The organism is Silvanigrella paludirubra, from assembly GCF_009208775.1.
GTDB classification, from domain to species: domain Bacteria; phylum Bdellovibrionota_B; class Oligoflexia; order Silvanigrellales; family Silvanigrellaceae; genus Silvanigrella; species Silvanigrella paludirubra.
Genome location: NZ_WFLM01000001.1, coordinates 582009 through 977453, shown reverse-complemented (window position 1 = coordinate 977453; position 395445 = coordinate 582009). Strand labels below are relative to the sequence as shown.

At 28.9% G+C, this 395445-nt stretch carries 330 protein-coding genes, 1 pseudogene and 1 riboswitch (1 of these 332 cut by a window edge); of the genes and pseudogenes, 179 read left to right on the top strand and 152 right to left on the bottom strand.

Features of this window, described 5'->3' with window-relative positions:
* The first annotated feature begins 267 nt into the window (after positions 1-267).
* Positions 268-717: an RICIN domain-containing protein gene (locus tag GCL60_RS04330; RefSeq protein ID WP_153418643.1), complete on the top strand. Its 450-nt coding sequence runs from the start codon at positions 268-270 to the stop codon at positions 715-717.
* A gap of 352 nt (positions 718-1069) precedes the next feature.
* On the opposite strand, the gene GCL60_RS04325 is transcribed toward GCL60_RS04330, so the two are convergent.
* From GCL60_RS04325 to GCL60_RS04310, 4 genes are all read right to left on the bottom strand, one after another.
* A complete protein-coding gene (locus tag GCL60_RS04325; RefSeq protein WP_161998075.1) occupies positions 1070-1786 on the bottom strand; it encodes a zinc ribbon domain-containing protein in 717 nt (238 codons plus the stop codon).
* Positions 1787-1869: 83 nt separating this feature from the next.
* Complete coding sequence (serA, locus tag GCL60_RS04320) at positions 1870-3492, bottom strand: phosphoglycerate dehydrogenase (RefSeq protein ID WP_153418641.1); 1623 nt, start codon at positions 3490-3492, stop codon at positions 1870-1872.
* A 23-nt stretch (positions 3493-3515) separates the two neighbouring features.
* Entirely contained in the window at positions 3516-5339 is a 1824-nt protein-coding gene (locus tag GCL60_RS04315; protein WP_153418640.1) for an ATP-binding cassette domain-containing protein, read from the bottom strand.
* Positions 5326-7398, bottom strand: coding sequence for an ATP-binding cassette domain-containing protein (locus GCL60_RS04310; RefSeq protein WP_153418639.1), 2073 nt, complete (start codon positions 7396-7398; stop codon positions 5326-5328). The genes GCL60_RS04315 and GCL60_RS04310 overlap by 14 nt, the downstream gene beginning before the upstream one ends.
* Positions 7399-7432: 34 nt before the next feature.
* On the opposite strand from GCL60_RS04310, the gene GCL60_RS04305 reads away from it, so the two are divergent.
* The 5 genes from GCL60_RS04305 to GCL60_RS04285 all read left to right on the top strand — a co-directional run bounded on the left by GCL60_RS04305 (position 7433) and on the right by GCL60_RS04285 (position 12389).
* Complete coding sequence (locus GCL60_RS04305) at positions 7433-8548, top strand: hypothetical protein (RefSeq protein WP_153418638.1); 1116 nt, start codon at positions 7433-7435, stop codon at positions 8546-8548.
* Positions 8549-8565: 17 nt separating this feature from the next.
* Positions 8566-9405, top strand: a complete 840-nt coding sequence (locus GCL60_RS04300; RefSeq protein ID WP_161998074.1) for an HDOD domain-containing protein — start codon at positions 8566-8568, stop codon at positions 9403-9405.
* 21 nt (positions 9406-9426) lie between these two features.
* The gene (locus tag GCL60_RS04295) at positions 9427-10335 is read left to right on the top strand and encodes a hypothetical protein (protein WP_153418636.1); all 909 of its coding nucleotides are present in this window, start codon (positions 9427-9429) and stop codon (positions 10333-10335) included.
* Between the two features lies 1 nt (position 10336).
* Positions 10337-10840: a DUF3575 domain-containing protein gene (locus GCL60_RS04290; RefSeq protein ID WP_161998073.1), complete on the top strand. Its 504-nt coding sequence runs from the start codon at positions 10337-10339 to the stop codon at positions 10838-10840.
* Positions 10841-11327: 487 nt separating this feature from the next.
* A complete protein-coding gene (locus GCL60_RS04285) occupies positions 11328-12389 on the top strand; it encodes an N-acetylmuramoyl-L-alanine amidase (RefSeq protein WP_153418634.1) in 1062 nt (353 codons plus the stop codon).
* Here GCL60_RS04285 and GCL60_RS04280 read toward each other — a convergent pair.
* Positions 12386-14002: an APC family permease gene (locus GCL60_RS04280; RefSeq protein ID WP_153418633.1), complete on the bottom strand. Its 1617-nt coding sequence runs from the start codon at positions 14000-14002 to the stop codon at positions 12386-12388. The genes GCL60_RS04285 and GCL60_RS04280 overlap by 4 nt on opposite strands.
* Positions 14003-14896: 894 nt before the next feature.
* On the opposite strand from GCL60_RS04280, the gene GCL60_RS04275 reads away from it, so the two are divergent.
* On the top strand, positions 14897-15505 hold the full coding sequence (locus GCL60_RS04275) for a GNAT family N-acetyltransferase (RefSeq protein ID WP_153418632.1): 609 nt from the start codon (positions 14897-14899) through the stop codon (positions 15503-15505).
* A gap of 122 nt (positions 15506-15627) precedes the next feature.
* The gene (locus GCL60_RS04270; RefSeq protein ID WP_153418631.1) at positions 15628-16395 is read left to right on the top strand and encodes a transporter substrate-binding domain-containing protein; all 768 of its coding nucleotides are present in this window, start codon (positions 15628-15630) and stop codon (positions 16393-16395) included.
* A 70-nt stretch (positions 16396-16465) separates the two neighbouring features.
* Here GCL60_RS04270 and alaS read toward each other — a convergent pair whose 3' ends face one another.
* Positions 16466-19216, bottom strand: coding sequence for an alanine--tRNA ligase (alaS, locus tag GCL60_RS04265; protein ID WP_153418630.1), 2751 nt, complete (start codon positions 19214-19216; stop codon positions 16466-16468).
* A gap of 143 nt (positions 19217-19359) precedes the next feature.
* On the opposite strand from alaS, the gene murJ reads away from it, so the two are divergent.
* On the top strand, positions 19360-21021 hold the full coding sequence (gene murJ, locus GCL60_RS04260) for a murein biosynthesis integral membrane protein MurJ (RefSeq protein ID WP_153418629.1): 1662 nt from the start codon (positions 19360-19362) through the stop codon (positions 21019-21021).
* A 3-nt stretch (positions 21022-21024) separates the two neighbouring features.
* Here murJ and betB read toward each other — a convergent pair whose 3' ends face one another.
* The 4 genes from betB to GCL60_RS04240 form a co-directional block, all read right to left on the bottom strand.
* Positions 21025-22425: a betaine-aldehyde dehydrogenase gene (betB, locus tag GCL60_RS04255; protein WP_153418628.1), complete on the bottom strand. Its 1401-nt coding sequence runs from the start codon at positions 22423-22425 to the stop codon at positions 21025-21027.
* Between the two features lie 218 nt (positions 22426-22643).
* Positions 22644-23399, bottom strand: coding sequence for a substrate-binding periplasmic protein (locus GCL60_RS04250; RefSeq protein ID WP_153418627.1), 756 nt, complete (start codon positions 23397-23399; stop codon positions 22644-22646).
* Between the two features lie 3 nt (positions 23400-23402).
* Positions 23403-24419, bottom strand: coding sequence for a glycoside hydrolase family 18 protein (locus GCL60_RS04245; RefSeq protein ID WP_153418626.1), 1017 nt, complete (start codon positions 24417-24419; stop codon positions 23403-23405).
* 2 nt (positions 24420-24421) lie between these two features.
* Positions 24422-25363, bottom strand: a complete 942-nt coding sequence (locus tag GCL60_RS04240; RefSeq protein WP_153418625.1) for a response regulator — start codon at positions 25361-25363, stop codon at positions 24422-24424.
* 149 nt (positions 25364-25512) lie between these two features.
* Here GCL60_RS04240 and GCL60_RS04235 point away from each other — a divergent pair, with 149 nt between their 5' ends.
* Genes GCL60_RS04235 through GCL60_RS04225 form a run of 3 tightly spaced genes read left to right on the top strand, consistent with a single transcriptional unit; the run spans position 25513 to position 29964 of the window.
* Positions 25513-26832, top strand: a complete 1320-nt coding sequence (locus tag GCL60_RS04235; protein WP_161998072.1) for a glycosyltransferase family 2 protein — start codon at positions 25513-25515, stop codon at positions 26830-26832.
* Positions 26829-28976, top strand: coding sequence for a hypothetical protein (locus tag GCL60_RS04230; RefSeq protein WP_153418623.1), 2148 nt, complete (start codon positions 26829-26831; stop codon positions 28974-28976). The genes GCL60_RS04235 and GCL60_RS04230 overlap by 4 nt, the downstream gene beginning before the upstream one ends.
* A 7-nt stretch (positions 28977-28983) precedes the next feature.
* Positions 28984-29964 carry a hypothetical protein gene (locus GCL60_RS04225; protein ID WP_153418622.1) on the top strand — a complete coding sequence of 327 codons (981 nt, stop codon included), beginning with the start codon at positions 28984-28986 and terminating at the stop codon, positions 29962-29964.
* 2 nt (positions 29965-29966) lie between these two features.
* On the opposite strand, the gene GCL60_RS04220 is transcribed toward GCL60_RS04225, so the two are convergent.
* From GCL60_RS04220 to GCL60_RS04205, 4 genes are all read right to left on the bottom strand, one after another.
* Positions 29967-30941 carry a polysaccharide deacetylase family protein gene (locus GCL60_RS04220; RefSeq protein WP_153418621.1) on the bottom strand — a complete coding sequence of 325 codons (975 nt, stop codon included), beginning with the start codon at positions 30939-30941 and terminating at the stop codon, positions 29967-29969.
* Positions 30938-31306 carry an Hpt domain-containing protein gene (locus GCL60_RS04215; protein WP_161998071.1) on the bottom strand — a complete coding sequence of 123 codons (369 nt, stop codon included), beginning with the start codon at positions 31304-31306 and terminating at the stop codon, positions 30938-30940. The genes GCL60_RS04220 and GCL60_RS04215 overlap by 4 nt, the downstream gene beginning before the upstream one ends.
* A 149-nt stretch (positions 31307-31455) precedes the next feature.
* Positions 31456-31875 carry a hypothetical protein gene (locus GCL60_RS04210; RefSeq protein ID WP_153418619.1) on the bottom strand — a complete coding sequence of 140 codons (420 nt, stop codon included), beginning with the start codon at positions 31873-31875 and terminating at the stop codon, positions 31456-31458.
* 33 nt (positions 31876-31908) lie between these two features.
* Positions 31909-32433 (bottom strand): GAF domain-containing protein, encoded by a 525-nt coding sequence (locus tag GCL60_RS04205; protein ID WP_153418618.1) that lies wholly within the window; start codon positions 32431-32433, stop codon positions 31909-31911.
* Positions 32434-32676: 243 nt separating this feature from the next.
* Here GCL60_RS04205 and GCL60_RS04200 point away from each other — a divergent pair, with 243 nt between their 5' ends.
* The 6 genes from GCL60_RS04200 to GCL60_RS04175 are packed head-to-tail and all read left to right on the top strand — an operon-like array spanning position 32677 to position 39442.
* Positions 32677-33891 carry an MFS transporter gene (locus GCL60_RS04200; protein WP_153418617.1) on the top strand — a complete coding sequence of 405 codons (1215 nt, stop codon included), beginning with the start codon at positions 32677-32679 and terminating at the stop codon, positions 33889-33891.
* Complete coding sequence (locus tag GCL60_RS04195) at positions 33878-34789, top strand: ABC transporter substrate-binding protein (protein ID WP_153418616.1); 912 nt, start codon at positions 33878-33880, stop codon at positions 34787-34789. Before GCL60_RS04200 ends, GCL60_RS04195 begins: the two co-directional genes overlap by 14 nt.
* A complete protein-coding gene (locus tag GCL60_RS04190; protein WP_153418615.1) occupies positions 34786-35772 on the top strand; it encodes a FecCD family ABC transporter permease in 987 nt (328 codons plus the stop codon). Before GCL60_RS04195 ends, GCL60_RS04190 begins: the two co-directional genes overlap by 4 nt.
* 11 nt (positions 35773-35783) lie before the next feature.
* Entirely contained in the window at positions 35784-36785 is a 1002-nt protein-coding gene (locus GCL60_RS04185; RefSeq protein ID WP_153418614.1) for a FecCD family ABC transporter permease, read from the top strand.
* A 7-nt stretch (positions 36786-36792) separates the two neighbouring features.
* Positions 36793-37584, top strand: coding sequence for an ABC transporter ATP-binding protein (locus GCL60_RS04180; protein WP_153418613.1), 792 nt, complete (start codon positions 36793-36795; stop codon positions 37582-37584).
* Positions 37577-39442, top strand: a complete 1866-nt coding sequence (locus tag GCL60_RS04175) for an IucA/IucC family protein (protein ID WP_153418612.1) — start codon at positions 37577-37579, stop codon at positions 39440-39442. The genes GCL60_RS04180 and GCL60_RS04175 overlap by 8 nt, the downstream gene beginning before the upstream one ends.
* A gap of 122 nt (positions 39443-39564) precedes the next feature.
* On the opposite strand, the gene GCL60_RS04170 is transcribed toward GCL60_RS04175, so the two are convergent.
* The 3 genes from GCL60_RS04170 to GCL60_RS04160 form a co-directional block, all read right to left on the bottom strand.
* The gene (locus GCL60_RS04170; protein ID WP_153418611.1) at positions 39565-40026 is read right to left on the bottom strand and encodes a hypothetical protein; all 462 of its coding nucleotides are present in this window, start codon (positions 40024-40026) and stop codon (positions 39565-39567) included.
* Between the two features lie 14 nt (positions 40027-40040).
* Positions 40041-41243, bottom strand: a complete 1203-nt coding sequence (locus GCL60_RS04165; RefSeq protein WP_153418610.1) for a hypothetical protein — start codon at positions 41241-41243, stop codon at positions 40041-40043.
* A gap of 305 nt (positions 41244-41548) precedes the next feature.
* Positions 41549-42454 carry an alpha/beta fold hydrolase gene (locus GCL60_RS04160; protein ID WP_153418609.1) on the bottom strand — a complete coding sequence of 302 codons (906 nt, stop codon included), beginning with the start codon at positions 42452-42454 and terminating at the stop codon, positions 41549-41551.
* Positions 42455-42576: 122 nt separating this feature from the next.
* Between GCL60_RS04160 and GCL60_RS04155 the strand changes: the two genes are divergently transcribed.
* Positions 42577-43971 (top strand): cryptochrome/photolyase family protein, encoded by a 1395-nt coding sequence (locus GCL60_RS04155; RefSeq protein WP_161998070.1) that lies wholly within the window; start codon positions 42577-42579, stop codon positions 43969-43971.
* 4 nt (positions 43972-43975) lie between these two features.
* Here GCL60_RS04155 and GCL60_RS04150 read toward each other — a convergent pair whose 3' ends face one another.
* The 5 genes from GCL60_RS04150 to GCL60_RS04130 all read right to left on the bottom strand — a co-directional run bounded on the left by GCL60_RS04150 (position 43976) and on the right by GCL60_RS04130 (position 51269).
* Positions 43976-44893 carry a hypothetical protein gene (locus GCL60_RS04150; RefSeq protein ID WP_153418607.1) on the bottom strand — a complete coding sequence of 306 codons (918 nt, stop codon included), beginning with the start codon at positions 44891-44893 and terminating at the stop codon, positions 43976-43978.
* Positions 44894-44941: 48 nt separating this feature from the next.
* Positions 44942-45328, bottom strand: a complete 387-nt coding sequence (locus tag GCL60_RS04145; protein WP_153418606.1) for an FtsB family cell division protein — start codon at positions 45326-45328, stop codon at positions 44942-44944.
* A gap of 135 nt (positions 45329-45463) precedes the next feature.
* Positions 45464-46894: an amino acid--tRNA ligase-related protein gene (locus GCL60_RS04140; RefSeq protein ID WP_153418605.1), complete on the bottom strand. Its 1431-nt coding sequence runs from the start codon at positions 46892-46894 to the stop codon at positions 45464-45466.
* On the bottom strand, positions 46891-49479 hold the full coding sequence (locus GCL60_RS04135; RefSeq protein WP_161998069.1) for a Lon protease family protein: 2589 nt from the start codon (positions 49477-49479) through the stop codon (positions 46891-46893). Before GCL60_RS04135 ends, GCL60_RS04140 begins: the two co-directional genes overlap by 4 nt.
* Complete coding sequence (locus GCL60_RS04130; RefSeq protein ID WP_153418603.1) at positions 49476-51269, bottom strand: RecQ family ATP-dependent DNA helicase; 1794 nt, start codon at positions 51267-51269, stop codon at positions 49476-49478. The genes GCL60_RS04135 and GCL60_RS04130 overlap by 4 nt, the downstream gene beginning before the upstream one ends.
* A 99-nt stretch (positions 51270-51368) precedes the next feature.
* Between GCL60_RS04130 and GCL60_RS04125 the strand changes: the two genes are divergently transcribed.
* The 4 genes from GCL60_RS04125 to GCL60_RS04110 all read left to right on the top strand — a co-directional run bounded on the left by GCL60_RS04125 (position 51369) and on the right by GCL60_RS04110 (position 56657).
* On the top strand, positions 51369-51854 hold the full coding sequence (locus GCL60_RS04125) for a DUF3299 domain-containing protein (RefSeq protein WP_202613994.1): 486 nt from the start codon (positions 51369-51371) through the stop codon (positions 51852-51854).
* A gap of 90 nt (positions 51855-51944) precedes the next feature.
* Positions 51945-53459 carry a methyl-accepting chemotaxis protein gene (locus GCL60_RS04120; protein ID WP_153418602.1) on the top strand — a complete coding sequence of 505 codons (1515 nt, stop codon included), beginning with the start codon at positions 51945-51947 and terminating at the stop codon, positions 53457-53459.
* An 88-nt stretch (positions 53460-53547) separates the two neighbouring features.
* Positions 53548-55056, top strand: coding sequence for a methyl-accepting chemotaxis protein (locus tag GCL60_RS04115; RefSeq protein WP_153418601.1), 1509 nt, complete (start codon positions 53548-53550; stop codon positions 55054-55056).
* A gap of 92 nt (positions 55057-55148) precedes the next feature.
* On the top strand, positions 55149-56657 hold the full coding sequence (locus GCL60_RS04110; RefSeq protein WP_161998068.1) for a methyl-accepting chemotaxis protein: 1509 nt from the start codon (positions 55149-55151) through the stop codon (positions 56655-56657).
* A gap of 8 nt (positions 56658-56665) precedes the next feature.
* Here the strand turns inward: GCL60_RS04110 and GCL60_RS04105 are convergent, their stop codons facing one another.
* Together GCL60_RS04105 and GCL60_RS04100 are read right to left on the bottom strand one after the other, a co-directional pair.
* Complete coding sequence (locus tag GCL60_RS04105; protein WP_153418599.1) at positions 56666-57676, bottom strand: hypothetical protein; 1011 nt, start codon at positions 57674-57676, stop codon at positions 56666-56668.
* 67 nt (positions 57677-57743) lie between these two features.
* Positions 57744-57998, bottom strand: a complete 255-nt coding sequence (locus GCL60_RS04100; RefSeq protein ID WP_153418598.1) for a hypothetical protein — start codon at positions 57996-57998, stop codon at positions 57744-57746.
* Between the two features lie 107 nt (positions 57999-58105).
* On the opposite strand from GCL60_RS04100, the gene GCL60_RS04095 reads away from it, so the two are divergent.
* From GCL60_RS04095 to gap, 5 genes are all read left to right on the top strand, one after another.
* A complete protein-coding gene (locus tag GCL60_RS04095; RefSeq protein ID WP_153418597.1) occupies positions 58106-58897 on the top strand; it encodes an enoyl-ACP reductase FabI in 792 nt (263 codons plus the stop codon).
* A gap of 3 nt (positions 58898-58900) precedes the next feature.
* Positions 58901-60241 (top strand): LptF/LptG family permease, encoded by a 1341-nt coding sequence (locus GCL60_RS04090; protein WP_153418596.1) that lies wholly within the window; start codon positions 58901-58903, stop codon positions 60239-60241.
* Between the two features lie 3 nt (positions 60242-60244).
* Positions 60245-61336: an LptF/LptG family permease gene (locus tag GCL60_RS04085; RefSeq protein WP_153418595.1), complete on the top strand. Its 1092-nt coding sequence runs from the start codon at positions 60245-60247 to the stop codon at positions 61334-61336.
* A 2-nt stretch (positions 61337-61338) separates the two neighbouring features.
* Positions 61339-62283 carry a pentapeptide repeat-containing protein gene (locus GCL60_RS04080; RefSeq protein ID WP_153418594.1) on the top strand — a complete coding sequence of 315 codons (945 nt, stop codon included), beginning with the start codon at positions 61339-61341 and terminating at the stop codon, positions 62281-62283.
* Positions 62284-62407: 124 nt separating this feature from the next.
* Positions 62408-63415: a type I glyceraldehyde-3-phosphate dehydrogenase gene (gap, locus tag GCL60_RS04075; protein ID WP_153418593.1), complete on the top strand. Its 1008-nt coding sequence runs from the start codon at positions 62408-62410 to the stop codon at positions 63413-63415.
* Positions 63416-63456: 41 nt separating this feature from the next.
* Here gap and GCL60_RS04070 read toward each other — a convergent pair whose 3' ends face one another.
* The gene (locus GCL60_RS04070; RefSeq protein WP_153418592.1) at positions 63457-64530 is read right to left on the bottom strand and encodes a D-alanine--D-alanine ligase family protein; all 1074 of its coding nucleotides are present in this window, start codon (positions 64528-64530) and stop codon (positions 63457-63459) included.
* Positions 64531-64753: 223 nt separating this feature from the next.
* Here GCL60_RS04070 and GCL60_RS04065 point away from each other — a divergent pair, with 223 nt between their 5' ends.
* The 7 genes from GCL60_RS04065 to GCL60_RS04035 all read left to right on the top strand — a co-directional run bounded on the left by GCL60_RS04065 (position 64754) and on the right by GCL60_RS04035 (position 72574).
* Positions 64754-65206: a hypothetical protein gene (locus GCL60_RS04065; RefSeq protein ID WP_153418591.1), complete on the top strand. Its 453-nt coding sequence runs from the start codon at positions 64754-64756 to the stop codon at positions 65204-65206.
* A 149-nt stretch (positions 65207-65355) separates the two neighbouring features.
* Complete coding sequence (locus GCL60_RS04060; RefSeq protein ID WP_161998067.1) at positions 65356-66321, top strand: A/G-specific adenine glycosylase; 966 nt, start codon at positions 65356-65358, stop codon at positions 66319-66321.
* 31 nt (positions 66322-66352) lie between these two features.
* Entirely contained in the window at positions 66353-67852 is a 1500-nt protein-coding gene (locus GCL60_RS04055) for an aldehyde dehydrogenase family protein (protein ID WP_153418589.1), read from the top strand.
* Between the two features lie 155 nt (positions 67853-68007).
* Positions 68008-69090 (top strand): hypothetical protein, encoded by a 1083-nt coding sequence (locus tag GCL60_RS04050; protein ID WP_153418588.1) that lies wholly within the window; start codon positions 68008-68010, stop codon positions 69088-69090.
* Positions 69091-69115: 25 nt separating this feature from the next.
* Complete coding sequence (locus tag GCL60_RS04045; RefSeq protein WP_153418587.1) at positions 69116-70303, top strand: HlyD family secretion protein; 1188 nt, start codon at positions 69116-69118, stop codon at positions 70301-70303.
* A 16-nt stretch (positions 70304-70319) separates the two neighbouring features.
* On the top strand, positions 70320-71876 hold the full coding sequence (locus GCL60_RS04040) for a DHA2 family efflux MFS transporter permease subunit (protein WP_153418586.1): 1557 nt from the start codon (positions 70320-70322) through the stop codon (positions 71874-71876).
* Between the two features lie 110 nt (positions 71877-71986).
* Entirely contained in the window at positions 71987-72574 is a 588-nt protein-coding gene (locus GCL60_RS04035) for a superoxide dismutase (RefSeq protein ID WP_153418585.1), read from the top strand.
* Positions 72575-72576: 2 nt separating this feature from the next.
* Here GCL60_RS04035 and GCL60_RS04030 read toward each other — a convergent pair whose 3' ends face one another.
* Positions 72577-73287 carry a hypothetical protein gene (locus GCL60_RS04030; protein WP_153418584.1) on the bottom strand — a complete coding sequence of 237 codons (711 nt, stop codon included), beginning with the start codon at positions 73285-73287 and terminating at the stop codon, positions 72577-72579.
* Between the two features lie 3 nt (positions 73288-73290).
* Entirely contained in the window at positions 73291-74175 is an 885-nt protein-coding gene (locus tag GCL60_RS04025) for an ABC transporter ATP-binding protein (protein ID WP_153418583.1), read from the bottom strand.
* Between the two features lie 234 nt (positions 74176-74409).
* Between GCL60_RS04025 and GCL60_RS04020 the strand changes: the two genes are divergently transcribed.
* Together GCL60_RS04020 and GCL60_RS04015 are read left to right on the top strand one after the other, a co-directional pair.
* Positions 74410-76002, top strand: coding sequence for an FMN-binding glutamate synthase family protein (locus GCL60_RS04020; RefSeq protein ID WP_153418582.1), 1593 nt, complete (start codon positions 74410-74412; stop codon positions 76000-76002).
* Between the two features lie 243 nt (positions 76003-76245).
* The gene (locus GCL60_RS04015; protein WP_161998066.1) at positions 76246-77094 is read left to right on the top strand and encodes a hypothetical protein; all 849 of its coding nucleotides are present in this window, start codon (positions 76246-76248) and stop codon (positions 77092-77094) included.
* Position 77095: 1 nt separating this feature from the next.
* On the opposite strand, the gene GCL60_RS04010 is transcribed toward GCL60_RS04015, so the two are convergent.
* Positions 77096-79138 carry an ankyrin repeat domain-containing protein gene (locus GCL60_RS04010; protein WP_153418580.1) on the bottom strand — a complete coding sequence of 681 codons (2043 nt, stop codon included), beginning with the start codon at positions 79136-79138 and terminating at the stop codon, positions 77096-77098.
* A 511-nt stretch (positions 79139-79649) separates the two neighbouring features.
* Here GCL60_RS04010 and GCL60_RS04005 point away from each other — a divergent pair.
* The 3 genes from GCL60_RS04005 (at position 79650) to GCL60_RS03995 (ending at position 84344) form a co-directional block, all read left to right on the top strand.
* Entirely contained in the window at positions 79650-81248 is a 1599-nt protein-coding gene (locus GCL60_RS04005) for an APC family permease (protein ID WP_153418579.1), read from the top strand.
* Between the two features lie 109 nt (positions 81249-81357).
* The gene (locus GCL60_RS04000; RefSeq protein ID WP_153418578.1) at positions 81358-83220 is read left to right on the top strand and encodes a hypothetical protein; all 1863 of its coding nucleotides are present in this window, start codon (positions 81358-81360) and stop codon (positions 83218-83220) included.
* 35 nt (positions 83221-83255) lie between these two features.
* A complete protein-coding gene (locus tag GCL60_RS03995) occupies positions 83256-84344 on the top strand; it encodes an aminopeptidase (protein ID WP_161998065.1) in 1089 nt (362 codons plus the stop codon).
* Here the strand turns inward: GCL60_RS03995 and GCL60_RS03990 are convergent.
* Positions 84232-85515: an MFS transporter gene (locus tag GCL60_RS03990; protein WP_153418576.1), complete on the bottom strand. Its 1284-nt coding sequence runs from the start codon at positions 85513-85515 to the stop codon at positions 84232-84234. The two genes, GCL60_RS03995 and GCL60_RS03990, sit on opposite strands and share 113 nt — an antisense overlap.
* Positions 85516-86051: 536 nt before the next feature.
* Here GCL60_RS03990 and GCL60_RS03985 point away from each other — a divergent pair.
* The 7 genes from GCL60_RS03985 to GCL60_RS03955 all read left to right on the top strand — a co-directional run bounded on the left by GCL60_RS03985 (position 86052) and on the right by GCL60_RS03955 (position 95033).
* Positions 86052-87149 carry a Glu/Leu/Phe/Val family dehydrogenase gene (locus GCL60_RS03985; protein ID WP_153418575.1) on the top strand — a complete coding sequence of 366 codons (1098 nt, stop codon included), beginning with the start codon at positions 86052-86054 and terminating at the stop codon, positions 87147-87149.
* Positions 87150-87198: 49 nt separating this feature from the next.
* Entirely contained in the window at positions 87199-87654 is a 456-nt protein-coding gene (locus GCL60_RS03980) for an EVE domain-containing protein (RefSeq protein WP_202613993.1), read from the top strand.
* A gap of 11 nt (positions 87655-87665) precedes the next feature.
* Positions 87666-88841: a thiolase family protein gene (locus tag GCL60_RS03975; RefSeq protein ID WP_153418573.1), complete on the top strand. Its 1176-nt coding sequence runs from the start codon at positions 87666-87668 to the stop codon at positions 88839-88841.
* A gap of 335 nt (positions 88842-89176) precedes the next feature.
* Positions 89177-89875: a hypothetical protein gene (locus GCL60_RS03970; protein ID WP_153418572.1), complete on the top strand. Its 699-nt coding sequence runs from the start codon at positions 89177-89179 to the stop codon at positions 89873-89875.
* Between the two features lie 297 nt (positions 89876-90172).
* On the top strand, positions 90173-92986 hold the full coding sequence (locus tag GCL60_RS03965) for a DEAD/DEAH box helicase (protein ID WP_161998064.1): 2814 nt from the start codon (positions 90173-90175) through the stop codon (positions 92984-92986).
* Positions 92987-93062: 76 nt separating this feature from the next.
* Positions 93063-94364 carry an MFS transporter gene (locus GCL60_RS03960; RefSeq protein ID WP_153418570.1) on the top strand — a complete coding sequence of 434 codons (1302 nt, stop codon included), beginning with the start codon at positions 93063-93065 and terminating at the stop codon, positions 94362-94364.
* Positions 94365-94571: 207 nt separating this feature from the next.
* Positions 94572-95033: a hypothetical protein gene (locus GCL60_RS03955; protein ID WP_153418569.1), complete on the top strand. Its 462-nt coding sequence runs from the start codon at positions 94572-94574 to the stop codon at positions 95031-95033.
* A 7-nt stretch (positions 95034-95040) separates the two neighbouring features.
* Here the strand turns inward: GCL60_RS03955 and GCL60_RS03950 are convergent, their stop codons facing one another.
* Both GCL60_RS03950 and GCL60_RS03945 read right to left on the bottom strand, forming a co-directional pair.
* Positions 95041-95583 (bottom strand): response regulator transcription factor, encoded by a 543-nt coding sequence (locus tag GCL60_RS03950; protein WP_153418568.1) that lies wholly within the window; start codon positions 95581-95583, stop codon positions 95041-95043.
* A gap of 1 nt (position 95584) precedes the next feature.
* Positions 95585-96889, bottom strand: a complete 1305-nt coding sequence (locus GCL60_RS03945) for an ATP-binding protein (protein ID WP_153418567.1) — start codon at positions 96887-96889, stop codon at positions 95585-95587.
* 214 nt (positions 96890-97103) lie between these two features.
* Here GCL60_RS03945 and GCL60_RS03940 point away from each other — a divergent pair, with 214 nt between their 5' ends.
* Positions 97104-97595 (top strand): hypothetical protein, encoded by a 492-nt coding sequence (locus GCL60_RS03940; RefSeq protein WP_153418566.1) that lies wholly within the window; start codon positions 97104-97106, stop codon positions 97593-97595.
* A gap of 1 nt (position 97596) precedes the next feature.
* On the opposite strand, the gene metB is transcribed toward GCL60_RS03940, so the two are convergent.
* The 5 genes from metB to yihA all read right to left on the bottom strand — a co-directional run bounded on the left by metB (position 97597) and on the right by yihA (position 102361).
* Positions 97597-98739 carry a cystathionine gamma-synthase gene (gene metB / locus GCL60_RS03935; RefSeq protein ID WP_153418565.1) on the bottom strand — a complete coding sequence of 381 codons (1143 nt, stop codon included), beginning with the start codon at positions 98737-98739 and terminating at the stop codon, positions 97597-97599.
* Entirely contained in the window at positions 98729-99685 is a 957-nt protein-coding gene (locus tag GCL60_RS03930) for an alpha/beta fold hydrolase (protein WP_153418564.1), read from the bottom strand. Before GCL60_RS03930 ends, metB begins: the two co-directional genes overlap by 11 nt.
* Positions 99686-99734: 49 nt before the next feature.
* Positions 99735-100721, bottom strand: a complete 987-nt coding sequence (locus tag GCL60_RS03925; protein WP_153418563.1) for a hypothetical protein — start codon at positions 100719-100721, stop codon at positions 99735-99737.
* 159 nt (positions 100722-100880) lie between these two features.
* A riboswitch (SAM riboswitch) is annotated at positions 100881-101006 on the bottom strand.
* 64 nt (positions 101007-101070) lie between these two features.
* On the bottom strand, positions 101071-101694 hold the full coding sequence (locus GCL60_RS03920; RefSeq protein ID WP_153418562.1) for a tRNA (cytidine(34)-2'-O)-methyltransferase: 624 nt from the start codon (positions 101692-101694) through the stop codon (positions 101071-101073).
* Entirely contained in the window at positions 101669-102361 is a 693-nt protein-coding gene (yihA, locus tag GCL60_RS03915; RefSeq protein WP_153418561.1) for a ribosome biogenesis GTP-binding protein YihA/YsxC, read from the bottom strand. Before yihA ends, GCL60_RS03920 begins: the two co-directional genes overlap by 26 nt.
* A 122-nt stretch (positions 102362-102483) precedes the next feature.
* On the opposite strand from yihA, the gene lpdA reads away from it, so the two are divergent.
* The 4 genes from lpdA to GCL60_RS03895 all read left to right on the top strand — a co-directional run bounded on the left by lpdA (position 102484) and on the right by GCL60_RS03895 (position 107148).
* Positions 102484-103887, top strand: a complete 1404-nt coding sequence (gene lpdA, locus GCL60_RS03910) for a dihydrolipoyl dehydrogenase (RefSeq protein ID WP_153418560.1) — start codon at positions 102484-102486, stop codon at positions 103885-103887.
* 48 nt (positions 103888-103935) lie between these two features.
* Positions 103936-105231, top strand: coding sequence for a dihydrolipoamide acetyltransferase family protein (locus GCL60_RS03905; RefSeq protein ID WP_153418559.1), 1296 nt, complete (start codon positions 103936-103938; stop codon positions 105229-105231).
* 65 nt (positions 105232-105296) lie between these two features.
* The gene (locus GCL60_RS03900) at positions 105297-106352 is read left to right on the top strand and encodes a BMP family lipoprotein (RefSeq protein ID WP_153418558.1); all 1056 of its coding nucleotides are present in this window, start codon (positions 105297-105299) and stop codon (positions 106350-106352) included.
* Positions 106353-106368: 16 nt separating this feature from the next.
* On the top strand, positions 106369-107148 hold the full coding sequence (locus GCL60_RS03895; protein WP_153418557.1) for a substrate-binding periplasmic protein: 780 nt from the start codon (positions 106369-106371) through the stop codon (positions 107146-107148).
* On the opposite strand, the gene GCL60_RS03890 is transcribed toward GCL60_RS03895, so the two are convergent.
* The 12 genes from GCL60_RS03890 to GCL60_RS03835 form a co-directional block, all read right to left on the bottom strand.
* Positions 107145-107705: a GNAT family N-acetyltransferase gene (locus tag GCL60_RS03890; RefSeq protein ID WP_161998063.1), complete on the bottom strand. Its 561-nt coding sequence runs from the start codon at positions 107703-107705 to the stop codon at positions 107145-107147. The genes GCL60_RS03895 and GCL60_RS03890 overlap by 4 nt on opposite strands.
* Positions 107706-107757: 52 nt before the next feature.
* Positions 107758-108570 (bottom strand): substrate-binding periplasmic protein, encoded by an 813-nt coding sequence (locus tag GCL60_RS03885; protein WP_153418555.1) that lies wholly within the window; start codon positions 108568-108570, stop codon positions 107758-107760.
* A 15-nt stretch (positions 108571-108585) separates the two neighbouring features.
* A complete protein-coding gene (locus GCL60_RS03880) occupies positions 108586-108984 on the bottom strand; it encodes a type 2 periplasmic-binding domain-containing protein (RefSeq protein ID WP_153418554.1) in 399 nt (132 codons plus the stop codon).
* A 16-nt stretch (positions 108985-109000) separates the two neighbouring features.
* Positions 109001-109819, bottom strand: coding sequence for a substrate-binding periplasmic protein (locus tag GCL60_RS03875; RefSeq protein WP_153418553.1), 819 nt, complete (start codon positions 109817-109819; stop codon positions 109001-109003).
* Between the two features lie 89 nt (positions 109820-109908).
* The gene (gene argS, locus GCL60_RS03870) at positions 109909-111684 is read right to left on the bottom strand and encodes an arginine--tRNA ligase (protein WP_153418552.1); all 1776 of its coding nucleotides are present in this window, start codon (positions 111682-111684) and stop codon (positions 109909-109911) included.
* Between the two features lie 327 nt (positions 111685-112011).
* The gene (locus GCL60_RS03865) at positions 112012-113145 is read right to left on the bottom strand and encodes a glycoside hydrolase family 26 protein (RefSeq protein ID WP_161998062.1); all 1134 of its coding nucleotides are present in this window, start codon (positions 113143-113145) and stop codon (positions 112012-112014) included.
* 239 nt (positions 113146-113384) lie between these two features.
* A complete protein-coding gene (gene radA, locus GCL60_RS03860) occupies positions 113385-114770 on the bottom strand; it encodes a DNA repair protein RadA (protein ID WP_153418550.1) in 1386 nt (461 codons plus the stop codon).
* Between the two features lie 18 nt (positions 114771-114788).
* Entirely contained in the window at positions 114789-116189 is a 1401-nt protein-coding gene (locus GCL60_RS03855) for a class I SAM-dependent RNA methyltransferase (protein ID WP_153418549.1), read from the bottom strand.
* A gap of 14 nt (positions 116190-116203) precedes the next feature.
* Complete coding sequence (locus GCL60_RS03850) at positions 116204-117361, bottom strand: FapA family protein (protein WP_153418548.1); 1158 nt, start codon at positions 117359-117361, stop codon at positions 116204-116206.
* Between the two features lie 85 nt (positions 117362-117446).
* Complete coding sequence (locus GCL60_RS03845; protein WP_153418547.1) at positions 117447-118811, bottom strand: undecaprenyl-phosphate glucose phosphotransferase; 1365 nt, start codon at positions 118809-118811, stop codon at positions 117447-117449.
* A gap of 3 nt (positions 118812-118814) precedes the next feature.
* Positions 118815-119990: a glycosyltransferase gene (locus GCL60_RS03840; protein ID WP_153418546.1), complete on the bottom strand. Its 1176-nt coding sequence runs from the start codon at positions 119988-119990 to the stop codon at positions 118815-118817.
* Positions 119987-121696, bottom strand: coding sequence for an NFACT RNA binding domain-containing protein (locus tag GCL60_RS03835; RefSeq protein WP_153418545.1), 1710 nt, complete (start codon positions 121694-121696; stop codon positions 119987-119989). The genes GCL60_RS03840 and GCL60_RS03835 overlap by 4 nt, the downstream gene beginning before the upstream one ends.
* Before the next feature lie 101 nt (positions 121697-121797).
* Here GCL60_RS03835 and GCL60_RS03830 point away from each other — a divergent pair, with 101 nt between their 5' ends.
* Genes GCL60_RS03830 through GCL60_RS03815 form a run of 4 tightly spaced genes read left to right on the top strand, consistent with a single transcriptional unit; the run spans position 121798 to position 126148 of the window.
* Positions 121798-122730, top strand: coding sequence for a LysR family transcriptional regulator (locus GCL60_RS03830; protein ID WP_153418544.1), 933 nt, complete (start codon positions 121798-121800; stop codon positions 122728-122730).
* Between the two features lie 34 nt (positions 122731-122764).
* Positions 122765-123448 carry a 3'-5' exonuclease gene (locus GCL60_RS03825; protein WP_153418543.1) on the top strand — a complete coding sequence of 228 codons (684 nt, stop codon included), beginning with the start codon at positions 122765-122767 and terminating at the stop codon, positions 123446-123448.
* Positions 123449-123468: 20 nt separating this feature from the next.
* The gene (locus GCL60_RS03820) at positions 123469-125673 is read left to right on the top strand and encodes a hypothetical protein (protein ID WP_153418542.1); all 2205 of its coding nucleotides are present in this window, start codon (positions 123469-123471) and stop codon (positions 125671-125673) included.
* A gap of 1 nt (position 125674) precedes the next feature.
* Positions 125675-126148 (top strand): hypothetical protein, encoded by a 474-nt coding sequence (locus GCL60_RS03815; RefSeq protein WP_153418541.1) that lies wholly within the window; start codon positions 125675-125677, stop codon positions 126146-126148.
* An 11-nt stretch (positions 126149-126159) separates the two neighbouring features.
* Here GCL60_RS03815 and GCL60_RS03810 read toward each other — a convergent pair whose 3' ends face one another.
* From GCL60_RS03810 to GCL60_RS03800, 3 genes are all read right to left on the bottom strand, one after another.
* Positions 126160-126894 (bottom strand): hypothetical protein, encoded by a 735-nt coding sequence (locus GCL60_RS03810; RefSeq protein ID WP_153418540.1) that lies wholly within the window; start codon positions 126892-126894, stop codon positions 126160-126162.
* Positions 126895-127000: 106 nt separating this feature from the next.
* Positions 127001-127585, bottom strand: coding sequence for a hypothetical protein (locus GCL60_RS03805; protein WP_153418539.1), 585 nt, complete (start codon positions 127583-127585; stop codon positions 127001-127003).
* A gap of 116 nt (positions 127586-127701) precedes the next feature.
* Entirely contained in the window at positions 127702-128385 is a 684-nt protein-coding gene (locus GCL60_RS03800; RefSeq protein ID WP_153418538.1) for a hypothetical protein, read from the bottom strand.
* Between the two features lie 254 nt (positions 128386-128639).
* On the opposite strand from GCL60_RS03800, the gene GCL60_RS03795 reads away from it, so the two are divergent.
* From GCL60_RS03795 to GCL60_RS03775, 5 genes are all read left to right on the top strand, one after another.
* Positions 128640-129497, top strand: a complete 858-nt coding sequence (locus GCL60_RS03795) for a transporter substrate-binding domain-containing protein (RefSeq protein WP_153418537.1) — start codon at positions 128640-128642, stop codon at positions 129495-129497.
* A 61-nt stretch (positions 129498-129558) separates the two neighbouring features.
* Complete coding sequence (locus tag GCL60_RS03790; protein ID WP_153418536.1) at positions 129559-130347, top strand: amino acid ABC transporter permease; 789 nt, start codon at positions 129559-129561, stop codon at positions 130345-130347.
* A 14-nt stretch (positions 130348-130361) separates the two neighbouring features.
* The gene (locus GCL60_RS03785; protein WP_153418535.1) at positions 130362-131120 is read left to right on the top strand and encodes an amino acid ABC transporter ATP-binding protein; all 759 of its coding nucleotides are present in this window, start codon (positions 130362-130364) and stop codon (positions 131118-131120) included.
* A 265-nt stretch (positions 131121-131385) separates the two neighbouring features.
* The gene (locus GCL60_RS03780) at positions 131386-131886 is read left to right on the top strand and encodes a hypothetical protein (protein ID WP_153418534.1); all 501 of its coding nucleotides are present in this window, start codon (positions 131386-131388) and stop codon (positions 131884-131886) included.
* A gap of 356 nt (positions 131887-132242) precedes the next feature.
* A complete protein-coding gene (locus GCL60_RS03775; protein ID WP_153418533.1) occupies positions 132243-133856 on the top strand; it encodes an SGNH/GDSL hydrolase family protein in 1614 nt (537 codons plus the stop codon).
* Here GCL60_RS03775 and kdsA read toward each other — a convergent pair.
* The 6 genes from kdsA to GCL60_RS03745 are packed head-to-tail and all read right to left on the bottom strand — an operon-like array spanning position 133853 to position 141386.
* Complete coding sequence (kdsA, locus tag GCL60_RS03770) at positions 133853-134698, bottom strand: 3-deoxy-8-phosphooctulonate synthase (RefSeq protein WP_153418532.1); 846 nt, start codon at positions 134696-134698, stop codon at positions 133853-133855. The genes GCL60_RS03775 and kdsA overlap by 4 nt on opposite strands.
* Complete coding sequence (locus tag GCL60_RS03765; protein ID WP_153418531.1) at positions 134698-135405, bottom strand: DAHP synthetase I family protein; 708 nt, start codon at positions 135403-135405, stop codon at positions 134698-134700. The genes kdsA and GCL60_RS03765 overlap by 1 nt, the downstream gene beginning before the upstream one ends.
* Before the next feature lie 15 nt (positions 135406-135420).
* Positions 135421-135852 carry a hypothetical protein gene (locus tag GCL60_RS03760; RefSeq protein ID WP_153418530.1) on the bottom strand — a complete coding sequence of 144 codons (432 nt, stop codon included), beginning with the start codon at positions 135850-135852 and terminating at the stop codon, positions 135421-135423.
* Between the two features lie 26 nt (positions 135853-135878).
* Positions 135879-137903, bottom strand: a complete 2025-nt coding sequence (locus GCL60_RS03755) for a hypothetical protein (protein ID WP_153418529.1) — start codon at positions 137901-137903, stop codon at positions 135879-135881.
* On the bottom strand, positions 137900-140527 hold the full coding sequence (locus GCL60_RS03750; RefSeq protein ID WP_153418528.1) for a hypothetical protein: 2628 nt from the start codon (positions 140525-140527) through the stop codon (positions 137900-137902). The genes GCL60_RS03755 and GCL60_RS03750 overlap by 4 nt, the downstream gene beginning before the upstream one ends.
* Position 140528: 1 nt before the next feature.
* Complete coding sequence (locus GCL60_RS03745) at positions 140529-141386, bottom strand: hypothetical protein (RefSeq protein ID WP_153418527.1); 858 nt, start codon at positions 141384-141386, stop codon at positions 140529-140531.
* Positions 141387-141539: 153 nt separating this feature from the next.
* On the opposite strand from GCL60_RS03745, the gene GCL60_RS03740 reads away from it, so the two are divergent.
* Both GCL60_RS03740 and GCL60_RS03735 read left to right on the top strand, forming a co-directional pair.
* The gene (locus GCL60_RS03740) at positions 141540-142847 is read left to right on the top strand and encodes a pyridoxal-phosphate dependent enzyme (RefSeq protein ID WP_153418526.1); all 1308 of its coding nucleotides are present in this window, start codon (positions 141540-141542) and stop codon (positions 142845-142847) included.
* Between the two features lie 34 nt (positions 142848-142881).
* Positions 142882-143856, top strand: a complete 975-nt coding sequence (locus GCL60_RS03735) for an NAD(P)/FAD-dependent oxidoreductase (protein WP_161998061.1) — start codon at positions 142882-142884, stop codon at positions 143854-143856.
* A 7-nt stretch (positions 143857-143863) separates the two neighbouring features.
* Here GCL60_RS03735 and GCL60_RS03730 read toward each other — a convergent pair whose 3' ends face one another.
* Both GCL60_RS03730 and GCL60_RS03725 read right to left on the bottom strand, forming a co-directional pair.
* A complete protein-coding gene (locus GCL60_RS03730; protein WP_153418524.1) occupies positions 143864-144556 on the bottom strand; it encodes a class I SAM-dependent methyltransferase in 693 nt (230 codons plus the stop codon).
* A gap of 29 nt (positions 144557-144585) precedes the next feature.
* Positions 144586-144774, bottom strand: a complete 189-nt coding sequence (locus GCL60_RS03725; RefSeq protein WP_153418523.1) for a hypothetical protein — start codon at positions 144772-144774, stop codon at positions 144586-144588.
* 223 nt (positions 144775-144997) lie between these two features.
* Here GCL60_RS03725 and GCL60_RS03720 point away from each other — a divergent pair, with 223 nt between their 5' ends.
* Positions 144998-145507: a hypothetical protein gene (locus GCL60_RS03720; RefSeq protein ID WP_153418522.1), complete on the top strand. Its 510-nt coding sequence runs from the start codon at positions 144998-145000 to the stop codon at positions 145505-145507.
* 20 nt (positions 145508-145527) lie between these two features.
* Here GCL60_RS03720 and trpA read toward each other — a convergent pair whose 3' ends face one another.
* The 5 genes from trpA to GCL60_RS03695 are packed head-to-tail and all read right to left on the bottom strand — an operon-like array spanning position 145528 to position 152945.
* A complete protein-coding gene (gene trpA / locus GCL60_RS03715; RefSeq protein ID WP_153418521.1) occupies positions 145528-146283 on the bottom strand; it encodes a tryptophan synthase subunit alpha in 756 nt (251 codons plus the stop codon).
* Complete coding sequence (gene trpB / locus GCL60_RS03710; RefSeq protein WP_153418520.1) at positions 146280-147440, bottom strand: tryptophan synthase subunit beta; 1161 nt, start codon at positions 147438-147440, stop codon at positions 146280-146282. The genes trpA and trpB overlap by 4 nt, the downstream gene beginning before the upstream one ends.
* 11 nt (positions 147441-147451) lie before the next feature.
* The gene (locus tag GCL60_RS03705) at positions 147452-149779 is read right to left on the bottom strand and encodes a hypothetical protein (protein WP_153418519.1); all 2328 of its coding nucleotides are present in this window, start codon (positions 149777-149779) and stop codon (positions 147452-147454) included.
* Positions 149780-151699, bottom strand: coding sequence for a chorismate-binding protein (locus GCL60_RS03700; RefSeq protein WP_161998060.1), 1920 nt, complete (start codon positions 151697-151699; stop codon positions 149780-149782).
* The gene (locus GCL60_RS03695) at positions 151692-152945 is read right to left on the bottom strand and encodes a 3-deoxy-7-phosphoheptulonate synthase (protein WP_161998059.1); all 1254 of its coding nucleotides are present in this window, start codon (positions 152943-152945) and stop codon (positions 151692-151694) included. Before GCL60_RS03695 ends, GCL60_RS03700 begins: the two co-directional genes overlap by 8 nt.
* A gap of 247 nt (positions 152946-153192) precedes the next feature.
* Between GCL60_RS03695 and GCL60_RS03690 the strand changes: the two genes are divergently transcribed.
* The gene (locus tag GCL60_RS03690) at positions 153193-153681 is read left to right on the top strand and encodes a hypothetical protein (RefSeq protein WP_153418516.1); all 489 of its coding nucleotides are present in this window, start codon (positions 153193-153195) and stop codon (positions 153679-153681) included.
* A gap of 67 nt (positions 153682-153748) precedes the next feature.
* On the opposite strand, the gene GCL60_RS03685 is transcribed toward GCL60_RS03690, so the two are convergent.
* From GCL60_RS03685 to hemB, 9 genes are all read right to left on the bottom strand, one after another.
* Positions 153749-154426, bottom strand: a complete 678-nt coding sequence (locus GCL60_RS03685) for an ATP-binding cassette domain-containing protein (protein WP_153418515.1) — start codon at positions 154424-154426, stop codon at positions 153749-153751.
* On the bottom strand, positions 154423-155280 hold the full coding sequence (locus GCL60_RS03680) for an ABC transporter permease (RefSeq protein ID WP_153418514.1): 858 nt from the start codon (positions 155278-155280) through the stop codon (positions 154423-154425). The genes GCL60_RS03685 and GCL60_RS03680 overlap by 4 nt, the downstream gene beginning before the upstream one ends.
* A gap of 70 nt (positions 155281-155350) precedes the next feature.
* Positions 155351-156304 carry an ABC transporter substrate-binding protein gene (locus GCL60_RS03675; protein WP_153418513.1) on the bottom strand — a complete coding sequence of 318 codons (954 nt, stop codon included), beginning with the start codon at positions 156302-156304 and terminating at the stop codon, positions 155351-155353.
* A gap of 353 nt (positions 156305-156657) precedes the next feature.
* Positions 156658-157455, bottom strand: a complete 798-nt coding sequence (locus tag GCL60_RS03670) for a LexA family protein (protein WP_153418512.1) — start codon at positions 157453-157455, stop codon at positions 156658-156660.
* A gap of 96 nt (positions 157456-157551) precedes the next feature.
* Positions 157552-158568: a tRNA (adenosine(37)-N6)-dimethylallyltransferase MiaA gene (gene miaA, locus GCL60_RS03665; protein WP_153418511.1), complete on the bottom strand. Its 1017-nt coding sequence runs from the start codon at positions 158566-158568 to the stop codon at positions 157552-157554.
* Positions 158550-160535: a DNA mismatch repair endonuclease MutL gene (gene mutL, locus GCL60_RS03660; RefSeq protein WP_153418510.1), complete on the bottom strand. Its 1986-nt coding sequence runs from the start codon at positions 160533-160535 to the stop codon at positions 158550-158552. Before mutL ends, miaA begins: the two co-directional genes overlap by 19 nt.
* 92 nt (positions 160536-160627) lie before the next feature.
* Positions 160628-161323, bottom strand: coding sequence for a substrate-binding periplasmic protein (locus tag GCL60_RS03655; RefSeq protein ID WP_153418509.1), 696 nt, complete (start codon positions 161321-161323; stop codon positions 160628-160630).
* Between the two features lie 65 nt (positions 161324-161388).
* Entirely contained in the window at positions 161389-161931 is a 543-nt protein-coding gene (locus GCL60_RS03650) for a TIGR00645 family protein (protein WP_153418508.1), read from the bottom strand.
* A gap of 34 nt (positions 161932-161965) precedes the next feature.
* Positions 161966-162979 carry a porphobilinogen synthase gene (gene hemB, locus GCL60_RS03645; RefSeq protein WP_153418507.1) on the bottom strand — a complete coding sequence of 338 codons (1014 nt, stop codon included), beginning with the start codon at positions 162977-162979 and terminating at the stop codon, positions 161966-161968.
* Positions 162980-163207: 228 nt separating this feature from the next.
* Between hemB and clpP the strand changes: the two genes are divergently transcribed.
* The 3 genes from clpP to lon (GCL60_RS03630) all read left to right on the top strand — a co-directional run bounded on the left by clpP (position 163208) and on the right by lon (GCL60_RS03630) (position 167839).
* Entirely contained in the window at positions 163208-163816 is a 609-nt protein-coding gene (gene clpP / locus GCL60_RS03640) for an ATP-dependent Clp endopeptidase proteolytic subunit ClpP (RefSeq protein WP_153418506.1), read from the top strand.
* An 18-nt stretch (positions 163817-163834) separates the two neighbouring features.
* On the top strand, positions 163835-165211 hold the full coding sequence (gene clpX, locus GCL60_RS03635; RefSeq protein WP_272914806.1) for an ATP-dependent Clp protease ATP-binding subunit ClpX: 1377 nt from the start codon (positions 163835-163837) through the stop codon (positions 165209-165211).
* Positions 165212-165370: 159 nt separating this feature from the next.
* A complete protein-coding gene (gene lon, locus GCL60_RS03630) occupies positions 165371-167839 on the top strand; it encodes an endopeptidase La (protein ID WP_153418505.1) in 2469 nt (822 codons plus the stop codon).
* A 74-nt stretch (positions 167840-167913) separates the two neighbouring features.
* Here lon (GCL60_RS03630) and GCL60_RS03625 read toward each other — a convergent pair whose 3' ends face one another.
* Positions 167914-168282: a hypothetical protein gene (locus tag GCL60_RS03625; protein WP_153418504.1), complete on the bottom strand. Its 369-nt coding sequence runs from the start codon at positions 168280-168282 to the stop codon at positions 167914-167916.
* A 237-nt stretch (positions 168283-168519) separates the two neighbouring features.
* On the opposite strand from GCL60_RS03625, the gene GCL60_RS03620 reads away from it, so the two are divergent.
* Positions 168520-168882, top strand: a complete 363-nt coding sequence (locus GCL60_RS03620; protein ID WP_153418503.1) for a DUF4156 domain-containing protein — start codon at positions 168520-168522, stop codon at positions 168880-168882.
* A gap of 67 nt (positions 168883-168949) precedes the next feature.
* Here the strand turns inward: GCL60_RS03620 and GCL60_RS03615 are convergent, their stop codons facing one another.
* Positions 168950-170311, bottom strand: a complete 1362-nt coding sequence (locus GCL60_RS03615) for a hypothetical protein (protein WP_153418502.1) — start codon at positions 170309-170311, stop codon at positions 168950-168952.
* A 443-nt stretch (positions 170312-170754) separates the two neighbouring features.
* On the opposite strand from GCL60_RS03615, the gene GCL60_RS03610 reads away from it, so the two are divergent.
* Positions 170755-171513 carry a metallophosphoesterase family protein gene (locus tag GCL60_RS03610; RefSeq protein WP_153418501.1) on the top strand — a complete coding sequence of 253 codons (759 nt, stop codon included), beginning with the start codon at positions 170755-170757 and terminating at the stop codon, positions 171511-171513.
* Positions 171514-171616: 103 nt separating this feature from the next.
* On the opposite strand, the gene GCL60_RS03605 is transcribed toward GCL60_RS03610, so the two are convergent.
* From GCL60_RS03605 to GCL60_RS03590, 4 genes are all read right to left on the bottom strand, one after another.
* Positions 171617-172471, bottom strand: a complete 855-nt coding sequence (locus GCL60_RS03605; protein ID WP_153418500.1) for a hypothetical protein — start codon at positions 172469-172471, stop codon at positions 171617-171619.
* Positions 172472-172753: 282 nt separating this feature from the next.
* Entirely contained in the window at positions 172754-173326 is a 573-nt protein-coding gene (locus GCL60_RS03600) for a hypothetical protein (RefSeq protein ID WP_153418499.1), read from the bottom strand.
* Between the two features lie 45 nt (positions 173327-173371).
* Positions 173372-173938, bottom strand: coding sequence for a hypothetical protein (locus tag GCL60_RS03595; RefSeq protein ID WP_153418498.1), 567 nt, complete (start codon positions 173936-173938; stop codon positions 173372-173374).
* Positions 173939-174367: 429 nt separating this feature from the next.
* On the bottom strand, positions 174368-174940 hold the full coding sequence (locus GCL60_RS03590; RefSeq protein WP_153418497.1) for a hypothetical protein: 573 nt from the start codon (positions 174938-174940) through the stop codon (positions 174368-174370).
* 341 nt (positions 174941-175281) lie between these two features.
* Here GCL60_RS03590 and GCL60_RS03585 point away from each other — a divergent pair, with 341 nt between their 5' ends.
* Complete coding sequence (locus GCL60_RS03585; protein WP_153418496.1) at positions 175282-175737, top strand: hypothetical protein; 456 nt, start codon at positions 175282-175284, stop codon at positions 175735-175737.
* On the opposite strand, the gene GCL60_RS03580 is transcribed toward GCL60_RS03585, so the two are convergent.
* The gene (locus tag GCL60_RS03580) at positions 175734-177440 is read right to left on the bottom strand and encodes an adenylate/guanylate cyclase domain-containing protein (RefSeq protein WP_153418495.1); all 1707 of its coding nucleotides are present in this window, start codon (positions 177438-177440) and stop codon (positions 175734-175736) included. The genes GCL60_RS03585 and GCL60_RS03580 overlap by 4 nt on opposite strands.
* 156 nt (positions 177441-177596) lie before the next feature.
* Here GCL60_RS03580 and hemH point away from each other — a divergent pair, with 156 nt between their 5' ends.
* The 7 genes from hemH to GCL60_RS03545 all read left to right on the top strand — a co-directional run bounded on the left by hemH (position 177597) and on the right by GCL60_RS03545 (position 185751).
* A complete protein-coding gene (gene hemH, locus GCL60_RS03575) occupies positions 177597-178634 on the top strand; it encodes a ferrochelatase (protein ID WP_153418494.1) in 1038 nt (345 codons plus the stop codon).
* 18 nt (positions 178635-178652) lie between these two features.
* Positions 178653-180686: an excinuclease ABC subunit UvrB gene (uvrB, locus tag GCL60_RS03570; protein WP_153418493.1), complete on the top strand. Its 2034-nt coding sequence runs from the start codon at positions 178653-178655 to the stop codon at positions 180684-180686.
* Positions 180687-181514, top strand: coding sequence for a tRNA pseudouridine(38-40) synthase TruA (truA, locus tag GCL60_RS03565; protein ID WP_153418492.1), 828 nt, complete (start codon positions 180687-180689; stop codon positions 181512-181514). It abuts the gene before it with no gap.
* Between the two features lie 108 nt (positions 181515-181622).
* Entirely contained in the window at positions 181623-182714 is a 1092-nt protein-coding gene (locus GCL60_RS03560; RefSeq protein WP_202613992.1) for a protein-glutamate methylesterase/protein-glutamine glutaminase, read from the top strand.
* Positions 182715-182799: 85 nt separating this feature from the next.
* On the top strand, positions 182800-183891 hold the full coding sequence (locus tag GCL60_RS03555; RefSeq protein ID WP_153418491.1) for a phospholipase D-like domain-containing protein: 1092 nt from the start codon (positions 182800-182802) through the stop codon (positions 183889-183891).
* A complete protein-coding gene (locus tag GCL60_RS03550; protein ID WP_153418490.1) occupies positions 183891-184280 on the top strand; it encodes a hypothetical protein in 390 nt (129 codons plus the stop codon). Before GCL60_RS03555 ends, GCL60_RS03550 begins: the two co-directional genes overlap by 1 nt.
* 82 nt (positions 184281-184362) lie before the next feature.
* The gene (locus GCL60_RS03545; RefSeq protein ID WP_153418489.1) at positions 184363-185751 is read left to right on the top strand and encodes an OmpP1/FadL family transporter; all 1389 of its coding nucleotides are present in this window, start codon (positions 184363-184365) and stop codon (positions 185749-185751) included.
* An 11-nt stretch (positions 185752-185762) separates the two neighbouring features.
* Here GCL60_RS03545 and GCL60_RS03540 read toward each other — a convergent pair whose 3' ends face one another.
* Entirely contained in the window at positions 185763-186575 is an 813-nt protein-coding gene (locus GCL60_RS03540; protein WP_153418488.1) for a hypothetical protein, read from the bottom strand.
* A 199-nt stretch (positions 186576-186774) separates the two neighbouring features.
* Here GCL60_RS03540 and asnS point away from each other — a divergent pair, with 199 nt between their 5' ends.
* Positions 186775-188178 (top strand): asparagine--tRNA ligase, encoded by a 1404-nt coding sequence (gene asnS / locus GCL60_RS03535; protein ID WP_153418487.1) that lies wholly within the window; start codon positions 186775-186777, stop codon positions 188176-188178.
* Here asnS and GCL60_RS03530 read toward each other — a convergent pair.
* The 10 genes from GCL60_RS03530 to GCL60_RS03485 all read right to left on the bottom strand — a co-directional run bounded on the left by GCL60_RS03530 (position 188175) and on the right by GCL60_RS03485 (position 205006).
* Positions 188175-189035: a transporter substrate-binding domain-containing protein gene (locus tag GCL60_RS03530; protein WP_153418486.1), complete on the bottom strand. Its 861-nt coding sequence runs from the start codon at positions 189033-189035 to the stop codon at positions 188175-188177. The genes asnS and GCL60_RS03530 overlap by 4 nt on opposite strands.
* Before the next feature lie 3 nt (positions 189036-189038).
* Positions 189039-190529 (bottom strand): HAMP domain-containing methyl-accepting chemotaxis protein, encoded by a 1491-nt coding sequence (locus GCL60_RS03525; RefSeq protein ID WP_153418485.1) that lies wholly within the window; start codon positions 190527-190529, stop codon positions 189039-189041.
* Between the two features lie 165 nt (positions 190530-190694).
* A complete protein-coding gene (locus GCL60_RS03520) occupies positions 190695-192188 on the bottom strand; it encodes a methyl-accepting chemotaxis protein (RefSeq protein ID WP_153418484.1) in 1494 nt (497 codons plus the stop codon).
* 56 nt (positions 192189-192244) lie between these two features.
* Positions 192245-193246, bottom strand: coding sequence for a glutaminase A (glsA, locus tag GCL60_RS03515; protein WP_153418483.1), 1002 nt, complete (start codon positions 193244-193246; stop codon positions 192245-192247).
* A gap of 188 nt (positions 193247-193434) precedes the next feature.
* Complete coding sequence (locus GCL60_RS03510; RefSeq protein WP_153418482.1) at positions 193435-196476, bottom strand: efflux RND transporter permease subunit; 3042 nt, start codon at positions 196474-196476, stop codon at positions 193435-193437.
* Positions 196477-196501: 25 nt separating this feature from the next.
* Complete coding sequence (locus tag GCL60_RS03505; protein ID WP_153418481.1) at positions 196502-197602, bottom strand: efflux RND transporter periplasmic adaptor subunit; 1101 nt, start codon at positions 197600-197602, stop codon at positions 196502-196504.
* A 195-nt stretch (positions 197603-197797) separates the two neighbouring features.
* Entirely contained in the window at positions 197798-200653 is a 2856-nt protein-coding gene (locus tag GCL60_RS03500) for a 2-oxoglutarate dehydrogenase E1 component (protein WP_153418480.1), read from the bottom strand.
* 98 nt (positions 200654-200751) lie between these two features.
* Entirely contained in the window at positions 200752-202158 is a 1407-nt protein-coding gene (locus GCL60_RS03495; RefSeq protein ID WP_161998058.1) for an ATP-binding cassette domain-containing protein, read from the bottom strand.
* Positions 202159-202162: 4 nt separating this feature from the next.
* Positions 202163-203950 carry an ABC transporter permease subunit gene (locus GCL60_RS03490; protein WP_153418478.1) on the bottom strand — a complete coding sequence of 596 codons (1788 nt, stop codon included), beginning with the start codon at positions 203948-203950 and terminating at the stop codon, positions 202163-202165.
* A gap of 99 nt (positions 203951-204049) precedes the next feature.
* Positions 204050-205006, bottom strand: a complete 957-nt coding sequence (locus GCL60_RS03485; RefSeq protein WP_153418477.1) for a succinylglutamate desuccinylase/aspartoacylase domain-containing protein — start codon at positions 205004-205006, stop codon at positions 204050-204052.
* Between the two features lie 155 nt (positions 205007-205161).
* Here GCL60_RS03485 and GCL60_RS03480 point away from each other — a divergent pair, with 155 nt between their 5' ends.
* On the top strand, positions 205162-205932 hold the full coding sequence (locus GCL60_RS03480) for a lysophospholipid acyltransferase family protein (protein WP_153418476.1): 771 nt from the start codon (positions 205162-205164) through the stop codon (positions 205930-205932).
* On the opposite strand, the gene GCL60_RS03475 is transcribed toward GCL60_RS03480, so the two are convergent.
* Positions 205887-206090: a hypothetical protein gene (locus tag GCL60_RS03475; protein WP_153418475.1), complete on the bottom strand. Its 204-nt coding sequence runs from the start codon at positions 206088-206090 to the stop codon at positions 205887-205889. The genes GCL60_RS03480 and GCL60_RS03475 overlap by 46 nt on opposite strands.
* A 443-nt stretch (positions 206091-206533) precedes the next feature.
* Here GCL60_RS03475 and GCL60_RS03470 point away from each other — a divergent pair, with 443 nt between their 5' ends.
* Positions 206534-209521, top strand: coding sequence for a M66 family metalloprotease (locus tag GCL60_RS03470; RefSeq protein ID WP_153418474.1), 2988 nt, complete (start codon positions 206534-206536; stop codon positions 209519-209521).
* 56 nt (positions 209522-209577) lie between these two features.
* On the opposite strand, the gene rpmB is transcribed toward GCL60_RS03470, so the two are convergent.
* Entirely contained in the window at positions 209578-209808 is a 231-nt protein-coding gene (rpmB, locus tag GCL60_RS03465) for a 50S ribosomal protein L28 (protein ID WP_153418473.1), read from the bottom strand.
* 245 nt (positions 209809-210053) lie between these two features.
* On the opposite strand from rpmB, the gene lon (GCL60_RS03460) reads away from it, so the two are divergent.
* The gene (gene lon / locus GCL60_RS03460; RefSeq protein WP_153418472.1) at positions 210054-212705 is read left to right on the top strand and encodes an endopeptidase La; all 2652 of its coding nucleotides are present in this window, start codon (positions 210054-210056) and stop codon (positions 212703-212705) included.
* Complete coding sequence (locus GCL60_RS03455) at positions 212702-213946, top strand: cysteine desulfurase family protein (RefSeq protein WP_153418471.1); 1245 nt, start codon at positions 212702-212704, stop codon at positions 213944-213946. The genes lon (GCL60_RS03460) and GCL60_RS03455 overlap by 4 nt, the downstream gene beginning before the upstream one ends.
* Here GCL60_RS03455 and GCL60_RS03450 read toward each other — a convergent pair.
* Positions 213939-215132, bottom strand: coding sequence for a pyridoxal phosphate-dependent aminotransferase (locus tag GCL60_RS03450; RefSeq protein ID WP_153418470.1), 1194 nt, complete (start codon positions 215130-215132; stop codon positions 213939-213941). The genes GCL60_RS03455 and GCL60_RS03450 overlap by 8 nt on opposite strands.
* Positions 215133-215222: 90 nt before the next feature.
* Here GCL60_RS03450 and GCL60_RS03445 point away from each other — a divergent pair, with 90 nt between their 5' ends.
* The 3 genes from GCL60_RS03445 to GCL60_RS03435 are packed head-to-tail and all read left to right on the top strand — an operon-like array spanning position 215223 to position 217233.
* Positions 215223-215900 carry a hypothetical protein gene (locus tag GCL60_RS03445; RefSeq protein ID WP_153418469.1) on the top strand — a complete coding sequence of 226 codons (678 nt, stop codon included), beginning with the start codon at positions 215223-215225 and terminating at the stop codon, positions 215898-215900.
* A gap of 27 nt (positions 215901-215927) precedes the next feature.
* Positions 215928-216440 (top strand): SCP2 sterol-binding domain-containing protein, encoded by a 513-nt coding sequence (locus tag GCL60_RS03440; protein WP_153418468.1) that lies wholly within the window; start codon positions 215928-215930, stop codon positions 216438-216440.
* Positions 216418-217233: an SDR family NAD(P)-dependent oxidoreductase gene (locus tag GCL60_RS03435; RefSeq protein WP_153418467.1), complete on the top strand. Its 816-nt coding sequence runs from the start codon at positions 216418-216420 to the stop codon at positions 217231-217233. The genes GCL60_RS03440 and GCL60_RS03435 overlap by 23 nt, the downstream gene beginning before the upstream one ends.
* Positions 217234-217238: 5 nt before the next feature.
* Here GCL60_RS03435 and GCL60_RS03430 read toward each other — a convergent pair whose 3' ends face one another.
* Complete coding sequence (locus tag GCL60_RS03430; RefSeq protein ID WP_153418466.1) at positions 217239-217658, bottom strand: hypothetical protein; 420 nt, start codon at positions 217656-217658, stop codon at positions 217239-217241.
* A 121-nt stretch (positions 217659-217779) separates the two neighbouring features.
* Here GCL60_RS03430 and mutM point away from each other — a divergent pair, with 121 nt between their 5' ends.
* From mutM to GCL60_RS03400, 6 genes are all read left to right on the top strand, one after another.
* Positions 217780-218598 (top strand): bifunctional DNA-formamidopyrimidine glycosylase/DNA-(apurinic or apyrimidinic site) lyase, encoded by an 819-nt coding sequence (mutM, locus tag GCL60_RS03425; protein ID WP_153418465.1) that lies wholly within the window; start codon positions 217780-217782, stop codon positions 218596-218598.
* Positions 218599-218607: 9 nt separating this feature from the next.
* Positions 218608-220122 carry a hypothetical protein gene (locus GCL60_RS03420; RefSeq protein ID WP_153418464.1) on the top strand — a complete coding sequence of 505 codons (1515 nt, stop codon included), beginning with the start codon at positions 218608-218610 and terminating at the stop codon, positions 220120-220122.
* Between the two features lie 114 nt (positions 220123-220236).
* Positions 220237-222336, top strand: coding sequence for a SpoIIE family protein phosphatase (locus GCL60_RS03415; protein ID WP_153418463.1), 2100 nt, complete (start codon positions 220237-220239; stop codon positions 222334-222336).
* A gap of 577 nt (positions 222337-222913) precedes the next feature.
* Positions 222914-224272, top strand: coding sequence for a diaminopimelate decarboxylase (lysA, locus tag GCL60_RS03410; RefSeq protein WP_153418462.1), 1359 nt, complete (start codon positions 222914-222916; stop codon positions 224270-224272).
* 41 nt (positions 224273-224313) lie between these two features.
* Complete coding sequence (locus GCL60_RS03405; RefSeq protein WP_153418461.1) at positions 224314-225312, top strand: tyrosine-type recombinase/integrase; 999 nt, start codon at positions 224314-224316, stop codon at positions 225310-225312.
* Positions 225313-225472: 160 nt separating this feature from the next.
* Positions 225473-226468, top strand: a complete 996-nt coding sequence (locus GCL60_RS03400; protein WP_153418460.1) for a leucine-rich repeat domain-containing protein — start codon at positions 225473-225475, stop codon at positions 226466-226468.
* On the opposite strand, the gene GCL60_RS03395 is transcribed toward GCL60_RS03400, so the two are convergent.
* The gene (locus GCL60_RS03395; RefSeq protein ID WP_153418459.1) at positions 226465-228384 is read right to left on the bottom strand and encodes a MutS-related protein; all 1920 of its coding nucleotides are present in this window, start codon (positions 228382-228384) and stop codon (positions 226465-226467) included. The two genes, GCL60_RS03400 and GCL60_RS03395, sit on opposite strands and share 4 nt — an antisense overlap.
* Before the next feature lie 296 nt (positions 228385-228680).
* On the opposite strand from GCL60_RS03395, the gene GCL60_RS03390 reads away from it, so the two are divergent.
* The 4 genes from GCL60_RS03390 to GCL60_RS03375 all read left to right on the top strand — a co-directional run bounded on the left by GCL60_RS03390 (position 228681) and on the right by GCL60_RS03375 (position 231433).
* Complete coding sequence (locus GCL60_RS03390; protein ID WP_153418458.1) at positions 228681-229154, top strand: transglycosylase SLT domain-containing protein; 474 nt, start codon at positions 228681-228683, stop codon at positions 229152-229154.
* 105 nt (positions 229155-229259) lie between these two features.
* Positions 229260-229613 carry a hypothetical protein gene (locus GCL60_RS03385; RefSeq protein WP_153418457.1) on the top strand — a complete coding sequence of 118 codons (354 nt, stop codon included), beginning with the start codon at positions 229260-229262 and terminating at the stop codon, positions 229611-229613.
* Positions 229614-229765: 152 nt separating this feature from the next.
* Positions 229766-230614, top strand: a complete 849-nt coding sequence (locus tag GCL60_RS03380; protein WP_153418456.1) for an HDOD domain-containing protein — start codon at positions 229766-229768, stop codon at positions 230612-230614.
* Positions 230615-230629: 15 nt separating this feature from the next.
* Entirely contained in the window at positions 230630-231433 is an 804-nt protein-coding gene (locus GCL60_RS03375; RefSeq protein ID WP_153418455.1) for a CheR family methyltransferase, read from the top strand.
* Here GCL60_RS03375 and GCL60_RS03370 read toward each other — a convergent pair.
* Positions 231428-232702 (bottom strand): NAD(P)/FAD-dependent oxidoreductase, encoded by a 1275-nt coding sequence (locus GCL60_RS03370; RefSeq protein WP_153418454.1) that lies wholly within the window; start codon positions 232700-232702, stop codon positions 231428-231430. The two genes, GCL60_RS03375 and GCL60_RS03370, sit on opposite strands and share 6 nt — an antisense overlap.
* Positions 232703-232819: 117 nt before the next feature.
* Between GCL60_RS03370 and GCL60_RS03365 the strand changes: the two genes are divergently transcribed.
* A complete protein-coding gene (locus GCL60_RS03365; RefSeq protein WP_153418453.1) occupies positions 232820-233374 on the top strand; it encodes a thymidine kinase in 555 nt (184 codons plus the stop codon).
* 16 nt (positions 233375-233390) lie between these two features.
* Here the strand turns inward: GCL60_RS03365 and GCL60_RS03360 are convergent, their stop codons facing one another.
* Complete coding sequence (locus GCL60_RS03360) at positions 233391-234599, bottom strand: 3-deoxy-7-phosphoheptulonate synthase (RefSeq protein WP_153418452.1); 1209 nt, start codon at positions 234597-234599, stop codon at positions 233391-233393.
* A gap of 36 nt (positions 234600-234635) precedes the next feature.
* Positions 234636-235523 carry an undecaprenyl-diphosphate phosphatase gene (locus GCL60_RS03355; RefSeq protein WP_153418451.1) on the bottom strand — a complete coding sequence of 296 codons (888 nt, stop codon included), beginning with the start codon at positions 235521-235523 and terminating at the stop codon, positions 234636-234638.
* A 166-nt stretch (positions 235524-235689) separates the two neighbouring features.
* Between GCL60_RS03355 and prfB the strand changes: the two genes are divergently transcribed.
* Positions 235690-236830, top strand: a protein-coding gene (prfB, locus tag GCL60_RS03350) for a peptide chain release factor 2 (RefSeq protein WP_153418450.1) whose coding sequence is annotated in 2 segments (ribosomal slippage) — positions 235690-235749 and positions 235751-236830 — 1140 coding nt in all. Because the reading frame shifts where the segments join, the coding sequence is not laid out codon by codon here.
* A gap of 42 nt (positions 236831-236872) precedes the next feature.
* The gene (locus GCL60_RS03345; RefSeq protein WP_153418449.1) at positions 236873-237409 is read left to right on the top strand and encodes an adenine phosphoribosyltransferase; all 537 of its coding nucleotides are present in this window, start codon (positions 236873-236875) and stop codon (positions 237407-237409) included.
* Here the strand turns inward: GCL60_RS03345 and GCL60_RS03340 are convergent.
* Entirely contained in the window at positions 237406-238947 is a 1542-nt protein-coding gene (locus GCL60_RS03340) for an insulinase family protein (RefSeq protein WP_153418448.1), read from the bottom strand. The two genes, GCL60_RS03345 and GCL60_RS03340, sit on opposite strands and share 4 nt — an antisense overlap.
* Before the next feature lie 3 nt (positions 238948-238950).
* Positions 238951-240375 (bottom strand): M16 family metallopeptidase, encoded by a 1425-nt coding sequence (locus GCL60_RS03335; RefSeq protein WP_153418447.1) that lies wholly within the window; start codon positions 240373-240375, stop codon positions 238951-238953.
* 677 nt (positions 240376-241052) lie between these two features.
* Between GCL60_RS03335 and ccoN the strand changes: the two genes are divergently transcribed.
* The 3 genes from ccoN to GCL60_RS03320 are packed head-to-tail and all read left to right on the top strand — an operon-like array spanning position 241053 to position 243917.
* Entirely contained in the window at positions 241053-243200 is a 2148-nt protein-coding gene (gene ccoN / locus GCL60_RS03330) for a cytochrome-c oxidase, cbb3-type subunit I (protein WP_153418446.1), read from the top strand.
* Positions 243197-243355, top strand: a complete 159-nt coding sequence (locus GCL60_RS03325; RefSeq protein ID WP_153418445.1) for a hypothetical protein — start codon at positions 243197-243199, stop codon at positions 243353-243355. The genes ccoN and GCL60_RS03325 overlap by 4 nt, the downstream gene beginning before the upstream one ends.
* Positions 243345-243917, top strand: coding sequence for a cbb3-type cytochrome c oxidase N-terminal domain-containing protein (locus tag GCL60_RS03320; protein ID WP_153418444.1), 573 nt, complete (start codon positions 243345-243347; stop codon positions 243915-243917). Before GCL60_RS03325 ends, GCL60_RS03320 begins: the two co-directional genes overlap by 11 nt.
* On the opposite strand, the gene GCL60_RS03315 is transcribed toward GCL60_RS03320, so the two are convergent.
* The gene (locus GCL60_RS03315; RefSeq protein WP_153418443.1) at positions 243914-244597 is read right to left on the bottom strand and encodes a sulfite exporter TauE/SafE family protein; all 684 of its coding nucleotides are present in this window, start codon (positions 244595-244597) and stop codon (positions 243914-243916) included. The two genes, GCL60_RS03320 and GCL60_RS03315, sit on opposite strands and share 4 nt — an antisense overlap.
* On the opposite strand from GCL60_RS03315, the gene GCL60_RS03310 reads away from it, so the two are divergent.
* From GCL60_RS03310 to GCL60_RS03265, 10 genes are all read left to right on the top strand, one after another.
* Complete coding sequence (locus GCL60_RS03310; RefSeq protein ID WP_161998057.1) at positions 244578-247034, top strand: heavy metal translocating P-type ATPase; 2457 nt, start codon at positions 244578-244580, stop codon at positions 247032-247034. The genes GCL60_RS03315 and GCL60_RS03310 overlap by 20 nt on opposite strands.
* Positions 247025-247204: a cbb3-type cytochrome oxidase assembly protein CcoS gene (ccoS, locus tag GCL60_RS03305; protein ID WP_153418441.1), complete on the top strand. Its 180-nt coding sequence runs from the start codon at positions 247025-247027 to the stop codon at positions 247202-247204. The genes GCL60_RS03310 and ccoS overlap by 10 nt, the downstream gene beginning before the upstream one ends.
* A gap of 169 nt (positions 247205-247373) precedes the next feature.
* On the top strand, positions 247374-248372 hold the full coding sequence (locus GCL60_RS03300) for a trypsin-like serine protease (RefSeq protein WP_153418440.1): 999 nt from the start codon (positions 247374-247376) through the stop codon (positions 248370-248372).
* A gap of 310 nt (positions 248373-248682) precedes the next feature.
* Positions 248683-249360, top strand: a complete 678-nt coding sequence (locus GCL60_RS03295) for a hypothetical protein (RefSeq protein ID WP_153418439.1) — start codon at positions 248683-248685, stop codon at positions 249358-249360.
* A 24-nt stretch (positions 249361-249384) separates the two neighbouring features.
* The gene (locus tag GCL60_RS03290; RefSeq protein ID WP_153418438.1) at positions 249385-250359 is read left to right on the top strand and encodes a trypsin-like serine protease; all 975 of its coding nucleotides are present in this window, start codon (positions 249385-249387) and stop codon (positions 250357-250359) included.
* Positions 250360-250552: 193 nt separating this feature from the next.
* A complete protein-coding gene (locus tag GCL60_RS03285) occupies positions 250553-251239 on the top strand; it encodes a porin family protein (protein ID WP_153418437.1) in 687 nt (228 codons plus the stop codon).
* Between the two features lie 30 nt (positions 251240-251269).
* Entirely contained in the window at positions 251270-252283 is a 1014-nt protein-coding gene (locus GCL60_RS03280) for a trypsin-like serine protease (RefSeq protein ID WP_153418436.1), read from the top strand.
* 160 nt (positions 252284-252443) lie between these two features.
* Complete coding sequence (locus GCL60_RS03275; protein ID WP_153418435.1) at positions 252444-253562, top strand: GTP-binding protein; 1119 nt, start codon at positions 252444-252446, stop codon at positions 253560-253562.
* Between the two features lie 57 nt (positions 253563-253619).
* Positions 253620-254387 (top strand): substrate-binding periplasmic protein, encoded by a 768-nt coding sequence (locus tag GCL60_RS03270; RefSeq protein WP_153418434.1) that lies wholly within the window; start codon positions 253620-253622, stop codon positions 254385-254387.
* A gap of 136 nt (positions 254388-254523) precedes the next feature.
* Positions 254524-255369 (top strand): mechanosensitive ion channel family protein, encoded by an 846-nt coding sequence (locus tag GCL60_RS03265; protein ID WP_153418433.1) that lies wholly within the window; start codon positions 254524-254526, stop codon positions 255367-255369.
* A gap of 5 nt (positions 255370-255374) precedes the next feature.
* On the opposite strand, the gene GCL60_RS03260 is transcribed toward GCL60_RS03265, so the two are convergent.
* Positions 255375-256559, bottom strand: a complete 1185-nt coding sequence (locus GCL60_RS03260; protein ID WP_153418432.1) for a mechanosensitive ion channel family protein — start codon at positions 256557-256559, stop codon at positions 255375-255377.
* 84 nt (positions 256560-256643) lie between these two features.
* Positions 256644-257846 (bottom strand): esterase/lipase family protein, encoded by a 1203-nt coding sequence (locus GCL60_RS03255; protein WP_153418431.1) that lies wholly within the window; start codon positions 257844-257846, stop codon positions 256644-256646.
* Between the two features lie 242 nt (positions 257847-258088).
* On the opposite strand from GCL60_RS03255, the gene aroA reads away from it, so the two are divergent.
* The 4 genes from aroA (at position 258089) to GCL60_RS03235 (ending at position 262524) form a co-directional block, all read left to right on the top strand.
* Positions 258089-259471 (top strand): 3-phosphoshikimate 1-carboxyvinyltransferase, encoded by a 1383-nt coding sequence (aroA, locus tag GCL60_RS03250; protein ID WP_153418430.1) that lies wholly within the window; start codon positions 258089-258091, stop codon positions 259469-259471.
* A gap of 5 nt (positions 259472-259476) precedes the next feature.
* Positions 259477-260580: a chorismate synthase gene (gene aroC, locus GCL60_RS03245; protein ID WP_153418429.1), complete on the top strand. Its 1104-nt coding sequence runs from the start codon at positions 259477-259479 to the stop codon at positions 260578-260580.
* Positions 260581-260590: 10 nt separating this feature from the next.
* Complete coding sequence (locus tag GCL60_RS03240; RefSeq protein WP_153418428.1) at positions 260591-261844, top strand: 3-dehydroquinate synthase family protein; 1254 nt, start codon at positions 260591-260593, stop codon at positions 261842-261844.
* A gap of 131 nt (positions 261845-261975) precedes the next feature.
* Positions 261976-262524 carry a VOC family protein gene (locus tag GCL60_RS03235; RefSeq protein ID WP_153418427.1) on the top strand — a complete coding sequence of 183 codons (549 nt, stop codon included), beginning with the start codon at positions 261976-261978 and terminating at the stop codon, positions 262522-262524.
* 1 nt (position 262525) lies between these two features.
* Here the strand turns inward: GCL60_RS03235 and GCL60_RS03230 are convergent, their stop codons facing one another.
* The 3 genes from GCL60_RS03230 to GCL60_RS03220 are packed head-to-tail and all read right to left on the bottom strand — an operon-like array spanning position 262526 to position 264458.
* Positions 262526-262789 carry a chorismate mutase gene (locus tag GCL60_RS03230; RefSeq protein WP_202613991.1) on the bottom strand — a complete coding sequence of 88 codons (264 nt, stop codon included), beginning with the start codon at positions 262787-262789 and terminating at the stop codon, positions 262526-262528.
* Positions 262790-262819: 30 nt separating this feature from the next.
* Positions 262820-263377, bottom strand: a complete 558-nt coding sequence (locus GCL60_RS03225) for a prephenate dehydratase domain-containing protein (RefSeq protein WP_202613990.1) — start codon at positions 263375-263377, stop codon at positions 262820-262822.
* Positions 263378-263417: 40 nt separating this feature from the next.
* Entirely contained in the window at positions 263418-264458 is a 1041-nt protein-coding gene (locus GCL60_RS03220; protein WP_153418424.1) for a 3-deoxy-7-phosphoheptulonate synthase, read from the bottom strand.
* Between the two features lie 535 nt (positions 264459-264993).
* On the opposite strand from GCL60_RS03220, the gene GCL60_RS03215 reads away from it, so the two are divergent.
* The 4 genes from GCL60_RS03215 to cheB are packed head-to-tail and all read left to right on the top strand — an operon-like array spanning position 264994 to position 270755.
* Positions 264994-266706, top strand: coding sequence for a chemotaxis protein CheA (locus tag GCL60_RS03215; RefSeq protein WP_153418423.1), 1713 nt, complete (start codon positions 264994-264996; stop codon positions 266704-266706).
* Positions 266696-267184, top strand: a complete 489-nt coding sequence (locus GCL60_RS03210; protein WP_161998056.1) for a chemotaxis protein CheW — start codon at positions 266696-266698, stop codon at positions 267182-267184. The genes GCL60_RS03215 and GCL60_RS03210 overlap by 11 nt, the downstream gene beginning before the upstream one ends.
* Before the next feature lie 10 nt (positions 267185-267194).
* A complete protein-coding gene (locus GCL60_RS03205; protein WP_153418421.1) occupies positions 267195-268877 on the top strand; it encodes a methyl-accepting chemotaxis protein in 1683 nt (560 codons plus the stop codon).
* A gap of 6 nt (positions 268878-268883) precedes the next feature.
* On the top strand, positions 268884-270755 hold the full coding sequence (cheB, locus tag GCL60_RS03200) for a chemotaxis-specific protein-glutamate methyltransferase CheB (protein ID WP_153418420.1): 1872 nt from the start codon (positions 268884-268886) through the stop codon (positions 270753-270755).
* Positions 270756-270771: 16 nt separating this feature from the next.
* Here the strand turns inward: cheB and GCL60_RS03195 are convergent, their stop codons facing one another.
* Positions 270772-271650 (bottom strand): hypothetical protein, encoded by an 879-nt coding sequence (locus GCL60_RS03195; RefSeq protein WP_153418419.1) that lies wholly within the window; start codon positions 271648-271650, stop codon positions 270772-270774.
* 165 nt (positions 271651-271815) lie between these two features.
* On the opposite strand from GCL60_RS03195, the gene GCL60_RS03190 reads away from it, so the two are divergent.
* A complete protein-coding gene (locus GCL60_RS03190; protein ID WP_153418418.1) occupies positions 271816-272520 on the top strand; it encodes an SIMPL domain-containing protein in 705 nt (234 codons plus the stop codon).
* Between the two features lie 2 nt (positions 272521-272522).
* Here GCL60_RS03190 and GCL60_RS03185 read toward each other — a convergent pair whose 3' ends face one another.
* Positions 272523-273311 (bottom strand): dioxygenase family protein, encoded by a 789-nt coding sequence (locus GCL60_RS03185; RefSeq protein ID WP_153418417.1) that lies wholly within the window; start codon positions 273309-273311, stop codon positions 272523-272525.
* Positions 273312-273498: 187 nt separating this feature from the next.
* Between GCL60_RS03185 and GCL60_RS03180 the strand changes: the two genes are divergently transcribed.
* Together GCL60_RS03180 and GCL60_RS03175 are read left to right on the top strand one after the other, a co-directional pair.
* Positions 273499-274344, top strand: coding sequence for an SCO family protein (locus tag GCL60_RS03180; RefSeq protein WP_153418416.1), 846 nt, complete (start codon positions 273499-273501; stop codon positions 274342-274344).
* Positions 274345-274370: 26 nt separating this feature from the next.
* Positions 274371-275069: a pirin family protein gene (locus GCL60_RS03175; protein WP_153418415.1), complete on the top strand. Its 699-nt coding sequence runs from the start codon at positions 274371-274373 to the stop codon at positions 275067-275069.
* Here the strand turns inward: GCL60_RS03175 and GCL60_RS03170 are convergent, their stop codons facing one another.
* The 8 genes from GCL60_RS03170 to GCL60_RS03135 all read right to left on the bottom strand — a co-directional run bounded on the left by GCL60_RS03170 (position 275070) and on the right by GCL60_RS03135 (position 289418).
* Positions 275070-276266 carry an aspartate aminotransferase family protein gene (locus GCL60_RS03170; protein WP_153418414.1) on the bottom strand — a complete coding sequence of 399 codons (1197 nt, stop codon included), beginning with the start codon at positions 276264-276266 and terminating at the stop codon, positions 275070-275072.
* A gap of 20 nt (positions 276267-276286) precedes the next feature.
* Positions 276287-277129, bottom strand: a complete 843-nt coding sequence (argB, locus tag GCL60_RS03165) for an acetylglutamate kinase (RefSeq protein ID WP_153418413.1) — start codon at positions 277127-277129, stop codon at positions 276287-276289.
* 2 nt (positions 277130-277131) lie between these two features.
* Entirely contained in the window at positions 277132-278340 is a 1209-nt protein-coding gene (gene argJ, locus GCL60_RS03160) for a bifunctional glutamate N-acetyltransferase/amino-acid acetyltransferase ArgJ (RefSeq protein WP_153418412.1), read from the bottom strand.
* Positions 278341-278352: 12 nt separating this feature from the next.
* Positions 278353-279399 carry an N-acetyl-gamma-glutamyl-phosphate reductase gene (argC, locus tag GCL60_RS03155; RefSeq protein ID WP_153418411.1) on the bottom strand — a complete coding sequence of 349 codons (1047 nt, stop codon included), beginning with the start codon at positions 279397-279399 and terminating at the stop codon, positions 278353-278355.
* A 57-nt stretch (positions 279400-279456) separates the two neighbouring features.
* Entirely contained in the window at positions 279457-280704 is a 1248-nt protein-coding gene (locus GCL60_RS03150) for an argininosuccinate synthase (protein ID WP_153418410.1), read from the bottom strand.
* Positions 280705-280991: 287 nt separating this feature from the next.
* The gene (locus tag GCL60_RS03145; RefSeq protein ID WP_153418409.1) at positions 280992-287381 is read right to left on the bottom strand and encodes a TcdA/TcdB catalytic glycosyltransferase domain-containing protein; all 6390 of its coding nucleotides are present in this window, start codon (positions 287379-287381) and stop codon (positions 280992-280994) included.
* Between the two features lie 317 nt (positions 287382-287698).
* Entirely contained in the window at positions 287699-288214 is a 516-nt protein-coding gene (locus GCL60_RS03140) for a hypothetical protein (RefSeq protein WP_153418408.1), read from the bottom strand.
* 7 nt (positions 288215-288221) lie between these two features.
* Positions 288222-289418, bottom strand: coding sequence for a hypothetical protein (locus GCL60_RS03135; RefSeq protein ID WP_153418407.1), 1197 nt, complete (start codon positions 289416-289418; stop codon positions 288222-288224).
* Between the two features lie 201 nt (positions 289419-289619).
* Here GCL60_RS03135 and GCL60_RS03130 point away from each other — a divergent pair, with 201 nt between their 5' ends.
* Both GCL60_RS03130 and GCL60_RS03125 read left to right on the top strand, forming a co-directional pair.
* Positions 289620-290975: a hypothetical protein gene (locus tag GCL60_RS03130; RefSeq protein WP_153418406.1), complete on the top strand. Its 1356-nt coding sequence runs from the start codon at positions 289620-289622 to the stop codon at positions 290973-290975.
* A 223-nt stretch (positions 290976-291198) separates the two neighbouring features.
* Positions 291199-291600, top strand: coding sequence for a hypothetical protein (locus GCL60_RS03125; protein WP_153418405.1), 402 nt, complete (start codon positions 291199-291201; stop codon positions 291598-291600).
* A 415-nt stretch (positions 291601-292015) separates the two neighbouring features.
* Here the strand turns inward: GCL60_RS03125 and GCL60_RS03120 are convergent, their stop codons facing one another.
* The 3 genes from GCL60_RS03120 to smc all read right to left on the bottom strand — a co-directional run bounded on the left by GCL60_RS03120 (position 292016) and on the right by smc (position 297591).
* Complete coding sequence (locus GCL60_RS03120) at positions 292016-292267, bottom strand: hypothetical protein (protein WP_153418404.1); 252 nt, start codon at positions 292265-292267, stop codon at positions 292016-292018.
* A 448-nt stretch (positions 292268-292715) separates the two neighbouring features.
* Positions 292716-293762: a hypothetical protein gene (locus GCL60_RS03115; protein ID WP_153418403.1), complete on the bottom strand. Its 1047-nt coding sequence runs from the start codon at positions 293760-293762 to the stop codon at positions 292716-292718.
* A 205-nt stretch (positions 293763-293967) separates the two neighbouring features.
* Positions 293968-297591 (bottom strand): chromosome segregation protein SMC, encoded by a 3624-nt coding sequence (smc, locus tag GCL60_RS03110; RefSeq protein ID WP_153418402.1) that lies wholly within the window; start codon positions 297589-297591, stop codon positions 293968-293970.
* A gap of 466 nt (positions 297592-298057) precedes the next feature.
* Between smc and GCL60_RS03105 the strand changes: the two genes are divergently transcribed.
* The 11 genes from GCL60_RS03105 to GCL60_RS03055 all read left to right on the top strand — a co-directional run bounded on the left by GCL60_RS03105 (position 298058) and on the right by GCL60_RS03055 (position 314242).
* Positions 298058-298768 (top strand): pyridoxine 5'-phosphate synthase, encoded by a 711-nt coding sequence (locus tag GCL60_RS03105; RefSeq protein ID WP_153418401.1) that lies wholly within the window; start codon positions 298058-298060, stop codon positions 298766-298768.
* Between the two features lie 55 nt (positions 298769-298823).
* Complete coding sequence (locus tag GCL60_RS03100; RefSeq protein WP_153418400.1) at positions 298824-300431, top strand: carboxyl transferase domain-containing protein; 1608 nt, start codon at positions 298824-298826, stop codon at positions 300429-300431.
* A gap of 26 nt (positions 300432-300457) precedes the next feature.
* The gene (locus tag GCL60_RS03095; protein WP_153418399.1) at positions 300458-302362 is read left to right on the top strand and encodes an acyclic terpene utilization AtuA family protein; all 1905 of its coding nucleotides are present in this window, start codon (positions 300458-300460) and stop codon (positions 302360-302362) included.
* Complete coding sequence (locus tag GCL60_RS03090) at positions 302359-303180, top strand: enoyl-CoA hydratase-related protein (RefSeq protein ID WP_161998055.1); 822 nt, start codon at positions 302359-302361, stop codon at positions 303178-303180. The genes GCL60_RS03095 and GCL60_RS03090 overlap by 4 nt, the downstream gene beginning before the upstream one ends.
* Complete coding sequence (locus GCL60_RS03085; protein WP_153418397.1) at positions 303177-305204, top strand: acetyl/propionyl/methylcrotonyl-CoA carboxylase subunit alpha; 2028 nt, start codon at positions 303177-303179, stop codon at positions 305202-305204. The genes GCL60_RS03090 and GCL60_RS03085 overlap by 4 nt, the downstream gene beginning before the upstream one ends.
* Positions 305205-305299: 95 nt before the next feature.
* On the top strand, positions 305300-306451 hold the full coding sequence (locus GCL60_RS03080) for an acyl-CoA dehydrogenase family protein (protein ID WP_153418396.1): 1152 nt from the start codon (positions 305300-305302) through the stop codon (positions 306449-306451).
* A 113-nt stretch (positions 306452-306564) separates the two neighbouring features.
* Entirely contained in the window at positions 306565-307491 is a 927-nt protein-coding gene (locus tag GCL60_RS03075) for a metallophosphoesterase (protein ID WP_153418395.1), read from the top strand.
* Positions 307492-307515: 24 nt separating this feature from the next.
* Positions 307516-309366, top strand: coding sequence for an acyl-CoA synthetase family protein (locus GCL60_RS03070; RefSeq protein ID WP_153418394.1), 1851 nt, complete (start codon positions 307516-307518; stop codon positions 309364-309366).
* Between the two features lie 84 nt (positions 309367-309450).
* Positions 309451-311517 (top strand): PrkA family serine protein kinase, encoded by a 2067-nt coding sequence (locus GCL60_RS03065; RefSeq protein ID WP_153418393.1) that lies wholly within the window; start codon positions 309451-309453, stop codon positions 311515-311517.
* A gap of 82 nt (positions 311518-311599) precedes the next feature.
* The gene (locus GCL60_RS03060) at positions 311600-312703 is read left to right on the top strand and encodes a DUF444 family protein (RefSeq protein WP_153418392.1); all 1104 of its coding nucleotides are present in this window, start codon (positions 311600-311602) and stop codon (positions 312701-312703) included.
* 3 nt (positions 312704-312706) lie between these two features.
* The gene (locus GCL60_RS03055; protein WP_202613989.1) at positions 312707-314242 is read left to right on the top strand and encodes a SpoVR family protein; all 1536 of its coding nucleotides are present in this window, start codon (positions 312707-312709) and stop codon (positions 314240-314242) included.
* Positions 314243-314258: 16 nt separating this feature from the next.
* Here the strand turns inward: GCL60_RS03055 and GCL60_RS03050 are convergent, their stop codons facing one another.
* Positions 314259-314645, bottom strand: a complete 387-nt coding sequence (locus GCL60_RS03050; RefSeq protein ID WP_153418391.1) for a response regulator — start codon at positions 314643-314645, stop codon at positions 314259-314261.
* Between the two features lie 212 nt (positions 314646-314857).
* On the opposite strand from GCL60_RS03050, the gene GCL60_RS03045 reads away from it, so the two are divergent.
* From GCL60_RS03045 to GCL60_RS03020, 6 genes are all read left to right on the top strand, one after another.
* Positions 314858-315598 (top strand): DUF2652 domain-containing protein, encoded by a 741-nt coding sequence (locus GCL60_RS03045; protein WP_153418390.1) that lies wholly within the window; start codon positions 314858-314860, stop codon positions 315596-315598.
* Positions 315599-315604: 6 nt separating this feature from the next.
* Positions 315605-316684: an ABC transporter substrate-binding protein gene (locus tag GCL60_RS03040; RefSeq protein WP_153418389.1), complete on the top strand. Its 1080-nt coding sequence runs from the start codon at positions 315605-315607 to the stop codon at positions 316682-316684.
* Between the two features lie 142 nt (positions 316685-316826).
* Positions 316827-318437: an ABC-F family ATP-binding cassette domain-containing protein gene (locus GCL60_RS03035; protein WP_153418388.1), complete on the top strand. Its 1611-nt coding sequence runs from the start codon at positions 316827-316829 to the stop codon at positions 318435-318437.
* A gap of 246 nt (positions 318438-318683) precedes the next feature.
* The gene (locus GCL60_RS03030) at positions 318684-320678 is read left to right on the top strand and encodes a hypothetical protein (protein WP_153418387.1); all 1995 of its coding nucleotides are present in this window, start codon (positions 318684-318686) and stop codon (positions 320676-320678) included.
* Positions 320679-320718: 40 nt separating this feature from the next.
* A complete protein-coding gene (locus GCL60_RS03025; RefSeq protein ID WP_153418386.1) occupies positions 320719-321633 on the top strand; it encodes an OmpA family protein in 915 nt (304 codons plus the stop codon).
* Positions 321634-321783: 150 nt separating this feature from the next.
* On the top strand, positions 321784-321945 hold the full coding sequence (locus tag GCL60_RS03020) for a hypothetical protein (protein WP_153418385.1): 162 nt from the start codon (positions 321784-321786) through the stop codon (positions 321943-321945).
* A gap of 10 nt (positions 321946-321955) precedes the next feature.
* On the opposite strand, the gene GCL60_RS03015 is transcribed toward GCL60_RS03020, so the two are convergent.
* Complete coding sequence (locus GCL60_RS03015; protein WP_153418384.1) at positions 321956-322744, bottom strand: hypothetical protein; 789 nt, start codon at positions 322742-322744, stop codon at positions 321956-321958.
* Positions 322745-322814: 70 nt separating this feature from the next.
* Positions 322815-324461, bottom strand: a complete 1647-nt coding sequence (gene mdcA, locus GCL60_RS03010; RefSeq protein WP_153418383.1) for a malonate decarboxylase subunit alpha — start codon at positions 324459-324461, stop codon at positions 322815-322817.
* A gap of 230 nt (positions 324462-324691) precedes the next feature.
* Here mdcA and GCL60_RS03005 point away from each other — a divergent pair, with 230 nt between their 5' ends.
* On the top strand, positions 324692-325609 hold the full coding sequence (locus GCL60_RS03005) for a sterol desaturase family protein (RefSeq protein ID WP_153418382.1): 918 nt from the start codon (positions 324692-324694) through the stop codon (positions 325607-325609).
* 33 nt (positions 325610-325642) lie between these two features.
* Here the strand turns inward: GCL60_RS03005 and GCL60_RS03000 are convergent, their stop codons facing one another.
* From GCL60_RS03000 to GCL60_RS02955, 10 genes are all read right to left on the bottom strand, one after another.
* The gene (locus tag GCL60_RS03000) at positions 325643-326797 is read right to left on the bottom strand and encodes a hypothetical protein (protein WP_153418381.1); all 1155 of its coding nucleotides are present in this window, start codon (positions 326795-326797) and stop codon (positions 325643-325645) included.
* Positions 326798-327022: 225 nt separating this feature from the next.
* Positions 327023-328630, bottom strand: a complete 1608-nt coding sequence (locus GCL60_RS17555; RefSeq protein WP_161998054.1) for a cache domain-containing protein — start codon at positions 328628-328630, stop codon at positions 327023-327025.
* A gap of 146 nt (positions 328631-328776) precedes the next feature.
* On the bottom strand, positions 328777-329886 hold the full coding sequence (locus tag GCL60_RS02990; protein WP_153418379.1) for an alkene reductase: 1110 nt from the start codon (positions 329884-329886) through the stop codon (positions 328777-328779).
* Between the two features lie 179 nt (positions 329887-330065).
* Entirely contained in the window at positions 330066-330578 is a 513-nt protein-coding gene (locus GCL60_RS02985) for a hypothetical protein (RefSeq protein ID WP_153418378.1), read from the bottom strand.
* Between the two features lie 183 nt (positions 330579-330761).
* Positions 330762-331289: a hypothetical protein gene (locus GCL60_RS02980; RefSeq protein ID WP_153418377.1), complete on the bottom strand. Its 528-nt coding sequence runs from the start codon at positions 331287-331289 to the stop codon at positions 330762-330764.
* 869 nt (positions 331290-332158) lie between these two features.
* Complete coding sequence (locus GCL60_RS02975) at positions 332159-333241, bottom strand: FUSC family protein (protein ID WP_153418376.1); 1083 nt, start codon at positions 333239-333241, stop codon at positions 332159-332161.
* Positions 333213-334325 (bottom strand): FUSC family protein, encoded by a 1113-nt coding sequence (locus tag GCL60_RS02970; protein WP_153418375.1) that lies wholly within the window; start codon positions 334323-334325, stop codon positions 333213-333215. The genes GCL60_RS02975 and GCL60_RS02970 overlap by 29 nt, the downstream gene beginning before the upstream one ends.
* 218 nt (positions 334326-334543) lie before the next feature.
* Positions 334544-335689 carry a serine hydrolase domain-containing protein gene (locus GCL60_RS02965; RefSeq protein ID WP_153418374.1) on the bottom strand — a complete coding sequence of 382 codons (1146 nt, stop codon included), beginning with the start codon at positions 335687-335689 and terminating at the stop codon, positions 334544-334546.
* 410 nt (positions 335690-336099) lie between these two features.
* A complete protein-coding gene (locus tag GCL60_RS02960) occupies positions 336100-337740 on the bottom strand; it encodes a DUF3472 domain-containing protein (protein WP_153418373.1) in 1641 nt (546 codons plus the stop codon).
* Between the two features lie 255 nt (positions 337741-337995).
* Entirely contained in the window at positions 337996-338214 is a 219-nt protein-coding gene (locus GCL60_RS02955) for a hypothetical protein (protein WP_153418372.1), read from the bottom strand.
* Between the two features lie 800 nt (positions 338215-339014).
* On the opposite strand from GCL60_RS02955, the gene GCL60_RS02950 reads away from it, so the two are divergent.
* The 10 genes from GCL60_RS02950 to GCL60_RS02905 all read left to right on the top strand — a co-directional run bounded on the left by GCL60_RS02950 (position 339015) and on the right by GCL60_RS02905 (position 349219).
* Positions 339015-339725, top strand: coding sequence for a substrate-binding periplasmic protein (locus GCL60_RS02950; RefSeq protein WP_161998053.1), 711 nt, complete (start codon positions 339015-339017; stop codon positions 339723-339725).
* A gap of 1521 nt (positions 339726-341246) precedes the next feature.
* Positions 341247-341690: a DUF6932 family protein gene (locus tag GCL60_RS02945; protein WP_153418370.1), complete on the top strand. Its 444-nt coding sequence runs from the start codon at positions 341247-341249 to the stop codon at positions 341688-341690.
* On the top strand, positions 341687-342100 hold the full coding sequence (locus tag GCL60_RS02940; RefSeq protein ID WP_153418369.1) for a helix-turn-helix domain-containing protein: 414 nt from the start codon (positions 341687-341689) through the stop codon (positions 342098-342100). The genes GCL60_RS02945 and GCL60_RS02940 overlap by 4 nt, the downstream gene beginning before the upstream one ends.
* A 17-nt stretch (positions 342101-342117) precedes the next feature.
* Positions 342118-343197, top strand: a complete 1080-nt coding sequence (locus GCL60_RS02935; RefSeq protein WP_153418368.1) for a hypothetical protein — start codon at positions 342118-342120, stop codon at positions 343195-343197.
* Positions 343198-343357: 160 nt separating this feature from the next.
* On the top strand, positions 343358-343525 hold the full coding sequence (locus tag GCL60_RS02930) for a hypothetical protein (RefSeq protein ID WP_153418367.1): 168 nt from the start codon (positions 343358-343360) through the stop codon (positions 343523-343525).
* A gap of 120 nt (positions 343526-343645) precedes the next feature.
* Entirely contained in the window at positions 343646-344440 is a 795-nt protein-coding gene (locus tag GCL60_RS02925; protein WP_153418366.1) for a hypothetical protein, read from the top strand.
* 143 nt (positions 344441-344583) lie between these two features.
* Positions 344584-345327 (top strand): hypothetical protein, encoded by a 744-nt coding sequence (locus tag GCL60_RS02920; RefSeq protein WP_153418365.1) that lies wholly within the window; start codon positions 344584-344586, stop codon positions 345325-345327.
* A gap of 172 nt (positions 345328-345499) precedes the next feature.
* Complete coding sequence (locus GCL60_RS02915; RefSeq protein ID WP_153418364.1) at positions 345500-345856, top strand: hypothetical protein; 357 nt, start codon at positions 345500-345502, stop codon at positions 345854-345856.
* 366 nt (positions 345857-346222) lie between these two features.
* Positions 346223-347326, top strand: coding sequence for a DUF4158 domain-containing protein (locus GCL60_RS02910; protein WP_153418363.1), 1104 nt, complete (start codon positions 346223-346225; stop codon positions 347324-347326).
* 57 nt (positions 347327-347383) lie between these two features.
* Positions 347384-349219: a Tn3 family transposase gene (locus GCL60_RS02905; RefSeq protein ID WP_153418362.1), complete on the top strand. Its 1836-nt coding sequence runs from the start codon at positions 347384-347386 to the stop codon at positions 349217-349219.
* Between the two features lie 480 nt (positions 349220-349699).
* On the opposite strand, the gene GCL60_RS02900 is transcribed toward GCL60_RS02905, so the two are convergent.
* Positions 349700-349861, bottom strand: a complete 162-nt coding sequence (locus GCL60_RS02900) for a hypothetical protein (RefSeq protein WP_153418361.1) — start codon at positions 349859-349861, stop codon at positions 349700-349702.
* Between the two features lie 552 nt (positions 349862-350413).
* Here GCL60_RS02900 and GCL60_RS02895 point away from each other — a divergent pair.
* The 7 genes from GCL60_RS02895 (at position 350414) to GCL60_RS02865 (ending at position 357358) form a co-directional block, all read left to right on the top strand.
* The gene (locus GCL60_RS02895; RefSeq protein ID WP_153418360.1) at positions 350414-350764 is read left to right on the top strand and encodes a transposase; all 351 of its coding nucleotides are present in this window, start codon (positions 350414-350416) and stop codon (positions 350762-350764) included.
* On the top strand, positions 350761-351330 hold the full coding sequence (locus GCL60_RS02890; RefSeq protein ID WP_153418359.1) for a DDE-type integrase/transposase/recombinase: 570 nt from the start codon (positions 350761-350763) through the stop codon (positions 351328-351330). The genes GCL60_RS02895 and GCL60_RS02890 overlap by 4 nt, the downstream gene beginning before the upstream one ends.
* Positions 351305-351400 (top strand): hypothetical protein, encoded by a 96-nt coding sequence (locus GCL60_RS17515; protein WP_474104027.1) that lies wholly within the window; start codon positions 351305-351307, stop codon positions 351398-351400. Before GCL60_RS02890 ends, GCL60_RS17515 begins: the two co-directional genes overlap by 26 nt.
* A 1330-nt stretch (positions 351401-352730) precedes the next feature.
* Positions 352731-353546, top strand: coding sequence for a multinuclear nonheme iron-dependent oxidase (locus GCL60_RS02880; RefSeq protein ID WP_153418358.1), 816 nt, complete (start codon positions 352731-352733; stop codon positions 353544-353546).
* A complete protein-coding gene (locus GCL60_RS02875) occupies positions 353521-355155 on the top strand; it encodes a radical SAM protein (protein WP_153418357.1) in 1635 nt (544 codons plus the stop codon). The genes GCL60_RS02880 and GCL60_RS02875 overlap by 26 nt, the downstream gene beginning before the upstream one ends.
* Positions 355156-355158: 3 nt before the next feature.
* A complete protein-coding gene (locus tag GCL60_RS02870; RefSeq protein ID WP_153418356.1) occupies positions 355159-356328 on the top strand; it encodes an MFS transporter in 1170 nt (389 codons plus the stop codon).
* 1 nt (position 356329) lies between these two features.
* Complete coding sequence (locus tag GCL60_RS02865) at positions 356330-357358, top strand: methyltransferase (protein WP_153418355.1); 1029 nt, start codon at positions 356330-356332, stop codon at positions 357356-357358.
* Between the two features lie 596 nt (positions 357359-357954).
* Here GCL60_RS02865 and GCL60_RS17255 read toward each other — a convergent pair.
* Positions 357955-358188 carry a hypothetical protein gene (locus GCL60_RS17255; protein WP_161998052.1) on the bottom strand — a complete coding sequence of 78 codons (234 nt, stop codon included), beginning with the start codon at positions 358186-358188 and terminating at the stop codon, positions 357955-357957.
* 662 nt (positions 358189-358850) lie between these two features.
* On the opposite strand from GCL60_RS17255, the gene GCL60_RS02860 reads away from it, so the two are divergent.
* The 4 genes from GCL60_RS02860 to GCL60_RS02845 all read left to right on the top strand — a co-directional run bounded on the left by GCL60_RS02860 (position 358851) and on the right by GCL60_RS02845 (position 367485).
* On the top strand, positions 358851-363080 hold the full coding sequence (locus GCL60_RS02860; RefSeq protein WP_153418354.1) for a hypothetical protein: 4230 nt from the start codon (positions 358851-358853) through the stop codon (positions 363078-363080).
* A 43-nt stretch (positions 363081-363123) separates the two neighbouring features.
* Complete coding sequence (locus GCL60_RS02855; RefSeq protein ID WP_153418353.1) at positions 363124-364614, top strand: deaminase domain-containing protein; 1491 nt, start codon at positions 363124-363126, stop codon at positions 364612-364614.
* A gap of 455 nt (positions 364615-365069) precedes the next feature.
* Positions 365070-367013 carry a hypothetical protein gene (locus tag GCL60_RS02850; RefSeq protein WP_153418352.1) on the top strand — a complete coding sequence of 648 codons (1944 nt, stop codon included), beginning with the start codon at positions 365070-365072 and terminating at the stop codon, positions 367011-367013.
* The gene (locus GCL60_RS02845; RefSeq protein WP_153418351.1) at positions 366982-367485 is read left to right on the top strand and encodes a hypothetical protein; all 504 of its coding nucleotides are present in this window, start codon (positions 366982-366984) and stop codon (positions 367483-367485) included. The genes GCL60_RS02850 and GCL60_RS02845 overlap by 32 nt, the downstream gene beginning before the upstream one ends.
* 22 nt (positions 367486-367507) lie before the next feature.
* Here the strand turns inward: GCL60_RS02845 and GCL60_RS02840 are convergent, their stop codons facing one another.
* Positions 367508-368398, bottom strand: coding sequence for an ATP-grasp domain-containing protein (locus GCL60_RS02840; protein WP_153418350.1), 891 nt, complete (start codon positions 368396-368398; stop codon positions 367508-367510).
* Between the two features lie 136 nt (positions 368399-368534).
* Between GCL60_RS02840 and GCL60_RS02835 the strand changes: the two genes are divergently transcribed.
* Together GCL60_RS02835 and GCL60_RS02830 are read left to right on the top strand one after the other, a co-directional pair.
* Entirely contained in the window at positions 368535-369158 is a 624-nt protein-coding gene (locus tag GCL60_RS02835; RefSeq protein ID WP_153418349.1) for a 2OG-Fe dioxygenase family protein, read from the top strand.
* 98 nt (positions 369159-369256) lie between these two features.
* Positions 369257-370114 carry a hypothetical protein gene (locus GCL60_RS02830; protein ID WP_153418348.1) on the top strand — a complete coding sequence of 286 codons (858 nt, stop codon included), beginning with the start codon at positions 369257-369259 and terminating at the stop codon, positions 370112-370114.
* Here the strand turns inward: GCL60_RS02830 and GCL60_RS02825 are convergent.
* Positions 370111-370857, bottom strand: a complete 747-nt coding sequence (locus tag GCL60_RS02825; RefSeq protein ID WP_153418347.1) for a hypothetical protein — start codon at positions 370855-370857, stop codon at positions 370111-370113. The genes GCL60_RS02830 and GCL60_RS02825 overlap by 4 nt on opposite strands.
* Before the next feature lie 190 nt (positions 370858-371047).
* On the bottom strand, positions 371048-371743 hold the full coding sequence (locus GCL60_RS02820; RefSeq protein WP_153418346.1) for a substrate-binding periplasmic protein: 696 nt from the start codon (positions 371741-371743) through the stop codon (positions 371048-371050).
* 311 nt (positions 371744-372054) lie between these two features.
* Between GCL60_RS02820 and GCL60_RS02815 the strand changes: the two genes are divergently transcribed.
* The 6 genes from GCL60_RS02815 to GCL60_RS02790 all read left to right on the top strand — a co-directional run bounded on the left by GCL60_RS02815 (position 372055) and on the right by GCL60_RS02790 (position 380187).
* Positions 372055-373590 (top strand): cryptochrome/photolyase family protein, encoded by a 1536-nt coding sequence (locus GCL60_RS02815; RefSeq protein ID WP_153418345.1) that lies wholly within the window; start codon positions 372055-372057, stop codon positions 373588-373590.
* 141 nt (positions 373591-373731) lie between these two features.
* Positions 373732-373878, top strand: a complete 147-nt coding sequence (locus GCL60_RS02810; protein ID WP_153418344.1) for a hypothetical protein — start codon at positions 373732-373734, stop codon at positions 373876-373878.
* Between the two features lie 442 nt (positions 373879-374320).
* The gene (locus GCL60_RS02805) at positions 374321-376285 is read left to right on the top strand and encodes a hypothetical protein (RefSeq protein WP_153418343.1); all 1965 of its coding nucleotides are present in this window, start codon (positions 374321-374323) and stop codon (positions 376283-376285) included.
* A 111-nt stretch (positions 376286-376396) separates the two neighbouring features.
* A complete protein-coding gene (locus GCL60_RS02800; protein ID WP_153418342.1) occupies positions 376397-377998 on the top strand; it encodes a hypothetical protein in 1602 nt (533 codons plus the stop codon).
* A 247-nt stretch (positions 377999-378245) separates the two neighbouring features.
* Positions 378246-379010, top strand: a complete 765-nt coding sequence (locus tag GCL60_RS02795; protein ID WP_153418341.1) for a hypothetical protein — start codon at positions 378246-378248, stop codon at positions 379008-379010.
* Positions 378976-380187 (top strand): hypothetical protein, encoded by a 1212-nt coding sequence (locus GCL60_RS02790; protein ID WP_153418340.1) that lies wholly within the window; start codon positions 378976-378978, stop codon positions 380185-380187. The genes GCL60_RS02795 and GCL60_RS02790 overlap by 35 nt, the downstream gene beginning before the upstream one ends.
* Before the next feature lie 17 nt (positions 380188-380204).
* On the opposite strand, the gene GCL60_RS02785 is transcribed toward GCL60_RS02790, so the two are convergent.
* The 3 genes from GCL60_RS02785 to GCL60_RS02775 all read right to left on the bottom strand — a co-directional run bounded on the left by GCL60_RS02785 (position 380205) and on the right by GCL60_RS02775 (position 382160).
* Positions 380205-380516, bottom strand: coding sequence for a cupin domain-containing protein (locus tag GCL60_RS02785; RefSeq protein WP_153418339.1), 312 nt, complete (start codon positions 380514-380516; stop codon positions 380205-380207).
* A gap of 218 nt (positions 380517-380734) precedes the next feature.
* On the bottom strand, positions 380735-381079 hold the full coding sequence (locus GCL60_RS02780) for a nuclear transport factor 2 family protein (RefSeq protein ID WP_202613988.1): 345 nt from the start codon (positions 381077-381079) through the stop codon (positions 380735-380737).
* A 100-nt stretch (positions 381080-381179) separates the two neighbouring features.
* Positions 381180-382160, bottom strand: coding sequence for a hypothetical protein (locus GCL60_RS02775; protein WP_153418338.1), 981 nt, complete (start codon positions 382158-382160; stop codon positions 381180-381182).
* A 461-nt stretch (positions 382161-382621) separates the two neighbouring features.
* On the opposite strand from GCL60_RS02775, the pseudogene GCL60_RS17510 reads away from it, so the two are divergent.
* Positions 382622-382714 (top strand): annotated as a pseudogene (locus tag GCL60_RS17510) (TMEM175 family protein); the annotation flags it as partial.
* Positions 382715-382922: 208 nt separating this feature from the next.
* On the opposite strand, the gene GCL60_RS02765 reads toward GCL60_RS17510, so the two are convergent.
* Positions 382923-383402: a cupin domain-containing protein gene (locus GCL60_RS02765; protein WP_153418337.1), complete on the bottom strand. Its 480-nt coding sequence runs from the start codon at positions 383400-383402 to the stop codon at positions 382923-382925.
* Positions 383403-383837: 435 nt separating this feature from the next.
* On the opposite strand from GCL60_RS02765, the gene GCL60_RS02760 reads away from it, so the two are divergent.
* Positions 383838-384332 (top strand): GyrI-like domain-containing protein, encoded by a 495-nt coding sequence (locus GCL60_RS02760; protein ID WP_153418336.1) that lies wholly within the window; start codon positions 383838-383840, stop codon positions 384330-384332.
* Positions 384333-384360: 28 nt separating this feature from the next.
* Positions 384361-385068, top strand: coding sequence for a class I SAM-dependent methyltransferase (locus tag GCL60_RS02755; protein ID WP_153418335.1), 708 nt, complete (start codon positions 384361-384363; stop codon positions 385066-385068).
* 48 nt (positions 385069-385116) lie between these two features.
* On the opposite strand, the gene GCL60_RS02750 is transcribed toward GCL60_RS02755, so the two are convergent.
* Positions 385117-385266: a hypothetical protein gene (locus GCL60_RS02750; protein ID WP_153418334.1), complete on the bottom strand. Its 150-nt coding sequence runs from the start codon at positions 385264-385266 to the stop codon at positions 385117-385119.
* A 166-nt stretch (positions 385267-385432) separates the two neighbouring features.
* On the opposite strand from GCL60_RS02750, the gene GCL60_RS02745 reads away from it, so the two are divergent.
* Entirely contained in the window at positions 385433-385810 is a 378-nt protein-coding gene (locus GCL60_RS02745; protein WP_153418333.1) for a histone-like protein 2, read from the top strand.
* A 48-nt stretch (positions 385811-385858) separates the two neighbouring features.
* Here the strand turns inward: GCL60_RS02745 and GCL60_RS02740 are convergent, their stop codons facing one another.
* Entirely contained in the window at positions 385859-386236 is a 378-nt protein-coding gene (locus tag GCL60_RS02740; RefSeq protein WP_153418332.1) for a nuclear transport factor 2 family protein, read from the bottom strand.
* A gap of 100 nt (positions 386237-386336) precedes the next feature.
* On the opposite strand from GCL60_RS02740, the gene GCL60_RS02735 reads away from it, so the two are divergent.
* The gene (locus GCL60_RS02735; protein ID WP_153418331.1) at positions 386337-386954 is read left to right on the top strand and encodes a TetR/AcrR family transcriptional regulator; all 618 of its coding nucleotides are present in this window, start codon (positions 386337-386339) and stop codon (positions 386952-386954) included.
* Between the two features lie 84 nt (positions 386955-387038).
* Here GCL60_RS02735 and GCL60_RS02730 read toward each other — a convergent pair whose 3' ends face one another.
* From GCL60_RS02730 to GCL60_RS02715, 4 genes are all read right to left on the bottom strand, one after another.
* Entirely contained in the window at positions 387039-387662 is a 624-nt protein-coding gene (locus GCL60_RS02730; protein ID WP_153418330.1) for a hypothetical protein, read from the bottom strand.
* Positions 387663-387851: 189 nt separating this feature from the next.
* Positions 387852-389018 carry an MFS transporter gene (locus GCL60_RS02725; protein ID WP_153418329.1) on the bottom strand — a complete coding sequence of 389 codons (1167 nt, stop codon included), beginning with the start codon at positions 389016-389018 and terminating at the stop codon, positions 387852-387854.
* A 29-nt stretch (positions 389019-389047) separates the two neighbouring features.
* Entirely contained in the window at positions 389048-389800 is a 753-nt protein-coding gene (locus tag GCL60_RS02720; RefSeq protein ID WP_153418328.1) for a phytanoyl-CoA dioxygenase family protein, read from the bottom strand.
* Positions 389801-389956: 156 nt separating this feature from the next.
* Positions 389957-390418 carry a hypothetical protein gene (locus GCL60_RS02715; RefSeq protein WP_153418327.1) on the bottom strand — a complete coding sequence of 154 codons (462 nt, stop codon included), beginning with the start codon at positions 390416-390418 and terminating at the stop codon, positions 389957-389959.
* 305 nt (positions 390419-390723) lie between these two features.
* Here GCL60_RS02715 and GCL60_RS02710 point away from each other — a divergent pair, with 305 nt between their 5' ends.
* Complete coding sequence (locus GCL60_RS02710; protein ID WP_153418326.1) at positions 390724-391779, top strand: phosphatase domain-containing protein; 1056 nt, start codon at positions 390724-390726, stop codon at positions 391777-391779.
* Between the two features lie 201 nt (positions 391780-391980).
* On the top strand, positions 391981-392751 hold the full coding sequence (locus GCL60_RS02705) for a hypothetical protein (RefSeq protein WP_153418325.1): 771 nt from the start codon (positions 391981-391983) through the stop codon (positions 392749-392751).
* On the opposite strand, the gene GCL60_RS17250 is transcribed toward GCL60_RS02705, so the two are convergent.
* The 4 genes from GCL60_RS17250 to GCL60_RS02690 form a co-directional block, all read right to left on the bottom strand.
* The gene (locus tag GCL60_RS17250; RefSeq protein WP_161998051.1) at positions 392673-392906 is read right to left on the bottom strand and encodes a hypothetical protein; all 234 of its coding nucleotides are present in this window, start codon (positions 392904-392906) and stop codon (positions 392673-392675) included. The two genes, GCL60_RS02705 and GCL60_RS17250, sit on opposite strands and share 79 nt — an antisense overlap.
* A 156-nt stretch (positions 392907-393062) precedes the next feature.
* Positions 393063-393887, bottom strand: a complete 825-nt coding sequence (locus tag GCL60_RS02700) for a pirin family protein (protein ID WP_153418324.1) — start codon at positions 393885-393887, stop codon at positions 393063-393065.
* Between the two features lie 34 nt (positions 393888-393921).
* A complete protein-coding gene (locus tag GCL60_RS02695) occupies positions 393922-394611 on the bottom strand; it encodes a beta/gamma crystallin domain-containing protein (RefSeq protein ID WP_153418323.1) in 690 nt (229 codons plus the stop codon).
* A 221-nt stretch (positions 394612-394832) separates the two neighbouring features.
* On the bottom strand, positions 394833-395445 hold the 3' portion of the coding sequence (locus tag GCL60_RS02690) for a substrate-binding periplasmic protein (RefSeq protein WP_153418322.1). It continues 173 nt past the right edge of the window; 613 of the gene's 786 nt are visible here — the last part of the coding sequence; its start codon lies beyond the right edge, outside the window; it ends in the stop codon at positions 394833-394835.

Below are 395445 nucleotides of genomic sequence, written 5' to 3'. Positions count from 1 at the left end.
CTTGATAATTCAGCTTATTGTTGGGGTAATAATACAGGAAATGAAAATTCATTAATCTCAAATATACCTGTAAAGATTGATAATATAAAATTTAGTTCAATATCTGTCACTGATTCCAATTACATATATAATCAAAATTAAATGCATAAAATCTAATTAAAAATCAATAAGTCAAATATATGACGTTTTTCTTTCATTGATTGGAAACAAATATAAATCTAGTGTCCCCAAGCTCACGTTCATTAAATTTTAAAGAGGAGATCTCACATGTTTAACAAAAGTAGATTATTAAGAAAAATTGCACTTTCTTGCGCATTACTTCCTATATCTCTAGTAGCAAATGCTTTTTCGATTCATGGGCTAGATGGAAAATGTCTGGATGTAAGATTTTCTAATACAGCTAACGGAACACCTGTTCAACTTTGGGATTGTAACGGTTCTGATGCGCAAAATTGGTACTTTGATAGAGGCCGTGTGATTGGTATTGGTGGAAAATGTCTCGATGTTCAATATGCAATTACATCTAATGGAACACCGGTACAAATATGGGATTGTAATGGAACTCCAGCACAAAATTGGGGTTTTATTGACAACTCTTTTCTTGGCCTTGCGGGAAGATGTCTTGATGTTCGTTCAGCGAATTCAAATAACGGTACGCCTGTTCAAATTTGGGATTGCGTCAATCAACCACAACAAAAATGGTGGCTTGCTAATTAATTTAAAGTATTGTTATTACAAATTTTTAAACGATTGAATTTGAAGTTATTAGCTTATAAATTTCCATAGAGTTTGTTCTATATTTAATGGATATCCTCTTTGGAATAATTATTGATTTGATTTCGGCCTAAATCTCATCCAATATGAAAAATAACATCTAAAATCAAAAATATGATATAAAAAAAATTAGTTTATGAATAAAATAGTTTTAATATTTTCTATGAATATTATTTGATTTATCATTAATATATTTGAGCTTATAAATGAAAAAAAAATTTAAAACGATAAATTATATCATTTTAAATTTTTTAATCTAAGTGAGTTCTATTTATGTTACTTTTTAAATAACAAATTAATTTGTTGCGTTTGGCAATAGAACATGTGAGCAATTAGGGCAAAATTCAACTGATTTACCGCGCACAATATTATTTAAAATTTGTGGGGATAAACCAATGCGGCAATTACCGCATGCTCTTTCAACAACGCGACAAATTGGACCATTAGGGCTTCGCGTGATTTTAGCAACACGGATATAATGTTGCGCAATACGGTCATCAAGACGAGATAAATAGGAGTCACGGACTTTATTAATTTCGTTTAAACGCCCAGCTGAATTATTTTCAGCTTCTTGAGCTTTTTTTCTTTCGCCTTCAGAAGCACTTGTCGATGCGGATAGTTCTGCTTCTGCTTTTTGAAATAAAGATTTGGAATGCTCAATACGGCTTTCTGTATCGTCTGCTTTCCTTTGCGTATCACGAATTTCGCGCTCAACATGATCTAACTCACGTTTTAAACTTCTGTGGTCATCATCGTTTTTGGCCGCAAAAAGGCGAGCAGAACGCTCTGCTTTACGTTCTTCAAGATCGTCTAATTTTTTATATAAACGACGGAGTTCCGCTTCATTGAAAGACATGTCAGTTCGTGTTTTTGCAATGATTTCTTCGCTAATGCGGGATTTTTTAGCAAGTTCAGAGAGTTCTTTTTGAGCTGCTCTTTGATCTTGCGTAACAAGTCCTGAGTCAATATCGAGTCTGTATAATTGTTCAATGATTTCATAACTTGGATTCAAAGGGAATCTCCTTTTGGGACAAAATATGGCAACTTCTTTTCTTATCATAGCGTTATTTAATTTTCAACGCCTTAGATAAGCAATTAAAGGCCACTTACTAATCTTGCTGATATTAAATTTGGAAGTTTACGGAGACCAGAGATGACTTCGCTTTCAAGTTCTCCGTCAATGCGGATTAAACTCATAGCCATACCGCCTCTACGGTTTCTAGATAACTCAAATTGAGCAATATTGACATTATGTTTTGCAAGATAAGAACCTACATCTCCAATAACACCAGGTCTATCATGATTTTGCATAATGATTAAATCACCATTTGGTTCGATTTCAAATAGAAAGTCATTAATAGAACATAGTCTTTCTAGCTGACCATCGTATAAGACAGCGCCAACAGATATTTTTTCATTTGCATTGCTACCAAATACTTCCAAAAGAATTTCATTTTTAGATGAAGTGGAGTTATTTAAGTTAACTTCAATTTGAATTCCGCGACGGCTTAATAAACGTTCGGCATTAACATAAGAAACAAATTCATCTGATGCATGGGACAGAAAGCCTTTTATACATGACAGTTTAAGAATTTGGAGATCTTCTTTACTAAGACCCGCTTTCACATTTAATTTAATTAAAGAAGGGTGAAAATCAAAAATTTGCGCAGCAACATGAGCCGTTTTTTCAGTTAATACAGAAATTTTGCGAAGATCACCTGAGCCAAGTAAAGAAACATGTGGTAAGTTAACAGGATAATCGACTATTTCACCACGTAAAGCCTTTAATACTTGAATTGCAATGGTTTCACCAATGCGGTATTGGGCTTCAAGAGTACTTGCCCCTATATGAGGAGTCACGATTACATTTGGATGAGAAATAAGTTCTTTTAACGGTTTGGGTTCATTATCAAAAGTATCAATACCAGCACCAGCGATATAACCCTCATTTAGTGTTTTTAGTAGACCTTTTTCAGTAATAATACCACCGCGCGCTGCATTCAATACGTAAGAGCCTTTACGCATTTTTTTTAATTCAACTTCTGTAATCATTCCTTTTGTTTCTTTATTTAAAGGAACATGAATGGATAAAACATCTGATTCTGCAAGTAATTCTTCTAAAGTATTTTTACGCTCCGTAGAATTTCTGCGAAAAACTTCATCTGAAATATAAGGGTCATAAGCAATGACATTCATATCAAAACCTTTGGCAAACTTTGCAACTCGATGCCCTACATTACCCAAGCCAACAATGCCAATTGTTTTTCCACCAAGCTCTGTACCAGTAAAATGGTGACGATTCCATCCACCTTCACTTGTACTGGAATGAGCTGCAGGTATTTTTCTGAGTAAAGATAATAATAGACCTATTGTTAGTTCTGCTGCTGAGTTTGTATTTTTCCCTGGGGTATTTACAACTAGAATTCCTAATTCTGTAGCAAGATCGCAGTCTATATTTCCATATCCAACCGCTGCCCGTGCAACAATTCGTAAATTTTTTCCTGCTCTTAATAATGTGGCATCAACATCTGTTTCAGAGCGGCTGATTAACACATTTGTGTCTTCAATTTCTTTTAAAATAACATCTCTTGGCGCATCTGGGAGATAAACAATATTAAGGGATTCAGTAACAGACAACTCCAGTGGCTGGTTATTGAGTAAATTAAGAGCGACTTCATGGAGCTTTCCTGTTATCAGGATCTTTACGGACTTATCCATTTTTGCTTATTCCTATGATATTTTTAAGTTAAATGTGAATGAAGACCCTCACCTAATTTTGAGAGCACATTGTCTGGGACACCATAATCTAGGAGTTTGCCATTGCCAAGTAAGGCAACGTAGTCAGCGGATTTTAAGGTGTCCAATCTATGAGCTATAACAATGGTTGTTTTGTTTGTGAAGACTTTTTTGATAGCCTCTTGAATTAAATTTTCTGTTTCTAAGTCAACACTGGCTGTTGCTTCGTCCATAAGAATTATTTTAGCATTACTTAATATAGCTCTAGCCATGCATAAAAGTTGTCTTTGTCCTACAGAAAAATTTCCTCCCTTTTCTGCTATTTCATAATTTAATTTTCCAGGTAAAGATTCAATGTATTGGGATAACTGAACTTCTTTTAATGCCTTCCAAATTTGATCGTCTGTGAATTTATGAGTCCTATCTAAATTATATTTTAAGGTACCAGAAAAAAGATGTGGCTCTTGTGGAACAATGGCAAAAATTGAGCGTGCGTCTTCTAATGGAATTTTGGTAATATCAATACCGTCTACAATAATTTCACCCGAGTGAAAATAGATCATTCGATAAAATGCTTGAAATAAAGTACTTTTACCAGCACCCGTTCTTCCAATAATTCCTATTTTTTTTCCTGCTTGAAAAGTAATATTTAAATTATTTATAATTATAGGTAAATCTTCACGGTAAGATGAAACTAAATTTTTAATTATGACTTCACCTTGGTTAGGCCAGTTTTTAGTTGTATTTTTTAAAGATATTTCATTTATTTTATGCTCTGAAGGTAAATTTTTATATTCAATAATTCTTTCAATACTAACCATTTTTGATTCTATCATAGATAAACTTCTTGTTAGCCATTGCATTATTGAATCTAGCCCAATTGTTAAACTCATTAAAAATCCGGCTTGACCTACCCCAATTTTTCCGATCGTAACAAAATAAATTGCTATAATTGTAATTGTTAAAGTAAAAAATTCGGAAGTAACTTTTAATCTTAAGTTAAGCCAACGTAAAATTCTGCTTTGTAAAAGTGTTGCTTTGGCAAAATCTTGAGAAATTAAAACTAATTGTTGAATAAACTCGTTTGTTTTTCCATATGCTCTAATGGTCTGATAACCTACTACAGATTCAGAAAATAAACTCCAAATAGGTGTTTCTAATATTTTTGTATATCTTTGAATTTCTCTAGATGATGCTTTAAATATTTTTTGAATTTTATAGTAAAAAAATCCACAAGGAATAATTGAAAAAATAGCAAAAGGAGCTTGAATTAAAACTATGATTGTAATGATTATAAGTTCTATAAATGTACTAAACATATCAGCAAAAATATTTGGAATTTCATCTTTGGCTTGAATATAATCTCCGCTAAATCTTCTAATTAATCTACCAGATGGATTTTCATCCATAAAAGTAACACGAACATTTGAAAAACTTTCTACCATTTGGTCATGCAAAACTCTTGCGCCATTGGATAAAAAACCTATAAGTATCAACCAATCTAAAGCTCTAATAATAATAGTAACTAAACAGAATCCAAAAAAGAAAATTGTTATTTCATTAGGATTAGCATTTTGTAACCAAGTTTTTGTTTGATTAATAATGCTATATGAGCTTTGGCAAGAAATGGTCGTACAATTATCAACCCATAAAGAAACTATATAACGAAAAGCGCTTTCTGCAAAGCTTGCAATAAAAACTAATGTAAAAATAATAGGAGCAAAAATTTTGATACCTTGCATGGAATTTAAATACCTTGCAAATAGTTCAAATCCTATTGATCCTTCTTGTCTTTTTTCTTTAGAAATAAAAGTATTAGTGTTTTCCATAATTATTTAAACCTAATAAAAATTGATTTAATCTTGAATTTTGATTTTTAATAAGATCGCTATATTTTCCTTGTTCTAGTAATTTTCCGGAATCAATGAAAATAATAGAATGAGAATGATTTAAAAATTCTAATCTATGAGTAGCCCAAATTATCGTTTTTTGATAACCCCACTCACCTAAAAATATATTTTGGACGAGTTCTTTTTCTGTTTTAACATCTACTGCACTTAAAGGATCATCTAAAATAATAAAAGATGAATTCGCAAATGCACTTCTTGATAAACTCACTCTTTGTTTTTGACCGCCAGATAAGTTAACGCCCCGTTCTCCTATTTCGGTATCTAGACCATTATCTAGTTGCTTTAGATCTGTTTTAAAACTTGCCACATATAATGAATTAATAATTTCGCTATCATTTACATAAGAATGATTATCTTGTTTGTATTTTAGAGGAATATTTTCACGAATTGTGCTACTCATGATAAAAGCTTCTTGAGGTACATAACTTTGTATAGCTCGTAATAATTGAATTCCAGTCTCAGTATGAACATTTCCTGTTATTGATTTAATTTCATTATTTATATTTATTTTTAAATTAAAATATACATTACCAGATGTGGGAATAATATCTCCCATAATGATTTGAATTAATAATGATTTTCCTGAAGCTACTGGTCCAACAATGGCAATTATTTTATTTTCTGGGATTTCAAATGAAATATTTTGAAGGACATAAGGCTCATTTTCAGAAAAACGAAGTGAAATATTTTCAATTTGAAAAGAAATTGAAATTTTATATTTTTCCTTTTTATTTATTATTTTATCTATTAAAATATTTGTTTCTTCATCATAATTTATTATATTTTTTGGTAAAAATTCCTCGGTTTGAGTTCTAGATAAATAAAATTTTTGAAGCCTTTTTGAAGCGACTACTGCTTGTGACCAGGCATTTACAAACCAAGGTAACGGAGTAATTTGTTGCCCTAAAATACCTGCAAGCCAAATGGCTGCAAAAATAGTGGATGCTTGTTTGTTTCCATTAAAATAAACAATTCCTGCAAAAATTGCGCTACTGACAACCATCCACCAATTGTGTGTAATCGCAAAGGCTGAGCAATATTTTGCCGTAATTTTTAAATCTTGTTTATATTCGGATAAGGTTGCCTGATTGATTTCATTTCTAAAATGATTGCCCCAACCAAAATAGCGTACAAGACGCATTCCTTGTACCCATTCTGTTACAAGCTGTAACCTTCTATCGCCTCTTCGCATCATTTCATGATGTAGTTTATTTCCAATCCAAGTAAAAAATAAGTTTATGGGAATTTGCATTAACACAATTGCAAAACCAAGCCACGCAATATTTCCAATGGTTGCGATCATGACAATCATCACAAAAACGCATGAAGCCATTAAAACAGGAATATCTACCATTCCATGTGCTAGGTAATTTCCTAAAAAACGTGCGTCGTTTTGTGCCATATTGGTGATATCGCCTGTTTGAAAAGTGGCTCTATCCTTTTTACTTATAAATAGTAAATGTGTATAAATATATTGCATTAGTTTGAAAGGAATTCTCCAAGAAAGAAGCATCTCTTTTTCAATTTTTTGCGCATGAAGGCTTGCTGCTAAAACATTAAGCAAAAAAATAATTAAGGCAAGTATGATTGCAAAATGGAAAGTTTCATTTAGCGAAGGGTTCTGATAGAATAAACTTATTAATCGGAAATTTTCAGATGAACTTTCAAAACTTCTTAAAAGTTGAATTGCCGTTAAAGCAGAAATTAAGGATGCTATCACATCGCTTACGTGAATAAAAAACATAAAAATAAATTGTTTTTTTTCAAATGTTAAAAGAGAGCGAAAAGGAGATTGTCTTAATAATGGAATTGCTACTTTAAACTCAGGATAGTTATCTTTATTATCTAGAGTTTTGTTTACATAATCAATTGAATTTAGATCGCTTTTTTGAGTAGCTCTTTTCCCCAGTTTTTTCATTAAAGGGGTTACATCTGAAAAAGATAATTTTTGCCAAAGTGATGTTTTGTTTTGGTTCAAAGTTCGGCCTCAAAATGTTATTAGGAGAATTTTTGTGAATTTGTTTTTTAATTTAAATGAGATTTCAAAACTTACCTCAAAAGCTGAGCTTGGTTGTATTGACCATTATGAACATTGTTTTTTACAAAAAATGATTGCTTCTCAGACAGTAATAAACCAATATATGAAAATAATCAATCCCAATGAAAATAATTTTCAATTGATTACGGAGCGGTATTATAGTTGGATTTGTAAAAATTGGCAAAAAAATCATATCTCACAAAGGGATAAAACAGATTTATTTCTATTAAAAAATTCTTTAGAAAAAGTTAATTTTAATAAAAATAAAAATTATAAATCTATATATATGAAACCATTATGGCATTTTGATACATTAAAAGTATTAGCTGATATTTGGGGATTTTCATTAAAAAATGATCAAAATTCAATAATTCAATTTTTAAAATATTTTTTGGAAAATATTTATGGAGTTTCAAAAAATTTAATTGATGAAATATTTAATTTAATATTAACGAATTGGAAACCAATTTTATCACCATTAGGTAGTCTTTCTAATAAAAAGTTTTCTTTACAAGAAATAGAAGATTATTTTTTTGGGAAAAACCTAAAACCCGATTATGAAATTCATATTATTGATAAAATTGATAGATTTTTTTCTGTAGTTGGAATTGGCCATAAAAATCATATTTTTTTATCTAAGAAAAATGATTTTGATTTATTTGAAGCTGCTTTAGTTATTCATGAACTACAACATATTGTAGATGCTATATATGAGACAAATGAAGTAGAAAAGGAGAATAAAGGTGAGCAAGTTTTTTCTCAAAAAATAACGGATAGTTTATTTTTATCTGAAAAAAGTGCTTTAAATGCGGAAAGGGTTTTTTTGTTAGCAAATGGAACAGCCAAAAGAGGGAGATACTACTGGTTGGAATCAAATCTATTTTACCCTATTCTATTACTAAAGTGTGAGCTTCATAATTTGATTTATCGTGATGATAAACCTGTTGACTTTAAAGATATGTGTCTTGCGCATGGTATGGAGCCATTGCCATTATCTTCTTTGTTTGAATGGGGAGCTCCTTTTCAGATGAGTGCTTATTGTGCATCTGCAATGGATTTAGAGCAAAATTGGGTTAAGTTTCTTCAATAATGGAGATCTTCTTAAATATGAGTAATGAAACAAATTCGCAAAAAGATATTAAACTTCCGTCTATCCCCGATGCCGTTAGAGAATGTCTTTCTCAAATGTACAGCAGCGAAGCTGATATCTCTAAATTGGCTTCTTTGGCTCAAAAAGATGCAGGAATCACTTCAAGCATTTTAAAATTAGCCAATTCCACTTTATATTCAATGGGACAACCCACAAGTGATTTAAAAGTTGGTGTAACAAGAATTGGGCTAAGCTCGCTTATGCAAATTTTAATTAAATATTCTATTGAAAAATTATTTGAATTTGATGCTATAGACTTTTTTAATGTAAAATCATTTACAAAACACTGCTCTTGGGTTTCACAAATTGCTTTTGAGCTTGGAAAGTTAGTAAATGCTGCACAATTATCAGATCTCCTTGTTGCGGGTTTATTGCACGATGTAGGATTATTGGTAAGAGCAATTTCAGATAAAGCCTTAATGAAACAAATAACGGAGAGGTGTTTAAGAGATAAAATTGATTTTAATACAGCGGAAAAAAATTTAAAATTAGAATCCCATGAAATATTAGGTGAAGTTTTACTTGAAAAATGGCAATTACCAGCTTCAGTCATTTTAATCATTAAATATCATCATACAGAGGAAAATTTTAGACCCAAAAAATTAACAAGTGAACAAAATAAAGCGATAAACTTAATCAGCTTGTCGGATACAATCGCGCATCGTTTTGGAAATGCTTTTACAAATTATACAAGAGATACAAGGGTAAATACAGTAGAATTAGATAAATTAGGAATAAATAGTCAAGATGTTGCAAAAGTTGTAAAACAAGCTACACAACAACTTCAGTTTTTTTAATTTTAGAAAAATCTTGTGTATATGAAAAAATTAATTTTATTTTTATTCATTTTAATATTGCCAAGTTTAATTGCAGCAGGGGCTCTGTATTACTTTTTTCCAAAAGATTTTAAAAACTTAATAGATTTAGGAAAAGAAAAAATAGTAGTATATTACCCATTTTTAAAAAAATATATTCATGTAGCTGAAGTTGTTAAAAAACCAGTAAAAAAAGAAGAAGAACCACCTTTAAAAGAAAAAATAATCATTCCTAATTTGCATCATTTTACGAATGCAGAAATTTACGCTCCCATTTGTGGAAAAGAAGTTACTGAAAAATTTGCTGATTTATTTACAGGCTGTGAATTTTGTCCAAAATATTTAATTAACGAAATGAAAGAGAATCAATTTAAATATATTTCCGAAACCAGAGGATTTATTTTAAAAAAAGAGGAAGAAGAGGCGATCATATTTATGAATGGTTGCTATCGTTCAGATCAAAGTGGTTCCGCAATTTTAATTCGTAAGGGATTTGGGGGCTGGCAAAGAGTTTCGGTTTATAATAACATTCAATTTGATAAAGAACCTTTAGAATTTTTTGAAGAAAATGGGCGTTTTATTTTTGTAGCAAGAAGAACTATTTTAAAGAATGACGAAATAAAACAAGAGCTATTTTCTTTTCAATTTCAAAAAAATAATATGACGCAGCAAAATCTTTTTTCAATACATATGCCTAGGGGTTTAAAATGTGAAACAGCATTACAAGGAGCTATTGAAATACCCATAAAAATGAAAGACACTATCTTTCAATCCAATCTTGAGATTGTTGGTTGTAATGAAAATAAGTTAAATGGTATGTATCTTTTGATATTTCAATTAAAAGATGGAGTATTTAAACCAAATAAAGAAACATCTATTTTAATGACAAAAATTGAAAAATATGGAGAATAAAATGAAACGGAGATGTTTAGTAGCCATTTTATTATTATTTATTTCATATTCATTTAATTTATACGCAGTAGAAGAGGAAGCTTCTCCTCCTCCAAATATAGGATTTTCATTAAATTTATTGGGTCCTATCTTTGGAATTTACTCTTTAGGAGTTTCATCATTTTTAACTTCAAGGGTTCAGATTGGAATTAATGGAACTTATTTTGATACACGCAGTGTTGATCCAAAGGTAACTGGATGGCAAACTCAAGTAAGAATGAATTATTTTTTCTCTCCACTTTATAAAAGCGGCTTTTATCTAGGAGTTTTTGGGGGCTTTGAGTCTGTTCAAGTTAACAATAACTCAGGTAGCTCTAATAATTATACGGATCCTATCGGAGGCGTCATTCCTGGATACCGTTGGTCAATGACTAAAAAGTTAGACATGCTACTTGGTGTAATGGTTGGATATATGTATGGAGATGTACAAATAAGTCCTGAGCTTTCTTTTGTTTATTTATTCTAAAAATCATTCAATTTTTTTTATATAATAATTCAAATTCATTTGAATGAAACCTTTTTCAAAACTTATATAGGATAATCCAAGAAATTAAATGGTTGCATTTTTATAAATTAATAAAGCAGAATAATTAGAAATATAATTTTAAAATATGTCTGATTTGCATTAAAAAATAATTAAAATATTAAAATTGATTAACGTAGATATATTTATTATTAATAATTGTATATTTTTTTTTTAATTTGAATAAAATTAATTGTGTAATTGCTATTTATGGTGTCGAATTTTGACCTTAATATATTCTTGTTATTTGTTTAATTAATCTGCAAAACAATAATATAATTGTAGAAAATTATAGCTATTAAATTTATTTTTATTTAATTTGTATTATTTAAAATTAAATATATAATTTATTTTGGCTGAATTAATGAAGCTACCTCTTGGTGTTTATTATATCATTTAAATAAAAATAATTATAAGGATCTAATATCAAATGAAAAAAAGCGTTTTTTTATTTTCTGTAATGTCTATATTTGTTGCAAGTTGTGGTAAAAATAGCAATAATAAACAAGAGTCCACATCTGATTTTTTAGTGGATCGTAAATATGAAATAATAGATGCCCCATCAAAGGGATTAAATGATAGAATAAGTTCTTTAGTTTTTCATTATACAGCATTAAGTCAAGAAAAATCATTAGAAGTTCTTAAAAAAGGTGGGGTTAGTGCCCACTGGTTAATTCCAGAATCGGGGAATTCGATTTATAAATTAGTTGCTGAAGATAAGCGCTCCTATCATGCAGGAATTAGTTCATGGAAAAGAAGAACTGATTTGAATGATACTTCCGTAGGCGTTGAAATCGTTGGTCTTGGATACAAATGTAAAAATAATCCTCAAAGTGATCAATGTCCAAAAGTCGAAAAAATATGGTTTCAATTTACGGATGATCAAATAAAAATGATTGTAAATTTAGGTAAGGATATTCAGCAAAGGTATAAAATAGATCCATTGTGCATTGTGGGTCATTCCGATATTGCTATTGGAAGAAAATTAGATCCAGGCCCTTATTTTCCGTGGAAAAAATTAGCTGAAAAGGGGGTTGGTGCTTGGGTTACAGAGCAAGAAATAGAAAAACAACTTAATTTAATTCAAGCAAATATATCAGGTAATATTTCAGATTTAACAATACAATCGAGATTATATGAACTTGGTTATGATAATAGAAATCCTAATTTTACGAATAAATATATAGAAAATAAGTTAACAATTCATATTTATCCTGAATTTAATTTGCCAAATAGCAAAATTAAAAGTTGGAAAAATATTCCATTTACAAGATTAGATTTATTGGATATTTTAAATAACTACGGAAATAATTATACAACAGCTTGGTTTGATACAACATTATCTAATAATGCAATTGATGCGTTTTTGATGCATTTTTTACCAGAGGATTATTTATCAAATAAAAAGATTGATAACAAAAGAATATTAGCAACCATTCAAGCTCTGTTAATAAAATATCCTAACAGAGCAAAATCTTCTTGTGGCTATTAATTTGTTCCTTTTTTAGCAAGTAAAGAAGCTGTATTTTTATCAGACTCTTCTTTTGGTAAACACATTTTCAAAGCTAAATAAAATATAAATAAACTAAATAGTGCAATAATTAAAAAGTCCCAACCAATTGGTATTACTTTTTGTCCACCTGTAAAAGAACTGTAGTAGGATAGGATACAAAAAATAGCCATATAGGGTAGAAGCCAAATAGAACATTTGTAATCTAGTTTTGTAGCAACATGTTCAGGATCAATTGTGTTTCTGCTTAAGTAATTAGAGATAACAAAAACAACAAAACCTGTAATAACAGTAACACCAAGTTTCCAAACAACATCCCAACCAGACCAGTAGATCATTAGGTTACAAACAAAGAAAGCGATAAAAGAAACTACTTTATAAAATGGTAAACTAAATGGTCTTTTTCTTTCTGGTTGTTGTTTTCTAAGTGCTATCAAACAAATTGGGCCAACTGCAAAAGAGAAAACGAGCGCTGAGGATAAAAAGGAAACAATAGCTTTCCAGCCACTAAACGGTAAAAATGCCAACATGGAAACAGCTAGGTTTAAAAAGATAGCTCTCATTGGTATTCCCGATTTTGCTATTTTTGCAAAAAACTTTGGGGAATTTCCAGATTGACTCATTGTCTGAACAATACGAGCACTCGAAGCAACATATAAAACACCTGTTCCAAGTGGTGAAATAATAGCATCAACATATAAAACAGTAACTAGCCAGACAATTCCAAGTGTTGCCGCTAAACCAGCAAGAGGGCCTGCATCTCCAGCAAAAGATAAATTATGATATCCATTTGCTAAAGCAGTTTCAGGTAAAGCTGTAATAAATGCGTATTGAAGACCGCAATAAAGAGCAATACAAATTAAGATTGATAAAATAAGAGCAAGAGGAATGTCTCTTTGTGGGCGTTTAGATTCGCCTGCTAATAAAGCTGCGTGTTGAAATCCACAAAATGAGTAAACGACACCAGCGAGTGCTACGGCAGAAAAGATTCCATTTACACCATAAGGAGCGAACTCATGCGCGGAATCTGTTGTTAATCCCATATTTCCAAAATTGTGTCGTGTGATTAAGAATAAAAATACAACAGCAAAAGGGACTAAAAGTTTCCACATACTTATAAAATTATTAGCATTAGCTAAAAATTTAGCTCCAAAACTATTTAATAGAATTAAAATGAGCATTGTGACAAAACAGATGAGATAACCATAAGTTGTAAAAACATTTACCCCATCTACTTTTTGAATCAGTGAGGGGAATTTATTCCCCATATATAAGATGGTAGATTGAACCTCTTGCGAGATAGAAACAACATAGGTAATCCAAGTAATCCAAGTAAGAATAAACCCAACTAATTTACCATGTGTAAAGATAGGAAAGGCTGCTACCCCCCCTGAGATTGGGAACATGGCACTTAATTCAGCAAATGTTAAAGCAAGAAACATAATACTTACGCCGCCAATGAGCCATGAGATCATGGATGCAGGTCCAGCCATTTGAGCAGCATATAAAGAACCAAATAGCCAGCCTGAGCCAACCATCCCACCAAGACTGGCACAAATAATGCCAAATAAACCAATACTTCGTTTAAGTTTCATGGTGTTTATTACCTTTCGAAGTTAAAAAATTTTATGAATTGGAATCTTAAAAGCAGCAATAGAAGCTACCCATTGAGAAATCCGAATATTTATTTACCATCTCCATTTATTTCTTTATTGCTGGTTAGTCAAATTAATTAAACTTATCCTTTTATGCCTTAAAATATTATGTGCTTTTTTTTGGGGCTAATCAATTCAAAGAATTTTCATTTTGCTCAAAAAAATTACACTATTAGATTATGGGTTGTTATAAACACAATAAAATTATCTATAAAAAATGTTTTTTTATTATATTATAAAAAAATTTTATCTTTTTAAAAAAAATATGAATTTCATAATTTTTTGATTGTACTTATAAATTAATTTATCTAAATTATAAAACTTTAAACTAAATTAAAATTAGACTTATTCTTTTAAAGCTTTTTTGTCCAAATACAAGTCATTAAATGTTATTGAATCCCGCAATTTTATTCCAGAGTCATTTAGAGCTTTTTTATTTACTGTAAAAGATTATGGCCAATTATAACAAAATAGTCATTTGTCTTAACTATAAGATATAATTTAACAACTTTTTTGAATTTTGCAATATAATAATCAATCGAAATCTTTTGGGTCATAATAATAGAAATGCTTAATTTTTTAATGTTCCATGCTAGAATCAACAGAAAGAGCAGTTAGTGACCAATCGTATCGCATAAATAAAATGGTGAGAGTGTGAAATGCTAAGAATGCAATGTAAAGCTTATTCATCTGGTAATTTTTTGCTTATAAATTTAGCTTTGAAGTTCTATATAATGTCAATCCATATTAGAAATTAATTTAATTATTTCAAATTAAAAACCGAGATAATTTTCAAAGATGAGTTTTTTAAATTAAGGAATTAAACTGGTTTCTATGAAAGAAATTAAATTATTAAATTTGTTATCTAAGTCTGACATTGAAATAGCTACAAATACACTTACCTCTGCTTTTGAACACGATCCTTGTTTGCGATATATTTTAAATTCAAATGAATATCACCCTGAAATTGCCTTTCAAATTCATAAGCAAGTTGTGAAGTCTGGACTGTATTTTGGACATGCTTTATCAACAAGTAAAAGTATGGAAGGTGTTAGTGTATGGATGCCGCCAACTAAAAAAAATATTTCTATTTGGGATTTTATTTTGTCAGGTGGGCTTTCTATTCCTATTAAAACAATTTTTAGAATGAATACATATGAAAATCATGCATTAAAAGTGAGAAATGAAATTGCAATTCATGACCATTGGTATTTATTTTCTATTGGAGTACATAAAGAATATCAAGGAAAAAGTTATGGTACAAAAATGTTGAAACCAATTCTTGATTTTATAGATCAAAGAAATGAATATTGTTATCTTGAAACTCATAATCCCAATAATATTGCTTTTTATGAGAAGCATGGATTCGAATTAAAAAACGTTACTTTATTGCCTAAATCTAATACAGAACATTATGCTATGTATCGCAGTCCAAAAAAATAAGTTTTTATATATTTAATTTATTACAAATAAAATTTTAAGTTCTATATTGCACAGAATGAATGATTATTTATAATATATATTGAATTTGTTTTATTTGTGTAAAATAATAAGGGAGGCTTATAATGATTAGAATTATTTTACTTATATTATTTTTTTTTCATATAAAGTCTTATAGTTTACAAACCATTCAATTAGGTGTTGAAGATATTAACTATTATCCTATATATGGCACATTTGATTTTGAAGACAATCAACTAAAAGACTACGAAGGATTATCTGCTGATATATTTCGATTGTTTAATAAATCTCAAAATGAATATGAAATTATTTTTAATCCTAGACCTGTTAAAAGGTTATATATTGAATTTTTATTAAAAAATTCTAATCTTGACGCTAAGTTTCCTGATAACCCATTGTGGAACAAAGAACAAAAAGTTGAAGCTCAAAAAAAAATTTTTTACAGTGACCCAATTTTAGAATATACAGATGGTGCATTTGTATTAAATGAAAATAAAAATCTAAATATTAATAATTTAAAATCAATTGGAATTTTAGCTGGTTTTTCTCCAATAGGATATGAAGAAAAAATAAATAGTGGAAACATTATTGTTGAGGAGTCATTTAATGTAAACTCGCTTTTAGAAAAGCTTTTAAGAAAAAGATTAGATGCTGTATATTTAAGTAAATTTGTTATGATATGTAAAACTCAAAAATTAAAAAAGAGCAATCTAGTTTTATTTAGTAATAAATTACCTAATAACAGTGGCTATTATTATATTTCAACATCAAAGTACCCAAAATTTATTAAATTATTTAATGAGTTTTTAAAAAACAAAAAGAATACAATAAATAAAATGCAAGATTATTATTTAAAATTTAAATGCAATTAGTTAAAAGATTATAAGAAATGCTTTTTCTAATTTCATTTAAATATTTTGTATTATTTAATTAAACAAATTTTTAGATCATAGTATGAATAATATTTTCAGCTTTAGACAAAGCGCCTGCTAATTTGTCTATACTTGTGCCACCACCTCTTGCAAAATCGGGGCGTCCGCCACCTTTTCCATCAACTAATTCAGACAATTGCTTTACAATACTACCAGCAGATAATTTTTTAAATTGTTTTAAGATATTTGGATTAATCGCAACCATAATATGAGCTCTTCCTTCTGAGTTCGAAGCAATTATCGCAATCGTATTATTTTTTTCTTTAAGCCTATCACAAAGAAGTTCCATTTCTTTAACGTCAGTTGCATCAAGAATTACTAAAATTAATTTAAGATCATTTCCAATATCTTTTGCGTTCGACATAAGACCTGATATTTGTGTATTCACTAAACGACTTTGTAGTGTTGAAATATGCTTATCTTGTTCTTTTGCGTGATCTTTTAATAATTGAATTTTATGGGCAATTTCATTATCGGAGCATTTTAGCATTTCCGAAGCTGTAGCCAATTGATCTTTTAATTTTTTTAAATATTCAAAAGCATTATTTCCTGTAACGGCTTCAATTCTTCGAACACCACTTGTTACACTTCCTTCAGAAATGATTTTAAATAAACCAATATTGCCTGTTGCTGAAACATGAGTTCCTCCGCACAACTCTAAGGAAAAACCTGGTACGTTAAGCATGCGAACATGATCATCATATTTTTCATCAAACATAGCTATTGCACCCATTTCTTTTGCTTTTGTTAAAGGAACGGATTCATGGGTTTCAACAAGGACATTTTTTAATATTTGATAATTTACTATTTTTTCTACTTCATCAATTTCATCTTGAGTCATAGCTTTATTATGTGAAAAATCAAAACGTAAAACATGAGGATTTACTAAAGATCCTGCTTGGCGAACATTCTCTCCTAAAACTACTTGTAAAGCTTTATGTGCTAAGTGAGTTGCCGTATGGTTTCGCATTGTTGCTTGGCGTAAAGTAAAATCAACAATTGCTGTTACTTTAGAATTGTGTCCAAATAAATTTGAAAGCTCTTTTTGATCTAATGGTTTTGCTTCTTCTGCACTAAATTCAACATGCTTTAATAAATGGACAATATTATTTAAAGATTTACGGACATCAACAACTTCAAATTCATTTTTTCCACTATTATTTAATGTAATAAACCAACCTGTGTCTGAAACCTGTCCACCACCTTCTGGATAAAAAGGAGTTTCCGCAATAACAATTTCAAACATTTTATTTTTTAATTGGCGTACTTTTTTAATATTTTGAAAAGGAATAGGGGATTCAATAATTTCATGATTGTCTTTAAATGTATTGTTAAAGACAAGGTTGTAGCCAGCAAATTTTTTATCGGATAAAGGATTTGCAGGATGAAACTCAATCCAAGTGGAATCATCTTGATCAAATTTATAAAATTTTGCTTCTGCACGGCTTCTTTCTTTTTGCTCTTGCATGTGTTTTTTAAAGCCTTCTAAATCAGCTTTAAATCCTAATTCTTCACATAAAATTTGAGTTAAATCGGAAGGAAATCCGAAACTATCATGCAAAATAAATACATTTTCTCCAGAAAGAATTTTTTTATTTTTTAATTTTGCTTCTTCAATAAAATGCTGAAATTTAGTAAGACCACTTTCAAGAGTACTATTAAAGCGAAGCTCTTCATTGCGAATAGCGTCTTCAATGCGAGCCTTATTTTGAATAATTTCTGGATAAAATTCACCCATTTCATCAATAACAGTAGCAACAATATTCTCTAAAAAAGATTTATCTTTTGGCCAGTTTGGAGCAAGTTTGCCTACATGACGAACGGCACGACGTAACACTCTCCGTAATACATAACCACGCCCTTCATTAGAAAAATTAGCACCATCTCCTAATGTAAAAGTAAGTAAACGAATGTGATCTGCTATAACGTTACAACTTACTTTTAATTGAGAAGAAATGTCATTCACTGGCGATTTTATACCGGCAGTATGAATTATTTTTTCTTTTATTTTTGTAAATAAATCTATATCAAAGTTAGAGGTTTTCCCTTGTATCAAGGCGGTTAATCTTTCAAGACCGCAGCCTGTATCTACACTTTTCATTGGTAGATCAAGTAAAGTACCATCTTCTTGGCGATTATATTGCATAAAAACAAGGTTCCAAAATTCAAGATAACGGTCACAATCGCAACCAGGACCAGAACATTTTAGACCTTTTTCATAACATTGTCCTACATGCTCTCCTTGATCTAAATAAAGTTCAGAACAAGGTCCGCAAGGACCAGTTGGACCCATAGCCCAAAAATTATCTTTATCACCAAGTCGAACTATTCTATTTTCAGGAACGCCCATGGTGCGCCAAATCGCAAAGGCCTCATCATCGGAATGATGGACGGTCGCCCAAAAACGGGACATATCTAATTTAAGTTCGTCTTTTGAAAATTCATACGCCCATTGAATGGCTTCTTTTTTATAATAATCTCCAAAACTCCATGATCCTAACATTTCAAACATGGTACAGTGGCGACCATCTTTGCCAACATCATCAAGGTCACCAACACGAATGCATTTTTGCGCATTCGTTGCTCTTTTATAGGGACGAACTTCTTCACCTGTTAAGCAGGATTTAAATTGAGTCATTCCAGCAATTGTAAAAAGAATGGTTTGATCACCAATGGGAATTGTGGAGGCACTGGGAACATAGGTATGTTGTTTCGATTCAAAGAATTGAATAAATTTTCGGCGGATGTCGTTTGTCTTCATAAAATCTCCAGATGCCTACCACGTTTGCAAAAAATTAGTTACGGATAATGTAATATCATAGCGTACGGAGTTACCGAGCTTAGATAACATATAGAATGCCCTTTGTTTGATAGCAATAAGCAAGTTTAAGGAAATACGAATATATGGGTGATAAAAATAGACAAGACACATCTTTGATAAGTGATTCAGAAAAATTAGGGAAAGCAAGCTTTGGAGCTATGTTAGGTGTTCTATTTTCTAGGGCTTCTGGTGTTGTTAGAACAGCGGTTGTGAATGCCACTTTTGGTATTGGTGTATCACTAGATGCTTTTAATACAGCATTTCGTTTTCCAAATGGATTAAGAGATCTCCTTGCTGATGGCGCTCTTTCTGCAGCATTTGTAAAAGTATTAATAGATGAAAAAGCAAAAGGAAAAGAAGCAGAATTAAAATTAATTAAAATTGTTCTTGGATTTTTTTGTTTTGTTACTTTTTCATTAGCTATTTTAGGTGCTATTTTTTCTAAACCATTTATGAATTTATTTATGAGTGATGAATTTAAAAATTCGGGTGGTTTAGAACTCGCTTCTTTTTTATTTAAAATACTTGCATTTTATTTACCATTTACCATGTTAAATGCTGTGGCTATGGCAATTTTATCTATTTTAGGGCAGACTTTTCGGGCTATGAATGGCTCTGCATTTTTAAATGTTGGAATTATTGGGTGCGCGTTATGCTCTCCCATTTTTATTATGTATGGAATCAATCCTATTTATGGTGTTGCAATAGGAGCTATGCTGGGTGTTTTATTTCAAATGATTTATCAATTTATTCCATTATATAAATTAGGCTACATTGGTTTTCCTAATTTTAATTTAAAAGATTGGTTTAAATATAAGCCTTTGCATGAAGTTTTAATATTAATGATTCCAAGGACAATTGCTCAGGGTGCTTTAATTATAGCATTAATGATAAATACATTTTACGCCATACAAATCGGAGCTGGCGTGTTAAGTTATATAGTAACAGCAATGATGATCATTCAAGTTCCTATTGGTTTATTTGGCGTTGCAACGGGATTTGCTGCTCATCCTGTTTTAACAAAAGCAATTCATGATGGTCAAAATAAAAAGTTTTCAAGTTTGCTAACAGAGAGTATGGATACTTCACTCTGGTTAGCTGCATTAACGACAGCTTGTTTTGCTTTATTTATTGTTCCTTTTTATGCTGTTTTATTTCAGCATGGTAAAGTAGCAATGCATGATACAATACAAAACTCAATTGCTGTATGTGCTTATTCCATAGGAATTATTTTTAGTGCTGGTTCAAAAGTTGTGTTAAATGCTTTTTATGCAATTAATTCAACAAAACAAATTGTATATAATGCTTTTGTTTATTTAATTATAAATGCTTCATTAAGTTCTATTTTAGCACCTAAGTTTGGGATTATTGGATTGGGTCTTTCATTTAGTACTGCAACCGCAATTGATTTTTTTATGAACTACTTCTTTTTAAAAAAGATTTATCAAAAGAAATATTTTGGTGATAATCCCTATTTAGAAGGTGGTAAAAAATTCCAACTAAAAATATTTTTATTTGCCTTTTTTGCTTATTTATTTGGAATTTTTGGAATATTTTTATCAAAAAATTTATGGGAAAAATTTAGTAATATATTTTCTGTAAAATTAAATTTTGTAACGAATCTTTTGATTTTAAGTGTTGGTGGTTTTATATTTATTTTAATAAGCTATATATTAGTTTATTACTTTGGGCCTGTAAATTTAAAAAGATTATTAGTTAAAATAAGAAAAAAGATTTTAAAATAAATTTTATTCCATTTGAACATAAACCGTTTTCAATTGAGTGTAATTTTCAATTGCAGCTAAACCATTTTCTTTTCCAAAACCAGAAGCTTTAAAGCCACCAAATGGAATTTCTACAGGGCTAATATTATAATTATTAATCCAACACATTCCCGCTTGAAGATTTTCAATAATTCGGTGTGCTCTTGTTAAATCGTTTGTAATTACTCCTGCTCCTAATCCATATTTAGTGTGATTTGCTCTTTCAATTACTTCTCTCTCATCTTTAAAATCTAAAATAGACATAACAGGACCAAAAATTTCTTCTTTAACAATTGTCATTTCATCATGACAATCTGTAAAAATAGTTGGTTGAATAAAGTTTCCATTAGAGAAATGACTTTCGCTTGGGCTCCATTCAGGTTGTTTTCCACCATAAATAAGTTTAGCGCCTTCTTGAATTCCTTTTTCAATGTAAGACATTACTTTATGAAGATGATCTCTGCTTATGAGAGAGCCCATTTGTGTGCTATGATCAAAGGGGTCTCCTATTTTTATTTTAGAGACTTTATTAAGTAAACATTCTATAAATTTATTTTTAATTTTATGATGAACAAAAACCCTTGTTCCGTTGCTACAAACTTCACCTTGTGTATAAAAATTAGCAAGGATAGCGATATCTGCAGCTTTTTCAATATCATAGTCATCAAAAATAATAAGAGGAGATTTACCTCCAAGCTCTAAACTCACTTGTTTTAAATTGTGAGCAGCATTTTCCATAATCTTTTTTCCAGTTGCATAAGACCCTGTCAAAGAAATTTTATTTATTTCTGGATGCAAAGATAAATACTCACCAACTTCTTTTCCACCTTGAATAACTTGAAAAACTCCTTCAGGAATTCCTGCTTCAAGATAGATTTCAGCTAGACGACTTGCAGACATTGGGGTGAGTTCAGAGGGTTTAAAAAGCATCACATTTCCACTTGCTAATGCGGGAGCTGATTTCCAGCAGGCAATTTGAAATGGATAATTCCAAGCCCCAATACCTGCACAAATTCCAATGGGTTCTCTGCGTGTATAGGCAAAAGATTTTTCTAATTGGATATAATCGCCTCGAATGGTAGGTGCTACTCCTGCATAATATTCAAGAACATCGGCAGAACTTGGAATATCAGTTTCAAGAGCTTCTTTTATTGGTTTTCCTGTATCAATCACTTCAAGTTGAGCAAGTTCATGGTAACGGCTTCGAATAATTTGTGCTGCTTTTGAAAGTATTTTAGCGCGTTCAAAACCGCTTCTATTTTTCCATATTTTAAAACCTATTTTAGCTTTTTGAATTGCACTTTCAATCTCGTAATTTTGAGTTATTTCAACATCACAGATTTTTTTACCAGTTGAGGGAGAGTAATTAGAAAATGTTTTTTGCATGGTACTTCCTTTCGTGTAAAAATTCTAAAATTAAATAACACAAAAGAAATTGAAAGGATATAAAAAGAAATATAAAAAAACGAAAGAGATTGAAATTATTTTTTTAAAATTCCACTTCATTTTCTTTTTTTTATATATTTTAAAAATTTAAAAATATTATAATTTAAACTTTAAAATATTCTTTTAAAATTGTTTATTAATAATTAATTTTAGCTATTTTAATCATTCCCATAATCAATAGGTTGCGCAGAGTATTTATTTAAAATTTCATTATATAATTGACTTGTTCTAAATTTATTTATTTTTAATGATACTGCTGATATAAATTCTTTATCTGATTTTTTTGAAGTTGCTATCCAAGTTTTATTATTCAAAATAGGTCCAATTTTGTCAAAGCTTAAAACATTTAAATTTTCTTTTTTTATTATATACTCAGCAATAATGCTTCCTTCAATCCAACCGTCAATTCGTTCATTTAGTAATTTTTTTAAATTTTGTTCGTTACTTGTAACAGTAGAAATTTCACCCATATATTTTTTTTCATTTAATGTTAGAATTAATGAAGAACCATTAATAACACCAATAGAGCTTAATCTATTTATGTTTACTCCATTTTTTTTGATCCATCCTTTTCTTGTATAAATAAAAACAGGAGTGATATAAATAGGAGATATCCATTGATATTCATTTTCTCTAGAAGTATTACGTGAAATAAAAATAAGTGAGTTTTTTTTATTTTTAGTTTCTTCCAAAGCTCTAGCTAACGGAAAAGCAGAAAAAGAATAATTTTTAAAAATATTTACAGATAAATCGATGATTAGTCCTTCAAGCTTATTTAAAATGTTATACCCCGATTGAGGAGGAACATTATCTGAAATATTTATATCAATATTTGATTCAGCAAGAATATATCTATGAAATTGAATAGGAATTATGAGATAGAATAATATCAATTTTATTTTAATATTTTTCATAAATTACTTTTCCTTTTTATTTAAAATTTCTAAAAATTCATAATTTTTTTGTTCAGGAATTCCTGAGCAATTTTTGCTAAATTTTCCTTTTTTACATGGCTTATCTCTTTCTAATGACCAATAATGAATTCCGCCTATTTTTTTATTAATTGCAAAATTGTTTAATTTTTTTGCATCATCCAAAGTAAAAATTTCTGTTTTAATGTCATTAACACCAATCATAGGGGTGATCTCGATTAAACTCCATATTTCTGATTCTTGCTTTTTGGAATAAATACTTTTTAGAAATTTAAAAGCATTTAAAGTTGCTTTAACTGTATATTTAAACATATTTTTGTTTAATTTATCAGAATAGTTCATAGCTAAAATATTTATATTAAAATTTATATTTTTTAATTTAGCTTTTTGAATAAAATATTTTTCATTTTTTGAAAAACCTTCTGGCATAATAGGAAGAGTAAATGTAATTTTTAAAATTTTATTTTTATTTTGTAATAATTCTAAAGTATTTAATATTTTATCTAATGATTTTTTATTATTAAGAAATTTTCCTTCTATGTCAAAGTCAAGTCCAATTGGATGATAAAAATTTAATATTTTTTCATAAGAATGTAAAAGATCATCTGTTGTTTTGCATCCAATAGAAAGATCTTTTCCATCTGCACCGCCAAGTGAAATTTTAAATTGAATATTGCTATCTTTAATATTTTTAAAATAATTTAAAATATAATCGGACTGAATTAAACTATTTTTATCACCATCCCATGATGGATTACAATTACCAGCATCTTGAATAAAAGCAAAAATAAAAAAATTCATTTTACTTATTTTTGAAATTTCAATTATGGAATTACTTTTTTCACCTAAATCATATTCAGTTATTTGAGAATAAGGGCTAAAGTTAAAATTTATATCAGAATAATTATATGAATTATTTTCTAACGAAAATGAATTAAAACAAGTAATAATAAATGTAATATTGTAAAATAGAATCCTAAATATTTTTAAAATGGGACTCATTTTTAGTAATTTCCTATTAATATTTTTGCCATTGTGTTAATATTTGCAGACATTTTTTGATTTTGATTTGTCTTAGTATAGTAATAAATGTTTTTAAACTGAGCAGAAAATGAATTTGCAACTAATATTAACATAGACGTTGATTGTGTAATATCATTCATATTAAATAAAACATCGGGTCCATCAAAAAAAACGGTAAAGCTAGATAATTCAAAACTTAGCATTCGTTTGATATCAAAAATGACCGAAGAGAGTTCTTCTAAATAAGGAAGACGTGAAATTAAGGAAGGTTTAATTTGCAAATAAACAACACGTCCCAGTTCAAAGGAATCATTTGGAATATTTAAATTTTTAAAAAAGGAAGCGCCATCCTGAATTGAAAGTATTAATATATTCTCACCTTTATTATATTCATCTAAAATATCTTTATGCAAAGTTAAATCTTTTTCTACAGAATTAAATCCAATAAAAATTTGTATACGCTTATCATTACTAGAAATTCTATTATTTAATGTATTTAATAGATTTTTGACATCATTAGAAATTTGCAAAATATCAATAGGCTTTGGCATGTATTTTGAAGCACCTAATTCATTCGCTCTTCTTCGAGTTGCTTCTTCTTTATCACCACTTACGCAAATAATAGGAATTGATGATAGAATTGGGTGATTTCTTAAAAAAGTTAAAATTTCAAACCCATCTACATTGGGCATATTTAAATCTAGTAAAATTAAATTTGGATTTTCCTTGTCGGCTAAAACCATGGCATTAGTTCCAGACAATTCGCTAACAACATCAAAATGTTTTGACAGGGCTTTCGAAATGATTTTTTGTGAAACTTCATCGTCGTCAATATAGAGAATTTTCTTTTTAATAGGTTTTGTTTGTTCTTCTTGTTTTATTTCTTTATTTTCAATATTTTCTGTGTTGTTCAGCTCACTCATTTGCGTTTCCTTAATTGTAAATATATTTTATCAAAATATTCAAAGCGTTATAAGGTCAAGAAGCTGATCATAGGAAAATTTTTACCATAATTTAAATTTCTAATTATTTCGATATGTTCATCAGATTTATTTTGTTAGAAATGGGATTTATGAAAAAAGTGAAAAGAAAAATAAAAGATAATGAAATGTTTTTTATTATTGTGATTATTTTACTTATTTGTTCGCTTTTAATTTTTGTATTATTTAAAAGTTTTGATTTTAAACAATTAACTGGAGCCGAATTATTTGCTTTTAATGCAATGAAAATATATATGCTTTTTCTTTTTATAAGACTTGTTTTTCATTTGTTGCTGAGTTTTGCGAATAAATTTTTTGCAAAAGAAGTTGGAAAAATTGATTACTATCCTCTTGTTACTGTAATAATGCCCTGCTATAACGAAGATAAAGTGGTAAATAACGCAGCAAAATCTATACTTGGAATGGACTATCCTAACATTGAAATTTTAATTGTGGATGATGGTTCTACAGATGAAACTATTGAAGCCATTGCCCTTTTAGAAAAAAAAGGAAAAATAAGAGCTATTCATCAAGAAAATGCTGGGAAAGCAGAAGCATTAAATAGAGCTATTAGTGAAGCACACGGTGATTTTGTTTTATGCATGGATGCAGATAGTGTTTTAAATACAGAAGCGTTAAAAATTGGAATGAAATATTTTGAAAGTGATGAACGCATAGCTGCTGTTGCAGGAAGTGTTGAAATTGGCAATGTAAAAAATATGATAACTTCATTTCAAAAACTTGAATATGTTTCTGGATTAAACTTATTTAAAACGGCTCAATCTTTTTTAAATAGCGTCATTGTGATTCCAGGGCCTATTGGTATCTTTCGAAAATCAATTTTGCAGGAAGTTGGTGGATATCGCTCAAATACTTTTGCAGAAGACTGTGAACTTACTATCCGATTATTAATGGCGGGTTATAAGACTGTCTATGATGGCGGATTAATTGCTGTTACCGAAGCTCCTGAAGATTTTAATTCCTTAATTTCTCAAAGATACCGCTGGACAAGAGGAATTGTCCAGGCAATTCGTGAAAATTTGATTTGGTTAATAAAACCACATAAAAGTATTAAAAATTTTCTTATTATTTTGTACATGATAATTGAGTCGGTATTTATACCAATTGCAAATTTTTCATTTGGTATTTTTTCTATTGCGCATACTTTAATAAATAATTCTCATAATTTTGTTGGTTACTTTTTTTATCAATTGGTTGTTTTAGATATGACTGTGACTTTATTTTGTGTTGTGTCTGAGCAGCGTTCCTTTAATTTAATTTTTTATTCTGCAATTAATAGAGTTACCTATGGTTTTTCTATGGAAGTGATTAAATTTTTTTCAATATTAGATGAGTTTTTACAGTTACCTATGACTTGGTCTAAATTAGAAAGGAAAGGGATGGATCTTTGATACTCCAAAATATACTTAGTATATTTGTATTATCATTGTGTTTAGCTACTTTATTTATCACTCTAGTTACATATTTTTTGTATAGAGTGAAGCAGTTATTTAAATTAAATCAAAAAAACAATAATCAAATATTGGAAGGTGTTTTCTTTAAAAAATATGCTCCACATATCATTATCAAAGAAAAGCAAAAAGCAAATGAATTTGATACTAAATTAAACGATAGAAAAACATTAACAAGATTTTTTGCTATTATAAGTGGAATTATATTTATTTCCTTAATTGCAGGATATTTATTTAGTTATTTTCGCCTTGGTGAAAAAACAATTGACGCTAAAAATTATGAAAAACTAATTAAAAATGGATTATTAAAAGAATATCAATTAAATACAAATTTAGAAAATCCAGAAATATTCGAATTTATTTCAGATGAAAAAAAATTAGAATTAAGTAAAATATTCAAAAGTTTTAAAAATAAAAAAATTGGATTATTCAAGAATGAAAAAATACAAGATTTTGATAAAAATCAAAATATAAACTATGAAAATTGGGCAAATTATTTTAAAAGAAATAATATTGATTATAAAACAGTCCATGATTTCACAAGATCAAAAGATTTTAATATTTTTATAATTCCGCAAGCAATTTCTCTAAGTAAAAAATGGAAAGACGAAATAGAAGAATCTGTATTAAATGGCGTTGGTATTTTAGCGACAGGGCCCATTGCGAGTTTAGATGGATTAGGTTCGGAAAATAAAGATCAATTTTCACAAAGAATATTTGGAGTAGAATTTAAAAAAAATACGGACAAAAAAAATGCATTTCCGACTTGTTTAGAAGGAAATGCAATTCCATTCTTAGATGTAGCACCAGGGCTTATTTTAAATACATATCCTACAGATAATTCAGTAATTGCTTTAGCAAAAAGAGGTGTTTCTTCTGTATTTGAATCAAATACACAAGCACAACCAAAAATAGATATGACAACAAAAGAAAAAATTGTACGTTCTGTATATTCAAATGTATTGAAGTCAAGAGTTGCTTGGCTGGCTTTAGATCCTCCAAACCCAGCTAAAATAAATGCAAATGAACTTTATTATAATGATTTATTAATGGCTAAAAGCATACAATGGGTGATGAAAATGCCAATCGTTTCCATTTCTGCTTGGAAAAATGGAGCTCAGTCTGTATTTGTTCCTTCAGTCGAAATAGAAGACGATTCAGATTATGGTTATAATTACGTTGAACTTTTTGAAGATAATAAATTTCCTTTGACTATTTTTATAGCATCGGATCAAGTCCCAAAAAATCAAAAAATAATTGAAGAAGAAACTAGTGGCTCAGGTTTTTTTAGTTTTTTAAAAGGAGCAGATTCATTTCTTGAAGATCACAGTATTGAGTTTGCTACATTGGGTGAAAATGACTCCATCATACAAGGGAATAATTTACAATATCAGTTTCAAAATATTCAAAGCTCAAGAATTCTTTTAGAAGAAAACACTCAAGAGTTTGTTCTTGGATATAAACCACCACAATTAAAATTTGATAATACAACTTTAAACGCTGTTATTCAAAATAAAATGTCTTACTTTGTAGGAAATCAATCTTTATTTCGTTTGGGACCTACATTTATTGATGACAAAAATTTAGTTTATTTTCCCAAATCTAATTTAAAAGAAAATACCATGTTTAAAACAGCTAAATTTCATAATACAAATTTATTATTTAATTCATTAAAGGATCGCTTTTCAGAAATTGAAAAAATAAAAGGAGCTGCTTTTTATAATTTTCCAACTAAAAGTATTACAGCAAAAAATTTAGAAAGTGCCGTTTCTAATTTTTTAAAATATTTAAAAGAAAGAGATGTATGGAAAACAAATTATATAGGCCTTACAAAATGGTGGCAAGAAAAGGAAAATATAATTATTAATTTAGATTATGAACCTGCTTTAACAATAGAAATAAAAAATTTAAATACTTATGATGTAAATAATATTTATATTAATTTTGACTCCTTCTCAAGTGATTTTGATTTTTTGAATAATGAAAAGGGAGTAAGTATAAAAAAAGAAAAAAATTCAAATATAGGTCATATTATAATAAAGACTATTCCCAAAAATTCAACTTTAAAATTTGAAAAAAAATAGGAGAATTATGAAAAGATATTTTATTATTTTAATTTTTATTTTATTTGAAACTTCTGTCTTTTGTGAAGAACCTTCAATTTTAACTGGACAATATAATTATCTTCAGTCATCTGATAATATGTATATGCATTCTGAGAATCTTCAATTTAGAACAAATAGAAGAGATTTTTTAAATCCTTTTGATGATGAAGCAACTGCGGCATGGGACTTTTCGGGTTCATTTTTAGCTACTCAAGGATTTAATGCGAATGAGAATTATAATGGTCAAAGAGTTTATTTATTAGCTGGACGAAAATTCTCACCTAATTTACAGATTGATATTTCAAGTGGAGCTCATCGTTTATATGATACCTATAATCAAAATACTTCAGCAATATATGCAGGTGAAATAAAAACTTATTTTATGGCTTCTGAATATTTTAATGGATATATGAGTTTTAATCGTGATTATGCTTATTTTTATAATATACAACCTGGAGGTATTGATTATAGATTAACAGCAACAACTTTAAATACTTCTTTTAGTATTAATTTTACAGATTATTTAACCACAAGATTTATTGAAAATTATTATTTTATTTCCGATCAAAATCAAAAGTCGATATCAAATGTGTCCTTATTATATGGGATTTTTAATGAAGTGCCTTGGGTTTGGGTAGGGATTGGTTATGAAAATACTTCTTACAAATATATCTCTACAAATTACTGGTCTCCTGCGGCATTTATGTCTTTTGGAACAAGGGCAGAAGCCGATATTCCTTTAATTTTTATTAAAGATTTATCTTTAGGTTTAGAATTTAATTATAATCGGCTTTGGGATAAGGACACAGGAACAAGAGGAATTGGACTTAGTTTTTCAAATAAATTAACCTATGGTGATCGAAATTATAACAATATTTCAATATATTATAACCGAATAAATTCTATGCAAAATGGAAATTTATGGTTTTCTAATGAGGCTGGTATTATGGCTAATATTATGCTGTAACTTTATTTTTGGCATTGATCTTTTAACCAACTCGAATAGTCTTTAGGAAAAGGATAGTCTGTAAATTTAAGTTTATGTGATCTTCTTACTTGTTCAAAATAGGGAATTCCATTATTCATTGCTAAAGCAGAATCTTCTTGAAAAATATTGTCATTAAAAGCTTTTGCTGCTGGAATAAAAACAACATTCATTTTTTTAAATTTATCAATAAGCTGATTCATTGCAAAAGCATTAATTGAATTATAGTGTACTAATAAAACTTGAGGTATTTTTCGATTCGCTCCATATATAAATTTTGATAAACTATTATTATATATTAATACTTCAGCAGTATTTTTGATATAATTTTCGATTATTTCTTGAGTTTTGTCTTCCATATTGAGTTGTTTACATCTTATAAAAGCTTCATTAAAATCCCAATCACCGGAATCGACAGATACTTGGGCTATTTTATAGTTTCTTTTTTTAAAGTAACTGCGAACGGCATATCTTTTATCTAGAGAATCTCCTTCCATTAAATAAGGGTACCGAAAAACTTTAAGTTCATTAATGGTAGAAGCATAATCAATCAAAATGGTATCATTCTTTTCAATATCTTTAATATATTCTTCTGCCGTTACTCTAGATAAATTTAAATGCGAAAAGGTATGGTTTGCTAAAAGATATCCAGCATTTTTCCAATCACTAAAAATTTTTTTTTGCACTTCTGTGTCATAAAGCAATATCCCGTTAATAAATCCATAAACATATGGAATTTTATTATCTTTTAAGGATTTTATAATTTTATCTGATATTTCTTGACGGTTAATGAAAGTTGCATCTGGCCCTGCAGCAGGTAAATCATCGAAGGTAATTCCAAGTTGTACGGGTTCTGCAAATCGAAAATTATCTTTTTTTATTTTTTCATCTGCAAAAATATTTAAATGAAGAAAGAGCAAATTTGTAAAACAAAAATAAAAGATAAACTTTAAATTCATTTCATAGTCCCTTTGATTTGAGTCAATTCATTAGCAACATTTGTATATTCTAATTTAATCTCTTCAAAAATTTTTTTAGCTTCTTCAAAATTTGTAGTTGTTTTTAAATCTTCTAAGGACTGACATTTATTTCCTAATATTTCAGCTCCTAGTGCTCGGACGCTAGATTTAATAGAGTGCGATTCTTTCGATGCTGCCATTAAATCATTACCTGCTAAAAATTTATCAATATTTACTAATTTTTGTGGAGTGGTGTTTAATAAAGTATCAATTAGGTCTAATAAAAAATCTGGTTCACCATCTTCTTGAAGCATTTTTAATCCTTCAATGGTTTGATAATTAATGTGTTTGTTTTGTTCACTCATGTTATAAAGCCTTTTGCAGAAGGATGAATTTGATTTCATTCTACTATCTCATAGCATTACTTTATTTTCAAAAAAATTTTATAAAAAAAATTTATCAAATTTATTCAAAAAAATAAACTTGATAAAATAGGGTTCTAAAAATTCTTTTTTTAAGACTTATTTTGTTCTGATGCAATTAATATTTTTTTTGCACGGTATAATTGAAAAAATTGGATAAAATATAAAATGGCTGCAATAATTGAACAAATTTTAATTGCAGTTTCATTGCTATTTAGGAAAAAGGAAACAATATTTACGGCAAAAAATACGATAAAAGTATAAAATCCACAATTTGTTGTTTGAGTAGAATTGTTATTTTTTAGTAAAAGAGCCGCCCCAGATTTGGCTTTATATATGAGATAAGCCCATAAAATATTACCAACAAAAGGGATTATTGTTAACCAAGTTATCCAAGGATAGCGAAAAGAGGTTATTTTTAAAATTTTTTGGAGCCAATATAAATAAAGGCAATGAATTCCTATAAAAAGAGCTACAATTAAAAGTAAAACCGCTATAACTTCAGACGTCATCAAAATGATTCCTTTTATTTCTTAATATCATGCTTATAGAGTTGGAGAGTTTGGCCATTTAACTTTTTCACTTATTAGTAATGCAATTTTTTCTAGACCTTTTTCATCTGTTTCAGAAAATCTGGCAAATACAGGGCTATCTATATCTAAAACACCAATAAGAGTTTCTAAAGTTGCTTTTTTATTTGGATAAAAAAGGGGAAAAACAATTTCAGAAAAAGAAGCGCTATCACAAGAAATATGATTTTCAAATTTATGAACATTATCAACACGAATTGTTTTTAATTGTGTTGCAGCGGCTCCGCAAACTCCCTTGTCTAATGCAATTCTTGTACAAGCCATTTTTCCTTGAAAAGGGCCGACAATAAGTTGGTTATCTTTTAATAAATAAAATCCCACCCAGTTAATTTGTGGAAGAGTCTCATTTAGTAAAGCTGTTACGTTAGAGAGTTGAGCGAGCCAATCATTTTCAGAGTCTAAGTATGAATTGACCATTTTATATAGATTATCGTAATATTCATCATTTTTTGTAATGTCTATGGCTGGATGAAAATTCATAAGTTATATTTATTTCCTTAGTTAAGAGAAAAATAAAATTACAATTGATTTTTTAAATCAAATAAAAACTGAATTCAAGAGTTTTATATTTTAAAGAAATATTAACAAAAATATTTCTTTAATCAAATATTTAATCCTTAAAAAATAAATTTCAAAGTATTGATTTTTATTTTTTTTGGAGCTAGAACGAACTCGATAATGAGAACCATTCTCAGTTATGACTTTTTTTGGTAACATTAAATCATGCAAAATGCAATTTCGGATAAAAACTATAAGTTATTCATAGGAGGAAGTTTTTTTTCTCTTTTAGGCGACTATATTGGTCTGGCTGCATTAAATTGGTTTGTTTGGAAATCATCAAATTCTGTTCTAAGTTTAAGCATTTTAAATTTTGCAAGGTTAATACCAGCTTTATTTATTGGATACTTAGGTGGTTATTTATGCGATAAATATAATCCCAAAAAAATATTAATTTCGTTATATATTACAACATTAACTTTAAATATTATTTTATTTATTTTAATATCTCTTAACGAATTCCAAATATTATTTATATCAGCACTTGTTTTTATTAAAGGTATTTTTTCTGAAATGGAACCAGCTGTAAGGAATTCGTATCTACCCTTTTTGGTTCCCCCACAATTTATCTATTCAGCTGTTTCTCTCTATTCTACAGTCTTAAATATTTCAGGTGTTTTGGGCCCTGCAATAGCAGGATATGCTTTAATAAAATTATCACCAAATTATTTATATTTAACTCAAGTCATTGGACAAGGTATTATCTTAATTTCAATTCTATATTTGCCTATTAAATATTTAAAAATAGATAAAAATAGAGTTGAATTAATAAAATATGATTATAAATATATTTTCAATTTTTTAAAAAATAAGAAAGATTTATTATTTATTTTTATATCTGGATGTCTTTCCATGTTTTTTATATATCCTTATATCCCAATGATGTCTGCTTTTGCTAGCTTAAATAATAATAATGGACCTGAAATATATGGTAATTTTTTAATGATATCAGCACTGGGATGTATTATAGGATCAAGTTTTGTTAGTTTTTTAAACAAAAAAATTCAGATTCATTTTATTTTTATATCGATTGTTTTATCGAGCATTATGCTGATGATAATAGGTTATTCTAAAGAATTAATAGTAATTGCTTTAGGACTGTTTTTTATTGGATTTTTTAGCCAATTTGCAAGAACAATGAACCGAATATATTTTCAAATTCATGCTCCAGAAAAAATAAGAGGTAGGTTAATTAGTATCTCTTTATGCGATAGAGGATTTATTCCATTAGGTGTTTTATTCTCAGGATTTTTATCAGAATTATATTCTATCTCAAATGTTTTTATATTTCTTGGTTTAAGTTGTTTTATTTTTCTCATTACTTTGATGTTTGTTTTTTATTTTTTCGAAAAAAGGTATTTAATCAATGACAATAAATAAATATAAAATAATTTTTTACATTTTAACTTTTTTAATGATGTCATGTTCTTTTGCGAATGTTCATGAAAAAAGAGATATTGCAATTCAAATAGATGAATTAAAAATTGACTATAGTGAAAAGCGAATCATAGCTTTAAGTTTATCAGCAATTGAAATGTTAGATATAATGGGAATAAAACCAGTGGGTATTTCTTTAACAGGTTCCCAATCTTTACCTTATTATCTTGCTTCTAAAATGAAAAATGTTGAAATTGTAGGAAGTGTAGCTAATCCAAGTCTAGAACGTATTCAATCATTAAAGCCAGATTTAATAATAATTGATCGCATATATGAAGAGCAAAAAGAAATTGTAAATAAGTTAAATAAAATAGCTCCTGTTTTAAATATACGATCTGAAGATTATAAAAGTACTTTAAATGTTTTAAAGAAAATTGGGCAGGTCTTTAAAAAAGATAAGGAAACAACACATTTTATAAATAAATTTAATAAATCAATTTATGAGGTAAAGCAAAACTCAACAAATAAAAAAAGAACTATTTTAGCAATTTATATAACAAATAATAAAATTTGGGCTTGGACAGATAAATCGTTTTTGGCATCACTCTTACAAGAAATAAATGTGGATTATGCTTTTAAAGAAAAAAGTAATTCTCCATATAAGGATTTAACGGAATTAAATTTTGAAAAAATTTTAGAAATAGATCCTGATAAAATTCTTGTCTTTGAAGATCCAGCTAAAGATATCATTCCCTTTTTAGAAAAAAATTCGATTTGGAAAAATTTAAAATCTGTAAAAAATAAAAATATATCTGTTGTAAATAGGGATATTTGGTCAAGAAGTCGTGGTCCACTTGCGGCAGAGGTTATCGTAAAAACTATGGAAAATGATACAAAATGAATTTTATGACATTAAAAATTCAAATATTAATTCCATTTCTACTTTTTTCTTTAATGTTATCGATATTTTTTAGTTTGCAAATGGGAACAGTTCAGATTGATTTCAGTACCATAATAAAATTATGGCAAAATTCAAATTTAAGCAAAGAATATATTATTATATACGATATAAGGCTCCCAAGAACACTTCTTGCTGCATTAATTGGAGCGAATCTATCTGTTGCAGGTGTTCTTATTCAAACTTTAAGTAGAAACCCATTAGCTGATCCTAAAATAATGGGAGTTTCTGCAGGTGCCGTCTTCGTTATTGTCGCTTTGTCTTTTTTTCAAATAAATATTTCACCAAATTATTTTGTTCCAATTACTTTTTTGGGAGCATTTTTAGGTGGGTTATTCGTATTTAGTTTTTCTACGATAAGAAGTATTTCAATTGGAAAATTTGTTTTAGCGGGAGTTTCGGTTAGCAGTTTTTTATTTGCTTTATCTACGGGTATGATGATTCTTTTAGGTGATAGTGCAGGAATGATATACTCGTGGCTTGCTGGAGGTTTTTCAGGTGTTGGCTGGCATGAATTTAAATTAATATTACCGTGGTCTATTTTATCTTTAGTTACATCTTTTTTTATTTCAAAATATTTGAATGTTTATATTTTAGGAGATGAAATTGCTAAAGGTCTTGGATTAAATTTAAATAAGCTAAAAATTTTACTTTGTATATTAATTATTTTTTTGACAGGTTGTTCCGTTAGTGTTTCTGGAGCCATTGGATTCATTGGTCTTATAATCCCGCATATTACAAAAAAAGTAGTTCCACAAAACTATTTTTTGATCATTCCTATTAGCGCCATTTTAGGAGCAATTGTTTTAGTTTTGTCAGATATGTTTTCTCGTTATCTATTTATGCCAAATGAAATTCCTGTTGGTGTTCTTACTGCATTTATTGGGTGTCCTTTTTTTCTTTATTTAATTCGAAAATATAGTTAAAAGGAGTTTTTATGAATTCAATTTTTAAACAATATAAATCCAATAAAAAAGTATATATAAATATATTATTTTTGTTTTTACTTTTAATACTGATTTTCATTTTAGGAAATATTTTAGGTGATGTTAAAGTTCATCTAGATTTTACTTTTCCTCATATTTTTTATAATTTAAAAAATAATATTATTATATATGAATACAGGCTTCCAAGAACCTTAGTAGCAATTTGTGTAGGTGTTAACTTCGCATTAGCCGGTTGTATTTTACAATCAATTACTAGAAATTCTTTAGCAGCACCAAATATCATTGGGATTAATTCAGGGGCAAGCTTTTTTTCTGTTCTCTCTTTATTTGTATTTACACAATCCCCATTTTTTATTTTACCTGTAGCCGCATTTTTCGGTGCTATTTTTTCTTGCTTTCTTGTTTATATTATTTCTTTTAAAAATGGAATAAACCCAATTCGATTAATTCTAACAGGAATTGCAATTGATATTTTATTTCAAGCAGGAACTTCTTTTATATTAATTCAAAATTCTCTCGAAGTAGGATCTGCTTTTATGTGGTTATCGGGAAGTCTTTGGGGAAAAACATGGGGAGATTTTTATTTTATTTTTCCATGTACCATAGTAGGCTTTTTAGTTACATTTCTTTTTTCTTATAAATTAAAAGCATTTCATTTGAATGAAGATATAATCATAGGAATAGGAATAAATATAAACAGAAATAGATTTATTTTATTATTTATCTCTGCATTTTTATCTGCAAGTGCTGTCTCTATTGTAGGTCCCATAGGATTTATTGGTTTGATTGTTCCTCATTTAGTAAAAATATTAGTTGGATATAATTATAAAATAATTATTATATATTCAAGTTTAATTGGTGCTATTTTAGTTGTTTTTTCTGATATGATAGGAAGAACTATTTTTGCCCCTTTTGAAATACCAGCTGGTATTATTGCTAGTTTGATTGGATCCCCATATTTTATATATCTGCTTCTAAAATCGAGGTTTTAATTAATTTATGAATGAAGAAATAAACAGCGAAAAATTAAATCTATCTTATAAAAAAATAAATGTAATATATGATTTAAATATTGTGATTAAAAAAAATAAAATTACAGCGTTGATTGGAAGTAATGGCTCAGGAAAATCTACTATTTTAAAAGCACTTGCACGTATTATAAAACCCTCAAAAGGAGATGTTTATTTAAATGGGAAATCAATATATCAATATACAAGTAAAGAAGTAGCAAAATTATTATCTATATTACCACAGTCTCCCGAAGCTCCTTTAGATTTTAGTGTTTTACAATTGGTTCATTTAGGAAGATTTCCAAATCAAAATTTTATGGGCTCATTAAATAAACATGACTATGAAAAAATAGAATGGGCACTTCATTCTACAGATATGTTTAATTTAAAAGATAGAAAACTATCGGAATTGAGCGGAGGTCAAAAACAACGAGCATGGATTTCAATGGCTTTAGCTCAAGGTGGCGATTATTTATTTTTAGATGAGCCAACAACATTTTTAGATATGAAGCATCAAATTGAAGTATTAAATGTTTTAAAAAAACTAAATGAAAACGAGAAAAAGACTATTGTTATGGTTCTTCATGATATCAATCAAGCAGCAAAATATGCTCATCATATAATAGCAATAAAAAAAGGTAAAATTTACTTTGAAGGCAGTATTCCAGAAATAATGAATGCACAAAGAATTGAATCTATTTTTGGTGTAAAAGGCATAATAATAAACGAAGATAAAATGAATACACCATTATTTTTTCCAGAAGAGGTTTCAAATGTTTGAACAGATAGCAAAATTAGCAATTTTAAGTCGCTTATTTCAATCTTTAATTAGAGAAAAAATTATTAAAAAAGAAAGTATTTCTTTTTTAAGTAAAGATAAAATTGAGATTCAAATTTCTCCGAGATTAAAATTAACAGCTTTTATCAGGTCTTTTTTGTCTTTTGAACGTTTTGATTTGATAAAAAATCTATATTTAGAGAATTCAGGTATTGTTTCAGAAATTTCACACCCTAATGATCTATTGGATTTAATTAAAGAGCAATGGATTCAAGAAAATGAAAATTCAGGAAATAGTTTTGATCAATTTCAAATTGAAATACAAAATAGTGTATCAAATATGATATTAGCTCAAATGTCATTTGAAATGAATAAGTCATTATTTGAAAACGATAAAAAAGAATATGGAATTAAAAATTCAATAGATTGGGTATTAAAACAAAAAGAAAAAAATGATAAATTTAGTTCTCTTTCCTTTTATGAACAAAGTGTTTTAAATGGACATCCTGTTCATCCTGGAGCAAAAACAAGAATGGGAATGAATCTTGAGGATCTCATTCAATATTCACCTGAATGGCGAAAATTAGTTTCATTAAAATTAGTAGCTATAGATAAAAAGAATTCCAAAATAACAATGGAAAAAAATGGAAATATATGCGATATTTTATTTATAGATTATCCTGGATTAGAAGAAAAATTTAAATTAGAAATGAAGAATATTGGTCTTAATTATGAATTATACGATTTAATCCCAGTGCATCCTTGGCAATTAAAAAAAATAATTCCTCATATATTTCAAGATCAATTAAGGGACAAAAAAATTATACCTATAAATTCATTTCAAATAAATGCCCGCTCATTGATTTCGTTTAGATCATTTGCAACTGAACCGTATGAAAATAATAATTCTTGTCATATCAAAACTTCTATTAATTTATTGACAACAAGTGATGTTAGAACCATTTCTCCAAGAGCGACTCAAAGTGGCCCATTGATTTCTAATATTTTAAATTCAATTCAAAATAATTTAAAAGAATTTAAAGATGGAAAATTTAAAATACAATCTGAAATTGCAGGAATTTATTATAATGAAAATTCAGATAGATATTCAAAATTAGAAAAAGCTAAATTAGGTCAAAATTTAAGTTGTATTTTAAGAGATAATCCTGAAAAATTTATAAAAAATATGGATATTTGTATGCCTGCAGCGGCGCTATTAGAAAAGTCGCCATTAAGTAATAAAATAATATTAAATGAAATAATTGATATTTATAAAAGAGAAAAATATTTTCATTCAGAAATCGATTGTGTGATATCATTCTTTAAAAAATATATTGAATTATCTATCCCACCATTATTAACACTTATGTGTAAATACGGAATAAGTTTAGAAGCACATATGCAAAACAGTATGGTTTCATTTCGAAATGGTGAACCAATTTTGTTAATTGTAAGAGATTTTTCTGATATTCGTATTTTTGAAGAAAGATTGTTAAAACATAATTACTTTTTAAATTTAGATATTCAAAACTCTATGATATTTTGCAAAAATATTTCTGTATTGCATAAAAATATATTTTATTCTTTTTTTCAATCCCACATTGGTGAAATTATAGTCACTTTAAATCGTGAGTTTGGCATTGAAGAAATGCTATTATGGAAAATTGTAAGAAATAAATGTTCTGATACTTTTAATGAATTAAAAAAAGAACCAGATTTTAAAGAGCAAATAGAAGCTGATGAATACGAACTATTTAAAGAGAATATTCAATTAAAAGCATTGACAAAAATGAGGTTAATAGGAGAATTATGTGAATATTATTTTGTTGATATTAAAAACCCATTAAATATTTCTGAATAAATTAATGGTTATATTTTGTCTTTCAAAAATATAACCAACCCATTTAGGACTTTAGCTTCAAATAACTTCATGATTTAATATTATGAAAATCTTTCTATTAATATCAGAATTCATTGTTTGAATTAATTCCAAGTTACCAATTCAAAAACTTTGTCATCTTGGTCTCTTATATAAACGCCAGTGGCATTTGAATAAATATAAACTACTGGATTTATTCCATGTAATTGAATTTGAGGAGGTGTAGGAATTTGAATAAATGAATTTGAAACATTCTTCTGGTCGCCAAAATATGAGTTTAAAGCCCAATTTCCAGTATCTGTTAAGAAGAATTTAAATCTTTTTTTTCCAGATGGATCATAAAAAGAAAATGTATCTGAGTTTGAACCAGACATATAGGTGTAATTACAAACTGGAGAATGAACTCCATTAGAGTTTGGACAAGAATAAGGGTAGTTATAATAAGGTATCATTATTTGTGTGTTATCTTGTGTATTAACAGATACCGAGTAGTCAGCAAATGAAATATTTGAATATATAACGGGAATAACGGTTAAAAATATTTTTAAATATAATTTTATTTTCATAATAAGACTTTCTATTAATATGATGGTACACTAACGGGCCATGTAATTAAATTACTTGGAGCATTGCTATTAGAGTTAATAAAGGCAGTTGATCCAGATGAAATACCTGTATTTGATTTTAAATCTTTATATTCTTGAGCCTTACTAAAAACAAATTCACTATTATTTTGTAATCGACTATTTAAATCATTTACTAAATTATCGAGTACAGGAAATTGATCATTCACACCAACATATAAAACATATTCACCAATACTTGCTTGTTTACTTGGTTTATCAAAAGTAACTGTATCTGATACGGTTCTTGAGTTTTGAAAGGAAACGCTTTTATTGATAGCTTGACCAATATCTCCGCTTAATTCAATACCTTTTACGGGTATTTTTAATCCAAGTGACCAAGATAATGTCGTAGAAGAAGTATTTGTTAGTCCTGTTGTGTATGAAAATTGATAGGTTTGAGAGGTATCAGGACTTAAATAACTTTTTTGTTCTAATTTCCAAAAGCTTAAATATTCAACTTTATTTCCTGAAAACATATTATCAAATAGTTGTTTTTTTTCGGAACAATTATTGCCATATGCATCGCATATTTGGTAGTATGAACTTGGAGCCAAAGGCAAATCAATAAGTGAAATTGGAGTACTATAATTATATGAAAAGTATGGGCTTACATCGACATAATTTTCTGGATAAATCACCTCATTTGTTCCAGGTTGTTCTATGGTATAAGCTTGGTTATAAGTGGTAACATAACCACCACCATCCTGCGTTAATTTTATACTTAAATCAGCTCTTTTTTTTGTATTTTTATCATATGCAGCTATACGAAAGACACCATTTCCCAAATCACCAATTTCAAGTCGAGCATTGCAAACGGGTTCTTGCATGCAATTTAGCTGAATAGGAAAATTCTTAAATCCCCCAGAAATATAGGCATCATTAAGGCTCACACTGTTTAAAGCCAATTTACCATAAACATTTGGAAGATTTCCTTGATTGTCTTTAGTGTATTGTTTTAGGCCTTCTAAATCTGTCAATGGAGCAGGAATAAGATCATTTTTTTCTTTCAGGGATTGCCCTTTTGATGCATTCATATTTAAAATATGGATGTTTTGATTCGTTTTATTTAAAACATTTGTTGAGTCGGCGTAACTTTGATAATGAAAAAAGGCAAAAGGAACGGACAAGAATGGAAGACATTTAAATTTGGCGTTCATTAACATACTAACCCTTTCTTTGAGTTAAATAGACTACCAAAATAATAAAATATTTTTTGGGTATCTTTAATAGTAATAATGAATTTGTAATTTTTTAGGACAGCATTAAATACTTAGGATTATTTATAACTAATTGAAATTATTTTAATTAATATTTTATTCTTATTTTATGTAATATTACTTTACATGGCTTTTTAAGCAAGAAATGATATTCAATTAAGGAAAATTATATCTAATTCTCATATTAAATAATAGGTTTAAGATTAATTTAATTTTTTTAAGACTTTTTGTGAATTAAAAAACCGTTAAATATTTTTAAATAATTTTATGGTTTCTTCTTGCATTTCAAAAGGGAACATATGGCTTCCTTTTGAAATTAAATGCCATTTTAGATTAGGGAAAAATAATTTAATCCATTTTTTTGATTTTGGGTTACATGTATCGCTATTCTCGCCAACAAAAAATATAGGTTCTATATTATTTCGGATTTGTTTTTTTATTTTGAGAAAACCATACCATGCTGCAAATGGATATTCTTCAAAAATATAACCCTCCCATTTAGGAGTATGCCTTAAAATAACTTCATTATTTAATTTAAGCTCTTTAAAGCTTCCTTCTATATAATCTTTGATAATTTCATCTGGCCAATTTTTCATTAATTTGCTTTTTTTAAGTTCTTGAAAAGCAGTTTCAATAGAAGCAAATTGGACTTTACGACGATTTACTTTTTTACTCATTGGGCTTAAATGTCTTTTATTCATAATATTTAAAATAGACCAAAGAATGATTATATTTGGTTTTAATATGGGTGGATCTAATAAAACTAATTTATGGAAAGTTAGAGTATTTGAAGAAAGTAGAGAAATCCAAGCTCCTAGACTGTGCCCACTTAAAATCCATTTTGTTTCTTTTGGTTTTTTTTGTTGAATTTTATGAAATAAATTACAATGATCTTCAGTTAATATTTCCCATGCCCAAGTTGTCTTTTTTTGTATTACAGGATCTAAAGTTATATTAGTTTTGCCAAATCCTCTTATATCATAGGTATAAATAGAGCAATTTAATTCATTTGACATTTTTTCAAATAGACTTTTATATGTTTGTGCGGGAATCCCATTCGCATGAGCAAAAAATAAGGCTTGTTCGTTTGAATTTTTATTTTGGGAGTGGAATTCATAAACTTCAAAACCGTCAATCGTACTTTGTATCATGAGTGACCTTTCAGCGGAGATTGCTAAGAATTTTTTTTTAGCACAGTCGTTTTTATTTTTCTAGATCTCTTGAAACATCATGACTTTTGTTTGTATATACTGATTATTAAATTGAGGGTATGATGAATTTTAAAACATCAATTATGTGGTTTCGTCGTGATTTAAGATTTTTCGATAATGTTGCTTTATCTAAAGCATCTTTTTTCTCTGAAAAAATTATACCTGTTTTTATTTTTGACGAAATTATTTTAAAAAAATTAAAAAATAAAAGAGATAGACGTGTTCAATTTATTTTTGATTCTATTAAAGAAATGAAGCAAGAATTAAATAATAATGGAAAAGGAATGATTGTTATTTATGGTGATCCTGTTGTTGAAATTCCAAAAATGGCATTAAAATATAATGCACAATGTATTTTTACGAATGAAGATTATGAAGAATACGCAATTCAGAGAGATAAATTAGTAGAAAATAATTTAAAACAGCACCAAATTGAATTTAAATCTTTTAAAGATCAAGTCATTTTTGATAAAAATGATATTTTAAAATCTAACAAACAGCCTTATGTTGTTTTTACTCCTTATAAAAATGAATGGTTAAAAAATGTCAATGAGTCTTACTTTAAATTGAATTCGTTTGATATGAATAAAATGATGCCAATAGAATCTATCAAAGATGATCTATTCAATTTTGAAATGCAAAAAATAGGTTTTCAAAATACAGATCTTTTGGTCAAACCTGGACGAAAAGCTGCTTTAAATTGTTTAAATCAATTTTCCTCTAAAATAAATTTGTACGCTCAAGAAAGAGATTTTTTTGCGAAAAATGGAACTTCCTTTTTATCCATGCATCTTCGATTTGGAACTATTTCCATTCGCGAAGCTTTTCAATTTGCAAATCACTATCACTCTGAAGGGGCAAAAATATGGAAAAATGAACTTATCTGGCGTGAATTTTATAAAATGATTTTATTCCATTTTCCTCACGTAGAAAAAGGCGCATTTAAAAAAGAATGTGACAATATTAAATGGGAAAATAAGGAAGAGTATTTTGAAAAATGGAAAAAAGGATTAACCGGATTTCCAATAATTGATGCTGCTATGCGCTATTTTAATGAAACAGGTTGGATGCACAATCGTTTAAGAATGATCGTCGCTTCTTTTTTAACAAAAGATCTTTTAATTGATTATAAAAAAGGGGAAGAATATTTTGCTGAAAATCTTCTTGATTTTGATTTATCGTCGAATAATGGCGGCTGGCAATGGAGTGCATCAACGGGTTGTGATGCGCAGCCTTACTTTCGCGTTTTTAACCCAGAAGCACAGTCAATAAAATTTGATCCTTCGGGCGCATTTATAAAACAGCATTGTCCTGAATTAATTGCATGTGATTCAAAACAAATACATTCTCCCTATCAATATCAAAATAATTTATTTGTTAATTTAAAAAATTATCCAAAACCAATTGTTGAACATGATAAGCAAAGATTAAAAGCAATTGCTTTGTTTAAAAAATGATTCATCAAAATATATGGCCTAAAGTAACCGAGCTAGTACTTCCTCCAGTCCCTGTTAATGAAGCTAGTCCACATGTAGATAAATTGAAATTAAGAGTTTCTGTACCTGTTTGAGTTCCACTATATGTTGTTGTTATTGTACCGCTACTAGGATGCGTACAACCTGCAGAATAATTTATATTTATTGAAGATGTTGCTGTATATTTTGCTAGATTGTGTTGTAAAACGACCGTTCCTGTTACGTTACTTCCACTAGTAACAGTTAAAGCTCCGCTATTAATGGTATGATCCCATAAAGTAATTGTCTTTCCTTTTTGGGATGTTCCTGTCGCTGTTAAGTGTATTCCATTTATTGTGATCGTTCTTGCAGGAAAAGATCCTGAAACACTTATAGTTGTCCCACCAGAAACTTGAGAACTATAGCCACTTGCATTCGTCGTATCTAAAGTAACAGTAATCCCTGCTGCATTTGTGCGTGTTGTACCCGCTGAAAAAGTTCGTGTAAACGTTGCTGTACCAGGGGGCCAAGAAGTGGAGCAGGTTCCTGAACTGAAAGTTAACAATTGGCTACCATTCCAAGTTGCGCCAGAATTGTTAAAATTGCACGATGAATAAGTTAATGTCATCACATTGCTGGAGCACAGTGATGTCGAGGGAGTAGGACAAGAGGTCCCCGCATAAGATAATTTTTCTACAAAGGTTTCTTTTAAAAAATCGAATAAATTTTTTTTTCTATCAAAATAAGATAGACTTCCACCAGTAGTTGAAGAACTATAAGCACCTGAAACGGCGCTACTTATGGATTCAGAAGCGCTACTGGAGTCACTAGGATTTGAATCATTACTTTCTTTTTTACATCCATTTAACATGGAAATAGATAATATAAAAAATGCTTTAATTAATAAATATCTTTTACTATTCATAAAACCTCTTAAATTGAATGAATTGAAAAAAATTTATACTTAATTATATTATTGCGAACTTTCAGCAGAAATAATAGCGTTGTCCATTTTTTTGTTATTTGAACCAAAGGAAAAAGTAGATTTATTATTAAACTGAAAAATATATTCATCTTGTTCAATATATCCAAAATTTTCTTTTAAATAACGTGCTTGTTTTTCTGGGGAGGTTTTTAATTTAACAATTTTTTCTTCTAAAGTTTGGTTTTGAATTTGAAGTTCCATGATTGTTTGATTTAATACATCTTTTTCATTCAGCAATTCCATAAAGTTTGAAATTCCTGCTTTTCCAATAGCAATTGAGCCAATGATAAGCCATAGAACAATCACAACGACCCATCTAGCCAAAGTTTGAAATCTTTTGGAAAAAACTGTGGGTTGCATATTTTGAGTGTTCATATAAAATCCATCTAACAAATAGAAAACTGTATCTTCAAAACCATTGCTTTATTTTAGCACGAAAATAAAAATTTGTAGAATAAAATTGAAATATGAAAAATATTTTTAGATTTAAAAATGTCAATCTTATTTGATTTACTCCCATGCCACACTTTCTTTTGGAAATTGGCTAAGAAAAGGAATAGGATAAAGATTTGATATTTGCTCTAAACCTAATAATAAAGAAATGACTCTATCAATACCAAGGGCATTTCCAGAACATGGGGGGAGGCCAAACTTCATTGCATTTTCAAATTGAAGATCAGACTTTAATTCACTTCGTATCGCTTTTGTTTTTTGAAACCTTTCCTTTAATACATGAGCATCATTTAATTCAAAATACCCATTACAAATTTCAATTCCGTTAATATAAGCTTCCATGCGTTCTACATAAGGCTTAAGTATTATTTCATTATTGGAATTTAATGAGGTTTCTTGAGCAGCTAATGCCCCCATTTGGATAGGAAAATGGGTAACGAAACAAGCTTTTTGTTGAGTTAAAAATGGCTCTATTTTTTCCATAAATAACTTATAAAACAAACTATCCCAGTCGTCACTTTCTACAATGGAGTGGCTATGAGATTTTGCCTTTTCATAAAATAAATCTCTGTTTTGAACTTGCTCAAGATCAATGGATAAAATATCTTTGAATAATTTATCCACTCGAAAAACAGGCCACTGCTTTGGAATGTCTAAATGAGTTCCTAAAAATTCGGATAAAACTAAAACTAAATTTTGAGTATCTTCAATGAGAGTTCTTAAATTTGCATTGGCCCGATACCATTCCAACATAATAAATTCGGGTTCATGTTGTTTAGAAACTTCACCAATATTTCGGTAAGCGCGAGAAAGCTGGAATATTTTGTCTGTTCCTTCTGTCATGATTTTTTTTAGAGCAAACTCAGGACTTGTAGGAAGTTGTAACTCCCATTTTTGACCACGGTGATCGGTATAATTCGTAGAAAAAGGATTTAAATAAACTTCCATCCCACCACTAGGAACCAGTGTTGGGGTTTCAATACACAAAAAACCTCTATTTTTAAAAAAAGAATGCACTCTTTCTAATGAGCGATTTCTTTGTTTAATCAGTTTTAATCTTGTTGAAGTAGGAGAATGATAAAAATAAGAAATTTGAGTTTTATCATTCTCTCTTTGTTGTTTTAAAATAAAATCTTTAGAAGGAATAGGGCTTGGAATGACTGCATTATTCCATTCCTCTAAAGAATTTGTTTTTTGTAATATTTCAGTCACTTTAATAAAGTAACAATCGTCGTATTTGGATTCAGAATTTTCATTTAGTTTTAATATTTTACATCTAAATGTAATTAAATCTCCTTGATTAAGGGAGGATTGGTTTAAATATTCGCTCATTCCAATAGGCCAAATGGCACCTGTAGCATCACAAAGACCCATTTGATTTTCAATAAAAAAAACACGTCCAGACGAAAGTCTTTCTGTAACCGAATGGACTTTTCGAAGTTCGAATAAATTTTGTAAAACCAATTGATTCTTGCTTTTATAATTCATTTTGCAGTTTTCTTACGCACAGGTTTTTTACTTGCTACTTTAGTTTTTTTAACGGGCTTCTTTTTTGTTACACTTTTCTCTTTGGCTTTTTTTTCTTCGCTTTTTTGATGAAGCATTTTATATATTTTATCAAATGCACTGCCTTCTTCAAAGCGTGATTTCTTTTCATCCCAATGGCCTGCATGGAATCCTGTTAAAAGTTCGAATGCTTCTTCTACTTTTGAAACGGGCCAAATATGAAATTGTTCTTTTTCAATGGCTTCACGAACTTCTCTATTTAACATTAAATGTTTAATATTTTGTACAGGAATAATACAGCCATGTCTGCCGGTTAATCCATGTAACTTACATGTTTTAAAGAAGCCTTCTACTTTTTCATTTACACCACCAATGGGTTGCACTTCTCCAAACTGATTTACAGATCCAGTTACACCTATTCCTTGATCGATTGGAATATTTGCGATGGTAGATAAAATAAGACAGAGTTCTGCAAGTGTAGCTGAATCGCCATCAACGCCATTGTAATTTTGTTCAAAACAAATTGTAGCAGCAATATTTGCGGGAGATTTTTTAGCGAAATTTGCATTAATCCAACTTGTTAATATACTAACACCTTTATTATGCAACTTTCCTGATAAAGAGGCATCTCTTTCAATATTTAAAATTCCAGGTTTGCCTTTATATGTACGGCAAGTAATTCTTGTTGGAACACCAAAAGATAAGTCTCCTAAAGAGTAAACAGCAAGGCCATTTATTTCACCAACTCTTCTTGATGTAGTTGAAATAATAATATCTTTACGTTCTAACATTTCGATGATGTGATCTTCAATTGCAGAGGATCTTGAGTAACGTTCTTCTACTGCTTTCTCAACATCGGATCTTGTTACCTTTTTACTTTTAGATTCTTTTGCCATGAAATCGGCTTCAATTGTAATGTCTTTTATTAAACTAAAGCGTGTTGTTAATTTATCTTGATCATCAACGATACGGCTTCCAAACTCAACAATGGCAGCGATTCCACTTTCATCAAAAGGTAACAAATTTTCTACTTTTGTTCTTGTTGAAATAAATTCAACATAATCTTGAATGGTCTTTTGTGAGCGGTCCATTTGGGCATCAAAATCGGCTTTAATTTTGAAAATTTTATTAAAATCTTCATCATGTTGATAAAGCATTCGGTAAATCCAGTCTGATCCAATTAAAATAATTTTAACATTTAATGGAATAGGCTCAGGTCTTAAACCGCTTGTAGCTAAAATACTGTATTGTTCACCTAAGTCTTCGATAAAAAGTTTTTGGTTTTTGAGAACACGTTTTAAAGTATCCCATACTTGAGGCGCACGTAATACATCTAAAGCATTTAGAACAAGGTAACCACCATTAGCACGTGCTAATGATCCTGCTTTAATCATTTTAAAATCAGTTGTGTAAACACCATATTCAATATTTTTTTCAATCTTACCAAACAAATTATAAAAGGTTGGATTATTTTCTATGATGATTGGAGCACCTTTTATTTCTGTATTATCAACAAAAACATTGATGCGATAAGGAAGATGAGGATCTCCCTTTTTTAAATGATAAGAAGTGGGAGCGACGGATTCTTCACCTTCTGTTTCAGAATCATCTTCATCTGGTAAAAAATCATTTAAATTTTCTAATAAATGTTTTTTAACTTCGTCTAAATATTCAAGAACATTTTTTTGAGATTCATATTCTTTAAGAAAAGGAATTAATGCTTGACTGACAACATAATCACCTAATTCGGATTGCAGTTCTTCTAATTTATTTTTGGTATCATTTTCAATAGATCTTACTTTACGCGCAAAATCTAGAACTTCAGGTTCTAGCAGATTTCTCTCTGCTTCTATTTTTTCTTTTTGTTCATCATTTAATTCGGAATAATCTTTTTCACTTAAAGGTTTTCCTTCAATGATAGGTACCGTAACAATACCCATTCGTGTCGATTTTACTCCAAAGTTTTTTGCTTTTGCTGCTTTTTCAAGTTCACTAAATAATTTTGCTTTTTTTTCATTGCTTGCATTTACAGTTGAATTTACATTTGTTTCATATTCTTCGGATTGAAAAGCATCAACAAGTTCAACGGTGAGTTGTTCCATTAACTCATCCATTTGTTTTTTAAATCGTTTTGCAATTCCTGTTTTTAATTCCATTGTATGCGGAGATTCCGGATTTTTAAAATTATAAACATAAATCCAATCGCCTGGAGTTGGGCAACGTTCCGCAGTTTTTTTAAGAAAGGAACGGATAACACTTGTTTTGCCTGTTCCTTGAACACCCGCAACATAAATATTGTAGCCAGGTTTTTGGATTCCCAAGCCAAGAGTAATTGCTCTTACGGCTCTTACTTGAGAAATAATGTCATAGTTGGGTTCTGATTTTTTATGTTTATCAATTTCAACAAGTTTTTGATCGCAAGTACGGTAAACTTCTTCAGTGGAGAGACGGCGAAAACGTTGTGTGCTTTTTTGGATTTTTAAATTAACAGGAAAATTTTTCTCTCTTTGCTCAAGAATTTTTTGAGTGAGTGAGGTTGCTGTATCGGTAGTTTTAGTTTTTTTCATTCCGTCCTCTTTCTGATACAAAGATCGCACTGCATACAACGCCAAAGGTTTTTTGTAGCCCCCTGAATAGCGCGAGAAGCAAAAAATTCGAAACTTGCAGATAATCTGCATGTTGTTGATGTAGATAACTTATCAAGTTCGCGCAAGCTCGCGTGAAAATGACTTCGAGCTGAAATATATCTGGGTATTTCCTTTTGTAAATGAATATAGCCATTTTTCAATATTACTCCATTTTTGGCATCATCCTGATTTATTTTAGCAAATGATAACATTTTTTGATCTTGATAGTACAAAAAAACTTGCTCGCAGGTTTCTTGTGTGAGCTCACATGCATCTTGCAGCATTTTTAAGGGGATGATTGTTTGAGCTCCTTTTAATACAAGCCAACATTTTTCAACAAGAGTAACTAAACCCTCTAAAACTTTTCTGCGTTTTGTCATGCCTTCTGGAAGAACTGCTAATATATCCGCAAAACTTTTATTTTGCGTTAACTTAACATGAAAATACGATTCACCAGAACGAGTGTCATCTAGAATATTGCAAATTCTTAAACCTGCAAAAATATTATCTAGTTTTTTTTCTTTATTATCTGTCTTTTTTGATTTTGTTAGTTCTAATAAATTTTGTTTAGGAACAAAACAGCTTTCACCAAAGGAATTTGGCATATAACGCATAAATTGTGCGCATTGTTCTAAAAATAAAGAAGGTTCAGGAAAAGAAGATTTAAATTGATATTCTCTTCGAATGGGATCGGCACCAGTCCAAAGTAACACACCTTTTGAGGGCTCACCGCTTCGACCTGCTCTGCCTAACATTTGAAAAAATTCTTCAATGTTGCTTGGAAATCCAAAAACAACAACCAATTGAATTCCTGCAACATCTACACCCATTCCAAATGCTGTTGTAGCACAAACGACAATTTTTTGAGTTGCCTCCTGAACATATTGCTCTACATTTTTACGATCATTTTTGGGAAGTCCTGCATGGTAAACAACCGAGTGTATTTTTAATTTTTTTAATTTTCGTGTGGATTCTTCACATAATAAGCGGCTTTGAAAATAAACCAATGTTTTATTTGATTCTGTATTTTGTAAAATATGAACTAATTTTTCCCATTGTTCTGTATTTGAAAAAACACGATTGCTTTCAACAACAATATTTTCTCCAAGTGGATTTGAAGTGTATTCAAACACATTTGTATTTTCAGGAAAAACTTTTTTTATGATATCAAGTCTACTATTGCGTCCTGCAGTTGCTGTAAGTGCTAATATTCTTGGCAATTGTAACTTGGATAAATATTTTCCAATTTCAGAATATTCAGGTCTAAAATTATGTCCCCAAGAAACCACACAATGTGCTTCGTCAACAACGGCCATGCTTAAATTCATTTTAGAAATGGCATTTAAAAAAGAAGGTAACACAAAACGCTCTGGAGAAGCGAAAATAATTTTAGCTTCTCCTGTTTTTATTTTTTTCCAAGCTTGTTTTCTTTCCTCCTCAGATTGTTCCGAGGTAAAAACAGCACAGCATATGTTTGCATTTTCCATACGCCGCTCTTGATCTCTCATTAATGAAATAAGGGGGCTTATGACGAGAACGGGTTTATCTTCAAAAAATAAGGCAGGTAAGCTATATAGAAGTGTTTTTCCTGCTCCCGTTGGAAGTGTTGCTAACACATATTTCTTATCATGAATTTGTGCCAAGACTTCTCTTTGGGCAGGGCGCAGACTTGTTAAGGAGAAGTTTTTTTTAGCAAATTCTTCACATTTTTCTACAAATTCAGATTCCATAAGCTCCACTCATCACGTTCGAACCTATTTACGATGGTTTTGCAAAGGAGTACAGTACTTAAGGAAGATGTTTTTAATTTTCTATTGAATGAGTATAAAATGAAGTTTATTTATAAAGTTTTAGGATTATCTTTGTCGGGAGTTATTCTTGGTGGAATAGCCGTCTTTTTTTTGTTAAAAGGAACAAATCAAAAGACAATGGCAAATACACATAGCTCATCTAAAGTAACAGAAGCAGATTGGAAACAACTTCAATCACTCAATACAATTTCTGGAAATATCCCTGATGAACTAAGACCCTTAAATGGAACTACAATTAAAATTCCAGGGTTTATCATACCGCTAGAAGATAATCAGGATTTTGTGGATGAATTTTTATTTGTACCTTCACCTATGGCCTGTATTCATGTTCCTCCCCCACCGCCAAATCAAATTATCCATGTCAAAATGGCCTCTGGTAAAAAAGCAAAAATGACTTACGGTCCTGTTTGGTTAACTGGAAAATTTGTGATTTCAGAAAATAGTGGAAAAAAAATCAAAGCTTCATTTGAAATGATTGGTTCTTTTACTCAGCCCTATATGTAAATTATTTGAATAATTATTAATTAAATAGAATTGAGTTTTATTTTTTATTTTAAATTCCGATATTCACATAAATCTCAAGGATGGGTTTTTATGATCACAAAAAAAGGAATTAAATTTAAAATTTTATTATATTCTGCCTTTTCAGTTCTTATTTTTGCTATTTTTTTACTTTGGTTGAGTAATTTATACTGGAACGTTTTATTAAATGATAAAAAAGAAAAACTCCAAAATATTGTTGAAATTGGATCCACTCTTGTAAAAGGTTATATAGATCTAGAAAAAAAAGGAACATTGTCAAAAGAAGAAGCACAAACAAGAGCTAAAGCAGACTTAAATGTCATACGCTATTCAGGAAAAGAATATATTTTTATTACAAATACAGAAGCCTATCAAGTTTTAAATCCTGTGAAACCAGAATTAAGTGGAAAAGATATGTCTGGATTTACAGATCCTACAGGATTAAAGCTTTATGTTGAAATTGCGAATTTAGCAAAAAAAAGTGGTTCTGGTTTTATTTACTATATGTTTCCAAAAGCAGGTTCTACTGTACCATCAAAAAAATTATCCTATATAAACTACTTCCCTGAATGGAATTGGATTGTTGGTACAGGATTATATATGGACGATGCTTATACTGCTATGACAGAGTTTTTACAGATTCTTTTAATTGCCTGTATTTTTTGTATTGTTACTTTAGTGATTCTGGGAATTTATTTTGCAAACTCAGTTGAAAAGCCTCTTAGCGAAGTTTGTAAAACGTTATTAAATGCTTCTGCTGGTTTATTAGGAAAATGTGAACAATTAAAATCATCAAGTTCAAGTGTTAAAAAATATTCTAAAGAGCAAGAATCTTCTATTCAATCCACTGCAGCCGCTATTTCTGAAATAACCAGTATGATCGGTAAAACCACAGAGCTCACAGGCAATTCAGCTAAATTAGCAAATGAAATTTCTATGAAAGCAGAAGACGGTGAAGTATCTATGAAAAATATGATTTCATCTATGCAAGGAATTCATGAAGCTAGCTCAAGATTAAAAGAAATCGAAAGTATAATTAATGAAATAGAAACAAAAACTAAAGTAATCACAAAAATTGTAGCTAAAACCGAATTGCTTTCTTTAAATGCATCAATTGAAGCCGCTCGTGCAGGGGAACACGGTAAGGGTTTCTCTGTGGTTGCTGAAGAAGTTGGTAACTTAGCGCATACAAGTGGAAAGTCATCGAATGAGATAAGGACATTACTTCAAAAAAGTAGAGAAGAAGTACAACGTATACTTGTACAGACACTTGAAAAAGTAGAAGATGGTCAAAAAAGAACTACAAAAGTTTCGGAATCTTTTACAGATATTGTTCAAGGAATTAAAGAAATAAATCATCAAATGGGACAAGTTTCTGATGCAACAAAGGAACAAGAAATAGGTGTGAAACAAATTTCTAATGCAATGGGACTCTTGGATCAATTGGCCTTTAAAAATACAGGTGAATCCGAAAAATCATTAGAAGCTACAGATTCCATCTCTATAGAAAGTAACAATCTAAAAGATGTAGTGCATAAGACGGAAAGAGTTGTGTTTGGGATTGGCAAAAATATCAGTTATAAGTAACTAATAGTATTGTATATAATTTTATTAATTTAATATAATCTAAATTTTCCCGATGAAATAATGTAGTTGTTTTTATGAGGACTGCATTATGTCAAATAAACGTGGGATAAAATTTAAAATTCTATTAAATAGCCTTTTGTCTGTAGTCATATTTGCAATCTTCTTAGTATATATTTCCAATATATATTGGAATGAACTATTAGATGCAAAAAAAGAAAAATTGCAAAATATTGTTGAAGTTGGATCCACTGTTGTTTCTCATTTTATAGATTTAGAGAAAAAGTCAATTTTACCTAGAGAAGAAGCTCAAAATAGGGCAAAAGATACTTTAAATGCAATTCGTTATTCAGGTAAAGAATATATTTTTATTACAAATACTAAAGCTTATCAAGTATTAAATCCAGTAAAACCAGAATTATCAGGAAAAGATATGTCTGGTTTTACGGATCCAACTGGACTAAAATTATATGTAGAAATTGCAAATGTGGCAAAAAAATCGGGTAAAGGATATGTCGAGTATATGTTTCCTAAAGCAGGTTCTACTACTCCAAGTAAAAAATTATCTTATGTTAATTATTTCCCAGAATGGGACTGGATTGTTGGTACTGGGCTATATATGGATGATGCCTATGAAGCAATGACAAAATTCCTTCAAATATTATTATTTGCTTGTTTGTTTTGTATAGGTACTTTGATCTTTATAGGTGTTTATTTTGCAAATTCCGTTGTTAAACCATTAACAGAGGTCTGTCTTTCTTTGTTAAGTTCTTCTGAATCTTTGTTTAAAAAAAGTAACGAATTAAAAAATTCTAGTAGCAGTGTGATTAAATATTCGAAAGAGCAAGAGTCGTCTATTCAAACGACAGCGGCTGCTATTTCAGAAATTACAAGCATGATTGGAAAAACAACAGAATTGACTTCAAATTCAGCAACACTTGCAAACAATATCTCTGGAAAAGCAGAAGATGGTGAAGTTTCTATGAAAAATATGATTACTTCAATGCAGGGGATTCATGAAGCAAGTTCAAAATTAAAAGAAATAGAAAATATTATCAATCAGATAGAAAGTAAAACACAAGTTATTAATAAAATTGTTTCTAAAACAGAACTTTTATCTTTAAATGCCTCTATCGAAGCGGCTCGAGCGGGTGAACATGGTAAGGGGTTCTCTGTTGTGGCGGAAGAAGTGGGTAATCTTGCTCATATGAGCGGGAAATCTTCCAGTGAAATACAGGCTCTATTACAAAAAAGTAGAGAAGAAGTGCAACGTATATTAGTTCAAACAATTGATAGAGTTGAAGATGGCCAAAAAAGAACTTTAAAAGTATCCGCTGCCTTTTCTGATATTGTAAATGGGATAAAAGAGATTAATTTCCAAATGGGCCAGGTTTCTGATGCGACAAAGGAACAAGAAATTGGAGTAAAACAAATTTCTGTAGCAATGGGGCAACTTGACCAGCTTGCCTTAAAAAACACAGTGGAGTCTGAAAGCTCATTAAAATCAACTGAAGATATTTCAACAGAAAGCAATAATTTAAATGAAATTGTTGAAAAAACAGAGATTGTTATCTTTGGTAATGTTAAAAAATTGAAATAATTATTATAAAATATTCTTAATAAATAGCTAAAAAAAAAAATTTTTTTTTCGATAAGAAGTTTATTATTATTATGATAAAGGCGGATGTTTTTATGTTTAATAAATTTGGGATTAAAGTTAAAGTATTATTAAATAGTTTTGTTTCCGTCTTTATATTTGCAATATTTTTAGTCTGGTTAGTGAATATATACTGGGGTGTTTTATTAAATAATAAAAGAGAAAAGCTGCAAAGTATTGTTGAGCTAGGAAGTACTCTTGTTGATTCTTATATACAATTGGAAAAAAAGAAAGAATTAACAAAAGAAGAAGCTCAAAAAAGGGCTTTAGCAAACATACTTGCTTTAAGATATTCGAATAATGATTATATATTTATTTCAAATACAAAATCTGAAGTTGTTTTAGTACCCCCTAAACCAGAAATGACTGGAAAGGATATGTCTAATTTTGCAGATCCAACAGGTTTTAAAATATATGCCAATTTTTCTGAAGTAGCTAAAAAATCGGGAAGTGGTTTTGTTGAATATATGTTTCCAAAAGCGGGTTCTACCGAACCTGTAAAAAAACTCTCTTATATAAAATACATGCCTGATTGGGACTGGATTGTTGGCACTGGGCTGTACATGGATGATGCCTACAATGCTTTGTTTGATTTTATGAAAATTTTACTTTTTGCCTGTGTATTTTGTATGATTGTTTTAATTTTTATAGGAATTTATTTTTCAAATTCAGTAATAAAACCTTTAGTCGATGTGTGTCAGTATTTACTTAGTTCATCTAAAACCTTATCTAATAAAAGTGATGAATTAAAAAAATCGAGTGGAAGTGTTAAATCATATTCAAAAGAACAAGAATCGTCTATTCAAACAACGGCAGCAGCGATATCAGAAATTACAAGTATGATAGGAAAAACAACGGAGCTAACAACAAATTCTGCTAATTTAGCAAACTCAATATCTACAAAAGCAGTTAGTGGTGAAGTTTCAATGAAAAATATGATTACTTCTATGCATAGTATTCATGAAGCGAGTTCAAAATTAAAAGATATTGAAAACATTATAAATGAAATTGAAATTAAAACCCAAGTAATCACAGAAATCGTTTCTAAAACTGAATTGCTTTCATTAAATGCTTCTATTGAAGCAGCCCGAGCTGGAGAGCATGGGAAAGGATTTTCTGTTGTGGCTGAAGAAGTAGGAAATTTAGCACATTTGAGTGGAAAATCTTCTGCTGAAATTCATGACTTGCTTCAAAAAAGTAGAGATGAAGTTCAGCATATCTTAGCACAAACGATTGAACGTGTAGAAGATGGTGAAAAAAGAACACTAAAAGTATCTGAATCCTTTACAGAAATTGTTGAAGGTATTAAAGAAATCAATCATCAAATTGATCAGGTTTCTTCTGCAACAAAAGAGCAAGAAATTGGTGTTAAACAAATTTCTACAGCTATGGGTAAATTGGATCAACTTGCATTTAAAAATGCAGAGGAATCTGAAAATTCACTTAAAGTAACAGACGAGATTTCTAATGAAAGCAATAATTTAAATAATATTGTTAGTAAAACAGAAAATGTTATATATGGATTTCATAAAAAAGCGAATTAAAAATAATTTTATTTAGTAATTAACATAGCATAAAAAAAAGTTGCTAAAATTAAATCTAGATGTGTAATAATACCAATAAATAAACTTCTTTCTGATAATTCAAACATTGTTCTGAACATAACTAAACGAACAAGTGGATTCACAGCTTCACTTCTTAAAGCTCCTATATCACGCCATATCCGTGCATTTTCAAATTTAAATAAGTGATCGCGATGATAGCTAGCAGGATAATATTCTTTTTGTAAATTTAATTTAGCAATTAAGGCTTCATTCCATATTCGCAAAGATTTATTCAAAAACATAATGAAAAATATAAAACCGGCTACATGATATCTTGAAAATTCATAAATTATTAAAAAATGACTCGAAAAAAACAACAAAATCATTAAAATGACAACTATAATTCGGGGCCAAAAATAGATAAAAAACCCAAAGATATTTTCTTGGAAGTTTTCAATTTTTGACATAGATCTATGATTAAATTGAAAATTCCACATAAGAGCATCTATTGTGCACCATGTGATTAAGGAAAAGGCAATAATGTCTAAGCGGATTAAATAATTTCCATTTTGGTAAATAGGAACGCTCATGAATAATAGTGCTAATGCGATATAACATCTAAAATCGGTTTTAGAAATTTCAAATTTATTGTTTTGATTGGGGTGGGCTAGGTTGTTCAATAGTTTTTTATTGGCATCCTGTGCTTTAAATTGGATTGAAATAGGTTCACCCTGTAAAAGCCCCAGCTCAAATCTCCACTTCTTAATTCGAGGGATACTTGTTCTCCAATCATAAGTAGAAGCCAATCGAAGAATTCCTGCAAATACAGTAATGAGTGAAGCATACAAAAGGGAGATATTTAATTTTTCTGTAAAAACGATTGCTAAGGTAACAAAAGGGGTTTTGTCAGCTCCTAATCTTAGAATATAGAAAAATTTATTTATTACATTTATTTTATAGGGAAAGATGAGAGTGCGCCAATGAAAATAATTAAATAAATATGCGCCATAAAAGGACATTTTTCCAGCAAAATATATGGAAAATAATGAGATTATTGAAATTCCAATAAAGGATTCCAATAATATATTATTGATTAAACTTACAATCATAAATTATTGGTTCAGAGCCGTCAGGGCTTTTTATTAAATTTTCATCGCGAGCAATCATGACTGGAGGGTGATTTGTTTCATCAAAAAGAATAACGCCACAATGAGGACATTTTACTTCGACATGAGCATCATTTTTAGCTCCAGACTCAAAAACTAAATGAAAACGTCTTTTACAAGTAGCATTATCAATTAATCGTTTTTCATATTTCATGTTGTTAGATCTATTCTCCATAAAATCCTCCTATCAAAAAGGCTATCAGCGGCTTGTTTGTAACGCAAGATACAAGTAGGCTCAAGGTTCGGCGAATTTGTTTTTCGCATTTGACATTGGAGGAAGAAATGAACCACGCAAAAATTCTTGCTGGCAAACGTGGTATTGTATTTGGCGTTGCAAACAATAAATCTATTGCATGGGCTTGCGCACAAATTTGTGCCGAACAGGGAGCACAACTCGCTTTTAATTTTTTAGGAGATGCACAAGAAAAACGTGTACGTGAACTTGTAAAAGAGCTTCCTGAATCTATCGTATTACCTTGCGATGTATCAAAAGATGATCAAATAGAGTCTTTTTACAGCAATATTCAAAAACATTGGGACTCCATTGATTTTATCATCCACTCCGTTGCTTTTACTGAAAAAGAAAATCTAAAAGAAAAATTTATGGTTGTGACAAGAGAATCTTTTGCTTCCACTTTAGATATTTCTGCATATTCCCTTGTAGCTGTAACACGCGCAGCATTGCCTCTAATGAAAAAAGGGGGAAGCGTAATTACAATGTCCTATTATGGGGCTGAAAAAGTAGTTCCTCGTTACAATGTGATGGGAGTTGCAAAGGCGGCATTAGAATCTTGTGCTAAATATTTAGCCTATGATCTTGGTGAAGTAGGTATTCGTGTTAACGCAATTAGTGCGGGTCCAATTCGTACTTTATCTTCAAGCGCTATTCCAGGTATTAAAGAAATGCTTGATAACGCTCATAAGCATGCACCTTTAAAAAGAAATGTAACGACAGATGATGTTGCTCGTTCTGCTCTCTATTTGTTATCCGATTTTTCTTCTGGGGTAACTGGTGAAGTTTTACATGTAGATTGTGGTTATAATACCCTTGGCATGTTTTCAGCAGTTGAGTAGTTGATGGCCATTCTGCATAAATTAGATCGATTAATTGCCAATGAAATAATAACGTTGACGTTTGTGATTACCGCAAGCCTCAGCTCTATTATGATCATGGCTAAAATTCCTCGTTATGCTCAATTGCTTTTTTCAGCTCCAGATACAGGAACAACATTTTTAATGTTGTTATTAATGATACTTCCTTCAATTATTAAATTTACTGTTCCTATTTCTTTATTAATTTCGGCATCACTTGTTACCATACGGATGGCTGCAGATAGAGAGCTTGAAGCTTGGATGGCAAGTGGTGTGAGTATTTTAAGACTTTCAGCAATGCCCTCATTTATTGGCCTAATTGTGATGCTGATTTCATTATTTAGTGCACTTATCTTTGAGCCTTATTCAAATAAACAATTTGAAAAATTTAGATGGGTTCAATCACGAAAAGCTGTTGAAGAGCTGATAAAAGATTCCTTGCGTGAAAAATCATTTAATAAAAGTAATGTTTTAGATTCTGATAGAGTAAATATTTTATTATATATGCAAGATATTTCAAAAGATCGTTCTGAATTTAAAAATGTATTTCTTGCTGCAAAAACAAGTAATGAAAAATACTATTCTGCAATTGTTTCAAGTGCTGGTAGTTTAAAAAAGAAATTAAATGCTGGTTTTCCAGATTATATATTTTCCCTTAATAAAGGAACAGCATATTCTATTAAGCAATCTGATAAATCAATCTCTTATTATTTAAAAGAAAATCTAGAAACATTTCAATTACAAAAAAAAGATATGAAACGGAATGAATTTCTTTCATATCCAAATCTTTCCGATTTTACAATTACATATTTTTCTGAAATGAATATTTCATTAGTTAATACTTTAAAAAATAAATTTAAAGGGGATATGAACTTTACTGAAAATACAAATCAGCTCTATCCCATTGCCTATTTTGAAATGTTAGATAAAGAAAAAGAGAAAAATCCAGAATGGTCTAAAGATACAAAAATAATAGAAAAATTAATATTTATTTTTAAACAAATATCTGTACCTATTTCAACTATATTTTTGCCTATTATTGGTATCTGTCTTGGAATTCAGGATCCAAGAAGAAAACAATTTGGTGTTTATTTGGGCATAGGCATTGTTGTCTTTGTTCTTTATGCATCTATTTCTATTTGTCAGCAATTGGCTTTAAGCTTTGTATTGCCGCCTTTTTTAATGCTTTTTATTACACCAATTGCATTGATTATTATAATAGCTTTACTTTTAAGATGGCGTTTAAGACATCCACCCTCTACAGGCTTTATCGCATTTGTTAGAGATGATTTATTAAAAATAAAAATCTTCTCAAAAAAAGGATAAAAGATGCGAATTTGGTGGTATATTGCTTCGCAATATTTAAAAACAGTATTAAATATCTTGTTATTTTCTTTGTGTATTTATTTTATTATAACCTACATGGAAGAAAGTCAGCATTATTTTGATGGTTATGAAGTTTCCAATAAAATTAAATTTTTATATTATTTTTGGCAAGTACCAGGAATAACAATTCAATTAATGCCTTTTGCTGTATTAATTGGTGGTATCATCACCAATTGGATGCTTGCAAAGCACGGGGAAATCTCAGCATTGCGTGCCGCTGGGCTTTCTATGATGAAAATTTCTATTCCTTTAATATGCGTTGGTTTCTTTTTTACTTTAACTCAATTTATGATAAGCGAGCTGATTCTTCCCATGAGTTCAACTCATTTTCAAAGAATAAAGAAGGTTGATGTTGAAAGAAAAAAAAATGAGGTCGTTTTTACAGAAAGTACTTGGCTAAAAGCAAAAGGTACGGTATTACATTTTAAGAAATACGATGAACAAAAACAAGAACTATTTAATGTCGAATATTTTAAATGGGAAAACCAAAGTAGCTTAAAACAAATTGTCCATGCAAAGTCTGGTTATTTTGATGAAAATATTGGAAATTGGGTACTGCGGAATGCAATTGTTACAAACTTTGATATTTCTTCTTATATTTCTAAAACAGAAATAAAGCCATTATATGTGACAAATGTAGATTTTGCACCGCCTAAGGTTTTAAACCAATCTAGTGAATCGAATCAGTTAAGTTATTGGCAATTAAATAAAATTATTGAAGATGCTCAGGCTGCGGGAACAAATGTTTCGGATCGAATTGTAGATCTTTATTTTAAACTAAGTTCCCCATTTGCAAATTTGCTTTTTGTGTTTTTAACAATTCCTTTTGCTTTGCGAAAAGAAAGGCAAGAAGAAAAATATATTGGAATTGTAATTTGTTTAGTAACAGCCCTTGTATATTGGTTTGGTAATTTAGCGCTAAGAAGTTTTGCTATTAAGGGAAGTTTAAATCCATTATTAGCTGCATGGATAATGAATATTTTAGTTATATTTTTGAGTTATATGCTAATTCGGAAATTGGATAAAGGACAGTAAATATGTTTGAATTGAATTCCATTCTTGAAGCGGTCTCGAAAGGAAAAATGAATGTTGAAAAGGCAAAATCATTAATTGAAAAAAATTATGTCTTAAGGAAACAACGTAGAGAGAATTCTTTTGATAATGCTTCTAATCCAAATCACGTAAATAAAGAAGAATCACAAGAGGGATTAAAAACAGCATTTGAAAAACTTAAAAAAAGTGTAAATATTGAAGAATTATTAAAGATTTCTAGTAATCTTGTTCATCAAATATCTGAAAATATGCCACAAATTGATAAAATTCAGGAAAATATATCAAATAATTTACAACCATTTGGGTTTTCGCCAAATATATCTGGTCTCGATTCTAAGCTTTCTGTGTTTCGTGCCTTTCACGTTAGTGATGATAGTAGTGTAAAAGAAAATCAAGTAGTTGGTTCTCAGTGGTTTGGAGTTGATTTTTCGGAAAGTTCTGAAATTAAAAATAATAAATTTACAGCAGTTCAGTTTTCTGAATTGGCTATAATTCGTTCTGACTTTTGTAATTCTAATTTTAGTTTAGCAAGATTAAGTAATGTAACACTGCAAGAAGCGCGCTTAGAAAATAATAAGTTTTCTCGTTCTGCACTTTCAGATGTAACAATATCAGAATCTGATTTTACTGAAAACCATGTCGCAAAGTCTGATTTTTCAGAAACAAGAATTCATGGAAGTCGTTTAAATAGAATGATTTTTACAAATGTAAATTTTCATGATTGCGAATTTGAAGATTGTGATATTCAAGGAATTGAATTTGAAGATTGTAAATTTAAAGAATGTCTATTTTCGAAATTGCATTTATCTTTAAAAGAACCAATTAAAATATCAGGATGTAGCAGTATCGGGAAAAACTTCACAGGTTGCCATACAGCAGAGGAGTTTCTCGAAATATTAAACTCACCAAATCCAGAAACTCGTCATTAATCCTTGTGGTAAACTAAGTTTTTTCAGATAAATAAAATTATCTTTGAAGCCATCTCTATTTTTGGGTATGAGTAATAGAGAAGGCTGCTTGTTAGTCTTTGTTTATAATTTGGAGGTTCCTAAAATGACAATTAAGATTGGTATTAATGGTTTTGGTCGTATTGGTCGCTGTATATTAAGATCATTAAAAAATGAGCGTGATATTGAAGTTTGTCTCATAAATGATCTTACAGATGCAAAAACGTTAGCACATCTTTATAAATATGATTCTGTTCATGGAAAAGCGCAGCAACAAGTAGATCATAAAGACAATGCCTTAGTAGTAGATGGAAAAATAATTCCAATTACAGCCGTGCGCAATCCAGCGGAAATTCCTTGGGCTGCAAACGGAATTGATATTGTTTTAGAATGTACTGGTTTATTTACTGATGGTGACAAAGCGGCAGCTCATATAAAGGCAGGCGCTAAAAAAGTAATTTTAAGTGCTCCTGGTAAATCCATAGATAAAACAATTGTAATTGGAGTAAATGATTCCGAATATGATATCAATAAGCATAATATTGTAAGTAATGGTTCATGTACAACAAACTGTTTAGCGCCACTAACAAAAGTAATACACGATAAATACGGTGTTAAAAAAGGATTAATGACAACAATTCACTCCTATACAAATGATCAAAATATTTTAGACCTTCCACATAAAGATTTACGTCGTGCTAGAGCTGCTGGTTTAAGTATGATTCCGACATCTACAGGAGCTGCTAAAGCGATTTCTGAAGTAATTCCATCATTAGCTGGAAAATTACACGGATTTGCCGTTCGAGTTCCAACACCAAATGTATCTTTAGTAGATGTTACTTTTGAATTAGAAAAAACAGTTACGGCAGCAGACATCAACTCTGCACTTAAGTCAGCTTCTGAGACCTATTTGAAAGGTATTTTAGGATATTCTGAAGAGCCATTAGTAAGTTGTGATTTTAATGGATGCGCAAATAGTTCCACTATTGATGCAGAATACACAACAGTAATTGGCGAAAACATGGTTAAAGTGCTTTCTTGGTATGATAATGAATGGGGATTTAGTAACCGTATGGTTCAATTAACAAGATTAGTTGCAACTGGAAAGTTATAATTCTTTAATTCGATCTATTTTTTAAATCTCCTAAAAGTATTTTAACTTTTAGGAGATTTTTTTTGTAATCTTGCTTTCCCGTACCAAAGATTTCTATTTTTAGATCGGGTTAATGCAGAATTTGCTAAAATAGAAAATAAATCTTCGTAACTATAACCCATTTTTTTTGCCATAAGAGGCAATACACTATAGTAGTAGGAAATCCCAGGTAACGTATTTGATTCTAAAAAATAGATTTTTCCTTTATTGTCACAACGCCAATCCATTCGAACAAAGTCTCTTATATTTAAATAATTAAATAATTTTTCAGTACCATTTCGAATAATAGTTTCATTGATTTTTGAAAGTTTTGGAAAAGTTACTTTTTCTCCCATAAATTCTTTTGATTTATTTGATAGTCCATAAATGCCATCATCAACTTCAATTTCAGCTATTGGTAGAAATATTGGAGGTGTACCAATGATGCCAGAAGTAAATTCCTTACCATCAATATATTTTTCTATTAATACACCGTCTGGGTATTTTTCGAGAATTGTTTTAGTAATTTTTTCTGTATTCGATTTTGAATTTGATATAGAGTATGACGCATCAATACCCATACCAGATCCCTCTCCATCTGGTTTAATAAAATGTGTTTCTTTAAAAAAATCTCTTGGAATATTACTAAGGTCTTTGAGATTTTTAATCGTATAAAAAGGTAGAGTTGGAATTTTTAAAAATTTGCACAATAATTTGATTTGTGTTTTGCTCATACAAATTGATTGCGCAAATGGTTCAGAACCAATAAATGGAATTCCAGATAATTCACATAATGATGGAATCCAACTTTCTCTTGCAAGAGATCCCCAGCCTTCAACTAATGAATGAATTAAAGTGCACTGTGAACTAAATTTATTCCAATTCATTAAAAATGTTGAATCTAACGGAAAAAGAATTATAGAAAAGCCCAAATGTTTCCATGTTTCTATAATTGTATCGATCGTTTTTTGTGATTCCCACTCTGCATTTGCATCATCTGGAAAATTCATTTGATCTGAACTTTCAAGTTTCATTGGTAAATCATATACAATCCCAATAATTTGATTTTTATTTTTACTTTCAAAATTCGATCTCATTTTTTTCTTCCTTCTTTAAATTACTCTTAAAGGAATGTTGTGTCTTTGACGACAACATTTGTTGAGAAAAGATATCCTTGTCTAACAAGGCTAAATAATTTCTTAATAAAAATAAATAAAAAATGGTATTGCCTCTACCATTTTTTTTTGGCATGAGTTAAATTAAGACTGAACCGTGGAAGTGAAAACGGTTTGCTAATTAAAATTGAAAGGAGAATGTTTTATGGCTGAAACAAAACGTAAGAAAGCTGGAGCAAAAAAAGCTGGAACAAAAAAAGCAACAAAAAAGGTTGTGAAAAAAACTGCAACTAAGAAAAAGAAAGTTGCTGCAAAAAAACCAGTTAAAAAAACTTCAGTTAAGAAAAAAGCAGGCAGAAAGCCAGCAAAGAAAGCCGTAAGAAAAAAAACAACTAAAAAAGTTGTTGCAAAGAAAAAAACTGCAAAACGCGGTCGTCCAGCAAAATCATCCACAAAGAAACGTGGTCGTCCTTCAAAAACATCTACAAAGAAACGCGGTCGTCCTAAGAAGGCTGTTGTTAAAACTCCAAAAAAACGCGGTCGTCCAAGCAAGCTAGATAAATTAAAACAATCCATGAGACGTGGTCGTCCAAGAAAATCATCATCAGATAAGTCATCTTCATCAAGCGAAGTTATGCATGAAGAGGGAGCTGTATAACAAACCACAAATAAGCGAATGCTGTTTTGTGTTTGTTTTTCAATATGAAACAATTCTCTAAAGATATATTAGCTTGGTACAATATTAACAAAAGACATTTTCCTTGGCGTGATAAAATTAACATTTATCACACATGGGTTTGTGAGGTAATGAGTCAGCAAACTATTATTTCTGTTGTGTTACCTCGTTTTAATGAATTTATTAATGAGTTACCAGATTTAAAATCTTTAGCAGAATGTTCAGATGAAAAGCTTAGAAAATTATGGTTAGGTCTTGGATATTATGCAAGAGCTCGTAATTTAAGAAATGGTGCTAAATATATATTAGAAGAATGTAATTCTATTTTTCCACAAAATAAAAATGAATGGTTAAAAGTGCCAGGATGCGGTCCTTATACGGCATCAATTATTGCAAGTATTTGTTTTAAAGAACCTGTGGCGTGTGTAGATGGTAACGTAATTCGAGTCGTTAGCCGACTATTAAACATGCAATCTGGTGTTTGGGATAAGCAAGGTCAAGATAAAATCAGTTGTTACGTTAATAATATAATATCAAAAGAAAATCCCGGTGATTTTAATCAGGCGATGATGGATCTTGGATCTACTGTTTGTAAAAAACAAAATCCAATTTGTTCTATTTGTCCCGTTCAAAAATATTGTCTTTCTTTTCAAAATAATACAATTTCATTATGTCCTCCTTTAAAACCAAGAAAAGAATCTCAATCTGAAGAGATATTTGCCCTTTTAATTTCAAAAAATAAGAATAACGATTTTTCTTTAATTGAACGTAATAAAGGTTTTTTAAATAAAACGACTGGATTTCCTATTATTAGATCACAAGATGGAAATTCTTTAGAATCTTTATTAATTGAAATTAAAAAGTTTGGTTTGAAAGCAAAAATTCTGAATGGTAATTTTAAGCATAGTATTACTCATCACAAAATAACGGGTCATGCTATTTTAATTGATTCTTCTCAAGATGATGAAAAAATAAATAAATTATTTCAAAAATTTTCATTTCCTGAAAAAAAACAATGGATTTCTATTTCACACTTAAAACAGAATTTGTCATCTTCCCTTGACCTAAAGGTATTAAAAATCCTATCCTCACTATAAGTGTTACTTACGCGAATTGAGGAGATTTTTCATGACTGTAAATTTAAATCTCATACCTCCTTATATTAATGGAAATTTTCATCCATCAAATAAGACAGAACGTTTATTTTCTGTATATAATCCTGCAAATCCTTCCGATATTTTAGCAACGGCAAGTTGGAGTAAAGAACTTGTTGATCCTGTTTTGCAAGGAATGAAAACCGCTCAAAAAAAATTTCGTTCTACTTCATTAGAAGAACGTTTAGGATACATAAAAAAATTAATAGGATTTTTAAAAGAAAATGCGGAAGAAATAAAAAGTAACATGATGCTTGAGCTTGCTCGTTCTCGAGTAGCGGTTGAGGAAGAATGGGCATTGTGTGAAAAATTATTTTTCGCAATTCCTGAATTTTGCAAACAAGCTCTTTCCGTTAAAAGAGATGAAGAAGGTTGGGAATGGCAATACGCGCCCTTAGGGTTAGTTCTTGTTTCTTCTAATATTGCTCTTCCTGTTTATACTTTGCTATGTAGCGTGTTACCTTCTCTTGCGGCAGGCAATGCGGTGTGTATGCGCCCCTCTTCACACTGTCTTTTATCTGGTTCATTATTAGCAAGTGGATTTCACCAAGCATCCTTCCCTCCTGGTGTTGTTCAAATTGTATATGGAGACTTTGAAGTATTTCGAAGGCTAGTTTTGAGCCATCAATTCGATACTATTTTGTATACTGGTGGTGAGGAAAGTTTAGAACAAATTCGTCGTGATACCTCAACACAACAAAATGCGCGTTTGGTACTTTGTGGTGGTGGAAAAAATGCAGCATATGTTACAGAATCTGCAAATATAAATAGCGCCATTTCAAAAATTATTTATGGATCTTGTCTTGATGCTGGGCAACGGCTGGAATCAACAAATCTTGCTTTTGTAGACAAAAAAATATTTGCTGAATTTCAGGACAAATTTGTTTCAGCTATAAAAGTAATGCCAATTGGAGCAAGAGAAGATTTATCTCGTTCCGATAAACACGTAATGGAACCACTTTGTAGTTCGAATTCTTGGGAGCGTTTTTTAAGATTTCAAGGAATTGCTGCACGAGAGTCGGATGAAACTTTAAGGTGGGGAAAGCCTATTGATAATAATGGAAACGGTTATTTTGTTTCTCCAGGTGTTCATTATATGAAGCCAGAAAAAGTATTAAAAAGCATATACGCTTCAAATGCGTTTTTTGGACCCGATGTCTGTTTAATTCCAATAGATGAACGAGATGAAATGATTTCTATCTTAGAAGATTTAGGAGCAACAAGGTGTCTTGGGATTCATTCTCAATTTGTAGAAGAAGTTCATGAAATTAGGAAACGTTCTGGTGTTCCTTCTATTTTGTGGAATACCTCAACAATTGAATTAAATCCTTTGTTACCTAGTATTGGAAGAGGAAAAGCAGGAAATAGTTATATTACAGGTGTACGTTTTCTTCTTTCAACCGTTTATCCTCAAGTTTTAAATTTATCGGCACCATTTGCCGCGTCGGAAAGCGATATAAAAAATACAAAATAATTTAATATTCATCAATTATTCTTAATTATTAAATAAAAATAATTTTATCATTTTGTCGTTCTTTTTTAAAATTAAATTGCAATCTTAAAAAAGGCGATAAGCAAACGTAGATTTTAATTATTTATAAATATTAAATTATATGATGAGGGCATAAATTGGCTTTTCTTATTTTACCTCCCACTTTTATGATTACAGAAAATCCCGAAATTCCAATTGAGGTAAAGACAAGAGCTCTTGCTTATCAAGAAAATTTACTAAACCAGCTTGGTGTTTCAAAAACTCAACAGCAGAGTTTAATTACAAAAGGAGGTTACCGCGGTACAAGAATTTTTAATTGGAATAAATCTTATGATGCCTATTTGCCAACTTATTTTTTGTTCCCCGTTGGAAAACCGCAGAAAAAAGAATTTATTCAAACCGCATCTCTTGTAAGATATAAAGATTGTTTACAATTAGGAGCTGTATGGAATATAACGGATAAAGAAACAGTTTATCCTTTGCCCAATTCAAATGCGCAAATATTTCAAATTGCAGAAAGAAATTTTCCGGAATCTTCTCCCATTAAAATAAATATTATTGACGATTTTAGATCAGAAGAGAGAATGAGTAACATTTTAAATATTTTTTTAGGTGAAAAATTATCAGAAAAGGGTATTTTAAATATCACGAATCTTTCCAGAATTGTATGCAAAGGTAATTTTTTAGGGGATTTAAAAAGTCCAGTTGAAGTAGAATATCCAGGAAAAGCACATAGAATCATAATTATAAAAATGAAATCGGAATTATCCCAAAAAAAAATAAATTGGCCAAAAATCACTTATGAAGCTCAAATAAACTCAGGTATATTTGCTGAAAAAAATAAAGATCTTTTGAATGAAAAAACGCCACAACTCTTTCGTCCTGATTTGATATCTGAAAATATTGTAAGCAAAGTGCTAAATGAAATTCATGATCTAAAACTAGAAGAGTTTAAAGTGATACGAAGATATCGTGGATGGGTTTATTTAAATAAAGGAAGAGCATTTCATTTAGCAATTGGAACCAGATTGATAGGACCTGAAAATTCACGACTTCACATTATTCGTTTTTCACCCGAAGTAAATAGTGAAATTGACTCTTCTATTGCTTTTATTCGTTATGAAGATGAAAAACGTCCTATTGTTGTTGGAGATATTTTAAAAATAGATCCAACACTATTTCCAAAAACCAAAAACTCGGCTAATAATCCTAATAAGTGAAACTCCACTTTGAAGGAATATAGCAATGGAAAATATCAAGCAATGGATATTTAAGAGTCCAAATTCGACTAAAGTTTTTTTTGGTATTTTAATTTCAAGCTTATTTACTGTTACTTTAGTGTGGTTTATAAATCATGGGAAAGAAAACACCGATGATTCACAAATTGTAGGTCACATTGTCACGGTATCGCCAAGAATATCTGGTCAAATCGCTAAAATTTTTGTTGAAAATAACCAATCTGTTAAGTTAGGCGATATTTTAGTTGAACTGGATAGTGCCAAAGAACTAGCTGATCTTGAATCCGCTGAAGCTGAATATGAAGCAGCCAAAGCATCTTATGAACAAGCACAAGCTCAGCATGAACAAATGGATAAAAATTTTAGTGCAACTGTAACACAAGCAGAAGGTGGATTAACGCAGGCATCTTCAAGTGTTATGGCAAGTTATGAAGCAATTAAACAGGCTCGTGCCAATTTAAATTCGGCAATGAGCGCTGAAGAATTAGCAAAGAAAAATTTGGAACGTTATTTAAATTTAAAAAAACAAGGTGCTGTTACTCAATTTGATTTAGACAATCAGCAAAACCAATATGCACAAGCAAAAGCGGCGCGCGAGTCGGCCCAAGCACAATTGGGAAGCATGGAAGCATCGCGAAAACAATCCTCGGGAAGTTTGCAACAAGCAAAAGGTCAATTGCTTTCAGCTCAATCTTTATCAAAACAGGTGAAGGCTTATGAATCTGCTGTGGCATTAGCATTGGCTAAAATGAAAAAGGCTGAAGCAGAATTAGATAAAGCTAAACTTCAATTGAGTTATACCCAAGTCAAAGCGCCTTTTGCGGGAGTGACATCAAATAAAATGGCGGAATTAGGGCAGTTAGTTGAGTCTTCTACTCCCTTATTTTCCATTGTTTCTTTAGATGACACATGGCTTGTTGCAAATTTTAAAGAAGATCAATTACAAAAAATGAAACCTGGTCAAAATGTTAAAATAAAAGTGGATTCCTATCCAGGAAAATCATTTCAGGGAATTGTAAGGAGTTTGTCTGGAGCATCGGGCTCAACGTTTGCTTTACTTCCTCCCGATAATGCGTCTGGTAACTTTATTAAAGTTACACAACGATTTCCTGTTGAAATTGATTTTCAAAATCGTCCTAAAGATTTAGTTCTTAGACCTGGCATGAGTACAGAAGTTACTGTCATTACAAAATAAAATAGGACGCGCTGGCATGACACAAAGCATAACTGAAGCTAAAGTTACAGGATCAAAGTTATGGATAACAATTGCTGCCATGATGGCTTCCTTAATGGCTGTTCTTGACATTAGCATTGTAAATGTAGCTTTAAATGATATTCGCTCTAGTTTTTCTGTGCAATTAGATCAAATAGCTTGGGTTTCCACAGGATATATGATGGCAAATATTGTGGTTATCCCAATGACAGGTTGGTTTCAAAGAAAATTTGGTGTTAAAAATTATTTTATTTATTCATTAATTATATTTACTTTAGCAAGTCTTTTATGCGCATTTTCTTGGAATTTAACTTCCCTCGTAGTTTTTCGAATATTACAAGGAATGGGAGGGGGAGCTATTATTCCAACAGCAAGTACTATTTTAATATCTCGATATCCAAAAGAAGAGCAGGGTATGGCTCAAGCATTTATTGGATTAGGAGCTATTACGGGGCCATTACTTGGTCCTTCTTTAGGCGGATATTTAATTGATATATCTAGCTGGCATATGATTTTTTTAATAAATATTCCAGTTGGTATTGTTGCTTTAATTATTTTATTAAAAAATTTAAAAGAGGAAAACTTTTTTCCTTCTAAACAAAAATTAGATAAATATGGATTTCTTTTATTGGCAGTAGGATTAGCATCTCTTCAATATGTTTTAGAAGAAGGCAATCGCAATGATTGGTTTGAGAGTCCCATTATTGTTTTATTTAGTATTTTAAGTTTAGCATGTCTTGTGACAATTGTTTTTCAGCAATTAGAATCCAAGGAACCCATGATCGATTTTCGTGTTTTTAAAAATCGAAATTATATTTTATGCACATCTATTAATTTTATATTAGGTACCACTTTATTTGGGGGTTCCTTTTTATTTTCTTTATATTGTGGCACTGTAATGAATTATACTCCATTAGATATTGGAATCTTATTTTTAAAAGGTTGTTTTATTCAACTACTGATTATGCCATTGATAGGAAAAATTGTTAATATTATAGATAAAAGATTACTCATTGGAGTTGGTATCATTTTAGTATTTATTAGTTTATGGTATAATTCGCACTTAAATCATTTTTCGTCTCAATTTGATCTTGTTTTTGTTTTATTTGCTCGGTCTATTGGATTATCTTTTTTATTTGTTCCTTTATCGGTAACCGCAATTTCATTTGTTGAACCAAAAGGAATAGGAAATGCAATTGGATTATTTAATTTAACTCGTGAACTTGGTGGATCTATTGGACTCGCTTGGATGAGTACAAAACTGGTAAATCATATTAAAGAGTATAATAATATTTTAAATACTCATGTTATAGAAGGTTCCTTTCAATTAAATTACCAATTGAAAATGATGGAACATATGATTTATGGAAAAGTGGATAATACTTATAAAGCAGCAGAACAAATGCTTCAAAATAGAGTTTCACTTCAAGCAACAATAGAGTCCTTTAATAAAGGGTTTTTAACTCTTGCTCTTGTATTTCTTTTATCAATTATTATATTGATATTAATTCAAAATCCTAAGAAAAGAGTAATTTCTTCTGAAGGATTTCACTAGATAAATGTCTCTTAAATAAACAAAGGGTTTAAATTTAGTAATTTGTTTGCAGTTCAACTATTTTGATGATTAAATAGGAATGTGTTTGATATCTTTTTAAGGAGAAAAAAATGGCAAAAGAAATTCGTAGTTTTAAGCACCTTCTAGGAAAATTAGATGGTATTAGTGATCCTCAATTAGAAGCACATTTTGGTTTATATGAAGGTTATGTCAAAAAATTAAATGAAATTGAAGAAAAGTTAGAAAAAACAGATAAATCCTTAACAAATTATAGTTTTGGTGAATATTCCGAATTAAAACGTCGTCACTGCGTTCCTTATAACGGAACCTATTTACATGAAATGTATTTTGATAATTTAATTGCTACTGAAGCTCCTTCTTCGCAATTTGAAGCTTTAGCAAAAGCTGCTTTTGGAAGTGTCGATAATTGGAAAGCGGATGTAAAGGCAACAGGTTTAGCAGTTCCTGGTTGGGTAGTTACTTGTATTGAAACAACTTCAGGAAAATTGAAAAATGTTCAAGTTATGGAACATCACATTGGTTTTCCATTAAATCATGTTCCTGTTTTAGTTATGGATACATGGGAACACGCTTTTTTCTTAGATTATAAAGCAAACCGTGGTGCTTATATTGATGTATTCTTTAAAAATATCAATTGGTCTGTTGTGAATTCAAGAGTTGCTCAATTAGTAAAGTAACTTTACGTCTTTTTTAGTGACCTACTATATACCTTTTTAAATAATAAAATAAATAAAATGGAATATCCTCCTAACCAAATAAGAGGAGTAGTAGGGCTTATTTCACTATTAATATGTGAAAAAGAAATTTGTGACCATTGGTATGTTGGGACAAATTCTCTTAATATTCCAAAAAATCCTACGCTTGGAAGTGCAAATGAACCAAATAATAATAATAAATTTAATAAAGTAAATATACTTCTAGAGGATTCCGGATTTGCAGCATAGCCAATTGTCATGCCTAATAAAGCCATAGGAATGCTTCCTGCTAAAGCAATAAATCCAAAGTAAAAAAGATTTCCAATTGGAATAGCTAATTTTAAAATAAATAAAGCAACAATACTTAAGGTAACTAAATTTATAAAGGAAAGAACAATAGTATGAAAAATTCTTCCCATAATCATAGGTTTTACGCCTACTGGTAGAGTTCTTAAATACTTTGCCCAATCCGAGTTTTTTTCTTGAGTAACTCCCATTCCTAATAACATAAGGGCCACTGTTTGAACCGAATAATTAAAAAATATAATGACGGCACCTAATGCATTTTTTCCTTCCCATTGGTGAGCAAATAATAATAGCATCAGCGGAGGGAAAATTAGAGTAAAAAAAAGTGCGGGAATATTTCTTATTGTGCTTAAAAATAACAATTTAAAATAAAAAAAGCCTAGTTTCACAATTTAATTTCCTTTAGACAAATGAATAAAAGCAGACTCTAGATTTTCCCTTGTTATTTGTAAATTTCTAAATGGTACTTTATTCTCTACAAGTTCATATATGAGAGCATCGGGGTTGGTTGTTTTTATGATAAAATAGTTATTTTCATGTTCAATGGATTCAATAAATTTAAAATGATCTAGAGAAATAGGGAATTGAGAGTAAAAAGTTACATTTGTTTCAGATGAATTTGCTAAATTTTTAATTTCATTTACAGACCCATCTGCTTTAATTTGTCCGTTTTGAAGAAAAATAATACGTGTAGCAATTTGCTCAATTTCTTCTAAGTAATGTGTTGTTAAAAAAATAGTTTTTCCCTGTTTAGAATAATCTCTAATTATATTTAAAAGAGTTTTACGAGATTCAACATCAAGGCCTGTTGTCGGTTCATCTAAAAATACAATAGAAGGATTACCAATAAATGCCAAAGCAAGGGCTAGTCTTCGTTTTTGTCCACCAGATAACTTCGATGCTTTTGTCTTTAAAAAAGAGGTCAGTTCAAATTTTTGGATCATTTCCAAAACAGAAAATGGATTTGGATAATGAGCATGAATAAATTGTAAAATCTCAAGTGCTAAAATTCCTTCAGGAAACTCTATATTTTGTGGTGTCATGCCTACGGAGATGCGTGCTTCTGGATCTTGGGGATTTTTATCAAATAATTCAATTGTTCCAGAAGTTGGGATTTCCTGACCAAGCATCATTTTTATTGTCGTTGTTTTTCCAGCTCCATTAACTCCTAAAAGAGCGATGATTTCTCCTCTTGAAATACTGAAATTTAGATCACGAATGACACTGGTATTGCCATAGTTTTTAAATACTTTATTAAACTTTAAAATTTGTGCCATAAACTACTCCCCATTCCCTTTGGAGATGTATTGCTTTTTCATGATTGGTGCAAGCGGTAGTGGGGGCTAGATTAAAGCTAACTTATTAAATTGTCATATAAATTTGAAGAATATGAAAACTTCTCCATTTTTTTGTCACTTGGATAGGTCGGCATATTTTGTTGTTAATATGTTTTGATCTTAATCTATTATTAGGAATTTTGAATTTAGCTTCTTCCGTTTTTAGAGGAAAAAATGAGAAAAATATTTGTTATTACTTCTTCTATTTTAATTCTGCTAAATATTATCTCAATTTTTGTGTTTCCCTATTTTTTATTTTCTTTAATTCTTATTATTCCTTTAATTATCATTGGAATTAGAGATATGTTGCAGACAACACAAACATTAAAAAGAAATTTTCCAGTAATAGCACACTTTAGATATATGTTTGAAGTGATACGTCCTGAAATTCAGCAATATTTTATAGAATCTGATACAGACGGTGTTCCTTTTAATAGAGAGCAAAGAACAGTTGTATACCAAAGAGCAAAGGGAGTTCGCGATTCCGTCCCATTTGGTACTAGAAAAAATGTTTACCAAGTAGGATATGAGTGGGTTAATCACTCTTTAAGACCCACCCAAATGAGTCCAAATAATTTAAGAGTATTGATTGGGAATTCAGATTGTTTGCAGCCATATAGTGCCAATTTGTTAAATATATCCGCTATGAGTTATGGTTCTCTAAGTAAAAATGCCATTATGGCATTAAATGGTGGGGCTAAAGATGGTGGATTTGCTCATAATACAGGTGAAGGCGGGTTAACTCCACATCATTTAGCAAATGGGGGCGATATTATTTGGCAAATAGGGACTGGTTATTTTGGTTGTAGAAATAAAGATGGTTCTTTTAATGAGCTTGAATTTGTAAAAAAAGCAGCTCATACCCCTCAAGTAAAAATGATTGAAATCAAATTATCTCAAGGCGCAAAGCCAGGACACGGCGGTATTCTTCCAGCAAGAAAAGTAACACCAGAAATTGCTGAAATTAGAGGTGTTCCTTTAGGTAAAGACGTTTTATCCCCACCTGCACATACCGCTTTTTCAACACCAACAGAAATGATGTATTTCATAGCTAAATTAAGAAAATTATCTGGTGGAAAGCCCGTTGGGTTAAAACTTTGTTTAGGAAATAAATGGGAGTTTGTCGCTTTATGCAAGGCCATGAAATTAACAAATATGATGCCTGACTATATATCAATTGATGGAGCAGAAGGGGGAACCGGTGCTGCTCCCTTAGAATTTACAAATTCAGTGGGGACTCCTGGAATTGATGCTTTAATTTTTGTTCATAATTGTCTTGTAGGATTTGGTTTAAGAAAAAAGATTCGAATTATGTCTTCTGGTAAAGTAACAACCGGATTTGAAATGATAAAATTAATTGCATTAGGTGCCGATCTTGTTTACTCAGCTCGTGGTATGATGCTGGCTCTCGGATGCATCCAAGCCCTAAAATGTAATGCAAACGATTGCCCAACGGGAATTGCAACTCAAGATCCTGAACTCATGAATGGATTAGTAATTAAAGAAAAAAGGAAAAGAGTTACTCATTTTCATCATGAAACAATCAAAAGTATGGTTGAAATTATTGATGCTATGGGTCTAGAAGGGACTCATGAATTACGTCCTTGGCATGTCATGAGAAGGGTGAGTGAAACAGAATCAAAAAGCTATGCAGAAATATTTGAATATATTCCAGAAGGTTCACTATTATCAAATGATATTCCAGCCTCCTTTGAGACGGCGGTAAAACTTGCAAGTGCAGAGACTTTTAGACCATTATTTATATAATGTTTAATTTATTTAACAATTTTATAAAAAAGAATATTTCAATATTTAATGAATAAATATATTTAATTTATTGACAACTGTTAATATAATTTATAAAAGAATTAATATTTTTTTAATTAAAAATATATTTTTAGCTTAAATAAGTTCTAACAATAAATTTAGATAATTGAGTATGGTATTATGTATATTAAAGATTATATAAAATCTTATTTTTGTAATAGAAAATTTAGTTTTAGCCAAAATATGTCTAAATTAGTAAGTTTCGAAAAATCAAATTTTAATTCTAAAATTGTAGTGAATGGTGGCTGTTACGGTTATGTATTATTTTTCATAAAACAATATGAAAGCAATAATATAAGCTTATCTCAATTTTATAAATATTTTGAAGATGAATTAAAATCAAAAGAGACCATTCATGAAGTTTATTTTTGGATGCACATTCAAAATTATATATGCGATATACGTGCAAATAGAGTTTTTGATTCTAAAAAATTTATTGATAATAGAAACTTATTTTCTTTAAATCAAGAAGAAAAAAATAAAGAAAACGAAATATGTTCTTACAATGTTTTAAGAAATTATTTAGAATATAATGAATTAAATTGGAAATATAATGGAACCGTTTTTCACATGAATAATGCGCAAAAATCATTTGATTTAATGATTGAAATATTTGATAAAGTTAATAATAAAACTAAAAATGTTTCATTGTGCTTTATGGTGTCTATTTTGTTTAATGATTTTTCATTTATTTCAAAAAAAAATAATGAGTCAGGTCATAAATTATCTATTATTTTCGAAATAAAAAATTCAACAACTACAATTATTTTTTTTGATCCAAATGAAGGATTGTACGAGTTTAGTGCAATGAATAAAAATGAATTAATTCGAAAATTTAATTGTTTTTATTTGAGTATAATGAAATTTATTTACTCAATTAATAGTGTTTCATTTGAAGTATTGACTTTAGGATTTCGATCAAGAGAATTAGGGAAAAGAAAAGTGAAAAGACCAAATATGTATAAGTCAATAGACGAAAGATTAAATGAATTAAATCGAAAATCTATGGAGCTATTTGGTAAAATAAAATAAACTATATTTTTTTAAAGGTTTGATTGATAATTTGTAAGCTTTGTTTAAAACTGGGAGGATTTTTAAATATTTTATTTGTATTTAATATATGATTAATTGAAGTAACAGCATATTTTTTTTCATTATAATGATTAATTATTTTAATGATATCTTGATTTTTTGTGATTTCAATAGCTTTTTTTCCATTTTGATTTGTTTTATTTGTATCGATGTCGGTCCTCATTTTTAATAATATTTCAATGATTTCTTTATCACCTATTTCAACTGCAATATGTAAAGCAGTATTGTTTTTATTATCAGATATATTTGGATTTATGGTGCAATACTTTAGTAATCTTTTTATTGTTAAAAAGCCATGATTTATATTTTCTGAATTTTTATTAGGATTAAGTTTTTTTAAGAATTCATTAGAAAAAAATTGATTACTTTTTTCTGTGTATAATTTGTTTCTTTTTGGAGCATTTTTTGATCTATAAAGTATGGTATATAAAGCGGAATGTAATGCTGTGCATCCATTTTTATCCTGAATATTGGGTTCAAAATTTGCACATCTATAATTATTAGAAACTAAAACAAGAAAGGTTTTTATAAATTCCGATCGTAAATTTTTTGAAGCTAAAATTAATGCTGTGCAACCATTTTTATCAGTTTCATTAACATCACATAAATTATTTAAAAGTTTCTCAAGAGAAATTACAATATTATTATTGTTAAATTCTAATGTTGTTGTTCCTTTAAAAGCCATTTCCATTAATTTTTTATCATATAATTTTGTGACATCTGTTTTTATAATTGGTTTTTTTATTTTTTCGGGTATAAATTCAGGCTTTTTTTCTTCCATTAAAGTTATTGAATATTTTGATAGTACATGACAAAATGTTTTTATTATATTATCAAAAGGAATATTTTTTAAATCGACTTTTACATTTAATAAACTATGATTCGTTTGTATTTCTTTAAGACAAATATCTCCATCTGTTATTGAGGGAATTGTTTTACTAAAAAATTTTGAATTTATATTATGTTTTATATTACATACTTTAGTACCATCTTGATAATTTATTAGAAGTTTATTAGTTTTGTTGTTATTATCATATCTTTTTTTAATTAAAATTTTATCATAAGTTAATGAATTTAAATTGTTTATTAATATAGATTCTGAATTAGAAGAATTTTTAAATAAGGAATAACATTTTAAGTTAGATAAATGCTCAAATAATTCAACATTTATTATTTTATATAGAAAATCTTGATGATAAAAAATAAAAAAAGATAAGTTTCTATTTTCTTTAAATTGATAGCCTTGTTTTGCTTTTTGATTCAATTCAATAAAATTTCCAAATTTTTTAATTGCTTTTTCTATGCCTTTTAAGTTGGTATATTCTATGAATGATTTTTCAATAGCATTCATTATTTTAGTTATTTTTTCAATTCTATTAATTTCTCTAGTATAGAGCTCAAATGTTTTATTATATAAATTTATAATTAATTCATGAAAATCTGAAGAGATTATTTCTTTTTTTTCATTTGTAAAAATTAAGTTTTTATTATTTATTGATCTTATTATATATTCGGAGTTTATTATAATAAAAATAAATATTGACATTTCTAAATTTTGGGAATATTTGGACTTTTCTTTTTCATTCTTTATGAAATTTCTAATGTTTTCGGCGTCATTATTTATTTCACTTAGCAATTCTTGACTACCTTTTTCGGTTTCAAATAAATCTTTTAAATCATTATAAGCATCTTGTTTTCTTATATTTTGAACAGTTTTTAAATTTAAATTATCTTCTAATTTTCTATTTAAGCTATCAAAATATTCACCAAAACAAAGGAGTAAATCATCCTTGCTTGTTTTTGTTTTTCCAATGAATTTACAAAATTTATTGATATCTTCATTTAATTCTATTTCTGAGTGTTCGATAAAAATTTTATCTTTAAATATATCGGAATTTATATTTAAATTTTTTTTAGATAGATAGTAAAATATGGCTGATAAGTCTTCTTTTATTATTTTGCTTGGAAATTTAGAAATAGACATAAAATTTTCCTAAAAAAGATAATTTTTAATAATGAAATAAATTAAACATTTCATTATTAGAAATTATTCTAAATAAAAAATTATAATTGTCAAAATATAAAAAAATAAATAATATTATAAATTGTAATAATTATTCAAATTATTAATTTATAAAAAAATTAAAGAAATATTTTAATTAATTGTATATTTTTTTTATGAAACTAAAAAAAAATTAATGGAATCATTTCAAATATAAAATAAAATTTTTTAATTAGACTTAGTACTAAATTAGATTAAAGATTTTTATGATTTTTTTTTATGGAAGTCAAGAATGGGGATGATTTCTCTTTGAAGATTCATTCTTATTTGTTATTTTTATATCGTTTTTACTATAATTGTTTCATTAACATTTCTAACTAGCTGGTATTTTTTTGATTTTTATTATTGTCTATAAAAGTTAAAACTTTAATTTTCAAATTTCAATACTTGCTGTATAATTGTTTTTCAACTATTTTTTGGGAGAGGAAATTTAATGGAATTAAAACGTGGCATATCGACTTCGGGCATCCTCTTTGCCTCTGTAAGCGCGACAATTGGTTCTGGTTGGCTTTTTGGATCTTTGTATGCTTCTAAAATGGCGGGCCCCGCTGCGATTTTAGCATGGTTGATTGGTGCAGCCGCCATTATTATTATTGCTCTTTGTTTTTCAGAGTTATCAACAATGTTTCCTGTGTCTGGAGGGATGAGTATTTTTCCTTTATTTACACACGGAACATCTGTTTCCTTTATGTTAGGTTGGATCTCTTGGTTAGCTTTTATTGTTATCGTACCCATTGAAGTTCTTGCCGTAATTCAATATGCCGCTACTTTTATGCCTCAACTTATGGATAAAGAGAAATTAACAACTTCAGGACATGTTATGGCTGTTTTTCTAACCGCCATTCTTTTGTTAATAAATATAACAAGCGCAAAATTTATGTCTAAAACAAGTTTCTACATTACCATTTGGAAACTTCTTATTCCATGCCTACTTATTGTTTTATTTTTTTATAAATCTACACATATCGGTAATCTAACCACCCATGGTTTTGCCCCAAATGGAATGCATGGCATTTTTGCATCTTTATCTGTAGGTGGAATTATTTTAGCCTATAATGGTTTTCAACCTGGAGTTGCCTTAGCTGGTGAAACAAAAAATCCTCAAAAAAGCATACCAATCGCAATCATTGGTTCCATGTTAATTTGTATGGTGATATACTGTTTACTTCAAGTTGCCTTCATTTTAGCTCTTCCACCTGAGGTGTTAGCACAGGGGTGGGATAAACTTACCTTTCCAGGTGAAGCGGGCCCCTTTGCTGGTCTAGCGACTGTGATTGGACTTGCTTGGTTTGGTATCATATTATATTCCGATGCTTTAATTTCTCCTTTTGGAAGCGGAATTGTATTTATGGCTTCATCTGCAAGAGCTTCTTACAGCATGAGCAAAAGCGGACATATGCCTAAATTTTTCCAAAAACTTTCAAAAAATCATGTTCCTGTTTTAGGGTTAATGGTAAGTTTTGTTGTTTCTTTATTGATATTTTTATTTTTAGATAACTGGCAAGAAATGGCTGCATTTTACGCTGCCGCTATCTGTTTGTGTAATGCCGTTATTCCTGTAACTTTATACGTTATGCGCTCCGATTTTCCCGATTTACCAAGACCATTTAAGGTATTTAATTATAAATTAGTTTCAATGTCTGCATTTTATATTAGCAGTATGCTTCTTTTTTGGAGTGGCTGGAATATAATGTGGAAATTAAGCATAATTATAGGAATAGGATTTGTTGCTTTACTTGTATTAAAAAAGTTTAATAATACAGGCATTTCTCTTGATGCAAAAGGCTTTACTTGGCTAATGTTTTATATGATCGCTCTAGGAATTGTCTCTTATAATGGCTCTTATGATGGAGGCAATGGTCATATTCAAAATGGTTATGATTTTTTAATTATTGCTATTATTTGCTCTATTTCTGTGGTTTTAGCATCGAAATTCAAACTCAATCGTGAAACATCTAAAGCTCTTATTTCAAAGACATTAGATGATTTAAAAAATGAGCGAAAAAAACACCAAGACCAGCAGGTTGCTTAATTTTATAGGTGGAATATTTTTCACCTTAAGCCAAAAAATGTTATTATAAAAATTAGAATCTTAAATAAAATAATAAGATAGAGTGTAAACCTTTTCTTAAGAGTTTAAGATGCCTAATTTTTTGTTTTTAATTTTTATATTTATAACAGGATGTAGCTATTTTCAAAAAGGAACTTTGACTGTTTTTGTTGAAAATAATGGAAATCCTGTTGAAAAAAGTTTGATATCTATTTATTCCATAAACAATTTAGACAAACTGGATAAACTACTTTCGCAACAATATTCAAATAAAAATGGAAACCAAAAATGGAATATGGATTATTCAAAATTAAAAAAAATTAAAATAGTAGTTCAAAATAATAATATAGATAAACTTTATTTACCAGAAATCGTATTTATAGAGACTCCTAAATTATGGCAAGATCAAGATCTTTCTATTCATGTAAAAATAAAAGAGTTGAATTTGGGACTCATAAAAAAAACCGAACTGCAAAAAAACTTATTGGAATCTAAAAAAGAACCAGAAATCTTTATGGATTATCCAGAAGACCCTATTAGCCAAAATTTATCCATTTCTCAAATTGAAATGCCTTTGTTACCTGAAAAAAATAATGAACCGAGTTTAAATCAGTTTTCTTTAACTAATAAAATTCATGTTGAAAAAACGAATATTATAGAAAATTTAATTAGTAAAAATAATTCTACCTCTCAATTGAGTACCATAACCGAAAAAAAAGCAATTCTTTTTGATGACTCTGTTACATTAGAAGTTTATTTTGGAGGAAAACCTCAAGACAATGTTCATGTCTTTTTAGGTAGAAATGCTTCGCAAGATCTTTCTTATATAGGAACAACAGACGATAAAGGCTTAATTACCTTTTCCATATCAAATCAAAGAAGACCAGATATTTTTATCTTAAAAAAAGCAAATTTTCTTACGGTATTAAAACCATTTACATCGGGTAGTGGAAAATTGAATTTAAGAATAGATTTACAAGAAGGAAAAAGTACCGATTTTATTCTACAACATTATGCATATGGAATAGGAAGAGGAATAGATAAAACAGAATTAAAGGCGAATTCTTTAAGGGTAGACGTGTCTGGTATGACAGGATTTGTTACTACAAATAAAGCAATTGATGAGAAGGTTATTTTGTCATTAAATCAAAAAAATGCAATTCCTGAATTGATTGATTCTAAAATGTTAAAAAAGTGTCTAGAGCTTCATAGTTTTTTAAATCAAATTCCAACGCTTTATGTTTCTTCTCTTTTGCCTTATAAACCATCTGTTGGATTGATTGAACCGCCTATCATAGGTGACATTCAAACAAATCAATTGTGGAGAAGAGTACGTCGTGAATTTTTTTCAAGGTTTATGAATGAGTCTTATATGCGCGGTTTAATTTCGGAAGATATTGTAAAAATGTCTAACTCAATAGGGCTTTCTTCAATTGAAATGGCTCGTAATGGTTGGAAAAATTCATCTTTTGCAGCAGACTTAGATTTATTAATTCAAATTTATTTTGACGAAAATGAAGGTGGTAAAGATTTTACTTTATTTGGAAAAGTCTATGATAAATTTGGTAAATTAATAATGGACCGTTCTATTTTATTTAATTCAGATGATGCTGAAAAGGTTGCTGCTAAAATGTATGCTAGTCTCATTTCTAGTCTTCCTATTGAAGGTGGTGTCATTAAAAAAAATAAAAATGATATTACTATTAATTTAGGAAAAAACTATGGGGTAAATGAAGGTGATTTATTTGTTGCCTTTATCCAAAAATATCCTTTTTCTCCTCCTGATAAACCAATAGGAATATTAAAAGTTAAATCTATTTCAGATAAAGAAAGCTTGTTAGATATTCAAATTGGTCAGGATAAAATAGAGAAGTCTGATGTCATTAGAGTGGTTAGATATCCTGAAAAATTAATTCAACAAGAATTACAAAATCAAATTGCAAGTTATTTATAAAATTTAAATTTTATAAAAATATAAAGAGGTTAAAATTGAAGATATTTGTTTTTTTTAGTGCGCTTCTTTTTTCAGGTTGTTATTCTTTTGAGCAAGGTTATGGTCAAGTCAGTTTATTTTTAAAACAAAAGCCTATTGAGACTGTTATACAAGAAAATAAAGAAACAAAAGATAGAATTGACAAATTAAAATTAGTTAAACCCGTTCTCGAATACGCTAAATCCGAAATTGGTTTGACTCCTGGCAAAAGCTATCAAAAATATATTTCCTTAGACTCTCCCTATGTTTCTTGGATTGTTCAAGCATCAGATAAGCGCTCTTTAAAATTAAAAACATGGTGGTTTCCTATTGTAGGAAAACAGCCTTATTTAGGATTTTTTGATAAAGATAAGGCTTTAAAACAAAGAGAATTACTTATAAGTGAAGGTTATGATACCGTAACTGGGGGTGTTTCTGCTTTTTCTTTATTGGGATATTTTCCTGATCCATTATATTCTTCTATGTTGGATCAATATTCTATTACAGAGTTTATTGAGACATTAATTCATGAGTCTGTTCATAGGACAATTTATGTTCCTAATTATTATTCTTTTAATGAAAATTTAGCAGATTTTATAGCTAAAAGAGCAACAACACAATTTTTAAAGTTACACCCTGAATTAAATCAAGATTCAAATAAATATATTGAAGAATATAAAAAACATAGAGAAGCTCAAAAAAAGTTTCAAGAATATTTATTAAAAGTAAGAGAAGAATTAAACAATTTTTATAATATTGCTCAAAATAATGATGAGTTTAAGAATGAATCTATTTTTCTATCTGAAAGAGAGATAAAGTTTAATCAAATATCAAAAGATTATAAAACCTTTATGAATGGTGTTGATATTGGAACATCCTATGAATACTCTTTTCAAAAAGGAAAAATTAATAACGCGGTTATTTTAGGATATTCTATCTATGAAGCCAAACAAGAACCTCTTGAAAAGGCGCTTCAAAATGCAGGAGGAAACCTCAAACAAATGTTGAAAAATCTTGAGGTTTGTCTTTCGAAGTCGCCACAAGATGAGGCTGATTTGTGGCAAAAGGTGGAAGGCTGTTTGATTTCCAAAGAACAAATAAAGTAAACAAAGGTGCCGCTGTTATTAAAATAAATCCAATTAATAAGTATGTAGTTTGATCAGAAAAAATGTCATTCATAAAAAAGCCAAAGCTTGGTCCTAAAATCATTCCCAACGAATAGATAAAATTCAAAAAGCCATAAGCAATATGGTATAAACCTTTCATTTCTGTTTTGTCTATTTCATCTGCAAATGCAGAAAGAACTGGGCTTATTGAAAAGGCACATGCGACACCTAAAATGCCCATTAAAATAAAATATGTGCTTAAGTTTTGAGTATAAGACATGGATATAAATATAATACCACTAAAGAAAATTCCAAAAGGAATAATTTGAATTTTACCAAATTTATCTGCTAGTTTAGCAGCAATAGGTGAAAATATTGCCAAAGCAAGAACCTGGGTACCAAATAAAAGCCCAATTGTTTCACTATTTGCATTAAAATTACGAGATGCAATTAGAGATAAACTTGGTTCTAAATAAGAAAGCATAAACGATTCTAATAACACAATAACAGATAATCCAATTAATGTTTTATTTTTCATTGATAATTTAACAAAATCAAAGTTTTTATACTTTCCTTTTTCTAAGAAAAGCTCGTTATTCTTTTCCATACTTAAAATTAAAGAAGAACTAATTAAACTAAAGAGAGCAACACCCCAAAATGGGAAATTTAAACCTCCCAGTTCATATAAAAATCCTGCGACAGGAGCGCCGATTAAGTGGCCTACAGATACCCCAACCATAGCTGTAGCTAATGCGGTAGAGCGGTGTTGAGGGTGAACACTTTGAGCGACTAAACTCAGACCACATGTCCAAGTTATTGCTGCAGAAGCCCCTTGTAAAAAACGAGCAAATAACAAAACTTCAAAGCTATTTGCAATTGGAAATATGAGAGATGATAGTATTAATAAGAAACCACCTAATACTAGCGCATGCTTATTTCCAATTTTTTTCGAAATTAAGTTAACAAAAGGGACAAATACTAAAAGACCAATTGCGTATGTTGCCACAAAAAAACTGATCAAACTGTTACTTAAATTTAAAATTTTATCTGAATAGATAGGGAGTAAAGGAACAATAACTCCATAGCTCATAGCATCTACAAACATAGAAAAAGCTACAGCAAAAACAGTAACAAATTTCAGATTTTTGAGTTTTTCCATTGCCGATAACATGACACTGCACCTATTATGACTTATTCATTCAATATTTATATGAAATACATATATACAATTGAATTAAATAAAAATTTAAATTTTAAATTTAAAATATGATTAAGCTTGCCCCAAGAATATCAGGACAAGTCATTTAGGGCTAGGACGGTCCAGGGCTTGTAGGGAGTAAGCTTGTGCCATTAAAGATAAATTTCATTTGTACCTCGCACAAATTTAAGGCTTTTTCCATTATATCATAAAAAGCAAATAAATACAACACCCCCCATGTTATGGGTATTTTTATATAAAATATCAAGCAGTTATAGCTAAAACAAAATAAAACATAAAAAATTTCACCCTTTAGGGTCTTCAATGGCTTTTGATTATGTTTAATAGGCGATTTTAGGTCGCCTACTTGTAATATTCTACACTTTTGGTAAGTATTTAAATGTAAATAAGCACCTAATGATTGTTGAATAAAAATGTTCTTTTTTGAGGCATTATAAATTTATGTGCCTATTTCATGATTGTTTTATCCATATTTAGAGGAGTTTAAAATGAAAGTATTTTCACAAATTGAATCCATGGGTCATGAACAAATTGTTTTTTGCAATGATCCTGCTTCAGGACTTAAAGCCATTATTGCTATTCATGACACAACATTGGGGCCAGCTTTGGGCGGAACACGACTTTTACCTTATGAAAATGAAGAAGATGCATTACTAGATGTTTTGAGACTTAGTAGAGGAATGACTTATAAAGCCGCTTGTGCTGGATTATCTTTGGGTGGGGGAAAAGCGGTTATTATTGCTGATCCAAAACAAAAAACAGAACAAATGTTTCGCTCTTTTGGTCGTTTTGTTCAATCCTTAAGTGGAAGATATATTACAGCTGAAGATATGAATACAAACGTAACAAACATGGATCATATCCGTTTAGAAACCAAATTTGTAACAGGTGTATCTGCTGGATTAGGTGGTAGTGGTGATCCAAGTTTTATGACAGCAAAAGGTACATTTTATGGAATGCAAGCTGCAGTTCGTCATAGATTAGGACGATCCGATTTTCATGGATTGAAAGTTTCTATACAGGGAGTAGGTGCCGTTGGAAAACATCTTTGCCAAATGCTTCATGATAAAGGCGCAAAATTATATATTTCAGACATTGATGACAAAAAATTAAAAGAAATGCATTCCCTTTATAATGCAACCATTGTTTCTGAAAAAGAATTATATTCTCTTGATTTAGATGTCTATGCGCCCTGTGCACGTGGTGCTACTTTAAACACAAGCAACATACAAATGTTTAAAACTAAAGTCATTGCAGGATGTGCAAATAATCAATTAGAAGATGAAGAAAAACATGCAAAAATGTTAAAAGATTTAAAAATTCTTTACGCACCCGATTTTGTAATCAATGCTGGTGGGCTTATTAATGTAGCAAATGAAATTACGGGCTATCAATTAGAAAAAGTAGAATCGGAAGTGGCACGTATTGCATCTACCTTGGAAACGATCTTTATTGAAGCTGATAAATTAGGAATTACGACGCAAGATGCCTCAAAGCGTTTTGCAGAAAAAAGAATTAAAAGTGTTTCTAATTTAAAATCGATGTCTCAATTAGAAACCTCAGCCATAGGAAAGTTGAAAAAGTAACATCATGCAAAAGCCTCTCATTGATTATTTGCCTTCCAGGATTTGGCTAATGAAATCCGAGCCCGATGTTTTTTCTTTTTTTGATTTGGAAAAAAAAATGGGGCAAAAAGAACAGTGGGATGGCGTTCGAAACTACCAGGCTCGAAACTTTATGCAAAAAGAAATGAAGGTAGGAGATAAAGTTTTATTTTATCATTCCAATGCAAATCCTTCAGGAATTGTTGGACTTGCAGAAGTTGTTGAAGAGGCAAAGCCAGATTTCACCGCGCTTGATCCCAATTCGGAATATTTTGATCCCAAAGCAACAAAAGAAAATCCAAGATGGTACGCTGTTACTGTAGGCAAACCACAAAAATTTCCAAAATTTATTTCACTTTCTGAAATGCGTGAACATGAACCTCTTCAAAATATGCTTCTATTAAGGAAAGGTCAAAGATTATCGATCTTGCCTGTTTCTTTAAATGAATATAGTTTTATTTTGCAATTGGCTCGATTTCACAAATAAAGGATTATCATATGAATAGTGTTTATATTGTTGCTGCAAAAAGAACTCCTGTGGGGCGATTTCAAGGGGTATTTAAAAGTCTATCTGCTTCAAAGTTAGGAGCAACTGCCGTAAAAGCAGTTGTGGAAGCAAGTGGAGTAAGTAGCACTCATATTGATGAAATTATTATGGGTGAAGTTTTAACTGCGGGAGTAGGACAAGCTCCTGCTAGACAAGCAGCAATTTATGCTGGATTGCCTGAGAGTGTTCAAGCATTAACCATTGGAAAAGTCTGTGGTAGCGGTTTAAAGTCTGTCATTTTAGGTGCTCAATCTATTATGGTTCAAGATTCTCATTTAGTAATTGCTGGTGGTCAAGAAAGTATGACAAACGCTCCTTATCTTATGCCGCAAGCAAGAGAAGGAATGCGGATGGGAAATAAAGAGATCATAGATTCTATGATAATAGATGGTTTATGGGATCCTTATAATAATTTGCATATGGGAAGCTGCGCAGAGTTATGTGCAAAAGAATATCACTTTTCTAGAGAAGAACAGGATGCATTTGCAAAAGAAAGTTATTTAAGAGCAAGAAAAGCTATAGATATGGGTCTTTTTAAAAATGAAATTGCTCCAGTTACAGTAACAAACTCTAAGGTTACAACGCAGATAGAACTAGATGAAGAACCTATGGCTGCTGATCTTGAAAAAATGGGAAATTTAAAACCTGCATTTGATAAAGATGGAACTGTCACAGCTGCAAATGCATCAAAAATTAATGATGGCGCAGCCGCTTTATTATTAGCTTCTGAAGAAGCTATAAAAAAATATAATTTAAAACCGTTAGCTAAAATTGTAAGTTGGGCTGGACATGCTCAAGATCCAAAATGGTTTACAACGGCTCCTGTTACGGCTATGCAACGTGCTTTACAAAAAGCAAATTTAACTTCACAACAAATAGACTTATTTGAAATTAATGAAGCTTTTGCATTAGTTACAATGGCTGCCATGAAAAAACTAGAAATTCCGCATTCAAAAGTAAATGTGAATGGTGGAGCGTGCGCAATTGGGCACCCGATAGGAGCAAGCGGAGCACGAATTTTAACAACACTTGTTCATTCTTTAATTCACAATAAGAAAAAATATGGACTTGCTACTTTATGCATTGGTGGTGGCGAGGGAATAGCTGTTATTGTTGAAAGGGTTTGATTTAAAAAATAGGATTAAAATTTTTAATTTTTTTTCTATATAAATTTCCTAATAATTATTTCAAACAACTCATTAATTGTCTTAAATACATTTTATGAGTTGTTTTATTTTGTTTTAACATCATGTAATTATTAAATACAAAATAAAAATATTATATCAATCATTTATAATATTATTTATATTTATTTATTTTTTTCTTGGGGTTATCTAGTAATAAATCAACTAGAGTAAAGATTGCCATAACTAAATTTGTATTTAAATAAGCATTCCTATAATTCATGAATACTTCTTTATTCATTAGAGAGGTTTTTTATAAATTATCTTAGGAGATATAAATGTTAATTAGAAAATCAGTATATTTAATAAGTTCTCTTGTTGCTTCCCAAATGGCTTTTGCTCAAGAAAGCAATAAAGAGACTGCTTCTTCTAAACTAAATTTAGACATTCTTGGTGGCGTTGGTTTTTCAAATTATTCAGGAATGAATCGCGATAATAATAAAGCTAATATTAAAGACTCCAGTATGTCTGGTTTTAATGTGAATGCATCCGCTTTATACTCACTTTTTGAAACCAGCATTGGATCTCCTGTTGTAGGAGGTGGGATTAATTATTCTCGTTTAACAGGGGAAAATGATAAAGTTAATATTATAAAAATAGAAGGTACTTTTTCAACTTTAGCATTAATGGCTAATGCGGGTTTTAAATTTAAACCATCGGAAAAATTCGCTATTTTTACTTTAGGAAATTTTGGATATGGTGTTTATAGTGATCTAGATTTTAAAGTGAGTCAAAATACTAATATTAACTACGCAATTGATTCAACTATAAAAAATCATTTTATTTATGGTGCTAGTGTAATTGGTACTTATGAAGTAGCGCAAAACTTTAGCATTGGTGCTGGCCTAACATATAATAGACATTCTTATAAGAATGATAGAAAAGAAAAAGCAAACGGTATAGTTACTAGCAGTGATTCTTCTAATTGGTCACTTAATGAAGTTTCTGCTAATTTGACAGCTTCATACAGTCTCTAAAAAAATTATAAAAAGGATTTATTTGAATTTCATTTAAATCCTTTTTTACAATTTAATATCGACATAAAATCAATTTTTTTCTGATCGCAAATTATCATTCCTATTTCAATAGATAAAAAATAATTGTTATCCTAATTTTTTTAATAATTCTTATGATATTATAAGACTAGATATCTTATATCATTCACGGTATATTCACCCACTGACGAATTTAGGGCAAGAATCGGTATTCTGGTATACAGGTATTGTGTTTTGGAGGAAATTTTGCAAAAAAAAAATCATTCTTTTAAGGAGCGTATGGAAAATATAAATAATGTTAAAGAAGGTAAAAAACCAATTCGCGGCTCTAAAGAAAAATCCTTTCAAGGAAATCAAAAGAAAAATAGAGATAATAATTCCTCTTCATCAAATCGATTTCACCCTCAAAATAAATTTCGTAAAAACAATGGTGAGAATAAATCTCCAAAAGAAAATCATATTGCATTTGACAACTTTTTAGAACAAAAAATTGGTGCAGAAACGCTTCAAAAACTAGCAAATGAAGCTAGAAAAAAAATAAATTCACTTGTAAATGGAACTGTAAGTGCAATTGATTTAGGTGTGGCAACAACTCATCATGGTGAAAATAATTCAAAACTTAAAAACAGCAGTGCGAGTTCTTTTAGTTCACCTAAATTTCAGCCGACAAAATCTTATTTACGTGGCAAAAAAGAAGCAATTGAACTTCCAAAAGAAGAAGTTTCTAATCCTAAAATATTTGAAAAACCAAAAGAAATTCCTTCAAGGGGTTTTGCATTAGCAAAATACAAAGAAAGCTTAACGAAGCAAAATAAAACGATTATTGCCAATCAAGAAGCAAAAATAGATCAAGAAATAAGTCATTTAAAAACTCCGGGTGGATTGTTGTTAGATGAATGGCAATACAACGCATTACAAGCTTTGCTTGCTGGGAAACATGTTATTGTAGATGCGCCTACTTCAGCAGGAAAAACACGTGTTATAGAAGCCTTGCTTGAATATAGAATGAAAGAAGGCGGGAAGCTTATTTATACAAGCCCTGTAAAAAGCTTAAGTAACGATAAATATCGTGAATTTAGCGAAAAATACGGAAGAGAGGCTGTTGGTATTAATACGGGAGATTTTAAAGAAAATTTAAATGCTCCTATTATGCTTGCTACTTTAGAAACCTATCGTAACAGCCTTTTAGGTATTGAACCCAATATGAGCCGCCGTGTTGTTGTTTATGATGAATATCATTTTTTGCAAGACGAGAGTCGTGGTAGTGCCTGGGAAGAATCTTTGATATTAACTCCTAAAGATAGTCAACTTGTTTTGTTATCTGCAAGTGTTCCCAATAGTGAAGAGTTTGCTTCTTGGATTAAAAGTTTAACAGGCAAAGAAACAGTTGTTGTTAAAGTAACAAAAAGACCTGTTCCTTTAGTTCATATGGTTTATACAAAATTTGGCTGGATTTTTGCCGAAGATTTAAAATTAAAGCCAGATGAAGAAGTTCAATTAGCTAAAATTGGTCGTATTCAAAGAAAAGAAAATAGACGTTTTCGTGGAAAAGATGTCTATAATTCTTTTATTCAGCCTATTTCAACTGCACTTGAATTAAATATGGGCCCTATTGTAATTTATGCAGGAAGAAGAGGTGATGTAGAAGGCATTGCTTTAAGTTTTGCTAAAAACTTTAAAAAAGATTTTGAAGGTCCTGATGCTGAAAAATTAAGAGAAAGATTAAAAACTCTTTCTGGGTATGAATATGTTCCACCTGAATTACAAAAATTGGTATCCCGTTATGGCATTGCTTATCACCATAGTGGGATGATTCCACCAGGTAGAGTTGCGATAGAAACGCTGCTAAAAGAGGGGTTATTAAGAGTTTGTTGTGGAACTATGGGAATCAGTTTAGGCGTAAATTTTGCTGTAAGAAGTGCATTTGTTTCCGATGAATCCAGACCCAGTGAAGGTGGAGAAACCATTTATTCAAATACAGAAATTATGCAAATGCTTGGCAGAGCTGGAAGACGTGGTCATGATAAACAAGGTTTTTCTTTGTGGCTAAATGCAGGACGTTATGCTTCTCAAAAACCAAAAGACAGAGAGCCATGTAAAAGTTCTTTAAAGTTTGATCCTACAACCGTAATTGGAATTTTAGGGCAACACCAAAGTATTGCTTATTTATCTATGTTTTATCAAAAATCATTTTTTATGAGATCTCGTGATTCTTCTCAAGTTTTTGTTGCTGATCATGATCTTTTATCTGCTACCTTATATCAAAAGATGGGAATTGATAGCATTGCATGTCAAGATATACCTAATACATATAAACAATTTCAAAAGGGTAAAAAACGTTCTGGAATTGCATGTAATCATTGTCCAGCAAAATCGTCATGTCATTCTATGATGCAAACAGCAAGTCATAGTATGCTAAATCAAATTATAAATCATTTGCAAGAAGTAGGCGCCCTCGATGGCTCTGTGCCTTCACAAATGGGAAATTTAGCGAGACATTTTCCTCAGGCTGGAGGCCTTATTATTGCAAATTGGTTGGCTCAAGGGCATTTAAATAAAGATACCTTTATTGATTATTTGCAAGCAATGTCTGCTTTTGGAGCTGCTCATTTTAAAGAAATTCCAAGTACCTATGCGGACATGGAATTTTTAAACGATTTAAATATTCCTACTTTAATAGAAAAATACTACCCAAATAATTTATTTCCAGAGTTATATGATGAAATTAAGCCTAAAAAATGGGAAGATGTTCAAGAAAATATAATTGTATTTAGGGAATTCAATTTGGGTGCTGCTTCTATAATTAAACAATGGTTAAATCCAAAAACATCTTGGGATGATCTTGTTGAAGAACATTCTTCTAAATATTTTTCAGCAGGTGATTGCATGAATGTTTTATTTCGATTTTCTACCTTTTTACAAAGCTGTGGACGACTTGTCGATTTTGACCCAGCTATCGCTTCGGAAGCTAAACGTTTGCAAAGAATTCTTTTAAGAGAACCATTAGATGCAAGAAATAGAATGTTGGTTGAAGAAGCAGATGAATTTGAAAATACCCCTGGTAGCCTTGAAGAAATAGTAAATAATATTTAATCAACTTGTCTCCTTTTTTTCTTAATGATATTTTCACTCTGAAATGAATTAACTTTTATTTTGGAGTGAATTTACATTGAGCCTACCACTTAAAGCAGAAGAAAATATTCAAGCAGAAAATAAAAAATTAACTCGGCAAGAAATTAAAATATTTTCATTATCTGCAATTGGAGGATCGTTAGAATTTTACGACTTTGTCGTTTACATATATTTTGCTTCCATTATGTCAAATCTATTTTTCCAAACGAATTCTCCAGTAACGGGTTTAATTTTATCCTATTCTGTTTTTGCTAGTGGATATTTTGCTCGATTATTAGGGGGCATTGTTTTTAGTCATTTTGGTGATAAAAAAGGAAGGAAAAACTCCTTTGCATTAACGGTTTTTTTAATGGCATTACCTACCTTTATAATAGGTTGTCTTCCAACATATTCTCAAATTGGTATATTTGCTCCTATTTTACTTGTTTTATGTCGATTTATACAAGGACTTGCTATAGGTGGAGAAATACCTTGTTCTTTAACTTTTATTTATGAACATGCGCAAAAATCAAACAGAGGACTTTCTTGTGGGGCACTTTTCTGTGGAGTTACATTTGGAACGTTTTTAGGATCATTTGTTGGTTTTATTCTTACAAAATTTATGCATGAAGAATCATTAAATTCTTGGGGATGGAGAATTCCCTTTTTAATAGGTGGGGTTTTAGGACTTATTGCTGTTTACTTAAGAGGGTTTTTAAATGAAACCCCTGTTTTTAAAAAAATGAAAAATGAAGTTGTAAAAATACCATTAAAAGAAGTATTTCAGTCACATAAATTAACTATTATACAAACAACAACAGGTCTATGGGTTGTTGCTGTTGCTGTTTCTTTATTTTTATTGTATTTACCTAATTATTTAAAAACATATTATTTCTTTCAATCTGAAGATATTTTAAGAATAAATTCTATAGCGGTATTATTATATTCTATTTTAACTCTCTGTTTTGGAATTGTATGCGATAAAATTGGTCCCAAAAAAGTATTAAATTTTTCTTGTATCTTATTTATTTTGTTTTCTTATCCTGTCTTTTTAAATTTTTCTCAAAATAACTTTTTATCCATTTATTTATGTTATTTATTAGCAAGCATTGCTACTTCAGCTGCTACAGCTTCCTCTATGTATTTGCTTATCCAATCATTTCCAGCCAAAATTAGATATTCAGGGGCTTCGTTTAGTTATAATTTAGCTTTTGCAATTTTTGGTGGATTAACTCCACTTATAGTAACTTCTTTAATCGAAAAAACAGGTTCCACTATTTCTCCAGCTTATTTTATTATTTTTGTATCTATAATCGCCCTCTTATTTAGCTTATTTAAGCCTTATAAGCAATATGATTAATAAATTTTTTAAATTATAAATTTATTTTAATTAAATAAAAATATGTTTAAATTTGTTTCTTTAATCCTATTTTTATTCATTTTTTTTACTAATTTGAATAAATTTGACATTATAATAATTTAGTTCTATTTAGAAGTTGAGGATAAAAGTATTATTTTACCTATAATATGAATTTTTGTTTTATATGCTAAAAATTTTGGAAAATTTATGAAAATATTATTTATGAGGATTATTTTAACAATTATATTATTTTATGCAGGATTATGTCATGCTTCTATAAAACAAAATATTTCTTTTCAAAATGAAATTAGAGTAAAAGAAAATAAAGACTTCATTTTATCTACTTCTGTATACTGCAATAATTTTTTTGTAGAATCAAATCAAGAGTATAATAATTTTTTAATGAAATCTAAATATTTTGATAAAAAAAATTGTAAAATAATTATAAATGGTATTATTTACTACGATTATCATTCATGTTCACAATATATTTTAAGTCCCAAAAAAGAGGAGCTTGAAATTTCATTTAATGAAAGAAAAAATAATAAACTTAAAGAATATTCTTATTTTGATGATCAAAATAATCTAAAAAGTATCCTTGTGTTAGCTAATATAGATCAATTTCATAAAATTAAATTAAAATTATATTCATGTCTTAATTCGTTATAATAGAATTTTAACTTTTTGGTGGATATTTTTTTAATTTTCTTTGTAAACTTTGTCTATGAAGTCCAAGTCTTTTTGCTGCGGAAGTAATATTACCATTACATTCAGATAAAATATATTCAATATACTCTCTTTCATGCCTAGCAAGACTTGGTGCTACAGGTATAAATGTGGCATTAGTATTTTTTTTATTTTCTGTTTCAATAAACTCTTCTTCAAATAATGCTTTTTCTAATTGCTGCATATTAGCAGGCTTTGCAAGATAATTGATAGCGCCTTTTTTAATTGCTTTAACAGCAGTAGCTAAACTCGGATATCCAGTTAGCATAACAATCCTACAAAAAGGAGATATTTGTTGAATTAATTCAACGCATTTTATGCCATTATCATTTTTTAATCTTAAATCAACGATAGCATAGTCTATATTTGTTTTTGGTATTTGGTTCATTGATTCAATTGGAATAACTTCAAAACCTTTATCTTCAAATTCAAGCGCTAATGATGAACGAAAATCCTCGTTGTCTTCAATTATTAAAATTTTCTTTTTTGTCATATTATGCTCCCTCTTTATAGACAGGAATTTGAAATTGAGCACATGCTCCTTCTCCGTTAATATTGTCAGATAAAATTAATTTTCCTCCAACAGCAGAAGCAAAAGTAAATCCATTATATAAACCAAGGCCAACTCCATTTTCTTTGGTAGTTACAAATGGTTTTCCAGCATATTTTTTAACAATTTGAGGCCAACCTATCCCGTTATCTTTTACAATTAAATGTATAAAATCATCTTTTTTAAATAATTCAACGATTATAAAAATATTTTTATTTGATTCGGAGATTTTACTTGCTTGTTCTGCATTATCTAATAGATCTATAAATGCTTTTGTAAAAGCAAGTATAGGAATGTAACAGCTTATTTTTTTTACATTTGAATTTAAATTATAATGTATCAATTTTTCTTTAGAAGACCAGCTTAAAATAATTTTGTTTACAATTTCTGAAATATTTACGACTTCAAAGTTTGTTTCATCCTCAGATAAAGTTTTTGTATGCATTTGTTTAATTGCATTTTCACATTGGAGAATTGCTTTAAGTATTACTTTAATATCATCATTTTCTTCTAAATTGTTTTTTCTTATGAGTCGAGAGGATCTTAGTTTTATTGTATTTAATGGTGTTGCAAACTCATGAGAAAAACCAGCAGAAATAGCTCCCAATGCCCTTAATTTATCTATGCGATTATTATCTTCTAAAAGTTTTTCCGAATATTTTTTTTGCGAACTAAGAGAATATGAAAGCCAATGAGTTATTAAAAATAAAAGACTACTTACAATTAATTGAGCTGGTAACAGGAACCTTGTGTTCATTGGATATATAGAAAATGCAGGAGGTGTAAATGTAGGATAATGTAAAAATAACACACATAAAATAGCGTAAATAAAAAATAAAAGTGCTGAAAATCCTTTTAATAAAATAGAACCTAAAATAATATTAAGAAAAATAATTTGAACAAAAGGATTCCAAACTCCTCCTGTAATTACAAATAAAAATGTAATTGCACTTAAATCACAAATTAGCTGAAAAAATACAATATTTAATGAAATATTTATAATTTTTTTGGTTATATAATAAGTGCATAAATTTAGAATGATAAGATTTATAAGTGTAACAATATACAGAGCGATAAAAGAATCTGCTATCCATTCCAGCTTAATTTCTAAATAAAGAGTGATTAATAAGCCTAATATTGCTAGCCAGCGGAGGCGTATAAGCCAAAATAATTTTGTTCTATTTTCATCAGGAAAACGATTTCCTAAAAAGTATTTTTTTATTTTTTTATGTAAATCAATAAATAACATTATAAAGCCACTCTTTGTTTAAATAACAATAGGATATTTTTATCCTAGTTCTTTTTAGCTTACCTAAACAATTTTACCAAGTGGGAAAAGGCTCTTTTCAGTTGGGTGCAGTAATTTGTTGCGGTGAATTTTATTTTGTTGCTTTCCTTTTTTCAATTTGAAAGTTAGATAATTGGGGAATGTTGTTTTGTGAAAGATTTTTTGGAGGAAACAAATGACAAAAATTTCGAAAATTATATTAATTTTAGGGATTTTAATTGGAATTGTTGGAATTGTTTTAGTATATTTAAAAAACAAACAAAAGCCATTAGATTATGAATATACTATGAAGACCTCATCTATAGATAAAAACTCGGGTAAGGTACTGGATGTAGGACCCTCTATTACATCAAAATATTTAGGAACATTGCAATTTAAGACAAAACCAAACTCTAAAAATATGGCACAAGCTTTATTATGTGTTGAGCAATATAAAAATGTAGAAAAAGTAGACTTATATATGCCAGATATGGGTCATGGCAGTCAACCTCCTACGGTAAATCAAGCCTCTCTACCTTCAAATTTACAAAGCCAAGCTTCCGAAGGAATTGGATTTGGCTGTTTAAGTCTTGAAAATATGCAGCTTTTTATGACTGGTTTATGGCAAGTGCGCTTATTTTATAAAGATGGAACGGTCGGGTTATTTGATTTTCAAATATTAGAATGATTTATTTTAAGGCATTATCAATATCATAAATAAGATCTTCTGCGTTTTCTATACCTACCGATAAACGAATCAGTCCTTCTGAAATTCCAGCAATCTTTTTAGCTTCAGCCGACATTGAAGCATGAGTCATACTATAAGGGTGTGCAATTAAGCTTTCTACCCCTCCTAATGATTCAGCTAGAGAAAAGTGATTTAATTTAGAAATAAAAGTTTTCATATTTTCAAAATCTAAATTTAATTCAAAACTCAACATAGCTCCAAAGCCTTTTTGCTGTTTTTTTGCGACATGATGGTTTTCATGAGTAGTTAATCCAGGGTAATATATTTTTGTTACTTCCTTTTGGCTACTTAAATATTCAGCAATACGAATAGCATTATCTTGTTGTTTTGTTACTCTTACTTCAAGTGTTCTTAAGCCGCGTAATGTTAACCAGCTATCAAATACAGAACCTGTTACGCCTGTCGCATTCGCCCACCACATTAATTCATCTGATTTTTCTTTAGAATTGGCAACAACACAACCTCCAATAATATCACTATGACCATTAATGTATTTTGTAGTTGAATGTAATACATAATCAGAGCCTAAAGAGATTGGATTTTGTAATAAGGGAGATAAAAATGTATTGTCTGTTATTACTTGAGCGTCTACTTTATGAGCAAGAGAACAAATTTTTTCAATATCAACAATTCTTAAAAGAGGGTTACTTGGTGTTTCTATCCAAACTTGTTTTGGTTTTAACTTTAATGCAGCCTCTAATTCTTCGGTATTATTTAAATCTAAAAATAAAACTTTTAAATGTTCTTTTTGAGAAAGAGCATTTAATATGCGCCAAGTCCCTCCATAACAATCATGGGGTGCAATGACTAGATCTCCTGGTTTTAGCAATTGTAGAAGAAGATTAACTGCGGATAAACCAGATGAAGTAACAACAGATCCGCTTCCTCCTTCAATGTCACTTAAGGTATTTGCAAGCACGGATCTTGTCGGATTACCGCTTCTTGAATAATCATATTCTCTTCGTTCTCCTAGGTCTTCAAAAGTATAATTTGCAGATAAATATATGGGAGGAATAACAGAGCCAAATTGTTTATCGAATTCAATTCCCGATCTTACTTTTTTTGTTGTGTTGCTAATATGCATTTTGTTTCTCCTTAAATTTTTTTTGTTCTTCGAAAATGATTTGAAATAAATTTGATATTTTTAATGTTTCATTTAAATAAGAATCATGACCATAAATAGAATCTATTTCATAAACAATATTTTTAATATTTAACTCGTAAGAAAGTTTTTTGATTTGAGTTAATGGAATAATTTGATCAGATGTGCATCCGATAAATATAATATCATTATCTTTAATATAAAAAGGATTCACTTTATGGCTATTTATTGATTTTGATAGATTTAAAAACTTTTGTGATGAAAACTTTGATGAAAATTCTTTTCCTTTTTTATCTAGATAATTTACAATTGGATTTGTATCATCTAAAAATCGAGTATTTAATTCTTCTGTGCTTCTGTAAGTAATAATTCCAAGTTTTCTTGCTGTTTCTAAAGCTTCTTTTTCATTTTTTGTTCCTATGTTTAATTCTACAATTTTTTGTTGAATGCATCTTAATGCATAAGATTGTGGTAAACTTTCAGAAGCTGCTCCAAGAATAATGATTTTATTTGCTAATTTTTGCGAGATACAAGCAATTGCTAGAGCTACCATTCCTCCATAAGAGTAACCAATAAATGATTCTATTTTTTTTATTTTTAAATAATCTAATAAGAAAATGATTGCTTTTGCCTGATCAAAAGTAGTTACACCATCATAGTCTAAATAATCCATACTAATTATACAGTATTTATTTAAATCTATTGATTTATCTTTCCCAACTATGTTTTCCCACCATCCTTTCTCAAAATTAAAAGAAGAAGAAGCTACGTGTTTTGATGCAGATATGCCACCTAAAATAAATTTAATGGGACCATTTATGTTTCCATTTATTTCAAAAAGAATTTCATAATTTTTATTATCACTAAAATAGGGGGCAATAAGTTGTGTTTTACCAACCCCTTCTTTTAATAAAGAATATGGGTACATATTTATTATCTCTATATTGTAAATTGTTTAAATTTTAGTTAGATTTTGTTTAAAGTGTAAGCGCGTTTAAGTCTTCCATAATTGCTTGCGCTGTTCCTTTAGGTCCAATTCCATCCCCCTTAAAAATAAGTTCTGAATTATTTTTAAGGTGATATTGGTAAGTAACGCTATATGGTGTTGTGCATAAAGGTGATTTTAAATCTACTTCATCATAGGAAACTTTTAAAGTTCCATCAATATTTGCTTTTCCTAATAATCTTGTTGTTTTTCCTTTTTGCTTTCTATAGCGAATAAGTTCTGGGTCTATCGTATTTATATGTTGACGATTGATCTTTTCAATTTGATATTTATATCCAAAAACAGCTTTTCCTACAATTGATATTTTAGTTAAAGCATCTGTTCCATCTAAGTCAAAAGTAGGATCAGATTCTAAAAAACCATTTGCTCTTGCTCTTTGAATTCCTTCTTCTAATGTGTAGCCATTTTCAATATCTTCTATGAGTGAAGTTGTTGTTGCATTTCCTACAACAGAGATGGCAAAACATTCATTCCTTAGTGTATCTAAATTTTGAATTAAATTTTTTCCCGTTCCTGCAAGAGCAGCATTGATTCCTATTTTACCAGGGTATTCTGTTAAAAGTTGATCAATTCCATAAAATAAACTATCTTTTGCTGCTAATAAAATAAAATTTCCATTTTTTAAAATATTTTGAGATCGATTAAAACTAATTTCTGAATTTTGTATGCTTGTAGATGTAGTATCTATATATATTTCGTTAGAGTTTTTAACTGAGTTAAGTTCATAAATATCATTTATAAGTTTATAATTAGATAATGGGGCTTTATCAATTTCTTTAATCTTTAAAATTTCATTTATATTTAGTCCGCAGATATTATATAGGGTTTGTTTTGAATCTGTTACCGATATTACTTTATATTTTTTTTGATTTAAAATAGATAAAAAAGCGCATCCAACTTTGCCTGCTCCTAGTAAATGTATTGGTTTTAAATGTGTTGAAAATATACTTAATACCACGATCTAACCTCCTATTTTTCAAAATAATAAATTTATTTATTTCGGCGAAAATGCAGAAATAATAAAAACATAAAATTTTCGTGTGATTAGTCGATGAAATGAGATTAGGCGAAGATGCGTCGTTATTATATAACTAAAAATATATAAAGCCGCGCATTGATCTCATCTTTCGTTTAACCACATTTGGTTTCCGTAGGAATTGGCACCTTTCTTTATGAGATTTAGAAACATAAAGTGGTTGCCCCAGCATCTTTGGGCCTGTCCCTCAGCTGGTCTTGATGAGTCAAGATAAATAAAATCTACTGTAAAATTAAATTAGTGTCAATTACACAAAAAATGAAAATTGTTTTTATAACTTTGCAATAGCAACATACATTGCAATAGATGCGGTATTTGATAAATTTAAACTTCTGACACCTCGATTAAACATGGGAATTGTAACCTTATGTGCTCTCTTTTTTTCTATTTCTTTATTCATGATTTCATTTGGTATGCCAAATGTTTCTGCGCCAAAAACTAAAAGATCTCCGGGTAAAAATTGAAACTCCATTGGACTTTGCAAGCCACCTGTTTCAATAAATATGATTCTTCTTTTATTTCGAGTCAGAATAAAATCATCCCAACTTTTGTGTAAGTAAACATTCACATGTTCCCAATAGTCGAGACCCGCTCTTCTTAAAGCTTTTTCTGTAATATGGAATCCCATAGGCTCTATCAAATGTAAAGTACAAGAAAAAGCAGCACACATGCGCGCAATTGTGCCTGTGTTTGGAGGAATTTGGGGACAATATAAAACAACTTCAGGATGAAATTTTAGTAATTCATTTCTGCATAATGGCTCCAAATATCCTGCTTTATCAAAAGTAAGTTTTGGTTTTTTATTTAATATAATATCTTCTTGTAATAAAAGACTCTCACCTAATTTATATACAAGTTTACCAGTATATTCATTTTGAGGGCTCTCCTGTGTCATTCTCTAAATCCTCTAGTTCTTTATCAAGGGAATCAAGCATTCCAGACATCATTTTTAAAACTTCAGATAAGCCTATTTTTTTATCTGAACTTGTTGTCACGATTTGACTTGGGTGAAGCGCCAATTTTTTAGCATGCAGTTCCCTGATTTCGTGCCATTTGCTTTTGTGAATTTTATCGCACTTTGTTTGAATGGCGATTACTTTTAAGCCCAAGTTTTGGAGCCATCTTGATAAGTTTTCGTCTTCTGGCTGAACTTCTCTTCTTATATCAATTAAAATAAATATAGCAAAAAGACCTTCTCTTCCTTCAAAAAAAGCTTGCATGCCTTTTTCCCAATGGGCTTGAGTGGCGTGAGAAGATTCTGCGTAACCATAGCCTGGTAAATCAACAAGAAAAAATTCTCCTTTTTCTGCTGAAAATAAATTTATGGTTTGAGTTCTTCCAGGAGTATTACTTACTCGAGCAAGTTGTTTTTGACCTGCTAAGTAATTTAATAAAGAACTTTTTCCAACATTACTCCTTCCTACAAGTGCAAATTCTGGGGCTGAAGATGCAGGTAAGTCCTCGTTTTTTAGACCGGAACAAACAAATTCAACCCTTAGGGGGGTTTTCTTTTCTGACAGAGACAATATAAAATCTTGTTTTGGTAGTTTAATCTCGCGCATGGGGAGTTTTCCCTTTCCCAAGGTTGCGTTTTACGAAGGGCAAGACTACATACAAACAGCGGGTGATTCCAAGTGTCTTTTAGGATATTTTTAGGATTAATGTCACTGGAGGAAAAATTTTAATGTCTACAAATTATGATTTGATTGTTATTGGAAGTGGTCCAGCTGGTTATGAAGGTGCTATCTATGCAACTCAGTTGGGAATGAAAGTTGCTATTATTGAAAAAGATCAGACACTTGGTGGTACATGTTTAAATGTAGGATGTATTCCAGCGAAATCTATGCTCCAATCTGCTCTTATGTTGGATAAAGCCAAAAAATTTGCAAGTTATGGAGTTAAAATTGCGGGAGCAGAAAATCCTGAGCTTGATTTTCCTCAAGTGAACAAACGTCGTGATGAAATTGTAAAGACGATGACTGGTGGCGTTAGTTTTTTAATGAAAAAAAACAAAGTCGATGTCATTCGTGGTTTTGGAACAATTACTGGAAAAGGACAAATTGAAGTCACTTCCGATGGAAAAAAAACAAGTTACACTTGTAAAAACATTTTAATTGCAACGGGAAGCCGCGCACGTCATTTACCACATATTAAAGTTGATGGTAAAAATATTGTGACCTCCGAAGAAATTTGGGCGTGGGATAAAGTTCCTGAAACAATGGCTGTTTTAGGTGGCGGTGTGATTGGCTGTGAGTTTGCTTCTGCCTATGGTCGTTACGGATCTAAAGTAACAATTCTAGAAATGGCAGATCAAATTTGCCCAACCGAAGATCATGAAACAGCAGCAGAGCTAACAAAAGCGCTTAAAAAACAAAATTGCGAAGTATTGACGAGCACTAAAACAAAATCAATTACAGCTAAAGGTAATAAAGTAGAAGTTGTTATTGAAGGGGAAAGTTCTCCTCGCGTATTTGATAAAGTGTTATTAAGTGTAGGCCGCGCACCAAATGTGGAAAATATAGGACTTGAAAAAGTAGGTGTGAAGTTAGACGAACGTGGATTCATTGCGGTAGATCTAAAAACATATCAAACATCTATCGCTGGTATTTACGCTGTAGGTGATGTCATTCCAACACCACAATTAGCTCATACGGGATCTGCTGAAGCTCTTTATGCTGTAGACATTATTGCTGGCAAAAAACGTCATCCAATCAATTATCTTACAAATCCAGCAGCTATTTATACTTATCCAGAAATTTCTAGTATTGGTTATACAGAAAATGCTCTTAAAAAAGCAGGACGTGCTTATAAAACAGCAAAATTTCCTTTCACAGCAAATGCAAAAGCACGCATAGATGACATTGCGGATGGTTTTGTTAAAATCATTATCGATCCAAAATATGGAGAAGTCCTTGGTGTTCATATTGTAAATACAAAAGCGAGCGAAATGATTGCTGAGTTTGCATTAGGTAACAACTTGGAAATGACAATTGAAGAGCTTGCTCATTCTATTCATCCTCATCCAACTGTTTCTGAAGTAATAAAAGAAGCAGCTCATGCGGTTATGGGTCATCCAATTAATATGTGATATGTTAGTTTTTCTTTTAAAACTGATAAAAAAAAGGATATTTGAAATATGGCAACTCAGAATGTACTTATGCCACAAATGGGGGAATCTATCCAAGAGGGTACTTTAACTCGCTGGCATAAAAAACTTGGTGATAAAGTACAACGCGAAGAAATTTTATTTGAAATCTCTACAGATAAAGTAGATACGGAAATCCCTTCGCCTGTAAGTGGCGTACTTGTTCAAATTCTTGCAAAAGAAGGTGAAACAGTAAATGTAAATTCCATAGTTGCTATCATTGATGATGCTGCTGCTCCTGGATCGGTTGCACAAGCTCCTGCTCCTGAAAAAGCATCCGCACCAGCTGTGGCTGCACCTGTTCAAGTTGCGCAAGATTCTTCATCTGCAAGTAACGAATCTTCTTCTAAAGTATTTGCCAGTCCCTTAGCTCGTAAAATGGCGGAAGAGCATGCAGTTGATCTTTCTAAAGTTCAAGGCTCGGGTGAAGGAAATAAAATAGTTAAAAACGATATCTTAGCTGCATTAGAAGGTGGAAAACCTGTTTCACCATTAGTTGCTTCTGCCGCAGCAGCAGCTTCTGCACCTGCTGTTAAATCGACACCTGATCATATGAAATCCACTGGAGGCTCTGCTGAAGGTGTTATTGATGGTGTTCGTGTTAGTCGTGTTCCTTTAAGTGGTATGCGCAAAAAAATTGCAGAACATATGGTTATGAGTAAAAGAACCAGTCCACATGTTACTTCTGTAATTGAAATTGATTTACAAAAAATTGTGGACATTCGTGCAAAGTTTAAAGATAAATTTGAAGCCGCAAATGGGTTTAAATTAACTTTTATGCCTTTCTTTTTGCATGCTGTTATTGAAGGAATTAAAGCTGTTCCAATTGTAAATGCAAGTGTTGATGGGGACGCTATTCTTTACAAAAAAGATATCAATTTAGGATGTGCCGTTGCTCTTGATTGGGGTCTTATTGTTCCTGTAATAAAAAATTCCAGTGAACGTAGTTTTGTAGGTTTAGGACGTGAATTAAATAATTTAGCAGAAAAAGCACGTAATAAAAAACTTGCTCCAGAAGACGTTCGTGGTGGTACTTTCTCTATTAGTAATTACGGCGGATTTGGTACTGTAATTGGGCAACCAATTATTAACCAGCCACAAGTTGCTATTTTTGGTATTGGTGCTATGCAGAAAAAACCAGTTGTTATAAATGATGCCATTGCAATCCGCACAATGTGTTATTGTGTATTATCTTTTGACCATCGTGTTATTGATGGTTCAGATAGTGGTAAATTTTTAAGTACAGTAAAAAATGTAATTGAAAATTGGAATATCCCTGTTATGTAGAGCATGCATTCTAATTCATAACATGACCCAAAGGATTTCCTTTGGGTTTTCCTTTAGGAATATAAATGAAAATGCCTTTCATAAATTTGAAACAAAATCTCGTTTTATTTTCAGGATTATTACTTTCTTTACCTTCATATGCAAATCAAAAAATATGTATGGTATTAGATCGTGGTGGCAAAGATGACAAATCTTTTAACCAATCCGCAGTAGCTGGTTTTCAGCAAGCTTTAGATTCTTTATCTATATCTAAAGAAAGTAAGTTTTTAGAAACTCGTTCCGACGAGCAAATTCAAAACTTTTTAAGAAGTTTTTCTGTAGATCCAAATTGTAAATTAATTATTTCTGTAGGTTTTAATCCTTCTGGGTATGTTAAAAATTTAGCAGAAAAATATTCAGAAAAAAAATATTTAACAATAGATAGTGAAGTGGTTTCTTCGAAAAAAAATGTAAGATCTGCTTTGTTTAGAGAAGATCAAGGTTCCTTTATTATGGGCAGTATTGCTGCCATGAAATCCCATTCAAAAAAAATAGGCATTATTGGAGGAATGGAAATTCCTATGATGAAACGTTTTGCTTTAGCTTATACGGCGGGAGCTAAATATATTTCTCCAAAAATAGAAGTTTACAATAGTATTATTGGCACGACCCCAGATGCATGGAATAATCCTTCAAAAGCGAAAGAGATTGCACTTTCTCAATTTCACAATGGTGTCGATGTTATTTTTCAAGTTGCTGGACCATCTGGAGCAGGTATTTTTGATGCTACTAGACAGCTAAATAGTTTGAAGGATAATGAAAAAAAATACTTTGCTATTGGTGTCGATTCCAATCAAAATGATATGGTACCTGGAATGGTTTTAACAAGCATGGTAAAACATGTTGATATCGCTGTTTACATGGCTATTAAAGATTTAGTCGAAGGCAAATTTACAGCTGAGGCTAAATACTATGATCTAAGAAATGGTGGCATAGATTGGGCATATGATAAATTCAATAGATCATTGTTTAGTGGTTTTGAAATTCGAAAAATTAATAAAATTCGTTCAGAAATTATAGACGGAAAAATTAAAGTACCAGATTATTATGAAATAGCTAAGAAAGATAATAAAAAGATTTAAATTACGGAGTATTTTCATGACTAATTTTTTTTCTTACTTGTTACTTTCTTTGTTTGTTTTAGTCTCAAATATCTATGCTTCAAATAAAAATCAAAAAAAACAGGAACTAAAAATTTGTGTTTCTGGTGGTTATATCCCTTATAAAATTAAATTAACAAATGGTAATTGGGATGGTTTTGATGTTTCTATTATGAAAGATTTTGCCAATTATTTAAATAAAACTCCTGTTTTTGTAGATGTTGAATGGGCAAGCATTATTCCATCTTTAGTTTCTTTTAAATGTGATATGATATCAGTGGGTCTTGTTGTTACACCAGAAAGACTTAAAGTAGTAAGTTTTGGAAATATTGTCTATGAAAATGAACTTGTGTTAGCAATGCAAAATATAAATAATAATAATTTAAATTATAAATCACTTCAAGACTTAGTAAGAGATAATAAAGTAATTTCAGTGGCGGCAGGAACAAGTTCTGCTTTATATGCAGCTCGAGAAAAGTTAAATATTATGACGTATAATGGATTTGATGCACCCATTAATGCTTTATTAACAAATAAAGTGGATGCTGTCTTATTTGAAATTCATTATTTAAATGCAATGCCTGAAAATATTTCATCTAAAATTTTTATTTTACCTGAAAAAGTTCATATTGAAAAAGTATCTGCCGCATTTAGAAAAGATGAGAAAAAGCTTAAAAAAGAATTTAATCAATTTGTAAAAAAATGGTCTAAAACAAATAATTTAAAAATTTATGAAGAAAAATATTTTGTAAATGATAAAGAAAAACAAAAATTTTAAAAAACTATATTGAGCCAATCTTCTTTAGTCATTATATAAATATTTGTATCTTCATAGTGGTCATAAAGCCATTCATTTTTAATTTTCATTTCTTGTAATTTGAAATGGAGTTTTTTAGCAATAGCATTGCTTGACGTATTTTTTATTGCACAAGAAATTTTGATTTTTTCTAATTTTAAATTTTCAAAACCATATGAAATAAGTTGTTTGCAAGAGTTAGTTATTATTCCTTTACCTTGGTGATCTTTGTCTAACCAATATCCAATTATTGCTAGTTTTAAAGAATCATTGATTGAATTAAATGAAATCGTTCCCACAATATTTTTATTATAAATAATTGCTAACGATAATTCATCTTTCGTTTGATAGCCCAAAATACTTTTTTGAATATAAGAAGTACTATCCTCAAGCGTTTTATTATGATCTAGCCAAGGAAGCCATTGCCTTAGATAACTTCTATTTTTTTCAATTAAATTAAAAAGTACAGGCGCATCATTTAAACTTAAATATTTTAATTGAGTTTCTTCATTGATTTTTAAAAAGATACTTTCATTCATAGCGAAATCACCTCTATGAATCATTAATATAAGAAAATATAAATTAAAAGATTTATTTTAAATATTTTTTAAATATTTTATTGTAATTATCTGATTTTTTTAGTTTATCTAATTCAGAGTTATAATTATTTAAAACATCATAGATATTTTTGTATTGGCTAGTGCTAAATTTCGATTTTTTTGAAAAAACTTGAAAATAATCTTTTTTAAATAAAGTATAATTATAATATGTAATATTTTTATATTTAGACGTTTTTGAAGAATAAATGCCAATTAATTTGTCTTGAGGATAAAGACTAATCTTATTTTCTGATAGTTTTCTCATGTTTTCTTCATGATTGTGACTCACTTCAATTAATGAGTTATATTTTTTATTTTCTTTATCAATCCAAGGGAATGATTCCCAAAAATCTTTATTATAGGTATTGCCTCTTGAAATTCCAATTTTTAATTTGTACTTTTTAACGTCATCATAGCTCTCAATTTTATAAAGATTTTTTGTTTCTACGTTAGTAAAAAATACAAAATTGGATTCCCAAATTGGAAATTTAGGGTATAAAATAAAATTTTCTCTTTCCGAATTTTTTGAAACTTTTAGAGAAGCATCAAAAGTACCAGCGTTTAATCCAAATTCGCATTTAGCCCATGGTATGATTTCAATTTTGTATTTTATATTTAATTTTTTAAAGATAATTTCTATGATTTCTACTTCAATTCCTCCGCTGGCAACTCCTATTTCCATATTTCCTTCAATATAGGGAGGAGAAACTCCTGAGCAAATTCTTAAAATTTCGGAGGCGTATAGATTCTCTAAATGAAAAAAAAGAATAATGTATATAAATTTTGTATAAAATAGTTTAATCATAAAAAACTTTTCCAATTATTTATAAATTATTTTTAAATATATCAATATTTTTTTTAGTTTTATTAATTCAAGGTCGTATCTTTTAATAAAATTATAATGAGTAATATTTTTAACACCTAAATTTTTGGCTATATAAATGCCAGTTGTTTTATCCATTGGATAACTTTCTGGGTCTTTTGAAGTCTGAAGAGCCAAGTCATATAAACCTTCTTTTAGCTCAAATAGATATTTAGACCAAGGCATTAATTTAATTTCATAATTGATATTTAATTTTTTTAATATGTAGTCCATTATTTCAATATCAATGCCTCCATTTATACAGGCTGAAGTCACTGCAGAACTTATTTTAAAAGTAGATAAAGAAAAAATATTTAAATGAATCAGTAATAATGAAAAGTAAATAAAAAATTTCATGTTTATCTCTTAAGATTTATTTTGACTTGGCATTTAAATGTTTTTTAAAAATATTTTCGTAGCTTTTTGTTTTTTTAAATTTAATTAATTCTAAGTCATAAATTTTCATTAATTCAGTGATATTTTGATATTTATCAGAGGAAAATTTAGATTTTTTTGAAAAAACATTATAATAATATTTTTTAAATAACACAAAATCATAATAAGTTATATTAGATAAATATAGATTTTTTGCAGTATAAATTCCAATTGATTTATCTTGTGGATAAAGTTGAATTCGGTTAGCGGAAAGTTTTTTTAAATTACTTTCTACATTGACTGATGGTTCTATTAAAGGATGATATTGTTGAGCAGCTTTATCAACCCAAGGAAATGCTTTCCAAAAATCTGCGTTATAAGAGTTTTCATGAATAACTCCAATTGTCAATTTATATTTTTTAATATCATCATAACTATTAATTTTATATTTTCTTTTAACTTCCGAATTTGTAAATAAAACAAAAACCGTTTCCCAAACCCAATTTTCTGGGTAATAAAGAAATTTTTCTCTATCAGGATTTTTTGATACTTTAATTCCTACATCTACTACACCTGCATCCATTGATAATTCACAACGTGCCCAAGGCATTTCTTCAATCGTATATTCAATTCCAAGCTTATTAAAAATGGAAATAAATATATCTATATCAATACCATTGACTTCACCTGTTTCGCGATTGGATTCTACATAAGGGGGGCTTTGTTCTGTACAAACACGAAGTGTATTCGAAGAATAAGCATAATAAGAATTTAATAGAAAAAATAAGATAATTAATTTTTTAAAATATAATTTCATTTATTAAAACCTATAAAAATTTTACACTTCGCTAATTTTAATTTAGATTTTAATAAATGACAAGGTCAAAAAAATTTATAAAAAATAGATTACATTTTTAGAGGGGAAGGAATACCAAGTAGTTTTAATCCTTCAAAAATCATAGTTTTTGTTATTTTTACTAAAGACAAACGAGTGTTTTTTATATTACCTTCTGCACTTTTAATTGGGCAGTTTTCATAAAAACGGTTAAAACTTTTTGCAAGATCATAAAGGTAATTTGCAATTAAAGAGGGTCTATTTTGGTTTGCAGCTTGCAAGGCAAAATCATTAAATCTTGAAATTAAAAATACAAGCTCTTGTTCGTTTTTATCTGAAATCTCAAAAGTAAATGGATGAGATGGTGCCCCAATTTTTTCTAATATACTTGAACAACGAGCATGAACATATTGTAAATAAGGTCCCGTTTCTCCATCTAAACGAAGCCACTCTTCAAGAGAAAAATTAATTTGGGTGTTGTTATCTACCCGAAGCATTCCATATTTAAGAGCACCTATTGTGATATTTCTAGCAGTTACCTCAATATCTTGATCGCTCCATTGGCCTCTGTAACGCTCTAAATAGTCTTTAGTTACCTTTTCTTCCATTTTATTTTTAAGATCCAAAAGTTGGAGACCATTTAATTGACGGGAACTAAATGGTTTTCCTTCTTCTGTATTTACAGTTTCATAAGATAAATGGACAGATTTTGAGGCTTGTGGGTAACCCATAAGTTCTGCAATTTTAAAAAGCTGTTGAAAGTGTAATTTTTGTCTTGAATCAACAATATATATTGATTTTGTTACTTCTGGATCTGAAAATTTTCTCATGATTAAATCAATGTCTTTTGTAAGATACAAACCATTTCCATCAGATTTTAAAAGCATAGCAAAACCGAGTTTCCATTGGCTTAAATCTAGACCAATTGCTCCATTATCTTTAACAAAAAATCCTTCTTCGTATTTCTTTTTTACAATAGCTTTAGATGAAGCTTCGCATTCACTTTCAAAATACCAAACATCAAAATAAGAATTTAACCACTTGTAAACATTTCTGAGTTCTTCAAGGCTCCATTCCCTCGTTTCTTTCCAAAGTTCATAATATTTTCCAGAAGAATTGTTTAATTGTTTTAAAATTTCAGAAATATGATTTTTAACTTCAGCTTCTTGCTCTGTTCCTTTAGTTGCTTTAAAGGCGTCATCTGCTTCAGCATACATTTGACCAAGCCAACGAGTTTTGTCTTTTGTTGGTAATTCTTTTTCGGTTGGGTGGGTTAGATACCAAATAATTTTTGCAACATGGGTCCCTACATCACCAGGATAGGTGGCGCGAACTACTTTATTGCCAACATAATCTAATAAATTTGAAACCGCATCTCCTAAAACAAGACAACGTAAATGACCAACGTGCATTGCTTTGTGGGTATTAGATTGTGAATATTCTACAACTATTTTGTCTATTTCATAGCTATCTAATAATTTGCGTGAAAAGTATTCTCTAGAGGAAATGTCTTTATCTAAATCTTGAGCTAAATTTTTAAAGTTACAATGAAAGTTTAAATAGGCATTAATACAATCTATTTTTAATATAAATTTTTTATTTTTTTGATTTATTTTTTCAGATAATTCTTGGGCTATTTTATTTGGAGCTTGTTTAAAATTTTTTGCAAAAGGAAAACAGGGCAAAGCGGCTTGTCCAAACGAAAAATCTGGGGGAACGGTGAGCATGTTGTAAATATCTATCGCTTTTAAGCTGAAATCAAGATTTAATTCTTTGCTCATCCTCAAAAGTTCATTCTGGATGAGGTCAGAGATTTCTTTTTTAAAAGGATCATGTGCAGTAGTCATTGTTCACCAATATAAGAAGTTATTTAAAATAATGAGATTTCACCTAGATAAGCCTACTCAATGGCAGCAATCAAGGTTGTAATACCAGCCAAGCTATTTCAAATTGCTCTTTATGTCTATAATTTACAAAGTATTACGGAAGAAAATAGCCAAGTAAATTTCTTGTAGCATGGCTAAGTATAGTAGAAATAACAATTACTTTCGTTGGTGTTTCATTATTGTGGCTAATATTATTTTTAAAACTAAAAATAATCAATGTGATGTACTAGTTTGATATAAAAAGAAGTCTTTGGCTTTTGAGCAAAGACTTCCCATGTTTTAATAAAATTATTTTGCTATGGATTCTAATTCACATTCTTCATAAAAAAAGTTTTCAGGTAATTTTCTATTAAAATTAGAGTAACCCAAGTTTTTAAAGTAAATATCTTTAAGTCTTTCCATTTTATTAATTTGGTTAGAATTTAAATTAACTACATTACAAATTTCATCGGGATAAATTCCTGAGTCAATGTCATTAATTTTATTAATATTAAAATAAATTGCCATTTTTAAATTGTATTTTTTTAAGTTTTCTTGTTTTTCTATCCATTTAAAAGCATCTTTTATCCAATTATGTTTCCTTATATTGTCTTCACCTTTATCTGTCTTTGCTGTTGTTCCAAACTCACAAATGGATAAAGGTTTTTTAGAAATTTTTCTTATTCTTTTCATAGCAGGTTCAAAAATATCTGCAAATGATACCCAATCCCCTTTGCCTCCCCAATTATATCCGTCGACACCATTCCAATCTATAAAATCATCTCCAGGGAAATATTCTTCAAAAGGTCTAGTATTTAAATCAATACTGTTTGGAGAAAATATAAAAAGAACTCGATCTTTATTTAATCCTCTGTCTCTAAAAAATTTAAAAACATAACACCACATTTTTTTGAAATCACTTGGGTTTGAATAAAGTCTATAATGAATATTCATTTCATGCGCAAAACGAATAAGAATTTTTGGTTTTCCAAAATTAAGATTTGGTGTTGTATTTGATAAATAATTTAATATCGCTGTGCAACAACGCTCTAGGTAGTTATCAAACTTACCAGTATAAATTTTTTTGCAAATATCTTTTGGAGTTGGTTCTATATTACTAGTTGAAGGATACCAAGTGATGAGAGGAATTTTTCCTGAGTTCCAAATTGTTGTAGGTATTGTTGTAAAAAATGGAACAACCATGTCAGGATCTTTTCTATAATCAAACATAGAAAAGTACTGAATTACGTCGTGACGATAATTCATATATTTTTCAAAACATTCAATGTTGTCAATAAAATTTGCTTTTGTTTCGTTACAAATTCCAGTAATAATATTTTGCTTAGAAAAATCATTTGCGTTTGCTTCAAAAAAATCAAATTTCGTCAAACCATAAAGCAAAGGTCCATACATTGCAGATTTCAAAATTTTTCTTCTGTCCATAAACAAATTCCTTTTTAATAATTTATCAAGAGAATTATAAAATACGAAAATTTTTAAATTGAAAAAAATTTCGTTTTCTCTGGACATAAATATATTCAAATTTTTAATAAATATTTAGATTTGTTTTCAAAAAATTGACTTTATTTAATTTAATGTTTGAAATGATAATGAATTATAAGTTTTTTATTAAATTAAAATTTTCATATACAGTTGTTTTTTTATGAAAAAAATAACTAGAATTAATAATCAAATCGCACAACTTCATTAACGGTTTCAACTGGAATAATAAAAAAGGGTCGTTCTGATTTATCTAATAATTTTAAAATATGTTCTTTTTCCATTTGATAGTTTCTTAAGGGAACATATATTTTCTCGAACCCTAATTTTTGTGCTTCTTGAATGCGGGATAATGCATGATTTACCATGCGGACTTCTCCAGATAAACTTACTTCTCCAAAATATGCTGTTTTTGAAGGCAACGATTTGTTAAATAAACTCGATGCAACAGCGGCTGCTGTTGCAAGATCGATAGCGGTCTCATAAATTTTAAACCCGCCTGTTACATTAGCGTAGATATCTAAGTTGGATAAATATAAACCAGCTCGTTTTTCAAGCACAGCTAATAATATTGTAAAACGATTGGTGTCAAATCCGGTCGCAAGTCTTCTAGGAGAGGCAAAAGAGGTCTTACCAACTAAAACTTGAACTTCTATAAGGATGGGTCTAGTTCCTTCCATGCTTACTGATATAGCAGCACCTTCGCATTCTTTTTTATTTTCATCTAAAAAAACAGCACTTGGGTTTGGGATATCGATTAATCCATGCCCTTGCATTGCAAAAACACCAATTTCACCAGTGGATCCAAAACGATTTTTATGAGCTCTTAATATGCGGTAACCGCTATTGCTATCTCCTTCAAGGTGCATAACGGTATCAACTAAGTGCTCAAGAACTTTAGGTCCTGCTATGGCTCCATCTTTTGTAACGTGCCCAATGACAAATGTAGAAATATTTTGTCCTTTTGCCGTTTGCATAATTAAATTTGCACATTCCCTTATTTGACTTACGTTCCCAGGGCTTCCAGGCAATTCAGGATTGTAAACAGTTTGTATGGAATCTACGACGAGAACGTGTGGCTTTGTTTGCTTTGCAGCTTCAAGAATAGCGTGGATATTGGTTTCATTTGTAACTAAAATATTCATATGAAGAGAACCAAGTCGTTCTGCTCTTAATTTTATTTGAGTACAACTTTCTTCACCGCTTGCATAAAGAACTTTATAGCCCCTTTGAGCTAATCCATTTAATGCCTGCAATAGAAGAGTCGATTTTCCAATTCCGGGATCACCGCTTAATAATACAAGACTTCCAATAACGAGGCCGCCTCCTAAAACCCGATCGAGTTCGGGAACGCCACAAAAAACTCTTCTTTCTTCTTTTTCTTGTATTTTAGGTAAAGGAAAAACCTCGGCTTTGTTACCATGTTGGTAATGGGTATTTTGAGATTTAGTTACGGTTTCTTCGTGTATGGAATTCCAAGCTTCACAATCAGGGCATTTGCCTAACCATTTAGGATGAATGGAGCCACAAGAAGAACAAATAAAAATTTGTTTAAGTGAATTTTTCATTTTTTTATATTTCCGTAATTAAAAGCTTTTCTCAAAGCATCCTAAAACTTCATAGTGAATGGTATGACCAAAAGAATCGAATAAACTCAAATTCTTTATTTTAAAGCCACCCTCGAGTAATACTCTCGTATCACGTGCAAAACTAGCAGGATCACAAGCAAGGTAAAGAACAAGAGATTTTTTACTACAAACTTCAACAATTTTTTGCATGGTAGCAATTCCGCATCCTGATCTTGGTGGATCAAGAATAATGATAGAAGCACCTTGGAATACGTCTGGATTTTTAATTTTATTTTGAAACTGGTTTTCAATAAAAAGCTCTACATCTTGAACAACACCTTTAATAGGAAAGTTTTTATGGTTATAATTTAGGGAGTCAATTGCTTCTTTAATTCCTTCCACACCAATACATTCTATTTCAACTTGATGCCTTTTAGCAGAAAAATAAGGAATAGAAGTAAAGACTCCAGCTCCCGAATATAAATCCCAGGCCGTTATTTTATTTAATTTATTTGCATTTTTTTCAAGGAATTGATCAATATTATCTTTTATGTGCTCATAATAATATTTTATACAATCAATATGAGGTTGAACAAAACTTTGTTTTTTTAATTTAAATCTTGGTAATTCCGGGTGTTTTAAATGAATAGATTGTTCATTGTATATTTCAAGATTTTTTTCAAGTATTTTTAAACTATTATCTTTGTTTTTTTGGTTTTCTATAGTCAAATTGGCAACAAAAAGAATAATTTTATCATCATCGCTTTCTGTTACTTCAATCTCGCATTCAAAAAATTTTTCTTGCGATTCTTTAAAAGATTTTATTAAATTATTTTTTATAAAACTAATTTTTTGATTTATTTTTTCAGAAGTTATTAAACATTTTTCAATATTAATTACTTTATTAGAGCTGTTTTGTTTAAAACCTAGATTTTTCCCGTCAAAATGAAAACGAACTCTTCTGCGGTAATGTTCACGTTTTAAAAAAACAATAGAAATCATTTTTTCAGATTCTTTTATAAACGTTTCGTTCCATTTTCCAATTCGTTTTAAGGTTTCAAAAAACCACATTGTTTTATATTCTGTCTGCATATTTTGGGAAATATATTGTAACTGACAACCGCCACATTGAGAATCATAAATACACGGAGGTTCAACTCGATGAGGAGAAGAAGATTCTAGCTTATACAATAAAGCATTTTTATAATTAGATTTTTTTGAAATAATTTCAACTTTTGCTTTTTCATTTGGGAGCATATTCTTTACAAAAACAACAACATTATCTTCACTTCTACCGATTGCTCTGCCATCTGTTGCTAAGGCAAAAGTTTCAATTGTTTCTTTATCAAATTTTTTTGGGTTATTTTGTGTTTGGTTTGATTTATGAAATGATTTTTGTCTATTTCTATTTTTTTGCATTTATTTAACTGTACCTATGATGTAGGTGGGGGCCATGGTTGCGTAAACTTAATAATAATATTCGACTTGCGAATTTGAATTCTAGTTCCTTCCGAAAGCGCTTCTACTTTAGAATTTTTAGCACTTTCTTCTGAAAGATATTTAACATAAGTTGGTTTTTCTTTTTCACTGCCAATATTTTTAGCATGTATAGTTCCTTTATTCATAATAAGTTCGGAACCCGTAATTTTACCTGGGTCTCCTATACACTCTAAATTTCCGTTGGTGACAAGCCTGGAAGCTAGAATTGCCTTTTCTACTTTTATGTTACCCTCAACAATAAAACAACTTGATTGAATAAAAACTGCTTCTAAATTTCCTTGAATACGAATGGCTTTATTTTCATCGCTTGCATTGTTTAACTGGATACCACTTTTTGCAATCACATTTCCTTTTACATGAATCCCAGCTGCTGTCCAAAACTGTTCTACAGTTAAATCGCCTTCCACATTCCAATTTAGATTTCCTTGAAGTTCGCATTTAACAATAACATTGCATGGAAAATCAACTTTATGGTATTGATCGGGGCGTACGTCTTTTACTGTATAAAAATCGAGAAAATCAATTTTGCCGTCACTTTGAATGACTGCTTGACCACCTTTAGCCGATTTAATTTCGCCGTTTTTATCTACCGTAAAATCGTTGTGGGTTGTGATAATCTTTTTTTCCTCTACCTTTTCAGCTCCTACGGGATTTAAATTTGGTAATTCCTGTCCATAAATTGTTTTAGCAAGTGCGGTGTCTGTGGCTTGTTTAATAATACCAAATGGAATACCTGGCCTAACAAGATCTTTGGGAATTGTTGGAGGATTAAGCCATTTTATTGTTGCTGGTTTTGCTGGAGTATAAGGCGTCCCTTTTAAAATAATAAAATTTGTTTCAAAATGCCGTATATTGGAATTTGCACATTTTACTAATTCATCAAATACTTTTTGAGTTGGTTTTATTGCATAACCTAATTTCAAAAGATACGCGCAAAGCTGATCATAATTTAGTTTTGCAACATCTTGTTCAATTTGTGTTTTGCCAGGAATATAGGCTTCCATGCCATCTGGTGAAGCTACTATTTGAAATAATTTTTTAGAAGAAGGAGAAGGCGCTGTTGGACTTTTAGGTGCTGATGTAGAGTTCATTTTTATCTCCAAATGCGCTTAAAAAACAAAAGTGGTTTAAAAATGAGTTTATCAGAAATTGACTTTGTTACCAAGAAAGTTGCTCTTAATAAGCATTCGGGTGAATAAGCCCTTTAGCAGGTGTGAGCATTACTATTTTGAGATCAAGCCAAATATTCCAATTTTGAATATACCAAAGATCGCATTCAATTCTTTTTTCTAAAGACGTATTTCCTCTCCAGCCGTTAATTTGAGCCCAACCTGTAATTCCAGCCTTCACTTTATGTCGAAGCATATAGCCAGGAATTTGATCTTTAAAGTTATCTACAAATACAGGACGCTCTGGTCTTGGACCGACAACACTCATTTCGCCCTTTAATACATTAAAGAACTGAGGAATTTCATCGAGACTTGTTTTTCTTAACCATTTTCCAATTGGAGTTGTTCTATCATCATTAGATTTTGCCCATACCGGACCGCTTTTTTCTTCTGCATTTACATACATTCCTCGATATTTAATGCAATAAAATTTTTTACCATCGAGACCCATACGTTCCTGTTTAAAAAAAATAGGGCCTGGACTACTGAGACGAACTAATAATGCACATATTAAATAAACAGGAGAAAAGACCAGAATAAATGTAAAAGAAAAAACAATATCAAATAATCTTTTTAAGAACAAACCATAGCTTTCTAAACCAGATGAATTTAAAGCTAGTGCAGTTATTCCCTCAAATTGAATAGGGGTAGGTTCAAAGAATATTTTTTCTCCTAAATAAGGAATTAAAAATATATCGGAAAGATTTTTATCTAAATGTTTATATATTTCATTAACCTGAATTGTTTCGCTTGCACTTGGGACAATAAAAACAAGATCAACAGCACCTGTTTTTAAATATTTGTCGACAATGTTAATTTCAGAAAAGGAGTGACAAGAAATTAGTTGAAGATTCCAGTCTGATCTGGCATCAATCGTTTTTGCTAGTTTTTCAGAACTTGGACCTGTCCCTATAATAATTACTTTCTTTTTTGAATTTTTAAATTTTAAATAAAATCGATTCCATTTTCGGATTATACTCCTGCCAAGTGGAAGCATAATTGGGATTAAAAAGAAAAAAATAAATAAAGTTAATCTTGAATAACGATGTTCATATATAAAAAAAGAAAGAGTAACAAAAATAAAAAAAGAAATGGTGTGATTCTTGGCTAATTGAAAATTTTCATCCCAAATTCTTTTTTTAACAAGACTTTTTTTATACATTCCTGAGGTCAAAAATATAAAGAAATAGCATAATAATAATAAAGGCAATAGTCTTAAATAATTAAAGAGTGTATCTGGTCCTTTTGTTAAAGCTATTATTTCAAAATTAAAACGTATTATAAAAGCTAGAATCCATGAAATAGTAATTATTAATATATCAATAATTGCCCTGTAAATATTCAACTTTTCAGCGTGTCTACTAAGAATCATTATCTAAAATCCTTTTGCGTTTTGAATTGATTCTAAAACAGTTTTTGTGAATTTCTTTTGAAATATTTCTTCTGAAAATTTCTCAACTTGTGAGAACATATTATTTTTATCTGTTAAAGTGATTTCTTTTTTTAATGATAATTTTACAGCATTTATCATAGATTCTTTTGAAGATTCATCAAACGTAAATCCTGTTACGTTATTAATAACGGTTTCTTTTGTTCCTCCTTGATTTGGTGCAACAACCCACAAACCAGCTGCTGTAGCTTCTAAGGGAACAATACCAAAATCTTCGATTGCGGGAAATAAAAGGGTATGGGCTTGTGAATAAATATTTGGAATTTCATCGTCTTTAGGATTAATATAAAATGTTACTTTTTTCGAAAAATCTTTTTGAGCTTTTAATAATTCAGAGCCTTGACCTGCTGCAATAACAGGAATTCCATTTTCTAATAATATTTTTAGGCTTTCATACATTTTTTTATAAGGAGTCCATGCGCCAAATAAGAGTACTTTTCTTTTTTGAGATGAGTAAACTTCTTTTTGATTTGCAATGTTAAAAAATTTAATATTTATTGGAGGATAAACAACCTCAGGAGTTTTACCGTAGTATAAAGCACATCTTCTCGCAACAAAATTACTATTTGTAATCATTTTATCAATTCGAACAGCAGATGTTACATCCCAAATGCGCAGGCGATTTAACAAAAATCGTCTTAAGATTTCCAAAGGGCGCGAAAATTTAGGAGCTTTGCTAAAGTAACGGTGTTCTTGATCCCAAGCGTAACGCATTGGGCTATGAATATAGGAAATATGTATTGCTAGTGGTGGTGGAATAATTCCTTTTGCGACACAACTGCTACTAGAAATAATAAGATCATAATTTGATAAATCAAAACTTTCTGCAGCAATAGGTAACATGGGTAAAAGTAACTTGTAAAGCTTTTCAATAAATGGAATTTTAGAAAGAAAAGAAGGAATAAATTTATGTGCATGCTTTAATTTTAAAACTTCTTTTGGTTTTCCAAATAAATAATAAAAATCTGCTTGTGGAAAAAGATTTAAAATTTGTTCTAAGACTCGTTCTCCACCTCTACGAGAAAACATCCAATCATGAACGATAGCAACTTTAAAATTTTGGGTTTGTAATTGAAAATGCTCTTTATCATTATGATTCACTGTGTACCTGCTGTTAATTTTTGAAGTTCTGAATTGTCATATTTTATTAGCATTGTTTCGCATCTACGGACAAGAACTTTACCTGGGGCAAGATTTTTTCTTTTTTCAATATCGCCTCGAGTGGCAATTTGTATTTCAGCACTCTGTGCTCGACTATGTTTTGAATGGTGTACTGCTAAAATAGAGGCTTCTCTAATTGCTTGTTGCGAAGCTTTTTTTCCACCTTTTGGTTTTTCAAGCCAAACATGGCTCCCTTCTCCTGTAAGAACGTGAAGCCAGGTATGATTTGATGGCATCATTTTTATCATTTTATCACCATCTTCAGCAGATTTTGAAACACGAATAAATTCGCCCGTTGATGAAAAATAAACTCGAAAAGGAAGTCGCCCCTCTTTTTCATCTCGAATTTTCTTTTCTTGTTTTCCTTCAGTCAATGAAATATCTAGTGTTCCGCATAGTTTTGAAACAGAAGGAAGTTCTTCTTTTTCTAATATTAAATCTAAGACGTATTTTGAAAATTTACTAGAGTCTTTTTGCAAATGAAAATTTTCATTTGTGTATTTATCAATAAAAAACTTTAATTCATCTGCGCTATCAGAAATTAATTTTTGAAAATCGTATTCTGCTTGAATACTTTCAGCAATTCTAACTGTTAATTCTTGTTTACGTCTTTTTAAAATGTCAATTTCATGATGAATTTTATTTAAAATATCTCCTGGTTTTTCATGTTTTTTTAATGAATAAAAAGCAGGCATTCCAAATTCTTCAATAAATTGTGGTGGAACATACCAAATTAAAGAATGGGCAGGCCATAAGTATAAATTGGTTTTTAATCCTTCACTTTGTTTTTGTAATCTAGATATTTCGTTGTTATCAGGTAAATCTATTTTTTGTTTTGTTATTCTTCTTGCTAAAAATTGTAACTTTGTTCGAGCAGATCTACGAATATGAGTTGGCAAAATTTCTAATGCAGATGTTAGAGTTGTTGGAGAACTTGTAGAGATATTTTTATTTGTTTTAATTATTGGTATTGGTGAGGTATCTGCTATTTTTTTCTCTATATTCTCTTCTGGCTGAGGCATAGGGCAGTAAGATATAATGGGATATAAAAAACAAGCTCTTTTTTTTGTTTTTGTATTATCTTCACTCCATTCACACCAACTTTCAAAAAAAGGTTCACCTTGAGAAAAATGATTTCCACAATCCGTAACGTAACGATTTGGAATTTTATCATATTTTTTTGCTAATATGATTCTTGGAGGTTTGGAGTCTAAGTCTAAAATAAGTACATTTGGACCCTCTAAAATTTCATCATAATTTTCGAGTTGTTTATTTGGTTCTCCAAATTCTAAAATTATACAAATAGGAGACATGGCTGCATAAGATGAAATTATTTTTCTTCCATGAATATACTTCCTTGCAATTTGAACGATTGAATTTGGCTGTTTTAATGGTAAAGGCTTTAAATGGGTTGTGGAAATTCCACTTTCCCCTTTTTTCATACTTAACAAAACCGTGCTTCTATCATCGCCCGGTTTATATAATGATAATATGAGTTGGCCGTGTTCGGATGCCGTGATTTTTTGTAAACTTGTATTTTGTGCGCGGTGTAAAGGCCCCGAAAATTTCCTTGTCCAAATCGCAAGTTGGGCAATATTTGATCGGATTTCGGGTGAGACATTTTTTTGAGGGATTAAATCTTTCACAGTTTTCTTCCTGTCATTTTCTTTCGTCTGTTCATGGTTGACGACATTTATCCTTACAGTATTGTTCCAAATGTGTCTATTCTCATACTAGGGAGTAAAGGGTGCAAGAGTTACAAGATATATATAGGCTGCAAGCTTTTGTTACAGTTGTTCAAGAAGGTTCCTTATCTTCAGCTGTGAATAAACTTCACATTACTCAGCCAGCTTTGTCAGCAAGACTAAAACTTTTAGAAGAAAGTCTTGGTTGTGCCTTATTAAAACGAACAGCGCGCGGTGTGCGTCTTACCTCTATGGGTAAATTGGTCTATGGAATTTCTGTAGATATTTTAAAAAGAATGAATCAATTACAAACAACAGTGAGAAATCATTTAGAGCTTCGTGAAGGTTTTGTACATTTGGGAGGAGGAGCAACAGCTGTTGCTGGCGTTTTTCCAGATGCCATTTCTGAATTTCGAAAAAAATATCCACAAATCCAATTTACTTTGCATGAAAAAGATTCCGCAACTGTGATAGAGTCCCTTCATGATGGATCAGTTGATGTTGGATTAATTACAAGAAATCCCTTTGTTGCACCTAATGAAGATCCCTTAATAGGATTAAAAGTTCATGCAGAAATTCTTGATACATTAGAGATCATAGCAGCGCCGGAAAATCCTTTGGTACAAATGTCACTTTCATTAGAAAAAATGGGTAAAACTTTATTACCAATTCATATCAATCGTCAGCCTATGATTTTATTTGAAAGTGGAAGCGCTATTCACGATATTATTGAAATGGAATTTCGAAAATTAGGAATACGTTATCGAACTGTAATGACATTAAGATCGACACAAAGTATGATTAAAATGGTTGAAAAAAATATTGGACTCAGCGTTGTCAGTTCACACTCCTTGCGCAATGAAAAAAATATTCAAGTTTTAAAGGTACAAGGTTTAAAAATGGAACGTTCTATTTTAATTTGCTCATCATTAGAAAGAGAACTTGCTCCAGCGGCATCCGAGTTTATTCATGTTCTTCAAAAAATTTATAACTAGTTAAAGTAACATTTATTCAGGAATTCTAATTAATATGGTATCACCTTTTCAAAATAGTATTTTTCATTTTATCCTGTCGCGAAAAGACAAATTTGTTTCTTCGCCGATTGCTATTATGGGTGGAGTTAGTGGATCTCGATTTCATGGCAATGAAAAAATCGAAGAACTTCCTATTGTTATTTTTGACTTTGAAACGACCGGATTAGACACAAGAAGTTCTCGAATTATTGAAATAGGTGCTATAAAATATCAAAATAAAAAAGAAATTGCTCGTTTTTCACATTTAATAAACCCAGGAATTCCGCTTTCCCCTGAAATTACAAGGATAACAGGAATTGAAGATCATATGTTAGAAGGGAAACCTGACTTTCAAACTATTTTACCTGAATTTCATGATTTTTTAAGAGGATGTGTTGGATTAGCTCATAATGCTGAATTTGATATTGGGATGCTATTTCATGAATCAAATAGATTGGGTATTTCTTGTGACTATACTATTTTTTGTACTTTAAAAATGGCAAGAGCTCTTGTAAAAATTGAAAGGCGAAATCTTGACGCTCTGGCACAACACTTTGGATTGACCTTTGAATCAAGACACCGTTCTATTGGCGACATTTTAGTTACAGCAGGCGTTTTTTGGCGTATGCTTGAAGAAAATCCTGCATTAAAGACCATTTCGGATCTTTCTCCTTACCGAGAAGAAATGCCAGGAAAATAACAATTAGGAAATATTGATAAGTGAGAAGAAAAATAAGTTTTTTTTTATTTTCAGTTCTTTTTCTAATGACAATTTATTTTTTTTCATACCGAATTTTAAATTCACAAATAGCCTGGCTTGCTTTTCCGATTGGTCTTCTATTTCTAAAATGGTTTGATCTTGCAATCATACAAGGGTTTCAAACTTTAAAAGATTTTTCAAAAGAACGAATCGAACTTAATTTAAAAGCAGCAGGTATCTCTTATAAAAAAGATTTTTATAAAAAAACTCTATATTTAAAACTTTTTTCCATAATGATATTATATATTGCAATTTTTTCTTTTACCTTATCAAAAGATATTAATGATATATATCAATTTATTTCACAAAACTTAAAAACATCTAAGCCTATTTTAAAAATTGAATTTCCCTCGTATTCGGGGCAATTACCTAAATATTATGATTTATCGGTGAATAGTTATGAGATAAATATGGATACTTCATCTTATCTTGAAATAAATATTGATAATTTAAAGAAAGACAATAATTGGCAAGTATTATTCATAGAAAATAATAAAGTATATCCTGAGAAAAACTATACTTATTCTTTACAATCAGGATCTTGGTCTTCCTCTGTATTATCTTTGTTTTCTTTATTTGATGAAAAAACAGTTAATGAAGATAATAATAAAAAGAATTTATCAAGAAATATTAAAATAATATTAACAAATAAAGATAAAAAGTATATTTCTACGTTAATTTTAAGCCCTACATCTAAGCCCATTGTAAACATAGAATCAGCTAATTCTGATAATATAGATTTTAAAGAGTTACAAGGAAAATTAAATTTTGATATTGATGTGAAATCAACAGTTCCTTTAACATTAGTTGAATTATCTATTAGAACTCATTCAGGATATCATTTTGAAAAATCTTTAGCTGAGTTTTCAAATGCATCTGAGTTTAATTTTAAATCAGATAATGCTGAGCTTGTTACATTAGGAATTCCTTTTTTGCAGGAAGATACTTTATACGTTAAAGCAATTGCGAAAACAGTATTATCTGGAATATTTGGAGAGTCAAAAGAATTAGTTTTTCCAATAAAAACGCCAATACAGGTCAGAGCTGAAATTATTAGAAAACTTGAAGAAGCAAAAAAATTATTAATTAAAATGAATAAAGTAACTCCTGAGCAAAAATCAAAAATTATACCACCATTATCTAATGCAGCTCAATTAGCTGGAAATTTAAGTCAGTCAGGTATTGTTAGGAGAAATATAATTGAATCCATTAATTTAGTAGAAAATATTTCTTTAAAGAATGATCAAAATTATAATTCTTCTTTGGGGAAAATTCAAACTACTATCAATATTTTAAAGCGCCAGCAAAATGCGAGTGAATCGAGTAATTTTTTGGCAAGACTCCAAAATCTTAAGAGTAAAATTCAAATGTTAAATAGCAAAGAAAAAGATTATTCCGAGTTTTCTTCCGAATCTTTTGAGCTAAGTGAGATCGCTTCTAATTTAAATAAACAACTCATGAATATGACGAATAATGAAACTTATCCTTTAACAATAAGCGAAAAGAAAACTCTACAAAATATTCTAAAAAATGATAATACTGCCTTAAAAGTAAAGGCAACGGCACAAAGTCTTAAACAAAATAATTTAATTGAAGCTCAGCAAGAAATTCAAAATGCATTTGATGAAGCAAATAATCACTTGGGTTTTGCTATGCAAATAATGCAGCAAGCAAGACAAAGAGCAATACAAGACGCAAAAATAAAATTACAAAAAGCGGATTCCTCTTTGGAAAATTCTAAATATTTTCCTACAAAAAATGAGGTATTAAATGAAATTTCAAATGCAAAAGACTTATTAGAAAAAACGCCACTTCTTGGTGGTGAATTTAACGAATCGTTAAATTCGGCTAAAAATGCTACCAGAAAGTCATTTGTTTTTGGTGCAGAAGAGCGCGCTTATGAAAGAATAGCATCAACTCAAAAAGCGCAAGAAGCCGTTGAAAAAGCAATTTTATCTTTACAAGATGAAGAAGAAAGTGATAAAGAATTGCAAAAAGAGCAAGACGCAAGAGCTTTTCGTTCAACCATGGATATTCTTGCTGCCCAAAGTGTTCTGGATTCAAGTTGGAGAAAAAAAATTCTAGAAGAAATTTCAAGGCTCAAAAGTCAAGGAGAATCTTCTGATTCCCCTATGATAAGATATCTCGAAAGTAGACTTCGATAATATGCGTACTTTTACAAACAGAAATAAAATTAATGGCATTTCTTTTCATCATAGAACTTCTCAGCGAGGGATAAGCACTAAGTCCACTTTGTCGCAGTATTTTAATTTAAACGATTTAATGCTACAAATTAAAAAAGAATCTCCAAGTCATTTAACTGTAAAAGAAATTCAATATTTTCTTTGTGATCAAGGAAGAAACGAAATTCATACTCATGTTTCTATTTGTGCTGAAATTATTTCGAAGTGGACAGGAATAGTAAAGACAATGGAACGTTGTTTTCCATTTAGAGATTTTACAACAATAAAAGATACTTTTAATTATAATAAAAATGATTCATTTGAGTGTATTTTAAATGAATTAGAAGTTTTTTTAGAAGCAAAAAAGTTACTTGCATTATGGCGACACAGATTGTCTATTTTTGAGATGATAGTGGAAGCGCAAGGAAGTTTAAGATTTTTAAAAATAAATAAATAGGATGAATTATTTTATTTATTTTCGGTGTTTTGGTTTAATTTATTGAGTTTTTCAATAATGTTTTTAAAATCAAATGATATTTTATTTAAGTTTTCATTAATCATTGATTTATCTAAATTATTTTGAATATTAATTTCTGTGTTTTGAATCAAAGGTTCAATATAAGTCTTGTTATTTTCGATTATTTTTGACTCAAATATTTTAATTTCATTAATTATTAATTCTTTAAGATGAGTTGTGTTATTATTTATACAGCGATTTAAATTGTTTTTAAAATAAAAAGATATATTAAGATTAAAATTACTTTCTAAATATTTTGAAGGCAAAAATATAGAATTTATTTGTTTTATTTTAGAAGTTAACGCTTTAATTTGGGCTTTATCATTTTCATCGAGTTTATTATTTTTTCTTTTTATTATTTCTCTTTGAGCGGCATGATACTGATTATTTATACTTTCAAGAGTCGTAACGTGTTTTTCAATTTTATTTATGATAAGATTTAAATCTGTTTCTAAAGAAATAACTTCTTCGCAATATTCTTTTATATTAATATTTAAATACTTAAAACTACTTTTGTACGGAGGCTGTTCTGATGTTGGTGTTGGAGTAGGAGCTGGTATTTCTGGTTTTGATTCTGCCTTAGGTGGATTATTTGATTTGCCATGAGAAGTAGAGTCTTTTGATCCACATCCATAAATTAGTGTACTAGATAGGCTTAGACTAAAAAGAAACGGTTTAAAATTCATGAGATTCCAATAACTTTTAAAAAGAAATTAAGCAAATATATCATATATTTACTTAATAAAGTAAATGTTATATTAGTATTCATTTTTTAGCAATTTATATTAATTTTTAAAACGATAAAGTAATTCCACCCCAATAAGAATTATCATAATAAGGACTTCCGCTCGGGGAGCTTACGCCAGAAGGCGATATTCGGTAAGTTATTTTTAATTTAAAATGTCTTCCCATACGAATGGATAAAGCTGCGCCGGCATCCCAGGTTAATGGTGTTTCTTCCTCGGATACTTGTCCAAAATAGTCTTTAAATTTAGATTTTCTATTTAAAACACCACCATAAATAGATGGGCTAAAATAGTAATTAAAAAGACCAATACTTAAATTTGCGTAACTATCTGTCGTATCATATTCTTGAGTTAAATTTCCTGCTGGTAAAATATTACCTTTGCTAATTAAATATTTTTTATAATCATCTGTGTATGTATATATTTCATTTGTATAAGTTTGCCCAGAATTTAGTTCCATAAATTGATTTAAAGGAAATCCAATGTCCAAGCCGTACGATGTTTTTGTATACTGATAACTGGTTGAGTAACTATTAGCGTAACTTCCATTTAAAGTTATTTCAATAGAGTAACAAAAAATGGGATAAAATATAAAAAATAAAATTTTTAAAATATTTTTAATTAATTTCATTTTAATTTAATACCAATTTAAAAGTAATTAATTTAATTTCATTATTTATTCGGTTAATATTTAATTTTATTAAATTGAAAATATTGCAGTATCATTTTTGAATAAATAGGTAATTATTAATTGGGGCGAGAGTACATTTGACTTTGAATTAATGTGGTTTGTCTATTCGTATTTTCAATTAACTTATTTATTTCATCTGTAATATCAGGACTCGGTAACCAAGCTGAATTTTCCTCTATTTTTCCATTTTGATTTCCAGTATAATACTCAACAATATTTTTTAAAACAACTTCAGTTTGTCTTGGTCCTACGGGAAATACCATAATATTTATACGATTACGAAAGAGTCTTCCATCTATAAAAAACTTATCCCAATCTGTTTGTAAATTAAAATTTTTTCTGTCCATAGAGTTTATAATATAATTTTGAGATAATAATCGAGACATAATCCCAAAAACCATAGCAGGGTGTGCTTGTGTTCGCCAAGTATTGCCTTCTATGTGAGTCAGAGAAAGTGTGTTTTGAAAATTTTGAGGATAAGGAGAATTGTAATTTAATGAATTATTTCTTTTATTCTGGTTACTTATTGTTCCCTGTGATAAGGAAGAACGCATATTATCCTTATTTTGAGAGCTATTTTGATCTGCTATAGGATCATCTTGAAATAAACTATCAAGAAAACTAGCTGATTTTCTTTGCTCATTTATATCCCCCGATTTTTTCGAATTTTGAGGAAATAAAGTTGAGCAACTATTTATAAATATTATGTTGAAAAGGCAGAGAAACCGTTTTACATTCATGATGGACCTCTTCCTATAATTCCTTTTGCTTTATTATCCTTTTTTTAGATATAGAGGCCATGACTATTAATTGCATATGGCATTTCTTTATTAAGAAACATTTGCCTGTCCTTAGCATTTATCTAAAAAATGTTGATTTTTGCTACATACTTGAGAATTTCTTTTAGTAAATTGATTTGCCCCTGACAATTTTGTGTGATAAGTGGTGTTTTGCTTTTTTCGTGTTCCGAATAATTAACGAAAGGTATCTATCTATGACGAGCTCGACTTCTTCTGGGCTAAGGCCCACAGCGTGCCGCACATTAATTACTTTTGCTCTTTGTGCGTTATCATCAATAGGATATTTATCTAAATCATATGCAGCTGAGAAATCGATACTTGAAACCATTAAAAAGGATGGTATATTAAAAGTTTGCTCAGAATCTGGGTACTTACCTCTTGAAATGAAAACAGCGTCTGGAAAATGGATTGGATTTGATCCTGAAATGATGGAAGCTTTTGCTAAACATCTAGGGGTAAAATTAATTATATCAGATACAAAATGGGATGGAATTATTCCTTCTCTATTAACCGGAAAATGTGACATGATCGCCTCTTCGATGGCGAGAACAAAAGAACGTGAAAAAGCTGTTACCTTTAGTGATCCTTATTATGACAATAAATTTTTAATTGCAGTAAAAGATACCCCTGATAATCGTAAAAATTATAAATCATTAGAGGACTTTAATAAATCAGGAATTAAAATTGCAGTTAAAACAGGCTCTGCTCCCGATCTTTATTTACAAGACACAAAAAGTTTAAATAAAGCACAAATAATGAGATTTGATGCTGATGCTGACACAGTAAATGCAGTTCTAGGTGGCCGCTCAAATGCGTTTATTTATGATACTCCTTATGTAAAACTTGCAGCATTAAATAATCCTGGGAAAATTTACATTGTACCGCAAGGCTTTAATGGAGATCAATTCAGTGTAGCCATGCGTAAAAAAGATCAAGAATTAGCTATTAGTTTTAATAAATTTTTAGCTGAGTGGAAAAAAATAGGCGGTTATGATAAGGCCATGAAATATTATTTTGACAGCCAGGAGTGGTTAACTCTTCTTGATAAATAAATTATGTAGTTTTAATTTAATTTTCTGTTAATAATTCTCTGATTTGGAAATATGAAACGCGATGCCAGATAAAAAATTACCCATATATTATTCATTCCTTTCTTCTTTTCTTATTCTGCTGTTAGCTGCTGTACTTGTTCGTAGTTTTTATCAATTAGATTATAGCTGGGATTTTTCGGTTTTAGCTCCTTATATTTGGTTACCAACTACAGAAGGTGGCGGTCCTGGTCTTTTTCTAAAAGGGCTTTGGATTACAATAAAAATGAGTTTTGAGGCCATCATATTTGGTACTATTCTTGGTGTCATATTTGGTATGCTCCTTACAACTCAAGAAAAAATTGCTAAATTTGCTGCCCTATTTTACGTAGATGTTTTTAGAAATACGCCTGTGCTTGTGCAACTATATGTTGCCTATTTTATTGTTGGTACAGCTTTTAATCTCTCTGGTGCAGTTGCCGGTGTTTTAACAATGAGCTTATTTTGTTCTGCTTATGTTGCTGAAATATTTAGGGGTACAATTGCTAACTTTGAAAAAGGACAGATCGATGCCGCAAAAGCGTTGGGTTTAAGTCCATTTCAAATAGCTAGAAAAGTCATAGCACCTCAAGCTTTGAGAAATATGCTTCCTCCTTTAATTGGACAATTTGTTTCCTTAATAAAAGATAGTTCTTTGCTTTCGGTTGTAGCAATTCCTGAATTAACTAAAGAAGCCCAAAATGCGGTAACAGTAACATTTAGAAGTTTTGAAACTTGGTTTTTTATTGCGTTACTCTATTTTGTTGTAAATACATTAGTGAGTTCATTGGGGCGTTACCTTGAAAAAAGATTGAGCGTGAGTCTCAAACATTAATTTGGAAAAATATTATGTCTCAAGAAGTAGTAGTTAGTTTAAAAAATGTAAATAAAATATTTTATTCAAAAAATAAAGAGCATCATGTTCTTAAAGGTATTAATTTTGAAGTAAAACAAGGTGAGGTTGTTGCTCTTATTGGTCCTTCAGGGAGTGGAAAGAGCACCTGCTTGCGCACAATTAATGCTCTTGAAACAATCTCCTCTGGAAACGTTGAAGTTTGCGGAATTAACTACCGCGATTCAAAACAATCTTTGCACATGATACGCCGAAATACGGGAATGATTTTCCAAAGATTTGAGTTATTTCCTCATATGTCTGCGCTTGAAAATGTAGCATTAGGACCAAACTTAGTTTTAGGCAAGTCCAAAGATGAATCCTTACAAATTGCTTCCGATTTATTAAAACGTGTAGGTTTATCCGCCCACTCAGAAAAATTTCCAAGAGGATTGTCTGGAGGGCAGCAACAGCGTGTTGCTATTGCTAGAGCATTAGCGATTAATCCAAAAGTTTTATTATGTGATGAGCCGACAAGTGCACTTGATCCTGAGCTTGTTGATGAAGTCGTAGACATTTTGGTAGATATTGCTAAAGGCGGCATGACTATGATTGTTGTTACTCATGAGCTTTATTTTGCACAGAAAGTATCACACCGTACTATGTTTTTAGAAAGTGGTCTTATTGTCGAGCAGGGAGATACAAAAGAAATGTTTGCTTCCCCTAAAACAGAAAGGCTTCAGACCTTTTTAAAAAGAATCACTCATCAGTCTTAATATTTTTTTATTTATCTTAAAAGCGACAAGAATTATTCTTGCCGCTTTTTTTTTTGTAAATATTTATTTATTTTTAATAAAACGACTTAGGCTTAAAATAAATTTAAAATTCATTAAAATTTAAATATTTAATTTCTTTATTTGATATTATATTAAATAAAGAATAAATAAAAATAATATAAAAAAAATTAAAAATATTGTTGATCTTTAATATTAACCTGTTACCTTTGTTGAACCCTGTCATTTATAAAAAAAGGAAATAGTTATGAAATTAAAGTGTGCACTTTTAGCATTATCCGCATTATCTAGTTCAGCTTTTGCTGATACTTTCAACTTAAGTACTGTAGTAAGTAAAGAAAGCCAAAATAAAATTATTAAAGAAATGATTGATACATTTAAACGTGGAACAGTAGATCAAAATGCACCAATTACTGTTGCTGGTACTTTTGATCTCAATAGTGATCGTAAATTAGTAGCAATTAATGTAGATCATGTTGGTTTTAAAGTAATTAATGTTCCTTTAATTGGTGCTTATGAGACTGATGCAACAATTAAAGCTACAATTACAAATGGCAACTGTAAAAATATTGTTGTAACATCTACAAAAGTAAATTTTGGTAACCCAGCAATTGTAAATCCAATATTTGCAAATGATCTTAAGAATAATGCAGCAAAAGCTCTAGATATATTTATTAAAAATTCTGATTTAGCAAAATATTGTGCTAAGGAAACTTCAGCAGAATCCTATAACGTTATTTTTTACTAATTAAAAAACTTTAGACGGGGTTGCTCCATTAAAATTTAATGGAGCATTTTTTATTTCTTAAATATAGTCAAAATATTGACAGGACAAAATTGTGACACCTCATTTTTTAAAAATTTGTAAATAAATTTACATGAATTAAAATTCCAAATTAAATAAGAATTATATTTTAGAGGAATATGGGTTTTTTATAATATTTTTTATAATTTTTTGCATGACTGATAAGTATATTATTCAGTTTATTTCTTTTATTGTTTAATTATTTTTATAAAATTAAATAAATTAATTGTTTGACTGACCATTATTAATATTGTATTTTTTTTAAACATTTTAACAATATTATTTAGTGGAGAGATTGTATGTCGCATTCGTCATCTTTGTTTCTCAAAAATTCGTTTTTATGTTTTTCAGGAATATTATTTTCAAATTCTCTTTTTGCAAGCGAACCTATTTATCCAAAAATGAAATTTTCAAATTCGGGTTATTATATTGCTTGTTATTATTATGATACAAAAAAAGGGTTAGATAATGATAATCCTAATCTTATGTATCCAAGTCTTGAAGTTCTAACTTTTGGAGCGAGAAAAAACTATGCATGGGCAGTAAATGGAGATTCAATAATCTCAAGTTGGACTAAGTTAACAGGAAAAATTCAGGACGGATTTTTTTTAGAGGAAAAATACTCCTATGATGATATTGTTACAAAATGTAATTTTGCAATTCAAAAATTAAATTCTTCTTATAAATTATATGAATTTAAAGCTTCTACTTCTGATTTTGACGGCTATGAATATCCCATTCAATTTGCTAAAGCAGAAAAACCTAATTCAAAAATAAAACAAATCGTATTATTTGGAGACAGTCTTTCTGACCCTGGAAATTTAAAGAGATGGGCTAAAATTATGCCCTTTTTTCCATTCTGGAATGGACGTTTTACCGATGGTTATGTTTGGAATGATTACCTTACAGAAAGAACGCATTTACCTGTTTTAAATTTTTCCTATGGTGGTGCTAAGACTGATGGAACAAACGATGCTTTTGCCAATAATATTCCAACATCATTTATAACAGCAGCAAGAAATTTATTTACAGGAAGTTCAAAATATTATGTAAACTCTTATATGAATTCTTATTTAACCAATGATTCTTATTATAGTACGAATCAAAAATTGACGAATACAACAGAAACTCTTTTTGTATTTTGGATTGGAGCTAATGATTTTTTAGAAAAATTTGAAAATAACCAGCCTGCACATGTTATTTTTGATAATCCAGATTCCGTTGGTGGGGTAAATTATATATATAAAAGAGCTGTAGATAATATTATTAACCAAATAAAAATGTTAAATAATATTGGTGCCTATCATTTTATGATTTTAAATTTACCTGATATTGGAAAAACTCCAGCAATTGTAACTTCAAATTATAATAAATATTCAGATGATTTAAAAAATAAAAATGAATTTTCTTTAAAAATGACAGAAGCAATTCAAAAATATAATTTTTATTTGGCAACCTCTTTGAATTTATTAAAAGGTAGTCTTGGGAATAAAATTAATATTAAGACACTAGATATTGCTTCCGATTTTGAAAAACTTATGAATAACAAAAATATTTTAAATGATTCATCGTATGATTATGGATTTACTAAAATGGATACAAAATATAAAGTTCCAGGAGCAAATTTAAATTATATTCAAGATTTTTGCTATAATGGTGGTTATTATAAAGCAGCATTGACACAAATTGGTAAAGAAACAAATATTTTTGCTAATAAAAATAATTCATGTGTTGATGAAAATGGAAATAGAACAAAATTAGCTCTATTTTGGAACTCACCGCATCCATCCTCTTATACACATTGCTGGGTAGCTTATGCTTTAGAAAAACAATTAAATGATAACTTTCTTATTAATACAAGTTTGGAAAATTTAGATAGTTATAAAAACTATTGTCTATCCAAATTAAATTAAGATTCATTTATCATTTTAGCAATGTCTTCAAGAATGGCGTCGGCCATTTCCATGGTGAGTTGTGTATCTGCATCTGATAATGCGCATGATGGATCTTTATGGACTTCCATAAAAATTCCTTCTACTCCGATTGCTACGGCTGCTCTTGTGAGAGGGTGAACCATATGGCGAAGGCCGGATGATTTTCCATTTGAAGCACCTGGTAGTTGCACAGCGTGAGTGGCATCAAATATAACAGCATGGCCTTCTTTATTCATATCAACAAGGTTTCTAAAGTCGACCACAAGGTTATTATAGCCAAAACAGGTGCCACGTTCTACAAGGATTATTTTTGAATTGCCACAGTTTTGAATAAAATGAGCAACTTCTATCATTTCTTCAGCTGAAACCCATTGGCCTTTTTTTATTTGAATCACTTTATTCGTACTTGCTGCCGCAACAAGAAGCTCTCGTTGTTTACAAAGAAAAGCTGGAATTTGTATTATATCTACAAATTTACCTGCTTCTAATGCTTGTTCACTTGAATGAACATCAGTTAAAATAGGAACATTAAGTTCTTTTTTAATTTGTTTTAACCATTCAAGTCCCGTATTTATTCCAGGTCCTCGAACACTCGTTGCACTTGTTCTATTTGCTTTGTCATAACTACTTTTAAATACATAAGGGAGGTTTAATTTTTCACATTTATTTTTTAAAAAGTTTCCGACTTCAAGACCTAACGATATAGATTCAAGCATACAAGGACCTGCAATAATAACAGGTTTTTTTCTTGATAATGTAATGTTTTCCGTAATTTTACCATCCCAATTTCCTGGGAACTTATTATTATTTATTGATGACATTAGTTATTCCTTGGGATTTTATGAATAATATTATTTATGGAGATATTTCCATGGCCATAACATTTAACAACAAAAAATAAGGCACCAAAAGCATTGCCTGTATTGATAAAGGCACTTATAAAATCATGATTCATTAACCAATGAGGACGGTGTGAATATTTTGTTCCTTCAGGGCTTAATAAATCACTTAAGTTAACACCAAATGGTTTTCCCGAGTTTTGAAGCGTATAAAGAACGCGAGGATCTAAAACGGAGTCTGAATATCCATTTGCTGAACCGCAATCAACAATAGCAACATCAGCAACCCCTAATTTATCAATTATTCTTGATATATCGTTGGGAGCTAAAAACGATCCGCGTTCAACAAATAAAGGTAATTTTGTACTTGCTGCACTTTCCAAAATATCACTTTGTCTGCATATTTCTCCTGGAATATAAAGAAAGTCAGCATACTTAGAAGCGATTTCAATTTCTCTAGGAGAGCTTACTATAATTCCGAAAGGTTTTTTTGACTTACTTTTAAGCTCAAATAAAAAAGATTCTTTATTTTTTAATACATTTAATTTTATAGAGTCTTCAGATGTAAATACTTTCCATTCAGAGAAATTATAAACCGGATAGACATTTTCCAAAGTTTCCGTAGTTTCATTTCGAGATTTTGATTGAATTTCAAGAATAAAATTTTTTTTATTTTTAAAAAATGACATAAAAAGCCTCCTGTTTTAGGAAGCTTCTTCATTATCTCTATCGAGTTGTTTTTGGCTTCCTTCAGTTAAGTCATCTTCTGTTTGTTTTAATAAAGCAAGTTTTTGAATGAGATTTCCAAGAATAATGGCTTTTTCACCTTTAGGGTGAATCAGTACCCCACCAATTCTTTTCAACTCTTTATCACACCATTTGACAACAATATCAATTTTTAAATATTTTACATTTGAAATATTGAACTGATCAATCGGCAATCGCAAAGATAGGGATTTGCCTGTTTTAATATTTAATTTGTCTTTTGCAATAAATTCGAGTTTAAAACCTTTCCAAGAGAGATCTAGTACAACAACCCTTTTAGATATTAACGGGTTCCATCTATTTGTAAAAACCTCTGCCACAATCGCCGTTTCATACCTGGGTTCACGACGCTTAGGAATTTTAGGATGCATATATCACCTTTTTATAGCTAAGCATATCAAAAATACTTTCTCCATAAAATACGCGCCAAAAACTGCTCAATTCCTAATAACAAAAGAGCAACTGCCAAAATCCAAGGGTACGCAACAATTAAGGGTACTTTTTTGGAAACGACATAAACATCTTTAGGTAGATCGGCATTTATTTCCGATAATTCAGGTATTCCTTCAAATAAAAATGGATTTTCTTTGTTTTCTTGAGATTTTGCGTTGGATGGAAAAATGGGCCAAGATCCAAATTTTAGAATATCGGTATCTTTATCCTCCAAGCCTAGAGTTAGATTCACTGAGGTGCTGTTTATTTTATTTTTATTTTGAATGTTTATAATTGAATTTATTGGATTTTGTACTTTAATCATCTCTCTGTCTAAATGATTTAAAACAAAAGTATTTCCTTTTAAAAATTTTTTAGAATCGGTTGCTAATGTAACAGATTTATCTAATTGAAGACCTCCTCTGCTTTTCACTCTTAATGAACTATCGTCCGCATAAATACGAGGTCCTGCAATATCAGGCGCTCTAATTCCACTATCCTGTCTTCTCTGTAAAAATTCGACCATCCAATTAAAAACATATTCACTACTATCTGAGTCTTTCATTCTTAGAGCAACTTCGGCCGTATTTTGTATTTTTTCTTGAGTATAGCCGTATAACCAATCACCTGCTAAAAAAGAGAGAACAATTCCTTTTTCAGCTGGCATGGCAAGCAAAATAGGATGATCCCCTTCTTTTGTTTTAGCTAAAATAATAGCTTCTTTTTTAGGTTTGCAATTAATAGCAGTATAATGTGTTACGATATTGGAAAGACTGGAATGAAAGTTATGATTGCTAATAAAATTGGTATCACTTGCGGCCCAATGATATAAGTTTTGATAATCCCATTTAGGCTTATTTTCACATGGAAAAATTGATCTTATTGAACTATTTTCACTTAAAAAAGATAAAGGGCCTCCTTGAATAACAAGCCGTCCCCCATTTTTAACATAATTAATTAAATTTTCAGATTCTCTTTCTCCAAGATAAGTATCAAATAAAAAATTTTGAGCAATGATTCCATGGAAATTCTGTAAACTTACTCCGAATAATTTATCAGCAGGAAATTCAATTAAAGATAATTGTGAATTTGGGATACTTTGATCGCTATTTGTTTCTCTTAAAATATAATAACTTAATAAATCTAAATTTGGCCAAAATTTTAATTTCTGTCTTAATGTTCTTAAACTCCAATCTGGTCCAACACTAATATGTAATAACGTTGTTTTAGAATAAACGACTTGAACTGTTGTACTTGCCGAATTTAAAGGTGGATTTGTTAAGCTTGAAGTAATATCTGCAGTAATAACTTGATTGCCCGTTTTGGTAAAATTAATTGGAATATCTACAGTTGTATTTACAAGTCCATTTTTAGGAACCTTAAATTGAAACGTTTTTGAGTTTAAAAATGAGTTTCCTGAGTGAATCACAATTTCAGCTTTAATTTCAGAATGTGATTTAACTATTCCAATAATATTTACAGAAGCAATACTTTCTTCACCTAAAAAACTTATTTTAGGAATAAAAATATCTGATAAAGCTAAATAGTCGTCTTCATTTTTTTTATTTTTTAATATTTGTTGAATTGGTAAAAAATAGATCTTATTTTCTTTAAATAAATTAGTTTCTTTTAGTTTATTGGTAAATATTTTTGCATCTTCTCCAAAAAAAGCGCTTTTTGATAAAATTACTGAAACTCCCTTTGCTTTTGATATATGCCCTAGTAAGTCATCATAATCTTGTGATGGTATGCTATCGTTTAAGCCATAATTTTGGTAATTTATTGTTAAGTTACTTCCAAAATTTTTATTAATAATATTCTCTATATTTGTTTTTTCTTCAATCTTTAAGAGAGTATCTTGCGGTATAAAAATATTTAAATATGAATTACTTTCATCGCTATCTTTGACGTAAATAAAGGGTATTAATATTGGAATAAATAATGAAAGTATTATAATTATTCTTAATACATAGACTAAAGTTTTTTTCATGGTTCTAACCCAAGGTTTCGAATGCGGTTTAATATTTCAGGCAATTGAATTTGATCTTCCTTATAATCTGTAGTTAAAAATGAATACATGATATTTATAAAACTACGTATTTTGAAGTCATTATTATTTTTAAAGCAATCTTCTCCATTTGATAAAAAATGGGCACTAGTTACTAAACCATAAGGAGCTTGGGCATTTATTTTCTTTTTTAAAATGAGTGTTTTTGATGAGTCATTAATACACCCATCTAAGCTATTTAATAAATAAAAACTACGGTAAAACATTCCTCTTTTTTTAGGAGATTCCCATTCTATGCCTATACTTTGATCATTTAATTCAAATAGGTGGGGGGGGATTTCTTTGGTCCCTTCTAAAATAAATATGCCTCCATTTGCAATATGGTTATGCAAATTTTTAATGTTTAATTCACGAAAATCATTTGTCCACCAAATTTCAGCTTCTCCAGGTACACAATTATTTGTTTTAAGTTTATTTGGAAATACAATTGTTCCTCTTCTCATAATTATATTTCGTAATTCCGAATAGTTTTTTTCAATTTGAGCAGGGACTTCTTTCCCACACCAAGCTATACGAAAAGGAATATTTTCTTGTTCTACACTTTGATTTGATATTTTATTATTTGAGAAAAAAGGTAAGTTAAAATTTTCTAACTTAGATTGAGCATACAAAGATTTATTATTATAGGAAAGAATCATAAATAAAGTGATATAAGTGATATTTTTTTTATTTTTTTTCCATAAAAATAATAAAATGATGGTTCCAAATATGGCAGCAATTAGTGGGAAAATAGATTCGCCAAAATTTTTCTGGATTTGATTTTTTGAAGTTATTGTTGAACTTGAAAAAGTTTGGTTAAAATCATCGGGTGTTAAATAGATACTATTTTTTCCTTCTCTTAATGAGTTGAATAATATCCATCGGTTTTTATTTTCTAATTTGTATAAACCAAGAGATAGATTTTTTGTTTCAGAAAAATTTAATGTATCTAAATTTAAAAACTCTGTAAATTTATCATTTATACTTATTTCTGCTTCTTCTAATTTATCATTCAGTCTTGAGATGTCATCAAGATTAATTTTTGTATAAGAAAGATTTGAATCTTTTATATTGTTTGCAACTTCAAACCAAAAATGAGTCCATGTTCTAGATCTTCCCAATTCTCCATTTGGAGTTGATGTTGAAGTTCTCAAATAAAAAAAAGGCAATGAACTTGCTTTCCAAGCCAAAGTAGTACCATCGCTTGTATTTAAAAATGGTTTAAATATTCCTTTATAAGTGCGGTTATCATCTGGAAATTTAACTCCTAACTCTGCACCTGGAGGGGGTGGCACTAATAATAAAGTTAATGGAAAAGACCCCGAATCAAGTTGTACAGCAATTTTTTCTGCTCTATTTTCTTCGTTAGTTTGGAGTGTAGAATTATTTCCTGCTGTGTAAACTAATGTATCAAAATTAGGATCAAATCCTTCTGGAATCCAAAATGTAAGATCATCGTTCATAGTAGATAAAATTTGATCATTTAATTGGACAATCCATACTGTTGAATTTCTGTATTTCCATATATTTTTATTAAAGCTATGTTCAATACTATTTTTTTCTTTTTCACAATTTTTTTCGATAAAATCATTTCCAAAAAAACTTACTAATGTTCTTAAATTTGAAAAGGAATCTAATTCGATTGGACTAGGAAAACGATTTGAGCAGCCTATAAAAAGGGGAAGTTGTTTTTTATTATTTTTTGTAATTAGGACTTCAAAATTATCACTATTTACATGATAAGAAGTTATAAATAAATGCGGTCTTGCTTCTTCTGGAATGATAGATTTATAAGAATTAAATGAAGTAAAAGAAGTTTTTGATTCTGTTTTTTCACCCCAAAGTGAAAAAAGATCCGTTGGGACAATTTCTTTTTGATGTTTAACATTATAATCAAAAGCTTTATATTTAAATAAAATTCCGTTATCAAAAAATTTTTTTAAAGAAAAAATGCCTTGAATAGATTCTGAATACCCATCAGAAAATGCTATAATTGTATTTTTTTTATCATGAAAATTTTCATTATTATTTAAAATTTTTGAAACTTCATCGCTTAAAATAGATTGAGTAAATGGGGAAATGGGTTGGTTATTTTGTTCCTTTAAAAATTGATATACTTCATTATTAGATTTTAATTCTAAAACTTTATATTCAATTTTTGGTCTTCCATTTTGAATTTTAAAAAAACTTTCTAAGCCAAAATTTTTGTATCCAAGATCAGTAATTTTATCAGCTTCTCTTTGTGGGTTAAAATTAGAATTTTCACGTGAAAGTTTTGCTTGCAAAGAAGGATCTATCCAAATTAAGGCAGACTTGTTTAAGGGCAAAATTCCTTTTGCTTCTTTTTGGGGATAATAACTTATAGCAAAAGCTATTGTAGCTAATATAATCAAAACTAATGGGATTAATGGAGGTTTATTGATTAAAATTTTATTTTTAATCGTTTTTTTATTTTCTTTTCCAAAAAACCAAGAAGGAATTTTTCTTGGATTTATATTTTGAACTTGAAAAAAAAGTATAAAAATTGTAATTAAAGATACTAAACAAGACAGTAAAATGGGAAACATTTTATTTTTTCCTAAAAATATCTAATAAAATAAAATCAATAAAACTCATTAGTGTTTCTTTCGAATTAACTATTTTCGCTATATGATTTTTTTCGCGTAATTTTTGTGATAAAAAATTGAATTGTTCTTCAATATTTTTTTTGTACTCAGTTCCACTAAAATGAATTGTTTTATTCTCATTTTTGTTTTTTTCCCAAGGAATTAATTCTTCAATTTCTTCTTCATCATTAGGAGATTCTAGGGGATCTCTTGTAATTAAAAAAATTGCTTTTTTTAAATGAAAATATTTTATAATTTCAAGAGTCTTATTAGCTGCAGCATAATTATCTTCTGTATCAAACAATAAGTCGCTAATAATGTAAGCATAATCAGCGTTATGAAATTCTTTTCCTATATATTTGCATCCTTCAAATAGGTCTTTCGCTGTTACATTTAGAACATGAAATGAATGTGATAATCCACTATGTGCTTCTTCAATAATTGCGACTATGCCATTCGCAAGCTGCCCTTTATTAATTGTGCTATATTCAGATTGATAAGTCATATTTGAATAGCTGTGGAAAACAACAATTACTTTTTGTCTGCCAGGACCATAATCTATTTTGGTGATTAATTCTTGGGTTTTGATAAAATGATTCATTGAAATTGTAGAAATAGGGTCTCCCATTTCAAATGGCTTTGTCGCAATGCCTAATCTTGTTGGGGTATTTTTTTTATAGAGGTCGTTAGCAGCAAAAATTCCACCAAAATGTTGCCTTAAATAAGTTCTAATAAAAAACGGTAGAGCTTTGGAGGGATGGAGGCATGGCCAATATTTTTCTTCTTTAGGAAAAACATTACATATGCTTTCAAATTTCATTTTCATTTTTGCCTTTTTTTCAATAAGCCCAATGGCAAATTTATTATCTCTCCTGCAAATATTATGTTAACAGAGATTTTGAAGATAGGACAATTTTGACTAAAAGGATTCTATTAAATTTTTGCTTTTTTTGAAGTGGAAAGGTGAAACCCAATGTCCCCAGAACTGTTAAAACTTTTAAATTTAGTTGAAGGAAAAACCTTTGAAAATCCAAAGGAATTGATGGAAGAAATTAAATTAGCTTATCATTCCGTCATTAGTAAGTATTTACAGCCAAGTCCGTTAAGGCGTTCGGTTTGGTTAAGCGAATTAACAGGTGGTGATATTTGGATAAAACTGGAATCATTAAATCCAAATGGATCATTTAAAGTTCGTGGTGCGTTATATGCAATTCATAATGTTATGCAAAAAAACAAAGGTAACAATAGCATAAAAGTATGTGCTGCTTCTGCTGGAAATCATGCACAAGGTATTGCGTTTGGTGCTAAACATTTAGGTTGTGAAGCCCATATTTTTTTACCAAAAACAGCGCCCTTAGTAAAAAGAGATGCAACTGAAAAACTAGGGGCAACACTTTATCTAGAGGGTGACAATTTAGAGGAAGCTTCTGAAGCTGCTGTCGCTTTTGCAAAAAAAGAAAATGCGCATTTTATTCATGCTTATAATAATTACGATATTATTATTGGGCAATCTACTTGTGCGTATGAATCTCTTGTTCAGCTTTCTAGCATAACCAAAGAACCATTTGGTGAAGTAGATTATTTTGTTTGTAGCGTTGGAGGTGGTGGGCTTGCCGCAGGGGCTTCTCTTGTTTTTAAAGCGGAGTCAAAAGGAAATATTATTGGTGTTGAACAAGAATATTATGACTCTGCAGTAAAAAGTTTTCATAATAAAAAACAAACTGCCATCAAAAAACCAGTACACTCCACAATTGCAGATGGCATTGCCGTTGGTTTGATAGGCAATTTAAATTATAATTATATGACACGCTACGTTGAAAATTTATCTCTAGTTACCGATGACTACATTGTAAAAGCCATTTTAGGGTTATTTGAACAAGAAAGAGTGATAGCAGAAGGTGCTGGGGCAGCTGCTATTGCTGACATTTTAAAAAGACCCGACTTTTATGAAGGAAAAAAAGTAATTGCCTGTGTTAGTGGGGGAAATATTGATCCTCAATTAATGACACGGGTAATAACACGTGGATTAAATATTACAGGACGTGTTCTTCGTGTTAGTGTTTGCGTGAGCGATAGACCAGGGGGCTTGAAAAAGCTTTTAGAATGTATTGCATCTCTTGAAGGAAATGTGCTTGATCTTATTCACGATCGCACTTACAGCGAAGTAAGTGTTGGTGATGTTGATGTTGAGTTATCCTTGGAAACAAGAAATTCGGAACATCAATATTCTTTACTTGAAAAGCTTGAAGAAGCTGGTTTCAAGCCAAGAATGAGACATTGAATCTGATTTGTTAAATGATTTAGGAGGAATTGTTGTGAGTGGCGGATTTCTTGAATGTTATGACACCATAATTGTTGGTGGCGGTCCAGTGGGTCTCTTTGGGGCTTATTACGCAGGATTGCGTGATATGACTGTAAGGCTAGTGGATAGAAGGTATGAGCTTGGCGGCCAGCTTACTGCAATTTACCCTGAAAAATGGGTCTATGATATCACAGGTATTCCTGCGATACGTGGTAAAGATTTATATAAAAATCTTTTTGCGCAAAGTGTACCTTATAATATTCCAAGTAGCTTAAACGAAGAAGTTGTTCTTATTCGCAAAAATAGAAATAACATTTTATGTGTTGAAACTCGAAATGGCACTGTTATGCACACAAAAACAGTGATGCTTTGTTTAGGAATGGGTGCTCATATTCCAAGACGTCTCGATATTAAAAATATTCGTGAATTTGAAGGAAAAGGAGTTTCTTATGGAGTACATTCTTTAGATACTTTCAAAAATAAAAGAGTAGTTGTTGTTGGTGGTGGTGATAGTGCCCTTGATCTTGCTCTAACAATTGTTAATGAATGCAAAGATCTTTATGTGCTTCATCGTTCCGATCGTTTTAATTCACACGAAGAAACAACAAAAAAACTTTATTCTTCTAATGCTGAAATCAGAACATTTAGTGAATTAACAGAAATTGATGGTGATGAAAATCATGTCAAATCTGCTTGTATTCGCAATACAAAAACTGGTGAAATTGAGAAACTTGATATTGATGAAATTATTATAGCTATTGGACTTCTATTTAACTTAGATGTTCTTCAACAATGGGGTATAAATATGGAAGGCAATTCCATAATTGTTGACCATAACAGACAGACCTCTATTCCTGGTATTTATGCAGCAGGTGATATTGTTACTTATCCAGGTAAAATGAAATTAATAGGACCAGGTACTTCTGAAGTAATGCAAGCAATCCATCATGCAAAACATTATATTCAAGAAAACTTTCCTTATTTATAATTAAATTTTATTTTATATGAATAAAAACTCCTCCTCTTCCATTATAATTATTAAAGTATTTCGCGATATCTGAAAAGAATAATTGTTTTGCCGTTTTTTTTCTTTGTTTAAAATTTGAATTTTGAAATAATCTTTGTAAAGTGAACTTTTTCCATTTATCTGATAGATCAATAAATTTATTATTCCTAAATCCTACAGATCTTGCTATATTAATCATTTCATCAAATGTTTTTAAATTTTGACAATCAATTTTTTTCGAAGCAAAAATTAAATTTGTTTCTTTTATTTTTGTATAATCTTCATTCCTAAATATCGAGTTTGGTTTTAATAATTTATAAATTAAGCTATAAACTTTAGTTTTTTCTTTTATATGCAATAATACTAAATTTGAATAAGCCGAATCAAATAATCCTTCATGATGAATAATTTTTTTCATATGATCAGAATCAGCAATGTTTGCATTATATATTTTAATTCTATCACTTAAATTGAGTGCTTGAATAATTTTTGAGGACAAGTCTGCATATTTTTGATTATATTCAATTCCTATAAATTTAGCTCTAGGTAAAATTCTTGATTGTTCTATCATATCCGATCCAAAACCCGATCCAGCATTTAATATTAAATAACTTTTATTGGGATCATTTGTGTTAATCTCATCTAAAGTTTTTTTTGCTAAATCATCGCCGCCATATCTCATATAGATAAAATTTTTAAGATTTGATAAATTTAGAGGCTCCGTAAGTAAAATATTTCTGATGTTCCAATAATTGCTATTTTGGTCGTCTGAATAAAGTAAAATTTTTTTTTTATATTTGATTGCTTCGTTTCAATTTTTATGGAAGTAGCATTCCATTTTTTGTTTAAGTCTATATCTAATATTTTATCAATTTCTTTCCAATTTAGATTGTTTTCCATTTTAATACCTTATTTAGAATTGAAATGATTTAGTACTAATATAAATAACATGAGATCATATCCATGATGATAACATATTTTTTAAATATGGCAATAATTTTGTAATTAAATTATTGGTAATCATTTAAATATTGACATAAAAAATAAAATGATTTATAAGGACAAAATGAAATAAAAAAATGGCATTTTCTTTAATTAAATTCTAAAAAAATTAGGAATATTTATGATTAAATTTTCAAATAAATATTTATTATACTTTTTTTCAATATTATTAGTAAATCATTCTTTTGTTTATGCAGAGGAAATAGATCTTTTAGTTTATTGCGCAAATAAAGATCGAAAATGGAAATGGTTGAAATACCCAAATAGTCAAAATTATTATATAAAAGGTGAGAAAAAAACAATTTATAATTCTTATGAAGATGAAATTATGTCGTTTGAATATTTTAATATTTCTGGTAAAGATGCTGAAAATAAAATTAATGATTTAAAACAAAAATGTATAAATTCGTTCGGTAAGGAGTTTGAATTTCCTCAGCCTGCTCGGACAAGATTTTCGGAATGGATTCCATTTGGAATAGATTCCTATAAATTATCAAAAGGTTTTTTTACAATTAACAGTGTTGAGAGACATACTTTATATAATGTAGAAGTATTTAGTGAATTGCATTTAAATTTAAATGAAAATGTTCAAATAAATTATATTCAAGAAAATCTTAACAATATTAATTAAATTTTATATTGAATATGTTATTATAAATTCAGTTTTAATTCGTTAATATAGTTTTTACTAAAATGATAAAGAAAATTAATTTTTTGGCTTTCATCATACTCTGATAAATGGTTAAAATAATAATCTGTAATTTTTTTTACAAAAGCACTGCCAATGATAACTCCAGATGCTCCTTGTTTTTTCGCTTCTAAAATATCTTTTTGGTTTGAAATTCCAAAACCAAGCCATATTTCTTTATTTGAAATATTTTTTAAGCTATTGATAGCTATTTCAGTTGAAAGTTCATTTTTTTGATTTTCACCTGTAGTTCCTTGAACACGAGTTAAATAAATCATGGATATTTCTTCTGGAGGAAATAAATTATCTTTTTTTAAAGCAATCTCTTGATTCAAAAACCAAACTCTTTTTGTTGAAACTGGAAACGGATTTTGAATATTATGACGAATATCAGAAATTAAAATACCATCTAATGTTGGAAGTTTACTTCTTCTATTTATATCATATAAATGTTGTGAAGTTGTCATAACTGAAATCTGTTGATTCAAATTACACATTTTTTTTAAATCAGAAAGAGCGTTGCAAATTTCTTCCCAAGAAATATTTTCCTTCACAGCTCTTGCATGACTTTCTTGAATTGTTGTGCCATCTAATAATGGATCACTAAATGGTAAACCTATTTCAAGTAGATCAATTTGACCCTCTAATAGTCCTTTAAATATAGCTAAACTATTTTTTAATCCTAAATCTCCAATTGTAAAATAAATGCCAATTTTCATATTTTATTCTCACTTAAATTAACATATTTTGATATCGTATCTAAATCTTTATCTCCTCGTCCACTTAAACAAATAACAATGGTTTTACCAGGATTGTGATTTAAATATTTTTTTGCACCCGCAACAGCATGAGCAGATTCTAAAGCACATAATATTCCTTCTTCTTTTGCTAAAAGCTGAAGTGCTTCAATGCATTCTATGTCATTAATCGAATAATGTGATAATCTATTTTCTTGTTTTAAACCGCATAACCATGGTCCTACGGCTGGGTAATCTAAGCCAGCACTAATGGAATGCGTTTGAGCAATTTGTCTTTCTGAATTTTGAAGTACAAGGGTTTCCATACCATGCAATATTCCCATACTTCCTTTTTCTAAACTCGCAGCACCTTCAGCTTCACAACCAATGAGTTCAACACTCATTTCGTCTACAAAAGGAGTAAACATACCTGCCGCATTACTTCCTCCTCCGACACAAGCAAATAAAGCTGAGGGAAGTTTTCCCGTTTTTTGGATGATTTGAGATTTCGTTTCTTCTCCAATTATTTTTTGAAATGTTCGCACCATCTTTGGAAATGGAAAGGGCCCAACGATGGAACCAATACAGTAAAAGTGATTTTGATAAGAGGAAACCCAATCACGCATAGCCGCATTTACGGCCTCTTTTAATTTAGCATTACCTTCTGTTACAGAAATTAATTGAGCACCAAATAATCTCATTCGTAGCACATTTAATTTTTGACGCTGAATATCAACTTCACCCTGATAAACTTTTACAGATAATCCTAAATTAGCTCCTGCCATTGCAGATGCAACACCATGTTGTCCAGCTCCAGTTTCAGCAATAATATTGGGAATTCCCATGTATTTTGCTAATGAACACTGAGCAATGGCATTGTTTAATTTATGAGCTCCTCCATGAACAAGATCTTCTCTTTTAATATATATTTTTCCACCAAACAGTTTACTTAAATTTTTAGCTTCAAAAAGAGGTGTTTCTCTTCCGCAAAAGTCTTGTAATAATTCTTTTAATTTTTCTTTTTCATTCTTTTCATTAATATAAGATGAAAACCCTTTATTTAAAAATTCTAAAGCATTTTCTAGAAGTGGAGTGACAAAACGATCTTGCATTTCCATACTGTTCGCTAATTTAAACATATTTGAAAACCTCAAATCCTTGAAATAAGTAAATTCATTTTTTCAAATGAGAAAGAGTCAAGTTGTGCAGTTAAATCAGAATTACTTACACCCGTTGCGCAGTCTATGCCGACGGGTGACCATCCCATTTCTTTGCATTCATTAAGACGTGATAAAACATTTTTTTCATGAATGCCTCCACTAGCATAAACAGGAATGAACTGTTTCTTTAAATTTTTAGGATATTGTTCTTCAATTCCGCTTCCGGGAAATGAACTATCTAGTAAAAACGCATTCATGCCCAAAAATTTTTGTGAATTAGAAACAATTAAGTTTTTTCTATTCATAAGCATTGGAAAAGAATAACATTGCTCAAAACTTTCAAAGTGTGAAACAAGTTTTAAACATTCCAAACAAACATCGTCTCTCGTAATGAAACAAATTTTATCTTGTATTTTTTCCAAACTTGGTATTAATTTTATTAAATTATTTTTTCCAATAAATCTTTTTGAACTAGGAATTAAATTTATTCCAATTAAATCTATATTTAAATCAATAGAGCGTTCAATGTCATTTAAAGTACGGGCCCCGCAAAATTTAATAGTAGGTTTTTTATTAATACATTTAGAAATAAAATTTCGAATAGAGCTTACTTTGCTAAACCTCATAAAAGCCGAGCCTACTATGCAGCCCTTAAAGATAGACAAACAATTACGAATTTCCAAATGAGAATTTAAACTACTTGCTAAAACAATCTTAGAAGATTCTATTTTTGTATTTGAAAAATGAATTAAAAAATCTCGAAAATCTTTATTTTCTTCGAGTGAAAATAAATTGCGAGAATTTAAAACATGAAAATCACCTAAAGAAGGAATTTGAAATGAGCTTTCAACAAATGAAGCAACATTTTGATTTTTGCAATATTCAACTAAGTTTTTTAATTCTTCTTCTTTTAGCATGTCTTGAAGTAATAAAATTCCATTTGCTCCCGCATTTATTAAAGCTTGAGCTTCTTCAACTGTTCTTATAAAATCTTTTGCCAAAATTGGTTTTGTTGTAAGGCTTCTAACTTTTTGTAAAAGATCAATTGAGCCTAAGAAAGAAGGGTGAGTAACGACACTAATTGCATCAGCATCTTGGTATGATTTGATTCTTTCTTCTATAGATAAATTGGAGTTAAAATTTTCTTGTGGTCTAGCTAATTTTATTTCAGCAAGAAGTAATTTTTCTTTTTGAAAAAAGGACTCAATTGGTTTCAGATTTTGAGAAATATTATTTCTAATAGACGAGGAAATTAAATTATTTTTAACTAAAATTGGGCTTTTTGTACTTATTTTTTCTATTTGTTTTATTCTTGTAATTATTTTTTGTACTAAATAAATATGCTCATTCATTTGGTCCAAAATTATTTTATAATTTAAATTTATTTTTTCAGGAATTTGAGTTAATAATTTATTTAAATTATTTTTGCAGCATGATTGAAATTCATTTAAAATACACAAGATAGAAAGGTTGAATGCAATTAATTTTTTAGCTATTAATGTCTCATTTGTTTCTTTTAAATTTAAAAGTTCATTTGCAATATGAACACCATTTGAAAAAATACATGCTCTAGTATCAGTTATTTTTTCAATAGGATCTAATTCAAAATTATATATTTCCTTATCTCTATAAAAATATAAATAAGTCTTTGCAAATGGGGAAGCTTCATCTAAATAACCTTCCTCGTCTTTTGAAGTAACAATAACCGCTTTTTGATCTAATATTTTGCATGTTTCAGCTAGTTTTTTTGCAATACTTTGATTAAAAGCTCCTATCATTTTAGCTTGAACAGAAATTGGATTTAAAAGTGGTCCTAACAAATTAAAAATTGTAGGTCCTTGCATTTTTTTTCGAATAGGAGCACTTTTTGCAAAAATAGGATAAGTATATGCAGCAGCTAAAAAAACAATTCCAGTTGCTCTAAAGTATTCAGCAGCATTTAAAAAAACAGATTCCAGAGAAATACCTAATTTTTCAATAAAATCGACAGCACCTACTTTTCCAGTTGATGAACGGCCTCCATGTTTAATTACCTGAAATCCAAAATTGCGAGCAAATAAGCTTACAAGAGTTGAAGTGTTTAATTTGTTGCCACCAATACCACCTGTACCAACAATATCAAATACAGGAAAATCGGCACTTAAAATAATCTCATTTAAATTATGAGGAGATTTCCCTTGTTTTTTTATTTCAAGAACTAGGTTTGCTAATACTTCTGGTTTTAAATTGGTGCCAATTTTATAAAGTAATTCTGTAGTAATTTCTTCATTTAAAAGGATATTTCTTATGTAATTAGTCTCTTCTATAATTTTTTTCATTTAAAAAGACTCCATCCAATTTTTAATCATTTTTTCACCAATTAATCCTGTTAAAAAACTTTCAGGATGAAATTGTACAGCACATACATTTGATTTATTATTTAAATATTCTAATGCCAAAGGAGTTTTTAATTCATCATAAGCCACAATATTTATTTTTTTTGGAATATTTTCTGCAAATAAAGAATGGTAACGACCTACTTCAAATTCATTTGGTAGTGACTGAAAAAGTACTTTACTATTTTCTACGTAACAGGTTTTTGCTTTTCCATGTACAGGATTTTTTAATTTAGAAACTTTACCACCGCAAGCTTCAATAATAGCTTGAAATCCAAGGCATACTCCAAAAATAGGTTTTATTTCAATTAAATTTTGAATATGTTTAATTAAATAGCCAGCATCTTTTGGATGAGAGGGGCCTGGTGATAATATAATTCCATCATATTTTGAAAAGTCAAAATCTTTAATTGTATTTCTTATAATATCAACTTCTGCACCACAATTTTCAAATAAAGAAACAAGATTGTATGTAAAACTATCAAAATTTTCGATCATAAGAAGTTTTTTCTTATGAGATTTATTTTTTCGAAAATTAGCATTTAAATTCATAACAACTTCAGGAGATTTGTTTTCATTAAAACAATAATGATCTTGATTAATAATTGAAAGCATATTTTTTAATTTAGAACCGCATTCCCAATACTCGTAATCTTTATTTGCTTCAAAAATTAAAGAAGAACCAGCTTGAAATGTAATTTTACTTTGATTTATAAATGCAGTACGTATAAGAATAATAGTAATAATATTTCCATCAGGTTTAATATGAATTAAATTACCACCATAAAATTTTCTTGGCTCATTTTCTAAATTTGATATTATTTCCATTGCTTTTCTTTTTGGAACGCCTACAAGTGTACCTGCATTGATAGAGGAAAGTATGGCATCAATACTATCAAATTCTGATTTTAATTTTCCTGTTACCGTAGATTGTGTGTGAATGATATGCTCTAGAATTAGTGGCTCCCTGTAATTGCTTACAGACACATTTTTGCAAAATCGATTTAAATCATTTCTTGCAAGATCAACTAACATGTCTAACTCACATTTTTCTTTTTCTGATGAGTAAAGTTTTTCTAATTCTATTAATTCAAGTTCGCTTAAAAAATATTCTTTTGAAGTTCTACGAATAGACCCACTAATGGGTTTCATTGTTACATTTTCTTTGTCTATATCAATTAAAATTTCTGGACTTGCACCAATAATATCAGTTTGAAAAAAATTTAAGGCAAAGCGATACGGCGCTCGTTGCAAAGCAGTAGAATTTTTTAAATAATTAAACATTTGTAATGGATCCGTTTTAAATTCTAATTTTCTTGAGAGAACTAGTTCATAAACATCACCTTCCTTAAAATGTTCCATAACTTTATCATAATTTTTAAAATATTGATTACTTGTATCATGAATTAAATCACAATTTGGGATTTTTAAATCGTTAAAATTATTCTTCTTAATTTGATTTAAAAACAAATTTGTATTAATAGATAAACATTCACTAATTGTAAATTCAGCTAATACGGTATCATTATCGCAAATAGGAATTTCTTCAATTACGTGAGCAGCTTCAAAACTTAAAATAATAAAACAATGGAAATTATTTACTTTAGAAATTTCTTGTAATTCTCTTAAAATCTCTAGTTGGCCCGATTTTTTTAATTTGAAAAAATCACTACTTACTTTTTCATCAGTCCTAAAATATTTTGATGAGTTTAATTTTATTTGAGAAGCAATAGAATTTCCAGTTTCGCTGTGTGATTTTAATTCAATTCTATTAAAATAAAGAATTCCAGATACATGATTTTTATTTGGAATAAAAGTTTCTTTTGGGTAAGATAAAAAATTTTGATCCATTAAATTATTCATTTGATATCCTAACATATTCCTTAATAAAATGAGAGATTATTTCTATTGTTTGTAAAGAATTAAGCCTTGGGTCGCAAGCTGTTTGATAATTTAAAAGAAGATCTTTCTCCGTAATATTTTGAAATCCTCCCGTACACTCTGTAACGTTATCTGGGGAAGTTTCTAAATGCATGCCACCTAAAAAAGAATTTTCAGATTTATGAATTTGTAATGACAGAATTAATTCATCTAATATTTTATTAAAACTTCTCGTTTTTATCCCTTTTTTTGTTTTTTCTGTGTTTCCGTGCATCGGATCACTCATCCATGTAACATTGAAGCCTTCTTTATGAATTGAACGAATGAATTTTGGCAAATTATCTGAAATTTTTTGATGACCCATTCTAGGTATCAAAACAATTTTTCCATTTTCTTGGTTTGGATTTAATATTTCTACCATTTTAATCAATTCATCTGTTGTTATATTTTCACTAAATTTAATACCAATTGGATTTGTTATTCCTGATAAATATTTAATATGTGCTCCATTAATTTGGCGAGTTCTTTCACCTACCCAAACAAAATGGGAGCTCGAATTATAAAATTGATTATAACGGGCATCATATCTTGTTAATGCACTTTCATAATCAAGTAGCAATGCCTCATGTGAGGAGTACATATTAGAGTTTTTATTAAATATCTGAGCATAGTTTAAAACTTTTTTTGATTTATGATAAGATTTTATTAAATTAATTGGATTATTTACTCTTGCCTCATAAGTAAATTTACTTGAATTAATTATATCACCCCTATAAGCAGGTAATGTAATATTTTCAATTGTTTCATATGATTCACTTCTGGGTTTTGCAAACTGTCCTGCTATTCTTCCAATTAAAGTAATTTCTTTATTTAAACCCAATTGTAAAATTTCTTTTTGTTTCGTTAGTTCTAATATTTTTAATTTTACTCTATCAAAAGTACAGTCTTTAAATAATTCTGCACAATCTCCTGCTTGAAAAAGAAAAGATTTTCCCTTTTCTGCACTTGCTATTTTATTTTTTAATTCTTGTATTTTAGCAAAAGATACGATTTCAGAAGCCTCTTTCAGTTTTTTTATACATTTTTGAAACAATCGTGCGTCTTGAAATGTAGGCTGTTGCAAAGCAGGATGCAAACGCCAACTGTCTGGAGTCCAAGATAGATTTTTGGAATCTATTTTAAACTTCTTGTAATTATTGGTATTTGTGTAATCCTTTTGAAGCAACATATTAAAAACCTCCATATTTGCGTACCAGTGTGATAGTGCGCTATTCTGTGGATACCAAAGATGTCGTGTTTTTGTCAAGCAAAACAAATTTTTTAAGGACCCTTTTTTCAAAATTAGACTCATTTATAAATATAAATAGGCTCTTATAAATATTTTAAAACAATAATTATAGATACTTGACAAAATTTTAATATGAAAATAAGAATCATTATCATTAATTTGTCTTTTTTCTTTAGGAGGAAATGCTATGCTTTTGCGTTTTTTAAAATTAACTACGGTCTTATTTTTTTTAAGTTCATTTCCTATATTTGGTTTTACGGGAAATCCTAGTTGCCAAATAAACGGAAATTTAAAGAGGGTCCATGTTTGGTATACAATAAATAATAAAGACAATAAATATAATTGGTTTCTTCAAATTTCTCGAGTTTATGAAAATAATATTATTTTTGTAGATGAATCTTGCAATCCATTAGATTTAAATCAAAAAATTGAAATTCCCATAAATACGACTCGAAAATTTGGTATGATTGTTACTGAAGCAAAATCATTTAATTCGATTTATTCTTTTACGGGCGTAAGAAATGATGAAGATTTGATTAAGGTACCAAATCGTAAAAAAACTTGTATTTTTGTGGTCGCCCCTTATGGGCCGGGTCAAATGGATAGGGTAGATTGGAAATTAAATAATGCAGATTGTTTTTCAGACAACTTTGGTACTGAAATTAATTTTAAATAAATTTTAGCTACCTTAAAAACACATTTATAAAGAAACATAATAAAAATACTTATTAATTATGATTTTTTTATTCAGTCTGTAAAAATCCTTTTTGCAAAACCCATGTTCTGTTGGCTAAAAATTTGGCACGTTGTTCATCATGAGTAATCATCATTGTGGCCATTTTTCTTTGTTTAGTAAAGTTATGAACAAATTGTAGTAAGTTTTCTGTTGAAACAGGATCGAGAGCAGCCGTTGGTTCATCTAATAGTAAAATATCGGGGTCACATAATGTGGCCATTACTATGGTAATGATTTGTCTTTGACCACCTGATAATTTACCAATTGGCGTATTTAAATGTTCTTCTAAACGAAGATTTAATGGTTTAAGAGTTTCTTCAACAATATATTCTGGAAAATTTTTAATGGCCGATTTAAATCCGGCTATTTTTCCTTTTAATGTTGCCATGGCTAAGTTTTCAGCAACAGTCATGGTTGCAACAGAGCCCATATGGGTATTTTGAAAAACGCGACTAATAAATTGAGATCTTTTTGCTTCGGAAAGTGTTGTGATATCTGTATTATTCCGAAATATTTTACCTTGTGTTGGTATAATACGACCTGATACGGTATCTAATAAAGTAGATTTACCAGCACCATTATGACCTAGTATTAATATAAAATCTTTTTCGTTTATTGCGCAATTTATTTGTTGAAGAGCTTTGAATTCGCCAAAACTTACATGCACATTTTCTATTTTAATCATACTGTTTTGGCTCCTTTTATATTTTCCATTTTTTTAACAACTAGGATAACTACAATAAGGAGTCCAGTAATTAATTTTTGCCAAGATGGTTCAACTTGTAATTCAATTGTAATTGCAATGATTAATTGATAAATAATAGAGCCAAGAATAGCCATTAAAAACATATTTGCAGCAATTAATTCAGCAATCATACAGCCAGCTAAAGCTGCTATTAAAGTACCTACATTTCCAAATGCAGAGAAAAAGCCGCTATATTGGACAAAAATCCCCCCAGCAAGAGCGCTCAATGAATTTGCCATAATTAGAGAAAGCGTAATATAAAATGGTACACTTTTTCCAAGTGAAGTAACAAATTGTTCATTTACACCAGTTGATCTTAATATAAATCCATTCTCTGTTTTCATATACCAAATAAAAATATAAGCAATAAAAAATGTAATTAATGCTAATAAAATTAAAGTACCAAAAGGATATTCTTGAGCAGTAGTAAAAATAGTTTTTGCATTTCCTAATGCCACATTTGCAGTACCAATATTTATACTTATTGAAAAGAGCATTGTTGTAACAACAATACCTGAAATTAATTTATTGAGTCCGAGTTTTGTATGAAGTAAGCCTGTAATACAGCCTGAAATACCACCGCTAATAATCGCAAGAATAAGAGCTATCCAAGGGTTTGTATCGTGTAATATGGCCCAAGCAACAATGGCACCACCAAGGCCAAATGTTCCTTCAATACTAAAGTCATCAAATTTCATTACTCGTGAAGCTAAATAAATAGCCATGACTACAAATGATCCAATAAATCCACGCTCAAGTATTCCAATAGCCACTGGCAAAAGTGATGAAGACATTATGCATATTCCTAAATGAACTTGCTCGCTCTTACTGAGTGAACATAAACCTTAATTTTAAGGTTAATTTTTATAATAAAGTAACTTCCTGTTTTAATGATTCAGGCAAAGTAATATTAAGTCTTTTTAATTCAAATGAGTTAATATAAATTTTGCTATTTGGTGCTATAATTTCGGTATCCATTGGTTTCACATTTTTATTTATGATTTGATTTAATAATTCACCAGATTGAATTCCAGATTGAATATAATCGACACCAAATTGCATTAGAGGAGCGTCTTTTTCCCCAGTCCAAGTTGTGATAAGCGGAATTTTTGCTTTATCTGCAATTTGTTTTACAATAGGAAACGCGGATGAAATTGTGTTGTCTGTTGGAATTAAAATTGCTTGGGCATTTTGGACAGCATTTTGTGTTGCAGCCGCCACATCTGCTTGGCTATTAGCTCCGTTATCATGAAATTCAATATTATATTTAGCAAGTTCTTCCTTCATTTTTTTAACTAAAATTACAGAGTTTGGTTCAGCAGGATTAAATAGAATGGCAACTTTTTTAACATTAGGAAGTAATTCTTTTATTACTCTAATTTGTTTTTGAATGTCCGCCATGTCTGTAGCGCCCGTAATGTTAGAGTTTGGGCCTCGTAATTGTAAACCAATAGGATCTGTAACAGCTGCAAAAATAATAGGACGATCTTTAATTTCAGATTTAAGAGCTTGAACAGCTGGTGTAGCTATTGCATAGAATGCATTAATACTGCTATTTGCTTTAAAACTAGAGGCAATCGCTTGAGCTTGTGAAACAGAGCCTTGAGCATTTTGTTCAATAAATTTAATTTTATCACCAAAATCTTTTTTAGCTTGTTCCATAAATCCATCTTTTGCTTCGTCAAGTGAAGGAAAAGATGCGAATTGAAGAATACCAATAGTGATATGATCGTCGGAAGGTTTAGATCTTTTTATAATAATAACAGCACATAATATCGCAATTAGCGATACAATTAGTAAGATAATTTTTTTACTCATGTTGATTTTTCTCCACAAGAAATGATGCAATGTAAAAAGAATTTATATGCTAAATATAAATAATATTTAATTTTTTGAAAAGGGGAATTTTAAAAATAAAATCGATAGGCAAAATAGGAAGCATAAAAAGAAAATGAAGCGTTTATTAAACAAGTTTGCTGATGTCGATTACTTAATTTAAGTTCTAAATTCGCTTTCATTTGATCTGCTCCGTATCTGTTTTTGGTCATTGATAAGACAAAAGAACCAAAGTTGTGAAGTGCACAATAAATACTCTTACACAATGACGATACTAGCATATAGATTTTTTTGAAGATTGGCAAGAGCGAATTGGAAATTTTTGTAATTAATCATTAAATAATACTTCTTCGATAAAGAGATCGGACGATTCCTAATATTTTATCATCTTCATGAGTACCAAAAGCAAGAGGAATAAAATTAGGGTTTTCTGGTATTAAAATTGCTGGTGGCTTTTCTTTATTGGTATGATTTAATAAAAATTTAATATTTTTGTTGTATAAATTTGAATCTTTTTTAGCATATCGTTTTATAGTGGAATCGCTATTATAAATAGAAGCAATCACAATATCGTTGTCATTTGCATTTGAATTTGATTCTACTAAAACAATATCATTTGGTAATAAGCCAGCATTTATCATGCTAAATCCATCAATTTGTAATGCAAATAGTTTGCTATTTTTCTGAGATATTCGAGTATCACTTGGAAAAGAAATAAATTCTCCCGCATTTTCAATTGCTTCTTGAGGAAGTCCCGCACTTACGGAACCTACTAAAGGAACACGCAAAAGATCTTCAAAACCAGGTAATACTTGGGATGAATGTTTTTTTAACTTAACTGATTTATTTTTATTTCCAGAAAAATTTAAAGAAAATGGTTTAGGATTATTTTGATAGGAATAAAAAAATTCTGTTACGTCTTTGGTTGGTACAATTTGTCTTGATTTTCCTGGTACGTTAGAAAGTAACAAACCTTTTTTTCTGAGGGCGGCAAGTACATCTTGAGCGCTCCCTATAGATTTCCATTGAAAGTAACTTGCTATTTCACGGATTGTGGGAGGAGTCCCTGTGGAGTCCATATGATTAAATATAAATTCCATTACTTTAAATTGAGCGTTCGTTAATTCAATCATGGGCAGGCCTCTTAATCAAAATAAGCACCATACTAATATATGGTATTTTATAACTATATTTAATTCAAGATGTCAACTGCTAAAAATGCAATTTGTTTAACGTATGGAAGGGATTTTTAATAATAAAGCATTCAAAACTTCAAGATATTCTTTATTTGTATATAAATTAACAACAAAATCTTTCTTTTCTTTTGCATTCCAAGTTAATTGTCTTTTTGCATATTGCCACGTTAGTGTGCTAATTCTATCTTGTAAACTTAGTAGAGAATTATTTGTGCTTTCAGAAAAATCTTGTTTCTTTATATTTAATAAATAAGTTAATAGCTCGTCGTAACCTATTGCTTTCATAGAATTAAAACTTTTGAGAGCATCTCCATAAACATGATAAAGTTGGTTTATTTCTTCTAACCAGCCCTGTTGAAATAAAATAGGGACACGATCTTTTATTCGTTCCTTTAAAAACCCGTCATTTGGTTCCATTTGAATAAGGAAACAGGGAAATAAGGTCTCTTGCTCTCCAAGAGCATTCGTTTTTGATCGCAGGGAACTCATGGGTTTACCCAATATTTTATAAATTTCAAGGGCTCTTTCTATTCTTGTTTTATCATTTTGATGAAGTTCTGCGGCACGAACAGGATCGACCTCTTTAAGGAGTTCATGGCAATGAGGCCAACCTTTTTCGGCAGCTATATCTCTAATCTCACTTCTTATTTTTTCGTCACGCGGCGGTAAATCATCAAGTCCATGAAGAAAGGCGCGCAAATAAAGTCCACTGCCACCTACACAAATGGGGATAGATCCTTTTTTATAAATTTCTGTACAAGCCTCTGTTACCTTACTTGCAAAGGTATTGGCATCTAAGCTTTCTTCTGGTGAAACGATATCTATACAATGGTATTTATATTTAGTTATTTCTTCAGAGCTAGGCTTTGCTGTTCCTGCAGTGATATTTTTATAAATTTGAAAGGCGTCTAAGTTAACTAATTCTGTTAAGATATTTTGTTTTTTTAAGTCATCTGCAATTGAGTGAGCTAAGGAAGTTTTACCGCTTGCTGTTGGCCCTATAATTACAATAGCAAAAAAAGATTCTGTTTTTAAATTCTTTGAAACCACGAAGAAACATCCTTATTTGTAAATTTTCGAATAACGGGTCGACCATGGGGACAATGTGAATAAAAGTCAACATCGTTTGATCTACCTAAAAGTCTTTTCACGAGTTCCTCATTTAAAGGATCCCCTGATCTGACTGCATTATGGCAAGCCATTGTAGCAAATAAAAGATGATATATATCTTGATCCTTTAATTGAGTTGGCTGTAAATTCATTTCCTCTTGAATCCCCTTTGTGACTTTATTTGCTTTTTCTAACAATGGATGTGCTTCAGATTGGGGAAGTCCATTGATAGCAATAATTCTTGTAATTATTTCATCAAATATTTCTGGTACTTTCTGTGTACTTAAAAAACTTGGAAAAGCATGAATAGCAATATGGCCATTTTTAAGTGCTTCTATTTCAAATCCTAAAGATAATATTTTATCTTTATGTTCAAAAATAATAGCAGTTAATACCTCATTACTGGGAATAATAATAGGAGAAATGAGATCTTGTTTTGGTGCTTTGTTTTCTAAATGATTTTTCATGATTTCTTCGTATAAAATACGTTCATGAAAAGCATGTTGATCAATAACCCACAAATCATCAATTATTTCTAATAAAATATAACAATTTGCAAACTGACCTAAATATTTTGCAGAATCAAATAAATTATTTTTTTTAGGCTGTATAATTTTTGATTCTGAATGCTTAAACATATTTTCATTTGCTTTTAATTTGGCTACTTGTGTTCCTTTGCTTAAAGGAGTTGCAATAATATCTTTTTGAAATGAATTTTTATGAGGCAGAACAGGAGCATCTTTTTCAGTACTTATTAATTTTTTTGTAAAATTATCTTTTAAACGATTTGTTTCAAACGCAACGTTTTTTTCAGAGGCATACGGGTTTTTATTTTCTATTTTAGAAATATTATGTTGAATATAAATATCATTTGATTCTTTATATTGAATATTCTCAGGTTTATTTGATTTATGTACAGAATCTTTAACGGCCTCTTGAATTCCAATGGAGACAAGTTCTTGTAAAGAAGCAGGATCGTAAAAACGAATTTCTGTTTTTGAGGGATGCGCGTTGACATCAACCCATGATGGATTCACTTTCACAAAAATGATAGCAGGTGCTATCAAACCTTTTATAAGAAGACCTTGATAAGCTTGTAAAACTCCAGATCTAATAATTTTATCTTTAACGTATCTGCCATTCACAAAGGTTATAAAGTAACTTGGATTTTGTTTTGCTGACTTTGGAAGTCCAGCAAAACCTGTTAAGTTAAATGAACCTCTTGAATAATTTAATTCAACAAAATCTTTTGCATCAACACCAACAATATCATGAAATCTTTCTTTTAAGGTTTTTTTAGAGTGATAATGAAAAACTTCTCTCCCATTATGTGAAAATCGGAAAGAAATATGATAATTTGCTAGAGCCATCGCAATTAAAAAATCATGAATATGGGTAAATTCCGTAGCCGTTGATTTTAAAAACTTGAGTCTAACCGGAACATTTGTAAAAATATCTTTTACTTGTATGACAGTTCCATGAGGCATACTTATTTCTTTTTCAGATAATAAATTTCCATAATTGATATTTATTTCTTTGCCCATTTCTTGATTTTGAGGTCTTGAACGAATGGTGAAATTAGATATGGATGCAATACTGGGAAGAGCTTCCCCGCGAAAACCAAAACTTGCTAATGATTCGAGATCGTGAAACTTGTTGATTTTACTTGTAGCATGGCGTTCTAATGCGGTTAAAATTTGATTTTCGGGAATGCCACAACCATCATCTGTAATTCGAATGAGTTGTTTACCACCATCTAAAAGTTCAATTTGAATGTTTTTAGCACCGGCATCTATCGAGTTTTCGACTACTTCTTTTACAATGTTGTAAGGTCTTTCAACAACTTCGCCAGCTTTTATTTGGTTTATTAAATCTTCAGGAAGTTTTTTTATTTCTGTAGATTGCAAACTTTAGTCTCCAATTTATATTTTTTTTTTAATCTTATTTTTTGAAATTATTAAAAGATATTAGCAAGAAAAAGTATATAAATAAAATATTATTAATATTTAAGATCTTTCATAGCTTCTGAAATTTTTTGAATGACTTCAGGAGATGTTTCTTTGTTAATAGATAAATAGCGATCGCCACTTATCTCTTTAACTAGATAACTCTTTTTCACTAAACTTTTAATATCTTCTTTAAGATTTTTTTTCCATAAAAATTCTATATTTTCAGCACATATTGTTACATCACATTTTTTTGCAATGAGTGCATGTATGGAATCATCTTGATCAGCAAAACGAACTAAATTTTCAAAACCTTGTTGAGTTAAAAATTGATCACGTATGTCATTACGAACTACACAGATTGAAAGTTTTTTAGCATCTTCTAATTTCGTGATTTTAAAATCGCTAGTATTTCTTTGGTAAAAATAAGTGTTTATTTTAAAAAGTACCCCAACAAATTTAAAATGTTTTTCTCTTTCTACATTTTTTGCCATTGGGAAAATAAAATAATTTTTATTTCTTTTTGCCATTTCATAACTTCTTGCCCAAGGAAATGCTTTTATATTTTCTTTGAGCTTAGCTTTTTTTAAAATTTTTCTTACTTTATCTACTACAGGACCTTTTATTGTTTCACCATCAACTTCTATTAGGCCAGGTAATTCTTCTGTAAAACCAGTAAGATCTTGTGAAAAGGAAAGTTTATTTAATCCAAAATTTAAAATCAATATGGTCATAAAAATCTTTTTCATTTTAATACTCACTTTAGTTTGGTTTTAATTTCTAAAAGTAAGATAACATATAAAAAGCAAGTTAACTAATCTTCATGATTTGCATGTTTTTTTGACATAATATACTCACTCACAGCTAAAAAGACTGTTGAAGCTATAAAAGTTAAATGAATTATGATTTGCCATTTGACCTTTTCTATATCGTTTGTAGAAAAATCAATAAAGGAACGTAATAAATGAATACTTGAGATCCCAATTAAAGAACTTGCGAGTTTTATTTTAATTGCACCTGGGTCGATATGATCGAGCCAATCAGGTTTATCGTCATGATTTTCCAAGTTCAATTTGCTGACAAAAGTAGCATACCCTCCAATGATTACCATAACTAGTAAGTTAGCAACCATTGTAAAATCGACTAATTGTAAAATTCCTAACAACAATTTCAATTCTGTAGTTGCTGTTGCGGTTCCTACAATATGGATGAGTTCTTCAACAAACTTAAATGTATATATAATTTGTACTATAATAAGACCAAAATAGAGCGGAGCTTGTAACCATCTACTTGCAAAAATACAATATTCAAGTGCATTTTCAATTTTGACACGTGTTGTTTTTTTCTTAATATCCATTTTTCTTTTTTACCTTAAAATCTATTCAAATAATTTATAAAATATTTTCACAAACCCATTTTGCGTAATAAGTAATAATTAAATCGGCACCCGCTCTTTTCATTGAAATTAAAGTTTCATATACAGCTGCTTTCTCATCGATCAAATTATGAAGTGCTGCATTTTTTAAAAGTGCATATTCTCCACTTACTTGATAAATAGTTACAGGAATATGAACCTCGTTTTTTACTTTTGTTACGATATCCAAATAAGGTAACCCTGGTTTTATCATAACCATATCGGCACCTTCTTCAATATCTAACAAAGCTTCTTTTACAGCTTCACGTGAATTGCTTGGATTTAATTGATACGTTTTTTTATCAAGTCCTCTTGCGCCAGAAGAAACGGCTTCACGAAAGGGACCATAAAATGCGGACGCAAACTTAGCGCTATAAGCTAAAATGCTTGTCCCAATATATCCTTCTTTATCTAATGCAGAACGAATAGCACCAATACGTCCATCCATCATATCGCTTGGGCAAACAAAATCGACACCACAAGATGCATAAGATAAAGATTGTTTACAAAGAGCTTCAACAGTTTCATCATTTAAAACATAACCTGCATCATTTGTAATTCCATCATGGCCATGTGTCGTGTAGGGATCTAAAGCAACATCTACAAAAATAAGAATATTTGGAAAATTTTCTTTTATTTTTCGAATAGAATTTTGCATGAGACCATTTGGATTATAGGACTCCTTTCCTGTGGGATCTTTCACAGATGGATCCACTACAGGAAATAACATAATTCCTTTTATACCAAGATTCTGTATTTCTTGTATTTCATGAAGAAGATCATCAAACGGAATACGTGATATTCCTGGTAAGCTTGGAATATCATATTTTTTAGTTCCTTTTTCAGAAATAAACATGGGATAAATGAGATCTGATTTTTGCAATGAGTTTTCTTGAACAAGAGCTCTAATTTGTTCATTTTGTCTTAAGCGGCGAGGGCGAATATGTGAATTTCCGATTTTGAGATCGGGATATGTGCGATAACGAGTCATGAATTGCTCCAACTTTTTGCGTTCTTAATCCGTTTTTGATCCCTGATTGCTGAATCCAACGAAGCAGGCTAAGTATCTTCATTAGGAGTTTTTGAAGCAAGCATTTTAAAGGTTCTCCTTTAAAGTTTTTTTTCTATCATCTTTGCAGTAAAAGATACTCTAGGTTATATTTACAAATGCTTAGTGAGATTCACAATTGATCACTGCACATCCCTTTGGAGAAGATCTATGCCACTTGTCCCTATAGTTGTTGAGCAAACCAATCGAGGAGAACGTTCTTACGATGTGTGGTCTCGCCTTCTAAAAGATCGCATTGTATTTCTTGGAACGCCCGTTTATGACGAAGTTGCAAATTTAATTGTTGCACAACTTCTTTTTCTAGAATCTCAGGATCCAGAAAAGGATATCAGCTTTTACATTAATAGCCCTGGTGGAAGTGTAACTGCTGGTTTGGCAATTTATGATGCTATGCAAGTGATACGCCCTCAAGTGCGGACTTTTTGTGTAGGACAATGTGCGAGTATGGGAGCGCTTCTTCTCGCAGCGGGAGCTAAAGGAAAACGCTACGCTCTTCCAAATAGTCGCGTTATGATTCATCAACCCCATGGTGGAGCGGGTGGTCAAGCGACAGATATTGCTATCCAAGCAAAAGAAATTATTTCCCTTAAAAAGCGTTTAAATGAAATTTTAGCAGCCCATACTGGTAAAAAAGTTGCGGAAATTGAAGCGGATGCAGATAGAGACTTTTTTATGTCGGCAGCTGAAGCTAAGGATTATGGCTTAGTTGACGATATTTTAATGCCGAGATCTGACCGAGTTGCTTTTACAGGCCTTTGATAAAGGTAGTGAGTTGTTATGATACAAAATGGAATGAAATTTTCTTCTGGACGCGGTGGCTCAGGGAGTTCGCATGGCTTGCATTGCAGCTTTTGTGGAAAGAGCCAAAGAGAAGTAAAAAAATTAATCGCTGGTCCTAATGTATACATTTGTGATGAATGTATCGAACTTTGTAATGAAATCATTGCTGAAGAAATGGAAAAGGATGATGCTACTCAAATAGCAGAAGGTGTTCCTAGTCCAAATGAAATAAAAAAAGTTCTTGATGAATATGTAATTGGTCAAGAAAGAGCGAAAAAAGTTTTATCCGTTGCTGTTCATAACCATTATAAACGCATTGAGCATGGTTCCAGCGCAAATAAAGAAGATGTTGAATTAGCTAAAAGTAACATTTTGTTAATTGGTCCAACTGGATCCGGTAAAACATTGCTTGCTCAAAGTATGGCTCGCATTTTACAAGTTCCTTTTACCATTGCGGATGCAACAAACCTAACTGAAGCTGGTTATGTTGGTGAAGATGTAGAAAATATCATACTTAATTTATTACAGGCAGCTGAGTTTGATGTCGAGCAAGCACAAAAAGGTATAGCCTATGTAGATGAAATTGATAAAATTGCACGTAAAGGGGAAAATACTTCCATCACTCGTGATGTTTCTGGCGAAGGTGTTCAACAAGCGCTATTAAAACTTTTAGAGGGTACTGTAGCAAATGTTCCTCCTCGCGGTGGTCGTAAACACCCTCAACAGGAATTTTTGCAAGTAGATACCACAAATATTTTGTTTATTTGCGGAGGCGCTTTTGCAGGGCTTGAAGAAATTATTCGTAATCGTATGGAACAAACCGCTATGGGGTTTGGTGCCGATGTTAAAAATAAATCTAAAATGACTGTAACCGATCTTTTTGCCAAAGTTCGTGTGGAAGATCTTCTTAAATTTGGAATGATTCCTGAATTTATGGGGCGTCTCCCTGTTATTGTTACTTTAGCAGAGCTCGATGAGTCTGCATTAGTTCAAGTTTTAACTCAACCTAAAAACTCTATTATTAAACAATTTCAAAAGTTGTTTAGTTATGAAAGAGTTCAATTAGAATTCACCCAAGAAGCATTGATAGCAGTTGCACAAGAGGCAATCAAAAGAAAAACGGGTGCGCGCGGTTTACGTGCCATTCTTGAAGATGTCATGCTTGAAACTATGTTTGATATCCCTGGACAACGTAACGTAAAACAAATTACTGTTACTCCTGAATGTATTCGTGATGGCAAAGCACCTGATCGTGTATTATTAACTGAAGAAGAAATTCAACAAAGACAAGAGCAAAGAGCTCGTGCTCAATCTTCTGTATCATCAACTGCCTCTACTACTGCTGCTAAAGCCAAAACTTCTGCAAAAAAATAACAATAAATATGTATTTTTTTGCAGGGTAATTTTTTCCACTCAGTAAAATTTTTCAAATTCCTGCCATTTTTGCGACTCACAAAGTTTGTTAATTTCTGCAAAAATAAATAAGAGTATTAAAAAAATAGAAAAGGATATTGCTTACGAGGAAACTATTCCATGTCGCAAGGAATTGATAAAGTAGCAGACTGTCTTCCTTTGTTGCCATTAAAGGACATTGTGGTTTTTCCGCAAATGATTCTTCCTGTTTTTGTTTCAGAAGATATTTGCATGAGAGCAGTAGATGCTGCTTGTGCAAAAGACAGATTTATTTTTTTATCTGCATTTCGTTCTGAAATAAATCGTGAGCACGATACTTTTTTTGAATTAAGAGTCTCAACCCCTCCTCCATTTGATGTTTATGACGTAGGTACGGTAGCGAGCGTTATGAGAACACGCAAACTCCCCGATGGCCGAACAAAAGTTTTAATCCAAGGAGTCTCTCGTGCGTTAATATTAGGCCTAAAACAGTCGGATCCTTATCCTGTTGTCAGCATGAAATTATTATTAGATAAAGAAATAACCCAAGAAGGGGAAGCTCTTTGTCGCTCTGTTAAAGAACAACTTGAAAAAATTGTTCCCTTTGGTCGTTCTATTTCTCCCGATCTTTTAATGTTGATAGAAGACGTAACAGATGTGGGTAGACTTGCAAATTTAGTAGCAAGCAATTTAGGCCTAAAAATAGTAGAGGCACAAAAAGTTTTAGCAACTTCCGATCCTTTTGAGCGCCTAAGAAAAGTACATACTTTATTATTAAGGGAACTAGAATCCTATACAAGTCAAAGTCGTGGCTATTCTCATTCAAAAGAAGAATCTGCTAAAAGTCAAAGAGAACAATATTTAAGGGAACAACTCAAAGCGTTAAAACATGAACTTGGTGAATTGGATGGTAAAGAAGAAGTAGAAGATTTAAAGGATAAAATTTTAAAAACCGGAATGACTTCAGAAGCTCAATCTGAATGTTTAAAACAAGCACGACGTTTGGAAAGAATGAACCAAGATTCAAGTGAAGCTACTTTAACAAGAACTTACTTAGAGTGGATGGTAGATCTTCCTTGGACTAAAGTTAGTGATTCTAAAATTGAAATGTCTCATTGTAAAAAAATATTAGATGAAGATCACTATGGGCTAGAAAAAATAAAAGATAGAATATTAGAATATATTGCCGTAAAAAAATTAAATCCCGATTTAAAAGGTCCTATTTTATGTTTTGTCGGTCCACCAGGAGTCGGAAAAACAAGTTTAGGAAGAAGTATTGCAAGAGCTCTTGGAAGGAAATTTGTCCGCATTAGTTTGGGTGGGGTTCGTGATGAAGCTGAAATTAGAGGACATCGCAGAACTTATGTTGGAGCCATGCCCGGACGCATTATTCAAACGTTAAAAACGGTCGGAACCCGAAATCCTGTTATGATGCTCGATGAAATAGATAAATTAGGAGCTGATTACAAAGGTGACCCTGCAAGTGCTTTATTAGAAGTTTTAGATCCAGAGCAAAATCATTCTTTTTCGGATCATTATATCTCTGTTCCGTTTGATTTAAGCCAAATTATTTTTCTTGCCAATGCCAATCGGCTAGATACCATTCCCGCTGCTTTACGTGACAGACTCGAAATAATCGAAGTGAGTGGTTATAGTGAAGAAGAAAAATCTGAAATAACAAGACAATATATTATTCCAAAAGTAATAGGACAAAATGGTCTAAACCCAGATCTTGTTCAATTTCAAGATACGGCTGTAAATTTAGTTATTAATTCTTATACCAGAGAATCGGGGTTGCGCAGTTTAGAAAAACATATTGCAACCATAACTAGGAAGTTAGCAAGATATATTGCGGAAAATGATGAAAAAGGAAAAGATCGCAAACTAGTTAAAGTAACACCAAAAATTGCTAAAGAATTGCTTGGCGAAGAACGTTACTTTAGTGATGATCACGATATTTATAAAAAGAGAATTGGGGTTGGAGTTGGTCTAGCCTATACACAAGCTGGTGGTGAGATTTTAGAACTTGAAGTTACTTTAATGAATGGAAATGGAAAGTTAATTTTAACAGGTCAATTGGGCGATGTTATGAAAGAGTCTGCTCAAACAGCATTAACTTGCGTTCGTGCTCTTGCTAAAGATTTAAAAATTGATGCTGATAAATTTACAACACAAGATATTCACTTACACGTTCCAGCAGGTGCCATTCCTAAAGATGGACCAAGTGCTGGAATCGCAATTGCAGTTGCTTTAGTTTCAGCATTTACAAATCAATACGTAAGCCAAGATGTTGCCGTAACAGGTGAAATTACTTTACATGGTAGGGTTTTACCCATTGGCGGTGTGCGTGAAAAAGTTTTAGCTGCATTAAGAGCAGGCATTCGAAAAGTTTGTTTGCCAGACAAAAATAGAGGCTCTTTTTCTGAACTTCCTTTAACCATTCGCAGAAGAATTGATGTCCGTTTTGTTACAAAGCTGGATGACGTTTTAAAAGTTTGTTTTGAAAATAATGAGTTTGCAAGTGGAAGTTCTTCGGATGGTGAAAATAATCAATCGAGACAAGAAAGAACTTCAAAGAGTGTAGATAATATTTCTGCAGCCAATGGCTAATCTTATTTTTAAATATTTAACTAAAATAAAATTAATTTTATAATCTGAATTATATAAATAAGAAATTATTTTTACTACATACAAGAACCCGTTGTTGGTTGATAATAAATCTCATACGAAGCAGACTGACTACAAGAAGAGGAATAAGAGCTAGAATCTTTTTGAATTCCTTTGTTTGAAGAGAGAGAGGATGATTTTGTATTCATATTTGTCTTTTCCCATTCTTGGCAAGAAGCAAACGTACAAAAGGGTCCTGCCGATCCTGTTTCTTTTACGGAATTTTTACTGCAAACAGAGGAACCAATAGAAGAACCCACGCACGACCAGTTAAAAAAATAGGATTTATTTTCACTGCTAGCGTTATTTACATCATTTGTTTCCTTAGAACAGGAAAATAAAATACAAGTATTCAAAGTAACGAATAAATAAATAAAATTTTTCATAAAAAACTCCTGAACTATCTTTATATGAAAATGAAAAAATTTTCAACAAATTCTATAATCTAAAATTTGAAATATAAAAAAATATCTATTTTATATTTTATTAAATATGAATATCTATAATTTATGAAGTTTTATATTTTAAATTTATAATAATTTAAAATTTATTGACATTATTTTTCAAATTTTATAATTAGAATCGTTTTGAAAAGAGATTTTTTATTTTACAAAGAGAGATAAATGAAAAAATATTTAAAAAAATGTTTAGGAACGATTTCTGTTTTAGCGCTTATACAAGGTTGTTCAACAGCAAAATTAAGTAATGAAGGCTCAAACATTGAAGTTATTACAGCATTGGATAGAAAAGATTGTAAAAATTTGGGGCCTGTTTTTGGAAAAGGGGGAGGGGTATTTGGAGGTACATGGATTTCTGATGAATCTTTAATGGAATATGCTTCGAATGATCTTAGAAATAAAGCGGCTCTTAAAGGAGCAACACATGTTGTTGTTCAAAACCATCAAGTTGGGATGAGTACAGGAAAAAATGGGGGCTCAACCTCAACTGTGACACAGCAAGGTATTGCTTATAAATGTCCAAGTTAAAAAAATAAAATTGATCAATTAAATTTTATTGATTCACTTAATGTTTTTGATAATTTTATTATGTAAATCATCTTGGCAAGGTATCATCAAATGAATAAAATCTTTCTAAAATATCGATTAAATTAATATATTTTCCATCTATATTAGATATATAAATTTTTCCCATTTTATTTGTTTGAACAAAATCTTGACAAAGTTTCTCCATGAATTCTTCTGTTTTATATTCACCTAAAATATTCGCAATTTTGAAAAACTTATAATACAAATCTTTTTTATACTCTAAAAGATTTGTATTTCTTTTTGCTTTTTCAGGATCTAAAGGTAAAATTTCATATTTATAATCAGAAGTTTCTCCGTCGTCTTTGTAAGAAGCTCCTTTTTTAGCGAAACGATTTAAAATTCGAGGCTCTTTTAGAGCGAAGTGTTGTGAGGTATTCCATTTATGAGAGTCCGCTTCTGTTTTATCCGTTTTATCGAGATGAATATTAATCGCATTAAATAATATAACTTTGTTATTTTCTTTATGATATACCAAAGCTGCTCTATAGACATTAGCAGAATTTTTAGATGGATCTCTAGAAATAGATGCTAAATTGCTAATAGCTTCAACAAGTACGAGTTGGCTCATATTTCCAGAATATTTACTAAAATACTCGTTTTGAAAAAAAGAAATAGCCAATCTAGAATATTCACTACCATTTAAGATTTGTTTTGCGGCTCTTAACCTTTTAAGACTAGTAAAGAAGTTTCCTTTTCCAAGACATTCATCAATTTTAAAAATAATATCATCTTCTGTGTTAAAATGAGTAAGTAATTCATCCATTACCTTAATTCTATCTTCTGTTTTTTTAATTGAGTCTAACTGAAAAATAAAACACTTTGGTATAAATTCTCTTGTTGTTGAGTTGCTATTCAGTATTAATCTTTGTGCAATTTTATTATCTAAAATATTTAATATGAGTTTATTAGAAGAAATTTTTCCTTTAACATTAAAAAATCTAAGAAAAGAACCCATAATTTTATTTTGAGATAAATAATCAATATTGTTTGTATGATATTCAGGTGGCTTTTCTTTCATTAATTTTTCTATTTGATATGGATCCATGTTATTAATATAGTCACGATATTCAATTTCACCTGTGTATTCATCAACTCCTCTTAATGCGGATTTAGAACCGAATAAATTTGAAATTGCAGTTGTATCATTTATATATTTTTCATTTTTACTTTTTATTTTGAAATGTTTTGAAAGAAAATTTTTAAATAAGGATTTGTCTTCCTTTTTCTTATAGTAACTATTTGGTTTATTTGATAAATCGGAACCACAAAGAGCCTGTAATTCAAAAATTAATATTTCATATTCGGAATCAAAAGGGCTTTTTTTATGCTTTGCGTAATCTATAATAAAATCAAAAAAAATATTATTCATAATAATCCTTAATAAATAGGGTTTTATTAGGAAAATGAATAGTTTATATATATTGTTTTCATTTAAAATATGAAAATCCAATTCCTCATTTTACTTTATATTTACATTTTGGCAATCTATTTTGTAAATTTATGGATGTGTTTGTTTAAGATAAAATAATATAAATAATATTATATACTTCTGGGTTAATTGGATAAATTTGGAAATTATAAATATAAGAAATTATATGTAAATATAATTTTACAAAAGAGGATTTTTCATTATTTTGTATCTAGCTATTAAATTTTGAGTGGTTTATTTTTCTAAATAAAAATTTATTTTGGGAGATATTTTCCATGTAGATTTATTTTTTTTAAGATAGATGATATATTTAATTCTGAATGTTTTTTATTTTAACATTGCTGATTTTTATTTAAAATAATGACTTAAAAATTGAAAGAAATATGAAAATAATTCAAATTTCAGATTTACATATAAAAAAAAGTCCAAATTCTTTTCATTATGGAATTGACCCAAGAAATGGTTTTGAGCTGACTTTAAAATCAATTTTAAATTCTAAAATAGATTTTAATTCATTCTTTTTGACAGGTGATATTTCAGATGATGGAAGTATAGAATCCTATGATTATGTTTTGAACTTATTAGAAAAGTTTAACAAAAAAATTTATTTCATAAATGGAAATCATGATTCAAAAAATAATTTAATTTCCGCTTTTTCAAAAAGTAAATACTTTGTTCCCTTAAATGAATTGATTCTTGATAATTGGCTATTTATTGGACTGGATTCTTGTTTAGAAGGAAAAGATTTTGGATTTTTATCGGACTCTCAAATTCAGAAATTTGAGAATATAATAAATAAATATAAGGAAAAAAAATTTAACATTGGGGCTGTAGTGCATCACCATCCTATTTTTGTTGGAACGCCTTTAATTGATGATTGTCCTATTTTAAATGCTTCAAAATGGATAGATTATATTAAGACAAATAATCAAATTAAATTGATCATTACGGGTCATGTTCATAATCATTATTCTATTGAAATAGGAGAGAATACGAAATTAGAAACTGGTTTTTCTTCTTTTGCTTTATTTAAAAAAGGTGGCTCAAACGAAAATGAAGATATTATTAAAAGTTATGGCTATAAAATTTACGAGTTTTTAAATGATTCTTATAAAACATCTGAAGTTTTATTGATTGAATAATTTTAAAATATCTCTTTTGTTTAAATAAAGAAATGAGTAAAAATATAAATTAATAATTTTTTTGTAACAGAGTAAAGAGAACAGGTTTGGAATTTGAATTTATTTATTTTTTTACATAATTAAAGTCATAAAAACAAACTAAGTTTGATTTTTTTTCATATCCATCTTCATCAAGACAATAATAGCATAAAATATTTGATAAAAAAGCTATTAAACTGTTTGGAATCCCTTTTTGATCTTTTGATTCAAATTTGTAAAAACCAAAATTAGGATCAAAGAAAATAAAATGATAATAATTTGTCTGTATTGATTTATAATAATTAAGGCAAACTGCGTGACTTGGTAATATTAAAAGAGTAAAATTTTCATTATTATTTGAATTAAGAATTTTTTTCTCAATGATATCTGATAAATTATTAATAACATCAATGATATTTGTTTCAGTAGACATTCCTATTTTGTTTAACTCCCATTTTCCTTTCGCAGGTTTCAAATGTTCTTCTACTAATGTATTTCCCTCAATTAATTTTTTTCGAAAATAATGAATTATATTATGTTTTATATTAGGATTATTTAACTCTGAATTAATAGAAATTGAATTAAGTAAGGCACCTTTTTGAAATAACTCTTTATTCTCGTTATAATATTCAATGTCTTGATCGCATATTTTTATGGATTTAGTTTGAATTTTATGTATTTTATTAACTAGTTTAGAAAAGTCATCTTTATAAATATTATTAACAAATTTAGTTATGTAATCTTTTGAATTTAAATAATTTTTTTCTTTTATAAGGAGATAAATTGAAAATAAAGAGCATAATCCAAGGCATATTCCGTCTTTATTTTTATCGTATAAAGTGCTGTTATCTATGAACTTTCCTTGATCAAAACTTATTATTTGAAAATTTTTACATGATTTTACCAATATGTTACTTTCGACTTTTAACCTAAATCCCATTGTTATTAAACCTTTGAATAAATTAAAAAAATATTACCTAAATTTCATCCTGAAAATTATTGATTATATAATCTATAAATTATGAATTAATAATAATAATGAGAAATGTCTCTAATAATTACAATAAAAAATGACTTTAAAAATAATATAATCCAGTATTATTAGTGTATTAACAGGAGTTGTAAAATAATTTGACAAATAAAAAAATTGAAATAAAGCTTTTTTTGAATTTTTTTATACTATAAAATAAAAGAATAATCCTGTTCTTTTAGTGTAATAATATCATTGTATTATTTGCTTTTTAATGTAAGTCTCTGTTTGAATCACAGATGGGCTAAATTTACCTTTAGCGAATTTATAATCAGTCATAATTTCGCGATATATGGAAATAGAATTATCCTGATTTATTTTTATAATAGCCATAGAAGGAATTGTTTTTCCGTCATCTGTATTTAAAGCACAACTATGATTGAAATCTTGTATTAAATATTCATTAGGAACGGATGATTTTACAATAACATATTTACCACCATAAGCAATTCCACATAAAAAGACATTCCCATTGGTATTTTTAATATTTAATACATCATTGTCTTTTTCAAAAGATAGTTCTGTTTCATTATTATTTTTAACTTCTTTATTTTCATGATCCACAGTTTTGGAGAGTGTCCATGAAGTTCCTCGAATTTTCATTTTTAGGTCAATATTATCATTAATTATTGTACCTTCTTTAAGAATATCTCTTGAGTCTTTAGCAGAGGAATTAGAAGAATCAGATTTTTTATCATCCCCTTTATTTCCACATGATGTTAAAACTAATGTAAAATTTAGAAGAATTAATGTCGTTATTTTCATTTCATTTGTCTTATATAAGTAGGATTAAAATTTTGAATATTAATTTTATAAAAAATTACATTCTTTTAATATTTCTTCATGATTTTTAATTATTTTTAGATTATTAGTTATTGTATTTCTATACTCATGTGAATTTTCTGAAAAATTAATTGTGATAATTTTTTCATCTCCTATAACTTCTTCTTTTGCAATTTCATATGATGTATTAAAAAATTCATCTAAAGTTAGTAAAAATCTACCATCTCCATACCAGGTTAAGGAAAAAGGTTTAGATTTTATAAATTTTTGATTATATTTTCCTTGACATTGTAGAAAAATATTTTCTGTAAATTTATAAAGCACAAAATCAGAACCATCTCTTATATATTTAGCAGCATAAATTCCATTTAATTTACTTTTAGGCGCATAACCCCCATCTTTTGCATCAGGCTTATTATCTTCATTAATTGGTTTATCTTTATTCCCATCAGCTGGAGTACTAGGAGGTGTATTATCTTCAACAGGAGTAAATTCTGCAGTTTCGTTTGCATTTTTTTTTGGTGAATTATTTTTACTACAAGAAATAAGGCTTAAAGAGATTCCGATTAAGGAATAAGTAAAAACATTTTTCATATAAGTTTCCTAAAAAAAATATTTATAATTTGATTTAAATAAAAAATCACGAATGAGATTATTATTCTTTTTCTATTTATGAAATATAATATTTACTGTCAATTGTAAAGCCCTAAAAAATAATAATAATTATTTATTATTTATAAAAAACATTTTTTTTAGATAAATATACGAATGAATATTATAAATTGATATATTTTGTACACAAAGAAAAGGTGAATAATATCTAAAAAATATGTAATTATATTTTAAATTCGTAAAAAAATTCACTTCTTCATTTTTTTTAGACAAAAAAATTTAAACTTGTGATTATTTTTTTGTTTATTTAAGAGTGATTTTAAGTTTTAAAAAAAATAAAAATCCAATTTAGGATTCATTCTTAAGATAGAATGAAGTTATCTAAATTGGATAAGAAGGGATTCATTCAAATTATTTTTTTGTATATGTTTCATATTGAGTGTATTCAGACTCAATGCCCATTAAATCGCCGGTTGCGTGAAACTTTGTATAAACCTTTCTTGTTAGTGAAATGGTTTTTTTGTCGTTGTTGCTATCAATTTTAATGACAGCAAATGGAAAACGTTTTTTAATGCCTAATATTCCAGCGCAACTTTCATTGCTATCTACAATAGAAAACTCATCGGACTTATCTGTTGTTTGAATAATATATTTGCCACCTGTTTTGATTTTGCAATATTCAAAATCACCGCCATTGCTATTTTCAATTTTTAAAACACTTTTGTCATTTTCAAAAGTTAGAACAGTTTTTTTTGCGTCTGAAATGTGTTCTTTTTTACTATTTAAAGAAGAGGTCAGAGCCCATGTAGTTCCACGAATCGCTTTGTGAAGATCGACACCATTTGTAAGTGTGCCTTCTTTAATTGTTTCATATTCTTTCGCTTTTTGAGAAGAATCCATTGTAGTCTGTTTATCTTGACTCTTGTTTCCGCATGAAGCAAAAAATAGAACGGAACCCAAAGCGATAAAAGATGCTAATTTCATAATCAATCCTTTATAATATTTTGTAAACATTTGTTAAAAAAATCAATTTTAACATTCCATTTTATTATTATAGAAATAAAATTAAATCAATATGATTAAAATTTAAAAATAATTCATAATTTTAAATTTTAATCATATTGATTTGAAATAGATTACCAAAAATAATTTTAAAATCTAGTCTTTGGTTTTCGCGTTTTTAAAATTAAATTAAAAAAATATTCTAAAAAATATGTAAAAATAACTTATATTATATAAAAATTAATTCAAAAATTAATTGATATCTTTAATAAAAAAATGTAATTCAATTCTTGTCATTTATTTTATTTAAAAAGGTGTATAATATGTATTTTTTGAATATTAAAAAACTTAAAAAGCAAATAATATCAAATCAATTGTCTGAAAAAGATAAATTATATTATTATTTAGGAAATTTTATAGAATATTTTTTAATTTATAATCTTATACAATTAGAATATGTCCATAGAAATCGCTATGAATGGTTTTCAATATCAATTTACTTTTTATGCATGCTTTTTTCTATTATTTTATGTTATCAAGTAAATGGAAATTCTAAAGAAAAAGATTTTTTAGGAAAATATATTAGTATTAGTTTTGTTTTAAATAATTTGCTTTTTGTTTTGTTCATAATACCTTTTATTATTCTAACTATTTTAATTCAAAACGAGCTCATTGTTGGTGTTATTTTTGAAATATTCTTATCAATTACAAGCTTAATTTTAATGTATCGTGTTTTTAAAGATATTCAAATCAAAAAATCTTTAATAATAAATCCTTAATCTATTTTATATAACATTAAACTTTCTGCTTTTCCTTTTACCTTATGTTCTCCCATATTTTCCATATTTTGCTTTTGTTCTTCAGTTAATAAATGATATGTTTTTTCTGTCATTAATATGGAACAGTTTAAAGTTTTTGTCATGCTTTCTACGCGTGAAGCTATATTAACAGTATCACCAATAACAGTGGCATCCATTCTTTTCTCTTCTCCAATAATTCCAATAATCACTTTTCCCGAATTTAAACCAATCCCAATTTTTAAAGGAATTTTATTATTTAAAACTCTTGATTCATTCCAATTTTTTAATTCATTAACAATTTCTCTAGATGCTAAAATTGCGTTGTAACTTTCATTTGGAAAAAGGGCCATAATTCCATCTCCTATATATTTGTCAATAAAACCTCCTTGTTTTTTGATGATAGGAGCAATAAATTTTAAAAAAGAATTGATGAATTCAAAATTTTCTTTAGGAGTTAAATTTTCAGACATCGAAGTAAAATCACGAATATCAGAAAATAAAACCGTCATATTTAGCTCAAGATAGTCCCCTAATTTTACTCTTTTTATGTCATCTTTGTTTAAAATATCAATAAATTCTTTAGGAATGAATCTTTGATATGAAGTATTTGTTTCATTTAAATTAAAAATAAGCTGTTTTACCGATTTGCGCATCGTATCAAAGCTTTTTGCTAGCATTCCAATTTCATCTTTGCTTCTTGTATCAATTAAAACATCGAGTTTTCCAGAAGCAAGTGCTGCCGCATTTTTTTCTAGTTTTTTTATCCCCTTTGTAATTCCTGATGCTATAAATGTAGATACAATCAATGAGATAATAATGATAAAAATACCAAACAAAATAATAAATCTTTTTACACTATCAAAGACATAGACATTTTCTTTATTTGAAATAGATAAAAGAGAATATAATTTATTATCCGTTGATTTACTTTTTATTTGGAATAGTAAGTAGTAAGAATTATTTGACACCCAAGATTTATCTTTTTCATTATTTGTTATTTTATTCATTTCAAATTCTTTTGTTATAATATTTTTTTCATTTACATCGTCAATTGAACTTGAAATCAATTTATCTTTTGAAATAAAGGAAATATCAACACCAGTTAGTCTTGCTGTTTTTTCTAAAAACTTATTATCTAAGGAAATTGATGTAGATAAAATACCACAAACTTTCTGTTTTGCTGAAATAATGGGAGATATATTGATTATTTTTACATGAGAGTTTACAAATAAATTAGAATTAGATTTTCCATTTAAAGCGCCTTTAAATCCATCAAATAATGGTTTATTATTTGAATCCGAAAAAAAATTGATAAATTGTGTATTTTTTTTATCACCACCTAATGAAATTGGATTTCCATCATTATCATAACTTGAAACTTCCGAAAGCTCAGACTCATTTTGAAATTTTTCAGCAATTTTTAATACTGCAAAATTTTGTCTTGATTCGATTTCTTTAATAAAATCACTTAAGCTAGCAAGTATTTTAGTATCACTTCCTAATTTTAAAAATTCATATTCAATGGATGATTGTAGCGTTTCTTTTGCAGAATTTAAAAGCTTTAACGACGAATTTTTTAATTGAATAAATAAAAGCCATGCTCCAAATGTAAGACAAACGCTTGAGGCAAGTGCAATTAAAAAACACATGGTAATTAAAAATCGATTTCGTATGGAAAACATTTTTAAACCTGCTGGATTCGGTGGTAACCTTTAATAAGTCATGATAATTCAATTTTTATGGAAAGAGGGCTACTGTTTTTCCTATATGTTTGATTCTTGCCTATTTTTATAGAACAAGAATTCTGTGTGATTATTTTTAAAAAAATGGAATTTAAAATGAAATTAAACAATAGAATTGGTGTTTTATTAGTCAATGTGGGGACACCTGATTCTCCTGAAACTCCCGATGTCAGACGCTACTTAAAAGAATTTTTGTCTGATCCGCGTGTCATTGATATACCTGCTTTAGCTCGTTTTCTTTTGTTGCGTTTGATTATTTTACCTTTTCGAAGTTCAAAATCGTCTCATGCTTATAAAACGGTGTGGTTACCTGAAGGATCTCCTCTCATGTACCATAGTTCCAATTTAGCTAAAAATGTTTCTCAATTATTAGGAGAAAATTATTTGGTTGAATTTTGTATGCGTTATCAAAACCCATCCCTTGAAAAAGCCATTCATAAGTTAGTTGAAAATGGAGCACATAAAATTATTGTTTTTCCTTTGTTTCCTCAATATTCATCTGCTGCAACAGGAACTGTATTTGAAAAAGTAGGAAAAATAGCAAATTCTATGTGGAATGTTCCGCAGCTTATTTATATGCCTCCATTTTATAATAATCCTGGATTTATTGAGAGTTTTTCCATTATTTATAAAGATATTATGAGAGAATTTAAACCAGATTTTACTTTGTTTAGTTATCATGGCTTACCAGAAAGACATATTGTAAAATCAGATTTATCTGACGGAAGACATTGTTTGCAAAAAGAAAGCTGTTGCAATGAAATTTGCAATGAAAATTTTTATTGTTATCGTGCACAATGTTATGATACGACAAGATCTATTGCAAATAAAATGCAATTGAAAAAAGATACTTTTGTAACTTCTTTTCAATCTCGCTTGGGCAGAAGCCCTTGGATTAAGCCTTATACCGATCTCGTGTTACCTGATATTGCTAAAAAAGGGTTTAAAAGAATAGCCGTAATGTGTCCGGCTTTTGTTGCAGATTGTTTAGAGACTCTTGAAGAAATTCAAATAAGAGCAAAGGAACAATGGTTGTCATTAGGTGGTGAAGATTTAAAACTAGTACCTTCTTTAAATTCAAATCCATATTGGTCTGAAGTAGTTGCAAATATGATAAAACAAGCTTCTAAATGAGATAAAAAAAGGAAATTTATGGTTGATGAAAAATTCCAAACAGAATGGCCCATGGAGCCTATGGGAGATCAGCCTCAGGCAATTCATAAATTAATTGAAGGTTTAAATAATGGGGTTTCTGAACAAATATTACTTGGGGTAACAGGCTCTGGAAAAACATTTACCATAGCGAATGTCATTGCGAAAACGCAGCGTCCTACGTTAGTAATTGCTCATAATAAAACATTAGCAGCACAATTATTCCAAGAATTTAAAGAGCTTTTTCCAAATAATTCAGTCGAATATTTTGTAAGTTATTATGATTATTATCAGCCTGAAGCCTATGTACCTAGTACGGATACCTTTATAGATAAAACCGCATCGATAAATGATGACATTGATAAAATGCGCCATAGCGCAACAAAGTCATTATTTGAAAGACGGGATGTCATTATTGTAAGCTCCGTTAGCTGTATTTATGGGCTTGGAGCTCCCGATGCTTATTTAAATTCACGAATTTTGTTAGAGCAAGGAAGTAAACTTTCTCGTGACGATTTTATCCGCCAATTATTAGCTATTCAATACAGTAGAAATGATATTTCATTGGAACGAGGTAAATTTAGAGTTCGTGGTGACATTGTTGAAGTGATTCCCGCATATGAAAATGAAAAAGCAGTCCGTGTTCAATTTTGGGCGGACGAAATAGAAAAGATTGCTACTATTGATGCTCTCCGTGGAACTATTTTAGATAAAATTCATAAAGTAAGTATTTATCCTGCCTCTCACTATGTCCTAGATAATGAAAAAATAGAGGAAATAGTTTCTAATATTACTAAAGATTTATTAATAAAAATGGAAGAATTTAAAGCTCAAGGAAAATTAATAGAAGCACACCGGGTAGAACAAAGAACATTACATGACATAGAAATGATCCGAGAAATAGGTTACTGTCAAGGTGTTGAAAATTATTCTCGTTACCTTGATGGAAGAAGTCCTGGAGATCCTCCTTCAACATTATTAGATTATTTTCCAAAAGATTATTTACTTGTTATTGATGAAAGCCATGTTACTGTTCCTCAAATTGGGGGGATGTATCGTGGAGATCGTGCTCGTAAAGAAACATTGGTTCAATATGGATTTCGTTTGCCTTCTGCTTTAGATAACCGTCCTTTAAATTTTGATGAATTTAAATTACGAATGGGTCAAACTATTTATGTTTCTGCAACTCCTGCTAAATATGAATTAGAGCATGCAAGTAACGAAATTGTAGAACAAATTATTCGTCCAACAGGTTTAATTGATCCCATTATTGAAGTAAAACCTGCAAAGGGGCAAATTGACGATCTTTTATATGAAATTAAAGAAACAATAGCAAAAAAATCACGAGTTTTAGTAACAACTTTAACTAAAAAAATGGCTGAAAATATAACTTCTTATTTTGCAGATTTTAATATTAAAATAAAATATCTTCATTCTGAAATTCATAGTATTGAACGTGTAGAAATTTTACGAGATTTACGTCTTGGTATTTTTGATGTTCTTGTGGGTATTAATTTATTAAGAGAAGGATTAGATCTTCCAGAAGTTGCCTTAGTTGCCATTTTAGATGCTGATAAAGAAGGATTTCTTCGCAGTAGAACAAGTTTAATACAAACGGTTGGAAGAGCTGCTCGTAATATAAATGGACGCGTTATTTTATATGCAGATAAAGAAACTGATAGTATTAAATATTGTCTTGAAGAAACAAATCGAAGAAGAATAAAGCAAGATGAATTTAACCAAATAAATAACATAACTCCTCAAACAATTTTGAAAAAAATACCAGAAGATCTTCGAAAAATTTATAATTTAGATTATGGTGATAATTATCAAGAAAAACTTATGCAAGCTGTGTCATATTTAGGAGATATGAAAATATTAAAAGATCCTAAAAAATTAGAGAAGCATGTTCAAAAGCTTTATAAAGAAATGCAAAAAGCATCACAAAGGATGGAATTTGAACTTGCTGCAGAACTACGTGATAAAATGAATATTTTAAAAGAACAAATCATATTGCTTTCAGGTGATGTTTAAATGGAAACTAAGGAATATCGAAATTTAAAATTAATTGTTTCTTGGAATGGTGAAAAGTTTCATGGTTATCAATATCAACCCAATGTATTTACTGTTCAAGAAGCCTTGAATAAGGCATGGGAAATATTAACAAATGAAACTGTTACTTTATGTGGGTGTAGTCGATTGGATGCCGGAGTCCATGCTCAGCATTATGTTTTGAATTTTCATACTGTGACACAATTAACTGCAGAAAGAATTATTAAAGGATTTAATGGAATATTACACGCAAATTTAGCACTCGATATCTCTGTTTACCATGCTGAATTTGTTGATTCTAATTTTCATTCCCGGTTTCAATCTATTGGAAAACATTATCGCTATTTAATTTGGTATGGTTTTTCTGAGCATGCGATTCTTACAAAAAGATGCTGGCATGTTCGCTCAAAATTATCTTTAGAGGATGTTAAAATATATTTGTCTCAATTTGAAGGAGAACACGATTTTGCGGCTTTTCGTGCTTCGGATTGTTCCGCTAAAACAACGGTTCGCCAAATTTTTAAAATAGATGCATGGACTCATCCTATTTATCCAGAAATGTTAATTATAGATATCTGGGGAGACGGTTTTTTAAAAAATATGATTCGCAATATTGTTGGGACCTCTGTAGAAATTGCCAGCGGCAAACGTAACAAGAATACCATAACCGAAGCTTTCATTCATAAAGATCGTTCTCAAACTGGAGTTTGCGCTCCTTCTTGGGCACTTACCTTAATGGAAGTTTATTATGATAAAAATCAAATGAACCAAAAGCTTCAAAACAATAAGAAAGAATTAGCACCCTGCTAGTGTGATCGTCAGCTCCTTTACTATCGTAATTTTTTGCCTAATATTGTTAAGAAGATATTTTGTATTCTTATGAAGGAAGAATTATGTTTAAAATGAACTGAGGATTTTTTGAAAAATAAAACCCTTATAAAGAAAAAAATAAAAGTTTTAATTGTTGATGATTCTATTTCTATACGTAAATTTATTACAAGTTTACTTTCTTTTGATAAATCTATAGAAGTTGTTGGTGCTTTAGAAGATTCATTTGTTGCTCTTGAAATGTTAGAAAAACTCAAACCCGATGTTGTTACATTAGATCTTCATATGCCTAAAATGGATGGATTGACATTCCTTGAAAAAATGATGAAAATTTATCCGACACCAACCATCATAATTAGCAGTTTTGCAAAAGAAAATTCAGAAAATGCAATAAAAGCATTTTCTCTTGGTGCTATTGATATTTTTCCAAAACAAGTTATATCTCCAGGTTTAAATATAGAGCCAGTTGCTCATAGTCTAATAACTAAAGTAAGAGTCGCTGCTAGAGCTATTTTAAATAATAAAATTGAAATTAAACCTATAGTTAAACAAATTGCAATAGAACCTCTTCCTGAAATAACAAAAAATCAAAAAATTAAAATAATTTCTATAGCAGCTTCAACTGGTGGAACGGAAGCTTTAAGAAATTTATTATCTAAATTACCATCAAATATTCCTGGAATATTAATTGTGCAACACATGCCAAAAGAATTTTTATTAAGTTTTGCTGAATCTTTAGCAAGAGTTTGCCAATTTGAATTAAAATTAGCACAAAATAATGATGAAGTTTTACCTGGTAGGGCATTGCTTGCTCCTGGGGATATTCATATGGAAATCATTCGTATTCAAAATAGTTACTTTATTCGTTTAAAAGAGGGGCCATTAATTCACGGTGTAAGACCATCAGCAAATCCTTTGTTTTCTTCTATGGCTAGAAATGTTGGAAAACATGGCATGGGAATCATATTAACTGGTATGGGAGGAGATGGGGCTGAGGGATTGTATGAAATGAAAAAAGCAGGGAGTTTTAATATAGCTCAAGATGAAAAATCATGCGTTGTTTTTGGTATGCCTAAGAAAGCAATAGCAAAGGGGGCTATTGATGAGGTGTTACCTTTAGAAAAGATGCCAGATAGAATTATTATGGAGTGTTCTAAACTCGAATTAAAAAATGTAATTTGAAAAATCTTATTATAAAAAAAAATTTGCAATTCAAAACTTCCATTGTTAGTATTTCTCTCAACAAATATAATTTATAGAGGGAAATATGCATAAAAATTGCTTTCGTATTTTTTTTGTTTCTGTTGTTATGTCCGCTCCTTTTTCTTTAAATGCCATACCTGTAAAACTGTCAAACCAAAATGCGAGTTTAGGATTTAGTCCAAATTTAGGTGCTATTGATGTTATTTTAAAGGCTATAAATGAAGCCCAATCAAGTATCAATTTAGCTGCTTTTGTTATTACGAGTGATGATATTTTTAATGCACTTGTAGATGCTCATCAGCGTGGTGTGAATGTGCGCGTTGTTGTAGATGCAAAGTCAGCAAATGGAAATGGTTCCGATGTTCAAGCATTATTAGATGCTAATATTCCTGTGGTATTAAATAATGAATTTAAAATTATGCATAATAAATATATTATAATTGATAATAAATCAGTTCAAACAGGAAGTTTTAATTATTCAAATAATGCAGATAAAAGAAACGCAGAAAATGCTTTATTCATTGAAAATCAGCCTGCAATAGCAAAACTTTATACAAATAATTTTGAAAGATTATTTTCAAATTCTAAAAAAATTCCAAATTCAAAATCTAAAAGTTTAAATTTTTCTTTTATCAAGGAAAATGTTACTAAATTTCCTATTTCAGGTTTATCTACTTTTCAAATTCAAAAAGGAGTGGTTGAAATTGCATTTTCTAATGCATGTAATTATATAACTTCTTCTCCTTCTGCCAAAACAATTATTATTCAAACTATTAAGCAAGCTAAAAACAATATTTATATGGCAGCTTATGACTTTACAGACTCAGATATACTGAATGCGCTTAAAAATAGACAAAATAACGGTGTTCAATTAAATATTGTGTTAGATTACAAAGCAAATTTAAATAATGATGCTGTTCAGGATCTAATGAATGCAGGTGCAAATATAAGTTTAAATAAAAAATTTAGTATTATGCATAATAAATATATGATTATAGATAACAGTACTTTGGATTTTGGAAGTTTTAATTATACAACTTCGGCAGAAAATGAGCAGTGTAATAATATTATGGTTTTTTATAACCAATCTTCTTTAGTAGAAAATTATATGAATGATTGGAATATGCTTTATCAAACAAGTATTAAAAATCTATAATGACAAGGAAAATATTACTTTCTTTTGATTTAATTTATTATACAGGAATTCATTCGGATTTAGATTTTTTGGGTCTCAAGCAAATTGTAAATTATTCCTTTGGATCTCAATTAAAAATTATAGAAAATTTAACTTTTCGATTTGGCTTATTTACAAACAACTGGGCAGGTGCAAAAACGGAACCAGAAGAAATTATAAATTCGGATTATAGAGGAGTAACTGCTGGTCTTGCAATAGACTATAATAAATCAACATTTAGCTTTGCTGCAATATATCAAAAATCGTTTAATGCATCTTATTCAACTACTGCATTTGCCTCTCAGGGAAAATACCCATCAGTAGATTGTTATTCGTATTCATTTCTTATTGGAATGACAAGTTATTTATAAAAAATTAAATTTAAATGACAATGAAAATATTTCCTAATAAAATTAAGGTAAAATTAAAAAATATAGATTTTAAGGAATTAAATTGAAAATATTTTATTATTTAAATACAAATTGGAAAGATAATTTAAAAATCCTATTTATAATAATATTTTTCTTAATTCATTTTCAAATTTTTGGCGATTGGCATCACTATAATGATTTTTTAATTGGAGATAGAGCTGTCGCTATGGGCGGAGCTTATACAGCCATATCTTCTGATGCGTCTGGAATATATTATAACCCAGGAGGTATTGCTTTTTCTTCTGATAAGGAGCTTAGTGTTTCTACAAGTGGTTTTTATTTCAATACATTAAAAATTAATTCTTTTTTTGGCGCAACAGATTATAAATTGAACGACACGACGTTTGATTCTTTAAATGGATTTTTGGGCTATACAATGAAATTGACTATGTTTGATGAAGATTATTTTATTGGTTTTAGTATTTATGTCCCTGATAATGAAAATAACTTTAGAAGACTTAATTTTAATAGTAGTAGTAAATTACTTTATAGTGATAATTCATTAGAAATAAATAAAATGAATTATATTAAGAGAGAAACTCAAAAAGAATCTAATTATTCAGTATCTATTTCTAAAAAAATATTTTCAAATTTAGGTTTAGGATTGTCTGTAGGTTTTTTTAATTATCAAGAAGAAAATCTAGAAACTTTAAATTTATTGTTAGGCCCATTTAAGACTAATTCTGGCGAAGTTTATAAATTAATATCAGGAGAATTTGATACTTCAGCATTAATTAGAGGGGTAAGCTTAAATTTTGGAGTATTATACAAATTGATTGAAAGTTTTTCAATTGGTCTTAGTTTGAATTATAAATACCCAATTATAAAAGAGGCTCTTGGACATTCTACAAGTTCTTTCGTAATTACAGATGCTAATAGTTCCCCACTTGGCCCAGGTTTTATTAATTCTGACGATGGATCTCCAGTTTATCAATATGGATTTTTAGAAAATTCTATTAATAATAAAAGTTTTTTAAAAAAGATGCCTTTTGAAATTCGTTTTGGTATGGCTTGGCAAATTTTAAATGTTTCTTTATTGGGTTTAGACTTAGATTATCATACTGGAGTTCACTCTGATATTGACTATTTTAGTGTAAAGCCTATATTAAATGTTTCGTTAGGTTCTGACACAAATATATATGATAATATTTTTTTAAGGATGGGATTTTTTACAAATAAATATGCGGGAACAGATGTGAGTTCTGAAGGTATTATAGATTCTGATTTTTATGGAGTGACATCGGGAGTGGCTTATAAAAATGATAAAAACTCTATATTTAGTTTGACAGCAGTGTATCAAAAAACATTTAATGCAAAATATACAATTAATATAATAGATTCTAAATCCAATTATCCATCTGCAGATTTAAGTTCTTTAATTGTCATGTTAGGAATTTCGAGTAATTTATAATATTTTCAATATTAAATTGATATACCCACTTGAATGACGCGCCGAATTTCATCAAAAGATTTTAATGCATTTGGATTTAAAGTATAATTTGGATTTTTAATAATAAAAGAATTTTTTTCAAAAAAACCGCTAACCCGAAAAAAACCAATTTCAATCCCACCACCAAGTTTAAATCCACTTTGTTTAGCATAATTCGAAGAAAAAGCAGGCCAGTCGTCATTTGAAAATAACCACGATCCTTCTAAACGAATATTTTGAGCGATATAAATAACAGCCGCTGTTTCCCAATTCCACTCTTCATAATATTGTCCCTGTAAATCTCTTTGTGTATTTTTTAAATTGATAAATAAGGCCGAGTCTTGCTGATTGCGCCCAAAGAAACGAAGTGAGGGACCATAGGAATCAATTCGACTTATATTTCTAGACATTTCTTCTCTATGTTCTCCAAATACTCCTGGCACAATATTTGGAGTGGGTATTTTAAAAATACCTGAAATAAAATTATTAAAGTATAAACTTCCTCCGTACCCTATGCCTTCCCAGGTACTTCCATCACTTAATAAGCCATTGTACCAAAGTCCATAGGCAAAAGGTTCAATGCGGGGGCGATTTTTACCAGATCCATCACTATAAAATCGAATTAATAAATCGGACTGTTTTAATTTTGCTCTTTCCGTAAAATAGGTAGAAAGGGACCAGCGCTCATTATTTCGTTCATTTTGTCTTGTCCCTGTATTTTGAGCAAAACAGAATTTGTTTGATATAAAAAAGAATAAAATGATAAAAATCTTCTTAAAATGATTTATAAATTTGAAGAAGGTCAATGTAATTCTCCCAAATGTTTTAGATAAAACTCATAAGTACGATAGATAATTCGTTTCAGTGAAAATAGAATACATTGCGCTTATCCAAAGCTTGTGACATACTGTGAGCTTTGGGTAGGTTATAAATATAGTACCAAAAATACTTAAACCCTAATAATGATTAGCAAACTGATTTTATTAAATATTTGAAGGTGAAACAATGGCAACTTTACTTTCTGGATTGACCCAGATTTCCGAGATTCATGCGGACAACATTTCTCCCTCCACAATAGTAATAGCGGGATGGGTCAGAACCAAAAGAGGTTCTAAGAAATTCTCATTTTTAGAAATTAATGATGGAACTTGCGCTAAATCATTACAAGTAATTGTAGATGCAAATTTACCAAATTATGCAGAAGTAGAAAAATTAACAACAGGTTGTTCTCTTAAAATAGAAGGTAATCTCGTTTTAAGTCCGGGAAAAGGACAAAAATATGAAATGCAGGCTTCTTCTATAGAGGTTTTTGGATTTGCAGATCCAGAAACTTTTCCTTTGCAAAAAAAAGAAATGACATTGGAATACTTACGTGAAAATGCACATATGCGTGCAAGAACTTCTACGTTCTCCAGTATTTTTAGAATTCGTAGTCGAGTGAGTTTTGCAATTCATCGCTTTTTTGTTGAAAAAGGATTTTGTTACGTTCATACTCCACTTCTTACTACAGCAGATGGAGAAGGTGCAGGAGAATCATTTAAAGTAACAAACTTTGATCTAGCTAACGTTCCAAAAACAAAAGACGGAAAAGTAGATTTTGAAAAAGACTTTTTTTCTGAACCCTCAATGCTGTGCGTAACGGGACAACTCGAAGGCGAGTTGTTAACTATGGGTATGAATAAAGTTTATACTTTTGGTCCAACCTTTCGCGCTGAAAATTCAAATACCTCAAGACACCTTGCTGAGTTTTGGATGGTGGAACCTGAAGTTGCTTTTGCTGATATAGAAGACAATATGAATCTTGCTCAAGATATGATTCGTTATGTTGTCTCTGATATTTTAGAAAATTGTCATGATGACATTGATGTTTGTATTCAAAAAAATCAAATTGATACAAGACAATACTTAAGAATGGCCTTAGAAAATCCATTTATTCGTGTAAGTTATACTGAGGCCATTGATATTTTGAAAAAATGCGGCAAAGAATTTGAAAATCCCTTGTTTTGGGGATGTGATTTAAAAAGTGAACATGAACGTTACCTTTGTGAAGAACACTTTAAATCACCTACAATTGTTTATGACTATCCTGAAGAACAAAAAGCATTTTATATGTATTTAAATGACGATGGAAAAACAGTTCGAGCGATGGATGTTTTAATGCCTGGAATTGGCGAAGTTGTTGGTGGTAGTCAAAGAGAAGATCGTGAAGACATTTTAAAGAAACGAATGAAATTAAAAGGAATAGATGCAGAACACATGGACTGGTATGTTTCTTTACGCCGTTTTGGTTCTGTCCCTCATGCTGGATTTGGTTTAGGTTTGGAAAGATTAATTATGTGGATTACTGGAATGGGTAATATTCGTGATGTAATTCCTTTTCCACGTACACCAGGCAATTGTAAATTTTAATTTTTACTAGACCCTAATTTCGCTGGTTCAATTTTAAAATCTCTTGTTAATGGAACAGATGAAGAAGGGCCAAACCATTTATCAAAAATTTCTTTTGCCTTTCCCGTTCTTTCCATTTCTTCTAAAGTATCATTTATTAATCTTAATAAATCATCCGAATTTTTTCTTACTCCAATCCCATAAGGCTCAGAAGAAATATCGAATTTTGTGATTTCAAAATCAGATTTACTTTTCATATTAGATAAAATACCAGATAAAACGGACTCATCAGTAGTAATTGCAAATACTTTTTCAAGATAAAGTGCATGTGCTGCTTGAGAATAATCTTCTAAACCTAAAACTTTTGCTTTTGGAAGAAACTTTTTTGTATTAGTTTCAGCAGTTGAGCCTTTTGAGGTAACAATAATTTTACCTTCTAAATCTTTTAATTCATGCACTGTTTCCTTATGAACTAAAAATTTTTGTTTAGAAACAAAATATTGATGACTAAAATCAATTTCCTCTTTTCTTTTTTCTGTAATTGTCATAGTACAAATTAATATATCAACATCTTTTTTTAATAATAATGGAATTCTATTCGATGAATTTACAGGTTTAAAAACAGCTTTAAGATTTAATTTATTAGCGATTTCATTTGCAAAATCAATATCGTAACCCTCAAGTTTTCTGGTTTTTTTATCTGTTTTGTTTATGTAACCAAATGGCACCAAATTGTCTTTTATTCCAAAAACAACTTCATTTTTTTTGCGAATATCTGAAATGGCATCTGGATAAACAAAAGGACTATAAATAATTATTTGAAAAATAAAAGTAAAAATTATAATTATTTTTTTAAAATTATAAAATAATTTTGGCATAAACTATATATCCCCTTTAATTAAAACTTCTATTTCTTTAGCTGTTGTATCAAGTTTAACACTTTCATTAACTAATTTATTTGCAGAGTTTAAATTGGTCTCTGCTGCATTTTTACTATATACGGTCGTTTTATCAATATCTCCCATTGATGCAGCAATTTGTCTTACACCAACCTCTTGTTCTTTTGTGGCATCAGATATTTGTGATATTGCATTTGTCATCGAAGAAATATAATCCGCAATTTTTTGAAAAGCAGATTGCGCTTCTGTTGTTACAGATTTTCCTTCATCAATTCTTTCTTTTGTGATGGCAAGAATTTTATTCACCTGTTCTTGGCTTTTTGTAATTAATTCTTGAATTTCATTAGCTGATTTACCACTAATTTTTGCTAACGCCCCAACTTCTTCTGCAACAACGGCAAATCCTTTGCCATGTTCTCCAGCTCTTGCAGATTCAATTGATGCATTGAGTGAAAGCAATTCTGTTTTAGAAACAATATCATTAATCATCGCTGTTTTTGAATTTATCTGTGCAATGATTTCTGCAATATTTTGCAATTTGCTATTTGATTCTTGGATGTTTTGCATAGCAGAAACAAGTTTTTGCATAATTGCCTGTCCCTCATTTGCGGTTAAAGTGGCATTTTCTGCAATTTTTCTTGATTCATTCGAGTTTTCTGAAGTTCTATTTACCATACTTGTAATTTGATTGACTGCGGCACCTGTTTTTAAAACAGCATCCGCTTGTTCAACCACAGTTTTTGATAATGAATTTGCGCCCTCTTTTAGTAAAATGGCAATATCATTTGTCGTAATACTTTGTTTTTTTAGATTTTCAATACCATGTTTAATTGAATTACTTGAAGTATTTATGATCCTAAAAATGATAAATGAAATTAATATACTTAATGATAATATAAAGATCATACTAAATATAGTAAGTTCAGTAAAAAAAGTTCCCCTACGAGTAGAAGCAATAGCTCCTTTGTAATTAATATCTGCAATTTCAAAAAAGATATATTCTGCTTTCTTAAAAAGGGGAGCTGATTTTATTTTAATTAAATTGAGAGCTTCTTTTTCATTATTATTTTCAGCACTTTTAAAGATATCTTGTGCAAAACTTTTAATTTCAGACCAAATTGGTAAGAATTTTTGCAATTCAGTTTGTTCTTCTGCTTCTGTAATTTCTGTTTCATATATGGCAATTAAGGCATCTATTGCTTTAATTGTATCATTTATTAAAACAATTTGATCTAAATATTCATCTTTATCTGATAGCGTTAAAAGTTCATATTGCTGTGACTTTAATAATACAATTTTTGCAACGATACGTTGAGCTGTATCAACACTTGGAAGCCAGCTCAAGGCGGTTTCATCTGCGAATTTACTTGTTTTTATAATCATTGTTACTGTATAAATAGATGTAATAAGAATAATACTTAGTAAAATAAATATGGATGTGTAAAGTTTAAAAGCAAGGCTTTTCTTTTTCATGTTTTTTCTCTTTGAAAAAATGTTAATATATTTACTTTATATCAATTTCATAAAAAATTATGTCAAATTTATATTATTGAATAAAGTCAATTTTTTTCTTGACGAGATGAAACTTTAATATTTTGAATATGGTTTCAATGTTTAGTTGTAATTAAGTGTTTAAATTTATATTGCTTTTTTTTCTCCAAATATAATATCTTCTGTTTCTTTTGAAATTGTTTTTAATATTTTACTAATATCAAAAACTTGTGAAGATGCTTGAACAGACTTTTCAGCATTTGATAAGTTATTAATTGCAGAAGAGTCTATTCTTGCCATTGCGGTTGCAATTTGTTTTACACCAATTTCTTGTTCCTTTGTTGCTTCTGTTATTTGTTGCATTTGCGTATTTATATTATTTACATCTTGAGTTATTTTTTCAAATGTAGTCGCTACCAATCGAGTTTTTTCCTGGCCTTCTGATACTCTTTGAACTGTGAGTTGTAGAATGTCTTGAACGCTAACTCTGCTTTTTTCTAATAATTCTCTAATTTCATTTGAAGACTTGCCGCTCGTATTCGCAAGATTACCTACTTCTTCTGCTACAACAGCAAAACCTTTTCCGTATTCTCCTGCCCTTGCGGCTTCAATTGATGCATTGAGTGAAAGCAATTCTGTTTTAGAAACAATTTCATTGATAACCATTGTTTTGCTTTCAATTTGTTTAATGATTGTTTCGATATCAGAAAGCCTCTGACTTGATTCTTGAATCGCTTCCATAGATGTTACCATGCGTTTTACGGATTCTTCTCCATTTTGTGTTCCTTCAGCGATGATATGAGCAAGTTCACCTGATTGTTCTGTTAACTTAGATGTTCTTGCAATCATGCTTGTTACTTCTGCAATTGCTGCTGCTGTTTCTTGTATTGAATCAGCCTGAGATCTTGAAGAATTTCCAACTTCTTCGCTCATCTTTGTTAAGTTTAAAGATTTTGATTCCATTTCATTTGAAGAATTTAGTAAAGATGTGGCTATTTTTGATAGAGGTACTGTGATTGAATTTGAAAATAAAGTTGAAATTACCATTAGAAAAATAAAAATGATGGAACAAATAATGCTGATTTCAACAATATAATTTATCTTTTGGTCTGCAATATCATCCATATAAATTCCAGTTCCAATGTACCATTTCCATTCTGGAATTGGTTTGGTAAAAGACATTTTTGGCAAGAAAGAAGTAGACCCAGGTTTTTTTGCTGTGTAATAAAAATACTCTCCAGGACTTTTATTATCCATCATATCATGGAGTCTTTTTAGCATTTCAGGTGCTGTGGGTTGAAGCTGTCCTTTATTTTCAGGCCTTGTTGGATTCACTATTTGTCTTTGATCATAATCATCAATAAAGATATAATTTCCATTTTCGTATCTGAAAAATTCGACGGCATCTGCAGCTGCAGCCATTGCGGCTGTATGTGACATTTTACCTTCTTTTTCAAGCTTAATATATTTATAGACAATATCTTCTGCTACATCCGTTAGTGAATTTATTTTTATTTGTTTTTCTTTCATAAGCCGATTAAGCGCATCATTTGAAAGATAAATTAACACGATATTAAATACGATTATGATTAAAATATTCCAAAATAACATTTTTCTTTTGATACTGAATTTTTTTAGCATTTATATCTCCAAATGTTTGGAACTTTGGAATTTTTAATATTAGTAAGAATTACAAATTATTGTTTTTGATCTAAATAATGAAGATTCCATTTTTTAGAGAGATATTTTATAACTTCTTGGCCACGTACACTATTTCCTGATGGATCTAGTGGAGGAGAAAAAACAACGATAGCCATTTTATTTGGAACAACGGCAAGAATACCTCCACCTACACCACTTTTTGAAGGTATACCAACGTGTACCCACCATTGGCCACTTGTTTCGTAAAGTCCATTTACCGCCATTTCTGAAAGCATGTAGTGCACATAGTTAGCTTCTATAATATTCTGTCGTGTTAAAGGATTTGTCCCGTTATTTGCTAAAGTAGCACCAATAATTGCTAATTGTTTAGTAGTTAGCATAATTGAGCATGCTTTAGTGTAACGATCGAGCGCATCCATTGGCTCACTATTCAACATATTATATGAATTTAATAAACGTGTAATGGCTTGATTTCTTAAATTTGTTGAAGTTTCTGATTTATAGACAGATTCTCCTAGATATAATTTACCGTCACTTAATTTATTTATAAAACTTAAAGCTCTTTCCCATTTTTCAGAGCTTGTTTTTCCCTTTATGAAGCTTGTGACTTGAATTGCACCCGCATTCACCATTGGGTTTTGAATATGGGTTGGATTGTTTTCAATTGATTCTATGGAATTGAATTTATGTCCCGTAGCATCTAAACCAACCTTTTCATTAATAATTTCTCCATTATCTTTTAAAGCAAGGCCATAGATAAGTGGTTTTGAAATGGATTGTATTGAAAAAGGGGTATCTACATTACCAATAGATTCAATTTTTCCTTCATTTGTAGCTATTGCAATTCCAAATAATGAAGAGTTTACTTTTGCCAAATCTGGAATATAATCTGCATTTTTTCCAGTATTCAAATTTTTGAACTTCTCATAACTTTCGCTTAATCCTTGTTTAATTTCGGTATTTGTTAAAGCAAAAATTGAAGAGTTTATTAAAATAATTGAACTTAATAATGATAAATAGATATATTTTTTTTTCATAAAAATTTCCTCTTTTCTTCAATTTAATAAATATATATTTTTATATTATCAAAAAAATATTAAAGTAAAAATGTTGTCAAAAAAATGATATGTAATTGATTTTTTTTGTTTATTTACTGGATGAGGATTGAATAATTTTTTAATTTTTAAATATAAATATGAAAATTTTGAAAATTAAATCCCTCTATTTATTTAGAGGGATGAACTCTGCTTTTTGCAATAATTGTGTACATAGTTGGAACAATAAATAATGTAAATAAAGTACCAATAGATAAACCAGACGCAATAACTAAGCCAATATTAAATCGGCTTGCTGCTCCTGCTCCCGAAGCAATAATTAAAGGGATTACACCTAAAACCATTGCCGCTGTTGTCATTAATATAGGACGTAGTCTTACAGAAGCTGCTTTTTGAATTGCTGCTTGGAGATCAATTTTATCTTTATGTTGCAATTCATTCGCAAATTCAACCATTAAAATACCATGTTTTGTAATAAGACCAATTAAAGTGATTAAGCCAATTTCAGTATAAATATTTATAGTAGCTAATCCCAAATTTAAAGGAATTAAGGCACCACATATCGCCATGGGAACACTAATCATAATAATTAGGGGATCTCGGAAGCTTTCAAATTGCGCGGCAAGAACCAAGAAAATAACGATTAAAGCAAAGGCGAAGGTTGCTATTAATGCATTTCCTTCACTTTGTTCTGTTCTTGAGTCACCAGAAAAATCGTAGGACATGCCACGAGGCATTATTTTTTCAGCTTCATTTTTTAAGAAATTTAAACCTGTAGCTGTTGTTTGACCTGGCATCATGACTGCAGAAAATGTTGCAGAATTTAATTGCTGAAACTGATTTAAAGTATTTGGAACAGAAGCTATTTCATAGCTAACAAAGTTAGATAAAGGAACAAGAGTACCACTTGCATTTCGAATATAAGCTTTGTTGAGCTCGTCTTGATTGCTTCTGTCGGCATCTTTTAATTGAGGAATGACTTGGTAGCTTCTTCCATTCATATTATATAAATTTGTATATGCTCCGCTTAACATAGTTGCTAAAGAATTACCAATTGTTTGCATTGTAATTCCCATTTCAGTGGCTTTGTTTTTATCTATTTTAACATTTAATTGAGGTGATTCGTAGCTTAAATCACTATCAAGTACAATAAATAAACCACTCTTTTTTGCTATTACTTTTAGTTCTTCCATTACACCATAAAGAACTTTATAATCATCCGTTGTTTTTAAAATAAATTGAACTGGAAGTCCATTCGCCCCTGTAGGAAGATCGGGCATAGAAAATATGAAAGATTTTAATCCCGCAATTTGTGATAATTCTTTTTGAATAACTTCTTGTAACTTTATTGCTGAGCGTTTTCGATCGCCCCATGGAGTAAATATAAGTCCTGAAAAAGCAGAGTTTTCAGCACCCATTCCATTTACATTAAAGTTTGCAGCTCTTTCATCGTACTTCTGTAAAATTTTATCTATTTCTGTTGTATATTTTTCAAGATAGCGAACATTAGCATATTGAGGGGCTGTAGAAATCATAGCTAAAAAGCCTTGATCTTCTTTTGGTGCAAGTTCTTTTGGAGTAAGGGCAAATAAGAAATAAACACTGACAAGAATGGCAGAACCAAAAACAATTACTACAGGTTTATATTGAAGAACACTATGAAGTAAATTTTCATACTTATTTTGTAATTGATTAAATTTTTTATCTAACCATTTTGCAAAACCTTTATCGGATGGTTCATGTATTAGAATTTTAGAACACATCATGGGTGATAAAGTTAACGCAATAACTCCAGAAACAACAACGGCAGCAGCAAGGGTAAGAGCAAATTCTTTAAATAATGCTCCTGTTAATCCACCCATAAGACCAATTGGAGCATAAACAGCTCCTAATGTAATAGTCATTGTTATTACTGGAACAGCAATTTCTTGTGCTCCGATAATAGCGGCATCATAAGGTGACTTGCCTTCTTCTATATGACGTTGGATATTTTCAACAACAACAATAGCATCATCAACAACTAATCCAATGGCAAGAACCATGGCTAGCAAAGTTAAAAGGTTAATGGAATAACCTAATAAAAGCATAATGGAACAAACGCCAATAAGTGATAAAGGAATAGTTACAATTGGAATACTAACGGAACGAAGGGATCCTAAAAATAAAAAGATAACAACAATAACAATGAATGTAGCTTCAACCAAAGTTTTAATAACGTCATCGATTGATGCAGAAATAAATTCAGTTGAGTCATATACAATAAGTTGTTTTAAAGACGGAGGAAGATCTTTTTCAATAATAGGGATCATTTTTCTAACGTCTTTAACTACAGTTAATGGATTGGCAGAGGGAACAGGTTGAATTCCAATGAATACACCTTTTTTTCCATTAAAAGTAACAGAAGAAGAATAGCTTTGTGAGCCAAGTTCAACATCGGCAACATCTCTCATGCGAATTAATTTGCCTTTAACTTGTTTTACAACAAGATCTTTGAATTCTTGTTCATTATGTAAATCGGTTTGTGCACTTATATTTGTAATTGTGTATTGGCCTTTTAATTGTCCTGCTGCAGAAAGGTAACTATTCGCGCGCAGTGCTTGGCCAACATCATCTGCAGTTATGCCTAGTGCCGCCATTTTTTGTGGCCTTAGCCAAATACGCATTGCAAAAGGATTTCCGCCTAAAATATCGGCGCTTGCCACACCTGAAACAGACTGCATTTTCGGTTGTACAACACGGCTTAAAAGATCATAAATTTGTGGTCCAGACATTTTATCACTTGAATAACTTATATATAAAGCTGCAAGCGTGCTTCCCGTTGTTTTTGTTATGACAGGATCATTTGCTTCTTTAGGTATAACTGCTCTAACTGCGTTTACTTTTGCTGAGATATCACCAAAAGCTGTTGTCGAATTAAAATTTAATTTTAAGTGAATTTCAATTTTACTTACGCCTTGTGAGCTTGAGGAATTAATATAATCAATTCCTTCTGCAGAAGAGACAGAAGTTTGTATTGGTTGTGTAATAAAGCCTTGCATGAGTTCTGCATTGGCTCCAGGATAAGTTGTCATGACAGTAATAACGGTATTTTCAACTTTAGGATATTGTCTTAAATCCAAGTTAAATACGGATTTTAAGCCCACCATAAATATTAAGATACTGACAACAGTGGCAAGCACTGGCCTTTGGATAAAAATATCAGTGAATTTCATTTTTTTCCTCTGCTAGCTCACACTTTTATAAATTAACAGAATTGTTAATAGCAATTTTAGATCCATCAACTAATTTAAGCTGCCCGCTGCTAACAACAAGATCACCTTCTTTAATTCCTTCAAGAATAACAACGGAGTTGTCGCGTTTTTCACCTGTTTTGACAAAAACTCTTTTAACTGTTCCCAATGGATCTCCTTTATCTGTTTTTTTATCAAGTAAAGTAACAATAAAGGCGGAATCACCATAAAGAGTATAGGTAATTGCTGTTTGAGGTAAAATAATTGAATTAGGAATAATAGGTAGTGCAACTTTTACAGAAGTAAACATACCAGGTAACAATTTATTTTCAGAGTTATCAATTGTAGCTTGTGCATGAATAGTTCTTGTTGCTTCATCTACTTTGGAATCAATGGCATTAATTTTACCCTTAAAAACTAAATTTGGGTAAGCATCAACGTTGATAAGAACTTCTTGGTGTATTGCAATTTTATTTGTGTCTTGTTGTGGCAATGTAATTTGTGCATAAAGTGCATTTGAAGTTTGCAAACTGGCACAAGCAAAACCAGCTTGAATGTATTGGCCAATGTTAACTTGTTTGATTCCAATTTTTCCGCTAAAGGGAGCTCTTATTAGTTTTTTTGCAATCATGGATCGTGCATTTTCGTAATTCGCTTGAAGTTGTTTTACTTTTGAAGCGGAATCATCAACAGATGACTGCGAAGCGGCCCCTTGAGAAAATAATTGTTTAATACGTTTGTCATTCACTTGAGCTAATTGAAGCTGTGCAGAAATATCTTTAAGCTGCGCTTGTTCACTAGAGTCATCAAGTTGTACAAGCGGTTCACCTTGTTTTACAAATTTACCTGAATCAAAATAAATTGCTTTAACTTGTCCAGATGTTTCTGCGCTAATATCCACTCCGTTGATGGAGCTTAAAGAACCTACTGAATTTAAATACGGTTGCCAATTGTCTGATTTTGCTTTTGCAACGGAGACAACAACAGGTGGTGGTTCAAAAGTAGAAAAAAACTTTTTCATAAAGTATTGACGGAGTCCATACCAACCAAAAATAGCACCAAAAACTATAACCAAAGCTGTAATAGTAATACTCATTCGTTTAGACATAGAATTCCTCTTATGTATTTAAAGAACTAGAATTAATTCATATATGTATTTTGAATTGTCTTCAATAGGTTCAGAAAATCTTTATAAGAATATAACTAAATTTTTATTTTTTGGAAATAAAGAACGAATATATTTAAAAAGTAGAATTAATTTTTTTGAAAATGATTAAAGGTAACAAATCATTCAAATATAGATTTATACTTCTATTGAATGATTTGCTTCAAGTGCACCTTTAATTACTTTCTCTTGTTCTATAAAATGTTGTTTTTCAAGTCCTACAGCAGGCGTTGCTCTTCGGCTTCTTCCAAAGTAATAAATTTCATTTTGTATTCCTGACTTTTTAATTACATTATGGAGTTCATTGCGAATATAACTCCAGGCACCCATATTTGCTGGCTCTTCTTGAACCCAACCAATCACTTTTACATTTTTATAGTGAGATAATATGCTTATTGCCTTTTCCATATGAAATGGATAAAGTTGTTCTATACGGATAATTGCAGTTGTTTCTGATTTGTTTTTATATTCATCTTTATCAAGAGCATCAAAAAGATCTAAAGATATTTTTCCTGTACAAAATAATACTCTTTCTACTTTTGATGCTTTAGCTATTCTTGAATCATCTAATATTTCTTCAAAATGCCCAGATGCTAATTCTTCAAGTGTTGTTGCTGCGCGTGGACTTCTTAAGAAACTTTTTGGTGTCATAAGAATTAGCGGTTTTCTAAAATTACGAGTCACTTGTCTTCTTAAGGCATGATAAATTTGAGAAGCATTTGTAAAGTAACAAACCTGCATGTTTCCATTGGCACATAACTGAAGGAATCTCTCAAGACGTGCGCTTGAGTGTTCTGCGCCTTGGCCTTCCATACCATGAGGTAACAATAAGACAAGACCTTGTGTTTGTCCCCATTTTGTTTCACCAGATGCTATAAATTGATCAATAATGACTTGAGCTCCGTTTGCAAAGTCTCCAAATTGTCCTTCCCAGAGAACAAGACCTTTTGCATTTCGTACAGCATAACCATATTCATAGCCCATAGCAGCTTCTTCAGAAAGAAGTGTATTAATAATTTCTACTTTAGAGTTTTCTTTTGCACACTCAGAAATAGAGGTATAGCGTGAGCCATTTTCAAAGTCTACTAAAGTAACATGACGATGAGAAAAAGTACCTCTTTGAGCATCTTCACCCGCTAAACGAACACTATATCCTTCATTTAATAAAGTTGCATATGCTAAGAGTTCTGCCATACCCCAGTCTAACTTTTTGTTACCTTCAGCCATTTCTTTACGTTCAGAGACAATTATGCGTGCTAATTTTGGATTAGGAGTGAATGTTTCAGGTAAATGACAAATTTTTACAGCTAGTTCTTTAATTTTTGTAAGTGAAAGTTGTGTTTTAGCTGGTTTGAGCATTTCTTTTTCTGATGCAAGTTTTAATTCACCTGCTTCTCTTAAAGGAACAAATTGCTCAATATGCATGTGCTCTGATTTTACTTTATCATATACAGCATTCATGTCAGCTCTGTATTTATTATATATAGCTTTTAGTTCATCGTCGATAAAGCTATGACTTGTAGTTAAATACTTAGCGTATTCTTCAAAAGGAGCTAATTTGTCTTTAATTACCTTATAAAGTAACGGTTGGGTAAAAGATGGTTCGTCTGTTTCGTTATGTCCGTATCTTCTAAAGCAAACAAGATCAACATAAAAATCTTTTTTGAATTTATATCTATAATTTGCAGCCATTACCATTAGATTGTGCAATTCATCTAAATTATCTGCATTAATGTGAAATACAGGAGAGCCAGTTACTTTAGCTACATCTGTACAATAAGTAGCTGAGCGAGAGTCAGAAGGATCTGTAGTAAAACCAACCTGATTATTTGCAACAATATGAATTGTACCGCCTACATTATATCCTTGAAGGGACATCATTTGTACATTTTCAAATACAATACCTTGTCCAGAAAAAGCGGCATCACCATGAAGAACAATGCTTGTTACCTTAGAGGTGTCTCCATTATAATACATGGTTTGACGTGCTCTTGTATCACCCATGGCAACACTACCAACGTATTCTAGGTGACTCGGATTAAATGGCATAGATATATTTATTTTTTGGCCATTACGTGTTTGTCTTTCGGACTCATATCCATAATGATATTTAACATCGCAGTCTCCGTGCAAACCATCATGGGGATAACCTTCAAACTCTGTAAATAAACGCTCTAAAGGTTTTCCAATCACATTCACTAAAAAATTTAAACGACCACGATGTGCTATGGCCACAGTACATTCTTGAGCTCCTAATTTAGCAGCTTGTTCCATGTAACTTTCAACGGCAGGAAACTGAGCGTCCGCTCCTTCAATACTAAATCTTTTTTTCCCAATATATTTTGTTGCAATTGTTTTTTCTAAAGAATCTGCTTTAGCAAGTTCATGATAAATTGATTTTTGTGTTTCTTTATCAACAGGGGCATGTATTTTTGCAAATTCAGCATGAAGCCATGCTTTTTCTTCGGGGCATTCAATATGTTCTATTTCAGCACCAACAACACCAGCAAATCTTTTTTGAAGCTCTAAGGAAAGTTCTTCAAATTTCATTATATTTAAGCCAATTAATAAACCAGCCGAAGTTTTTCTTGTGAAATCTTCTTTTGAAATTCCATAAGTTTCTGGAAAAAGAGTAGGAGCTTTAGGTGCTTCGTATCCAAGTGGATTTGTTTTTGCTTGTAAATGTCCATGCGTTTTCCAGGCTTGAACATAAGCGGCAACTTTAAATTCAAAGGAGAGAGAATCTGCATTGATAGAACTTGAAGGCGAATGATCTTTTTCTTTAGATGAATTTTCACCAATGTTTTTTAATAATTCATCATAATGAGATACATTACTTGCAAGAGCAGTAGCTGTACCAAATCCTTCATGAAATCCTTCAAAATAGGATCTCCACTCAATTCCTACTGAATTTGGATCAGAAGAATATCGAGCAAACATCTCTTCTACATAGCCTGCATTGTTTTGAAAAACAGAATTAAAATTACCACTCATAATTGCCGCAAGTCCTTATCAGGAAAGTAAACAGAAATGCAAATGCACCTTGCCCCAGGTTTCCTTGCCTGGTGCTTATGTTGCTGAGACTAACAAATTTAATCGGGTATAAACAATTTTTCTTCATCGGAATCGTAAACAATTAAATTTGCATAACGACACCATTTTAAAAGCGTCTGAAACTGTACGTCATGGTCCTCAAAGGGAAGCATCATTACAATTTGTTCAATCGCTATGTCTGCTTCTAGCCCTTCTTCCCCACTATTTTTAACAAGTTCATAAATTGAATAAACCACTGGGAGTTTTAATATAGCGTAACGCATCATTTTACCACGAGCTTCGGCATCATGTTCTGATGCAAATTTTCTTCCTTCTTCGGTTAATACAACTCGAATACCAGGAGTAATGATAAATCCTAATGTTTCGGCTGCAGCAACAGCTGGTAAAACTTGATCTACGCTTTGTCCCATATCTTCACAAAGATCATACAAATCTGTTGTTTCGACTTCTGTGCTTAACCTACTAACAAGACCTTCGACAAGAGTGAGGTTGGTATTAATTAAAGGTTTTACTCTTTTTGTTTTAGTATGTTGAATATCTTTATTTAATTTGCTCTCTTCCATGTTTTTATCAACAATGGGGGATGTTGTTTTATTTTTATTTTGAATTTCTGTTGGTTTTTGAATGGGTTGAATTTCAGGAGCAATTGTTTCGTATTCGGTATCATCTGTTACTTTATCCAAGTGCAACTGACCGAAGGCTTTTTCAAGTTGTTCTTCAATTTCTTTATATTCTATAGAATTTGGCATTCTTGGTCTGGGTAAATTAATTTCAATGGAACGAAATATAGTACCAGGATTTGAGGATAATATTAATATTCTATCTGCAAGTTGCAGTGCTTCTTCAAATCGGTGTGTTACTAAAACACAAGAGCGAATTTTTCTGTCTGGTTGCGCCCAAAGACGTACAAGTTCTGCCCTTAAAGATTCACTTGTTAATGGGTCTAAGGCTGAAAAGGGTTCATCCATAAACATAATCATAGGGTCGGAGACCATGGCGCGTGCTAGACTTACTCGTTGTCGCATTCCACCGCTCAATTCACGAGGAAAAGCATCTTCAAAACCTTTTAATCCTACCAATTGAATAATGCGGTCAATCCGAACGTGTTGTTCCTGCTTTGTTAACTTAGGCATGGATACAGCTATATTTTCACGAATTGTCATCCAAGGAAATAAAGCAAAATTTTGAAATACAAATGCACTTAATTGCATATTTTCTGGTGAAGGATTTGCGTAACTTACAGTTCCTCTATCTGGACTCAATAATCCAGCCATACAACGTAACAGCGTTGATTTTCCTGATCCAGATAATCCAACAAGAGCTAAAAACTCTCCGTCATATATATCAAGATTTATTCCTTCAAGAACGGTAAACATATTTCCGCTTGGGCGCCTGTAGTCTTTACATAGAGAACGAACGGAAAGAACAATTTTCTTTTTGGACATACTTTTAATCCTTAACTCTTTCGGCATAAATATGTAAAGTGCGCCATAAAGTTCTATTTAAAATTACTAAAGTAACAACAATGCAGATAATGGCTGCAATTAATTTCTGATAATTGCCTTGAGCTGAAGCATTTGCCAATTCGGCTCCAATTCCAAAAGAATGCATTGAGCCCCCAGGAAACTCTACAACTTCAGCAACCATGCTTGCATTCCATGCTCCTCCTGCTGCTGTTATCCAACCTGTAGCGAGTGAGGGTAAAATAGCTGGAAAATATAATTTACTAAAGCGATGCCATAAAGAAAATTTATAAATTTGAGTTACAAATTTTAAATCAGCAGGAATTCTTGATGCTCCACCAATAACATTAAATAAAATATACCATTGGCTACCTACACACATTAATAGTGTTGCATTTATAAAAGGTGGTAAGTTGAGAAAACTAAAACTCAATGTAATAAGTGGAAATAATACAGGAGCAGGAAAGGCAGCAAGATTTTGAATTATAGGCTGACAAATGCGCTCTAGCCTTGGATTTAATCCTAACCATAAGCCAACTGGAATTGTCCAAATTGAGCTTATTAAAATGACAAAAAATACTTTGGATCCTGTTAAAAATACCGCATGAATTAAAGTAAACCAATCTTTATTTGATAAGGAAGCAAGAGACTGTCCAAAAGTAGGTAATTTAGGAAGCAAAGTGAAAACCAGGCCACCAATTGCAAAAGTAACCATTAGTGATAATAAAGAAGATCTTCTAAATTTATTAACATTTTCATCTGAAAACCAATTTTTGGGGCTGATAATTGTTCCCCATTTATCTATATTATCTATTAAATATTTACGAGTTGCACCAGATTCTTTAATAACAGCTTTTGGAAATAAAAATAAAACACTTCGTTTGAAAAAACTGGAAATAAAATCGGGAATACTTGTTTGGCGAATGATATTTAAAAACCAACTTTCCTCTTCTATGCCTTTTCCATCATCACCATCGCGGTAACGAGTAACCCATGCAATCAAAGGTTTCCAAAGAAGGAGATCGGTTCCTATAATAATTATTAATAACGTAACTAAGCCTATGCTAAAATTAAAATAATTTCCTGTTGCAAAAGTTTCTGAAAGGTAACTACCTAAACCCGGTAAACGAAAGTCTTTGTTACCTAATGTGAAAGCTTCACATGTTGTTAGAAAAAACCATCCCCCAGCCATGGACATCATTCCATTATAAATTAATGGGCGATAACCATTTGGTAAGTCAACAAAAAAGAATTTTTGTACTTGAGATAATTTATAAATTTTCGCAACTTCTTTAAACTCAGGCTGAAGAGTCCTTTGGGATTCATAATAGGCAAATGCTAAATTCCACACCTGACCTGTAAATATGGTTAATATACAAGCAATTTCTAATCCCCAGCGGCTGCCTTGAAAAACAGATATGAGTGCAAGAACAAAACCTGGTAAAAAGGCAACAACAGGTAAACTTTGCAAAACATCTAATAATGGGATTAAAAATCGTTCAAAAGTTTTATTATTTGCAGCTATAGTGCCATAAATAACGGCAAAAATATAACTAAAAATGAGCGCAAATAAACTTCTTACTAAGGATAAAAGTGAATAACTGGGTAATGAAGATAAAGATGTATTTATTTCAACTTTTTCAAGATAAGCAGAACTTCCTAAGCTAAAAAAATTAGCAAAACCCATCCCTAAAATAATAACAACGAGAATAACAATAAAGTCGGCTCTAAAAAAAGCACCACGGGTTGCTTGCACTTTTGCAAATTGTGTCATGCTCACCTCTTGGATGGAATGATAACAAGCCCTATTTGGGTTAACTTCATCTGTAAAGCATAGTGACTGATATAAAAGCAAGGTATTCAGAAACAAATTCTAAAACTTTTTAATTTCTATTGCTAACGTATAGATATAGGGGGGAAGAGGATCAATGACAAACTCTTTTTCATTTCTTTTTGGGTATTGAGGAAATAGGACGTAACCTTCCATGGGACTATAAAAATATTTTCCATTTTCAAGAGTTCCCATTATTTTATTTTTTTCTATTTTTTGTAAATTAAAAAGACTATTTACTAATTTCATTTTATCATTTGCGAACATTTCTTTGTGTTTAATTGCTAAAAATTGAAAATCTTGATTCTTTTTTGCTAATGTATTTAGTGATTTTTTTTTCAAAAAAATTTCGTCCATGACATAAAGGGCTTTTTTTATTGCTCTATAACAAACAATCTCCGAATTTTTATGAAAACCTTGTTCTCCTAGCTCTAAGGTAATACCTGGTTTGTTTAATGATCTCATATATTCATCTGAGCACATGCCTTCTTGAGAATAGGGCTTATTGCTTTTTCTTGTAACAAAATATTTACTATTTCCAATGGCACGTGCCCATAAATAACTTTCTTGGTGCATTGCGAATATATAAAAAGGTTCCTTACAGGGCATTGTTGTTTGATGAAAATCGATAAATACGTCGCTAATATCAAGAATTTTTTTTATTTCAAATGCTCTTTGTTTCTCAATAGAATTTTTATAATCTAAATTTTTTCCAAAACTTCTATTTAAATCGTCTTGAAGATACCTTTTATTTTCAAATGATGCTTTTTTGTTTCCTAAAATAAAACTTATTTTTCCTTCGTAATTAATTTTTTTAGTAATAAGATGATCAATTAATTTCAGTATAGCAGGCAGAGAGCCAACTTCATTTCCATGAATGATGCTACTTATGGAAATATGTCCATCATGATTCCCAAAATCAAAAAAAACACTATCAGGGATATTTCCTGGGTGCTTTTTTTCATGATTTTCGAATTGACGAATGAGATCCGTTAACATAAAAACCTAATTAGATAGTTAATATTATTGAATTATTATTGTGTCTAAAAAAAATAAATTTGTCAAATCTTGAAATATTTGATTTTATATTTATAGCTTTAGTGGATGTTTTTTGTTAGGTTGAATTAGGTCTCTTTTTTCAGAATGGAATTTACATGCTGGGATCAATATTATTAAGTTTAAGAGTTGTTCTTATATTTATGGTTTTTTTTCTATTAAGTTTTATTTTTATGTTTGTCTTTTTAATTCGATTTAAAAACACAAGTAATAATTTAATTTTTGGAAAAACATTTTCATATATATCAATTAAAATTCTAAGAATTAAAGTGAATTTAAGAGGGGAGCAAATCCTTCAAAATCACAAACATTCTGTTATTATTGCAAACCATCAATCCTATTTTGATGCAATCGTTTTTGGAGCTATTATTCCGCCTAACACATTGATAATTGGGAAAAAATCTCTAATTTGGTTTCCGTTGTTTGGATGGGTATTTTATTTGGCAGGTAATTTACTGTTAAATCGTAAAAATCATAAAAAAGCCATGGGAACAATGAGAAATGTAGATATCGCTTTACAAAATGGATCTTCTCTATGGATTTTTCCTGAAGGAACGAGAAGTCATGGGAGAGGATTGAAAGATTTTAAAAAAGGAGCATTTTACGCTGCTTTGCAAAATAATGTTCCTTTACAACCAATTGTTGTAAGTACTCTTAAAGATTCTCTCAATTTCAAAAAGTGGAACCCCGGTAAAATACTTGTAGAAGTTCTTGAACCTATTCAAACGAAAGGGGTTTCTGTAGAAGAAATCACAAGTCTTATGACGCGCGCTCATGAAATTATGAAAAATAAAATTACGGTATTAGATAACGAATTAAGTACTCAAGCATTAGGAAGCAAAATTGCATCCGTTTCTGCTTCTTCATAACCAATTGGATTACAATTTCTTTTATTTGTTTTTTTATTAATATAAATTTTACGTTCTTCTGGACAGTATCGTTCAGAGGAAAATATAGTTTTAATTCTTGTGCAAGAGCTAAATAGCGTTAAAAACGCAATAAATAATATTGAGAACTTAAATTTCATTCCGTTTCCTTATTATAAGAGTACTGATTCATTTAAATATACAGCAATTTTTATACCATTTTTAAGTAATTCATATTGTTAAATTAAAGTAAATTTAATGTCTAAAATATCTACATTTTATTTATTATTGGCAAATAAATAGACAATTTTTTATAAGCACTAAAAAAACCCATAATTTTTTCAGAAAAGTTAAAAGGAGTTAAAGCAATAATAATTATTATTTTAATCTTTAAATAATTCGTGATTTGTTTTTTAAATATAAATAAAATATTTATTTACAAAAAAACATTTATTAATAAAATAATTTAAATCGTTTATCAAATATAATAAATTTTATCTTTATTTATTAAAAATATTACAGTAACTAATTTTTTTTAAATTACGAAAATTTTTTAAAATATTTTCGTCTTTCCTTTTGTGTGTTTTCGATTTGGAACAAGATTATGAATAAGTATTTTATAATATATTTGATTTTATTTTCATCTTTTAATGAACAAATTCAAGCAAAAATAATTGGATTTAGGGATGATTATCCTTTTATAAATCACCTAAAAAAAGATTTAGAAGGGATGATAGAATTTGTGCAATCAAGATCTATTATGCCTAATGATTCATTACAATTGGTAACAAACCGTCGGGCTCTTCTTTTATTCACTCCAAAATATTCAAATAAAATTGAAGAAATTCAAGTTACTGGTATTTATAATGGAAAAGAAATTGGTAAATTAATGATGAATTCCCCCTCTTTTTTTCCAGCAACCGATCAAGATAATTCAATGGAAAATAATCTTCCAAGAGTTAAATATTCGACAAAAGCATGGAGTATTCAATTACCTGCTTCATGGATGAAGCAGGGATTGTCTTTAAAATTTATCGATCAAAATGGAAACGTAGGTATTTTAGAGCAAGATCAATTTAATTTTGGTGCAGCTTCAGAATTATTTTTGACAAATTTTCGCTTGGGTATGTTAAGTAAATTAAGAGATCCTGAAGAGCTTGAGTTAGATCCTTTAAATGAAGCAAATGATTATTTTCAAACTATACCAGTAGCAAAATTAAAATTGGGAACTTTTTTACCTTTAGAAATAAAAGATAAAATAGTGATGCCAGATGGTAGAATATATACTCCCGATAATTTGAGTGATTCAGAAGGGGGATGGCATACAGGCGATATGCGTGAAAATATTTTAAAAGGATTATTTGGTGCTGGTATAAATCGAGCTAATTATGGTATTTTTAGTTCAAATACAATTGAACAAAGTCACTTTAATTTTAAACAAATTCAAATCCATCGAGGCACCGGTAGCTATAAAAATGGAAAAAATATAAAACATGGATTAAGTGGTGGGAATGGACTGGCAACATTGGATTCAACAAAAGGGAATGAATTTAGTCATGAATTAGGTCACTCTTTTTTAGTAGATCATTATCATGGTGGTGAAGAAAATAACTCTCAGAATGAATACACAGGTTGGGGTTATGATGCCAATCGAAATGTAATGCTTGGTTCCTTGTTATGGAAAAAAAGGTCTGACAAACAAAATAAAGTAACTTGGAAAAATCTTTATGATTTTAATACCCACCCAATGGCTAGTGCGGAAGAAAATGGAAATGTATCAAAATATACTCAATTCACTAATTATACTTCAGAAGTTGTTCAAAAAGATTTAGCTAAATATTCTGTTATTTCAAAAGAAAGTCCAACAGGATATATGGTTTGGAATGAATACTTTAAACAAATGATTATTCATTGGAAAACAAATTATCCTGTGCCTAAGTATTTTGATGTTCCTATTATGACATTGGTTGGATTTTATGATCCTATAGGGCAAATGCCAAGTCATATATATCCGGCATTATATGGAAATCTTGGATACGTTTATTCGTTTGACAATGACAAGAATACAAAATGCTGGTTATCTGTTCATTCTAGTAATGGAACAGAAGATGTTAAGCTAGAAAGTTATAGATTTAATAAAGAAAAAATGAATATGTTTCATATAAATTTTTTATATGAAAATATAGATTATTATAGTGCAAAAATATTTTGTAATATAAATGGAGAAAATAAAGAACTTTCTCAAATTGATATAAAATCGCCAATAAATAAATTACCCAGTCCTGTTATAATATCAGATATTCATGAATCGCAAAATAATAAATTACTGCGGTTTCTTAAATTGAAATTATTAGATAGTCATTATTATAATGCAGATCATTCTAGTATTTCAGAAATCTATTTAGCTGATGAAAATAATAATAAAATATTAAAGAAAAATTGGTCTATTAAGTATGTAACAAGTGAAGAAAATATAGGAAAATTTCATGCAAAAAATGCTATAGATGAAAACCCTAACACATTTTGGCATACTGAATATTCAAATGGCTGGAATAATGGAAACCCTATTCCTTTTCCGCATGAAATTATAATAGATTTAGGTGATTATTATGATTTAAAAAAATATCGATTAATTGTATACCAAGATAAAGGCTATAATAACTTTAAGAATTATATGATATTTGCTTCAAATAATTTTGAAAATTGGGAGATATTAGCTAAAGGTGAATTTCAAAACTATCAACATAATAATTTCATTAATTTAAATCAATATTCTGAATATTATTTAGAAAATGAAGTTAAAAAAAGAAAAAAAAGAAATACGAGTGAAAAAAATAAACAAGAAGATGTTTTATTTTATCAAATCAAAAATAAAAATAGTAATTTTTGTTTATCAATTTTGAACAATAAATTAGGATATGATTACTGTAATCAAAATGATATAACTCAATTTTGGAATTTTAGTGTCTCAGGAGAAATTAAAAATAAATCAAATAATATGTGTGTACACGTTTCAAATTATAAAAATTTAGAAAAATTAACTTTTATAAATTGTAAAGATTCTGCTAAATGGAAGTATTTAGATAATAAAAGTATTGTAGCGCTTTCTAATAAAAATTATGTCTTAGACAATGCAGGAAATAATGAAGTTGTATTATACCGCTATCACGGAGGATCAAACCAACTATGGGATACGGTAATTAATCAAAATATAGAAAATCTAAATAAAAATAAAATTTCTGAAAATTCAACTTCTTCTCAAAGCAAAAAAATAAACAAGATCGATGTTACTTTTAAAAGCAATTCAGAAACCATATCAGGCTATTTATATATTGGTAATAACCCTGAAATCAATTTATATCAAAAGGGAGTATTAGATTCAGATTCAAACATTTCTTTTAAAATTAAAGAAAAACCAAGTTGTGGAATTCTTTCTATTGCTGAATCTTATGGAGGTTTTGTTTATGGTAAAGATTTAAAAAAATGTAATGAAATAAATAAAGACATAGCTGTCATTGAAGTTAAACAAGAAAAAAATTCTAATATAAAATGGTTCTATTTATCTGTTCAATTTATTACAAATTCGAAATAAAAAAAAGTCCTTCTCCAATTAAATGAGAAGGACTTTAAAATCATTATAAAAGGGGATTATCCGATGATAATTCCTTTTTTAGCGCAATAAGCTTCAATACCAATTTTATTTACAGTACGAAGAGCGCTTGTGCTTAAACGAACTTTAACAAATTTTCCAAGTCCTGGAGCATAAATGCTTTTGGATTGAAGATTAGGAAGAAGGCGAACCTTAGTTCTATTTTTAGCATGGGATACACGGTTTCCAACAAGACCGCTTTTACCAGAAAGTTCACATACACGTGACATAAAGAAACCTCCAAGAACTTTTATATTTCAGAAAAAATAAACAGCAGACATTTTGGTATAAATAGAACCCAAATCCAGCCGTAAGCTTAAAGCCTTTATCAGGATTTCTTCATAGATGCAAGGTTTTAACTTTGGATTAACAAGATTCTTTTAAGATATTGACATATTCATAATGCGAGCCATATTCGCAAGGAACGAATATAAATTCCTTTGGCCACAACTGTCGAGGGCATGAAGAGGGTATCATGGAAGACAAAAAAAATAATAAGTTATCTAAAATTAGTAAAGTGAAGGTTGAAGAACAAAGTGACTCTCTTGTTGAGGATTCTGCCCAACTTCCTGTTGTTGTGAATAAAAAAATACGTGTTTTAGCCAAAAAACCCAAAGAAATTGATGAAAAAAATGGGGATGACAAAGAAAACGTTCGTATCCTTAAAATTGTGCCTGTAAAAAACATTGTTCTTTTTCCACACAATGTTCTGCCTTTTACGGCAGGAAAAGAATGGACGAACGAATCTGTTGATAGAGCCATTCGAATTGGTGGTAAAATTGGAATTTTAGCTCAAAAAAGCTCTGAAGTAGAGTCTGCAACTCCAAATGATTTATTTGAAGTAGGTACAGAGGCTAAGGTTTTAAAAATAATGAAATTTCCAGACAATTCTTATGGAGCTGTCGTTCAGGGAGTAAGGCGATTTCGTGTTTTAAATTATGTGAATTCGGAGATCGATCATCTTTCTGCAGAAATTGAATATCTTGATTCTGCTAAACCTTCAGAAGAGGGTTCTGAAAGTATAGAGGTTATTGCTCTTGGGAAGGCAATGAAACAACTTGTTCAAAAGGCAATTAGTCTATCTCCAAATATTCCGAATGAAGCAAATCTGTTTATAGAAAATGTTCAGGAACCTGATTACTTAGCAAATTTAATCATTCCATATTTGAGTATAGATTTTAAAGGGAAACAAAACCTCCTTGAAACAGAAGATGTTGAAGAGAGATTAAAAGTTATCCATTCTCTTCTTGTAAGAGAAATAGAAGTTCTTGAAATTTCACAAAAAATAAATTCCGATGTGAAATCGGAAATGGGGAAACAACAACGTAAGTATTTCTTAAGAGAACAGTTGAAGCTTCTTCAAAAAGAACTTGGTGAATTGGATGGGCGCAGTTCTAGCTCTTCTTCTAGTGATCCTGTTGATTTAAATGAAAAAATTCAAAATAGTAAAATGAGTGAGGAAACCAAAGAGGTTGCCTTAAGAGAAGTGGAAAGAATGGGTATGATGCAACCTGGTTCGCCTGAATATATGGTAAGTCATACTTATATAACTTGGCTTTTAGACATTCCTTGGGGAACCTTTTCTGAGAGTGAAATCAACTTAAAAGAAGCTCAAAAAATCTTAGATAAAGATCACTACGGTCTTGCCAAAGTAAAAAAACGTATTTTGGAATTTCTTGCTGTTTGTGCGCTTAAAAACTCATTAAAGGGACCTATTTTGCTCTTTGTTGGCCCTCCAGGCGTTGGCAAAACAAGTTTAGGTAAATCCATTGCAAAAGCATTAGGTAGAAAATTTACTCGCATTGCTTTGGGTGGTGTACGTGATGAAGCGGAAATACGTGGGCATCGTAGAACTTATATTGGAAGTATGCCTGGAAAAATTGCCGATGCGTTTAAAAAAGCGGGTACAATGAATCCGGTTATTTTATTTGATGAAATTGATAAACTTGCTTCGGATGGCCGTGGTGATCCTTCAAGTGCCTTACTTGAGGTTTTAGATCCAGAACAAAATAATGTATTTATGGATCATTATTTAAATGTGCCCCTTGATTTAAGTAAAGTATTTTTTATTGCTACGGCAAATAACTTATCTTCCATTCCTGCTCCTTTAAGAGATCGTATGGAAATTGTAGATTTAAGTAGCTATACATTAGAAGAAAAAGAACACATTGCCTTTGATCATTTGTTACCTCAAGTTATTGATGATCATGGTATGACCGATCTTGTTAATTTAAAAATGTCTAAAGAAACAATGAGAAGCTTAATTCAGCTTTATACAAGAGAAGCGGGAGTCCGTCAGTTAAAAAGAGAGTTATCTGGAGTGATTCGTGGAATTGCCAGAGAATGTGTCGATGCGGGAATGACTCATAAGGCATCTGAAGATTCCCAAAACGAAAAAGCACAACCTCTTTTAAAAGAAATTAATGTTGAAACTTTACGCAAATTAATTGGTGTTTCTCCTTTTAGCGATAAAAAGAGACCCGAATCTTTGCCAATAGGGGTTGCAACAGGACTTGCTTGGACACCAAATGGGGGTGATGTTCTTTATATTGAAACGGCTTCCAGTGCTCCTGGAACAGGGAAGTTTGGTTTAACAGGACAGCTTGGCGATGTGATGAAAGAGTCCGTACAAACCGCTTTTGCTTATATCCGTTCCAATGCTCGTCAATGCGGTATTCAATCAAAAGATGTCATTAAAAAAGATCTACATGTTCACTTTCCTGAGGGTGCCGTTAAAAAAGACGGACCAAGTGCAGGGGTAGCTACGTTTCTTGGGATTGTCAGTCAATTTACAGGCAAGCCAATAGCCTCTGATCTTGCTATGACAGGAGAAATTTCCTTGAGAGGAGATGTTCTTCCTGTGGGTGGTATTAAAGAAAAATTATTAGCTGCACATAGATATGGAATTAAACAAGTTTTAATTCCTTCAGAAAATGAACATGATCTTGAAGAAATTCCTGAAGAAGTTCTAAAAGAAATGAAAGTAGTTCCTGTGTCTAATTTAGATGAAGTATTATCTATTGCATTTAAGAAAAATAAAAAAGTGCAATTAAAAAATGCAAATGTTAAAGTAACGCATACAAAAAAAGCAGGAAGATCATTAAATGTGAGGTCTTCTCATAAGTGAAAACGATTTATTTAGATCACAACGCAACAAGTCCTCCAAATAAAGAACATTTGTCGGAGTTGTTTAATAAGTTAACTGTTTGTCTTGGAAATCCTTCCAGTCCGCATGCCCAAGGTCGTGAAGCTTCTGTTGCTCTGACAGAAGCGAGAAGATTTGTTGCAAATGCCCTTGGGGTTGATATTGCCGAAATTATTTTTGTTTCGGGAGGATCGGAAGCCGATAATCTTGGGACAGTTGGCGTTCTTAAACAAAATGATGTTCCCTTAAAAAATCAGCATGTCATTACTTCTTCGTCTGAACATCCTGCTATACGAGAGCCTTTAGAAAATTTAAAAAATACTGAGGGTCTTAAACTTACACTTTTGCCATTAGAAAACGCAGGTTATGTTTCCTTAGAAGATTTTATTAAAAATTTAACTTCTGAAACAACATTAGTAACTTTAATGGCAGCTAATAATGAAATTGGAACAATACAGCCCGTAAAAAAAATAGGGGATTATCTTCACTATAAACGTTGGGGAATATTGGTAAATCCAAATGATAAAGAAGAATTTGATGAACTTTCTTTAAAATATTTAAATCCTGATATTTCAAAAGAAACTTTACAAAAAATACATTTTCATGTGGATGGCGTTCAAGCCTTTGGAAAATTAAATTCTAATGAATGGATATCACCAGGTACAGACTCCTGCGCTATTTCTGCCCATAAATTAGGAGCGCTTCAAGGTATTGGAGTTCTATTTTTAAGAAGAGGCCGTAAATTTAAACCTTTTATTTTAGGTGGTGCTCAAGAAAAAAACAGGCGAGCAGGAACAGAAAATTTACCAGGGATTGTGAGTTTAGGTTTAATTGCTCGTGATTTATATACACCTGAAGCAAATATAAAACGAAAAAATATGGATAACCTTCGTCGAAAATTGTTTGAAGGAATTCAAAAATTACCTCATATTGAAATGAATTCTCCTTTTGAAAATGTAATTCCAAATACAGTAAATTTTTCTGTTGTTGGAAAAGGTTTCAAAGGGGAAGATTTGTTGGTTGAATTAGATATGCAAGGAGTTTGTGCAAGCTCTGGCTCTGCTTGTAGCAGTGGCGCAAACTTACCTTCAAAAGTTATTTTAGCTTTGGGAAAAACTCCAGAATTAGCAAAAAATGCAATTCGACTTTCCTTATCTACAAATACAACAGAGGAAGAAATTGAAATGACTTTAAACTTACTAAAAAAATACTTAGCTAGGTAAGTGCCTCTTCTATTTCTCTTAATGCTTGTGAAAATAAATGAGTCTCAATACCGAGTCCTAAACGAAAACCATACCCTTTATTAATATTTGATAAGGGGTTATTTTTATATGTATTTAAATTTTGAAAATCTAAGGAACCAAACTCCATAGAGGAAAGTGGTAGAGTAAAAATACCTTTTTTTAAAAGAATTTCTGTTAATTTATTTGTTTCATCTATTGAATTTGCGTTTTTAAATCCAAGAGAGGTAACAAGACCACCCTCAGGAGAAACTCCATAAATGGTTTTGGATTGGGAAATAAATTCATTTAAAATATATTTATTTTCTAGCCACTCTTTTTTTATCATTTTAAATAAATTTGAATTTGTATTTTTTAAAACTTCATACGAAAGCCATTCTGTGATTGGATTCACCGTATGCGTGGTATAATTTTTCTCATTTTGAAGAGCATCAAGTGCTTTTTTGGGACCAACACACCAACCTATTCTTAATCCAGGTACTCCAAAACATTTGATAAAAGATCCTGTTACAAAAGTATTTTCATCTCTTTTATATATAGTATCTCCTAATATTTCATTTTGTGAGGATAAAAATCGATAATGTTCATCACCTATTATATTACATCCAATTTTATTCGCAGTATCTGACAAATTGTTTAAAAACTCTTTTTTTAAAATTATTCCAGAGGGATTATGTGGATTATTAATAAGTAAACAATCGGGCTTTTGAGTGTTGATAATATCTAACCATTCTTCTTCATCAATAAATGGTTTTCCTATTTCGTTATATCGAATAGGTAACGAAATAATTTCAGAATTTAATGATAAAGGTAATTCATATAATAATTGAAATGCCGGCATTGCTAATGCAATTTTTTTAGGATTTAAATGTCTAAATAATAAAAATAATGCTTCACTTGTACCTGTAGTTATAAGAACATTATCTATTTCTGCGCCAGGATGAAATTGGGCAATGATTTTTCTTAAATCTTCCCGACCACGGTTTGGACTATCGCATAGTTTCATTTCCATAAATTCATAAAAAGCATCATTGTACTGCAATTCTGAAAAATGAATGAGATCTTTGACCTTCCTGGGACGTCCGCCAGATTCTCCCAAATTATACTTTGCTTTAAATCTAAAGGATTCGAGCCAATCTTCCATAAAAAAAGTTCTTAAGGCTTTCATCTTTATTTCTCCTGAATCTTGACTAGGATGTAAACCTAGTCGCATTATCAAAGTGTGTTTTTTTATTATTTAGAACAAGGGTGCGTAATTGTGAAATTAAACGGTTTTATTGTTGATAGTCTAATTTCCCTTCTTAAAGTTCCTGCATATATCGTTTTTTTGTTATTTTGTACAGCTTGTGTGAGTACAAATTCCAAAATACAAGTTACATCATCTGCAATAGATGATCCTAAATATCAACCTGTATTAGATAAATGGCGTAAAAGTGCAAGTACTTATCGAGATTTAGATTTAATTATAAAAACATCAGCAGTATTAATTTCTCCTGAAATGGATGAATCTTATAGAAATAGATTCATTGATATTCATGGGAATCAAGCAAAATTTGATGATAAAATTATATTAACTAAAGATACGATTAGTATTGTTGTAGATCTCTTTACAAAATCGGAAGCTCACTTAGATCTGACCGATGAATCTCTTTGGAAAATTCATCTTATTATTAATGGAGTTATGATACGACCTCAGTCTGTAGATAGGTATCGCAAAAAAGAACTTTTAAGTCCTTTTTTTCCTTTGAGTTCTAGCTGGAGTCGATATTATGTTATTGTTTTTAAATTGCCAGTAGATATATTATCAGGAAATGAAGCAAAAGATTTATTTGATAAGAAAGAAGTGTCTTCAAGTTTGCCCAATCCGCAAGATAGAACTATTGTTCTTTCTATGAACTCAGGAGAAGCTCAAGTAAAATTTTCTTGGGAACCTTAATTCTTTATTTATTTGAAAGGTAAAATTTTGGAATTAATTCAAGAAAATGATACTAATTACGTTGAACTAGATGAAGAAAAAAAATTATGGTCAATTGCAGATTCTTTTCGATTATTAGTTTGTACAGCGCTTAGAAATTTACCACCCATTGATAGATCTTCTTTAAAAGGTGATTATTTATTTATGATTGATGGGAATCCCAGATTTATTGTTATGGTAGATGAAATTGGTTCGTGGTCTGTATGCCTTATAAAATCTTATATAGAAAAATCTTTTTTTGAATTTAAAGTAGATTCTGGTTGTCCATGGCCTGTTTCAGAAAGTCAAATTGTAAATGTAATTGAAGGTTCATCACGTTCTATGATCTTAACAGATTCCTCAACTTTATATAAATTGCTCATGGGCACTTTAAAAGCCCATATTGCTTTTGTTACAGGTAAGGTAACAATTACAGGTGATTTATCTGCATTTTTAAAAATGGTCTCGCTTTTAAAACGTAGTGGAGTAAAACCAAAAAATGATCAAAGATTCAAATCCTAATTCTAAAAAAAATCAAACTGTTTTAATTACGGGAGCGTCTAGTGGAATTGGCTTAGATTTTGCTCATCTATTTGCTAAGGATGGCTATAATTTAGTTTTAGTGGCAAGAAGCGGTGATAAATTAGAGCATTTAACTAATGAACTTATTCAAAAGTATAATATAAATTGTAAGCCTATTTCATGTGATCTTTCGCAACCAGGTGCTGCAAAAGAATTATTTAGAAAAACTCAGTCACTTGATATGCATATTGATTTTTTAATAAATAATGCTGGATTTGGAGCTATGGGATTTTTCCATGAAATTGACTTAAATACACAGACGAATATGATTCAAGTAAATATTACTTCTTTAACAGAACTAACTCATATTTATTTAAAACCAATGCTACAAAAGAAATTTGGAAAAATATTGAATGTGGCATCAACGGCTGCGTTTCAACCAGGCCCTTTAATGACAGTATATTACGCAACAAAAGCATTTGTATTATCATTTAGTGAAGCTTTAGATAATGAACTATCAGGTTCTGGGGTAAATGTGACTGTTCTTTGCCCAGGACCTACAATGACAGGTTTTCAATCCGCAGCAAAAATAGATGCCTCTTCTAAAATATTCAACTCCAAAATAGCAGCCGACTCCCAATCTGTGGCATTAGCTGGGTATAAAGCATTGATCGATTCTCAAAGACTCATTATTCCAGGTGTTGTAAATAAAATAGGGGCTTGTTCTGTTAAGTTTGTGCCAAGATATTTTGCAACAAGTATTACTCGTTGGTTGCAAGAAAAAAGAGTATAAAAAAATTATTTTCTAATTCTTTCTTTTTCTTCGAGGCTGAGCCCAAATCGAGTTCTAGGCAATTTAACATCATGAATGGGTGCTACAGGTATCATTTCCAATTCACTTTTTGTTCTATTTCCAAAATCATAAATTTCAGCCGCATTTTTTGACCTTGGGAAAGGTGCTTTTTCTTCATTTTCAAAATTTGACCTTGAAGATCTGCTATTTGCTTTATTTTGAGGTGTGGCCGCCAATCCTGAAGAAAACATTTCTTGTGTCTTTGCTCTTAACTGTAAGGTCATTTCAAATAAATCAACAACTCTTTCCGCTATCTTTTCAATGCCATCGTCCGTTAATAATAACCCGAATCGACCTTCTACCGCACTTTCTTCAATAATTTCACGAATTGCTTGAGAAGTTGCTATTCTAAAAATTTGACTCATATATTTTCCTTTGTTTTAATACAGTATTTAAGATATTGTACCCATTTTTATAAATAAATTTGGGATATGCCAATTTTTTAAGTGTGAAATTTCTACCTTAATATATTGATTTGGAGTTAATATGCCTGAACTTCCCGAAGTACAAAATTTTGCAAACGCTTTAAATAAAAATTATGCAGGACTTAAAATAAAAGAAATTAAATTCCATCGTGAAAATTTGCGTTACCCTTTTGAAAAAAAAGAATTGTCAGAAATATTTGCATTAGGAAATAAATTTGTTGGTTGTTATCGAGAAGGGAAACAACTTGTTTTAGAAACTTCTCAAGGTTCTGTAAACGTAAGCCTTGGTATGAGTGGCTCTTTTAAACCAATACATTCGTCCAAAGTAAAAGAAAAACATCAACATGTTTCTTTATTTTTTGAAAATGGAGAAGCATTCGCTTATGTTGATCCACGACGATTTGGTTTTTGGAAAGTAAAGAAAGCAAATGATCCTGTGACTTTAATTTGTGATCCTTTAATTCAAAAGGATTTAGAAGATTTATTTTTAACGGAACAAGTTTCATCTAAAAACTGTTCTGTTAAAGATCTTTTAATGGACCAAAAATTAATTGGTGGAATTGGAAATATATATGCACTTGAAGCATTATATTTAGCTAAAATATCACCTCTAAAATTATGCTCAAACGTTACAATAAAAGAATGGAAACAACTATCTAATGAAATCCCTAAAATTTTATTGAAAGCTATAGAACTAGGGGGATCAAGTGTAGCAACTTACTTATCTTTAAATGGAACAAAAGGAAGTTTTCAAGATTTACATCAAGTCTATGGCAGAACAGGTGAAAATTGCTTAAAAAAAGGTTGTAAAGGCGTTATTCAACGTATTGTTCAAAAAGGCAGAAGCTCATGGCTTTGTCCGTTTTGTCAAAAAGAATGAAAGGTTTATATGTCTATAAAACCAAATTTAAATGAAAAAAATAATGAGAAAGCTTCTTTTTTTATAAATAATGTAGAAGCACCCGAATCCATTTTAGATATTTTATTAACACAAATAACATTAAAATACCCTAGTTTATCAGAATTAATTATAACAATTTGTTATAATTTAAATGAATTTTGGAATCATAAATCTCAAAAATTAGTTTCTCAGTACCATATTTATATAGATAACCATAACCGAGAAAGTGTCATAGAATTATTTTCTGTATTTTCTGAAAATGATTCACATTATAAAGATAACTTTAAGAATTTTGCTCCTGTAGAATTTGAGAATGAAGACTTAAAAAAGATACCCATAACCGTTAATTTTGATATAAATTTATTTAAAAATGAAAAAATTAATTTATCAAAAAATCAAACAAACAAAGTTAGCATAAACCCTAAGGAAATTTGTATTTTTGAACCTGTTTATATACCTAAACCTTGGGGACAAGAAATTTGGTTTACGGGAGTTGAAAAAAGAGGCGTTTCAAAAATAAGTCCATTATTAAATACAAATGTTTCAATTCCTTTTCCGTGGCTAATTTCGGCTTTGCCAAAAAGACTTTTAGGAGAAAAATTTTCAGATAAAAATTTAACTTTAGTAAAAATTTTAGATCCTTTGCCGGTCCCCGTATTTGGAGATCTTTATTATGAACTTCATACAGAAAAAAATGAGGTCTATGTAGTTACTGAAATTTCTTCCTCTGAAGGAAAAATAAAATTTGGTTCTAATTTTGATAAATTAAAAGAGCTAAATTTTGACACAAAATTGTTTAAATCAGAATTACTGAAAATAATAAAACAGTATGAAGAAATTAGAAAAAAAATCGATGTTATTTTAGATGGCTTTAGAAAAGATTCAAATATTCCATTAAATGAGCCTATATCTGCAGATAAAATAAGAGAATGGCTATTGAGAGTCCCCAATCATTTAATTGAAGAAGAAAAGCAAAAACGAGAAATAATGGATTCTTATGCGGGTTATTTAAATTTAAATATTGGGGATGTCATACGAGTGCCAACATTAATTCCTCATGCCTTACAGCATGGAGTTAAAGTTATAGAGTTTCAAACACCTACTTATGAACGGTTCATATTAAGTTTTGCTCAAAAGGTTTTAACACAAAGTCATTGGGACACTGAAAAAGCTTTAGATATCATGACAATAACCCCGCCAACTCAAACTGAACTCGAAGTCATTACAAATAACGATTCCTATTGTGAAGAGAATGTTTGTTCCTTTAAAGAATTTTATTCTTCTAGACTTAAAATAAAAGCGGATAAAGTAATTCAATTTAGCGCAATTGATAATTATAGAATATTATTTAATGTTACAGGAAAATTATATATTAGTTCAAATAAAACAAATAAACTCGAAGTCAAACAAGGATCTTGTATTTTTATACCAGCAAAAACTGATTTTGAATTAAAAAGCGAAACATATACAACTATATTATTCTGTACCCCTCATTTTTTCTGACCCCTCATTTTAATAAATCTCTTAAGATGAAAAAACGTAATCCGATAAAATTTAAGATTTATATTTTATTATTCATTTAAGTTTTTTTAATAAGCTCCAATTTTGGGAGATTTTATGAAGCTTGCTCCTAAAATCATCATACTTCTTCTTATAGTTACCTTAGGTGTAATGTCTATTTATAGCTTTTACCAGGTAAGGCGTGCAGAAAAATCTTTTAATGCAGATGCCGAAGCAAATCATGTGCTGTTACTTTCAAATTCTTTAGGTTTTTTATCAAAATCACTCTGGGAACTAGATAAAGATATTGCAGCAAGGGGAATGAAACCTTTATTTGAAGCAGAAACAGTAATAAATATTCAAATTTATGATGCTGAAGGAAACTTTTTTTCTGGTTTTCAATATAATTTAAATAAAGACAATAAAAAAGAACTCGCTGAATATGAAGACAGACATAAAGAAAAAGATTTATCAGCAAAAGAATTAATTTTGAAAAAAACAAAATTTGATTTAGTACCATCTAAAATGGTATCACCAATGATAAATCTAACAGATGATAAACATCGTTTAATTGGATCATTATGGTGGAAAGAAACAGAAATTTCTGATCCTAAATTTCTTGGTTATGTTGTCTTAAATTTTTCAACTGAATATATTGCAAAACGTTTATTTGAACAAAAAGTGAGTTTTATTTTATTTACTCTTGGTCTTAGTTTAGCAATTTTGGCTTTAACCTACTCATTCCTAGAAAAGCAAGTTATAAATCCAATTAGAAAATTAATGCAAGCTAGTCTTGATATTGCCGATGGTCGATTTACCCGATTACAATCGAGATCAAGATTTCAAATAGGCTCTGGTGAAGATGAAATTGATAAATTGACAACAAACTTTAATTTCATGGTTGATAAAATTGAGCATAGTTTAAATATGATTCGAGGTCTATCAGAAGCTTCTCAGGCAATTGTAAAGTGCATGAATATTAGTGAGTCCATTCAAATTTATGAAAAATATTTAAAAGATTTAATTAGAGTATTAAAAGTAGAGGTATGGCTAAATGAAGATAATGAAGCTTCTGATGAAACAAAAGCGGTAGTTCGTGTTTCTGATCAAAAAAAGATCGAAAGTAAAAATGATATCTCTAATAAATTACAAAATGATAAACATTTTATAAATGAAGATAGTAAATTTAGTTTTTCAGATGACTATATAAACTTCAGTATTCTTGCTGTTCCTTTATTAAATTCAAAAAATAAGAAAATTGGAGTTGTAGAACTCTATTTTACAAAAGGCTCAGTAGATAATAGTGACGAGTCAAGAGGAATTATAAATAGTTTAACAACCTCATTAATAACTGCCATAGAAAATGATTGGTATGTTTTACGTGAGAAAAATAGAGCAAACTTAGAGCGAGATATCGAATTAGCGAGTGCTGTTCAGGATTCCATTATATCAAAATCATTTCCTGAATCTCGTTTTTATGATTCTTCGACTTTTTTTAAAACTGCTAGCCAATGTGGTGGTGATTGGTTTGGAGTTTATGAAGTTGAAGATGGAAAAATTTTAGTGCTTTTTGGTGATGTTACAGGTCATGGGACTCCTGCTGCCTTAATTACAGCTGTAACTCGTGGGTCAGCTGATATGCTTTTACAATTTATCAAATTAGGTAAAGCAGACATTTCTAAAGATTTTCCATCCCAAGTTTTACAATTTATAAATGAATGTATTGTTGATACTGGTAAGCAAACTTATTTAATGACAATGGTAGCTGCCCTAATAGATTTTAAAAATCAAAAAATATTTGCTTCTTCTGCTGGTCATACGCCTCCTGCATTAATCACTACTGTACAAGGTAAAAATGAAGTTAAATATATTTATCCAGCAACAGGTTCTCGTTTAGGATTTGCTAAAGGCGCTTTATACGAGACAAAAGAATTTGAATTTATACCTGGCCAAAAAATAATATTTTATACTGATGGGATTGTAGAAGGAGAGTCTCCTAAATCAAAAGAATATGGATTAAAAAACTTCAAAAAATCTATGGAAAGCCATGGGGCTCAAGAGCCTGAAGAATTTATTAAAAATATTACAAATGATGCATACACATTTTTTTCAGGTGTTCCTCAAAAAGATGATATTGCATTATTGGCAATAAGATTTTTAAATGAAAAAGAAAATAAAAACATCAATCCTAACATCAATAAATCAGATGCAGCATGATTTATTTGTAATTATAAAAATACTTATTTTAAGCATTATTTAATGGAATAAATCATGTTTACTTAATATCAAAAAAAATAATAAATGTCTTTTTTTAAGACAAAACACAAAATTCTTAATTTATAAAATTTATAATAACATATTCATTTATAATAAAATGTCTTTTGTTTCATAAATATCTTTATTTTATAATTTGATATATTTATTGTTTTATAAAATGTCTTTTTTTTAGACAATATCATTGAATATTGAGTCGTAATATTTGCTAAGTCATATTAATATCATGTTAATGAGCTTCTCTTATCAATAAAAAGCCTACCTAGCATTGTCTGCATTTTGCTTACCAACATTTGTCATTTTTTCCTACCATAGAAAAAGAAGCTCATTTTTTTATGCATTAACTTTATTTTACAAAATTGATTTTTTAATTAAAAACTATTGCAAAAAAATTGCTAGTATTTATCAATTACAGAATCGTAACATTAAGCTGGACTTCACCTTACATGAACTGATACAAAAGGATTGAAGGAGCCCATTGTTTTGGGTTTAAAGAATTTTATTATTATAAGGTATTAAAATGCGACTATTTATTACTTTAAAACCTCTTGAACAACGAATTAAAGGGGAGGGCCTTTACATCGATTCTGTTCCTTTATCAGATATTTTAGATCTGAAGGTGTCTCCAATTTATGTAACAAGCCTAAATTCAATTTCTCAAAGATTAAATTACTATAAGTCAGCGCTTCAAAAACACTTTACTAATTTTGAAGTTTTCTATGCCATGAAAGCAAATTTTTCTTTTCCTATATTAGAGGAAATTAAAAATTCAGGAGGTGGTATCGATATCGTTTCTATTGGTGAATGGCGCGCGGCTTTAAAGGCTGGAATTAAACCAGAGAAAATTTGTTTTGCTGGTGTTGGCAAAAAAGAGGAGGAATGGAAAGAAGCAATAAAAGGAGGACTAGGTTATTTAAGTGTTGAGCATTTATCAGAATTAAATGATATTTTATTTTTTATTTATAAAAACAAAAGTGATGAAATAAAAAGTTTGGTCATTTCTTTAAGATTAAATCCATCAGTAGAAGTAGAAACACACCCACATTTAAAAACAGGAGCATTAAATTCAAAGTTTGGTATATTATTTGAGCATTTTGAAATATGGTTAAATCAAATGAAGTCTCAATTTCAAGATATAGAAGACTATAAAAAATGGATTCGTCCTTTAAAAGGAATTCATGTACACGTCGGATCACAATTAATGGAAAATTCTATATTTCCTTTAATTGCAAATAAAATTCTTGATTGTGCTGATTTTATGTTAAAAAATAACATTATAGTTAAACATATTGATTTTGGTGGTGGGTTAGGTGTGCCTGTTGAAGGTGTTCCTGAAAATGGAATTGACATTAAATCACATATCGATTTTTTATGTAACACATTTAAAAATGCAGCAAGTAATTATAAAGATCTTATCAAAGAGTGGGGCAAAGATTTTAATAATTTATTTGTTTGTGTTGAACCAGGTAGAAGTATTGTAGCAAGTTCTACTGTTTTTATAACTCAAGTTTTATACGAAAAACGAAATTCAGACAAAAATTTATTTTGTTATGTTGATGGTGCTATGAATGATTTTCCAAGGCCGAGTTTATATGGAGCCATTCATCATGCTGAAATCGTAAATTTCAAACAGGATGTTAATTTACGTGAAAAATTAAAAAATAATTTTTTAAATTGGAATATTGTTGGGCCCGTTTGCGAGAGTGGAGATTTCTTATCTAAAAATACTCTTCTGCCTGAAGTTCAAAAAGGCGATATTATAGCTTTTTTTGAGGCAGGAGCCTATTGTCGCTCAATGGCAAGTACGTATAATTTACGATCCTTAACAAGTGAAGTCTTTGTTAAAGACGGAAAAATTTTACATGTAATTCAGGGTTAATTTATTTTAAATAAAATATTCTTTTAAAGAAAGTTGCAAGGATGCAAAACGAGAATTTTAATCGAGCTATATCCAATAAAAATATTATTTTAACTAAAGAAGAATATATTGGAAAAGAAATTATAGATATTTTTAATTGGTTTATTCATTCTTTTAAAAGTGAAAATACTCAACAATCATATACGAGAGATTTAGAGGAATTTTTTTTATTTACATTTAAGACATTAAAAATTAAAATCACTTCTTTAAAACAAATAACTGAAAGATTAGTTATCCTATGGAAAGAAAGTTTAAATAATTTTTCAATATCTTCTGTCGCTAGAAAGCTTTCATCATTATCTTCATTTTTAACATACGCCAGAAAAAGGGGACTATTAGAATATAATATTCTTGAATTAATTAAAAAACCAAAGATTGATAAAAAAGGTAAAACGAATACTTTAAATCAAGAAGAAGTATTAAAACTTTTAGAATTTTCAAAAAAACAATTTCAAATTTCTAAATGTAAAAAAAGCAGAACTTATAATGTTTGGCGTTTAAGATATACTGTAATGTATACACTTTTTACAGTAGGATTAAGAGCAGAAGAATTATGTGAATTAAAAATAAATAGCTTAGAAAAGGTAGGAGCAAACTGGCGTTTGCATATGGTAACAAAAGGAAATGTAACACATTCGCCAATAATTCATCCTAATACAGCTCTCGTTCTAATGGATTACAAAAATGAATTTAGAGCCGATGCAGAGGGAGATGACTACTTTTTTATTCGTTCACAAATGTCTAAAAATTTAACAAAACTGAGTCGTTCTTCCGTTTTTGATATGGTAAAAATTTCTGTGAAAGAGTCTCGAGTCTTCAAAGATGTAAGCCCACATAGTTTTAGAGCGACTTTGGCTACACTTTTACATAATCAAGGTGTGCCTATTGTTCAAATTCAAGGACTTTTAAACCATAAATTAATTTCTACAACTTCAATATATTTGAAGAAATCTAGTGAATTAGCAGAGTCTGCAACACAAAAAATAGGATTTTTGGAATAATTATTGATTTTTGATAAAAATTTTTAGCTATTCGTGTATTTAGCATAACCTTAACAAGATGTTTGTTGTCAATTTTAAAGACATAAAACGCTTGAATTGAAAGTTTATTTATCCTCACATATACATTTTTATGTAGGGTGTTAAATATTAAGGAATTGCTATGAATTATCTAATAAAAATAAAAAATAATAGTTCTAAGCTTATTTTCTATATTTTTTTTCTAGTTAATTTATCGGTTTTAAAAGCCTATTCAACTGAAAATACTTATAAAATATTTTTTTCAGAAAATCATATGTATTTAGAAAAAAATAATTTTTTATTGTCTCTTCCTTATAAAATAAAATTAGAGGAAAATTTAAATCAATTTGAAATAGTTGATGGTCCTGAAGTATGTAAATCGATATTTTCTATTTCTAATCAAAATCTTCTATTTAAAGATCCTAAAAATAATCTTAAAACATATACCGAATGTAAACTAAAATTATCAAATTCAACAACAAAAAATTCTTTAATATACCATTTTGGAATAAATAAAACATTTAAATCTTGGTGTGCTTCAAAAGAACAATCTGGAATTGGAATTAAAAAAACAGTTGAAGCTGTTATGAATATGATTCAAGCAAAAGATTGCAAAGATGATTCAATAAAAGAAAGTTTATTTAATGCGAGAATGTTAAATTTAGCAGGCCAAGAGTTAAGTGATCTTTCACCGCTTGGTTGTTTAGTTAGCTTAAGAGCTTTGTGGCTTGATAATAATGAATTGTCAAATTTGAAACCTCTTTCTTCTTTAAAGAGTTTAATTGTTTTAAGTCTTTCAAACAATCATATCTCAGATATACAAGTTATAAGTAATTTTAAAGAACTACAATGGCTATTTTTAAGTACAAATCAAATAGATAATGTAGATTATTTATCTAATTTAGAAAAAATTAAAGTTTTATCAATTAAAAATAATAATATAGATAATCCGAAACCTTTATTTCAATTTAGTCCAAACACATTAATACTTGCTAATGGAAATCCATTTTTAAAAAATGTTTGTAAGGATTATTCAGATAATAAGTCTGGTCTTAAACAGATTAGTTGGGTTGAAAAACTCTGTAAATCAGACCCATCTAAAAAAGCGATAAAAGTGAATCTTTCTTCTCCAATTTAAGGGATAGGAAGTCCTTCTTGTTTCATTATAAATAATGCGTTTGTTGTGGGACATGGCCCTTCTTTAATTAAATAATCAAAAATCAATTTATTATTTTCAATGTGTTCTCTAAAATGCATGTTTCGTAATCTGGTATCAGATTGATTTATATCGGCTAAAGCTAAATCATGAGTCGAAATAATTCCAAATGAATTTTTATTGAATAAAGAATGAATTATATTTAAACTTCCAATATATCTTTCTTTATTATTTGTTCCTCTAAATATTTCATCAATTAAAAAAATACTGGGTTCAATATTGTTTTTATTATTTAGAGAATTTAAAATAAATTTAAGTCTTTTTACTTCGGCATAAAAGTAACTCGTACCATCTGATAAAGAATCATCAATTCTTATTGCACACAGTAATCTGCTTGGTTTTACGATAAATCGAGAAGCACAAACGGGTGCTCCCATATTTGCCAATAAAACATTTATTCCAAAAGTTCTTAAAAAAGTACTTTTTCCAGCCATATTACTTCCAGTTAATAATATAACAGGTGACGTTTTATTTAATTTAAGAGTATTTGAAATTCTATTATATTCAGGAATTAATGGATGACCCATATTTACAAACTCTATGTAATCAGGGCTTGCTAAGTTTCTTTCTTCTTCTGTCAAAAAATGGCTTACAGAATTTTCTAAATGAAATCTTGCAAAACTGCTTAATAGATCAAATTCATAAAGTTCTTCTTCCCAAATTGGAAGTTTCTTTTCGATTGATTTTAATTTTAATTGGATCACAAAACAAATGATTGCATCAAAAGGAAAAAAAATGTGTAAAGTTATCCAAAATATAAAATTACCCCTTAATGAAATTAAATTTATTAAAAAATTTAAAGAATCTATTTCTTTAATAGAAGTTGGTTCTAAAAAAGATAAATTTAGGGATTGAACTGATTTTTGACTTTTTGAAAGAGCTTTAATTACTTGCTCAATTTTTTTTGAAGATTGAGAAATTTTTTCAGCTTTTTCTGTAACAGGAGTAAATATAAAAACTCCAAATAGAAGAAACATAGAATATAAAAACAAAGGCTGTATTAGGAGTTCTACATTTGGATTTTGAATAAAATTAATTAGAGTTGGAAGTAAAATAAAAACCCATGCTAAAAAATTAATAAAAGAATAAATATTGCGCATATGAAATTGATATTTATTTTCAGAAATATTCTGATTTTGAATTATTTCGTTTTCATTTTTACTGTTATTCTTTTCTTTATTTTTTTCATTTTCCTTATAGAATTTTTGTAAAAAATTCTCGTCTAGTCTTAAAGATTCAAAACGTCTTAATAAAATACTTTGTTTACTTAATAATTTAGATTTTAATGATCTTTCTTTTGAAGATTTGTTATCACAGGGATTAATTCCTGCTTCCATAAAAAGTTTAAATAATTTACTTGAACCATTTTTTGTTGAACATGTATTAAATAATAAGAATAATTGAGAGTGAATGTCTAAATCTGATGAATAAATATGTCCTTTTGGAACACTTATACATTCTTTATGCCATGGAGCAATTTCGTTTTCTAATTTTTCAAAGTTTCTATCCATTCTTAGGATAGATAATTGATAACTTAAACTTAAGGCTTTCCATTTTTTTTGATTCACTTGTATCACATTATGAATCCATGAAGTTAATAAACAATAGATTAAAAATAAAACAATAAATAAAAAATTGGTAGAAGTGGATTGATTTTTAAATAAACTTACAATAACCGCTAAAAAAGTTATAATACTAATGAGCCTAAATAAAGCAAACGTATTATCTAATCTTTTTAATTTTTTATCATAATTTTCAGATTTTCTTCTTGCACTTTCAAATTTCATTTTTTTTTGTTCACTATTTTTTGGGTCAATTAATTTTGAATGATCTTCCATTATAGCTTCTCACATAATAGTAAATAGCGTGTTCTACACTTTGAAAAAACCTATCATAATTATTCTAATTATGACAAGACGACCGTTTTATGTAACATTTGTTTAAAATTTAGACAATATTTGAAGATATGTTTACTTTTTTATCGCCTAAAAAGGTAACATTTGTTTCGTTATCTACAATATCAGTTAGTTGTCTATGGCATAGCTTTTGCTTCATATAAAATATGCTTATAAATTAAGCTATTTTCTAAATTAGTTAAATTATTCAATTGTTTAACTGTGATTGAGAGGTTTGAATGAAGTTATTAATAGCAATTTTATCCTTATTTGCGAGTTTTCATGTTTTTGCAGGTGAACAAACTAAAAGAATGAAATCTAGTAATAAACGCTCTATGACAAAAGAACAAGTAGCCTATACTCTTGAAAGAGCTGGGTTTCCTAGAGAGATTGTTCCTGTTGTAACTTGTTTGGCTGAAAAAGAGTCAAATTTTAATCCAAATGCAGTAAATCGTCATAATACAAATAATACTAAAGATCACGGTTTGTTACAAATTAATGATATTTGGATGAAAGATTGTAATTTAAATGAAAATGATTTGTCTAATCCTTTAAAAAATGCAAGATGTGCACTTAAAGTTTACAAAAAACAAGGTCTTACTGCTTGGGTAACGTATAATAAATTTAAAAGAGCTTGTCTTGCTTATGAAATTCCAAATTACAATACAAAAACGATAGCAGAAGTTATTATCAAAAATAACCAGTTAATGTAACTGTTGATATATAGAATCCTTTTTAATGCTATTACCCATAAAATAGAGTAATATAAAAATGAGCAATTGTTTTGTCATTTTATTTTTGGGTATGAGGGGTTAAAAATGAAAAAAAATATATATTCTACTCTTGCTTCAATTTTAAGTTTTATTGCACTTGTAATTGGTATTATTAAGCTCATTCCTCAGTTTAATAAGGCTGGAATTCCTGATCAGACTTGGATTGCTTTTATAGCAACAGCTTTTCCTCTTATGATATTTATTTATGCCATTGCAGGGACAGATGAAAATGCAAAATCCGTTGCCCCTAATGCTTACGGTCTTGTTCTAACTGTACCTAGCATTATTGCATCTTTATATCTTGGGTCTTGGATAGCGGCTATATGCATGACTTTAGTAGCTATATTTATTATCCGTCAGTTATTTCAAGACTTAAATGAAGAAGAAAATCATCATTAATTTAATATGAGATTTTTTAAGTAGATATTTCTTTCCTATTTATATAATTCTAAATATAGAAAAAAATTACCTAGTTAACAATATAAAAAAAAAGACGATTTCACCTCTAGTTCTAACGTTGTTCGTAAAATGCCAAAAAGAGAGTATTTTTTATGAAAATGTTTCTTCCAGAAGGATTTAAACTTCCTGCGATGCCGCAGGTAGCAAGAGAGTGTTTAGTCTATCTCTATAATCCAAATGCAGATACAGGTGTACTCGCTAAATCTTTGTCACGTGATATTGCGATATCAGCTAGTATTTTAAAACTAGCTAATTCAAGTTTGTTCCTTTTAGGAAAGGGTTCTCCTACAAGTGATTTAAAAACAGCAATCTTTAGAATTGGCCATGATAATTTAAGACAGATTATGGTATTACATGCCTTAGAAAGTACATTTGTTTTTAAAGATTCTTTAACATTTGAATTTAATAGTTTTATTAGGCACTGTTCCTTTGTTAGTTTACTTAGTACAAATTTTGCCAAAAAAATAGCTCCTGATTTTGTCTCTGAAGTTCAAATGGCTGGATTAATGCACGATGTTGGACTCGCAATTACGGCAAGTTTATTTAATGAAAACTTTACACAAATGGCTAAGCATACCCTTGAAAATAAAATTGACTTTGCATCAACTGAAAATCAACTCGGTTTAGAACCGCATAGTAAATTAGCTTTTAGAGCATTAGACACTTGGGAAATTCCTGAAAAAGTGAAAATATTAATTTCATTTCATGATACTAAAAATATGGAATTAAGAAAAGATCTTGGCAATGAGATGAATAAACTTATTGATATTTTAGTTTTGTCAGACACTCTTGCTCATAGTTATGGGTTTGGGTTTAAGGATTACAAAAGAGACACTAAAATTGAACTATCAATGTTAAAGCGAATGGAATTATCTGCCGATGCGGTTAAAGAAGTTGTTAAAAACTCATTAGAAACAGAATCAGCAATTCAGCCGTCCTAAAAAAGGAAAAATGCCATGGCTATTGATAATTTTAAACCAGAAGATAGAGAAAAAATCTATGCTATGGCTGAAAATGTTACTGGTAATTGCCAGCAAGGAAGTTATAGAAGAGAAATTATTATTTCTAATGTTTTAAGAAGAGTTCAAGTTAAAAAAGCGGAAAGTTTAGATCAATATCTTCAATCCGCCATAGCAAACGATCAAGAGTTTGCACAGTTATTAAGTGCATTTACTATTCATACTACGGAATGGTTTCGTGAAATGCCTCATTATAAAAAATTTGAGGCACTTTTATCAGAAAAATTTAAAGGAACAAAAAAATTTAGAATGCATTCTGGAGGCTGTTCAACAGGTGAAGAAGTTTATTCATTTGGCCTGATGTTAGAAGCATTTAGAAATGCAAATCCTGGTTTTGATTATGAGTACAAAGCTTTTGATATTGATCCTGTTTCTGTTGAAATGGCTAAAAAAGCATTATATCCAATGAAAGATTTAGCTAAAATAGCTGCTAATTATCAAAATTTTGTTAAAAAAATGGATAAAGAAGATTCATTTACACCAGATCCTAATATAAAAGCTAGATGTAGTTTTTTTACAGATAATCTTGTTAAGTTACAAAACATGCAACCTTGTTACGAAGTGATAGTCTGTAGAAATGTTTTAATTTATTTTACTCCAGATAAAGTAAAAGAGATTATTGGCAAACTAGTAATGCGTTTAGTTAAAGGCGGGGTTTTAGTAATAGGCCATAGCGATAGTCTAGATCCGAAAGCTTTTAATTTAAAGACTTTAGGAAATTCAATGTATGAAAAATTATGAATCCTTATTTTTCCAATCTTGATTTGTAATTAATCTAGCTCCTCTTCCAAAAGTAACATATGACCACATCCATTGGCATAAAACAAAAAATTTATTTCTAAATCCAATTAGGTATAATATATGAACAAATAACCAAGCAAGCCATGCTATCTTTCCAGTCATTTTAATACCAGAATATTCTGAAATAGCGCGGCCTCTCCCAATTGTTGCCATGATACCTTTATCAAAATAATGGTAGGGAAGTATGTTTTTTCCATTAACCACTCTTATTATGTTTTTAGCTGTATGAATTCCTTGTTGAATCGCAACGGGTGCTAAGCCAGGTAATGGAATATTATTTTTATCTTTGCAATGGGATTGATCTCCAAGAACAAAAACATTCGCATGATTTTTTAAATTCAGATTTGGTTCTATATATACTCTTCCTACAGGATCAAGTTCTGTTCCTAAAAGTTTTCCCGTTTCAGATGGTTTTACTCCTGCCGCCCAAATCACCGTTTTTGAAGGAATAAATTCTTCTCCAATCCAAACACCTTCGTTTGTAATATTATTCACTCTTGTATTTATTTTAACTAAAGCGCCGATATTTTTTAAATCTTTTAAAGCTTGCTCTGATAGCTTTTCAGAAAAGGCAGACAAAATTCTATTTCCAGCTTCAATTAAAATAATTTTAGTATTTTTAGGATCAATATTTTTAAATTCTTTATTTAAAGTAAAATGCGCGATTTCACAAAGTGATCCTGTTATTTCAACTCCAGTAGGGCCACCGCCAACGACTACAAAAGTAAGGTAACTTTTAACTTTATTTTGATCTATTTCTTGCTCTGCTAGTTCAAATGCTGTTAAAACTCTGCGCCTAATTTCTGTTGCTTGTTCAATTGTTTTCATACCTGGAGCAAAATTTTCCCACTCATTTTTTCCAAAATAACTGTGAGTAGCTCCGCATGCTAGAATTAAATAATCATAATTATATTTTTTAAAGTCTGTTTCTACAGTTTGATTAGATAAGCTAATATTTGTTACTTTGCCAAGAACAATATCAATATTTTTATATTTAGACAATATGGATCGAATTGGAGAAGCAATTTCAGCAGGACTTAAACCAGCCATTGCGACTTGATATAATAGAGGCTGAAAAAGATGGTAATTTTTTTTGTCTAATATTGTAACATGAATTCCTTTTGCGTTTCCGAGTTTTTTAGCGGCATTTATTCCTGCAAATCCAGCTCCAACAATGACCACGTGAATTGAAGTTATGTGATTGTTCATTAAACTACCTCATAAATTATAGGTACCATTAGTATGTTAACCATTTTATATAACAAGTTGCAATTTTATAAAATTTATAATAGCCAAATAAAGTCATATTGTTCTTAAGAGGGGAAAATGGAAAGAAAAAAGGAAGTTGGAACTTTTGAAGTAATTTGTGGATGTATGTTCAGTGGAAAAACAGAAGAACTGATTCGTGTGTTAAAGCGATCTTTTATTGCAAAACAAAAAATACTTGTTTTTAAACACTCTTCTGATATTCGCTATTCGCAAGAAGAATTATGCAGTCACAATGGACTAAAAATTTCTTCTATTTTAATTTCAAATTCAAAAGATATTTTTTTACATGATTTAGCAGATGTTAATGTAATTGGTATTGATGAAATTCAATTTTTTTCAGATTCAATATGTGATGATATTGAAGAGTTATTAGAACGTGGTATTCGCGTTGTTGTTGCAGGACTTGATTTAGACTATAAAAAAAGGCCTTTTGGTTGCATGTCTAAATTACTAGCAATGGCTAATAAAGTTACAAAATTGACAGCAATTTGCACTAAATGTGGCCATGATGCTTATTATAGTCAACGTTTAGTTCATGACAATGAGGTCGTTTTTGTTGGTGCTTCCGAAAGTTATGAACCAAGATGCCGTTTGCATCATATTATTCACTAATTTAAATTAATTTATTTTATAAATTTCTTTTTAATGAAAATAATTCAATTAAATCTAAACTTTGCTGTTTATTTAACCTTGGGTCACAAAATGATTGAAAATTTTCGGAAAGATTATATTCATTCAATTTATTTTTATAACCACCAATGCATTCTGTTACGTTTTTATAAGTTAATTCTAGATGAATCCCAGACAGAAAAGAGCCTAATTTATTGTGGATTTTATGAGTTTCAATAAGTTCACTTATAATATCATCAAAATTTCTTGTTTTAAATCCATTATTTGTTTTATAAGAATTCCCATGCATAGGATCACAGCTCCAAGAAAAACAAAGTCCTGAATGATTTAAAAAGTGAATCATATTTTCAAGATTTAAATTATTATTTTTGTTTCCAAAACGAGTAATTAAATTTATTTTACCTGAAATATTTTGAGGATTTAATAATTTAAGAAGTGAAATAATTTCATGGTAATTTGCATTTGGACCTAATTTTATTCCAATAGGATTGGATATCCCTCTTAGGTATTCAACATGCGCACTTTTTAGATCTCTTGTTCTTTCTCCAAGCCATAAAGTATGAGCTGAAAAATTAATCCATTGATCTGAATATGTAGTTTTATGAGTAAGGTTTGACTCATAATCTAATAAAAGTGCTTCATGAGAAATAAAAAAAATATGATTTGTAATTTCTTTAATCCAATCATAAGTTTTTTTAGAGTTTTCATACGCTTTTAAAAGTCTTAATGGATCTGGTTGGCGTTGTATTTCATTAAACTCAATTCCATTTATAATATCACCGCGAAATGCTGGAAGTGAAAAATGATTTAATGTTTCAAAAGGTTCTGATCTAGGTTTTGCATATTGGCCTGCTATTCTTCCTACTACTATAACTTTTTTTTCAATTGCTTCTTCTAGTTTTTTCGCTAGGCTTAAAATATGTTCTACTCTTAATTTAACATCTTCAAAAGAACAACTTTCAAAAGTTTCTGCGCAATCTCCAGCTTGTAAAATAAAAATATTTCCTTTTTCAGCTTCTGAAAAAAAATATTTTAACTGATTAATTTCATTTTCAGTAACAATTTTATTAGCACATCTTAATGTGGATAATGTTTCTAAAAGTAATGAGGAATTCAAATAGTTTGGTTGCTGAAGTAAATCAAAGTCTTTCCAACTTTTAATATGCCAGTTCTCAAACAAATAAGGTTTAATTTTGTCGGATTTCATGAATTCCCTTTAAAAATGTACCTTAAACAATTCAATTTAAACTATGATATTTAAGCTTGCGCAAATAATAAGAATTACCCCTAAAGCTAAACGATACCATGCAAAAATAAGAGTAGATCTTTGTTCTAGATATTTCATAAGCCCAAATACAGCTAAAAAAGCAGCTACTGAAGCAGTAGCAATACCAACAAAAAGAACACTCCAGCCATGTGAGGTTAATCCCGCATTGTGCATTTCATGAATTTGTTTTAGACCTGCTGCTACAATGACAGGAACTCCTAAAATAAAAGAAAAAGCAGCAGCTGTTTCTCTTTTCAGGCCAAGAAAAAGTCCTGCTGAAATTGTTGCTCCAGAGCGAGATACTCCTGGAATTAATGCTGCAACTTGGGAAAGTCCTACAATTAAACAATCTTTAAAAGTTAATTTGCTAAAATCACGTTCATGTTTACATACTTTTTCAGCAATAATAAAAAGTCCACCCATGACGATACAGGCGACTCCAATGACATATAAAGATCTTAGTGGTGAATTAGGAGCATTTAAAACAGATTTTAGCATGAGACCCATAATTCCAACTGGAATGGTGCCTATAATTATGCCTACACCAAGCCTGAATTCAGTAGAAGAAAAGTCGCGTGTTTTTATACTTTTTAAAGTTCCCATAAAAATATTGTAAATTTCTTTTCTAAAATAAATCATGACAGCAAAAAAGCTTGCCAATTGAACTGCCCCTGTAAAAGGAGTTCCTGGATCGTGCCATCCTAAAAAAGAAGGAACAATTCTTAAATGCGCTGTACTACTTATAGGTAATAATTCTGTTATTCCTTGAACAATACCTAGAATTATAATTTTGAAATATCCTAAATCGACAAAGCCGCAGTCAATCAGCTGCCCATGAACTGGGATAGGGCAAGCAAGAGCCATAGCATTTCCTCCAAAGAAAAAGTTGCACAATGGGAATAGATACCATATCGTTTCGTGAAGGCCACATAGTGGCAAGAATATTTTAAAAAGAGCCCGTCTTTTAAACAAAATTATTGACGGGTTCTTTTTTGTGTTAATTTAAAAACAATAAAATTAGGAGTTAAAAATGAGCGAATTACAACGCACCTTATTGGGTGAAATCCGCGAAAAGTTTGAACCTATTCGGAGGTATCTTTGACACTCCGTTAAAGCGAAAAAGAATTTTGGAAATTGAATCAGAAATCAGTAGCGATCCTAATTTTTGGAATGATAGAAGAAAATCCTCTGCAATTCTTAAAGAAAAGAAAAATATTGAAGATGGCATTCATTCTTGCGAATCTCTTGTGAAAAAATTTGATGATACCTTAGTTGCTATTGAATTTGGCGAGGAGGGTGATGATCAATCAAATAAAGAAGCTGATCAAACTATTCAAGAATTAACTAAAGAAGTGGGGCATCTTGAAACAAAACGTTTGTTATCAGGAGAGACAGATAGAAATAGTGCTATTTTAACGATAAATGCAGGAGCGGGTGGAACAGAAGCTTGTGATTGGGCTCAAATGATTACACGTATGATGCTTCGTTTTTGCGATCGAAAAGGATTTAAAGCAGAAGTTGTTGATGAATTAGAAGGCGATGGTGCTGGTTTAAAAAATGCAACTATTACCATAGATGGTGAATTTGCCTATGGTCTATTAAAATCAGAAAATGGAGTGCATCGTCTTGTTCGTATTTCACCATTTGATTCTAATGCACGAAGACATACCTCTTTTTGTTCTGTTTTTGTGAGTCCTGTGATAGATGATGATATTCAAATTGATGTAAAAGAAAGCGATTTAAAAATTGACACTTACCGTGCTGGTGGTGCTGGTGGGCAGCATGTGAATAGAACGGATTCCGCGGTTCGTATGACTCACTTGCCAACAGGAATTGTTGTTCAAAGCCAACAACAACGCAGTCAAATTCAAAATCGTGAAACATGTATTAAATTATTAAAAGCAAAACTTTATGAACTTGAGCTTAGCAAAAGACAAGCAGAATCTAAAGCAATAGAAGATTCAAAAATGGATAATGCTTTTGGTTCTCAAATTCGATCCTATGTTTTACATCCATATAAACTTGTTAAAGATGTTAGAACTCTTGCGCAAAGTAGCGATCCAAACGTTGTGCTGGATGGTGATATTGAAGATTTTTGTTTAGAGTATTTAAGACAAATTGCTGCTGGACAATTTAAAGGTAAAGGTGGCGCAAACGACGATCTTGATTAATTAATAAATAAATACTTTCAAATATTAATATGAGGAATAGAAATGAATCTTCAAAATGAATTACTTTCTGTAATTAAAGATGTTCCAGATTTTCCAAAAAAAGGTGTTATATTTAAAGATATAAATCCATTATTTAAAGATCCTCAATTAATGAAAAAAGTAACAGCACAAATGGCTGAATTTGCTAAATTAACAAACATACAGCATATTGTAGGTATTGAGAGTCGTGGATTCTTTTTTGGAATGCCTTTGGCACTTGAGCTAAATTTACCTTTTATTGCAGCAAGAAAAAAAGGCAAATTGCCTGGAGAAGTTGTATCTGAATCATATGCCCTTGAATACGGGACAGATAGTATTGAAATTCAAAAAAATTCTCTCCTAAAAGGTCAGCGTTACTTAATAGTAGACGATATTATTGCTACTGGTGGGACTGCAAATGCAGCTGCTAAAATTATTCAAAATAGCGGTGGAATCGTTTCTGGTTTTACTTTTTTAATTGAACTTACTTTTTTAAATGGATGCGAAACTTTATTAAAGACAACTCCACATGTTCAAATTCAAAGTCTTATAAAAGTTTAATTTATATTATATAATTTAAGTATTTTATTTTTATATTCATCTAATTTAATTATATCAATAATTTCAAATCTATCGTCTTTTTTTAGTTTTTCAATTTCAGAATTACTTGGATTTCCTATTATTACAAGAACTGGAATAGAAGGTTCTGAAAACGTGGTCTTAAGAAGGTTGTTGATCTCTTTTAAATTATTTTGACTATCGATGAAAGCAATATATTCTGTAGGATCCACATTTGGTATGAGATTATCACCTATACTATTTGATAAAGAATAAAATGTTTTTAAAATGGAATATTCTTTTGTCATTTCTTGGTTTATTATTGAGTTTCTTGAAGTATTTAGTTCATCAGAAGTCATACCGTTTTGAATGTAATTATTAAAAGTATCAATTGAAATTGGGACAGTATTTGATATTTTATCATTTGGACTTTCGAATTCCATAGAAAAAACTGTGCCTTCTGATTTTTTAAAAAATATATTTTCATTATAATATGCATATGGTGAATAACTAAAACCGGAGTCACGTCTTAAAGCTTTCGTAAATCTGTCCATGCCTATGGATTCTGAATAAAAAACTTCTGAAATAATATCCATTTTATTTCTATCTAAAGTATTTAAATTTTTAGAGTTTGGATAAAAATAATTTAATACAATATTACTTTGAGTCATATCTTCTTTTATAATGATTTTTGCTTTTATTTTATTACTATAAATATTTTTTGGATTTTCTGGATTCCATTTTAAGTAATTTGAGTCTCTTAAAGGGATTTTATTTATAAATTTTTTTATTATTGTAATATTTTTACTAGATAAATCTCCAAGAAAAATAAGCTTCAATCCATTTGATTGCATAATTTCGTTGTGTAAAATTAAAATATTTTTATTAGTTATATTTGAAAAATATTTCAAATTAAGGTCTTCAAAGTATTTATTAAATGCCAAATTATAGCTTTCATCACGTATTATATTAAATTGATTTTGGTGAGAGTTTGCATTTAAATATTCTTTTAAAAAGTCTATTTTTTGTTTTTTCCATTCTTTAATTGATTCATTATCATAAATAGGATTTTTAATCAGACAATTCAAAAATTGAAGGCTATTATCTAGATATTGTTTTAATCCTATAATTTGCAATACTGGTTGGCCATTATTATTATATTCAAATGTTACATCTAAATTATCGCTTCCTCCGCTTATACAAATAGGGTGTTTATTGTGAATAATATTCCAATAAAAAATTTTAATCATGGCATCTAATGAGCTATTTTTTTCTTTGGAAACAGTATATTTTCCACCATTAAAAATAATTGAAATATAAAATAGAGGCGATTCCTTTAATTCCGAGGTAAAAAGTGAAGCTTTGTTTATGTTAGATTCTTTTATAAAATCGATTTCTTCCCATTTTTCATTTTTCCAATCCAGTTTAATTGGTGACTTTGTAATTAAATTTAAATCTATTTCTTTTGGAAATGATTCGTTATTTTTTATTATTAAAAGTAATAATATAAATTTTATAAAATAAAATAATTTATATTTCATGTATCAATTTTTCCAATCTAATATTTTGCAATTGAAACTTTCATTTTCTGATTTTTTAGCTAATTTATAATATCTTTTATTATTTATAAAAGTTTCATCTATCCATTTAGAAAAATCATTGTAATTTAAGTTCTCGATTAATTTCAATTTTTCAAAATAAATTGAAAAATCATTATAAAAAAACTGATTTAATTTAACATATTCAACTAAATTTGATATTTTTTCGCTTGATAAAGCATTAGATTTTATATAAGAATCAATTAATTTTCTTTTTTCTCTCTCTGTTATTTTTTCTTTTGAAATATTTTTTATATATTTATCAAATAAATTTACTATATCATTTTCTATTTTGTTTTTATCCATATAAAATTTTAAATAATAACTTCCAATATTATTTTTTTGATAATGAATATTCTTAGAAAATGAAAAATAGTTTGAATAATATGAATTATATAACTCATCAAAAAAAGAATCTTTTGAATCGTTGTATAAAATATGACTAAGAATTTCAAAATACGTGTAATCTTTTAAAGATATTTGATTTGAAGGATATATCATTTCAAAATAATCTGAAGTAATGCTTGAATCTACACATTTAATCAGTTTAGATTTTTCTTTTATAAAAGAATCAAAACTTACTATAGCATGTGGTATATCATCCTTTTTTTTCCAGCTACTAAAATTTCTGCTGATTTTTTCAGCTATGAACTCTGGTTTAAAAGGACCTCCAATGATAATCAATGTATTTGATGGAGTATAATAATTATCAAAAAAGTTTTCAGCATCAGATATTTTAAAGTTGTTTATTGTTTCTTCTGTTCCAAATAAAGAAATAAAATCTTTTTCTGAGAATTCGTTTAGTTTTTCTTCAAATTTATTATCTGGGTTATTATCAATTTTTTGTCTTCTCTCTGATAAAATTGCTCCTTTTTCAATAGAAAAATAAGGTTCTTTTAATTCCACATTTTGAATCATATGCGATGAAGATTTAAGCATAATATCAAGTGCAGATGCAGGAAAATCAAAAAAATAGGTAACAAATCCATTGTAAGTAAAAGCATTCGATTTACCGCCTACTGCTTTTATGATTTTATCAAAATTTCCTTCGGGAGTATTTTTGGATTTTCGAAAAACCATATGCTCAAAAAAATGTGATAATCCCGCCAAGTTTTTTGTTTCTCTGTTGCTTCCAGCGTCAATCATAAAATGCATAGTTGTAAAAGAACTTTTAAATTCAGGTATTACTATTAGTTTTAAACCATTTGAATATGAATAAAGCGTTGCTTTAGATGCGGATTCCGGGAAAATTAAATTTTCTTTATCCATTTTATATAATGGATCAAATTGTTTTGCAAAAACAGAGTTAAATGAAATCATTTCTAATATAAATGAGACTAAATTTATGATTAAACACTTTTTAATTGGCATAATATTTCCTATTATATTTTTATAATAATTTTAAATATTTATTATTAATATAAAAAATATAAAAATTAAATTACAAAAATTCAATTTAATGCGCAATACTTATAAGATATTTTTTTTATAATCTTAAAATAAATATATTTATTCAAGTATATTTAATATATACGCGCTGTAAGTAACCATAACCATTATATATGATGATGGTTTTATTTTAATTTAAATTTTGGAAAAAGTTAAAGCTATAGAAGTATTCAAATTTATTTAAAGAAATACAAAAATTTAGATTTCTAATCATCGCTTAATTTATCAACTTTTATTGATGCTTATTCATAGGGCAAAGAATTCAACCTAGATCCTATTGTATTTTTATATAAGCAGAGCTTAAAAGCAAAAAAAGGATAATATAAATTATTTAATATAGTTTATATTTTGTTTATTTAAGCAAAATATTAAAAATCAAAAATGTATCCAAAATTTATAATCAAGAAATTAAATATAATAATTTTATAATTATAATGAGACTAATTTTCATTACCAATGTCAAAAATACGACAATAATGATAATATTAAGTCTAAAATAACCGCTAAATAAGCTTGATATAGAATACCATTTTGTGAAATATTTTTCATGGATAAGTGCTTTTTCGTTTCTTTTAAAAAATTAGCACATGGAGTGATGAATGACATTGGAAAAGTTTCGATACGATGATGATATAGTCAAAAAGTTTATTGCAGCTACAATGATATGGGCCATTGTAGGTATGCTAGTTGGAGTAATTATAGCAATCCAATTATTTTACAGACCATTTAATTTTGATCTCCCTTGGCTAACGTTTGGCCGCTTAAGACCTTTGCATACCAATGCGGTTATTTTTGCATTTTGTTTAAATGGTGTATTTGCAGGTATTTATCATTCTTCTCAGCGTTTACTTAAAACAAGAATGTACAGTGATATATTGTCTCGTATTCATTTTTGGGGGTGGCAGCTTATAATCGTTTTAGCTGCTGTTACTTTGCCTTTGGGACTTTCTACATCAAAAGAATACGCAGAATTAGAATGGCCAATTGCAATTTTAATTGCACTAATATGGGTAATTTTTGCTATCAACTATTTTTTGACGATTGCAGTTAGAAGAGAAAAAATATTATATGTTTCCATTTGGTTCTATATAGCAACGATTATTTCTGTAGCACTTTTACATATTGTAAATCATATTTCATTACCTGTTTCATTTATAAAAAGTTATAGTGTTTTTTCTGGTGTTCGTGATGCTTTGGTTCAATGGTGGTATGGTCATAACGCGGTTGCTTTTGTTTTAACAACGCCCTTTTTAGGACTGGGCTACTATTATGTACCTAAGCTTGTAAACAGACCTATTTACTCATACAGATTATCAATTATACATTTTTGGTCTTTAATTTTTATTTATATGTGGGCTGGACCTCACCATCTTCAATATACAGCTCTACCTGAATGGATCCAATCTCTTGGTGTTGTCTTTTCCGTTATGCTTATTGCCCCATCTTGGGGAGGGGCTATTAACTTTATTTTAACAATTAAATCTGCTTGGAATGAAGTAAAAAGTAATCCTTCTACTAAGTTTTTACTAGCAGGGGCCATATTTTATTTATGTGCAACATTAGAAGGTCCTATTTTATCTTTTAAAAGTGTAAATAGAGTTTTGCATTATACTGATTGGATTATTGGTCATGTTCATGTTGGTGCTCTAGGTTGGAATGGTTATATTTTATTTGCAATGTTATATTGGTTAGTTCCAAATCTATATAAGACTGAATTATATAGTAAAAAATTAGCAAATTTACATTTTTGGATTTCATTAATTGGTATATTAGTTTATGTTATTCCAATGTATATTGCTGGATTAATGTTAGGATTAATGCGTGAAAGTGTAACTGATGGAGTTCTTACCTATCCTAATTTTATGGAAATAATGGATAAATTTATTCCTTATTACTTTTTTAGAGCAATAGGTGGTACATTATATTTACTCGGAACTGTTGTTGGCGCATTTGTTATTTATAAAACAATTAAAATTGCAGGTAAAGTACCAGATACTCTTGCAGAAGCGAATTCTTTTTCTAAAATAGAACATAATAAAACTTCATTTGGCTCTGTTCAAAAAGCAGCTGAAAATCTTGGCCTTGTTATGGGAATGTTAACTCTAATTGCCGTTTCTATTGGTGGTATTGTTCAGATTCTTCCTATTTTAATAAATCACTCTACAGAAGAAAAAATTGCAACCTTAAAACCTTATACACCTTTAGAAATTGAAGGACGTGATATTTACATACGTGAAGGATGTAACAACTGTCACTCACAAATGATCCGTACCTTTAAAGAAGAAGAAATGCGCTATGGACCCTACTCAAGAGCAGGAGAATTTGAATATGATTTTCCTCATCTTTGGGGTTCAAAAACGACAGGACCTGATCTTCAAAAACTTGGTAAAAAATATGGAGATATTTGGCATTATAAACATATGGAAGATCCTTTAAGTATGACGCCAAAAAGCACAATGCCAAAGTATGATTGGTTACTTAGGGACAAACTTGATACTTCATATACCAGCGATAAAATTAAAGTGATGGCAAAATTAGGGGTACCTTATTCCAATGAAGATATAGAAAACGCTAATGAAAATTTAAAGAAACAAGCTGAAAAAATAGCGAGTGGTATTCAAGAGCAAGGAGTTAATGTAGATAAGTCTTCTGAAATAATTGCTCTAATTTCTTACTTACAAAGACTAGGTATTGATGGGCGCGAGGCTGTTGATGCTCAAAAAAAGAATGATGGAGAAAAGAAATGATACGTGAATTAGCAAGCGAGCATGCAGATGTTGTGATAGCTGGTTCTGTATTTGTTGTTACTTTTATAATGTTTATTTTCTGGTTAGTATGGAGTAATATTATAAGTAAAAATTATATAAAACATTGTGAGGAAATGACTAAAAATGACGAATGAAAAAGATGATAAAGATAAAAAGAAATCACCTAAACTTCTTGATCATGAGTTTGATGGAATTAAAGAATTAGATAATCCAGTGCCAATATGGTTTCAGTTTATTTTTTATGGAACAATCGTTTTTGGTGCAATATATATGCTTTATTATCATATATATAAAGGAGGCCATTCACTTAAAAATGAATATTTAGCTTCTGTCGGTCAAACACCTTCAAAAGAGGGTGGCGGTGGTGAGTTTGATTATAGTCAAAATTTAACAAATAAAAATATGATTGATAGTGGAAAACAAGTTTATGATGCAAATTGCGCTTCTTGTCATGGATTAAAAGGACAAGGAGGAGTTGGTCCTAACTTAACAGATGACTTTTGGATTGTTGAAAATACCTATAAGGGTGTTGAAAATGCAATACAAGTTGGGGTTCCTGAAAAAGGAATGCCAGGTTGGAAAACAATTTTAGGCGACAAAAAAATTCAAGCGCTTGTTGTTTATATTGCATCCATGCAAGGATCAAATCCACCAGATGCAAAAAAACCAGAAGGAAAACCAGGCAAGTTACATTAATGACAATCTATTTTATTTATGTCTTGATTGATTTTTTCCGTGTTAGATGAAAATAAATTATGAAATACTCCGCCACGTAAAAGAGCTAATCCGGCTACAATTAAAAGCAAAATAATGGAAATATATTTAGTTAAGTTAGCTCTTTTGTTTGATAGAAAATTAAATATTCCCTTACTTCCAATTAAAATTGGTGAAGTAGATAAAGCAAATACAAGCATTCCAATTCCTCCTAAAATGGGACTTGCAAATGATGCGCACATTATTACGGCACTGTACAAAAAACCACAAGGTAATATAGCTGTTAAAATACCAAGTGTAGCTGAGTATGATAATGGGGAATATCGATTTATTTTATTCATTAAATTATTTATATTTGTTGAATTCCCAATATTATTTTTTTTAATTAAAAAAATGATTTGTATTACTGAAACAATAGCAATGATTATTGCTAGCTTTTTGGCTGATAGGTTTAAAAAATCTCTAAATATAAATAAGCCAAATAATCCAGATAAAACTCCGATAAATAAATATGCTAATGCTCTACTAAAGAAATATTGCCAAGTTTTTTTTTGGCAAGATATTACCATTGGAGAGCACATGCCAAAGCAATGTAAGGAACCTGTAAATCCGTACGCTGCTATTGATAATATAGGAACAAAAATGTTTAAAAAACTATCCATAAAACAAAACTCCAATCATAAAGAAACCTCAATTTTAATATCACAAAATAGTCTTTCAAATAAAGTATCTCATGAATTTAATTTAGAAGATATATGTCTTCATTGTAAAAAAAAGTTTACTAAAAATAAAGATTCTGATTTATTTTGCTGTAATGGCTGTGCCAATGTTTACCAGTTTTTAATTTCAAATGACTTAAGTAAATATTATGAAATTATGAATAAAGTAGGAGAAAAGCCTTCAACTGCCGAAGATTTCTCGGATTCACATTTTTCAATTTTTAAAAATGATAAATTAAATTCAATTTTTAAATTCAGAAGTAATTTATGGGGATTTTTTATTCCTGAAGTAAAATGCGCTGCCTGTATTTGGTTAATAGAAAAATCTATTCAAAATATTTCAAATGTAAGTGATATTAATGTAAATATATTAGATAAAATTGTTACATTTTCTTTGAAAGATAATGAGGGTAGTTCTTTAGAAAATGTTGCTAGATCTTTAATTCAAATAGGTTATAATCCATTGCCACTTCCTTTTTTATCTTCTAAAGAATTTAGAACTTCTTATGAAAAAGAAAGAATTAAAGATATTGGTATTTCTGGATTTGCATTTGGAAATGTAATGATTTTTGCAGCTAGTTCCTATTTTGGTAAATATTTTGGAATTAATCCTGAAATTAATTATGTTTTTATAATTTTAAGTATGATTATATCTGTTCCTGCAACAATTTATGCAGGAAGAAGTTTTTTTATAAATTCATATAATGCTTTAATAAATAAAAAAATTCATATTGATACAACTATCTCATTTGCTTTAATTGTTTCATTAATAATTAGTATCTATGAAGCATATAAAAATAGTGGTAATGTTTATTTTGATAGTATAACTGGTCTTGTGTTTTTACTATTGGTTGGTAGATACTTTCATGAAAAATCTATACACAAAGCTAAAGAACTAGGTGAAACAATTAAAAATATATTACCTATTGAAGCTTTTTCTATAAATAAAGGAGATAAAATAAATGTCCCAATTGGAAAAACATTTTTGGCAGATGGTTATATTATTGAAGGCGAAACAGAAGTAAATGAAGCTTCTCTTACGGGAGAAGAATATCCAGTATTAAAGAAAAAGTCAGATTATGTTTTAGCAGGGTCCCAAAATCTTTTAAATCCTGTTACAATTATTGCTGAAAAAACAGGAAGTGAAACTTGGGTTTCTTCTCTTGAAAATTTAATCTTAATTGCAAAATCAAAAAAATCTAAAATAGAAACACAAATAGAAAAAATACTTCCTTATTTTACAATATTAATTGTATTAATATCCCTTATATCATTTATTATTTGGTCATTTATTTCCATTCAAAAAGCATTAGATATATTTGTATCTATTTTAATAATTTCATGCCCTTGTGCTTTGGCCTTGGCTACTCCCTTATTAATGTCTTCAGCACTTAAAAAGCTATGGGAAAAAGGTGTCATTGTAAAAAATCAAAATTCAATTGAAACAATCCCGCTGGTTGATTCTATCTTATTTGATAAAACAGGAACTTTAACATGTGGAAATTTATCTGTATTAAGTTATGATATTATAAATAAAGATTCAGAAATAAATAATATAGATGAAATTTTATCTTGTTTTTCTTCACTTTCGAGTTTTTCATTGCATTTGGTTTCAAAGGCAATTTCTAAAAAATTTAATAACTTTTCTTATAAATTTAATTTTAAAGAAATTAAAGAGCATGCTGGTAAAGGTATAGAAGGTTATTTAATTAATTCAAATATTCATGTCAAAATTGGAAATTCTGACTTTATAGGAATTGATAATGAAGAATCCGAATTGAATTACTCTGTTTATGCCAAATATGATAATATTTATTTTAAATTTATTTTAACTGATAAAATTCAGCTTGGAGCTGATAATTTAATTTCATTTTTAAAAGAAAAAAATATAGAAACATATCTTCTTTCTGGAGATAAACAAGCTTCAGTTAGAAGTATTGCTAATAAATTAGGAATAAATTTAAATTATGTTTTTTCATCTTTATTACCAAAAAATAAATTAGAATTTCTTGAAAAATTACAAACTAATGGAAAAAAAGTAATGGCTGTTGGGGATGGAGTTAATGATGCTGCTATGCTTGCTAAAGCCCATGTAAGTATTGCTTCTCATGGAGGTACTGATATTGCACTTCATTCGGCAGATATTTTTTTAAGAAAATCAGATTTAAACTTAATAAAATCAACTTTTTATTATTGCCAATATGTTAAAAAGACTTTAAAAATATTAATTTTTGTAAGTCTTATATATAACATAATTGCAATCTTATTTGCATGTTTGGGATATGTTGATCCCTTATTTGCAGCTATTTTTATGCCAATATCGTCTCTAACTGTTTATTTGATCGTTTATTTTAGGCAAGGAAAAAGGGTATGGGAGTAATTATATATTTAGCAATATTTATGGTTTTTATTGGATCTTTTTTTCTTTTAATTTTTTTATTTGCTGTTAAAAATGGACAATTTGAAGATCTTGAAACACCTGCTCATAAAATTCTTTTAGATGATAGTATTGAAAATAATTCTGAAAAAAATAAAGAAGATGTAAAATAATAAAGTTATTTTTATATTTTATACAAAATACATAAAAAAATATAATATACATATAATATTAATTAATTTAGTATTTATATAAATGAAATAAGTAAAAGTATTGACATTAATAAATACCTCTATTAACAATTGCTTTTTCTTTTGATTTTACTTGGGGTTAAATAAAATAATGAAAATATCTTTACTACCTTTTTGTTTATCATTCTTTATTTTCTTATCGTGCAGTCAAATACGAGAAAATAATATAAATAGTGATAAAAAATTTAATAATTATTTCTATAACTTATCGTCAAATAATATATCAAATGGCAATGAAGATTTTACAAATATCTTGGGTGCTAATTCTACAGTTTATATATATTTAGGAGAATCATTTTGTTCAGGCACAGTAGTATCTTCTCATTATGTAATTACAGCTGCTCATTGTGTTTATAATCAAAATACTCATTTGACAAGGTCACCATCAAATGTGGAAATTATGATTGGTAAAAATATTTCTGATTTAAAAAATATTCAAAATATAAAAGTTAAAAATATTTATGTTAATGAAATTTATAAAGATCCATCTTTAAAATATACTTCTTTAGGAGATATAGCTTTAATTGAAACAGAGGATAATTTAGTTTATAAATATTCTCTTACTCCTGCAAAAATTATGCTTGGAAAGCCTAGTGCTTCAGAAAAGCTCCTCTCTATTGGTTATGGAGTGACAGGCAAATATGACGAAAAAACAGGTGGCGTTAAACGATGGGCTCTTTCCAGTGTGGGTTCATTAAGCTTATATATGAGTCAAAATGATAAAAGAAAAATAGATGAAAAATACACTATTGCTATAAAAAATCAGTATGTAAGTGATAAATACGATTCAAAAGATGTACAGGATACCTTTTTAGTGAGCTATAAAATCAGGCAAAACGAAGGACAAGTCTGTTTTGGGGATTCTGGAGGCCCTCAATTTGTAATACGTAATGATGAAGCAGTCTTAATTTCGGCATCGGAAGGATTTAATCCTTATTGGCAAGGCAAGGATTTATACTATTTTATGAAATCTGGCAAAGATATATGTACATATTGGAGCGCTTTAAATACCAGAATTGCACCTTATGTTGATTGGTTAAATAATATTATGAAATTTACGGGTGAATCACTTGTACTAGTTAGTGATTAGAATATGAGATAAAAAAACCATTTTACTCAAAAATTTTAGAAAAATAAAGTAACTTTGATAATCTTTTTTTTAATAATATAAAAATTTCATATAGTTAAATAATAATTTTTAACTAAAAAATTATTATTAAAAAAATATTAAAATATATTCAAAATAATTCTACTAAATTATAAATATAATATGTTAAATATATATATTTAACAATATAAATAAATAATTATAGATTACCAAAAAGTATTGACAATACATATAAATTCATTTAATTAAAAAGTCTTCTTTATATGTATTGATTTATTTTACAGGAAAAAAAATGAAAATAACAAAAAAAATAAAATATAGCTCATTTTTGGTTACGTTAATTTTTATAATATTGAATTTAAAAGCTTTTTCATTAGAAAAAAATTTAGATATAACTCCAAATTTAGGTTATACTCATTTAGAAGGATTTTCTTTTCAAAGAACTGGAAAAATAATTAATAAATTTAATGGGTTAAATCTTGGTGTATCTGCTTTGTATTCCTTTGATAGTCAAGGACTAATTACGCCAGTTCTAGGTGCAGGATATAATTATGTTGGAGTATCAAATAAAAATAATTTAGAATCTGGCACATTTGACACCTATTTTTCTTATCATTCTTTAGTGGCTAATGGTGGTTTTAAATTAAATATATTTAAAAATATATCTATTCATACTCTTGCAAATTTGGGTTATTCTTTTGCCAATACAGTCGATGTAACAACGTCAAGTAATTCTCAATTTGTTAAAAGAGCCTTAGATAAAACTAGTTTTGAAATTAAAAATCATTATTTTTATGGTGTTACGTTAATGGGTGCATATAAATTTAATGATACATTCAGTATGGGCAGCTCCTTTATTTATAACAGGCATTCAATGACGCTTGACTACATTACTCCCCCAGAAACGATTCAAGAAAACTCATCTTTTAATGAATATTCGGCAAATTTAATAGCTTCTTGGTCACTATAATTTTAATTGAGGTTAATTTAAAAAATGAAATTATTTTATATTCCTTTATTCTTAACTCTATTTTTTATTGCTTCATGTAATAAATCACCTGATAATAAATTAAAAAATGAACAATCATGTAATAATCTTCCAGATGGATTTGCATCAAATAAAATTGCAAATGGTTGTGAAGACTTCTCTAAAAATATTTTAGGAGCAAACTCAACTGTTTTTATCGCAGTAGGTGGAGGCATTTGCACTGGCACTGTTGTCTCGCCACATTTTATTATAACTGCAGCTCACTGTACGGTAAAAGCAATGCCATCTGATACCGAAATTATTCTTGGCCAAAATACTTTTGATGTTTTTAATGTAAAATCTTTAAAAGTTAAAAATATATATTCTAATAATATTTATGGTATTTTAAGCAAAGCATCTTTAGGTGATATCGCGCTTATTCAAACAGAAGATAATTTAGTGGATAATTCTCTTACTCCGGCTAAGGTTATTTTATCCAAGCCAATTCCATTTGAAAAAATTCTTTCTATTGGCTATGGTTTAGAAGGTGAATATAAAAAAGGAACTATTGGAATAAAAAGATGGGCTCTTTCCAGTGTGGGTTCATTAAAAATTAATATGAGTTTATATGATAAAAATAATCTTGAAACTTTATATACAGATTTTTCTAATAGTAATTTTGTAAGTAAAAAATATGATTCAAATTATACACAAGATACATTTTTAGTAACATCAAAAAAATCTCAAAGTGAAGGTCAAACTTGTAATGGAGATTCTGGTGGACCTCAATTTGTGATTCGTAATGGAGAAGCTGTTTTAATTTCTGCGACCCAAGGTCTCAATGCCATATGGCAAGGTGATGAAGTGATAGATGTTTTAAATAATAGAAAAGATTCTTGTGAATATGAAAATGGTTTAAACACACGTATTGCTCCTTATGTTGATTGGGTAAATACTATCATGAAAAAATCTGGGGAATCACTTGTTCTTATAGATAAATAAACAAAATTAAGATTGTTTTTTTATATAATTATTTTTGGTTTTGCTTCCTCCTATAAAATTGATATTTAACAGAAATTTATAATTTATTAGATATTTTATTATATTTTTCTTAATCTTATTTGACTAGAAGTTTAGAATGAAATACGCCTTTAAATCTTCAAAAAGGAATTTTGAAGATTTAAAGGATTTTATTATGGCAAAAAAAAATTTAACTTTGAAAATAGTTAGTTGTGTTAGTTCGTTCTTGTTCTTTTCAAACTCAGCCCACGCTGAAGAAAATAATCTCGATATATACGGTGGCATTGGATACACCAATTTGAGTGGGTTTTCTTTTGATACTGCGAAAAATGTATTTAATAAATTTAATGGATTTAATTTAGGTGTATTTGGACTTTATACTTTTGAAAATAATACAAATTTAAAATTTTCAATAGGCTCTGGATTGCAAACTACAAGAACAAAAAATCAGGATACCTCCACAAATATTCCCAATGTAGATTCTTTAAAAGCAAGTTTTGATTATACTTCTTTGATTTTTAATTCCGGAATTAATTATAAATTAACAAATTCAATTTCAATGTATTTATTAGGAAATTTTGGATATACCTTAAAGAATACTTTTAATGTTGATATAGATACAAATGATAATTATGCAAGTGCTGCAAATAGTAGTACAAGTTACACAATAAATAATCACTTTTTTTATGGCGCTACTTTAATGGGTTCATATAAAATTTCTGAAATATTTAGTCTTGGTACAAATTTTATTTACAATAGGCATACAATGACATTAGATTATAAAACGTATCCTTCAACGGTAACAGAGAGATCTTCATTTAATGAATATTCTATAAACTTATTATTTATTTGGTCAATTTAAATATAAATTAATATAAATGAAGGATGTTTTATGAGTTTAAAATTGATTTTGGTTTTTCTATCATCCATTTTTGTTTTCTCTTGTGGTAAAACGAAAAAAGAAGAAATAAATGGAAAAAATAATGAAAATTGTGGTTTTATTCCTGAAGGATTTAAAAGTTCAAATAACACATCTTCTCAATATCTTGTAAATGGATGTGCGAATAGTATTAAATCAATAAAAGGTGAAAACTCTACTGTATATATAGCATTAAATAAAGCAAAAGATAAAGCTGCCATTAATGGATGCTCAGGTACTGTAATATCGGAGCATTTTATTCTGACAGCAGCTCATTGTTTACTCGGTCTTGATAAAAATAATTTGCATGGAATTAAAATAATCCATGGAAATAATGCATATGATTTGCATGAGTCAAAAGTATTTAGTGTAAGTGCAATTTATTCAAATCCTTATTATTTAATTAGAGCTCAAAATTCATCTTTGGGTGATATCGGATTAATTAAAACAAAAGAAAATTTATATAAAAATGGATTAACTATTTCAAAAATTACAATAGACAATCCAAGTGTTAATGAAAATGTTCTATCCATTGGCTATGGTAAAACAGGTGATACACATAATGATTCTTTTGGGTTAAAAAGATGGAATTTTTCAAAAGCAACTATTCCTAAAAATTATAATAGAGATTACTTTGATGGTCTTTTTAATGATAAATATTTTAAAAATGCAATATTCTATAAGTACTTAAATCCTGTATATTCTAAATATCCTTCTGACACTTTTTTAATTTCTGAAAAAATGGCTTTGGAACAGGGGCAAACCTGCGGTGGTGATTCGGGAGGGCCTCAATTTGTCCTTCGAAAAGGGGAACTTGTTTTGATTTCAAGTACGACGGGTTATAATTTTACTCTTCAAGGAAATGCTAATGTTAATGATTTATGCATAGATCTAAAGCAAAGCTTGAATACTAGAGTCGCACCTTATATTGATTGGATTCGTGAAGTTATGAAGCCTCACAAAGAGCAGCCAATCGTTCTACAATAAAAAAAAGAATTTTCATTAAGCTTAGCAATACAAATGCAAAATAATTGCATTTGTATTGCTTTTTTGTTTTGAATCTTGTAGACATGCATCTAATGCAAAAATTTTGCATTAATAATTTATTAACTTGCTAAAATTACTAAATAAATATGAAAGTCACTCTATGAATCAGAATAAAATTCCCGTAACTCTCATTTCAGGTTTTTTAGGAGCCGGAAAAACAACTCTTCTAAGTCATATTTTAGCAAATAAAGAAAATAAAAAAGTTGCAGTTATTGTAAATGATATGGCCTCTATAAATATTGATGCTGCCTTGATTAAGAGAGAGGAAACTCAGTTTTTACAAAAAGAAGAAAAATTGGTAGAAATGACCAATGGTTGTATCTGCTGCACCTTAAGAGAAGATCTCTTGGTTGAAATAAATAAATTAGCAAAGATGAATTCGTTTGATCTTATTATTATTGAATCTACTGGAATATCGGAACCGCTACCTGTTGCAGAGACTTTTACCTTTGAAGATGAAAATGGAAATTCTCTATCCCATTTTGCTAATTTAGATGCTTGTATAACTGTTGTTGATGGGGCACATTTTTTAAAAGAATACTGTTCTTCTGAATTATTAAATACAAAAGAAACATCTTTAGCGGAAGATGATCCACGCAATATATCAGAGTTATTAGCTGCTCAAGTTGAATTTGCAAACATAATCATAATTAATAAAATCGATTTAATAAGTAATGATGAATTAGGTGAATTAAAAGCAGTTCTTCATAAAATGAATCACAAAGCAAAAATATTAACTTCACAAAAAGGAAATGTTCCTTTAGATGAAATTATAAATACAAAACTTTTTAGTTTTGATGAAGCAGAAGAAAATGAAGATTGGCTTCATGAAGAAAGAGGAACTCATTCACCTGAATCTCATGAGTACGGTATTTCTAGTTTTGTATATAAGGCTGAAAGGCCTTTTCATCCAAAACGTTTTTGGCAATTTATCAAAGATGATTCAGATAATGTAATTCGTTCAAAAGGATTTGTATGGATGGCAAATACCCCAAATATTATCGCATATTGGTCACAAGCGGGAAGTTCGTGTAGCTTGGAGCAATATGGAGAGTCAGATGAAGAAACAAAATTTCAAGAAATTGTATTTATTGGACAGGGTTTAAATATTGAAAAAGTAACAGAAAATTTAAATAAATGTTTATTAAATGATATTGAGATGAGTATTCCAGTTGAAAATTGGCCCCACCAGTATGAATCGTTTATCCTTGACAAGTAATTCAATCTCTTAAATAATTAAAAGAACTATAAAATACTTTTAATTTTAGGGATTGAAATGAAAAGAAAAATATTTATTCTATTAATACTTATTTTACCTATTTTTTTTGAAACAAAGATCTTAGCAGAAAAATTAAAGATAAAATTTTATACTACAGATAGATTATCTCCTCATGTAACTTTTATAGGCGATCAAATGACCGGTATTATAGGAGATTTTATTAATGAATCTCTGAATGAAGTTGCAATAATACAAATAAAAGTTCTTCCCTGGCCTAGAGCACAAATAGAAGTTCAGCAAGAAAAAAATTCTATGATTGCGCCTATGGGTAGAACAATTGAAAGAGAAAATAAATTTAAGTGGTTGACAAAAGTATTTGATGATCCTGTCTGTGTTTTTACAGTAAAACCAAATAAAGCTATGAATTCTATAGAAGATATAAAAAGTCTAAATAAAATTGGTTTCACTATGGGTGTAGGTTATTTATATAAAGCAAAAGAAAATGGATTTTCTGATAAAATTATTACAAATTATGAAAGTCAAGAAAATGCAAAACAATTGAAAGAAGGTATTATTAACGCTTGGTTTAGTGGTACCTTAAGCGCAAAAAATCAGTGGAAAATGCAAAAGTTAGATGTAAATCAATTGCAATGTGGTAAGGCAATTACAAATCAACAAATTTCAATCGCAGCGCCTCTTAATTCTGATAGTCAATTTGTTTCAAAAATTTCTGATGTCATGGAGAAATATAAAAGTACACCTAAATTTAAAAAACTTCTTGAAAAATATTCTGTTACTTATTCTCCTTTTGTAAAAAACGAATAAAAATTAAATATTTAGATAATAAAAATTCAATTATTGCAGCTTTTTAAATTTTCTTTTATAATTCAAATTCTTAAAATTAGCTTTAATTTTAAGCTTTTTTATTCTATTCCATTAAATAAATAGGAGCATTAATTAAATGCTACAAGATAAAATAAAATTAGATGTTTTTTGGACTTTTTCTATAAATTTATTGTATTCCATAATGACTGTTTTAATATTATATTTTATTGCTTATTGGGTTATAAGAGCTGTTAAAAAAGCAAATGAAAAAGTTGAGAAAATAGATCCCACTTTATTACCAATTACAATCACAGTAATAAAATATGCTTCATTTATAATAGGTATTTTAATTATATTAAATATTTTTGGTGCAAATACAAATGGAATTATAGCATTTTTAGGTGCAACTGGTTTAGGATTGGCTTTAGCTTTAAAAGAAACACTACAAAATATTGCTTCGGGTTTAATGCTCATTTTTTTAAGACCATTTAAAGTAAATGATTATATAGAGTCTAATTCAAATAACGGTACAGTCCAAGAAATTAATTTATTTACTACAACTTTAAAAACAAATGACGGCTTATTTTTATTTGTTCCCAATAGCTTATTGTGGAATTCGTCTATTAAAAATTTCACGAAAAATGGAACAAGAAGACTGGATTTTATAGTAGGAATATCTTATGAAAATCAAGTTGAAAAAGCAAAAGAAATATTAACTAATCTTGCTAGATTAGACGGTCGTATATTAAAAGAGCCATCCCCATTAGTCGCTTTAACTGCATTGGGAGATAACTCTGTTAGTATGATGTTACGCTGTTGGGTTAGTGTAGATAATTATTGGGATGTAAATTATTATTTATACAAAACAGTTAAAGAAACATTTGACTCTAGCGGGATTTCTATTCCTTATCCTCAAAGAGATATTCGTCTTAAAATATCAAATGATAATTTAGCAAATGATAAAATAATGGCTTTAAAATAACTCTATTAAACTCCATTTGAAATGGTACTTTTATTTCCGTTTCTTATGGATGTATAATGAGGAGACATTATTTCGACTCCAGCCATGTTAAAATTATCTCGAATATTTTGATTTAATTCAGAGTATATATTTGCCATTTGATTTGGTTGTCTTGTATAAGCATTTATTTCATAAGATACATAAAAATCATTTAATTGTGTTTGTAAAACAAATGGAACAGGTTCATTTAAAATGCCATTCGTTTTTAAAGCAGATTTTATTAATAGTTCATGAACGATACGCCAAGGAGTATCGTAGCCAATACTTATTGTTTGGTTTAATATTAAACCATATGAATCTGCTGATGAACTATAATTAATAATATGACTTCCTAATACCATTGAGCTAGGAATGGTAATGTCTTCATTTTTTATGGTTCTTACGCGTATGACAAGTAAGTTTTTTTCAATCACATCGCCAACAGTGGAAGAAATTTTAACTCTATCTCCCACTTTAAATGGCATCATATAAGTTAACACAATTCCAGAAACCATATTTGCTACAGCAGAACTTGAACCAAGAGAAAATAAAATACCTAAAAATACAGAAATTCCTTGGAAAGCAGGCGATCCAGATCCAGGAAGATAGGGAAAAATGATGATTAAAGAAAATGCCAAAATAAGAATTCGTGTTAATTTATAAGATGGTTCAGCCCAATCTTTATAAAATCCATTTATTTGTATAGATCCCTTTGATATTTCATTAAAAATAAATTTTGTAAATCTAAGAATGTATTTTGTAATAATCATAATAATGAAAATTAAAAATATTTTAGGCAAGTAATTAATAATAACAAATAAAACTTTTTTAAGGGGATCAATTACATAATGCAATAATGTAGGCACAAAATTTTCAGTCCATGGAAAAAAACTAAAAACTAAAGGAATATAAAAGTATAGTAAAAATAAAATAATAATAATACGTGTGGCACTTAAAGACCATAGAATGAAACCAAGTAATCTATCTTCAGTTAAAAGTTCAAAATTTCTAAATGTCAATGATCGAATTTTAGAGCCTTTTAAGCCAGATATTTTATTATTGATTTTATTGAAAATAATATTTAAAAAATAATATAAAACTAATAATACAAGAGTTGCTACAATTGTATAAAAAACAGATAGCCAAATAGTTTCTGTTTCATTTAAATTCATAAGATAAATTCCTTTGCTTCGAAACATAAGAAGAATGTTAAATTTATCTTATAAATAAAATGCTAACAAGTGCAAAATTAAATATTATAGTTGGTGAATTAACTCTAAGTGATTTTCATATAATTTTTTAACATTTGTATATGGAATAAATAAATTTGGCATTGCAGCTATGATGTCAATATGATTCCATCCTGTTTTAACGCCCATATCATTCCAAATTCCAATTTGTGGAGTTCCATTAAAAGAAATACTTTTAGAGTTGAATGGAGCTTGCATACTATAGGTATTTACAATGCCATCGTTAGCAAGCCATTTGGAATCTATTATTACTTTATTTGGATCATTTTGAGTATAGCAACCTATTGCTCCAGATGGAAAATCAAGTAAATTTAAAAAAGAAAATTTACATTGGTTAAATGGATTTGTCATAAATGTTGACTGAGTTGAAAATGTAAAGTAATAAACGCCTGAATATGTTTTTTCTTTTGCATTATTATCTCTTGCCCCTTCTGGGCTTAAATCCCATTTACTTATATCTTTTGTATCAAATATTTTAGAATTTAAGACACGATTCGCATATTCAGATATCGTTTCATTTTTGTTTTTAACTAGGCCCCAATGCTCAACTTTTAAGTCATACAAAAAACCTTTTCCAAGTCCAGCAATAGCTCCAAAGTAAGAAAAAATAGATTGAATTGTTGGTATAAAGGCATCTAAAATATTTGTTAATGTTGTTCCGTTATTTGGAGAAGCAACAGTTGTGATGCTGGTAACCCAATCTTTTTTCCCTCTAAATAATTCATTAACATCATTTTTATTGTTAACAACTTCTTCAGGAGAACCCTCTTTTAATAAAGTTAACAGAGTTCTGATGGTCTGCCCTCCTTGGCTGTGACCTATAAGGTGAATTTTATTATTTTCATTCCATTGTGAATATAAAGGTTTTGTATAGCACCTTCCAAAACGGGCATGTCCATATTTTTTGGAATGAAGCTCCCCATAATCCGTACATGTTCCTTTAATTTGTGCAAATAATTCGACGGCTCTGTCGTAGTTTGAACTTAAGGGACCAACGGATGCTGTATATACGCGATTGCCAATGGATTTGAGCTCTTCTTGTAAATCATGCGATCCACCCCAATAAAGGAACCCAAGCATTTCATCTCTACCCCAGCCTGTGAAGCCATGGACAAGTATAATAGGGTCATTATTCATAGCATGACAATTAAATGAAAAAATTGTGAAATAAAAAGTAATATAAATCATTAATTTTTTTAAAATAGACATAATAAGCTCCTCTAATTATCTATTCTATATCTAAAAGTTTATTCAATTTTGGTAACAAAAACCTAATGACTTAATACACTGTTTTTTTTGGACTTTCAAATAATTTGTGACTTTTTTGTAACAAGCGATTGCAATATATATTAGTTACGGCATAATTTCATATTAGAAGCTCATTTCTTCTGAAAAGCTTGAAATTTCTTCTTTTTATATAAATTTATAAATATCTAAATTGCGAAAATACTATGGAACTAAAAAATTTTTTATTCGAATTAAATAATCAAGATAATGTTAAAAAGATAAAAATAAATTCAAATCTATTAGATAATAATTTAAAAGAAATTTGGATTCCTGGTTCTAAAAGTTTTACAAATAGAGCTGTTGTATTAGCAGGAATGTGTTCTGAACCTGTTACATTATATGGTTTTTTATTTTCAGAAGATTCTTATTGGGGTCTTGATGCTCTTAAAAAGCTTGGTTATTTAATTCAAATTGATTATAAATCAAAAAAAGTAACAATAATTCCTCAAATTGATATAAAATTAAATACGGCAACTCTTTTTTTTGGTAAAGCAGGTACTTTAGCCCGTTTTTTTCCTGCTGTCATTTTGAATTGGCAAAATACATTTCCAAATAGTAACAAATTAAAAGTTGATATTAGCGGTGAACCTCAATTAATGAGGCGTCCTTTATCTCCACTAGTGAAAGCCCTAAAAGAATTAAATGCTAATATTTCTTCTGATCAAATGCCTTTTCAAATAGAGTCTTCTCATCTTGAAGGCGAATGTAATATTAGCGGGAAAGTTTCAGGCCAATTTTTAAGTGGACTATTATTATGCGCTGCGGGAGCTCAGAAAAAAATTAAAATAAATCGCATCGAGAACTTAGTGCAACCCGATTATGTTCGTATGACAATTCAATCCATAAAAAAGTTTGGAGGTATTGTTAATTGTGATAAAGAACTAAATCACTTTGAAATACAAACGATCTCAAAATTAGGTGCTGAAAATTATACCATTGAAGCTGACGCTTCCACATGTTGTTATTTTATTTCTTTAGCCTTTTTGCATAATTTAAATTTAAAAATATTAAATTTAGGTTCATCAACTTTACAACCTGATTTTAAATTTATTGAGCTTCTTATTCAAATGGGTGCTAATATTAAAATATCTGAAAATGAAGTTTTTGTTTCCAAAAAAGAAAATTTTTCAAAGCCAAAAGGAAATTTTACGTTTGATTTTTCTCTTTATAGCGACCAAGCTTTAACTATGGGTGCAATTGGACTTTTTGCTGATGGCCCTATTCTTATTACTGGTGTTTCCCATATACGTCATCATGAAAGTGATCGTATATCCTGTTTCGTTAAAAATATTTTATCGTTGGGGCTTAAAATTGATGAATTGCCCGATGGCTTTAAAATTTATCCAATTGAAAAAAATTTAAATGAGATAAAAGGTGAATTTGAAACATGGGAAGATCATCGTTTTGCTATGACAGGGTTTTTAATTTCATCTAAATTAAATCAAGTGAGCATTCAAAATCCAAAGTGTGTTGAAAAAACAGCACCTCAATTTTTTAATCAAGTTCAAGAACTTGGTTTTCAAATTGATATTATTAAGGAAGAATAATTATTATGTCGAGTAATTTAGGTACGCTTTTTCGAGTTTCTACATTTGGTGAATCACATGGAGTTGGTCTTGGTTGTATCATTGATGGATGTCCTTCTGGAATTAAAATAGAAGAAAGTGCAATTCAATCTTTTTTAAATAGAAGAAGACCAGGTCAGAATGAATTTACAACACCAAGAGGAGAGCTTGATACCTGTGAAATATTATCGGGTGTTGAAAATTCTGTTACTTTAGGAACGCCTATAGCTATTATAGTTCGTAATCAAGATAAAAAAGCAAATGACTATCAAGATATCAATCAAATATTTCGACCAGGTCATGCCGATTATACTACATTCAAAAAATATGGGACAAGCCCTTCAAGTGGAGGGGGGAGAGCAAGCGCTCGTGAAACAATTGGGCGTGTCGCAGCAGCTGCTGTTGCAAAAGCTTATGTTCAAAGTAAAATTCCTAATGCAGAAATTATTGGTTGGGTTGATCGCATTTATGATATTCAAGCTAATGTAACAACGAACTCTATTACTTTTAATGAAGTAGAAGCTAGTTTAATTCGATGTCCCGACAAAAATGCCGAAGAAAAAATGAAAGAAAAAATTTTGGAAGCAAAAACAGAAGGGGATTCTCTTGGCGGTGTTGTTCGCTGTATTGCGAGAAATATACCAGCAGGATTAGGAGAGCCTGTTTTTGATAAACTAGAAGCCGAATTGGCAAAAGCAATGTTGAGTTTACCAGCAGTAAGATCTTTTGAAATTGGGGATGGTTTGGCTTCAACTTATTTAAAGGGTAGCGAAAATAATGATGCTTTTCAGTTAAATGAATCTGGGGCTGTCGTTACCCAAAGTAATAAATCGGGTGGAATTCAGGGTGGTATTTCAAATGGAATGCCAATCCTAATTAGTGTTGGATTCAAACCAGTTTCAACCATATTTAAAGAACAAAACACAGTAACAAAAGAATTGAAAGAAATTTCCTTTAAAGCAAAATCAGGTAGACATGATCCATGTGTTTTGCCTAGAGCCGTTCCTTTAGTTGAATCTATGTTTTGGCTAGTACTTGCGGATCATTTATTACGTCAATTTTCTTTAAACCCAAAATTTTTAATTGAATAAGAAGTCGCTAATGAAACATCTCCTGACAAAAAATTACAATGATATTTTAATGATATTAAATGATTTTTTTTTAAAAGGTTACACCCGAAAATCATTGCCAGAATATGACTCATCATACAAAAAAGAATTATTCGATTTTGCTTGTCAAATTTTTAAAAGAGGTTTTATTTCTCAAAAGCAAAATGAGGATCCCAATCATTTGATTCCTCTTCCTACGATTCTTTCTCAAACTGAATACATAAGTTTTTTGCAAAATTTAAACATTTCTCATGTTTTTTATTTTATAGATGAAAACTTATATGAGAAACAGAGTACGTTAAAAAATTTTCTTAATGATAAAAAGCATTTATTATATAAACCAGATGAGTCCACAAAATCTATTGAAACAGTCTACAAATGGATAGAAGTTTTACCTAATGAAACCCAATTAATTATTGTTATGGGGGGTGGCATTATATTAGATATTGTCGGATTTATTGCTGGTTTATTGAAAATTAAAGTCTATTATTTGCCGACAACTCTTCTTTCTTCTGTTGATGCTGGAATTGGTGGAAAAACGGGTGTTAACTTTTATCCCTATGGAAAAAATCAAATTGGTTTATTCTATGAAGCTGAAAAACTTTTTTGTGTGCCAGAATATTTTCAAACCCTATCTCAGGTCGATATTATTTGTGGTTTGGCAGAAGCAATAAAACATTCCTGGATTTTTGGTGAATTTTTAAATGATTATGAATCAATTATAAAAATTTATCAGAATAATTCATCAATAGAAGATTTTTATTATTTAATATCAAAAAGTATAAAATATAAGTCTACTATTGTTAATCTAGATTTATATGAATCAAAAGACATAAGAACATCATTAAATTTTGGGCACACATTAGCACATATTATTGAAGCACTTGCAGAAGATCATTCTATTCAATTTCTTCCGCACGGAATAGCCGTTGCTCATGGCCTGAATTTTATTATACAATCTGGTCTTGTTTCTTTTTCAAGTGATCATCAAAGTATGGTAAATATTATAAGAGATATAACATATAAATATCCTATTGTAATAAAAAATCAGATCTCTCAAATTCAAATTGAAAAATATTTAGTGCAAGATAAAAAAAATGAAGATGCTTCTCAATGTGCTTTAAGTTTACCTTCTTATGGACAATTTTCTTTAATGAATAGCAACTCTGTTTTTTTATCCGTAACAAAAAAATATCCTGTAAGCTTAATCTCTAAATTAATGTTTGAATATATAACCTCAAATTAATCATTTAATTTTGTCAAATTGTTACCATAGAGAAAATATTTTCCTATTAAGTCTTGAATATTATGTTTTTATTTGTAAATATTATGACTGGGTAATTTACTTTATAACATTATGACAAAAAGGAACTTCGTATGGATCCTCGTCCAACTCGTATGCCATGGTTGTCACCTTATTTAGCAGTTAGAAATCTAGAAAGATCTGCTGACTTTTATACAAAAGCATTTGGCTTTAAAACAAAGGGTATGAAAGATCATAATGGTCATGTAAATCATATTAATATATTTCATAAAAATACAGTTTTATTTATGATTCATCCAGAAAGTTCAATGGGAAGTCCAGCCAGATCTCCTTCTACATTAAATGTTTCTGCGTCACAATCATTTTATGTTTTTGTAGACAATGTTGATAAAATTTATGAAAAAGCGATTGCAAGCGGTTGTAGAAGTGTTGTTTCTCCCGAAGATTTTTATTGGGGAGATAGAATGTGCACCGTAACAGATATTGATGGATATTCATGGTCCTTTGCAAAAGTTCTTAAAAAAGCGGCAACAAAAAAGAAAAAAACAACTTCTAAAAAGAAAAAAACTTCCGCTAAAAAGACCACAAAAGCAAAAAAGACCACCAAAAAAGCAGTAAAAAAGCCTGCTAAAAAAAGAAAACCGAAAACAACAAAAAAGTAATTTAATTTTTTAACTGAACATTTCTTGATTTTTTAATGATTAATTTAAAAATTTTAAGAATAAATTCAGGGTCTAAATTAAATTTTAAACTCAATTCATGATAATAGGAATTCAAATTTTTTTCTCTTTCAGAATCATAGATTTGAATTCCCATTTCTCTTTTAATTTCTCCTATTTTAGTTGATATGTTTTCTCTTTTTGCTAAGCACTCAATGATTAGCTTATCTATATCTTCTATCTCTTTTCTTAAAGTATTTAAATTCAAAATAAAATTTCCTTTAATCTTGATGTTTAGTTAAATATTTTCAACAATAATAAAAGTGGTTAAATTTTGTAATTCATCTTGTATTTTTTCTTCTCTTATTTTTAAATTATAAAGGGAAGCTGTTTTTTTATGACCGATAATAGCCGTATTTAAAGGAAAAAGACCATCTGAAAGATTTCTTGCTGCCAACGCCGTATTTTTCCACTCAATGTATTCAATATTTGGAAAATTACTTTTTAAATATTTTTGGCATTGGGCAAAGGCTTGTGGATGAGAAACAATTGTGGTTATTTCATTTAAACTAACTTCATTTTTCGTAATTAGATTATGTTCAATTTTTATGCTTATATTTTCTTTATACTTAAAATGATATTTGCCCATAGCTTCAAAGGCTGTTTTAACTAAACCTCCTCTTAAATTAACTACGGGAAAAATTCCATATTGAATAGAATTTTCCGAGAGTGAGCTTAAAACACCTTCTATATCAATTAAGTATTTAAGTTCGAAACAAAGGTTAGATTGTTCAATATATTTTAAAGCTGCTTCTTCCGAAAAAGAACCTATATCACCAGAAACACCTAAAATCACGTTTATCTCCTAGTTTAAGTTTCAATCTTTTTAAAAATCATTATTTTAATTTTTTAAATAAATTAAAAATCATTTCTTCTGTCTTATCCCACCCTAAACAAGGATCTGTGATAGATAATCCATTTAAATTAATTTTTTCAGGTTGATTAGCTAGAATAGGTTGACAGCCATCTTGAATAAAACTTTCAACCATAAATCCTTTTACCAATTTTTTTAAATCGGGGCGATCTTTTATATTATCTAAAATTTCAAAAATATTGTTTACTTGTAAAAGATGGTCTTTTTTGCCATTTAAAAGACAATTGTCGTGACTGGTATCAATTATAATAGCTGGATTTTTAATTTTATGTTCTTCCATATGATTTTTTACTTCATTTAAATGCATATTAGAGAAATTGGGGCCATGATTACTTCCTCGTAATACGAGGTGAGCATGTTGATTTCCATTTGTTTCCACTTCATAACCATTCATTGCTGAAATATGATTATATTGAGCTGCAACAATACTATTTACCCCAATTTTTAATGAACCATGTGTTGGGTTTTTTAATCCAACAGCACATTCAATCGCAGATGCAAAAATACGGTGTTCTTGATCTTCACTACTTCGTGCTCCTATGGCAACCCAAGAAAGAAGTTCTAAAAATACATCAGCATTTTGGGTGGATAAAGCTTCGTCAGCGATAGGCAAGCCCATTTCAACGACATCAACCATCATTTTTCTAGAATATTTCATGCCAGCTTCTAGATCGGGTTGTTTGAAAGGATCAGGTTGAATAATTGGTCCAACCCAACCTTTAGTCGTTCTTGGCTTTTGAATATAAACTCGCATTACAATTTTAATACGTTCGTTTACTTTTTCTTCTAATTTTTTTAGTTTTTCTGCATAATTTAAAACAGCTTTTTCGGGCCAAGCAGAGCAAGGCCCTACAATTAATAAGAGCCTATTGTCTTTCCCTTCTAAAATATTTTTTACTTCTATTCTATCTTTTTCAATTTTTTGTTTTGCTGTAGTAGATAAGGGAGCATAATCAATAATTTCTTTATGGGTAGGAATTTTTTTTAATATATTATAATTCATGAGTTTGTTCCTTTATTTAAATTTTAAATGAAGTTTTAATTAATTTAATTTTTTATTTTAATTATAATTTCAAAATTAAAATGAATTTAATTAATATATTTATTTTTTTGTTAAATGGGATTTATTAAAAGTTATAAAATCGGAAGGAATAAAAAGAATAGGCAGCAGAAGTTTTACAAGAAGATGAGTTTGATATTATTGACTTTATTTGATTCTCTCGCAAGCTGACTTTCATGATTTTCTTTCCTTTATTAGGGACTTATAAGAATACACGAGCATATCAGTTTATAAGTATATTAGAATGAAAATAAAAAATCAAGGTTTTTTTTTATTTATATAACTTCTATAAAATTAAGAAGATATGGTTTTATTGATAGTTCATTCCTCAATATTTAATTTATAATTTAAAATTGAATTAAGAAAATATTAATCAAATTTACATAAAACCATTAAAATTGTTTAAAAAATGACATATGAAATCTTTTCTCTTAAAAATTAAAAAAAATAGTTTAATTTTATTAAAAAAGGAATTCTAGTGAGTAATCATGTTGAAACTCAGTTTATAAATACATTTTTAGAAGAAGCTTTAGAGAACTTGGCTTCTTGGGAAACAACTTGTTTAAATATCAATAATAAAAATGAAAAAGAATCTCTCATCCAACTATTTCGTATTGCTCATAATTTAAAAGGCTCTTCAGCTTCTGTAGGGTTAAAACAATTTGCAGAATACATTCACAAAGTAGAAGAACTTTTAACTTATATTAAAAATGATCAAATAAATTTTGAAATAAATATTTTAAATCTTTTTTTTGAAATACATACAATTAGTAATGATTGGATAAAATCTATTCAAAATGATGTTAGTTATGTTCATAACAATATACAAAAAAATATTGATATTATTTCATTTGCTTTAGAAAATAAGAAGTATATTAATGAGAAAAACGTACCTATAGAAAATTTTGAGATATTTAAAGATGAAAAAAATTTAGGTTTAGAAAATAAAGAAAAAAATGATACATTTAAAAACGTTGAAATTAATCAAAGTGAATTAGAAAAGAATAAAAAAATAAACCTTGAGGAATATTTAAGAGTAAACGTAAGTAAATTAGATAATTTGATTAATTATATTGGTGAAGTTGTAATAGATCAAAATATTTTAAAACAAAAATCTTTAACAAACTCGCTTCCTCAAGATGTCAAAAATATTATTTCTCAAATGGGAAAGAATATTCAAGAGCTCCAAGATATTACTTTGTCTTTAAGAATGATGTCATTAGATCAGCAATTTCAAAAAATGAACAGGATAGTCAGAGATCTTGCTTTTAAACAAGAAAAAAAAATTCGCTTTGATTCTTTTGGTTCTGAAGTTGAATTAGATAAAATTATTGTTGATAAGTTAACAGATCCTCTTACGCATTTAATAAGAAATGCAATTGATCATGGAATCGAAAGTCAAGATGAAAGACTAAGAAAAAACAAATCTATTGAAAGTTTAATTGAATTAAGAGCTATGCAAGATGAAGGTAATGTAAAAATTTATTTAAGAGATGATGGAAAAGGTCTTGATGAAAACAAAATATTAAAAAAAGCGATTGAAAATGGAATTGTAGATGAGAAAAATAATTTAACAAAAGATGAAATTCATAGACTTATATTTAAGCCAGGATTCTCAACCAAAGATATAGTAACCGATATTTCTGGAAGAGGTGTAGGCTTAGATGTAGTGAATAATGTAATTTCAGAGTTAAAAGGAAGCATAGATATTGAAACAGAAATTGATAAAGGTACAACATTTATTATATCTTTACCTTCATCTCTTTCAATTATTAAAGGCCTGATTTTTAAATCAAATAATCAACTGTTTGTTATTCCTGAATCTCAAATTTCTGAGATTGTAGATCATAAAAAATTTAAAATTGAATCTCGAATTAATGGAAGCGAAGTTTTTACATTAAGAAATGAAATAATTCCTATTATATCATTAAATAAAGTTTTCAGAAATCATGAAATAGAAAATGAAATTGTGGATGAAAAAAATGGAATATTAATTCAACATTTAGGTAAAAAATTCTCTTTTCAAGTGGATCAAATAATTGCGACACAATCTATTGTGTTAAAAAAGCTGTCTAAAGAACTCAAGGGAATCCCTGGTGTTCTTGCTACAACAGTTTTAGGAAATGGTGAACCTGCTTTAGTGCTTAATTTAAGTCAGTTAATAAATATTTGGAGTTATGATGGATTTTAATGAAGAAGAAAATAAATATTTAATATTTAAAGTATTAAATGAAGAATATGCCTGTAATATTTTACAAATTAAAGAAGTGATCAAATCTGTAAATATAAAGCCAGTACCATTTATGGTTCCTTATTTTAAAGGAATTATAAATTTAAGAGGAAAGATTATTAGTGTTATAGATTTTAGAATTAAAATATCTCCAAATTTTAATGATGAAGAAAATAAAGGAATTATTTTAGTAGTAGAGAATGATTCTATAAGTATTGGAGTTATAGTTGATGATTTAGTTTCAGTTCAAACAATTAATGCATCAGAAATTCAAAAAAATAATGATATGAAGTATTCTATAGATATAAAATTTATTATTGGGAATTATATTTTGAAAGATAAATTAGTGACTATTTTAGATTTAATCTCATCTATAAGCGATGAAGATTTAAAAATTATTAAAGAAAATGAGAGTTTGAAGTTATCCATAAATATATAAAGGACAAAATATGAGAAAAAGTATTTGGACAATTAGAAAAAGACTTTGGACTCTATCATCAATCATGATAATATTAATTTTTTGTATTGGAATAATTCCTTTTCAACTGAATAAATTTTACAATGAAAAAATCAATAAGTTGTCTTCTGAAATTATACCAGCAATAAAAAATCTAACACTTGCTGATATGATGCATGATGGGATAAGAGCAAATATTTTTGGGATAATAATGGCATCAGAATCTAAAAATTATGAAAAACTAAAGGAATTATCTGAAGAAGAAAAAGAATTTAAATCTAATTTTTTAAATTATTTAAACTCACTAAATGGCTTGGTTTTAAATAAAAAAATACATGATGATTTAAGTTTAATTTTAACTGATGCTAAAATTTATACAGATCTTGCGGATAAAATTGCAAAAAATACTTTAGAGAAAAAAAATAGAGAAGCTCAAATTACAATTATAAAATTTAATGAAGTTTTTAAAAAACTTGAAAAATCTATTTCTGAAATTACTACTGAAGTTAATAATTTTTCAGAAATAAATATTAAAAATACAAATGATTATGGCAAAAATGCTTTATATTTTCTAATATTAATTTTGTCCTTATTTTTAATCGCGGCTATTTTGGTTTCTAAGTTTGCAATTAAAAAATTAAATAATAGTTTAAATAATTTAATTATAGGGCTAAATAGTCAATCAAATTCTATTCTTCAAAGAGCAAATAGTTCTCAAAAAAGTACAAAAGAACTTTCTGATATGACAATGAAACAAGCTGCCGCAATCCAAGAAACTGCAGCAAGTATGGAAGAAATGAGTTCAATGTTAACTCAAACAAGTAAACATTCAACTCATAATTTACGTATTTCTGAAGAAGGACAAATTAGCGCTCAGAAAGGAAGGGAATCTATTTCACAAATGCTTTCTGCTATGGATAGCATTCAAGCATCAAATATTAAATTAGAAGAAATTTCAAATTTAATCGTTAAAATTGCTAATAAAACTAAAATAATTAATGAAATTGTTTCTGAAACAAGATTGTTATCATTTAATGCATCAATTGAAGCTGCACGTGCAGGAGTTCATGGCAAGGGATTTGCGGTTGTTGCAGAAGAAGTAGGAAAATTAGCTTCCATGAGTGGTTCGGCTGCAAATGAAATAAGAGAATTGCTTGAGTCTTCTACTTCTGAAGTTGCTCATGTTGTCTCTGATATTAGAGAACGAATTGTGACAGGTAAAAATATTTTTAAAGTATGTGAAACTTCTTTTGATAATATGACAGAAATTCTTTTTAAAATTAACGAAGGTACAAAAATAATTGTTTCATCAACAGGAGAACAAGAAACAGGAATGAAGCAGACTACAATTGCTATGAGGCAAATAGATGAAGTAACTCAAAGAAATAATGCAATAGGAATTGCGCAAGCATCGGATAGTCAGTATTTAGCAAATGGAATAAAAAATATAAATGAAATTATTTCAAAACTAAGATATTTAATAGTAGGAAATGTCTCAAATAGTCAAAATATGATACCAACATCTGATTTTAAAAATGATACCAATCATAATCAAAAAGCAGGTCAAAATTATTATCCATTAAATTTACAAAAAGATTTTGAAGAAAAAGATAATAGCGATATAATATTAACAGATAACCTACCTAATAGAAACGATTCTAGATGGAAAGTATAAAATAAAATGGCAAAAAATGATGATATTTATATAAAAATTATTAAAGACATCCAAAATATTATACAAGTTGAATTAAATAATGAAAAAATACTTTTAGCTACCGAAAAAATTAAATTAAGAGTAAATATTTTAAATTTTATTAAAATTGAAGATTATTATGATTATTATTGTCAAAATAAGGATTTTGAAATAAAAAATTTAATTTCAATTTTGACAAATCATACCACAGAATTTTTTAGAGAGCCTGAGCATTTTGATTTTTTAGCAGATGAAATATTTCCTGAATTTATTAAAAATAATAAACCTATTCGGATTTGGTCCGCAGCAGCTTCAATTGGAAAAGAGGTCTATTCACTTGCTATTTGTTATTTAGAAGCATGTTATTCATTAGGTTTAAAATATGACTCCATTCCTCCTATTGAGATTTTAGGAACCGATTTAGATGCCATATCAATTGAAAAATGCGAAAATGGAATTTATTTGATTTCCGACATTGAAAAAGAAATGGGAAAAGTATTAATTCAAAAATATTTTGATTATGGAACAGATGAATTCAAAAAATTTGTTCGAATAAAAGATAGTGTACATAAATTATGCAAATTTAAAGTGCATAATTTATTATTAAATTCAGAAGATATTGGAAAATTTAATATAATTTTAATTCGAAATATTATCATTTATTATAAAAGAAAAGAAGTAAAAAATATAATTTTAAAATTAAAAAATAATTTAGAAAATAATGGTTATTTAATTTTAGGTCATTCAGAGTCTCTAAATGGAATTGATGTTCCTTTTACGCATTTAAAAAACTCTATTTATTCATTAAATTCAGAACCTAGCGAAGATTTAACAAGAGTATTTGTTATTGATGATACTTTGACAATAAGAGATTTTTTAAGGAAAAACTTAACAAAAAAAGAAGGTTTTTTAGTTGTTGGAGAAGCAGAAAATCCGATTGAAGCAATGGAAAAACTAAGTCAATTGGAACAGCAGCCTCATGCTATAATTTTAGATTTGAATATGCCTAAAATGAATGGAATCGAATATTTAGAACATTTAAAAAATAAACCTCATCCTCCAATTGTTATTATGAGTTCTGTCGGATTTGATGAGGCTGATAATGGAATAAAATGTCTTGAATTAGGCGCATTTGATTATATTGAAAAACCTAATGGTATACATTCAACTAAAGAAATTTTAAATATTAAAAACACAATTATGCAAGCAAGAAAATCGAGTAAGGATTATAATTTAAAAAATAGACAAGTTTCAAAAACAATATATTCAAATAATTTACCTAAAAAGATATCCAAACCTGATTTAATTGCAATTGGTTCTTCTACTGGTGGTGTTGAAGCTCTTCAAACTATTTTGTCACAACTTAATAAAAATTCCCCGCCTATTGTAATTGTGCAGCATATTCCTGAATATTTTTCATTGGCTTTGGCAAACAGATTAAATGAGTTATGTAATCTTAAAGTTTATGAAGGAAAAAACAAACAAATCCTTGAGCCCAATTGTGTTTATTTAGCTCCAGGAGGAAAACAAATGAGAATTATAGAAGAAAAAAATAATTTAATATTGGAAGTAAATGATTCAGAAAAAATGAATATGCATAAACCTTCTATTGATTACATGTTTTATTCTCTCGCAAATTTAAAGAATCAAGTTAATATTTGTGCTCTTATTTTAACTGGAATGGGAAATGATGGGGCTAATGGATTAAAAGAACTATATAATAAAAATGCTTTTACAATTGCCCAAGATGAAGATACTTGTGTTGTATTTGGAATGCCAAAAGAGGCAATTGCTCTTGGTGGAGTTCATCAGGTTGCAGCTTTAAATGAAATTCCAAATATTATAAAAAGAATTCTTTAATTTAGTTTATTTATGTTTACTTCATATGTTCTCTTAATAACTTGTACCTTGCTTCAAAAGCGTAAGTTAAATTTACAGGACTTAATTTATTAAACTGTTTAAACCATTCTTGCGAGTTAAAGTTACTTGGAAAATTAGGAATATTTTTAAAGATTTTTTTCTCTAAATGATATTTAAATCCGCCATGGGTAATTTCTCTTCCTGTTTTTGGATCAAACGTTAAAACGACGCATGTTACTTCATTGCAATCACATTCGGGATTTACACAATAAAGATCGTCAATGGCATAAATTTGTTTTTCATGAAAACGCTCAATGCTGCCCGAGTACGGAAATACGGCTTGAAAGGGAATAAGCGCTGATTTTTTTTGTCTTTTTGGAATACGTTCCTGCCATTGTTCATCTAAAAATTTATCTTCAAAACTTACAAAAGGCTGTCTTAAGTGGGGCAATAAATTTCCGCTTGCAAGCTTTTCTATGGATTGACTTAATTCAAGCTTTTCTGTTTCTGTTAATTTTAAAGAAATGCTTTCGCCTGTATTTATTGTTCCTGAACCCTCTTGATTTAAAGTGGTTTGAATTTCGCGCGAATCTTGAATTTCAATCACTTTTAAAGTTTTTAAATTCATGGATATAGTTAATCCTATGATTTTCGCTTTTTCAGTACTTTCTGTGTCAGCCAAATTTGCAAGCATTTTTGCACGAAATTGATTTTTAAAAGGGGTTAATTTTAAAACAAGGGAGGCACTATCTAAAATATTTTGAACATCTTCTTTTGATTCTACTTGTTTTGGAAAAATCATAACAATTTCAAGAGAAAAATATTGGCCATTCCAGTAAAGACGATTTGCTTCATTTGCAGAAACATTTAGTTGCATATAAAAAGGGTGTTGCATAGATTAAACTCCATAAAATAAAATACCTTTCCTTGTTGCAGTAACAAATTTGAATAGTTAGAGCAAGCCTTTCTAAATTAATGAAAATGAGTTATAAGTATTTGCTTTTGAATATGCAGTTATTCTCTCATAAATAAAGCAATTATTTTAGTTAAAGGAAAAAAAATGAAAAATACAGTTATTTCATCTGTTATAATTACAATTGGGGTTATTATATCAAGTTTTGTCTTAAGTAATTCAATTGAAAACTATAGAAATTTTAGTCGTTTTGTCGAGGTGAAAGGATTAGATGAAAAAATAGTAAAATCGAATTTAGCTTCTTGGCAGATCAATTTTACATTATCAAATGATGATTTAAAAAAAATATATTCTGATCTTTCATTTTCTCAAAATACAATAATAAAATTTTTATTAGATCAAGGTTTTTCAGAAAATGAAATTGAAAAACAAGCCATTTCAGTTCAAGATAATCATAACTCATATGATAACAAAAAAGGTCCTCGTTTTTTTGCTAACTCTGGAATTAATTTATCTACAAATAAAGTCGATCTTGTAAATTCAGTAGCTCAAAAAACAGGTGCCTTAGTTGAATCAGGTATTGTTATTAATTACAGTAATATAAGATATATGTTCACAGAATTAAACTCAATTAAAACAGAAATGTTAAATAAAGCTACGACAAATGCTAAAGATGCAGCTGAAACTTTTGCTAAAAATTCGAATAGTAGCATTGGAAAAATTAAAAAAGCATCACAAGGAACTATTTCTATCACAGCAGTCAACTCAAATCCAAATGATATGTACTCTGATGAAGCGAGTATTATGAAAAAAGTTAGAGTTGTTACCTCAATTGAATTTTTTATTAAATAGCATTATTCTAAAATAAAACTTCTCATTGACATTCCGCTATTTTGAAATTTTTCATAGATAAACCTTATTTTATCTTTTTCTTGCTGTAATCCAATGATATATAATAATGGTATATAGTGTTCTTCTGTTGGAACAGAAAGTTTAGCGCTTTTTCCAAATAATCTTCTATATTTTATTATAGTTTCATGATTTTTTTCGATTAACGCTTTTTTTATAGTATGATCAAATTCAATTGCCCAATCCGGTGATTCTGCATTTTTTTCATCGCTAAAAGCAAAGAAAGAATGAACAATATTTCCGCTACCGATTATCAAAACACCTTCTTCTCTTAAAGGTTTTAACAGTGAGCTTATTTCATAATGTTGTTGTAATTTAAAATCTAAATTTAGGCTTAATTGAACCACTGGAATATCATAATGTGGGAATAAATGAATTAATATACTCCAAGCCCCGTGATCAATTCCTCTTTTAGCATCTATTTTAGGATTGTATTTAGATAAAAGAGAGAATATTTTATTGGTTAATTCTATATTTCCATTAGGGTTATAATTTATTTTATATAGTTCTTCGGGAAAACCAGAAAAATCATAAATAGTTGAAAGTTTTTCAGCTCCACTTATATAAACGCCTTCTGTTCTCCAATGTGCAGAAATACATAATATTGATTTCACTAATGGCTTTAATTCGTTTCCAATGAATTGGAGTGTTTCTGTGTATTCATTTTGTAAAATAGCATTTAAAGGGCTTCCATGAGCTATAAATAAACAGGGTAATGTACTTTTATTTTTCATTTATTCTCCATTTTTATTTTTTATATAATATATATTTTAACATATTTATATAAAATAACGAATGAGTAAAATTTGGCATAAAAAAATATTATTTAATTAAAATTAAGATTCACTTGATTTCTGAATTTGTATTTCATAATTCTCAATTGCAAAAGGAATGATTCTTTTTAAATGGGGATTTTAATTTATGTATTTTGTGTATTTTAAAAAAATAATAGTTATTATGTTATTTATTTTTATATATCCAGTATATTCTCAGGTATTTAATTACAAGCCATCTGGGAATTCAGCGCTTCCTCCTGTCGATTCCATTCCCGAATCAAATAAAGGTGTCACAATACAAGAGCATTTAGGTAACAAAATTGATATGAATTTATCTTTTACCGATCAATTTGGTAAAATAAAATCTTTAAAAGAATTAACAAAAGATGGAAAACCTATATTATTAACCTTAAATTATTATCGCTGCGTTAGTCTTTGTAGTGTCCAACTTATTAATGTTGCAAAAACGATAAAAGAACTCGGATGGCCTATTGGGAAAGATTTTTCTATTGCTACCATTAGTTTTGATCCGACTGATAAACCAGAAGATGCCAAAAAAAAACACGACGAATATTTATCTTTAGCAGGTCAACCTGAAGGAGAATGGAATTTTTTTGTTGGTAACCAAGAAAGTATTGATAAAATAACAAAACAAGTTGGATTTTATTATAAATATCTTCCACAAAATAATGAATATTCTCATACGGCAGCCATTTTTTTTATAGCCCCAGATGGGACGATTACAAGATATATTTATGGAATTTCTTATAAAGTGAATGATGTTAAGTTTTCACTTATGGATGCTTCTCAAGGAAAGCTTGGTTCTACAACAGATAGATTTTTATTATTTTGTTGTTATTATGATCCTAACGCAGGCGCATATACAGGTCTAGCAATGGGGATAATGAGAACAGTCGGAATTGCAATGATGTCTTTTCTAGGAATTTTAGTTTATTTTTATTATAATAAAAGGAAGAAGCTTTATAAATAAATTTTTCAAATAAAGGGTTCCTTTCTATGATTCAAATTCGTAAAAATTCTGAGAGAGGTACTGCTGATTATGGATGGTTGCATGCAAAATATTCTTTTTCATTTGGAGAATATTATGATCCCAAATTTATGGGCTTTCGTAAGTTGCGCGTTATAAATGAAGATAAAGTAGAACCTGGTCAGGGTTTTCCAACTCACGGCCATAAAAATATGGAAATTATAACTTATATTTTATCGGGAAGTCTTGAACATAAAGACAGTTTAGGAACAGGCTCTGTCATTTACCCTGGTGAAGTTCAGTTAATGAGCGCTGGTAATGGAATAAGGCATAGTGAATATAATCATTCAAACACAGAACTTGTTCATTTATTGCAAATTTGGATAGAACCAAATGTGAATAACGAAGATCCATTTTACCAACAACACGATTTTAAAAATATAAATGAAAAATTTATTTTATTGGTTTCTCCAAATGGTGAAAGAAATTCTTTAAAAATAAAACAAGATATTAAATTATACCAAGGTAGATTAGGAATAAATGAAAATTTAAAATATAAAGTAGAGAATGAAAGACATGCTTGGATTCAAATTGCACATGGTGAAATGATCTTAGATGAACAAATTCATTTGGAGCAAGGGGATGGGGTTGCTATTTCAGATGGAGATATTTTAAATTTTTCTTCAAATAATTCTCAATGTCAATTTTTACTATTTGATTTGCCTTAATTAAATAATATTTAAATATTCGTCGATCTTTTCTATAAAATGATCAATATCTTCTTCGTTAATTACAAATGAGGGTAATAATCTTACTGAATTTTCGCCACATGTATGTATTAAAATACTATTTTTTTGAAGATGTTCAACAATATATTGATTTTTAAAATTAAAATCAATTGCAATCATTAATCCTGTTGCTCTTATTTCTAATATTGAATTAGGATAATTTTTTTTAAGTAAAGTTAATTTTTCTTTAAAATAAATTCCAAGTTCTTTAACTCTATTTAATATATTTTCATTTAAAATAATATTTAATGTTGCTAAAGCTGCTGCGCATGAAACAGGATTACCACCAAATGTAGTTCCATGATCCCCAGGTAAAAATGCATTAGCTACTTTTTGAGTTGCGCAAACCACCCCTAAAGGCAAGCCAGACGCAATCCCTTTTGCTAATGTAATGATATCTGGTTTTACATTAAAATATTGATAGGCAAATAAAAATCCAGTTCTTCCAAGTCCACATTGTATTTCATCAAAAATAAGTAGAACATCTTTTTCGGTGCAAATTTGACGAATTTTACTGAGAAAGCCCTCAGGAGGTTGGTTTATTCCTCCTTCTCCTTGAATTGGTTCAAGAATAACAGCCGCAACAGTGTCATCAATAGCGTTACAAAAAGCTTCTATGTTGTCCCAGGATTCATATTTAAAACCATAAGGTAACGGAGAAAATCCTTCATGTATTTTTGGTTTTGCTGTTGCAGCTAAAGCGCCTAATGTTCTTCCATGAAAAGAATGATGTGCGCTTAAAATTACATTTTTATGTTCTTTTCCTAAACGCCATTGATATTTTCTTGCTAATTTAATTGCACACTCATTTGCTTCTGTTCCTGAATTGCAAAAAAATAAGGAATCAAGTCCCCCATTATCAATTAAACATTTTGCAAGCTCAATGTTTGGTGGAGAATAAAATAAATTTGAAGTATGCAAAATTAAATCTACTTGCTCTTTTATTGCTTTAATTACCTTAGGATGATTATGTCCTAATAAAGTGCAAGAGATTCCACTTAAAAAGTCTAAATACTTATTTTCTTCAACATCCCATACAAATTGTCCACTTCCTTTTATTAAAGTAATAGGATATCTGTTATATGTATTCATAATATATATTTTTTCTTGTTCTATATAATACTTATTTGTATGCATAAAATTTCTTCTATTATAGTTTAAATTATTTTTGTACCAATAGATTTATTAAATATTAAAGATTCAAGGATATTATTTTTTATTTTTCCATTTATGATTTGACAATTCATTTTCTTTTTATTGATTATTAAAGAGCATGCTTCTAATTTAGGAAGCATGCCATTTGTAAATTTATTATCATCTACTCCTTTTTTTATCTGATTTAATGAAATCTCATTGTATAATGAATTTTTATTGCTAAAATCATCATAAATGCCGTCTATATCACTTAAAATTAAAAATTTATCTGCAGATGTAGCCAAAGCAATTTCTGCTGCCATAATATCTGCATTAATATTGTATGTATTTCCTTGTTTATCTGTCGCTAAACTAGAAATCACAGGTAAATAATTCCCATTTAATAAATGTTCAATAAGATTTAAATTGACATGTGTAATGTTTCCTACATATCCGAGTTTTTCATCTCTAATATTTGCTTCTATTGTATTTGAATCTTGACCGCTCATTCCAACTGAATTTACATTATATTTATTAAAGCAAGAAATTATGTTTCTATTTGTTTTTCCATGTAAAGATAGTTGCACTATTTCCATTGTTTCTTTATCAGTTATTCTTTGTCCATTCAAAAATTTTGGAGAAATATGAAATTTTTTACTAATATCATTGATTTCATTTCCTCCACCATGGATTAAAATAATTTTAATCCCAAGATGATACATTTGTGAAATTTCTTTAATAATTTGATCTAAATAAATTTTATTGCTTAATAAAGAGCCACCACATTTAATAACAAAAATATTTCCTTTTAGATCTTTTGATTTAATAATTATATTTTTTTCGTAAGCTGAAGGATATGTATTCATAATTAAGTCCTGTAAGAAGCATTTATATTTACATATTCATTTGTTAAATCACAGCCCCATGCAACAGCCTCTCCGTCACCTAATCCTAAATTAACATAAATATTTACAGTCTTGTTTTTAAGTAAATTTTTAGCTTCTATTTCATCAAATTGGATGGCAGTTCCTTCAAGAAATAAATTCAATTTTTCTAAAGAAACGCTTAATTTATTTAAATCAAGATCAATTCCTGAGTAGCCTAATGCATTTACAATTCTTCCCCAATTTGCATCTTCTCCATGTACTGCAGATTTTATTAAAGGGGATCCGCATATCGTTCGTGCAGCAATTTTTGCTTGCTCTTTATTTTTGGCATTTGTTACTTTTACTTCAATTAACTTTGTTGCACCTTCGCCGTCTTTTGCAATTTCTATGGATAAAAATTGGCAAACATACTTTAAACCTTGATAAAATATTTTCCAGTCTGGGTCTTTTATTGAATTAATTTCAGGATTATTTGCGAGACCATTGGCTAATAATAAAACCATATCATTTGTTGATGTTTCTCCATCAACGGTAATCATATTAAAGGTATCTTCATTTACTTTTTGAAGAGTATATTGAAGAATTTCTTGGCTTATAGAAATGTCAGTGGTTATGAATCCAAGCATAGTAGCCATATTGGGATGAATCATACCTGAGCCTTTTGCCATACCTCCTATCGTAATATTTTTTCCACAAATTTTGAGATTAATTGCTATACTTTTAGAGTAGGTATCAGTTGTCATAATTGCTTGGCTGGCGGCTTGGCTATTTTTTGTTAATTTATGAGTTATTTGATCGATTCCTGATAATATTTTATCAATTGGTAAGGTAACACCAATTACGCCTGTACTTGCTACTGCTACATTCAATGGGTCTATTTTTAATTTAAATGCTGTTTTATTTGCCATTTGATGAGCATGAAGAATACCTAATTCACCAGTACAGGAATTAGCATTACCACTATTAATTATTATTGCTTGAATATTTCCCTTTTTAGATTTATCTTGAGAAACAATTACTGGAGCTGCTTTTGCTTTATTTAAAGTAAAAACACCTGCTGAAACACATGGAAAATCGCTATAAATTAATCCTAAGTCTAATTTATTTGGATTTTTTCTTACACCTGCATAAACTCCATTTGCTAAAAATCCTTGTGGTGCGCAAACTCCACCATCAATAATATTATACATATTACTCTCCTGTTATGGATAATTTGTAATAAAATGAAGCCCCAAGTCTTCTTCCAAATGAAACATTAAGTTCATATTTTGAATAGCTTGTCCAACAGCACCTTTGATTAAATTATCAATGACACTGATAACAATTAATTTATTTGTTCTTGGATCGATTTGAAATCCAATATCACAATAATTTGTTCCTTTAACATTCTTAATTTGAGGTAAGATATTGTCTTTATATATTCTAATAAAAGAGGAGTTTTCATAAAAATTTATATAGGATTCATAAATATTTTTTTCTGTAACATTATCTTTTAAATGAAAATAAGAAGTTATATGCATTCCTCTAGTTACAGGTATTAAATGTGGAGTAAATTGAATTTTAATATTTTTTAAAGTAAATTTGTTAAGCTGTTCCTCAATTTCAGGAATATGCCTATGCTTTCCCGCAATTTGATAAGCGTTTATATTTTCATTAATTTCACAAAAATGTGAATTTAGTTGAAGAGATCTTCCTGCTCCAGAAACACCTGATTTTGCATCAAAAACAAAATGTTCCATTTCGATTAAATTAAATTTGAGAAGAGGAATTGTTGCTAATAGAATTGCAGTAGGATAACATCCAGGGTTTGCTACAAAATTTATATGATTATAATTTATTTTATTTGTGATTTCTGGTAAACCATAAAGAGTATTTTTTAATAATTCTTGTTGCGTGTGTTTTTTATGGTACCATTCATAAAAATGATTCGTATTTTTAATTCTAAAGTCAGCACTGAGATCTATTATTTTTTTATTTTGATTTATGAAAAAAGAGGCTAAATTTAATGCATGGCCGTGGGGTAGGGCTAAAAAAATAATATCACAGTCATCTTCAAAATTTTCTTTTGAAAATTCGCAAAAATTTAAATTTAGATTATTTTTTAAGTGTGGATAAATTTCATCTGCTTTATTTTCTTTATAAGATTCTGAATATAATTTTGAAATAGAAACCATTGGATGATTTTTTAATATCCTGATCAATTCAATTCCTGTATATCCAGTTGCACCTATAATACTTGCCTTTATCATTTACCCACCAATAATATTTTTATGAATAAAAAAAATGAAAATTTAAAAAATCTTACTTTATAATTTATTATTTTCTCTCATGTTTTCTATTGAATGAAAATTTTTTAAGCTATTTTCTTTCATGATTGAATTTATTTTTATAGGTAATCCATAAATTTGAATAAATCCTTGTGCATCAAATTGATCGTAAACATCATCTTTTTCAAATGTTGAAAAATCTTTATGATATAAACTAGAAGGAGATTGAGCACCTGAGAACAAACAATGTCCTTTAAATAATTTTAGTTTTACATCACCCGTCAAATTTTTTTGTGTTTCATCTATAAAGGCATCTAGTGCTTCTTTTAATGGAGTATACCAAAGTCCATTATAAACTAAATTTGCATAATCTTGTGCTATTCTTTGTTTCATATGCAGAACATCTTTATCTAAACAAATGCTTTCTAAATATTGATGTGCTTTATATAAAACAGTTCCGCCAGGAGTTTCATAAACGCCTCTCGATTTCATTCCAATTAAACGGTTCTCAATAATATCTATAATTCCAATGCCATGTTTTCCAGAAATTTCGTTTAATTTAGAAAGTAACTCAACAGGAGAATATTCGATTTGATTTAATGCTACAGGTATTCCTTGAAAAAATTGAATTGAAATAAAATCGGCGTGATTTGGTGTTTTATCTAATGTATTTGTCATTTGATAAAATTCAGAATTATGTTCATTTTCAGTTGACTCAAGATCGCCGCCTTCATGAGAAACGTACCAAATATTTCTATCATTGGAGTAGGGTGATTTTTTTGTTGCTTGGATAGGAATATTTTTAGAATGAGCATAATCAATTGCTTCACTTCTAGATGTAATATTCCAAGTTCTCCAAGGAGCAATGATTTTAAATTTAGAAGAAAATGACTTTATGGCAAGCTCAAAGCGGACTTGATCATTCCCTTTTCCAGTTGCTCCATGGCATATTGCTGTCGCATTTTCTTTAATAGCAATATCTACCAATTTTTTAGCAATCAAAGGTCTTGATAAAGTACCTAATAAATACTCGCCTTCATATTTAGCTCCAGACTTTAGCAGTTTCCAGAGAAAGTCGGTAACAAACTGGTTTTTTACATCTTCTACATAAGCTTTAGAAGCTCCGCTTTTTATGGCTTTTTCTTTGATGTCTTTTAATTCTTTTTCACCTTGTCCTAAGTCACAAGTTACAGCAATGATTTCGCAATCATAATTTTCCTTAAGCCAAGGTATCATAATGGAAGTGTCCAAGCCGCCAGAATAGCCCAGAATGATTTTTTCTTTCATATATATATTCCTGTAATATTAATAATTTATTCTTTGAAGTTTGTAGTTTTTATTGGCGACGTCGCATGGAGGATCTCCAAAAAGAGATGATTTTATAAAAGAACCAAAATGAATATTTATCCATTTTGGTTGAATAAATATTCATTACTAGTAAATTTAAAACTTAGCAAGTTAAAAATGCATAAAAATAGAAATTATGAAAAATTTTGATTTTAAAATGAGGTTCTGAAAGAGGATTTGTTGCTTTATTATAAAATATTTAGAATGTTACCTGATAAAGCGACAAATCAATTGATTTCTAATTCTATAATTTCGCCATTTTTCAATTCATCTAAATTTATTTTTATATCCTCATTTTTCATTAAAATACGAGAGTTCAGTTCAAAATTCATATTAATAAAATGATCTTTATTTATTAAATAATCTTTATAATAGAGAATAGAATACAGAGAAGTATTTTCAGGATCTTTTAACTGAATAAGAACATCATTTTCAAATTTAGACATTTTAATGATTCTTTTTTCTTTTTTCAAATTTTCAGATAAAAAGTTAACAGCTTCAACAGAATAATTTAATGTATTTGTATCTATAAAATAATAATTATTTTCATGTATACTATCATGAATATCCATTTTTTGGGTGTCTGTAATAAATAAATGATAATCTTTATTGCTTTGAACAATGGAGTTATAGATAGCTTCCATATCTTTTGCACTAATTGTTAGAAAATCTCCTATTTGAATTTGAATATGTCTATAATCTTCAGATTCAAAATATTTTTTAATAAATATTTTGTAATATTTATTTCTATCATCTTTAAGTTCAATAAGTAAACTATTTGAATATTGCTCATCATTTGTTATTTTATGGAATTTAACTTTATTTATTTCTTTATTTAAATCATTAATAATAAGATTGTCTAATTTTTTATTTACATCATAGTTATCAATGGAAACATGAAATTCGTCTTCAAAACTTTCATGCTTTTCAAAGTTTAATATATAATTATCATGTCCTGTTCCACCAATTAATTCAGTATTTTGGTAATATCCAAATAAATTTCTTAAAGATTCTGCTAGATGAGTGTCAGAGTAATCTTTTGGAATATTTGAACTCATTTCTATTGATAAGGAATCATTACCATGAAAACCATTTATTTTGTCAAATCCTCCATTTCCAAAAATAAAATTATTGCTCGCATTGCCATGAATGATTTCATTTTCTCTACTTCCTATTACATTATTATAGGAACTTAATAAAGTATCTTGTTCTGGAGATTGGTCTAAATTAATATTTTTATTAATTTTAAAATTTATGGTATCAATTTTATATTCTGAATATTTAGAATCATAAAGTTCTCCATTCATTCCAGAATATCGGTTACCTTGTAAATCCATAATCATGATATGTTGATAATTTTCATTTAAAAAATAGTTTTTCAAAATAGCAACAGATACATATTCATTTTCATGATAAAATCCTAATTGTAAGTCATTTCCAATTTTACTTGAAACAAGATCTTTAATATCTGTAGTAATAATATCTGTTTTTCTATTTGCAGAATCATCAAAATTGTTTATTATTTTATATCCATAATATACATTATTTAACTTTTGATTTATTAAATTTAAATATTTTTCAGAATCTGAAAGGCCATTTGTTAAATTTTCTAAAGAAACTTTAACATTATTTATTTTATTAAACTTTGAATTTTTTTCATTATTATAATATTTGACTTGTGATTTAATAAATTCGTCTTTAGCATACTGAGAGCTCATCACTAAATGATACTCATTATAATTTCGATAGTTTTGAATAATTTCTTCAGAAATTAAATTTGACTTTCGGAATTCTTCTATGCTTTTACATAATTTTTCAATCTCTGGAACATCATTTTTAATAATATCTTGAAATTGGTCAAGATAATTACGAATAAGTTTTAATTGGTTTACTTCTTCATTAACATTTACAGTTTTATTACTATACTGAAATACAGTCTTAAGTTGATTAATATTTTCAGAAATAATTTTTCCTTTATTTAATAATTCTATTGCCATTTTCTTTATATCGTTTGTATCTTCTTTTGTCGTTTTTAATTGTTCTTCTAAAATATTCATATAGTAGTGGTAACTTGATGCACATCCTTGGACAGAAACATATAAATTGTCTACTTTATTTTTAACATCATTTAATTTGTTTTTTAATTCCGCAATTTTTTGATCCATATTTGATAAATCGGATGAAATAAATTCGGAAATTTTTTTGTCTTTATCTAAATTATTATTACTTATATCTTTTTTAAATATAATGTAATTGTCAGAGTCTTCACCACCAATCAAATGATCAAAACCAATGCCAGGAAGAATGGTATCTTCTCCATTACCACCTTCTATTTTGTCATCTCCTCCATTTCCGGAGATAAAATTATTTAAAGCATTACCAATGATATGATCATTATTGTTACTTCCAAATACATTTTCAATATTTTTAAATAAAGGGAGATCTTTTGACTTTTGATTGATATCTAAAGAAATGGTTAGATTTTTATCTTTTATTCCTTCAAAACTGATTGTGTCTATTCCCAACCCACCATCAACATAGCCTTTATCTTCTTTTATTGTTTGCAAAGTGTCATAAAATTCAAATATATCTTCTTTATCTCCTCCTAATAAATGAACCATATATGTTGCGGAATGAATGTTAAATAAATTTACTTTATCTGTTTCGCCAGAAACCGTATGTATCATATTTCCATGTTTACCTTGGTCACCAAATCCGAGTAAATATAAATTTGCTTTTTTTGTATCTGGTATTTTAGAAAGTTTATCTTGTTGCTCAGTCGTAAGATTATGTTTTTTTTCAATCATTGTTACGTTATTTGATACATTTGGACAAGGAACAGTATTATTATGATACTCAATACGAGCTTGAGAATAGGATTGTCCTTTAGGTGCAGAAGGAACACCTGTTTGTTTTTTTGCTAATAAAGATTGGTTTTCTGATAAAGCAGCTAAGTGTGTCTTCAACATACTTTGATTGAGATCATTATTTCTTTCAAAATGGGAATTATTGGTCAGACAAGAGTGACTTTCTTTATCAATTTTTTTGCCAGGTGTTTTATGAGTTACACAAACTCCATAAGCACAACCTTGTTCTAATTTTTCAAAAGTATAAGGGATATAAAGATCTATTTTAGGATAAACAATTTTATTAAAATAAAATTTTGTTTTTTCTGCAGGTTTTCCAATATTATTAAAAAATTCGTTATTTTTTTCATTTAATATATTAGGTATTATTTCATCATTTAATTTATTAGATTCAATTCTTGTTATATAGGCTGGATCATCAAATTTTTCATATTGACCAAAAAAATTTAAAATTGATTTTAAGGCAATGTCTTCTTCTTTAAATCCTAATTTTCGTAATTCTTGTGAAGTTCTTACAGCATTATATGTTCCTTGCGAAAACATAATTGTATAACCAATAGCAGCACCTATTGGGCCTGATTTAGCAGATAAGGGAAGAAGAATCGCTGTCCCAATTGAAGTTGCTGCTCGAGCTGTTGTAAAGCTTGCATTTACAAGATAATCGAGTTTCTGTTCCTGATCTTTTGCATTTTCAGCAGACTTGAATAAATCAGCAGCTTGCCAAATGTCCAAACCAGCAGAAGCAAAATTGATTCCAATTTGAGCTTTATTCATATTACTAAACGCTGTTGCGTGTTTTTGCCAAAATGAATTTCCTTTTGAAAACTTAACTAAATCTAAGACTAAATCAGCATTATTCAAACCAAAATTTGCGCTTTCTCGAACTCCATCTAAAATCATATCATTTTCAAAAGCATATTTGATATTTTGAAGAGTTTTAGGAGTATTTAAGAGATTCATAAAAATATTGTATTTATTGGTTACACTTGTAAACTTTTCAATTCCATTAAACGAATATTTTGCTACTCTCTTATAATTAGATAATGATTCTATTTTTTCATTTGATTTATTTGAATCCAGAGAGCTCGAAGAACTCAGTTTATTTAAATCGCTTTCTGATTGGTATGAATTAGAATTAATGGACGAGTTTGAATTATTTATTTTTAATTGAACCGAATTTTCGGAGTTTCTTCTTGACGGATGAAGTTTATAATACTGATCTTTTATTTTAAATAAAATGTCATTAAACTCACCAAGTTCTTGGGTTTTTTTGCTTAATATGTTTTTAAATGTTCCATTAAAGCGATTTAGCTTTTTGAGATTATCTGGTTGAATTAGATCGACTATATTCGAGGTATTAATTGTTAAAAATTCATTATTGCTCTTGCGTATTATAAAAATTTTATCTGCATCATTGGCATATTCATATAAACCTAATCTACTTTTTGATAATTCATTTCCTTTATCATCTATTTTTATAATGCTTTTTCTCACTGAAATAATATCAATTGATATGCCAACTTGATCGAGTTGTTTCATTAACTCTTGTGTAAATTGGACGATATTTGTAGTATCACTGGAATCGCTACTTGGGTTACAACTTATGATATCAATATAATCTATTAATTGATTTTTATTTGTTTCAGTAAAATCTAGTAATTTTGTAGCAACTTCTTCTGCTGTTAAATTACCAATTTTGATCGTTTCACCTTCTTTTTCTGCATGCCCAACCAAATATAAATTTACTTTTTCAAATTCTTTATCATCTTTATTTTGTACAGTTAAGTCATTTATATTAATTAAAGATGTTTTTTTATTCTCTGCTTCTTTTTTCTTATGAATAAGTTCTGCAGCATTCTTAATATTTTCTTCCTGGCCTAAGGGAAGGATTACTCTACGTTGACCAAACATATCATTGTCACGTGATTTTGATCTTGTTGCCCAAGAAGAATTAACATCTTCTTCTGTAGCATTGGTAAACTTATTATTTTTTACCAAAAATTGTGTTGTCGTATCAACAATTTTATTTTTTGAAAATATACCTCTAGGACTTACAAACTCAGGATAGAGATCTTCATAGACTTGTTTCATAACTCCAGGGCCTGAAGTTTTTACTGTAATTCGGTAATCAGGAAGTAAGGTATCTTTTCTGTAACCTTGGATATAATAATCAATATCAGCTTCTGAAAACTTTGTCGGTGCTTTATAATTTTTTTTGTCAGTAACTAAATTATAGTTTTTATCAAATGTATAATAAAATTTAGGATTATTTATTTCAAATGCATTTAGTTTTCCATAGTTTTGAATGATTTTATCTTTTACTTTTTCAATCCAGTCTGAATTTTCTATTTTTGGATGGGAAGCAATAACACTATTAGAATCTTCAGCAGCTTTTAATTCACCTTGTCTAATATTTACATCACCTAATTTCGTAAAAATATCTTCAATATTTTTAAGCTCTTTTAATTTATTTAGCTCTCTTCGAAAGGTTGATTTATGCTCAGAACGTGATAATGTATTTAAATTTCCATCATAATCAAATGACTTGAGGATACTATTTTTAAATTTATGATCCACTTTTCTAGAAGGTGATAAAAATTTAAATTGGTTAAATATTTGTTCACAAAAAGCTACAGATAGACTTCTAAAACGATTTGCGTAAGACTTCCCACCTAACAATTTATCATAGTAATCAACAAAGTGATTTAGTGGTTTAATAGCGGGTAAAACGTCTATATCTGCATAGACACCACCAAATTTTCTTAAGAGCTCAACACGAACACTATCACCCGCTGCAGCAAAATTTCCCCTTAACAACATTTCTTGGTCATAAATATCTTTAAGAGCCCATGTTTTTTTTATTTCTTTAAAATCCTGAAACTTAATGTTACTAAATTCTTTGCTAAATTTTTCATTTTCTTGATAAAATAAATTTACCTTTTTTGTAACTTCATCTGTATTAATTGTATTTTTTTGATATAAGGTTTGTTCTAGATATTTTAAACGTTCAATATCTAATGCATTATTTATTCTACTATCTTTTACTTTATTTAATTTTTCAAATAAATCATTTTGTAAGCTTACAAATTTATTTGCAAATATAGATTGATAATTATCTGCATTTTTATGCTCAGCTAAGGAATAATTTAAATATTCTTTAATTTTTTTATTACTCTCATGAACAGTTAAGTGATCGGAGTCATACCAAATATGAATACGATAGTCAGGGTTTAATTTTGCCCAAATACGAATATAGTCTCTTTGTGGCTCGCCCATTGGTCCACCAAGCCAAACAAAGTGCAATATCTTTGGAACTGAGACTGCGGTTTTCTCATAATATTTTTGGATATTATCTAAAATATTATTATATTTTTTTGTGTATTCTTGATTTTCTTCAATAAAATTAGGTTCAGGTAATACTTTTGCTAGCTCGAGTGCTAAATTGTATTTATTTTCATCTGTTGCCGTATCATTTGGATTAGAGAATTTTTGAATTACTTCTTTTATTTTATCTATTTCACTTAAATTTTTTTCTTCTAATAATTTTTGAAAACTTGTCATAAAGTATTTTGAAAATATATCTACGCTTAGGTTCTGATTTTTTTCATATAATGCATAATTTTGGTCTAAATTTTTTTCTTCATTATTTTTTGATATTTCTGGTTGATTTGACTTTCCACAACCGACAATGGCAAGCAGAATTGCTGATGAAAAAGTGAGGTTATGAATGAGTTTTTTCTTAAATTGCAAGTGAATTCTCCTGTTTATGAAATTTAATTTTTTGATTGAATTTATTTTAAAGGCGAGTGAAAGCCTTATTTTTTTGTTGTATTATTTTTTTATTATAAATTGTCAATCTATTTTTATAAAAATTATAAAAAAAAATAAATAATATAAAAATTATAGCAATTTAAAGTAACATTATGTTTTATGGAGTGTTTAAAAAAAGCTAACTTTTGTAGCAATTGAAAATAGCTTAGAAAAATCTTCTTAGGATTTTGAGATAAATTTTTTAAATTAACACGCTTTTTGAAACGGATTGAAATTTTCCATTCATATTCAACAATTTATTCGTAATTTGCATAATCATAAGAATCAATATTTGTATCTTGATAGGATATTTTTTTTCCAGTTAATGCATTATGGCCCCAGTTCATCAATTCAAATGTGTTATTATCTTGATCCAAAATATAAATACCATCATGATTAGAATACATTAATATTTTTGGATACATTCCATGAACCTGAATTTGAGTTTTGTTTAATTTTATGTAAGGCCATTCATCTTGATTTAAATCAGGAGAACCTAAATACGCATTTAATGCCCAGTTTCCTGTATCTTCTAAAAATATTTTGAAATTCATATCCATACTTTTAAATTCAAATGTATTTGATCTTCCATCAAAAATAGGTGAGGTTACATATCCTTTATAAATTTTATTATATCTAGTATTAAACCCATGATATTTTACTTGTGTGCAATCTCTTGCATAATAAATCACTTCAAAAGCAGCATTTACACTCATCATAATAAGACATGAGTTTAAAATTATTATTATTTTAAGAATTAAATATAATTTCATATATGAATTACCTTTCTAAAGAAACAGTAGGGGTCCAATTTGTTACTTTAAATCTATCTTTATTTTCATTTAAATTATCAATTTCTAGATCAGCACTCCCCGATGTAATCCACTTAAATTTATATTCTGAATTGGGATTCATATCTTCAAAACTATGAATTTTAGTAAATTTAAATTCATCTTTAAAATGAATGAATTGGTTTAAGTCGTCTATAAAATTATCTACGAAAGGGTATTCTAGATAGATACCTTTGTATAAAATATATTCAGCACCTGCCATTGGTTTATTATTTCTACTCATAAAATTAACTGTATATGTACTTGATTCGGATGTAAGTTGCGAAATGGCTCGCGTGAAACCATATTTAAATTGCAAATTCACTTCAGCGCTATAATCACTCATATTATCACCAATTTTAATATTTTTTTTATATCCCAATTTACCTGCAACTGTATATTCATAAGTTTGAGCATCTACAATTGTTTTATTTTTTTGAAATGTTTTTGTATAAGATATACTTGCATTTGCTCCAAGTTGTTTATAATCATTTAGTTTCCAAAATTTTAAATAATGGATAAAATTATTGGATAAGAAATAATCAAATAATTGTTTTTTTTCATTGCAATATCCATAATCAATATTACATACTTGGTAATATAAATTTTTTTCAATAGGGAAATTCAAATACAAAATTGGTTTATTAAAATCTATTGCCAATAAGGGAGAGGCTATAACTCCTTGATAATTATTTATTATTTGCATGCCATTAGGATGATGAAATATAATAGTCGTATTATTTAGCTTTAATTTTTTATTATTTTTAAACATTTTTATTAATATATTAAATACTCTTCTTTGACCGTAATTTCTTTTTACAAAGCCTCTAATCTTAAAATCACCTTGGCTTTCGCCAGTTTGTAAATTTACAAAACAATTTGATTTATAAATACACTTTAATTCTATGGGAAAAGTTTTGTATAAATTATTTTCATTGCTGTCGTTATAGACATCATATAAAGGAATTTTTGGCCTTTCATATTTTGTTCCAAAAACCTGAGGAAAATATTTTTTTTCTAAGAAAAAATTTTCAAGTGATAGACTATCTCCATATGGCTGTGAAGCCATTATTTTAAAATGGGTTAAGCATAAAAAAATTAAAATCAATATATTAATATGTTGTCTTCTATTTGAATACTTTTGCATAATATTATACCAAAGTAAAATGAAAAAATGAGTTGCTATACTTTTCGTTACTAACATATTTTAGAAAAATTTAAAATAAATGTGCTTGCATATAAAAATATTTTTGATAAACAAACATTATTGATAATAATTATCATTATCAATAATGTTTTATGTATCTACATAAAATCACAGAATATTTATAAATTGAGGCTCATATTTATGTTAATAAGAACAGATAGAAAAAAATTTAATTTATTATTTTCACTAATTATTTTGTCAATGTATCCTTCAGTCTATTCACAAGATAAAAAAAGAGAAAAACATTTAGATAAACCAGATGATTTAATTTCAGAAGAAACATTAAAGAATCCAAAAGTTGACGTAACAAAAAATATTGTTAGTGCTTATGGATTAATTCAATTCAATGCCAATTTATTGGATTCAACAAGAAGCAATACTCCCGATTATGAAGCAAATCGTTTGAGATTTGGAATGAAAGTTCAAGGAGGAATTGCAGAGGGGCGTTTAGAGGTTCAATTTAACGGAAATAATGTAGATGGTAAATCTGGTTTAACTGCAATCCGCAGAGCCGATTTAAGTCTTGAATTAATTCGCCAAGAATATAATCAAATTCAATTTATTACAAAATTTATTTTGGGTGGAATTCGTGTTGGTGGTGCTATGAGCACAGCTCCTGATATATCTTACATACCTAATAAATTTGGTAGACAGGATGGTTTTCTGATTGAGGAATCCATTCAATTTAAAGAAGGTTCTCAAATAAATCTTTCTTTAGCAAACTTTAATAATATAAGAGGAATAAGACAACAATCGGTATCATCAGGAAATGCAAATTGGTTAGGTTCAAAAGGAGCTTCTTTAAATTCGAATTGGGGAAAAGATTCTTTTAGTAAATCAAGTGGATATTTTGCTAAAATGGATGCCACTTATAAAATAAATAAAACAAAAAAATTGAATATTATAGCGATGCACGGATTTCAAGATAATGCTCCTAGTGCACAAGATGCAAATGGTAACTTAACAACAGCAAATGATATTAAGCATACTGAAGCCTCAATTTGGTACAATGATTCAGATATTTTTGGAGACAAAGGTCTATTATCTGATAATGGAATTGCTATTTGGTATGAAAATGAACAAATAGGAAAAAATAAAAAAGCGAATGGAACGGGAGGTGGTCAATTTAACTATGATGATGGTGCATTAATATATGATGACTCTCAAAATTTTCAATTATATGGTGTAAGTGCCTCGGGTGATACCTTACGCTATTTAACAAATTTGATACAAAAGAGTGATAGATTAACATATGCTATTTCTTATTCTTTAGTTGATGTTCAGTTTGGAAATAAAGTTACTTTAAAAGGCGATGAAAATCCGAATTATAAAATAAATCAAGTTGCTGGATATTTGGGTTACGCTGTTAATACTTTCGAAACAGGGTTTAATATAGCTTACAATTTATCTGATCAAAAATTATTTAAAGATAATAATGGCAATATTAATAAAAATAATGCCTTGATGGGGTATTTAACCGCATTTTATAAGTTTTAGTTTTTAAATTTTGGCAAAAATTATTTATTGACTATTTAAATTTTTGGTGCTATGCATTCATAAGAAATATAAAATATAGCAAATATATATTAGTAACATTTTTTATATATCTAAAACATCATGCTGAAAATTATAATTTATAAAATATAATAATTTACAAATTTATTTTAGATTTCTTATATTCATTAAAATATTTAAATAAAAAAATTAAGAGGAAAATAAAATGGTAATAATTTCAAAATTAATAAGAAAAAATATCTTAATAATAAGTCTATTCTTAATTTTAATAAATAATTATTCCTATGCGAATGAGACAGGTGTATTATGTTCGAATAAAGATAGAGATTGGGAATGGCTTCAAAATGAAAAGGTAAAAGGAGAATGGAATAAAAAAATGGTTGGATATTATTTTATTAATTACTTTTTAATTGAAGGTGGTCAAGATAAAGTAAATGAATTGCGATATAAATGTTTTCAAAAATTTGGAACGAGATTATCTTTTCCACAACCAGCACAAAGTTCGCTTTCTGCTTGGTCTGTTTTTGCAATAAGTGAAACTCAATTGGAAGAAGGTATTGTAGAATTTTGTACATTTTTTAGAAATGTAATGACTTGTCGTTTTTAATATATTTAAAATCCTAATATATTAATGTAATTTAACCATTAAATTAAATCCTCTATAAAAAATTATAAAAGATTATTTAGGATCTATTCCTGTTTATACAATTATATTTGATTCTTTATTTCTTTATGATTCAAAATAAAATTATAAAAACAATACGAAACAATCTCAAATTTTATTTTGATACATCTTTTACTCCATCTTTACTCTCAAATGATTTTTCTATTGAGGCTATTCCAAGTGGAAAAATGTAAATCCATTACTTCTTTATTTTGGATGTGATAAGATATTTAATTCAAATCTTGAATAGTATTTACAAAAATAACACAACTTAATCAAATTCAATGTTTTCAACAGCATCGTAAAATACATCAGAATCAGTTTCATTTACATTATTAAAAACAATAGGCTTTCCAAGTCATTCTACAAAGTAATAAATAAAATTTAAACTTGAAAGAGTTATATCTTTTATCTTTTGGTAACTAGCTGAAATAAAATCATTTGCAAATATTGTAGCTAAACTCACTGGTCCAATTAAGGGTGAAAAATAAGAATAATTTTGATAAATATATTTCGTAACTTTAAGGCTTTGGCTTTTTATTGCAATTTGATTTTGTGGACTTAAATAGGGAGAGGTTTTATTAAGCATAAGTTCAAATGAATTTTGCATAATAGAAAAAAAACTTTCACCTAAGGAGTTTTCCATAATTTTTAGAAAATTTTGGCCAAAATCATAAATATTATTAATATACTTACCTTTTTCTGCTAAAATCGTTCTGTATTTTTTAGTTTTACTTATATCTTCTTTAAGAGAAGTTAACCAATATGCTGTTGATCTTAAATATGGGTCTTGAATAGAACATTGAAGAGAAATGCTATGGACCCCATTTTAGCTGTATGTTTTTTTAATATATAAATCTTGCAATAAGTAGAATTTTAATTCCAACTTACTAAGTTATTCTTAATACATCATTCACTATCTAACATATCAATGGCGGTCTTGTATTAAAAGTTTTTAATTTTTTGTAAGTATAATTGGTAGTAAATTACCTAAGATAATATTTTTTTCTATTTTAAATTCATTTTTAAATTTTTAGATGAATTAATTAATTTCTAAATTAAAAAGTAAACTTAGCACCAAATATAAATTCTCTTCCTTTAGTTTCTTTAATAGTATATTTTGTATTATAATAATTTTCATTATAATCATTTCCAGCATAAAAATTTAATTCAGTATATAAGTTTAATTTATTTTCAATTGCAATTAAATTTAAACCTAGTGATACTTTTGTTTCATTTCTTGATTCAGAAACATATTTACTGGTACTTTTGTCATTTTTAATTGTTATTTCAGGTATATATTGATGAAAAATACCAATATCAAGTCCAATTACGGAATTTAAATAATATTGACCTTTTCCTGCGAGTGAAAATGCAATAAATGGATCAGATGTACTCGTTGAATCATTATCTGTTTCTGTTTTTTTAGTTTCTCCTACATATTTTAAATTCGCATTTGTGAGCCAATTAAAAGATTCTATTTTTTGACTTAAGGTAGCGCCAGCTATAATTGAAGTATTTCCAGAAGCAACCGTGCCATTTTTGCTGTCATTTATATCATAAGAAATATTTTTAGCTGGAATTAAATTCGGAGATAATTTAGCTAAAAGATCTAAATTAATAGGTTTTTCTTTTTTGACTTGTTCGATAATTCTAAATTTATAAGAAAATATAGGATTATAAAATCCATTGCTATTTGCTGTTAAATTAGATGAGCTAAAACTAGTTGGATAATTATTTACAAAATCATAAGAAGTTTTATCATAATTATATTTATAATTTACAGATCCATAACTTAGCTCTATGCCAAAAGCTTGATTTTTTTTAAAGGAATATGATAAAAATTCTGTCATTGAAATTGTGTTTTTTTCATAATTTCCATTATAACTTATAGTATATTTACTTCCACTTGTGTACTCTTCTTTATAAGTTTCTTTAGCAAATGATAAAGAAACATCGTTATAAAAAGTATTTTCTTCTTGAAAAAATGTTAATTCACCTAATTTTGGTTTAGATATATCTTTTTCATTTTGAGACTGCGCAAAGCTGACACATGGACTCGCAAAAGCAAGGCTTAATAAACATGATTTTTTATGAAAAGACATACATAACTTCCTTGTATTAATTATTTAATTATTTTTTTGGGTATTTATTATTTTGGTAAACCCTTTTTGTGTAAAGAAAAAATCTAAATTTTATCTTGCCACAAGGGGTTTTATCTAATTTATTAAAATGTGAATGTCAATGAAAGTCATTTATAAATTATTTTGATAAATGATAAAAATACAAAATTAACGCTGTTTATTTATGCTAAAGACTTACACTGGCTCCCGTTCGTATTGCTGCTTTTTGTTTCTTTCTCAAATGAGTAGGAACATCACTTAAGTCAACAGAAACCAACTTGGAAACACCGGGCTCACTCATGGATATACCATAAATGGTATCCAAAACTTCCATTGTTCTACGGTTGTGTGTAATGACTACAAATTGGAATTCGTTACTTAATGCATCTAAGACATCATTAAATCGGCCCACATTGGCTTCGTCTAGAGGAGCATCGACTTCATCAAGAAAACAAAAGGGTGCTGGTGTTGTTTTAAGTAAACTAAAAATAAGAGAAATAGCAGTTAATGCTTTTTCACCACCACTAAATAAACTCATATTTTGCATTTTTTTACCTGGCAATCGCACTAAAATTTCAACACCTGTATTTAAAAGGTCTTGATCATTCAGCATATGTAACTCACCATAACCGCTAGGAAAGAGAACCGGGAATATTTTTTGAAATTCAATGTTCACTTTATCAAAAATTTCTTTGAAACGAACTTTCGTATTTTCTTCGATCTCTTGGATAGAGAGATAAAGCTCTTGCATAGAACGTTCAATATCTGTTTTTTGTGTAGTTAAAAATTCTAAACGTTCAGAAACATCTTTAAATTCTTCCAAAGCTCTTTCATTTACCGCGCCTAATTCTTGAATAGCCGTTTGTAATTCTTTAATTCTTGTTTCTAATTGATTTCTTAAAGCTTGATCATTTGGAGCATCAAATGGAATATCGGTTGGCGCAATATTATATTTTTCATGAGCATCTTTAAGAGCTGTTTCAATAATGGTTTCATAACGAGCTAGTTCTAATAATTTATCATTGATAAATTTTTGTTTTGAGGCTGCAGAATCTTTTTGTGATTTTAATTTGCTTTCATATACTCTCAGTTCTTCCGAATTTTCAGATTCTTCTTGCACTAAAAATTCGAGTTTATCTTCAAATATTTTTACTTGCTTTTGAAAATTATTGATCTCTAAATTTAAGCTCTCAAATTCATTTTCCCCATTATTAATTTTTGTTTCTAGTTCATCAATTTGAGAAATAAACGATTCTACTTTTTGTTGCATTCTTTTAATTTGAAAAATCATTTCTTCATAATATTTACGATTATTCGTTTGTCTTTCTAAAATAACGGCTCTTTCTGATTTTTTACTCTGCAACTGAGTTAAAATTTCGTCTCGTGTTTCCTTCTTTTCGGAAAAATCAGATTCAAAATCATCCAGATCTCTTTGTAAAGAATTAAATTCAGAGTCTAATCTTTCAATTTGTCCTTGATTTTTAGCAAAGGATTCTTTGGCTTCTAATATTTCTGCTTGAAGTCTTTGTTTATCTTCATCAAGTCTTGCTAAATTTTCATCAATATGACGCAACTGTAAATCAAAATTGTCTAGTTGACTAGATAACTTAACAGACTCTACCTTTTCTTTTTCAAGAACAGACGCAAGTTCGGAAACTTTAGATTCAATTTTTTTCTTTTTTTCAGTTAATGAGTAATGATGACCTTCAATGTTAGCAAGTTTTTCTTGCATTTTTTCTTTTTGTTCTAAAACTTCTGCATATTCTCTTCTACGTTGCAGAATTCCTTGGGAAGCGCCTTCTTGTAATTGTCCACAGCTTAAACCATAGACGCCATTCGAAATGGTTCCTCTTTCTGTTACAAAAATAAAATGCTGACTATTTTGACAGATTTTTTTAGCTTTTAATAATATCCATTCATCTTGGCATATAAAAATGCGGTCAAATATTTTTTTAGCAGTTTGCCATTTACAATTTTCTAATCGATCTCCAACGCAGCGAATTCCGTTTAAAGAAATAATATTATTTTTTTCTAACTCTTCTGTTGGAGATAATGAAGTGATTAAATCTTTAATAAATAATGTTACTTTTGATATGGAGAGCTCTTCTACTTTATCGACAATTTCAATAAAATCATCGGTATTTTCAACTATAGCGGATTGAAATAAATGAGGCATACAATTTTCAAGAATGTTTTCATCATCTTTATGTAATGAAACAGCATCAAATAAAAATCCTGTTATTTGTTTAGATAACTTTTCTTTTAAAGCTAAGGTACCATCCGAAAGTCCACTATTAGATTCCACTAATTTTTGTAAAACGGATGCTTTACTTGATATTTCTAAATGAGATTGTTTTATACTTTCTCTGTCAATATTAGATTGCTCAAAATGTTTTCTAATTTTTTCAAGTTCAATTTCAATTTGATTTCTATTTGAAACAACTTCATCTAATCCTAAAGAAACCTTATTTAAATTTTCTGCAATAGCTTTTCTATCTGCCGCAATTTGTCCTCTGGATTCGTAATTTGAAAGATAATTTTCTGTTACTTTCTGAATTTGTTGATTATATCGAGAGATTGTATCGAGCATAGATTCATTACGAGCACGTAAAGAGTTTCTGCTAGATTCTATCGCTTTCATTTCAGAGCGAATCTCATCACCACGCATTCTTTCAACTTGCAAGGACTCATCTAGTTCTTCTAGTCTTTCTTGAAAACCTTCTTTTTCAGAATCAATTTTTTGTAAACTTATTCCTAATTTGTCTACTTCAAGCATGAGCTGATTTTGTTTTTCTTCTTCGCCTTTTAAGTTGAACTGTTCTTCAGCGAGTTCTTTTTTTATTTTATCTTTTTGTAAAATTCGTTCTTCATGTCTTTTTTTATAATTTTCTCGACGTTCTTGATATTTTGTCAAAGCAATTTTTTGATCGTCAAGTTGATTTTCTGTAGCTTTAATTTGTTGCGTTAATTCAAGTTGAGTTGATTTGAGGTCGTTTGCAGTTGCTTCCCACTCGTTTGCTTCCAAACTTGATTGCTGAATTTCAGAAGAACGGCTGTCGACTTCTTTTTTTATTTTTGAAGCAATGCTGCGGTAAAAACCAACATGATTTTTTATTAATTCTATTTCTTTTTCTTTTAATTCTTGTGAATAGGAAAGTTTTAAGGATGCTTTTTCAACTTGTTCAGATAAAGATTCCTTTTGACGGGTTAATTCTTGTTCTATTTCAGCTAGATTTTTAATACGCTCACTTGTAGAAGTTAGTCTTTTTTCGGCTTCTTTTCTTCTCACCTTAAAGACAGTAATACCAGCTGTTTCTTCAAGAATTTCTCTTAAATCTTCTGGTGAGGCTTGAATAATACGATCTCTTTTATCCTGCTGAATAATGGCATAACTTTTTGAGCCAAGACCAATAGATAAAAGAAAATCAACAATATCTTTTAAGCGGCAAGGTTCACGGTTCATGAAATACTCACGTTCACCGCCACGATTGATTCTTCTGCCAATGGATATTTCAGGAAGATGCATATATTCAGCAGGACAATGCAAACCATCATTTGAAAATATTAAGGTAACTTCTGCTAAACTAAGTGGTTTTCTATCTTGTGATCCAGAAAAAATAATGTCTGTTGGATCATCTGCTCTTAAACTTTTTGCCGTTTGCTCACCCATTACCCAACGAACGGCATCAATAATATTTGATTTGCCCGAACCATTTGGCCCTATCACTCCTGTGATCCCATCATGGTAATGAATATTTACTCTATCAGCAAAACTTTTAAAACCTGAGATATGGATAGACTTCAGTTTCATGTGATCCTTGCGTTCAATTATAAAAAATAAAAAAGGAAAATAAAAAAATCCCCAATGTCTGGTTTTATAGCAAAGACTTCCTTACCAAACAAAGGCCCTCTTATTTATGCCTTGAGAACTTCCCTATCACAATGGTTAACATCAAATAAACAAAAAAATGAGAATCGCAAACTTTGTTTTACTTTCAGTAACTTATCCTATTTTAAAAAATAAATAAATGTTTGTTTTTTGAACTTCGTTTTATTTTATTAAAATTAAAATCATATTGATCTTATAAATTTAAATATTCCTATTTGTTTTTAAATAGCCTGTTACATTAAGTTGATTTTGTAATTATTGATATAAATAAATAATACACATTTTGCTTGTTTTTAGGGCTGTCTAATTTGCATGAATATCCTTTTTAAGTGTAATAATTTATAGTCTGTTTTTTTTTAACGTTTCTAAATGGGAAGGGGAATCTTTTATGGCTACACTAGGAGTAAATATTGATCATGTAGCGACGTTGCGCCAACAACGGGGTACGAAATATCCTGATCCTATTGATGCTGCTATATTGGTTCAAAATGCAGGTGCTGATCAAATTACAGTTCATTTAAGAGAAGATAGAAGACATATCCAAGATAGAGACGTAAAACTTTTAAAGCAAATTCTTCAAATTCCTTTAAACTTAGAAATTGGCAATACAAAAGAAATGATAGATTTTGCTCTTACGATTCGCCCAAATATGGTAACTCTTGTTCCAGAAAAAAGAGAAGAACGTACTACGGAAGGTGGGCTAAATTTAAATCAAGGTTTCGATTCTTTGAAAAACACCACAAAAATTTTGCAAGATAATGGAATCCCTGTAAGTTTATTCGTCGAACCGAATTTAGAGGATATTGAACTATCAATGAAAATTGGTGCAAAAATGGTTGAGCTTCACACAGGACGTTATGCTGAACAGGATGGAAATTTAGCTGATGAAGAATTTGAAAGAATTTGTAAAGCAACAAAACAAGCACATAAGTTTGATCTCATTGTGCATTCTGGTCATGGGTTACATTATCGTAATGCCAAAAGAATCGCTAAAATAGAAGGTATGTGTGACCTTAACATAGGCCATAGCATTATTTCATATGCGGTGCTTGTCGGATTAGAGAGAGCTGTACAAGAAATGAAAGCAATTGTATCTTAACTTCGAAAATATTCTCAAGAAGTAAATTTCTTATAGAAATGAATAAGGAAACACAATGACTTTTATTAAAAGCCAGATTTCATTATTATCAGAAGATTATAAACAAAATTATATTCACAATAAAGACATTTGTTCAAAATTAAATAAATTACAAGAATCGATCCGATTGGGTGGGGGAGAAAAAGCCAGAGAACGTCATCAAAGCCAATCGAAAATGTTTGTAAGAGATCGAATTAAAAATATATGTGACCCTGGATCTCCCTTTCTTGAAGTTGGCATGCTTGCCGCACATGAAGTCTATGATGATAATGTTCCAAGTGCAGGAGTTGTTGCAGGAATTGCACAAGTCTCTGGAAGAATGTCTATGATTATAGGAAATGATGCCACTGTGAAAGGTGGAACATATTATCCTTTAACGGTAAAGAAACACCTTCGCGCACAGGAAATTGCATTAGAAAATAAGTTACCCTGCATATATTTAGTGGATAGCGGGGGAGCTTTTCTTCCCATGCAAGCAGAAGTTTTTCCTGATAAAGAACACTTTGGCCGTATTTTTTATAATCAAGCTATGATGAGTGCTCAAGGTATTCCGCAAATTGCTGTTGTTATGGGTTCTTGTACAGCTGGCGGTGCATACGTTCCAGCAATGAGTGATCAAACAATCATTGTTAATAAAACAGGAACAATATTTTTAGGCGGACCTCCTCTAGTAAAAGCAGCCACTGGAGAAGATGTCACTGCAGAATTTTTAGGCGGTGCTAAAGTTCATACGGAAATGAGCGGCGTGGCAGATCATTTTGCTGAAAATGATTCTCACGCTATTTTTATTTTAAAAAATATAATTGAAAATTTAGGCAATAGAAAACAAGCTGATTTAAAAATAAAATCATTTGAAAGTCCCTTGTATGATCCTGATGAAATTTTAGGGATTTGGCCTAAAGATTTACGTAGACAAATTGATATTAAAGAAGTCATTGCTCGTTTAGTTGATGGAAGCCGTTTTTTCGAATTTAAAGAAAGATATGCTCCTACAATTGTTACAGGGTTTGCAAATATTGAAGGAATTCCCTGTGGTATTATTGCAAATAATGGAGTTTTATTTAGCGAAAGTGCTCTTAAAGTAACTCATTTTATTGAGTTATGCACAAAAGAAAAAATTCCATTGGTATTTTTGCAAAATATTACAGGTTTTATGGTTGGTTCTCAATATGAACGCTCTGGCATTGCAAAAGATGGTGCGAAAATGGTTCATGCTGTTGCGACTGCTAAAGTACCAAAAATTACTTTATTATTAGGCGGCTCCTATGGAGCTGGAAATTATGGAATGTGTGGCAGAGCCTATTCTCCACGTTTTTTATGGACATGGCCGTCTAGTCGAATTTCAGTAATGGGTGGTGAACAAGCATCTCAAGTTATGGTCACCGTAAAAAAAGATCAACTTGCTCGCGAAAATAAAGAATTAACAAACTCTCAAGTTGAAGAAATTGCTGCGCCTATCCGTCAAAAATACGAAAAAGAAGGCCATCCTTATTATGCATCAGCACGGCTTTGGGATGATGGTGTAATTGAAATGTGTAATACACGTGCTGTTATTGCATCAAGTTTAGCTGTTACCTTAAATACTCCTATAGAAGAAACCAATACCGGTATTTTTAGAATGTAAATTTTTTCATTTCTGGAGAATTGTTTATGTCAAAAAAAGAGTTTATTCGAATTGCAAATGCTGGTGGATATTGGGGCGATGATCCTTATGCATTACGAAGACAAATTTATGGAGAAATGAAACTAGATTATATTTCTATAGATTTTTTAGCAGAAGTAACAATGAGTATTCTTCAAAAACAAAGAGCAAAAGATCCTCAAGCAGGTTATGCTCGAGATTTTATTTCTGCATTAGATCCTATCATTGAAGAATGTCTTAAACGTAAAATAAAGATCATCACAAATGCGGGAGGTGTAAATCCTCGTTCATGTGCCGAAGCTTTATTCACTCTTGCAAGGAAAAAAAATCTACATTTAAAAGTCGCTGTTATTGATGGTGATGACATATTAAATGCAATACCAAATTTAAGAAATAATGGCGTTGATTTTAAAAATATGGAAACAGGAGAAAATTTTGCAAGTTATGCAGACAAAGTACTATGTGCAAACGCTTATTTTGGTGCGTTACCTGTAGCAGAAGCTTTAAAAAATGAACCTGATATTGTTTTATGTGGGCGAGTAACTGATACAGGAATTACTCTTGCAGCCATGATGTATGAATTTAAATGGAAAATAGATGAATATGATAAATTAGCCCATGGAATTGTTGCAGGACATATAATTGAATGTGGTGCACAAGCTTCGGGTGGTAATTTTACAGATTGGCAAAAAGTACCAAGTTTTATTGATATTGGATTTCCTATTGTTGAATGCTACGAAGATGGTTCTTTTTACGTAACTAAACATCCTAATACAGGTGGTTACATTAGCTGCCAAACCGTTCGTGAACAGTTACTTTATGAAATGGGAACACCTCAAAGTTATATTACTCCTGATGTCATTGCTGATTTTTCTTCAATTCAAATAACACCAAGTTCACCAGAAAGAGTAAAAGTTTCTGGAATAATAGGAAGAAAACCAACCGATCTTTTAAAAGTAAGCATTGCATATGAAGATGGTTGTAAATGTTCTGGTACTTTAATTATTTCGGGGCCTGATGTTCGTGCAAAAGCAGAAATGTTTGCAAAAGTATTTTGGATTCGTTTAGAAAGCGAATTAATAAAAGCAGGTTTTTCTTCAACTGTTCAATTTAAAAATACAGAATATGTTGGTGATGATAGTACTCATAAAGGAATGCTTAAAAAACATGATGCTATTGAAATTCTTCTTAAATTAACTGTTCGAGATAGCAACAAAGATAAATTGAATGTGTTTAGAAAATTGTTACCTAGTATGATTTTAAGTGGTCCTGCTGGTGTTGCCGTTACAGGCGGTGCTCCTATGATTTCCGATGTGGTTAGTTATTGGCCAGCGCTTATGCCTCAAGAATATTCTTTACCTAATATCCGAGTTTATGAACAAAAAAAAGGTGAAGAAAATTTTAAGACAACATATGAGAAACTTCAATTGCAATGGCCTATTACTAAAGGAACAGCAGAGATAGATCATCCACCAATTGATCCATGGAATCCAAGTTTAATAAGTACGATGTCTACCTCAAGGCCCATCAGAGTTTGTCTCATGGAAATTGCCCACGCACGCAGTGGTGATAAAGGGGATACCGTTAATATTGGTTTGATTGGAAGAAGTCCAGAGTGTTACGTTTGGTTAAGAGAAAATATTACTTCTGAAAAAGTGAATGACTGGTTTCATAGTCTTTGCAAAGGTAACGTTCATAGATATCTGGTTCCAAATTTATGGGCAATTAACTTTTTATTAGAAGAATCTTTAGGTGGTGGTGGTACAATGAGTTTGCAAATTGATGCCCAAGGCAAAACATTTAGTCAAGCTTTATTGCGCTGTGAAGTTGATATTCCAGAAACATTACTTGCAACTATAATCCCTGAAAATAAAGCATGTGCTGGGGAACTTGTAAGAAGGAATGCACTATGAATAATATTTATTATTCAGGAAAATGTATTCGTGTAGAAAGTTTAGATCATGGTGTAAAAAAACTTATTTTAACCCGTTCCGATATTAGAAATGCTTTTAATGAATCTATGATTAAAGAAATTTCTACAATGTTATCTGAACTAAGTAAAATTGAAAATGTAAATGAAATGCGTTTACTTATTTTAGAAGGGGAAGGGAAGGTTTTTTGTGCAGGAGCTGATCTTAATTATATGAAAGATCAGTCATTAAGAAATCTAGAACAAAATAAGGAAGACGCGACTAATTTAGGACAAATGTTTTATAAATTAGCTTCTTTTCCCTGTCCTGTAATTAGTCTGGTTCAAGGAGCAGCCATAGGCGGCGGGTTCGGTTTAGTTGCTTGTTCCGATTTTACCCTTGCAGAAGAAAACGCTATATTTGCGACAAGCGAAGTTTTATTAGGCATAGTTCCTGGTGTTATTAGCCCATATATCATTAGAAAAATTGGAGTAGCTCATGCTTCTTCTTTTTTATTAAATGGAAAAAAATTAACAGGAAAAGAATGTCTCATTTCTGGTTTAGTGAATAAAATAGCAGATCATGAGAATTTAAAAACAGAATTAAATACATTAATAAATAGTTTTTTGTTAGCTGGACCAAATGCAGCAAGAAGAACAAAAGAACTTATTATAAATGCTTCTCCATTTCCAAATAAATCTCAATTTGATTTTACTGTAAAACAAATAGCAGAAGCACGTTCAAGTAACGAAGGAAAAGCCGGGATTCTTGCTTTTTTTGAAAAAAATTCCCCTTACTGGTGCAATGGAATAACAAAATGAAAAAACTAGTTATTGCTAATAGAGGAGAAATTTCAAGGCGTATTTTAAAAGCGGCAAAACAACGCGGTTACTTTGTTGCTGTTATTTCTACTCAAGAAGATTCCGATTCTTTAGTTTGTAAAGAAGCAGATTTTGTTTTATTGGTCACAAGTTTTTTAAATTCAAATGAAATTGTTCAAAAATCAAAAGAGTGGGGTGCTCATTTTATTCATCCTGGGTATGGATTTCTTTCAGAAAATTCTGAATTTGCAGAATTGATAGAAAGAGCGGGAATCACTTTTGTAGGACCTACTCCTGAAAATATGAAAATGATGGGGAGTAAAGAAGCTGCAAAGCATGTTGCAAATCAATGTTCTGTTCCTACCTTAAACGCGTTGCTTTCTCATGATTTAAAAGAAATTCCAACATCAGAATGGGACAAAGAATTAAATAAACGAAAAATATTTTCTCCATTTTTAGTAAAAGCAAGTGGAGGCGGTGGTGGCCGCGGTATGCGGATTGTAGATAATGTAACAGAGCTTCCAAATGCTATTAAAAGAGCATCAGAAGAAGCTAAAGCATCATTTAATGATGGAACTGTTTTTGTAGAGCGTTATCTTACTGCGCCAAGGCATATTGAAATTCAAGTTTTTGGAGATGGTAAAGGTGGTGGTGTCTTTTTTGGGGAAAGAGAATGTTCTTTGCAGCGGCGTCACCAAAAAGTAATTGAAGAAGCACCTTCTTCGCAAATTACACCACAGCTTAGAGAAAAAATGGGGAGAGCCTCATTAGAGTTAGTTAAGTATACAAAATATAGAGGTGCTGGAACACTAGAGTTTCTATTAGATGAAGCAGGCCATTTTTATTTTTTAGAGATGAATACAAGGCTTCAAGTCGAACATCCTGTTACAGAAAATGCTTATGGTGTCGATCTTGTTCATGCTCAATTTGATCTTGCAGAAGGAAATTGGCCCAATTCATTTCCAAGTCCGAATGAGTTTCACTTGCTCGAACCTCAATGTGTTTCTTTAGAGGCACGTATTTTAGCGGAAGATCCTCGCCATGATTTTCTTCCCACTCCTGGTAAAATTATTTTTTACAAAGAACCTATAGGGGAAGGAATTCGTGTGGACTCAGGGGTTATTGAAGGAGCGCGCGTCAATTCCAATTTTGATTCCATGATAGCAAAACTGATTGTTTCGGCTCCCAGTCGTGCTTTGGCAATAAAAAAAATGTCTGCCGCTCTAGAAGATTTTGTTATATTAGGATGCACTACAAATATCCCTTTTTTACAATCTATTGTTAGGCATCAAGATTTTCTTTTAGGTGAAGAATCTACAAATTGGATAGCTAAAAATATTAATGATTTAAACAAAAATATAGTTTCGCAAAATTTAATAAATATTTTTAATTCTAATAAATTTAGAGAAAAACTAACTTTATTATTAAAAGGTGAAACACAAAATTCTAAAATCAACTCTATATTTAATAGACAAACTAATTTTTTATCCCGTGTCACAGCGCATATTGATAACCAAGAGTTTGATGATTTTGAAATTATGAAAAGTTCCCAAAAAAATAAATTTTATGTATCTGGGGAATCAATCATTAGAACATTTAAAAATTTAAATGATCAAAATATATTCTTTTCTGAAAAATATAATTATAATTTAAACTGTTCTTCTTTTCAAAATGATATTAGAATACCATTTTATGCTTCTAGATTATCACAGCAAGAAATTCATGTTCATCTATTCGGAGAATATTTAAAGCTGAAATGCCCCTTTTATGAAGCAGGAACTCATAATAAAAATTCATCTGAGAGTGGCGAAGTTCGTGCTCCTATGGCAGGTAAAGTATTTGAGGTTCTAATTAATGAGGGACAGGATGTTTTAAAAGGACAAGTTCTCTTCATTGTAGAATCAATGAAAATGCAACTAGAAGTGAAAGCAGCAGGAAATGGCAAAGTAACAAAGGTTTTTGTAGAACAGGGGCAAATTTTATCGGGCTTAGATATCATGGCTATGGTAACTTTATTAAAGTAGCAATTATGAATTTAAGTAAAATTTATGAAGTATGCCTAGTACAAAACCACCAATTCAGCTAGTGAACGGTTATTTATTTTGAAGGAAACAGTATTATGACAAGCTATCATAGTAACGCTCAAGAGATTCGAGAAGTCATTCAAACAGTAAGAGCTTTTGCTGCAAAAGAACTTGCTCCTTACGCAGATGAATTAGATCGGGAAGAAAGGCTCGCTCCTGGCATATTTCGACGACTTGGTGAACTTGGTATTTTGGGATTAACCTGTCCAGAAGAATTTGGTGGTGCTAAATTAGGTGCTGTATCTGTTGTAGCTGTTATGGAAGAATTAAGTTACGCCTGTCCAGGTACTTGTTTAAGTTATCTTGCTCATTCCTTATTATTTGTTCATAACCTCGCACAAAATGCCTCACCAGAACAACTGGTTCGTTATTTGCCAAGTTGTATTTCAGGTGAAATGGTCGGCGGAATGGCAATGACGGAGCCTGGAGCAGGTTCCGATGCTATTGGTTTACAAACAAAAGCAGTTAGAAAAGACGATCATTATATTTTAAATGGCTCCAAAATGTTTATTACAAACGGTCCCGTAGGTGATGTGTTTTTAGTTTACGCACGAACAGGAGAAGATCGTATGTCGCTTTCTACATTTATTGTGGAAAGAGGATTTCCTGGTTTTTCAGTAGGAAAAAAACTTTCCAAAATGGGTATGAGAGCGAGTCCTACAGGAGAGCTTGTTTTTAAAGATTGTATTGTGCCTATTGAAAATCGTGTTGGGGAAGAAGGCACTTCAGTTAAACATATGATGAAAAACTTGGATATTGAAAGAGTTGGACTGGGCGCCATGTCCTTAGGTATTGCTCGTGCTTGTTTGGACCATTCCTTAAAATATGCTCAAGAGCGTCAACAATTTTCTGAAAATATTATCAACTTTCAAGCTATTAGTGAGAAAATAGCAAATATGTATATTGGCTATCGAGCAGCACGTTCGTTTATTTATGAAGCAGCTCAAGTAATAGAAGAAGGTAGAAGAGCAAATCAAGAAGCAGCTGCAGCAAAAGTCTTTGCATCTGAGATGGCGACAAAAGTTGCCTTAGATGCTATTCAGGTTCTTGGAGGTTATGGATATATCCGAGAGTTTCCCGTGGAACGTCTCATGCGAGATGCCAAACTCATTGAAATTGGGGGCGGAACAAGTGAGATTTTGAGAAACATCATAGTTAAAGAATTTGTCCGTAAAAGTAGCAAATAGTGAATTTTTTAAATTCAACATTGTATTGAAAGTTCTTTAGCATATGCCTACAATCTACCTAATGGAGTGGATTAAAATGAATTTTAAATTCATTTAATTTGGGAGTATGAGATTTGCAGGATAGTTCAAATAACTTAATTATAAAAAGTCTGGCTCCATCAACAGATAGGCTACCACTTTTTATTGTAGGTGATGTGCACGGTTGTGCGCGTGAGCTTGTTGAACTTATTGAAACCGCAAAAAAACATATTCCAAAGTTTCAATTAATGTTAGTTGGTGATTTGTTTACAAAAGGTCCTGATCCTGTTGGAGTTTATGAAGTTATTCAGGAGCACTCAGCCTTATGTATAAAAGGAAATCACGATTGGGCATTGTGGTCCACAATTCAGCAAGCACAAAAACGTAGTTTTCATTCATTAGCAGAACATACAAAACAAACTCTTCATTTAATACGCTACCATAAAAGAGCTATTTTTGATCTTCTTTGTTCATTACCTCACGCTTACGTAACTACTGTTGTTACCCAGTTAAAAAGAAGCGAATGGGAAACAGAATACCCACTTATTATAGTTCATGCGGGCCTAGATGCCACAAAAGGCTTATTAGGTACAACAGAAAGAATGTTATTAACAGCGCGTTACGTAAAATGGGACCTAAAAGGAAATGAAAAAAAACTTTTAGTTGTTCCTGCTGGATATCGTTCTGAAATTTTAAATCAATCTGTAAATTCTACTTCAAATACACAAAAATCAGCTACAAGTTCTGAAAAGGAGCGTTTTCGTTGGCATGAATTGCATAATGGACCCGCTCTCATAGTTTTTGGCCATGATGCAAAACAAGGATTATTTCGCAAAACGTTACCTTCTGGTAGACCCATTTGCGTTGGTATCGATACTGGGTGTACTTATGGAAACAGTTTAACAGGATATTTTCCTGAGATTGATTTAGCAATTCAAGTAAGATCTCAAAGAAAATATTTTGATATCAAAAAAAATATTATTCTTCTCAAACCTCATCAATCAAGGCTTGCTGTGGTTTGAAATGAATTAGAATGGATTTCTTTTATGAATGATCATGATTCTGTTTCTACTCCAGCTGATTCTTTTAATAAACAACAATTTAAAGGCGCAGAGTCCTTTTTTGATTTGTTACTCAAGCAATCTGCAAAAATAAATTACGTAACAATTCGAACTTATTGTAATGGGGCATGGCATCAACTTTCCGGTAAAGATTTTTGTGCTCATTTAGGAAGAGCTACCGAATATTGGACAAATTTAATTCCAATTTCTCAACGCCAATATGGACAAAGTATTATATTAATTGGAAGAAATACATACAATTCATTTGTAGCCATGATGGGTGCTGTCCTTGCTGGTTTTGATGTCATGTGTGCACCTTCTCAAATGTCCAAAAGTGATTTAAAATGGTGCTTAAATTATTTTAAAGGCGTCGCAATTGCTTCTGACATAGATGAATTAACGTATCAACTAGATGGTTTTTCTGTTCCTGTATTAAATATTTCAACTGCAGCATGGATGCCACAAGATAAACATTCTGAACCTGAGTTGTTAACACTTTATAGAGAATATAAAACAATACATACTCCATTAACAACTTCATCAGACTTATATGATGAAAACAATTTAAATGATTTAAAAGATCAAAATAAAATAAATTCTATTGTCATTCCTGAAGATTCTCCTTGGCGAAAAATAAAACCTGGAAGATTTTCTTTTGTTTCCTTTGGTCATGACGGATTTCAAAAACCAGAAATATTAATGCCTGACTCATTGGTGTTAACGGCACAAAACTTTATAATTCATGCCGAATTTCCAAAACAAATTTTTTGGAAAAGTATGGAACTTATGATGCCTAGTAATCCATTTGCACATTTAAGTCGTTACTGTGCTATGCTAAAAAATGGAATAATTGGTTTTCCAAATCCAAGTACGGATTGGGAAACAAATTTAAGAATTTTAAGACCAAGTTATATATTCGGCAGTTCATTTGAATTAGAACAACTTTGTTCCTTTGTTGAGCTTGTTGCAAAACGTTCTTCACATAATCCAAGATTCCAGTTAAGTGAAAAAATAGATAAAGTACAAAATTTACTTGCTTCAAGTCGTGCTATGAAAATTCCAGAAGGAGTTTTTGATATTTTAAAAAGATCTCTTAGAAAAACTTCGCGGTTTATTTCTGGACAAACTTTTTTAAAAGAAGCAGTTGAAGACTTACGATTTGTTGTTCATGGATTAGCACCTGCCCAAGAAGCTTATGTTAGAAATCTTGAAAAACTAGGAATTCCTGTTTTGGAATCTTACGGAACAACACATGCTGCAGGGATGTTATCAAGTAATTTATTTCATGCCGCGCATTTTAAAGTAATTGGAACTCCGTTACCTCATGTTAATTTTAGATTGGGTGCACATTCTACATTGGAATACCGTTTATCTTATCCAACTTTTGAAAACGCAGGAAAATGGGAAGAAACTGGTGATGTAGCACAAATGACTCCATTTGGATTTATTATTACAGGAAGGAAAAGGCATTTATTTGTAACCTTAGGAGGAACTGTAGTTTCTCCTGTTAGACTAGAACAACTCTTAAAAGAAGATGATATTATTTCTGATGTCTGTGTTATTGGAGATAAAATGCCATATCTTTCAGCTTTAATTGTTTTAAATCACAATGCACTAGCAGATTATCGAGCAGCTCCAGATAAAATAAAGGAACATGTACAATCAATTGTCAATCGAGTGAATGAATCATTACCAAGAAATGTAACATTAAAAAAATTTTTTATATTAGATAAACCATTTACAGAAGCTAGTGGTGAAAAGTTAACTAATGGAGAAATTAACCGCCTTAAAATTCAAGAAACAAGAGCATCTTTGATCAGTTCTTTGTATCAATAAAAAATCATTTCTACTTTAGTTTGCGAGCAACTTTTTTTTGAGATAATCTTATTTGTATAAATTCCCTCATGCATTGGAGGTCTCATGCAACTGCATACTGAAAAAGTTTTTGAGCTAGTAAAAGAAGTTTATAGCCCATCTCTATTTAATGAGTTGAATTGGTCTGGGAGTTATTCTGATTACCTTGCAATGGCTGAAAAAAATCCCAAGCTATGTCGTACCGCTTTTCAAAGAATTTATGATATTATAATGCATTATGGTTCTTACGAATATGTAGAACATAAAAAAAAGTTAGTGCATTATAAATTTTTTGATGACCCATTAAATAATGGAAAAGATGCCGTATTTGGTCTTGATGTTCACATTGCAAAACTAGTTAATTTTTTCAAAGCAGCTTCGTTACGTTATGGACCTGAAAAAAGAGTTTTATTATTGCATGGTCCTGTTGGAAGTGCGAAGTCTACAATTGCAAGAGTTTTAAAAAAAGGTGTTGAGTGGTATTCACATCAACCGGAAGGTGCGTTGTATACTTATGAGTGGACAAATTTGCATGACAAATTAAAAATGGAAGACGTCATGCCATGCCCAATTCATGAAGATCCATTGCATTTAATCCCCGAAGAAGCTCGACCAAAAGTGTTAAGTTTATTAAATAAAGGAAAACACTTTCAAGATCGCATTCATATTGAAGGTAGTCTTTGTCCAGCTTGCCGCTATGTTTATAATGATTTAATGAGACAATATAATGGTGACTGGGAAAAATTAACGAAAAATCATATTAATGTAAAAAGATTATTATTGTCTGAAAAAGATCGTGTTGGTATTGGTACATTTCAACCTAAAGATGAAAAAAATCAGGATTCAACAGAATTAACTGGTGATTTAAATTATCGTAAAATTGCTGAATATGGTTCCGATTCAGATCCTCGTGCTTTTAACTTTGATGGTGAATTTAATATTGCCAACAGAGGAATTGTTGAATTTGTGGAAATGTTAAAACTTGATGTTGCGTTTCTTTATGATTTATTGGGAGCTTCCCAAGAACATAAAATCAAACCTAAAAAGTTTGCACAGACAGATATTGATGAAGTTATTATTGGTCACACAAATGAACCAGAGTATCGTAAATTACAAAATAACGAATTTATGGAAGCTTTACGCGATAGAACGGTTAAAATTGATGTGCCATACATAACAAAATTAAAAGAAGAAGTTAAAATTTATCGCAAAGATTTTAATCCTGAAACTGTTCCTCATATTCATATAGCACCACATACAATTGAAACAGCTGCAATGTGGGGTATTTTAACACGTTTGGAAGAGCCTAAAAAAGCTAACTTAACGGTTATGCAAAAAATGAAATTATATGATGGAAAAACCCTTTCTGGTTATACAGAAGATAATATTAAAGAGCTTCGTAAAGATGCTTTACGAGAAGGTCTTGATGGAATTTCTCCTCGTTATATTCAAGATAAATTATCAAACTCTTTAGTAGAAGATCGTGGGAATGGATGTATAAATCCATTTATTGTTTTAAATGAATTAGAAGGTGGTTTAAAAAATCATAGCTTAATTCGTGATGAAGAAACGAAAAAAAGATATCGTGAATTACTTGCTGTAGTAAAACAAGAATATGAAGATATCGTTAAAAATGAAGTTCAAAGAGCTATTTCTGCAGACGAGGAAGCAATTGCAAAACTTTGTGGAAATTATATTGATAATGTGAAAGCCTACACTCAAAAAGAAAGAGTAAGAAATAAGTACACTGGAATGAGTGAAGAGCCAGATGAACGACTCATGCGTAGTATTGAAGAAAAAATAGATATCCCAGAAAGTCGTAAAGATGATTTCCGCCGAGAAATTATGAATTATATTGGTGCTCTTGCTTTAGAAGGTAAAATATTTGATTACAAAACAAATGAAAGACTTCATAAAGCTCTTGAACTTAAACTTTTTGAAGATCAAAAAGATACAATTAAGTTAACAAGTTTAGTTAGCAATGTTGTTGATAAAGAAACACAAGCAAAAATTGATGTTGTAAAAAATCGTCTTATTAAAAATTATGGGTATTGCGATATTTGTTCAACAGATGCACTCCACTTTGTTGCAAGTATTTTTGCTCGCGGCGATGTAAAAAGAAATCTAAATTAATTTAATAATTTTATTGATATGATTTCTTTTACTTCATAAGTTTTTTGCAACGTTTCTCCTGTAAAGGAAGGGTTCATCAAAAATGAAAATGGAAACCGATGTCAACCGCTTCAGAAAAATAGTAAGAGGAAAAATAAAAGACAATTTAAAACGGTTTATTTCTTCTGGTGAACTCATTGGAAGGCAAGGGAATAAACAAGTCTCTATCCCACTTCCAAGAATTGATCTTCCTCGGTTTGAATTCGGAGGTAATCAGCAGCGTGGAGTAGGACAGGGTGAGGGTGATCCTGGCGATGCCGTGAATCAAGGACAACCGCAACCAGGAGAAGGAGAAGCTGGCCAAAATCCTGGTGAGCATAGTATGGAAGTGGATGTAAGCCTTGATGAGCTAGCTGGAATATTGGGAGAAGAACTAGGACTTCCGCGTATTGAAGACAAAGGCAAAAAAAATATCACTCAAAAAAAATATAAGTACCAAGGTGTTTTAAGAAATGGTCCCGAAAGCCTTCGTAACTTTAAACGAACTTATAAAGAAGCATTAAAAAGACAAATTAGTATTGGTGATTATACGGACGAAAAACCAATCGTGATTCCTATTAAAGAAGATAAACGTTACCGCAGTTTTCGAATTGAAGAAAAGCCAGAAGCCAGTGCCGCCATTATTTATATGATGGATGTATCTGGATCGATGGGTGATGAACAAAAAGAAATTGTCCGTTTGACTTCATTTTGGCTAAACGCTTGGTTGAAACATAATTATGACAATTTAGATACACGATTTATTATTCATGATGCCATTGCTAGAGAGGTAGATGAACATACATTTTATCATACAAAAGAATCAGGTGGTACTTTAATTAGTAGTGCTTATAAACTTTGTGAGAAAATTATTTTAGATAATTATCCTACATCGGAATGGAATATTTATTTATTTCATTTTTCAGATGGAGATAATTGGAGTGGAAATGATACAAATGAATGTATGAATTTACTTGATAATACTTTGCTTCCCGCAAGTAATTTATTTTCTTATGGACAAGTTGAGAGTCGTTACGGAAGTGGGCAATTTTTAAAAGACTTAGAAAAACATTATGGCGAGCAAAATGAAAAAGTAATCATACATCAAATAAAAGATAGAGATGGGATTATGAATGCCTTACGTGCTTTTCTAGGAAAGGGGAAGTAATTTATGGTTATGGATCCTCGTCTTACAAGCGAATTAACACCCGAATTAAGAGATATCGTAACAGAAATTGAAAGCCATGCTCGAAATTTAGGCTTGGATTTTTTTCCGACTATTTTCGAAATGGTAGATTATCAACAGATGAGTGAAATTGCAGCTTATGGTGGTTTTCCAACACGCTATCCGCATTGGCGTTTTGGTATGGAATATGAGCGTATTGCAAAAAGTTATGAATACGGTTTGTCACTTATTTATGAAATGGTAATTAATAATGATCCATGTTATGCTTATTTATTAAGAAGTAATTCACTTGTAGATCAAAAAACAGTGATCGCCCATGTTTATGGCCACTGTGATTTTTTCAAAAATAATTATTGTTTTTCACATACAAATCGAAAAATGCTCGATGAAATGGCGAATCACGGTAGCCGTGTACGCCGCTATATTGAAGAAGTAGGGCATGATGAAGTTGAAGGATTTATTGATATTTGCCTATCTTTAGAAAATTTAATTGATCAACATGGACCACATATACGTCGTGAATATAAACCAAAAGACAAAGATAATTATGATGAAAGTTTAATATCTCCAGATAAATTACCAGTACCTAAACTTCCTTCATTGCGCGGCTATATGGAAGGATACATAAATCCAGATAGCTATGTAAAGGAACAACAGGCTAAAGTAATTCAAGAGAAAGAGAAAGAAAAAAAATTTCCAGAAAGTTCTGTTCGAGATATTTTAAAATTTTTATTAGATTATGCTCCTTTAAATTCTTGGCAAAGAGATGTTCTTTCTATTGTTAGAGAAGAAGCTTATTATTTTGCTCCTCAGGGGCAAACAAAAATTATGAACGAAGGTTGGGCGGTTTATTGGCATTCCAAAATTTTAACGCAATTGGTTTTAAAAGATTCTGAAGTGATTGATTACTGCGATCACTATGCAGGAGTAGTTCAAATGTCAGGACAAAGATTAAATCCTTATAAATTAGGGGTTGAATTAATGCGGCATATTGAAAAAAGATGGAATAATGGCCAATTTGGTTTAGAATATACCCTTTGTGATGACCCTCAAGTGAGAAGAAATTGGAATAAAAATTCAAATAAAGGTATGGAAAAACTTTTTGAAATTCGAAAATTTCACAATGACATCACTTTTTTAGATGAATTTTTAGATGAAGATTTTTGTGAAGATGCAAAATTATTTACTTGGGTGCAAGATAGGCGATCAGGACAAGCTATAATTCATGATAGAGATTTTAAGACAATCAAAAGAGATCTATTAGATTCCATGACTAATTTTGGACAACCTATTATTGATGTTGTTGACGGCAACTATCGTAACAGAGGTGAACTTTTATTGCGTCATAAACATCAAGGAAAAGATTTAAAAATTGATTGGGCTGTCGAAACTTTAAAAAATATTTATAAAATATGGAATAGACCCGTAAATATTGCGACAATTATAGAATCAGAAAGTAAAGTTATTCATTATGATGGTTCTGAACCACGTATTGAAAAAGGTGTTAACTTAGATATTTAGTTTTATAAAATAATTTTTAAAAAAGCGGAGCTGGTTTTAAAAGTTGTTGGATTTTTTCTTTGAACTCATCGACTTTGAACGGTTTTATGATATAGCCATCCGCTTTTAAGCTCATACCTTGTAATATATACTTTTTCTCTTTTATGGATGTGAAAAAAACAATTTTAAATTTTCTTTTTTGAAACCGATCTTTAACTTGTTGCATAACAGTAAATCCATTTTTATCTGGCATATAAATATCTAACAGTACAAGAGCAAGATCATGAATATTTGCCAAAATTTGAGTAACAAGCTCGTCAGCATTATAACAACATATTACTTTAAGTTCTAAGGATTCTAATACTTTTTTTGTAACAAGATGGATTTCTTCTGTGTCATCAAGAATTATTACAACTTTTCCCATTTTATTCACCAATTTAGAGATTGTGTTGTCTTTATTTTATCTCATAGATATTTTTCAATAAAGAATATCAGAAGTCGGAATTTTGATTGTATTTTTTTAATTTGATATTTTCTGAAATTTGACTATTACTTATTGATCTATTTTACAAAATAAGATTATGATTTTAATAGGTTTAAATTAAAAAAAATGATTAAATTTAAAGAAGAGCATATATGAGTGCAAATGAAAATCGAAGCTTATCGAATGAAAAAGAAGCCCTTCTTTTTTTTGCAGATATTAGTGGCTATACACAATTTGTAAAAAAGCACTCTTTTTCTTGGACACATGGGCAATTTATCATTTCAGAGCTTCTTAAAATATTATTAGATCAAATTGAAGAGCCAATTAAAGTATCAAAAATTGAAGGTGATGCAATCTTTTTTTATATGCCTATAGATTTAACATTTGATCAAAAATTTGTAAGTAATAAACTTTTTCTTTTTTTTGAAGCTTTTAATAATAAGAAATTAACACTTAATTCAGTAAAAAGCTGTGAATGTCCATGCTGTTCAAACGTAGATAGCCTTAAGTTAAAGCTTATTGTTCATTCTGGAAAAATATTAATTTATCAAATTAATCAATTTCAAGAATTATCAGGTTTAGATGTAATTACACTCCATCGCTTATCAAAAAATAAAATAAATAAAAACGAATATTTATTAATAACAGAGAATGCATTTAGTCGAATTTCATATTTTAAAGATATTATTTTCAATTCAAATATAGAAAAATATGACGATATAGGAAATATTAATACATTTGTGCATTTTCCTAATGAAATTAAGGAATCCAATCAAAAGCATGAGATAGGATTTTTAGATAAAGTAATATTTAAAACAAGGATGCTTTTATATACATTTATTTTAAGAATAAAAGTTTTGTTTGAAAGAAAGCAATCTGAAATACAAAGATGAGAGCAAATGAAAATATTTTTTATCATAAATTTAATAAATTTCATTATTTCATTAAATGTATTTGCAAATCAGAAAATTAAATTAGCTGTTGTAACGGCTCGAGATCAAAACGACCCATTTTTCTCAATGGTAGTTGATTTCATGAGACTTTCCTGTGAAAGTTTAGATATTGATTTAAAAGCAATCTATGCCAATGATGATTTAAAATTTTTAAATGATGAATTAAAATTAGCAATCTATGAAAAAAAATATGATGCTATTATTTTAATGAATTTTAAAAATCAACTTATAAAAATGTCACAGTTATTTGAAGAAAATAAAATTCCATTTTTTATATATAATTCAGGATTTGATTTTGAAACGGAAGAGGCAAATAATAATATTCGATTTAAATATTTATTAGGAGAAATGTTACCTAAAGATGAAGATTCCGGATATGAACTTGCAAAAATAATAAGTAAAGAAACAGGAGTTAGTTCTGATGGAAAAATTCATTTATTAGGAATAGGCGGAACAATAGCGGATCAGGCTTCTATTGAAAGGGTAAAAGGATTAAATAAATTTATAAATGAATCGAATGGTAAAATTATTTTAGATGAAATTACTTATGCAAATTGGAAAAGAGATGAAGCGGCAGATAAAATAAAAGAGCTCCATCGTCTTCATCCAAAATCAAGAGGAATTTGGGTTGCCAATGATGAGATGGCTCTTGGAGTTGTAAATTCATTTGAAATCATAAAATTTAAAAGTATTATAGGAGGGGTTGATTGGACAAAAGAAGCAATTCAATCTGTAAAAAATAAGAAATTGTATGTTACTATGGGTGGTCATTTTATGGATGGTGGATGGATCTCTATTTTACTTTATGATTATTTTCATGGAATTCATTTTACATCAGATCTTGGTTTTAAAATTTCTTCTTGGACGGCACCAATTGATCAAGAAAATATATCAAAATATATAAAATCCATTGGAAATAAAGCAAACTGGAAAAAAATCAATTTTAGGAAATACTCCAAATTTTTAAATCCGGAATTAAAAAAATATGATTTTTCTGAAAAAACGTTACTTTCTCAATTCAATTAATATTTTTCTTGCCTTGTTTTTTTGTTTTTGTTATTAATATTTGTTCGTATTTATTCTACACTAAGGGTGCCATGTCTAACTAATCTTCTTTCTATAAAATAATAAAACTTTTAATATCGAATATTTATTGGAGAATGATAAATTGTCATATCTATTATCCGTACAAAATTTGGCATATTATTTGCCAGATGGAACCTTATTATTTAAAAATTTCAATTTTAATATATCTAGTGGAAAAATTGGAATTATAGGTAAAAATGGTCTTGGTAAAAGTACATTATTAAAAATAATTATAGGTGAATTGAAGCAAACAGAAGGAGAAATTATTCGAAATGGTAAAATTTCATATTTTCCTCAAAATATCCATGAATATTTTGATTATAGCATATCAAAAATTTTGAATGTAGATAAAAAATTAGAAGCTTTAAAACGAGCAGAGCTAGGATTGGCTTCTATTGAAGATCTTCAAATAATATCAAATGATTGGAATTTAGAAAATGAAATAAAACAAATAATATCAAAATTTATTAAAAAAAATATATCATTAGATCGGATTGGAAATACTCTAAGTGGTGGCGAAATGATGAGTATTTTATTTGCAAAAGTATTACTAGAAAAACCTGATATCATTATTTTTGATGAGCCAACAAATAATCTAGATTTAGAACTTAAAAGATATTTCTATGATTTTTTAAATATTTCAAACTCAATTTTTATTATTGTAAGTCATGATATAAATCTTCTAAATAAAATGGATGCTATAATTGAAATTTCAAATTTAGGCTTAAAATATTACTCAGGAAATTATGATTTTTATTTAGAACAAATGAAAATAGATGAATCATCTACTTTAAATAAATTAACAAATTTGAATGAAAGATTATCAAGACAAAAACAAAAAGAGTTAAAAATAAAGGAAAATTTATTTCGTAATTCAAGTAGATCGCATAAAAGGGCAATTAAAGAAGGAATGTCTGCTCTTGAAATAGGTTCAAAAAAAGAAGTTTCTGATAAAAATCAAGGAAAATTAAGTTTATGTCATTTTGAAAAGACTAATAAATTAATTGAAGAAAAAAATTTAATAAAAGAAAAGCTTCGGAAAAATTATAAAATCAATATTGATATCATTCCAGTAAAATTACCTGATAAAAAAATTATGATTTCTTTATCAGATGTAAATCACAAATTTGATAATTCTGATCAATATTTATGGAAAAATAATATAAATATTATTTTTTTTGGAAGTTCTCGTGTTTTAATTAAAGGAAATAGTGGGTCAGGTAAATCAACTCTTATCAAAATGATAATGAATAAATTAAAGCCAACTATTGGCGAAGTCTTTTACGCAACAAATAAAATTGCTTATTTAGATCAAAGTTGTTCTTTACTAAATAGCGAGATTAGCATTTTTGATAATTTTAAAAACTTTGCATCACTTGATATGGAAGAGCATGAAATTCGGATAAAAGCAGGCCGTTTTTTATTTTATAAAGATCTGGTATTTAAAAAGGTTTCTATTTTAAGCGGTGGGGAAAAACTAAGGGCTACGTTGGCTTGTGTCTTGGCTATGAATCAATCTCCAGATGTTTTTATTCTAGATGAACCAACAAATAATTTAGATATAGAAAGTATGGAAATTCTTAGCTATCACTTAAATGAATATAAAGGAACCTTAATCCTGATTTCTCATGATGAAAACTTTTTAAAAGACTTAAGATTAGATCAAGTTTTAGAATTAAATGCCTTTGTTTGATATTAAATCAAACCTCTAAATTATAAATCGAACTAGAGAAGTAGTGTAATAGTTTGAAATTTAATTCCTTTAAATTAATACATCTAATTTATATTATTAATAATACTAATATAATTTAATTAAGTTAATTAATTTTTAATTATATTGTAATTTTATGTTGATTTATTTTATTTTATTAAATACTAAAATTTTAACAAATTGCATAAAATATAAGCAATTTTGGATAAAATAATAAAGGATTTTTTTATGAGATATAAATTTTATAATACTAGTACATTTTTTCTTGTTTCACCCATTTTATTTGGCTGTGGGAATGCAGTGGATAATAAGAGAAAAGCCCAAACACCTACTGAGAAAGTGATAACAAAATCAGAAATTCCATTTGACCAAATCAAAGAATTTGAAAATAAAATCAATAATCTTGTAAATGAAAATATGATATTAAATTCAAAAATATTAGAATTGACGAATCAATTATATAATACAGATAAAGATTTTAAGGATTATAACAAATTATTGATTTCAAGTTTAAAAACAAAATTAATAAATAAATTTAATATATTAGGTGATAATAAGTTTAATGAAACAATAAAATACTTAAATAATCTTGAAAGCAATAAAAGCTTAAATGAAATTAATTTTGATGAATTATTTAATTTAATATCTTCTTATTTAGATTATTATTTTGAAAATTTATATAAAAATAGAATTCATAAAGAATTAACTCCGCAATTAAATAAATTAATTTATGTTGATGATAGTAAAGAAAATTATAACAATATAACTCAAAAAATAGTTAGTGGAAATGCTAATGAAATATTTGAAGAAATAAACAGGAGAATCTCTTCTTCAAGTGAAGAAGAAAAAAATAAGTTATATAATGATTTTGCTAAAATTTTGAAAAATATTAATATTGATAATTTTACAATATATTCTAATGATAATACAATTGAATATATTGTAAATGATTTAAAAACTAATGCTAATATAATTCAATTAATTAATGAAAAAATTGCAATTATTGTTGATCAAATAAAAAGAAATAGTAAGACGGAAATTTTAAATAAATTAGGTATACCAACAGAAAAACATGAATCTTTTACGATTGAAAGTTTTAAGAAAGATATTATAAGTGAATTAGAAAATGAATTTTCTAATAGTATGAAAATTTATTTAATTCAAAAAAATATAATAAAAGATTATAAAAATAAAAGTAATTATATTAAGAATGAATATAAATTATTACAAGATGCAGTTTATGATCCTAAAATTAAAAATTATAATAGTCTATATAAATTCATTATTGATAATTTATTATTAATAATAGAAAATAAAAATAAAGCATTATCAAATTTAGAAATTCAATTAAGAAAAAATAATAATGAAATTGAATTGCTTAAAAACAAAACATCAATTTTTAAAACTCTTAAACCATTTCCTAATTTTACTATGGACTGTTCTAAAGATCTAAACTTAAGCTCTGGAAGGTCTCTAGAATATTTACCTTTTAATGACAGGTCTTCTATTGATAAATTTCCATATCTTATCGAAATTTCATCAATTGAAAGTACTGAAATTACTAATTATCAAATGTCTAGAAATAAAATAAATAAATGCTTAAATAATAAAAAAGATAACTCCGATAATAATAATATATTAAATATTGAATTTTTTAAATATAATTCTCAGCTATTTAATGATGCTTTTATTATTCATATTGAGGATAAAGTAAAAAGTTTATATTCTTTTCATTTTCCAAATAAAATAAAATATCTTAATAGATATTCTCCTCAATTACTTTCAGGATTTTTAGATGAAATAACACGAACAAGATATACTATTATAGATGCACCTAAAGAAACAAAACTAAATAATGATTTAATTAATGAAATGCATGCAATTATATTCTCTAGATATTTTTCTGATCAAATAACACATGGTCATAGTTCAGTATCTAATAAGTACTCATTGATTAATAATGATGAAAATTATGAATTTTGGCTTGTAGATAATAATGCTAAATCTAAATTGAATATTTTAAATTCTGATGATGAATTGATAAGTAAAGATAAGTATTTAAAAATTGAATTAAATAAATATACAGATATTATTTCAGGTAATATTTATATGAATGCTTGTTTCTACTCAATAAAAGATGATAAGTTAGTAGAAAAATGTTTTAATGGAAATTTTGGAGAAAATATAAACATTCGCCGTGAAATTATAGTTAAAAACAAATAAATTACAGTAATATAATAATTAAAATAAAGTGGTGTTAAAAATGAAACTAAAAATAAAATTATTTCTTCTATTATTATCTTTAATGAACTTGAATGCCTATTCAAAAAATAAAGATTTAACTAAAAAATACAAATGTGAAGTTGAATTTGCATTAGGTAAATACAATATTCAGCATAAAGAAACTTTGGAAAAATGTATTCAAAAAATTCCAGAAAATGAAGTGATTAAATTAATTTATGTTATTTCTTCTGCCAATCAAATTGGGAATGTTAAAAACAATGAAATTTTAGCACAAAAAAGGCTCGATTCAGCTCGTGATTTTTTAAATTCACAACCCGATCGTTTTAAAACAGCAATTACAGAAGAACTTTCCATGGGAAGAAACCATGTGTTAGGAAAAAAAGTTCATATTTTAATTTTAACAAGTAATAAATTAAGTCCTGAAATTAGAACGATTGAAATTGAAAAACCAATTGAAAAAATTGTTGAAAAGAAAGTTTATGTACAAGTTGAAGTTCCTGTTGAAGCAAAAAAAGAAGTATCAGATATTCAATTCTTTATCGGTTCAAGAGTGGCGCGTGACATCTTTATGAAAGACAAAATTGCTCCTTATTTTTCTTATGGATTATTAGCTGGAATTCAAATTCACCCATATGATAATTTTAAATATGAATTGGGATTAAATGCCAACCAAATGGTCAATGATGATGTTTATTCAATTAATACAGGGTATGCTTTAGCTGGAGCTTATTTAACCACAGGTAAGCACCAAGGCTTTTTTATTGGGGTTCGTGGCCTCTCTGGAATTGTTACCAATCAAAAACAACAAGCTGATTTTGATGGTGGTGGAGAAGGTCGTTTTGGTTATGAAAATTCTCATTTTAGCATTGGTTTTGGAGCGGGAAGAACTCGTTATGCGACAAGAGTGGGACTAGAATTGTCTATGAAGTTATAAAAGCCTCTTTTTTCTGGCTTTATATTGTAATATGTTTATATTATTAATAAATTAAATACTCTTTTTCATTAAAAAGAGTATTTTTTATTTCAGAAAGAATAAAGATAGAAGTAAGAGTTCCGATATCGTTTTAAAGGAGGATCTCAACTTATGAATATGAATCCAAAAGAGGAAAAAATCAAAAGTGAAAAATATAAAAGAGATGGTGCAAAATATGTTTGTACTAAATGTAAGGCAAAACATTTTTCTAGGGAAGATGTAGAAAAATGTTACGATAGCCATCCAGCAACACAAGAAAAGATGGTTAAATAAGTTTTATAATTTAATATATAGAATAAGAAGATATTATTTTATCAATAATATCTTTATTATTTGCAATTTTAGCAATTTCTTCCCAAAATAATTTTTTTTCAGTTTCTGGAAATTTTGATTTTTTAGAAAATGGTATAAAATAAGATCGAATTGTAAAATATTTTTTGTGGATTTTAATTTTATCAGACATTTTTTTAAATTTATTAATATTTACAGGAAAAGCAAAGTGAGCAATCACAGAGCCTTCATTATCTCTTATTAGTTTTAATATATTTACTTTATCACTTTTACTAGTTTCTAATCTATCGTGAAATATTTTTTCTAAGTCTTTTGTAATTGAGTAACCTCTTGCTGATCGAACAGGAATTGGCAGACTTTCTTGTTTTCCATTATATTCATATAAATTAGATTTCATTGTAATAACAACATAGCCTGAACATGCTACTTTAAATTGAGAAGAACATGTTTCTTTTTCATTTGGTCCAGATTCTGGAGGATATTCTAAATAAGAAGCACGCTCTTCATTATAAGATAGATTTAGCGCAGCGTCCATTTGGCCTTTTTTTAATAGTTCAAAACATCGGCTCAAAGGCATATGTTCTAAATTTAATTCTATATTTATTTTGTTTTTTAAGTTTTGGATTGCCATTTTTAAAATATCGATATTTAAATTTTCAGATTTATCTTTTTTATCTAACTCCAATCTAAAGTCATCTGCGCAAATATGAAAAGGCAAACTCTTTGCATGACAAAGAAAGGGATAAAAATTTAAAATGAATAAAATTCTAAAGAATAACAAAATATATTTTCCTTTAAAAAAGGCTAATCATTAAATAATTTAACAGTTTAAAAAATCAATGTATAATTATTTAGTCAATAAATTTCTTAGGTGGTAAATATAGACCTTGTGAATATTCTACTAACTCTTGAATGGATTTTGCAGCTAGCAAATCTCTTTTAGCATCTTTTCTGTCAATTCCAATATCTTCAGGATATATTATAATTTTTCTTTCTCGTAATTCATTTATTTTCTTAATATCTCTTTTTAATCCAACAGGGGTGTGTCCCGCTATTCCTCTTATTGCGTGTTCACGATCTTCTAAATTTCTGCACAAAAGTAAATTAGCAATTCCTTCTTCTGTAATGATTTGTGTTACGTCTTCAGCATAAATCATTATTAATGGTAATTCCATTTGAAACTTTTTTTGTACTTCAAAAGCATCAAGTTTTTCTACAAAAGAAGGTTCACCCGAAGGTTGGAAAGTTTCAACTATTTGAAGAACAAGTTTTTTACCTTTAAATATTTCATCATCATTCTTTTGGTATTCTAAACCAGCTTTTTTCCATGGATTTGATATATGTCTTCGTCCGCTTGAGTTTCCTCCAATGTTAGGAGCTCCTCCAAATCCTGTTAATCTATTTATTGTCGCTGTTGAACTATTTCCGTATATATCTATTTGTAAAGTTGCGCCAGCAAATAAATCTATACCGTAAAGGCCAACTAATTGAGCAATGCAGCGATTAGACCTTAAAGTACCATCTCCTCCTGTAAAAAATACGTCTGGTCTTGATTTAACATATAGATTCATTCCTGCTTCGCCACCTGGTGAAACAATTTTTTTTACGAAACCACACTCTATAGCTGGTATTAAAGTGGGAACTGGATTAATCATCATATATTCACATATTTTATTTTTAAGACCTAATTCAGTAGCATATGTAGGTAATAAAAGTTCAATGGCGCTTGTGCTATATCCTACACCATGATTTAATCTGTTTACTTCATATTTTGCATAAATTCCTTTTATGACTAACATTGCCATTAATATTTTTGTCTCATTTATTTTAGCAGGATCTCTTGTAAATAAAGGATGAATTGTTGTTTTTAAGGGGCTCTTTACTAAAATATCTACCCAGTCGGAAGGAATATCAACACGGGGTAGTTTATCAACAACTTCATTTACTTCAACAATGACAATGCCATCTTTAAAAGATGTTGCTTCAATAATAGTTGGTGTGTCTTCTGTGTTTGCACCTGTGTACAAATTTCCTTCTTTATCTGCTTTTTCAGCTATAACTAAACAAACATTGGGAGTCAGGTCTAAAAAATATCTTGCATATAATTCTAAAAAGGTATGCATTCCTTCAATTTTTAATTTTCCTTCCTGGCATAGCTGAGCAAGTTTTTTACCAAATATAGAAGCATATGAAAAATCAATTTTGTTTGCAATTCCATTTTCAAATACTTCTATATGCTCTGGTAGGATAAGAGTTGATTGAAGGATATGAATATCATGTACTAATTTTGGATTTACTTTGTTTAAAGATTTTGATAAAAAAACGGCTTGTTTTTGATTGTTTCCTTCTATACAAACTCTATCAAATGGTTCAATAATATTTTCTAAAATATTGACAATGTCTTCAGATTTTACCCATTTATTTTCTAATTTATTACAAATTCTATTTATTTTTCTTTTTTTATTATCTTTAAATTTTGAATTTATTTTTTCTTCCATTAGATTTAGCCTTCCAATTACAAAAAATATAAATGAATATCAATGCAACAAAATTGATCTTTTGAAATTGTATCTTAAATAAAAAAAAATAAAATTAAAAATACTGGATAATAAATAATTTTATATATTGACAAAAATTCAAAATTATTATATGGAAATAATACACACATAATCTTAATAATATTTTTAAAATTAAATAATTTTCTTTATTTAATTAAAGGAGTTTTATCATGGTAGAAAAATATCTAAATGCTTTTAGCATTTGTTCTTATGTTTTATTTTTTTTAGCTATATTGATTGAATATTTGATTTCATATAAAAATAATTTAAATAACTATGAAAAAAATGATTCATTTTTTAATATAGGAACAGGACTTTTTTATCTTATTTTTCCTGTTATATTAGGAACATCTTTAACAATATTTTTATATGAAATATTTTCAAAATTTGCTTTTTTTGAAATGCCTGGAGTATGGAGTGCATTAATTAGAGGTGAGAAATTATATTGGTGGGCATTTTTAATACTTATTTTTACAGATGATTTTTGTTATTATTGGTTCCATAGAATATCTCATGTAAGTCGTTTTTTATGGTGTATTCATGAAGTTCATCACTCTTCAAAAAAATATAACTTTACGGTGTTTTTAAGAGCTTCTTTTTTAGATTATGTTCCTCAAGGTTTATTTTATATTCCTCTTTTTTTATTGGGATTTAAATTAGAAGATATATTTTTCCAAATGGCAATTAATTTTACATATCAATTTTGGTTACATACAAAATATACAGGAAGAATTTATCTATTAGACTATATTTTTAATACAGCAAGTCATCATAGAGTCCATCATGCTAAAAATATACAATATTTAGATAAGAATTATGGAGGCATATTTATCATATGGGATATTTTATTTAAAACATTTGAAAGAGAAAAAGAAAAAGTTGAATATGGTGTTTTGCATGATTTAAAAACAGATAATGTATTTAAATTAAATTTTGAGACTTTTAAAATGATGTTTCGTGATATTAATAAAGCTAAAGGAATTAAAAATAAATTTCTATATTTTATTTATGTCCCTGGATGGAGTCATGACGGCAGTTCAAAAACAACGAAACAACTTCAAAAGGAATATTATAATAGTAAAATATAAATTAAATAATAAATATTTTTAATTTTAATAAATTTATAGATCTCTACAGTCTTTTATAAATTCTTCTATTGATTTTGTATTATACACATAATATTCTGTATTTTGTGACATTACATATTCAGATAAACCATAGTGATCTCTTCTATCCGAATTCCAATCATAGGTATAACCTCGGCCAGTCCAAGGATATTGAGGCCAGCCATCTTTAATGTCATATCTTTTGTAGAATTGATACGCGGCCCATTTAGATAAATCTTTTTCAAGAAGTTCATTACTAGAAACTTTATCATCTTTTTGAATTTCATCTTTTAATATTGATTCATTTAATGGAATATTATCTATCGGACTACAAATATTATCTTCTGTATTATAGTCTATAGATGCACAAGGTCTAAATACTCCTGGTCCCTTAAGTCCATTAAAAGCATTATTGTCTTTTCTGTATTCTACATTTCCAGACACTTGTATATTAGGAATAGAAATAAAAGCAAATTTGTGCTGAGGATCACTTGGGGCATCTGGAGGTAATCCAAGTAATTGACTAAATCTTAAAGATAATTGTTCTTTAGATAATGATTTTCTATCTGGAATTTTGTTACATGTATTTGCCATTTCATCTACTTGAGTAAACCAAACTTCAACTCCAGGAGGTAACTTTCCAGTTGTATTTTTAGTATAATTATAGGTTGTATATATTGCAGCTTTAAAATGATCACTTTCATTATGTTTTGGTAAAGGATTAAGAGCTATTTGTAATAAATTTTTCCATTTACTTTTTAAATCGTTTGTTTTTTCAACATATTTATTATATTCCTTAAAATAATTATCCCATTTTTCTTTATCTGCTAATGGCTCTCCTGACACACACTTTAATAAGGGAGCAGTGTTAGCTGTAGTTGAATCATCCGTAACAATATAAGCTGATTTTGCTAATCTGCAGGAATAAAATGAGGAAGACGAAGAAAATATATATTGATAATAACTTACACGGTCATTACTTTCCTTTTCATTAAAAGCAATACATTTTCCACTAGCTAAAGCTTCTTTTACTATTATTGAGGCAATATTTTTTATGTCATTTATATCTTTTGTAGAACAACTAGGACTTCTTTCAGTTGCATAAACAGAATTATAGCAAAATGATATAAAAATAATTGAATAAAAACCTGAATTTGATATTTTTTTCATAAATATGACTACTCCAAATTCAATAAGGATAATTAAATTTTTTATTTAAATATTTAAAAATTTTAAACAGCTTTCTTATAAAATTATTTCATAATTTTTATTAATAATCAATTTATATTTAATTTATTCTATTTATTTTTTATAAAGTTACTTGATTTAATTTTGTTTATTTATAAAAGTTAATATTTAACTATTTATATAAAATATTTGATGTTAAATTAAAAATTAAGCTTCATGGAATTTTTCTTTTGATAAAATATTGCTTAATGTATTTGTTAGTTCTGTCAACTGTTGAGCACGTATTAATAAATGGTTTGAGCAAGTGTCTGTCTGTGAAACAATTTCATTCATTTTTTGACTTGTTTGTTCCATTAAGCGTAGAGCATTTGTTGCTTCTAAGCTTCCTTTTGATTGTTCTGAATTTGCCGCACTTATTGTTTCTGCCATTTCACTTGAGCGAGTTGCCATATCCACTACTTTTGAAAGAGTATCTAAAGAACTTTGACAATTTTTTAAACCAATTTCTACAGATTTTGAGACTTGTTCAATTGCAATAGTAAAGTTATCTTTAAATGATTGAATTAACTCATCTACTCTTTGATTGGAATTTGATACAATACTTGAAATTTCTATAGATGCTCCTCCACTCATTTGAGCAAGATTTCCTACTTCCTCAGCAACAACTGCAAATCCTTTACCAGCATCACCTGCTCTGGCTGCTTCAACGGAAGCATTAAAAGAAAGTAATTTAGTTTGAAAAACAATATCATTTATTACTTTTGTTTTATCTGAAATTTGATTGATTATCATACCAACTTCTTGCATTTTTTCTAAATTCATAGCAATTGTTTTTTTTAATGAATCTTGGGATTGAATAATTGAATTCATAGCCATATTCAGTGACTGAAGTGATAGTAAACTTTGTTCAATCATTTTTTTTGTATCAGAAGATAATGAGGATGATTGTGAAGCTGAATCAGCTGTTTTTGAGATCATTTCATTCATTTGAGTCATAGCAGCTGCGGTTTCATGAATTGAAGAGGATTGTGTTTGTCCTGCAGAATTTAAATTTTGTGACGTGTTACTTAACTCTTCGGAAGTTTTCATAAGATCATTTGTTTGATCTTTTAACGATGAAATTACATTTTTTACTGGGATGACCACTTTTAATAATTGTTGCATACCAACCCAAAGTGATATGATAATTGCAATTAACATTGCAAAAGCAAGCCATAATAAATTTTCTTTTCTAACTTGAGATATCTCTTTGGCAATATCATCTGCATAAACACCACTTCCAATTAACCAGCCCCAAGGTTCAAACAATTTAATAAAAGAAGTTTTAGGCTGTGGATCCGGGTAATTTTGTTTGGGCCACATATAATCAACAAAACCAGATCCATTAGATTTAGCTAAAGCAACCATTTCTTGAAATATTTTTTTTCCGTTAGGGTCCTTAAAATCAGAAATATTTTTTCCATCTAGGTCAGGTCTAACTGGATTCATGATCATTTTAGGTTCTAAATCATTTAACCAGAAATATTCGTTATCGCCATATCTTAAGATTTTAACTTGATCAATCGCAGATTTTTGAGCTTGTTGTTTTGTAAGTTCTCCTAATTTTTCTTTATTATAAAAAAACTGTAAGGTTTGATAAACAGCTTCTGTTGCCGCTTGGACTGTATTTTTTTTAGAAAGCTCTATTCTTTCTTGATATGATGGCAATGTAACAAAGATAAATATCAGCATTAAAGGAACAGCTGTTAATACTGCGCCTCCAATTGATAATTTAAGTGATTTGATATTTTTTATTAAAAGCTGAAAAAAATTCATAATCACACTCATAGCAGAATTTAAAATTAATTAAGTATAAGTTTACATTAAAAAAATAAAAAATTTTAAGAATTATAGGTGAAAGTCAAAATTATGTTAGAAATGAAAATTGTGGCTGAATAAACAAATTATAAAAATGATTTATATTAAGACTCAGTAGGAAACTCAGTGTAACCTAATTTATCTGTTTCGTAATAACCTTTGCTTGGCATAGTCTCTGCTAAGTCAAATAAATATTTGTGTTCATTATAAAAGTCTTTAACTTGTGGAATATTTAATTTTTCATTTTTTATAAATTTTTCTACTAAATTTGGATTTGGAATAGAAAGTTTTCCAAAAGCAACAGCATCCGCATTTCCATTTTTTATCGTCATTTCAGCTGTTTCTTTAGTATATCCTTCATTTGCAATGAATTTTCCTGTAAATATTTTTCTGAGTTGAGGACTAATACTGTCTTTTGATTCATACTCACGAGCACAAATAAATGCTAAGTTTCGTTTTGACAATTCTGATACAAGGTAACTAAATGTTTCAAGTGGATTTTGATCTCCCATATCTAGAGCATCTCCTCTTGGTGCGATATGGTATCCCACACGACTCGAGCCCCAAGTGTCAATCACGGCATCAACAACTTCTAATGGAAATCGTGCTCTATTTTCAATTGATCCACCATATTTATCTTTTCTTACATTCGATTTGCTTTGTAAAAATTGATCTAAGAGATATCCATTAGCCCCATGAATCTCAACACCATCAAAACCCGCTTTTTTGGCATTTTCGGCACCCTTTTTATAAATATGAATTAGCTGATTTATTTCTGCTAAAGAAACTTCTCTTGGTGTTTCATAAAATTTTTCAGGTCGAATAAGCGATACTTTTTGCTTAGCTGCAATAGCACTTGGTCCAATAGGAGTCTGTCCATTAGTATAAAGAGGGTCAGATACACGGCCTACATGCCAAAGCTGCATAATGATTGTTCCTCCTTTTTCGTGTACTTCGTCTGTAATTTGCCTCCAAGCATATATTTGCTCTTCATTCCAAATTCCGGGTGTTCTTGGGTAACCAACGCCTAATAGCTCCACAGAAGTAGCTTCTGTTATAATCAGACCAAAGGAGGATCTAAGGCTATAATATTTTTTCATTAGATCATTTGGAATTCTTTGATAGTTTGCTCTAGATCTTGTTAAAGGGGCTAACACAATTCTATTTTTTAAAGATAAATCACCTATTTTAATGGGCTCAAATAAAATAGACATGAGGACTCCTTTAGAATATTTTGGACTTTCAAAAGAAACAGTAAATTCTAAAACAAATTTTTGTATAGCATATTTTTAAACTAAAAACGAATAAAATTAGACTCAAAAATTTATCAATAAAATACAAATATTATTAAAATATTTGTATTTTATTGATTATTTATTTACTTTTATTTTATTTATTTACATGTGTAGTAAGTTGATAAAAATAGATAATCATTAATACGAACTTGATTTTGAATTGCAAATGGAGATAAGATAAAATTATTATTTGTTTCATTTATATCAGGTATTATTCTAGCTTGAGGTGATAGGTAATTATCTAAATCATTTAAGTCAATATTTTGATTTTGAATATTTTGTCTTGATGAAGCCTCACTTAATAAACTATTTTTTAAATTTTTGCATGATTTTATAAGTATAGGAAGACTACTGAAATCAACTGCATAAAAATCAGTATATCTTTTAATTTCTTCAAATTCATAATCATCACATTTCATGTTTTTAATAAATCTAACATTAAGCTCAATAATCTTTCCATTTGCATCTTTTGCCCATTCTCCTTGGGTTGGATTATTTTGAAAAATACAAAAAGATCCTATTTTATTACTTGAATTTTGGGCTTGAACAGCACTAGAAAAAAATAATGGAAATAGAAATAACTGTAAAGACACTTTTTTAAAAAATACCATTGTGCACCTCTAGTTTATTTGCTTTATGCTATTTTTTAGAACAAAATTAAAAAACGATTTAACAGTTTATAGAAAAATTTGTCTACAACTAACTATTTATACATTTTTCAATTATTTTCAAGCATTATTTTTACATTTAAATAAAAAAAGAATAATTTCTAATTTATAGTTTAATATAAAAGATTATTTTATTATAATGCTTCCTTTATTTAGAGGGATAGAATTTTTAATTTCCTGTTTCCCTTCTACTTCATAATTTATTTTACGAACATCTTTAAAAACTTTTGAAAAATCAAAATTCACTTTTTTATTTAATAGATCCGATTTACAAGTAACCTTAAATTTCGAAGAAATTTTATTATTTATAATATCTTCTTCAAATTTTTTAAACTTAAAATTACATTCTAAACTTTTATCAAAAATAATGATATTTTGAAAATTTTTCTTGAGATAACTATCAACGGATTTCTTTGTTTTTTCTTCTTCTGGGCTTTTTGTTTTTCCTTCAAATCCATAGGCCATTATTGACGGTATTTTTATTTCAACTTCGGCAATATTGCTATGCTTTTCAGAGAGATCTATTTGAACATAAGCACCGTCATTTGGCATAAACTCTTGATCTGCAGATTTAGCATAAACAGGTAAAATAAAATATACTGTTGATGCTAAGAGTATACTCTTAAAAATATTTTTTTCTCTCAAATATTTCATTTTGGTATTCCTTTTTTGATAAAATGAGCATTCATACTCATTTTTTATATTATCAAGCGATTAAGCAGATTATACTATTCTCACTAAAAAGAGAAAATTTGTCACTTTTTTAAGACAGTCAATTGACTCATACCTAAATTGAAAAAAACTTATTTTATCCTATTTGGGGTTCTTTTGGATTATTATTAATGCAACGTTTGTTTAATGATAATTTCCTTTGGGATCAATGATTCAGCGATGTAGCTAAATTGTTCTCAGATAGGCAAATAAATTTAAAATTTGGATTGCCTTTTATTGGGAATATTCAATTTTATTTTTTTGATTATTTTTCTAAAAGTATAATTTCGAAGAATGGAGTATTGATAAAAATACAGTAACAATAATAAAACCTAATTCAACATACTCACCAATTGCTGATATGTCTTTCCAAAGTAAAGGTAGTGGTTTTATTTTAACACAAGATGGAAGTTTAGATTATTATTTAAATAATACTTTCATGAAAATATAAAATCACAGCCCCTTGAAGAATTTGAAAGTTGGGGGCCTATTTCCTTTTCAGGAAATACTTTAATAAGACTATGATTTCGGCAGAAAATTATCGTCATTAATATTCGTTTGTCCTCAAATGCTCAAAAGCAGCGGGTCATTGTTATCATATTGCAGGCTTTTCTAGAGAAAATGCGGATTTAATTTTCTTCGATAAAATGGAGATAGTTTTTTAGTAACTCATAGCAATGATACTCAAGTTCCTATTTTATACCAATTTAAAAATGATAAATTACATTGACTTTAAAATTATTCTATAATGAATATAAATCTCAAAAGAAGTTCTAATAAGGAATTGCGACCTTATAAATCAAGAAGTAACTTTATTTTTTAATATTTTTTAAAATAACTTCGTGGCAATAATTTAATTCATTTGCTATTTGATATAAATTTTCAAGTCTACTATATATATTTATTCTATTCTCAAGAGGGGCTTTAATATACCAGTTCAGAGATCTAATATTAACAATATGTTCTTTTAAGTTTAATGTTTGTGAATTTTTATTTTCTAAAAATTCACTCTTAAAAAAAGAAATAGAAAATAATTTTTCTATTTCGGAAAACTTGTTTTTAATAAAAAGTATTATTTCTTTTTCATTCAAGTCAATTTGCTCAGATATCAAAAATGGATTTTTATATTCTAATAATAATTTGTATTTTTTAAAATTATAAAAAATACATTTTAATGAGTTAAATATTTCTAAATAAATAAACTTTTTTCTGCTTGCTTGAAATATTGAAAAATCAGTTATTTGTTTAGACGTTTGATAAATATTTAAATTTACATTATTTAAGTTTTCTTCAAGTTCTGGTAATTGTTTTTTTTCAACTGAGTTTATAACATTTGATAGTAGAGAAATATTTTTCTTTAATTGATCATTAAATACAGCACTGGTTTTAACTGGAAATACAAAATGATCAAAAATAATTCCCACTATAGCACTGCCAATAATAATTCCAGATCTTAAATAAACAACTTGCAAAGTTAATTTATCAAGAGGATATTCAAAAAGCATAATTCCAAAACCAATGCCTCCTGAAATTCCTGCATATCGAATATGATCACTACATGCCACTAGATAGCCAAGTATAAAATAACCAACTATAACTGGTATAATTGATAAAAGTAAATACCCATTTAAAAAAATAATTGCATAAAAATAAGAAAAAATAGCAATAATAATATGACCTGATATTCTTTGCACACCTTTTTTTAATGTGCTTCCTGTATGGTTTTGCATTACAATATAAGCACTATACACGCCCCAAAAGCCCATAGGTATTTTGTAATATATCCAAATGGCTGCAAAGATGCAGGAGAGGACGCCACATTTTATTCCAAATCGTAAACTATCTTTTGTTAAAATCGTTTTAAAGTCATTTAAAACCACTGATGCGAATTTCATTTTGATTACTTTTCATATGAAAGTGAATTTTATTAATTATTTTTTCGGAGCTATCAATAAATGAGTAAAATTTTAAATTTGATATAATGCTATAATTTAAAAATTCTTTTTGTGCTGCAGATATTTCTAATTTTTCTTTTAGCTCATGAAACAAAAGCTCAATTTCAGAGTTCAGTTTATTTTCTTTAATAGATTGCGAGATTTTAGAAAATATTTGTTCTAAAATTGGTTTAATTTGGCTTAAGTGTGCAATGGATTTGCCTTCTGTTATAGAGAATTTTGGAAGACTTTTAATAAGTATAAAAAGTTCTTCATAGTAAGAAAAAGTTTCGTTTATGAGTTTTATTTTTTTATCTTTTTCAAAAAACTCTAATTTTATATCATCTTGAAATTGTTTTAATAATGATAATTCGTCGATAATTTGAATTTCCATTCTTCTATTTAGCATAGAATTTAATTCTTTTTCATGCAAAATTGAGTTTGATTTATGCTCATATATTAAAGATAATTTTTGTACTATTATTTTTTCATGCTCAAATACCTGCCAAATTATTTTCTGGCGCTTTGGCCATAGGCAATAAAAAATAACTAATGTTATAATAACGCCAATAATGGTATCTATTATTCTAGCAATTGCTAAATATAATGGAGATTCATTTTCAAATAAAGCAGCCATGATCATCAGGCTTAATATTCCAGATAAAAAATATTGATAACTAAATTTTTTTGAACCAAAACTTAATGTACACCAAATTGAGGTTGTTATTAAAGTAAATAAAATAAATAAAAAGTTATTTTTTTCTATAATTAGTGAGAGGATAAAACCGACAAAGCACCCAAGAAAGGTTGCATTGACCCTTTGAATTCCTTTTTTTAAACTAGCAGCTAAGGTAATACTTGGTATTGCAAAAATGCTCGAACCTATCCACCAGCCAAGTCCAATTTGTTTGTAGTAGGATAGGTAAAATGCAATCGCACCTCCAATGCTTGCTGCAATTGTGATTTTTAAAGCATATATGAGTTTAGTTTTGCTGAAAGAAAATTCATTTTTTATAAAAAAGAAAAATTCGTTTTTAATTTTCATTAAGCTTTTTCCGTTATATAAGGCAGTCAAAATAACCACCCATTCTTTTTATCAATATACTTTTTTTAATAATTAGAAAACATGGATATTAAAATTAAGTAAACCAGTTTATTTTATTTTGAGTGTAAAGAAAAATGAGTGAAGTAAGTGGTGATTTATTGAAAATTTTAAATTAGCTAAAAAAAGATTTTAGGAATTAAATGAATTTATTATTATAATTAAAGTTTAGCAATTTTTTTTTCATTTTTAATTAAATTTCTCCATAATTCAATACCATTTTTTGAAGCAAATTTTGAACCCTGATTTGTTAATATAATAATTCCAACTTCTTTAGAAGGGATATATCCTATAAATGAAGTTATGCCATTTATGTATCCCGGATGATATACATATGTGTTATTAGGTCTGTCTTTAATATTTAAAATGCGCCAGCCTAATGCATATGAGGATTCTATTTTGCTTTTATCTACAGGCCATTTTATATTCCATTTATGTGCATCTTTATTTAATATAACCGGAGTAAACATACTTTTTGCAATTTTTGGGGATAATATTTTTGGTTTATATCCGAATGCGAGTTTATAAAACTCTACCATGCCATTGATAGATGCAAAAACTCCAGCAGAAGCAGGAACAACTTTAGGATAATAAGGAGGAAAAGGGAGCGGCTTAAAAACCGTTTTACCTTTTACTGTGCCTTTAAGGTGAGGAAAAGCAACATCTGCATTTGATTTATTTGTTAATAATTTTATATCATTTATTTTTAAAGAATGATTTAAATTAGACATTATGTCATTTAAATTTAAATTATTAAGCTCTAAAGCATCCTCAACTAAACTAAAAGTAGCGTTACTATAAAGATAACAATCTGTAGGTTCACAATTTACGGGATGATTTTTTAATGAATTTAAAAGCTTTGTGCGATTAAAACCTTGCTCTATTTCCATGTTACCTGAAAACTGATAACCCGTAGTATGGCTCAAAATATTTGTGAATTGAATTGGATTTTTAAGATAAGGTAAATTAAAAGGTTCATATAGGTCAATTTTTCCTTTTTGAACCATTAAAGCAACTGCGGTTGCTGTTACTGGTTTTGAAACGGAAGCAAGTGGAAACAGAGTTTTGGAAGTAATTGGATTTTTGTTTCCTTTTCGATTACCGTAAACCGATTTATATATAACTTGATCTTTATATAATATAGCTATTGCATATCCTTGTTGTTCTTTTTTTTCTTTTTCAATTGAACGAGTAAAATCTTTAATTTTATTTAAAATTTCATTTTTATTTTCGTTTTTTGAATAAGCTTTATTAACAAAATTTAAGGATAAAATGAAAGAGAAAAAGAAGATTGATTTTTTTTTCATGGGGCACCAAATGATTGATCTTAAGTAACATATCGTTTCAACTCAGATCCTAAATCTAAGCGCATATATCCTTGTATCTATATGTATTCGCTGTCAAGATGTACTTTTTAAGTATAAGATATTATTAAAAATTAAAAATAAGGAGGGCCAATCCTTAATGAAAATGTTAGTTTAAGGTAACTGATTGACTTAATTAATTGTCATTAATCTGTTCAAATAAAAAATTGAAAATTATCAAATTTTATCTCTATGCTAGTACTGGTTAGTTTTGTAAGCTTTATTCTTTCATATGAAATAAAGATGAGGAAGTATTATTTATTATCGCTATAAACTAAAATAAAGCCCAAAAACTTATGTTTGATTTGGACTTTATTTAGGTTGATTAAATAATTATCGTAAAATTAAGATAGTTATTTTAGTTTTAAACAAATTGTTTCAATTTTCTTTTGATTATTGATATAAGTTGTAAATGGAAATTTATAAATACTAGTCTTTGATTTTAAGACTAAATTTTCATTAATTCTTTTAGAATAAACAAAAATTGCATTTTTAGAACTATTTGAAAAAGCGAATGGCAAAATTGCCGCCTTTGTTCCGTCATTAGAAATTGCTGAAACGGAAGCATAATTATAATAAACATAATTTGGAACTCCCGGATAAAAGAAACTACTGCTATCTCTTTTGATTGGATCTCTCATAACAATAAAGTTAGTATAATGAGACAAATCTAGTCCAATTTTAGGTTCAAATGCAAGGCCGCAAGATGAAACATCAGATGATTTAAAATCAGTATAAGCAAAATCATCATCTACATTTGCATTAATTACTAAATCATTAGAATTACATTCAGCTTCAGGTTGTGGATCTGGTTGTGGTGAAAATCCATCAATTTTAATTTCACTCTCGTCTGATTTTTGATCATAAATATCTGTAATTTGAATAGTTACTTTGTTTGAATTGTCAAATTTATTTAAATTTAAAATTGTTGAATTTTTTTCAGATGAAATTACAGATTCACTAGCAACAATGTTTTTATTTGAATCGTAGACTTTAACTTTATATGAAAACTGTGGAGTATTTGAATTTAATAAATTCCAATTTATACTTAGTTTATTAGAATTTCCATTATAAGTACCTTTTCCTGTGACGCTTTTTGCATAAATAAAATTAGGTCTTGTTATATTTGGTGTTATGAGATCGTTATGACAATGAGAATTTTCATTTATATAATTATATGTTACAAAAAGATAATATTGAGATCCGTCATTACGCACACCACAAGAATAAAGTCTAGTTGCTTGCTCAGAATCATGTAAAACTTTTTGAGGATTCCAATTCAATGTGGACTTTTCTCTAGTCATTCTATTTCGAATTAAATAACCAGCTTTTGCACCAGTTCCGCCATAATCTTCAATAAAACCTGCATATGGACTCATTGTAACATTTTTGGCATTGCTTTCACCTGCTAAAACACTAATAGTTGTATGATGTTTCCATGTTTTACTATTATAGTCATAAACCCATAGCCCATAAAAAAATTTATCTTTATCTTTATCCAAGCCTTGCCATATGCGGAAAGTCATATTATACCAATTATTCTTACTCCAATTTTGATAATAATTTAAAACTTGTGCAAAACATCCTCCCTCTGCAACGCTGCAATCTCGGTGTTTATAGATACCGTTATTTTGAATATAAGCCACATCTTCAGGATTTGTTGGATAAATCATATTTATTATATCTGTTTTGCCTTTACAAGAAGAGTCTGGACAGGATGTAGACCACACAGACATAAGTAAAGAATGAAGTCCATTCCCGTTATTCTGAAAACCAAAATAACCCGTTCCCGCACTTCCTTGAAACGTCGTATTCGCTATACCCCACTGAGCCATATTGTAATAATAATAAGGGGAATCTTCGGTTATATTCATATCTGCAGATAGCATATCAGAAAAGTCTCCACCACCGTAGCCTATTCCAACAGAGTAAGATTTTAAATCTATTAAAAAAATGTTTAAAATAATACAAAATAAAAATATTACATTTTTCATAAAAATCTATCCTTATAAAATTATAATACATTTTAATAAAATCAAAAAATATTTCACCTTCGATAAAAAAGAATAAACTAATAATTATTACGAAATAATTAATTATTTATTATATAATTTTTGTAATATTACATAATAAATACAAAATAAATAAAAGTATGATTTTATATAATAAGTATTGTATGTTAATCTATAAAATGAAGATAATTTTTATTTAAATATATTATTGGCGTTATATCAATATTTATTAATAGGTTATTTTAAATAAATTAACAATCCAATTAGGATATCTAGACTCTGTTGTTTTTGAGTTGTGCTTTGTTTTGCAATAGAGTAATCAACCTCCAAACTAAATCCAATATTTTCAAAGTTTTTTTCGAATGTTAAACCATAAAGATATAGATGAAAAAGTGAAACAAAGTAATTGCTTGTTGATTGTTGAAAATAGTAGGTGTAATTGAAAATTCCAAACATATTAAAAGAACTCCATTATTCATAGTTAGAAGTAGATTTAAATCCAAGACCATATTGAGGAGTTGAATCAATATTTATGTCATAGTTTATCGATGATGAATTTGCAGATGTGTAAATGTAAAGAAAATTTCGTCTGCTAACAAATAATGAAAAGCTAAGAAAATCGATCGGTTTTAAAATTGCGCTTATTTGATAAGAGCTAATATTCTTTTTACTTGTATTTAAATTATTCGTTTTAAAAGGTTTAAATGAAGGATATAAAAATTTTCAGTAAAATGCTGTTCCCAGACAAAATTTAGTCCATAGTATGCATTACTAAAGGAGATTGTGATTCTCAATATAAAGTTGGGATTATGTATTTTACATGAGTTTGTTACCCAAGGGAAACTGAAAAAGCTTTAGATTACTTTTATAAATTAGCAAATTAAGGGCATGTAAGAAGTGGTATTTATCGTTCTGTATTTTGTTCTAAAGAGCTTACACGGATGTATCCAATATGCAGACCAGCCATTTTGATTACCTCAATGTCAATAAAACCACTAAAACCTTAACTAGAATGGATCAACTAATTCAAAATATGACCGACCCTATATTGACAATATAAATAATTGATTTTTTTGTCAATATAGGGTGTACTTTAAATTAAAATAAATATTCGTTTCTGAAATTGATAGATTTCTTTAATTTGTAAATATAAACTTTTAAAATCTAAGTTTTTAGTAAATAAAAACTTAGATTTTAAAACCCATTTTATGTTGATACTTTACCATCAAGGGATTCAGAGCAAATTGGAGTTTATTATGATTAAATTATTTTTAAAGGTAAATATTTTTATAACTATTATTTTCACTAATTATTGTTTTGGTAAAGAATTTTATGCAGCTACAGAAGCTTGGATTCCTTATGTCTATCAAGACAAAGATAATAATCCTAAAGGAATAGACTATTTTTTGTGTAAAAAGATATTTAAATCACTTGGGATTGATTTTAAATTAGATTTTCTGCCTTGGTTGAGAGTTTTAGATATGCTTAAAAAAAATGAAAAAGATGGCATTTTAGATGTGATAAAGAATCCTGAAAGAGAAAAATTTATGATTTTTTCTTCACGCGAATTATCAACAATAGATTTTGCTATATTTTATAAAAAAAACAAACCTTTTAAATATGAAAATTTAAATAGCTTTACAGGAAAAACTATAGCTATCATGAGAGGATATAGTTATCCCAAAGATTTCCTTGAGGCTAAAAATTTTATAAAAGTAGATATTACTGGAGATTCTGGTTCAGAAAGAAATTTTAAAAAACTTATTTACGATCGCGTTGATCTTGTTATAGAAAATAAAACAACAGGACTACAAATTTTAAAAAAACTGGGTGAAGAAAAAAATGTTACATTAACTGAAAAGTCTCTTGATAAATTAAAATTGTATCTATCATTTAGTATGAAATATAAAAATGATGATTTAGTTAAATATTTTAACAATGAATTAAGCAAAATAAAAAGAAATTAATTATTTAAAATAAAATATATAATAACTGGTGACTTAAAATTAAGTTTTGAGTAGATGAGAATTTTATTTTAAAACACTTCAATATCTTGCTTCTTTTCTTGATTGGATATTACGATTATGGATGATCTTAGTTTTTAAGGTAGCAAAAACTGATTCTGAAATTGATTAATTAAATCAATAAGAGATTTTACTTACCCAATTAGTTTTTGTAATTAATATTTAGAATGTTTATAAATTATGATAGTGCGATTTTTACACGAATCCGGGTCGTGCACCAAGATATTGGAACTGATTATTATCAAAATAATTTTTTAAAAGTTGAAGAAGAAGTATCAAAATTTAATTATAAACCAAAAAAATGTGAACAGAGGTCTACCTATCAAACTGTAAAGGTCAGATGATGATTTTTAAATTTTAATAAAATTGTTTCCATTCCTCAATAAATTTCTTTGTTACCGTTATTAATTTTGTAACGTCCTTAATAATTCAGATATTTTTTCTAAAATTAGAATAATTCTATAAAAATTCTTCCTATATCTAAAATAAGCTTAATTTTAAATTATTTAGTTTAATTTACTAATATTAAATATAAATTAACTTATATTAGTATAATTTTAGTAAATTAAATTTAATAAAATTACTAAAATAAAGTATTGCAATTCTTCAGTTATGATAACTAGCATTATGGTGTGTGAAATAGGGAATAAAATTAAAATTTGAAAATCCAAATAAAAAAAGGCTCTAAAAAAACATAGGGAGGAAATTTTGATTGGGGAAATAGCAAATGTGATCTATTTTCCAAAGAGGATAAGACTGGAGAAGCTTAGTTTTAGTGTGTTACCCAAAGAAAATAATACTGATTTTTCCCAAAGATAAAAACATCAAGTAACATTCACTCCAATGAGGATGAGACTATGTTCCAATCATTTATATTATTAATTAATTTAGTGTCATCGTCTTTGGGAAATGACATCCTAAGCATAAATATTTTGAAGTAAGATATAATAAGGAATTTTATTTGCGATGTATGGATTTGAGAATCAAAGGCTGGTGGGATGAATTCGGTTATCATCTTAATTTAAATAATGAGATTAGGAAAAATTTTTCTAAATATTTATGTGATTGTTTAAAAATTGAAGAAAAAATATCTCTGAATATTATCAAAAATATATTTACTAAAAAACCTAGTCATAGTTTGATTTTTATGATTTCAGATTTATTTGCAAAAAGTAATTTTCAATTTTTCTCTATTAGGTAGGCGGTAAGGATTCGTACAAAAATGGGCCACTGAAAAAATTTGATACTTTAATAAACATTTTATGACAAAACTCATCAATAATATTAAATTCTGTCAGATTGATTTTGGCATGTGTTTTGGCATAAACTTTTCATTGATTTATCATGAAGCAATTTCAATATTTTTCCACTGCCAGAAACCGTCGTTTTCTTTACATTTTAATATAATCATGCTAAACTTGTCATGACTATAAAAAGGTGCTATGATTAGCTTATGGAGAGCCGATGAGTATTCCTGAATTTGATAAAAACGGTGAGTTGCCACCTGGCGAACATATTGCAACCCTTGAGCAAATAAACAATCGATTTGGAACAAGCAATCCAAGAAGAGAGGCTCTAATTTCAGGATTAAAAACTGCCATTGAAAACTTTAAGCTGGCGGGTATTAAAAGAATCTGGATTGATGGAAGCTTTGTTACTTCAAAGTTTGAACCTAATGATATCGATGGCTGCTGGCGTTATGATGAAAAAGTTAATTTAGATATTTTAGATCCTGTTTTTTTGCAGAAATCTCGCTTCCCAATGAAAGCCAAATATGGACTGGAATTTTTTCCTGCTGCTTTTACCGAAGGAGATTCTGGTTTGCCTTTTCCAAGATTTTTTCAACTTAATAGAGAAGGTGATTCAAAGGGTATCCTAGTTGTTAATTTAGGAGAGAATAAGCCATGATTACTAGCCAAAAACAACTTTTAGCTGCAAAAGAAAAAGTAAAAATTTTAAAAGAATCAATTATCACTGAGCAAAAAAAGAACAAACCAGAAGTATTAAAACTTGCTACAGTTGGACAAATCGAAGAACTTATTTCTGAAATAGAATCTGAAATAAATGAATATGAATTATTAAAAAATAATAAATCTTCTGAAATACAAATATTTTCCTTAGAAGATTTAATGAATGCTCCAATTAAATATCGTATAGCAAAAGGTATGACAATTGAAGATTTTGCTCGTAAAGTCCATATACATTCAAGGCAAATAGCTCGTTATGAACTTGATCATTACCACAATGCCACAACTGATACTCTATTAAAAATATTAGTATGTCTTGATGTAAAAATTTCTGGAATGGTTAAGTTATAAAATTAGCGGGATATTTAATGGTAAACTTTTGGGATGAAAAATTTGATGATGGAATAAAAAATGATTTAATGGATTGCGCATATTGTTTTAATAGATTCCATCCTGATAGAGAAGACTTTAGAAATTGGATTAATGATATATATCAGAATTTTATAAAATATTGCCCTGAAGATGAAAAGAAATTTCTTGAAGAATCTAGAAAAAATGGAAAATTCAATTCAAGATTATGGGAAATTTATACTTTTTATGTTCTAAATAAAACTGGCTATATTTTTGAAAAAACAAACAAAGAAGGACCTGATATACTTATCAAGCATGATAATATAAATATTTGGATTGAATGTGTTGCTTCGCAAAGCGGAAATAATGAAAATAAAATTAAAGATTCACCTATTGGAACTGTATATATTCCACAAACCGATGAAGATTACCTGTTAAGAATATCAGAATCATTTAATTCAAAGGCTGAAAAAATATCGAAATATAAAGAAAGAGGAATTATTTTAGAAAATGATCTTGTAGTGATAGCTATTAATACAGGTTCTCTTAATAAGGATATTCAAACTAAAGAATTTGCAAATGGATTTCCACTTATTGTAAATGCATGCTTTGGAATTGGGGATCTTACATATTCTATTCCAATTGAAGATCAAGATCAGCCCATTTCTCGTTGCTATCAAAAAAAAGATCAAATATTCAAAAAAAATGGTACACCTATAAATATTGATTATTTTAATTCTAATAAATATAATATTATTTCTGGAGTTTTATATACAAACAAGAGCGTTTTTGATTCATTTTACAATAATATAATGCCAATTACAAAATGCTCTTATAGTGAAAAATCAAAAAATATATTATTATTGTTCGCTTATTTTTTCAAAACTGTGCAAAAATACCTTAGAATTAATATGAGTGAGCAAAAAAGTTTTAAAAAAAGTATTTCACATATATCAGTAATCCATAACCCTTATGCTACAAATAAATTATCTACAAAGGTTTTTAAAGATTTTAAACATTATTTTATAGAAAATGATATTTTAAAAACTCGGTTGAATGAAGAAATAAAAAGTTTGATATCATTCAAAATGCCTTAAAATTATGCTATTGCCGTTTTTACACGAATCCCGTCTCCCGCTCTAGTTTGCTCATCTTTCTTGTTATGCTTATGTCATTATTGTAAAAATTTGTTAATTTTTTTTAATTTATTACATATTTTTCCCAACTCTGAACAGTCAAGCCAAGGAGGCTAAAGAAATGGTTATGAAGGAATTAAAAGAACCGAGTGAAGTTGAAAAATGCAATATACAGCTTTTAGAAGAGAACGAAGTCAAAACTCAATGGCAAAAATATCGTTACAGTAAACTTATTTGGTTTATACTTATTCTTATTTTTAATATTTATTATTTTATATGTAATTTTTAAATTCAATTTACTTTACTAAATTTTATTCTAATGATATTAAAAATTGCTTATTAAAACAAATAGTTAGTTTAATTAAAACCGTGTTTTTTTATGGTTTTTTTTCATTTTAAAAGGAATTTTATGAATAAATTTATTACTTTATCATCATTTTTGGTATGCTCCCCTTCTTTTGCTCAAAATAATAACAATGAAACACCTAGAAGTAATTATTACATGACCGAAATGACTTGCGGTACCGCTGATTTTTGTGTTGCTGAGATGTATGAAGGAAATGCACTTATTGCTAAAATAGAATCTTATGACACCGTAATTCATCCAACGTCACAAACAGCTTTGCAAGAGAACTTAATTTATTTTGTTGATGGTACGGTTGCGTCTACTTATATCCTTTGCTTAACAAACGGAAGATGTTTCTTATCAACGAATAAAGCAGAAGCAGATTACGCTTTTAAAAATGATCAATTTATTTATTTTAATACAAGACAAAAAAGAAATTGGGGTCAAATTATTACAAAAGGAATAGAATTGACTTCAAAAGTAGTTGATAAGGCGGGACGTTCTATTGTAAATGGTGGTACTGCCACAAAAGATTTTGTTCAAAAAAGCTGGGACAAATCACCTGAAGGCTTTAAAAGCGGGGTGATAGACGGAGCTAGAACCACTGAATATGGCCGTATGGGAATACCACAAATTACCGATATAAAAGCCGTGCAAGAATTTCAAGTCGCTGCTTCAAAAGCTATTTATAACATCATTGAACAAACAGTAAAAAATAATGCAACGTTAGGTGGCCGATTAGATACCCGTACATATCATGAAGGTAGGGATACAATAGGAAATATGTCAAATCGAATTGGAAACGGTGGCAAAATCGTTTCAGGAAAAGGCAAATCTCACGGCAATTGGGCTAGATAAGTTTTAATTGCGTTTCTTGAGTGTCTCAAGTCTTAAATATGCAATTACTACTTAACTTATGAATTATCTATATATTTTGAAAACCATATAAATTTATATTTTGTAATATTTGTTTTCCATATTCTTATTTTTAAAGGCCATATATGAAATTAAAATTATTAGCTTTATCTATTTCTTTGTTTCCAGCTCTAGAAACTATTGCTTGTTGTAGAGATGGGAAGGATGGGGGAGCAACTGAAACATACGCGCAAAGTATTGCTAAACAAAAAGCGTATTTTGAGGAGAAAAAGAGATTAGAGGATATTGCGGCAAAAAATGCAGAGAAAAAGGTTAAGGGAGAAATTTGGGAAAAAAATAAAAAAGAAATGGAAAGCTGGACGTATAATTATAGCAAAGCAAAATACCCTAAGCTTAGTTATGGAAGATTTTCAATTTTGCAAAATATGGCTTATTCAGCAATGAATAGATATATTCCAATTAATAAAGATGAAATTTTAAGCCAGACTTTAAATGCTGATGGTTCTGGCTGGGTTAATGAGCCGACAGTGCGGGAAAATAATATTAAAGAATATCAAAAATTATTTACTCCAGAATTTTATGAAGAATATGGAAGATTTCTAACCGCTGATCAAAATGCAGCTGTTAAACAACTTTTAGAAGAATTTATAATAAATAATACAGAATTCTTTTTAAGTGAATTTATGGCACATGCTTTTGTTTATGATGAACGAACTAATGGTTATAGTTTGATCCTAATTAACTCAAAATTTCAATACGGGAATTTTTTAAAGACAATTATTTCTGGTATTGAATATAGACGTAAAAATAAAACAACTCTTACTACTTGTGAAAATCCTGAAGATCCATATTACAAATATTGCACTTGACATCCCCCCCCCTAAAAATCTTCTAACGTCGATTTTTTGAGTTTGTCGTTTAAAATGAAAATGAAGAAATAAAAGGGAAAAGCACATTAACTTAAAAAATATTATAATTACCAGCTTTGCATTTATATCAATAGTTTCTTGTAAACCAGATACAAAAGACTATGAAAAAAAGTTGGCTAATGATCAACAAAAACTAGATGATGCCGTAAATCAAATAGAAAAAGATGTAGCTACATTTAAAAAAGAAGCTATATTTGAATATTACAAATTAACTTATAATTTTTTAAATTATAAGGAACCAAAAGATTGCGAGATATATAAAGAAGAAATGGATGCTTTTTTAGAAAGAGGTGAACAACTTGAAAAAAACATACTCAAAAAAGCAGATGAGAGAAACACTTCTATTTCTTATCGAATTTTTGATTTAGTACATGGGTTAAAGAAGGATTTTGTAAGCACTTATTATGAAAAATTAAGCATTAAAGCAAAGCAAGAAGGGTGTGAAAAAAAGTTATCAAGGATTTTATAATGAATTAAAACAAAAAGATATTGTTATATATATCTTCCCCTTTAATTACATTTTTTGATTTTTGTTCTGATCCCATTTTGTTTTTGCATAATATTTCTAGCTAACTAATCGAAGTTATTTTTTTATTCTTCACAAAACCAATTAAATAATTAAGTATATCTACCCTTATTAAATCTATTTCTTCTTCACTTATGAATAATTTATTTTCTTTTGCAACCTTAACAAGCCTAGTAATTAATATATTTAATTTCATATATTGGTAGGCGGTAAGTAACTGTGTCAAATAGGGCGGGAACGCTATCTATCTATTTAAATTTTCTGCCGTAAACCAAGGTTTATGTCAGGTATTTTGAGGTAACAATATACATGCTTAATTTTGAGGACACTGCATACCCGAGATTTAAAAAAACATATTCGGAAAATGAATTGCAAAAATTATTTTTTCCAAATGAGGAAGAAATAGAATTTTGTAGAAATAACTCAACAGGTGAAAAACCACTTCTCTGTATGGTTCTTCTTTTAAAATGCTTTCAAAATATTGGTTATTTTATTCAGCTAAATGAAATTCCAGAACTTGTTATTAAATTTATTGTTGAGAAATCAAATTTCAAGGGAACAATTAATGAATTGATCCATGGATATCAAGATTCAGGTACAAAAAGAAGGCATGTTAAATGCATAAGAGAATATTTAAGTATAAAACAATTTAGTAATGGTGGAAATGATTTACTTGAAAGGATATTGCCAGAAATAGCATTAATTAAGCACGAACTTATAGATTTAATAAATATTAGCTTGGAGTATCTCGTTAAAGAGAGATTTGAAATTCCTGCTTTTAGAACTATTCATGATATTTATAAATATCATAGAGCAAAAGTTAATCATAAAATATATAAAGATACTTTTGAAAAACTTGATGAGCCTGGAAGATATTATTTAGGAAATTTGTTCTTAGAAAAAAATCAAGAGCATTCATTGTGGGATGATTTAAAAAAAGATTTAGAAAAACCTAGTTTTAAACTCATGGCTGATATGCTGATGCGGCAAAAATTATTGCAAATCATGTCACGGTATAACTATTTAATTCAACATTTGCCTCCTATAAAAATACAGACATTCTATGAAGAAGCTAATGGTTATGATGTTGGAAGCTTATTTAAAGTTAAAGAAGAAAAACGACTTACATTAATACTTTGTTATTTATATACAAAAGTAGCTAAAATTAATGACTATTTATGCAATATTTTTATAAAAAGAATTAAAAAATTCAATGTCCGAGCAAATTTTGAACTTCAAATTTATCTTGATAAAAAATCAGAAAAAACAGAATCAGTATTTAAAACATTTAATGAAATTGAGGATCAAGTAAAATCAGGAATTCAAGAATTAGACAAAATCAATGAAATTAAAAATATTGTAAATACTAATCAAGAATTATTTGATTATGCAAGAACACAAGTAGAATCTTGAATTAAAAATTTTAACAGATTTGTGTGGAATCATTATAAACAAAGTAGAAAAAGATTATTGAAAATACTTACTGTACTGAATTTATCATCTACTAGCGAAGATAGTTCAATTATAAATGCAATTGAATATATGTTATTTCATAAGGATACAACAACTGAATGGTTATATCCAGGGAGAATTTATAAACGTAAAGGCAAAACAGGCCCAATTCTAATTGATTTTTCATGGATACCTGAAAATTGGTGGAAGTTAGTAACTGGAAAAAAGAAAAGAGATAGTTTCCCTCAAAAAATAAATAGAAAACATTTTGAAGCTTGCTTATGTAATCAAATAATGCTTGAGTTACAAGCTGGAGATTTGTGCATAAATAATAGCATTGATTTCTCTGATTATAGAAAAGAACTTATTTCTGAAGAAGAGTCACTAAGAACGCTAGATGAATATGGAAAATTAATAGGAATTTCCTCAGATAAGAAACAATTTATTATAGATATTCAAAATAATTTAGAAAAATCAGCCAATTTTACTGATGAAACTTTTCAAGAAAATCCAGATTTTAAAATTCAAAATGAAGAACCTAAATTAAAGAAATATATTCCTATTGAAAAAGATAAAGCAAAACTAAAAGAATTAGAGAGCATGCTTGATAAAAAGATGCAAAAACATTCTATGTCATTATTAAATATATTAATTTCTGGAAATAATTTATTAAATTTAACAAAGTTCTTCGGGCCAAATAGTGGACATGCAGCAAAAATTAAAGATGAAGAAATGCGTTATATTTTAACGATTTTTGCTTATGGTACAGGTCTTGGTCCTACTCAAACAGCAAAAGCTGTTCCTGAAGTAAATAGAAGGAAAATTTCATTTTTGAATTTAAGGCATACTTCCGTTGATAAAATTGATAATTGTATTAGAAGTGTTATAAATATTTATAACAAATTTGATTTACCTAAACTTTGGAGAAATGGCTCAAGAGCTGCTGCTGATGGAACTCATTGGGATATGTATGATAATAATTTACTTTCCGAATATCATATAAGATATGGTCAGTTTGGAGGAATTGGATATTATCATGTTAGTGATACTTATATTGCATTATTTTCTCATTTCATATCTTGCGGTATGAGAGAAGGTATATTTATTTTAGACGGACTTTCAAAAAATAAATCAGATATCCAGCCTGATACAATTCATGGGGATTCTCACGCTCAAATGCTCACAGGATTTGGTTTATCGTATCTTCTAGGTATAAAATTAATGCCAAGAATAAAAAATTGGAAAGATTTAAATTTTTACAAACCATCTTCAAAACAAATTTTTAAACATATAGATTCCTTGTTTACAAAAGAAAAAATTGATTTGGATCTAATTGGAAAATATTTATATGATATGATCAGGGTTGCTCAATCAATTAAGGCTGGAAAAATAAATCCATCAACAATATTAAAAAGATTAAACACTAGTTCTAGAAAAAATAAATTGTATTATGCTTTTAGAGAATTAGGCAGAGTTATTCGAACAACTTATCTTCTCAATTATTTATCCGATCAAGATCTTAGAAGAATAGTTCAATCTTCAACTAACAAATGTGAATCTTTTAATAAATTTGTAAAATGGATTTATTTTGGTGAAGATATGATTACAAAGAACGACAGGGAAGAGCAATTGAGAGTTATAAAATATAACCATTTAATAGCCGTTGTTCTTACATTTTATAATGTATATGCAATAACAAAATCAGTTAAAGAGCTTACTTCCGAAGGTATCAAAGTTAATACAACTCTTATTTCAAAAATTAATCCATATCGAACTGGCCATGTAAACAGATTTGGAGTTTATGAAATTCAGGATCGAAAACTAGATGATATTGACTTTGAACTAAAAGTTTGAATGATGTAAAATGGGTATTTGTATAAACATAATGCTTAAATATTGAGCTAAAAATTCAAAGTGGTCCGATTCTGTACGAATTCTTACCGCCTACCTCTATTCCCCTCAATACCCTTGAATTATTGAAAAATATCGAAAACAAAAAAATGATCCTTAAATGAAATATAGGAGGATTTTTTGTGAATGATTTTATTAAAATTCCAGTTGAAAATGGAAGCCATCATTATCTCAACTTAGAAAAGATAATAGAAATTCGTTTTAAGAAGTTGAAAATAAAGTCGAGTTTTTTTATGGAACAAGAGTTATTTATTTGTCATATCAGACGATCGAAAGTTTTGAAAAATTAAAAGAAGTTATTAATAAAGAAATGGAAAAAAGAATACTTCAATAAAGATAATTCATATAAGTAAAAACCTATAAAAATAAACTCAATAAAGTTTATTTTTATAGGCAGCAAATTAAATTTTCTTATCTTGAAAATTATCCTTTTATTAATGAACTAATAGGATTATATTCATGAGATATATAATCTGAAGAAATAACTGCTGGACTAATTGCTTCAGTAGTAAGTAGTGGACTTATGTCCATTGCAAATGAAGAGCTAGTGAATATTAAAGCGCATACTGTTAATAGTTTTTTCATTAAAAATCCTCCTTGTTGATTTAATGATTTTTTAATTTAATGAAAAAAAATTAATAAAGCAATTTTAGTAGCTTGGCATAACATATTATTTTTCTTAATTTGAATTAATCGAAAAATTTGCATAGTTCATAATCTATCTTATTCCGAAATTATTCGACCTAATTCAGAATCTTTTGCAGCATCTCTTAATATATAATTATAGATTTTAAGAGCTAAAGATCAAACTGAATTTTCTGCAAATATAGTTAATTTATATGAACTTAAAATATGGTTTCAAACCCACAAAATAAAAATATAATCCTAAATAAAAAATGCCCACGAGCCCTCTTGCGAAGCCTACTGTGGGACTGCCTTTCTAATATCAATCAAAAAATATTTAAAGTCCATAAAAATTAGAAGAAAAAACCGCTGTTGTGTCAGTTACAAAACGGAAATACAAAATTATAGTTACTGATTGATGTAGCCCCTTATAAAGTCGAATACTTCCTATAAAATTAATGGGTGTTAAATATTATTAGTAAGACTAGTAATACGACTGAAGTCATATTTGGAATGCGATGCCGGAGGCGATTTACGGCAGAAGAAAAGCTTAGAATTGTTGAGGAAACATTGCAGCCAGAAAGTTCTACAAGTTCTGTGTCTAGAAAATACCGGATCCAACCGAGCCAATTGTATGTTTGGAGGAGACTTATGAAAGAAGGACAAATGGAAGCGGTAGAAGCAGAAGAAAAGGTAGTTCCCATATCTGAATTGAAGGCATTACAGAAAAAAATACATGAATTAGAACGTATTTTGGGACGTAAAACCCTTGAAGTAGAAATATTAAAAGAAGCGGTAAAAATAGGACGTGAAAAAAAACTGATCTCGCAAGAGCCCTTGCAAGGACTCGGAGATTTCAAATGAAACCAATTGCCGAAGCGCTTGGTGTTTCACGCTCTCACTTATTAAGCACTTTTCAACAAGAAAATAATAATAGCTCTCGAAAGTTAAGGGAACAAAATAATATCATATCAGATGAAGAAATTATTTTAATATTAAGAATAATAACAAATGGAAGACCAACATATGGATACAGAAGAGGGATTGGAAAACCCAAATTTAAAATAACAACAAAGATTGATAAACAAGCATTACATTGTCCAAATTTAATTTCGGGAGACTTTACCTCCTATAAACCAAATGAAATTTGGACTAGCGATATTACTTATATTCCAACTAAAGAAGGCTGGATTTATTTGTGCATAATTTTAGATACTTTTTCAAGAGCGATAATTGGTTGGAGCATGCAAGATAATTTAAAAAGAGAACTTGTTTTGAATTCACTAAATATGGCATACAAAAAAGATTTCATTTTCCAAAAGGAATCATTTTTTTCCACTTTGAAAAAAGAATTAGTGCATCGTTGTAACTTTCTTACAAGAAAAGAAGCAAAAATCTTCAGTCATAGAATATATAGAGGTGTTTTATAATCGAATCCGTGCTCACTCTGCCCTTGATTATCACGCACCTTTAGAATATGAAGAAAATTATGAAATTTAACAGTCCACTTTTCGGGGATCATACCATTATCAAAATCATCGTCTTGAAGTTTTATAAAACTATTTTTTAAAATAGATTCCTTGGAGATTAAATTGTAAAACTCTATGAAATTTTTTTCTATATCATCCAAAGTCTAAAAAATTCTTATAGTATTTTCTTCCCAATTAGTACCTTTTGTATTTACAAATTTTCCTATAATAAATTGATGACCATTTGTAATTACAACATATATGTAGCGACCCACCTTGGAAAATATTCAAGGTGGTTTAATTTGGGCCAGACAGTCCACAATTCGGTCCTGAGAATTTTCCAAGGTGGGTCGCTACAACTAAGTAGATTATTTCTATGTCTTCTGCTCTTGATATTTTGACTACATTTTTATCTTCTACTGCTGTATAAGAATATTCAAAATCGTATTCGCTTAACTACTTATACTAATCATATTGACTGCAAGTATTGGATATAAAAAGAAACTCCTTTTTCTTGTCATATTCTCTCCTTAGATTAAGAATTCTGTATAAAACTACAATATTTTTATACAGCTAAAATTTTTTTAGACGAGAGAGGGAAGTAAATATTCTATTTAAATTATAATCTCAAATATTAATTCTATGACTTTTATATTATTTGCAGGATTAAAATGTAATGTAATATAATATAATTGTCGTTGAGTTATTCTTATCTATCAAATTTTAAGTATTCAAATTCATTTAAAAAGAGATTATTAGAGCATAATAATAAGAATTTTATTTAATTATTTTTCAGTACTATAAAGTAAATTACCATAATATTTAATTCAAAAATCATTATTAATTTTTTAATTTGTAATTAATTTATCTTTAGTTGTTTTATTTAAAGAAATATAACAAACTGAATTTAAATTCAGTTTGAAGAGTATTCATAATTTTTATTTTTTAAGTAAGTCAATAAATATTTTAAAACCAATAAACGAATTGTTGCATGTTTATATACAAATTTTCAAAATAACAAAAATCGAATCTTGTTCTTTCAATTTTTTATTAAAAAAGACTTTTAAAAATTTCATAGAAACCCCAAAAATACAAATAAATAATATGACAAATTTTTGACATTAGCAATTTGTCATTTAAAAAAAATGAAATACATTAAAAACCTGGATCAAAAAATAATCTATAAGGAGTCAAAAATGGAAAATTTAAAAGAAAATAATGAAACTATAATTATTATTGAAGACATTGAAGTTTCTGGTCATACAATTTGTTATATGTAATTATTGCTATTAATTATTATAAAAAATTATAATGGAGTACATTTTTTGTACTCCATTATAATTTTTTTGGAGTAAAAAAAATTGAAAATTGGAATATCCCTTTCCCCACAACATGTACCTAAAGAGTATTATGAAAAATCATTAAAACATCCAGAAATAGATTTTGTTGAAATAGCTATTGAAGGTTTTATTTACCGTAAAGATTTTAAAGCAAAAGAAACACTTCAAAAAATATTAGATCACAAACCAGCAACTGCACATGGATATTCATTATCTTTGCTAGACCCTTCACCCTGGGAAGATAATAAATTAGAATTACACGAAAAATTTTTAAATTCTAATTCATTTTTAGCTTGGGCGGATCATTATGCTTTAACTACATTAGATGGAATAGCATTTTCCAGTCTAACACCAGCTCCCATTGGAATTGAGGCAGAAAATCTTCTTAATAAGAGATTAAGTATTATAGAATCCAAAATAACTTCATGTCCATTTTATTTTGAAAATCCTGCAGCACCATTTCTAATGGAACATCAAAATAGCGCGGTAAATATATTTCCAAAATGTTTTAAGGGAAGAAAATCAAAAATGCTTCTAGATATTTCAAATTTAGTTGCAAATGAAATAAATTTTGGTATCTCTGCAGATATGGAATTAGAAAAATTAAATGGAGTTTCAATTGGAGAAATTCATCTCGCAGGGGGTGAATGGCATGAAAATTTTTATAGAGATACTCATTCAAGTCCAGTTAATAAAAGAAGCTGGGATTTATTGAAACAATACCGATCAATATTTGAAGAAAATACTTTAATTGTTATTGAACGTGAACAAAAAATCCCTCCATTTGAAGAAACTTTAGAGGAGACTCGACGTGTTAGATCAATTTTCGGGATTTAAAAAAGAATTACAAGAAATATTAAATTTAAATAATATTGGAGTAAAAATTCAAAAAGAGCGATATAGGCGCGATCGTAAAGATTGGATTTTTGACACATTAAAAGGTGCCTTTATAAATGATGAAAATGATATTTTAATAAATTTACTTGATAATTATCTTGATAAAACTGAACCAATTGCAGGAGATTATGGAAGCTGGGGAGATTTATTAAATTTTCAAAATTATATTAGAAATTCAGATATTCCTTATTATAATAAATCCAAATTATATTTTTTTACAGCTGCAATTGCAGCACAACAAATAGAATTTGGACTTATTAAAACAGATGAATCAATTCCCTATCTTTATGAATTTGTAAAAGAATTTTTTATTCTATCAGAGGAAAATAGTATTTTATTATCTGTAAATGGATATATTTATGAAAAATATTCTCTAACAGGCATAATTAAAATTAAATCAATAAAGGGAAAAATATCTATTCAAGTATTTAAAAAAGAAAAAAATACTTCAGAAATAATTGAAAAATTAAGTAATATATATGGTTGGAATTCTCAATCATTGGCAATGAATAATAACTCAAAATATAACTCATTTTGGGGATTATCAAAATTTGAAATTTATGGATACTTTCATTCCATTAAATCAAATAATTATAATATGAGTTTTCAATCTTTCATTGAATCGGTATATCCTATTTGGCTTCCAAAAAGTCTAGGAATAACTACATCATTTTATTGTAATGCAAGATGTGCTCATTGTTATAATGCAAGTAGTCCTGAAAATAAGAAAAAATTTATAGAATGGAAGCAAATTAAATCAAATATTACCGAATGGGTTTCAATGGGCTTAAATGAAGTAGGAATATCAGGAGGAGAACCATTCCAATTCCCAGATGAATTGGTAGAACTCGTTCAGGAATTAAAGAATTTAAAAATTGAAAAAATTATTCCATTTAGTAATGGATTTTTAGGTAAAGACGATCTTAAATTATGTAATATATTAAAACAATTAAAAAGTGTTGGATTTGGAAACAATGCTGAAGATCATGTAAAAATTAGCACAGGTCAATTTCATTTACCATTTATATCTGTAGAACATATTTTAAATTTTGCAAAACGCCATTATGAAATTATTGGAAATAAATGTTTATTTGATATTGAAGTTTTAGAAAATAATGAATATTTAAAAGATATTATATCAAAAGCAAAAGAATATAATATAGCACATATAATAGAATGGAAATATCGATCAAAATTTAGTAAGTCAGGAAGAGCTAAATCATTACTAAAAATAAATAATTTAACTGAACCTAAACTCAACGATTTAAAATGTCCTGTTCGAAATAGAGCAGCGGTTTACCCTGATAGTGGATGGGTATATTGTACAGGAACTATTTATCCTAAGAAACATATTAGTTTTAGTAAACTAGAAGAGCTCTCAATTTATGAAATTTTTGCTAAAGCACATTTTGATGATAAATTTATATTTCTAAGTTTAGGTTCATTTGAAGATTATTTGAAATATAAAAATTCAAATATTGAAGATCATAAATTTAAGATGGATAATAATTCAACTCCATGCAGTATATGTTCAAAGGTTTATAGCTAATTTATGGACATAAAAAATATTATAAATTTAATTATTGGAAGATTTATATCAAACATTGGTTCAACTATTTGCACATACTCAATACTTTTATATTTAGTAAGCTCAAAAAGAGAATCAGAAATACCATTTGTAATTTTAGCTTCAGTAACTGGAAGTTTTCTAGGAAACTGGGTAATTCTACCCCGGCTATTAATTTTCTCATCAAAAGAAATATTAATTTTTGCAAATTTTTGTGCAGGTATTTTTACGTTTTTAATTTGCATTTTTGAAATAAATACAGATGGTAATTATATTTTATCAAAATATTCTTTAGCTTTGTTTAGTCTTATTTTTACTCTTTTTTCTATTTTAATTACAGCTTCAGCACAACAGTTTCTAGCCTCAGAGAATACAACTAGATACTTACATTTAGATTCAACATTTTTAACAGCAACAAAAATATTAGCTCCATCAATTTCAATTATATTATTATTTACTTTGAAAATACCAATTATTTATATAATTTTAATTAATGGACTTTCTTATGTAATATCAGCTTTATTTATATTTTTATTTTTAACAAATAACAAAATAAATTATTTGAATATAAATTCTTATAATCAAAAAGGATTATTCTCTTTTTATATTAATAACTATTTTTTTTGGATTATTGTAATTATAATTAATTTAATGGCTTCAACTTATAATGGAGGTATTTTAGTCTATCTTAATGAGATTAATTTAAATCCAAAAATGATCGCAGTATTTATGACAATTCAAAATATTTCTATGCTTGTTTCTGGATTTATTACTACTAAATGGCCTTTATTAACTAGACATAGAAAATTTGCTGGAATTATGTCAGGTGGTGGTCTTGCTATAATTGGTTCAAGTAGTAATTTATTAGTTTTATCTTTAGGTAATATAATTATGGCGATTGGTATGACATTACTTTTAAATGGATTTCGTTCCTTTATTGCTGAAATACCTAATTCTGATAGCTCTTTAAAAAGAATTTACTTTGGCCAATTAGCATTTATTTCATCAGTAACAAACTTATTTGGAATATTATTGTTTTCTTTTTTAACTATTAATATTTCCTCCTGGGGAGCAATATTTATTATTTCTGGATTCTGTGTTTTAATTATTAGCATAATGGGTACTTTGTATTCAATAAAAAGATTGGTATATTAATATGAATTATGGAAAAATTACTCCTTTATTAAATCTATATGATGGAAAAATTATTTTAGCTGCATGTAAGCTAGGAATTTTTGAAAAACTATCAAATGAGAAAATGACCGCAAAAGAAATAGCAATTTCATTAAATCTTGATTTTGATTATACTAAAGATTTTATGCTTCTTTTAAAAAAAATTGGGGTCGTTCTCCAAAATGATCAATATTTTTATAATACAGAAGAAGCGTTAACTTATTTAAATTCAAAATCAAAATATTTTCTAAAAAATTTACTTCTTAGTCTATCTACATGGGGTGATCACTGGAATTATATTGATGAAGCTGTAAAATTTGGAAAATCTGCAGTTGAATTAATTAATTCATCTAGCTCTAACGATACTTGGACGCAGCTTTTTTCTAATCAGGAAAGAGTCTCATCTTTTCTTGGAGCAATGACTGAAAAATCAAAAATTCACTCAGATTGGATCATAGATAATATTTCTATAAATGATAATGAGGTTCTAGTTGATTGTGGTGGTGGCTCTGGAAACTTATTAGTTTCTTTATTAAATAAATTCAATATTTCTAAAGCAATTCTTTTTGAAAGAATTGAAATTATTGAATTATTAAAAAAGGAGTTGAATACAAGATTTAGTAATATTCAATCTCGTATTCAATTAAAAGATGGTGATTTTTTTAAACCTTCAACAATACCAGAAAACGGAACAACATATATTTTATCTTGGATTCTTCACAATTGGAAAGATGCTGATGCTCATTTAATATTAAAAAATCTTAATGAACGCATGAGCGAAACATCAAAACTTATAGTTTTTGATACAGTTGTTCCATTTGAAGCTATTTCAGATCAAACTGAAATTGTAGGAAGATTTTCAATGAAACTCTATTTTGGATCTAGTGAGCGTAATTATCAAGATTTTAAAGAACTTTTTGAAAAATCAAATTTTATAATTGAGAAATATATACAAAAACCTTCAGAACCAACTAAAGCGTTATTTATATTAAAAAAAATAAATGTTAAGTAACTATTTTGATTTTTTAAGTTGCTTATTGAATGAATTTTTTTAGTCTAAAAAGTCTTGACATGATATTGTTAATATAAATTTAATTTTCTTATTTTCTTTATTTCTACATGTGATGCATTAAAGATTAGAGCCTGATCTTGTTCACCTAAATTTTCAACCGTTTTTGGATTCTAATAAATAATCATTTTCCTTTCTATTAAAGGTATTAAATATGCCTTTTCATTTACATAATGTGAAAGTGTTTGGACGCGGTTTACTTTTTCTTCTTTTGTACTCGACTTAAATGCTTGATCATATAAATCTTCAAGTTTTTGATCAAATAAAGGCTTTTCTTATAAATTAAATAAATTAACTTTAAGGGCGGCAAATGTAATTAGAGGATCTAATTGGACAATGATGAGACCTGAAATTTCAAATGGAACTTGCCATTCTGTTTCCCTTAATTCTTTAGGCAATGAATTAAATAATTCTTGCACTTTTTTAGGATTATATGTATTATTTAATTGCGCACGTCCCCAATAATTTTTAGGAAGTAATTCAGTTGAAACTGATGTACCCGGTATTAATTTTTGTAATGCCTCTCTATCAATTGCAAATTAAATAAATTTCCTGAAATTATGAGAGATGCCTAAAGGGTTATTATTTGTAAAAAATATGGAATGAACAGATCTTGGATTTTTTGAATAAAATGCATTGTAACTTAAGTTGGAATGATTTTCAAACTCAATTAAACTAATGTCATACTGAACTTCTTTTTTATTCCTTGTATAGAAATAAATTAAATCCAGAGCATTTTTTAAAGATAAGTTATTTTTCTTTAATTGAATCATACCATCCTAAAAAGCATTAAAGGTTGCTAAGGTTCCTCCTCTCGCATCAACCGAATAAGGACTTACGTTACTTTCATCTAAAAGCACATGCATTTTTGTCTCTCCATATGCTAAATTTACAAATAAGAAATTAAAAATTATATATAAAATTATTTTTATTATATTATTTCCGTATTTAATTTTTGATTTTTACAAAATGAATTATAAATCGATTATAAAAATCGGACAAAATGAAGTTATCATAATTTAATTCATTTCTCATGTTTATTTTTATGAAAATTAAAAAAAATATAAAATCAATCCAAAATTGCTATTTTCAAAAAGCAACGTCTATGTCAGATTCGCTTTAAAATAATTCAAACTAAACAAAGTGGCCTAATTTTTTAGCAATTTATACCTCATAAAAAAACATTCCAAAATATCTGTTAATCGAAAATACTTTACTCTCAGTTGAACTATTTCTGCGACAGAGCCGTTTTTAATGCGGTTTCATCTTTATTCTGTTTTTCTAAAATATTTTATTTTACATATTTTGCAAAATTAAATTTGTGTTTATCTAAAAAATAAGTAGGTTATAAAACTTGTTTCGCTAAACACATCGAGTCGTAAGGTAAATGGCCTTATATAGAGTTTGCAATAAATTGTATCAAGGATTGATAAAAATGTATACTGTAACCCAAAGAAATACAGCAAAATTTTCGCTATTATTTGTTATAGCAACTTCAATTTATAGTTGTAATAAACAGCAAAGTGGTGACTCGCAGGAAAAATATGAAAATCTAGTGTTAGAAGCTGCCGCTTGCGGTCTTGACATCACAGAGATTGAAGAAGTTAAAAAAAATTTAAGTGCGCGTGAAGATCAGCAAGAATATACAAGCAAATTAAAGAAAATAAATAAGGTCGCATTTTCTGAAGTTTATCTGCAGTATCATGCAATAAATGAAATGGTTGATTTTTTAAATACTTTGCGTTTGAAAGATGGAAACAATGATTTTATTAAAACAAAATTAGCTTATTTTAATAACGAAAAAAATGATCTCACAAAACTTGTTATTGACATGAAAAAAAACAATGCTTTGTTTCATTTAGACTCTAAAAATACAAATAAAAAACCTCTTTTTAATACCTTTGATGCAAGTAAAAAAATGATAAATACAATTGACAGCGTAAGTAAAAAAATCGAAATTCATCATCTTACCGAGAATGAGTTAAATAAGTTGATCAATTATGAAAATATTATTAATAAAAATGCAACCAAAAATTATACCACCAGTAAGCTTACAAAAGTAAAAAAATACGCATATAAAGGGGTTGAGAAATTTGCAAGTGGAGCAAATAAATACAATGTATTAATGAATTTTGTTACAATGCCAAATGCTTTTAGCAATATTAATAGTTCCTTTCAGAATGGAAATATTGGTACAGGTATAAAAGATTCATTGCATTTAGGCACGAATAATGCAGATTTAGCTTTAGATTTATTTAAAGCAAGTAGAAGTGCAGCATATTGGAATGGGCATCAGAATACTTTTAAAAATATTACTAAAGTACAGGTAGCATTAAATATTGCTTCTGCAGGTTTTGAAATTTATAATGCGGTTGAGTTATTTAAAGCTGCGAATGTAGAGACAGATCCTTTTAAAAAGCAGGATTATATTGTCAATGCCAGCCTTAATACGGCGAGTGCAGTTACTTCAGTGGGAACAGCTCTTCTCCTTCCTTTATCAGCAAAAGCTGGCCCTATAGGAGCAGCGGTTGGTTTTACAATTATGTTTTCCCAAGGAACTTACAATGCAGTAAGGATAGCAGATGAATTAAGGCGATTTGGTTTTAATGAAAACTATGTTGTACCTAGATCGATAGAGTCTTTTTTTGGTTTATATGAAATGGATAAAGACCTTAAACTTAGGACGCGAAAATCTGCTCATCACATTCAAGAAATTTATATTCCAGGCATTTTAAAAGAAAATAATGAATTATTTTTCAAAAATTATAGAGATAATAAACAGTCGAATTTGTATTATATAAGTAAGTTAATTTATCCTCAAATATTTTTATATATACCCTATACCCATTCAAAATATATTGGTGATGATCTTAGTGGTTACAAAACTGAGCAAAAACAACTTAAAAATGAAGATCATATTTGTCTAACAAATAATTCTTACTTCTCTGAAAATTCAGGAGAATTAGAAAAGGCACACCTGAATTATATTCAAAATTATTCAAATATTTTACAGCATAAAGAAACTACAAAAGATATATTAACTCCTAATAGTATTAGAAATAAAAGTTATTTATTAAGTTATGATGAATATAGCATCTATGCATCCTTGAAAAAAGATTTAAGTTTTACATGGCGTAATGATACAGATCCTTGTCCAGCTGTTGATTTAGATAAGCGAATGGTTGTTAAACAATCAAACAATACTCGGGAGCAAGAAAATCTGCTTGCTGCAGTTCCTGCAAATAAAAAAGCGAATTTATATTTTGTAGGCTATGGTAGTCAAGGCCAGCAAGGGAATATGATACATACGATTGTTGCCGATAAAAATACAATTAATTTATTTAATATACATCCTGCAACTTTTTTTATGCAAGTTGAAGGAGGAAATAATGATGATATATTTGAATTTTTTGATGAAATTCAAAATAAAACTGAGGATAAAGGTTATCTTGATGGAAAAAATGGCATTGATACACTGAATTTACAAGGCATAAAAGAAAAAAATTTGGTGCTAAGTCTTGATCAGAAATTAAAAGTAAAATCCAATTTACCTGAATTAAGAAATATTGAAAATGTCATTGGATCAAATCAAGAAGATACCATTCATGGTAACAAAGAAAATAACGTATTCTTTGGTTATAATGGTGATGACAAATTATTTGGATATGATGGGAATGATATTTTGTATCCTGGAAAAGGTAAAGATATTCTTTCAGGAGGTGGAAATAACGATACTTATGTCATCTTAAAAAATGATTTATACAATTCTGGGATTAATAATATTTCCGATTATTTTTCATTAATTGAGAGAAATATCACAAATATTAAAAGTGAAATTCAGAAAATAACTAATACAAAAGGAAATTTACAATCCTCTATTAATAAAATTAAAAATCATTACAGTTGGTTTAGAGAAGAATATAATTATTCGCCACAAGAATATTTAAGAAATTTAAAAGATTTTGACTATGCTAATCTAGATTTTCGCGAAGTTGCAAGAATTTCAGAGAATAATATTAAAGAAATATCAAGTAATATAATTAAAATTGAAACTGCTGTTACCGATCGTGGTGTATCAAGTGATATTAGAACTATGAAGGGTAAAATAAATGATTTAAAAGCGAAGTTTGCTAGTTACACAGAAATTATTTCAAATATTGAAAACTTAGCAAAGCTAGAAAATGATCCTTACCGTATTTATATAAGTGATAAAATAGAAAATTTTCAAACGCAGCTAGATAAAATAAATTTTCAGCAAGATTTGCTCTATTTGCTAGAAGAATTAAATCTATCTTATTTAAAAATTAAAACCCAAGGTAACGAAATTAATAAAAACTTACAAAGTAACCTGACGGGTATTAAAATTATAGATAATTATGATTCTAGTTTTGATAGTAAATCAGAGGCGTTTGATGTCATTATGACTGATCTTAACAATTTAAGGTCGCAAAAAATTGAAAATGATTTAATTCTTGGCTTTTACGTTGAAGATAATTTTGTCCCAGCAATTATAGTTCGCAGCTATTTTGCTAGTATAAATCATCAGCACCTTTTAATTTCAGACTTAAAAGGAAATATATTAACTTCTAAAACAGGTGAAATTTTTGATAATACTAGTGAAAATTCAAATTCAAAAGAATACAAGACGAGTATCGATACATATAAAATGAAAGCAGAAAATTCATTGCTTAATATGGCTAGTATGGATATAAAAACGAGTATTAAAAATATAATAGGGACACAAAAAAATGATAACATAACTGCTGATGATAAAGATAATATAATTTATGGTGAGGGTGGTTTTGATAGCATTTATGGAAATGGAGGGGATGATACTCTTATTTTGAATTTTGATTCAAGTAAAAATGTGAGTCAAAAAAATATCTTACTTAATAATTTATTCTTAGATAATAATGCAGATAAATTTTACTCAACTGTAGTTGGTGGCAGTGGACATGACAGCTATGTCTATAATGTAAATAATAAAGATAAACAAAATTCTGTTTATCTTTCAATCATTGAAAATGAAGATGCGCTTAATAAACTAGATAATTTAATCATTAATGATAATGAAAATAATATTAAAAATATTAATTTTACTAAATTTATCGATTTAAAGTATAAAAAGAAACACTTAAAAATTGAGCTTTTAGATTCTAATTTAAATAATACTTATATTATAATTGTAAAAAATTGGTTTGAGCACCAGAAAAATAGGCATCTACAAATTCAGTTAGGGGAAAATCTTTCTATCCCTGATGGAATTTTAAGTCAAATAACAAATATTTTAGATGGAAAAAATGGAAGTGAATTTAATGTTGATTTTGACAGTGAAACTTCTGATGTTAAACCTAATTCATATTATGTTATGAAGTATGCTAATTTGTCCGAGGCAATTAAATTTCAAAGAATTGATAAAACAAAGTCTGAAAATGGAAAAATAGCATTAAAATTTGGCAGAATAAATAATGATTTATATGTGCAATTCTTAGAAGGAAAAATTAATTATTCTTATATAACAATTAAGGACTTCTTTTATTGGCGTGAAGTAGTAAAGGAAGATTTACAAGTAGAATTAGATGACTCTATTATTTTATCAAGTGAAAAATTAGATTCTATATTGGAAGATTTATTAGATGGTGAAGTCAATCAAATATTTAACTAGGAACATTAAATTAAAAAATTAAACATAGTTTGAAGGATTCTTTATGCAGTTAAACTTAATAAAAAGTATTTTCGTTATAAGTATTTTTACCTGTTCAGGTATTTCTGTTGCAGCAAATTCTGACTGTAATTATTTGCTTAATTTTAAAAATCAAGAGATCGTAGTTAAAGATAAAGGTGAACAGTATCGAGTTTTTAATGAAGCTCATGAGTTTTTAAATAAAGTTGTTTCGAGATATGAGTTATTTTCATCAAATGATTTTCTTGCAAATAAGTTTAAAGATTATGTTTTAAGAGCAGTATTTGCTTCAACCAAAATTGAATTATTAAAAAATAAGTTAAATGAAAATTTACCAAATTTTATAGGGGGAGATGAATTTAATAAACTAACTTATAATTTATTAGATCAAATGAAGTATTTAAAAGCAAATAATGAGAAGTTTAAATTAATTGAAAGATTGTCATCAGAAAATGAAAGTTTAAAAACTGCGAAAAGTAATTTCGATAATGCAAGAAACGAAAAAAAAGCAGACGGAGTAATTAATCAGTTGCAAGCAGATATGGCAGCTATAAATAAAAAAATAACTAAAACACAACAAGACTTAAAAAATTTAGATATTCGCCCCATCCCAGTGGAAGATCATGTTGTTGTAACAGATTTTAGTTATACTATAAATGGTGAAGTTTTATCATCTAAAAATCTTCCAAAAATGAATGATTCAATTAAAATTAAACTTCTTTTAGATGAAATTGATAAAGATTTAAAAGTAATCTTGTTCAAAAATATAAGTTATTTATCTGATTATGAAACGACAGATCGAATAAATTTCTTAAATCAATCAAAGACATTTTCTTATGCAGAGTTCATAAAAAGTAGCGGAGAAAAAGAAAAGTATTATTCAATAAGTGGAATGAATTTTGAATTTAAAAAGCCTTCAACGCAATTAAAACAAAAATTACAGGATAAGATTAGAAATAATGAATACCCTTTAAATAAAGAAGCCTTAAATGAAAGACTTCATATTATTGATACACTATTGCAAGATAATATTATAATGGTTAATCAATTTGGAAAGAATTATATTCCAGCTATCAATACTAAAAGAAGAAATTCTGATTTAAATAAAAACGATTTAGCAAATACACAAGAATTTGAAATTTTTGAGAAACTCCCGATTAATCAAGGCAAAAAAAAAGCTGATATGATTGAAGAGTTCTACGATTTAAAAAATATGCAAGAATTGGGCGAAGAGACTCTAAAAAAATTTAAATCCGAACAATTTATTTTGGAAAAAGATGCGCGCATTGCGGACTCTGAGTATAAATTGCTGAATCAATTCTTGGATAGAACAATTGAAGTTCCAAATATCGTTGGCGAATTAAACGTTTATACCTCTAAACCAGCATGCAATTCTTGTATTACTGGCTATGAGTCTTTTAAAGAGCAAAGACCAAATGTCTCTTTAAAAGTGATAACTCTTATCCCTAAACTTGAGACTGAAATGAAAGCAGATTATCTCACACGTCATCAATAAGCTGATCCTCTGCAAAAATATTACATTTGATTTATGAAGAAAGTCCACTTTCGGATAAGTAGATGTCGCAATACCAGGCTTTAGATTTGAAGCAGGCAATGTGTGATGTTACTTAACTATTTCATAATGTTATTAGCTATAGTTCCATTCTCTTTTGGAAAGGACAAACAATCAAAGAGAGTTTGAGATCAAATTAAATGAAAAAATAAAACTCTTCATGTGTTGTTCTTTTAAAAGAAGAACCGCTTGTTAAATTTTTTTAATAAAATAAAAAAATTTATTTAGTAGCAAACATATGTATTTTTAAAAATAAATTATACCAATTATTATAATAATTTAAAAACTCTATCTATCACCAAGCTAATTCTAAATAGAATACCAAACTGGAATAAAACTTGCTTTAGGAATTTTAGATGTTTTGTATGCTAATGAGTCATATGTCTTGGAGGTGAGTTATGGGTCTATTTAGTAAAAACGAGCAGTCTTACGATTTAGGTTTTAAAGCTAAATCGTCTTCTTCAAGTGAGATTCCAAGTTTGAATGCAGAAAGTTCTCAAAATATAGATCCTGATACGAATAAAATTAATGAAGAAAATAAATCAGATCTTACATTTACTAAATATACTCAAAAAGATCTTGCACTACAAATAAAGCTTTCAAAAGAAGAAGAAAAATATTATTTTGAACCTTCCCAAACGCTATGTGAGTCCTATTTTAAATCGTTAACTTATTTTTTGAGCTCAGAAATTCATACAGATCCTAAAAAGTCTAAAATGAGTGAAAAAGAAGTTCAGCAATATTTAATTGAAATTTTTTCAAAAATAGAAAATAAAAGTGAAGTAGTAAAATTTTTAGAAAAAGAAAATGTTTCTCAAAAACTTATTTTTTCTGAAAAAGTTGCGGCAAAAACGTTTTATCCTGGTTATTCTGAATTAAATAATAAGTATCATGAAGTGGCTAAAAAACAGAATTTCCACTTTTGGTATAAAAATATGAATTTTAACTTTTACTTAACAAGGGAAAACCAGAGTAAGCATTATTGGGATAGATTTGATTATTATTTTTTAACACCTTCTGATAGTACATTATTTAATATGTTTGTTATTCCAGTACTTGGTTTTCATGCAGTTGTTTTTTCTATAGCAATACCACCAATAGGAGGTGTTGTCGCAACTACTCAAACGTTTGCAATTCTTACAGGTATTGGTACAGCGAAAACAGTTGTAGAAAATGCTACTAAGAGTGCTTATAATCTGGTCAAAAAAAATAAATATTTTTTGGCTGATCAAGAATTATCTATAGTAAAAGATAATAAATTACCAAATTTAGATGCCATAAAGTCAGCATTAAAAAATATTAAGGAATCAACTTCTAGAACTGGACAGTTTAATTTTTACTTTGCAAATGCATTCAAATATTACTGTGAATTAAAAGAAAATTGTGATAAATATTTTAAATTTGGTAGTAGTTATTATACAGAAAATATTTTTTTAGAACAAAAACAGTATGAAAAAGAAATTCCTAAAATTCGGGATTTATATTATAAAACTTTGTATTACTCACGTAGTAATAAAATTATTGCCGATACATTAAGAATACAATTGGAAGCGTTAAAGGCTTCAACATTACAATCTCTTTATTTACTAACAAGTGATCAAAATAAAATCGGTTTCTTTAAAAGCAGGGACATATGCCTTGAAGAAAATATGTCTAAAATTATGACTTCGAAAGCTACTGCAAGGGATGCGAATACTAGGGATATTATTTATAAATATATAACTAGCAAATATAATAAAGTTGATGTTAATTTAGCAAAACAATTAACTTCATTTGTTTTATTAACAATGATGCCAAATAATTGTGAAATAAAAAATAAAACTGCAGTTGAAAATATATTTAACAGACAAATGGAAGTAGACAGAAAAAAAACGAATTATCAAACAATTAAAAGCTATTATGACGAATTTCAGCATCCTGCCGATATCGCAAGAAGGGGGGTATATATACTTGCGAATCTTCCTTTTTCTCAAGCTTACTTTACTCAAATAAATAATCAAACTTATGCCATTAATGCTGGAGCATGGGTAGCATTTTCAATTTTTGATGCAATACTTTTTGCTTCAAATTCTAATTACGCTAAAGATAAATACGCAACAATCCGAAAATGGTCCGGCAACATTGCGAATGGTATGTATGTAGGATTCCATGTTGCAGGAGCTGTTAATTTATTTTCGAATATAACTGGGTTATTCTCTAATAGTATTATATCAAACTTAGCTTTTTCTCCTTTTGGCCTACTTATAGATGTAGGAATTATAAATTTAGCAGGACAAGTTTCTGCTAATGAAGCGCAAATTTGGAAAGAAATTGAAGAACAATTTGTGCAGAAAAATAAATGAAAAAAATAATAAACTTTGGGATCCTGCTTATTCCTTTTTCACTCATAGGGCAGTAACGCCTGGGGACTCAATGCATAAACTTGGTAATATTTTTAAAAAAAGGCTAGATAATATTGCAAAACTATCTGTTAAAATTAATGAAGATTCAATTGAATTAATTGAGCAAATGAAAAATTTCGACAATCATGCTTTTAAATTTTTTTCACGGAAGCCAACAGAAGAAGATATTATAAAAAAATATACAAATACTTTAATGAATTTAATTAGTTTATCAAAAGAACTTGAAGCATATGAATATTATATGGACAATATTGTAAAAGATATTAATGAAGAAATAGACTTAGCTTTAAAATTTTATTTAACTCTCATATCTGTTGAACATAGAGGTGCTTTTTCTATTACACAGTTTGCGAAAAATGAAAAAGTTTATCCGAAAATTTTTGCTAAAAATGAAGAAAAAGCCAATGTTTAATTGGCTTTATTTCGAGTTTTTTCTAACCCAAAATTGATTTACAAAATGCATAAATATTTTCAGTCATATTTTCATTTAAATACAAATAAGGTTCAATTAGTTCAAGTTCAATTAAATACATTTTTCCATTATGTTTAACCAAATCAATTCTAGCGTAATTTGGATTTATATGACTTATAAATTTTTTAGCTTCATTAATTTCTTCGAGTGAAGGAATATAGGAAAGATTTTTAGCACCAAATAATTGATGGGCTAAAATAGAATTTATAGCAGGTATTTTCTTTATAGCATGAGAAAATTTATGATTAAAAAAGAAAAATGAAAGCTCACCTTCATCCTTAATTTCTGAAAAAAATGTCTGTACAACTAAATCCCATTGTGACAAAATTTCTTCAAACTCCCCTTTTTTTTCAAATATATCATTCTTCGAAAACTTAAATACGTGTTTTCCGCCAAGACCAATAGCTGGTTTTGCAATGAATTCAATATTTAAGTTGCTTTTTAAATTCTGAGAAATAAAGTCTTGAATTAAATTAAAGTAATTATCTGTATTTTTATTTATAATAATAATTTCACCTACATTTAAATTCAATTTTTTTAAATCGAGTAAATATTTTTTATGTGAGTTCCATATAATTAAATCTGTATTATTAACCATTTTTTTCTTTTGTTGTTTTAATTCTAATAGCATATCTAAATATTCTGGATAGTTTTGTGAATAATCCCAGCATCTTTTTGGAAAAATAATATCAAATTCTTTATAATTATTTCTTATATTTTTCCAATTTATTAGTTCTAAATCTGCCCCAAGCTCTTTCATATATGGTTTTAATAACTTGTACTCGTCAATAAAGTCAGAGCAATTTTCTAAAAAAAAATCTTTATTATCTGAATCTAATAATGCAATTTTCATTTTTTTATTCCTAACGGTAGTTGATATAATTTGAAGAATATAATATTATTTTTTAAATAAAACAAGAATATATTTTGGAAATTTTAATTAGAAAAGTTACCAATAGTGTTCAAAAATAAATATTGCTAGGAGAATTATGGAAATATTTTACAAATTAAAAAAAATTGATTTCAAAAGTTCTGAATTAATTTCTTCATTCCAAAATTTACCTTTAGATCGTTACACAAAAGAGAATTATGATTACAGAAAGAGGCGTTACTCCTTAGGACAATTAAATTATAATCAAACAGTAAATTGGTTAAATAATAATGTTTTTTTTCAAAGCATAGAGACAAATTTATATAATGGTAATTTAAATAGAAATTTTGAAAGCTTGGAAGATAACGTCTTGCAAGAAATTGAAAAGCACATTTTACCTAATATTTTAGTAGAACTCCCAAAATTTGAATATCAAATTGGGATCCATCAAATAAGAGTTTTTTGTAAAAACAATAATTTAGGATTACCAGCGCCAGAAGGTATTCACCAAGACGGTTTTCAATTTATAGCAATTTGTTGTATTGCTTCAAAAAATATAAAAGGTGGCGTTACTCAGATATTTGATCAAGATAAAATAACGGTAGCATATGAAAAAAAGCTAACCCCTAATGATTTATTTATTTTCAATGATAAAATATTTTATCATTTTACGACACCATTTCATTCCGATGTTTTTAATTTTGAAGCTTATAGAGATGTCTTTGTTTTTACATTTAAATAAATATCTAAATCTTTTTTTTACAAGGAATATAATATAGAAGTGATTTCTTGCCTCTAAATAAAAAGAGGCTATTTATATTGTAGAAAAAGGATATTTGAATGTTATTTTATACTTTGATTGAGGAAGATGATCCTAAAACACCTTTTGTTCAAGTCTATTGGGCATATGCTGAGCATTTGGGTGCTGCATTGGAAAAAATATATTTTGCAGCATTAAAAAATGGGTTTAAAAATCCAGTTTGGCGCGAGGCAGATCCTACTACTGAAGATGCCCTTCCCGATACCTTTCATCTATTAAATAAGAATGAAGTTTTTTGGTCAGAAAGCAGAAATTATTTTCCTCCGGAAGAAATAATAAAGTTACCATATGGAGTAATTTGTTCAGGTATTGAGGGAGAATTATTTATAAATGAAGTTAAAAAAGGATTTAACATTTATAAAAAAGAAAATTTATATTGTTTAGAGGTAAATATTTCTGATGCTGAGCTAGCTCCGCTTTATTTTGATATCCTTAATGAATATAATTCATTTGATGCATTCTGGTATACTTTACATGATTATTCTGGAGAAGAAAATATAAATAACTTATTTGTTAACGAAGAGTTAAATAATGCCCAAAAAATTATTGCACATTTGAATGAAGATTTTAATAACGGCATAAAAAATGGATTTTGTTCTATTACCTCATTTATAAAAGAAGGAGAAACAAATATTAACATATCTGATCATAAAAAAATTGTGATAATGACTTATTCTCTAAAAATTTTAGATATTGCGACCAAGGTTTTAATTGATAAGGGAATTATGAATTTAGAATCACTAAAATCAATTGATGAAGGATTTTATCATTGGCATTTTCGATCACCGAATAGTTTGGATCGAGCTGATTTAATTAATAAACTTAAGTCATTAGGTTTTTTTGAATGGATTCCAGATTCAAATATTTCAAACAATTAATTAATTATACCTGTCGCTAAAATTTTATTTGTATCATCATTTCTTACTTGATAAAAAATACTTAATTCATCTTTTTTAGAAAGAAATGAATCTTCCACTAAAATACAAGCAAAACAGGATACGCTATTTTTAGCTCTCAAATGCTCTATTCCTTTGAAATAAATTGTTTTATTAAGTTCTTTAATTTTATAGCATCCTAATCTTTTAGATAATTCAATTACATATTTTCTTGAACCTTCTACATCTACTTCATTAACATGCTTCATTTTTAAATTTGAGTGAATAAAATAAATATGAGTTTGAGAAAACATTATAAATACTGAACAGCCTGAAAGTTCTTGAGTAAAAAGTAAAAGATTTTTTGAAACACCATAATCAATAAATAAATTACCTAAAAAAATCCCTTTTCTTTCAATTTTTAATCCTGTAATTTCATCTTCAATAAAAGGCAAATAAATGCCCTTGCAAATAATTTCTTTTTTATGATTATTTGGATTTCTAGTGCCTTCAAAGAAAAAATCTTTATTCATTAGTAATTCTTTTTTGTTATAAAAACAATAAAAACGATCATTTTTAAGTTGTGCTAATTTAATTTGATCATTTTTAATGAGAAATTGCTCCTTCTCAAATTCCTTTTGATAAAGTATTGCATTTTCATCTATTAAATTATCATGAGAAAAGTAGAATATATATTTATTTAATTCTTTTTTTAAAATATCTGACGCTCTTTCTAAATATTTCATATATTTAATCTCCTAAAGGGATGTCTTATTTTAATTGACATCAAAAACTCTTTAAGATTTAATCAAATTATCTAATTATTTATATGCAAAATTTATTAATCATTAAATATTTAATATAAATTTAATTTAACTGTAATGATTCAAATAGAGGGAGATTCTTAAATAATTCGACTAAAATAATAAATTAGATTTATTTAGACGCTTTTTTAAAGGCATCAACAATTTTAGGATCAGTATTTAAATTAAATGCAATATATAAATTTCCATCAAATTGTTTTGCTTCTATGGCAATTTCTACTATACTTTTATCACTTTTTAGCTCTTTTAATTTTGCATCTATACCTTCATCTGTTTCTATAATTAGATCACAGCGATTATTTACGAATTTTTGTACATTCGTTGTTTGTTCTGTTGTTATTTCTAGGTTTTTAAAATTAAATCCAAGCAAATAATCATGTCTTGCATCATGTCTTACGACACAAGTTGAGTATTTTTTAGCATCTTCAATGCTTTTTAAATTGATATTTTTTGATGATTTTAATTTATAAAAGTTAAAATTTTGTTTAAAAGCTAAAATTGGATATTGAAATATTTTCATACGATCTTTTGTTTTTACGAGAGGAAAAATTAATGTATTTTTTCCTTTTGCGGCCTCAACATAGGCTCTAGCCCATGGAAATACATTTATTTTATTTGGGCTAATATTAAGTTTTTTAAGAATTTTTACTACTTGATTCCCTATTTCTCCACTTATTTTATTATTTGTATCTAATGTAACATAAGGAGGGTTGTTTTCAGTGAATATTTGAAGTTTATTAAAGTCTTGAGAATATATTTTAGCATGAAAATTTATTATAACACATACAATTGCAATATATAATTTCATAGATTTCCTCAAAATTTATTAAAATAGTTTATTTCTATTTTATTTGAAAATATTACCCAGTTTATTTATTCATAATTAGTTTAAATATTTAACAAAACAAATTTCAATTCAAATTTTAAAAAATTTCAAAAGTGTCAATTTTATTTCAAATTTGGGGTTCCTATCTTTTTCTTAAAAAATAATTGAATTTTTAAATTATTTTCATTAAAAAGAATTTGTTTTGAATTAAGATTTATATTCATTTCAGTTTTAAAGTTTAAATGGATTTTTTGAAAAATATGAATTATATAATCAAAACTAGGAAATACAATATGAAAAAACTTAGATTTATTTTTTGTGATCAACTATCCGATTCTATTTCTTCTTTAAAAAATATCAATAAAGATGATACTATTTTTCTATGTGAAGCAATGGATGAAGTAACGTATGTAAAGCATCACCCTAAAAAGATCGCTTTTATTTTTGCCTCTATGCGTCACTTTGCTGAGGAACTTGAATCTAAAGGCTTTAATATACGTTATGTAAAATTAACTGATCCTTTTAATACAGGAACTTTAGAAAGTGAAATTACACGTGCCGTTCAAGAACTTAAAATAGATCATATTATAATTACAGAACCAAGCGAATATCGTCTTAAAATTTTATTGGAATCTTTGCAAAAATCACTTGGTATTGCAATTGATATTTTGAAAGATGAACGTTTTTTTTGCTCTCCTACTGAATTTAAGTTTTGGGCAAACGGCAAAAAGCAATTTAGAATGGAATATTTTTACAGAGAAATGAGAAAAAAATATAAAATTCTTATGGAGTCTGATGGTTCTCCTGTAGGAGGTCAATGGAATTATGATAAAGAAAATCGGAAATCGCCAACAAAAAACCTTAAATCCCCTAAGCGTATTAGTCACAAAAAATCGGATATTTTAATTGATGTTCTTAAGCTCGTAGAAGAAAATTTTTCGGATCATTTTGGTAATTTACAGCCTTTTCATTTCGCTGTTACAAGGAAACAAGCATTAATTGAACTTGATGATTTTGTAAACCGCATTCTTCCCTATTTTGGAGATTATCAAGATGCAATGATGAAAGGAGAAACCTATCTTTATCATTCGTTATTATCTTCTTATATAAATATCGGACTTTTATTGCCAATGGAAGTTTGCAAGCTTGCTGAAGAAGCTTTCAAAAAAAACAAAGCACCACTGTCTGCTACTGAAGGATTTATTAGGCAAGTACTAGGCTGGAGAGAATATATTAGAGGCATTTATTGGCTAAAAATGCCTGACTATGGTGAATTAAATTATTTTGAAGCAAACACACCATTGCCTGATTTTTATTGGGGCGCAAAAACAAAAATGACTTGTATTTCAGAAGCTGTTTCTCATACCAAAGAGCATGCTTATTCACATCATATCCAGAGATTAATGGTAACAGGAAATTTTGCATTAATCTCTGGATTAAATGTAAAGCAAGTGCAAGAATGGTATTTAGCCGTTTATAGTGATGCATTTGAATGGGTAGAAATGCCTAATACACTTGGAATGGCGCTTTTTGGTGATGGAGGTATTGTAGGAAGTAAACCTTATGCAGCTAGTGCTAATTATATTAACAAAATGAGTAATTTCTGTGACACTTGTCATTATGATCCTAAAGAAATGACAAGTGAAAATGCCTGTCCATTTAATGCACTTTATTGGGATTTCATCACTCGCAATCGTAATAAGTTAGAAGTGAATCAGCGCTTACCTTTTGTTTATAGTACCTGGGATAAATTTAGTTCTGAAAAACAAAAAGCTATTAAAAATAAGGCTGCTATAAGTTTGTTACGTATGAAGAATGGTGAATTGTAAAACTTAAACATTTTTTATTATAATAATTTATTTATATTCATAATCTATAAAGTCATTTTATTGGCTATAGCTTAATTAAAATAAATGATAGAAAAAAATGTGAATGTTCTCTTAAAAATATTTAATTTCATGAGAGTTTTTATGTCTTTTGTTTCTGAAGAAAACAATGAAGATATTTTTGATATTGATTTTTCTTTTAACTGCGCAGATAATTTAAAAATATCGGATGCAGATTTTAGTATATTTTGTGATTTAAGCCAATATTTATCTGAATGTATGTGCCAATAAGTTTTTTGGCTTTTTTCGAGTCGTTTTGCATTTTTTAAGCAATGAAATTTAAAATTATAACTTAGTATTTAAATCCGTAAGGCAATTGATATGGCTATCAAATGGTTTTAATAATCCATTAATAAATCTATTATAATTCATATTCTTTTCTCTCGATTTTTGAATTTATTTAAGTAAACAATAGGATACTTTTAATTATTTATTTTCAGAAATAGAAAAAAATTGGAAAAACTTTATTTTTAGACATTTTTCATGAACTTTTTTTAGTTATGAAATAATTTTATATAATTAATTTTTCATCTATCAATATATTTGAAGATACTAAGATAATGTTGTTAAAATATTGACACTAAAGAGCGCCAATTTTCCCACATATGATAATTTTAATTTATCATAAATTTTAGCTGTGATTTCTGTAATTACTTATAAATGGAGGAATTGTATGGCGAAAAGTTCAAATCAAGCTCATAAGTTCAATGAGAGCTCGAAAAAAACCGCAGTCGGAAAAAAGACAAAAGAAAATTTAAAAAATAATGAAAATAGTCTAGTCTATACTCCATTTTCAACGCCTGCATTTATTGAGGATTTAGAAGGTTTTTCTCAGGCTGAGATGAATAAACATTGGAACTTAAATGCAAATGCTTTCACGGAACAATCCATAACAGGAGATCCCTGGAATCAAGGATATTTTGATAGTACAGGCAAATTCGTAATCTCTCCTGCTCAGTCTTATTATTATAATTTAGCAACAACAACGATCCCTGCTGGAACGCCAGCAATTCCTGTTTCTTGGGAGGCTTTTCCTCGAAGAATTCTTTATTATCTTGGAAAAAATAATCCTTCTACAAATCCTTATAACTTAGATCAGGAAAAATTATTTGAATTAGCAGATACTGGATATTACACGGATAGTAAAGGAACTAAACAATCTTTTCCTCAAATACCTGTTACTTTATGTCCTAGTCCAAATTGGAATGGCGAATTGCAAGATTATGGTCCATATGGCCCAAGAGGCTGGCAAGATGAATATAGCGAATGGAGTGTGACTAGAAATAGTGATGGAAAAATTACCCGTGTCGATTTCGTATGCGAAAATCCAGAATACTGGTATACGCTTTGGAGAGTTGATCCAAATGCAGTAGCACAAAAATATCAAGATACTTTAAACTATGGATTGCCAGCAAATAGTCCCAACTTAATTAAGGTTAATGTTGAAGATCTTTATTTAAAAGATCCTGTTTCAGGAAATCCAGTCCTTGATCCTTTTACCAAAAAACCTTCATATAATCCGCTTAATAAATGGAATAGTGGACCCACATCACTCCGTGGAAAAACATCCTCTGGCGGGGCGATGCATTTAACAAGTTCGCCAAATACATTACAAACAGAAGTTGGATTAGCAGGTGCTGCTACCGTTCAAAGAAACGTTGGAAACATCAATTCACAAACTCTTATTTGTTGTAGTCAATACGGGCAATCTTTCCGTAATAGTGATCCGTTTATTGGGCAATCGGTAAACCAAGTTGTTGGTGGGCCTCCTGCATCACGGGTATCCCTTGCAAATCCAATAGGTCTATATATTCAAATGCCTAATTTTAATAATTATCAATTATTTGATGATCCAAAACTCCCTGCAGGCGCAAAAGTTTCAGATTGTTGGCACGTGGTAAGAGGTCATGAAATATTGATTGATCCTGTTACAAATAAACCATTTAATGGAAATTTTATTCTTCATGCTATTTTTCAAATTCCAGCTTCTTGGATTGCAGCTGGGGTAACAAAAACGATTGGAGATATTAAAATTAATTCGGGTGGTGTTTCTTCACCTATTCAATGGGCGGGTCAAATTGCACAAACTTATCATGTGGGTTTATACGCAAGAGGATTATCTGCTGATGATCTAGAGCCTGTTAGCTGTGCTATTAATCTTAGCAATCCCACTGAAGATAAAAAGTTACCTCCCGCACAAGCCCAACCAGTACAAATGATGTATCAATCCCTTTGGAATGCTTATTATGGAACTAAAGTACCTAATCCAGTAAATCATCCTATGTCACTTGCAACGAATTCTGTAATTGTACCTGTTCCTGTTAGACAAGGTGATCAAGGATTAAAAATGGTTTTAATTTGTACCACGGCCGTTAAAGGAACAAACAACGCTCTTCCTACTGTTACCGTACCAAATTCAAATATAAAAATTACTGTTGATCAAAATTCAGGTCTTCAAGATGTTACTTATGCAGCACCTGGTAATTCCTATCCAAGTGTTTTTAATATGCTAACATTAACTGTTAATATTGATAAAGATACCACACCTGGACTTTATGGAATTCAAGTAAATAACCCAGGTACAGGAATGCCTGCAGCCGTAACAGCTCCAGGATATTTAAATGTATTTCCATCATAAATGTTTAAAATAAAAATATCGGAATAAATAAATGTGAATAAAAGTGTGGAAAGTTAATTACTCGACGCACTTTATTTTTCTGTATCCTTCATTTAATGGAGATCTTAGTAAATGAAAATTTATTATTTTATTACCCTGTTTATTTTAGAATTTATTTATTCACTTTGCTTTTCTGTGAATACAATAAATTATAAATGGTTCAAATTAGCCATGGCTGTTGAAAGTGTACCTGGTGACTGCAGTATGCCTCCACAATTAACAACAGTAATACCAAGTGATATGGGTGTTCCGAATTCACAAGCAAATGCGAATTGTTTTGCTTGGCAAGAATTTCTTTCCTTAAATTGGGTTGCCGATAATGCCACTTGTTCCGCTGATAGTTCTATAAAACCAAGCGATTTTGGATTAGCAAATAATTCAGCCCCCGTTGTATGGGAAACTTATAAAGAATCCGCAGAAATATTTTTACCTCAAGCTCAAAAGCCAGCCAACTGGTGCAGCCAACAAGCATTGCCTGAACAATGGAAACAAAAATTAAAATCAATCATGAAAACATCTCCTCATGGTTATAAAGTAATGGCATCTATTTCTAAAGCAGCGAATAATGCCGATGTGTTAAATTTGAATTCATATGGACAAGCTGGTACCAACAATTCTTGGATAACGACACAATCTGGAAAATTAGCTCTGTATGAAATCCGTGTGAATCAAGATGAATTTAATTATATTAATGCAAATCAACTTTATAATGCACAAGTTCAACAACAATTTGTTACAACTCAAGGAATAAACTTACCTGATGGTTCTGCTACATTCACACAATATGGAAAAATAGGATCAATTGAATTAAAAGCTTCTTGGGTTGAACTTCCCGATCCAAAAACTTGGCCCTCTTTTAAAATTTCAAAAGCAGTTGTTCGTTACCCTAATGAAAAAAATCCTAAAGAAGTAACAGTAGGATTAACGGGTCTCCATATTATTCATAAAACAAAACGATCTCCCCAATTTATTTGGGCAACATTTGAACATATAAATAATGCGCCAAATTCAGATAAACAAAATTTGCTTCCTTGGTATACATTTTATAATTTAAATTGTGATCCCACTAAAGATCATTATAAATGTTACCCTAATGCACAGCCACCTACGGCAACACCACAAAATCCTTATTTTCCTAATTACCCTAAAGATCCCTATGAAGCACCTATACAAGTTGTTCGTATGACTCCAATTAGTAGTGACTCCGTTAATAATGTAGCAGGATTAAATAAATGGGTATGGGATAATGTAATTTCGCCAGCAAATTCAAAATCAGTTTTTCTAAATTACCAACTTGTTAATGTTGTTTGGGCAAATAGTCCTGAAGTTATTCAACCAGGAGCAAGAATACCTCTCCCTGATGGGAATCAACAACCAAATCCTAGTAACACAATCGTTGCAAACACAACCTTAGAGACTTATTTTCAACAAACAAAAAGTTGCTTATTTTGTCATCAAAATGCTTCATTAAAACAACAAAGCACCCAAACAGAAAAATTTAAAAATGAATTAAAATCTATTCCAATGCACATGCTCCATTTGCTTCAATTAAAAAATAACGATTCAGCAAAGGTGACAAAAAGTACGAGCGCGCCTTATGCATCAGATTATTCCTTTTTATTTTATAGTGCTGCGAGTCCTAATTCTGGAATGCATTTTAAGAATAAAAAATAATATGAGGATAAATCTAGTTCTTTTGAGCATTCAGCCTCTTTTTTTCATAAAGCGGGTGAATGCAAACTGAAAAAGCAAAGTTTTTGTAAAAACACGAAGGTAACCTCAAGGCCTCTATGATGATTCTTCTAAACTTGACTTTTAAGTCATTTCTGGAATAAAAAAAGAATATTTTTAATTAAGTTTAAGGAATTGCGAAGGCTTAATTCGAAAATAACGAATTGGTTTTCTAAAAAAGGAATTATCTGTGAAAGTTCTAAAAATTTTCCTGTTTTCATCACTTTTTTTAAATTCTATTTCATGGGCAAACATACCTACTTGGGCTCAAAAAACGGGTGAAAATAAAAAAAAAGATCATATTGTTATTCCTTGTCAAGGAATAGGACCCTCATTAGATCTTGCTCGTACAGAAGCAAAAAATAGTTGTATTCATTCAATCCAAAATCGACTTAATGTAGAATATACAGACAAGTCATATATTATTGAAGATGAAAAACAAATTGTTTTTCATCGTGAAATTGCTTCTCAAACTAAATATGAAAATCTTGTTTGTAATCAACTTAACGAAGAAATTGAATCATTTCATGATCACTATAGCGTATGGATTCAATGTGAGTATGATCTTTCAAAAATTAAAGTTAAAAAATTAAATGAAAATAATAATAATTTGAATACAAAAAATATTAAAAAAGACAACTCATGGATACAAAATCGTGGAGAACTTGCAACCCCATTACTTTCAAATAATAATATAATTCATAATAAATCTGTTTATTCCTCTTCAAAGATAATTAATATTTCAGTAATACCTCAATGCAGTCAATTGCTGATAAGGGGAAAAAAATCAAGTCGAATTGTAGATTGCAATACCAATCCCATCTCCGTTTTAATTTCTCCAGAGGAAACACAAATTATTGTTCGTTCCGTTAGTGGTTATTTACCAAAAACAATTCAATTATCAGAGACAAGGAATAAAGATGAAAATGTTCAAGTTATTCTTGATAGGGGCTAGTATATTAATTCCTGTTTCGTGTATTCATTCTCCAAAAGTGAGCAACTCTTTTTCTGGTACTTATTATTATAATAAATCCTATGCTTCAAATTCGACAATAGCCTTGCAGACTCAAGGTTGGAACGCTTCTGCAAATCCACAATTTTTAAACTCTGAAAGTCATGTTAATGATGATATTATTTATAATTATTATTGCAGCCGGGGAAGTCAGATAAAATCATTGAAATATAATATTACTTTTATAGTTCCAAAAGTTCCAGAAGGAATACCTTTAGATGATGCATTGAAATTACGAAAAAATTATATTGAAGAAGGAAGAAGTGCAATAAGAAATATATTTTTTATTATTTCTAAAAATAATGTTAATGAAAACTCTAAAAAATTATTAGATAAATTAAATCTTAATATGGACTCAAGTTCTTTGATTAAAAGAATTTCACATTTAATTAATAACGAAATTAATTTACAATCTAACGAAAAACTATCATTTTTTGCACTTTCTAATACAAACAATGATGATATTTTAAAACATTTTCAAAATACCCGAGGCAATAAAAAAGAATATGGTTTAAATCGATTTCTATTTTTAGCTTCTAACAAAAATAATAGTCTTTATCTTGTTTTAGCAGATACAAGTAGAATATTATATTTTAGTAGTAAAATATTTAAAACTATAGAATCTAAAGACTATTGGAAATGGGAAAGTACAGGATCTGATGATGAAAATGTGCAACAATACGCACTTAATGATATGCAACACCATTTTTATGGAATATCAAATGAAGTAAAGTTAGATACAGGTGGAGAATCTTTTTTGCCTTTTGATATTATTCCATCACATGAAACAAATATGCCTATTTATCCTTTAATGGAGTATTATAATACGGAAGCAGCATTTTTTATGGAACAATATACCATGCTTATTCCCGCAATTGAACAGCGCAAGTATTTTAAAAAAAACAAACAACTATTAGGTTATAACTATGAAACTCAAGAGCTATCACCATCTGCCGCAATTTATGAACGTGATAAAATATGGAAATCGTATGTTTCTGCATTTACAAATGTTGCAGAAGCAGCAACTCAAGATCCGGGTGTCATTTTTTATGAAGTTTCTATTGATCTCAATTTATTCTGCAAATATGGCCAAAAAATGAGTGATCTTGTAACAAAATAATATCTTAAATGCTTTTATTAAATACTATTTTCAATTTCGACAACTAAAATGCGAGCTTCGCCAATGGGATGGGCAACATGCTCGGTTCCATTTGATGCAAAAAAAATATCGCCATTATTTAAAATTACCGATTTCTCCTCATGGTCTTTCTTGTAAAACATTTTGACTTGGCCATGAAGCACAACAAATACTTCTTCTCCCTCATTTGTATGCCATTTATAAGGTGTATTGGTCCAATGCAAACTCGTCGTAACACCATTCATATTTGCTATTTGAAGAGATCCCCAAGAACGATCAGCTTTAAAATTTTTTGATTCAATCACTCTCATAAACCAAACTCCTAATATTAGTTCTTAAAAAATGGACATCTTTTTGAAAAGTAACATAGAAGTTTATAGAAATGAAATTCATTATATTTTTGGATTATTTAAGTTTAAAAAAGTGATAAAAAGATTATTCTGAAAATAAATATCTTTTTTATGACAATGCAGAGTTTGCAAAACAAATAGGAATGAATATGTAGTCACAATTTAAATATTTATATTTTTTATAATTCTGATGAACAAACTGTTCCTTGGTGAAAAATAAGATTCCAATTATCATTTGTGAGTTTCCAAATTGAACTTCGCAAAGAGTAAATTTCGTTATTTTTAATGGCAAGATAATTTGCTAAAACAACATTGTCTGAAAGAAATGTTATTTTAAAATTTTTTAAGGCATAATGAACATCTTTTTCTTCAAAAAGTGCATTTATAATTTCTGTCTTATTGAACGAAGTACCTGAGCTTGTAAATTCAAAAAATTCATCCGCAAGTAAAGAGTCAAGTTCAGATTTTGAATGCCTGATAGATGGTTGAAGTAGCTTTTCTTCTAAAAGTTGAATTTGCTCCAAAATAAGGATTTTATCCTCCTCCTCTTTTATTATATTCAATACATTAAACAAGCATTTAAGTAAATACTTCTATTAAGAATATGTTTAATTAAATTATAAATTAAATATTTTTTATATTTTTCAGTATTTTATCACGAATATTTTGATAATTAATTTTTTTATAATCTGATATTGGACTTTTTTCTCTATTTTTATATGCAACAAAACCTATACTACTTTTGATTTGACTGATTGGAATGATAAATTCTTTTTTAAGAGATCCACTTTTATCTAACATAATACTTCTAAATTCAAAATTATTTAGAGCTTCATCCCAAATTGTGCAAGTATAAGAATAATTTCTTGCACAATCATGATCATAATAAGAGCGATATTTATTACTTAAATGCGTAAGTTTAAAATTTTCAGGTACATCTAAATTACCTTTAGCAAAATAAGTCTCAATAATTTTCTTATATATTTTTTGACAAAAATCTGTTTTGGTAGAGTATAGAATTTGAAAATCTATATTTTTATAATTTCTTAAGGTAGCCGCAAAACAAACCTCATCTTTAAAAGTATTATTTAAATTTAAAATATGATTTAAGTCAAAAGTTTCTTCGTAAGAGACATCTAAACCAATATCAAAATAAAGACCAGGTTCATAATATCCCAATAAAGCTTTAACTATATCAGCAGCTATTGCTGGCATTGGTTTATAATAATTTTGAAAAGTTTTATTAATTCCTCTAAATGGTATATTTGCTTTATCAGACGAATAGGTTGAAATTGTACCTAATTCATCAGAAAATAAATAGCGCAAAAATTTAGGATTTTTCCCATTTTTTACAATCATATTATCTGATTCAAGGCGAGAAAAGAGATCAAATACATTTCGGCTAGAAATACTAATTTGAAGGTCTCGTGATAAATTTTCAATAACAGTTTGTCGAATATCTCTGTCAGACCAAATATATATTTGTAATTTGTATGCTCCTTGAAAAAAATATTTTAAATTTATAATTTTTATTTTTAATAATGTATCAATAAAATTTGAACAATCACTTCCACACCAAATATAATTTATAGTAAGTAATTTCATTTATTATCAACCTCTCTAATTAAAAAAATATTTTATTAATTAGTAAAATAATATATACTAATAATATATAGATAATTTAAGTATAAATGTCTAGTATAAATATATTATTTAAGAAATATTTTTATTTATTTCATGATTTAAATTATAATTAATTGATATTGCATATGTAATTATGTCTTAAAGAAACTTTATTATGTGTGTTTTTTGTTTTGAGTAAAATAAAATAAAACACAGTAATATCTGAGTTTTATATATAAATCAAATTGTTAATCTAACAATTTGATTTATACTATTTCAATTAAAAATAAAGAAATTAAAATTATATGTCTTTTTTAATTGATATTAAATTTTTCTTAAAAGAAATAATTGTGATAATATAAATAGATAAAATAACAAATAAATTATTTGAGGAGTTCAAAAAAAATATGAATTTCATTAAAATTTCAATATTAGTTGGAAATATGTCAAAAGCTAGGTTTGAAGCATTTAGTGATGGTGTTATCGCAGTTATTATAACAGTATTAGTTCTTGAAATACCTTTGCCTAGCAATCATATAAATTCGAATGAACTTTTTTCAGTTTTAGTTTTTTTGCTACAATAAGTATTTGGATAGTTTCACATTATTAATTTTACATATTATTGAAAGATTAGATCCAAAATTATAATTTTTGAGTTTCCAAATTGAACTGCATAAAGATTATATTTTATTATTTTTAACGAATAGATAATGTGCTAAATAAGCAAGAGGCTTAAATTGTAATTTAATCTGTTAACATTTCAATTATATTCTTAGCATCAGGATACATTTCAATTAATTTGGATCTATTCGCCATTTCAAAATCTTCAAAATCAAATCCAGGAGCAACAGTGCACCCAACAAAGGAATAACCACTATTATTTTCAGGTATTGCACCAAACCATGTTCCAGCAGGAATCACATGCTGAAGTTTTTGACCAGCTTTTAAATCTTGGCCAAGAACTACTTTCGTTAAAGTGCCATAAGGAGAAATTTCAAAAATGTTTAATGGAACGCCAAGATAAAAATGCCAAACTTCATCTGATGCTATTCGATGAAACGCAGACTTTTTACCGTTTGGAATAAGAAAATATATAGCAGTTGAAACATTACGCTCACCATTAGGAGTTTGAGTCTTACTTTGTGCACGGTAAGATTCTTTAAAGTATCCTCCTTCAGGATGTGGTTCGAGATTAAAATGTTTAATAAGATCTTTAATTTCCATATTCAAGCCTTTTTTATTTGCAAAAAATACTCATTTATTCAAAACGATTTAAATTTAAATAAAGTTTTTATAAAATGTCAACTTTTTTAATACTTTTTTTCTTGAAATAATTTTATTTTATTAAAGACATATAATTTTGAAAATGAAATACAAATTAATTTTTGTAACAAAAATCAAAAATTGAGGTTATTTTTTTACTATCCTTATCTTTTTCTATATGAATTAATATAATAATTAAGATTAAATCCCATTTTTTTTGGAGCAATAAAAAATATGAATTTCATATAAAAATTTAATATTTTAAACAGCAATTACAAAATAGATTTTATAAATCTATTTTATTTGACAATAAGCAAATTAATAAATTAAATATAATTTTGTATTAAATGAGTTTCATTAACTCTTTTTTGTTATCAAAAGATTAAGGAAAAAAAAATGCAGAATGAATTATTATTCTTAGATGAAATTGTGCTAATTGGTACCACAGTAAGAACAAATAATAAAAATGAAATGAACCCAGAAACTTCTAAAATTGGTAAGCACTTTCAAACATATTTTCAAAATAAAGTAGCTGAAAACTTTAAAGATCGTTGTTCTCCAAATACCACATACTCCATTTATACGGAATATGGAAGTGATGAACAAGGTGAGTTTACCCATTTTATAGGAGAGGTTGTAAAAAACTCTATTGAAGATTATAAGGATTCAAAATTTAAAAAACTTATTATTCCAGCATGTAAATATAAAAAGTTTACAACCTCACCAGGAACAATTCCAGATAATGTGATCAAAGCATGGCAAGAAATTTGGAAACTTGATTCTTTAGGCCTTGGGGGTAAAAGATGCTATATTGCAGATTTTGAAATTTATGATCAAAGAGCATATCAACAAGAAAATTCTATTGTTGATATTTTTATAGGAATAAAGTGAATTTGAATCTCCTTTGGGGTAAGATGAAATGTCAAAATATTTTATAAAAACTAAAAATAAGACAGGCTATATTTTAAGCGAAATACTAGATGAAATATCTAATGATTTTATATTATTTTCCAAAAATAAAAACTTACCAATACTAGAAATTGGTGCAGGATATGGAGTAGTATCATTAGAATGTTTAAAAAATGGAGCCACAGTTATAGCAAATGATTTAGAAGTCGAACATCTAAAAGTTATTCAAGAAAAATCAAATGATTTTAATAAAAGTAAACTCATTTTAATGCCAGGCGATTTTGAAGATATCAACTTATTAGAATCTTCTTTGTCCGCTGTTTTTTGTTCTCGCGTTATTCATTTTTTTGATCCTGATAAAATTATGAGATGTATTAAAAAAACTTATAATTGGTTGGAAATGGGAGGAAAAGCTTTTTTTACTGTTGAATCACCATATTTAAAAAACTGGAATCATTTTCAACATGATTTTAAAAAAAGAAAAAATTCAGGGGATAAATTTGCAGGATATGTTAGGACAAAAGATTATATAAATATTGGGGAAATTTCTGATAGTTTGCCAGAATATATGCATTTTTTTGATGATGATTTATTATCTGAAATATTTAAAACTTGTGGATTCAAAATTGAAAAATGTTTTTTATTCGGTCGTCCTTATTTTCCCGAAGAAGTACAACTAGACGGTCGAGAAAGTGTCGGAATAATTGCAACGAAATAAAGATAATTTTTTTTAATAAAATGATTCATTTTTAAAAATCATTTCTTATTACTTGTAGGGATAATAAGGAGGAGGATCTTTTGGAATATCATGAATAGTGCATAGGAAAGGATTTAACCAATTCCATTTACAAGGATGCCAGACACTCAAAGCAGATATTCCAAACATGACAAATGTCAAAGCCAATGATTTTTTCATAAGACCCTCTATTCCATTTTGAAAATTATTTTAATAAGTGTAGACAAATATTTAATAATTTATTATAAATGTGATGTCAATTCGTTTTACTAAAAGTTTATAAATAGTTTTGTTACTATATCTGTTTTTATCATCAAATCCATATGATAATTAAAAGGAGAACAATATGGTTGTTAAAAAAACAAAAAAAGCGGCTACTAAGAAAAAAGCGACAAAAAAGCCTGCAAGAAAGAAAGTTGCAAAAAAAACTGTTAAAAAGAAAAAGAAAGTTACTGGAAAAAAACCTGTAAAGAAAAAGGTAACAAAAAGAAAAACAGCTAAAAAAACAACAAAAAAAGCTGTTAAAAAGAAAGTAACTAAAAAAGTAGGCGCTAAGAAAAAAACAGCAAAACGCGGACGTCCAAAAAAAGCTGTTGTTAAAACACCTAAAAAAAGAGGTCGTCCAAGTAAATTAGAAAAATTGAAAAGTAAAACAAGGAAACCTAGGAAGAAAAAAGTATCAGCAGAATCCAGCGGTGATATTTCAAATAATGAAGTAAGCTAATATTTTATTATTTTTTATTCACGCCTTTATTTATAATTCCAATGTATATTAAATTTCTCTAGAAAAAATTTTTTCTTTATATTTTTCTAGCGGTCGTGTATCATAAAATAATTCATTTCGAATAATTAAATTATCTAAAAAAGTCATCATGACTGCCGAACGAAAAAATCCTATTGGTTCAGGGCAGTCTAAATCCATCACCAACATAATTTGATTATTCGAAATGAATTGAGATTTAATAGTTAGTGATTTAAAAATTTGAACAAATCCTTTAGATGCTTCAAGCACAGATTGAATACCTGTAACAGTTGCGAGTGGGCTAATAACTTGAACATTTGGGTGTAAATATTGTTTTAACTCAGGAATGTTTTTCTCAGACATAGATTTATAATACCCCAAAGCTAAAGATAAAATTTTCTCATTCATACAAAACCTTTTTTAATTAAATAAATTATTGACTTACTATATTAGTTATAGTAATTTATATTAAATATAGTTTACTATATTTAATTAGTCAAGGAGTTAAATGATTAAAAAAAGAGCATACAATACGGAATCACGAAAAATTCAGGCAATTGAAACAAAAACGCGTGTATTAGCTTCAGCTAAAAATCTTTTTATTACTAAAGGTTTTGACAATGTAACAATGGATGAAATAGCAAAAATCGCAGGGGTTTCAACGCCCTCTGTTTATTCTTTTTTCAAATCAAAACAGGGTGTAATTCGATCGATAATGGATGAGGCTCTTGAAAAAGAAAAATTTGAAGAACTTGTACAAAAGGTAACACAAATAAAAACCTTAAAAGGGCGCTTAGAGATTTCAGCAAAAATTTCAAGAAGACTATATGATGCTGAAAAAGATCAAATAAATTCTTTTAGAAATACTTCTGTTTTAGGCCCCGAATTTAAAGCAATAGAAAAAGAAAGAGAAGAAAGAAGATATCAAAGGCAAGAAAAAACCTTAAAAGAAGTAGCAAATGAAGAATCTCTTGCAGAAGGAATTAACTTAAAAAAAGCAAGAGAAATTCTTTGGGCGTTTACTGGGCGCGATATTTACAGGTTACTTGTGATAGATAAAGAGTGGACTTCAGATGAATATGAAAAATGGCTTGCACATAGTTTAATCAAACTTATAGCAAAATAAAAATAAATACTAAAATTAAAACCAAGTTTTTTTTATTAGTTAAAATACTTATATTAACTATGCGCTATCGTAATTAAATTAGAATTAGAAAGAGTAACACGCCACCAAATTATAATTATAAATATTATAGCCACCACTGCTGCCTTTAGATGTATAGCCATTTGATGTTGTATCGGAATAACTCATAGCACCGCGAGCAACATATATTCCTGCGCCTATTCCAAAATCTGGTGTTACATTAAATAAGCCTGTTCCACCAATTCCAATGTTCCAATTAGAATTTATACTTGGATTAACGCTTCCTGAAAAACCATTAAATGTAATTGTATTTGAATAATTATTATATACACCAATATAAAGTGAACCTAAAGCATAAAGAGATATTTCTTTAATTGGCATAATTTTAAAACCAATATCACCACCTAATTGAAAAGTGGTAATTGTACTTGAAATAGAAACACCTGAATCTGAATTATCAGCTTTTACATTTTCATATCTAAATCCACCACCAAAAACCCAATCAAATGTACTTGGACTATCTGTAACTAAGACTTTAGCACCGGCATTCCACCCTTTAAAATTTGAACTACCAAAATTTGGATAATTTGAGTAGCCACCACTTCCCATAATATCAACCATTGCATAAATACTCGAAAAACTACCAATAGAAATTAAAAAAGTAAGAGTTTTAAAAATACAATTTTTCATATATAATTACCTATCCTCCTTGAAAAATAATAAAAAATTTTTTTTATATTAGATTTTAATCAAAATAGAATAAATTTCAAATATATCTTATTTTGACATTAAATGCTTGAGATTGATTAGCGCAATAAAAAATAATCTGCTTTTATCAAAAAAGATATAGCAATAAATTTGATTTAAAAATCGTTACTTTTAATGGTCTTTAACAGTTCGTATTGATGCATTTGAAAATAAAAATATAAAAATACATAAAAATAAAGCAACTCCAACTAATAGGAAAGTCGTAGAAATAGAAAAGAAATGAGCTAACAATCCATTTGTTAAATTACTTCCAAACATACCTAAAGAATAAGAAACATTGTAAATAGCATATGTTGTTGCGTATGCTCCAACTTTTCTTCTATCAGCAACAGTACTTAATTCAGATAAAGTCGGATTTAAAGCAAATCCGTAAGCAATATTAACTAAAGTAAGTGCAAGACCTGCTTTAAATAGATTTTTTGATAAACAAAGTAACGGAATTGTTAATGATAATAAAAAAAGTCCAAATATCATAATTTTCCAAGAACCAAAACGATCTGTAATATAACCAATTAATGGACAGCTTATTCCATAAATTAAACAACTTATTGTAAATAAGGCTCCAATTTGTGTAGAAGTGGCTAATGAATCATTTTTAAGATAAAGAGGAAATAAAGGCTCTAAAACACACCAGCACCATGATCCCATAAAAATAATTGCAGAGGTAACAAGAACGGTTTTATCTTTTACTAAATAATAAAGTTCTTTTAAAGAAACAGTTATATTGCTACGAATATTTTCTATCCAATTTAAACGAAGAAAAATGTCCATTAACATAAAGCATGCGGCAATAATAAAAGGGAATTGAAAATTAAATTTTTCAAAAAGAAACCCTCCTAGCAAAGGACCAATGACCAAGCCAATTGTATTGCCAAGCAAAGCATATCCAAGCATTTGAGCACGCTTATCTGTAAAATGATCTGTAATAAGTGCTAAACCAGATGTCCATGTTGTAGATGCAGCAATTCCTTGGGCAAGTTTAGCAACAAGTAAAAAAGAAAAATGTGTCGTGTTTGAAAAAATTAAAATTGCAAAAGCCTGAATTAGAACTCCCATGATCATGGGATAACGACGCCCTATACGGTCGGAAAGATAACCCGTTATTGGAGTAGAGATAATTACTCCTAGAGCATAACTAGCACTTAGAATTTCATACATCCAATCTTCAGAAAGTTTTGCGGGCGAATATGGTAAAAGAGGAATGATTAACCCATATAACAATCCATCGGTAAAAAGAGCTAATGTTACAACGATCATTACTTTTGTTGTTTGCTTCATAATTCACCAAAAAAATAGAATTTTTTGCTTTAATAATCGTTGTACCAATTTTTATGAAATACTTGATAAAGTACCATTCTTGGTTCAATGGATTGATTTTCCCTACCTCGGTGAAATATTCTCCCATCAAATAAGATTACGGATCCCGCATCAACTTCAGTTTGAAATCTGGGAAGATTTTTAGATTCTTCATAAGAACTTTTATGTGAGGATAAAATAAATTCTGTAGAACCGTTGTTAGGCATCATTTTTTCTAATGGAATAAGCAATGTAAAATAAAAAGGAGGCATTAATTTTATTTCAATAGAGTCATCATAATTTCGATTTATATCTTCACTATTATCAAAAAAAGGGTAAATATCCCTGTGCCAGGGACCATTGTCTGAATTAGGAACAGCGGGAACACCTCCAGCATGTTGAGAGTACTGAGATTTTAATTTTAATTTAATTAAAGTGCCGACAGGTTCTGGATTTAAAAATTCATTCGAAGAAAAAATTCCGTTTGAAGTATTTAAACTAAAATCATAACGTCCTTTTGCTAGTTCAATAATATTTGTACCATCTGGTGCATCATAATGAAGTTTTTTATTATAATATATTTTATCATATGCTGTAATATATTCTTTTTCTTTTCCACTGCATTGACTGACTATTTTTTTTACTTCATTGAATTTTTCAGTTGCAGCATCGTTGAAATTTTTTAGCTGTGCAAGTGTGAATACATTTGGAATAACAACGATTCCATCTTTATCAAGTTGTTTTGAGTATAGATCTAAATTCATTATATTATACCTTTCATTAAAAATTGTAATTCTATTGAAAAGTTTACCTTATCAACTCTATTTGGTTTTTCTATAGAATTTTATTTTTTTACAATTTAAAATATTGGATCTCAATTATACGATAAATATTTATTTTTTTAATTATATTATTTTAAATTATTTACAATTTAAATCTAAAAAATTTCTTAGAGATATTGCTTCGATAGAATTATTTGTTACCCTATTCCCGTCACCACCATTATCATTAAGTAAAATAATATCTTGATAGCTTCCATTTGGATTTGCTTTACGAGCAGTATAAACGACTCCAGGTCCATCTACAGGAGCCATTTCTCTTAAAAAAGGTCCTCTTTGAGAATCTGAAATAGATTTTGCTAGATCGCCTGTTATTTTCACTTCTTTAGTTATTTCACTTTGAATATTTCCAGCGCTGTAAGTTAATACTATTTTACTACTAAACATTGAATTATTATATAATTCACATTTTGTAAAAGTATTATATCCAGGAGCGACATAACCTGTATTTGTGGTTTTAATTAATACAGGACCAATATAGGGAACAATCGCAAATGCATTAGATGTAATAATAGCAGCGCTTATAGCTATGAATTTTAGCATAAAAACTCCTTAATTTTTTTAATTTTAAATGTAGTAATTCTATATAACAATTTATATTAATTTACAAGTTATTTATTAAATATTTCGATTATAATTTTTTTTATTTTAATAATAATTACATTATTTATTTAATAAATTATATTAAAATTAGATTAAATTAACATTAATTTTTAAAATTTAACAAAATTAGTATTTATTTTATATATAATCTTAAGTAAAACGAAAATCTATATTAAATAAACACCCTATTTTCTATAAAAAGTGTTTGTAATATAAGCTTAATAACTTGATTTTAGGATGTATTTATGAAATATATTTTTTATGCTTTATCAGTTATTTTATCTTTATATTTTGCAAATTCAGCTTTCTCTCAAAAATTTATTATTATTACTGACGTAGACGATACGATAAAAATAACTAAAGTTATGGTAAGTAATAAAGATTTTATTGAAAATGGAATTAAGACTAAAATGTTTTTTAATATGAATACTCTTTTTCAAAAATTCATGGAAAACAATGATAGCTTAAACTCAACTCCTTCTAGAAATATTTTGTATGTTACAGGAGCGCCTGGAATATTAGGGTATCCAGCTCTTCATTTTCTTCAAGCTAACCATTTTCCAATGGCGACTGAATCGAATTTTATAGGAAAGCAGACTCCTAGTATAGATAAAAATTATATTATCAATAAAATAAGAGAAATTAAAAATTCATCTTCAGCCAATGAAAATTTACCACAGGAAGCTATGTTTCCATTTGCAACAAGTTCTAAATTTATAAATAAGAAAATAAATGAAAGTATTTATAATGGAAAAGTTAGTTCTATCAAACCAATAATTGAGAATAATCCCGATGCTTATTTTATATTATTAGGTGATAATGGACAACTTGATCCTGATGTATATAAACAAATGCAATTATTATATCCAAATAGAGTATATACATTTATTCACTATGCTTATGAAGGTCCAAGTGATAATAAAATTGTTAATTATTCAAAAAATATTGTCAGAAAAAGATACGAAATATATCAAAATCAAATACCATTTTTTACCGTTTCTGATTTAGCACTTCAATTTTATAAATTAGGTGTCATTAATAGAAATGATCTATTAGAAATATTAAATACTTCTATTTTAGCAATTGATCCAATTTATTACAGCAACAGTGATAAACATATCTTTTTGAATAACCAAAAGTTAATTTATGACTCATGGATGACAGGTTGCTTAGGATTTATGAATTCAGAATGGAACAGACTTGTATCTAATGCAGTTATAAATGACGCAGAATTAAGTGAAAAATTCTTTTATTTTAATCAATTAATTACGAATAATTCAGGATGTAATCCTTATAAATGATTTTTATATAATGTAAACAATTTTAAAAATTGTTATCTAATCTAATATATTACGATTTATATTTAAATTATTTAGTCACAAAATTAACACTCTGCATAACTAAAAAAAAATTATATTGGTATAATTAAATTATGACTCATTTATAGATTTCTATAAATTAGAAATAATTATTTATTTTTTATTAAAAAAATGCGAGTTCCAATGTTTTTAAAAAATAAAATATATTATTTATTACCCCTATTTTTAAATATTATATTTTCTATAAGTTGTAATATAACTGATAATAATAAAACAAATAATAAAGATCTAAGCGAAAATAATATTTTAATTAGGTCTAGAAGAGATTTTATATTTTGTTCTTTGGTGAATAATAATGGTTGCACAGGTATGGCTGTTGGACGGTCAAATAATTTTCCTACAAATAAACCCTATTTTTTTGCCACTTCTCATACAGAAGAAGGAATTCATACTATTGAACAAATTTTATTTGCAACAAATTTTACGAATAAAATTTGTACTTTTTCTTATTTAGATTTTGGATTGAATCCTTGCAATTTTGGATATTTTGGAAAAAATCCTTATTTTATTTATGATAGAAATTGGAGTACAGGAGATCTAATTGCGGGGGAAAGTGATGGAAGTGTAGTCCCTTTTCTTAAGTTTCCAAATGGGAATATAATAGAGATAAAAATTTATTTGGCACCCCATGGATCAAGTGAATTTACGCCAACTTTTTATGAACCTAAAAATATTGAACAGCAATATTATAAAATTTGTATAAAAGATTGGGAACAAACCATTCCAAAGAAAGGTCGTTTAATTCAGGGTTTTATGATTGCAAATAACTATAAATATCATTTTAAAAGTAAGGAGCATTTGCTAGAATCTTTAATTCAATATGGTTTCACAACATCTACAAATGATGAAAATCCTTCCATACTAATTCCAGCAGATAATGAATTTTGTCCATAATTATTTATTTTTAAGGTTTTCTTTTTATCTTTTGGAGAAGGTCTAGGACATTTACCAAGCCATGTACAATCAATAGTAGGTTTATAATATTGAGGATAGACTGGAATCATAATACAAAAAGAAAAAATTAACGTAACTAATTTTATTTTATTCATATTTCACCTAATTAATAAAAAATATAATATTTTATTTAAATTTCATTTTTAGAAATAAATTTACTTATTAAAGATGCCTTGAATTCTGCTAACAAGCTTGTATAAAAATTTATTAGCATATGATTAAAAAAAAATCTAGTTAATTTTACTTTTATACTATTTCAATTTTCCTGTTTCTAACAAATATTTTTTAATTTCTTCAATTTTATTTTTACCTTCATTTAAAGCTTTTTCATTGGTATGCACAGAATGAGTGCCGAGAACAAGTGGATAATCATGTTTTTTAGAAGAGCCAAAAAGAAAAGTACAATTATCAACGGCCGTAAAATTAAGTTTATGATTTCCTTCTTCAAAAATAACGAGTTCAGAGCTAAATATTTGTTCATTTACTTTTATTTGCCCCATTTGAGCAAAAGTCCATGCAATATTATGCATTTCTGGTGGGACATAATTCCAAACTTCTCCTTTTTTAAGCTTAACAATAAAACAATTTATATCTAATGGTGCTTTTATAAGGCTTTTGGCATTTTCATATTCCCCTAACAAAACAGTAACAGGGCCTAATTTAGGGACATCACTTGGTGAGATAAATAGTGCGGAAGATTCTGTATTTTCAAGATTAGGTGGTAAAGAAATCCATAACTGAAATCCTTGTACTGGTTGTCCTCTTAATACTTTTGCTCTATGCCACAAACCTCCTCCTGCAATGACCCACTCAATTCCCTCTTGTTGAACAGTATCTATTTGTCCATTAGAAGATTCATGTTGTACATCAAATGTTAAAGGATGAGTTAACGTTGCTATTCCTGAATGAGGGTGAAATGCAAATCCAGGTCCATTTTTTGCATTGACATAATCCAAAAACACAAAAGGCTTTAGCATTTCTCCAATATCGTCAGGACTAATTAATCTTGTTATCGCTCCATGAGAAGATCCTTTGGTACGGAAAATTATTTTTCTTTTATTTGATAAATTATTCATTATTTTCCCGCCATAACAAAATTTATATTTGTTATTATTTTATATTGATTTGTTTACTATTATTTTTTGTCTTATTTAAATAAAATTGAGAAAATCCTATTCCATCTGTTTTTAAAGTAAATGTAAAAGAGGTTTTATCGTTTTGTGTAATAGATAAGTTTTCTGAAAAATTTGTTGCGTCAGTTATTGAAATAATTTTACCTTTTTTTTTATTCCAATGAAAAATTAAATTGCTAATTGGTTCATATAAATTATCAAACCTTTTTATATAAATTGCGCAAGCTATTTCGTTTGAGTTTTCTTTTGATTTTAGTAATTTAAAATCATTGTCTCCTGATTTAATTTCAAGTTCTTCTATATCTAATAATTTAAATGTCATTAAGTAATTATTATGATATTCATTTGTAATTAGGTCAAAAAAACGGACATCAATTGCAAAATTTGTTAGTGAATCTAGAATTTGAAATTTAGAGATTTTTTTTATATTTTCTAGTATATTTGGATATTCTCCTTCATGCAAAATATGAAAAAGAGAATCATCATCTAAAGTTTCCCAAATATATAATTTTATTCCTTGCCCAATTCTTATTGAAGAAAATGAATCATCCAAAAATTCTTCTTCACTATATTTTGCTTTACTAAATCCCTCTTTATAAATGACATAAATTCCTTCAAAATTCGGTTCAGTATAAAACATAACTTTTCCACGTTCTACAGAACTCATTTCTTTTCTCCTTATTAAACAAAAATTATTATAATTTAATTTTCTTATAAATCAATTTAATAGATTAATAATTTATTACAAATATAGTTATGGTAATATATTTTAATTTTTTAAATAAATAATTTATTTAGTTAATGTGTCATTTATAATTTATATATATGCATTATAGTAAATAAAAATACTTAATTCATATTGATAGTAATTAAACAATTAAAAATTATTTAATTAAAGATATCATGTTTTTTTAACATTTTTAAAATTTCTCCCGATTTTTTTAATTTTTCAAGTCCGTTATTTAATATTTTAATTTTATCATTAACGTCTGATCCAGATTTAGACCATGCTACAAATAATTTATGAATATAAATAGGTGGGGTTAAAAATACAAATTTATTTCTTGTGAATAATAAATCTGGATTATTCTTTAAATAATAATCAGCTACATGTTTGTCAATCATAACGGCATCAACGTTCCCTTCGTCTAACATCATTAAATTTTTTTCATCTGAAACAGATTCAATTTTTTTTAGATTCTTATTGGCATCAAATTTTTCTTCATTAATGTATCCTCTAACTACACCAAATTTTAAATTATACATTTTGCTATAGGTATTATTTAAATTATTTTTATCATACTTATAATTGATTGTATTGATTTTATTTTTATTAATCAAAAAACCCACTTCACTCTCAAAAAATGATTCTGAAAATATAAAATTTACCTCTTTTGACTTATCATAATATTCAGGAAAGTAACCATCAATACCATCATGCGCCTTTTCGGCTTCATTAACAGCTCTAATCCAAGGATAAAAAATAATTTTTAATTCATAC

Coding starts and splice junctions, on each gene's coding strand:
- GCL60_RS02715 (WP_153418327.1), bottom strand. CDS start 390,418: ATGCTAAAATTCATAGCTATAAGCGCTGCTATTATTACATCTAATGCA.
- GCL60_RS03450 (WP_153418470.1), bottom strand. CDS start 215,132: ATGAAAGCCTTAAGAACTTTTTTTATGGAAGATTGGCTCGAATCCTTT.
- GCL60_RS03525 (WP_153418485.1), bottom strand. CDS start 190,529: ATGAAAAAGAAAAGCCTTGCTTTTAAACTTTACACATCCATATTTATT.
- mdcA (WP_153418383.1), bottom strand. CDS start 324,461: ATGGAAGAAAAAATAAATTCAAAATTTAAAGATAATAAAAAAAGAAAA.
- GCL60_RS02965 (WP_153418374.1), bottom strand. CDS start 335,689: ATGAAAAAAAAATCAATCTTCTTTTTCTCTTTCATTTTATCCTTAAAT.
- GCL60_RS03190 (WP_153418418.1), top strand. CDS start 271,816: ATGAAAAATACAGTTATTTCATCTGTTATAATTACAATTGGGGTTATT.
- GCL60_RS03085 (WP_153418397.1), top strand. CDS start 303,177: ATGAAAAAACTAGTTATTGCTAATAGAGGAGAAATTTCAAGGCGTATT.
- GCL60_RS04200 (WP_153418617.1), top strand. CDS start 32,677: ATGCAAAATGCAATTTCGGATAAAAACTATAAGTTATTCATAGGAGGA.
- GCL60_RS03590 (WP_153418497.1), bottom strand. CDS start 174,940: ATGAAATTAGCATCTTTTATCGCTTTGGGTTCCGTTCTATTTTTTGCT.
- GCL60_RS03600 (WP_153418499.1), bottom strand. CDS start 173,326: ATGAAAATAACGACATTAATTCTTCTAAATTTTACATTAGTTTTAACA.
- GCL60_RS04060 (WP_161998067.1), top strand. CDS start 65,356: ATGAGTCAGCAAACTATTATTTCTGTTGTGTTACCTCGTTTTAATGAA.
- GCL60_RS03765 (WP_153418531.1), bottom strand. CDS start 135,405: ATGTCATTTTTTAAAAATAAAAAAAATTTTATTCTTGAAATTCAATCA.
- GCL60_RS02825 (WP_153418347.1), bottom strand. CDS start 370,857: ATGAAATATTTAGAAAGAGCGTCAGATATTTTAAAAAAAGAATTAAAT.
- GCL60_RS03210 (WP_161998056.1), top strand. CDS start 266,696: ATGGATTTTAATGAAGAAGAAAATAAATATTTAATATTTAAAGTATTA.
- GCL60_RS02970 (WP_153418375.1), bottom strand. CDS start 334,325: ATGAAAATTAAAAACGAATTTTTCTTTTTTATAAAAAATGAATTTTCT.
- GCL60_RS02790 (WP_153418340.1), top strand. CDS start 378,976: ATGAAAATGTTCAAGTTATTCTTGATAGGGGCTAGTATATTAATTCCT.
- trpA (WP_153418521.1), bottom strand. CDS start 146,283: ATGAAAATTGGCATTTATTTTACAATTGGAGATTTAGGATTAAAAAAT.
- GCL60_RS03965 (WP_161998064.1), top strand. CDS start 90,173: ATGGAAAATATAAATAATGTTAAAGAAGGTAAAAAACCAATTCGCGGC.
- GCL60_RS03655 (WP_153418509.1), bottom strand. CDS start 161,323: ATGAAAAAGATTTTTATGACCATATTGATTTTAAATTTTGGATTAAAT.
- GCL60_RS03095 (WP_153418399.1), top strand. CDS start 300,458: ATGTCAAAAAAAGAGTTTATTCGAATTGCAAATGCTGGTGGATATTGG.
- alaS (WP_153418630.1), bottom strand. CDS start 19,216: ATGAAGACAAACGACATCCGCCGAAAATTTATTCAATTCTTTGAATCG.
- GCL60_RS03880 (WP_153418554.1), bottom strand. CDS start 108,984: ATGAAATTTTTTATTTACTTTTCATTATTACTGATTCATTTAAATATT.
- GCL60_RS03550 (WP_153418490.1), top strand. CDS start 183,891: ATGACAAGGAAAATATTACTTTCTTTTGATTTAATTTATTATACAGGA.
- GCL60_RS04105 (WP_153418599.1), bottom strand. CDS start 57,676: ATGTCCTTTTATGGCGCATATTTATTTAATTATTTTCATTGGCGCACT.
- GCL60_RS03775 (WP_153418533.1), top strand. CDS start 132,243: ATGTCGCATTCGTCATCTTTGTTTCTCAAAAATTCGTTTTTATGTTTT.
- GCL60_RS03370 (WP_153418454.1), bottom strand. CDS start 232,702: ATGAACAATCACATAACTTCAATTCACGTGGTCATTGTTGGAGCTGGA.
- murJ (WP_153418629.1), top strand. CDS start 19,360: ATGGGTGATAAAAATAGACAAGACACATCTTTGATAAGTGATTCAGAA.
- GCL60_RS03885 (WP_153418555.1), bottom strand. CDS start 108,570: ATGATTAAACTATTTTATACAAAATTTATATACATTATTCTTTTTTTT.
- GCL60_RS03175 (WP_153418415.1), top strand. CDS start 274,371: ATGATTCAAATTCGTAAAAATTCTGAGAGAGGTACTGCTGATTATGGA.
- GCL60_RS03105 (WP_153418401.1), top strand. CDS start 298,058: ATGGCTACACTAGGAGTAAATATTGATCATGTAGCGACGTTGCGCCAA.
- GCL60_RS02955 (WP_153418372.1), bottom strand. CDS start 338,214: ATGTTTGGAATTTTCAATTACACCTACTATTTTCAACAATCAACAAGC.
- argJ (WP_153418412.1), bottom strand. CDS start 278,340: ATGTATAATATTATTGATGGTGGAGTTTGCGCACCACAAGGATTTTTA.
- aroC (WP_153418429.1), top strand. CDS start 259,477: ATGTCGAGTAATTTAGGTACGCTTTTTCGAGTTTCTACATTTGGTGAA.
- GCL60_RS03345 (WP_153418449.1), top strand. CDS start 236,873: ATGAATCTTCAAAATGAATTACTTTCTGTAATTAAAGATGTTCCAGAT.
- GCL60_RS04040 (WP_153418586.1), top strand. CDS start 70,320: ATGACACAAAGCATAACTGAAGCTAAAGTTACAGGATCAAAGTTATGG.
- GCL60_RS04035 (WP_153418585.1), top strand. CDS start 71,987: ATGGCAAAAGAAATTCGTAGTTTTAAGCACCTTCTAGGAAAATTAGAT.
- GCL60_RS03270 (WP_153418434.1), top strand. CDS start 253,620: ATGAAAAGAAAAATATTTATTCTATTAATACTTATTTTACCTATTTTT.
- gap (WP_153418593.1), top strand. CDS start 62,408: ATGACAATTAAGATTGGTATTAATGGTTTTGGTCGTATTGGTCGCTGT.
- GCL60_RS03855 (WP_153418549.1), bottom strand. CDS start 116,189: ATGCAAAAAAATAGAAATAGACAAAAATCATTTCATAAATCAAACCAA.
- GCL60_RS03750 (WP_153418528.1), bottom strand. CDS start 140,527: ATGTTTCCCATTTTACTGTCTTGTTTAGTATCTTTAATTACAATTTTT.
- GCL60_RS03760 (WP_153418530.1), bottom strand. CDS start 135,852: ATGCATCCTAAAATTCCTAAGCGTCGTGAACCCAGGTATGAAACGGCG.
- GCL60_RS02855 (WP_153418353.1), top strand. CDS start 363,124: ATGCAGTTAAACTTAATAAAAAGTATTTTCGTTATAAGTATTTTTACC.
- GCL60_RS02985 (WP_153418378.1), bottom strand. CDS start 330,578: ATGGTATTTTTTAAAAAAGTGTCTTTACAGTTATTTCTATTTCCATTA.
- GCL60_RS02755 (WP_153418335.1), top strand. CDS start 384,361: ATGTCAAAATATTTTATAAAAACTAAAAATAAGACAGGCTATATTTTA.
- GCL60_RS02840 (WP_153418350.1), bottom strand. CDS start 368,398: ATGAAAATTGCATTATTAGATTCAGATAATAAAGATTTTTTTTTAGAA.
- GCL60_RS03810 (WP_153418540.1), bottom strand. CDS start 126,894: ATGAATTTTAAACCGTTTCTTTTTAGTCTAAGCCTATCTAGTACACTA.
- GCL60_RS04185 (WP_153418614.1), top strand. CDS start 35,784: ATGAATTCAATTTTTAAACAATATAAATCCAATAAAAAAGTATATATA.
- GCL60_RS02975 (WP_153418376.1), bottom strand. CDS start 333,241: ATGAAATTCGCATCAGTGGTTTTAAATGACTTTAAAACGATTTTAACA.
- GCL60_RS03255 (WP_153418431.1), bottom strand. CDS start 257,846: ATGTCTATTTTAAAAAAATTAATGATTTATATTACTTTTTATTTCACA.
- GCL60_RS03340 (WP_153418448.1), bottom strand. CDS start 238,947: ATGAAATATAAATTATTTTATTTTATAAAATTTATATTATTACTTTTA.
- GCL60_RS03365 (WP_153418453.1), top strand. CDS start 232,820: ATGGAAAGAAAAAAGGAAGTTGGAACTTTTGAAGTAATTTGTGGATGT.
- GCL60_RS03040 (WP_153418389.1), top strand. CDS start 315,605: ATGAAAATATTTTTTATCATAAATTTAATAAATTTCATTATTTCATTA.
- GCL60_RS03690 (WP_153418516.1), top strand. CDS start 153,193: ATGCTTTTGCGTTTTTTAAAATTAACTACGGTCTTATTTTTTTTAAGT.
- GCL60_RS04280 (WP_153418633.1), bottom strand. CDS start 14,002: ATGAAACTTAAACGAAGTATTGGTTTATTTGGCATTATTTGTGCCAGT.
- GCL60_RS03130 (WP_153418406.1), top strand. CDS start 289,620: ATGTTAATAAGAACAGATAGAAAAAAATTTAATTTATTATTTTCACTA.
- GCL60_RS02910 (WP_153418363.1), top strand. CDS start 346,223: ATGCTTAATTTTGAGGACACTGCATACCCGAGATTTAAAAAAACATAT.
- GCL60_RS04300 (WP_161998074.1), top strand. CDS start 8,566: ATGAGTAATGAAACAAATTCGCAAAAAGATATTAAACTTCCGTCTATC.
- uvrB (WP_153418493.1), top strand. CDS start 178,653: ATGGTTGATGAAAAATTCCAAACAGAATGGCCCATGGAGCCTATGGGA.
- GCL60_RS04295 (WP_153418636.1), top strand. CDS start 9,427: ATGAAAAAATTAATTTTATTTTTATTCATTTTAATATTGCCAAGTTTA.
- clpX (WP_272914806.1), top strand. CDS start 163,835: ATGATACAAAATGGAATGAAATTTTCTTCTGGACGCGGTGGCTCAGGG.
- GCL60_RS04000 (WP_153418578.1), top strand. CDS start 81,358: ATGCCTAATTTTTTGTTTTTAATTTTTATATTTATAACAGGATGTAGC.
- GCL60_RS03100 (WP_153418400.1), top strand. CDS start 298,824: ATGACTTTTATTAAAAGCCAGATTTCATTATTATCAGAAGATTATAAA.
- GCL60_RS17255 (WP_161998052.1), bottom strand. CDS start 358,188: ATGATTCAATTAAAGAAAAATAACTTATCTTTAAAAAATGCTCTGGAT.
- GCL60_RS03400 (WP_153418460.1), top strand. CDS start 225,473: ATGAATTATCTAATAAAAATAAAAAATAATAGTTCTAAGCTTATTTTC.
- GCL60_RS03800 (WP_153418538.1), bottom strand. CDS start 128,385: ATGAATGTAAAACGGTTTCTCTGCCTTTTCAACATAATATTTATAAAT.
- GCL60_RS02990 (WP_153418379.1), bottom strand. CDS start 329,886: ATGTCTATTTTATTTGAGCCCATTAAAATAGGTGATTTATCTTTAAAA.
- serA (WP_153418641.1), bottom strand. CDS start 3,492: ATGGATAAGTCCGTAAAGATCCTGATAACAGGAAAGCTCCATGAAGTC.
- GCL60_RS03790 (WP_153418536.1), top strand. CDS start 129,559: ATGCCAGATAAAAAATTACCCATATATTATTCATTCCTTTCTTCTTTT.
- GCL60_RS03415 (WP_153418463.1), top strand. CDS start 220,237: ATGAAGCTTGCTCCTAAAATCATCATACTTCTTCTTATAGTTACCTTA.
- GCL60_RS03865 (WP_161998062.1), bottom strand. CDS start 113,145: ATGGACAGAAGAAAAATTTTGAAATCTGCAATGTATGGACCTTTGCTT.
- GCL60_RS02945 (WP_153418370.1), top strand. CDS start 341,247: ATGAGTATTCCTGAATTTGATAAAAACGGTGAGTTGCCACCTGGCGAA.
- GCL60_RS03300 (WP_153418440.1), top strand. CDS start 247,374: ATGAAAATATCTTTACTACCTTTTTGTTTATCATTCTTTATTTTCTTA.
- GCL60_RS04285 (WP_153418634.1), top strand. CDS start 11,328: ATGAAAAAAAGCGTTTTTTTATTTTCTGTAATGTCTATATTTGTTGCA.
- GCL60_RS04275 (WP_153418632.1), top strand. CDS start 14,897: ATGAAAGAAATTAAATTATTAAATTTGTTATCTAAGTCTGACATTGAA.
- GCL60_RS03055 (WP_202613989.1), top strand. CDS start 312,707: ATGGTTATGGATCCTCGTCTTACAAGCGAATTAACACCCGAATTAAGA.
- GCL60_RS03050 (WP_153418391.1), bottom strand. CDS start 314,645: ATGGGAAAAGTTGTAATAATTCTTGATGACACAGAAGAAATCCATCTT.
- GCL60_RS17555 (WP_161998054.1), bottom strand. CDS start 328,630: ATGAATTTTTTTCAGCTTTTAATAAAAAATATCAAATCACTTAAATTA.
- GCL60_RS03955 (WP_153418569.1), top strand. CDS start 94,572: ATGAAAATATTATTTATGAGGATTATTTTAACAATTATATTATTTTAT.
- GCL60_RS04135 (WP_161998069.1), bottom strand. CDS start 49,479: ATGAAAAAAACTAAAACTACCGATACAGCAACCTCACTCACTCAAAAA.
- GCL60_RS04080 (WP_153418594.1), top strand. CDS start 61,339: ATGTTTGAATTGAATTCCATTCTTGAAGCGGTCTCGAAAGGAAAAATG.
- GCL60_RS03420 (WP_153418464.1), top strand. CDS start 218,608: ATGTCTATAAAACCAAATTTAAATGAAAAAAATAATGAGAAAGCTTCT.
- GCL60_RS02730 (WP_153418330.1), bottom strand. CDS start 387,662: ATGAAAAATTGTATTTTTAAAACTCTTACTTTTTTAATTTCTATTGGT.
- GCL60_RS03685 (WP_153418515.1), bottom strand. CDS start 154,426: ATGATTAAAATAGAAAATGTGCATGTAAGTTTTGGCGAATTCAAAGCT.
- GCL60_RS03755 (WP_153418529.1), bottom strand. CDS start 137,903: ATGAAAAAAACTTTAGTCTATGTATTAAGAATAATTATAATACTTTCA.
- GCL60_RS03920 (WP_153418562.1), bottom strand. CDS start 101,694: ATGACACAGGAGAGCCCTCAAAATGAATATACTGGTAAACTTGTATAT.
- GCL60_RS04125 (WP_202613994.1), top strand. CDS start 51,369: ATGAAGTTTATTTATAAAGTTTTAGGATTATCTTTGTCGGGAGTTATT.
- GCL60_RS04085 (WP_153418595.1), top strand. CDS start 60,245: ATGCGAATTTGGTGGTATATTGCTTCGCAATATTTAAAAACAGTATTA.
- GCL60_RS04130 (WP_153418603.1), bottom strand. CDS start 51,269: ATGGAATCTGAATTTGTAGAAAAATGTGAAGAATTTGCTAAAAAAAAC.
- GCL60_RS03555 (WP_153418491.1), top strand. CDS start 182,800: ATGCATAAAAATTGCTTTCGTATTTTTTTTGTTTCTGTTGTTATGTCC.
- GCL60_RS03000 (WP_153418381.1), bottom strand. CDS start 326,797: ATGAAAAAAATATCAAATTCAGGTTTTTATTCAATTATTTTTATATCA.
- truA (WP_153418492.1), top strand. CDS start 180,687: ATGGAAACTAAGGAATATCGAAATTTAAAATTAATTGTTTCTTGGAAT.
- GCL60_RS02710 (WP_153418326.1), top strand. CDS start 390,724: ATGAAATATATTTTTTATGCTTTATCAGTTATTTTATCTTTATATTTT.
- GCL60_RS03090 (WP_161998055.1), top strand. CDS start 302,359: ATGAATAATATTTATTATTCAGGAAAATGTATTCGTGTAGAAAGTTTA.
- GCL60_RS03745 (WP_153418527.1), bottom strand. CDS start 141,386: ATGAAATTTGAAAGCATATGTAATGTTTTTCCTAAAGAAGAAAAATAT.
- GCL60_RS03290 (WP_153418438.1), top strand. CDS start 249,385: ATGAAATTATTTTATATTCCTTTATTCTTAACTCTATTTTTTATTGCT.
- GCL60_RS03325 (WP_153418445.1), top strand. CDS start 243,197: ATGATACGTGAATTAGCAAGCGAGCATGCAGATGTTGTGATAGCTGGT.
- GCL60_RS03670 (WP_153418512.1), bottom strand. CDS start 157,455: ATGATTGAATTAACGAACGCTCAATTTAAAGTAATGGAATTTATATTT.
- GCL60_RS03620 (WP_153418503.1), top strand. CDS start 168,520: ATGAAAAAATATTTAAAAAAATGTTTAGGAACGATTTCTGTTTTAGCG.
- GCL60_RS02830 (WP_153418348.1), top strand. CDS start 369,257: ATGTTATTTTATACTTTGATTGAGGAAGATGATCCTAAAACACCTTTT.
- GCL60_RS03585 (WP_153418496.1), top strand. CDS start 175,282: ATGTATTTTTTGAATATTAAAAAACTTAAAAAGCAAATAATATCAAAT.
- GCL60_RS04090 (WP_153418596.1), top strand. CDS start 58,901: ATGGCCATTCTGCATAAATTAGATCGATTAATTGCCAATGAAATAATA.
- GCL60_RS02890 (WP_153418359.1), top strand. CDS start 350,761: ATGAAACCAATTGCCGAAGCGCTTGGTGTTTCACGCTCTCACTTATTA.
- GCL60_RS04270 (WP_153418631.1), top strand. CDS start 15,628: ATGATTAGAATTATTTTACTTATATTATTTTTTTTTCATATAAAGTCT.
- GCL60_RS03580 (WP_153418495.1), bottom strand. CDS start 177,440: ATGTTTTCCATACGAAATCGATTTTTAATTACCATGTGTTTTTTAATT.
- GCL60_RS03135 (WP_153418407.1), bottom strand. CDS start 289,418: ATGCAAAAGTATTCAAATAGAAGACAACATATTAATATATTGATTTTA.
- GCL60_RS03510 (WP_153418482.1), bottom strand. CDS start 196,476: ATGAAATTCACTGATATTTTTATCCAAAGGCCAGTGCTTGCCACTGTT.
- GCL60_RS04315 (WP_153418640.1), bottom strand. CDS start 5,339: ATGGAAAACACTAATACTTTTATTTCTAAAGAAAAAAGACAAGAAGGA.
- GCL60_RS03205 (WP_153418421.1), top strand. CDS start 267,195: ATGAGAAAAAGTATTTGGACAATTAGAAAAAGACTTTGGACTCTATCA.
- GCL60_RS02820 (WP_153418346.1), bottom strand. CDS start 371,743: ATGAAATTATATATTGCAATTGTATGTGTTATAATAAATTTTCATGCT.
- GCL60_RS04020 (WP_153418582.1), top strand. CDS start 74,410: ATGAGAAAAATATTTGTTATTACTTCTTCTATTTTAATTCTGCTAAAT.
- GCL60_RS04005 (WP_153418579.1), top strand. CDS start 79,650: ATGGAATTAAAACGTGGCATATCGACTTCGGGCATCCTCTTTGCCTCT.
- GCL60_RS02700 (WP_153418324.1), bottom strand. CDS start 393,887: ATGAATAATTTATCAAATAAAAGAAAAATAATTTTCCGTACCAAAGGA.
- GCL60_RS03940 (WP_153418566.1), top strand. CDS start 97,104: ATGACAAAAATTTCGAAAATTATATTAATTTTAGGGATTTTAATTGGA.
- GCL60_RS04195 (WP_153418616.1), top strand. CDS start 33,878: ATGACAATAAATAAATATAAAATAATTTTTTACATTTTAACTTTTTTA.
- GCL60_RS02900 (WP_153418361.1), bottom strand. CDS start 349,861: ATGAAAAAACTATTAACAGTATGCGCTTTAATATTCACTAGCTCTTCA.
- GCL60_RS03275 (WP_153418435.1), top strand. CDS start 252,444: ATGAATCAGAATAAAATTCCCGTAACTCTCATTTCAGGTTTTTTAGGA.
- GCL60_RS03805 (WP_153418539.1), bottom strand. CDS start 127,585: ATGAAATTAATTAAAAATATTTTAAAAATTTTATTTTTTATATTTTAT.
- GCL60_RS17250 (WP_161998051.1), bottom strand. CDS start 392,906: ATGAATAAAATAAAATTAGTTACGTTAATTTTTTCTTTTTGTATTATG.
- GCL60_RS02865 (WP_153418355.1), top strand. CDS start 356,330: ATGAATTATGGAAAAATTACTCCTTTATTAAATCTATATGATGGAAAA.
- GCL60_RS03070 (WP_153418394.1), top strand. CDS start 307,516: ATGAATGATCATGATTCTGTTTCTACTCCAGCTGATTCTTTTAATAAA.
- GCL60_RS03405 (WP_153418461.1), top strand. CDS start 224,314: ATGCAAAACGAGAATTTTAATCGAGCTATATCCAATAAAAATATTATT.
- GCL60_RS03335 (WP_153418447.1), bottom strand. CDS start 240,375: ATGCCAATTAAAAAGTGTTTAATCATAAATTTAGTCTCATTTATATTA.
- GCL60_RS03990 (WP_153418576.1), bottom strand. CDS start 85,515: ATGTTATCGGCAATGGAAAAACTCAAAAATCTGAAATTTGTTACTGTT.
- GCL60_RS03850 (WP_153418548.1), bottom strand. CDS start 117,361: ATGAACTCTACATCAGCACCTAAAAGTCCAACAGCGCCTTCTCCTTCT.
- GCL60_RS03950 (WP_153418568.1), bottom strand. CDS start 95,583: ATGACAAAAAAGAAAATTTTAATAATTGAAGACAACGAGGATTTTCGT.
- GCL60_RS02765 (WP_153418337.1), bottom strand. CDS start 383,402: ATGGAAATTAAAGATCTTATTAAACATTTTAATCTCGAACCACATCCT.
- GCL60_RS03980 (WP_202613993.1), top strand. CDS start 87,199: ATGAAATCCGAGCCCGATGTTTTTTCTTTTTTTGATTTGGAAAAAAAA.
- GCL60_RS04245 (WP_153418626.1), bottom strand. CDS start 24,419: ATGAGTCCCATTTTAAAAATATTTAGGATTCTATTTTACAATATTACA.
- GCL60_RS03435 (WP_153418467.1), top strand. CDS start 216,418: ATGATCAAAGATTCAAATCCTAATTCTAAAAAAAATCAAACTGTTTTA.
- GCL60_RS03985 (WP_153418575.1), top strand. CDS start 86,052: ATGAAAGTATTTTCACAAATTGAATCCATGGGTCATGAACAAATTGTT.
- GCL60_RS02760 (WP_153418336.1), top strand. CDS start 383,838: ATGCAGAATGAATTATTATTCTTAGATGAAATTGTGCTAATTGGTACC.
- GCL60_RS02740 (WP_153418332.1), bottom strand. CDS start 386,236: ATGAATGAGAAAATTTTATCTTTAGCTTTGGGGTATTATAAATCTATG.
- GCL60_RS02950 (WP_161998053.1), top strand. CDS start 339,015: ATGATTAAATTATTTTTAAAGGTAAATATTTTTATAACTATTATTTTC.
- GCL60_RS02870 (WP_153418356.1), top strand. CDS start 355,159: ATGGACATAAAAAATATTATAAATTTAATTATTGGAAGATTTATATCA.
- GCL60_RS02720 (WP_153418328.1), bottom strand. CDS start 389,800: ATGAATTTAGATCTATACTCAAAACAACTTGATAAAGATGGAATCGTT.
- GCL60_RS03480 (WP_153418476.1), top strand. CDS start 205,162: ATGCTGGGATCAATATTATTAAGTTTAAGAGTTGTTCTTATATTTATG.
- glsA (WP_153418483.1), bottom strand. CDS start 193,246: ATGAAAAAAAAATATATCTATTTATCATTATTAAGTTCAATTATTTTA.
- GCL60_RS04150 (WP_153418607.1), bottom strand. CDS start 44,893: ATGAATAGTAAAAGATATTTATTAATTAAAGCATTTTTTATATTATCT.
- GCL60_RS04330 (WP_153418643.1), top strand. CDS start 268: ATGTTTAACAAAAGTAGATTATTAAGAAAAATTGCACTTTCTTGCGCA.
- GCL60_RS03025 (WP_153418386.1), top strand. CDS start 320,719: ATGAAACTAAAAATAAAATTATTTCTTCTATTATTATCTTTAATGAAC.
- GCL60_RS04250 (WP_153418627.1), bottom strand. CDS start 23,399: ATGAAAAATATTAAAATAAAATTGATATTATTCTATCTCATAATTCCT.
- GCL60_RS03395 (WP_153418459.1), bottom strand. CDS start 228,384: ATGGAAGATCATTCAAAATTAATTGACCCAAAAAATAGTGAACAAAAA.
- GCL60_RS04120 (WP_153418602.1), top strand. CDS start 51,945: ATGATCACAAAAAAAGGAATTAAATTTAAAATTTTATTATATTCTGCC.
- GCL60_RS03285 (WP_153418437.1), top strand. CDS start 250,553: ATGGCAAAAAAAAATTTAACTTTGAAAATAGTTAGTTGTGTTAGTTCG.
- GCL60_RS03595 (WP_153418498.1), bottom strand. CDS start 173,938: ATGAAAAATGTTTTTACTTATTCCTTAATCGGAATCTCTTTAAGCCTT.
- GCL60_RS02860 (WP_153418354.1), top strand. CDS start 358,851: ATGTATACTGTAACCCAAAGAAATACAGCAAAATTTTCGCTATTATTT.
- GCL60_RS03740 (WP_153418526.1), top strand. CDS start 141,540: ATGTCCCCAGAACTGTTAAAACTTTTAAATTTAGTTGAAGGAAAAACC.
- GCL60_RS03605 (WP_153418500.1), bottom strand. CDS start 172,471: ATGGGATTTAGGTTAAAAGTCGAAAGTAACATATTGGTAAAATCATGT.
- GCL60_RS03260 (WP_153418432.1), bottom strand. CDS start 256,559: ATGAATTTAAATGAAACAGAAACTATTTGGCTATCTGTTTTTTATACA.
- clpP (WP_153418506.1), top strand. CDS start 163,208: ATGCCACTTGTCCCTATAGTTGTTGAGCAAACCAATCGAGGAGAACGT.
- GCL60_RS03170 (WP_153418414.1), bottom strand. CDS start 276,266: ATGCATACAAATAAGTATTATATAGAACAAGAAAAAATATATATTATG.
- GCL60_RS03320 (WP_153418444.1), top strand. CDS start 243,345: ATGACGAATGAAAAAGATGATAAAGATAAAAAGAAATCACCTAAACTT.
- GCL60_RS03150 (WP_153418410.1), bottom strand. CDS start 280,704: ATGAAAGAAAAAATCATTCTGGGCTATTCTGGCGGCTTGGACACTTCC.
- GCL60_RS02815 (WP_153418345.1), top strand. CDS start 372,055: ATGAAAAAACTTAGATTTATTTTTTGTGATCAACTATCCGATTCTATT.
- GCL60_RS03125 (WP_153418405.1), top strand. CDS start 291,199: ATGGTAATAATTTCAAAATTAATAAGAAAAAATATCTTAATAATAAGT.
- GCL60_RS03675 (WP_153418513.1), bottom strand. CDS start 156,304: ATGAGTAAAAAAATTATCTTACTAATTGTATCGCTAATTGCGATATTA.
- GCL60_RS03195 (WP_153418419.1), bottom strand. CDS start 271,650: ATGCAACACCCTTTTTATATGCAACTAAATGTTTCTGCAAATGAAGCA.
- GCL60_RS03875 (WP_153418553.1), bottom strand. CDS start 109,819: ATGAAATTATATTTTAAAAAATTAATTATCTTATTTTTTCTATTAAAT.
- GCL60_RS02920 (WP_153418365.1), top strand. CDS start 344,584: ATGAAATTAAAATTATTAGCTTTATCTATTTCTTTGTTTCCAGCTCTA.
- GCL60_RS04140 (WP_153418605.1), bottom strand. CDS start 46,894: ATGAATTATAAAAGCAAGAATCAATTGGTTTTACAAAATTTATTCGAA.
- GCL60_RS04110 (WP_161998068.1), top strand. CDS start 55,149: ATGTTTAATAAATTTGGGATTAAAGTTAAAGTATTATTAAATAGTTTT.
- GCL60_RS03240 (WP_153418428.1), top strand. CDS start 260,591: ATGAAACATCTCCTGACAAAAAATTACAATGATATTTTAATGATATTA.
- GCL60_RS02735 (WP_153418331.1), top strand. CDS start 386,337: ATGATTAAAAAAAGAGCATACAATACGGAATCACGAAAAATTCAGGCA.
- trpB (WP_153418520.1), bottom strand. CDS start 147,440: ATGTTTAAATTAGCGAACAGTATGGAAATGCAAGATCGTTTTGTCACT.
- GCL60_RS03020 (WP_153418385.1), top strand. CDS start 321,784: ATGAATATGAATCCAAAAGAGGAAAAAATCAAAAGTGAAAAATATAAA.
- GCL60_RS03970 (WP_153418572.1), top strand. CDS start 89,177: ATGTTAATTAGAAAATCAGTATATTTAATAAGTTCTCTTGTTGCTTCC.
- GCL60_RS03975 (WP_153418573.1), top strand. CDS start 87,666: ATGAATAGTGTTTATATTGTTGCTGCAAAAAGAACTCCTGTGGGGCGA.
- GCL60_RS03905 (WP_153418559.1), top strand. CDS start 103,936: ATGGCAACTCAGAATGTACTTATGCCACAAATGGGGGAATCTATCCAA.
- GCL60_RS03705 (WP_153418519.1), bottom strand. CDS start 149,779: ATGAAAAAAATTATAGAAGAGACTAATTACATAAGAAATATCCTTTTA.
- GCL60_RS04175 (WP_153418612.1), top strand. CDS start 37,577: ATGTTTGAACAGATAGCAAAATTAGCAATTTTAAGTCGCTTATTTCAA.
- GCL60_RS04045 (WP_153418587.1), top strand. CDS start 69,116: ATGGAAAATATCAAGCAATGGATATTTAAGAGTCCAAATTCGACTAAA.
- GCL60_RS02725 (WP_153418329.1), bottom strand. CDS start 389,018: ATGAAGCAAACAACAAAAGTAATGATCGTTGTAACATTAGCTCTTTTT.
- GCL60_RS03895 (WP_153418557.1), top strand. CDS start 106,369: ATGACTAATTTTTTTTCTTACTTGTTACTTTCTTTGTTTGTTTTAGTC.
- GCL60_RS03695 (WP_161998059.1), bottom strand. CDS start 152,945: ATGTTGCTTCAAAAGGATTACACAAATACCAATAATTACAAGAAGTTT.
- GCL60_RS03385 (WP_153418457.1), top strand. CDS start 229,260: ATGAAAAAAAATATATATTCTACTCTTGCTTCAATTTTAAGTTTTATT.
- GCL60_RS03065 (WP_153418393.1), top strand. CDS start 309,451: ATGCAACTGCATACTGAAAAAGTTTTTGAGCTAGTAAAAGAAGTTTAT.
- ccoS (WP_153418441.1), top strand. CDS start 247,025: ATGGGAGTAATTATATATTTAGCAATATTTATGGTTTTTATTGGATCT.
- GCL60_RS02805 (WP_153418343.1), top strand. CDS start 374,321: ATGGCGAAAAGTTCAAATCAAGCTCATAAGTTCAATGAGAGCTCGAAA.
- GCL60_RS02705 (WP_153418325.1), top strand. CDS start 391,981: ATGTTTTTAAAAAATAAAATATATTATTTATTACCCCTATTTTTAAAT.
- aroA (WP_153418430.1), top strand. CDS start 258,089: ATGGAACTAAAAAATTTTTTATTCGAATTAAATAATCAAGATAATGTT.
- hemB (WP_153418507.1), bottom strand. CDS start 162,979: ATGACTCGTTATCGCACATATCCCGATCTCAAAATCGGAAATTCACAT.
- GCL60_RS03235 (WP_153418427.1), top strand. CDS start 261,976: ATGGATCCTCGTCCAACTCGTATGCCATGGTTGTCACCTTATTTAGCA.
- GCL60_RS04215 (WP_161998071.1), bottom strand. CDS start 31,306: ATGAGTGAACAAAACAAACACATTAATTATCAAACCATTGAAGGATTA.
- GCL60_RS03380 (WP_153418456.1), top strand. CDS start 229,766: ATGAAAATGTTTCTTCCAGAAGGATTTAAACTTCCTGCGATGCCGCAG.
- GCL60_RS04155 (WP_161998070.1), top strand. CDS start 42,577: ATGAATTTTAAAACATCAATTATGTGGTTTCGTCGTGATTTAAGATTT.
- GCL60_RS03375 (WP_153418455.1), top strand. CDS start 230,630: ATGGCTATTGATAATTTTAAACCAGAAGATAGAGAAAAAATCTATGCT.
- GCL60_RS04095 (WP_153418597.1), top strand. CDS start 58,106: ATGAACCACGCAAAAATTCTTGCTGGCAAACGTGGTATTGTATTTGGC.
- GCL60_RS03900 (WP_153418558.1), top strand. CDS start 105,297: ATGAAAATGCCTTTCATAAATTTGAAACAAAATCTCGTTTTATTTTCA.
- GCL60_RS03625 (WP_153418504.1), bottom strand. CDS start 168,282: ATGAAAAATTTTATTTATTTATTCGTTACTTTGAATACTTGTATTTTA.
- argB (WP_153418413.1), bottom strand. CDS start 277,129: ATGAATACATATCCTTCAGCTTACGAAAAAAATATAATTATTAAATCA.
- GCL60_RS03725 (WP_153418523.1), bottom strand. CDS start 144,774: ATGGAAAACAATCTAAATTGGAAAGAAATTGATAAAATATTAGATATA.
- GCL60_RS02745 (WP_153418333.1), top strand. CDS start 385,433: ATGGTTGTTAAAAAAACAAAAAAAGCGGCTACTAAGAAAAAAGCGACA.
- GCL60_RS04070 (WP_153418592.1), bottom strand. CDS start 64,530: ATGAGATCGAATTTTGAAAGTAAAAATAAAAATCAAATTATTGGGATT.
- GCL60_RS02935 (WP_153418368.1), top strand. CDS start 342,118: ATGGTAAACTTTTGGGATGAAAAATTTGATGATGGAATAAAAAATGAT.
- GCL60_RS03795 (WP_153418537.1), top strand. CDS start 128,640: ATGACGAGCTCGACTTCTTCTGGGCTAAGGCCCACAGCGTGCCGCACA.
- GCL60_RS04145 (WP_153418606.1), bottom strand. CDS start 45,328: ATGAACACTCAAAATATGCAACCCACAGTTTTTTCCAAAAGATTTCAA.
- rpmB (WP_153418473.1), bottom strand. CDS start 209,808: ATGTCACGTGTATGTGAACTTTCTGGTAAAAGCGGTCTTGTTGGAAAC.
- GCL60_RS04235 (WP_161998072.1), top strand. CDS start 25,513: ATGAAAAAAGTGAAAAGAAAAATAAAAGATAATGAAATGTTTTTTATT.
- GCL60_RS04180 (WP_153418613.1), top strand. CDS start 36,793: ATGAATGAAGAAATAAACAGCGAAAAATTAAATCTATCTTATAAAAAA.
- GCL60_RS02800 (WP_153418342.1), top strand. CDS start 376,397: ATGAAAATTTATTATTTTATTACCCTGTTTATTTTAGAATTTATTTAT.
- smc (WP_153418402.1), bottom strand. CDS start 297,591: ATGAAACTGAAGTCTATCCATATCTCAGGTTTTAAAAGTTTTGCTGAT.
- GCL60_RS03080 (WP_153418396.1), top strand. CDS start 305,300: ATGACAAGCTATCATAGTAACGCTCAAGAGATTCGAGAAGTCATTCAA.
- GCL60_RS02695 (WP_153418323.1), bottom strand. CDS start 394,611: ATGAGTTCTGTAGAACGTGGAAAAGTTATGTTTTATACTGAACCGAAT.
- GCL60_RS03185 (WP_153418417.1), bottom strand. CDS start 273,311: ATGAAAAATAAAAGTACATTACCCTGTTTATTTATAGCTCATGGAAGC.
- GCL60_RS03005 (WP_153418382.1), top strand. CDS start 324,692: ATGGTAGAAAAATATCTAAATGCTTTTAGCATTTGTTCTTATGTTTTA.
- GCL60_RS03140 (WP_153418408.1), bottom strand. CDS start 288,214: ATGAAATTATATTTAATTCTTAAAATAATAATAATTTTAAACTCATGT.
- GCL60_RS03780 (WP_153418534.1), top strand. CDS start 131,386: ATGAAATTAAAGTGTGCACTTTTAGCATTATCCGCATTATCTAGTTCA.
- GCL60_RS04165 (WP_153418610.1), bottom strand. CDS start 41,243: ATGAACGCCAAATTTAAATGTCTTCCATTCTTGTCCGTTCCTTTTGCC.
- GCL60_RS04160 (WP_153418609.1), bottom strand. CDS start 42,454: ATGATACAAAGTACGATTGACGGTTTTGAAGTTTATGAATTCCACTCC.
- GCL60_RS03845 (WP_153418547.1), bottom strand. CDS start 118,811: ATGATTCTTAGTAGACACGCTGAAAAGTTGAATATTTACAGGGCAATT.
- GCL60_RS04065 (WP_153418591.1), top strand. CDS start 64,754: ATGGCTGAAACAAAACGTAAGAAAGCTGGAGCAAAAAAAGCTGGAACA.
- metB (WP_153418565.1), bottom strand. CDS start 98,739: ATGCATATTAGCAACACAACAAAAAAAGTAAGATCGGGAATTGAATTC.
- GCL60_RS02850 (WP_153418352.1), top strand. CDS start 365,070: ATGGGTCTATTTAGTAAAAACGAGCAGTCTTACGATTTAGGTTTTAAA.
- GCL60_RS03470 (WP_153418474.1), top strand. CDS start 206,534: ATGAATAAGTATTTTATAATATATTTGATTTTATTTTCATCTTTTAAT.
- GCL60_RS03060 (WP_153418392.1), top strand. CDS start 311,600: ATGAAAATGGAAACCGATGTCAACCGCTTCAGAAAAATAGTAAGAGGA.
- GCL60_RS03360 (WP_153418452.1), bottom strand. CDS start 234,599: ATGAAATCCGACAAAATTAAACCTTATTTGTTTGAGAACTGGCATATT.
- GCL60_RS04210 (WP_153418619.1), bottom strand. CDS start 31,875: ATGACGTCTGAAGTTATAGCGGTTTTACTTTTAATTGTAGCTCTTTTT.
- GCL60_RS04010 (WP_153418580.1), bottom strand. CDS start 79,138: ATGTCTATTTCTAAATTTCCAAGCAAAATAATAAAAGAAGACTTATCA.
- kdsA (WP_153418532.1), bottom strand. CDS start 134,698: ATGTCATCAATAAATAATAATAAGTTCCCAGGAAATTGGGATGGTAAA.
- GCL60_RS02835 (WP_153418349.1), top strand. CDS start 368,535: ATGGAAATATTTTACAAATTAAAAAAAATTGATTTCAAAAGTTCTGAA.
- GCL60_RS02895 (WP_153418360.1), top strand. CDS start 350,414: ATGCGATGCCGGAGGCGATTTACGGCAGAAGAAAAGCTTAGAATTGTT.
- GCL60_RS04100 (WP_153418598.1), bottom strand. CDS start 57,998: ATGGAGAATAGATCTAACAACATGAAATATGAAAAACGATTAATTGAT.
- GCL60_RS04115 (WP_153418601.1), top strand. CDS start 53,548: ATGTCAAATAAACGTGGGATAAAATTTAAAATTCTATTAAATAGCCTT.
- GCL60_RS02960 (WP_153418373.1), bottom strand. CDS start 337,740: ATGAAAAATGTAATATTTTTATTTTGTATTATTTTAAACATTTTTTTA.
- GCL60_RS03495 (WP_161998058.1), bottom strand. CDS start 202,158: ATGTCCAAAAAGAAAATTGTTCTTTCCGTTCGTTCTCTATGTAAAGAC.
- argC (WP_153418411.1), bottom strand. CDS start 279,399: ATGATAAAGGCAAGTATTATAGGTGCAACTGGATATACAGGAATTGAA.
- GCL60_RS03650 (WP_153418508.1), bottom strand. CDS start 161,931: ATGGATATTAAGAAAAAAACAACACGTGTCAAAATTGAAAATGCACTT.
- GCL60_RS03520 (WP_153418484.1), bottom strand. CDS start 192,188: ATGCTAAAAAAATTCAGTATCAAAAGAAAAATGTTATTTTGGAATATT.
- mutM (WP_153418465.1), top strand. CDS start 217,780: ATGCCTGAACTTCCCGAAGTACAAAATTTTGCAAACGCTTTAAATAAA.
- GCL60_RS02775 (WP_153418338.1), bottom strand. CDS start 382,160: ATGAAATTACTTACTATAAATTATATTTGGTGTGGAAGTGATTGTTCA.
- cheB (WP_153418420.1), top strand. CDS start 268,884: ATGGCAAAAAATGATGATATTTATATAAAAATTATTAAAGACATCCAA.
- GCL60_RS03680 (WP_153418514.1), bottom strand. CDS start 155,280: ATGTCTTCATCACTTTTGCCAGTGGCTATTGGAATACTTGAGCGTGGA.
- GCL60_RS02930 (WP_153418367.1), top strand. CDS start 343,358: ATGGTTATGAAGGAATTAAAAGAACCGAGTGAAGTTGAAAAATGCAAT.
- GCL60_RS04205 (WP_153418618.1), bottom strand. CDS start 32,433: ATGAATTTTCATCCAGCCATAGACATTACAAAAAATGATGAATATTAC.
- GCL60_RS03120 (WP_153418404.1), bottom strand. CDS start 292,267: ATGCAAAATTCATTTGAACTTATGCTTAATAAAACCTCTCCCTATTTA.
- GCL60_RS03430 (WP_153418466.1), bottom strand. CDS start 217,658: ATGAGTCAAATTTTTAGAATAGCAACTTCTCAAGCAATTCGTGAAATT.
- lysA (WP_153418462.1), top strand. CDS start 222,914: ATGCGACTATTTATTACTTTAAAACCTCTTGAACAACGAATTAAAGGG.
- asnS (WP_153418487.1), top strand. CDS start 186,775: ATGGCAACTTTACTTTCTGGATTGACCCAGATTTCCGAGATTCATGCG.
- GCL60_RS03180 (WP_153418416.1), top strand. CDS start 273,499: ATGTATTTTGTGTATTTTAAAAAAATAATAGTTATTATGTTATTTATT.
- GCL60_RS03295 (WP_153418439.1), top strand. CDS start 248,683: ATGAAAATAACAAAAAAAATAAAATATAGCTCATTTTTGGTTACGTTA.
- GCL60_RS03030 (WP_153418387.1), top strand. CDS start 318,684: ATGAGATATAAATTTTATAATACTAGTACATTTTTTCTTGTTTCACCC.
- argS (WP_153418552.1), bottom strand. CDS start 111,684: ATGACTACTGCACATGATCCTTTTAAAAAAGAAATCTCTGACCTCATC.
- GCL60_RS03720 (WP_153418522.1), top strand. CDS start 144,998: ATGATTAAATTTTCAAATAAATATTTATTATACTTTTTTTCAATATTA.
- GCL60_RS04170 (WP_153418611.1), bottom strand. CDS start 40,026: ATGAAAATAAAATTATATTTAAAAATATTTTTAACCGTTATTCCCGTT.
- GCL60_RS04190 (WP_153418615.1), top strand. CDS start 34,786: ATGAATTTTATGACATTAAAAATTCAAATATTAATTCCATTTCTACTT.
- GCL60_RS04225 (WP_153418622.1), top strand. CDS start 28,984: ATGAAAAGATATTTTATTATTTTAATTTTTATTTTATTTGAAACTTCT.
- GCL60_RS03825 (WP_153418543.1), top strand. CDS start 122,765: ATGGTATCACCTTTTCAAAATAGTATTTTTCATTTTATCCTGTCGCGA.
- GCL60_RS03475 (WP_153418475.1), bottom strand. CDS start 206,090: ATGAAATTTAAGTTCTCAATATTATTTATTGCGTTTTTAACGCTATTT.
- radA (WP_153418550.1), bottom strand. CDS start 114,770: ATGAAAAATTCACTTAAACAAATTTTTATTTGTTCTTCTTGTGGCTCC.
- GCL60_RS03530 (WP_153418486.1), bottom strand. CDS start 189,035: ATGCCAAAATTATTTTATAATTTTAAAAAAATAATTATAATTTTTACT.
- betB (WP_153418628.1), bottom strand. CDS start 22,425: ATGCAAAAAACATTTTCTAATTACTCTCCCTCAACTGGTAAAAAAATC.
- GCL60_RS03220 (WP_153418424.1), bottom strand. CDS start 264,458: ATGAATTATAATATATTAAAAAAAATTCCTACCCATAAAGAAATTATT.
- GCL60_RS03390 (WP_153418458.1), top strand. CDS start 228,681: ATGAAGTTATTAATAGCAATTTTATCCTTATTTGCGAGTTTTCATGTT.
- GCL60_RS03115 (WP_153418403.1), bottom strand. CDS start 293,762: ATGTCTTTTCATAAAAAATCATGTTTATTAAGCCTTGCTTTTGCGAGT.
- GCL60_RS04240 (WP_153418625.1), bottom strand. CDS start 25,363: ATGAGTGAGCTGAACAACACAGAAAATATTGAAAATAAAGAAATAAAA.
- GCL60_RS04220 (WP_153418621.1), bottom strand. CDS start 30,941: ATGAATTTAAAGTTTATCTTTTATTTTTGTTTTACAAATTTGCTCTTT.
- GCL60_RS02750 (WP_153418334.1), bottom strand. CDS start 385,266: ATGAAAAAATCATTGGCTTTGACATTTGTCATGTTTGGAATATCTGCT.
- GCL60_RS04015 (WP_161998066.1), top strand. CDS start 76,246: ATGTCTAAATTAGTAAGTTTCGAAAAATCAAATTTTAATTCTAAAATT.
- GCL60_RS02810 (WP_153418344.1), top strand. CDS start 373,732: ATGTCTTTTGTTTCTGAAGAAAACAATGAAGATATTTTTGATATTGAT.
- GCL60_RS03785 (WP_153418535.1), top strand. CDS start 130,362: ATGTCTCAAGAAGTAGTAGTTAGTTTAAAAAATGTAAATAAAATATTT.
- GCL60_RS03930 (WP_153418564.1), bottom strand. CDS start 99,685: ATGTACCCATATTCTTTATTAAAAGAAGGGGTTGGTAAAACACAACTT.
- GCL60_RS03310 (WP_161998057.1), top strand. CDS start 244,578: ATGTTTAAAAAACTATCCATAAAACAAAACTCCAATCATAAAGAAACC.
- GCL60_RS03490 (WP_153418478.1), bottom strand. CDS start 203,950: ATGACACAATTTGCAAAAGTGCAAGCAACCCGTGGTGCTTTTTTTAGA.
- GCL60_RS03355 (WP_153418451.1), bottom strand. CDS start 235,523: ATGGCTCTTGCTTGCCCTATCCCAGTTCATGGGCAGCTGATTGACTGC.
- GCL60_RS03610 (WP_153418501.1), top strand. CDS start 170,755: ATGAAAATAATTCAAATTTCAGATTTACATATAAAAAAAAGTCCAAAT.
- GCL60_RS04290 (WP_161998073.1), top strand. CDS start 10,337: ATGAAACGGAGATGTTTAGTAGCCATTTTATTATTATTTATTTCATAT.
- ccoN (WP_153418446.1), top strand. CDS start 241,053: ATGACATTGGAAAAGTTTCGATACGATGATGATATAGTCAAAAAGTTT.
- hemH (WP_153418494.1), top strand. CDS start 177,597: ATGAAATTAAACAATAGAATTGGTGTTTTATTAGTCAATGTGGGGACA.
- GCL60_RS02925 (WP_153418366.1), top strand. CDS start 343,646: ATGAATAAATTTATTACTTTATCATCATTTTTGGTATGCTCCCCTTCT.
- GCL60_RS02940 (WP_153418369.1), top strand. CDS start 341,687: ATGATTACTAGCCAAAAACAACTTTTAGCTGCAAAAGAAAAAGTAAAA.
- GCL60_RS03315 (WP_153418443.1), bottom strand. CDS start 244,597: ATGGATAGTTTTTTAAACATTTTTGTTCCTATATTATCAATAGCAGCG.
- GCL60_RS03700 (WP_161998060.1), bottom strand. CDS start 151,699: ATGAATAATTTAATGGATCAAAATTTTTTATCTTACCCAAAAGAAACT.
- lon (WP_153418472.1), top strand. CDS start 210,054: ATGGAAGACAAAAAAAATAATAAGTTATCTAAAATTAGTAAAGTGAAG.
- GCL60_RS04055 (WP_153418589.1), top strand. CDS start 66,353: ATGACTGTAAATTTAAATCTCATACCTCCTTATATTAATGGAAATTTT.
- yihA (WP_153418561.1), bottom strand. CDS start 102,361: ATGCGCGAGATTAAACTACCAAAACAAGATTTTATATTGTCTCTGTCA.
- GCL60_RS03890 (WP_161998063.1), bottom strand. CDS start 107,705: ATGAATGAAAGTATCTTTTTAAAAATCAATGAAGAAACTCAATTAAAA.
- GCL60_RS03730 (WP_153418524.1), bottom strand. CDS start 144,556: ATGAGATATGGCGGCGATGATTTAGCAAAAAAAACTTTAGATGAGATT.
- lon (WP_153418505.1), top strand. CDS start 165,371: ATGTCGCAAGGAATTGATAAAGTAGCAGACTGTCTTCCTTTGTTGCCA.
- GCL60_RS03505 (WP_153418481.1), bottom strand. CDS start 197,602: ATGTCTAAACGAATGAGTATTACTATTACAGCTTTGGTTATAGTTTTT.
- GCL60_RS03045 (WP_153418390.1), top strand. CDS start 314,858: ATGAGTGCAAATGAAAATCGAAGCTTATCGAATGAAAAAGAAGCCCTT.
- GCL60_RS02785 (WP_153418339.1), bottom strand. CDS start 380,516: ATGAGAGTGATTGAATCAAAAAATTTTAAAGCTGATCGTTCTTGGGGA.
- GCL60_RS03615 (WP_153418502.1), bottom strand. CDS start 170,311: ATGAATAATATTTTTTTTGATTTTATTATAGATTACGCAAAGCATAAA.
- GCL60_RS03815 (WP_153418541.1), top strand. CDS start 125,675: ATGCGTACTTTTACAAACAGAAATAAAATTAATGGCATTTCTTTTCAT.
- GCL60_RS02980 (WP_153418377.1), bottom strand. CDS start 331,289: ATGAAATATTTGAGAGAAAAAAATATTTTTAAGAGTATACTCTTAGCA.
- GCL60_RS03280 (WP_153418436.1), top strand. CDS start 251,270: ATGAGTTTAAAATTGATTTTGGTTTTTCTATCATCCATTTTTGTTTTC.
- GCL60_RS03945 (WP_153418567.1), bottom strand. CDS start 96,889: ATGTTATTTATTGATTTACATAAAAAAATAAAAAAATACTTTTTAGGA.
- GCL60_RS03500 (WP_153418480.1), bottom strand. CDS start 200,653: ATGAGTGGTAATTTTAATTCTGTTTTTCAAAACAATGCAGGCTATGTA.
- lpdA (WP_153418560.1), top strand. CDS start 102,484: ATGTCTACAAATTATGATTTGATTGTTATTGGAAGTGGTCCAGCTGGT.
- GCL60_RS03265 (WP_153418433.1), top strand. CDS start 254,524: ATGCTACAAGATAAAATAAAATTAGATGTTTTTTGGACTTTTTCTATA.
- GCL60_RS03485 (WP_153418477.1), bottom strand. CDS start 205,006: ATGTTAACGGATCTCATTCGTCAATTCGAAAATCATGAAAAAAAGCAC.
- GCL60_RS04025 (WP_153418583.1), bottom strand. CDS start 74,175: ATGGCACAAATTTTAAAGTTTAATAAAGTATTTAAAAACTATGGCAAT.